The sequence below is a fragment of the Sulfitobacter sp. W002 genome, assembly GCF_025142135.1.
In the GTDB taxonomy this organism is placed as follows: domain Bacteria; phylum Pseudomonadota; class Alphaproteobacteria; order Rhodobacterales; family Rhodobacteraceae; genus Sulfitobacter; species Sulfitobacter profundi.
Map to the genome: position 1 here is coordinate 2,673,336 of NZ_CP081126.1, position 391,665 is coordinate 3,065,000.

The window sequence follows — 391,665 nt, forward strand, 5'->3', positions numbered from 1 at the left end:
GCCATTGGTCTTGGCCTACGGCGGGTCGGGCACGATGGCCCGTCAGGTCGCTGCCGGAGCGCCTGCGGATGTCGTCCTGCTGGCGAACATCGATTGGATGGATTGGCTGGTGGATCAAGGGATTAGCACCGCCGAGCAGGCCCAGATCATCGCCCGCAACCACTTGGTGCTGATCGCCCCCCGTGGCACCGCCGCGCTGTCCCAGCCTGCCGACCTGCCCGCCCGGCTGGGCCGCATGGGGCGGCTCGCCATGGGCCAACGCGATGCGGTGCCCGCAGGCAGCTATGCCCGCGAATGGCTGACCCATGAGGGTCTATGGGAGAGCCTGCAAAGCCAATTGGCCGAGACCGACAATGTCCGCGCCGCACTGGCTTTGGTCGCGCGCGGTGATACGCCTTTTGGCGTGGTCTATGCCAGTGACGCCCATGCCGAGGAGGACGTGCAGATCGTCTATGAGGTGCCTGCCGATACCCATGCCCCCATCACCTATCCCGCCGCTGCCCTGACGCCGGAAGGCACCGCGCTGGTCGATTTCCTGATCACGCAAAAGGCGCAGACGATCCTTGAGGATCATGGTTTCCTCCGGGCCGATCATGGTTCTTGACGCTGCCGCTTGGGCCGCGCTGTTACTTTCGCTGCGGGTGGCGAGCGTGGCGATGCTCTGCTCTCTGCCGCTGGCGCTTTGGGTCGCGTGGATTCTTGCCCGCAAGGAGTTTCGCGGCAAGGGTTTTCTGAGTGCGCTGGTCCATCTGCCACTGGTGCTGCCGCCAGTGGTGACGGGCTATCTGCTGCTGCTCAGCTTTGGCCGCAACGCCCCTTTGGGCCGCCTGTTAGAGAGCCTCGGCATCGGCCTTGCCTTTCACTGGACGGGCGCGGCGTTGGCCGCGCTGATCATGGGCTTCCCGCTGATGGTCCGCGCCATGCGGTTGGCGATCGAAGCCGTCGACCCCCGGATCGAGGCCGCCGCCGCCACGCTTGGCGCGCCGCGCCTGAGCGTATTTTGCCGCGTCACCCTTCCGCTGATCTTTCCCGGCATCCTTGCCGGGGCGGTGATGGGCTTTGCCAAGGCGATGGGCGAATTCGGTGCGACGATCACCTTCGTTGCCAATATCCCCGGCCAGACCCAAACCCTACCGAGCGCGATTTGGACGGCATTGCAGGTACCGGGCGGCGAGAGCCGCGCGCTGACGATGGCGGCGCTGGCCGGGCTGGTGGCGCTGGCCGCCGTGCTGCTTTCCGAAGCTTTGGCCCGGCGGGTCGCCAGACGTATCGCGGGGGCGCGCTGATGCTGGAGGTCACGCTGCGCCATGGGTTCGATGGCTTCGATCTGGACCTGTCATTCACCACCGAAGGGGGCATCACCGCGCTTTTCGGCCGCTCGGGTGCGGGCAAGACGACGGTGATCAACGCGCTTGCGGGATTGCTGCGCCCTGATGTCGGCCGCGTGGTGCTGGAGGGTGAGGTGCTTTTGGATACGCAGCGCGGCATCTGGGTGCCGCCACATCGCCGCGGGCTGGGCTATGTCTTTCAGGATGCGCGGCTTTTTCCGCATCTTGACGTGCGCAAGAACCTGACCTTCGGCGCGCGCTATGCCCCGCGTGGCAGCCAAGGTGCGGGCTTTGAGGATGTCGTGGCGCTTCTGGGGCTTGAACCCTTGCTCGACCGTGCCCCGGCGACCCTGTCGGGCGGAGAAAAGCAGCGTGTTGCCCTTGGTCGCGCCCTGCTTTGCCATCCGCGCCTGCTGCTGATGGACGAACCATTGGCGAGCCTTGATGGCCCGCGCAAGCAAGAGATTCTGCCCTATCTCGAACGCCTGCGCGACGGGGGATTGGGCCTGCCGATCCTCTACGTCAGCCACGCGGTGGATGAGATTGCCCGGCTCGCCGATCGGCTGGTCTTGTTGCAAAACGGACGGCTGAAGGCGCAGGGCGCGCTGTTTGATGTCATGGCCGACCCCGCCGCCGTGCCCCTGCTGGGCGTGCGCGAAGCGGGTGCGGTGCTGGAGGCTGACGTCATCGCCCATGCAGAAGACGGGCTTTCGACCCTCGCCGTGCGGGCGGGGCAGCTGGAATTGCCGGGGGTGCAAGCGCCGGTTGGCACGCGGGTGCGGCTGCGGGTCTTGGCGCAGGATGTGATCTTGTCGCGCCAGCGGCCCGAGGGGCTGTCTTCCGTTAACATTCTGCCCGTGCGGGTGGATGCGGTGCACCCCGGTGACGGGCCGGGCGCTGCCATTGCGCTGGACGCGGGCGGTGACCGCCTGCTTGCCCGCGTCACGGCGCGGGCAGTGCGCGATCTTAACCTGCGCGAGGGGATGGGGTGCTACGCCATCATCAAGGCCACCACCGTAGCGCCGGGCAGTATCGGGCGCTGATCAGATCTTGGGCGGCGTCCGACCCATTTTCTGCCGCAGTCGGGCAACCAGATCCTCTTGCGGGATATCCGCCTCTATCGCCAGTCTGCGCAGGCCGAAATGCACATGGGCCATGTCTTGGTAATAGCTGGTATAGGCATAGTTCGTCGCCGCCCCGGCCACTGCGCCCAGCACCGGCACCGCCTGCGCGGCGAGCTTTTGCCCCATCACCAATGCCAGCCGCGGGGCGACACGGGCGATCACCGCGTTCATCGCACGGCCCGTCAGCGCCATGCGGACCGTCAGAAACCCCAGATCGGCGCTATCGTCATCGGCCAACGGCCCTGCGGCGGTGAAGACATGGACGCAGTCGAACTGCACATTCTCAGCCGCCGGATCAAACCCATGTTCTGCCGCCACGCCTTGGATGACACGCAAAAGCAGCGTTGTGGTCACGGGCAGTTCGGCCAATGCAGTGGGCAGCCCCCCGGCCCCGCCTGCCGCGCCCATGGCGGTTGAGACCGCTTGGTTCAGCCAGCCCTGCTGGTCCTTCACATAGCTGCGGCTGGAATGGGCGGCCTGCATGGCATGGCCAAGCGCCTTCATCGTCGCCCCTTCGAGATTGCGGCGCACAGCACCCGGCAATCGGTCGATCAACCCATCGGCGCTGCCGCCGATGAGGTTCAGCACATGAATTCCAACCCCGCCCGCCTGTTTATAGCGGCGGGCGATTTCATCCAGCCGGGCGTCGACATCGATGGTGCTGGGCAGGTTGCTTTCGATCTGCATGGGCGTCCCTCTTTAAGCTTAGGCTCAATGTGGGTCGGGTCTGGGGTAAAATCAATCGTGCCAGCGGCGAACCTTGCCGGTGACCCCGGCCCAAGCCCCTTCGGCCAAGGCGCGGCCCAAGATGCGCGCGGGGTTCGTGGGCGGAGGCATCTCTATGTCTTGCAGCAGGGTAAAGCCGAAGCGGTTGTAATAGGGCGCGTCGCCCACCAGCATCACACGTTCCCACCCCAGCGGGGCCGCTTGCTCTAGTGAGGTTTCGATCAGCCCCGCGCCCAGCCCTTCGCCTTGCCTTGTGGGGTGCACCGCCACCGGGCCAAGCAACAGTGCCTTCGCCGCGCCGATGCGCACGGGCCAATAGCGGATCGCGCCCGCCAGAATGCCCGCACTGTCGCGGGCCACATGGCTTAGCCCCGCCACAGGCGGCACGCCGTCGCGCAGCCGGTATGACGACAGCGCCTCGCGCCCCGGCGCAAAACAGGTGTCATAGAGCGCTTCGACTTCCCAATGGTCGGCGGGCACCTCCGGGGTCATCTTGTAGGGCGTCTGATGCAAGGCCGGAGGCTTTCAGGAGCAATTGCGGGTGGCGCTGGACGTAGCATGAGGCTAGCCATGGGTGCAAACCATCAAGGAGTGTTCATGTTCTATCGTCCCGAAGACGGCCATGGTCTGCCGCATAATCCGTTCAACGCCATCGTCAGCCCCCGCCCCATCGGCTGGATCTCCAGCCGTGACGGTCAGGGCCGCGACAACCTCGCGCCCTATTCTTTCTTTAACGCTGTGGCCTATGTGCCGCCGCAGGTGATGTTCGCCTCGACCAGCGCCAAGGAAGATGTCGACGGCACCAAGGATTCCGTGGCCAACATCCGCGAGACCGGGGTGTTTTGCGTAAACGTGGTGGAATATGCGGCGCGCGACGTGATGAACGTGACCTCGGCCACCCTGCCTCATGGCGAGGACGAATTCGCCCGCGCCGGGATCGACAAAGCCCAATGCGAACAGATCGCCTGCGCGCGGGTTGCAAATGCGCCAGCCAGCTTAGAGTGCAAGCTGACGCAGATCGTGCAACTGCCGGGCGAGGCGAACTTTGCGGTTTTCGGTGAGGTCGTGGGCGTGCATATGCGCGATGATTGTGTGGTGGACGGGCGGTTTGACGTGACGCAGTTTCAACCGCTGTCGCGTCTGGGGTATCGCGATTACACGGTGGTGCGGGATGTGTTTGAGTTAAAGCGGCCGGATGATTGAAGGCTGAGGGCTGCAGTTGCAATGCGAGGGTCATCGCCTGCCCGCGGGTCGGCGATGAGACAATGCCAGTTGCCACTTTATGGTTCAGCCATAATGTGCCTTCTCAGTGTCGCGCCTAGCCTCGCCGGATCGCCTACCCGGTCGCACCGGAGGTGCGCTCAGAATGATACGGCACGCCTTTGGCGTGACGGGCGGGCAGGCGATGGCCCGGCGCCTGCGGCTGGTCCCGGGCCGGTGGTAACCTCGAACAAAAAACAAAACCCGGCACCTCTCGGCGCCGGGTTTCCCATTCAGTGCCCGCCCAGAACCCCGGTGCGCACATCGTAATCGACCGCCAATTCATAATCGGGGTCGTCATCGCTATCGACCATCAGATGCCCCGCCTTGGTCAGCAACCGGTGACAATCGCGGCTCAGGTGGCGCAGCTGCAAACGCTTGCCCGCGGCCTCGTATTTCGCGGCCATCGCCTCAATCGCCTGTAGCGCGGATTGATCTACCACCCGGCTGTCGGCGAAATCGACGATCACCACCTCGGGGTCGTTCTCCACGTCGAAAAGCTCGGCAAAGCCATCGGAGGAGCCGAAGAACAGCGGGCCGTGGATCTCATAGACCTTGGCGCCCTCTTCGGTCACCGACCCCCGCGTGGTCGCATGGATACGGCGCGCGTTGTTCCACGCATAGGCTAGCGCCGAGACGATCACACCCACGACCACCGCCACGGCGAGGTCCTCCATCACGGTCACCACCGTCACCAGAATGATGACGAAAGCATCGATCAGCGGCACTTTCCGCAGGATGGTGAGCGAGTTCCAAGCGAAGGTGCCGATCACCACCATGAACATCACGCCAACGAGGGCAGCAAGCGGGATAAGTTCAATCACCGAGGACCCGACGAGAATGAAAAGCAGCAAGAACACTGCTGCCGCGATCCCGGCGACACGGGTGCGGCCACCGGATTTCACGTTGATCATCGACTGACCGATCATCGCGCAGCCGCCCATGCCACCGAAGAAACCGGTGACCGTGTTGGCCACACCTTGGGCGATACACTCTTGGCTGGCGCCGCCGCGCTTACCGGTAAGATCACCCACAAGGTTCAGTGTCAGCAAGCTTTCGATCAGGCCAATGGCGGCGAGGATCACGGCATAGGGCAAGATGATCTCAAAGGTTTCCCAAGTGAGCGGCACCATGGGGATATGCAGGCTCGGCAGGCCGCCTTGGATCGAAGCCAGATCACCCACCCGCGGCACGTCGAGGCCGAAACCGATCACCAGAGCGGCAATCACCCCGATGCCCGCAAGCGGCGCGGGGATCACCTTGGTGATGCGCGGGGTGATCCAGATGATCGCCATGGTTGCCGCCACCAGCGCCAGCATCAGGTAGAGCGGCTGGCCCGAAAGCCACTCGCCACCGCCCATGCCGTGGCCGGTATCGACCATGGTGCCGGGCACTTTGAACTGGCTCATCTGGGCAAGGAAAATCACGATGGCGAGCCCGTTGACAAAGCCCAGCATCACCGGATGCGGCACCAGCCGGATGAACTTGCCCCACTGCATGACCCCTGCGAAGATCTGCAAAAGCCCCATCAGCACCACGGTGGCAAAGAGGTATTCAACCCCATGCTGCGCCACCAAGGCCACCATGACCACCGCCAGTGCGCCTGTGGCGCCCGAGATCATACCCGGCCGACCACCGATCAGCGCGGTGATGAGACCAACGAGGAAGGCGGCATAAAGCCCGACCAGAGGGTGTACCCCGGCGACAAAAGCAAAAGCCACCGCTTCGGGCACCAAGGCCAGCGCCACGGTCAGCCCCGACAGCAATTCGATGCGCAGCCGCCCGATGGAGAAACCGTCATCCGGCATCCAACGCAGATCGGTCACATCAAGGTTCTTGGCAAAATTGTGCAGCGTGGCGCGCATGGGGGCGTCCTTTGACTTTCGGAAGACGGATATAGCGCCCTGACCGCGGATGCGGGGCGCTTTTGGCTGCATCTAGAGGAATTTCGCCGCAAAGAAAAGCGTATTGCCTCCCCTCGGGCAGAGTTTGCTGCAATGCAGAAACACTTTGGCGGACCGAGTAAGCGGCGCAGGACCGCCCCCCCCTGACGCAGACGTGTCGCGTCTCGTGGCAAAAACACTTGATCCCCGTGGCATTCTATGAGGTTCTTTGGGCCTTACCGGCAACCATCCAAGGCACAGGCTCCCTCCATGACAGATACGAAAATCGCCGTGATCGGCGGCTCCGGCATTTACGACATCGACGGGCTTCAGGATGCCGATTGGGTCACGGTTGAGACTCCTTGGGGCGCGCCGTCGGATCAGGTGCTGACCGGAACGCTGAACGGGGTCGCCATGGTCTTTCTGCCGCGCCATGGCCGGGGGCATGTGCATACGCCGACCTCTGTCCCCTACCGCGCGAATATCGACGCGCTTAAGCGATTGGGCTGTACGGATGTGATCAGCGTTTCCGCCTGCGGGTCGTTCCGCGAGGAGATGGCACCGGGGGATTTCGTGGTCGTCGATCAGTTCATCGACCGCACCATGGCCCGCGAGAAAAGCTTTTTCGGTCCCGGCTGCGTGGCGCATGTCTCTGTCGCCCATCCCACCTGCCCGCGGTTAAGCGACGCCTGCGAGACCGCCGCGCGGGACGCGGGCATCAACGTGCACCGTGGCGGCACCTATCTGGCAATGGAGGGGCCGCAATTCTCGACGCTGGCGGAATCGAAAATGTACCGCGAAAGCTGGGGCGCGGATGTGATCGGGATGACCAATATGCCCGAGGCGAAGCTCGCCCGCGAGGCGGAGCTTTGCTATGCGAGCGTGGCGATGATCACCGATTACGACAGTTGGCACCCAGACCACGGCGAGGTGGATGTCACGCAGATCATCGCCACGCTGATGGGCAATGCCAACAAGGGCCGCGCCATGGTCTCGCGGCTGCCCGCGCTTTTGGGTGCCGAGCGCGCGCCCTGCCCGCATGGCTGTGACCGGGCGCTGGAGTTTGCGATCCTGACCCAGCCGGATGCGCGCGATCCTGAGTTGCTGGCCAAGCTGGATGCGGTGGCGGGGCGGATGCTTTGACCGCGGGCGGCGGCCCTGCTTGGCTGAGTGCGGACGGTATTTAAGAAAGGATGAAGGGAGGGGGTTTGGCGCCCCTTTCTGGATGTTGTGCGGCGGGCGCAGATGGGGGGTTCGCCCGGGCGGCGCGTTGCGCTAAGACGGGTCCGGTCAAACACGCGGAAGGGCGGCATGAAACAGGTTCAGGATTATATTCGCACGATCGTAGATTTCCCCCATGAGGGAATCATGTTTCGTGACGTGACAACGCTTTTTGCCGATCCGCGCGGGTTTCGCATGGCGATCGACCAGATGCTGCATCCCTATGCGGGGATCAACATCGACAAGGTGGTCGGGTTAGAAGCGCGCGGTTTCATCCTTGGCGGGGCGATTGCGCATCAATTGAGCGTGGGCTTTGTGCCGATCCGCAAGAAGGGCAAGCTGCCCGGCACGGTGATCAGTCAAGAATATAAGCTTGAATATGGCGAGGCCATTGTTGAGTTGCATGATGATGCGATCAAGCCGGGCGAAAAGGTTTTGGTTGTGGACGATCTGCTGGCCACGGGTGGCACGGCGGAGGCCGGGATCAAACTGATCGAGCGTTTGGGCGGCGAGATCGTTTCCTGCGCCTTTATCATCGACCTGCCGGAACTGGGCGGGCGCAAGCGTTTGGAAGCGCTTGGCAAAGAGGTCCATGCGCTTTGCGCTTTTGACGGGCTTTAAGCCCTTAGGACGGCGCCGGGGTTCATGATGCCCTTGGGATCAAGGGCCGCTTTGATGGCGCGCATGGCGGTAAGTTTGGCGGGGTCGCCGTAACGTTCGAGGTCGTCGACCTTGATGCGGCCCACGCCATGTTCCGCGCTGAACGAACCGCCGAGGTCGTGGACGAGGTCATGGACCAGACGTTTCACCGCGTCGCGTTGGCCTTCGTAATCGGCGCGGTTTTTGCCCTTTGCGGGGAAGACGTTGTAGTGCAGGTTGCCGTCCCCGACATGGCCGAAACAGTTGATGCGGAAGTTGCCGAGGGCCGAGAGCGCGTCGGTGGCGCGGGTGATGAATTCGGGGATCGCGCCGAGGGGCACTGAGATGTCGTGGCTTGAGACCGAGCCGATCAGGCGATTGGCCTCGGGGATGGTTTCGCGGATGGTCCAGAAGTCTTGGGCCTGCTGGGCGTTTTGGGCGATGAGACCGTCGGAGACGAGGCCCGCGTCAAGCGCTGCGGCGAAGAGTGTCTCTAGGGCGGCGTGGGTATCGATCTCTCCGGGGGTGCCGATGTCGATCAAGACGCACCAATGCGGGGTTTCGGCGAAGGGTTGGCGGATGTTGGGCAGTGTTTCATTAAGGAAATCGAAACCTCTGCGGTGCATCAGTTCAAAAGCGCTAATCATTTCGCCTAAGTGATCCCGCGCGAGGGAGAGAAGCGTCAGCGCCGCGGCTGGGCTTTCGACGACCATCAGCGCGGTGCCACTGCGGGCCGGGCGCGCATAAAGTTTGAGGGCGGCGGCGGTGATCACGCCGAGCGTGCCTTCGGCGCCGATCAGCAGGTTGCGCAGGTCGTAGCCGGTGTTGTTTTTGCGTAGGCGGGTGAGGCCGTGCCAGATTTCGCCGTCAGGCAGGACGGCTTCGAGGCCGAGGCAAAGGTCGCGGGCATTGCCGTAGCGCAGCACGCCGGTGCCGCCTGCGTTGGTTGAGAGCGTGCCGCCGATGCGCGCCGTCCCTTCGGCAGCGAGGGACAGGGGGAAGAGGCGGTTTGCCTCTTCGGCGGCGGCTTGGACATCGGCGAGGATGACGCCCGCTTCGGCGACCAGTACGTTCTCTTCGGGCAGCACGGCACGGATGCGGTTCATGCGCTCAAGGGAAAGGATCAGCGGAGCCGGGCCATTGCTGCTGATCTGCCCCCCGACAAGGCCGGTACCGCCGCCGTAGGGCACCACCGCCACGCGGGCGGCATGGGCGGCGCGGATCAGGGTGGCGACCTCTTCGGTGCTGCGTGGCAGGGCCAGCACACCGCCCTGCCCGGCGTAGCGGCCTCGGGGTTCTTCGAGGTAGCGCTGTTCGGGCTTGCGCAGCACGTCGTCGGGCAGTTGTGCGCGCAAGGTATCGGTGAAGGCGGTGTCGGCGGGGTTCAGTGTCATGATCCTTTGATCCTGCGCGGGGCTCGGCGATGCAAGGGCAAAGCGTATGAACAGTCGGTGTGGATGCTTGGTGGGGATGGTGGCGTGCCTCCCCTGCGAACTCTGCGGGACGTATCAGGCTGAGGCCGACGGCCTAGCCGACATCGGTGCGGCCGCGCCGATCTTTACGGAGGGAGGCATAGAGCACATGGGTCCGCCAGCGGCCATCGATTTGCAGATAGCTTTGCGCGACGCCCTCATATTTGAAGCCGGCCTTCTCTAGCAACCCCCGGGAGGCTTGGTTTTCCGGCAGGCAGGCGGCTTCGATGCGGGACAGATCAAGCCGGGTGAAGGCCTGATGCACCGTCGCCTCTATCGCCTCGCGCATGTAGCCTTGGCGGGCGAAGGGTTCGCCCGTCCAATAGCCGAGCGTGCCGGATTGCGCGGGGCCGCGGCGGATGTTGTCGAGCGTGATGGCGCCCACGAGGTTTTGATCGCTGCGGCGGATCAGGAAGAGCGGCATGGCGTTGCCCGAAGACACCGAGCGCTGCGCCCAATAGACACGGTTGGTAAAGGCTTTGCGGGTCAAGTGATCCTCGGCCCATGTCGGCTCCCACGGGCGCAGGTAGTCGTTGCTGGCGCGGCGCAGGGCGGACCAGGCGCGGAAATCGGCGTGGACCGGCGGACGCAGGGTCAGCCGTTCCGTTTCGATCCGCAGTTTGCGTCGCCCCAGCAGCATCAGGCGGCGCGTCTGCTGTGAAGCTCGTCGAGCGTTGGTGCGCTGTCGACCGGGCCGTAGAGGGCCAATGCCGCCGGAGCTTGGGTCGCCATGCGCTCGGCGAAATCGCGCACATCGCCGGTGGTGACGGCGTCAATCTGGGCCACGGTCTCTTCGAGGGGCGGAACGCGGTCCCAGATCTGGATCAGGCGGGCCAGTCGCTCGGCGCGGTTCGAGGGGCTTTCCAGCCCCATCAGCAACCCGGCTTTCATTTGTGCGCGGGCGCGGGCGACTTCGGCGGGCGACATGTCAGAGGCGGCGCGCTTCATCTCGTCGATGGTGATGTTTGCCAGTTCGGGCAGTTGCTCGGCGCTGGTGCCCGCGTAGATCGTGGTCATGCCGGTATCGGCATAGGCGCCTGCTTGGGCAAAGATCGTGTAGCAGAGGCCACGGTTTTCGCGGATCTCTTGGAACAGGCGCGAAGACATGCCGCCCCCCAAGGCAGAGGCGTAGATTTGGGCGATGTAGATGTCGTCGGAGCGGTACCCGGGGCTTTCAAAGCCAAGGGCGAAATGGGCCTGTTCAAGCTGTTTGACCTGTCGGAACTCGCCGCCGCCGAAACGGGCGCTGTCGATCTGGTAGAGCTTTTTCGAGGGCATGTCGCCAAAGAGGCTTTCGGCCAGTTTTACGATCTTGTCGTGGTCCACGGCACCGGCAGCCGAGAGGATCATCTGCTCGGGGCCGTAGTGGTCCGCGATGAAGCGTTGCAGATCGTCGCGTGAGAAGGCCGAGACACGTTCGGACGGGCCGAGGATGGTGCGCCCGATGGGTTGATCGGGATAGGCCTGCTCTTGGAGCCAGTCGAAGATCACGTCGTCGGGCGTGTCGAGCGCTTGGCCGATCTCTTGCAAGATCACGCCGCGTTCGACTTCGACTTCGGAGGGGTCCAGCACCGGGTTGCGCAGGATGTCGGCGATCACGTCGAGGCCGAGCGCCACGTCGTTTTCCAACACCCGCGCATAATAGGCGGTGACTTCGCGCGAGGTATAGGCGTTGATATAGCCGCCCACGTCTTCGATCGCTTCGGCGATTTGCAACGAAGAACGGGTGGCGGTGCCCTTGAAGGCCATGTGTTCAAGGAAATGCGCGATGCCGTTTTGCTGGGGCGTTTCGTGCCGTGCGCCTGCGTTCACCCAGACGCCGATGGCGGAGGAGGCGAGCCCCTCCATATGTTCGGTGACGATCCGGAAGCCGTTGGGCAATGTGGTCTGTTGGAGGCTCACGCGGGGAGGTTTCCTTTGATATGCGCTTTCAGCGCGTCGAGGTCATTGGGCAGCCGGGTGAAACGCTCTTCGCGGTCGAAAAGGTCCGACATGCGCGGCGGCAGGGGCGGGCGAATGCCGGTGGCGGCTTCCACCGCGTCGGGGAATTTGGCCGGATGCGCGGTGGCCAGCGTGACCATCGGGGTGGCCGGATCGCGCAGCTCATCCGCGACTTTCACGCCGACGGCGGAATGTGGGCAGAGCAGCTCACCCGTGGTGCGGCGACGGTCGGTGATGGTGGCGGTGGTTTCTTCTTCCGAGGCGCGGCCCGAGCGGTAGGTGTCTTGCAGCGCCTGCATGGCGCCTTGGGAAACGTCGAAACCGCCCTGCCCCAATTCGTCCATCAGTTGCGCCACGGCCCCGGCATCGCGGTCATATGCGTCGAAGAGGGCGCGCTCGAAATTGGACGAGACTTGGATGTCCATCGAGGGGCTGATTGAGGGGGTTACGCCGCCTTTGTGGTAGCCTTGGCCTGAGAGACAGCGGTGCAGGATGTCGTTTTGGTTGGTGGCCACCACCAGATCGGCAATGGGCAGGCCCATGCGTTTGGCAATGTAGCCTGCAAAGATGTCACCGAAGTTGCCGGTGGGCACGGTGAAGCTGATCTCGCGGCCCGGCGCGCCGAGGCTGGTAGCGGCGGTGAAGTAGTAAACCACCTGCGCCAGCACCCGGCCCCAGTTGATCGAGTTCACCCCTGCCAGCCGGACGGAATCACGGAAGTCGAAATCGTTGAACATGTCTTTCAGGCGCGCTTGGCAGTCGTCGAAGTCGCCGTCGATGGCGAGGGCGTGGACGTTGGACTCCGATGGCGTTGTCATCTGACGGCGCTGCACGTCTGACACCCGACCATGCGGGTAGAGGATGAAAACATCGACGTTATCGAGCCCTTTGAAGGCTTCGATCGCGGCCGAGCCTGTGTCGCCGGAGGTCGCGCCGACGATGGTCACCCGCTCGCCCTTGCGACCCAGAGCGGCCTGAAACATCTGCCCGATCAACTGCATGGCGAAGTCTTTGAACGCCAGTGTCGGGCCGTGGAAGAGTTCTAGCAGGAAGTGGTTCGGAGCCAGTTGCACCATGGGTGCGCGGGCGGCGTGGCCGAAACCCTCGTAGGCGCGGGCGATGATGGCGCGGAATTCGTCGTCGGTAAACGTGTCGCCGATGAAGGGGCGCATAACCGTAAAGGCGACCTCTTCGTAGCTTTGGCCCTGCATGGCGTTGATTTGCTCAGGCGTAAGCGTCGGGATGGTTTCGGGCACATAGAGCCCGCCGTCACGGGCAAGGCCGGTCAGCATCGCCTCTTCGAAGGACAGGACAGGGGCGGTGCCACGGGTAGAGATATAGCGCATAGGGTCAGTCGACTTTCGGCGTTGCAGGGGCGCGGCGGCGGCGCAGGAAAAGAACGGTCATCGCCAGCCAGATGGCGGCGAGGGAAAACCAGGTGATCGCATATTGCAAGTGATCGTTGGGGATACGGGCGGTATCCACGGGCAGCGGCGTGATCTTGGGGTCCGGCCCGCTGCCGTCGCGGACCACGACGAGGAGCGGCTCGGTGTTGAGCGTGTCAGCCATGACCTCCACATCCCGGGCGAACCAGATGTTGCTTTCGGTGTCGGCTTCGGGCGTGAAACTGTCGACCTCTTGGGGCCATTGCAAGTTGCCGGTCAGGGTGGCGCTGCCCGCGGGGGCGATGGCGTCTTTGTTCGCTGTGGCGGTAAAGCCGAGGTCGACGAGGATGCGGCGGCTATCCTCCAAGGTCATGGGCGCGATGACACGGTAGCCTGCGCCTTTCTGCTTCTGGCTGACCAGCACATGCAGCGCCTCGGCCCCGATCTCTCCGCTGACCGTGACGGGCAGATAGGCGTCGGCTTGTGGGTCAGGATCGCGGGGCAAGGCCACCGGAGCGGCGGTGATCCGGGCGTTGATATCGGCGATGATCGCCTCTTTCCATGCCAGCCGCTGCACCTGCCAGACCCCGAGTGCGACGAGGATGGCTGCCCCGCCAAGGCCGACGATGATGAAGAACAGGCTGCGCCGCATTCGAATCTCTCTGGCTGAAACGACAAACGCGCGAAGAGGGCTTCGCGCGTTTGGGTTTTACGGGTGTGGGGCGCGGATGCAACCCCGCCTTATGTTTAGGGCTGGCCCCACATGTAGACGGCAAAGAAGAGGAACAGCCAGACCACGTCAACGAAGTGCCAGTACCACGCCGCCGCCTCGAAGCCGACGTGGCGTTCGGGGGTGAAGTGGCCGCGCATGGCGCGCAGCAGGCAGACGAAGAGGAAGATCGTGCCGATCACAACGTGGAAGCCGTGGAAACCGGTCGCCATGAAGAAGCTGGAGAAATACATATCGCCGCCGAAGGTCCAATCGTCATGGACCAGCAGTTCGTAGTATTCGTAAGCCTGCAACGCGGTGAAGAGCACGCCGAGGATCACGGCGATGGTCAGGCCCGAGATCAGGTCCTTGCGGTTGTTCTCATGCGCCAGCGCGTGGTGGGCCCATGTCACGGCACAGCCTGACAGCAGCAGCACCAGCGTGTTGATCAGCGGCAGGTGAAAGGCGTCAACCGCGTGGATTTCGGGCTGGACGTACTCTGAGCCGACATACTCATACATCGGGTAAAGGGCCTGTTTGAAGAAGGACCAGAACCACGCGACGAAGAACATGACTTCGGACATGATGAACAGGATGAAGCCATAGCGCAGGCCGATCCGCACCACACCGGTGTGATCGCCCACTTCACTTTCAGAGACCACTTCGGCCCACCATGCGAACATGACGTAAAGTGTGGCGACCAGCCCGCCCAAGAAGACGAAGGGCGTCATTCCGTGCATCCACAGGACGGCGCCCGCCAGCATGGCAAATCCGCCTACCGACCCCAAAAGCGGCCAGGTCGAGGGGGGGAGAATATGGTAGTCGTGGTTTTTTGCATGGGCCATGGTTGCGGGTCCCTCACCTTTGTTTAATCAGGTCGTTAATTCGTTGTTGTGGCGCTGTCCTGATCGAGGGCGGCATAGCCCTCGGGCAGGTCAATTTCGTAGAATGTATAGGACAGAGTGATGGTATGTACAAACTTCCCATCGCGGTCTTCGACCATTTCCGGATCGACGAAGAAGCTTACCGGCATCTGCACGCGCTCGCCCGGTGCCAGCACCTGTTCGGTAAAGCAAAAGCAGTCGATCTTTTCGAAAAACGGCCCGGCGGTATAGGGGGTTACGTTGTAGCTGGCCTGCCCCGCGACGGCGTGGTCGGTGGGGTTATAGGCTTCATAGAAGGCCAGTCCGGTCTCGCCGATCCGCACTTCCATTTCACGCACCACGGGTTTGAACTCCCACGGCATGCCATCGTTGAGCGAGCCGTCAAAGCGGACCTTGACGGTCTGGTCCAGCACATCCGCGCTGCCTGCCGATACCTGCCCCGGCGTCCCGCCGAAGCCTGTCACGCGACAGAACCAATCGTAGAAAGGGACAGATGCCCAAGCCAAACCGCCCATCAGCACCACGACACTCACGGTTTGCATCACTGTTTTCTGAGGACCGGAAAGCGCCATTACTGGGTCACCTCACGTTGGTTGGCCGGCAATTCAAAATCCGTTTGCGTGATCTTGACGTAGGTCAGCGCCATGATCAGCACCACGAAGGCACCCAGCATCAGGCCCACGCCGATATTGCGGCCCCGGCGGCGTTCGTGAAGCTCGTGTTCTGGTCGGATGCCCATTACCAGCCCCCCAATCCAAAGGTGCGCAGGGCCGCTTCGCCCAGAATCGCCCCGAAGTGCAAAAAGAGATAGGCCAGCGACAGGCGGAAGAACTTGCGCTCTTCGGCATAATCGTCACCCTCGGCCATGACCTCGTCCCGCTTCCAGATGCGGTAAGCACCTAGCAGGAAAGCGGCGTTCAAGACCAGCGCCACAGCGAAGTAGAAAATGCCACCGATGGCGGTAAAGGCTGTGCCAACGGCCAATGCGGCCAGCAGAACCGTGTAGACAAGGATATGCATCCGCGTCGCCGGGCGGCCGTGGGTCACGGTCAGCATCGGCACTTTGGCATCGTCATAATCAGAGCGCATGAAGAGCGCCAGCGCCCAGAAATGCGGCGGGGTCCACATGAAAATCAGTGCGAACATCAACCATGCCTCGACCGAGAAGCTGCCCGTGGCCGCGACCCAGCCGATCACCGGCGGGAAAGCCCCCGCGGCACCGCCGATGACGATGTTCTGCGGCGTCAGACGCTTGAGCCACATGGTATAGAAAACGGCGTAGAAAAGGATAGTGAAAAGCAGCATCCCGCCCGCCAGCAGGTTAGTCGCCAGCGCCAGCATCATCACCGACAGGCCCGAGAGCGCCACGCCAAGCGTCAGCGCCTCACCGGGTTGGACCCGGCCCGAGGGGATCGGGCGCCCGCGCGTGCGGCGCATCACCGCGTCGATATCGGCGTCCCACCACATATTCAGCGCGCCCGAGGCACCGCCGCCGATGGCGATGAACAAGATCGCGCAAAAGCCGATGACGGGATTGACCGAAACCGGCGCGGCCAACAGCCCCACGAAGGCCGTGAAGACGACCAGCGACATGACGCGCGGCTTCAGCAGGGCGAAGTAATCCCCCAACTGCGCGTCGTATTCACTTGTTGGCGTATTGGTGATGTCAGTCATCCCGAACCTTCCAAGGGTAAACACGGGGCACGGGCCTGTGCCCTGCCCCGTGGAACTGGCTTACTTAGAGGCGACGGTCAGCGGCTGTTCGATGCCAGCATATTCCGCCTTGGCGTTGCCAAGCCATTCCGCATATGCCTCTTCCGAGACGACTTTGACGGTGATCGGCATATAGGCGTGGGCCTGACCGCAAAGCTCGGAACACTGACCGAAGTAGACGCCTTCCTGTTCGGCGGTGAACCATAGTTCCGCCAAACGGCCCGGCACGCCGTCCTGTTTCACGCCGAAAGCGGGAATGGTCCAAGAATGGATCACGTCGCTTGCGGTAACCTGCACCACGATGGTCTTGCCCACGGGGATCACCACCGATGTGTCGGTGGCCAGCAAGAAGTCTTCGCGGGCATAGCCTTCGTCTTCGAGCTTGGCGACCATCGCGTCGTTCAACACGAAGGGGGTCACATCTTCGTCGCCGTCACCCAGCGTGGCTGGGGCACCGATCATATAGCTGTCAAAGGCAATCTCTTCGTCGACATACTCATAGGTCCAGTACCACTGGTTGCCGATGGCCTTGATGGTGATGTCCGCTTCGGGGATTTCCTGCTGGCGGAACAGGATCGGCAGCGAATAGGCACCGATCAGCACAAGGACCAGAATCGGCAGGATCGTCCAAGCGATCTCAATCGGGGTGTGGTGCGTGAAGGACGAGGGGTTCGGGTTCCGCTTTTTGTTGTAGCGGATCATGACCCAGATGATCAGACCGGTCACGAAAATGGTGATCAGCGTGATGATCACGAGAATCAGGTAATCCAGATCGTGGATATCCTGCGCCAACCGCGTCACAGCGGGTTGAAAGCCTGTCTCGCCGTCAACAGGTCTGCCGATGACATCAAGCCCGTCAATGCGCAGGCTGTCCTGTGCCAATGCAGGCAGGGCGGCAAGGCTGGTCAAAAGACCGGAAAGGGGGAGTAGATGTTTCATATGTCGTCCTGATCTTGTGACCATTAAGAAGCCGATAAGGCACCCCAAACCGCTGCTGCGATCCGGTGCCGTTGTAATCCTGGATGCTTACAATCATATTCTGCCTACAAGATAAAGTCACATGCTTGCGTCATAGAGCCGCGCGAGACAGTTTTGTGACAGCAAGCAAGGATACCCCCAATGAGCCGCGCGCATTTCACCCCCTTCGAGGCCGATCTGGACCGAGAAACCGCTCTGAACGTGCTGCGCGAGGCCGTGGCCGGTGCCGATGACGGGGAATTGTTCCTCGAACGCCGCCGCTCAGAGGCGCTGGTGTTCGACGACGGACGCCTCAAAACCGCCAGCTACGATGCCGCCGAGGGCTTTGGCCTGCGCGCCGTGCGCGGTGAGGTTGCAGGCTACGCCCATTCCACCGAACTGAGCGAGGCGTCCCTGCGCCGCGCGGCGGAGACGGCGCGGCTTGCGGTGGGCGATGGCGGCGGCACTTGGGCCGATGCTCCGCAGGCCAGCAACAAGCGGCTTTATACTGACGAAGACCCGATCGCAGGCCATGCCTTTCCGGTCAAGGTCGATACCCTGCGCGAGATCGACGCCTATGCCCGCAGCCTCGATTCCCGCGTGGTGCAGGTGAGTGCGACGATCGCGGCCAGCATTCAGGAGGTCGAGATCCTCCGCCCTGAGGGGCATTCGGTGCGCGACGTGCGCCCAATGACGCGTGTCAATGTCTCGGTCATTGTCGAGCAGGATGGCCGCCGCGAGAGCGGCGGTGTCGGCGGCGGCGGGCGGATCGGGCTGGACGGGATGCTGGACCCCGAAGACTGGCAGGCCAAGGTCCGCGAAGCCCTGCGCATCGCCTGTGTGAACCTTGAAGCCGTCCCTGCCCCGGCGGGCGTGATGGACGTGGTGCTTGGCCCCGGCTGGCCCGGCATCCTGCTGCACGAAGCCATCGGCCATGGGCTTGAGGGCGATTTCAACCGCAAGGGCTCCAGCGCCTTTACCGGGCTGATGGGCCAACAGATTGCGGCAAAGGGCGTGACCGTGCTGGACGATGGCACGATCCCCGACCGGCGCGGCTCAATCTCGGTCGATGATGAAGGCACCCCCTCGGCGCGCAATGTGCTGATCGAGGATGGCGTGCTGGTGGGCTATATGCAGGACCGTCAGAACGGGCGGCTGATGGGCGGCGCCTCAACCGGGAACGGACGGCGGCAATCCTATGCACATATCCCGATGCCGCGGATGACCAACACCTATATGCTGGGTGGAGACGCAGCGCCGGGTGATATCGTGGCCGACCTCAAAGACGGGATCTATGCCGTCGGTTTCGGCGGCGGTCAGGTCGATATCACCAACGGTAAGTTCGTATTTTCCTGCACCGAGGCCTACCGCGTGCAAAACGGCAAGATCGGCGCGCCGGTCAAAGGAGCCACGCTGATCGGCGACGGGGCCACGGCGCTGCAGCAGATCCGCGCCATCGGCAATGACCCGACGCTGGACCCCGGAATGGGCAACTGCGGCAAGCAAGGCCAATGGGTGCCGGTGGGCGTGGGCCAGCCGACCCTGATGATCGGCGGGCTGACCGTGGGCGGGGCCGCGACCTGACGACACGTCTGAGTTGAATCGAATGAGTGGGAGAAAATTCATAGGTTGTTAAGCACTAAATCCTATACCTGATTCTGCAACGGACGGAGCTTCGGGATGACTGACAAGGACCTACATCCTTCTTCCACTCACCCCCCACTCCCACCCACCCAGGAAGATGAACAGTTTGCCCGGCTTCGTCTGTTGCGCTCACGCAGGGTGGGCATTTCCACCTACCGGCGTCTGCTGGATGAACATGGCTCTGCGATCAATGCGCTGAACGCCTTGCCCGAAGTGGCGCAGGCCGCAGGCATTTCGGACTATCGCATTTGCCCCGAGGGGGTCGTTCAGGCCGACCTCAATGCCGCCCGCACCGCCGGGGCGCGGCTGCTGATTCAGGGACAAACACCCTACCCTGACCTGTTGAATGATCTCGACGATGCCCCGCCTTTTTTGTGGGTGATCGGTGACCCATCCCTCCTCTCCCGGCCTATGATTTCATTGGTCGGGGCGCGGAATGCCTCCTCGCTTGGGCTTCGCATGGCACGCACCCTCGCGGCGGAGCTTGGGGAGGCTGGGTTTGTCGTCGTCTCCGGCCTTGCGCGGGGCATCGACGCCGCAGCCCATTCCGCCGCGCTTGCCCAGGGCACCATCGCCGTGCAGGCGGGCGGGGTCGACATTATATACCCCAGCGAGAATGCAGAACTGGCGGAACAGATCGCGGCGCAGGGGCTGCGCCTGTCAGAGCAACCCATGGGGCTGCAACCGATGGCGCGGCATTTCCCACGCCGCAACCGCATCATCTCGGGCCTGAGCCGGGCAACCGTGGTGGTTGAGGCAGCGGCCCGCTCGGGCAGTTTGATCACCGCACGCGATGCATTGGATCAGGGGCGCGACGTGCTGGCGGTGCCCGGCCACCCGATGGACGCGCGCGCGGCGGGCTGCAACATGCTGATCCGCGACGGCGCAGTGCTGGTCCGCTCCGCCGCTGACGTGTTGGAGGTTTTGCCGGAGTTGGCCACGCCGAGGCCCGAAACGCCCCGACGCAAGCCCGCGCCGCCCCCACTTCGGGCAAAAACGCCTCCGCCAAACCGCGGCCCCGTCGCAAAGCTCCACGCGCAGATCCTCGCCCGCCTCGGCCCCGCCCCAGTTGCAGAGGATCAATTGATCCGCGATCTGCAAGTGCCCAGCAGTGACGTGGCCCCTGCCCTGCTTGATCTTGAGATGGAGGGGGAAATTCAGCGTCAGCCCGGCGGGTTGCTAAGCCGTTCCGCCTGACGGCGTCGCACATTTCGGCCCGCTCAAACCATAGCTGCGCCGTGGGGCCTCCGCGAGCAACGCCCCCGTCCAAGGCGCCGCCGAAAGCCGCGCGTCAATGGCGGCAATACGGCCCATCCGCCCTGCCAAACCGCTGCGCGCCAAACCCCTCATCCGCAGCAGCCGCATTGACAAACACCCCCGCCATCCCACATGAGACAGCGCAAAGCCGCCCTCATTTTTGATCTAAGGTGCCTGTATTTATGCCCGTCGTCGTTGTCGAATCCCCAGCCAAGGCCAAAACGATCAACAAATATCTGGGCGACGATTACACCGTTCTCGCCTCTTACGGCCACGTCCGGGACTTGCCGCCAAAGGACGGATCGGTCGACACCGACGCCGATTTCGACATGAAATGGGAAGTCGCCTCCGACAGCAAAAAACATGTCAAAGCCATCGCCGACGCGCTGGCCAAAGACAACGCACTGATCCTCGCGACTGACCCCGACCGCGAAGGCGAGGCGATCAGCTGGCACCTGCAAGAGGCGCTGACCAAGCGCAAGTCGATCAAGAAAGACACGCCCGTTAGCCGCGTCGTGTTTAACCAGATCACCAAAAAGGCCGTGACCGAGGCGATGCAGAACCCGCGTCAGGTCGACATGCCGCTGGTCGAGGCCTATCTCGCCCGCCGCGCGCTGGACTATCTGGTGGGGTTCAACCTCTCCCCCGTGCTGTGGCGCAAGCTGCCGGGCGCAAAATCCGCAGGCCGGGTACAATCGGTCACCCTGCGCCTGATCGTCGAGCGCGAGATGGAGATAGAAGCCTTCCGCGCCCGTGAATACTGGTCGGTGAAGGCCCTGCTTGCCACGCCGCGCGGCCAAGAATTCGAAACGCGCCTTGTTTCTCTTGCAGGTAAAAAGCTGGATCGCTTCGATCTGGCCGACGCCACGCAGGCCGAGATGGCCGTGCAGGCGATCACCAGCCGCGCGCTGAAAGTGATGAACGTCGAGGCGAAACCGGCCAGCCGCAACCCCTCGGCACCCTTCATGACCTCGACCCTGCAGCAGGAAGCCAGCCGCAAATTCTCCATGGGCGCGCGCCAGACCATGTCGACCGCGCAGCGCCTTTATGAGGCCGGGCACATCACCTACATGCGGACCGACGGCATCGACATGGCACCCGAAGCGGTGAGCATGGCGCGCGACGCGATTGCTGACCGCTTTGGCGCGGATTACGTGCCGAAAGAGCCGCGCATCTATAAAAACAAAGCGAAAAACGCTCAGGAAGCGCACGAATGTATCCGCCCCACGGATATGACCAAAGACGCCAAGACACTGAAGCTCGATGCCGATCAGGCCAAGCTTTACGATTTGATCTGGAAACGTACGCTGGCCTGCCAGATGGAAAGCGCCCGGCTGGAGCGCACCACGGTTGAGGTCGGCAGCGATGACGGTCAGGTTGGCCTGCGCGCCAATGGTCAGGTCGTGCTGTTCGACGGGTTCTTGCGGGTCTATGAAGAAGGCCGTGATGATGTGGTCGATGAGGACGACAAGCGTCTGCCGCAGATCAGCCAAGGCGACGCGATGGACAAACGCGCCGTCACCCCAGAGCAGCATTTCACCCAGCCGCCGCCGCGCTATACCGAAGCCACCCTGGTCAAACGCATGGAAGAACTCGGCATCGGCCGCCCCTCGACCTATGCCAGCATTGTCACCACGATTCAGGACCGTGAATATGTCCGCAAGGACGGCAACCGTCTGATCCCCGAGGATAAGGGACGGCTCGTAACCGCCTTCCTCGAAAACTACTTCCGCCGCTACATCGGCTATGATTTCACCGCCGATCTCGAAGACCAGCTTGATAAGGTCAGCGCGGGCGATGCCGCCTATAAAGAAGTGCTGCGCCGCTTCTGGCGGGATTTCTCGGCGGCGATTGCAGAAACATCCGAATTGCGCATCACCGAGGTCTTGGAAAAGATCAACGAAGTGCTCGAGCCACATCTTTTCCCGCCGACCGAAGACGGTGGCGACCCCCGGCTTTGCCCCAATTGCGAGATTGGCCGCCTGTCGATGCGCACGGCCCGTTCGGGGGGCGCCTTTATCGGCTGCTCGAACTACCCCGAATGCCGTTACACCCGCCCCTTCGGCCCGCCCGATCCAGAGGCCGAAGCCTCGGCCATTCCGCCTGATGGCAAGCTTTTGGGTGAGGATCAGGGCGACGAAATCCGCGTTTTCAAGGGCCGTTTCGGGCCTTACGTCCAGCGCGGGCCGGTGACCGAAGAAAACAAAAAACCGCCGCGCCAGTCGATCCCCAAGGACTGGGTGCCCGAGGATTTGACGCTGGAACAGGGCGTGATGCTGCTCTCCCTCCCGCGGGAGATCGGCCCCCACCCCGAGGACGGCGTGATGGTCTGGGCCAATATCGGCCGCTACGGGCCTTACATCAAACACGCCGAAAGCACCTCGGACCGGGGCGGCACCAATGCCAACCTTGAGGGCATCGATGAGGTTTGGACCGTCGGCATGAACCGCGCGGTGCAGCTTTTGGCCGAGAAGGTTGCCAGCCGTGGTGGCCGTGGCAAGGCCGCAAAACCGATCCGCGAGATGGGCGAGCACCCGGATATGGGCGGCGCGGTCAATGTCATGGAAGGCAAATACGGGCCTTACGTGAAGTGGGAAAAGGTCAACGCGACGATCCCGAAAGAGATCGAACCGGCAGACCTGACCATGGAACGCGCGGTCGAGTTGATCGAAGAGAAGCTCGCCAAGTCCCCCGCCAAACGCAAGGCGGCGACCAAGAAGGCACCGGCGAAGAAAGCCGCGGCAAAGAAGACGGCAGCCAAGAAAGCGCCCGCCAAAAAGGCTCCGGCCAAGAAACCCGCCGCGAAGAAACCGGCGGCGAAAAAGGCCGACAGCGCGTAATCACGCCGCCAGACCACAGCGGCCGCGCCGGGGATCGGCGCGGTTCCGCCTGTGGGCGGCGTTTACATCCAACATCATGAATATGTGATTTGCCATCTCCTTTCGATTTTCAGATCAGGGTGGGCGGCAAGACCAATATGAAAGGCAGATTGATGTCAGGCATTAAATTCACCCGACGTGGCGTGATCGCCGCGAGCGGTGCGGCGCTGATGACCCCGCAAATCCTGCGCGCGCAGGAATTCGGCCAAGCGGCCCGCGAGTTTTCCAACGAAGCCCCTGTTTCGCGCAATGCGTCGAGCTTTGCCACGCAGCGTTGGCAGGACCACTTTGACAGTCTTGGCAAAGGCGCGATCGTGGCCGACACCATCAGCCGCGCCCTGCATTATTGGAGCGCCGACGGCCAGACCTACAAGGTCTACCCGACCTCCGTGCCCGCCACCGAAGAGCTGACCAAACGCGGCTACACCGAGATCGTGCGCAAGAAAGAGGGCCCCGATTGGACCCCCACCGCGTCGATGATGGAACGCTTCCCGCACTACAAATACATGCCGCCCGGCCCCGATAACCCGCTTGGCACCCATGCGATGTATCTCAGCTGGCCCGCCTATATCATCCACGGCACCCATGACACGCGCAAGATCGGGCGACGGTCCTCGGACGGTTGTATTGGTCTCTATAACGAAAAGATCGAAGAGCTTTTCGGCATGTGCCCCGTCGGCACGCAAGTGCGTATCATCTGACCCTTCTGGGCGGCCTCGCTGCGTAGCACCACGTAATTGACACTGCGACGACGCAGGGTCACATATGGCGCAACGAAACCAGAGGGAGGTCGCCCGTGAACAAAATCTATGGATCCGCCGCCGAAGCGCTGGAAGGCGTTCTGTCGGATGGCATGCTCATCGCCGCGGGGGGCTTTGGCCTTTGTGGCATTCCGGAATTGCTGTTGCAGGCGATCAAGGAAAACGGGGCCAAAGACCTCACCTTTGCGTCGAACAACGCGGGCGTCGATGATTTCGGCATCGGCATTCTGCTGCAATCGCGGCAGGTGAAAAAGATGATCTCCTCCTACGTGGGCGAGAACGCCGAGTTCATGCGCCAGTACCTCTCCGGTGAGTTGGAGTTGGAGTTCAACCCCCAAGGCACCTTGGCCGAGCGCATGCGCGCCGGTGGCGCGGGCATCCCGGGTTTCTATACCAAAACCGGTGTCGGCACCCAGATCGCCGAGGGCAAAGAGGTCAAGCAATTCCGGGGCGAGGATTACATCCTCGAAGAGGGCATCTTTGCCGATCTGTCGATCGTGAAGGCTTGGAAAGCCGACGACACTGGCAACCTGATGTTCCGCAAGACCGCGCGCAACTTTAACCCGCCTGCCGCCATGTGCGGTAAGGTCTGCATCGTCGAGGTCGAAGAGATCGTCCCGCGTGGCAGCCTCGACCCCGATAAAATCCACCTGCCGGGCATCTACGTGCATCGCATCATCCAAGGCGATCACGAAAAGCGCATCGAAAAGGTCACGACACGCAAGCGGGAGGAAGCATAATGCCTTGGGATAGAGATCAAATGGCGGCGCGGGCCGCAGAGGAACTCGAAGACGGCATGTATGTGAACCTCGGCATCGGGATTCCGACGCTGGTGGCGAACTACGTCGGCGACAAGGACATCACCCTGCAGTCTGAGAACGGCATGTTGGGCATGGGCCCCTTCCCCTTTGAGGGCGAAGAAGACCCCGACCTTATCAACGCTGGTAAACAGACCATCACTGAGCTCAGCCGCACGGCCTATTTCGACAGCGCCATGTCCTTTGGCATGATCCGCGGCGGCAAGATCGCGGCGGCGATCCTCGGTGCCATGGAAGTGGCCGAGAACGGCGATCTGGCGAACTGGATGATCCCCGGCAAGCTGGTCAAAGGCATGGGCGGCGCGATGGACCTCGTGGCCGGCGTCAAACGGGTCATCGTGGTGATGGATCACCAGAACAAAGCGGGTGAGTCGAAGGTGCTGAAAGAATGCACCCTGCCGCTGACCGGCAAGGGCGTGGTCGACCGGATCATCACCAACCTTGGCGTGCTCGACGTGGTCGAAGGCGGTCTGAAGATCGTCGAATGCGCCGATGGCGTGACCGAAGACGAGCTGCGCGCCGCGACCCAAGCGACCATCGTTTAACAACCGCCCCGGCGGCACCCCTCGGCGGCATCCGCCGGGGGCACGGCTTTCGCGATCAGTTCATCGCGGCAAAGACACAGCCATCGCTGATCAGTTCCGGCGGTGTCAGGCAAAGCCCCTGCGCGACTTGAAAAGCGGCCAACACCTTGGGCACATAGTCGCGCGTCTCAGCAAAAGGCGGCACGCCCGCATGTTTGCGCACCGACCCCTCCCCCGCGTTATAGCCCGCCAGTACGAGAATCGGATCGCGGTCGAACTCCCCCATCAGCCAATTAAGGTATTTGACCCCGCCTGAGATATTCTCGGCTGCGACCATACTGTCGCCCACGCCAAAGCGGGCAGCGGTATCGGGCATCAATTGCATCAGTCCAGCCGCCCCGGCCCGACTTACCGCATCGGTACGTCCCGCCGATTCCACGCTGATCACCGCCAACACCAGCGCCGGAGAGACATTCGTGCCGACCGTGGCGCGCAGGATGTCCACCCCATTGCTGCGCGCGATATCTTGCAGGTGCTGCAGGCGCGGCGCGGGCACCTTGCCCGTTGAAAGCGCCGCCATCGCAGGCGCCAACCGCCCCGCCCCGCCACGCTCCGCCGCGGGAGAGACCTTATCCCAAAACCAATCGAACTGCCCCGCTTTCAAAGGCGCAATCGCGCCGCTTGGCGTGGCGGCCACGGCGGGGCCTGTGTCGACCTTTGCCGCAGCGGCTGCGCGTGCGACCGGGTCAATTTGCACGGTGATGCGTTTGGCTCCCGTCTTGGGCGGGCCGACCCGTTTGGCGGAAAACTCAGGAAAGGGTTTCGGGCCCTCTGCCGCAACGACAGGGGCCATAAGGGCCGTGACCAGCGAGAATGCCAATATACGATACATGCCTGCTCTACCTTGCGTCTGACGCGCCTTTGTTCGGCAATATCTCACGAATCGTGGAATCGGACCAGCGTTTGAGGCGGGGATCATGGCGGTTTCGCCGCAATTGTCCTCTCAGGCGACGGGAAAGCGGAGCAGGACGGTCAGGTAGAAGAATTAAACTCCATATAAACAGAGAGTTAAGAAGTTTTTGCAAGAAAAAAGTGAACGGTCTGAAAAAGGCGCAGTTGCTGCCAAATTCGCGCCCCAATCTGACGGCTATATAGGGTCATACCAAGTCGGACAGCCTCAATGAGAGAACGAGGCAAACCGGACGGCGAGGTTAAGACCTTTTACTCAGTGATCCTTGGAGGGACATGACATGATGAACTTTATCAAAAACTTCCGCAAAGACGAAGACGGTGCCGTGACAGTTGACTGGGTCGTTCTGACCGCTGCGATTGTTGGCTTGGCCGTGGTTGCCTTCAACACAATCGGTGACAACACAGCAGACCTGACCACCGAAATCGGCACCGCCATTGATGGCGTTTCGGCAACGCGGACACCCGCTGCTTCCGGCACCTAAGTCTACGCCCCAGCGAAACCGATAGGTTCTACGAAGATTTGGGACCGCCTCCCTCTTGGGGCGCGGTCCTTTTTCAATGCCAAGGTAAAGCACATCTATTCATAGGGTACGTATGCGCAGCCAATTCAAGAAATTCTTCTGTGACCAAAACGGCGCCGTCAGCGTTGATTGGGTTGTCCTGACCGCCGCGCTGGTGGGCCTGGCGATCTTGGTGCTGAGCGTATTCTCCGACAGCCTTGACGGGCTTGTCGAATACATCCGGGTCCAGTTGACCACTTAAAACAACGGCGCCCCAAAACGCACCACGGCAAGCTTCATCGCAACGCCGCCGTGGCGACCAAATCTCGCCATATTCGGCGGCTAATCTGCCGAGGTGATCAAAGCGGGCCGAGACTCGCTTCCATAGCAAAGAGGTGACGACATGCGAGCCGTATTCGGATTGGTTCTTTTGGTGGGTATAGCGCTTGCTGGTGGGGCCGTTTATCTGGCGAAAGACCGGATTTCACAGTATCAAACCGCGAACGCGCAGGCCCAAGCCGCGCTGGCGCAAGTGGTGCCAACCAAAACCGTTTGGGTGGCCGACAAGCCCCTGAAATACGGGCAGCCCCTCACCCGCGAAGATGTGCGCGCCGTTAAATGGCCCGAGAATGCCATCCCCGAGGGCACATTCTTTGAGGAAACCGTGCTGTTTCCGGAAAACACCAAAGATCAACGCATCGTGCTGCGCAACATCGAGAAAGATGAAGCGATCATGGCCGTGAAGGTGACCGAGCCGGGCGAAGATTCCGGTCTGACCTCGCGTCTGGCTCGCGGCATGCGCGCCTTTGCCCTCAAAGTCGACGTTTCCAGCGGCGTGTCGGGCTTCCTGCGTCCCGGCGACCGGGTAGATGTCTATTGGACGGGCCGCGTGAATGTGGGCAACCAATCCAGCAACGGCGATGTAACCAAACTGATCGAATCGGCCGTACAGCTGATCGCCATCGACCAAAGCGCAGATGCGCTGGTGATGGGCGAAGCCTCGATCGCGAAGACCGTGACCGTGGCCGTGAACCCCCAACAGGTCGCCGCCCTGGCCCAAGCGCAATCAACCGGCCGTCTGTCTCTTGCTCTGGTCGGTACGAATGACGACACCGTGGCCGAGGCCATCGAAGTCGACCAACGCTCGCTTCTGGGCATCGAAGCTCAGGAAACCATCGCAGAGGTCGCCAAAGAAAAGGTTTGCACGATCCGCACCCGCCGCGGGGCCGAAGTGGTCGAACTGCCGATCCCCTGTACAAACTGATCCGATAACAACCTCTTGCTAAGCTAAAAAAGACGCCGCAGCCCTCCTGCGGCGTCTATTCCATTCTCTGTTATGTTGCGAATAGCCCACATGCACAGCACCCGCGAAGAGCTTGATTCTTGCAATAAAATTTGAATTGCCGCAGAGTGCTGCCAAACGAGGGCGAAAAGACCCATCCCGAGGCGTGATCAAAAAGGCAGGTCACATGAAAATCGATAGATTTCTAAAAGCGGCCCTGCTGGGGCTGACACTGGGCGCGATGCCGATGGCATTGACCCTGCCCAGTTCAGCTGGCGCCGACACGCTGCGCGTCGTGAAACGCGGCACCAATTCCAGCCTCGACGTTCCGATGAACCGCGCTGTGGTGGTGGAAAGCGACATCCCCTTCGCGGAGCTAAGCATTGCCAACCCCGGCATCGCGGATATCTCGTCTTTGTCTGACCGCACGATCTATGTGTTGGGCAAATCCCCGGGTCTGACCACGCTGACGCTGCTCGACGCCGGCGGGCAGTTGATCACCAATGTCGATGTCCGCGTCGCAGCGGATGTGTCTGAATTCAAAGAACGTCTGCGCCAAATCCTACCGGGTGAGAAGATCGAAGTACGCACCGCCAATGACGGCATCGTGCTCTCGGGCATCGTTTCGTCGACCCAGCGGCTGCAACGCGCGCTCGATCTGGCCGAACGCTATGCGCCTGAGCGGGTCAGCAATCTGATGAGCGTCGGCGGCATTCAGCAGGTCATGATGAAAGTCCGCTTTGCAGAGATGCAGCGCAATGTGTCGAAATCGCTCGGCTCTTCGCTGGCCATCAATGGCGGGTCCGATTTCAGTGCGGGCACCGGCAGCACCAATACTTCGGGCGGGGTCGCGACCTCGCTTGGCGGCTCGATCCCTGGATCGAACCAGAACGCGGGCGCAGTTCTTTTCGGCTTCAACGCAGGCTCGACCCAAGTGGGCATCCTGTTGGAAGCATTGGAAGAAAAAGGCGTCGTGCGGTTCCTGGCCGAACCGAACCTCGTGGCGCTTTCGGGGCAAGAGGCCAAGTTCCTCGCCGGGGGTGAATATCCCGTCCCCGTGGCCCAGACCGGTGATACCATCGCCGTGGAGTTCAAACCCTTCGGCGTAGAACTCGCCTTTATCCCGCGCGTCGTGGACAAGGATATCATCAATCTTGAAATGAACGCCGCCGTTTCGGCCATCGACGCGAGTAACAGCATTTCATTGGGCAACGGCATTGAGATTTCCGCCTTCACTCGCCGCGAAACCTCGACCACGGTCGAGATGCGCGACGGTGAGAGCTTTGCCATCGCGGGCCTTCTGACCGACGACTTCACCGACAGCACGCGGCAACTGCCGTGGATCGGCGATGTGCCGGTGCTGGGCGCGCTGTTCCGGTCAGCGGATTATCAGCGCAGCCAGACGGAACTGGTCATCATCGTCACCGCGCATTTGGTCACGCCAACCCGGAGCGAGGCGCTGGTGCTGCCCACGGACCGCATCAAACCGCCGTCCGAGAAAGACCTGTTCTTGCACGGGCGCACGGCGGACGGCACTCGCACCCCCAGCCGGGGTGCTGCGGGCGAGGTCGCCAAACAGGACTTCCGCGGCTCCTACGGTTATGTACTGGATTGATCCGATGACACGCAGACATATCACGTTGATCGCTGGCACCGCGGCCCTCGCAGGGCTCGCCGCCTGCTCCCCCAGCAATGATCCGGTCTATACGCAGTTCTACCGCGAGGCGGGGTCGATCGTGGACACCGGCCAGTTCGGCAATGCCACGCTGCACAATCGGCAGGTCATGACAGGCGAAAAGCGTGTAACCTTTGATCTGGCGAACCGCTTTGCCAGCGAGGTCCGCTCTACCGTGACTTTCGCCTTTAACTCCGACCGGTTGGACGCCAATGCGCAGGCGATTCTGCGCCAGCAGGCCGGTTGGATTCGCCAATTCCCCGAGATGCGCTTCCGTGTCTATGGCCACACCGATCTGGTCGGCTCGCAGACCTATAACCGCGCCCTCGGCCTGCGCCGCGCGCAGGCAGTGGTGCGCTATCTCTCGACCTTGGGAATCAGCCCCAGCCGATTGGAAGCCGTTGTTTCCTTTGGTGAAACGCAGCCCCTGATCGTGACCCAAGGCCGTGAGCGCCGCAATCGCCGCACCGTGACCGAGGTCAGCGGCTTTGTGCACGGCCACCCGATGCTGCTGGATGGCAAATATGCGCAGATCATCTACCGCGAGTATGTGGCCAGCGCCGTGCCCCCCTCGCAACTGAGCGCCAGTGCCACCGTCGCAGGTGGTGGCGGAGAGTAGGGCAAGCCCCTCTTTCAACAAGAGAATATCCCCCCGCACCTTCGGGCCGCGGGGGTTTTTCGTCCCAGCCCGCCCATGGTCAATCGGGCGTGAATGGGTAGATCGTTTCAAGATACCCAACAATAGAGGCTTTTTGGCCCCAATCTCGCCCCAGTTGGGGGTGATATTCGACACAGAAGGATAAATGTGCCCGGCTCAAGGGCCGCGCATGAGGCAGAGGTCAGAGCGATCGCGGCGACAGAATATCGCCGCCCTCCGGCCAAACCGTTGATGTAAAGGACAAAAGGTCATGAGCAGCACTATGCCCCAACCCGAAGCAGCGCCGATCGTTGCCTGCACAATCAGCCGTGATGTACAGAATTTCGACCTCTTGATCGAAGACATGGAGGCGACTCTGGGCGAAAGCTGGGGCGATCTGGGATTCGCCGAAGCGCTGGCCTTCTTTGGCCAGCCCGAGGCTGAGGCGATGGAATTTGTCGCCCTCGCCATGGATGAGACCGACGAAGACAACCTCGTTTTGATGACCGAGATCATCACGCAGGCCAAGGCCCGCGACATCCGGGTGATTCTGATTGCCGAAGACATGACCCCCGCCGCGCTGCATTCGCTGCTGCGGCAGGGTGCGGATGAATTCGTTCCCTATCCGCTGCCCGAAGGCGAGTTGGCCCAGGCCATCGCCCGCGTCCGCGCCGGAGAGAACGCGCCCCCTGCCCCCGCAGCCGAGGCCAGCGCCCCGCAACTGAAGGCTGGCGCGCAAAAGGATGGCGCCCTGATCGTGGTGCATGGGCTGGCTGGTGGCACTGGGGCCACGACCCTTGCCGTGAACCTTGCGTGGGAACTGGCCAATGCGGACAAGAAAAATCCGCCCTCGGTCTGCCTGCTGGATTTCGACCTGCAATACGGCTCTGTCGCGACCTTCCTTGATCTGCAACGGCGCGAAGCCGTCTATGAGATGATGTCCGACACGGAAACCATGGACGAGGAAATCTTTGGCCAAGCGTTGCAAACCTTCGAGGACAAGCTGCATGTGTTGACCGCTCCGGCGGAGATGCTGCCGCTCGATATCGTCACCAACGAAGACATCGACCGTATCCTCAACATGGCCCGCAACCAGTTCGACTATGTGATCGTCGACATGCCTTCGACGCTGGTGCAGTGGTCCGAGACCGTGCTGACCAGCGCGCACGTCTACTTTGCGATGCTGGAACTCGACATGCGCTCGGCCCAGAACGCCCTGCGCTTCAAACGGGCGCTGCAATCCGAGGAACTGCCCTTTGAAAAGCTGCGCTATGTGATGAACCGCGCACCCAAATTCACCGATCTCAGCGCCAAGAGCCGGGTTAAGCGGATGGCCGAATCGCTCAGCATCTCAATTGACGTGCAGCTGCCCGACGGCGGCAAGGCGGTGACGCAGGCCAATGACCATGGGCTGCCGCTGGCCAACTCTGCCCCGAAAAGCCCCCTGCGGCGCGAAATCGCCAAGCTGGCAAGCTCCATCCACGATCTCAAGGGCGAGCAGGCCAAAGCGGCCTAAGCCCCTAGCGAAAGAGCGTACCGATGTTCTCCAAATATAAAAAACCTGCCTCCGCGACGCCGAAAGCCGCTGCTCCGGCACCGGCCCGAGAGGCCAAGCCCGCCAAAAAGATCGAGCCCGCCCCTGCGGCCACCGCGACCCCCGCCCCCGTCGAGGTGGCCAAACCGGTTTCGATGCGCCGGGCCGTCAAACCCGCCGCCGCATCGCCCGAGGATCGCGAGGTCAAGCGCAAGCAGCGGATGAGTGAGATCAAGCTCGAACTGCACCGCGCCCTGTTGGACAACCTCAACCTCGCCGCGCTGGAACATGCCTCCGAGGCCGATTTGCGGCAGGAAATCAACGATATCGCCGTCGAGGTTCTCTCGGAAAAGAGCATCGTGCTCAACCGCGAAGATCGCATGACGTTGAACTCCGAGCTTTATGACGAGGTGACCGGCCTTGGCCCCCTTGAGACGCTGCTGAAAGACGACAGCGTCAACGATATTCTGGTGAACGGCCCGCAGCAGATTTTCGTCGAGCGAGACGGCAAGCTGCAGTTGACCGACGTGACGTTCAAGGATGAAAAGCACCTGCTGCGGATCATCGACAAGATCGTCTCGGCCGTGGGTCGGCGCGTGGATGAAAGCAATCCCTACGTCGACGCGCGTCTGAAAGACGGTTCGCGTTTCAACGCCATGGTGCCCCCCGTCGCGGTCGATGGCTCCTTGGTATCCATTCGTAAGTTCAAGAAAGACAAGCTGGGCATCGACGATCTGGTGAATTTCGGGGCTTTCTCGGAAGAGATGGCCGCCTATTTGCAAGCCGCCGTGGCGACACGTCTGAACATCATCGTTTCGGGCGGTACCGGTTCGGGTAAAACCACCACGCTCAACGCGCTATCGTCGTTCATTGCCAACGACGAACGCATCCTGACCATTGAAGACACCGCCGAACTCCAGCTCCAGCAGACCCATGTGGGCCGGATGGAAAGCCGCCCGCCTAACGTCGAAGGCAAGGGCGAAGTCTCTCCCCGCGACTGTCTGAAAAACGCCCTTCGGATGCGTCCCGACCGGATCATCGTCGGCGAGACGCGCGGCGAGGAGGTGATCGACATGCTACAGGCGATGAACACCGGCCACGACGGTTCCATGACCACGATCCACGCCAACTCGGCCCGCGATGGCGTCAGCCGTTTGGAAAACATGATCGCCATGGCCGGGATCGAAATGCCGCTCAAAGCCATGCGCAGCCAGATTTCCTCGGCTGTGAACCTGATCGTGCAGGCCAGCCGCTTGCAAGACGGCTCGCGCCGGATGACCTCAATCACCGAGATCACGGGCATGGAAGGCGAGGTGATCTCGATGCAGGAGATTTTCCGGTTCCAGCGCGTGGGCCTGACGCCCGAGAACAAGATCATCGGCCATTTCACCGCCACCGGCGTGCGCAGCCACTTCTCCGAGCGGTTCCGCATGTGGGGCTATGACCTGCCTGCCTCCATCTATGAACCCGTGGCGGCCCAGTAAGGATTGATGCAATGAGTGCCGAACCAATCATCTATGGTCTGATCTTTATCGGCGTCTTGGTGCTGGTCGAAGGGCTGTACCTTGTCGCATTCGGCAAATCCATCAGCCTTAACAGCCGCGTGAACCGCCGGTTGGAGATGCTGGAGAAAGGGGCCCGCCGCGAAGAGGTGCTCGACAAGCTGCGCAAGGAAATGCAGCAGCATATGAACGCCAAGTCGATCCCGCTCTATTCCCTGCTGTCAGAACGTGCGCAGAAGGCCGCGATTGCCTTCACGCCGCAGCAACTTTTGATGATTATGTCCGGTTTGGCCGTCTTGGCCTTTCTGGGGCTGACGATCGGCACCGATACATCGGTGCCGGTGCGGGCCATGATGTCCGTCGGCATGGGTGTCGGCGCGGTGTTCTTTTGGGTGTCCCATAAAGCGGGCAAACGCATGGCGATGATCGAAGAGCAGCTTCCCGATGCGGTTGAGCTGATGGTGCGCAGCCTGCGGGTGGGCCACCCGTTCTCCAACGCGATCTCGATCGTGTCGAAGGAAATTCAAGACCCGCTCGCCTCCGAATTCGGGGTGATCGCGGATGAAGCCGCCTATGGCCGTGATCTGGGCGAGGCGCTCAAGGATATGGCCGAACGGCTCGACATGCAGGATTTGCGCTTTCTGGCCGTGGCGGTGACCATTCAACAGCAATCGGGCGGCAACTTGGCCGAGATCCTCGCCGGTCTGGCCAAGGTGATCCGCGCCCGTTTCCGTCTGTTCCGCCGTGTCAAAGCGATCACGGCCGAGGCGAAATGGTCGGGCAAGTTCCTCTCAGGATTCCCGCTGGCCGCGCTGGTGGTGATCAACCTCGGCGATCCGCATTACTACGACGAAGTGCGCGATCACCCCTACTTCATTCCTGCCTGTTTCCTTGTGGGCATCTTCCTTGTGCTGAACCTGTTTGTGATGCGCATCCTTACCAATATCAAAGTCTGAGAGGCCGATGATGGAATTTCTCAATCAGCTTAACGATCAGATCAACCAAGCCTTGGGGCCGATGGGCCTGATCATCATCGTCGGCACTTTGGGCGTCACCTTGGTGGCGATCACGCTCGTGCTGATGCTGCGCCAGCCCGAAGACCCGCTGACCAAGCTCAAACGCACCAGCACGGCCCCCACGGGCGACAACGCGCGCGAGAAGTTGCGACAGTCCGACCAGAACGCCCAGTTGCAGAAATTCGCCAAGTTTCTTGAACCTGAAGACGTGGCCGAACTCAGCGCCAAACAATTGATGCTGCGTCAGGCGGGTTATCGGTCGCGCGATGCGGTGCGGCTGTATTACTTTGCGCAGTTTGCCCTTGGGATGCTCGGGCTGGTGGGCGGCCTGATCTACACCAATGTCTTGGGCGGCGGCGAAGGGATGACCACGCAGCAGACCATGATGTGGGCCATCGGCCCCGGTGCGATTGGGTATTACCTGCCCAAATACTGGGTCAAACGCCGTGTCGATTCCCGCAAAGAAGAGATCACCCGCGGCTTTCCCGACGCGCTGGATATGATGCTGGTCTGCGTCGAGGCGGGGCAATCGCTGGATCAATGTATCGTCCGCGTCGCCCGTGAACTGCGCGCCTCCTACCGGGCCCTGTCTGAAGAGTTTGAAATGGTCGCCTATGAGATGAAGGCCGGCAAGGACAAGGTGTCGGTGCTCCACGACATGGGCGAGCGTTGCGGCGTGCAGGATGTCTCCTCCTTCGTGACCGTGCTGATCCAATCGGCGGCCTTTGGTACATCCATCGCAGACGCCCTGCGCGTCTATGCCGAAGAGATGCGCGACAAACGTGTGATGCGGGCCGAGGAAGCGGCAAACAAGTTGCCAACCAAGATGACCCTTGCCACTATGGGCCTTACCGTACCGCCGCTGTTGATCATTCTGGTCGGCCCCTCGGCGCATGGCATCTCGAAATTGGGTCAGATGGGGAATTAATGACGGAGAAAATTCGGCGCAGCCTCGCCCGCGTCGTTTTCATCGGGCCGATCTTGGGCCTTGCTCTGGCCGCCTGTTCAACAGGCGGCTTTTCCGCGTTGCGCGGGGGTCAGATGCCTGAAAGCCTCTACGCCCCCGGCGTGAACCCCCGCGCAGAGGCCGTCGACGGCATCGAAGTGGGCCACAGGCTTATCGCGGCGGGGCAGTATGAACTGGCCATCAAATCCTTCAACCGCGCCGCGCTGGATCATGGGCTGACGGGGGAAATCCTCTCGGCTTTGGGCAGTGCCAACCTCGGACTGGGGCGATTGGGTCAGGCCGAAACCCTGTTGCGCCGCGCGGTTGAGAAGGACGCCGCAGAGCCGGAAGTCTGGAACAATCTTGGCGTCGTGCTGATGGAAAGCGGCCAGACCGCCGAGGCCGAGCAGATTTTCCGCAAAGCCTATGCCCTCGATAATGGCGAAAGTGACGCAATCCGGGACAATCTGCGCTTGGCGCTCGCAAAAACGGAAAAATCTGTTATAACAGAAGTCAATGAAGATAATTACAAATTGGTGCGGCGCGGCAGCGGGGATTACCTGATCCGTCCGACACCATGACCCGGCAGAGCAGTAAAAGGACGCAAAATGCGCCATCCAATCATTCTGGCCGTCTGCATGGCAGGCGTCACCGCCCTTGCTGGCTGCGGTGAAAAAGATGCGAACGCCACCGTTGAGCGGGCCTTCAAGGACGTCAATGTGGTGGATGAAACCAACCTCTCCGACGTGATGCTTACCGTGGCCGACCCCAATGAGGCGGTGAGTTACTTTGCGCGTTCCGTAAAGGAAAGCCCCGACCGGATCGACCACCAGCGCGGGCTTGCCGCATCGCTCGTGCGGGCCAAACGCACCACCGAAGCCGTGGGCGAATGGGACAAGGTCACCAAGATGAAGGGTGCCACGCCCGAAGACAGTGTGCAATTGGCCGATGCGCTGATCCGCTCGGGCAACTGGGCGCGGGCCGAGACGGTCCTCAACAGCATCCCCCCCACCCATGAGACATTCGCCCGCTACCGGCTCGAAGCCATGGTTGCCGACAGCAAAGAACAGTGGAGCCGCGCCGACAGTTTCTATGAAATCGCCGTCGGGCTGACCACGACCCCTGCCGCCGTGATGAACAACTGGGGCTACTCCAAACTGACCCGCGGCGATTACCCCGAAGCCGAGAGGCTTTTTGGCGAGGCGATCCGTCAAGACAACACGCTTTTCACCGCCAAGAACAACCTCATCATGGCCCGCGCCGCACAGCGCGATTACACCCTGCCCGTCATGCCGATGGAGCAGTCCGAACGCGCCCAGCTTTTGCACACGATGGCCCTGTCGGCGATCAAACGCGGCGACGTGGAAACCGGCAAGGGCCTGCTGCGCGAAGCGATCGACACCCATCCCCAGCACTTCGAAGCCGCCGTCCGCTCCCTGCGCGCGTTGGAAAACGGCTGAGCCATGGCGATCTCTGCCACGGCGGCCCTGTGGTTTCTGCCCTTCGTCCTGCCGATCTGCCTCTATGTCGCTTTCACCGACATGAAGCAGATGCGTATTACCAATCAGGCGGTCTTGGTACTCATCGCGATCTTCGTGGTGTTGGGTCTGTTTCTGCTGCCGTTTGAAACTTACCTCTGGCGCTTGCTGAGCCTCGTCATCGTCTTGGTCATTGGCATCGTGCTGAACGCCGCTGGCGTCATGGGCGCCGGAGACGCCAAATTCGCCGCCGCTGCCGCGCCCTTTATCGCCATCGGTGATCTGCGCCTGCTGATGATGCTTTTCATGGCCACCCTTCTGGCCGCCGCTGCCACGCACCGCGGGGTGAAATACACCCCCCTGCGCCGCCTCGCGCCCGATTGGCAAAGCTGGCAGGAAACCAAGAAATTCCCCATGGGCCTCGCCCTTGGCACCACGCTGGGGCTCTATCTCATTCTGGGGGCGCGCTACGGGGTCTGAACGCGCCCTGCCCGCCGCAACTTTCTTTTATTGCGGAATAAGCGTCCACATTCACGCCATATTCAAGATTTATCCTGCAGTCTGACCGACAAGCCGCACCGCCGCATGCTTTGCCAAGGAAGCCATTGATGAACGCCCCGACCAGCACAGTGCTTGCCCCGCCGCCCCCCAAGCGGTTGGAGGATATGAAACTGCCCATCGTGATGATGCGCGACATCCTCCTAAAAACGATCTTTCGCAAGAACGTTGAAATGGTCAGCGATCTGGCCCAAGCGCTCTGCCTGCCGACCCAAGTCACGCAAGAAATGGTCGACCAAGCCCGCGGCCAGCGCCTGCTAGAGGCGACAGGCACGCTCAGCGCCACCAGCGGCAATGAAATGGGCTATCAACTGACCGACGCTGGCAAAGCGCGCGCCTTGGATGCGCTGGCGCAATCGGAATATTTCGGTGCCATGCCCGTCCCGCTTGAGGTTTATCGCGAGCAGGTCAAACGCCAATCCGTGCGGAACCTGCAAATCACCCGCGATCAACTCACCGGGGCGATGGGCCATCTGGTGCTGCCCGACAGCCTGCTGGACCACCTTGGGCCTGCCGTCTCTGCCGGGCGGTCGATCCTGATGTACGGCCCGCCGGGAAACGGGAAGTCGAGCATTTCCAACGGGATCCGCGACGCGCTTGGTGATAAGGTCTATGTCCCCCGCGCCATTGAATACGCGGGCCAGGTCATCACCGTCTATGATCCGATCGTGCATTCTTCCGCCGAGGCGGAGGTCCAAGACCCTACCTCCCTGCGCCGTATCACCCGCTATGACGCTCGCTATGTCTGCTGCGAACGCCCGACGGTCATCACCGGCGGTGAGCTGACGCTCGACATGCTCGATCTGGTGTACAACCCCACGGCGCGGACCTATCAGGCCCCGCTGCAACTCAAGGCCACCGGCGGCATCTTTATCGTCGATGACCTTGGCCGTCAGCAAGAGCCACCGCAAAGCATCATCAACCGCTGGATCGTGCCGCTTGAGGAAAGCAAAGACATCCTCGCCCTGCAATCGGGTGAGAAATTCGAGGTGCCCTTCGACACGCTGGTGATTTTCTCCACCAACTTCCACCCGAATGAGATTTTCGACCAAGCGGCCCTGCGGCGTATTTTCTTCAAGATCAAAATCGACGGGCCGGACCAAGAGAACTTCCTCAAGATCTTTGCCATGGTCGCCCGCAAACGCGGCATGCCACTGGATGAGGCGACGCTGATCCATCTGCTCAAGGTGAAATACCCGACCATCGACAACGTCTATGCGAACTATCAGCCGAACTTCCTGATCGACCAGATGATCGCCATCTGCGATTTCGAAGGCATCCCCTATCAAATGAATCCCGATCTGGTGGACCGCGCTTGGGCCAATATGTTCGTCCGCGATGAGGTGATCGTAAAATAGCCCTGGCCGCTGGCCCCAGGGCCTGCCGATACTACATTGGGGGTCATGCGCGCCCTACCCCCCAAATTCGCCGATTGGTTCGCCCAGAACGGCTGGTCCCTGCACCCGCACCAGCAAGAAATGCTGGACCGTGCCGAGGCCCCCGCCCTGCTGCTCATCGCCCCCACAGGCGGCGGTAAAACGCTGGCCGGTTTTCTGCCCACTCTCGTTGATCTGGCCGAGCAAGAGCACGAGGGGATGCACACGCTCTACATCTCCCCCCTTAAAGCGTTGGCTGCGGACATCAAACGCAACCTGACCCGCCCGGTGGACGAAATGCGTCTGCCCATCCGCATCGAGGATCGCACCGGCGACACCCCGCAATCGCGCCGCCGCCGCCAACGCGCCGACCCGCCACATATCCTGCTGACCACGCCGGAAAGCCTTGCTCTGCTGACTTCCTACGAGGACGCGGCCCGCACCTTTCGCGGGCTCAAACGCGTGGTGATCGATGAAATCCACGCCCTCGCCGAAAGCAAACGCGGCGACCAGTTGATGCTGGCGCTGACCCGTCTGCAAGCCCTCTGCCCCGGCCTCAAACGGGTGGGCCTCTCGGCCACGGTCGAAGACCCTTCGGCCATCGCCCACCTCATGGCCCGCCACCCCGACCCTTGCGAAGTGCTGCTGGCCGATCCGGGCCCCGCCCCCGACATCCAGATGCTACACACCGAAGAAGCCCCGCCTTGGGCCGGGGGCGGTGCTGCCTATTCGATCCCAGCGGTGCTTGAGCAAGTGCGCCAACACAAGACCACGCTGATTTTTCACAACACCCGCGCACAGGCCGAGATTTTCTTTCACAACCTCTGGCTCGCCAACGAAGACGCCCTGCCCATCGCCATCCACCACGGCAGCTTGGATCGCGCCCAACGCGAAAAGGTCGAAGCCGCCATGGTGCGCGGCGATCTGCGCGCCATCGTCTGCACCGGCACGCTTGATCTTGGCATCGACTGGGGCGACGTTGACCTCATCATCCAGATCGGCGCCCCCAAAAACGTAAAGCGGCTGGTCCAACGCATCGGCCGCGCCAACCACCGCTACAACGCGCCCTCCAAGGCACTTTTGGTGCCTGCCAACCGCTTTGAAGTGGTCGAATGCGTGGCCGCGCTAGAGGCCGTCCTCGAAGGCGCGCTCGACGGCGATCCGCGCGGCCCCGGCCCGCGCGATGTGCTGTGCCAACATATCCTCATTACCGCCTGCGCAGGCCCCTTCGACGCTGATGACCTCTTCGCGCAGGTCCGCTCCGCCGGGGCCTACGCCGCCCTGTCCCGCGCCGACTTCGACGCCTGCCTCGACTTCTGCGCCACCGGCGGCTACGCCCTGCGTGCCTACGACCGCTGGCAACGCCTGCTGCAACGCCCCGACGGCCAGTGGCAACTGCGTGACCCGCGCGCCGCCCAACGCATCCGCATGAACATCGGCACGATCCAAGATACCGATAAGCTGAAAGTCCGCATGAAACGCAACCGCGGCGGCAAACCGCTGGGCGAGATCGAAGAAGGCTTTGCCGCAACGCTTACCAAAGGCGACACCTTTTTGATCGGCGGCCAAATCGTACGCTACGAAGGGCTGCGCGAAACCGTTGTCGAAGTCAGCCGCAACGCCGCAAAAAAGCCCAAGGTGGCCACCTTCGGCGGCACGAAATTCGCCACCTCCACCCAGCTTTCGGCCCGCGTACAACAGATGTTCACGCAAGACAGTTGGCCCGAATTGCCGCGCCACACCGCCGAATGGCTGACCTTGCAACGCGAGGTCAGCCAATTGCCACAACCCGGCACACTGCTGGTCGAAAGCTTCCCCCATGACTTTGCCGAACAAACGGTCTTCTACGGTTTTGCCGGTCGCAACGGCCAGCAAACGCTGGGTCTTCTGTTGACCAAACGCATGGAAGACCTCGGCCTGCGCCCCTTGGGCTTTGTAGCCACAGACTATGCCACGCTCATCTGGGGCCTCTCCCCCGTCGACGACCCCGCGCAGCTGCTCGACCCCAGCGTGCTGCACGAGGGTCTCGACAGTTGGCTTGCGGGCAATGCCGTGATGAAACGGACCTTCCGGGCCGCGGCGACCATCGCGGGGCTGATCGAACGCAACAGCCCCCAAGCACGCAAATCCGGACGACAGACGACCTTCTCCAGCGACATCCTCTACGACACATTACAACGCTATGAACCGGACCATCTGATGCTCGACATCACCCGCGAGGAAGCCTTGAGCGGTCTGGTGGATTTTGGCAGGATCGAAGAGATGCTGGGCCGCATCGCCGGGCGCATCACCCACCGCAAACTGACCCGCGTAAGCCCGCTCGCCGCACCGCTGTTTCTGGAAATGGGCCGTGTGCCTGTCGAAGGCGCCGGACAGGAACGCATGCTGGCGGAAGAGGCCGAAAGACTGATGGAAGCCTCCGGCCTCGCGCAGCTCACTCCGCCGCCCTCGGATCAGCCGCCTTGGCGAGATCGCCGTTGAACACCGAGGTTTCGTGGGCGGAAAGGTTCTGCAAGGTATTTGAAAAAGGATGAAGATATTAAGAGTTCTTTAACCCACGCCGCGCATCTTGATCCCGCGGTACAGGCTGCGGAGCCGATGACCGCAAAGGATGAAGGCGCGTCTCCGGTCAGGCTAACGCCCGGCTGCGGGGCGCGTTTTCTACCTTTCATCCTTTCTTAAATACCGCTGCACTGCCGTTTCCGGTCTTCCGACAATCGCGTTTAGCCCCTTGCCAAATCGGCAGCGATCTCAGATGAACAAAGGATGAACGGACTCGATTTTTCATTCTCCGGCGCGGCGCTTACCGCGCTTGGCTCTGGCGCGCTTTGGTGGCGCGACCGGGATTTGCTTTGCGTAAGTGACCTGCATCTGGGCAAGTCTGAGCGGATCGCGCGGCGCGGCGGGTCGGCACTGCCGCCTTATGAGACCCGCGATACGTTGAACCGACTGGCGGCGGATCTGTCCTTTACGCATGCGCGGCATGTGATCTGCCTTGGCGATAGTTTCGACGACCTTGGCGCGGCGCAGGCGCTGCCGGAGGAAGAGCGGTTGTGGATACTGGGCCTGCAAGCCGGGCGGCGGTGGGATTGGATTGAGGGCAATCATGATCCCGGCCCCGTAGGCTTGGGCGGTACGCATTTGGGAGAGATTGCGCTCGGCCCGCTGACCTTTCGGCATATCGCCGCGAGCGAGGGCCGGGGCGAGGTGTCGGGGCATTATCATCCTAAGGCATCGATCCGTGCGCGGGGGCGCAGCATCTCGCGTCCGGCCTTTCTGTTTGACAGCAAGCGGCTGATCCTGCCTGCATATGGCACCTACACCGGCGGGCTGCGCAGCCAGTCGCGGGTGCTTTGTGATTTGATGGGGCCGGAGGCCCGCGCGGTGCTGACGGGGCCGCAACCAGTGGCGATTCCCATGCCTGGAAAGATGCGATGATGGATGATCAGATTGAACGCCGCGTGCGGGAGAGCTTTGCCAAGCAGACCATGATGCAAACCTTGGGGGCCGAGATCTTCGACGTGCAGCACGGTTTGGTCAGGGTCAGGGCACCGGTCCTGCCCGGCGCGATGCAGCAGCAGGGTTTTGGCCATGCGGGGCTGACATTTTCCATCGGCGATTCCGCGGCTGGTTATGCAGCGTTGAGCGTCCTGCCCCCGGAGGTTGATGTCGTCACGTCAGAGATCAAGATCAACCTGCTGGCCCCCGCCCGTGGGGACCGGTTGATTGCCACGGGCCGGGTGGTGAAACCGGGCCGGCGGCTTTGTGTCGTAACCGCAGAGGTACATGCGGAAACGGATGGCGCGGCCAAGCTCATCGCCATCCTACAGGGCACCATCGTGCCTGTGCCTGCCTCTTAGGCGGTCAGCCCTTCGGGTTCTTCCAACCCGTTGGCGCGGCAGCAGGCGGTGACCGTATTGGCCAACAGGCAGGCGATGGTCATCGGCCCGACGCCACCCGGCACGGGCGTGATGGCCCCGGCGCGTTGGCTGGCACTGTCGAAATCCACGTCGCCGACCAGTTTGGTCTTTTCGCCAGTCTCAATCCGGTTGATGCCCACGTCGATCACCGTGGCGCCCTCTTTGATCCAATCGCCAGGCACCATCTCGGGGCGGCCCACGGCGGCGACGACGATATCGGCGCGGCGCACCACTTCTGGCAAGTCGCGGGTGCGGCTGTGCGCGATGGTCACGGTGCAGCTATCCCCCAAAAGCAGTTGCGCCATCGGTTTGCCGACGATGTTAGAGCGGCCGATAACCACCGCGTTCATCCCCGACAGATCGCCATGGTGGTCCCGGAGCATCATCAGGCAGCCAAGCGGGGTGCAGGGCACCATGCTTTTCTGCCCCGTGCCCAGCAGCCCGACGTTGGAGATGTGGAAACCGTCCACGTCCTTGGCGGGCGAGACGGCATTGACCACGCGGGCTTCATCAAGATGATCCGGAAGCGGAAGTTGTACGAGAATGCCGTGGATCTCGGGGTCGTTGTTCAGCCCATCGATCAACTTGAGCAGGTCATCCTGATCCACAGTCGCGGGCAGCTTGTGTTCGACCGATTTCATGCCGACCTCGCGGGTCATTTTGCCCTTGGAGCGGACGTAAACCTGGCTTGCCGGGTCTTCCCCTACCAGCACCACGGCAAGGCCCGGCGTGATGCCGTGATCCGTCGTCAGCCGGGCGACATGGCCCGCCACCTTGTCCCGCACCGTTGCTGCAAAGGCTTTGCCGTCGATGATTGTCGCTGCCATATCCGTCTCACTTTCGCTCGCTGCACGTTGAACACGCCCTACATCACCGCGACGGCGGGGCATTGCAACCCGCCTTAGAACAATCCCTCCACATCGCCATCGGCGTTGAGCTTGATTGCCTCCGCAGAAGGCACCCGAGGCAGGCCCGGCATGGTCATGATCTCTCCGCAGATCACGACGACGAACCCCGCCCCCGCCGAGAGCCGCACCTCGCGGATTGGCACGCTGAAGCCTGTGGGCGCGCCGCGCAGGTCGGGATCGGTCGAGAAGCTGTACTGGGTCTTGGCCATGCAGACCGGCAGATCGCCATAGCCCTGTGCCTCCCAGTCTTTCAACTGGTTGCGCACCTTCTGATCGGCCAGCACCTCGTCGGCGCGGTAGATGCGTTTGGCGATGGTCTCGATCTTTTCGAAAAGCGGCATCTCGTCGGCATAGAGCGGGGCAAAGTTCGCGTGATCCCCGTCGGCAATCTCGGCCACGCGGGTGGCAAGATCAGCAGAGCCTTCTGACCCCAATTCCCAATGGCGCGACAGGATCGCCTCGGCCCCTTGGGCCGCGACATAGTCTTTGACCGTGGCCACTTCGGCGTCGGTGTCGGTGACGAAATGGTTGATCGCCACGACCACGGGCACGCCAAAGGATTTTACGTTCTCGATATGGCGTCCAAGGTTGGCGCAGCCTTTTTGCACCGCCTCTACATTTTCCGCCCCGAGGTCCGCTTTCGCCACGCCGCCGTTCATCTTCATCGCGCGCACCGTGGCCACCACCACGACAACCGATGGCGCGAGCCCCGCCTTGCGGCATTTGATGTTCATGAATTTTTCGGCCCCAAGATCGGCCCCAAAGCCCGCCTCTGTCACCACATAATCCGCCAGTTTAAGCGCTGTGGTCGTTGCGATAACCGAGTTGCAGCCGTGGGCGATATTGGCAAATGGGCCACCATGCACGAAGGCCGGGTTATTCTCCAGCGTTTGGACGAGGTTGGGCTGCATTGCGTCTTTCAAGAGCACAGTCATGGCTCCATCCGCCTTGATGTCGCGGGCATAGACCGGGCTGCGGTCGCGGCGGTAGGCCACGATCATCGCGCCAAGGCGCTCTTGCAGATCGCTGAGGTTCTTGGACAGGCAGAGGATCGCCATAACCTCGGAGGCGACGGTGATGTCGAACCCCGTCTCGCGCGGGAAACCGTTGGGCACGCCGCCCAAGGATGCGGTGATCTGGCGCAGGGCGCGGTCATTCATGTCGACCACGCGCCGCCAAACGACGCGGCGGGTGTCGATCTCAAGCTCGTTGCCCCAGTAGATGTGGTTGTCGATCATCGCCGCCAGCAGGTTATGAGCGCTGGTGATGGCATGAAAGTCGCCGGTGAAATGCAGGTTCATCTCTTCCATCGGCACGATCTGGGCATAGCCGCCACCTGCCGCCCCGCCCTTCATCCCAAAGTTCGGCCCGAGGGAGGCTTCGCGGATGCAGACCGCCGCCTTTTTCCCGATCCGGTTCAATCCATCGCCGAGCCCCACCGTGGTGGTGGTCTTCCCCTCCCCCGCAGGCGTGGGGTTGATCGCGGTGACGAGGATCAGCTTGCCGTTCGCCCGGTCTTGGACGGAATCGATGAACGTCTGGCTTACCTTTGCCTTGTCATGGCCATAGGGCAGCAGGTCGTCGCTGGAGATGCCCAGCTTTTCGCCGATCTCTTGGATAGGGCGTTTCGCCGCTTCGCGGGCGATTTGAATGTCGGTTTTGAAAGCCATGAGAATCCCCTGTTGCCGTTGGTGGCGATTTTTATCCCCTAGCCATAGCGCGACAAGACCCCGACGGGGGGCCGTGTTTCCGACACTCAAGCATCGCGAAACGGCGCGCGGTCAGCCGAGGTGGGGCCAGACGGGCTGGTTCGGCACGAAAAGCGTCAACCTGTCGCCCACGGCCAGCGGCCCTTCCCGCTCGACCCAAGCAGTCACGCCGCGTTTGCCCTGTGCTGCGAGTTTGAAGCCCTTGCCATGGCCGGGGGTCTCGGCCTCGATCTCACGCGCGGGCAGATTGCAGGGGCCATTTTCGATATCCACTACCAAGGTGGCGCCATGGGCGTTCTGCAGCCGCGATCCGGGCGGGACGAGGGTAAAGTCCGGGATGCCTTTGAGGATAATCGACGCGCCCAGCAGGGTCGGGTCAAGCTCAGGCAAGTTCATGGCGGCGGTAATCTGCGCCATCTCTTCGGCCGAGAGGACAGACAGTTGGCGGGTATTGCGAATTTCCGTGCCCTTAGCATGCAGGTTGCGCACGCGGACGCAGGCCGGACGGGTCAGCCCGGCGTGGAAATCCCCCTCAAAGCCTGCATAGGTCGCACGCGCCTGATCCATCGCGACCGAGCGGATGTTTTCGCGATCCGGAGGGACCATGCCCAGCCAAGTGATTTCGGCGACATGGTCTGTCTTGCGTAGCTCGGGCATCATGCGGTCCTTCGGGGTGGTTTGGGTGGCTGCTGAACCCTAGGCTCACTGTCGGATCAAATGCACCTTAAATCCGCCACCGCTCAATGAGGCGTTGGTGAGGGTGCCCGCGGTATAGACAAGCGCCATCCCGAAGGATTTCAGATAAAAGGGAGAGACATAGCCCGGCCCCATGACAACGCGGTAAGACATATCGCAATGCACGGCAGGGCCTTCCTCACGGACCTCTTGGGTCGCGACTTGGACCACGCGGCGGCCATCGTAGAGCGCCAGCGGAGAGGGGCAGCTATTGCCAGTGGCAAGGGCGGCGAATAGCTCAGGCGGGAAAAGGACGCCGGGCGGCACCGCTTTGGCATCCGACATTTCTGTCATCTCCGAAGACGGCGTGATTTCAACCGAGGTGACCCGCCCCGCCGTCCGGTCAATCGCGATATCGCGCCTCTCGCTCCCCCGGTTCGCCCCCAGATAGCTGGCCGTGTTCCCGTTAGACTGGGTAACCGCGTTGAAGCTGCCGTTCTTGATGCCGAAAGGGGCGTTGTTGAGAGACAGCAAAAACGCGGCGTTCCGGCTTTGGCCGTTGAACTGCAACGTGCCCAACTGACGCCCGCCCAATGCCACGGCGTAGGTCTGCGGATCGGCCCAAGCCGGGCCGCCGGTAAGCGCAAAGAGAACGGCAAGGGCAGAGAGGAAGCGTCGCATAAGACCCCGGCTGATTAGGAATTCCACCCCTGTCTAACGCGGAGGCGGCTGTGAAGCGATAGGGGAATTTTTCGCCTATCGCCCAAGGGTCAGCCCAAAACGAAAAAACCCCGCCGAAGCGGGGTTTTTCATAGGGTTGCAGGCCGGATCACACCGAAGGTTCAGGCTCCATTCCGCCATCCTTCGGCGGGGTTTTCTTGCCCTTCGCCTTGGGGATCGCGGTGACGCTGGGTGCGCTGCCCGCGTCGGAGTTGTCGTCGTCGGAGTCTTCGGCAGGCGGCAGACCGTCCATGACACGTTTGATCTCATCGCCGGTGAGGGTCTCATATTCCAGCAGACCTTGGGCCAGACGCTCGAACTCCACCTCTTTCTCTGAGATAATCTTCATCGCGTGGTCGTAGCCGTCTTGGATGAACTGCTGCACCTCTTTTTCGACCAACTCCTTGGTGTTGGCCGAGACGGAGAACCCAGCGGTATTGCCCTGATAGCCCTGCGCGGCTTCGGAATAGTCGATGTTGCCGACCTTATCGGACATGCCCCATTGCAGCACCATCGCGCGCGCCAGCGCAGAGGCTTGCTGAATGTCGCCCGCCGGGCCGTTGGACACGGAATCGGGGCCGTATTTATGGATTTCCGCCGCCTTGCCCGCCATGGCCATGGCCAAACGCTGGTGGCATTCGTCCTTGAACATGTTCAGCCGGTCAATCTCAGGCAGGCTCATCACCATGCCAAGCGCGCCGCCGCGCGGGATGATCGTGGCTTTATAGACCGGGTCGCATTTGGGCAGCGTCATGCCGACCAGCGCGTGACCGGCCTCGTGATAAGCGGTCATTTCCTTCTGCTCGGCGGTCATCACCATCGAGCGGCGCTCTGGCCCCATCATCACCTTGTCCTTGGCCTGCTCAAAATCGACCATGGTGACAAAACGGCGACCGACACGGGCAGCCATAAGTGCTGCCTCGTTCACGAGGTTCGCCAAGTCCGCGCCCGAAAAGCCCGGCGTGCCGCGTGCGATGATGCGCAGATCAACGTCCGGCCCCAGCGGGGTCTTGCGCGCGTGGACCGAGAGGATCTTTTCGCGGCCTTTGATGTCGGGGTTCGGCACGGTCACCTGACGGTCAAAACGGCCCGGACGCAGCAGCGCGGGGTCAAGCACGTCACGGCGGTTGGTCGCGGCGAGGATGATGACACCTTCGTTGCTCTCAAAACCGTCCATCTCGACCAGAAGCTGGTTCAAGGTCTGCTCACGCTCGTCATTACCGCCGCCATAGCCAGCACCCCGGTGACGACCGACGGCATCGATCTCGTCGATGAAAACGATGCAGGGCGCGTTTTTCTTGGCCTGTTCGAACATGTCGCGCACACGGGATGCACCGACACCGACGAACATCTCGACAAAGTCGGAGCCGGAGATGGTAAAGAAAGGCACGCCCGCCTCGCCCGCGATGGCGCGGGCCAGCAGCGTTTTACCGGTACCCGGAGGGCCCACCAGCAGCGCGCCTTTGGGGATCTTGCCGCCAAGGCGCGAGAATTTCTGCGGGTTGCGCAGGAATTCGACGATTTCCTCAAGCTCTTCCTTGGCCTCATCGATGCCCGCCACGTCGTCAAAGGTCACGCGGCCCTGCTTTTCGGTCAGCATCTTGGCCTTGGATTTGCCAAAGCCCATCGCCCCGCCTTTGCCGCCGCCCTGCATGCGGTTCATGAAGTAGATCCACACACCGATCAGCAGCGCGATGGGCAGAAGCGACATCAGGAAAGTCTGGAAACCAGACTGTTGCTGCGGACGCGCTTTGACCGGAATATCGTTGGAGATCAAAAGCTGGGTCAACTCGGCATCGCCGGGTTTGATCGTCAGGTAGTCGGCGCCATCCGCCTTGCGGAACCGAACCTGCTCGCCATCCAATGTCACATTACGGACATCACCATCCTGTACGGAGGTGACGAATTCGGAATAGCTGACCTCATTGTTTTGCAGCGACCCGCTGGACCCGCTGAACAGGTTGAACAGCGCCAGTACCAGCAACATCAGGACAACCCAGAAGGCGAGGTTACGAACATTTCCCAAGGGAATTCTCCTAAATTCACATGGCCGCGGGCAAGTCCCGCGACCCAAGGGGCGCCCGTCCGGGCAACCACCACACTAAGATAGACATGATGCGCTCATGTTCAATGCGATAATGGCGCGGTTTAATTGCATTCCGCGCCGCTTTCGCGCTGGACATGCCATTTCTCGTCCAGCCCGGCAAGGGGCGCTGCAAGCAGGCGCGCGCCCTGCCAGATCGCCGGGGTCGACAGCAGCATAGCACGGGGCCGCCCGAGGCTGCGCCAATCGGGGCATTGGGCGAGGCCCTCTGCCCCCAAGGCCCGCAATTCAGCGCCTTTCGGCAGCCCCTCTGGGAGCGTCGCATGCCAGCGCCGGTCCCAAAGCTGATCCGCAGGCACCCGCAGGTCGCGCACCGCGTTATATTCCCGAAAGACCCAGATTTCACCGCGCCGAAGCAGCGCCTGACAGCCCCCCAGCGTGGCCGCCTGCCCCTCCGCCAACCCCGCGATCAGGGCCGCCACGGGGCCGCGGCGCGGGGGGTAGGTGCCGCCGTTGACCTGCCCAAGCGCATGAATCATCAAACGGCGGCGGATCTCTTCGGGCGCGGCAAAAAAGCCCTCGGCCTGCATCACCTGTGCGCCCGCCTCCATGCGCAGAATATCGCCTGCCGTTCTGTCGGTCTGGCTTTTCAGCGCCTCCCGGGCGGTGGCCATGTTGCGCGCCACCTCGGCCAAGGCCTCTACGTCGATGCCAAGCGGCGCGAGGGCGGCAAGACTTTGACGGGTTTGGATGCGGGCGAAACGCGGGTCATCGTTGCTGGGGTCGTCGACCCACTCGAGGTCCGCGCGCCTCAGATGCCCTCGCAATGCCTCACGTCGGGCAAAAAGCAGCGGGCGCAGCCATGTGATGCCGTGCCGCTTGCTGCGCGGCGCCATGGCCGACAGGCCGTCCACCCCCGACCGGCGGGCCAATCGCATCAGCACCGTTTCGGCCTGATCGTCCGCCGTATGCCCAAGGGCCACGCAGGGCAGCCCGCGCCGCTCCGCCCAATCGGCCATCAGCCGATACCGCGCCTCACGCGCCGCGTTTTGCAGGTTGCCTTGCCCGTCCCACCCCCGCCAGCGCAGTGTTTCATGAGACAAGCCCAGAGCGCTGGCATGGCGCGCAACGAAGGCGGCCTCTCCGGCGGCTTCGGGGCGCAGACCATGGTCGACAGTCACGGTTTCAAAATGTGTGCCCGCCGCCGCCGAAAGCCCATGCAACAGCGACAGCAGAGCCATGGAATCGCCCCCGCCCGAGACTGCAACGCCAAGGCGGGGGGGCAGCGCACCGCCCAGCCCCGCCAAGAGCCCTTTGGCCAGCGCTGCATCAGCCGTCGCGGCAGGCGCAGTCATCAGCGGTTAGGAACAACCCAGCGTCTGGCGCTGCGCTTCGGCTTGGCTCACCTGCGGGGCGCCCGGGAAACGCACGGCAACCTCCGCAAGGGTCACGCAGGCCTCTTGTGTTTGCTCCAACACGCCAAGCGCGCGGCCCAATTCAAACAGCGACTGCGGTGCCACCGGCCCTTCGGGATCGGTGCTGAAGGCCGCGAGATAGGCACGGGCCGCTTCGCGGTTGTCGCCCAAACCGGTCAGCGCTTCGCCGCGGCGCATCTCGGCTTCGGCGGCTAGCGGACCACCGGGATAGGTCTGACTGAAGGTCGCAAAGAGATCGGCGGCGCTGCGAAAGTCACCGTTTGCGAGCGCCCCCTGCGCCCGCTCGAAATCGGTCTTCTCGCTGACCGCCAGCTCTGCTTCGTTGATGGGGGTGATGATGCCGTTTGAGGGCGCCGCGCCACCGCTGCCGGGGGTCATCTCGACCACCTCGCGGTCGGCCTCGGGGGCGGGTGCCACGACGGTGGGGGCCTCCCCTCCACCGAGAGTCGACGTCTCTCCGAGCGCGCCCAGATCGCCTCCTTCAAGCTCAACCAGACGGTATTCCAGATCCCCGATCCGGTTGGTGCCATCGGCCACGATCCGGTTGATCCGGTTCTCCATTTCTTCGGTTTTCGACGTCAGGCGCTGCAATTCGCTTTCCATGGTGCCGACACGCTCAAGCACAGAGCTGCCGCCCGTTTCAACCGAGCCACCGCCCGTGGTCGAAAGTTCGCGGCGCAGCTTTTGCACCTCGACGCTCAGCACGGTCAACTGCTGGCGGATGTCCGCCAGCGTCTGATCGTTGTCCTGCGCCATAAGCGCGGCGGGGGCGGTCATCAGCCCCATCACCGCCACGAAGATATATCGCTTCAGCACATCGGCCTCCTTGGATTGGTCATTGCTTGGGCTGTCGCCGCGATCAGCTGGTCAGTGCGCCACCGGCCAGAACGGTCACGGCGCGGCGGTTTTTGGCATAGCAGGCCTCTTCCGAGCAGATCTCGATCGGGCGCTCTTTGCCGTAGCTGATGGTCTTGAGGCGCGATGCCGCAACACCGCGGGAAATCATATACTCGCGCACCGCATTGGCACGACGACCGCCAAGCGCGATGTTGTATTCACGGGTGCCCTGCTCATCCGCGTGACCTTCGATCACGGCTTGATAATCCGTATTGGTCTGCAGCCAAGCCACCTGCCCGTCGAGCGTGGCACGGCCTTGGTCGGTCAGCGTGGATTGGTCCACGAGGAACAGCACCCGGTCGCCGACAGCCTGCTGGAAATAGGCGGTGGAGGTGGGGTCGTTCGCGCTGCCCGGCACCACGCCGGCGTTGACCCCTGCGCCTGCATTGGCCCCGGCCCCGCCCATGCCATCGGCACCAAAACGGTCGGGGTTTGTACAGGCCGACACGGCCAATGCGGAAATCAAAAGCGTGCTGGTCAAAATGCGTTTCATGGGGGTCTGCCTTCTCTGTGGTGGCGTTGTTGTTGCTGGTGTTAACACAGGCGCGGGATCATTGGAATTGCCCGCGCCCGTATGGGAGGTCTGGAAAACGTTACTGCTGCAGCGGTGACCAAGAGGGGTCAGAGCCGCCTTCGGGCGTGCGCACCGGCTTGAGGTTGCGCCCCGAAATATCGACCGAATAGAGCGAGGACGACCCGCCTGCCCCTTGGGTTTCGCGGGCGAACATGATCACCCGGCCATTGGGCGCCCAAGTCGGACCTTCATCAAGGAAAGAGGCCGTCAGCAGGCGCTCTTCGGAGCCATCAAGCCGCATCACGCCAATGTGGAAACGGCCCTTGTTCTGCTTGGTGAAAGCCACCAAATCCCCGCGCGGCGACCAAACGGGCGTGCCATAACGCCCTTCGCCAAAGGAAATCCGCGTCGCCTCTCCGCCTGTGGCGGGCATGACGTAAAGCTGCGGACTGCCGGAACGGTCGCTCTCAAAGACGATTTTGCTGCCATCGGGAGAGAAGCTGGGTGCCGTCTCGATCGCGGGGGTATTGGTCAGGCGCACCGATTGGCCGCTGTTGATATCCATCGAGAAGATGTCGGTATTGCCGCCTTGGCTCAGCGAATAGACAACCGTCTGACCGCTGGGCGAGAAGCGCGGCGCAAAGGCCATGGAGCCTTCGGCGCTTTGCAGCGCGCGGCGTTGGACGGTGCCGATATCCAGCACATAGATGCGCGGGAAACCGCTCTCATAGCTGGTGTAAAGCACCCGGTCGCCGCTGGGAGAGAATCGCGGGGCAAGCACGATGGAGCCGGAATCGGTCAGGTACTTCAGGTTGGCCCCGTCGTAGTCCATTACCGCCAAACGCTTCTGGCGGTCGTCCTTCGGCCCGGTTTCGGAAACAAAGACAACACGGCTGTCGAAATAGCCGCCCTCGCCGGTGATCCGGCTGTAAACCGCATCGGCCACCTTATGCGCCATGCGGCGCCAGCCATCGACGGTGCCGCTGAATTGCAGACCGCCCTGCCCGCTGCTGTCGAGCAATTCCTCGCCCGAGAAGACATCGTAGACGCGGAACTTCACATTCACGCTGTTGCCGGTGACATTGACCGCCCCGGTGATCAGCGCCTGCGCGTTGATCGCTTTCCAGTCGGCGTATTCCACCGGCGCGTTAAAGTCGCTGACGGTCGAGATATAGGCGCTGGCCGGGATCTCACGGAAAAGGCCTGTGCCGGTCAGGTCTTCTGAGACGACGCGCGCCAGATCGACGGCCAGTTGCCCGGCCTCACCGCTTTCAGGCTGAAAGCTGGGCACGGCAAAGGGCAAAGGCTCAATCGTCGGGTCGTCGATCACGATGCGCAGCGGTTGGGCCTGCGACGCATTGGGGGCCAGGGTGAACGTGGCCGCCGTGGCGCAGAGCGCCAGTAGTCCCAGAAGTCTAGTCAGCATGTTATCGGCTCCTCGTTGGGTCGAATGTCATCTCGATGTCTTGCCATTGGCTGTATTTTTCCTGCGGCAGTTTGTAACCGCTGCTGCCGCAACGAATGACCGCGCGTTTCGCGGCTTCAAAGGCCTGACGTGCGGCGGTGTCGCTGCCACCGCTGGAACTCAGCAGGCGGATCGAACTGGCCACGGGCGTGCCGTCGGTGTTCATCTGCATGCCGACCACGACCGTGGTACGCGCCGCTTCGGTCGACAGCGCGCCGATGTTCCAGCAGGCCGAGACCGCAACGCGCAGAGACTCGCGCTCGCCCGATGACAGCGGCGGGCCGCTTGGCACGGGCGCGGTTGTTTCTGGCTGGCCCAAGACTTCGCTCAGCGCATCCGCGATGGCATCCTCGGTCGAGCTGGAGGTCGTGGGTTCCTCAACGGGCTCCGGGGTTGGCTCAGGTTCGGGCGTCGGGGCGGGCGCTGGCGTCTCGGCGGGTTCTTCCGGTGCCTCGGCCACCTCGACAGGGGGCGGCGGTGTCGGGCGTCGGCCGGGCGGACGCGCAGAAGCCGCCGGCGCTTTGTCGGCTTCGGTGACGATCTCGGTTGTGCTGTCCTCAGGCGTGCGGGCCTCTTGCGGCTCTTCCACGACGGTTTCCGCCTCGGCTTCGGCATCTGGTGCTACGGCGGGCTGCTCGTCCAGATCGGGGCGCAGTTCCGGGTCGGGTTGCTCTACCGGTTCGGGCGCCACGCGGGGCGCTTCGCGCGGGCGGGCTTCGGGCGCGATTTCGGGCACTAGCACAGCGGTATCGCCCACCGGCTCGTTCATTTCGGGCGGCGTGTCATCCACTTGGGTCTGCGGTGGCAGTTCCAGCTCCGTCACCTCGGGGGGGAGGTCTTCGGGCGGGGTTTCGGTCTGCACCGGTTCTGGCTGTTCGATCTGCGTGTCCGGCTCCGCCGTCACCTCGGGGGTCTGTTCGCTTACCTCAGGCGGGGCAGGCTGGGCCACTTCGGTGGCCGAGGCGGGCGGCTGCTGGGCCGCGACCAGCGCGTCATATTCGGCGGCCGAGATCACCGAGACCTCGGTCATCTCAACGGGCTCAGGCTCGGAGGTGAAGATGCTTCCAAACAACAGCCAGCCGATAAGACCCAGATGCCCGGCACCTGATATGTAATGCCCGGTATGCACCGCTCAGCCACCCGACGTGTCGCTGCCGTCCAACGCCGGGCCACCGATGTCGGTCACCAGACCGATGTTGGAAAAGCCGCCTGCGTTGAGCGCGCCCATGACTTCCATGACCTGCGCATAAGACACTTTGCCATCCGCGCGCAAAAACACCCGGTCGCTGGCCCGTTCAGAGGCAATCGCCCGCAGCTTGGTAATCAGTTGGTCGCGGGGCGTGTCGGTAGTTTGGATTTGCACGGCCCCCTCGGCGGTGAGCGTAACGGTCAGCGGCTCTTCCTGCTCGGATGGCAGGGCCGTGGCGGCGGTCTTGGGCAATTCCACCGGCACGCCCACGGTCAGCAGCGGGGCCGCGACCATGAAGATGATCAAGAGCACCAGCATCACATCGACGAAAGGCGTGACGTTGATCTCGGCCATCGGTTGCGCGCGCCCGCGACGCCGCCCCTTGCCGCCTTGCTTTTTCATGACACCTGCGCCCATGGCTTAGCTGTCCAACTGGCGGCTGAGGATGGTGGCGAATTCGTCCGAGAAAGCCTCGTAATTGCCAAGGATGCGGTCACTGTCGGCGCTCAGCTTATTATAAAACACAACCGCCGGGATCGCGGCGAGGAGGCCGATGCCGGTCGCTAAAAGCGCCTCGGCAATACCCGGCGCCACGACTGCGAGGTTGGTGTTCTGCTGGGCCGCGATCTCGATAAAGGAATTCATGATGCCGAATACCGTCCCGAAAAGGCCCACGAAAGGCGCGGTGGAGCCCACGGTCGCCAGCACCGGCAGCCCCTTTTGCAGACGCTCCGCCTCTTTGGCGATGGCCACGTCCATAGAGCGGTCGATCCGGGCAGTGGCACCGGGGATCAGCGCGCCATCTTCACGGTGCGAACGGCGCCATTCGGACATGCCAGCGGCGAAGATCTTTTCCGAGGGTCCATCCGGGTCAGCGCCGATGGTGTCAAAGAGCCCGTCGAGCGGCTCGCCCGACCAGAACGCCTGATCGAACTGCGCGGCCTCGGCACGGGCTTTGCGGTACTGGATGGTCTTTTGAACGATGATCGACCAAGACCAGAAAGAGGCCCCGATCAGCATGATCATTACAAGTTTGACCGTGACTGTCGCCTTCGCGAACAGACCCCACAGGGAAAAATCCATCCCCTGTGCCAATGCCAGCGTCTCTGCTTCCATTTAACTATGCTCTTTTACTGCCGCCCCTTCGGGGCATTCTGCCTCTCGGGCCGTATTTTTCTGGCCTCAATTTGGAGCAAAGCTAACGGACTGCAACCGAGATTGCCAGAATTATGGTATCAGGCCGCAGGATCGCCGTCCGACAGGCGGAGTTTCGCTGGCAAACGGGTGGGTTTACCCGCTGTGGTCATGCAAACGGCGGTAACTTTGGCGCGAAAGATGACCTTGCCATCGCGCAGCACGTCTTGGTCGAACACCCACCGGACCGGCCCTTCGGCCTGATGGGTGGTCCGCACCTCCAACCGGTCGCCAAAGCGTGCAGCACCCAGATAATCCGCCTCTACTCGCGTCACGACAAAGACCAGCCCCTCATCGCGCATGGCGCGTTGATCAAGGCCAATCTGTTCAACGATATCCGAGCGCGCCCGTTCGATATAGCGCAGGTAGTTGGCGTAATAGACCACGCCCGCCATGTCGGTGTCTTCGTAGAAGATGCGGACCGGAAAGCTATGGCTCATGACGGGACCTGCACCCGCGCGGCAAGGCGCAGCGCATGGCTGGGATCGTTAGCGGCGGGTGGCATCACCGGGTCATAGGCCGCGCGGATCACGTCGGCCACTTCGGGGCGCAGCACCAGCGCCTCATCGGCCAGCGCCAGCGGCGATTGCTCGGCAAAGGCGTCTTCGGACCACAGCAGGATGACCTGCACCGCTTGGCTCAGCGCCAAGACCTGCGCCGACATATCGCGCAAGCTGTCGTCCATGCGCAGGAAGACAAAGGCCGCCTTGATCGCGCCGTTTTCTTCAAAGCGGAAGAAACGGTACTGATTGGCCCCTGCCGCCTGCAAGCGTTCGACCTGCCCTGCGAGATCCGGCACCAGCCCGTCCATCCCCGGCACGTCCAGAAGCTCCGCCCAATCGGCGAAGAAGAACATCATCAGATTGCTGCCCAGTTCGGGATCGGTCTCGACCATGTCGTGACCGGCGAGTTTGGCGACAGCCTCAAGCGCGCCTTTCACCACCGGCAGCGCCGCGTCCTCGACCCCAAAGACCACCGGCGCGATGGGGCGGCCCCAGCGGGCAAAGGCGAACTGCCCATCGCGGCGAGTGAAAAGGGTCTCGATTTGCTCTGCGGTCATTGTCATCAGTCTTACCTTCGCTCCGGGGGCGTCAGCCGAAAAGGTCGCTCTGCCCTTTGGGCGCGGCCATGCCGAGATGGGTCCAAGCCTTGGCCGCCAACATTCTGCCGCGCGGGGTACGCTGGATCAGCCCTTGCTGCAACAGGAACGGCTCGATCACCTCCTCCAGCGCATCGCGGCTTTCTGACAGCGCGGCGGAGAGGGTTTCGATCCCCACCGGGCCGCCCTGATAATTCTCTGCGATCAGTTTGAGGTAGCGGCGGTCAGCGCCATCGAGGCCCAGATGATCGACCCCAAGCCGCGTCAGAGCCATGTCGGCCAAATCGCGGGTCACGCGGCCATCGCCCTCAACCACCGCGAAATCCACCACCCGGCGCAGCAAGCGGCCCGCGATGCGCGGCGTGCCGCGGGCGCGTTTGGCGATCTCGCGGGCACCGCCTTCGTCTGCAGGCGCACCCAGCTTGCGGGCGTTGCGATCTACGATGATGTAGAGCTCGTCTTCGGTGTAGAATTGCAGCCTGGTCGGGATACCAAAACGGTCGCGCAAAGGCGTGGTCAGCAGGCCCATGCGGGTGGTGGCCCCGACCAGCGTGAAGGGCTGCAACTCAATCCGCACGGTCCGCGCGGCTGGCCCTTCGCCGATCACCAGATCAAGCTCGAAATCCTCCAGCGCCGGATACAGCACCTCTTCCACTGCGGGGTTCAGCCGGTGGATTTCGTCGATAAACAACACGTCGCGGGCTTCGAGGTTGGTCAGGATCGCCGCCAGATCGCCCGCCTTGGCCAACACCGGGCCAGAGGTCATGCGAAAGCCCACGCCCAACTCCCGCGCCATGATCTGCGCCAGTGTGGTTTTGCCAAGGCCCGGAGGCCCGTGGAATAGCGTGTGATCCATCGCCTCGCCACGCTGTCGCGCGGATTGGATGAAGACGGCAAGGTTCGCGCGCGCCTCTGCCTGCCCGACAAATTCCGCCAGCATCTGTGGCCGCAAAGCGCGGTCAAAGTCTTCGGGCATCGGCTCGGGCCGCACGGTGGGGTCAATGTCGGTCATAGGGCCTCGTTATGGCGCAGGGCGGAGGGTTCTGCCAGAGGGGGCGTCACCCCTTGGGCGCCAACAGCTTGAGCGCCGCGCGGATCAGCGTCGGCGTGTCCGCCTCCGGCATCTCGCCCGCCGCCTGCGCCACGGCGCCCGCCGCATCACCGGGGCCGTAGCCAAGGTTGCCAAGCGCCGAAAGCGCCTCGGACTGGGCCGAAGCATTGGGCGCGGCGGCTTTCGGCGCGGGGCGTGGGGTCGCGGCTTCGATGACGGTCTCATCGGCGGCGGCCTGCGCCTCTCCCAGAGCGTCGGCCACGGTGCCGGTCATCGCCATCACACCGGGGGCCTTGTCCTTGAGATCAAGCACCACGCGCTGTGCGATTTTGGGGCCAATGCCCTTGGCGGCCTTTACCGCGTTCCAATCGCCAAGCGCGATTGCGCGGCTCACGCCATCCGGGCCGAGCGTTCCGAGGATTGCCAGCGACGCCTTTGCCCCGACCCCCTGAACCGAGGTCAGCAACCGGTGCCATTCCTTTTCCACCAGCGTTTGAAAGCCAAAGAGTTGCATCAGGTCTTCGCGCACCACCAGATCGGTATAAAGCGCCACGACTTCGCCCACACCGGGCAGCGCGGCCATGGTCCGGTCAGAGACATAGACGAGGTACCCCACGCCGCGCACGTCGATCAGCACATGGTCGGCGGCACGGTAGTCAATGCGGCCCGAGAGTTTGCCGATCATGCGCTCGCCCTCGCCACCGCTTGCGCGAGGGTGCTGGCCCCGCCGTGATGCGCGTGACAGATCGCGATGGCCAGCGCATCGGCGGCATCCGGGCCTGCAATCTCGATCCCCGGCATCTGCATCTTCACCATATGCGCCACCTGTCCCTTATCCGCGTGGCCCACGCCGACCACGGTTTTCTTGACCTTGTTGGGGGCATATTCGCCCACCGTCAAACCAAACTGCGCGGGCACTAACATCGCAATGCCCCGCGCCTGACCCAGCTTCAGCGTCCCGGCACCGTCTTTGTTCACGAACGTCTGTTCAACCGCTGCCGCCTGTGGCTGCCACATGGTCAGCACGCGCGTCAGCTGCCCGTGCAAGGACAAAAGCCGCGCGCCAAGGTCGTCGCCTTCGGAATGACAGATGCCATTGGCCACATGGGCGATTCGGCTGCCCGAGACGTCGATCACGCCCCAGCCCAGATTGCGCAGCCCCGGATCTATGCCGATCACCCGTATCATCTCTGCCCTCGATAAAATTGTTGCTTTTTTGGTGCACTAGCACGAAACGCGAACATCGCAAAGCCCTGATGCGCGGCGGGCGCTTTGCGACACGCATCCTGTCGCTTTTGAACCGCGGTGTCGGATTGCGCCTCTCCATGCCGCAAAACCGACATCCGGAAGCCGGAAATTTTCCCGTAAAGATAGTGAGTTAGCGGTCATTTCGACCTATGCAAAAAACGCAAGCCTCACTGTCGTTTTTGAGGGATTGCGGGGGGCGCTTTTCAGGCATAATTGCCAAAAATCACGTTTTGCAGAGCGCGCTTTCCTCGCCCCCTGCAGACACAACCGACGATCAAACAAAGGACGGCCCCATGGCAGCTTTCGACACCACCCGCACCGCTTACGGCTCCACCCCGGCCGTCACACGTATCCTTGGCTTTTTCGGCGCGTTCTTCGCGGCGGTCGAAGATTGGCAAGACAGCCGCGCCACCCGCAAGGCGCTGTCGGACCTGACCGACCTTGAATTGCAGGACATCGGCTTGATCAGGGGTGACATCGACCTCGTCGCACAGAACCACTTCGTGCGCTAAGCCTGCGCCCTGCCCGCATCGAAACCTACCCAAACGAAAAGCCGCAGCGGAAGGCATCCGCTGCGGCTTTTTCATGTCAAAAGTCAGTGGCTTAAGATCACCGCATGATCGGGCCGGTCAGCCCGGCTACTGTCTTGGTCAGCGGGTCGATGGCCATCATCTTGGCGCCGATCTGCTCTAGGTTTGAACCATTGGCCAGCCGCGACAGGCGTTCGTTATAGGTTACCGGGCCGATCGCGGCGAGGGTGAAGGCTTTGAAGCCGAAAAATACCAGAACGATTAGGAAAAACCCCATCATCGGGAAACCCCGACGGGCACGTTTCGGCAAGACGGAGATCAACCCGTCGCGCCCGACGCGGGTGACATATCCCCGTTCCATCTTCCGATGCTTGCGCCCCAGAAGTTCGATCCGTCTCGCGAATTGAGCATGTCCTTCAGCCATCACAGCCTCCGTAGCAATCCGGCCCCCACCGCTTGCTGCCAATTTGAATAAAGGCAAATTGTGGCAACAAAGCGGCAAAAGGGTCAAATGCAACGAAAATGAGGCGCGAATTATGCGTTAGTTTGCAACGTTAGTGTCGTCCAGTCACCAATGCTGTCACGGTGCACCAGATTGATGCCAGATCGTGCATAAACCTCGATTACCTCGTCGGCCTGCTCGTTCAGAAGACCCGAGAGAATCGCATAGCCCGCCGGCTGCAGCGCCCCGGCCATATCAGGGGCCAAGGCGACCAGCGGCCCTTTGAGGATATTGGCAAAGACCAGATCAAAGGGGGCAGCTTCGGCCAATTGGGGATGATCAAAGCCTGCGGCCTCGACACAGGCCACACGGCCCGACAGGTTGTTGGCATCGACATTGGCCTGCGCCACTTCGACCGCGACCTCATCGATGTCACTGGCCAATACCGGCTCGGGCCAGATGCGCGCGGCGGCCATGGCCAGCACGGCGGTGCCGCAGCCGATGTCGACCACGTTCTTGCCGTGAAACCCCTCGCCCGCCAGACGGTCCAGCGCGCGCAGGCAGCCCAGTGTCGTGCCGTGGTGCCCGGTGCCAAAGGCCATGGCGGCCTCGATCAACAGCGGCTCACAGTCTTCGGGCACCTTGTCGGCGTCATGGCTGCCGTAGACGAAAAAGCGGCCTGCCTCGACGGGGGCCAATTCGCGGCGCACATGGGCGACCCAGTCGGTTTCGGGCAGTTCAGAGACGGTGAAATCCTTCGCGCCCATCGCCTTGGCCAGCACCGCCAGCGCAGCTGTGTCGGGTGCTTCTTCGAAATAGCCGCCGACTTCCCACAGGCCCGAGCCGTCTTCGACCTCGAACACGCCAACGCCGGTGGGCTCGGGGATCAGCCGCTCCATCGCCTCGCCCAAGGCATAGGCGGGGTCGCGGCCCGTGAGGGTAGTGAGGGCGGTGAAAGTGGGCATGGCGCGGTCCTTTGCTGCGGTGCGGTTGTGCTTCGCCTAGGGCCGCGCGCGTGTCGGGTCAAGCCATGCTGGGTTTCGCGGCCTATTCGGCAGCCTGCGGCACAGCAGTTTGAAAGATCGTCTCATGCCCCGGTGCCGGGTGGCGAGGGATCAACAGTGACAGCATCAGCGACACTGCCGCCATCCCTGCGGCAAGGAAGAACACCGCCGCAGGCGAGACAAGCCAAAGCAGGCCGAGCCCGACCGGCAGGAATACCGCCGCGATATGATTGATGGTAAAGGCCACCGCCGCCGTGGGTGCGATATCCGCGGGATCTGCGATCTTTTGGAAATAGGTCTTTAGCGCCAGTGCGAGGGCAAAGAACATGTGATCCAGCACATAGAGCGTTGCCGCAATCACCACGCCCCAGCCAAGGTAATAGACGCCGCCATAGGCAAGGAAGACGATGATCAGCCCGACATATTCAACGGTCAACGTCCGGCGTTCGCCGAAATGACCCACCGCGCGGCCCATCAGCGGGGCGAACAGCATATTGGCGATGAGGTTGATGAGGTAGAGCATAGTGATCTCATGCACGTCAAAACCGAAGCGTTCGACCATCATGAAGCCTGCGAAGACCACGAAAATCTGCCGCCGCGCGCCTGACATGAATTGCAGCGCGTAATAGAGCCAGTAGCGTTTGCGCAGGATCATCTTTTTGTTCTGCACCGTGGGCGCTTCGAACTGTGGATAGGCCAGCATGGCGATGATGGCCACGGCAACGGTGACGCCGCCGCCGATCATGTAAACGATGCTGTAGCTGAGGTTCAGCGTCTCCCACAGCGCCATGATCGCCAGATAGGCCACCAGCGTCGCCAGCGATCCAGCCGCCATAAGCCAGCCGATCATGCGCGGGGCGTCTTCGATTTTCAGCCATTGAAGTTGCAGCGATTGATTCACCGTCTCGTAGTAATGGAACCCGATCGAGCTGAGCATGGTGATTGTCAGGATACCGCCCATTGAGGGGAAATAAGCGGTGATGGCCGTCGCCGCGCCGAGCAGCGCGAGCGAGATCAGCCCCAGCACCTGTTCGCGGACAAAGAGCAAGATCGCGATTACCCCGATGGCCAGAAAGCCGGGAATTTCGCGCACCGTGTGCAGCAGACCGATGTCGGACCCGTCGAAGTCGGCCACCTCGATGACGAAGTTATTCAGCAGCGCCGACCATGTGTTGAAGGCGATGGGCATGGCCAGCGCCATGAGGAACAGCAGAGCCACGGGGCGGCGCCAGAACGGCAGGCGCTTGGCTTCTTCGAGGGTGATGAAACGGGTCATGCGGATTTATTACGCCGGGGTTTTGGGAATGGCGAGAGAAAAGGCAAACGCTGAGCCGGGCAGTGCCAGACCGGGGGCTGGCGCATCTAATTTCTCAGCTGGGCATTTTATGGCTGCAACGCATGTGGCACATACGCAAGCCGCCACTCCGATTGCAAAAGCGCCAGACCATGGGACGGTCTGGCGCTGCCCGGCGGCCTTACGGCCTTGGTTCCGGGCTGTTGTGCCCATTGGGACGTTACGCCAGCCAGCCTCAATAAAAACTCTGCGGATCGATATCCACGGCCAGCCGCAAATCCCCCTTCAGCCGCAGCGCACCAACCCACTTGCTCAGCGCCTCCTGCAGCGCCACGCCCTTATCCGCCTTTACCAACAACCGCACCCGATGCCGCCCGCGCACCCGGGCAATCGGCGCGGGCGCTGGCCCAAAAACCTGCGCGCCCACGGCCCGCAAAGGCCCGTCATGCCGCGCCAGATGGTTGCCCAGATCAAACACCGCCGCCGCATCGCTGCCGCTGAGAATGATCCCTGCCATACGGCCGTAAGGCGGCACCCCGGCCTGCCGCCGCTCGCCTGCCTCGGCAGCCCAAAACTTCTCTTCCTCGCCCGCTAAGATGGCCCGGATCACCGGATGCTCGGGCTGATAGGTCTGCAACAACGCCGCCCCCGGTGCTTCGGCCCGCCCCGCACGTCCCGCCACCTGCCGCATCAGCTGAAACGTCCGCTCCGCCGCGCGCAGGTCCGACCCGGTGAGGCCGAGATCAGCATCAATCACCCCCACCAGCGTCAGCTTGGGAAAATTGTGCCCCTTGGCGACCAGTTGCGTGCCGATGATGATGTCTGCAGCTCCTTCCGCGATGCCCGCGATCTCGGCCTTCAGCGCCCGGGCCGAGCCGTACATGTCCGAACTCAGCGTCGCGATGCGTGCTTCGGGCCAGAGCGCCGTGGCTTCTTCGCCCAACCGCTCAACCCCCGGCCCGATGGGGGCAAGTTTGCCCTCCACTTTGCACGAAGGACAGGCTTCTGGCATCGGCTTGGTCTCACCACACTGATGGCAAACGAGTCGCTTAAGGAACCGATGCTCCACCATCCGCGCGTCACACTGATCGCAGCCGATTTGTTCGCCACAGGCCCGGCACAGCGTGATCGGCGCATAGCCACGGCGGTTGATAAAGAGCATCGCCTGCTCGCCGCGCTCCAGCCGCGCATCGACCTCGCGCTTCATCTCGCCCGAGATCCATTTATCCCCCGGCAAACCCGCCTGCCGCATGTCAATCGCGCCCATCTTCGGCATCACCGCCGGACCAAAGCGCGAGGTCAATTCCAGCCGCCGATACTTGCCCGCCTCTGCATTGGCCCAAGTCTCAAGACTGGGCGTCGCACTGGCCAGCACCACCTGCGCCCCGCAGATTGACGCGCGCAGCACCGCCATGTCGCGGGCGTTATAAAGCACCCCGTCTTCCTGCTTGTAGGACGTATCGTGCTCCTCATCGACAACGATCAGCCCGAGGTTCTGGAACGGCAAGAACAGCGCCGAACGCGCCCCGATCACGAGCTGCGCATTGCCCTGCCCCACCATGCGCCAGATGCGACGGCGCTCTGTCATGGTGACGCCGGAATGCCACTCGGCGGGCTTCGCGCCAAAGCGCTCCTCGACCCGGTCGAGAAACTGTTCGGTCAATGCGATTTCCGGCAGGAGCACCAGCGCCTGCCGCCCGGATTGCACGGCGGCGGCGACGGCTTCGAGATAGACCTCAGTCTTGCCCGATCCGGTGACCCCGCGCAGCAGGGTCGTGCCGTAGGTCTCGGCCTTGATCCCCTCGCGCAGCACCGCCGCGGCTGTCGCCTGATCCTCGGTCAGCGCCTTGCCGGGCAGTGATGGATCGAGCCGCCGAAACGGCAGATCGCGGGGGCTTTCCTCTTCGCGCACGGCACCTTGATCGACCAAACCTTTGACCACCGAAGAGGTCACCCCGGCCATCTCCGACAATTCCTTCAACGTAAAGGCCAGATCGCCGCATTCCTCCAACACCGCCATCACCCGCTGGCGCGCGTCGGTCATGCGGGTCGGCAGGCCCTCGCCCGCGCGGTAAATCTTGCGCATCGACGGCGGATCGCCCAAACCCGGCGCACGGGTGGCCAGCCGCAGCATCGCGGGCAGCGGGGTCAGCGTATAGGCCGCCGAGCGCAGCAAAAACTCGCGCATCTCATCGCGCATCGGCGGGGCGTCCAGCACCCGGATCACATGGCGCACCTTGTTGATATCGTAATCCCCGGCCCCCGGCCCCCAGACCACGCCCATCACCTTGCGCGGACCCAATGGCACCTCGACGAACGCGCCCGCATGGCAACCGCCTTCGGGGGCGCGATAGTCCAACGCGCGGCCCAAAGGCTGGGTGGTCATCACCGACAGCAACTCGCCATGATGGTAGAATTCAGCCATGTCTGCCGCATGCTCCGTGTCGCTTGGGGGAATTGAGGCTTTAAGCATCGCAGATCATGCGGTAAAGCCAAGGCAAGCAATAGACCTGTTAGCGATCACATTCCAACCCGGAAGGAAAGCCCATGAAATTCTTTGTAGATACCGCCGAGATCGACGCCATTGCCGAACTCAATGACCTTGGCATGGTCGACGGCGTCACCACCAACCCCTCCCTGATCCTGAAATCAGGCCGCAACATCCTTGAGGTTACCAAAGAGATTTGTGACCTCGTCGACGGCCCAGTTTCTGCCGAAGTGGTGGCGCTGGAAGCCGACGCGATGATCGCCGAAGGCCGCAAACTGGCCGAGATCGCCGACAACATCACCATCAAGCTGCCGCTGACATGGGACGGGCTCAAAGCCTGTAAGGTTCTGTCGGGCGAAGGTCACATGATCAACGTGACGCTCTGCTTCTCGGCGAACCAAGCGCTGATTGCTGCTAAAGCTGGCGCGACCTTCATCTCGCCCTTCATCGGGCGTCTGGACGACATCAACCTCGATGGCATGGACCTGATCCAAGACATCCGCACCATCTATGACAACTACGGGTTCGAGACTCAGATCCTCGCCGCCTCCATCCGTAGCGTGAATCACGTGCTCGACGCCGCGCGCATCGGTGCCGACGTGATGACCGCGCCGCCAGAAGTGATCAAGAAACTGGCCTCCCACCCGCTGACCGACAAAGGTCTGGAGCAGTTCATGGCCGATTGGAAAAAGACCGGTCAGAACATCCTCTGATCCGGCCTGAGCGCCAAGATATCAAACCCCTTCCGTCCCTGGCGGAGGGGGTTTTTCTTTGCCCTATGCGGCGTTGCCTTCGACAGTCAGGTGATCGCCCGACCACAGGCCGGGGCGCACCTCGGCCTCGGCCGCGCCTGCGCGGATGCGACGGCACTGCCCCACGGGAATCGCCGGAGCCTGCAACACCAGGTCCATGCCCTGCGCCGCCGTCTGGGGCGGCAAGGCCGCGTGCATCCCGTCCAAGGCCACCGACACATCGCAGGGCAGATAGACGCTCGCCCCGCCCACGCCGGTATCCTCTTGCCACGGGGTCAACGGCGCGCCAACCGCGCCGACACAGCACACGGCAGTCTGCAATTCTATCGCCCGCGCCCGTGCACAGCTAAACACGCGGTTGTAGCCGGTGATCATGTCGGTCTTGGCGGGGATGATCACCAGATCAAGGTCCAGCTCGCCCAGTTTCGACCAGAGCGCGGTATATTCCGCATCCAGACAGATCGCGATGACACAGCGCAGCCCGTTCCAGTCGAACAGGTTGATCCCGGTGCCCGCGATGGTCACGCCGCTGGCGCCATTTGCCTCAAGCGGCGTCAGGCTCAGCTTGTTTTGCACCTGCATTCCGCCATCCGGGGTCAGGAACCACGCCTGATTGAGATACCCCTCGGGCGCATCGACCGACGGAAAGGCCACGGGAAATGTGCCGGGCAGCAGGGCGACGCCTGTCTGCTCCACCATGCGGCGCATCGGGTCGAGCGCCAGCGCGGCGGTCTTCGCGAGCCACCCCAGTTGCTGCTCTGCGGGCAGGTCCGCCGGGGCAAAACTCAGCCATTGTGCGCAGCAAAACTCAGGCATCACCAAAAGCTGCGCCTCGCGCGCGGCGGCTTGTTGCAGACGCAGTTCCACACTGGCAAGCCAGCTTTGCAGCGAATCCGGCGTGACCTGAAGATTGGCGGCCCAAAGATCGACAGAGACATGTTCCATGTAAGATTTCCTCTCCCGGTAAGGCCATTTCGCCACATCCGGGGATATGCAGCAGGCTTCGGTCAGGCGCGCGGGCGTTGCGGCTGAAATCCGCGCGTCGACCGGGGCCAACACACCCGCGCCGCTTTTGTTCCCGTGGGCTTCGTTCTACATCCCGGCCTGACGCAAGGCGGCAACAAGACCGCAGGCGGCAAGACCCATGACCAATTGGGGGCAGATCTTGACGCCCCACCATGCTATGACACCGCAAATCAAAAAGAGACGCCCATGAGCAGCAGCCCTAAAATCGACGACGCCCTGCGCGAGGCGATCATCTCAGCGCCCGATGTCATCCTTGACGACAGCGATGTGATGCAGGCGCTGATTGCAGCGAATGAGAAGGCCATGGGCGGCAACATCGTCGACCTGCGCGGCATCGCGATGGAGCGTTTGGAAACCCGGCTTGATCGGTTGGAAGACACCCACCGCAGCGTCATCGCCGCGGCCTATGAAAACCTCGCCGGGACCAACCAGATCCACCGCGCGATCCTGCAAATGCTGGACCCGGTGGAGTTTGAGACCTTTCTGCGCAATCTGGGTGGCGAAGTGGCCGACATCCTGCGCGTTGATGCGGTGAAACTGGTGCTGGAATCGACCCAGAACGACAATGACCCGGCGGTGCAGCGGCTGGGTGACGTGTTGACCGTGGCCGAGCCCGGCTTCATCGACGATTACCTCAGCCAGGGCCGCGGTGGTCTGGTGCGGCAAGTGACCCTGCGTGCGATTCAGGATGGCGCCGAGGCGCTCTATGGCACCAAGGCGGGGTGGATTCGCTCCGAAGCCTGCCTGAAGCTCGATTTCGGCGCGGGCCGCCTGCCGGGCTTGCTGGTCATGGGCGCCGAAGACCCGCATATGTTCGGCCCGCAACAGGGCACCGATCTGCTCACTTTCTTTACCGGCGTGCTGGAGCGATCCATGCGCCGCTGGCTGTCTTGAGCGACAAGGCAAATCCCCTGCTGATCAGCCCCGCCGCGCGGGACGCGCTTCAGACATGGCTGGAGCACCAAAGCGCCTTGAAGGACGCGGCAGAGAATACCATCATCGCCTATCGGGGCGATGTGACCGAGTTTCTCACCTTCATGACCCTGCATAAAGGCGACACCCAAGGCCTTGGCGCGCTGGCGAAAATCACCATCAGCGACATGCGCGCTTGGATGGCCAGCACGCGCAGCGGGGGGGTCGGCTCACGCTCGGTGGCGCGCAAACTCTCGGCGGTGAAAGCCTTCTACCGCTGGCTGGCCGAGCGGGAGGGGTTTGAGCCCACCGCCGTTCTGCTTGCCCGGTCGCCCAAATTTCAGAAAAAACTCCCCCGCCCACTGGCCGAAGATGCCGCCCGTGCGCTGATCGACTGTGTAGAAACCCAAGCCCGCGCCCCTTGGGTCGCGGCGCGCGATGTCGCTGTTCTGACGATGCTTTGGGGCTGTGGGCTGCGGATCTCCGAGGCGCTGGCGCTCAAGGGCGGCGATGCGCCCCTGCCGAATAGCCTGCGCATCATCGGCAAAGGTGGCAAGGAACGGGTCGTACCGGTCTTGCCTGCTGCACGCGCCGCTGTCGAAGATTACCTCGCTGTCTGTCCCTACCCGCAAGAGCCGCAGGCCCCGCTGTTTCGTGCCATTCGCGGCGGCGCATTGGGCGCGCGGGCCGTGGCGCAGGTGATGGCCGATGCGCGGATGCAATTGGGCCTTCCGGCGACGGCCACGCCCCATGCCATGCGCCACAGCTTTGCCACGCATCTGCTCGATGCGGGCGGTGATCTGCGCGCGATTCAGGAATTGCTGGGCCACGCTTCGCTCTCGACCACGCAAGCCTATACCGCCGTCGACACCGCGCGGCTGATGGAAGTCTATAACAACGCCCATCCCAAAGCGGGCCGCTGAGCCCTTCCAAGCTGACCCTCTTGCACCCTGCGCCCCAATCGCCATATTGAGACCAAGCGAGGACGACCTCCCCCATTTGGGCAGCCACTCGGGACGACCCGACCAATACCGGGACCGACCCCATGCGCAGTACTGCAGACCGCATCCGCCACGCCATAAGCTTTGAAGTTCTCGCCCTGTTGATCGTCACGCCCATGGGCGCTTGGCTGTTTGACAAGCCACTGCATGAGATTGGCGTCGTCACCATCGTCAGCGCCAGCATCGCGACGGGGTGGAACTACCTCTACAACCTTGGCTTCGATCACGCCTTGCGCCGTCTGCGCGGCACGGTCCGCAAGACGGTGCCGATCCGAGTGCTGCACGCCGTTACATTTGAGATCGGCCTGCTCTTCGTCCTGATGCCTTTCATCGCGTGGTACCTGAGCATTTCGCTGATGGAGGCCTTCCTGATCGACGTGAGCTTTGCGCTGTTCTACCTGATCTACGCCTTTGTCTTTAACTGGGTTTACGACGTGCTCTTCCCGGTGCCAGAGCCTGCCCGCCCGTCTTAATCAGCGCGCAGGCGGCTGACGAACTCAGCCGCCGCCTCTGCCGGATCGCGCGCACCTTCGGCCACGGCATCACTGAGCCGTGCCAGATCGTCCTTCGCCTGTGGTGTCTCCAACTGCGCCAAAAGCCGGTGCTTCACATCCTGCTCGAACCAATAGCGCGCCTGCGCGGCGCGGGTGCGGTCCCAAAAGCCCTGCGCGCGGCGCCAGCCGGTCAATTCTTGCAAGGCCGCCCAAGTCTCCTCCAGACCGTTTTCCTCCAGCGCCGAAACCGCCGTGGCGCGGGGAAAGCCTTCGGGGTCTTGCGGGCGTTTGCGCAGCAGGCGCAGGGCACCGGCGTAGTCGGCCCGGGTGCGCGCGGCGGTGGACTTCAGATCGCCATCGGCCTTGTTGATCACGATCAGATCGGCAATCTCCATGATGCCGCGTTTCACGCCCTGCAACTCATCCCCGCCCGCCGGGGCCAGCAGCAAAACGAAGGCGTCCGACATCTCGGCCACCACCGTCTCGGACTGGCCGACGCCCACGGTTTCAATCAGCACCACGTCAAAACCCGCCGCCTCGCAGAGCCGCACCGCTTCGCGCGAACGGCGGGCGACACCGCCAAGATGGGTCTGGCTGGGCGAAGGACGGATGAAGGCGCGCGGCTCCCGGCTGAGCCGGTCCATCCGCGTTTTGTCGCCCAAGATCGACCCGCCCGAACGCGCCGAACTGGGGTCCACCGCCAGCACCGCAACGCGCTTGCCCTGCCCCGTCAGCATCATGCCAAAGCTTTCGATAAAGGTGGATTTGCCCACCCCCGGCGTTCCCGAGAGCCCGATGCGCAGCGCCTGCCGGTCGGTGGGCAGCTCCGCCAGCAGGTCCGCCGCCGCCGCGCGATGGTCCGCGCGGCCCGATTCCACCAGCGTGATCGACCGCGCCAGCGCGCGGCGCTCGCCTGCTATGAGGCCCTTGGCCAGATCGTCGATATCCATGGGCCAACTTTTGCGGGGGCGGCGCGGAATTGTCCATCCCCACCCTTGGCGCGGGGGCGGCTTTGCCCGATAACCGCGCCATGTCCAACGCTGATTTCGCCCTGCCCATCGACGCCGTTCTGCCTGACGTGATCGCCGCCCTGCGTGAGACGGGCCGCGTGGTGCTGCAAGCCCCGCCCGGGGCGGGCAAGACGACCCGCGTGCCGCTGGCAATGCTCGACGCTCGCCTGACCCAAGGCCGCATCCTGATGCTGGAGCCGCGCCGCCTTGCCGCCCGCGCCGCTGCCGCACGCATGGCCGAAAGCCTTGGCGAAGAGACCGGCCAGACCGTCGGTTTTCGCGTGCGCGGCGCTTCGGCGGTGTCGAAAAACACCCGCATCGAGGTCGTCACCGAAGGCATCCTGACCCGCATGTTGCAAGACAACCCTGACCTGCCCGGCGTGGGCGCGGTGATCTTTGACGAATTCCACGAACGCTCGCTGAACGCCGATCTGGGCCTCGCGCTCTGCCTTGAAGTGGCGGGTGCCTTGCGCGACGACCTGCTGCTGGTCGCCATGTCCGCCACGCTTGATGCCGCCCCGGTGGCAGAGTTGATGGAAGCCCCCATCGTCACCTCCGAAGGCCGCAGTTTTGAGGTAGAGCCGCGCTGGCTCGACAAGCCCATGGGCAAGCAACGGCTTGAGAATGCGGTGGCCGACCTGACGCTGAAAGCGCTCGCCGAAGCCCCCGGATCGGCGCTGGTCTTCTTGCCCGGCGAAGGCGAAATCAGGCGGGTCGAGGCGCTGTTGCGCCCGGCGCTGCCGACTGATTGCACCTTGGCCCCGCTCTTCGGCGCGCTGGAATTCAAAGCGCAGCAGGCCGCCATCGCGCCTGTGCGGTCGGGGCGGAAGGTCGTGCTGGCAACCTCCATCGCGGAAACCTCGCTCACCATCGAAGGCATTCGCACCGTCGTCGACGCTGGCCGCTCGCGCCGCGCGCTGTTCGACCCGGCCTCTGGCATGTCGCGGCTGGTGACCGAACGTGTGACCCGCGCCGAGGCCACCCAACGCGCGGGCCGTGCAGGGCGGGTTGAGGCGGGCGTGGCCTACAAACTCTGGACACGCGGCGAAGAAGGCGCGCTCGCCGCCTTCCCCCCGGCAGAGATTGAGGCGGGGGACCTCACCGGCTTCGCGCTGGAACTGGCGCTTTGGGGCGCGCAGGCCGAGGACCTCAGTTTTGTCAGCCCGCCCCATCCGGGCCGTTTGGCCGAGGCGCAGGCGGTTTTGCGGATGCTCGGCGCGCTCGACGCCGCCGGCCGCATCACCGACCATGGCCGCAAATTGGCCAAGCTGCCCCTGCACCCGCGACTGGCGCATATGGTGGCGCGCGGCGGGCCGCGTGCGCCGCTACTGGCCGCACTTTTGGCAGAGCGTGACCCGATGCGCGGCGCGCCGGTGGACCTGTCCCTCAGGATGGATGCATTGGACGGAAAGCGCAGCGCCACCCCGCCCCATCCCCCGACACTGGCGCGGATCAAGGCCGAGGCCAAGCGGCTGGGCCGGATGACAAAGGGCGACGGGCCGGACGGACTGGGCGTGCTGGCGGCCCTTGCCTACCCAGACCGCGTCGGGCTGCGCCGCAAGGGCGAGGCGCCGCGCTATGTCCTATCGGGCGGCAAGGGCGCGATCCTGCCCGCGGCTGACCCGATGGCAGGCACGCGATTGCTGGTGGCCACCGACCTTGACGGCGACCCGCGAGAGGCGCGTATCCGGCAGGCGGCGCTGATCTCGGACGCTGAGTTGCGCAGCACTTTTGCCGACCAAATCCATTGGCAGGAGGTCTGCATCTGGTCGCGCCGCGAGGGGCGCGTGCTGACCCGGCGGCAAGAGGTGTTCGGTGCGCTGGTACTCGAAGACCGCACATGGCCCGATGCGCCCGCGGATGCGGTGGCGGTCGCGATGCTTGACGGTGTGCGGCAATTGGGGCTGAACCCCGGCAAGGCGGCGGCGCTGTTTCTGGCCCGCGCCCGGTTGATGCCCGCGCCCTTCCCCGATTTCAGCGAAGCGCATCTGATGGAGACGCTGGACGACTGGCTGCTGCCGCATCTGGCCGGTGTGCGCAGCACTGGCGATTGGAAAGGGTTCGACATTACCACGGCGCTCAAGGCGCGGCTGACGTGGGAGCAACAGCAAGAGTTGGACCGCAACGCGCCCGCGCATTTCGAAACCCCATTGGGGCGGCGCGTGGCGATCGACTACAGCGGTGAGACCCCGGGCATCGCCCTGCGCCTGCAAGAGATGTTCGGCGTTACCCGGCATCCGACGGTCGGCGGGCAGCCATTGCAGGTCACACTGCTCTCCCCCGCTCAGCGCCCGGTGCAGGTCACGATGGACATCCCCGGATTTTGGGCAAGTTCCTACGGGGATGTGCGAAAAGACATGCGCGGACGTTACCCGCGCCACCCGTGGCCCGAAGACCCCACGGTCGCGGACCCGACCCTGCGGGCCAAACCGCGCGGCACCTGAAACGATAACGCGCGCCGAAAGCGGCGCGCGGTATAATCGTCAGAGCGTCCGTACTCAGGCGGCGGTGAATTTCAACGAGACACCGTTGATGCAATGCCGCTTACCCGTAGGCTCGGGCCCGTCGTCAAAGATATGGCCCAGATGGCTGCCGCAACGGTCGCAATGCACCTCGGTCCGGCGCATAAAGAAACTGTTGTCGGACATCGTCTCGACCGCATTTTCTAGCGGTTGGTAAAAGCTCGGCCAGCCGGTGCCGCTTTTGAACTTGGTCGCGGCATCGTAGAGCGGCTGGTCACAGCCCTTGCAAATAAACGTCCCGGCGCGCGTCTCATCATTCAGGGGGCTGGTAAAGGCGCGTTCCGTATCGCCTTCGCGCATGACCGCATATTCGGTATCGCTCAGCATGGCGCGCCACTCGGCTTCCGTTCGCTCAACCTCAAAATCGCCTTCGACATAGGCTGCCAAAGCGCCGCGTGCGCCCAACCCGATGGCGGTGGCGCCCAGAAAGGTCGATGTCAGAAAATGACGTCTGTTCATGGTGTTACTCCTCGCTTTCGGATTAGGTCAACGCCGGACCAGCATGGAGGTACTGGTCCGGCCACATCGTGCGGGTTGCCTATTACTTGGGCACCAACACGCTGTTTACAACGTGGATCACGCCGTTGGACTGGTTCACATCTGCGATAGTCACGCGCGAGGCATTGCCGCTTTCGTCAATGATGTAGACGTTTTGACCCTTCACCTGCGCCGACAGCGCGTCGCCGGACACGGCGTTAAAGTGGTAGAACCCATCGCTGGAGGCGCGCGCCTTGGCGGCGATGTCGGCAGCAGACCAGTTGCCCGCGACCACATGCGCGGTCAGCACTTTGGTCAGCATGTCTTTGTTCTCGGGCTTGAGCAGCGTGTCGACGGTGCCAGCGGGCAGCGCATCAAAGGCGGAATTGACCGGGGCGAAAACGGTGAACGGACCTTCGGAGGCCAGCGTCTCGACCAGACCGGCGGCCTTCACAGCGGCGACCAGCGTGGTGTGATCGGCGGAGTTCACGGCGTTCTCGACGATGTTCTTGTTCTCGAACATGGGCGCGCCGCCCACTTCGGGATTGGCAGCGATGGCACCGGTGGCCAACAGGGCAGCAGTGGCGGTCGCGGCGGCAAATGTCTTGAGCGTTTTCATCTGGTTTCCTCCTCAGATGCCCCCCGTTGTGGGCGGCGATACTGGACCCACGGGCCAAGAGTGAGAGGAGTTTCAGAATGGTTCAAAAAATTCGAAATAAAGTTGTAGCGCGTTGTTTTACCCTAGAAAAGTGAAACGCCCCACTCAATCAGAGAAGGGCGTTTCGGGGTCTAGAGTTCGGCCACGGTACCGGCAGCCATGATGGTGCCGGTGGGGGCGCCGTCAGGGGCGCCGCCCGGTGGCTCATCCGTGATGGCCAGTGTGATCTGCGCGGCCTCGGGTGCCAGATCGGCGGGCAAGACCACGCGGTTGACTTCACCCTCAGGCAGCACGCCCAAGGAGATCGGCGCGCGGTCTGGCAAGATGGCCCAAAGCTCCAGAACGCGGCCTTCGGGTGCGGTCCCCGAGACCCGGCGCAGCGCGATATCGCCGCGCGACATGTCCATGACAGCCAGCAGTTCCAGCGCGCTGTCTTCGGCGGCCATGCGGGTGGCATAGACCTCGCCCGGCGACTGAACCGGTGCCTCGCGCAGCATCGGCAAGGCAAGGAAGGCCACGGTGGCGAGAGCCGCAACCGATATCACTTGCCAGAGCCAGAGACGCTGCATCAACGGCACCTGCCGCGCGGGGAAGAGCCGCGACATCAGAGTGCGGCGCAGTTTCGCAGGCGGGTCGACGGGCGCGATATCGTCGGTCAGCGCCACGAAACGCTCCTGCCAATCGGCGACGCTGCGGGAAAAATCACGGTCTTGAAGTAGGCGCGCGCGCGCCGCCACACGGTCTTCGCCTTCCAGCAGGCCCAAGGCCACTTCGGCGGCCAGAAGATCGCCGTCTCCGGCTGGAATGATGGGGGTGTCACTCATGCGCTCATACACTCCCGCAGGCTCATCAACCCGCGACGCAGCCAAGTGCGCATGGTATTGAGCGGCACGTTGAAACGCTGCGCAAGGTCGGCATAGCTGTCGCCGTCGAGATAGGCACCGCGCACCGCGGCACTGCGATCTGCCTCAAGGTCGTCCAGACAGTTGCTGAGGCGCGTGGCCTCGGACGCGGCCACGGCGGATTGCTCGGGGTTCGGCCCCGGCGCGGCCAGTTCCAGCCCCGGCGTGTCGATATTCTGATGGCCTTTGCGGGTGGCGCGCAGCCGGTCGATCGCAGTGTTGCGCGCAATGGTGATCAGCCACGTCATCGGCGACAGGCCATTGGCCTGATAGCGGTCGGAATGGTTCCAGATTTTGACGAAACTGTCCTGCATGGCGTCCTCTGCTGCGGCCCGTGTATCCAACACACGCAGGCAGACCCCGAATAGTTTCGCAGACACCCGATCATAAAGCGCCTCAAAGGCGGCACGATCCCCCAGAGCAACCTGTGCAATCAGACGCTCAATCTCTTCACGGTCGCTGTCCAAGGGCCACTCCTTCGGGCGGTGATATCTTTTGCGGCACAGCAATCATGGTGCGACAGCCGCTACAAAAGTCAACGATGCAATAGAACCGCATCTTTCGAATGCCACCCTGCCCCAACCTAGGGCAGTCGCGCAACCCATCGCGGAAAAACGAAAAATCGCCCCGCCGTTCACAAAGATTGCAGGCTCTGGATGCTTAGGCTACCCACAATTCAGAAGGGGAATGCGCAAAGGGAGACTGTGCATGCAAAACGCGCTTGAGACGTCATATGACGTGGTGATCGTGGGCGGGGCCATCTACGGCTCGGCACTGGCTTGGTGGCTGACCAACACGCCGGGATTTGACGGCGAAGTGTTGGTGGTCGAACGTGACCCGACCTATGAATTCGCCTCGACCAGCCACACGAATTCCTGCATCCGGCAGCAGTTCACCGCGCCGGTGAACATCCAGATTTCGCAGTTCGGGGCCGAGTTCATCCGCAACTTCCGCCACTTCATGCATGACGATCCCGAAGTGCCGGAACTGGCGCTGCAAAGCTTTGGCTACCTCTACCTTGCCGACACGCCCGAGTTTGCCCAGACCTTGCGCGAAGCGCAGAGCATTCAGGCCTCCATGGGCGCGCATACACAGCATATGACCAAGGATGAGATCGCCGCGCGCTATCCGTTTTACATGCTCGACGATGTGATCGCAGGCAACCACAACACGGTGAACGAGGGCTATTTCGACGGCGGCACCATGTTTGACTGGTTCAAGCGTATGGCCAAGCGCCGGGGCGTGACCTTTATCCATGACGAGGTGACGGGCATGACCCTGAACCCCGCAGGCAGCGCGGTGGATGCGGTGACGCTGAAATCCGGCGCAACGGTCTCTTGTGGCACGGTGGTCAACGCCTCTGGCCCCCGCGCGGCAGCGACGGCGCGGATGGCGGGCATCACCCTGCCCGTCGTGCCACGCAAACGCTACACCTTCATCTTTGACGCTGCCGAGCCGCTAGAGATGGACCTGCCGCTGACCATCGACCCCAGCGGCGTGCATATGCGCCAAGAGGGTAAGTATTATATGGCCGGTTGCCCGCCCGAAGATGACTACGACGCGGCCTATGATGATTTCACCTTTGACCATTCGATCTGGGAGGAGAAGGTCTGGCCCATCATCGCCACCCGCGTCCCGGCCTTTGAACGGGTCAAGGTGATCAACGAATGGGTCGGCCACTACGCCTTTAACACTGTGGATCAAAACGCAATTGTCGGGCGGCACGACAAAGTCGAAAACTTCGTCTTTATGAACGGATTTTCCGGCCATGGGTTGCAGCAAGCCCCGGCCATCGGGCGCGGCACGGCTGAGTTGATCACCCATGGCGCCTATCGCACGCTGGACCTCACCCCATTGGACTACGGGCGCATCACGCGGTCGGAGAAATTTATCGAAAAGGCCGTGATATGAAGCACCCCGAGAACACATTCCTCACGGCCATCCGCGCCGGGAAAAAGCAGTTGGGCCTCTGGGTCTCCCTCTCGGATGGCTATGCCGCCGAGGTGGTGGCCCATGCAGGCTATGACTGGGTGATGCTGGATATGGAGCACGCGCCGAGCGACATGAAATCGGTGCTGGGGCAGCTACAGGCGTTCTCGGGCAGCGACACAACGGCGATGGTGCGGCCCGATTGGAACGATGCGGTCAAGGTCAAACGCCTGATGGACCTCGGCGCGCCGGGGCTGCTGTTTCCCATGGTGCAATCCCCCGACGAGGCACGTGCTGCCGTCGCCGCCTGTCGCTATCCGCCGCGCGGCATTCGTGGCGTGGCCGGGCTGAACCGCGCTAACCAATTTGGCCGGGTCGAGGACTACAATGCCGAAGTCGAGAGCCAGACCGCCATCCTGATCCAGCTTGAGACCCGCGCCGCCGTTGAAAACGCCGCCGCCTTTGCCGAGGTTGAGGGGATCGACGGCATCTTCTTTGGCCCGGCCGACATCGCTGCCGACATGGGCCATCTTGGCCAGACCATGCATGCGGAGGTTTGGGAGGTGATCCGCCCGGCTGCGAAGGTGTTGATGGACAAGGGCATTCCGGTCGGAACGCTGGTCACCGACCCCGATTTTGCTGCCCAATTGCTGAACGAAGGCTTCACCTTCGTTGCCTGTGGGACCGACGTGGGCCTTTTGGCCAAAGGCGCCGATGCGCTGCGCGCCCAAGTGCGCGCCAAGATTTCTGTGACGTGAAAGGAAGATGTTGTGAAATTTAAGAAACTGGTCCTGACAGGTGCTGCCGGGCGGCTTGGCTCCTACCTGCGCGAGCCGCTGGCCGCGATGTGCGAAGAACTGGTCAGCTCTGACATCGCCGAGGACATTGGCAAACTTTACGACGGCGAGCGCTATCAGAAGGCCGATCTGGCGGAATACGATGAGGTTGCAGCCCTGATGGAAGGCGCCGACATGGTGGTGCATTTCGGTGCCATCGTGGACGAAAAACCTTTCATGGAACTGCTCGGCCCGAACTTCGTCGGCTCTTACAACGTGTGGGAAGCCGCCTATCAGGCAGGCGCACGCCGCGTCGTCTATGCCTCCTCGATCCACGCCGTGGGGATGCACAAGAAATCCGATTTCATCGGCATTGACGCCCCCCACAAGCCCGACACGTTCTACGGCCTCGCCAAATGCTTCACCGAAGACCTCGGCTCCATGTACTGGGACAAACGCCAGCTTGAGTCCGTGCATCTGCGCATCCTGAGTGCGGCACAGGTCAACAACTCCCGCGCGCTTGGCTCGTGGCTCAGCTATGACGATCTGATCCAGCTTGTGACGCGTGCCGTGGATACGCCCTCGGTCGGTTTCTCGGTCATCTACGGTGTGTCGAACAACGACCGCGCCCCGGTGGACAATGCCAAGGCCGCCTTCCTCGGTTACCGGCCCAAGGACAACGCCGAGCAATTCGCCGAAAAAGTGCTGGCCGAAGAAGGCCCCGTCGACATCACCGACCCCGGCCAAATGTGCCACGGTGGCCCCTTCGCCAAGGTCGATCTGGGCGAAAGCGGCATTGCACAGATGACCATCGTCGACGACAAAAAAGAGACCTGATCAAGCGCGCAGGAGAGACCGTCATGAAGCTACAAGACCTCGACATCATCGTGACGGCCCCGCCCGCCCCCGGCTGGGGCGGGCGCTACTGGATATTGGTCAAGGTGACCACCGACACCGGCGTGACCGGCTGGGGCGAATGCTATGCCGCCAGCGTCGGGCCCGATGCAATGCGCGCGGTGATCAAAGATGTCTTTGCCCGCCATATGCAGGGCGAAAATCCTGAGAATATCGAGTTGATGTTCCGCCGCGCCTATTCCGCGGGCTTCACCCAGCGGCCAGACCTGACCGTCATGGGTGCCTTTTCGGGGCTAGAGATCGCCTGTTGGGACATTCTAGGCAAAGACCGCGACCGTCCGGTGCATGCGTTGATCGGCGGGCGCACCAATGACCGGGTGCGCGGCTATACCTACCTCTACCCGCTGCCGCATCACAGCATGGCGGATTTCTGGACCTCGTCCGAGATGGCGGCGGAATCGGCGGCGGACTGCGTGGCGCGGGGCTATACGGCAGTGAAATTCGACCCCGCCGGCCCCTATACGCTGCGCGGTGGGCATATGCCTGCGATGTCGGATATCAGCACCTCCGTGGCCTTTTGCAAAGCCATCCGTGAGGCCGTGGGCGACCGTGCCGATCTCCTGTTCGGCACCCACGGACAGTTCACCACCGCAGGCGCGATCCGGCTGGGCCAAGCGATCGAACCCTACAGCCCGCTCTGGTACGAAGAGCCGATCCCCCCAGACGCGCCCGAGCAGATGGCCAAGGTCGCGCGCAGCGTGCGCATTCCGGTAGCAACGGGCGAGCGGTTGACGACAAAGGCCGAGTTCGCGCCGCTGTTGCGCGCCGGTGCGGCAGAGATTTTGCAACCAGCGCTTGGCCGCGTGGGCGGTATCGCCGAAGCCAAGAAGATCGCCGCCATGGCCGAGGTCTATAACGCGCAGGTGGCACCGCATCTCTATGCAGGGCCGGTAGAATGGGCAGCGAATGTGCAGCTTGCCACCGCGATCCCGAATATCCTGATGTGCGAATGTATTGAGACGCCGTTTCATGACCAGCTGATCAAAGGGTCGATCCGGGTGGAGGATGGGTTCATCACCGCCCCCGACGCGCCCGGTCTGGGGATCGAAGTGGACGAAGACCTTGCCCGCGCGCATCCCTACACAGGCGACAGGCTGCATCTGGAGATGCGCGAAGAGCCTTGTGACTATGTGAATGGGAATAATTTTCAGGGCGGTGCGCCAGCGGATAGCCACTAGGCGCGCCCACCCGGGCGGGATTCAAGCCGCAGGCGCCGGGCCATCGCCTGCCCGCCCGTCACGCCGAAGGCGTGCCGGCAGATACTGGCCCACCTCTGGTGTGACCGGGCAGGCGCTGGCCCTCAGCTACCCCAACAACTCCCGCGCCGCTGCAACGATCCCCTCGCGCGAGGGCAGGGTCGCCGCATAGGCCGGACCCGTGGCGATAAAACTGTCCTCCGCCGTTAGCCGTGCAAAGCGCTCAACCCCGCGCTCTGCCATCAGCGCCATCAACGCTTCGGCCTGCCCGCCGGTGCGGCGACATTCATCAACGATCAACACAGGCCGATCCCCGATTGCTGCCAACAACGCCTCTTCCGGCAGTGGGGCCAACCAACGCAGGTCTATCACCCGTGCCTTGACGCCCTGCTCCGCCAAATCATGCGCGGCCTGCTGGCTCAGATAATGGCCATTGCCATAGCTCACGATCGCCAGATCGCCGCCATCACCCGACACACCAACCTCACCCAAACCAATCCTCCGATCAGGTGCCGGATAGTTCCGCATCCAGCCGCCATCACCGGCCTCTAACAAATCCCGCATCGGATAAAGCGCAATCGGCTCGACAAAAACCACCACCCGCTGCTCCTCGCGTGCCAAGCGGTGCGCCTCGCGCAGCATCATCGCCGCATCATCCCCGGCGGACGGACAGGCAATGATAATCCCCGGAATGTCGCGCAACACGGCCAGCGAGTTGTCATTGTGGAAATGCCCGCCAAAGCCCTTCTGATAGCCCAGCCCGGCGATGCGCAGCACCATCGGGTTGGTCCACTGCCCGTCCGAGAAGAACGGCAGGGTGGCCGCTTCGCCGCGCAACTGGTCTTCGGCGTTGTGCAGATAGGCGAGGAACTGAATCTCAGGCATCGGCACGAAACCGTTATGCGCCATACCGATAGCGAGGCCCAGAATGCTCTGTTCATCCAACAGCGTGTCGATCACACGCCCCGGCCCGAACCGGCCCTGCAACTTCTGTGTGACGCCATAGACCCCGCCCTTGCGGCCCACGTCCTCGCCCATCAGCATGGTTTCGGAATGCGAGAGCATCAGATCATGCAGCGCCCAGTTGATCAGCCGCGACATCGGCTGCGGGTTGTCCATCTGCGCCATGTCACTGCCAAAGGTTTCGGCCCGCATTTCCGCGCTCGGCCCATTGCTCGGCGCGCAGTCGCGTTTGGGCGGCACGAGGCTCGCCATCACATCCGATGCAGTCTTGAGACGCGGGCGTTTGATCACCTCTGCCGCCGCTTTCGCCACGGCATCTTGGGTCTCACGGTAGATCGCCAGCGCCTCATCGGCGTTCATTCCGGCCTCCACCAACAGCCGCGCGGAATGCAGCAGCGGATCATTCGCCTCATCGGCCTCGACCTCTGCACGGGGCAGATAGGAAGTCGCCACATCCGCCCCCGCATGACCATAGAGCCGCACAGTGCGCAGATGCAGGAAGGCGGGCTTGCGGTGGACCCGAACATAATCCGCCGCTTCTTTCGCCGCTGCAAAGGCCGCATGAAGGTCCAGCCCATCGCCCTCAAAATACTTCAAGCCCGGTCGGGCAGACATGGAGGCTTTGATCCATCCCGTCGGTGTCTTGGTCGAAATCCCGATGCCATTGTCCTCGCAGACGAAAAGCAGCGGCAGCGGCACGCCCTGAACGGCAGTCCAGCAAGCGGCATTGATCGCGCCCTGCGCGGTGGAGTGGTTGGCCGAGGCATCGCCGAAACTGCACATGGCGATTGCATCGCGCGGCAGGATCGCATGCTCAGGCCGGTTGCGCCGTGCCATGCCGATGGAATGCGCGGCCCCCACCGCCTTGGGCAGGTGGCTGGCAATGGTCGAGGTCTGCGGCGGGATCATCAGCGGGCGCGAGCCCAGCACCTTATGCCGCCCGCCGCTGGTCGGATCCTCAGCCGAACAGGCGAAACTCAGGAGCATATCGCGCAGCATGTCCTGCCCCTCGACCTGATCGGCGCGGGCGATCTGGAACGCCGCATCGCGGTAGTGCAGGAAGGCGATGTCATCGACCCGCAGCGCCGCCGCCACCGCGGCCATGCCTTCATGGCCCGACGAGCCGATAGTATAGAACCCCTGCCCCTCTTTCTGCATCACACGGCTTTGCAGGTCGAGCGCACGGCTCAGCACCTGTGCGCGGTAGAGCTGCTCTAACGCAGCACGATCAAGCGCCATTTTGTCGGAGGTGGAAACGGGAAAATCCCCCGCCGCAACGCGACGGAGGAAGTTCTCATGAACGATGGCAACGCGGTCCATGGGGCCTCTTGGAATAGGAATTAAACGCCGATGGCGAAAGCATTTCGGCCAGAAAGAAAGGCGCCGCCTCTCTTTCTGGCCATAAGTATTTGGGAGTGGCCGGGGGAACAGTTCCCCCCGATGCCGGTCTTTAGAAGAACGCCTGCAGGCCGGTCTGGGCGCGGCCCAGGATCAGGGCGTGCACGTCATGGGTGCCCTCATAGGTGTTCACCGTCTCAAGGTTCATCATGTGGCGGATCACTTGGAATTCGCCCGAGATGCCGTTGCCGCCGTGCATGTCACGCGACATGCGCGCGACGTCGAGCGCCTTGCCGCAGTTGTTGCGCTTGACGATTGAGATCATCTCGGGCGCGGCGTTGGCGGCATCCATCAGGCGGCCCACTTGCAGGGAGCCCTGAAGACCGAGCGAAATCTCGGTCATCATATCCGCCAGCTTCTTCTGGAACAGCTGCGTTTGCGCCAGCGGCTTGTTGAACTGCTTGCGATCCAACCCGTACTGCAGCGCGGCGTGCCAGCAGAACTCGGCGGCACCCATCGCGCCCCAAGAAATGCCGTAGCGGGCGCGGTTGAGGCAGCCAAACGGCCCTTTCAGACCCTGCACATTTGGCAGCAGCGCGTCTTCGCCGACTTCAACACCGTCCATGACGATCTCGCCGGTGATCGAGGCGCGCAAGCTGAGCTTGTTGCCGACCTTCGGCGCGCTGAGACCCTTCATGCCCTTTTCCAGCACGAAGCCGCGGATCTTGCCGTCATGCGCCTCGGACTTGGCCCAAACCACAAAAACATCGGCGATGGGGGAGTTCGAGATCCACATCTTGGAGCCGGTCAGCTTATAGCCATTCTCGGTCTTCACGGCGCGGGTTTTCATGCCCGCAGGGTCGGAACCTGCGTCAGGCTCGGTCAGGCCAAAACAACCGATCCATTCGCCCGAGCAGAGCTTCGGCAGATACTTCTGGCGCTGCTCTTCGGAGCCATAGGCATAGATCGGGTACATCACGAGGCTCGCCTGCACCGACATCATCGACCGGTAGCCGCTGTCGACCCGCTCAACTTCGCGCGCGACGAGGCCGTAGGAGACATAGCTGCCGCCCAGCCCGCCATATTCCTCGGGGATGGTGACGCCCAGAAGGCCCATCTCGCCCATCTCGCGGAAGATTTCGGGGTCGGTCTTTTCCTCGGCGAAGGCTTCGATGACGCGCGGTTGCAGCTTTTCCTGCGCATAGGCACGGGCGCTGTCGCGGATCATGCGCTCGTCTTCGCTCAACTGGCTGTCGAGGCGGAAGGGATCCTGCCAATCGAAGGTGCCAAGATCGGGTTTGTCCTTGGCGCGCAGCTTGGGGGCGTCTGCAGTCATGATGCATCCTTTCGGGTGATGTGATTTGCGGCAGTATTGCAAATTGACGGCGCAAACTCTATCGCTGCTTTGTCCTGAGTTCATGAGAAAAAGTCATATGATCGCGCCCCGCCGATTCCTGCCCTCGATCTCGGCCCTGCTGTCCTTCGAGGCTGTGGTGCGGCTGGGCACCGCCACGGCGGCGGCGCAGGAACTGAACCTGACGCAGAGCGCGGTAAGCCGCCAGATTAAGACGCTGGAGGAACAACTAGGCGTGTCGCTGATGATCCGTCAGGGCCGCCGGCTGAGCGCGACGCAGGCGGGGTTGGATTATGTAACGCAGGTGCGCGACATCCTGAACCGGCTGGCGCAGGCCTCGGTCTCGGCCCGGACGAACCCCGCGGGCGGCACGCTGGATCTGGCGATCTTGCCCGCCTTCGGCATGCATTGGCTGGCCCCCCGGCTGCGCGATTTCGCAAGGGATCATCCTGAGGTGACAGTCAACCTCTCCACCCGGTTGCGGCCCTTCGCCTTTGCAGGCAGCCGATTCGACGCCGCCATTCATTTTGGTCATGAAGACTGGCCCGGCGTGCGCTATCTGCCGCTTTTGCCGGAAACGGTGGTGGCGGTCTGTGCGCCTGATTTGCTGGCCGAACCGTTGGAGGATGCGCGCGATGTGCGGCATCTGCCGCTGTTGCATCTGGAAACCCGCCCGCGCGGGTGGGCGCGGTGGTTGTCCTCGCTTGGGGTAACCGATGAGCCGCCGGGCGGGATGATGTTCGACCAATTCTCGACCATGGCGCAGGCGGCGATCCACGGGCTGGGGGTGGCTCTGCTGCCGACCTTTTTCGCCCGCCCCTACCTGCGCGACGGGCAATTGGTGCTGGCCGCGTCGCAAACCACGCAGAGCATCGGCAATTACTACCTCGTCTGGCCCGAAGACCGTGATGAGACCGCGGCGCTCGCGTCTTTCCGCGGTTGGCTCGCCCAGCAGGCAGAGCCCGCGACAGAGAAATAATCCAGCCCGAACCGGCCAAAGTTATGCCGCATTTACCTTGTATGAAACCGGCTAACCTGCCCGCATCGGGCGATCCAAAGGAGCAGATGATGCTAAGTTCATACCGCAAAAGCGCCGGTGCTCTGGCCCTCGCCCTGAGCGTTTGCGCCGCCAGCGCCATGGCCGAGAACCGCAATGTGCTGATTGTTGACGGCGCCTATTTCCCAGCGCTTTCGCATGTGCAGCCGGGCGATCAGGTGGTCTTTACCAACAATGCCACCGGCAGCCACACGATCACCGGTGAAGGCGATGCCTGGACCAGCGACGCGATCCCCGTGAACGGGAGCTATACGCTCGACATCACGGCAGAGACCCCGACGACCTTCAGTGGCCAGACCCTGGAAGAGCCTGCCTTTGAAGGGGCGATCAGCTTCGACTAGTCTGCCGCGCGGTTGCACGGCCCATTCAGACTTACCAAAGCCCCGCCCTCAACCGCGGGGCTTTGAAGTTTTATCGCTTGGCCCTACTGGGCAAAGACGCGCTCCATATCGGCAAAGCCTTTGACCTCGATCGGGTTGCCCGAAGGGTCGCGAAAGAACATCGTCGCCTGTTCGCCCGGCTCCCCTTCGAAACGCAGAGACGGTTCGATCACAAAATCAACCATCGCGCCTTTCAGCCGCTCGGCCAGCGCCTTCCAATCGTCCATCTGCAACACCACCCCCAGATGCGGCATCGGCACCATATGTTTGCCCACCTTGCCGGTGGCTTCGGTGGCGAAAGGCTCCCCCAGATGCATCGAAATTTGGTGGCCAAAGAAGGAATAATCGACCCAAGTCTCGGTCGAGCGGCCCTCGGTGCAGCCCAGCACATCGCCGTAGAAGGCGCGGGTCTCATCAAGGTCGCGAACGTTATAGGCAAGGTGGAAGGGGGTCAGCATGGGTGGTCTCCTGTTTCGGTTGCCGTCTGTGTATCCCGTAGCGGGAAAGGTGCAAGAGGCGGTCGGTTTGTGCGGACTTGGCAGCGGGCGCAATAGCCCGGAATCAAGGGCGTATGCCCGCTGGGCAGCGCCAGACCGCCCGGACGGGCTGGCGCTGCCCGGCCCCTCAAACAAAAAGGGCGCGCCCAATCGAACGCGCCCTCTCGCTCAGGTCGGTGAGCTTACTTCATCGTAATGCGGCCATCGGTGTAGGGCTTGTAGCTGCCACTCTTTGCCAGATACTCCGCCGTCACATCGGCCAGATCGGGGCCGAAGTCATAGGCATTCTCGGCGTCCTTGAACATCGCGTAGCCATCGCCGCCGTTGCGGACATAGTTATTGGAGACGGCGCCATAGGTCTTTTCAGGATCAATCGGCGCGCCCGCGACCATCACATCGCTGATGCGGCTGCCCGGCTCGGCCTTGGGATCAAAGGTGTAGGACATGCCCGCCACCTGCGGGAAGCGGCCCGCGCCGTCTTCCAACTGGCTCACACCATTCTCCAGCGCCTCGATCAGGGTGGCACCGCTGATCTGGAAGGTGGACAGCGTGTTCTGGAACGGCAGCACGGTCAGCACCTCGCCCATGGTCACCTCGCCCGCGTCGATCGACGCGCGCAAGCCGCCCGCGTTCGAGATCGCGATGTCGATACCTTGATCCTTCACCCGGTCCAGCATGGCGTCGGACACGAGGTTGCCCATGGCGCATTCCTGCGCGCGGCAAACGTCGCGACTGCCTTCGATGGTCTCTGCCGTTTCGGCCACGACCTTTTGACGCAACTCCTCCAGTGGGGCGGCGCGCTCGGCCACCAGATCAACCGTGGCCTGATCCTCTTCAACAGAAGCATCCAGCAGAATCGGATCACCAGAGATCGAGGTCACCTCGCCCGCGTCGTCGAAGGTGACGTTCAGCTCGCCCAGATATTTGCTGTAGGCATAGGCCTGAACGATCGGCACGTCGTTAACCATTGTAGGATAGGCGCCTTCGGCACGTTCCTCACTGTTGCTGAGCAAGGTGTGGGAGTGGCCGCCAACGATCAGGTCAACGCCGGTGAGTTCTTCGGCAAGCCGCTTGTCACCTGCCAGACCGATATGGGTGAGCAAGATGATCTTGTTGATCCCATCCTCGGTCAGCGCGTCAATCTCAGCCTGCGCCGCATCGGCGGCCGGAGAAAAGATCACCTCGGCCCCGGGCGATGACGTTTCGGGCGTGTCCTCGGCAAGCACGGAAATGACGCCGATCCGCTCCCCGCCGACCTCAAGCACGGTGGATTTGCCGATCTCGCCATCCAGCCCGTCGACACCGCTGACATCGATATTGGCCGACAGGACAGGGAAATCGACCTGAGCCACGAAATCGGCCAGACCTTTGGGGCCGTCGTCGAATTCATGGTTGCCCACGGCCATCACATCATAGTCGAGCTTTGACATGAATTCAGCCGCCATGTCGCCCTTGTAGCGCGTGTAGAACAGCGAGCCTTGGAACCAGTCGCCCGCATCCAGCAGCAGGTGGTTCTCGCCCGCGCGTTCGCGCGCGTCTGCGATCGCGGTGACCATGCGCGCGACGCCGCCAAAGCATTTGCCCTCGCCATTGTCTTCGGCGCTGCAAGGGCCGTCATATTTGCTGATCGGCTCGAACCGATCATGGAAATCATTGGTGTGCAAAATAGTCAGATTATATTCAGCCGCCGCCATGCCACTGGTCAAAGCCAGAGCCGCGGTCGCGGTCAGGAATCGTTTCATGATAGTTCCCCTGTTGGTTATTATGCCGGTATCGTGGCGTGGGGTTCGGCCCGTGTCAAAGGCCATGTCGCCTGCCCTATGGTCACCTGTGGGTCTTGACCCCGCCCCGCCCGGCGGGCATCAGAAGTTATGCTGATTTTCAAGATATTCCGCGCAGACGAATGGGCTGCGCTGCGCAAGAACGGGGTCTCAGACGGGGCGCCGATTGATGTCACCGATGGCTACGTGCATTTCTCCACCGCCGAACAGGCCGAGGAAACCGCCGCCAAGCATTTCAAAGGCGAAGAGGGTCTGTTCCTGCTCGCTCTTGAGGCCGATGGCTTGGGCGATGCGCTGAAATGGGAGCCCTCGCGGGGCGGCGCGCTTTTCCCGCATCTCTATCGCCCGCTCAAGATCGAAGACGTGGTCTGGGCACAGCCCCTGCCCTTGGTGGATGGCGCTCATGAATTCCCCGCCGGTCTGGGCGCAGCAAGCGCATGATGCCGGTGATCGAAAAAATGGGCCTTAATGCGCTGCACCGGATTGACCCCGAAGCGGCGCATGGGCTGGCGATCCGGGCTTTGCGGGCGGGCCTGGCCCCGACCCCCGGGCCGCAGACCTCTGCACGCTTACACACAACGGTTGCTGGGCTGGATCTGCCGAACCCCGTCGGGCTGGCCGCGGGTTTTGACAAGAACGCGACCGCGGTCGCCCCACTTTCCCGCGCCGGTTTCGGCTTTATCGAAGTGGGTGCCGCCACGCCCCTGCCCCAGCCCGGCAACCCGCGTCCGCGTCTGTTTCGCCTGACCGAAGACCGCGCCGCGATCAACCGCTTCGGCTTTAACAACGAGGGGATGGAGGCGATCTGCGCCCGGCTTTCGCGCCGCGGCGCCGGTGTGCCGGTGGGGCTGAACCTTGGTGCGAACAAGACCAGCCCAGACCGCGCTGCCGACTTTGCCCGGGTGATGACCGCCGCGCGCAATCACGTCGATTTCGCGACGGTCAACGTTTCCTCCCCCAACACCGAGAAGCTGCGCGATCTTCAGGGCAAGGCGGCGCTTTCGGCCCTGCTCGAAGGGGTGATGGACGTGCGCGGCGCCACGCCGGTTTTCCTGAAAATCGCCCCCGATCTCAGCGAAGCCGAGATTGAGGACGTGGCCGAGGTTGCTCAAAATTCAGGCGTTGCTGCCATCATTGCGACCAATACCACGCTCGACCGGACGGGTCTTGCCAGCGCCCATGCGGCTGAGGCGGGCGGCCTCTCCGGTGCGCCACTGTTTGAACGGTCGACTCGCGTCTTGGCGCGGCTGGCGGGGCTAACGGATATTCCGTTGATCGGCGTCGGCGGGGTGTCGGATGCGCAGACCGCCTATGCCAAGATCTGCGCCGGTGCCTCGGCGTTGCAACTCTACACGGCACTGGTCTTTGGCGGTCTTGGATTGGTGCGTGAGATCACCACGGGGCTCGATGCGCTTTTGGCGCGCGATGGTTTCGCCACCGTGGCCGAGGCCGTGGGCAGCAAACGCGAGGATTGGCTATGATCACCCTGTGGCACAATCCGCGCTGTTCGAAATCGCGGCAGGCGCTGGCCTTGATCGAAGAGGCGGGCGTGGACGTGAGCCTCCGGCGTTACCTCGAAGACGCCCCGACGCGGGATGAGATCATCGCCGCCCGCGACGCTCTTGGCTTCCGCGCGATTGAGATGATGCGGACTGGCGAGAAGGTGTTCAAAGAGATGGGTCTGACCAAGGACAGCCCCGAAGAGACTTTGATCGACGCCATGGCCGCCCATCCAATCCTGATCGAACGCCCCATCGCCTTTGGCCAAAGCGGCGCCGTGATCGGGCGACCACCGGAAGCGGTGCAAAGGCTGCTCTAGCCCGCCGCGCGTTCCAGCGCCGGATAGCGCAGCGCCAAGGTGATGCCCCGCACCACGAAGGACACCAAGAGCGATATCCACAGCCCGTGGTTGCCCAAGCCCGGCACCAAAATCAGCGCCGTCACGGCATAGACCAGAAATGACACTAGCATCATGTTGCGCATGTCACGCGACCGCGTGGCACCGATGAAGATGCCGTCAAACATATAGGCCGCGCAGCCCAGAACCGGGGCCGCGACCATATAGGGCAGATAGACCCGCGCGAGGTCTTGCACCTGTGGCGCCTTGGCCATCAGATCAATGATTCCCCCGCCCGAAACGGCAAAGACCAACGCCAGCGCCAAGCTGACCAGCAGCGCCCAAGCGGAGGTCAGCACCGCTCCGCGCCGCAGGACATCACGCTGTCCCGCGCCGTAGGCCCGGCCAATGATCGCCTCGGCGGCAAAGGCGAAACCGTCCAGCCCGTAGGAGGTGATCATCAGGAATTGCAGCAGCACCTGATTGGCCGCGAGTGTCACATCACCCAAGCCCGACCCCATGAAGAGGAAAGACACGAAGATCGCTTGCAACAGCAGTGAGCGGATCAGGATGTCGGTATTCACCCGCATCATGCGCGTCCAGCGCGGACCGTCAAAGACCTGCGCCCAGTCGCGCCAGGCTACCCCGGCAAAGGCCGCCCGGCAGAACCACAGCCCCAAGGCCGCCCCGCTCCACTCCGCGAGGAAGGTGGCGATGGCCACGCCCTCCACACCCCAGCCGAGGCCCAGCACGAACCACAGATCCAGCAGGATGTTCAGCCCGTTCATCCAGACCTGCAACACCAGCACGGCACGGCTGCGCTCCTGCGCGATGAGCCAGCCGGTGATCGCATAGATCGAGATGGCAGCAGGCGCGGACCAGATGCGGATCGCCATATATTGCCGCGCCAGCCCCTCGACCTCCGGTGATCCGGGGGCGAGTTGAAACGACGCCCAGAAGAGCGGCAGTTGCAGCGCCATCAGCGCCAATCCGGCGCCCGCGCCGATCAGCAGACCGCGTGTCAGCAGCGCCGCGACCTCGCCCTCTTCGCCATTGCCCGCTGCCTGCGCGGTCAGGCCCACGGTGCCCATCCGCAGAAAGCCGAAAATCCAGTAAAGCGCCGACAGGATGATCGCCCCCAGCCCCACCGCGCCGATGGGTGCCGCGGCCCCCATCTGCCCGACCACGCCGGTATCGACCGCGCCAAGGATCGGCACGGTGGCGTTGGAAATGACAATGGGAACGGCGATTTTGAGCACGCGGCGATGGGTCACCACATCGCGCGCCACCAGCGTGCCACGCTTAACCGCGCGCACCTCTGCCTCGCTGAGCGGCTCGGCTTCTGCTTTGGGGTCAGCCACGCCGCTGCGGCATCAGGAAATGGCCCGTGGCCTGAGCAAAAATGCGGCTGCGGTTGTCCTGCCACGCCTCAACATGGACAGAGGCATAGCGCCGCCCCGACCGGTTGATCCGCGCCCGTGCATAGGCATCGCGCGGCAGACCGGAGCGCAGGTAATCCACGGTAAAATCGATCGTTTTGGGCAGCCGGGGCAAATGATCGGCATCCAAATTGTCCAGATCAAGCGCGCCGCTTTCCATGTCCTCCCAGATCAGCCCCCAGCTTAGGGTGATGATCGCGGTCACCTCCAAGAAGGCCGCCGTTGCACCGCCATGCAACGCAGGCAGGATCGGGTTGCCGATCAACTGTTCGGAAAAGGGCATGATGCCTGTCAGCTCATCCCCACGGCGCTCAAACTCGATGCCCAGAAAGCGGATATAGGGCACGCCTTCGACCATGGCGCGCAGCACCCCGTCGCGGCGTTGCTTGATCACCTGAACCGGCTCTGGCTTGCGATGTTTGGTCATTTGTGGCCCTCCACGGTGAAGGTTCCTGTGGCGGTGGCCACGAAATTCTCGGCGTCCTCATCCGTCGCCGTGGCGCGCACAAAGGCGACCGAGCGGGTGACGTGATAGCAGGTCGCGCGGGTGGTGATCGTTTGACCCGGCGTGGCGGCGCGCAGGTATTCGATCCGCAGATCCATGGTGGCGGTAGCCGAGGGATTGCTGGGGTGGCTCATCACCGCCGCGCCACAGCAAGTGTCCATCAAGGCCGAGACCGCCCCGCCGCTGATCACTCCGGTTTTGGGGTCGCCCACCAGTTTGTCATCATAGGGCATGGTGATCACGGCAGAGCCATCGCCCAACTCCTGCAACTCCATCCCGAGTGCCATGGAATGGGGCAGCGCCTGAATGAACTGTCGCGCCATTTTCAACTTATCCGACATGCAGCCCACCCCTTTGCGTCTGGTTTCGACCTTTATCATGGGGGGATGGCGAAAGGGCAAGACCACCTGTTGCGCATCCCCGCGCGTGACCATAGTTTGCCTGAAGGGAGTAGATGCTTTGGACGATGAACGCCTGACATTCAAAGAGATGTGCGCGGCATTTGACGTGACGCCACGGACGTTGCGCTATTACGAGTATATCGAATTGCTGCAACCGCACCGCGAGGGGCGCTCGCGTTTCTATGGCCCGCGTGAACGGGCGCGGATGAAGCTGATCCTGCGCGGCCGCAAGTTCGGATTTGCGCTGGAAGACATCCGGCAGTGGCTGTTGATCTATGAAAAAGAGGGGACCGAGGCGCAGATGCGCACGTGGGTCACCATGGCAGATGGTCAGCTAGAAGAACTGGCCGAGCAGCGCCGCCAGTTGGACGAAGCCATGGCGGAGCTGCAAAAGCTGCGCGACGACACCGCCGCGGCAATCGCTTCGAACAAGGGCTGACCCGCAGCCTCAGCGGCCGCCGGGCTGTGACAGCTGCGCGATCAGCATCTGCAAATCCGCAGTGAGGCGGATGAGGTCGGAAACCGCATCTGGGCTCGCATTGCCCGCCAGATCGAATGCGCTGTTCTCGATGGTTTCGGAAGCGGCTTTCAAATCCGCGATCACACGTAGGCGCGTCTGCGCATCGGAACCGTTGTCAGCCCCGTTACTTGTCTGTTCTTGTTTTTGTGACATGCTTCGAACCTCTTTGGGTGAAGGACCCGGACCTATAGCCGGTCCGACGCGGGGTCATGTCACGCAGTCACGCGACAATGACGCGGGGCCAGCATACCGCTTAGGGCGGCCCTTCTTTCGGGCGGCGCAGCAGCCCCGCGCCCAAGCCCCGGATGGCGGCGGTGGTACGGTCGTTCACGTCGAGTTTAGAGAATATCCGCCGCACGATCGTATCGACCGTATGAGGCGAAATCCCCAGTATCTCGGCAATCACGCTGTTGCTCTTGCCGGTGGCAATCCACTCCAACACCTCAACTTCGCGCGGAGAAAGGCCGAAATCCCGCGCTGATTGGCTTTCAGCCAAGGCGCAATAGCGCAGATGCGCGATTTGGGCCGCGCTGAGAAGTTTGTACAACGCCCCAGGCGACAGACGCGGCTGTTTGGCGGCAAACCCCAGCCCCACAACGGCGGAATCCCCGCCCGGGCCATGCACTTTGAGGGAGATGCCGTCATTCGGGTAGCGCCGCATCAACCCTTTCATATAGACGCTTTCCGCAGGGGTCAGCCGCGCCGCGCCCGCCACATCCGACCAATAGAGCGGCATCACCTGTTGTCGGGCCAGCGCTTCGACAGGGCTTTCGCGCAGCTTCTCGACATCCAGAAATTGCGAATGCCACTGCGGCCCCTCCGCGCCATTGCCGTTGAACTTATAGAGGATCGCAGGCGCGCCGGGGCTGTCCCCGTGATAGCTGACCAGATCAATCCCAAGCCCTTGATAATAGCCTAGACCGCAGGCCAAAATACCCGCAGCGGAGGTGGCGTTCTGCGCGCAGTGAACCAGTTCGTCCAGCGTTTTCGGCCCGTTTTGATCGAGGTTTGCCATCTCCTACTCACTTTGATGCCCAAGCCCATCAGGGGCGAGGGGCGCCCCACTTGGCCCAACCTATAGGAAATCCCCCCGCGTATAAAGTGACGCAACGTATCGCTTACGTCAACGTCAACTCCCGTTGTATCAGCAAGGTCAGCCCCCAACTGAAGTCTCGAAACGACGATTGGAGAGTGAAGAGATGACCGCCGACACGCTGACCATTCGCCAGATGTGCGACGCTTTTGAAGTCACCCCGCGGACCCTGCGGTTCTATGAGGCGAAAGAGCTCCTCTTTCCGTTGCGCGAGGGACAAAAACGCCTGTTTACCAAAAGTGACCGTGCCCGGCTTAAGCTGATCCTGCGCGGCAAACGCTTTGGTTTCAGCCTCGAAGAGATCCGTCAGTTGCTCGACCTCTATCATATGGGTGACCAGCAGCAGACGCAGATCGCCGCAGCCTATGAAATCGCCCGCGCCCGTCTGGCCGACCTCGAATCGCGCCGCGAAGAGCTGAATGAAGCAATCGAAGACCTTAAAGACCAGTTAAAATGGGGGGAAAAGATGATCTCCTCCATGAACCAACCCCGCCGCGCCGCTGAATAAACGCAGCCGAATAACCACGGCGGCAAGGCCCGCACCCACATCCATAAAAAGACGACCCGGAGAGCAAAGATGCCCAGTTACACAGCCCCCACCAAAGACCTGCAATTCGTTCTGCACGACGTGCTGAAAGTGACCGAAAGCAAGACCCCCGGTTATGAGGAGCTGGAGCCTGATTTCACCTCCGCCATTCTTGAAGAAGCAGGCAAGCTGACCTCCGAAGTCCTCGCCCCGCTGAACGCCGTGGGTGACCAAGAAGGCTGCCGCTTGGAGAACGGCGTGGTCTATACGCCCAAAGGCTTCAAGGAAGCCTTTGAAAAGGTGAAAGAAGGCGGCTGGACCGGTCTTGATATGCCCGAAGAATACGGCGGGCAAAACATGCCCTATGTCCTCGGCACCGCCGTGGGCGAAATGTTCTCCGCCGCGAACCAAGCCTTCACCATGTATCAGGGCCTGACCCACGGCGCGGCCTCGGCGATCCTCGCCCATGGTACCGACGCGCAGAAAGATACCTATCTGCCCAAGATGGTCTCCTGCGAATGGACCGGCACCATGAACCTGACCGAGCCGCATTGCGGCACCGATCTGGGCCTAATGCGCACCAAAGCCGCGCCGCAGGACGATGGCAGCTACAAGATCTCCGGCCAGAAAATCTTCATCTCGTCGGGTGAACACGACATGGCCGACAACATCATCCATCTGGTGCTGGCCAAGATCGAAGGCGGCCCCGAAGGCATCAAAGGCGTGTCGCTCTTCATCGTGCCCAAGTTCATGGTGAACGAAGACGGCTCCTTGGGTGAGCGCAACGGCGTCTCCGTCGGCTCCATCGAAGAGAAGATGGGCATCCACGGCAACTCCACCTGCGTGATGAACTACGACGGTGCCACCGGCTATCTGCTGGGGACCGAGCACAAGGGCATGCGCGCCATGTTCACCATGATGAACGAAGCCCGCGTCGGCGTCGGCATGCAGGGTCTGGCACAGGCCGAAGTCGCCTACCAGAACGCCGTGATCTACGCCAACGACCGCCTGCAGGGCCGCGCCGTGACCGGTGCCGTGGCCCCTGAGAAGCCCGCCGATCCGCTGATCGTCCACCCCGACATCCGCCGCTCGCTGATGGACCAGAAAAGCTTCGTCGAAGCCGCCCGCGCCTTCATCCTTTGGGGTGCCACAATGATCGACGCCGCCCACCGCGCCGAGGACAAAGACGCCGATGGCCTTGTGTCGCTCCTGACCCCCGTCATCAAAGGCTTCCTGACCGACCAAGGTTACGACATGACCGTGAAGGCCCAGCAAGTTTATGGCGGCCACGGCTATATCGAAGAATGGGGCATGTCCCAATTCACCCGCGACGCGCGCATCGCCCAAATCTACGAAGGTGCCAACGGCGTTCAGGCGCTCGACCTCGTGGGCCGCAAACTGGCCCAAGACGGCGGCAAACATGTGATGGCGTTCTTCGATCTGATCAAAGGCTTCATAAAGGATAACGCCGGTCAGGATGCCGAGTTTGACGCAGCCTTCCTCGACCCGCTGAAAGCAGCCAGCAAGGACCTGCAATCGGCGGGCATGTACTTCATGCAAAACGGCATGAAGAACCCCAACCACGCGCTCGCAGGGTCCAATGACTTCATGCATATGTTCGGCCATGTCTGCCTTGGGCTGATGTGGGCCAAAATGGGTCTGGCGGCCAAAGAGGCGTTGAAGAACGGCAGCGGCGACGCCACGTTCTACGAGACGAAACTGGCCACAGGGCGCTACTATATGGCACGGCAGCTGCCCGCCACGGCGTTGCACCTGACCCGCATCCAATCGGGCGCGGATACTGTCATGGCGCTGGAGGCCGCAAACTTCTAAAACGGGTGATGGGGGCCTGTCCCCCACCCTGCCCAACACCCGGAGAGACCATGCCCAAACGCTTCCGCCTGACCCGCCGCTTCCCCGTCGCCATGACCGAAGAGGGCTACCGCAGGCTGAAGAAGTTCAGCACGGATGCAGGTCTCGATGAAGGGGAAGCACTGTCGTTCCTGTTCGAGAATTTCAACTCGGTCATGAACGAAGAAAACCTGACCGCGCGGCTGCGCCTGTTCAACGCCGAACTGGAAAGCCGCAAACGCTGAACCCTGGGGAGGGGCGGATGACGCAAGGCAAGACATCCAGCTGGATGACCGACGAACACCAGATGATCGCCGATATGACGGCGCAGTTCATCAACGCCGAATGGGCGCCCAAGTTCGAGAAATGGCGCAAGCAAGGCCAGATGGACCGCGAAACCTGGGCGCAGGCGGGCGAGTTGGGCCTACTCTGCCCCTCGGTGCCCGAAGAATACGGCGGCGCAGGCGGTGATTTCGGCCACGAAGCCGCGATCCTAATCGAAGGCTCCCGCGCCAACCTCGCCTCATGGGGCCACGGCATCCATTCCGGCATCGTCGCGCATTACATCCTCGCCTATGGCACCGCAGATCAAAAGAAACGCTGGCTGCCCAAGATGGTATCGGGCGAGTTGGTCGGCGCGCTGGCGATGACCGAACCCTCCACCGGATCGGACGTACAGCGGATCAAAACCAAAGCGATCCGCGACGGCAACGCCTATAAGCTGTCGGGCCAAAAGACCTTCATCACCAACGGCCAGCACGCCAATCTGATCATCGTCGCGGCCAAGACCGACCCCAAGGAAGGCTCCAAGGGCGTCTCGCTCGTCGTGGTCGAAACCGACGGCGCGCAGGGTTTCCAGCGCGGCCGCAACCTCGACAAGATCGGCCTCCACGCCGCCGACACCTCGGAATTGTTCTTCGACAATGTCGAAATCCCGCCAGAAAACATTCTTGGCCAGGACGAAGGCCAAGGCTTCTACCAAATGATGCAACAACTCCCGCAAGAGCGCCTGATCATCGGTTGCGGTGCGGTCGGCGCAATGGAAGGCGCCGTGGCGCGCACGATCCAATACTGCAAAGAACGTGAAGCCTTCGGCGGCCCGCTGACCCAGTTCCAGAACACCCGCTTCCAACTGGCCGAAGTGAAAACCAAAACCATGGTGGCCCGTGCCTTCCTCGACGAATGCATTGGCGAACATCTGCGCGGGGAACTCAGCGTCGATAAGGCCGCGATGCAAAAATACTGGCTGACCGACACACAAGGCGAAGTGCTTGATGCCTGCTTGCAACTGCACGGTGGCTACGGCTTCATGCAGGAATATGCTGTCGGCGAAATGTGGGCCGACGCGCGGGTGCAACGCATCTACGGCGGCACCAACGAGATCATGAAGGAACTGATCGCGCGCAATCTCTGACCGCGCGCCCAGCCCCGGCCGCCGCGCATAGGTATTTAAGAAAGGATGAAGATAAGGGCGCAAGCCCCCCCTCTTCATCCTTTTACCAAATACCGTCCGACCGTGCCGCGAACGATGACAGATTGAGGAGGAATGATACGTGACCATCCAGCTTTACTGCTTTGGTGAATCCGGCAACGCCTATAAGGCCGCGCTTGCCTTGGAGCTCTCAGGATTGGACTGGGAGCCGGTGAAGGTCGACTTTTTCGGCGGCCAGACGCGGCAGCCCGACTACCGCGCGCAGATCAACAACATGGGCGAGGCCCCGGTGATGATCGACGGCGATCTGCGGCTTACGCAATCGGGCGTAATTCAGGATTACGTCGCGGAAAAGACGGGCAAATTTGGCGGCCGCGACGCGACGGAACGGCGTGAAATCATGCGGTGGGTGCTATGGGATAACCACAAGCTGAGTGGTGTTGCTGGGATGACCCGTTTCCTGATGAATTTCCTGCCCGAAGACAATCGCCCCGCCGAAGTCATCGCCTTTAGCCAAGGGCGGCTCAAGGCAGCCTACGGCGTGCTGAACGACCATCTCGACGGCCGCGACTGGATCGTGGGCGACGAATTGACCAACGCAGACCTCAGCTGCTGCGGGTATCTTTATTACCCCGAGCCCTTTGGCTTTGACCGCAGCGACTGGCCCCATCTCGACGCGTGGCTCACGCGTTTGAGCGAAACACCGGGCTGGAAAGCCCCATACGACCTGATGCCCGGCAGCCCAGCTGACCGCGCCTGACCCTCGAAGGACATGAACATGACCCAAGACGTTTACATCTACGACGCGATCCGCACCCCCCGCGGCAAGGGCCGCAAGGACGGCGCGCTGCATGAGGTCACCTCGCTGCGGCTGTCGGCGCAGACATTGAACGCGCTGAAAGAGCGCAACAATTTGGAAGGTCATGCCGTTGAGGACGTGATCTGGGGCAACGTCACGCAAGTGATGGAACAGGGCGGCTGTCTGGCACGCTCGGCCGTTCTGGCCTCGGACCTTGATGAGCGCATCCCCGGTTTGGCGATCAACCGTTTCTGTGCCTCCGGCATGGAAGCCGTGAACCTGGCCGCCAACCAAGTCAAAGGCGGCGCGGGCAATGGTTATATCGCTGGCGGTGTCGAGATGATGGGCCGTGTCGCGATGGGCGCTGACGGTGCCGCGATTGCCGTGGACCCGACGCTGGCGATGGAGAAATACTTCGTGCCGCAGGGTATTTCGGCCGATATCATTGCCACCGAGTTCGGTTTCACCCGTGACGAGGCCGACCAGCTGGCCATGCAGTCCCAACAGCGCGCGGCGCGGGCTTGGAAAGAGGGCCGCTTTGACAAATCCGTGATCACTGTGCGCGACCAGAACGGCCTCGCGATCCTTGATCGTGACGAATATATGCGCCCGCAGACCGACATGCAGTCGCTTGGCGGCCTGAACCCGGCGTTCCAGCAGATGGGTGAGGTCATGCCCGGCTTCGACAAGGTCGCGCTGATGAAATACCCGCATCTGGAGCGGATCAACCACATCCACCACGCGGGCAACTCGTCGGGCATCGTCGACGGTGCCGCCGCCGTTCTGGTCGGCAACAAAGAGTTTGGCGAGCAGCACGGGCTGAAGCCCCGCGCCCGCATCCGCGCCACCGCCAAGATCGGCACCGATCCCACCATCATGCTGACCGGCCCGGTGCCGGTGACCGAGAAGATCCTCAAAGACAACGGCATGACGATCGGCGACATCGATCTTTTCGAGGTCAACGAAGCCTTTGCCGCGGTGGTTCTGCGCTTCATGCAGGCCTTTGACGTGGACGACAGCAAAGTGAACGTGAACGGCGGCGGCATCGCCATGGGGCACCCCCTGGGCGCCACCGGCGCCATGATCATCGGCATTCTGCTTGATGAGATGGAGCGCGCCGACAAGGAAGTGGGGCTGGCCACGCTCTGCATCGCCTCCGGCATGGGTGCCGCCACCATCATCGAGCGCGTGTAAGCCGCGTAAGGGAGCAAGAGAATGACCGATTTTACATTGAATAAAGACGCCGACGGCATCGCCACGATCACATGGGACGTGCCGGGCAAAAGCATGAACGTGATGTCCTTTGACGGGCTGCGCGATCTGGAAAAACATATCGACGACGCGCTGGCCGATGACGCCGTGAAGGGCATCGTGATCACCTCTGGCAAGGAAGGGTCTTTCGCCGGGGGGATGGACCTGAACCTGCTGGCCAAGATGAAGGAAGATGCGGGCGACGATCCGGCCAAGGGGCTTTTTGAGGGCACGATGCAGATGCACGCCCTGCTGCGCAAGATCGAGCGCGCGGGCATGGACCCGAAGACCAACAAGGGCGGCAAGCCTGTCGCCTGTGTGATCCCCGGCACCGCCGCGGGCATCGGGCTGGAACTGCCGTTGGCCACGCATCGCACCTTTGCCGCTGATAACCCGAAGGCGCGGATCGGCCTACCGGAAATCCTTGTGGGCATCTTCCCCGGGGCCGGTGGCACCACGCGGATGGTGCGCAAGCTCGGTGCGATGGCGGCCTCGCCCTTCTTGCTTGAAGGCAAGATGGTCGCCCCGGCTGCTGCCCAGAAGGCCGGCATTATTGATGAGGTCAGCGCAGATCCAATGGCCGCGGCGCGCGATTGGGTGCTGAACGCCAAGGACGCCGATCTGGTGAAGCCATGGGATGCCAAGGGTTATAAAATGCCCGGCGGCGCGCCTTATCATCCGGCGGGTTTCATGACCTTTGTTGGCGCCAGTGCGATGGTGAACGGCAAGACGCAGGGTGTCTATCCGGCGGCCAAGGCGCTTTTGTCGGCGGTCTACGAAGGCGCGCTGGTGCCTTTCGACACGGCTCTGAAAATCGAGGCGCGCTGGTTCACCAATGTGCTGATGAACCCCTCCTCAGGCAATATGATCCGCTCGCTTTTCCTCAACAAAGAAGCACTGGAGAAGGGTGCCGTGCGTCCTGAAGGTGTGCCGGACCAGCGCGTGAAGAAGCTGGGCGTGTTGGGCGCCGGCATGATGGGCGCGGGCATCACGCTGGTGTCGGTTCAGGCCGGGATCGAGGTTGTGCTGATCGACCAGACGCAAGAGGCGGCCGACAAGGGCAAGGCCTATTCCGCGAGCTATTTCGACAAGGGCATTGCCCGTAAGAAATCCACCGAAGAGAAGAAGGCCAAGGCGCTTGACCTGATCACCGCGACCACCGATCTCGACGCGCTGAAGGGCTGCGACCTGATCATCGAAGCGGTTTTCGAGGACCCCAAGGTCAAGGCCGAGATGACCCAGAAGGTCGAAGCGGTGATCCCCGAGGATTGCATCTTTGCCTCCAACACTTCGACCCTGCCGATCACCGATCTGGCGAAGGCGTCGAGCCGTCAAGAGCAGTTCATCGGCATTCACTTCTTCTCACCGGTTGAGAAGATGCTGCTGGTGGAGATCATCAAGGGCCAGAAGACCGGCGACCGGGCCGTGGCCAAGGCGCTCGACTATGTGCGCCAGATCCGCAAGACGCCGATCGTGGTCAACGACGCGCGCTTTTTCTACGCCAACCGTTGCATCATTCCCTACATCAACGAAGGTGTGCGGATGGTGCAGGAGGGTGTTGAGCCTGCGCTGATCGAGAATGCGGCCAAGCTCGTCGGCATGCCGCTGGGGCCGTTGCAGTTGATGGATGAGACGTCTATCGATCTCGGTGCCAAGATTGCCCGCGCAACCAAGGCGGCGATGGGGGATGAGTACCCGAACGACGATCTCGATCCGCTGGTATTCTGGATGGAAGAAGAGGGCCGTCTGGGCCGCAAAGCGAACGCGGGCTTCTACAGCTATGACGCCAAGGGCAAGCGCGAAGGGCTGTGGAAGGGCATGGGGGACAAGTACCCCGTGGCCGAGGAACAGCCCGATCTGATCGAAGTGCAGCACCGTCTGCTCTTCTCGCAGGTCTTGGAGGCCGTGCGCGCGCTGGAGGAAGGCGTGTTGATGGACATCCGTGAGGGTGACGTCGGTGCGATCCTTGGCTGGGGCTTTGCGCCTTGGTCCGGTGGGCCGCTGAGCTGGCTTGATATGATCGGCGCGCCCTATGCGGCGGAACGTTGTGATCAGTTGACCGAGAAGTTCGGTGAGCGGTTTGCTTGCCCCGAGTTGCTGCGCGAGATGGCCCAGAAGAACCAGTCGTTCTACGGGCGGTTCAACCCGGATGCCAGCAAGGCAGCATAAGAAATCGGGGCGCTTCGGCGCCCCTTTTTCGTAGAGGTATGAGGGCCATCGCCTGCCCGCGGGTCGGCGTTCCAAGGTGGCCTCGTGCCACTTTATGGCGCAGCAGTGATGTGTGCCCGCAAAGTACCGCCCAGCCTCGCCAAATCGCCTACCCGGGGGGCGGGCAGGCGATGGCCCGGCGCCTGCGACTTGATTCCGGGCCTAGGGACCGTCGTCAGCGTAGCCAAACCGCGCGATATCCTCGGCGCAAACCTCCGCCACAATATCGCGCAACTCAGGCGTATAGGCCGCAGCCCCTTCAGAGGCATTCACCCGCGGCAACTCCAACTCAAAACCCAGATGCTCGAACAACGGCTGAGCATCATCGGGGAAATGCTCCAACCGGATATAGCGATCGCAGCGCTCCCGCCCCGCCGCATCCGTCATGTACCGCCGCACGGGCCAGGCGCGCAGGCTGGCCTGCGTCTGCGGATGCCGTAAGAACCCCGCGAAATCCGACTGTTTCGCCAGCCCCACCGCCGGATGATCGAACCCCTGCCCGCGCAGCCAGCGGTAGTAGCTCGCCACCCGGTCCCAAGGGTTGCGCACCAGCGTGAAACAAAACAACCCTTCCAACTCCTCTGGCCGCAGCAGCCCGTCGACATCCGCCAGCGTTGAATGCTTCCAGAGCCGCCCCGCCGCCTGCACGCCCTGCAACCGCCGCCGCCGTTTCAGCGCTTTTGGCGTGTCACCCAGCATCAGGTCGTCCTTCATCGCCCGCCCTTCCAAAGCCAGCGCCAGCGAGGTGCCCCCCGTTTTGGGGATATGCACAAAGACATAGCGTCGGCCCCGGCTGATGATCACTCCACCGCCTCCGGCGCGCGCAAGGTAGATGGCTCATCACTGCGCAGCGCGATGACCGCCCCCGCCAGTGCGATCAGTGCCATGCCTGCAAAGCCCATGGGCGGCACCTGCTGGTCCCATAGGACATAGGCCCAGAAGCTCGCAAAGATCAGCAGGGAGTATTCAAAAATGGCGACATGTCCGGCCTCGCCCAATTGGTAGCCGCGCACCAGAAACCCGATGCCGATGAGCGAGCCTACCGCTTGCACCACGATCCAGAACCACATCGCGCCATCCAGCGGCCCCCATGTGCGGCTGACGAAACCTTCGGGCCCTGCCACCTCCGCACCCGGCAAAACCATGACACCGATGCCGCCCATGACAGCCAACATGCCGAAAAAGCCTGCGGTCATGACCATCGTGCTCTCCCCTTCGCACCATGCCCGCGTCGCCACGGCGCCAATCGCATAGAGCGCCCCGGCCAAGAGCGGCAGAAAGGCCACGGGGTCCAGATCGCTGGGGTCGGGGCGGATCACCATCAATGCCCCGGCAAAGCCCACCGCCACGGCCCCCCACCGCCATGGGCCGACCCGCTTGCCTTGGAACAGGGCCGAGATCATCAGCACGAAGAGCGGCGAGGTGAAAAGCCCGGCCACCACCACGCCGATGGGCAAAAAGGCCAGACAGCCGAAATAGATCAACATGGCCCCGGCCTGAAACAGGCTACGCCCCACCACGGCCCAGAACCGCCTTGGCCGCAAGATGCCGAAACCAAGGGCTGCCAGCACCATCAGAATGGCCACCGCCATAACACCGCGCACAAAATGAAACTGCCAGAGCGAGCCGCGCTCGGTTATGAAGGGAACGAAGTTATCCGTAAGCCCCAAAGCCGCCATACCGCTCACTGCGCAAAGCGCCGCCAAGCCTGATTTCACCGCTGCGTCTTGCATCTGCCCTCCTTTTCGCTCCTGCCCTCTTTTCAAAGTCACGTCCCGGCAGCAATACTCAACCCCAAATCGCAACCAATGCCTTGGGAGGGGTCACATGGGGTGGATGACGGATGAGCGCGGGCTGGAAAAATGCGCAGCGAATTTCGTGGCGCTAACGCCAACGTCGCATCTGCGCCGGGCGGCAGAGGTCTTCGCCGGGCAAACCGCGGTGATCTACGGTGACCACCACGTCACCTATGCCCAGTACCATGACCGCTGCACCCGCCTTGCCGCCCTGTTGGCCGAGATCGGCGTGGCTCCGGGCGACGTGGTCGCGACCCTGATCCCCAACCTGCCCGCGCAGGCCGAGGCGCATTTTGGCGTGCCGGCCTGCGGGGCCGTGCTTAACACCATCAACATCCGCCTCGACCCTGAAACGGTGGCCTATATCCTCGACCACGGTGGGGCCAAGGTGCTGCTCGTCGATACGGAATTCCTGCCGCTGGCCGAAGACGCCTGCGCGCGGATGGACGGCACATGCCCTGCGATCATCGAAGTGCCCGACCCCGCCGTCGGCCTCCCTCCCAGCGGGCGGCATCCGCAATACGAAGACCTGCTGGCCGAGGCCAATCCGAACTTTAGCTGGATCATGCCCGACGACGAATGGGAGAGCCTCGCGCTGAACTATACCTCCGGCACCACCGGGCGGCCCAAGGGCGTGGTCTATCACCACCGCGGAGCCTATCTGATGACCATGGGCACGGTCGTTTCTTGGCAGATGGTGCTGCGCCCGGTCTTCATGCAGATCGTGCCGTTGTTTCACTGCAACGGCTGGAACCACACTTGGATGATGCCGCTCTTGGGCGGCACGCTGGTCTGCTGCCGCGACATCACGGCGGGCGCGATCTATGACGCCATCACGGATCACGGGGTCACCCATTTCGGCGGCGCGCCCATCGTGCTGAACATGCTGGTCAACGCCAGCGCGGAAGACCGCCGTGCCTTCGATCACCGCGTCGAGGTTTTCACCGCAGGCGCGCCCCCTGCCCCCGCGACCCTGTCGAAGATCGAGAAACTGGGTTTCAACGTCACGCAGGTCTATGGCCTGACCGAGACCTTTGGCCATGTCACCGAATGTCTGTGGCAAGGCGATTGGGACGGGCTGCCCGAGGCTGAGCGCGCCGGAATCAAAGCCCGCCAAGGCATCGCCATGCCGATGATGGAAGATATCACGGTGATGGACGCCGAGATGGCCCAGACCCCGCGCGACGGCACCGCACAGGGCGAAATCATGATCCGCGGCAATGCGGTGATGAAAGGCTACCTCAAGAACCCCGAGGCCACCGCCGAAGCCTTTGCGGGCGGTTACTTCCATTCCGGAGATATCGCGGTGCAGCATCCCGACGGCTATATCCAGATTGCCGACCGCGCCAAGGACATCATCATCTCCGGCGGAGAGAATATCTCAAGCGTTGAGGTCGAAGGCGTGCTGATGGGCCACGGCGCGGTCAATCTGGCTGCCGTGGTGGCCCAACCGCATGAAAAATGGGGCGAGGTGCCCTGCGCCTTTGTCGAGTTGAAGCCGGGGTCGGAGGCCAGCCAAGAGGCGCTGATCGCCTTTGCCCGCGAACGTCTTGCCGGGTTCAAGACGCCCAAGCGGGTGATTTTCGGAGAGTTGCCCAAGACCTCCACCGGGAAGATCCAGAAATTTGAACTGCGCAAGCAGGCGGCGGCCCTCTAAGGCGGGGCATTATGTCACCTGCCATTGCTGATCCCGCAGCGCGTGGTAGAGTGGCAAAAACTGACAGGCCCGCAGCAGAACCCCATGACCGCCTTGACAAAATACGCCCGGCTCGAAGCGACGGGCCTTTGGCGCGCCACGCCCGATGCGCAGCGGCGCGAGGTGATCGTCTCTATCGGTGACGCGACACTGGTGATCAGCGATCTCAAGGATCAGGCGCTGACCCATTGGTCGCTGGCTGCCGTCGACAGGACCAATCCCGGCCAGACCCCCGCGCTCTATCATCCGGACGGCGATCCGGGAGAGACGCTGGAACTGCCCGACAATGAAACCGAGATGATCGAGGCTATCGAAAAGCTGCGCCGCGCCATTAACCGCAGCCGCCCGAAGCCGGGCCGCTTGCGGTGGGTGGGCATGGTCGCCTCTGTCGCCGTGGTGGCGGCGCTGGCGGTCTTTTGGATGCCCGGCGCGCTGCGCGAACACGCGATCAAAGTGGTGCCAGAGGTCAAGCGCGTCTCATTGGGCACGGCGCTGCTGAAGCGGCTTGAACGGGTGTCCGGCCCCGCCTGCGAAAGCCCCGGCGGCAGTGCCGCGCTGACGCGCCTTACCAAACGGTTGGAGGTGGGGCGCGTGGCGATCCTGCCCGATATGACCCGCGCCAGCCTGCATCTGCCGGGGCGTCTTATCGTGCTCGACCGCGCGGTGCTGGAGGATTACGAAGAACCCGATGTCGCCGCGGGCTATGTGCTCACCGAAGATGTGGCACGCAGCGAACATGACCCGCTGCGCGCGCTGCTGGAGGCCGTGGGCCTGCGCGAAAATTTCCGCCTGCTGACCACCGGCGATATCTCTTCCGAGGCGCTGGACGCCTATGCCGAGCAACTGTTGATGCGCCCCGCCGCGACACCGAAAGTCGAGGCCCAGTTGGCACGATTTGCCAAGGCCGAACTGCGCAGCAAACCCTATGCTTTTGCCCGCGACATCACTGGCGAAAGCACCCTGCCCCTGATCGAAGGCGACCCGATGAACGGCAAGCTGACCGCGCCGCTGATGTCGGATGCCGATTGGCTGCGACTGCAAAGCATCTGCGGCGGCTGACTGAACGACCCGCCAAAGAGAAAGGCCAGCCGGGGGGACACCACGGCTGGCCTTTTTTCTTGCTATCGCGACGCGCTTAGCGGCGCAGATAGGCGTCCCGGTATCCCGCCCGGCGCAGCTGACCAAGCGCCGCTTGGGCCGAGCCACCCGCGATGGGGCCCGCCTGAACGCTGTGATAGGTCTTGCCGCCGCGGGTCTGTTTGCCGATGCGGGCAGGCATGCCCATGGATGCGATCTGACGCGCCGCGCGCTGCGCATTGGCAGGGCTGCCAAAGACACCAACCTGCACATAGCCTGCCTTGGTGCTGACCTGCGCTGCCGGGGCCGACCGGCTGGAATAAACCGGTGCAGCCTTAACCGGCGCAGCCTTCACCGGCGCTCTCTTAACCGGGCGGGCATCGCGGTGGATCGGCGCGGCATTGCGGTAGCGCAGAACACGTTTCACCACTTGGCCGTCCCGTTCAACAATCTTGACCACCCCCAGCTTGCGGCGCTGAGTTTCGATATCAAGATAGGGGTAGATCAGCGGCACTTTGGCGGTCACATCTTCGCCGGTGGCCTTGTTCACCAAACGGCGCGGCACGGTCTGGGTCCAGACCAGCAGCATATCGGCGCGGCCTTCCAAGGTCTGCTCGGCGCGGTGCGGGTTCAGACGGTCGTCCTCCCAGACCTTACGATAGCCGTGGGGAACTTTGACGTTTGTCGTGTTCAGACGGTTGATCGCCACATGTTTCGGCACGATCCGTGTCTGGGTGCCCACGGCCCGGGCAGGCGGCGCGCTGACCACCGGCGCGGCAACCACGGCGGGGGCGACGACACGTGCGGGCGCTGCAGCCACACCGGGCATCATCCCTGCGCTACGGTAAGGCTGAGGGGCCGTGCCGCGCTGTGGGGTGGTGGGCGCAAGACGGCCTGTCACGATAGGTTCGGCCTGCGGGCCACAACGCACGCTATAGCCATCCCCGCGCCGCATATAGCGCTGCGACAGAGGCGAAGCGCCGGGGCAAGCGGTGACGAACCCAGCCGGTGCCGGAGCAGCCAGAGCGACGGGTTTGCTCGGCACCACGGGCACGGGGCGCGGTGCGGTTTCGCGCACGACTTTGGGGGCGGATGCGCGAACCGGGGCCGGAGCCACACGGCGCACCACCTTTTGCGGTGCGGGCCGGGCCACGGGGGCTTTTGGTTTCACCTTGGGCGCTTGCACTTCGGCGACGCGGGTCGGCGGCGTTTTGGCGGGGGCGGCTTCGACCTTGGTCTTCGCTGCTGTTGTCGCCTGTGCAGCCGCCACTTGCACGCCGTTCGTGGGCTGGAAACCACAGATCTGCTGGCGCGCGCGGCTCATGCGGGGGACCCATGACACATCGCCGTCGATGCCCGCACGGATGAACACACATCCCGCGCTGTCGACATATTGCTTGCCCTTGTAGGAAGACGGCGGAAACTCCGCTGGCTGGCTGCGGCTGTCTTGCGCTTGGGTCTGCGATCCGCCGACGCCCAAAGCGGCCACGATCACTGCCATGGCAATACTTTTGGTAAGTGTCATCTAATGCCCCCACACTATCTAGTAGAACGATGCCTCAGCGCGCGGCCTGAGTAAAGCGCCACGCGCTGAATAGCGAAACTTACCGGATCACTTTGTGCCGAACATCCGGTCGCCCGCGTCACCCAGACCCGGAATGATATAGCCCTTCTCGTTCAGCGCCTCATCCAGCGAGGCCGTGACGATCCGCACGTCAGGATGCGCGGCTTTCATTGTGGCCACACCTTCGGGCGATGCGAGCAGGCAAAGGAAGATGATGTTGGTGGCCCCGGCCTCTTTCAGCAGGTTGATCGCCGCGACCGAGGAGTTGCCGGTGGCCAGCATCGGATCCACGGCGATGACCAGTCGGTCTTCCATCGCCTCGGGCACCTTGAAGTAATACTGCACCGGCTGCAGCGTCTCTTCGTCACGGTAAAGACCGACAAAACCGACCCGCGCCGAGGGGATCAGCTCCAGCACCCCGTCCATCAACCCGTTGCCCGCCCGCAGGATCGAGATCAGCGCAAGCTTCTTGCCGTCGAGCGTCGGCGCGTCCATCTCCTGCATCGGGGTCTCGACCCGTTTGGTCGTCATTGGCAGGCCCCGCGTCACCTCATAGGCCAAAAGCTGGCTGATCTCGCGCAGCAACTGCCGGAAGGCGGCGGTCGAGGTGGTTTTGTCGCGCATGATGGTCAGCTTGTGCTGCACCAGCGGATGGTCAACGATCGTCAGATGATTGGGGGTATCGGTCATGCGGCAGGCTCCTTTATTTGCCTCGCTTCTAGCCGCACAAGCGACCCGCTCGCAAGCAAAGGCTGCGCGGCTAGGCTGGCACCTGTACCCCCAGATGCCCGGCGACAAGCGCTGCCACATCGGCAAAGCCGATCTGACCCAGCTCCCCTGCCCCGGTCCCGGCGACCAGCACCGGCACCCTTTCGCGCGTGTGATCGCTGCCTGCCCATGTCGGATCATTCCCGTGATCCGCCGTCACAATCAGCATGTCCCCCTCGCGCAGCGCGGCGATCACCTTGCCGATCTCGGTGTCGAACCACTCCAACGCGCGGGCATAGCCCGACACATCGCGGCGGTGACCATAAAGGCTGTCGAACTCCACGAAATTGGCGAAGGTCAGGCTACCGTCTTCGGCCTCTTCCACCAGATCATGCAGGTGTTCCATCAGCTTGGCATCCGGCCCTTTGCGCAATTCATCAATGCCTTGCATGGTAAAGATGTCGCCGATCTTGCCCACCGCATAGACCCGCCCCCCGGCGTTTTGCACCCAATTGGTCAGCACTGGTTTCGGCGGCATGATGGCATAGTCGCGGCGGTTCGCGGTGCGCTGGAATGCGCCCGGTTCGCCGGTGAAGGGCCGCGCGATGACGCGGCCCACCTTCATCTCATGCAGGCGGGGTGCGATGTCCTCGCAAAGCTTCAGGAGGCGGTCGAGGCCAAAGGTCTCTTCATGGGCGGCGATCTGGAAAACACTGTCGGCGGAGGTATAGCAGATCGGCCAGCCGCTTTCGCAATGCGCTGCCCCCAGCCGTTCAATGATCGCCGTGCCTGAGGCATGACAATTGCCCAAGATACCATCGGTGCCCGCCAGCCGCGCGACCTCTTCGGTCAGGTCGGCCGGAAAGGTCGGTGTTTCATCGGGGAAGTAATGCCAGGCCCAAGGCACCGGCAACCCCGCCAACTCCCAATGGCCCGAGGGGGTATCCTTGCCCTGCGAGATTTCCGTCGCGGCACCCCAGCGGCCCTCTGGTGTCGCCCCCAAACCCGGCGCCGCCATCCCGCTGGCGAGCGTCAGAGCAGCGCCCAGCCCCAGCCGATCAAGATTGGGCAGGGCAAGCGGTCCGCTCCGCCCCTCTTCGGCCTTTCCCGCGGCACAGGCCCGCGCGATATGGCCCAGCGTGTTGGCCCCGGTATCGGGCAGATCGCCGTTAAAGAAATCCTCCGCGTCCGGCGCGCCGCCGATACCCACGGAATCAATCACGACCAAAAATGCACGTCCCATCAGCCGATCCTTTCCAAAATCAATTCCGGCGCTTTGACCGGCGTGTCGCCCAGCGTCATTGCCGCCAAAACCGCCGCCTCTGCCGCATCCGCCGCCTCTGGCCCCGCCGCATGGACCAGTGCCAAGGGCTGGCCCGCACGGACCTCATCGCCCAAGCGCAGCACTTCCGACAGGCCCACTGCCGGGTCGATCTGGTCCGCCTCAATCACCCGGCCACCGCCGAGATTAACCACCGCCATCCCAAGCGCCGCGCCGTCGATCGCGCTGACGGTGCCGCCGCGCGGCGCAGGGACAGCGCGGATCACCGGAGCTTTGGGCAGGATGCGCGCCCAGTTTTCGGCGAAATCGGCGGGCGCGCCCATGGCGCTCAGCATGCGGGTGAAATGATCCAATGCGCGGCCATCGGCGACCGCCGTGCGCAGGGCATCGGCCCCGGCCTCGGCACTCGCCGCCAGACCGCCATTGGCGAGCAGACCGCCCCCCAGTTCAGCCGTTACATCAAGAATTGGCCCGGTGGCCGTCCCGCTTAACACTCGCATCACCTCGGCCACTTCCAGCGCGTTGCCAAGGCTCGGCACCAGCGGCTGGTTCATGTCGCTGATCACCGCCGTCGTGGGGCAACCCGCCGCCGTGGCGGTGCCGCTCAGCGCCTCGGCCAAGGCGCGCGCCTGCGACAGTTCTTTCATGAAAGCGCCTGAGCCGACCTTTACATCCAGCACCAGCCCATCCAGCCCAGCGGCGAGCTTTTTCGACAGGATCGAGGCGGTGATCAGATCGAGCGAATCCACGGTCGAGGTCACATCCCGCACCGCATAAAGCCGCCGATCCGCCGGGGCGATGTCGCCGCTGGCGCTGACGATGGCGCAGCCCACCTCCCGCACGACCGCGCGAAACTGTGCCTCTTCCAATTGCGTGCTAACGCCGGGGATCGCCTCCAGCTTATCCAGCGTGCCGCCCGTGTGCCCCAAACCCCGGCCCGAGATCATCGGCACGTAAGCGCCGCAAGCCGCCAGCGCCGGGGCAAGGATCAGCGACACGCAATCGCCAACGCCGCCGGTGGAATGTTTATCCAGCACCGGGCCGTCCAAGTTCCATGCCAGCACCCGTCCCGAATCGCGCATCGCAAGCGTCAATGCCACGCGGCCTTGCTCATCCAAGCCGTTGAGGCAAATGCCCATGGCAAAGGCCCCGGCCTGCGCGTCGCTCACCGAGCCGTCAGCCAACGCGCCCGCCATCCAAGACAGGGCTTCGGCGTTCAACGCCTTGCCGTGGCGCAGCCGCGCCAGAATGTCCCGCGCGCTCATGAGGTTAACCCTGCATATGGGCGGCGCCAAAGGCCCCCGGCAGCAGGTCGCCCATGGTCATCTTCTGCTCTTTTCCCGCCACGGTCGCCATTGTCACCGACACCTTGTCGCCCGAAAACTCGGCCAGTTTTTGGCGGCAACCGCCGCAGGGGGTCACCGGGAGATCGCTGCCCGCCACCACATAGACCTCGGCGATGTCACGCTCGCCCGCCGCGACCATGGCGGCAATCGCCCCGGCCTCGGCACAGGTGCCCTGCGGGTAGGCGACGTTTTCGACATTGCAGCCGCTGAACACCGCGCCCGACGCCGTGCGGATCGCCGCACCGACCTTGAAATTCGAATAGGGTGCATGGGCATTTTCCCGCACCATCACAGCCGCTTCGCGCAAATCAGTCATTAGGCTCTCCCCTTTTCTCGGACTATAGAAAATTGCCCCACCCTGTGCGATGCAAAACCACATGTCACCTCAATCGCCTCATAAAGCCTGCGTAAAATGACCTGCAAGGACGACGCTGGGGCAAAGCCACCCGCCGTGAAGATCGCCCCCCTGAAATGCCGCTTTGCCTGCGCGCAAAAATTAGTTTAACGCTAAACCATTATTCGGGAGGAGCATGAACGATGTCCGACACCCCCAACTTGCGCCAAGCAGCATTGGACTACCACGAACACCCCCGGCCCGGTAAGCTGGAGGTCCGCGCGACCAAACCGCTGGCCAATGGCCGCGATCTGGCCCGCGCCTATTCGCCCGGCGTGGCCGAGGCTTGTATCGAGATCAAGAACGACCCCGACACCGCCGCCCGCTATACCTCGCGCGGCAATCTGGTGGCCGTGGTCACCAATGGCACCGCGGTTCTCGGACTGGGCAATATCGGGGCGCTGGCCTCCAAACCGGTGATGGAGGGCAAGGCCGTGCTCTTCAAGAAATTCGCCAATATCGATTGTTTCGACATCGAGCTGGACCAAGCCGACCCCGAAAAATTGGCCGAGATCGTCTGCGCGATGGAGCCGAGTTTCGGCGCGATCAACCTCGAAGACATCAAAGCTCCCGATTGTTTCGTCGTCGAGAAAATCTGCCGCGAGCGGATGAACATCCCCGTTTTCCACGATGACCAACACGGCACCGCCATCGTCGTCGGCGCCGCTGCGAAAAACGCGCTGCATGTGGCGGGTAAAAAGTTCGAGGACATCAAGATCGTCTCGACCGGTGGCGGGGCGGCGGGGATCGCCTGCCTCAACATGCTGCTTAAACTCGGCGTGAAGCGTGAAAACGTCTGGCTGTGTGACATCAACGGGCTGGTCTATGAGGGCCGGACCGAGGACATGAACCCCAGCAAAGCGGAATATGCGCAGAAGTCCGATCTGCGCACGCTGGACGATGTGATCGACGGGGCGGACCTCTTCCTCGGCCTGTCGGGCCCCGGTGTGCTCTCGCCCGAGATGGTGGCGAAGATGGCCAAACGCCCGATCATCTTTGCGCTGGCGAACCCGACGCCCGAAATTCTGCCCGATCTGGCCCGCGCCGTGGCACCCGACGCGATCATCGCCACAGGGCGCAGCGATTTTCCCAATCAGGTCAACAACGTGCTGTGTTTCCCCTTCATCTTTCGCGGTGCGCTGGATGTGGGCGCGACCACGATCAACGACGAGATGAAAATTGCCTGTATCGACGGTATCGCCGCCCTCGCCCGCGCCACGACAAGTGCCGAGGCGGCAGCGGCCTATCAAGGCGAACAGCTGACCTTTGGCGCGGAATACCTGATCCCGAAACCCTTCGATCCGCGCCTCATCGGCGTGGTCTCTTCCGCCGTGGCCAAGGCCGCGATGGAGACGGGCGTGGCGGCGCGGCCCATAGAAGACCTCGACGCCTATAAACGCAAACTCGACGGGTCGGTCTTCAAATCCGCGCTAATCATGCGCCCGGTCTTCGAATCCGCCCGCTCCTCCCCGCGCCGTCTGGTCTTTGCCGAAGGCGAGGACGAGCGCGTGCTGCGCGCCGCCCAAGCGATCATCGAAGAGACGGTGGAACGGCCCATTCTGATTGGCCGCCCGGAGGTGATCGAACGGCGCATCGAAAAGGCCGGGTTGAACCTGCAACTGGGTCAAAACGTCGATCTGGTGAACCCCGAGAACGACCCGCGCTACCGCGACTATTGGGAGACCTATCACAGCCTTATGTGCCGCCGCGGCGTCAGCCCCGACATCGCGCGCGCCATCATGCGCACCAACACCACCGCCATCGGCGCAGTCATGGTGCATCGCGGAGAGGCCGACAGCCTGATCTGCGGCACCTTTGGCGAGTTTGGCTGGCATCTGAACTACGTCAATCAGGTGCTGGGCCGCGACGGTTTCCGCCCGCATGGCGCGCTTTCGATGATGATTCTCGAAGACGGGCCGCTTTTCATCGCGGATACGCAGGTGAACCTACACCCCACCCCCGAACAGATCGCCGAGATTGCCATCGGGGCCGCCCGCCACGTCCGGCGCTTTGGGATTGAGCCGAAAGTCGCGCTTTGTTCGCAAAGCCAGTTTGGCAATCAGGGCGAAGGCTCGGGCAAACGCCTGCGCGCGGCGCTGCAAATCCTCGACGCAGGCAACCACGATATCGTCTATGAAGGCGAGATGAACATCGACACCGCGCTTGATCCAGAATTGCGCGCGCGGCTGCTGCCTTGCAACCGGATGGAAGGGGCCGCCAATGTGCTGGTCTTCGCCCATGCCGATGCGGCCTCGGGCGTGCGTAACATCTTAAAAATGAAGGGCGACGGGCTTGAGGTTGGACCGATCCTAATGGGCATGGGCAACCGGGCGCATATCGTCTCACCCTCGATCACCGCGCGCGGGCTGCTCAACGTGGGTGCCATCGCGGGCACACCGGTCGCGCATTACGGCTAAGCCCCCAAGCAAAACGCCGCCCCCTTCGGGGGACGGCGCTACGTGGTCGGGGATAGGTTTATTTACGGGGCGTGGCGGGCTTGATGTCCGCGACGGAGGACGGGGCCTTGGCGGCGGGTTTTGCCGCGGCCTTGGCTTGCTTCTTCTTATTGCCGATTTTGTCACCCATGGTCGGGCCCTTTGTCATGCGAGGGGCGCTGGCCTCATGCCGCGCCTGAACTCATCATGGCAAAAAGCGCGCCCCACGCTGATCCGTTTTCGACCATGATGTCGCAAAAGGCGCGCCGCCCCGGAAGGCGGCGCAATGCCGCTTAGAACCGCCAGTTGAAGGCGCGGCTCACACCGATGCGCATGGTCCATTGATCATCAGAACCGGCCTGCGTGATCGGGCTGTCGGCGGCGTCATTCAGCAGACGTTGATAGGCCACGGCCCCCTCAAGCGCCCATGCCTCGTCCAGACGGTAGGTCGCCTGCACTTCGACGCCCGCCCCCAGCAGGCCACCTTCGGCCTCATAGGCCGCCAAGGTCGGTGTGGCCGTGTCGACGCCGAAGTAGGTGTCGGCATAGGTGTCATTGCCAAGGCTGAAACGCGGGCCTGCGGTGATGGTCCAACGCTCATCGGGGCGGAAGATTACGTCAGCGCCGATGTCGCCGGTCACGCCTTCATGCCCGCCAAACCCTTGGCGCACTTTGCCGAAGACCTGCCAGTTCACCTCGCGGTAGACCACGCCAAAGCCAAGTTCGACCGCCGCATCAATGTCCTCAAGCCCCGCCAGTTCGGAGTGATCGGAACTGTCACGCTCGCCCAGATAGCGGAACGCGCCGGTAAAACCGAAACCGGTTTTGGGCGCTTCGCCGATGTTGGTGCCGATCTTGCGCCCGCCCCATTCGAGCGAGCCAAAGGTAAAGGCCAAATCCGGCGTCGCGCGGTAGCTGCTGGCGCCCGGATAATCAGGTGCCGCTCCCACCCCGCCGCGCAGGGCGAAGTTGAAGGAACGGTCCTGCGCCGCCACCGGCAGCGCGGCAACCATGGCGAGGCAGGAGGCAAGGGGCAGAGAAAGGGCGAGACGCATGTGGGCAGGCTCCAAAGGTAATAGGGTTTCGAGGCAATCTAGCATGACGCGCCGCAACTGACAGGAACAATAGCGATCCGCTTGCCGAATTCTTTCTAAGCGGCCAGAGTGACTGGAAATATTTGCGCGTCAGTACAGCTATACCCGGCCCGCGGGTTTGCCGCACAGTGCAACAGGAGGAGGAACACCATGGGATACCGCGACACCTACGACCGCTGGCAGGCCGATCCGGAAGCCTATTGGCTGGAGCAGGCAGAGGCGATCGATTGGGACATCGCGCCGACGCGCGCCCTGTTTGACCGGGGCGACCATATCTATGAGTGGTTCGCCGATGCCAGTGTAAACACCTGCTACAACGCTGTGGACCGCCATGTGGAACAGGGCAACGGCAAGCGCGTGGCGATCATCTATGACAGCCCGATCACCGGCAATAAATCGACCCTGACCTATAGCGAATTGCAGGCACATGTCGCCTCGCTCGCCGGGGCGCTGGTGGCCCAAGGTGTGGAAAAAGGCGACCGCGTGGTGATCTATATGCCCATGGTCCCCGAAGCGGTTGAGGCGATGCTGGCCTGTGCGCGTATCGGCGCAATCCATTCGGTGGTCTTTGGCGGTTTTGCCTCAAGCGAGTTGGCGGTGCGGATCGACGATTGCAAACCCAAGGCGATCATCGCCGCCTCTTGCGGGGTCGAGCCATCGCGCGTGGTGGATTACAAACCCCTACTGGACGGGGCCATTGAACAGGCCACGCACAAACCCGACACCTGCATTATCCTGCAACGCGGTCAAAAACCCTGTGAGTTGAACCCCGAGCGGGACATCGACTGGTACGCCGCCCAAGACGGCGTGCGCCCCGCGCCTTGCGTTCCGGTTGAGGGGAACCACCCGGCCTATATCCTTTACACCTCTGGCACCACCGGCGCGCCCAAGGGCGTGGTGCGCCCCACGGCGGGGCATCTGGTGGCGCTGAACTGGACGATGAAAAACATCTATAACGTGGAGCCGGGAGAGGTGTTCTGGGCCGCGTCGGACGTGGGCTGGGTCGTGGGCCACAGCTACATCTGCTACGCGCCGCTGATTGCGGGCAACACCACCGTTGTGTTCGAAGGCAAGCCCGTGGGCACCCCCGACGCAGGCACCTTCTGGCGGGTGATCGAAGAGCATGGCGTGTCGAGCTTCTTCACCGCCCCCACCGCGATCCGCGCCGTAAAACGCGAAGACCCCAAGGGCGAGGAGATCAAGAAATACGATCTGTCGAGCCTGCGTGCGCTTTATCTCGCGGGCGAACGCGCTGACCCCGACACCGTTGAATGGGCGCAGGAAAAGCTGGGCAAGCCGGTCTACGATCACTGGTGGCAGACCGAAACCGGCTATACCATCGTCGGCAACCCCGCCGGGCTTGAGGCGTTGCCGGTCAAGGTCGGCTCGCCCACCGTGCCGATGCCGGGCTATGACGTGCAAATTTTGGATGAGCGCGGGGAACCGCTGCCTGCCGGAGAGTTGGGCGCGATTGCCATCAAGCTCCCCCTGCCCCCCGGCACCCTGCCCGGCCTGTGGAACGCCGATGACCGCTTTCGCAAGTCTTACCTCGCCACCTTCCCCGGCTATTACGAGACCGGCGATGCGGGGCGGATTGATGAGGACGGCTATGTCTGGATCATGGCGCGCACCGATGATGTGATCAACGTCGCGGGCCACCGCCTGTCGACCGGCGCGATGGAGGAGGTTCTGGCAGGCCACCCCGATGTGGCCGAATGCGCGGTTGTGGGGGTCAGCGATGACCTTAAGGGCCAATCGCCCGTTGGTTTCTTGTGCCTCACCAAAGGCGTCGACCGCCCGCATGAGGAAATCGTCGCGGAATGCGTCACCCGAATGCGCGAGCAGATCGGCCCCGTCGCCGCCTTTAAACAGGCCGTGGTGGTGGACCGCCTGCCCAAAACCCGCTCGGGCAAAATCCTCCGCGCGACCATCGTGAAAATCGCGGATGGGGAGGATTTCAAGCCGCCCGCAACCATCGACGACCCGGCGATTCTGGACGAGATCCGTCACGCGCTGAAGGGCATCGGCTACCCGCAAAGCTAACCAATCAGACCTATGGCGGTGGACCTTTGCAGGACTGGCGCTAAACTCAGACCGAAGGAAACGCGCGTGCCGTCCAGCCCGCGCGTTTTTTACAATTGCGTTGCTTGCGCGAAATATGCGAAGCGCCACCGGAAATGCCCTCTAGCGGGGCCAACCACGACAGCACATTCAGTGGGTCTTTTCCCTCCCGGAGTTTGCCCTCCGGCCGCGCAGAAAGGTTTTCGACGTGCAGACACCCTATTACCTGATCGACAAGGCCAATCTCCGCGACAATATGGAGAAGATCGCCCGCCTGCGTGCGCTTTCCGGCGCGCGTTGCCTGCTGGCGCTGAAATGCTTCGCCACTTGGTCGGTCTTCGATTTCATGTCGGAGTATATGGACGGCTCGACCTCCTCCTCGCTCTACGAAGTGCGGCTGGGGGCCGAGAAATTCCCCGGTGAGACCCACGCCTACTCCGTCGCCTATGCCGAGCATGAGATCGACGAGGTGCTGGGCCACGCCGACAAGATCATCTTCAATTCCATCGGCCAGCTCGACAAGTTCGACACCCAATCCTCGGGCCACATCCGCGGCCTGCGAGCAAATCCCGGCGTCTCGACCTCCGAGTTCGATCTGGCCGACCCCGCGCGGCCGTTCAGCCGTCTGGGCGAGCACGACCCAGCAGCGATTGACGCGGTCGCAGATCGGATCACCGGGCTGATGTTCCACAACAACTGCGAGAACGACAGTTTCGAGCGGTTCGACGAGATGCTGACCCTGATCGAAGACCGGTTTGGCGCTGTGTTGCACAAGATGGACTGGATCAGCCTTGGCGGCGGCATTCATTTCACCGGCGCGGACTACCCGCTTGATGACCTGGCGCTGCGGCTGAAATCCTTCGCCGAAGCCTTTGGCGTGCAGGTCTATCTTGAGCCGGGCGAGGCCGCGATTACCGGGGCTGCGACGCTGGAGGTCACCGTGCTCGACACGATGCACAACGGCAAGAACCTTGCCATCGTCGACAGTTCCATCGAGGCGCATATGCTTGACCTGCTGATCTACCGCGAACCGGCCAAGATCGCGCCCGACACTGGCGACCACGAATGGATGATCTGCGGCAAGTCCTGCCTTGCGGGCGATATCTTTGGCGAGTTTCGTTTTGATGCGCCGCTAAAGGCGGGCGACCGCATCTCGTTCCAAGACGCTGCCGGTTACACGATGGTCAAGAAAAACTGGTTCAACGGCGTCAAAATGCCCGGCATCGCAGTACGCGAGTTGGACGGAACCACCCGAATGGTGCGCGATTTCGACTATGACGATTTCGCCGCCGCCCTGTCGTGACAAGAAAGAGGTCAACACTATGAAACGCAATGTTCTTATCATCGGCGCGGGCGGCGTCGCACAGGTTGTGGCGCATAAATGCGCTCAGAATAATGATCGTTTGGGTGAGCTTCATATCGCCAGCCGCACGGTTTCCAAATGCGAGGCGATCATCGCCAGCGTGCATGAGAAAAACGCGATGAAACAGGACGGCGTGTTCAAGGCGCACGAAGTCGATGGCATGGACACCGCCGCTGTCGCCGCCTTGATCAAGGAAACTGGCTGCCAGATCGTGATCAACGTGGGCTCGCCTTTCGTGAACATGACCGTGCTGCAGGCCTGCATCGACACCGGTGCCGCCTATATCGACACCGCGATCCACGAAGACCCCCGCAAAATCTGCGAGACCCCGCCGTGGTATGGCAACTACGAATGGAAGCGCCGCGAGGCCTGCGCCGAGGCGGGTGTGACCGCGATTCTAGGCGCTGGCTTTGATCCGGGTATGGTCAACGCCTTCGCCCGTTTCGCAGTTGATGAGTTCATGGACGAGGTCAAATCCATCGACATCGTCGACATCAACGCAGGCGACCACGGCAAGTATTTCTCGACCAACTTCGACCCTGAGATCAACTTTCGCGAGTTCACCGGCACGGTCTACAGCTGGCAGGAAGGCGAGTGGAAAGAGAACAAGATGTTCGAAGTGGGCCGCGAATGGGATCTGCCCGTCGTCGGCAAGCAGAAAGCCTATATGTCAGGCCATGATGAGGTCCATTCGCTGGCTGCCAACTACCCGGACGCCGACGTGCGTTTCTGGATGGGTTTTGGCGATCACTACATCAATGTCTTCACCGTCTTGCAGAACCTCGGCTTGCTCTCCGAACAGCCCGTGACCACCGCCGAAGGGCTGGAAGTCGTGCCGCTGAAAGTGGTGAAGGCCGTACTCCCCGACCCGTCGAGCCTTGCGCCGAACTACACCGGTAAGACCTGCATCGGCGATCTGGTGAAAGGCGTGAAAGACGGCGAGGAGGTTGAGGTTTTTGTCTACAATGTCGCCGATCACAAGGACGCCTATAACGAGGTCGGCAGCCAAGGCATTTCCTACACCGCAGGCGTGCCGCCCGTGGCCTTTGCGATGCTGATCGCCGATGGCACCTATGACACCGCCACCATGGTCAATGTCGAAGAACTGGACCCGAAACCGCTTTTCGGCCTGCTGGATGACATTGGCCTGCCGACCCGCGTGAAAGACGACAAGGGCGACCGCGCTTGGCACGAGGCCTGAGCCTCTCTTGAAACGCAAAAGGCGACCCCCGAGGGGGTCGCCTTTTTTTAATGCCAGCTACGAAAATCAGTATTTCGCAGCGAAGTCATCGACTTGACGCTCGGCCTCATCTTTGGCGATGCCATAGCGTTCTTGAATCTTACCCACCAGTTGCTCGCGATTGCCGCGCGCTTCGGTGATTTCATCATCGGTCAGGTCACCCCATTGCGATTTCACCGCGCCGGTCATCTGGTTCCAATTGCCTTCGATACGGTCCCAATTCATGTCAGGTCTCCTTTCATAGGCTGTGAAGATGCGGGATTGTCCCGCTCTTGCAGGTACAACGCTGGCGCGAAGTCAGGGTTCCCTGCCGGAGGAGCGCAGAGGCGGAAAGACGCCGTCTGCAGGGCCGCAGTGACGGGGGACGTTAGTTGAACTGTTCCGAGATCAACCGCTCTTCCAACCCATGACCGGGATCGAAGAGGATCCGATGGCTCACGCTTGGATCCGAAGAGACCTCAACCGTGGTCACATCGCGGTGCGATTGCCCGTCGGCATCCGCCATCACGGGGCGTTTTTGCGGCTCTTGCACGTCAAAGCGCACCGTCGCCCGTTTCGGCAGCAAAGCCCCGCGCCAGCGGCGTGGGCGGAAGGCGGCGATCGGGGTCAAGGCCAGCACATCCGAACCAATTGGCAGGATCGGCCCATGCGCGGAATAGTTATAGGCGGTGGAGCCCGCAGGCGTCGCCACCAGCGCCCCATCACAGACCAGTTCCTCCATCCGCTGCCGCCCGTCTATCGTGATGCGCAACTTGGCCGCCTGCGGCCCGGCGCGCAGCAGGGACACCTCGTTGATCGCCAGCGCGGTCGAGATGGTCCCGTCGATATGGGTGGCGCGCATGACCAGAGGGTTGATCACCGCCTCTTCCGCCGCCGCCAGCCGCGCTTGCAAGTCGCCCTCACGGTAAGCGTTCATCAAAAAGCCGATGGTGCCGCGGTTCATCCCATAGACCGGCGCGTCCATGTCTTGGGTGCTGTGCAGCGTGTGCAGCATGAACCCGTCGCCCCCAAGCGCCACGATCACCTCGGCCTGACGCAGTGGCACATCGCCATAACGCCCGATCAAAGCGGCCCGCGCCGTCTGTGCCACGCTGGCCCGGCTGGCCACAAAAGCGATCTTTAAGGACATGTCAGCAGGCTCATTCCGGCGAAGTTTCCGATCATCGGCGTTTGGGGCCAAAACAATCACATTATTCCGTGCGCCACCAGTGTTGACGCACATATCTTGCAACCTGTCGGTTTACAGCCTTCACCTCAGGCCGGGTTTCCGATAGGCAACACGCGAAACCAGCTCCAATGAGGATCCCCTGATGTCCGATTTCTTCACCAAATCTCTCGCTGATTCCGACCCTGCCCTTGCCGCTGCGATCGATGCCGAACTGGGCCGCCAGCGCGACGAGATCGAGTTGATCGCCAGCGAGAACATCGTTTCGGCTGCGGTGCTTGAGGCGCAGGGCAGCATCATGACCAACAAATACGCCGAAGGCTATCCGGGGCGCCGCTACTATGGCGGCTGTGAGCATGTCGACGTGGCCGAGAACCTTGCCATCGAACGCGCCTGCGCGCTGTTCGATTGTCAGTTCGCCAATGTGCAGCCGAACTCCGGCAGCCAAGCGAACCAAGGCGTCTTCACAGCGCTGCTGCAACCGGGCGACACCATTCTGGGGATGAGCCTTGATGCCGGTGGTCACCTGACCCACGGGGCCAAGCCGAACCAGTCGGGCAAATGGTTCAACGCCGTGCAATACGGTGTGCGCAAACAGGACAATCTGCTGGATTACGACCAAGTCGCCGAATTGGCGAAAGAGCATCAGCCCAAGATGATCATCGCCGGTGGCTCTGCCATCCCGCGCCAGATCGACTTTGCCAAGATGCGCGAGATTGCCGATAGCGTGGGTGCCTATCTGCTCGTCGACATGGCGCATTTCGCGGGCCTCGTGGCAGCGGGTGAGCATCCCTCCCCCTTCCCCCATGCGCATGTGGCGACGACCACGACCCACAAGACCCTGCGCGGCCCGCGCGGCGGCATGATCCTGACCAATGACGAGGCGATCTCGAAAAAGATCAACTCCGCCATCTTCCCCGGCATTCAGGGCGGCCCCTTGATGCATGTGATCGCAGCCAAGGCCGTGGCCTTTGGCGAAGCGCAGCAGCCTGAGTTCAAGGCCTATGCCAAACAGGTCATCGCCAACGCGCAGGCGCTGTCGGATCAGTTGATCAAAGGCGGCCTTGATACCGTGACCCATGGCACCGACACCCATGTTGTCTTGGTCGATCTGCGCCCGAAAGGCGTGAAGGGCAACGACACCGAGAAGGCTCTGGGCCGGGCGCATATCACCTGCAACAAGAACGGCGTGCCGTTTGATCCCGAAAAGCCGATGGTAACTTCGGGCATTCGTCTCGGCTCCCCCGCGGGCACGACGCGCGGCTTCGGTGAGGCCGAGTTCCGCCAGATCGCCGATTGGATCATCGAAGTGGTCGACGGGCTGGCGGCCAATGGTGCCGATGGCAATGCCGAGGTCGAGGCCAAGGTGAAAGCCGAAGTCGAAGCGCTGTGCCAGCGTTTCCCGATGTATCCGAACCTCTGAGAAGTTTGGCCCTCGCAGGGATGCGGGGGCCATTTCACGCGCCCTCCGGGCAGCGCCCGACCGCGGGTGGGCATCGAAACGCGCGTTCTTACCACTTTATTTCTCAACTATGATGTGCGGCTAAGGTGATGTGCCCGGCTGCAAAAGCGCCCGCCCATGGGGCGGTCGGGCGCTGCCCGGCGGCGCAAAGCGCCTTGGTTCCGGGCAAGCATCGCAAGACAGCCCCCCTTGCCGATCCCCCCTCCCCGCGCCACATTCTTCTGCAAAGGAGACCCGCATGATCATTCATCCCAAGGGCAGCCGCCCCTCTGAACCCGGCCCCGAAGATTACTTCACCGGAGAGGTCGAGATGGCCCCGCTGATCTCTGCCCCGGCCCCCGCCCGCCTGCGCGGGGTGACGGTGACCTTCCAGCCCGGAGCGCGCACGGCGTGGCATGTCCACCCCTTGGGCCAGACCCTGATCGTCACCGAAGGCACCGGCCGCGCCCAGACCGAAGGCAGCCCGGTGCAAACGCTTAATAAAGGCGATGTCGTCTGGTTCGGCCCCGGAGAGAAACACTGGCACGGCGCCGCGCCAGACAGCGCCATGACCCATATCGCCCTGCAAGAGGCGCAGGTCGGCGAGGCTGTCGAATGGATGGAAAAGGTGACGGACGCGGATTACGACCCGGCCTAAGCCCTTGGGCGCGGCGGCTTAAACGTAGCCGCGCCACCAAAGCCAGATCACGAAGCCCACGAAAACCACGAGGATGTTAAAGGCCACCCCCGCCAAGCGATCCAGAATGATCCCGCGCCGCCGGGCCTTGGGGTCGATCTCGCGCAGATGCGCCGTGACCCGGTTGAAGGCCGCCCAAACGGGGGCATCCTCCAGCTGGCGGGCGATATGAGGGTTTGCGACCAGATGTTCGGTCTTGCTCAGCAACAGCCCATCGCCGCGAATGCCGCGCGGCAATTCCGGCCCGGCGCGGTGAAACGCCTCGCGCAGATCGCGGGCTTTGATGCGCAGCCGATCCTCGAACAGGGGGCGCAGCGCCTCGGCGCGGGTGTTGAAATCTTGGCGGTCAATCATGCGCGCATCTAATCGCTCTGGTCCCCGGGCTGCAATGCCCGTAATTTGACCGCATGTTGAATTACACCGAATATGGCGAAGCCGCCGCCGACCGTCCGTCCCTGTTTATCGTTCACGGCCTCTATGGCTCTGGCCGCAACTGGGGCGTCATCGCGAAACGTCTTTCCGACAATCGCCACGTCGTCACGGTGGACATGCGCAACCACGGCAGCAGCCCACATCACGACACCCATAGCTATCCCGAGATGGCGCAGGATCTGGCCGAGGTAATCACGCATCTGGGCGGCCCGGTGGACATCTGCGGTCACTCCATGGGCGGCAAGGCGGTGATGATGTTGGCGCTGACCCAGCCCGATCTGCTGCGCCGGGTGATCGTCGCCGATATCGCGCCCGTCACCTATGGCCACACACAACAGATGTTCATCGACGCCATGCGAGGCGTCGACCTCACCCAGATCGAACGCCGCTCGGACGCCGAAGCGCAACTGGCCACAGCCGGGGTAGAGCGCGCGCTGCAGAGCTTCTTTACCCAATCGCTCGACGTGCCCGGAAAACGCTGGCGGCTGAACCTCGACGCGCTCGAGGCTGAGATGCCCAAGATCATCGGCTGGCCCGAGGATCTGAGCGGGCAGTTCGAGGGGCCGACCCTGTTCCTCTCGGGAGGGGCCTCGGACTATGTCCAGTCCGAACACCGCGAGGCGATCAAGGCGCTTTTCCCGCAAGCGCGCTTTGCCAAAATCCCCGGCGCAGGCCACTGGCTCCACGCCGAAAAACCGCGCGAGTTCGAGGCGACGCTGCGCATCTTCCTCAATACCGAAGGGTCCGACCAGCCAAGCTGATCCCTTCAGCAGCCCCAGCAGCCCTCCGGTCGCTGCCCTTGAGGGGGTGAAGCCACAACGCCACCCTTATTTCTCGGGCCGTGATGGCCATTCCCCCCTTGCAGCCAGAGCCGCCTTGCCTATAAGGCAGGACAATTTGCAAATTTAGGGGGCCGCCATGCCGAAACGTACCGACATCCAGTCGATCATGATCATTGGTGCGGGGCCGATTGTGATCGGACAAGCCTGCGAGTTCGACTATTCCGGCGCTCAAGCCTGTAAAGCGCTGAAAGAGGAAGGCTACCGCGTCATCCTCGTCAACTCCAACCCCGCCACGATCATGACCGACCCGGGCCTCGCCGATGCCACCTACATCGAGCCGATCACGCCCGAGATCGTCGCCAAGATCATCGAAAAAGAACGCCCCGACGCGCTGCTGCCCACCATGGGCGGCCAGACCGGCCTGAACACATCGCTCGCGCTCGAAGAAATGGGCGTGCTCGAAAAATTCGGCGTCGAGATGATCGGCGCCAAGCGCGAAGCCATTGAGATGGCCGAAGACCGCAAGCTCTTCCGCGACGCGATGGACCGTCTGGGCATCGAAAACCCCAAAGCCACCATCGTCACCGCCCCACTACGCGACGACGGCAAGAAAGACCTCGCCGCAGGTGTGAACCTCGCGCTTGAGGCGCTGGAATACGTGGGCCTGCCCGCGATCATCCGTCCCGCCTTCACCATGGGCGGCACCGGCGGTGGCGTGGCCTACAACCGCGAGGACTACGAATTCTACTGCCGCTCCGGCATGGACGCCTCGCCGATGGGCCAAATCCTCGTCGACGAATCCCTGCTCGGCTGGAAAGAGTTCGAGATGGAAGTGGTGCGCGACACCGCCGACAACGCCATCATCGTCTGCTCCATTGAAAACATCGACCCAATGGGCGTCCACACCGGCGACAGCATCACCGTTGCCCCGGCCCTGACGCTGACCGACAAAGAATACCAGATCATGCGCAACCACTCGATCGCCGTGCTGCGCGAGATCGGCGTGGAGACCGGCGGCTCTAACGTCCAATGGGCCGTGAACCCCGCCGATGGCCGCATGGTCGTGATCGAAATGAACCCCCGCGTGTCGCGCTCCTCGGCGCTGGCGTCCAAAGCCACCGGCTTCCCCATCGCCAAGATTGCGGCGAAGTTGGCCGTGGGCTTTACGCTGGACGAGCTCGACAACGACATCACCGGCGTCACGCCCGCGTCTTTCGAGCCGACCATCGACTATGTGGTCACCAAGATCCCCAAATTCGCCTTTGAGAAATTCCCCGGCGCCGAGCCTTACCTCACCACCGCGATGAAATCGGTGGGCGAGACCATGGCCATCGGCCGCACCATCCACGAAAGCCTGCAAAAGGCGCTGGCGTCGATGGAATCGGGCCTCACCGGCTTTGACGAAGTGGCCATCACCGGTCTCAACAGCGACCTGCCCGGCGACGCGCCAGAGAATATGGCAGCGCTGATCAAAGCCGTGTCGGCGCCCACGCCCGACCGGATGCGCACCATTGCCCAAGCGATGCGTCACGGCATGTCCGACGACGATCTGCACGCACACACGATGTTCGACCCGTGGTTCCTTGCCCGGATCCGCGAGATCATCGAAGCCGAAGAGGGCATCCGCGCCAGCGGTCTGCCCGACGATGCCGATACCTTCCGCGAGTTGAAAATGATGGGCTTCACCGATGCCCGGCTCGCCATGCTGACTGACAGCCGCGAGGCGCAGGTTCGCGACGCGCGGCTGGCTCTCGGCGTCAAAGCCGTCTTCAAACGCATCGACACCTGCGCCGCCGAATTCGAAGCGCAGACCCCCTACATGTATTCCACCTACGAAAGCCCGCTGATGGGCGAGGCGGAATGCGAAGCGCGGCCATCAGACCGCAAGAAGGTCGTCATCCTCGGCGGTGGCCCGAACCGGATCGGCCAAGGCATCGAGTTTGACTACTGCTGCTGCCACGCCTGCTACGCGCTGACCGACACGGGCTATGAGACCATCATGGTCAACTGCAACCCCGAGACGGTTTCCACCGACTATGACACCTCAGACCGCCTCTATTTCGAGCCGCTGACCTTCGAGCACGTCATGGAGATCCTGCGCGTCGAGCAGGACAACGGCACGCTGCACGGCGTCATCGTTCAGTTCGGCGGCCAGACCCCCTTGAAGCTTGCCAACGGCCTGCAAGAGGCCGGCATCCCGATCCTTGGCACCACGCCCGACATGATCGATCTGGCCGAAGACCGCGAGCGTTTCCAGCAGCTTGTGCTGAACCTTGGCCTGAAACAACCACACAACGGCATCGCCCATTCCGACGCCGAAGCGATGGAAATCGCCAAGGAAATCGGCTTTCCGCTGGTGATCCGCCCCTCCTACGTTCTGGGGGGCCGCGCGATGGAGATCGTCCGCGACCAAGCCAGCCTAGAGCGCTACATCACCAACGCGGTGGTCGTGTCCGGCGACAGCCCCGTGTTGCTCGACAGCTACCTGTCGGGCGCGGTTGAGCTGGATGTCGACGCCCTCTGCGACGGCGAGAATGTCCATGTCGCGGGCATCATGCAACATATCGAAGAGGCGGGCGTTCACTCCGGCGACAGCGCCTGCTCCCTGCCGCCCTACTCGCTCCCGCGCGAGATCATCGCGGAGGTCGAAGAGCAGACCCGCGCGCTGGCAAAAGCGCTTAACGTCGTGGGCCTGATGAACATCCAGTTCGCGGTGAAGGACGGTGAGATTTACCTCATTGAGGTCAACCCCCGCGCCTCGCGCACCGTGCCCTTCGTGGCCAAAGCGACGGACAGCGCCATCGCCTCCATCGCCGCGCGGATCATGGCCGGGGAGCCGCTCAGCAACTTCCCGCAGCGCCCGCCCTACCCCGATCAGGCAGCATATGAAGACACCCTTCCGCTTGGCGATCCGATGACACTGGCCGACCCGAACATGCCGTGGTTCTCGGTCAAAGAAGCGGTGCTGCCCTTCGCCCGTTTCCCCGGCGTCGACACGCTTTTGGGGCCGGAAATGCGCTCAACCGGCGAGGTCATGGGCTGGGACCGCGACTTCCCCCGCGCTTTCCTCAAGGCGCAGATGGGCGCGGGCAACCCATTGCCGCGCAACGGCTGTTCCTTCCTCTCGGTCAAGGACGCCGACAAGGGCCAAAACATGCTGGAGGCCGCGGAAATCCTGCTGGGCCAAGGCTTTACCTTGATTGGCACCCGCGGCACCGCGGAATGGCTCACCGCCAATGGCCATGCCTGCGATGTGGTGAACAAGGTCTACGAGGGACGCCCCGACATCACCGACATGATGAAAAACGGCGATGTGCATCTGGTGATGAACACCACCGAGGGCGCGCAGGCGGTCGAAGACAGCAAGTCGATCCGCTCTATCGCGCTTTACGACAAGATCCCCTACTTCACCACCGCCGCAGGCGCCCATGCCGCGGCACTGGCGATCAAGGCGCAGGCCGAGGATGCAATCGGTGTGAAAGCGCTTCAGGGGTAAGAAATCGGGGCTGTCCATTGGGCAGCCCCTTTTTTCAGGCGGCGCAGTGCCCGCTTAGCTGATGATGCACCTTATCCAGCAAAGCTGGGGCGCGAAACGCATCCGTGTGGCATGCGACACGCTGACCTCTTTGGCCTCCAAGCCGATCTGCGCAATCGGTTCGTGGGTAAAACTTGTCTCGACCAGCACCAGACGGTCGCCATCGGCCATCAGCGGCACGCGCTCACGCGAGAGACCGGCGACAAAGTCGAGATCGAGCAGGCTGTCCAGACCGATCCCCTGCGAGAAATCCACCGCGAGGATCCGACGGCCTAGACTGTCACAGTCCAGAATGCAGCGTACCTGAGTGATCCGCAAAGAAACCTCATACCCGGTGAGTTGCTCTGCGACCGATTGCAGCCCCAAAAGGTCAGCGGCGGTGATTGGCGTTGTCTGGCGCGACAGGCTGTCGGCGATGACGGCGGTGGCATCGGTCGCCATCCCGCGCACCCGAAAGGCATCCGTGAAGGTCAGCATCGCCATGATCGACCAGACCAGCAAAGGCAGCAGCACCAAAAAGGCAATTGTCTGGCTGCCCTCTTCGGACTGGAAAAAACGCTTTAAAGAAATCGCCCTCATCCGCGTGGCTCCGTTACGAAAGCGGTGGTGACCCGCACGCCATATTGACCGTCAGACCCTTCGGGCAGTTGACGGCCTAAACCGGTCCCCGGCAAAAGCGGCTCAAAAAGACGACACACCCGCATCATCATCAGATTGTTCTGCTGGCCGGGTAGAAAACCGTTTGCGGGATCGAAATCTTCGTCCCGGTCCACGCAAGGCGCAGGGCCGCCCAAGTCGGCCCAATCGGCAATCGGCAAGGCGCGCATCTCGATCCGGATATTCTCTAGGCAGCCCGCATCAAAGACCGAACGCTCGCAAATCAGCGCTTTCATCGCGTCATAGCCCGGCGTGGCGCCAGTCGCCAAACGCACGTCCCGCACGGCCAAATTCGTGGCGCGGCGCAGCATGATTTCACGCGCGCTCCACAGACCGGTCTCAAGCGCGAGGAAAAAGAAGTAAAAGACCAGCGGCAACAGGATGACGAACTCAACGGTGACCCCGCCCGCCTCGGACCGGCGAAAGCGGTCTTTGAGAAAGCGGATCATTTCGTCAGCCTCAGCATAGAGATGGATGCGGCGATCATGTCGAATGCGGTTTGGATTTCCAGCCCCTGAACGTCGAAGTAATGGGCCTCGGATGAAGCGCAATCTTTCAGGAGGTTGAGTGAATTGGTACTGTCGACATCCATGCCGATGGAATAGACCACGACCCCAGCGGTATTCGCGACACCGCAGATTTGACGCAGCCGCCGGTCCTTCTCGCTCGCACTGATCGTCTTGTGCATGTTGGCCCAGAAGCTGCTCGTAAGAGAGTTCCAAACCTGCGATCCCCCCCACCAGGTCACCGATCGCCGCCGACCATAGAGATTATATCCGTAGTAATAGGGGGACATCTCCGCCCAAACCTCGGGCCAGTCGAGCCGCTCTTCCTCTCCCTGGCTCTTATATCTCTCTAAACTAGGATGATTAAGCAGTGTGGTGTCATGCCACATCCGGTCGGACCCCCAAGGATGGGTCGCGTAAAAGTAGGCTTCGGGATAGGAATTATCCCCGTCGTACTCGTTTGAGCGTTCCGCCGAATCCGCCGTATAAAACACGACCGAACCGTAATCAGTGCGGATAACATCTGACTCGCCAGATGCATATTCAGGCTCAAGTCGATATTCTGGATAGTTCTCACCATCCGTCATCAGCACCAATACTTTCATGCTGTTCTCAGCGCCATGCGGATGTGGACGGCCTTGGAACTCAGGTTCCACTAAACCGGCGTTGATCAATCCGTTCACTGGCTCTTGCGCGGAGGGGTCAAGCAACGCCAACCCCCATTTCGCGCCAACATCGATCGACGTTGACCCTTCGGCGGTCAAGGCAAGGATTTGCGATCTCAGTACCGAAACAGAGTCCGACAGTGGCGTGATCGCAAAGCCCCCGTCTTTACGGCAAACCCACTGGCCACGATCCCGATCAGAAGTCGACATTCCCTGGAACTGAAAGTGTCCGGTCCGCTGGATCTGTTGGTCGGGATCGATCGACAAGGAGCCATAATCATTCGCCTCAAAATCCACGCAATGCGAATAGTTATGCTCTGTGGTTGCCGCATATTGGCCCAGCAGAGCCTCCCCTGCGTTAACCTTCGTCGAATAGGGCACAACGGAAATCGACACACGCCCCTCTTCGGAATCGCTTAGGATTGTCTCCACGAAATCGATGGCCGCGCTCTTAAGCAGGGTCAGCTTAATCCCGCTTCGGTCGCTAGTCACTTCCCCCATCGAGCCCGACACGTCGAGCACGAGCGAAATCTCGATATCTTCCACCCGCTCGGTCGCCTCTGACGTGATCGTCATGCCAAGCGTGTCGATGTCGAAAAATCGAAAGAAATAGGTGTTCAGCCCGGCGGGAAGCGAGGCTTCGACCGTCCGCCCCACCAAAATGCCGCCGATCTTTTCTTCGCTCGTGTCGATCGCCACCTCGGATGGGTCAAGCCCCGCAGACGTCAGGTAGCTGCGCACGACCTCTTCGGGGTCGAGGTCTTGCGACAGGCTGGCCGCGGCCAACACGGCGTTGTCGAGATGGGTCTGAAATGTGGTCCGCGTCCGCTCGTGGTTCGCCAGATCCACGGCGAGACCGCCAAAGATCGTAATGCCGAAAAACACGACCAACATGAGGACCAGCATCCCGCCGGCCTCGTCCTTGGAAAAACGCTTCACCCGATCGAAAAGCATTCGACTAATAACTTTGCGCCTCATGACACCTCTCTTTTTCGGAGGTTGAAATCGTAAGTAAATTCTGTGCTCTAGGCTGCGGCATCCGCCATTGGTGGACCTGTAAATCACGCGCCGAGATGGCCGCTGCCCTGAAAAAAATCTGTCTGTTCTTGTTCAATTAATGATTGCTAACGAGCGATCACTGCGCCCTGTCGGTTGCATAGTCAAGCCAGCGCGTATCGCCCTAGGCGATCAAATTTTTCAACTGTAGCGGCATTCACACGCCTGCCACCTCAAAGCCGTGGCAAGTCCCGCGCGGTTTCGCTAAAGTATGGAACCTGCACCTTGCTGCCCCCTGCGTCAGCGTGCGCCGACCATGACAACGGCCCCTTGCAATTCCACCGGGGCTGCTCAGCTTTAGTAGACCAGCCACGCCGTTGGAGAGAAAGGGATCACACCGATGTATCAAGCCGCTATCACCGGCACGGGCGTTTTCACGCCTCAGCAAACCATTACCAACGCCGAACTGGTCGAAGCCTTCAACGCCTATGCCGACCTCTACAACGCCGAGAATGCCGACGCGATCGACGCGGGCACCCTAGAGGCCAAGGCGCATTCTTCGGAAGAGTTCATCGTCAAAGCCAGCGGCATCGAGCAGCGCTATGTCATGGACAAATCCGGCGTGTTGGACCCCAATGTCATGCATCCCCTGCTGCGCCAGCGCGCGGATGAGGAACCCTCCCTGATGGCGGAAATGGCCGTTGATGCTGCGCAAAAGGCGCTCGTTGCCGCTGGAAAGACCGCCGATGATGTGGATGCGGTGATCTGCGCGGCTTCCAATCTAGAGCGCGCCTACCCCGCCGTGGCCATCGAAATTCAAGAGCTTCTGGGCGTGAAGGGCTTTGCCTTCGACATGAACGTGGCCTGTTCTTCGGCCACATTCGGCATTCAGGCGGCGGCGGATATGATCCGCTCCGGCTCCATCCGCTCCGCCCTCGTGGTGAACCCGGAAATCTGTTCGGCCCACCTCGAATGGCGCGACCGGGATTGCCACTTCATCTTTGGCGATGTCGCCACCGCCACGCTGCTGGAGCGTGCCGAAGATGTCGAAGGCCCCTGTTTCGAAGTCATCTCAACCCGCTGCGCGACTGAGTACTCCAACAACATCCGCAACAACAACGGCTTCCTCCGCCGGTCCCGCCCCGACGGGCTGAGCGACCGACGCGACATGCAGTTCATGCAGAATGGGCGCAAAGTGTTTAAGGAAGTGTTGCCCATGGTGGCCGATCATATCGGCGGGCATATGGCCGACAATGGGCTGGAGTCCGACGACCTTAAACGCATTTGGCTACATCAGGCGAACAAATCGATGAACGATTTCATTGGGCGCAAGGTGCTGGGCCGGGAGCCTGAGCTAGGCGAACAGCCCAACATTCTACAAGACTACGCCAACACCTCCTCCGCTGGGTCGATCATCGCTTTCGCGAAGAATTCCGATGACCTGCAAGACGGGGACACGGGGCTGATCTGCTCTTTCGGCGCGGGCTATTCCGTCGGATCGGTGATCGTTAAAAAGCGCGGTTAACCGCCCGCGCCTTGCCCCGCCCGCCAGCGAGATCGAGGCGGGGTTTCTATCTTGATCCGCTGTCATGGGCGGCGTAACACCCTGCCCATGGCAAAGCTCTACTTCAATTACTCCACCATGAACGCTGGCAAATCCACTGTGCTGCTACAGGCGGCGCATAACTATGTGGAGCGCGGGATGGTGCCCTTTTTGCTGACCGCGCAGTTCGACAATCGCGCAGGCGAAGGGCGCATCGCCTCGCGCATCGGCATCGGGCAAGAGGCCGATACTTTTGCCCCGGGCGAAGACCTTTTGGCCAAGATCGAAAGCCGGTTAGAGCAAGGCCCCTGCGCCTGTATCTTTGTCGATGAGGCGCAGTTTCTTGAGGTCGAGCAGGTCTGGCAACTGGCCCGCGCGGTGGATGATCTGGGCGTGCCGATCATGTGCTTTGGGCTGCGGGTCGATTTCCGTGGTGAGCTTTTCCCCGGCTCTGCCACGCTGCTCGCGCTGGCCGATGAGATGCGCGAAGTGCGCACCATTTGCCATTGTGGGAAGAAAGCTACGATGGTCGTGCGCCGCGACGCCGAAGGGCAAGCGATGCGCGACGGCGCGCAGGTGCAGATCGGCGGGAACGAGACCTATGTCTCACTCTGCCGCAAACACTGGCGCGCCGCCGTGGGCGATGGCTAAACCCGGTTCGGCGGGGTGCTTCCGTCAATGAAGGCTTGTAGATTGGCCACAGCCATCAGCCCCATATCGACGCGGACCTCATGCGCCGCCGTGCCCAGATGCGGCAGCAGCACAGCATTGTCGAGATCCCGCAGCGCCTGCGGCACTTTGGGCTCGAATTCATAGACATCCAGCCCGGCGCCACCGATGCGCCCCGCTTGCAAGGCCGCGATCAACGCCGCCTCCTCCACCACATCGCCGCGGGCGATGTTGATCAGATGCGCATGGGGCTGCATCGCCCCGAGCACGGTTTCATCGATCAAATGCCGCGTGGCACCGCCGCCGGGCAGGGCAACGACAAGCACATCCACGGCCTCGGCCAGCGCAGTCAGGCTTTCGACACGGGTGGCCGAGAAATCCAACTCCTTCGCGCTGCGGTTAAAATAACTGACCTGCATCTCGAACCCATAGTGACACCGCCGCGCGATGGCCTGCCCGATCCGGCCCATGCCGACGATGCCGACCCGCTTGCCGGTCAGGTGCAGCCCCAGCATCTGGGTCGGGTGCCACCCTTCCCACGCGCCCGAGCGGACCAACCGCTCCCCTTCGCCGGCGCGGCGGGCGGACATCAGCATCAGCGTCATGGCGACATCCGCCGTCGCATCGGTGACCGCGCCGGGGGTGTTAGTTACCTCCACCCCCGCCGCGCGGGCCGCTGCCGCGTCGATGTGGTTATAGCCGACGCCAAAATTGGCGAGGATCTTGCAGCGCGGAACGGGCACATCGGCAAAGACTTCGGCCGAGAATACATCCCCCAAGGTCGGCATTACCCCGTCATAGTCGCGCAAAGCCGCGCGCATTTCATCGGCCGAGAGGGGCGCGGTTTCCTCGCGAACGGTTACTTCGCAGCCCGTCAAGGTGCTGGTGACCTCTTTGGGCAAGGGTCTGGCAATCAGTATCTTTTTCAATGCATCCGCCCTCCTTCGGGCACTTTTTGATCGGGCGACAACAGCACGATCTCTCCGTCCTTATCCGGCAGACCAAGCACCAGCACTTCGGACATGAAAGGCCCGATCTGGCGCGCGGGGAAGTTCACCACGGCCATGACCTGCCGCCCCACCAGCGTTTCGGGTGTATAATGCGCCGTGATCTGGGCAGAGGTCTTACGCTCCCCGATCTCAGCGCCGAAATCCACCCAGAGTTTGATCGCCGGTTTGCGCGCTTCGGGGAAGGCTTCGGCCCGGGTCACGGTGCCGACGCGAATGTCGACCTTCAGAAAATCGTCGAAAGTGATCTCAGCCATTGGCCAACTCCCGCGATCTGTCTGCGGCAGCGGCCACGGCGCGTTTCAACAAAGGCGGGAAGCCCTCGGCCTCATCCATCAGCACCTCAAGCGCCGCTTGGGTGGTGCCATTGGGGCTGGTCACGTTGACGCGAAGCTGGGCGGGGTCTTCTTCGGCCTGCATCGCCAGCGCCCCTGCCCCGGCCACGGTCGCCTTGGCCAATTGCATGGCCAGTTCTTCGGGCAAGCCTTGGGCCACACCGGCGGCGGCCATGCATTCGATCATGTGAAAGACATAGGCCGGGCCCGAGCCGCTGACCCCCGTGACCGCGTCGATCTGCGCCTCTTCGGTCAGACGCACGACCTCACCCACGGCGCTGAGCAGGGTCTCGGCCTCATCCAAAGATCGGCTGCCCGCCTTGGCGTTGCCAACGATGGCGGTGATCCCTTTGGAAATGGCAGCGGGGGTATTGGGCATGGCCCGCACGATGGGTGTGTCGCCGCCAAGGACGCTTTCGAAATAGCCGATGGTGGTGCCCGCTGCGACGCTGACGAATAGCGTCTCGCCGTTGCCCATCGCCTGAAGCGTCGGCAGCGCATCCGCCATCATCTGCGGCTTGACCGCCACCAGCACCACGGCCGGAGCGGCAGGCAGCGTGGCGTTAAGGTTCACGCCCGCGCTTTGCAGCCAATCGGAAGGCTTGGGGTCCACGACCCAAACCGAGCTTGCAGGCAGTCCCTTTGCCAGCCAGCCTTCCAACATGGCCGATCCCATTTTGCCACAGCCCAGCAAAACCAAGCCGTCGCGCGCCACTCTGCCGTCTTTCATCGTCATCCCCCGAAGTTGTTCGGGGACTTTGTTACGCCCGGCCGTAAGCCTCTGCAATGGCGACGTCCATCGCGGCCTTGGGGGTTTGATCGCCCCAGACGAGCAATTGCAGCGCCGGATAGTAGCGTTCGGCGCTCATGACAGCGGCACCGATCATCGTATCAATCTGCTCTGGCCCCGCGACCTGCCCACCGGCCAGCACCAAGCCGTAGCGGTAGACCATCAGCTGCTGATCCGGCCAGAAACTGAAAGCCCCCGCCCAGCATTGATCGTTGACCAGGTTTAACAATTCGTAAAGCTGCGGCAGCTTTTCGGCAGGCGGCTCCATCTCGAAGGTGCAAATCAGGCGCAGCGTTTCGTCGTAGGCAGACCATGCCAGCGTGATCGAATAGGTTCGCCATTGGCCTTCGACAGCCATGGCGATCTGGTCATCCGCCACGCGGTCAAACTCCCAATCATGGTGCGCCGCGATATTTTCAACGATATCAATCGGGTGAACGTCTTCTTCAAGGTAATGCTCGGACAGGGCCATTTCGCCACCTCTCAATCTGTTCCACGGGGCGGGACGTGGCCCACCATTCATGGAAGCCTGCACAAATAGGCGTGTAGGTTCACATCACCTATACAAGATATGGTGCTTCTAGCGGAACAGTCTGGCAAGGTTTTTCTTGGGGATAACCACAATTGATAGGGGATAACCGCAATAACTTGTGGGTAAATCGCGGAAAACGTCTACAATTTGGAGAGAGGTGCTGCGCCGGGGCACGATTAGCCTCAGTCGGCGCGGAGGATCGCCGCCCCAACCTTGGGGGGCGGCAGATCAGATTTGGCCTAGGGTCGGGCCTCAGCCCTTGGTTTCGAGCTTGTCGAGCCGCGCTTTCAGCGCTTCGTTCTCTTCGCGGGCCTTTTGCGCCATGGCACGCACCGCGTCGAATTCTTCGCGGGTGACAAAATCACGATCAGCGAGCCAACGGTCGAGCATGCCCTTCATGGCAGTCTCGGCCTCATCCTTGGCACCTTGGGCGACGCCCATCGCGTTTGTCATCATCTGTGAGACGTCATCGAAAAACTTGTTACGGGTCTGCATGTCTGGCCTCCGGAGGTTTGTTAGCCTCTATATGGGGCGCGAAGCTCTTACTCGCAAGGTTGACTTCCCCGCGTGGCCTTGCTCAATCAGCACCATGATAGCCATGCTCCCCTTCCCCGATATCGCGCCGGAAATTTTTTCGGTTAACCTGTTTGGTGCCACCTTCGCGCTGCGCTGGTATGCGCTGGCCTATATCGTGGGCATTCTGCTGGGCTGGCGCATCGCCACCGCGGCGGTCAAACGCCCACAACTGTGGAAGAATGACACGCCCGTCATGAAGCCCGGTCAGGTCGAGGACCTGCTCTTTTGGGTCATTCTGGGCGTCATTCTTGGCGGACGGTTGGGCTATGTGCTGTTTTACCAACCGGCCTATTACCTGTCGAACCCCGCCGCCATCTTGCAGCTCTGGGAGGGCGGCATGTCCTTCCATGGTGGGGCGCTTGGGGTCATTCTGGCCGGGCTCTTCTATACTTGGCGGCATCGCATCCCGGTGATCTCGACCGGAGATATGGTGTGTTTGGGGTTGGCGCCGGGCCTGTTTCTGGGGCGGCTGGCGAATTTCATCAACGCCGAGCTCTGGGGCCGTCCGACCGATCTGCCTTGGGGCGTGGCCTTCCCCGGCGAGGCAGCGCAGTTCTGCCCCGACGTGGCCGGCATCTGCGCCCGGCACCCCTCGCAACTCTATGAGGCGCTGCTGGAGGGGCTGGTCTTGGGCGGCGTGCTGATCTGGATGGCATGGAAACGCGGTGCGCTGAAAATGCCCGGCCTGATCGGCGGCACCTTCCTTGCGGGCTATGGCGCGGCACGTTTCGCGGTTGAGTTCCTGCGCCAGCCAGATGCGCAATTCGTCACCCCCGGCAACCCACTGGGGCTGGCGTGGCATATCGGCGGCTGGGGGCTGACCATGGGGCAGATCCTGTCGCTGCCGATGATCGCCGTAGGCATCTTTTTGATCATTCGGGCGCGGCGGCAGGCATGAGCCTGAAGGACCATCTGCTGGCGCGGATCGCCTTGGAAGGGCCGATGCGGCTGGACGACTATATGCAGTCCTGCCTGCTGCATCCCGACTGGGGCTATTACACGACCCGCGCGCCCTTTGGCGCAGAGGGGGATTTCATAACGGCGCCGGAGATCAGCCAGATGTTTGGCGAGTTGATCGGCCTGTCGCTGGCGCAAAGCTGGCTGGATCAGGGTGCGCCCGCGCCTTTTACATTGGCCGAGCTTGGGCCGGGGCGCGGCACATTGATGGCCGATATGCTGCGCGCCTGCGCGCAGGTGCCGGGATTTCTGGCCGCTGCGAAGATTACGCTGGTCGAAGCCTCCCCCGCTCTGCGCGACGTGCAGCGTGAGACGTTGCAAGGCCATGACATCACTTGGTTGGATAGCGCTGCAGACTTGCCCGATGCGCCGCTTTTCCTGATTGCGAACGAGTTTTTTGACGCGCTCCCGATCCGCCAGTTCATCCGCCAAGGCGCAGGCTGGGCGGAGCGGCGGGTCGGCGCGGCAGAGGGCGCGCTGGCCTTCGGCCTTGGGCCCGTGACCCCGCAGCCCGCCCTCACGCACCGGCTGGAGGATACGAAGGACGGCGATCTGGTCGAGCGTTCCGCCCCAGCGGCAGAGATCATGCAACAGATCGGCAGCCGCATCGCAGCCCATGGCGGCGCCGCACTGATCGTCGACTATGGCGATTGGCGGGCCTTGGGCGACACCCTGCAAGCCTTGCAGAATCACGCCCCCGTAGACCCGCTGGCCAGCCCGGGCCATGCCGATCTGACCGCTCATGTCGATTTCGAGGCGCTCGCCCTCGCCTGCCCCTGCCCCCATAGCCGCGTCGTCACCCAAGGCGTTTTTCTTGAGCGTTTGGGCATCACCCCCCGCGCGCAGAAATTGGCCGAACTCCGGACCGGTGACGCGCTTGGCAGTCACATTGCCGCACATCGGCGGTTGACGCACCCGGCGGAAATGGGAAACCTGTTCAAAGTAATGGGGCTCTACCAAAAAGGTCAGACCCCACCCCCGGGGACAGAAATATGACGCTCGAAATTCTCACATCAGATGCGCTTGCCCCTCTGCGGCACGGGTTCTTCACCCGCCGTGGCGGCGCGTCATCGGGGGTGTTTTCCGGGCTGAACTGCGGCAGCGGCAGCTCGGACCAGTCCGAGATCGTGCGCATCAACCGCGCCCGCGCCGCCGAGGCGATGGGCCTGCCCGCTGACCACCTTGTCGGGGTGCATCAGGTACATTCTGCCACCGTCGTTACCGTGACGGAACCGCGCGACGACAAGCCCCGCGCCGATGCGTTGGTGACCAAAACCCCCGGCATCGCCCTGTCGATCCTGACGGCTGATTGCCAGCCGGTGCTTTTTGCGGATGCGCAGGCCGGTGTGGTCGGCGCGGCCCATGCGGGCTGGCGCGGCGCGCTTGATGGGATACTTGAGGCGACTGTAGATGCTATGGTTAATCTGGGCGCTACGCGCGAAAAGATCACTGCGGTGATCGGGCCTTCGATCAGCCAGCGCGCCTATGAGGTCGGGCCAGAGTTTCTCGACAACTTCATGAGCGCCGACCCCGAGTTTGCCCGTTACTTTGCACAAGGCGAAGGTGATCGTCTGCATTTCGACTTGCCGGGCTTTGGCCTGAACCGTCTGCGCGCGGCGGGTGTGGGCCATGCGGAATGGACGCGGCATTGCACCTATGCCGACGCCTCGCGATTCTATTCCTACCGGCGCACGACCCACGCCAAAGAGGCGGACTATGGCCGCCTGCTCTCGGCCATCACGCTCTGAACGGGGCGAGATTGGGGCAAGGGTCGCCCGGTTCGTGCCGCATTGCTGTTGCCAGACTGGACGCAATTGCGCCCGATTTGCTGAATTGTCTCCCGAGTGGGCGGTAACTGTAGGATTTTAAACACTTTAGAGATTGTGACATCCCCGCCCCAATGCGCCCAGCCTATCCGTCAAATTTGCGCAAGTTTCTCACCCATCGTCAAAAACCGGCCCGATTGCACTGCGATAGTGAATGGAACGATGCCCGCATGACCGAAGAGGAACCGAGCCATGAAAAAGAACCCGCGCTTCATCAAGTCCGTCGTTGAGACTGCCGCAAAGACGGACACCGTCATGCCATGGGCGCGTGGCGCGCGCCGCGCCGCCTTTATCGCAAAGCGCGCTGGCAACGCCCCGGTCCGCAAGACCGCCTGAAAAGTTTCCCCCGGTACCGGCGCCAAACGTCCGGTACAAACGACCGCCCCTCGGGACATTGATTCGTCTCGGGGGGCGTTTTCATGTAAATATGGCAGCCAAGCCCCGGGCCAAGAAACATACCGCAGTTTTAGCCAAAATTGGCGCGGGATGGGCTGTGAATATCCCGGATATTTTGACAATTCCGGCAGAACATGGCGCATTACCTATCAGTCCGCGCCCAAAAGGGCCGCGTTCCGCCCCGCTGCGCCGGGTAGATAAGGGGTTTTGTATGACACAGACCGCCGCCACCGATCTTGAAGTTCCGCCGCCTGCGCCAATGCGCAGCTATGAAGTTGCCGCCCTGCGCGCCGATGGTTCGCTCTATATCGGGCAAGACACTGCGCCCGCCGCGCCGCTTTTCGAATCCGCCTTTGCTGCCTTCGCCCGTGGGACGCTGATCCAGACGGTGCAGGGCGACATCGCCATTGAGGACCTTCAGCCCGGCGACATGATCAACACCTCATCGGGGGAACCGGCGCGATTGATCTGGATCGGGTCCAGCAGCTTTATCCCGGCGGACAGTGGGCGGCGGCTTTCGCTGATCCGCATCATGCCCGACAGTTTCGGAGAGGGCCGCCCCAGCTCGTTCCTCACCCTTGGTCCCGCCGCACGGGTGCTACAAACGCCGCCTCACCTGCGGGCAGAGGCGGGCAGCACCCGTATGCTGACCCCGGTTCGCGCGTTTTTGGATGGGGTCAACGTGATTGAGGTCGCCCCGCCGACCCCGGTGCGCCTGTTCCATATCTGCCTGTCGCGCCATGCGGCGATCAAGGCAGGCGGGTTGGAGATGGAGACGTTTCACCCCGGTGCGCAAGCTCTGCGCGACGCCGCGCCCAGCCTTCGAGATCGGTTTTTGTCAATGTTTCCGCAGATCGCGCAAGCGACGGATTTCGGCCCCCTCGCCCATCCCCGCGCGCCTGAAACCACGGAAGTCAGTCCAAAGGACTGACTCAGGGCGCGGTCGACAGCCGCGCTTCCAGCACGTCGAAGGGCACGCCGGGATCGTCCTTGGCCCCACGGATCACAAGGCTCGTCTTTACGCTTTCCACATTCGGCGTCGTCAGCAATTGCCCCGTGAGGAAACTTTGAAAGCTCGACAGGTCCGGCGCCACGCATTTCAGGATGAAATCAACCTCACCGTTGAGCATATGGCACTCGCGCACCAGCGGCCAACCGCGACATTTCTCTTCAAAAGCGCTCAGATCAGCCTCGGCCTGACTGGCAAGTCCGACCATGGCGAAAACCTGCACCTCAAAGCCCAGTTCGCGCGCATCCACATCGGCATGATAGCCTTTGATGTAGCCTTGTTCTTCCAAGGTGCGGACCCGGCGCAAACAGGGCGGCGCAGAGATGCCCACGCGCTTGGCCAGTTCGACATTCGTCATCCGGCCATCCGATTGCAATTCGGCCAAGATCATCCGGTCGATCGGATCTAGTCGTGTACCCGCCATATCATCCTCAGTGAATTTTCGATTCTTATAGCAGCCTGCGTGGTACGCGCAATAAAGTTTCACACAGGCGCAATATTCTTTGTCTCACCCATCGAGCCGAACCGGCCGCCTGCTTACGCAAGCGTAATGGCAGGGCGGTGACGGTGGGGGTTTAACGGCTTCCCTGCTATCGCTATATGAGGCGGGCAATATCAATGACAGCCCGGGGGCGCCAGATGGCCGAGACACGTAAAACCAAGGTACTGATCATCGGCTCCGGCCCTGCGGGCTACACCGCCGGGGTCTACGCGAGCCGCGCCATGCTGGAGCCGATCCTCGTTCAAGGGATTGAGCCCGGCGGCCAGCTGACCACCACCACCGAGGTCGAGAACTGGCCCGGCGACAGCGAGGTGCAAGGCCCCGACCTGATGATCCGCATGCAGGACCACGCCAAGGCGATGGGCACCGAGATCATCGGCGACATCATCACCGATCTTGACCTCTCAAGCCGTCCGTTCCACGCCAAAGGCGACAGCGGCACGACCTATGTCGCCGACGCTGTGATCCTTGCCACCGGGGCGCGGGCCAAATGGCTGGGGCTGGAGAGCGAGGAAAAGTTCAAAGGGTTCGGCGTCTCGGCCTGCGCCACCTGTGACGGCTTTTTCTACCGGGGCCAAGAGATTGTGGTGATCGGCGGCGGCAACACCGCCGTGGAAGAGGCGCTGTTCCTGACCAATTTCGCCTCAAAAGTCACGTTGATCCACCGCCGTGATGAGCTGCGTGCTGAGAAAATCCTGATCGACCGGCTGATGAAGAACCCCAAGATCGAGCCGCTGTGGTTCCACGAGCTTGAGGAAGTCTATGGCACCGACAGCCCGCTGGGCGTCGAAGGCGTGAAGGTTAAACACGTTAAGACCGGCGAAATTACCGATATCCCGGCCAAAGGCGTCTTTGTGGCCATCGGTCACGCGCCCTCGAATGAATTGGTTAAGGACACGTTGGAAACCCACATGGGCGGCTATGTCGTGACCAAACCGGACAGCACCGAAACCTCCATTCCCGGCGTCTTTGCCGCGGGCGATCTGACGGATCATAAGTATCGCCAGGCGGTAACAAGCGCCGGCATGGGCTGCATGGCCGCGCTGGAAGCTGAGCGCTTTCTGGCCGAAGTGGGCGATGATGAGGGAAAAGACACCTCCCTTCCGCTTGGCTATGGGGCCGAAGTGAAGGAAGACGTTTAAGTCAACCGAATGCGCGGCGGAGATAATTCTGGTTTCCGCCGCCCTTGAACACCCGAATTGCAGGCCATCTCGAGATCGCGGGATATCAGCCTTTAACGATACGATCCCCCCTAGAACTGTAGACTTTTTACGCCTTTTGCAGCTATGGCAGCCAAGACCGAAGCCGCCTGCCCCCTGAAGAAAAGTGATAGTTATGATGCCCAGCAACCTGACGCCGATCCCCGAACTCTATGTCTCTTACGAGTCTTCGCAAAAGCTGAAAGTGGAGGCGGGCAATCTGGTGAGCCTTGATCTCACCCCGCGTCAGATCTGCGATCTGGAGCTTTTGATGAACGGCGGTTTCAATCCGCTCAAAGGTTTCCTGTCCGAGGAAGACTATGACGGCGTGGTCGAAAACATGCGTCTGGCCGATGGTAGCCTCTGGCCGATGCCGATCAACCTCGACGTCAGCGAAGCCTTCGCTGAAAAGCTGGAACTGGGTCAAGACATCGCCCTGCGCGACCAAGAGGGTGTGATCCTTGCGACCATGACCATCACCGACCGTTGGACCCCAAATAAGGCACGCGAGGCCGAGAAGGTCTTTGGCGCGGATGACGATGCGCATCCGGCGGTGAACTATCTGCACAACCAGGCGGGCAACGTCTATCTTGGCGGCCCGGTGACCGGCATCCAGCAGCCCGTGCACTATGATTTCCGCGCTCGCCGCGACACGCCCAACGAATTGCGCGCCTATTTCCGCAAGCTGGGCTGGCGCCGCGTCGTGGCCTTCCAAACCCGCAACCCGCTGCACCGCGCGCATCAGGAACTCACCTTCCGTGCCGCCCGTGAGGCGCAGGCCAACCTGCTGATTCACCCCGTTGTCGGCATGACCAAACCGGGCGATGTCGATCACTTCACCCGCGTGCGCTGCTATGAGGCCGTGCTCGATAAATACCCGGCGGCCACCACCTCGATGAGCCTCTTGAACCTCGCCATGCGCATGGCTGGCCCGCGTGAGGCCGTCTGGCACGGGCTGATCCGCAAGAACCACGGCTGCACCCATTTCATCGTCGGCCGCGACCATGCTGGCCCCGGCAAGAACTCCGCCGGTGAAGATTTCTATGGCCCCTATGACGCGCAGGACCTGTTCCGCGCGCATCAGGAGGAAATGGGCATCGAAATGGTCGATTTCAAACATATGGTCTGGGTGCAGGAACGCGCTCAATATGAGGCCATGGATGAGATCGAGGACAAAGACAGCGTCACCATCCTGAACATCTCGGGCACCGAGCTGCGCCGCCGCCTGCGCGAAGGGCTGGAGATCCCTGAGTGGTTCTCCTTCCCCGAGGTCGTCAAGGAACTGCGCCGCACCTCCCCGCCGCGCTCGAAGCAGGGCTTCACCGTGTTCTTCACTGGTTTCTCCGGCTCAGGCAAATCCACTATCGCCAACGCACTGATGGTCAAGCTGATGGAGATGGGCGGCCGCCCCGTGACGCTGCTGGATGGCGATATCGTGCGCAAGAACCTTTCCTCTGAGTTGGGCTTCTCCAAAGAGCACCGCGATCTGAACATCCGCCGCATCGGCTATGTCGCGTCAGAGATCACCAAGAACGGCGGCATCGCCATCTGCGCGCCGATCGCGCCCTATGCCACCACCCGCCGCGCGGTGCGTGAGGATGTTGAGAACTTCGGCGCCTTCGTCGAAGTGCATGTCGCGACCTCTATCGAAGAGTGCGAACGCCGCGACCGCAAGGGGCTCTACAAGCTGGCGCGCGAAGGCAAGATCAAAGAGTTCACGGGCATTTCTGACCCCTACGATGTGCCGCAGAACGCCGAACTGGTGTTGGAGACTGAGAATGTTGAGGTCGACAACTGTGCGCATCAGGTGTTGCTAAAGCTTGAGAACATGGGGCTGATCGCGGGTTAACCTCCCCCGATTCAGTTCAACCGAAAACGCAGCCCCTCGGGGCTGCGTTTTGCGTTTGGGTCAGGCCGTTTCCGGCATGAAGACCTGCCCCGACATCACAACACGCCCCTGCCCTGCGACGCGCACCCCGGTGATCGCATCGCGGGGGCCCAGCACTTCGACCTCTGCCCGCCCCGGACGGCCCATGAGGTGCCCCTGTTCGGCGACAAATCCGGGGCTATCGATCAGCCCCCGCGCCCAGAGATAGGCCGCCATCGCGCCTGTTGCCGATCCGGTGAAAGGGTCTTCAGCGGGGCTCGGCGGGGCCAATAGCAGCCGCGCATAGGTGTCGCCCGCCGCAGTTGCGCCGTCGAGTGTTACCCAAAAAGGCTCCATCATATCGCTGTCTTGCCCCAGATGAGCGTTGTAATCCGCCAGCGCCCGGGGATCGAGTTTCAGGCCTTCCAGCGCCGCGCGGCTGCGCAAGACCGTGATGCAAAAGGGCAGCCCGGTAGAGACCACCTGCGGCTGCCCGATGATATCGCCCGGTTCCAAACCACCCACGTCTGCGACGAGTTCGACAGGCACTTCGACCCCGAAAACCGGCGCGATCTGGGTCATTGCGATCTGGGCACCGCGGACCTCTATCTCCACGATACCCGCGCCCGTCTCCAGCCGCAGCGGCCCTTCACCGATCAGCTCGCGATGGCGCAGGGCCGCGACAGTGGCGATGGTCGGATGGCCGGCAAAGGGTATCTCTCGGCTGGCGAGATAGTAGTTCACCTTGAAGTCAGCGATCTCGGACGGCCCTGTAAAGGTGCATTCTACCAAAGATGTCTCACGCACATAGGCCGTGCAAATGGCATCAGGCAGCACCGCCCCGCCATGCACCACGGCACAGCCATTGCCGCCAAAGACCTGATCGGTGAAAGCATCCACCCAGTCGAAATCGAAATCCATACGCCCGCTCCCAATAACAAAAGGCCGCAGCGGACTGCGGCCTTGCATCGGGCTTAGCGTATCGTCGTGAATGTCGGCGTCAATGCACCATGACCGGGCGGTAGTCGTGCTCTCGTGCCAGTGAGAAGGCGAGCTTTTGATCGCCGACGAGCGCCAGTTGCTGCCCTTCGGCGTCATGGACCGCATAAAGAAGCTCAAGCCCTTCCGCCTGATCGCGCACTTCGCGCGGCAGATCGGCGACAGCGATGGTTTTGACATAGACCATACGGTCATTTCCGTGGGTGATTGCGTCTTGCATGATGTTACCCCTTCTTGATCTTGATGGTTTGAACCACCGTTTCAGGCTTGGCACGGGTCAGGTCGACATGCAGCAGACCATTCTCCATAACGGCTTCGCCCACATCGACCCCATCGGCCAGAACGAACGAGCGCTGAAATTGTCGCGCGGCGATCCCGCGGTGCAAAAACACCCGATCTTCGCCATCGTCAGACTGACGCCCACGGATCACGAGCTGTCTATCCTCAACTGTTATCGACAGATCCTGTTCCGAAAAACCAGCCACGGCAAGTGTGATCCGGTAGCTGTAGTCAGATGTTTGTTCGATATTGAACGGCGGATAACCTTCGTTTCCGGCTTTGGCGCTGCGTTCAAGCACCCGTTCCAATTGTTCAAACCCAAGCATATGTGGGTAAGAGGCAAGCGTTAATTTCGTCATGCGACACGTCCTTATCAGGTCAAGCGACAGTGTTTCACAGGCCCCGCAATCGGCAACCCGTTGCATTGAATATGGGGGGGCTTTCTTGCCTGCGCAAGGGCTATGCCAAATGATCTCAAGCGCTTATATTCAAGGTTCAGCTGCCCAACGGAATCACCTACCCATGAATGCCCCTACCGATCTGTCGATGAAAACGGACGAAGTGCTGCGTGTTGAACTTGAGGTCTTCCGACGGGAACATCGCGATCTAGACGACGCCATCCATGCGCTGGTCGAACGCGGCACGGGCGATCAACTGACCCTACAACGGCTGAAAAAGCGCAAACTGCGGCTCAAGGATCTTATCGCCCAGATCGAAGACCGCCTGACCCCCGATATCATCGCCTAAACCTTGATCTCTGTTGCCCGCGGCAATCATCGTTGCCACATGGGCCGGGATGGGTATAGTGCGCGCTCTGATCCACCAAGAGAAGGCCCTGCGCAATGACCACGCCCCCGGTTGGCATCATCATGGGGTCCCAGTCCGACTGGGCCACCATGCGCGAAGCAGCAACCCTGCTGGAAGAGCTTAACATCCCCTTTGAGGCGCGCATCGTATCTGCGCATCGCACGCCCGACCGGCTGTGGGACTATGGCAAAACGGCCGTCGACCGTGGCTTGCAAGTGATTATCGCGGGCGCTGGCGGTGCGGCGCATTTGCCAGGCATGATGGCCTCCAAAACCCGCGTGCCGGTGATTGGCGTGCCGGTGCAAACCAAAGCGCTCTCGGGTGTGGATTCGCTTTATTCCATCCTGCAGATGCCGCGCGGCTTTCCGGTCGCGACCATGGCCATCGGTGCCGCAGGCGCGGCCAATGCAGCCTTGATGGCGGCGGGCATCCTTGCCTTGCAAGATGCGGAACTGGCCAAGCGGTTGGACGATTGGCGCGACGCGCTTAGCGCCTCGATCCCCGAGGTGCCGCATGACTGAGCCCCTGCAAACCGGCGCCACCATTGGCATTCTGGGCGGCGGTCAACTGGGACGCATGCTCTCGGTCGCCGCCGCGCGGCTTGGCTTTCGCACCCATATCTTTGAGCCGGGCACCAACCCGCCCGCCGCCGATGTGGCCCATGCGGTGACCACCGCAGGCTATGACGACCACCCCGCGCTAGAGGCTTTCGCCCGCGCCTGTGACATCGTCACTTTCGAGTTTGAGAACATCCCGACCGAGGCGCTCGACGTGGTTGAGGCAATCACTCCGCTCCGTCCGGGCCGCGAAGCCCTGCGCATTTCCCAAGACCGGCTGACCGAGAAGACCTTCCTCGGTGACCTCGGCCTGCGGGTGGCGCCTTTTGCCGATGTGACCGATGCCCCCACGTTGAAAGCCGCCGTGGCGCAAATCGGGACGCCCGCGATCCTCAAGACCCGGCGTTTCGGCTATGACGGAAAGGGCCAAGCGCGGCTGAAAGACGATGCCGACCTCGACGATGCTTGGGCCGAGATGAACGGCGCGCCTTCCGTGCTCGAAGGGTTCGTGAACTTTAGCGCCGAGATTTCCGTCATCGCCGCGCGGAGTGCCACGGGCGAAGTCGCCTGTTTCGATCCCGGTGAGAACGTCCACCGCGATGGCATCCTGCACACCACCACCGTCCCGGCAAAGATCAGCAACGCGCAGCGCACCGATGCGGTCTTGCTCGCCGGTCGGGTGCTCAACGCGCTTGAGTATGTCGGCGTCATGGGGGTTGAGCTTTTCGTCACGCCGCAGGGGCTGATCGTGAACGAAATCGCCCCGCGGGTGCATAACTCGGGCCATTGGACCCAGAACGGCTGTGCCATCGACCAGTTCGAGCAGCACATCCGCGCCGTGGCCGGGTGGCCCTTGGGCGATGGTCAGCGCTATGCGGATGTGGTGATGACCAACCTCATCGGCGACGATATGGACCGCGTGCCAGAGCTTGCCCGCGCCCGCGACACCGCGCTGCATCTCTACGGCAAGGCCGAGGTGAAACCGGGCCGCAAGATGGGTCATGTAAACCAGATCATCCGCGCCTGAGATCAGGCGACGAAACGCTCCGCTACCGCGCCGGACATGAAGCTTACCCGCCCCGCCACGAAAGTGGCGGCGACGCGGCCCGTGGCCTTGTCCAACACAACGATATCGGCACGCTTGCCCGGCGCCAGCGTGCCACGATCGGCAAGCCCCAACACCTGCGCCGGCCCGGATGAGACCAGCGCCCATGCCCCCGCAAGGTCGAGCAGACCGCTTTGCGCCAGCATGAGGGCGGCACGGCGCGGCGAAGGGTAATGGTAGTCTGACGCCAAGGCGTGGCACAGCCCCATGCTGATCAGGTCCAGCGCCGACAGATTGCCGTTATGCGACCCGCCGCGCACCACATTGGGCGCACCCATAATCACCGCATCGCCCGCCCCATGCGCGGCCTCGGCGGCCTCCTGCGTTTCGGGGAATTCTGCCAGTGTCACACCCCGCGCCCGCCACAGGTCACGCCCCTCGGCGGTCTGATCATCATGGCTGCCCATCCTGACCCCGCGTTGCGCCAGTTCTGCGCACAGTCGATCCAAGGCCGCTGGCACCTCATCGCGCCGGGCGTGCATCTCCTGCATCTGCGCCAGATGGCTCTCGGGGCTACGCCCGGCCTTCAGCGCCTGCCCCACCAGCCGTTTCGGCATCTTACCCGCCGCCAAGCGGTCATGCGGCAGGTGATCGTTGAACACCACATAGCCCACGCCCCACTCCGCCATACGCTGCGGCAGACTGTCGTAGAGGTCGAGCATATGGGTCTCAAAGCGCAGCTGCGGGCGGATATCAGTGACCAATTCCGGCGCCGTGTCGCGGATGCCGGAAAAGACCTGATCGGCAAATTCCAGCCCCCGCAGGCCGCCCTCCCAGCTGACGAATTGGGCCAGAACAGCCGTGGTCATGCCGTTGGCCGCCAGTTCCGCCTCTGCGGCGACCAGCCCTTCGGAGAGCTGCTTCATCGCTCCGCGGCGCGGTGCCAGATGCGGCTCGAACGCATCGCCATGCAGATCGACAATCCCCGGCAGCACTTGGAAGCCAGTTAAATCAACGCTCCGCCCCACCGGGCGGTCGTTAATCACCCCCTCGGTAAAAGACAGCGGCGCGCGGCTAAGTCCTTCAGGATGCAGGACCTCTGCGTTCATCAGGTCAAGGTTTGGCATCGTCCCCTCCCAACCCCGGCAGGCACCCGCCTTCGGGGCAGCCGATCGCATTCAATACACCATCGATAAAGGTCATCGACCGGTCAAAACTGCCGGTTTTCAAAAACGCCATGGTCTGGGCGATAACGCGCGGGTTGTTCATCATGAAAGTATGGGTCACGGGCAAGACGATATGCTCTTTCATTCCCGCCACACGGGTCGACGCGACCGAAACCTTCCCGTCATCCGGACCCGGCAAAAGGCTTGAGAAATAAGGGTTTAGAGACTGTGACCCCGCGATCACGCCCAACTCAAACGGCACAGGCGGCAATTGGTTCGGGAGCGCCCCATCCCCGGTGCCGATCTCGGCCCCGGCCGGGCCATTCAACCACTCAAAGGCGGGGTTCTCGACCAATTCGTCGACCACTTCGCTGCCGTGATTGGGTGGCCCCAGCATCACCACGCGGCCGACCCGATCGGTGCCAGCCTCTGCCACCCATCTGCGCACCAGAATACCACCCATGGAATGGGTCACGAAATCAATCTGCGCGGTGCCACAAGCGGCAACCGCCTGAGGCAAGGTCTGCTTGGTCAACTCAGCGATATTGGCCTCGGTTGAGGGATAGCCGGGGCGCACCACGCGGTACCCTTCGGCGGCCAAGGCGGCTTCCATAACGGCGAAAGACATCTCGGTTCGGGCCAGCCCATGCAGCAATACAACACAGCGGCCCGCCGCCGTTTCAGCCGCCGCGGGCAAAGGAATCGCCAGCCAAATCGCGGCGATCAGCAAGGTGAGAGGTTTCATCATGCCCTCCAGATAGACTGATTGGCGGGACTGTGAAATGGTCTTGGCGCGTTACCTAACGAAAGTATGCCGATGCCCCACCCCTGCCCCCGATTGGCCGCCCGCGCTGTCTTGTTGCACGAGGACCGCCTGCTGCTGGTCAATGCCTATGCCGATAATCGGCTGGGTTTGATGTGCGCCCCCGGCGGTGGAGTAGAGGCCGGCGCCTCCCTGCCCGACAACCTGCGCCGCGAGGTTTTCGAAGAGACGGGCCTGACAATCTCGGTCGGCGCGCCCTGTCTGGTCAACGAATTCCACGACCCCAGCGGCGATTTTCATCAGGTGGATATCTATTTCAGGTGCCATATCCTCGGCCCCGCCCAGATCGCGTCAGACTGGAAGGATCACGAATCCATCGTCACCCGACATCAATGGGTCACCAAATCCGAATTGGCGCAGATTCCACACAAGCCCGACAGCCTCGGCGCGGTCGCCTTTGGTCCGGCAGAGGCGGCGATCACCTACGATCCGTTGGAGCCGATCTTGCGCTGATCGCCCAAGCAATCCCGCCCAAAACCAACGCAGTCGCGATAAGCAGCGTGAGGTTCAGCGGTTCACCCAAAAGCAGCGCGCCAGCAAGAATGGCGATAATCGGCACGCTAAGCTGCGCCACCGCCGCCGTGCCGCCGTCGATCCGGGCCAGCACTGCATACCACAATGCGTATCCAAGGCCGGAAGTTACCCCACCGCAAAGCGCGCCTAATAGAAGCCCCGCCATACTGAAATGCGCCCCTGCCAAAGCGGGCAGGATAAGCATGAAAGGCATGCAAAGCAGGAAGTTCGCCGAAGTCGCTGCCAATGGATCGCCCGATGTGCGGCCAATGATCGTATAGGCGGCCCAGCCCATCCCCGCGGCGACCATCAACCCAGCGCCCATGATATCTGTTGAACCCTGCCCATCCGGCCAAAGAACAAGCACCAATCCGGCAAAGGCCGCGGCGGCGCCTGTGATTTGCCGCGCGGTGGGGGCCGCGCCGGTCATCGCGGCGTAGGTAAACATGGTAATCTGCACGACACCAAAAAGAATAAGCGCACCGAGCCCGGCATCCAACGTTAGATAAGCGAGGCTAAAACCAATCATATAGACAGCAAGGCTGACAGCGCCGCCGATCCTGTTGCGTCGCAATAGCGGCAGCCGCCCGCCCCGTAACGCCACCATGATCCCCAAAACCAGAGCACCTGCGGCGACGCGAACGAGCGCAAAGCCCGCAGGATCAATATGCCCACCATCTACTGCCATCCGTGTTAAAATGGAGTTTGCCGCAAAAGCGCACATGGTGAGAGCGGAGAGAAGGAAAAGCTGCATGACCATTCGCTTAGCCCCCCTACCCAGCTGCGCCAAGCGCCGATTTTCTTCTTCATAGCAATTTAACTGGGTCGTGATGACAAACCCCCTCAATTTGGCCAGCGCGAACGGATGAGGCGGTACAAACAGCGCATCATCCCGACAGGTGAAACCAGATGCGTTTGCCAGGGGCATTCGAGTTTCATGTTGCACTGCCTATATTGCCCTCTCCAAACGCACCTCTACCGACGTACCGCGTTCGGCACCGGTCGAAATCAAACGGGCATGTCCGCCATAATTCCCGGCAATCTTTTGAACCAAAGCCAACCCCAACCCAGAGCCTTCCACCTCGTCCCGCGGTCGCAACGTGGTCATCGGCTTGAAAACACGCTCGTGAAATCGCGGATGAATCCCCGGCCCATCGTCTGAAACGGTCAACATCAGGGCAGACCCTCCGCGCCATGCCGCCACCGCGACCCTTCCTGAAAACTTGTCATGATGCTTGATCGCGTTTCCGATCAATGCCGAAAGGAGCGTGTGAAGGTCTGCTTCATCAATAAGAAATGAGCCGCAACCAAAGTCATGATCGATCCGGAAACCACTGGTCGGCCCAATTTCCTTTACCACAGCATCGAATTTCTCTTGGAGACTAACCTCTTGTATATTCGCCATCTTCCCTGCGCGGGAATACTGCAACAGATCGAACAGCATCCGATCCAAACGCTGCGTATGCCGCTTCATCAAAGTAATGGAACTATGCACCGAAGGACTTACCTCAAGCCCAGACTCCTCGATATCCTCGGCAATCCATTCTGGCAGTTCCAATAGCGCGCGGATGGAACCGCGCAGATCATGGCTTACCAAATGGATAAACTCCTCTGCGTCCGGCGCCGTATTTGGCTGTTTCCCCAAAGTGATTTCAACGTCGAGTGACGAATATAGCTGGGGATGGGTCATATCACTAACGCCCTACGCTTGACCGTTGGACAGAGCCCCGCACCTGCCGGATCGAAGAGTAAAGCTGCCATTACGTGATATCCCTCAGCAAACGCCGCGCATTTGGCGGATACTTTCGACGAAGGCGCGCCCATCTTTCTATTTGCCTCTCCCGCCCCGCCCGGCTGGTGATAAGCTGCCACTGCTGCGTCACACGGCTCAGGGCTATTTTCGGCGCAACCTCGCCCTGCAGCGCCCGATCCAACCCTCTTCCTAAAGCCTGAAAATACTCAGATTGCCCTTTTAGGTAGAAATCTGGAATTGCCCCGTCAAGCGACGCGCGATGTACCTTAAGAAACGATTTTGAATAAGCATCTTCTACGCCCGGATCGCTGTAGTGTTCCTTTCGGTAAGGGTCGAAAAAACCATCTGCCTGCCGAACAGCCAGTGTCGACATCTCAGGCGTGACGGCAAATAGGGCAAATAAATAGGCGAGTTCCTTCTGTGCCGATGTTGCGCTGACCACAAAGCTCCACCCCCAGTTGAAATAGGGTGTTGCAAGGAGTTCCCCCCCAACCTTCCCACCGGGCGTCGGGCCGTAAATCATCCGCCCTCTCATCAACGACCGGGGAGAATTTAGATATTTCTGCGTACCGCCCCAGCCAATATTGCAATAGACATCGCCTTTCGCGTATCGCGCCCAGTTTTCGAACAGCCCAAGGTTAGGGGTATCGGGGACGAGGCTGTCTGTAATCGCAATCAATTCTTCCAACGCCGCTACACCCGGGTCTTTCGCGATTTGCGGGGTCATATCGGGGGACAACGGCCAATACCCTTTGGCGTGAAATCGAATCCACCACTCCCACGCCAGATACCCCGGCGTGCGAAACAACAACCCGCCATACCGACCAGCTTCTGGCGCATGAAAAAAACGTATTTGCCGATCCAGCTCCGCCCAAGTCTCTGGCATAGCAAGTGGATAACCGAAGCGATCAGCATAGCGCGCCTTCTCATCCGGATCGTTAAGCATTTCGCGATGGTAGAACATCAGATAGGCGTCGCCATCTGTTTGGAAACCATAGGTCTGACCGTCAAACCTATCCCCTTCTTGGTAAAGCATAGGGTCGCGAAATCCCGCCGGCTCATAGCGTGCGGCGTAGTCATCCAAAGCGTGGATTGCCCCGGCGGCAACGAGGTCTGCCACCCCAAAGGTCGCGGGCAAGGCAACGTCATATTTCGCCTCCCCAAGTACACTATTTAGCATTAGCTCCGCGTTGATCTGATCGACATGCACCTCTTGAAGGTCGACTTTCACCCCGGTTCGCTCCGTAAACACCGCCGCGACTGGTTCAAGATTGGCACGTGACCCTTCCGGAAGCAGCACAGAGAGCGTTCTGGCATTTCCAACCAAACCCCGGGCTTGCGCGGCCACTTTTATACCAATCGTCTCCCCAAATACCGGACCGGCGATAAGCGTGCTAAGACCGGCACCCAGGCCGATAGAGAACCTTCGCCTTGTCAACCTGCGCCCGCCTAACACACTGCAATCCTCCAATCAGCGGGTGGGGGATGCCCCCCTCTCGCTTTGATGAACCCGGTTTTAGAGCCGTGGCGATTAACATTGCGTTAATTGGTCCCAGCTATTCAGTCAGCATGGTTACGATGCATCCCCCATGGTCGCTGCGGCAGTTTCTCGGCAGTCGTATCAGCACCCGCCTAAGGGCAGCGCTCCTTCTCGTGGCGGCCATTATTGGCGTTGCGGGATGGGCTGCTACGGGTCAGATGCGATCTGTGCTGGTCAGTCACGCTCATTTGAGCCAATCGGCCCTTCCTACGTTGGCTATTTCCCAGCAAATTGAGCGGTCCTTGAACGGTGTATTCCTCTCGATTGAGCAGCTTAATCAATTAGATACCTCGGTGTCGCCGGAGACGCTCGGAAAAGACATCACAACAAAAATCGACGAAACTTTGGAGCTTTTAGAAAATCTGAAGACAATGGAAATTGCGCTCCCGTTGGCAGCGCGGCTGGAGGGGCGGCTACATATGGCACGGCGTGCATCTGATGCGACAGTTTTCAGCCTTCTAGAAATGCGGCGCGCCGAGGGCCAGCTCCTCACAACGCTTGATCTTGTCGAGCAAATTCAAGAACAGAATCATATGACTATCGATGATTTAGCCTACCGGCTTTCACAGCAAACTGAGGCCCTATTAAGCGAAGCCTCTGAAAGCTCTGCGTCCGACGATGTTGCCCCAGCAAATCGCCCTTCAGGCTTTCCCGAGACGCTGTTGAGCGCAATTAATCTGAATGACATTCGGCTAAGCCTCGACACGCTTATTAACATCATCAATTCACAAGGGCTACAGAACCAACTTCTTCAACCCGAGCGCGCGCGGCTCCTTGTCGAAGAACATTTCCAAGATGCCATAACCCGATTGCCGCGCATTCATGAAGCAGCCAGTAGACGGACGCTGGCCCGCCAAATTGACGCGCTGCGCGACGTGCTGCTTGATCCCGAAAAGGGCTTCTTCGCGCATTCAGCGGCACGTCTACGGTTTTACGAAAGCGTTCAAACGCTACAAGCCGAACACCTGCCCATGATCGTGGGGATTTCCGACATATCCTCCGATCTGACTCAGAACACTTTGCGGCGGGTGGATATCGCGACAGATGAGCTGCGCGACACCATCCATCGGGTTATATGGACCGTTGGCCTCACCGTTGGAAGCGCGCTTCTCGTGATTGCCCTTACCAACGGCTTTGTTGTTGAGCGGCAGTTCAACCGTCGCATCAATCGGTTGACCGATTCCGTCACGGCTATCGCTCGGGGTGACCTTGATCACCCCGTCACCGTGCGAGGGCAGGATGAACTAGGAGAGATGGCACGTGCATTAGTTGTGTTCCGCACAACTGCGGAAGAGTTGCGGCGCTCGAACATCGAGCTCGAGAAATTCGCCTATGTGGCCGCCCACGACCTGCGCTCTCCCCTCCGTGCGGTGCATGAATTAAGCCTTTGGGTCCTTGAGGATGAGGAAAATGCGCTGAGTGCGGAAAGCCGAAGCTATTTGCTTATGTCACAACAACGGATTGATCGGCTTAACCGCCTTCTGAACGATCTTTTGGACTACGCCCGGGCGGGACAGGACCAACCTGCGCCAGAGCCGGTGCACCTTGCGCGATTGGTGGCAGACCTTGCCCGCTATAACGACACCGAGGGTCGGTTCAAAATTAGCTTTGCCGGGACAAACCAAGTCATCGATTTACAACTTACGCCGTTGCAGCAGATTTTGGGCAACCTGATCTCAAATGCAATCAAACACCATGACCGGGATCATGGCATCATCCATGTTAACGCCGAGGTAAAGCAGGACCGTGTTGTTCTAAGCGTCCGCGATGACGGGCCTGGAATAGAGCTTCGGCACCAAGCAAAGATATTTGAGCTGTTTCAAACACTTAAACCGCGTGATGAGGTTGAAGGGAGCGGCTTGGGCCTCGCCATCGTAAGCAAGCTCGCGACCCACCAAAAAGGCAAGGTCACGCTGTCCTCCGACCCCAACAAAGAGCGCGGGTCGACTTTTGTTGTGGAGCTTCCATTGGCACCACGTGCACACCGCAATCTGGCCGTGGCGGCGGCGGCGTGACCCAAGCCGAAAAGGAATATTGGATGAAAACGACGCCCGCGAAGTTTCTTATCGTAGACGATGACAAAGTCAGCGTGATGGCCATGCAACGGGCGATGCGCAAGTTGAAGATCGTCAACGAAACGGCGGTTTGTCACGACGGGCAACACGCGCTCGAATTTTTAGCGGAGGAGGTGAAGCGGCATGGGCGATTGCCGCCCTATATCGTCACACTTGACCTCAACATGCCACGCATGGGCGGGCTTGAGTTCTTGGAAGTTGTCCGAGCCGATCCGGCGTTGGAGCGGATGGTGGTTTTTGTCTTCACCACCTCCGATATGCCCACGGACGTGCAATCCGCCTATAGCAAGAATGTCGCGGGCTATATCGTGAAGGAAAACCCGTCAGAGACCTTTGCCAATGCGCTTGGCATGCTCAATGCCTATTCGCGGATCGTAGAACTGCCAGCTTGATTACCATGACAATCAGATAAAGGGCCATCGAACCCGGATAGTCACTGCCTTTAAACGGAAAGAGGCGCGCCATTGCTGGCACGCCTCGTGAACTTTAGCCAATAGGGCTGGCTTACATCATGCCGCCCATGCCGCCCATGTCGGGCATGCCGCCGCCGGCGGGTGCGCCGTCTTTGGCAGGCTTATCGGCGACCATCGCTTCGGTGGTGATCAGCAGACCAGCGATCGAAGCCGCGTCTTGCAGCGCTGTACGTACCACTTTCGCCGGGTCAATGACGCCGAACTTGAACATGTCGCCATATTCTTCGGTCTGCGCGTTGAAGCCGAACTTCAGGTCGTCGCTTTCGCGGATTTTGCCGGCAACAACCGAACCGTCCACACCAGCGTTCTCAGCGATCTGACGCAGCGGTGCTTCCAGTGCCTTGCGCACGATGGAGATACCGACGTTCTGATCGTTGTTGTCGCCTGTGAGGCCTTCCAGCTTCTTGGCGCCCTGAACCAGAGCAACACCACCGCCAACAACGATGCCTTCTTGAACAGCGGCACGTGTCGCGTTCAGGGCGTCGTCAACGCGGTCTTTGCGCTCTTTTACTTCGACTTCGGTCATGCCGCCGACGCGGATAACGGCAACACCGCCTGCCAGTTTGGCAACGCGCTCTTGCAGCTTCTCACGGTCGTAGTCGGAAGTGGTTTCTTCGATCTGGTTACGGATCTGAGCAACACGTGCTTCGATCTCGGCCTTCTCGCCTGCGCCATCAACGACAGTGGTCTCGTCTTTGGTGATCGCGACTTTCTTGGCAGAACCCAGCATGTCCATGGTCACGGACTCAAGCTTCATGCCGAGGTCTTCGGAGATCACCTGACCACCGGTCAGAACCGCGAGGTCTTGCAGCATGGCTTTGCGACGGTCACCGAAGCCCGGTGCCTTCACAGCAGCAATCTTCAGACCGCCGCGCAGTTTGTTCACGACGAGTGTCGCCAGGGCTTCGCCCTCAACGTCTTCGGCGATGATCAAAAGCGGCTTCTGGGACTGGATCACTTGCTCAAGCAGCGGAACCATCGGCTGAAGGCTCGACAGTTTCTTCTCGTGCAGCAGGATGATCGCGTCTTCCAGCTCGACAGTCATTTTGTCGGAGTTGGTGACGAAGTAGGGGCTCAGGTAGCCGCGGTCGAACTGCATGCCTTCGACGACATCGGTCTCTGTTTCCAGGCCTTTGTTCTCTTCGACGGTGATCACGCCTTCGTTGCCGACTTTCTGCATCGCGTCTGCGATCTGACGGCCGATCTCTTTTTCGCCGTTGGCGGAGATGGTGCCGACCTGTGCGACTTCGTCGCTGTCGGATACGTCACGGGCGGCCGCTTTGATCGCTTCGACGACCTTGGCAGTTGCCAGATCGATACCGCGCTTAAGGTCCATCGGGTTCATGCCAGCGGCAACAGATTTCATGCCTTCTTTGACGATGGCTTGGGCCAGAACAGTCGCGGTGGTGGTACCGTCGCCTGCTTCGTCATTGGTCCGGGAAGCAACTTCCTTGACCATCTGTGCGCCCATGTTTTCGAACTTGTCTTCCAGTTCGATTTCCTTCGCCACGGATACACCGTCTTTGGTGATGCGCGGTGCGCCGAAGGATTTGTCCAGAACCACGTTCCGGCCTTTGGGGCCGAGTGTGACTTTCACCGCGTCGGCAAGGATGTTTACACCCTTGAGCATCCGGTTACGGGCATCGGTGTCAAATTTGACGTCCTTAGCAGCCATGTTGTCTTCTCCTAAAATCTTGGATTGATGTGAGCGTCTTCAGAGGGTCGGCAAGCCGGGTGGCTTACGCGATGATCCCCATGATTTCGCTTTCTTTCATCATCAGCATTTCTTCGCCGTCGACGGTGACCTCTGTGCCGGACCATTTGCCGAACAGGATTTTGTCGCCGGGTGCGACGGCCATTTCGATCAACTCGCCGTTGTCTTTGCGTGCGCCGGTGCCCACGGCAACGACTTCACCTTCGGAAGGCTTTTCTTTGGCGGAATCAGGAATGATCAACCCGCCGGCGGTTTTTTCTTCGCTTTCGGTACGCTTTACCAGCACACGGTCATGAAGCGGTTTCAATGCCATCTTTGCAGCTCCTTAAGGCTCAAAGTTACTCTTCCAAGCCACCCCCTCCGGGCGAGGGGTGCAGCCGTTAGCACTCAACCCTTGTGAGTGATAACGATGCATAGCTAAGCAGCAGTCTGCGTTCTGTCAACAACGGCTTCGAAAAATTTTTCGGGGCCGGGAACTGTTAATCAGCACCCAAAACACAGCCCGCTGTGGCCACCGCTTCGGCCCCCGTTGGCGTTAGTCCGTATATGCCTTTGTCGACCTTTTCAAACCAACCGTAGTGGTCATCCCGCATCATGCGGGTTGCCGCCGAGACACCGGTTGCGCGGGCCACATGCGCGCCTTTGCTTGCGCCGGCTTCGAACAGATAGACCGCGATTTTCAACGCATCCTGACGGTAGGCGGTCACCAGCCCCGCGCGGGTCTGGCCGCCGTCGTTCGGATCCCCCTGCCGCCGGGCGAATTCGCGCAAAAGCATCGCCGCCCGTTTGGCATTCTTGCGCGGCGCATAGGGGCCGGGATCGCAATGCACCTCGACCAACCCATCCGACAGCCGCACGGTAATCAGCCCCAACCCCAGCCGCCGCGCCAGCGTGACGTTGTCCTTCACCGCCTTGGCAAAGCGTTTGCCCGGTTGCCGCGCAACGGCGAGGTAGACATCATCCGACACCTTCAGCCGCGCCAGACACTGATGGAACAGCGCCAGCGAAAAGCCGAGCTTCAGCTCAACCACCACCGGCGGCTCGGCCCCGCGCAGGGCCACCACATCTGCCGCGCCGACTTCGGCCTTCACCACATAGCCCTGATCCTCAAGGAAAGCCTTGATCGGCGGGTAAAGATCTGTTTCGCGCGGGTTGCTCATGGCGCGCAACTTGCCCCATCGCGCGGCGCTATGCAAAGGGGCCGCGCGGCCTTAGACTGACGCGATGACCCGCGACGAATTCAACGCCTTCTGCGCCGCCCTGCCCCGAACAACCCATGTCGTTCAATGGGGCAATGCGGACGTCTGGAAGGTGGGCGGCAAGGTCTTTGCCATCTGCGGCTGGGCCGAGGATGCGCCCGCTTTTACTTTCAAGGTGACTGAACTGGGGTTTGAGGTGCTCTCCGACAGCTCCGGTTTGCGGCCCGCGCCCTATCTGGCCTCGCGCGGGCTTAAGTGGATACAGCATTACGCCGCGCCGGGGCTGAGCGATGACAGCCTGCGCGACCACATTCGCGCCTCTTATGACATGATCGTCGCCGCGCTCTCCAAAAAGAAGCGCGCGGAACTGGGGCTTTAGCCCCCGGCGCGCAATGCCGCATTGCAGCAGGCGCAGGTGACAAGCCAATTGAACCTGTTATAAGGCCCGCAAATCCACCCGAACAGACAGGACCACCCCATGACAACGCTTGTTTTTGGCCACAAATCCCCCGACACCGACAGCACCGGCAGCCCGATCGTATGGGCTTGGTATCTCAATGAGATCAAAGGCATCCCCGCCAAACCCGTTCTGCTGGGCGAGCCGAACACAGAAGCATTGTTCATGCTCGACAAATGGGACCTTGATAAGCCGGAAATCCTGACCGCGCTTGATGCCGACACCAAGGTTGTCATCGTCGACACCAACAACCCCGCCGAACTGCCCGACAACATCAATGACGCCGACATCACCGGCATCATCGACCACCACCGTCTGGTGGCCGGGCTGGAAACACGTGGCCCGATTGAGATCAACATCCAGCCGCTTGCCTGCACGGCAACCATCATGTTCAAGATGATCGGCAAAGACTGGGCGCAAGCCCCGCGCGGCGTCAAAGCGGCTGCCTTGTCATGCATCCTGTCGGACACGCTGGAATTCCGCAGCCCGACCACCACGCAAGAAGACCGCGCGATTGCCGAAGATATCGCGCGCGATTTAGGCGTCGACATCAGCGAATACGCGGCCGAAATGTTCGCGGCGAAATCTGATGTGTCGTCCTTTAGCGAGGCCGAACTGCTGCGCATGGACAGCAAGGAATTCGACCTCGATGGCACCAACCTGCGCGTGAGCGTGCTGGAAACCACCTCCCCCGCACCGCTGCTGGAGCGCAAGGACGCGCTGATGGCTGAGATGCCGAAAGTGGCCGAGGCCGACGGTGCCGCGCAGGTGCTCTTGTTCATCGTCGACATCCTGAAAGAAGAGGCGACGCTGCTGGTGCCCAACGACATGGTTAAACATATCGCCGAGCAGAGCTTTGGCGCTGAGGTCTCCGGCGACACCGTCGTGCTGCCCGGCGTGATGAGCCGCAAAAAGCAGATCATCCCCAACCTCAAGATGTAAGCCAATCGGGCGGGCCAAGTGCCCGCCCTCGCTTTTTGAAAGGCCGCCCCATGACCCGCATTATCTCTGCCCTGCCGCAAGTTTCCGATCAATACGACGCGCTTTTTGTCGATCTTTGGGGCTGCGTTCACGACGGGCGCAAGGCGCTGCCCGATGCGGTGGCGGCCTTGCAGGCCTATCGCAAGACCGGCGGTAAGGTCGTGCTGGTCACCAACTCCCCCCGTCCGCGCACGGGCGTGGAAAAACAGTTGCAGCAGTTTGGCGTGCCGGAAGACGCATGGGACAGCATCGCCACCTCGGGCGATTCCGCGCGCTCTGCCATGTTCCGCGGTGCTGTGGGCGAAAAGGTCTGGTTCATCGGCCACCCCGGTGAGCGCAAGTTTTTCGAGCCGCTGGCGATCCTTGAAAACCCGGTAAATGTAGAAACCGTTCCGCTGGCCGAAGCAGACGGCATCGTCTGCACCGGCCCGGTCGACCCGATGGCCGACCCCGAGATCATGCGCCCCGAGTTCGAACAGGCCATCGCCCGCGGGCTGAAACTGCTATGCGCCAACCCCGATATCGTCGTGGACCGGGGCGAAGTGCGCGAATGGTGCGCCGGGGCACTGGGCGCGCTCTATACCGAGATGGGCGGCGAGAGCCTCTATTTCGGCAAACCGCATGGCCCGATCTACGATCTCGCCCGCCGTCGCCTTGCCGCCCTTGAGGTCGACATCCCCGACAATCGCATCCTCGCCATCGGTGACGGCATCCTGACGGACGTCAAAGGCGCGATGGACGAAGGCATCGATTCGCTGTTCATCACCGGAGGGCTGGCCGCCGCGGAAACTGCCACCACCGAGCAACCCGACGAAGACAAGCTCCGCGCCTATCTCGATCGCGAAGCCTCAGCCCCGACCTATGCCATCGGATTCCTGCGCTAACCCAGAAAAGGGCTTGATTTTCTGCAGCTGCAAAGTAATAAAGTTGCATCTTGACGCAAGAACGCGCCACTTTGTTACCAAGGAGCCGTCATGTTGGACAATATGCCACGCGGGACGATCTGCATCGAAGACATCGAAATCGGGATGACTCGCCATCTGCGTAAGGTCGTGACCGATACGGATATCGAAATGTTCGCGCAGGTTTCGACCGACCATAACCCGGTGCATCTGGATGACGCCTATGCCCGCGACACGATCTTTGAAGGGCGCATCGCCCATGGGATGCTGACCGCCGGGCTGGTCTCGGCGGTGATTGGTGAACAGCTTCCCGGTCACGGCACGATTTACCTCGGGCAATCGCTCAAGTTCCTTGGCCCCGTGCGCCCCGGCGACATGGTGCTGGCCGAAGTCACCGTGACCGACATGGACATCGCCAAACGTCGCGTGAAAATGGACTGCCGCTGCTCGGTCGATGGCAAACCGGTGCTCGCCGGTGAGGCCACGGTGCTTGCCCCCTCGGCCAAGCTGGACTGAAGGGACGGTTTCGCGGCCTGAGCATCTTGCCCTTGCCCCGCCGCGCAGCTAGGCAAGGCACATGCGGATCATCCGAGATTATCAATTCGTCGACCTTGCAGATCGCGGTGCCACCGCCGCGATTGGCAATTTTGATGGCGTGCACCTTGGCCACCGGTCGGTGATCGAACTTGCACAGAGTGCCGCCCCCGATGCGCCCCTTGGCGTCGTCACCTTCGAGCCGCATCCCCGCGAATATTTCGCCCCCGATGCCCCGCCGTTCCGCCTGATGGGCCGCGAATCCCGCGCGCATCGGCTGGAAAAGATCGGCGTTAAGCGGCTCTATGAGCTGGCATTCAACAGCACACTGGCCAGCCTGAGCCCCGAGGCATTCGCCCGCGACGTGCTCCACGACGGGCTGGGACTGGCGCATGTGGTTGTGGGCGCAGACTTCTGCTTTGGTAAGGGCCGCGCGGGCACGGCGGAAGATCTCGTCCGTTTCGGTGCGCAATATGGTTTCGGCGTCACCATCGCCCCGCTGATGGAGCGCGATGACCTCACCGTATCCTCAACCGCGATCCGCGAAGCGCTGACTCGTGGTGAAACCCGCGAAGCAGCGGCAATGCTGGGTCACTGGCACCGCATCGACGGACCGGTGATCTCGGGCGAGCAGCGCGGGCGCGAGTTGGGCTTCCCTACCGCCAACATGTCGATTGACGGCCTGCACCCGCCCGCCTTTGGTGTCTATGCCGTGTTGGTGGATGTGCTCGCGGGGCCGCATAAGGGCAGCTATCACGGGGCGGCCAGCATTGGCGTGCGGCCCATGTTCGGTGAGAACAAAGCCAACCTAGAAACATATCTCTTTGACTTCAAAGGCGATCTCTACGGCGCGCCGCTGTCTGTCGGGCTGGTCGAACACCTTCGCGGCGAAGAAAAGTTTGACAGTCTCGACGCGCTGATCACCCAGATGGCGGCCGACTGCGACCGCGCCCGAACCATTCTGGCGGCGCTATGAGCGATCCGATACCCCGCAAGGGCCTGACACCGAAATTCTGGGAGAAGAAGCCGCTCAAAGAGATGTCGCAGACCGAATGGGAAGCGCTCTGCGATGGCTGCGGCAAATGCTGCCTGAACAAGCTAGAAGACGAGGACAGCGGCGAAGTAGCCCTGACCCGCGTCGCCTGCCGCCTGCTTGATGATAGCACCTGCCGCTGTGTGCATTACGAAAACCGGCACGAGTTCGTGCCCGACTGCATCGTGCTGCGCCCCGACAACCTCGATACCCACGCCTATTGGATGCCCCAGACCTGCGCTTACCGCCTCCTGTGGGAGGGCAAGCTCCTGCCCGAATGGCACCCCCTGCTGACCGGCACCCCCGATAGCGTCCATGACGCCGGGGTCAGCGTGCAATTTGATACCGTGTCCGAATTTGATACCCCGTTCGAAGAATGGGAAGACCATATTATCGAGGAGCCCACCTGATGTTTTTCGCCTCTGACAACGCCGGTCCCGTCCACCCCAAGGTGATGGAGCGCGTGATCGCCGCCAATACCGATTATGCGATGCCCTACGGCAAAGACCCGATCATGGATGAGGTCCGCGACCAAATCAGGCAGCAGTTCGAGGCGCCAGAAGCCGAGGTCTACCTCGTTGCCACCGGCACCGCGGCCAATGCGCTGGCGCTGGCCTGCTACACCCAGCCGTGGCAGACGATCTTTTGCGCTAAGGTCGCGCATATCGAAGAGGATGAATGCAACGCGCCCGAGTTCTACGCAGGTGCGGCCAAGCTGACGCTGGTGGAGACCGAAGACAAGATGACCCCCGACGCCCTGCGCCGCGCCATCGTCGCGCGGGCGGCGGGCGATGTGCACACGCCGCAACGCGGCCCGGTGTCGATCACGCAGGTGACGGAACGCGGCGGGGTGCATAGCCTTGAAGAATTGCAGGCGCTGACAGCGGTGGCCAAGGAATACGACCTGCCCGTGCATATGGACGGCGCGCGTTTTGCCAATGCGCTGGTGGCTCTGGGCTGCACCCCGGCTGAGATGACGTGGAAATCCGGCGTTGATGTGGTCAGCTTCGGCGGCACCAAGAACGGCTGCATGGGGGTCGAGGCGGTGGTCTTTTTTGACCCCGAAAAAGCATGGGAATTCGAGCTGCGACGCAAGCGCGGGGCGCATCTGTTTTCCAAACACCGCTTTCTGTCGGCGCAGATGGCGGGCTACCTTGCGGATGGGGCTTGGCTGGAAACGGCCAAGACGGCCAACGCCAATGCGGCGCATCTGGCCCAAGGGCTGCGCAAAGCGGGGGCGGAATTTCTACATGAGCCTGCGGCAAATATGATCTTTGCCCGTTTCCCCCGCGCCATTCACCGCAAGTTGCATGACGCAGGCGCGCGCTATTACCTCTGGGATGGCACGCTGGACGGCGACGATGATGAGATGCTGGCCGCGCGGATGGTCTGCGACTGGTCGATCAGCCGTGAGCAGATCGACCAGTTCCTAAGCCACTTCTAAGCAGTCACGCCAGCGGCACGTCGTTCAGGAAATCGCGTATCGCTTCGGCGACTTCGGCGGGGTGCGTGATCGGCACCATATGCCCTGCCCCGTCGACTGAAACCCGCCGCGCGTTCGGCAGGCGGCGCATCAGCGACGCATTGATCGCATGTGCGGCCTTGGGCGATGCGCTTCCCTCTAACAGCAGCGCGGGCATCGACGCGCGGTCGAACATCCCCGGCGCCAGCAACCCGGCGCTGTCCTCTCCAAGGAAGGGCGAAGAGGCGGGGATGAAACCGATCCGATCCACCATATAGGCGCGGGTCTGTTCGGGAATTTGTTCCCATTTCGTCCCATCGCCCCAGACCCGGTTGAACAGCCGCGCAGCGGTCTCCTTGTCGCCCTCTGCCAAGGCGGCCTCAAATGCCGCGTTCTGTTCATTGTATTCAGCCATCGCGTCAGGATCGTCCTGCTTGGCGGCGGCGAAATAGACTGGCTCAATCAGGGTAATGCTGCGCACCAATTCGGGGTGCTCGATCGCCAGCCGCAGCGCAACCGTCGCACCAAAGGAATGGCCAATCAGATCCATCGGCGCTTCGAGCAGGCTGAGCGCCATGTCGGTCGCCACGTCGTGGATATTGCCCTGCCCGTCCCAATCGCCCGACCGGCCGTGCATCGGCAGATCGAAGGCCCGTAGAGTCAGCTCGTCCGATAGGGCAGCCCCAACGCCACGCCACGCGCCGGAGTGCGCAAGCGAGCAATGGATTGCCAAGGCCGGGCGCGGGCCGTGACCGAAACGGCGCGCGTTGACCTCTGGGATCACAGCTTACCCCCGAGATGCAGATCAAGGTCTTCCAAACGGTCCTGCCCCCAGAACCGCTGATCCCCAACGATATAAAAAGGCGCCCCAAAGACACCTTGAGCGACGGCTTCCTCAAGGTTGGCGGCATAGGTCTCGGCCCCCTGCAGCAAGCCGCTGTTCGCCAGATCGGGGTCAAAACCGGCCTCTTCCAAACAGGCCCGGACCACATCGTCATGGCCGATGTCCTTTTCTTCGGCCCAGACAGCGCGGGTGATGGCATGGGTCAGCTTGCCCAGATCCCCGCCCCCGGCATTCTGCGCGGCGATCACCGCATAGGCCGCAGGCGCGCCGTTGGTGGGCCAATGCGCGGGCTTGAGGTTGAAGGGCAGACCCAGCTTGCGCGCCTGACGCGGCAGGTCTTGCGCGCGGTAGTCATTGCGGCTGGGGTGACGCTCTGCCGGGGGCATGCCGCCGGTGCGCGGGAAGGCCGCGATAATGTCGAAAGGCTTGTACACGATCTCAGCACCGTGCTTTTCGGCGATCTCCTCAAGCCGATTCCCGGCGAGGTAGCAATAGGGTGACAGGGTCGCGAAAAAATAGTCGATCCGGGCCATTTGGCTCTCCTTCAGGGGCGGTGCAGCTTTGCCCGACCGTAAGCGCATGCTAAGCGGTGTCAACGTCACGAATCTGCAACCTACCGCTGCCCCGGAGCCCCTATGCCACGCACTTCAGAACCAAAACTGATCTCAGGCAATGCCAATATGCCGCTTGCCAAGGCCATCGCGCGGCGCATGTCGCTGCACCGCGGCGTTAACGTGGGGCTCGTCGATGCGCGAGTCGAACGGTTCAATGACGGCGAGATTTTCGTCGAAGTTTATGAGAACGTGCGCGGCGAGGATATGTTCATCATCCAGCCCACGTCGAACCCCGCGAACGACAACCTGATGGAACTGATGATCATGGCCGACGCGCTGCGCCGGTCCTCGGCGGCGCGTGTGACGGCCGTTTTGCCCTACTTCGGCTATGCCCGTCAGGACCGCCGCACCAAGGCCCGGACCCCGATCACCGCCAAGATGGTCGCCAATATGCTGACCGGCAGCGGCATTGAGCGGATCCTGACGATGGACCTGCACGCGGCACAGATTCAGGGCTTCTTCGACATCCCGGTCGACAACCTCTACGCCTCGCCGATCTTCGCGCTCGACATCAAGGACGCCTTTAAGGACCAGATGGACGATCTGATGGTCGTCAGCCCCGACGTTGGCGGCGTGGCCCGTGCGCGTGAGCTGGCCAAGCGGATCAACTCGCCCCTGTCGATCGTCGACAAACGCCGCGAGAAGGCGGGCGAAGTGGCGGAGATGACCGTGATTGGCGACGTGAAGGGCAAAACTTGCCTGATCGTGGACGATATCTGCGACACCGCTGGTACGCTTTGCAAAGCCGCTGAAGTGTTGCTGGAGAATGGCGCCAAGGAAGTGCATTCTTACATCACCCACGGTGTCATGTCCGGCCCTGCGGTTGAGCGGGTCGAGAACTCGGTCATGAAATCGCTGGTCATCACCGACAGCATCGCGCCGACCCCTGCGATTAAGAAGGCGCCGAACATCCGCATCGTGCCAACCGCGCCGATGTTTGCCCAAGCGATCTTGAACATCTGGAACGGCACCTCGGTCTCTTCTCTGTTCGAGGCGGAAACGCTGGGCCCGATCTATGACGGGATGTACGCGGCAAGCTAAGCCGCAGGCTGTGATCTAGGGCTGGCCCCCGCGGGCCGCCCTCCCCCTGCAGGGCCGCTCTCCCCCACCGAGCGATGCACCTAACCGACGACCCAGTCGTCATCCTCCCCCACCGCGCCAATCGCTGTCCATGCCAAACGCGCCCGTGCGACGCGGGTGTCGCCCCATGTGCGGAACACCATGTCAAAGCCGGTCTCGGTCACCGCCTCGGCGCCGATATCGGCGCGGGTGACGGTGCTGGCGTCGATGTCCCAAAGCGACATGCTCACCTGAACATGCGGCGGCTCCCGGAAGGGTTCGGAAAAGCTGATCCGACGGCGGCGTTCGCGCTGGCCCTCGCCCGTCCACATCGATCCGCCGTCTTCGAACTCTGAAAACAGCATGACATCGCCACTGTCCACGCCGATGGTATGGCTGCGAAGTCGTTTCATATATCGGGCCTGCTTGAATTTAGGGTCACCGCGCAATGATGCCGCAGCAGGGGGAGGCATAAAAGCAAAAAGCCCCGCCGGGGCGGGGCTTTTCACTGATTTTCAAAGCATTACAGGCTGGGCTGTTTGCTCGACAATCCGATGTGATCGCCAACGGCAACCATATCGGCCAGAAGCTTGGCTGCGTCATCCACGGGACCGGGTTCGTTTTCCCAGTTGTCCTTGGCGCGGGTGTAGACGGCATGCGCCTCTGCCACCATGCTGTCCATCTGCTCCTGCGTCATGTCAGCACGCGCCACGGCACGTTCCGCCAGCACAGACACGCCGCCCTGACCGCCGATTTCGGCGAAACCGCCGGTCACGACATATTCAGACGTGCCCTCCGGCCCTTCCACGCGCAGAAGGCCCGGACGCAGGGTGGTGATGGTGGGCGCATGATCGGCCATGGCCGTCATGTCGCCCTCAGTGCCCGGAATCTGCACGGCCGTCACCTGCATCGATGCCAGCCGCCGTTCCGGCGAAACGAGGTCGAATTGCATTGTGTCTGCCATTGTCAGCGCTCCTTAAGCGGCGTCTGCCGCCATTTTCTCGGCTTTCGCCTTCACGTCATCGATGCCACCAACCATGTAGAAGGCACCTTCGGGCAGGTGATCGTATTCACCGGCAACCACGGCCTTGAAGGACGCGATTGTTTCTTCCAGCGGCACCTGAACACCGTCGGAGCCTGTGAAAACTTTCGCCACGTCGAAGGGCTGGCTGAGGAAACGCTCGATTTTACGGGCGCGTGCCACGGTCAGTTTGTCTTCTTCGCTCAGTTCGTCCATGCCAAGGATGGCGATGATGTCCTGAAGCGATTTGTAGCGCTGAAGCACCTGCTGCACGTCTGTCGCCACCTTGTAGTGCTCGTCGCCGATGATCAGCGGGTCGAGCAAACGCGAGGTGGAGCCAAGCGGATCAACCGCCGGGTAGATGCCCTTTTCCGAGATCGAACGGTCAAGAACCGTTGTCGCGTCGAGGTGCGCAAAGGAGGTCGCAGGCGCCGGGTCGGTAAGGTCATCCGCAGGAACGTAAACGGCCTGAACGGAAGTAATCGAACCGGATTTGGTCGAAGCAATCCGCTCCTGCATCACGCCCATGTCGGTCGCCAGTGTCGGCTGGTAGCCCACAGCGGAAGGAATACGGCCCAGCAGGGCGGACACTTCGGAACCGGCCTGCGTGAAGCGGAAGATGTTGTCGACGAAGAACAGAACGTCGGAACCGGATTCGTCGCGGAACTGCTCGGCCAGTGTCAGGCCGGTCAGGGCGATCCGCATCCGCGCACCAGGAGGTTCGTTCATCTGACCGTAGACCAGTGCAATTTTCGAATCGACGAGGTTGTCAGGGACGATAACGCCGGATTCGATCATCTCGTGGTAAAGGTCGTTGCCCTCACGGGTACGCTCACCCACGCCCGCGAACACCGACAGACCGGAGTGCACTTTGGCGATGTTGTTGATCAGTTCCATGATGAGAACCGTCTTGCCCACGCCGGCACCGCCGAAGAGACCAATTTTACCACCCTTGGTGTAAGGCGCCAGAAGGTCGATGACCTTGATGCCTGTCACGAGGATTTGTGTCTCGGTGGACTGCTCAGCGAACTCAGGCGCTTCGCCGTGAATGGCGCGCGTCGCGTCAGAGTTTACCGGACCCTGTTCATCAACCGCGTCGCCGGTGACGTTCATGATGCGGCCCAATGTGGCGTTGCCCACGGGCACGCGGATCTGGTCGCCTGTGTCTGTCACAGCCTGACCGCGAACGAGACCTTCGGTCGCGTCCATCGCGATGGCGCGAACCGTGTTTTCGCCAAGGTGCTGCGCCACTTCGAGAACCAGCGTTTTGCCCTGATTTTCGGTGTGGAGCGCGTTGAGAATCTCCGGCAGGTCGCCTTCGAATTGAACGTCAACGACAGCGCCGATGACCTGTGTGATTTTACCGACAGCATTTGCCATGTCGTTTCTCCGATTTGCTTACAGCGCTTCCGCGCCGGAAATGATTTCGATCAGCTCGTTGGTGATGACAGCCTGACGCGAGCGGTTGTATTGGATGGTCAGTTTGTCGATCATCTCACCCGCGTTGCGTGTTGCGTTGTCCATCGCCGACATCCGCGCACCCTGCTCGGACGCGCCATTCTCCAGCAGAGCCGAGAAGATCGCCGTGGCGACCCCGCGCGGCAGAAGGTCGGCCAAGACCGCCTCTTCGCTGGGTTCATAGTCGAACAATGTGGACGCACCGCTGTCTTCGTCCGCGTCTGCTTCGAATTTGGCCGGGATGATCTGCTGCGCCGTCGGCGTCTGCATCACCACGTTCACGAACTTCGCATAGAAGATCGTCGCCACGTCAAATTCGCCCGCGTCAAAGCGGTTCAGCACGTCCTGCGCGATGTTTTGCGCATCACCATAGCCGATCTTTTTGACTTCGCTGAGGTCGACGTGACCGACCAAATGGTCGCCCAAGTCACGCCGCAGCGCATCACGGCCTTTTTTGCCAACGGTGAGGATTTTCACCTCTTTGCCCTGGGCCAGCAGTTCACGCGCATGGGCTTTCGCCTTCTTCGCGATGTTGCTGTTGAAGCCGCCGCACAGCCCGCGTTCGGCGGTCATGACCACCAGCAGATGCACTTTGTCTTCACCCGTGCCGCTAAGCAGCTTGGGCGCGCTGTCGGAGCCGCCGACACTGGCCGCGAGCCCTGCCATCACGGCATTGAACCGCTCAGTATAGGGACGCGAAGCCTCGGCAGCCTCCTGCGCGCGGCGAAGTTTCGCCGCGGCAACCATTTGCATGGCCTTGGTGATCTTGCGGGTCGATTTGACCGACGCGATCCTGTTCTTCAGGTCCTTGAGATTTGGCATTGCCTTATCTCCCGTTTAAGCGAAGTCGGCGGCGAAACCGTCAATGGCGGCTTTGATCTTCTCTTCCAACTCGCCTTTGACCTTGCGGTCATTGTTGGTGATGTCCTTGAGAAGGTCGTCGTGCTTGCTGCGCAGATGCGCCAGCAGGCCCGCTTCGAAGCGGCCAACGTCGTTCAAGTCCACCTTGTCGAGATAGCCGTGTGTACCGGCGTAGATCACGCAGACGATTTCCGAGTTGGTCAGCGGCGCGTACTGCGGCTGCTTCATCAGTTCGGTCAGACGTGCCCCACGGTTCAGCAGCTGCTGGGTTGCGGCGTCAAGGTCGGAGCCGAACTGAGCAAAGGCCGCCATTTCGCGGTACTGAGCCAGCGACAGTTTCACCGGACCAGCTACGCTCGACATCGCCTTGGTCTGAGCCGAGGAGCCAACGCGCGAAACCGACAGACCGGTGTTCACAGCAGGACGGATGCCTTGGTAGAACAATTCGGTCTCAAGGAAGATCTGACCGTCGGTGATCGAGATCACGTTGGTCGGAATAAACGCGGAAACGTCGCCACCTTGGGTTTCGATGATCGGCAGAGCCGTCAGCGAGCCGTTGCCAGCTTCGTCACCCAGCTTCGCGGAACGCTCAAGCAGGCGGGAGTGGAGATAGAAAACGTCGCCCGGGTAAGCTTCACGGCCCGGCGGGCGGCGCAGCAGCAGGGACATCTGACGGTAGGACACGGCCTGCTTGGAGAGGTCATCATAGATGATCAGGGCGTGGCGGCCGTTGTCACGGAAGTGCTCTGCCATCGCGGTGGCGGCATAGGGCGCGAGGAACTGCATCGGTGCAGGCTCGGACGCGGTCGCGGCCACAACGATGGAGTAGTCGATCGCGCCTGTTTCTTCGAGCTTTTTCACAAGCTGAGCAACAGTCGAACGCTTCTGGCCGATGGCGACATACACGCAGTACATCTTCTTGCCTTCGTCGTCGCCAGCAGCAGCGTTAACCTGTGCTTGGTTCAGCATCGCGTCGAGGGCGACAGCTGTTTTACCAGTCTGACGGTCACCAATGATCAGCTCACGCTGGCCACGGCCGATCGGGATCATCGCGTCAACGGATTTGAGGCCAGTTGCCATCGGCTCATGCACCGATTTACGCGGGATGATGCCCGGCGCTTTGACGTCGGCGATGCCGCGCTTGGTCGCGCCGATGGGGCCTTTGCCGTCGATGGGGTTGCCCAGACCGTCAACAACGCGGCCCAGCAGTTCGTCACCGATTGGCACGTCCACGATGGAGTTGGTGCGCTTGACGGTGTCGCCTTCGGTAATGTCGCGGTCGGAGCCGAAGATAACGACACCCACGTTGTCGGCTTCGAGGTTCAGGGCCATGCCCTGAATGCCGCCGGGGAATTCGACCATTTCACCGGCCTGAACGTTGTCCAGACCATAGACGCGGGCGATACCGTCACCGACGGAGAGAACGCGACCCACTTCGGCCACTTCGGTTTCCTGACCGAAATCCTTGATCTGGTCCTTCAGGATCGCAGAAATCTCTGCTGCTTGGATACCCATTTATCCGACCTCTTTCATTACATTCTGGAGGGAATTGAGCTTGGAGCGGATCGAGGTGTCGATCATCTTCGAGCCCACTTTGACGACAAGACCGCCGATGAGGCTTTCATCAACGGTCGCATGAAGTGATACTTTTTTGCCGGTGGAGGCATTGAGCGACTTGGTCAGCTTGTCCGACTGCGTCTTGGTCAGTGCCTTGGCCGTGGTGACATCAGCGGTGATCTCGCCCTTGGCTTCGGCAATCGTCTCGCGCAGCGCCTTGACCAGCGCGGGCAGCACAAACAGACGACGCTTTTGCGCCATCAGCGCCAGCGTATTCGCCATGGTCTTGGTCAGGCCCATCTTGTCGGCCAGCACTCTGATCGCCCCGGCCTGCTGGTCGCGGGTATAGAGCGGCGAAGAGATCAGGCGCTGAAAGTCATCGCTGTCGGTCAAGGCCGCTTCAAGCGCGGTAAGATCGCCCTCGATGGCATCGACCTGATTGGCCTCGCGGGCCAGATCATACACGGCTGTCGCGTAGCGTTCCGCGATGCCGGTGGAAATGGAAGCAGGTTCGGACACGTCCATCCTCTCGTTCAATAAGCGCCGGATATGCGAAGATGTCGCGTCACCAGCAGTTGGCGCGGCTTGAAGTTACCCAAGACGTCTAAATCAGGGGCGATGTAGCAGACAGGTTCCCATCCCGCAACACAGTATAGCGTGGCAATGATATGAGCCGGCCCCTTAATCAGCCTGAAACATTCCAAGCTGCGACGGAATGTCCACTTTTCCTGCGTCAAAGTTGGCGACCTACTCCCTCTCGGCCGATTCTTCTCGCCCTACCCGGATGCACGGCCAGAGCTGCTCACACGGTCACAAAACCTGGTCGCCTCGCAGGTTCCTCGCAAAACTGTGAGACCGAATATGGAACGTGCCCCCCCGGGGGTCTCGTTGGGGCGGTATGCAACAGAAAGAAGGAGCATATCATGACGACGCGCACTACTCTTCTGACAGCAAGCACCATTTTGATGGGCCTCGCCGCCCCCGCCTTTGCCGAGGCGCATATGGACCTGAGCGATTGGCCGGAGGCCTCGCAAAAGGCCGCCCAACACATGATGGACACCTATGGCGAGCCCGCCCACGTGACCGACCATGAACTCGTCTGGTACGACACCGGACCATGGAAAAAGACCGTGATCTATGACGAAGCGACTACCCATAACTTTCCAATGGAGCATCCCGATGTGATGCAGCAATGGATCGAAATGGACGTGCCCGCAGACATGTTCGACGACCTCGCCCGCTATGACGGTAGCGTTGTAGTCAACCGGACTGAGGCGCTCATCTCGGCCCGCTGCGACAAGGAAGGCGCGAACTTCCTCGCGATCAATCTTGCCCACGACATTGTCGAAGGGAACAAAACGGTCGAAGAAGCCCGCAGCTTCTATGCGGATACGATCAAGAAAGTCATGGATGGTGAAAAACCTGAATATACTCAGGGCTTCACCTTTGAGCCGTCCAACGAAGACCTTTCCAATCCCGATGAAAGCGTGATGGAAATGTAATCACTTCACCGTCCGGCGGTTTTCCCGCCGGACGGTTGCCTCAAACCGGTTTGGCCTGCGGCTCAGTCATGCCCTCCAACACCCCGATGGCACGCCTTGCGGTGCTGCGCTGCGGGCGGCCTCGCGGTGGATAGACCAGTTTCGTGGCCTCCACCAAGATCGCCCCACCGCCCATCATCGTTGGCATCTGGCGACCGATTTTCTCAAACAAAGGGGCTGATTTCATCCAGATTCGCTGCTGTGAGGGGAATTGAAACAGCGCGCCAAGGTGCCGTTCGGGCAGAAACTGATGTTTGCGCAGTTGCGTTTCCAACTGCCCCGGCGAATAGGGCCGCCCATAGCCAAAAGGCGTGCGATCCCGCCGCGCCCACATGCCCGCACGGCTCGGCACAATAAACAGCGCCTTGCCCCCCGGCCCCAGCACGCGCCAGCATTCATCCAACAATTCACTGGGCCGCTCTGACGTCTCAAGCCCGTGCATCAGCACCAGTTTGTCCACCGCCCCCGTCTCGACCGGCCAGAGCGTCTCTTCGGTCAGGACCGAGGTATTGGGCATCCCCGCAGGCCAAGGCATCACGCCTTGCGGCCCGGGCATCAACACCATCACGCGCCGAGCATCGGCCAGATAGGGCCGCAGCAGGGGGGCTGCAAAGCCAAAGCCGACGACGGTTTGCCCCTTCGCCTCGGGCCAAAGCTCCAACAACCGCCCGCGCAGGGATTTCTGCGCGGCACGCCCCAACGCGCTGCGATAATAGAAATTGCGCAGATCCTGTACATCAAGATGCATTGCAGCCCGCCTTGGTGAGTGTCACTCTGACCCGACCATAACAACACAGCGAGGTAAGACGCCATGGCCTTTGATCTGGTCACGATTCCCTGTCTGTCGGACAATTACGCTTTCCTGCTGCGCGACCATGACAGCGGCAAGGTGGCGCTGATCGACGTGCCCGAAGCGGCACCCATCATGGCAGAGCTGGACCGCCGGGGCTGGACGTTGAGCCAAGTCTGGTTGACCCACCACCACCCCGACCACGTCCAAGGGCTGGCCGAGGTTCTGACCCGCTTCCCCGCCGAGGTGATTGGGGCCGAGGCCGACGCTCACCGCCTGCCCCCGCTAGACCGCGACGTGGCAGAAGGCGACACCGTTGAACTTGGCGCGCTAAAGGCCGAGGTGCTGGATGTCTCGGGCCACACCGTCGGCCATATCGCCTTTCACGTGCTGGATGCCAAAGCGGCCTTTACCGCCGACAGCCTCATGGCGCTTGGCTGTGGCCGCCTGTTCGAAGGCACGCCCGCGCAGATGTGGGACAGTCTGCAAAAGCTGGCCGCCCTGCCCGGCGATACGACGATCTGCTCCGGCCACGAATATACCGCCGCCAACGCAAAATTCGCCCTGACCGTTGATCCGCAAAACCCCGCGCTTATATCAAGGGCCAAGGACATCGACAGCGCCCGCGCCAAGGGGCAGCCGACCGTCCCCTCACCGCTTTCACTGGAACTAGAAACCAATCCCTTCCTGCGCCCTGCCGACCCGGCCATTCGCGCGACATTGGGGATGCCAGACGCCACCGACACAGAAGTGTTCACCGAAATCCGCAGGCGCAAAGACCAGTTCTGAATGCCTGCAATCATGGCCCAAAGTCCTCGCTCACGGCAAATGTGACCGATTCGGACCAGAATCTTCTTGAAGATGGGCGATGATCAACCAAACTCTAATACTATCAGGCCATGGTCGGACCGGGGCCTGAGATATCTCAGCACCTCACCGACCCCGATCGAAAAGGAGCACGCCCGTGCCTTCATTCTCGACTACACTTGAGCAGGCAATCCACGCGGCCCTCGCGCTGGCAAACGCCCGCCGCCACGAATTCGCAACGCTCGAACATCTGCTGCTGGCCTTGCTCGACGAACCCGACGCCGTGCAGGTCATGAAAGCCTGTTCCGTTGATGTCTCTGACCTGCGCGAAACGCTGGTCGAATTCGTCGACGATGATCTCAGCAACCTGATCACCGACATTGACGGTTCCGAAGCGGTGCCCACGGCGGCCTTCCAGCGCGTGATCCAACGCGCTGCGATCCACGTACAATCCTCGGGCCGGACCGAAGTGACGGGCGCGAACGTGCTGGTCGCCATCTTCGCCGAACGTGAAAGCAACGCCGCCTACTTCCTGCAAGAACAGGATATGACCCGCTATGACGCGGTGAACTTCATCGCCCACGGCGTCGCCAAAGACCCGGCATATGGTGAATCCCGCCCCGTCACAGGCGCACCGGAAGCCGAAGAAGAGGCGCAAGGCGTCACTGATGGCGACAAGAAGGAATCCGCGCTGGCAAAATACTGCGTGGACCTTAATGCCAAATCCCGCGAGGGCGATATCGACCCGCTGATCGGCCGCGAGGGTGAGGTTGAGCGCTGCATTCAAGTGCTCTGCCGCCGCCGCAAGAACAACCCGCTGCTGGTGGGTGATCCAGGCGTGGGCAAAACCGCCATCGCCGAGGGGCTGGCACGCAAGATCGTCGCCGGAGAAACGCCTGAGGTTTTGGCCAACACCACGATCTACTCGCTCGACATGGGCGCACTGCTCGCAGGCACCCGCTACCGCGGTGATTTCGAGGAACGGCTTAAAGCTGTCGTGACCGAGCTGGAAGAACATAAAGACGCAGTGCTTTTCATCGACGAGATCCACACCGTTATCGGTGCCGGTGCTACCTCGGGTGGCGCGATGGATGCCTCCAACCTGCTGAAGCCTGCGCTTCAGGGGGGCAAACTGCGCACCATGGGCTCCACCACCTATAAGGAGTTCCGCCAGCACTTTGAGAAGGACCGCGCGCTAAGCCGCCGTTTCCAGAAGATCGACGTGTCTGAGCCTTCGGTCGAAGATGCCACCAAGATTCTCAAAGGTCTGAAACCCTATTTCGAAGAGCATCACAGCGTCAAATACACCTCCGACGCGATCAAGACCTCCGTCGAACTGGCGCACCGCTACATCAATGACCGCAAGCTGCCTGACTCAGCGATCGACGTGATCGACGAAGCGGGTGCCGCACAGCATCTCGTGGCCGCCTCCAAGCGCCGCAAGACCATCGGCACCAAGGAGGTCGAGGCCGTGGTGGCCAAGATCGCCCGCATCCCGCCGAAAAACGTCTCCAAGGACGATGTGGTGGTGTTGAAGGACTTGGAAAGCTCGCTCAAGCGGGTGGTCTTTGGTCAGGACGATGCCATCGTGGCGCTGTCTTCGGCCATCAAACTGTCCCGCGCGGGCCTGCGCGAGCCGGACAAACCCATCGGCAACTACCTCTTCGCCGGACCAACCGGTGTGGGTAAAACCGAGGTGGCCAAGCAACTGGCGGATACGCTGGGTGTGGAACTGCTGCGCTTCGACATGTCGGAGTATATGGAGAAACACGCCGTCTCTCGTCTGATCGGCGCGCCTCCGGGCTATGTCGGTTTTGACCAGGGTGGCATGCTGACCGATGGCGTGGACCAGCATCCGCACTGCGTGCTGCTGCTCGACGAGATGGAGAAGGCGCATCCGGATGTCTACAACATCCTGTTGCAGGTGATGGACCACGGCAAGCTCACGGATCACAACGGCCGCACGGTGGATTTCCGCAATGTGGTGCTGATCATGACCTCCAACGCTGGCGCTTCCGAGCAGGCGAAAGAGGCCGTGGGCTTTGGCCGCGAACGTCGCACCGGTGAAGACACCGCGGCGATCGAGCGGACCTTCACGCCGGAGTTCCGCAACCGTCTCGATGCCGTCATCAGCTTCGCGCCGCTGCCAAAATCGGTGATCCTGCGGGTGGTCGAAAAGTTCGTGCTGCAACTCGAAGCGCAACTGATGGACCGCAACGTGACCATCGAACTCAGCAAGAAGGCCGCCGAATGGCTTGCCGACAAGGGCTACGACGACAAGATGGGCGCCCGTCCCTTGGGCCGCGTGATCCAAGAGCACATCAAAAAGCCGCTGGCCGAGGAACTGCTCTTTGGCAAACTGGCCAAAGGCGGTGTGGTCAAGGTTGGCGTCAAGGACGACGCGCTGACGCTCAAGGTCTTGGGCACAGAAAGCAAGCGCCTGTCAGGTGATCGGCCCCCGCTGCTCACCGCGGAATGATCACACGGGCCGCGCTGGCCCTGATCCTCTCCTCCGCCAGCCCTGCGCTGGCGGAGGATGTGCAACTGGCCTTTCCGCTGGATTGCACCCTCGGGCAGGATTGCCACATCCAACAGTATATGGACCAAGACCCAAGTGCTGCGGCGCACGATTACCGCTGTTCGGGGCTGACCTATGACGGCCACAAGGGCACCGATTTCGCCCTGCCCGACCGCGCAGCGATGGCAGCAGGTGTCACCGTTCGCGCAGCGGCGGCTGGCGTGGTCAAAGGGCTGCGAGACGGCATGGCCGATGGCGCGCCACTCTCGGAAGTCCAAGGGCGCGAATGCGGCAACGGCGTGGTGATCGACCTCGGCCGCGGGTGGGAAACCCAGTATTGCCACCTGAAACGCGGCTCGCTGCGCGTGACGGAAGGGCAAGAGGTCGCTGTCGGCGACGCTCTCGGGCTGGTCGGCCAGTCTGGCAAGGCCGCCTTCCCGCATCTTCACCTTTCGCTGCGCCACAATGGCAATCCGGTTGATCCATTCGCCCCCGAAGGCAACGGCTGCGAGGAACCAGCTGTGTCTCTCTGGCAAGACACCCCGCCCTACCGCCCCGGCGGGCTGATCGCGCTCGGCTTTGCAGACCGCATTCCCAGCTATGATGAAATTAAGGCGGGCGATGCCAATCACGACACCCTGCCCACGGATGCGCCTGCCTTGGTCATCTACGGCTACAGCTATGGCACCCAAAGGAACGACGTGCTGCGCCTCAGCCTTGCGGGGCCAAGCGGCACCGTGATCGAAAGGGATGTGGTGCTAGAGAAACCGCAGGCGCAGTCATTTCGTGCCATCGGCAAGCGCGCCGCCGCCGGAACATGGCCCGCCGGGCGCTATCGCGGCACGGTAGCCCTGCTGCGCGATGGCCGGGTGATTGACGAAAAGACCGGCGCGTTGACGCTGCAATAGACCGGCTTTCCCCCGCTCACTTTTCGGTAAATTTAAGCTCGATCCGCCGGTTCTGCGCCCGCGCGGCTTCGGTATTGCCCTCGGCCACGGGCTGGTACTGGCCAAAGCCATTGGCCGCCAAACGATCCGGCGCGATGCCAAGGAAGTTGACCATATATTTGACCACCGACAGCGCCCGCGCTTGGCTCAACTCCCAATTGTCCGCGAACGCCCCAAAGCCGGAAAGCGGCACATTATCGGTATGGCCATCGACCCGGATCACCCAGTCGATCTCTGCCGGGATCTCGTCCACCACGCTGCGCAGAATGCCCGCCACCTTGGCAATCTCGCCTTGCCCGTCTTGGCTCAGCACCGCACTGCCCGGCCCGAAAAGCACCTCGGAAGAGAAGACAAAGCGGTCGCCTTCGATCCGCACGCCCTCTTGATTGCCCAGAAGGTCACGCAACCGGCCAAAGAATTCCGAGCGGTACTGGGCGAGGTTCTTGCTCTCCTCCTCCAGCCGCTTGCGCTCTGCCGCTTCGAGCTCGGCGCGACGCCGTTCCTCTGCCGCCACCCGTGCCAGCGCGGTGTTCAACTCGGACCCGAGCGATTGCAACTCAACCGATCTCGCCGCATCCCGCGCCACCGCATCGTCGAGCAGCGCCTGTAGATTGCCCAGTTGCGCGCGCAGTTCCGCGACCTGCTGGTTCAGCAATTCGGTTTGCCGCTGCGCCTCGGCGCTTACCGCCTTCTCGTCGGCCAAGGTCGCTTCGGCCTGCGCCAGTAGGGCGGCGCGGCGCTCGGCGGCGGTGGTCTTGTCCTCGGCCAGCGTTTCAGCGGCAAGCTTTGCCGCCAGCGCCTGCGCCAGACGTTCGCGCAGATCCGACTGGGAGCCGCTCAGCGCTTCGCCCTCTTGTTCAAGGCTCTGCACGCGGGCCAGCGCCTCGGCCAAGCGGGTATTCAACGCCTGCTCGGTCACCTCTGCCTGTGCCAGTTGTGCGCGCAGGTCCTCTTCGGTGCCCTCTGCCGCGTCCAACTCTTCGGCCAGCGCGGCGCGCTCGGCCTCCAGACCTGCACCGCTTTGTTCAGCCGTCTCCAACCTCAGCAGAGCTGCGGCGAGTTCGCTGTCCAGATCGCTTCGCGCCGCGCGGGCTGCGGCCAGCAAGGTTAAGGTGTCTTCGGCCTTCTTGCGCTGCGCCTCAAGCGAGAGGGTCATGGCCGTCAATTCCGCATCCGCATCCTCAAGCCGGTCGCGCAATGCCTGCGCCGCTGCGGCTTCGGCCAGACGGGCGGCTTCCTCGGCGCTGAGGGCCTCTTCGGCCTCTAATACCTCGGCATTGAGTGCTGCGACCTCCGCCTCGGTTTCAGCGTTTTGGGCCCGCAGATCGGCCACCAGCGCATCCAACGCCTCGCGCTTTGCAGCGGCCAGCCGGGCCGTTTCCGCCTGCGCGTCGATCTCTTCCCGCGCGGTGCTCAGGGCGAGGTTCAGCGCCTCTTGCTCATCCAGCAGCGCGGCTTCGCGGTCTTCCAAGCTGCCGATGCGCGCCTGATCTTCGGCCTGCGAAGCCAGAAGGGCCGCCACCCGCGCCTCGAACCCGGTGATCTCGGCCTCGGCGGCCTGCAACGCGGCCTCTTGGGCGTCGCGTTCAGAGGTCAGCCCGGCGATCACCGCTTCTTGGCGCGACACCTCATCGCGGGCATCGTTCAGTGAGGCATTCAGTGCCCCAAGCCGGGCTTCCAGCCGCGCGGTGGTGCGTTCCTCGACGCCAAGCGCTTGGGCAAGGGCCGCGACCTCCCCGGCCAATTCGTTCAACTCACTCTCTTGGCCGCTGATGCGTTCGGTCAGGACGAATTGCACGACCATAAAGATCGTCAGCACGAACATCAGAACCAGCAAAAGCCCGGTCATCGCATCGACGAACCCCGGCCAGATCGAGCCCTGAAACCGTGCGCCTGTCCGCCGGGAAAGTGCCATTACTGGTCCCCGCCACCGGGGACATCGCCGGCCCGCAGGCGACGGGCCTCAGGCGCGCGCTGCCCGGAAAGCGCCTTGGCCAGCAGTGAGATATCCTTGCGGAATTCGGCCATCGTCTCTTGCCGCCCGGCAGAAATCTCTTCGAGAATACGCAGCATCTGCACGTCGATTGAGCGCAGCCGCATCCGGCTCTCCGCGTCGATCCCTTCGCCCGCCACCTGCCCTTCGAGCACGGCAATCAACCGGTCTTGCCCGTCGGCCACCCGATCAAGCGCGCTGTTCGTCGTCGTGTCATGCTCCATCCGCGTGGTCATCCGGTCAACGGCATCGGCAAGCTTGCCCAGCTTGTCGTCGACCATGGCGCGGCTTACGTCGGATTGGGTGAACATCTGCTGCATCTCGGCCATCTGTTCGACCATCTGGTCCATCACGCTGGCCATGATGTTTTGGTCGCCCACATCGTCGCCCGAGGTCAGCCCGACCCGCGTGATGGAGCTCAGCCAATCTTCCAACTCTTGGTAGAAACGGTTCTGCCCATGGCCCGCGAAAAGCTCCAGCAGCCCGACGACGAGAGAACCCGCAAGCCCCAAAAGCGACGAGCCAAAGGCCACGCCCATGCCGCCCAACTGCGCCTCAAGCCCGGTCATCAGGCGGCCAAAGACATCAACGCCCGCCTCCCCCTCGCCGGGGGCGAGCGAGCGGATCGTGTCGACCACAGCAGGCACGGTCGTGGCAAGCCCGTAGAAGGTACCGAGAAGACCAAGGAAAATCAGCATGTTGACGATATAGCGCGTGATCTCGCGCACCTCGTCGATGCGTGAGGCGACAGAGTCGAGGATCGACCGGGTCGAGGCTGTGCTGACCTGCATCCGCGCACCGCGCTGGCGCAACAGCGACGCCAAAGGCGCCAGCAACTGTGGCGGTTGCGCGTCGGGTTCGGCGTTGTCGGCGGCGAAATCCTCAATCCAGCGGACCGAGCCGATCAGCTGCGTCACCTGATAGAAACAGGCCAGCACGCCGACGACGAAAACAAAGATGATGACCCCATTAAGCCATGGGTTCGCGGCAAAGATCGGCAGCACACTGGGCAGGGCCAAAAAAGCGCCCACGCCGGTCAATGCCAATACGATCAGCATCAGAGAAATCTGACGCACCGGTTGTGAAAACTGCGGTTTTGCCTTGCGGTCTGGCTGTGCCATGCGGCCTTTCCTGACCCTCTATTCTGCTCTTGGCGCAGCTTACACTGAAACGGCGCGGAGTTGCCAAGTTTTTATGAGGCCAAAGCCTTTACGCGATCATGCAACCACTCCAACGCGGGGTCATGCAAGCCCACTTCGGAAAGATGCACGGCAGTGTTGATTAAATACTCGGTATTTGGCCCGCGGCCGCCTACGGCGCGGGCAATGATCTGGGCCTGTTCTTCCAGTGGCAAGCCGCCGCAATATTGGTCATGCGCCGCGTCGATCACATAGGTCACCGCCTCCACGTCGCGGCCGTCGGTCAGATGCACGGTGAGGTTTTTCTCGACATAGGCCGAGGAGATCAGCTCACGTTCGCGCAGATAGTCCAGCGTCTGCGCCTCCTGCCCCGGAGCCACGCGCATCGCCATGCCTTCGCAGGCCGAGCGGACAGATTCGTCGAGCGCCAGCACCAGCCCAGGCTGTTCGACCGTGCCACGGTGATGGATCGAGCGCATGCAGAACGACCGCGCATAGCCCGGCAGCGTGGCGATCACGCTTTCCGCCACCTCAAAACCCGGGTTCCACAAAAGGCTGCCATAGCCAAATACCCACATTGTCATCCTGCTGGTCCTTTCTGCTGGCCTTCGGTAAACCGCATCTGAAGCACGATTTGAAGGGCTATCGAAATGCGGAAACTGGTTTGGCTGCTGATTGTGCTCGCCGTACTTTGGGGCGCGTGGTGGGCCACTGCGACGACGCAGATGCAAAGCACCCTGACCGGCCTGCTCGACAGCCGCCGCGCGGCGGGGTGGGAGGTCACGCTCAAGGACATCAGCAAATCGGGATTCCCCCTCTCCTTGCAAAACCGGCTGAGCGGGCTTGCCGTGGCGGCTCCCGCCCGCGGCTTGGCATTTGAGGCCCCGCAGCTTGATCTTTCCGCCCCGGTCTGGTGGCCCGGCGACCTTTCTGCGCGCGCTTCGGTTGCAAGCGCCGCGCTGCCTGCGGGTGCGCTGCCCTTGACGCTGAACATACGCGACCTGCGTGCCGATCTGGCGCTGCACCCCGGGACCACGCTTCAACTAGAAGCGATTGAGCTCCGCAGCACGCATCTTGAGGTCAATGGCCCCGACGGGCTGTTGCTGGAAGCCGAAGAGCCCCGGATGCGGGTCACGCAATCTTCGGGCGCGGCGCGGGACTATGACATTGCCTTGCTGCCCGGCGGCATCACCCCCGGCCCGCTGCTGCGCAAGGTTCTGGGGGACGGCGCGGTACAGCCCGGCGGGCAGCCGATCCTGTCTGCGCGGATGGCCGTGACCTTGGCCCGCCCGCTGGATCGTCACAGCGCGGTGGCGGGCACCCTGCCGCAGATCGACGCGCTGACGGTTGAGAATATCGATGCAGCGTGGGGCGACGTGGCTCTGGGCGCCGAAGGCGCGCTGACCTTTGATGCCGAGGGCATTCCCGACGGGGTGCTGAGCCTACGTGTCACCAATTGGTCCAAACTGCTTGATGCGGGCGAACGTGGGGGCTTCCTGCCGCCCTCCATGCGCGGGCAGGTGAATACCATGCTGCGGTTGTTGGAGGCGCGGGGCAGCACGCCGGGCGGTCTGGATCTTGATCTGGTCTTTGCCGATGGGCAGATGGTCCTTGCGGGCCTTCCGCTTGGCCCGGCACCGCGATTGATCCAGCCCTAAGCGGCCCTTAGCGGCAGTAGCTGCCGCTGCGATACCGCGCCGTGTCGAAATGGAAATGGTCTTGGTGATAGCGGTCCGCTTCTGGCCCAAGCACCGTGCCGAACGGCCCGCAAGCGCCCCGGTGCATCCGCCGCATCGCCTTGCTGCTGCGGCGGGCGCGCCAGCCTTTCAACACGGTGATCAAGCTGCCGTCCGCCAGTTCAAACCCGGAGATATCAATCGCGCGGCCCTTACCGTGCTCGGATATCTTGCCGCCTTTGCGGTTGTTCCGCGTCCGGCAAGCGTAATGCGCCGCGACCTTTAGCTCTTTCAGCCCACCGCCGTGCCCCGCCAAAGCGGGCACCGCCGACTGGCGCACCCATGTGTCCAGCGCCTTGGCCGTGGTGCAATCCATCACCGCGGCATTGCTGAGCTTGATGCCTGAGACGGAGCGCACTTTGACCGCGTTCTCGACCCCGCAACCGTTGATCTTGCCGGGCACCCGGCCCACCGGCGTGCCCTGTATTGCCAAGTCTCCGCAGACCGCGCCCTTGGCCAACATCTGCCGACGTGCGCGGGCGGCTTTCTCGATCTTGCGGCTGCGCAGCGCGGGGCGAAGCGAGGTTTCCATCCCCCGCCCCCCTTCAGCGGCAGCACGGGCGGCGGGGTCACGCTTGGGCTGTTCAATCGCGCCCGAGGGCACGACGATCAGCGGCAAGGTATCACCATTGTCCCGCGGGACCGGGCGTTGCGAACTGTCCGGCCCCGCAGCGAGGGCGACTTGCCCCAGCACGATCAGCGGCAGGACAGCCCAGCCCTTCATGACTTGCGTGCCCCTCGGCCAAAGTCGGGCGCGTCGGTGTCCTGCCCCGCCTCGATAATGCCGCGCCGGATCGCGCGGGTGCGGGTAAAATAGGCGTGCAGATGATCGCCGTCGCCGGTGCGGATCGCGCGTTGCAGGGCGAAAAGCTCTTCGGTGAAGCGGCCAAGGATCTCCAGCGTGGCGTCCTTGTTGGTCAAGAACACATCGCGCCACATGGTTGGATCGCTCGCTGCGATGCGCGTGAAGTCCCGAAAACCGGCGGCGGAATATTTGATGACCTCGCTGTCGGTAACCCGGCGCAGATCGTCGGCCACGCCCACCATCGTATAGGCGATGAGATGCGGCGCATGAGAGGTGACCGCAAGCACCAGATCGTGATGCTCGGCGTCCATCTCTTCTACATTGGCACCCGCCCCTTCCCACAGCGCGCGCAGCCGGGCGATGGCGTCCTTATCAGTCCCCTCGACCGGGACCAGCAGACACCAACGGTTGTCGAAAAGCTCGGCAAAGCCGCTGCGCGGACCGGAATGCTCGGTTCCTGCCAGCGGGTGCGCGGGGATGAAATGCGCGCCTTCGGGCAGATGCGGCCCCACCTGCGCGATCACATCGGCCTTGACCGAGCCTACATCCGTCACCGTGGCACCGGGGGCCAGATGCGGCGCGATTTCGGCGGCGACGGCCCCCATGACGCCCACCGGTACGCAGAGCACCACCAAATCGGCGCCCTTAACGGCTTCGGCGGCGCTGTCGCAGACGCGGTCGCAGAGGCCGATCTCGCGCGCCGTGGCGCGGGTCTCGTCGCTGCGGGCATAGCCGGTGACTTCGCCCGCCAGCCCGCCGCGTTTCATTGCCCAGAAAAGCGATGAGGCGATCAGCCCCAGCCCGATCAGAGCGACCCTGTCATAGACCTGAGCCATCAGCTGCCCCCCTTGAACTGCCGCACCGCATGGACCACCCGGCGGCAGGCGCTTTCGTCGCCTACGGTGATGCGCAGGCAGTTGGGCAGGTTGTAGCCCGCCACCCGGCGCACGATCAGACCTTGGGACTTGAGGTAGTCGTCGCAGGCTTCCGCCTTGGCCTGATTGGCGAAACGGGCCAAGACAAAATTGGCTAGCGATACATCCGAAGGCACGCCGATCTCGGCCAGCGCATCGGCGAGCCATGTGCGCCAGCGGGCGTTCTCGGCCCGGCAGTGGTCGGTATAGGCGCGGTCGCGGATCGCGGCCTCGGCAGCGTTGAGTGCGGCCTGCGAGAGGTTGAACGGCCCCCGCACGCGGTTTAGGACGTCGATCACATGGGCGGGTCCATAGCCCCAACCGATGCGCAGACCGCCCAGCCCGTAGAGCTTGGAAAAGGTGCGCGTCATCACCACGTTATCGCGCCGGTCCACCAGTGCGGCCCCGCCGTCGTAGCCCTCGACATATTCGGCATAGGCCCCGTCGAGCACCAGAAGCGCCTGCGGCGGCAGCCCCTCGGCCAGCCGTTCGATCTCGGCCAGACCGATCATCGTGCCGGTGGGGTTGTTGGGGTTGGCGATGAACACCAACCGCGTCGCATCGGTACAGGCGGCGAGGATGGCATCTACATCCGTCACCCGCTCACGCTCGGGTACCTCCACGGGCGTGGCGCCCGCGGCGAGGGCAGAGATGCGGTACATGGCAAAGCCGTGTTCGGTGTGCACCACTTCGGTCCCCGGTCCGGCATAGGCTTGGCAAAGGAAGGCGATGATTTCATCCGAGCCCGCGCCGCAGATGATCCGCCCCGCATCAAGGCCCAATACCTCGGCGATGGAGGCGCGCAGCGCGCTGTGATCGGAAGACGGGTAGCGATGCAGATCATAGGCCGCGCGGCGGTAGGCTTCGACGGCGGCGGGGCTGGGCCCCAGCGGGTTTTCGTTCGAGCTGAGTTTGACCACATTATCAAGGCCCGCGACATGCGCCGCACCCCCTTGATAAAGGTCAATCTCCATAATGCCCGGTTGCGGTGCGATCTGTGTCATCTCGCTCTTTCCTCACGCTACTGCCGCCCTTCTATCGGGGCCGCAGCGGTGATGCCAGAATCATTCTGCATCCGCGCCTGCCCCGGACAGGCTGTTGCATTGCTGCGCCCCGGCCCGGCCCCGCGCAAAGAAAAAGGCCGCGCGGTGTGCACCACGCGGCCTTTCGATTGTCGACTGGCGAAGAAACTTAGTTCTTCGCGTAGAATTCCACGACGAGGTTCGGCTCCATCACAACCGGGTATGGCACGTCGGACAGGCCGGGTGTGCGCACGAAGGTTGCTGTCAGCTTGGAGTGATCCGTCTCAAGGTAGTCAGGCACGTCACGCTCGGGCAGCTGAACCGCTTCGAGAACGGAAGCCAACTGCTTGGAACGGTCACGCACTTCGACCACGTCACCCTCTTTTACGCGGTAGGAGGGGATGTTCACTTTCTTGCCGTTCACACGAACGTGGCCGTGGTTCACGAACTGGCGCGCAGCGAAAACGGTCGCGACGAACTTGGCGCGGTACACAACGGCGTCCAGACGACGCTCAAGCAGACCGATCAGGTTTTCACCTGTATCGCCTTTAACACGCTCGGCTTCGCCATAGATGCGGCGGAACTGCTTTTCGGTCAGGTCGCCGTAGTAGCCCTTGAGCTTCTGCTTGGCGCGCAGCTGGATACCGAAATCGGAAATCTTGCCTTTACGGCGCTGACCGTGCTGGCCGGGGCCGTATTCACGACGGTTCACCGGGGACTTCGGACGGCCCCAGATGTTTTCGCCCATGCGGCGGTCTAGTTTGTGCTTGGCAGCTGTGCGTTTTGTCACGGCTGTTCTCCTTTATAAGGCCCCGAGGGGCGGTAAAGGGCGTTGTCCTTTGGCCGAAGCCCGACAGGCTTCCCCTTGCGGGGTCCACCAACACCAATGAAGGGGCGCTTATACGGTGCCGTGGCGGGGAGTCAACGGGGGATTTCAGCAGGGGCAATACGCCCTGCCCTAACGCGCCATCGCTGCACAGGGGCCGTGGCGGTGGCAGGTCAGAATATGATCGTTCACCAGCCCGCAGGCCTCCATCCACGCATAGGTGATCGTCGGCCCACAGAACTTGAAACCGGCTTTCTTCAGGTCTTTGCTCACCTGTTCTGATAGCGCGGTTTTCGGCGGCACCTCAGCCTGTGTGGCAAAGCCGGGCTGCAAGGGCACCCCGTCCACATAACGCCACATGAAGCTGTCAAAGCCCTCGCGTGCCTCAAGCTCCTGCCAAGCACGGGCATTGGTGATCGCGGCCTCAATCTTGCCCCGGTGCCGGATGATGCCCGGATCGCCCAGCAGGCGCGTGACATCCGCCTCGCCCCACTCGGCAATCAGATGCGGATCGAACCCGGCAAAAGCCGCCCGAAAATTATCGCGTTTTTTAAGGATCGTGATCCAGCTTAGCCCGGCCTGAAATCCGTCGAGGATCAGCTTTTCCCAAAGCGCGCGGCTGTCATATTCGGGCACGCCCCATTCGGTGTCATGGTAGGCTTGGTAAATCGGGTCCTCCCCGGCCCAGTCACAGCGCTGCATCTTTGCGTCTCCTGCCCGTGATCCACCGCGGAAAACGCCGCTGATTAAGACCGTGTTATCACCTTTGCGCCCATACCCACGGCAGGACAGAAAGAAGAGTACTGCCGTGCCCCGTCGATTCCAACGCCCTATCGCCGATATCCCCCCCGGAGGGGACAGCCCGCTTAACCATGCGGTAACGCAGCGCGATGCCGCGACCCTAGAAATGGTGCGCGACGCCGTGGCGCACCGTCAGACCCTGCTGGCCTTTCAGCCGGTCATGCGGGCCAGCGATCCGACGTCCATCGCCTTTCACGAGGGGTTGATCCGCCTGCTGGATCCCACAGGCCGCGTGATCCCGGCCAAGGATTTCATGCCAACGATTGAGGATACGGAAACCGGGCGGCAGGTGGATGTTCTGGCCCTGCGCCTTGGCCTGAACGCGCTGCACCACCACCCCGGATTGCGGCTGTCGATCAATATGTCGGCCCGTTCCATCGGGTATCAGGAATGGACCCGCGTCTTGCGCCACTGGCTGGCCCGCGACGCGACCTTGGGCGAACGGCTGATTCTAGAGATTACCGAAAGCTCGGCCATGATGGTGCCGGAACTGGTGGCGAACTTTATGGATCAATTGCAGCCCTATGGCATCTGCTTTGCCATGGATGATTTCGGCGCGGGGCAAACCGCGATCCGCTATTTCAAGGATTTCTACTTCGACATCCTGAAACTTGACGGACAGTTCATTCGGGGCATCGCGACGAACCCCGACAACCGCGCCCTGACCGCCGCGCTGATGTCGATCGCCACACATTTCGACATGCTCACCGTGGCCGAATGCGTGGAGAACGCGGCCGACGCAGCGGTCCTGGTCGAGATGGGTGTCGACTGCTTACAAGGTTACCATTTTGCCGCCCCCACGACCCGGCCCGCCTGGCTTGGGGGCGACCACATGCGCGCCACAGGCTAACCGCATAAAAAGGGTAACGCCATGTCGGCAGCGTGGCGCTGCCTGCTCAGTTGCCGCATTGCAGCGCATCCGCTATCACTACCTCAGAGGGACGGGAGCGCCCACGCCCGACGATGGCGCGTGTCGGTGTGCCCCCGCCCAACAAGGTAGAGGAAAGTCACATCATGACCAATGTCGTCATCGCATCCGCCGCCCGTACCGCCGTGGGCAGTTTCGGCGGGGCGTTTGCCAATACACCCGCCCATGATCTTGGTGCCGCCGTTCTGAAGGAACTGGTGGCTCGCGCCGGGGTGGACCCATCCGAAGTCTCCGAGACCATTTTGGGGCAGGTGCTGACCGCCGCCCAAGGCCAGAACCCTGCGCGTCAGGCACATATCAATGCGGGCCTGCCGAAAGAAAGCGCCGCTTGGGGCATCAACCAAGTCTGCGGCTCGGGCCTGCGCGCCGTGGCATTGGCGGCCCAGCACATCCAACTGGGTGATGCGAACATCGTCGCCGCTGGCGGTCAAGAGAACATGACCCTCAGCCCCCACGCGCAGAACCTGCGTGCGGGTCAGAAGATGGGCGATCTGCAGTTCATCGACACGATGATCCGCGACGGCCTGTGGGATGCGTTCAACGGCTACCACATGGGCCAAACCGCCGAAAACGTCGCTGAAAAATGGCAGATTTCCCGCGACCAGCAGGATGAATTCGCCGTCGCATCGCAAAACAAGGCCGAGGCCGCGCAGAAAGCTGGCAAATTCGCGGATGAGATCGTCGCCTACACGATCAAAACCCGCAAAGGCGAGACTGTCGTCGATCAGGACGAATACATCCGCCATGGGGCCAGCATGGAAGCCATGCAAAAACTGCGCCCTGCCTTTACCAAGGATGGCTCGGTTACAGCGGCCAACGCTTCGGGCCTGAACGACGGCGCAGCGGGTGCCCTTTTGATGAGCGCAGAAGATGCCGAAAAGCGCGGCATCACCCCGCTGGCGCGCATCGCCTCCTATGCCACGGCAGGTCTCGACCCGTCGATCATGGGCGTCGGCCCCGTCTATGCTTCGCGCAAGGCGCTGGAGAAAGCCGGTTGGAAACCAGAAGACCTCGACCTTGTGGAAGCCAACGAAGCCTTCGCCGCGCAGGCCTGCGCCGTGAACAAGGAAATGGGCTGGGATCCGGAAATCGTGAACGTCAACGGCGGTGCAATCGCGATCGGGCACCCAATCGGCGCCTCCGGTGCGCGCGTGCTCAACACTCTGCTGTTCGAAATGCAGCGCCGCGGGGCCAAAAAAGGTTTGGCGACGCTGTGTATCGGCGGCGGTATGGGTGTTGCCATGTGTCTTGAGCGCCCCTAAGACTACATTTGGCGCGCAACTTTATTGCGCGCCAAAACATGCAATTGCAAGAACATTACCTTGAGGGAGGGATTACATGTCACGCATCGCTTTGGTCACCGGGGGAAGCCGCGGTATTGGCGCGGCTATTTCGACCACGCTAAAGGACAAAGGCTATACCGTCGCCGCCACCTATGCGGGCAATGACGAAGCCGCCGCGAAATTCACCGAAGAGACCGGCATCAAGACCTATAAATGGAACGTGGCAGATTACGACGCCTCCAAAGCCGGGATCGAACAGGTCGAGGCCGATCTTGGCCCCATCGAGGTGGTTGTCGCCAACGCAGGCATCACCCGCGATGCGCCTTTCCACAAGATGACCCCCGATCAGTGGAACGAGGTCATCGCCACCAACCTCACCGGGGTGTTCAACACGATCCACCCGGTCTGGCCCGGCATGCGTGAGCGGAAGTTCGGCCGTGTCGTCGTGATCTCTTCGATCAACGGCCAGAAAGGTCAGTTCGCCCAAGTGAACTATGCCGCGACCAAGGCGGGCGATCTGGGCATCGTAAAGTCATTGGCCCAAGAGGGCGCGCGCGCAGGCATCACCGCGAATGCGATCTGCCCCGGCTATATCGCGACCGATATGGTCATGGCCGTGCCCGAGAAGGTCCGCGAAAGCATCATCGCGCAGATCCCCGCAGGGCGTCTGGGGGAGCCTGAGGAAATCGCCCGCGCCGTGGCCTTCCTCGTCTCTGACGACGCGGGCTTCATCAATGGTTCGACCATCTCAGCCAATGGCGCGCAATTCGTCGTTTAAATCGACACAAGCATGGAATCGAAAAGGCCAGCCCCTCGACGGGCTGGCCTTTTTCATTGCGGCGGGAGGGGCCGTTCACCCGTCACGCTCAGTATCGCTTCTGGCATCCCCCTGCCCTAGACAAAGGCTGCCGCCCCGCCCCAGCGAAACGACAGCCCTCGAATGAAAATCTCAATTCACGGGGTGAGAGTCAGCTCGACAGGCGGCTAATCTCCTCCTTCAGGCGCAGTTTTTCCTTCTTCATGGAAGCCACTTGTAAATCGTCCATACCGGGGGCGCGTTGCGCGGTTTCCACCGCCTCACTCATCGCCTGATGCTTGCGCTTCAGGGTGTCCAGATGTGCGTTCAAAGCCATACAATCCTCCATGATTGGTGTGTGGAATTTCAGTGGACCACAGCGCGACCCACAAGTCACGCAGCACCGCAGCATAGGGGTGAAGTTGGTAAAAAAACGCTTAAGAAGTAGGATAAGTCAGCGGCGCGCCGCGACGCAGGACCGCTTCGATTTCCGGCACATAGCTGTTGCCATCCGCCTCATGCCGCGCGCCAAGGTGCATAGCGTAGCTGTGATAGAGCCGAAAAGCACCGCGGCCATTCTTGCGGGCACGCAAAAGAATCAACTCCGGCATCCGCCCCGCGCGCGAGGCCAGAGGCAGCACTTCGATCGATCCCATCTCATGCGGAAGGGCGGCCAGAATCTCGGGCAGCCGTTCTGCGCGGTGGATAAAATGTGCCTGCCCTTTGGGTTTGAGCCGCCGCGCCGCGGTGCGAACCCATTGCCGCAGGGGCGTGGCTTCGCCCAAGGCGGTCTCTCGCCCCGGATCGCGGGACTGAACCGAGGCGGCCCGGTCGAAATAGGGCGGATTGGCCAGAACGTGGTCAAATTGTCGCTGCCGCAGATGCAGGGGCATGTCGGTCAGATCGGCCTCGACCACCTCCAGCGCCGCGCCGCCATTACGTCGCGCGAGTTCGGCATAGGCAGGTTGCAGCTCACACCCCGTCAGCGCCAGCCCCGGCACCCGCGCGCCCAGACAAAGCACCGCCGCACCGACCCCACAGCCCAATTCCAGCACGCTTTGCCCCGCCGTGGCCTCAATGCTCGCGGCCAGCAAAACAGGGTCCACCCCGGCGCGGTAGCCCCGCCCCCGGCGCGGCTGCCAGAGGTGCAGCTTGCCGCCCAGAAAGGCGTCACAGGTCAGGTCATCTTCGGCGAAACGGGTCACAGCCCCAGCGGAATCTCATTGTCGCGCATCACCCGCAAAGCGGCGTCATGGTCATCGGGGTGCACCATCAAGCGGCGCGGGAAAATCCCGATGCCGCCTTCGAGCACGCTCATGTTTACGTCCATTTCAAAGCAGTCTATATCCTCCCCCTTAAGAAGGGCGGTGGCAAAGGCGATGATGGTCATGTCGGTGCTGCGCAAAAGTTCCTTCATATCAAAGATGTAGAGCCGGATCACCGGCATGTCGAGCGGGACGCGGGAAATGATGATGAAAAGTGATGCAACGGCCAAACCGCACGACCGCATGGCGGCCTATCTAAGCGATGATATGGCGGCGGTCAGCGCCCTGATCCGTGAGCGGATGGCGTCGAAGCACGCCCCCCGCATTCCCGAAGTCACCGCCCATCTGGTCGAAGCTGGCGGCAAGCGCCTGCGCCCGATGCTGACACTGGCCGCAGCGCGGATGTGCGGCTACGGCGGCCCCTATCACGTCCATCTCGCGGCGACGGTGGAGTTCATCCACACCGCGACCCTGCTGCATGACGATGTAGTGGACGAAAGCGCGCAGCGCCGCGGGCGGCCCACGGCGAACCTTTTGTGGGACAATCAGTCCTCGGTGCTGGTGGGCGATTACCTTTTCGCGCGCAGCTTTCAGTTGATGACCGAACCGGGCTCGATGCCTGTGATGCGCATTCTGTCGAACGCCGCCGCGACGATTGCCGAGGGGGAGGTCTTGCAACTGACCGCCGCGCAGAACCTTGCCACGGATGAAGAGGTCTACCTGCAAGTCGTGCGCGGCAAGACGGCAGCGCTGTTCTCGGCCGCGACCGAGGTGGGCGGCGTAATTGCCGACGCGCCAGAGGATCAGGTCAAAGCGCTTTACGATTATGGTGACGCGCTTGGCATCGCCTTCCAGATCGTTGACGATCTTTTGGATTATCAAGGCGATACAGGGGCCACGGGCAAAAACGTCGGCGACGATTTCCGCGAGCGTAAGCTGACCCTGCCGGTGATCAAGGCCGTTGCCAAAGCCGATGAGACCGAGCGCGCATTTTGGGTGCGCACCATCGAAAAGGGCAAACAGGAGGAGGGCGATCTCGACCATGCGCTAATGCTCTTGGGCAAACACGATACGCTGACGGCAACACAGCGCGATGCGCGGGACTGGGCAGAAAAGGCCCAATCGGCCCTTGCCCCCCTGCCCGACCATGAGTTGAAAGACATGTTGATCGATCTGGCCGACTACGTCGTCAGCCGGATCAGCTAAGCGGCCAAGATCGGCGCGGCAGCGACCCACCACTGGGGCGCGGCACTGCTGATGCGATGGGCCGCGCCCTCGGCCTGCGACGCGGTGGCGTAGAGGCCGAAACAGGTCGCGCCCGATCCGGACATCCGCGCCAGCGCCGCATCGCTCAGCGCTTCCAGACAGGCCCCGATGACCGGCTCCCGCGCGATCGCCGGGGCGGCGAGGTCATTGCGCTGTGCGGTTAGGAAATCGATGAACTCGGAAAAGTCCGCAAAGCTCGGGATCACCTCCGGCATCGGCGGTTGGTTCTTATCGGTCAGGACCGAGAAAACGGCAGGCGTCGGCACATCGACGCCGGGGTTCACCAGCACCGTATGGCAGGGTGGCAGTGGCGAAAGCGGCGTGAGGACCTCTCCCACCCCCTGCATCCGCTGCGGGCCACGTGTCAGGCAGACCGGCACATCCGCACCCAGCCGCGCCGTGTCTGCGGGCAGTGGGACGCCCCAATGCGCGGCAAGCAGGTCCAAAGCCGCCGCCGCATCGGCAGAGCCGCCGCCGATCCCTGCCGCTGCGGGCAGATGTTTCTCCAGATGCAACGCGGCACAACGGCCCGCGCCCGCATCCAGCATTTCTGCCGCGCGCAGGACGAGGTTGCGGGCATCGGTCGGCACCCCTTCGGCCCGCGGGCCGCTGACCGTCAGGGTCAGATCATTCGCGGCAGCCACATGCAGCGCATCGCCCACGCCCGCCCGCACCACCAGCGAATCCAGCAGGTGATAGCCGTCTGCCCGCTGGCCGGTGCAATTCAGGGTCAGGTTCACCTTAGCCCAAGCCATCCGCGACGCCGCAGCGCCGGGGCCCGCGGGTACCCCATTGTTCGGAAGGCTCATTCGTCTGCAGCAACCTTCAGCGGTGCCGCGCCCTCTTCGGACAGCACGGCATCAAGCCCGACTTCCAGCTTGCGGCGCATCCGCTCGGGGTCAGCCTCGGAATCCGCATCCGTCAGGTCCACGAAAGACAGCGCCCGACGCCACTGGAACTCGGCCTCGCGCTGGCGGCCCACGGCCCAGTAGACATCGCCGAGGTGGTCGTTCACCACCGGATCCACCGGCTCCAGTTCCACCGCGCGCTCCATCTGCTCGACCGCCTCTTCGTAGCGGTCCAGACGGTAGAACACCCACCCCAGCGAATCGACGATATAGCCACTGTCGGGGCTGGCCGCGACGGCGCGCTCGATCATGTCCAACGCCTCGTCCAAGTTGCGCTGTTGTTCAACCAGCGAGTAGCCGAGGTAGTTCAACACCTGCGGCTGCTCTGGATTCAGCTCAAGTGCCGCGCGGAAATCGGATTCTGACCCTTCCCAATCGCCGCTGCGCTCTTTGGCGATGGCGCGGGCGTAGAACAGCACCCAGCGGGCGCGGGCGGTTTCAGGCGTAAGCGCGAGCGCTTCGTCGTAGGACGCGATGGCCGCCTCATAGTCTTCCTCGGCGCGTAGCATGTCGCCCAGCGTGGAATGCACCACCGCCAGTTCCCCATGACTGCGGGCGAGTTGCTCCAGCACTTCGATGGCCTGCGCCGTCTTACCCGAGCGCCGCAGCGCATCGGCGCGGCCCAATTCCGCAGCGTGATAGGCGGGGCTGTCGGCAGGCAGGGATTTGTACTCGGCAATCGCCAGATCATGTTCGCCGAGGTTTTCCAAAAGGCTGGCCGTCAGCAAAAGCGCATCGACATGATCGGGGCGCAGATAGCGGGCGATGCGCGAGTAGAGCAAAACGTAGTAGTCCCCCGCCGCCTCATTGCGCAGCACAGCGGCGAAGGTGAAAAACACCTCGGCCATGCCCGCTTGGGCGTCGGGCATATGGCTGAAGGGGGCCGATGCCTCTTGCTGCAGGGCCTCGATCAGCCGCGCGATTTCGGGATCGGTATCCGCGCCAAAGCCGTCCGAGAGCACGGCGAGTGCATCGTCGCTGCGGCCCAGTTGGCCGAGGATCTCGGCATGGGCCATGACCCCGCGCCGGGTCTGACCCGCAGCACCCGCCGCACCACTGTCAAAGATTGTCTCTGCCCCTTCGAAGTCACCCACACTCGCCAGCGCGAGGGCCTTGTGATACATCACAAAGCCCTGCATCCCGGCCTCTTCGCTCAACCCGTCAAATGCGGCCATGGCGGCGGTGACATCGCCTGCGCCCATATGCGCCCAAGCCTGCACCAACCCGCCGACCCATGGGCCGATGGAAGATGTGTCCCGCTCTAACAGGGCCTTGTAATCACCCTCTTTCGCCATCGCGGCCACGAGGGTCATCTCGGCCACTTGGCTCTTGGTGCCGAGGGTGATCATGTTGCGCGCCAGCGGCAGCGCCTTATCCACCCGCCCAAGCGAGAGATAGGACAGCACCGCGCTTTCCATCAGTTCGATGTTCTTGGGATCACGGGCCAGCGCCTCGGTGTAGTAGCGCGCGGCCTCGGGGTAATCGCTGTTCACGGCGGCATGCCGCCCCGCCAGATAGGGGCCCGCGATCGACTGCGCCATCAGAGGCGCAGAAAGGCCGATGCAAAGCGCCGCAACGCTGGTGAAACCTAGGACATTCCGAAACATGCAAACCGCCTCATATCGCTTTGCGCTCAGGCTATCATCTCTGTGCCCGGGCGCAATGGCGGGGCCGCGATGAGGCATGCAGCCGACAGGATTTCGCCGATTCAGACAAAGAAAGGACCGACACGCCCTCGCGTGCCGGTCCTTTGATTGTGCCTATTGGCGACCCGTTTACATGTTTGGATAGTTCGGCCCATCGCCGCCCTGTGGGGTGGTCCAGACGATGTTCTGCGTCGGGTCTTTGATGTCGCAGGTCTTGCAATGGACGCAGTTCTGGAAGTTGATTTGGAACCGCGTCTCGCCGGTTTTCTCATCCTCGACGAACTCATAGACCCCCGCCGGACAATAGCGGGCCGAGGGGCCCGCGTATTTCGGCAGGTTCACCTCGACCGGAATGCTCGGGTCTTTCAGCTTGAGGTGCGCAGGCTGGCTTTCCTCGTGATTGGTGAACGAGAAGGCCACGTTGGTCAGACGGTCAAAGCTGAGCTTGCCGTCGGGCTTCGGGTAGTCGATCTTTTTGTGCTTATCCGCAGGCTCGGTCGCCTCGGCGTCTGATTTGCCATGGCTCAGCGTGCCCAAAAGCGAGAAGCCGAGCGTGTTGGTCCACATGTCAAAGCCACCAAGCGCCAGCGAAGCGGTGAGCCCGTATTTCGACCACAGCGGCTTGACGTTACGCACTTTCTTGAGATCTTCGGCAATCGGACCTTCGCGCACATCGGCCTCATATTCGGTCAGCTCATCACCGCCACGGCCTGCTTGGATCGCGGCATAGGCGGCCTCCGCCGCTGCCTTGCCCGAGAGCATGGCGTTGTGGTTGCCCTTGATGCGCGGCACGTTGACCATGCCGACCGAACAGCCCAGCATCGCCACGCCGGGGGCCACCATCTTGGGCATCGATTGATAGCCGCCTTCGGTGATTGCCCGCGCGCCGTAGGCGACACGTTTACCCCCCTCAAGCAACTCGGCCACCATCGGGTGGTGCTTGAAGCGCTGGAATTCCATGTAAGGGAAAACATGCGGGTTTTTGTAGCCGAGGTGCACGACGAAGCCGACGTAAACCTGATTGTTCTCAAGGTGGTAGATGAAAGACCCGCCGCCCGCGTTGCTGTTCAGCGGCCAGCCCATCGTGTGGGTCACGGTGCCTTCTTTGTGCTTGGCGGGGTCGATCTCCCAGATTTCTTTCATGCCGAGACCGTATTTCTGCGGCTCTTTACCCTCGTCCAACCCGTATTTCGCGATCACCTGTTTGCTCAGGCTGCCGCGCACGCCTTCGGAGAGGAAGACATATTTGCCGTGCAACTCCATCCCCGGCTCATAGCTGGGTCCGGGGGTGCCGTCGGCCTGGCGGCCCATCTCACCGGCGACAACGCCTTTGACTTCGCCATTCTCGCCGAACACGAGTTCAGAGCAGGCCATGCCGGGGAAGACTTCGACGCCCAGTTCCTCGGCCTGTTCGGCCATCCAACGGCAGACATTGCCCATCGAGACAATGTAGTTGCCGTGGTTTTTCATCAGCGGGGGCATGGGAAATTCGGGGATGCGCAGCTTGCCCGCCTCGCCCAGCAGGTAAAAGTTGTCTTCTTTCACCGGCACATTGATCGGCGCGCCTTTTTCTTTCCAATCGGGGATCAGCGCGTCCAGCCCGCAGGGGTCAAGCACCGCGCCCGAGAGGATATGCGCGCCCACTTCCGAGCCCTTCTCCAGCACCACGACATTGCAATCGGCGTCCAACTGCTTGAGCCGGATCGCAGCCGACAGGCCAGCAGGCCCGGCGCCGACGATCACAACGTCATATTCCATCGCTTCGCGTTCAATCTCGGCCATTTTGGTGCTCCCTCACGGCAAATTCGGTTTGGATTTGGCTAAACCACCGCCGCGCGCAATGCAATCGCGACCCTGCGTTTATTGCGCAAAACATGGCCTCAGCGACATAACATGACGCGCGAGCTGTCAGGCCGCCGGTTCGTCCCCCATCAGATAGCGCGGTCCGGGGCCTTTTTCACCTGCGCGGTCGATAGGATTGTAAAGCGCGCAGGCCTCCAAGCTCAGACAGCCGCAGCCGATGCAGCCGTCAAGATTGTCACGCAGCTTGTTTAGGGTGGCGATGCGCGCGTCGAGGGCGGCGCGAAACCCTTCGGAAATGCGGGTCCAATCGGCCTTGGTAAGCGTGCGCCCGCCCGGCAAGCGGTCCAACTCAGCCTTGATCTGTGGCAGGGTGAAACCGAATTGCTGGGCGATCATCACGAAACTCAGCCGCCGCAGATCCGCCCGGTCAAAACGCCTCTGCCCGCCCGCATTGCGCCAAGGCGCGATCAGCCCCTGCGCCTCATAGTAGCGAATGGCCGAAACGGCGAGCCCGGTGCGCTTGGCCAAAGCCCCGATCGACAGCCCCTCACTTACCGCCATTTCGCCCCCATAAATTTCTTGACCTAAAGTTAGGTTTAACAATTAAGCTCGGATGGCACAAGCGATTACAAAAGGATAAACGCCATGCCCGCGCAACTTGAACATGCCAATTTCACCGTCTCTGACCCCGCCGCCACCGCCAATTGGATGCGCGAGGTCTTTGGCTGGCACCTGAGATGGGAGGGCGACGCCATGGCCGGGGGCCACACCAAACATGTCGGCACCGAGGCGCATTACGTCGCGCTCTACACTCCCGGCAAGGCGGGCACTCTTACGAACACCAGCTACGAAACTATCGGTGCGCTCAACCACATCGCGGTCGTGGTGGATGACCTCGACGCCACCGAAAAAGCCGTGCTGGCGCAGGGCTTCACCACCGGAAACCACGCCGACTATGAGCCCGGACGGCGGTTTTATTTCCACGATGCGGACGGGATCGAATATGAGGTCGTGCAATACGATTGACGGCAGTCAACCGCCGACCCTGAGGCCGTTAGGCACTTGCAATTGGCGGGCAGTTTGGGTCAGGTATCTGCCAAGTTAACACGCAATTGGCCGCCCCCCGGCGAAAACCCGGGTGCGGCCCTCATTATGTAGGCACACCGCCATGGAAAAGATCCCGATGACCCGCGACGGTCACACCGCGCTCGAAGTCGAACTCAAGCAGCTCAAGTCGGTTGAACGGCCCGCCATCATCAAGGCCATCGCCGAAGCGCGCGAACATGGTGACCTGTCGGAAAATGCCGAGTATCATTCCGCCAAGGAAAAGCAGTCTTTCATCGAAGGCCGCATCAAAGAGCTTGAGGGCGTGATCTCGCTCGCCGATGTGATTGACCCCAAGAAGCTGTCGGGGTCGATCAAATTCGGGGCCACGGTGACGCTGGTGGATGAGGACACCGACGAAGAGAAAACTTATCAGATCGTTGGTGAATATGAGGCCAATATCGAAAAGGGTCTTTTGAACATCAAGTCGCCCATCGCGCGCGCGCTGATCGGCAAAGACGAAGGTGATTCCGTCGAGGTGCGCACCCCCGGGGGGCAAAAATCCTATGAGGTTCTCAAGATCGTTTACGCTTGACCGGGAAGGCTGACATGGCAGAGCCCGACGCTTCGACACCCCAAGATCAAGCCCCTCGCGCCCCGCGCGGCGGGAACGGCGCCGCTCGGCCTACGTCGATGGGCGTCTACGACCGCCCCAAACCCAACAGCATCACCGAGATTGAGATCATCGCGGGCGCGCTTTCGGCGCTTTGGCTGCTTGGCACGGCGATCTATTTCACCTTCATTGCCGCAGAGGTGCCAGAAGGGGCCAATGACGGGGGGCTGCGCGGGCTGCTGATCCTGTTGGTGGTGATCTTGCCGGTCGCGATGATCTGGGTCGGGGCCACCGCCGCCCGTGCCGGGCGGGTCATGCGCGAGGAAATCCAACGCCTACAGGCCGCGATTGATGCCATCCGGTATTCCTATATCTCGCAACAGCAGGGCAACAAACCTGCGGGCGACAGCAACATCGCGCGCAAGCTCGATGAACTCGCCGCCAGCGCCCGCAAGACCGAGATCGCGTTGGCCGGGATGACGGGCCGCGACGAGACTGCGCGCCCCGTCACCCCGGCCCCCGCGCCCGCACCGCCCGTCGCCGAAGACCAGCCGACGCTGGCGCTTGGCACGCAGGCGGGCGACAAGACACAGCCGCTCTCGGCCGAGGATTTCACCCGCGCGCTTAACTTCCCCGAAACGGCGGAAGACCAAGCCGGGTTCGACGCGCTGCGCCGTGCCTTGAAAGACCGCTCCGCCTCGCAACTGGTGCAGGCCGCGCAGGACGTGCTGACCCTGCTCAGCCAAGACGGCATCTATATGGACGATCTGCGCCCCGACCGCGCCCGCCCCGAGATCTGGCGTCAGTTCGCCAGCGGTGCGCGGGGCCGTACAATTGCGCCTTTGGGTGGCATCCGCGACCGCTCTTCACTGGCGCTGGCCAATGCGCGTATGCGACAAGACCCGATCTTTCGCGATGCCGCGCATCACTTCCTGCGCCGGTTTGACCGGACCTTTGCCGAGTTTGAGAAACAGGCAACCGATGAGGAAATCTCATCGCTGGCTGACACCCGCACTGCCCGCGCCTTCATGCTGCTGGGCCGCTGTGCGGGCACCTTCGACTGACGCGCGGCCTTAGCTGGTAAAACTGCCATAAGGAATGAAACGGACGAGATCGCCGGGCGCAATATCGCGGGCGGCTTCGTCCAATTCGACCAGCCCTTCGGCCCAGCTTAGCCCGCTGATCCGCCCCGATCCTTCTGAGGCAAAAACCTCGGCGCGGCCATCGCGCATCCGCGCGCGGAGGTATTCCCGCCGCCCGGCTTTTTTGCGTTTGTCGAACGCCGCGGGCACATCAAAACCTTGAGGTTCCTGCCAGCCACCCCCGGCCAAAAGCGCCATGGCGGGCCGCGCGAAAATCAGCGAACAAACCATCGCCGCCACCGGATTTCCCGGCAGCCCGAAGACCGGCACCCCCTGCCACATCCCAAGCGCCAAGGGCCGCCCCGGCTTCACCGCGATCCGCCAAAGCTGCATCGCCCCCGCTTCGCTCAACAGGGCCGAGACGTGGTCTTCGTCCCCCGCCGATGCGCCGCCACTGGTGAGGATCACATCGACCTGCCCTGCCGCCGCATCAAGCCGCGCGCGCAGCGCGGCGCGGTCGTCGGCCACGCGGCCCAGATCGACCGCCTCATGGCCAAAATCGGTGGCAAGTTGCAGCAGCATCGGGCGGTCGGCGTCGTAAATCTGCCCGTCGCGGGCCGCCGCGCCCATCTCGACCAATTCGTCCCCGGTTGAGATCACGCCGACCTTGAGCCTTTTGCGCAAAGACACCTCCGCCACACCGGCGGCAGCCAGAAGCGCCAGTTCCGCCGGGCCGATGCGCGTGCCCGCGGCGAGGATCACGTCGCCCGCCTGCACATCCTCCCCGGCCTTGCGGGTGTTGGCCCCCTGTTTGACCGGCCCGTGAAAGCGCAGCACGCCCTTCTCAGCGGTCACATCCTCTTGCAAGATGACGGTATCAACGCCTTCGGGCAGCGCCGCGCCGGTCAACACGCGGATCGCTTGCCCCGCAGGCACCGCACCGGGGCGGTCGCCCGCCGCCGCGCGGCCCGGCACCAGCGGCATCTCGTGCAGCCCCTCGCCCCGCCCCCCGGCAAAGCCATAGCCATCGACCGCCGTATTGGGCAGCGGCGGATTGGCGCGGATGGCGGTGACATCTTCGGCCAAGATGCGACCCCCGGCATCGGCGGCGGGGCAAGGCTCGGCCTCTGTCACCGCGTGAAGCCGCGCGCGCAGCAGGTCCAGCGCCTCATTCACGGGGGTCCAATGCACGCCGGGCGGCAGGGCAAAACAGTCGTTGCGCAAGGGCGGCGGCGCGGTCGTGGCGGCGGCCGCCGGAGTGGCGATCAGCCCCACGTCGCGCAGGATGAAATCGGCAATGGCGGCGGTGTCGTTCAGATCGAAAATAGGCCGACCCACCTCAAGCGCCACGTCGCTGGCCACCGCCCGCACCGTCGGGTCATCCGGCGCGATCAGCGCGTTTCCGGTCTCAGCCCGGTGCGCTTCGACCTTGGGATGGCCGTCGCGTTTGTAGCCTTCGATCAGCACCAGATCGACGGGCGAAAGCCGCGCCAGATGCGCGTCGAGCGGCGGCTCTTCGGCTCCGCGCAACTCATGCATCAAGGCAAAGCGCGCGCCGGAGGCCAGCAGCACCTCACGCGCGCCCGCGACGCGGTGGCGGTGGCTGTCCTTGCCGGGGTGGTCCACGTCGAAAGTGTGATGCGCATGTTTGACGGTCGAGACGGTGAAGCCGCGCCCGGTGATCTCAGAGACCAACCGCTCCATCAATCCGGTCTTGCCTGCATTCTTCCAACCGACGACGCCGTAAACCCTCATGCCATCGCCTCTGCTTTCGCCAAATCCTCGGGCGTGTTCACGTTGAAGAAAGCGGCCTCATCGGGGAACAGCGCCTCGCGCCCATCGTGCTGTTCGGTCCAGAGCACCACCTTGCGCAGCCCGCCCGCCAAAGCGCTGCGCAGATCGTCGCGCAGCGCCACGGGCCAGAGGCCAAAGGTCGGATGCCGCGCCGTGCCGCGTTTCACGTCCGGCGTCGCGGCCAAGGCGAGCGGATGGGCCATATCACCGGCGGCGAGCAGCAGACGGGGGACCAGATCACAGGGGAAGAAAGGCGTATCTGCAGCGGCAGTCACAATCGTATCGGCCCCCTGTTCGGCGGCCCAGTCGAGCCCGGCCAGCACGCCCGCAAGCGGCCCGGCGAAACCCTCGATACTGTCCGCCAGCACCGGCAGGCCCAGATCCGCAAAACGCGCCGCATCGCCATTGGCATTGAGCGCCAGCCCCGCGACCTGCGGCTCCAGCCGGTCGATCACCGAGGATAGCAGCGTGCCCTGCCCCAGCGGCAGCAAGCCCTTATCACCGCCGCCCATACGGGTCGCCTGCCCGCCCGCCAGAATGACGCCAAGTGGTTGTTTCATCGCTTTATTCCTTCGCGCCTTTGCGCCCGCTTTTGCGCGGCTCCTCGGCCACGGTGGTCGGATCCGCGTCGCGGATCAACCGCCCCTCGCCCGCCAGACAGGTAAATCGCTGCCCGCGCATCCGCCCGATCAGCGTAAGATTCACCTGCTGCGCAATTTCCACCCCCCAAGCGGTGAAGCCCGAGCGTGACGCCAGCACCGGAATGCCCATCATCGCCGTCTTGATCACCATTTCAGAGGTCAGCCGCCCGGTGGTATAGAGCACCTTGTCGTCGGCCCCGACCCCTTCGGAGAGCATCCAGCCCGCGATCTTGTCGACCGCGTTGTGACGGCCCACATCCTCCATATAAACCAGCGGTCGGTCGCCTTGGCACAGCACGGTGCCGTGGATCGCCCCGGCCTCAAGATAAAGGCTCGGCGTCCGGTTGATCTTGGCCGCCAGCGCGTAAAGGTCCGAGGTGCGCACCGGCGTGTCGGGCAAGCGCACATCGGCCAGCCCCTCCATCATATCACCAAAGACAGTGCCCACGGCGCAGCCGCTGGTCCGGGTCTTGCGCTGCATCTTGTCTTCGTAGTCGGTTGCGCGTTTCGTGCGAACGACGACGGTCTCAAGCTCTTCGTCATAGTCGACGCCGGTGATCTCTTCGTCCGGGCGCAACATCCCCTGATTGCGCAGAAAGCCAAGCGCCAGATAGGCCGGATAGTCGCCAATGGTCATGGCGGTCACGATCTCTTGTCGGTTGAGGAATATCGTCAGGGGGCGTTCTTCGACCACATTGATCGCCACCTCCGCCCCGGTGTGATCCACGCCAGAGACATTCCGCGTCAGCCGAACAGCACTCGGATCGGGGGCGATCAGGTAATTGCTAAGTTCATTGTCTCGGGCCAATTGTATCCCCTTCCGGTTAGGTCTAAGCCTTTGACATTATATTTAAGAGTTCGTCATGGCCATCACCACCACCAAATCCGCCTATCGCAAAGGTATCGTTGACGCATTGCCCTTTGTGCTCGTGATTATTCCCTTCGCCTCGCTCTTTGGCCTTCTGGCGACCGAGGCCGGGTTGAACGTGTTCGAGACGCTGACATTCTCTATCGTGGTGATCGCCGGGGCCGCGCAATTCACGGCGCTGCAACTGTTGCAAGAAGACGTACCCACGGCCATCGTGCTGGCCTCGGCGCTGGCGGTGAACCTGCGTATGGCGATGTATTCGGCCTCTCTCACCCCGTGGATCGGCGGCGCGCCGCTGTGGCAGCGGGCGCTGGCGGCCTATATGACGGTCGATCAATCCTATGTGGCGGCGATGACCCAATATGAGCGGGAACCGCAGATGACGGTGCCGCAGCGGATGGCCTATTTCTTTGGAACCGTGACGCCGGTGGTGCCGCTTTGGTATATCTTCACGCTGATTGGCGCGATGGTTGGCTCCAGCGTGCCGGACAGTTGGGCGCTGGACTTTGCCATCCCGATCACCTTTCTGGCCATGATCGCGCCGATGTTTCGCACACTGGCCCATGTGGCGGCGGCGCTTGTTGCGGTGATCGTGAGCCTCATCGCTGTCGATGTGCCCTATGCGCTTGGGCTGATCATCGCGGGGCTTGCTGGCATGATCACCGGCGCGCAGGTCGAGGCGTGGATGGAACGGCGCAAACCGGGGAGCACGGCATGATGATCGACAGAACCTCACTTTGGATCGTGATCATCGGTCTTGGGCTGGGCAGCTTTTTCCTGCGCTTTGTCTTTACCGGATTGGTCGGCAACAAGCAGATGCCCGCGTGGCTGTTGCGGCATCTGCGCTATACCGCCGTGGCGATTCTGCCCGCGCTGGTGGCACCGCAGGTGCTTTGGCCCTCGGGCACGGACGGGCAGTTCGACCTGCCGCGTGTGACTGCGGCGGTGGTCACGCTGGGTGTGGGACTGGCGAGCAAGAACGTGCTCGCCGCGATCCTGTCAGGGGCCGCGGCGCTCTATGGGATGCTCTATCTGGTGGGGTAAGCGCGGGCGCTACTGGCGGGCCAGTTGCGCCGCACGCAGGGCGTCGATCACGTCGCCCTCATCATCTTCGTAGTATTTCGTCGTGGTCACGCCCGGCAAGGTCTCAAAACGCTCTTGCAGCTTGACGGGATAGAAGGTCGACCCAACGCCTTGGAAACCGGGGATTTGGCTGAGAATACCGCTTGTGGCATTGGCGCAAAATGCACCGGGCACCGCCCCGTTGGAGGTCACCAACCGAAGCGCCCGTTCAGCCACTTCGGGGCTGACCGGGATTTCCTGACTGACCACATGAAAGGTGCTGCGGGCATGGGCGGATTTATAGGCCTGCAACCACGCGGGCGTCACCCCGTAGAGCACATCGCCCCGCTCGGCCATCCGCGCGTCCCGGAACGATCCGGCGGGGTCAAAGATCACCCGCTGCGAGCCGTTTACCATCAGGGCAGTATGTCCGCCGCTGCCGGTACGGTTGTTCACCATGGTCATCAAAGTGAGGGAGGGCGGCTCGGGCGAGCGATAGGCCGCACGCGCCACGACGTCGGGCGGGCTATCGGGGCTTTGATCCACCGAACAGCCAGCCAGAACGCCTACCAGCGCAATCGCCGTCAAGAGAGTTTTCAAAGGGTTACCCTCTCACGCAGGGATAGGGCGTGATCAACCGGCAAAGATCGCCAGCAGAACCAGGATCGCCAGGATGACAACGGCGCTGCGCGTCACGAAGGTCATGAACCCGTCAAAGGTCTTTTGCTGTGGTTCGTAATTCATGCTGCCGTGTTCGTGTTCAGCCATTTTCGTCTCCCTAAGACAATCTGTTGGCGCTGATTAACCTATTCGTAACACCCTGTCACGGGGGGATGATAATCAGAAAACCATACTAGCGTTACGCGAAATTACGCGCTAGAGGGGAATCTTACACTTGCGCGCACGCGAAAGAGTCGTGCAGGTCAGGTCTCTTCCAGATCGGCGACCAAACGAAAGCCGATCCTTTGCGGTGCGGCATCGGGCACTTTCTTTGGCAGGGCCCGCAACATCACGTTTAACTGCCCCACATGCTGCACCAATTGCGCCCGCGCCCCTGCCGGATCGACGCCGTAAAAAGTGATGATGTCGGGGTCGAAATACCCCATGCCTTCGATCCGCAGCACCCCGGCGTCGCCCCCGGCAAAGCCAATCGCCGCCTCATGGTCATTGTCGAGCTTTTCTTCAAAATTCTTGAGATAAAGTACGACCCGCTCATAGGCCCATTGCGCTGGCGACTTCTGTTTCACCGGCTTGTCGGTTACTGATTTGGGCAGCGGCTGGTCGCCTGACTTGGGCTGATCCGCGCCTGTATGCACCTCATGCATACGCGGCAATGCGGCCTCCTCATAGGCTTCGGCCGCCGTTTTCACCTCATCGCCCATCGCTCACCCCTTGCGCTGATACACCCATGCGCCATCCGCCTCACGCAACACGCGCGTGGCCTCTCCGGCTTGGTAAAGGTGGCTCAGATGGGCGACGGCTTCAACCAGCGCGAGGCCATATTCCGCCTCACCGATATTGCGTTTGAACAGCGGCGCGAAACATTCCGAGGCTGATTTCGGCGTGTCGATATAGGCCAGCAGGCGGCGCAGGGCGCTGTGGTGGTTCTCGATCAACTGTTTGAGTCGCGTCGGCAGGCCGGTGAAGGGCAGTTTGTGCCCGCCAAGCACCAGATGATCCTCCCGTGCCAAGGGCACAAAACGCTCGCAAGCCTCCAGCCATTCGCCAATGGGGTCGGCCATCGGCTCGGTCGGGTAGACGCCGATGTTGGGGCTGATGGAGGGCAGAATCTGATCCCCCGCGATCACCAGATTGTCGTCGCGGCTCCAAAAGGTCGCATGTTCGGGCGCATGGCCATTGCCGATATGCACCTCCCAATCGCGGCCACCCATGCGGATCACATCGCCCTGCCGGATGCGGGTGAACCCCAGCGGCAGCGGGGCCACCACATCGGCGAAATTGAAGGGCCGCTCATTGGCGCGTTTGTCATAGAGCGCCGAGGCCATCCCCGCCTTGCGGTAGAACGCAAGGGCTTCGGCGACCGGCACCTCTTGGACATCCAGCGTCAACATCCGCGCGGTCAACCACGCGGTGCGCGTGGTGACCAGTTCCGCCCCGAACTCGGTCTGCAACCACCCGGCAAGGCCGATGTGATCGGGGTGGTGATGGGTGACGACCACGCGCGAGATCGGCTTGCCGCCAAGCGGCCCCGCCATTAACCCGCGCCAAATATCCTTGGCCCGGCGCGAGGCAAAGCCCGTGTCGATCACTGTCCAGCTATCGCCCTCGTCCAAGGCATAGACGTTGACGTGATCGAGCTTCATCGGCAGCGGCAGGCGGAACCAAAGCACCCCCGGCGCCACCTCAATCGCCTCCCCCTCGGCGGGCGGCACCTCCCAAGGATAGCGCAGCCCCTTGGGGGTTTTCGGCGAAGCGGTGGAGAGGGTGGCCTGCTCTGTCATCAGCTCCTCAGGTCTTCGACATCAAGCGCATAGAGGTCTTCCGCCCCGGCCTGCGCATGGGCCAACAGGCCCTGATGCTCGGGCAAAAGACGTTGGATATAGAACCGCGCCAGCTTGGCCCGCGCATCGCCCGCGCCGGCGGCCTTCTCGGCCATGGCGGCTTGTAGATGCAGATGCCCGCCCATCACGCGGGCGAAGGCGCGCAGGTAGGGGACGGCACCGGCGAAGCGCGCGTTCATGTCCTTTTGCGCGGTCATCCATTCGGTCGCTTCGCGCAGGGTCTCGCTGGCTTGCCAGACGGCATCGGCCATGCGCGGAAACGGGTCGCGCGCGGTTTCGGCATCGGCTTCGATCTCATCCAGCAGCCGGTTCGCCGCCTCGCCGCCGTCCATCATTTTGCGGCCCACAAGGTCCATCGCTTGAATGCCGTTGGTGCCCTCATAGATCGCCGTGACACGCACATCGCGGCTGAACTGCGCAGCGCCGGTTTCTTCGATAAAGCCCATACCGCCATGCACCTGCACCCCCATCTCGGCAACGCTCATGCCTACGTCGGTCCCAAACGCCTTGGTGATCGGCGTCAGGAAAGCTGCCCGCGCCGCCCATTCGTCGCCCTGCCCGGCGGCGCGCGCCATGTCGCTGGCATAGGCGCAGCTCAGCGCGATGGCACGAGAGGCGAAGATATCGGCCTTCATGCTCAGCAGCATCCGGCGCACATCGGCATGGTCGACAATGGTGCCAGTGCCGCCCTCGACGGGGGAGCGGCCCTGCTTGCGCTCCAGCGCATAGTCCAGCGCCAGTTGATACGCCCCTTCCGCCGCGCCGATGCCCTGCTCACCAACGCCAAGCCGCGCGTTGTTCATCATGGTGAACATCGCCGCCATGCCGCCGCCCTCGCGGCCAATCATCCAGCCGGTGGCATTGTCATATTGCATCACCGCGGTGGGCGAGCCGTGCAGCCCCATCTTGTGCTCAAGGCTGACCACGCTCACGCCATTGCGCTGGCCCGGCTCCCCATTCTCATCGGGGATGAACTTGGGCACGAGGAACAGGCTGATCCCCTTGGTGCCCGCGGGTGCCCCCGGCAGGCGGGCAAGAACCAGATGGCAGACATTACCCGCGAAATCATTATCGCCCCAAGAGATATAGATTTTCTGGCCCGAGACTGCGTAGGTCCCGTCGCCATTGTCCTCCGCCCGGCTGCTGAGCGCGCCCACGTCCGACCCGGCCTGCGGCTCGGTCAGGTTCATCGTGCCGGTCCATTCGCCCGAGATCAGCTTGGGCAGGTAGAGGGTCTTGATCGCGTCGCTTGCGTGATGCTCCAGCGCTTCGATCTGGCCTTGGCTCATCAAAGGTGCGAGTTGCAGCGATAGGCAAGCGCCGCTCATCATCTCGTTGACTGCGCTGGTCAGGGTCATCGGCAGGCCCATGCCGCCGAATTCAGGGTCGGCCGACATGCCGATCCAACCGCCCTCGGCAATCGCGGCATAGCCCTCTGCGAACCCCGGCGAGGTGCGCACGATGCCGTTCTCCAACTTGGCTGGATGCAGATCACCGCCGCGTTGCAGCGGGGCCAGCACGTCATCGCACAGCCGCCCGGCTTCGGACAGGATCGCCCCGGTGACGTCTTCACTGGCTTCAGAGAAACGGTCGGTGCTGCGGAGCGTTGCGAAATCCAACACGTCCTCGATCAGAAAACGGTAGTCATCCACGGCGGCGCGGTACGGCATATCATATCCTCCTGAAAGGCGCGCTTGATCTGGCAAGCCTGACATGGCCCTGATAAAGGCTGGTTTATGTTGCCGCCAGCATGAAATGCCCGGCCGCCCCCCGCAACCCAAACGCGGCGTCACGGGATGCTGCAGGATTAGACAGGATTAGCCCTGCTATGACCGAGACGCTGAGCCCCACGCCCCAAGGCATCGCCCGCGCCGCCCGCCTGCTGCAAGAGGGCGCGCTGGTCGCCCTGCCAACCGAGACGGTCTACGGCCTTGGCGCGGATGCACGCAATGGCGAAGCCGTGGCGGGGATCTACGCCGCCAAGGGGCGGCCCAGCTTCAATCCGCTGATCGTGCATTTGCCGGATACCGAGACCGCCAAACGCTATGTGCAATGGACCGACGAGGCCGACCGATTGGCGCAGGCCTTTTGGCCCGGCGCGCTGACATTGGTCTTACCGCTCAGACCCGACAGCGGGCTTTCATCTCTTGTCACGGCAGGGCTGCCCAGCCTTGCGGTGCGCGTGCCAGCCCACCCTGCGATGCGGCAGGTTTTGCAGGCACTCGATGGCCCCGTGGCCGCGCCCTCGGCCAACCCCTCGGGCAAGATCAGCGCGACCACGGCTGCGCATGTGCTGGCGGGCCTCGAAGGTAAGATCGCGGCGGTACTGGATGACGGCGCTTGCAGCGTGGGTTTGGAAAGCACGATCCTCGGTCTGACCGGCCCCCGCCCTGCCCTTCTCCGCGCAGGTGGCCTGCCGAGTGAGGCGATAGAGGCAGCGCTCGGGCAACCGCTGGAAATCGTAGACGGCGCAGAGATCATCGCGCCGGGGCAGTTGGCCTCCCACTACGCCCCCGGCGCGGCGGTGCGGTTGGATGCAGAAACGGCTGGACCGGGCGAAGTGCTGCTTGGCTTTGGGACGATGATCTGTGACCTCAACCTCTCGCCCGTCGGCGATCTGACCGAGGCTGCGGCGAACCTTTTCGACCATCTGCACCAGTTGGACGCCACCGGACAGAGCATCGCCGTAGCGCCGATCCCCGATCACGGCTTGGGCCGCGCGATCAACGACCGTCTGGCCCGCGCTGCCGCCCCCCGTTAGGCGTGCCCAGCAGAGGCCGAGAGCCCCAAGGGGTCGATGCCCAGCGTTTTGAGCGCGGCGGACCATTTCTTGGAATCCGGCAAATCGAAAATAACTTCCGGCGACGCCTCACAGGTCAACCAACCGTTCTGCGCGATCTCGCCCTCCAACTGCCCCGGCCCCCAGCCCGCATAGCCCAGCATCAACTGCGCGCGCTCTGGCCCCTTGCCGGTTGCGATGTCTTCGAGGATGTCGCGCGTGGCGGTCAGCGCGATGCCATCGCCCACCCTCAGCGTTTCAAGGGCCGAGCGGTATTCGTCAGAATGCAGCACAAACCCGCGCCCCGTCTCAACCGGGCCGCCGAAATGCACCGCCAGAGATTTCGCCTGCGGCGGCGTGCCATCGACCAATTGATCCAGCACATCCGACAGGCGCAGTTCCGGGGCGGGTTTATTGACCATCAGCCCCATGGCGCCCTGTTCTGAATGCGCGGAAAGATAGATCACGGAATGGGCGAAACGTGGATCGCCCATGCCCGGCATCGCGACCAGCAGCTTGCCCGTCAGTTCCATCGTCTGCCCCGTCAACGCCCACCTCCTGAAGGTAACCTTTCTTTGAACATGGCCGCTTGCGCCCCACAAAACAAGAGAGGCGCCCCACCGTCCGCCGCATCAGCGAAACATGGATGATGCAAATGTGACTTGGCAGGCGCGGATGGATACCCCATCAAGACCCCATGAATATATCGCGCCTCTTCTCCGCCGTTCTTTCCTGCCTTGCCCTTGCCCTGCCCGCCGCCGCACAGGACGGTGTCGGCACGCCGTTGCAGGGTGATCTGCTCACTGGTTGGCAACAGTCTGACGGGCGGCGGGTGGCGGCGATCCGGCTGCGCATGGCACCGGGTTGGAAGACCTATTGGCGCAGCCCCGGTGACGCTGGCATTCCGCCGGAGTTCGACTGGTCCGGCTCGGACAACCTGCGCGACGTGCAGATCACATGGCCCGCGCCCAAGGTCTTTGACCAAGGTGGCGTGAACTCCATCGGTTATGCGCGCGAAGTGATCCTACCGCTGACCATCACCCCGCGCAGCCCCGGTGCCCCGGTGACCTTGGACACCAGCATCGACCTTGGCGTGTGCAGCGACATCTGCCTGCCGCAAACCATCCACCTGCGCGCCCTGCTCGACACCAAAGACAGCAAGCCCACCCCGGCCATCGCCGCCGCCTTTGCAGCGCGGCCCTACTCAGGGGCCGAGGCTGGATTGAAAAGCGCCCAATGCAGCCTGCGCCCCACCGCGCGGGGACTGGAGATCAAAACCCGGCTCGCCCTGCCCTCTGCCGGGGGCAAGGAGACCGTGGTGATTGAGCCCGGCAACCCCAACATGTGGATGAGCGAGATGGACAGCCAGCGGTCGGGCAATACACTTGTCGCCAGCGGCGAGATGATCGCCGAGAACGGCACGGCGCTGGCATTGGACCGCTCTGCCATTCGGATCACCGTCATCGGGCAGGATCATAGTGTCGAGATCACGGGCTGCACCTCTGGCTAAACCACGGCGCTACTTGCGGCGCTGATGCTCGTCCAGCCGGGGCATGATCTCAACGAAATTGCAGGGCATATGGCGGTAGTCCAACTGCTTGAGCAGGATGCCGTCCCATGCGTCTTTGCAGGCCCCCGGGCTGCCGGGCAGCGCGAACAAATACGTTCCCTGCGCGACGCCACCTGTAGCACGGCTTTGCACAGCGCTGGTGCCGATCTTCTCGATTGAGATCATGGTGAAGACCGTGCCGAAAGCGTCGATCTCTTTCTCATAGACATCGCGGTGCGCCTCGACGGTCACGTCGCGCCCCGTAAGCCCGGTGCCGCCGGTGCTGATCACCACGTCGATCTCAGGGTTCGCACACCAGTCGCGCAGTTGCGCCGCGATGGCGGGGCGGTCGTCGGTCACGATCTCGCGGGCGGCCAGCACATGGCCCGCCGCTTCGATCCGCGCGACCAATACATCACCCGAGCGGTCCTCGGCCAAGCTGCGGCTGTCCGAGACGGTCAGCACGGCAATTCTCACGGGGATGAACTCCCGGCTGTCGTCGATCCTGCTCATGTCCGCTCCATCATTGCCAAACGCGCGGCCAGTGCCACGAAGATGCCGCTGCTGATCCAGCCAAGCACGCGCCCGCCTCCGGCCAGCCGCCACCCGATTCCGGCAGCGAAGACTCCCACCGCGCCGTTGATGACGAAACCGCCCAAGGCCAGCACCGCGCCAAAGGTCAAGAACTGCGCCAAGACCGGCCCAGCCTCTGGCACCACGAATTGAGGCAGAAAGGCCAGCACGAAAAGGATCACCTTGGGGTTGGTCAGATTGACAATAAACCCGGTGTTAAACGCCCGCCAGCCGCCCATGCCGGGCGTCGTGTCGCGCGGCTTACCAGCTTGTCGCAGCGTCTGCACCGCAAGCCACAGCAGATAGGCCACGCCAAGCCAGCGGATCAGATCAAGCGCCCAAGGCAGCGCCGCCACCAGCGCACCAAGGCCAAGCCCCGCCAGCGTCACATGCACCAAAGCGCCCGCGGAGATCCCGGCACTCGCCGCCAGCGCGGCACGCGGGCCCGAACGCAGCCCCTGCCCAAGGCAGAACATCATATCCGCCCCCGGCGTGAGGTTCAACGCCAAGGCGGCAGGCACGAAGGCTAGAAGGGTCAGCGCATCAACCATCGCGCAGCTTAGCCTGAACGCTGAGCAGATCGGCCCAAGCTTCACGTTTGGCTTCGGGATTGCGCAGAAGGTATGCGGGATGCACCATTGGCATGCAGGACAGATCAGCGGCCTTGGTCCAATTGCCCCGCAGCCGCATGATGCTGCGTTTCTCCAGCAGCGACTGGCAGGACCAATTGCCAAACAGCACCAGCACCTTGGGCTTGGCCAATTCGATATGACGCTGCACAAAGGGCCGCATCATCGCAATCTCATCGGGCTTCGGGTCGCGCCCCTGCGGTGTGCGCCATGGCAGGATATTCGATAGGTAGACGTTGCGGTCCCGCCCCATGTCAATCGCGGCCAGCATCCGGTCGAGCATCTGACCCGTGCGACCCACGAAAGGCTTGCCCGCGCGGTCTTCGTCGCGGTCGGGGGATTCGCCAAAGATCATCAAAGGCGCGCCCGGCACCCCATCGGCAAAGACCAGATTGCGCGCACCCTTGTGAAGCTCGCAATGTTCGAACCCTTGGACCGCGGCACGCAACTCTTCCAAGGTCTGCGCGCCCCGCGCGGCGCGGCGGGCCAAGGCGACGGGGTCGGGCGTTTCCGACGCCTGCAAAGGCTGGGGGCCCTTGCCGATCTTGGCACTGACTTTGGGCGGGCTTGCGGGCACCTCATAGCGGTTGACCGGGGCGTCGCAAATCGCCTCGGTCGCGCCAAGCTCAACCTGCCACGCCAGCATCTCTGCCGCCTGATGATAATCGAATGATTCCATGACCGCAGCTTACGCTCTGCGCGCGCGGGGCGAAATGCCCTATCGCTGCGCTTTACCTGCCAAGCCGCCCGCGCCTATAAGGCGGCAACAGCAGAAGGGATCGCCACCATGTCATTCGCCCATCGCCACCTGCTTGGCATCGAACAGCTCTCGCAGTCCGACATCACTACCCTGCTGGATTTGGCCGACACCTATGCCGACCGCAACCGCCAGCCGAACAAGCATTCCGACGCGCTGCGCGGGCTGACACAGATCAATATGTTCTTTGAAAACTCCACCCGCACGCAGGCGAGTTTCGAGATCGCGGGCAAGCGTCTAGGCGCGGATGTGATGAACATGGCAATGCAGGCCAGCTCGATCAAAAAGGGCGAGACGCTGATCGACACGGCGATGACGCTGAATGCCATGCACCCCGATCTGCTGGTCGTGCGCCACCCGCAATCCGGCGCGGTGGACCTGCTGGCGCAAAAGGTGAACTGCGCCGTGCTGAACGCAGGCGACGGTCGGCATGAGCACCCCACGCAGGCGCTGCTCGACGCGCTGACGATCCGCCGCGCCAAGGGGCGGCTGCACCGGCTCAGCATCGCGATCTGTGGCGACATCGCGCATAGCCGGGTGGCGCGGTCGAACATCCTACTGCTCGGCAAGATGGAGAACCGCATCCGCCTTGTCGGCCCACCCACGTTGATGCCTGCCCAAATCGACCAATTCGGCGTTGAGGTTTTCGACGATATGAAAAAGGGGCTCGAAGGCGTCGACGTGGTGATGATGCTGCGGCTTCAGAAAGAGCGGATGGACGGTGGCTTTATCCCGTCGGAGCGCGAGTATTATCACCGCTACGGGCTGGACGCCGAAAAGCTCGCCCATGCCAGCCCCGACGCCATCGTCATGCACCCCGGCCCGATGAACCGCGGGGTTGAGATTGACGGCACGCTGGCCGATGACATCAACCGCTCGGTGATCCAAGATCAGGTAGAGATGGGCGTCGCCGTGCGCATGGCCGCGATGGACCTGCTGGCGCGCAACCACATCGCCGCCCAGCCCGGCGCGGCCTGAGCGGAACTCCAAAGGGCCGCGCAGCGTTTTCCTTTGAACAGTCAAAGGAAGCCGTCATGCCCCATACAGAAGTCGCCCCGCAAGAAGCCGGCACAGTCCGGGTCTATACCCTCTCGCTCTCGGATGACGAAGCGCGGGCCATGCGTGATGATGAGACCGCTCAGGCCGCCGCCCTCGGGGTTGAGCGGATCGACGCGGCCTATACAGAGGTCTTTCGGGTTGCCGACCTCGATCAACTGGGGCTTGCGGGCTATTTGCGCGACGGCAATGGCGTGAACCCCAACCAGATCGAGACGGACCGCAGCAAGCTTGCCGCGCTCGATGGCTGGGTAATGATCGTCTACTCCCGCGCATTCGCCGGGCAGTCGCTGCAACTGGCTCCGATTCCGGCGCTGACCCATATCGGCACCTATACCGAAGGCGGCCCCGACACGCCCGTGCAAGCGATGGAAGCCGAAGCCGCCCAGCCCTATACCGGCATCCCCCGGGTCACTCCGGCCGAGCCTGCAAAGGGCGGTGGCGGCAAGACGATGGTGTTTGTGGCCATTGTCGCGCTGATCCTGCTGATCATTTGGTGGCTGCTGGCCTAAGGCGAAAACCGCTGGCACCCTTGGTGCTGGCGGGTTACATCTGGCGCATGCAAGAACCTGAACACGATCCCAAGATGTCTGGCCGTATTGCGATGGTCGCCCTTCTGGTGGCCTTTGGCGTGGTCGGTATGATGATTTGGATCGGCGGTTAAGGGCGACACCTGCCTCAGAAAACCGCGAAAACCGCTTGGTCTGGGGGGCGATTTGGGGCATGACAGCGGCGCATCCGCTATCGCATCAAAGGCCCGCCCATGACCCAGTTCTTCACCAATCTGCGCCTTCTTGACCCTCAGGCGGGCACGCTTGAGCCCGCCGCGGTTTTGGTCCGCAACGGGGTGATTGCCGAGGTTTTGGCCGGTGACGCCACAGCGCCCAACGGCGCGGAGGTGATGGATTGCAGCGGCCATATCCTCGCCCCCGGCATCGTCGATATTGGCGTCAAAGTTTGCGAACCGGGCGAACGGCACAAGGAAAGCTATCGCTCTGCCGGGCTGGCGGCGGCAGCGGGCGGGGTGACCACGATGGTCACGCGCCCCGACACCGATCCGGCCATCGACAGCCCCGAAACACTCGAATTCGTCACCCGCCGCGCCAATGAGGCGGCACCGGTGAATGTGGTCCCGATGGCCGCGCTGACCAAGGGCCGCGAAGGTCGCGAGATGACCGAGATCGGTTTTCTGATGGACGCCGGTGCCGCTGCCTTCACCGATTGCGACCGTGTGGTGACCGATACCAAAGTCTTCTCCCGCGCGCTGACCTATGCGCGCAGCCTTGGTGCACTGGTCATCGCGCACCCGCAGGATCCGGGGCTAAGCAAGGGCGCTGCTGTCACCTCCGGCAAGTTCGCCTCCCTTCGCGGCCTGCCTGCGGTGTCGCCCATGGCCGAACGCATGGGGCTGGACCGCGACATTGCCCTTATTGAGATGACGGGCGCGCGGTACCATGCGGATCAGATCACCACCGCCCGCGCCCTGCCCGCGCTGGAACGCGCCAAGCGCAATGGGCTCGACATCACCGCGGGCGTGGGCATCCACCATCTGACGCTCAACGCGCTCGACGTGGCCGACTACCGCACCTTTTTTAAGGTGAAACCGCCGCTGCGGGACGAAGAGGATCGTATCGCCGTGGTCGAAGCCGTCGCAAGTGGCCTGATCGATATCATCTGCTCTATGCACACCCCGCAGGACGAAGAAAGCAAACGCCTGCCGTTTGAGGAAGCCGCCAGCGGCGCGGTCGGGCTGGAAACGCTGCTGCCCGCCGCCCTGCGACTGGTCCATGCCGAGATGATGGACCTGCCGACGCTCTGGCGCGCGCTGTCGCTGAACCCGGCCAAACGGCTCGGCCTGCCCGGTGGGCGGATCGCGGTGGGTGCACCTGCGGATATGGTTCTGTTCAACCCCGACGCCCCCTTTGTGCTGGACCGCGCGACGCTGCGGTCGAAATCCCGGAACACGCCCTTTGACGGGATGCGGATGCAGGGTAAGGTCGTGGCAACTTATGTAGCAGGCTCCTGCGTTTACGAGGCGAATTGATGCCCCCTATCGACACTTCTATTGAAATGATCCTTTTTTGGGCGCTGGCGGGCTATATCATCGGCTCTATCGCCTTTGGCATGCTGCTGGCCCGGCTGATGGGGCTGGGCAACCTGCGCGATATTGGGTCGGGCAACATCGGCGCGACCAATGTGCTGCGCACCGGCAATAAAAAGGCCGCGGCGCTGACGCTGTTGCTGGATGGGGCCAAGGGGGCCGTGGCGGTGCTGCTGGCCCGTGCCTTCGCGGGCGAAGATGCCGGGCAGGCGGCGGCGCTCGGCGCGATGATCGGCCATTGCTATCCGGTCTGGCTTGGTTTTCGGGGCGGCAAAGGTGTGGCGACCTTTTTGGGCCTTATGCTGGCGCTGGCATGGCCTGTCGGGCTGGCCTGCTGTGCGGTCTGGCTGATCACGGCGGCAGTCTCGCGCATCTCGTCCCTGTCGGCGCTGACAGCGGCGGCAAGCTCGACCTTTTTGCTGGTGTTCCTCGGCTATGGGGAAATGCTGCTTTTGGGCATCGCCCTGACGCTGCTGATCTTTTGGCGGCACCGCGACAACATCCGCCGCATTCGAAGCGGTACGGAATCGCGGATCGGTCAGAAAGGCTGACACCGCCCGAAGGCAGCATCAGTCAATTTATGTTTCAGTAGGAATATTCGGCGTAGATACGGCTCAGATCGCCGTTCCATGGCCCATGATAATCCGCCAGCAGATCATCCGCAGGCACGCGGCCCGTCTCGATACTGTCGCGCAGGGCGTTGAGGAAATGCGTCTCATCCGGGACCAGCCCGCCTGCGCCGGGACGGGCGCGGGCTTTCAAACCGGCCTCTGACAGGGCCACCGCCTCGCGGGCCAGATCATGCATCTTGAGCCCGCCAACCTCGGCCTGAAGGCCGTGGGTCGAAGCCGCGATACGCAGCTCTTCTCGGGTGTCGGCGTCCCAATCCTTAACCAAATCCCAAGCGCCATCCAACGCGGACTGGTCATACATTAGCCCGACCCAGAAGGCCGGAAGGGCGCAAAGACGCCGCCACGGGCCGCCATCGGCACCACGCATTTCGATGAATTTCTTCACCCGCGCCTCGGGGAACAGCGTGGTCAGATGATCGGCCCAATCGCTCAGCGTCGGCTTCTCGCCGGGCAGCGCAGGCAGCTCGCCCTTCAGAAAATCGCGGAAGGACTGGCCGAGCGCGTCGATATATTTGCCATCGCGGTAGACAAAATACATCGGCACATCGAGCGCATATTGCACCCAAGCCTCAAACCCAAAACCCTCATCAAAGACGAACGGCACCATCCCGGTACGGGCATCATCCAGATTGCGCCACACCAACCCGCGAGTGGATTTCACGCCGTTGGGCTTGCCATCAAGGAAGGGTGAATTGGCAAAAAGCGCGTTGGCGATGGGCTGCATGGCCACGGCGACGCGCATCTTTTGCACCATGTCAGCCTCACTCGCGAAATCGAGATTGACCTGAACGGTGCAGGTGCGGCGCATCATGGTGGTGCCCATGGTGCCGACCTTTTGCATATAGCCGTCCATCAACTTGTAGCGGCCCTTGGGCATCAAATCCATCTGCTCATGCGACCATTCGGGTGCTGCGCCCAGACCGATGAAGCCCACGCCGATCTCATCGGCCACGTCTTTGACCTCGCGCAGGTGGGTGTTCACCTCATCGCAAGTTTCATGGATGGTTTCGACCGGCGCGCCCGACAGTTCCAACTGCCCGCCCGGCTCAAGGCTGATGTTCGCACCCTCTTTTTCCAGCCCGATAAGCTTGCCACCCTCTTCGACCGGCGCCCAGCCATGACGGTCACGCAGCCCTTCGAGCATGATACGGATCGAGCGCTCGCCCTCATAGGGCAGCGGCTTGTGGGTATCGACGCAATAGCCGAATTTCTCGTGCTCGGTGCCGATGCGCCAGTCGTCCTTGGGCTTGCAGCCGTCGGCCAGATACTGCGCCATTTGGTCATGATGTTCGATCGGGCCGCCGCCGGATTGAGGAATGGACATTTGCGAGGGCTCCGTTTTGAAGGGTCGTCTTGGGTGTCTTCTAAGGTGACGACTTGTCGTCGTGTTTAGCAGGGATGGGCGGATTTGCCGGGGCTGTCAATGCAGCAAGACATGCGCCGGGCGCAGCGGCGCGCGCTCCCAGATCACAACGGCGTCATGGCGGGTCTTGCGCAACTCAAAGAGCATCCGCTCGGTGCGCAGCCCCGGCAAGGCGGCGAAAGCGTCAAACAGCGCCTCGGAGCCAGCGGCATTCACCGGGATCAGCAAGGGGGTTTCATCGTCGCGCGGCTCAAGCCGCCAATGGGCGGGAAACATCTGTCGATCAAGGCTGAGCCGCTGCAATTCGCGCAGGGAAACCGTGCCCCCGGTGAGCGGGCCGAAATAGGCGATCTGGCCCTCGACCACCTGAACGGCCCCCGCGCCATCCCCCGCGCCGCGAAACCGCGCGCGCTGCACGCCGAGCCAAATCAGCGCAGCCCCGCCCGCCAGCGCCGCGTAGCCCGGGACCGCCAGCAAAAAGCCCGGCCCAGCCACCAGCCAAAGTCCGAAGAGCATCAGCCCGCCGCCGATGATCGCTTCACGCCAGCGCCAAAGCTGGTCGCGGGCCCCTTGGCGCAGGAAACTCATTGGGCCATCCTTTGCATCACCAATCCCCCAAAGCCTGCTGCCACATCGTCATCGCCGCCACCGCCGCCGTATCGGCGCGCAGGATGCGCGGCCCCAGCGTGACGGCGTGGGCATGATCAAACCCGTGCAAGCGCTTGCGTTCTCCTTCCGAAAACCCTCCTTCGGGGCCGATGAGGATGGCCCATGGCCCGCCTGCCCCCGTGGGAAGCGCGCCGCTCTCGCCAGCCAAAGCCTCATCGCAGAACATGATCTGACGGTTGCTGTCCCATTGATCCAGCAGCCGCCCTAGCTTCACCGCCTCGGCGACCTCGGGCACATAGGTGCCGCCGCATTGCTCTGCCGCCTCGACCGCATGGGCCTGAAGGCGCGGCTGCTGCACGCGGCCTGCGTTGGTAAATTCAGTCATCACCGGGACAATGCGAGACGCGCCCATCTCGGCGGCTTTTTCTACAATAAAGTCGGTGCGGGTCTTTTTGATCGGCGCGAAAAGCAGCCACAGGTCAGGCGGCATCTGCAAAGGTTTGCTCTGCTCGACGCAGGTCAGAACACCGCCGCGCTTGCCCGCTTCGGCCACTTCGGCCAGCCATTCGCCATCGCGCCCGTTGAACAAAAGCACCCCGGCCCCGACCGACAGCCGCATCACCCCAAAGAGGTAATGCGCCTGCTCGCGCGCCAAAGGAACCGTTTGCCCCTGCCCTAAGGGCTGATCTACATACAATCTGATTTTCGCATTCATGGGGCCAGATATATGCACAACCAGCCGCCTTCGCCAGATGCTACGCCCGATGCGCCTGTTGCCGATGCTGTGACCGACAATTGGGTCGACCGTTACGCCCCTGCCGGACTGCGCCCCTACCTGCGGCTGAGCCGCGCGGATCGGCCCATTGGCACATGGCTGTTGCTGCTGCCCTGCTGGTGGGGGTTGAGCCTTGCGATCCTGTTCGACCAATCGCCCCGGTGGGAGGATCTGTGGATTTTCGCGGGCTGCGGCATCGGCGCGTTTCTGATGCGTGGGGCGGGTTGTACGTGGAACGACATCACCGACCGCAACATCGACGGCAAGGTCGCGCGCACCCGCTCGCGGCCGATCCCTTCGGGGGCGGTCACGGTGAAACAGGCGCTGGCGTGGATGGTGGGGCAAATGCTGCTGGCGCTGCTGATCCTGCTTTCCTTTAACCAAGCGGCCATTGCCATGGGCGTGCTGGCGCTGCTGCCGGTGGCTGTCTATCCCTTCGCCAAACGGTTCACATGGTGGCCGCAGGTCTTTTTGGGGCTCGCCTTTAACTGGGGGGCGATGCTGGCGTGGACGGCGCACGCTGGCACACTGCACGCTCCTGCGATCGTACTCTACCTCGCCGGGATCGCTTGGACTCTGTTCTATGACACGATCTATGCCCATCAGGATGCCGAAGATGATGCGCTGATCGGCGTCAAATCCACCGCCCGGCTTTTTGGCGAGAATTCGGGCAAATGGCTGCGGCGCTTCCTAATGGCGACTGTCGGTTTGATGGGGATCGCCGTGATCTATGCCGGGTTGCCGCAGGCTTCGGTGCTGGCGCTGGCGATTGCGCTTGGCGGGCCCTGGGCCATGGGGTGGCATATGGCATGGCAATTGCGCGGGCTGGACACCAAGGATAACGCCAAGCTCTTGCAGCTCTTTCGCGCCAACCGCGATACCGGCATGATCCCGCTGTTGTTTTTCGCAGCAAGTCTTCTGGCCTGATTGCACCCCCGGCAGGACGCGCGTATCAAGTCTTGAGCTTAACAACCAGAAGGCCGCCCATGCGCCTCTCCGCCATTTTCATGATCGCCCTGACCTTTGCAGCCGCAGGGGTGGTCTCTCTCGTGGCGGCAAGCTTTTCGGTGCAGTTGATCGAGGATACTTCTGAAATCGGTGTACGCGACGCGCTGGACGATCAGGGCATGACATGGGCCGAGGTGCAGGCCGATGGTCTGCAAGTCACCCTCGCCGGGATCGCCCCGACCGAGGCCGTGCGTTTCCGCGCCCTGTCGACCGCAGGCACCGTGGTCGACGCCGCCCGCGTGATCGACGAGATGGAGGTCGAGGCCCAATCCGGCATCGCCCCGCCGCGTTTCTCTGCCGAGGTTCTGCGCAATGATGCGGGCATCTCGATCATTGGCCTGATCCCCACCAGCACCGACCGCGAGGCGGTGATCGACGCCTTTGATGACATGGCGGGTGACGCCACGGTGACTGACCTGTTGGAAGCTGCCGACTATCCAGCCCCCGAAGGCTGGGAAGACGCGCTGAACTTTGCGGTGCGTGCCATGGCGGACCTGCCCCGCGCCAAAGCCTCGGTCGATGCGGGGCGCGTGACGATTACCGCCATCGCCGACAGCGCCGCCGCCAAGGCCCAGATGGAGCGTAAACTGCAGCGCGCGGCCCCGCCCAGCCTGCGGCTGCGGCTCGACATTGCAGCACCCCGCCCGGTGATCACCCCCTTTACCCTGCGGTTTGAGATCGACGCTGAAGGCGCGCGTTTCGACGCTTGCTCTGCCGATACCGAAGCCGCCGCCAACCGCATCCTGAAAGCGGGCATCGCTGCCGGCGCGCCAGAAAGTGCCGATTGCACCATCGGTCTGGGTGTGCCCAGCCCGAACTGGGGCCGCGCCGTGGCGCTGGCCATCGAAGCGCTGAGCCGTGTGGGCCAAGGCGCCATCTCTTTCGCGGATGCTGACATCACCTTACTGGCCGCGCCCGGCACCGATTCCAACACCTTCGACCGCGTTGTGGGCGAGTTGGAAAACGCCCTGCCGGATGTTTTCGCCCTGACCGCGAAACTGCCAAAAGTCGAAGACCCCGACGCAGGCCCGCCCGAATTCACCGCCACCCTCTCGCCCGAGGGGCAAGTGCAACTGCGCGGACGGCTCTCGACCGAGGGGCTGCGCGATCTGGCGGACAGCTACGCGAAATCCCATTTCGGATCGGCCAATGTCTATACCGCCGCACGTCTGGACGAGACCCTGCCCGACGATTGGGCCACCCGCGTCCTGACCGGGCTGGAGGCCATGGCCTCGCTCGCCAACGGCTCTGTCAACGTCACCCCCGACCGGCTTGAGGTGATGGGCAACACCGGCAACAAGGATGCGAACACCACCGTTGCCTCACTTTTGGCCGACAAGCTGGGCGAAGGTGCGGATTACAGCATCGACATCACCTATCAAGAAAAGCTCGACCCCATCGCGGGTCTGCCCACACCCGAAGAATGCGAAGCCGAGATTCGCGAAATCCTGAAAATCGGCAAGATTACTTTCGAGCCGGGCAGCGCCACGATCGACGCCGCCGCTCTGGGTACGATGGATGACATCGCCGAGGTGCTGAAACGCTGCGGTGACATACCGCTGGAAATTCAGGGCTACACCGACAGCCAAGGCCGCGAATCGATGAACCTGTCGCTGTCGCAAAGCCGCGCGGAATCGGTTCTGAACGAATTGCGTGCCCGCCGAGTGCTGACCTCGTCCTTCCTTGCCAAGGGCTACGGCGAAGAAAACCCCATCGCCGACAACAAGACCGAGGATGGCCGCGAAGCCAACCGCCGCATCGAATTCCGCCTGATCCAACCCGAGGCTGAGACGCCCGAAGACGAAACAGCGCTGGAATCTGCTGAAGAAACGGGCGATACCACGGCAGAAGAGATCGGGGAATCCGACGAAACCGAAGAAGGCAGCGGTGATGAGCAGAACTGAGTTTGTCCTGGCAACAGCCATCATTCTTTTCGTGGCCTTCTGCATGGGATGGTTCGCCAACTGGCTGCTGAACCGCTTCACCCGTGTGGCCGCCGATGATGTGGCCCAGCTTGACCGGATGAGCCAAGAGCTTCACGAGGCCGAGGAAACCCGCGATCAGGCGATCACCTATCTGCAACAGCGCGAAGCCGAACTGACCAACCAGCTTGCCCAGACCGAGGCAGAGCTGCGCGCCGCGATGGACGGCCTGCGCGACGCCCGCCACGAGGCCGAAGAGATGCGCGCCTATATCGAGCGTCAGAAAGCCTAACCCCACGCCCTTCCGGAGGCTCCCATGGCCAAACTCGCCCATTCCATGATCCGCGTCTTTAATGAGCCGGCATCGGTGAAATTCTACGAAGACGTTTTCGGGCTGAAGATTGCGGACCGTTTGAATTTCGACAGCTTCACGCTGATCTACCTGCGTGACGCTGCGGGCGATTTTGAGCTGGAACTGACGGTCAACAAGGACCGCGTCACGCCCTATGATCTGGGCGACGGTTATGGCCATCTGGCCTTTGTGGTCGAAGACCTCGAAGCCGCCCGCGAGACCGCGATCAAAGCCGGCGCCGCCCCACGTGACATCGTCGATTTTCGCCCTGCCGGAGAGACGGTGGCGAAGTTCTTCTTTGTGGCGGATCCGGACGGCTATCAGATCGAAGTCATCGAAAAAGGCGGACGCTTCGCCTGAAGCAGAGGCTCACCAGCGGTTTAACGCGGCCTCATCTTCGTCTTTCGCGGCAACCCACGCCTCACCCTCAGCCGTGATCTCGCGCTTCCAGAATGGCGCGCGGGATTTGAGGTAGTCCATCAAGAATTCAGCCGCCTCAAATGCGCTGCGGCGATGCCGCGCTGCCGTGGCGACCATCATGATCTGTTCGCCCGGCACCAGACGCCCATGGCGGTGGATCACCAGCGCATCTTGCAGATCGAACCGCGTAACGGCCTGCTGCGCAATCTCGCTCAGCGCCTTTTCGGTCATGCCTGGGTAATGTTCGATCTCCATCGCGCTCAGCGTGCCTGCATCATTATCGCGCACAACGCCAGTAAAGGTCACAATCGCACCGCTGCCGCCCTCGCCCTTGGCGAAACGTGCGGTTTCCTCGGCCAGATCAAAGGGCGCTTCCTGCACCAAAACGCGCATGGGTCAGCCCCCGGTCATCGGAGGGAAAAAGGCCACTTCGCGCGCGCCATTCAGCGGGGCGTCGAAATCGGTCAGCTCCTGATCCACAGCCACGCGCAATGCGGAGAGGTCAGAAAACGCCATCTCGTAACGCTCCTCTCGGCCACGTAATTCTTCGACCAGTTCAGCCACGGTCGTGGCGGTGCTTTCCACCCGTTCACGGGGCAGACCGATGCGTTCGCGAACCCATGCAAAATAGAGGACATCCATTAGATCGGCTCCTTCAGATGTGGCAGCGCCTTGCGCAGGTAGTCAAAGCCGGTGATGGCGGTCAGCACCGCGGCGATCCACAGCAGGACAAGCCCCAACAGCCCGGCCCATTCCATCCCGGCGAGTTTCCAACCCAGCCCCAGAGTATCCTCGACCTCGCCATCAAGGATCGCTTCGATCATCTGCTGGTCCATGCCGAAAACACTCATGCCGAGGTAATGCTCGAACACGCCTTGCGAGAACAGCACGGCGATGGCGATCATCTGCAGGGTCGTCTTCCACTTGGCCAGTTGGGTGACCTTCAAGGTGCCCGCAACGTCGCCCAGATACTCCCGCAGGCCCGAGACAAAGACCTCGCGGAACAGGATCAGCGTGGCGGGCAGCACCAGCCAAGGCGACCAGCTGGAAAAGGCCACGATCACCATCAGCGCGATCACGACCATCGCTTTGTCGGCAATCGGGTCGAGCATGGCGCCCAGTTTGGTTTCCTGCCCCCAAGCGCGGGCAAGATAGCCGTCAAACCAATCCGTCACCGCCGCCCCGACAAAGAGCACCAATGCGAACCAGTCGGCATAGGGGCGCGTAAAATAGAGAAACATGACCGCCACACCGGGGGCCGCGACCAGCCTGAGCAGGGTCAGGATATTGGGCAAATTCCATTTCATGACGTTATCCTATCTTGCGCCGTTCGCGGCTGAAAGGACGAAACCGCGCCAGCGGCCTGCCCTTCGGCGGACGCATACCTAACCCTTCTCATGGAAGTAGCCATAGATTGTCTCTGCCAGCGCATCCGACACCCCTTCGACGGCCTTAAGATCGCTGAGGTTCGCGCGGCCCACCGCCTTGGCCGAACCGAAATGCGCCAAAAGCGCCCGCTTGCGCGCAGCCCCGACGCCCGGCACATCATCAAGCGGCGTGGCGCTGACCCCCTTGGCGCGTTTCGCCCGGTGGGTGCCGATGGCGAAACGGTGCGCCTCGTCACGCAGCCGCTGCACGAAATACAGCACCGGATCATTGTGCCGCAGCGCCATGACACGCTTGCCGACGCGGTGGAACTCTTCCTTGCCGGCATCGCGATCAATGCCCTTGGCGACGCCGACCATCGGAATGTCCTGCACCCCATGCTGCGCCATGATAGAGGCCACGGCACTCACCTGCCCGGCGCCCCCGTCGATCAGCAACAGATCGGGCCAAAGCCCACGACTGCGGTCCGGGTCTTCTTTAATCAGGCGTTTAAACCGGCGGTGCAGCACCTCTTTCATCATTCCAAAGTCATCACCGGGGGTCAGGTCATCGCCGCGGATGTTGAACTTGCGGTACTGGTTTTTCATCATCCCTTCGGGACCCGCGACAATCATCGCGCCCACCGCATTGGTGCCTTGGATGTGCGAGTTGTCGTAAACCTCGATCCGATCGGGCGGTTTTGGCAGATCAAAGGCATCGGCCAGCCCCTGTAACAGCTTGGTCTGGGTCGCCGTCTCGGCCATCTTGCGGGCTAGGCTTTCGCGCGCGTTGCGCAGGGCACCGTCGACCAGTTCGGCTTTCTCGCCCCGCCGTGGCACCAACAGTTCCACCTTGCGACCAATCTTGCCGCTCAGCGCTTCGGCCATCAGATCGGGGTTTTCGATCTCATTGCTCAGGATCAGCTGCCGCGGCGGCTCGCGGGTGTCGTAGAACTGGCCGATGAAAGCCTCCAGCACTTCGGCGGCGTCCACATCGGCCCCGACGCGGGGGTAATAGTCGCGATTGCCCCAGTTCTGGTTGGCACGGATGAAGAAGACCTGCACGCAGGCCTGTCCGCCCTCCATATGCAGCGCGATGATGTCGGCCTCGTTCACCCCTTGCGGGTTGATGCCTTGGGCCGTTTGTACCTGCGTCAGCGCCTTGATCCGGTCGCGCAGAGCGGCGGCGCGTTCAAACTCCATCGCCTCAGATGCCTCGGCCATATCCTGCGCCAGACGGCCCTGAATCTCGGTCGATTTGCCACTCAGAAACCGCTCCGCATCGCGGACGGTCTGACGATATTCCTCGGCCGAGATCTTGCCAACGCAGGGCGCGGAGCAGCGTTTGATCTGATGCTGCAAGCAAGGCCGTGTGCGGCTGTCGAACATCGCATTGGAACAGTCCCGCAGCAGGAAGACCCGCTGCAACTGGTTGAGCGTCCTGTTCACCGCGCCCGCGCTGGCGAAGGGGCCATAATAGCTGCCCTTTTCCTTCTTCGCGCCGCGGTGTTTCTTGATCTGCGGATAGTCGTGATCGGCGGTGACAAGGATATTGGGAAAGCTCTTGTCGTCGCGCAGCAGCACGTTGAACTTGGGCTTAAGCTGTTTGATCAGGTTCTGCTCAAGCAGCAGCGCTTCGGTTTCCGTCTTCGTGGTCAAAAACATCATCGAAGCGGTATTGGCAATCATCCGCGAAATGCGGCCCGAATGCCCCGTGGGCCGCGCATAGGACGACACCCGCGCCCGCAGGTTCCGCGCCTTACCAACATAGAGCACGCGGCTCTCCGCATCGAGCATCCGGTAGACGCCCGGCGAGGAATCGAGCGACTTCAGATAGGCCTGAATCACTTGGCGGCCTTGCGGCGGAGGGCTGTCGTTTGGCGTGGTCATCTCAGGCGCTGATTCTCGTGCTTCGCTGCAATAGGACGGCAATGGGGGCAAGCTTTAACATGTCCACCAAACATGTGGATAACTCTGCCGATAACTTCTGGGCATCTTGGATTTCTCTTTGTTTTTAACATGGTTCGCTGATTTGCCTATTTTTTAGGCACGCCCGTAATATACTGATTTCGCTCATTCTTTTGTTTACCATCAAACAAGCCCCTGAAAACAAAAGGGTTTCGGTAACACTTTGGTTACATAGGTTAACGAGGTGCAAAACTTCCCGCATGGCCGTCAGTTTCGGGGGCTTTTAGGGCTTGTATCCCACTGCAAATGTTCGCCGCCATCGGTGCAGATAAGCTGCCCTGTGACGCTCGGCGAATCGATGAAATAGCCCAGTGCCGCCGTGATATCCGCTGGATTGGCCCCCCGGCCCAAAACCGTGCCGCGGCGCTGCGCGGCAAAGTCTTCGGCGTCTTGGTGCGTGCCTTGCAACGTGGGGCCGGGACCGATGCCATTGACCCGGATCGCCGGGGCCAGCGCCTGCGCAGTGGTGCGTGTCATTGCCCAAAGGCCCATCTTGGCGATCGTATAGGTGGTGAATTCCGGCGTCAGGCTGCGCACCCGCTGGTCGAGCATATTGACGATCAAACCGCGCGCACGCGGCTCGCCCCCGGCGTCGACCTCGGGCATCAGCCCCTGCCCCACCATCGCCTGCGTCAACACGAAGGGCGCCCGCAGATTGCTGCCCATATGGCGGTCCCAGCTTTCACGGCTGGCGCTCGCGATATCATCCTGCTCGAATATCGAGGCGTTGTTCACAAGGCAGGTGACCGGCCCGCCAAGCGCCTCTGCCGCGCGGGGCAAGAGCGCCCCGGCTGCGGCGTCGTCCAAAAGGTCGGTTTGCAGGGCCACGGCGCGGCGGCCCATCGCAGCGATCTCAGCGGCGGTCGCCTCGGCCCCGGCGCGCGAGGTGGCGTAATGCACCGCCACGTCAAAGCCCCGCTGCCCGAGGTAGAGCGCCATGGCGCGGCCCAGACGTTGCCCGGCTCCGGTCACCAATGCCCGCCGCATCTGCCGCCCTCCTCAGATCAGGATGATTAACAAGTAAAACCCGTAAAGCGCGCTCAGCGCCACACCCCAAAGCCGCGTGATGTCGCGCCCCAGATAGACGAAGGGGATCAGCAGCAACGAAGCGCCCAGCATCACCCACAGGTCGATCCGCAAGAAGGCTTCGTCGACCGAGATCGGACCGACAAGGCTTGCGATGCCGATAATTGCCAGCAGGTTGAACATGTTCGAACCAATGACGTTCCCAAGCGCCACATCCGCTTGACGGCGCAGCGCCGCCATCACCGTGGTTGCCAGTTCGGGGAGCGACGTGCCCACCGCCACCAGCGTCAGGCCGATCACCGTGTCGCTGACACCGTAGGTCTGGGCGATGAGCGTCGCATTATCCACCAAAAGGCTCGCGCCCAAGGGCAGGCCGATCAGCCCGAGGATCAGGAACAGCGCAATCTGCCAGCCCGCCATGTCGGGGTCGGCGCCTTCGGGCTCTTCCTCTTCCTCAACCTCCCCGCTGCGGCAGGCGCGGCGGTGGTCCTTGGCATCGCTGAAGGCGTCGTAGAGCATATAGGCCAGACCGGAGAGCAGGATCAGCCCCGAGATCCAGTCGAACACACCGCGGAAGGCCAACGCGATAAAGAGCAGCGAGGCCGCGATCATCTGATTATAGGTCTTGCGCGTGCGGCATTCAGAGGTGTGCATCGTCGCCAACAGCGCGGGAATGCCCAACACCATCAGTATGTTAGCCGTGTTCGACCCGACCACATTGCCAAGCGCCAGCCCCGGCACCCCGTCCAAGATCGCCTTGACCGAGATCAGCAGTTCCGGCGCCGAGGTGCCAAAGGCCACGATCGTCAGACTGACGATCAGGGCGGGCACGCCAAGGCGCAGCGACAGGTTCACCGCGCCTTTCACCAACGCATCCCCCGCAAACAGCAGGATCACGAGGCCAAGCCCCGAAAGCAGCCATGGCATCAGCATCAACGCCCTCCCTTACAGGCACAATCGCCTTTGCCAATGCGGTAACGTCCGCAGTCACGGCATTTGGTCCGGGACAGGCGTTTGCCCCCCAGCCAATGCATTTTTCCAAACCAAGCGAGCAGGCCCATGGCCACCAGAAACAGCAGAACGATCTTGAAAACCATGGGCTAGAGACCAAACCGCGCATAGGCCGCGCGTTCCTCTATGCCCTGCACCGCGTCCTGCACCATCTGCACGCCAAAGCGCGACAGCAGCCCGCGTTTCACGCCGTAGCGGCGCAGTTTCACCTTGTCACCAAAGCGCTCTTTCAGCAGCGGTTTCAGATGGCCGATACCGTCGATCAAGCCCAGTTCAGCGGCGCGTTTCGCCAGCCAGATTTCCCCGGTAAAGAGGTCTTGCCCCTCGGGCAACTTGCCCGCGCGGCGGGCCTTTACGTGGCTGATAAAGTTTTCATGAATGTCCTCAAGCAGCGTTTTCAGCCGGGCGACATCCTCGGGGTTTTCAGGGCGGAAGGGGTCGAGCATGGATTTGCTCTGCCCTGCCGTATAGACGCGCCGTTCAACCCCGTGTTCGCGGATGAATTCATGCACCCCAAAGGAGGCCGAGATCACACCGATAGAGCCTACGACCGAGCTTGGGTCGGCGTAAATCTCATCCGCCGCAGCCGCCAGCCAGTAACCACCCGAGGCGGCGACGTCTTCGACAAAAGCGATGACGGGGACGTTCTTTTCCTCCGCCAACCGCCGAATGCGCGCGCCGATCAGCGATGATTGCACCGGGCTGCCACCGGGAGAGTTAATCTCCAAGGCGACAGCGGCAGGCTTGCCCTTGGCAAAAGCCTTTTCGATGACCGGCCCCATGGTGGCATCGTTCAACACCGCGCGGCCTTGCGAGCCGATCATGCCGGAAAGCCGGATTACGGAAACGCTGGGCGGGGATTTTAGGAAGGGCAGCCGAATTCTCATTCTTCTCATGTAGAACGCCCACCCGGTGCAAACAAGGCGGGCGCAGAAGTTTCGCGGCCCTCAGGCCCGCAGACGCCAGCCGGTGCGGAAAATCCACCAGATCACGCCGAGGCAAAGCGCCGTGAACAGCGCGATTGCCGCAAGGCTGGTCAGGATCGGCACATCGGCAGAGCCGAAAAACGCCCAACGAAAGCCTGAGATCAGATAGACCACCGGGTTGAAGTGCGAGATCACCTGCCAGACGGGCGGCAGCATCGAGATCGAGTAGAAAGACCCACCAAGGAATACGAGCGGCGTGACGATCAAAAGCGGCACCAGTTGCAACTGCTCAAAATTGCCTGCCCAGATGCCGATGATAAAGCCCATGAGCGCAAAGCTGATGCAGGTCAGGACCAGGAAAGCGACCATCGCGAAGGGATGCTGGATCGTGATGTCGACAAAGAAAAACGCCGTGATCAATATGATTGTGCCGATGAACAGCGCCTTCGTCGCCGCCGCGCCGACATAGCCGATGACGATCTCAAAAAAGTTGATCGGGGCCGAGAGCAGCTCGTAAACCGTGCCGATGAATTTCGGGAAATAGATTCCAAAAGACGCGTTGGAGATCGACTGGGTGATGACGCTCAGCATGATCAGCCCCGGCACGATAAAGGCGCCATAGCTCACGCCTTCGACCTCTTCGATACGGCTGCCGATGGCCGCGCCGAAGACGACGAAGTAGAGTGAAGTTGATAGCACCGGCGAGATGATGCTTTGCGTGATGGTGCGAAAGAAACGCGCCATTTCAAAGGCGTAGATTGCTTTGATCGCGGTCCAGTTCATTCCGCATCCTCCTTGAGCAGATCGACAAAGATATCTTCCAGACTGCTTTGCCGCGTCGCCACGTCTTGCAGCACCAGACCGCTTTCGGCCACTTTGGAGAGCAGCTTGGTGATGCCCGTGCGCTCGGCGTTGGTGTCATAGGTATAGATCAGAGACCGCCCGTCAGCCGAAAGCTCAACATCCGGCGATTGCAGCGCCAGTGGCACGTCGGTGATCGGCTCGGTAAGCTGCACTTCGAGTTGTTTCTTGCCCATCCGCGCCATCAGCGCGTCTTTCTCTTCGACCAGCAGCAATTCGCCCTTGGCGATGACACCGATCCGGTCAGCGATGGCCTCGGCCTCTTCGATGTAATGGGTGGTCAGGATGATCGTCACGCCCGAGGCTTTCAGCCCCGCCACGATCTCCCACATGTCCTTGCGCAGTTCCACGTCGACGCCCGCAGTAGGCTCGTCCAGAAACAGCACCTTTGGGTCATGCGACAGCGCCTTAGCGATCAGCACGCGGCGTTTCATCCCGCCCGAAAGCTCACGGATCTGGCTGTCTTTCTTGTCCCAGAGCGAGAGTTGACGCAGGATTTTCTCCAGCACCGCCTCATCCGCCGGACGGCCAAACAACCCGCGCGAGAAGCGCACGGTGTTCAGCACCTTTTCAAACGGTTCAAGGTTAATTTCTTGCGGGACCAGCCCGATCATCGTGCGTGCAGCGCGGAAATCGTCCTTAATGTCATGGCCACCAACGGTCACTGTGCCACTGGTCGCAGTGGTGATGCCGCAAATGGTCGAGATCAGCGTCGTCTTGCCCGCCCCGTTGGAGCCCAAAAGCGCGAGAATCTCGCCCTGTTCGATCTGTAGGTTAACCCCTTTAAGCGCCTCGAAACCACCCGCGTAGGATTTGCGCAGGTTCTGAATATCCACGATTGTCGGCATGGTCGTCTCCGCTTTGGTAAGGCGGGCAACCTAACGGGCTTTGGGCTGGGTGAACAGATGCGTTCAAGTCTTGGGGCGGCCGAACCAACCCTTTTTGGCGGGGGCGTCTTCGCCGGGGGTTTCGGGCTGGGCGCCCTCTTCCGGCGTGCCTTCGAGCGAGGATTGCAGATTGTCGAAGAACTGATCCGCCATTTTCTTGGCAAAACCGTCGATGATCCGGCTTCCAAGCTGCGCCAGTTTGCCACCGACCTTGGCCTCGACATCATAGCTCAACTCGGTGCCGCCGTCCTTTTCGGCAAGCCGCACTTCCGCGCCGCCCTTGGCGAAGCCGGCAGCACCGCCCTTGCCCTCGCCGGTGATCGTCAGTGCTTCGTTCGGCACCAAATCAGAGAGTTTCACATGCCCCTTAAAGGTCGCCTTCACCGGGCCGACCTTCTGCACGACTGTCGCATCATAGCCCTCTTCGACCGAGCCTGTGACATCCTGCGCACCGGGCACGCAGGTTTGCAGCATCTCAGGGTCCAGAAGGGCTGCATAGACCTCGGCCGGGGTGGCGGCGATCTGGCGGGTGTCGGACATCTGCATGGCTGGCTCTCCCTTAAAGCTATGCGCCCAGCCTAGCGGGTAATTCTGCGCAAACCAATGTCAAAGCGCTGGACCTTACGCGCCGGGCTGGTAGGTCTTTGCCATGACAACCACTCCCCATAACCGCGCCGGTCTGGCGATCGGGCTGATCCTTCTTGGCGTGGCCGCGATTTCGGTCAATGACATGCTGATCAAACGTCTGTCGGGCGGCTATCCGCTGCATCAGATCGTTTTCACCCGCTCGGCCATCGGGATCGTGTTGGGGCTGTTGCTGGTCAAACTTGAGGGCGGGCTTCACCTGCTCAAGACGCGGCAGCCGGGGCTGCATCTGCTACGCGGGCTGCTGATCGTGATTTCGAACATGTCGTTCTTTCTGGCGCTTTCGGTCCTGCCATTGGCCGAAGCGACGGCCCTGTTCTTTGCCGCACCCCTGTTCATCACGCTGCTGTCGATCCCGGTCTTGGGCGAAAAAGTCGGCCCGCTGCGCCTTGGCGCGGTGATCGTGGGGTTTATTGGTGTGGTTATTATGATGCGCCCTTGGGCTTCTACGGCGACGCTCGAAGTTTCCCGCTGGGTTCTGCTGCTGCCAGTGCTGGCAGCGCTGACCTATGCGTTGAACCAGCTAATGACCCGCAAGCTCGGCGTGAACTCCAAAGCCTCGGCCCTGATGGTCTATATTCAGGCCGCTTTTATCGCCGTGTCGCTGGGGTTTTTCCTGATCGCGGGCGATGGGCGTTTCGTAGATGGAGGCAGCAACCCCTCGCTGCAATTCCTGCTGCGCGCATGGGTTTGGCCTGCTGAGGAGGATTACCTCACCTTCCTCGGCATTGGCCTTAACATCGCGCTGATCGGCTATTGCCTCAGCCAAGCCTACCGGCTGGGCGATGCGGCCACGGTAGCCCCCTTTGAATATATCGGGCTGCCGCTGGCGGTGTTCTGGGGTTTTGTAATTTTCGGTGACCTGCCGGTCTGGGAGGTCTGGGTCGGGATCGCGCTGATCCTCGCCTCTGGCCTTTTCGTTTACCTGCGCGAGCGCCAAAAGGCGCTGCGCGTGACACGTTTGCAGGGCGGGCGGCGGGCCTAGCGCGCCACCTCGACCACGACTTTGCCCGTTGCCTTGCGGTCGCGCAGCAGGGCCAGCGCTTCGTTGGCCTGCTCCAGCGGCATGACGTTGCTGACATGGGGCTTGAGCTTGCCGGCGACATACCATTCGATCAGCTCGGCGAAACTGTCGGTCAGCACCGAGGGCTTAATCTTGGCATAGCCGCCCCAGTAAAATCCCAGCACGCTCAGATTTTTGACCAGCAGGATATTGGCCGGAATCTGCGGCACCTCACCGCTGGCAAAGCCCAAGGGGATCAGCCGCGCTTCGGGATTGCAAGCGCGCATGGCGGCTTTGAACTGGTCGCCGCCCACCGGGTCATAGACCACATCGGCCCCACCCAATTCCTTGACGATGGCGCGGATGTCGTCGGTCTCGGAATTGATCAGATGATCGGCCCCGGCCTCTTTGCAGACTGCGAGTTTATCCGCGCCGCGTGCCACGGCGATCACCTCGGCCCCCATCAGCTTGCCCAGTTCCACCGCCGTCAGGCCAATGCCGCCCGAGGCACCCAAGACCAACAGCCGCTCGCCCGGTTGCAACCGCGCCTTATAGTCCAGCGCGACATGGCTGGTGCCATAAGCGATGAGGAAAGCCGCTGCATCCACGGCGGTCATTTCATCAGGGATCGGCACGCAGACCGCAGCGGGAATGGCGGCATATTCGGCCAGCCCGTCAAACCCGGTATAGGCCGCCACACGCTGCCCGACTTTCAGGTGATCGACGCCCGCGCCCAAAGCGGTGACCGTGCCCGCCATCTCCATCCCCAGCGTGAAGGGCAGCGGCGGTTTTTCCTGATAGGTGCCTTTGATGATCAGCAGGTCCCCAAAGTTCAGCCCGCAGGTATCGACTTGGATCAGCACCTCGCCCTGCGCCGGCATCGGCATCTCAAGCTCTTGCAGGGTGAGCGGTTCGTCATAGGCGGTGACTTGCATGGCGCGCATCGGGCTGTCCTTTCGTGCTGCTTTGGGCTTGAAGAGGCCAGATGCCGCCGCAGTTGGCAAGGCCCGAGGCACGCGCCGCTGCGTCAGCCGGGCATGATCACCAGCCGGATGCCATAGGCCACCACCGCCAGCAGGGCGACGCTGGCCAGCCAAAGCGCCACGAACCAGCCGCTGCGTTTCAGCCATTTTCCCATCAGTGATAGCCCTCCTCTGGGTCGATCTTGCCGCGGAACACCCAATAGGCATAGGCCGTGTAGCTGAGGATCAGCGGCAGCAGCACCAGCGTGCCGACGAGCGCAAACATCAAGCTTTCGTCAGGGGCGGCGGCATCGGCGATGGTCAGGCTTGGCGGCACCATATGCGGGTAAAAGCTGATCCCGATGCCAATGAAGCCCAGCACGAAAAGCGCCTGCGCACAGAGGAACGGCTGAATGTCCGCCTTGCGTTGCAAGCCGCGCAGCATCCCAAAGGCCGCAAGCGCCACCAAAAGCGGCACCAAGGCGCTGAACAGCGCCGTGGGCCACGCGAACCATCGCTCGAAATAGACCGCATCGGTGAAAGGCGTCCAAAGGCTGACCATCCCCATGAAGACCAAAGTCGCCACCGCCAGCGGCCAAGCAAGGCTGCGCATGTGGCGCTGAATGCGGCCCTCAAGCTTCATGTTGAGCCAGGTGGCCCCCAGCAGAGCATAGCCCACGGTCACCGCCACCCCGGTCAGGATCGAGAAAGGCGTGAGCCAATCCCACCAGCCGCCCGCATAGGCGCGGCCTTCGATCTCGATCCCCTGCACCAGCGCCCCAAGGGCGATGCCCTGACAGAAGGAGGCCACCAGCGATCCGCCGAAAAACGCCATGTCCCACAGGGGCTTCCAACGTTTGGTGCGCCAACGATACTCAAACGCTACGCCGCGAAAGATCAGCCCCAGCAGCATCAGGATGATCGGCATGTAAAGCGCGGGCATGACAACCGCATAGGCCAATGGAAAGACCGCGAAAAGCCCACCGCCGCCGAGCACCAGCCAAGTCTCGTTGCCGTCCCAGATGGGGGCGACCGAGTTCATCATCACGTTGCGCTCGCCCTCGTCCTTGGTCATCGGAAAGAGCAGCCCAACCCCCAGATCGAACCCGTCGAGGACGACATAGATCAGCACGGCACCGGCGATGATCCCGGCCCAGATGAACGAAAGTTCCAGTCCAAACATCTCAGCTATCCCCGCGCTTGTTTTTGACCGCTTTGTCTCTGACCGCCGCCTCTTCGCCGACAGCAAGGATCGGCCCGTCATCCTGCGCGGCGTCATCCTGCGCGGCGTCGCGTTCGTCTTCCAGCACATGATCCACAACCGGTTTGCGCATCATCGCCACGATATACCACGTGCCCGCGCCAAAGACGAAAAAGTACACCACGATGAAAGCGATCAGCGAGGTCGCCACGGCAGGTGCCTCAATCGGTGCAAGGCTTTCAGAGGTCCGCAGCAGCCCGTAAACCGTGAAGGGCTGCCGCCCGACCTCGGTCGTGATCCAGCCCGCCAGCACCGCGACAAAGCCGGTCGGCCCCATCAGCAGCGCCAACCGGTGCAACAGCGGCGCATTGTAGAGCCGCCCCCGCAGCCGCGCGAGTGCGGCCCAAAGACCCAGCCCCAGCATCGCAAAACCAAGCGCAATCATGATGCGGAAAGACCAGAAAACAATCGCGACGGGCGGCTCATCCTCATCCGGGATCGTGTCGAGCCCCGGCAGCGGCGCGTTCAGATCGTGCTTGAGGATCAGTGAAGAGAGCTTGGGGATTTCGACCGCGTAATCAATGCGCTTTTCTTCGGGGTTCGGGATGCCGAAAAGGATCAGCGGTGCCCCGTGATCGTGGCTGTCGTAATGCCCCTCCATCGCCATGACCTTGGCGGGCTGATGCTCCAGCGTGTTGAGGCCATGCATGTCGCCCGCGAGAATTTGCAGCGGCGTGACCAACAGAAGCATCCACATCGCCATAGAGAACATCCGCCGCGCGGCCCGGTCGGCGTGATCACGCAGCAGGTGCAGCCCGCCAACCCCGCCCACAACCAGCGCCGTGGTCAGATAGGCCGCCAGCACCATATGCACCAAACGGTAGGGGAAGGACGGGTTAAAGACGATCGCCCACCAGTCCTCGGGCACGAATTGCCCCACGTCGTTGATGCCAAAGCCCGCCGGGGTCTGCATCCAGCTGTTGACCGACAGGATCCATGTGGCCGAGGCCAGCGTGCCCAGTGCCACCAGCGCTGTGGCAAACATATGCAGCCCGTCGCCGACCCTTTTGCGGCCAAAGAGCATGATGCCAAGGAACCCGGCTTCGAGGAAGAAGGCCGAGAGGACCTCATAGGCCATCAGCGGCCCGACAACCGGCCCTGCCTTGTCGGAAAACACCGACCAGTTGGTGCCGATCTGGTAGGACATGACGATGCCCGAAACGACCCCCATGCCAAAGGCCACGGCAAAGATTTTCTTCCAATAGTTAAAGAGCTTCAGATAGGTTTCTTCGCGTTTCCACAGCCAAAGCGCGTTCAGCACGGCCAGAAAACTCGCCAACCCGATCGAGAAAGCCGGGAAGATGATGTGAAACGAAACCGTGAATGCAAACTGCACCCGCGCTAGGATTTCGGCGGTGTAACCGTCGAGCATGAGAAGCCCTCGCGTGTTGTTTCCTGACCTATATAGGACCGGGGGGAGGGAGAGGCACAGGCTAAATTGCCGCAGTCCTTTGCGCGCGCTAACTGTCGAAGGTTATCACGACACGCAGCCCCGGCGCGTTGTCGATGAGTTCCAGCCTTGCCCCATGCAGTTTCGCCACCCCATCGACCAGCGCCAGCCCCAGCCCATGGCCCGGCGTGCCCCGGCTGCGGTCAAGCCGGTAGAGCCGCTGCAGCACTTTGTCGCGGTCCGCCGCCGGAATGCCGGGGCCGCTGTCCACTACAGTGAGCACGACCTGACCTGCCGTCTGTTCCAACGATATCTCTACCGCTTCGGCATCGCCGGAATGGCGCAGAGCGTTCTCAATCAGATTGGCCAGCAGTTGGCCCAACAGCGCCCGGTCGCCGGTGACATGGGTCGGAGCCTCTGGCAAATCGCAGAGCAGGTGTTTGCCCTGCTCCCCCGCCGCGGGCTCATAAAGCTCAATCATGGTGCGGCAAAGCGCGGCCAAATCGACGGGGGCGAAATGGGCGCGGGCGTCGCCCTGCTCTACCTGCGCCAATTGCAGCAGGGATTGGAAAATGGCCGCGGTACCGTTCAACTCGGCGCGGGCGCGGGCCAGCGGCTCGGCGCGGTCCTCGCCCGTGGCCTCGGCCCGATCCAGATCGTCCAGATGCACCGAGACACGCTGTATCGGCGTCTTCAGATCATGCGCGATATCCAGTGACACCTGCCGCAGCGCCGCCACGGAGGTTTCCTGCGCCCGGGCCATCTGGTTCACCGCCTCCCCGATGCGCAGCAGGTCATCCGACCAGCGCGCCCCCGGCGCGACCCTTGCTGCCAGATCGCCCGCAGTGAGCCGGTCCAGCGTGGCGCGGATCACCTCCACATGACGTTTGGAGCGCCGGGCAAGGATCAGCCCACCCGAGAGCGCAATCAGCACCGTGGGCAGAAGGCTGACCAGCAGAATATTGACGAAAACCTCACGCAGGGCCGTGATCTCGGCCCGGCTGCGCGCGATGGTCAAAAGCCCGCCATAAAGCGTGTCGGTCAGGGTCAGATAAACCCCGGTATACTGCGCCCGCGCCGCGCCGATTGAGACGATGTGATAGCCCTCGTTGTCCCGCGCGATGGCCCCGTTGCCGTAGATACGCCCATTCGGGCCAATATAACTGAGGATCAGACGGTTGGGATCAGTCTCACGCGATTCAGCCTCCACCAGCCGCGCCAATGCCGAGGCGCCCGGGGCGGCGCGAAAGCCTGCCATGTCCTGCGCCAGATCGGCGCGGATGGCCTGCTCGAACGACCGCTGCGTGACCGCATAGCTTGCCGCGAGGCTTAAAAGGCTGACGATGGTGAACAAAAGCACCAGCAAAAGCGCCAGACGCAGCGGCATCGACCGCCAGAGCCCCGCCAGCCGCGCCCTCATGCGTCGATCCTATAGCCCGCGCCGCGCACGGTCTGGATCAACTCGGTGTCAAAGGGCCGGTCCACCTTGGCGCGCAACCGGCTGATGTGGGTTTCGACCACATTGGTCATCGGATCAAAAGAGATGTCCCAAACGGCCTCCAGCAGCATGGTACGCGTCTGCACCCGGCCCTTGCGACGCATCAGATGCTCCAGCAAAGCAAATTCGCGCGGCAGCAAGTCGATGTCCTGCCCGGCCCGCGTCACCCGGCGGCTGATGAGGTCCATCGTCAGATCCCCGGCGCGCAGGGTGGTCTCCTGCTCCAACGCCTGCGGGCGACGCGCCAGCGCGTTCACCCGTGCCGACAGTTCGCCAAAGGCGAAGGGTTTGACCAGATAATCATCCGCCCCGGCGTTCAGCCCGTCGATCCGGTCTTCGACCGCGCCCATTGCCGTGAGCAGCAACACCGGCGTGGCATTGCCCGCCCCGCGCAGGGTTTTCAGCAAGGTCAGCCCATCGAGTTCCGGCAGCATTCGGTCGAGGATCAGCACGTCATATTGCCCGGTGGTGGCCTGCACCAACCCATCGCGGCCATCGGCCACCACATCCACCGCATGCCCCTCTTCGCGCAGGCCACGCGCGATATAGGTGCTGGTGGTGGTATCGTCTTCGACAACAAGCAGTTTCATCGCGGTCTCATGTAGGATCACCAAAGGTTTAGGGCAAATCTGCCGCCCATGCATCCTGCGGCCTGCATTCTCACAAATTTGTATAGCCCCTGCGACGGGGCTGTAAAACCTGCGCCCCAGATAGGGGTCCAGAAACACCGAATGCACAGCAAGGAGCATCTCATGAACCAGACCTTTTCCAAGGCCCCCCGCGCCGCCGCCCTTGCGCTGAGCGCCGCCGTCGCCGCGACCCCGATGCTGGCGCTTGCGCCCACAGCCGCGCTGGCCGTCCCGGCTGGCGGCTATGCCGACTTGGTCGAGGCCGTCTCTCCCGCCGTGGTCTTCATTGAAGTGACCGCGAAACAGCAAAGCGCACAGATCCAGCAGCAACTGCCCCCCGGCATGCCCGAAGAACTGCGCCGCCGGTTTGAACATATGCTGCCCGACCAACCCGGCGCCGAGGCGACCCCGCGCCAAGGTCTGGGGTCCGGTTTCATCATCTCCGAAGATGGCCAGATCGTGACAAACCACCACGTCGTCGCAGGCGCGGAGACGGTAACCGTGAAGCTCGCCGATGGCCGCAGCTTTGACGCCGAGGTCGTGGGCAGCGACGCGATGACCGACATCGCGCTGCTAAAGGTCGCCGCGGATGTGGACCTGCCCAAAGTGGATTTCGGCACCTCCAAGACCCTGCGCGTCGGCGATGAAGTCGTGGCCGTGGGCAACCCCTTTGGTCTTGGCGGCACCGTGACTTCGGGCATCATTTCGGCCCTGTCGCGTGACATTCAGGCCGGGCCGTTCGATGATTTCATCCAGACCGACGCGGCGATCAACCGCGGCAACTCCGGCGGGCCGCTGTTTAACAACGATGGCGAAGTTGTGGGTGTGAACACCGCGATCCTGTCGCCGGGTGGCGGCTCTGTCGGGATCGGTTTCTCGGTGCCTTCTGACCTCGTGCAGACCATCGTCGCCGATCTTGCCGATGACGGCTTGGTCGAGCGTGGCTGGCTGGGTGTGCAAATCCGGCAGATGACCCCCGAGGTCGCCAATGTGCTTGGCTATGACGAGCCGCGCGGCGCGGTGATCGAAGCGGTTTCCGAGGACAGCCCCGCCGCCAAAGCGGGCCTTAAGAAGGGTGATATCATCCTGTCCTTTGGCGACACAGAGGTGGACGATCTGCGCGACCTGACCCGCGCGGTGGCAACCACCACGCCTGAGACGGCGGCAGAGGTCGTCGTTCTGCGCAAAGGATCTGAGCAGACCCTCGACGTGACCGTGGGCACGCTGGAACCCAAGCCGGCGTGATCCATGCCTTCCCGGCGCCCCTCATGCCGCCGGGAATCCCCAGCCCTTAACCCTCGCCGGGGCTGGGCAGCCTGCCCCGGTGGTCCTGCACTGCCGGGGCTTTTTACGCGCGCTCGCTGTCTTCGGCTGAGGCGGGCGGCGCATTGTGAATATGAAAGCGCACCAGTTCCGCGACCGAATTCGCCTCAAGCTTGCGCATCACTCGCGCGCGGTGAACCTCAACCGTTTTGATGGAGATATCCATCTCACTGCCGATCTCACGGTTCGAGAGCCCCGCCACCACCCGTTCAAAAACCCGATGCTCTTGCGGGGTGAGCCGGGCCAGCAGCTGCGCATTCTCTACCTCGGCCTCTTCGCCCTTGCGCCGCGCGGCATCGGCCTGAAGGGCGGTGTTGATGAGGTCGAGCATGTTCTGGTTGTTGAAGGGTTTTTCGATGAAATCCACCGCGCCTGCCTTCATCGCCGTCACGGCGGTAGAGACATCGCCGAAGGCCGTCATCAAGATCAGCGGCACTTTGATCCCCCGCGCATTCAGCGCCTTTTGCAGTTCCAGCCCGCTCATCCCCGGCATCCGCACATCGCTGACGAGGCAGCAGTTGCCACTGTCCTCATAGCTGTCGAGGAACGCGGCCGCCGATGCAAATGGAATCGCGCGCAGCCCGACAGACCCCAGCAACCACACCAGAGACTCCCGCACCGCGGCGTCATCATCAACGACGTAAACGATCCCGTTTTCTGACATTTTACTTTTGCACCTCCAGCGGCAGACGCACGCTCAGGCAGGCCCCCTCTGCATCGGATTTCGTCACGGCGATTGTCCCGCCATGCGACAGAACGATCGTTTCGCAAATCGCCAGCCCCACGCCAAGCCCCTTGTCCTTGGTCGAGCGGAAGGCGCTGAAGGCCGTCTGCGCAGGCATGTCCGGGGCAAATCCGCGGCCCGCATCGGCCACGTCGATCACGATCTCCTCCGCCTCGCACCGCGCAGAAACCGAAACTTCGGCATCAGGGCGACCCGCTTCCCGGCAGGCATCAATGCCGTTCTTGATCAGGTTGATCAAAAGCTGCTCAATCTCGATCCGGGCGCAGGTCAACTCGACCTCCCCACATTGATCGTCGATCTCCACGGCAACGCCGGTGGCCGAGCTTTCCGGCTGGATCAACAGTTGCACCGAGCGCAGAATATCTTCGAAGCGCACCGCATGGCGGTCGGCATCGTCACTGTGCAGATAGTTCGACATGGACCGCAGGATGGCGCTGGCCCGTTCCGATTGGCTTTGCATATTATTAAGCACGGCGATCATGTCCTCTCTCTCAAGCTGGTCGTTCTTGGCCCGCAACACACAGCCTGCGGCAAAATTGTGAATAGCCGCTAAAGGCTGGTTCAATTCATGGGCGATGGCAGCGGTCATCTGGCCCAATGTCTCGCGCCGGTTGAGCAGTTGCAGCGCCGTTTCATGGCGGTGCAATCGCTCTTCGCGCTCGACCTTTTCGGTGATGTCGGATGCGATGGTCAAAAGCCCGCCTGCGGCCACGGGGTAATCAGTCACCTCCAACCAGCGCCCCTTGGAAGACCGCGCGCGAAAGAACTTGGCCGGGGTGTTGCGCCGATCGCGCCGCTGCTCGCTCCAGCGGACCTTGCCTTCGGCGGTCGTGGCCAGTGTGCCAGTTCGCGTGAAATGCGCGAGCAACTCGTCAAAGTGCTTTCCGATGATGTCGCCGTCCATCCCGGCGTAGGTCGCGCGGTATTCCTCGTTGCAATAGACCAAGCGGTCGTTGCTGTCGAAAAGCGCCACCATGGTCGAGATGGTCTCAAAAGCCAGTGCCAGCGCCTCCAGCGCGCTTTTGCGTTCGGTCTCGGCCATGGCGATTTCGGTCATGTCGAAACAGGTGCCGCGATAGCCCGCCAGTTGGGCGTGGCTGTCAAAAAAGGGTTTGCCCGACATGTCGATTTGCCGCGCCCGCCCATCCCCGAGGGGCAGAACCAACCGCAAGTCCCGGAACGGTGCCCGGGCGGCCAACCTTTGCTGAAGCTGGTCGAAATCGCCTTGGTCTCGCGCCAGATCGGCCTCGGCGAGGGTCTTGCCCAAAGCGAAAATCGGGGTTTCCGCATCGGTTTGACGGCCCCCTCCGGACAGGAAGGTGAACCGCCCATCAGCGTCCATCTCCCAGACCCAATCGGTCGCGCTTTCGGTGAAATCGCGAAAGCGGGTTTCGCTTTCCACCAGATCGGTGAGAACGTTTTGCTGATCCGTGACATCTTGGATCGCGGCCAAAAGATGCACCTGACGCCCCCGTTTCAAGCGGCGAATGCAGGTGCGCGCTTCGATCTGGCGACCGTTGGCGGCCAGAAACTTTACATTCTCGACCACGTCGCGGGGGCGGCTGCCAGCCATATGCAGGTTGCTGCGGATCGTGGCGCGGCTGCGCGGCTCGACAAAGCTTTGGCCCTGCTGCCACATCTCGCGCAGGCTCTGCGCATCGCGGCCCAAAAGCGCCTCCACCTCGGGAGAGACATCAACCAGCGCGCCCTCTTGATCCCATTCCAGATAGCCCACTCCCGCCACCTCAGCCGCGAGCGCGTGTTTCGCCGCGCTGACCTCTGCGTCATGCACCGCGTCCTGCGAGGCGGAACGGTCCATTATCATCACCAGCACCCCCACCACCTGCCCCCGGTCGGACAGGGGCTGATAGATCGCCGCCCCTTGGGAGCGGGCCAGCACCGGGCGCGAGAAATCAAAACGCCATGTGACCTGCCGCCCGGCCAGCGCCTTTTCGAGGTTGTCCGACACCTCCTCCAGCAGGTCCGGCGGAATAATCTGCGACAGGTGTTTGCCCACGATCTCCTCGGCGGATTTTCCAAAGGAGGCGCTATAGGCATCATTGACGAAGGCATAGGTCATATCCGGTGTCAGAAAGGCCGCCTGCACCGGCACATCGTTCAGTAAATCGGGCAGTTTCCTGCGGGTCTCATCGGAATTTGCGCTGCCCTGAAGCTTGCGTCGGTTGCGCATCACGCGCCAAACCTGCGCCACCAGAACGGCAAACGAGGCGACCGCAAAGACCAGTTCGACCGGGTCGCTATAGGCCCCGCCGCGCGGCGCAGACGCCAGCACCACGGCGATGTACAGCGACAAAACCGCGATCGCGCCAGCCACGCCAAACCGGTTGACCGCATCGCCAACCTGCTTTGCGATCATCACGCCGGACAAGACGATTCCGCACAGCGCAATCAATGTGAACGCCGCGACCAAACTCATGCGCACCTCTACTTTCCGTTGAAACCTCGGCTTTTTCCGCCGCTCTGTCTATTGGGGGAAACCCTGACAGGCGGTCATTAACCATGTCTTCGGATGCATATACGATTGACTGAAATGGTAACGTGAAAATATCTGCCGCAATTTCAGCACCTTGTTCGCCCCTGTAGGGGATAACCCTGATTTGGCTGGGGCTTTGCCCAATTGGCGTCGAAATTTGCCTTCGGTACTCTAGGCCCCACCACGGGATTGGCCGTGAGATTTAAGCTCAATATTCGGATTAGCCAGTGACAGATAGTGAAACCCCAGACTCGCCCCCCTCTGAGGGAACAACGAAACAGAGCAAGGCGCCAACCAAAGCCGATCTGATGGAGATCCGCAGTCTCTATGCTCAGGCCGATGCCATGGCCGAGGCTGCCGAGAAAACCCAAGAACCCGACGATGAGGATCAGTCCCACGCGGCGGCCCCACCCCCGACGCAGTCAAAACAGGCCGACCGGCAGAGTGATGCGGGCTGAGCGCCGCGCGTCACTTTGAGCTGTTGGACACCACATGATCGCTGTCGATGCCGCCCAGCGAATGAAACAGGCCAGAGGTATTGCTGACTCCGAATTTCTTGAGCAGTTTCGCGCGGTACACCTCAACCGTCCGGTGCGAAATATCGAGGTTGAGCGCAATCTGCTTGCTGGTCAGCCCCTCCGCCAGATGGCTCAGGATCTCGCGCTCGCGCCGGGTAAGCGGCAGGTAGGGCCGCTCGGCGGAGAGATCGGCAAAGCTCCAGACCGCGCGGTCGAGCGGGCGTTCGGGCGTGAAGGAATGGCCCCGCACACGGCACCAGAATAGGCTGCCATCGCGCCGCGCCATGATGCGTTCGTCCCAATAGGTATTGGTCTTGCGCAACTGGTCCACGCCCCGGTCGCGGATGTTTACGAACTCTTCATCCGAGGGGTAAAGTATGGCGAAAAGCTGGTCGCGCAGGTCGGCGCGCGCATAGCCGAACATTGCCGCAAAGGCGTTGTTGCAATCGCGGATGCAGCGGTTCTCGGTCACCACCAGCCCGATGGGCGCATGCACAAAGGCAAGCTCTGCAAAGCGCCCCGTCTCGAAGCAATCATCGGTACGTATTTCCACCATCTTGCTCCGTTTATTTCTTTTTCGGATGCTGAAAACTTAAGCTAGTCGACGGGGGGAGACGGCGCAACATGGCGCTGGCCCGTTTAGGGAGGATACCATGAAGACACACAGATGGATCGCCGCCGTTCCATGACCACGCTGGCCCCGGTCGCACAGGTGCGGAGGCCGCCGCTGTCGCAATTCACCGACGGCGCGGATGGCAGCACCAACCGCGCGCTGAACCTGATACAGAAAGGCGCGCGCGGATGACCTCCCCCCGTTTCCATTTCATACCCGTCATGGGCCATGAAATCCATGTCACCGAATGGGGCGATCCCAAGAACCCTGCCTTGATGATGCTGCACGGTCTCGCCCGCACCGGGCGCGACTTTGACGAGGTGGCCGCGACCTTGTCGCAAAATTTCCACGTGCTCTGCCCCGATATGATCGGACGTGGCCGGTCAAGCTGGGCGGCCAGCCCTGAGGCGGAGTATTCGGTCGAACATTATGCGCGCATCGCGACAGGGGTGTTGGATCACTTCCAGATTGACCGCGCCGGGTGGTTTGGCACTTCTTTGGGCGGCATGATCGGGATGCACATAGCCTCGGGCCCCGAGACCGCGCGGGTCAGCGCCTTGGTGGTGAACGACATCAGCCCCGAACTGCCCGCGACGGCGGTGAACCGGATCCTCTCCTATGTGGGCAGCCTGCCAGACTTTGGCAGCTTTGCCGAAGGTGAAGCGTGGCTGCGCCAGACCTATGCCCCCTTCGGCCCGGCGGCCGATGCCTATTGGCAGCGCATGGCGCGGTCTTCGCTGCGCCGCCGAGGGGATGGGCGGCTGACCCTGCATTATGACCCGCGCATCACCGTGCAGTTCACCGCCTCGGTGCATGAGCTTTCCAATTGGGACCGTTGGGACCGGACCACCACGCCCACGCATCTTTTGCGCGGCGCCCGGTCGGACCTGTTGCTGCCCGAGGCGGCAGAGCGCATGACCCAAAGCGGCCCGCGGCCCGGGATGAGCGAATTCCCCGACTGCGGCCACGCACCCAATATGTCCAACCCTCAGGATATCGCCCTTTTGCACCGCGTTTTGGTTGAATTGCTGGGTCAATCGCCCCAAGGATAAAGGGCGTCACTTGCAAATTTGACGCTGTTGCCCAGCATTTGTCTGCATCCGGGTATTTTCCTTGCGTCAACAAAGCCCCCTGCAGTCTAATACCCCAAGGGCGTATTCGGCACTAAGAAGGCCGGAGCGCGGAGGACAGAGACCGATTTGGGCAAAGCCGGCATGGAAAAAATGAGAAATGCGCTGTCTCAGCGTGCGAAACGGATTATCGTTCTGGTCGTGTTGTGCGGCGTTGTTCTGGGCTTTGGCCACCGGATCGAGACCCTGTCTTATCAGACCTACATGCAGAATCTGGAGCTTGATACCACCTTAGAGCTGATCGAAGTCCGCGAACAAATCCGCGCGGATATCTTTGACCAGATCCTGAAGCTGCGTGAGTTGGCCACGGTCATCAGTGAGAACCCCACGATCACCCAGTCCGAATTCAGCGCCCGCGCGGCCGAGTTCATGGCCGAGAACCCGGATGTGATTAACCTCGCCGTGGCCCCCGACCTCGTCGTGACAATCGTCCACCCCTATGAGGCCAATCGCGGCGTGCTGGGGCTGGACTACCGCCAAAACGCGGCGCAACTGCCCAAGGTCGAAGAGGCCCTGCGAACCGGTGAAGGGTTGGTGACCGGCCCGGTTGATCTGGTGCAAGGCGGGCGCGGGCTGATCCTGCGGCATCCGATCTTTGATTCAACCAGCACCGCCGCCGCCCCGAACGAACCTTGGGGCATCCTCTCCATGGTTGTGGATTACGACGCGCTCGTCACGCAGCTGCGGATCCCCGAACTGGCCGAGAAATACGATCTGGCCATCCGCGAGCTGACCCCCGAGGGAGAGATTGAACAGACGATCATCGGCGACCCCGAGTTGACTTTGATCGACCCCATCGAGCTCGATTTCAACTTTGCTTTCGGCGCTTGGCAATTGGCCGCAACCGTCAAAGGCGGCTGGCCAGAGCATCGTCCCGACTTCTGGCTGAACTGGATTTTGCGTCTGCAAGGCGCCCTAGGGGTCACCATTTTTGCTTGGTATATCATCGGCTTGGCCGAAAACCGCAAACTTGCCGAAGAACGGCTGCGCACGGGCGTCGAGGCTTTGGACCATGGTTTTGTCATGTATGACGCCAAGGGCATCTTGGTGCTTTGCAACGAAAAATACCGCGAAATCCACGACTATAGCGAGGTGGTAAAGCCCGGATCATCCTATGAGAAGATTGTCCGTGACAGCATCCGCCGTGGGATCGTGCCCGATGCCGTCGGCAAGGAAGAAGAGTGGATTCGCGTATGGTTGGAAAAACGTGAGAACGGCGCTTTTGAAACCGAACAGCGCATGCCCGATGGCCGCATCATCCGCACCTCGGACCGGCGGATGGAGGACGGCAGCGTTGTGGGTTTGCGCATTGACGTGACCGATCTGAAAAAGGCGCTGCTGACCGCCGAAGACGCGAACAAGGCCAAGACCGATTTCATGGGCGTGCTGAGCCATGAGTTGCGCACGCCGCTGACGGTCATCTTGGGCCATGTCCGCCTTGCGCGGCATTTCGACCGCACCCCGGCAGCGCGCGACCTTTGCACCGCTATCGAGGCGGACCCCAAGACCCGTGAAACGCTGGCGCCCAAACTGTCCGCCACGATGGGCAAACTGGGCGATATCATGCAAACGGTGGAGCGTTCGGGCAATCACCTGCTGACCCTGATCAACGAGGTGCTCGACTTTGCCAAGATCGACGCAGGCAGCCTTTCGATCGCGATGGAACCAGTGCAGATCGACGATATCGTCACCCCAACCGCCGATCAGCTACGCCCGATGATCGAAGACAAGGGGCTGGAGCTAAACGTGAAATCGGCAACCGGCGTGATGCTGGCGGATGGCAAACGCATCCAGCAGGTGTTGATCAACCTGCTAAGCAACGCGACAAAATTCTCGGACCAAGGCACCATTTCGCTGACCTGCCGCATCCGCGGGGAAGTGGTTGAATTCCGCGTGACGGATTCGGGCATCGGCATCCCGGAAAACGAGTTGGAGCGCGTCTTCGAGCCCTTCCATCAGGTCGATTCCACCGCCACCCGCCGCTTTGGCGGCACCGGGCTGGGCCTAGCGATTTCACGCGATATCGCCACGGCCCATGGCGGCAGCCTTGTCGCTACCAGCATCATGGGCAAGGGCAGCAGCTTTTTGCTGACCCTGCCCCTGCGCCCCGCCATCGCTGTCGCCGCCGCCGAAGCGCGCGAGGCCGAGGTCGCCTAGACACCCGATCCTGTCACGCGCCAGTGCCCTCGCCGGTGGCACCCGTGGCGGCTGGCCGCTTCAGCGCGAGGGCAGCCGCTCCACCACCTGCTCTTGCTCGCCCAACCCTTGGACGCTCAACCGAACCCGGTCGCCGGGGCTAAGGTAGCGTGGCGGTTTGAACCCCATGCCCACGCCCGGTGGGGTGCCCGTGCAGATCAGATCGCCGGGCTCTAGCTGGATGAATTCGGACATGTAGGAAACGATCGTCGCCACATCAAAAACCATCTTCTCGGTCGTGCCGTTTTGCAGCCGTTCGCCATTGATCTCGGCCCAGAGCGACAGTTTGCCGGGATCGCCCACCTCATCGCCCGTCACCAAAACCGGCCCCGTGGGGCAAAAGTTGGGAAAGCTCTTGCCCTTGACCCACTGACCGCCCCGTTCGGCCTGCCAAGCGCGTTCCGACACGTCATTGACGACGCAATAGCCCAGCACATGGTCCAGCGCTTGATCACGGCTGACGTTCAACGCGGTATGGCCGATCACCACGCCCAACTCGACCTCCCAGTCGAGCTTGCTCATCTCTTTGGAGTAAAGGAGCGGATCATTCGGCCCGCAATAGGTGCGGCTGGCCTTGGTGAACAGGATCGGCTCGGTCGGCACGTCCATGCCCGATTCCGCCGCATGGTCGGAATAGTTCAACCCCACGCCCCAGATGTTGCGCGGCTGGCTGACCGGTGCAGCGATACGCTGGCCTTGGGTCTCGACCAGCGGCAGACTTTCCAGATCGACGCCATCCAACATCTTGCGCAATGTCGGAATGGTTTCGGGCGTGAAGTCTGGCACAAGGCTGCTGACATCCCGCGCCTGCCCTGCAGCATCCAGCACCACCGGCGTTTTTGCCCCGTCACGCGCCCCGTATCGCATCAATCGCATGGTCAACTCTCCCCTTTGGCGACCCTCGTTGGCGGTACCATAGCCATAGAAACGGCGATGACCACCGCTTTGCAAAGGTCACCGGTTTCTGCCCTCCTGAGGCAGGACTTGCCGCGCTTAGCCGCCCTCTCCCGTCCGATAATCCACAATTATCTGCATTACCGGGGTGAAAAGCCCCATTCTTGCCCCAATTCACCCGCTGCGGCATTGGCAGCAGAGCGTAAGGGGGATACCTTGGGTCAAACATCTGCCTTCTCGCCAAGTCAGGTGCAAAGACCACGACAGAGGCAATAATGAACGACTTTTACAACGCTTTGGCGGATTTCGATGATCCGCTGCGGCAACTCTATATGCTTGCTGTCGAGCCTGATCTTTCCGTCGAAGACAAGATCGCCAAACTCTTGCAACTGGGCACAGAGGCGCTTGGTCTTGAACTCGGCATCGTCTCTCGCGTGGATCATCCGGTTTACGAATGTGTCTATGTCCACGGCCCTGACTGGGCGCCTGCCCCCGGCAGCACCTTTGACATCAATGGCACCTATTGCCTGTACACGCTTGCCAATGCCGATGTGACCTCTTTCCACCACGCCGGTCAGCAAGAGGTTTCGACCCATCCGTGTTATGAGAATTTCGGTCTGGAAAGCTATATCGGGGCCCCGCTGGAAACCGGGGACACGCTGTTTGGGACGTTGAACTTTTCCGGCACCGCCCCGCGCCCGGCCCCGTTTAGCAAGGCGCAGACCCAATTCGTCCACTTCCTCGCCCGGTGGCTGAGCAGCGAGCTGTCCCTGCAATCCGAACGCCGCGCACTGCGCGAACAGCGCGGGCTGCTCAAGGCAATGGTGGATGCCGTGCCCGAGGCCATCATCATGGCCGACCCCAACCGCCGTGTGGCGCTGGTGAACCCGGCGGTCGAAACCCTCTTCGGCTATGCCCCCGACGCGCTTTTGGGGCGGCAGACGGCCGTTCTCTACGAGACCCTCGGCAGCTATGAGCGCATAGGCGAAGAGCTGTCAAATGCCAGCACGGCCAGCACGCAGGGCGCGTTTTCCGTTGCCTGCCGTCGCGCCGATGGCTCGACCTTCGAAGGCCAAGTCGCCACCGCCAAGGTCGAGACTGATCGCGGCGAGCATCTGGGCTATCTGGGCGTGGTGCGCGATGTCAGCGAACAGCGCGAATTTGAGCGCGCCAAGGACCAGCTTATCGCCACGGTCAGCCACGAGATGAAGACACCGCTGACCGCGCTTACCGGGGCCCTGCGCTTGCTTGAGGTCAGCCCCGGCGACCTGCCGCCGCAAAAGCGCAAGCTGCTGGAACTTGCGCTGCGCAACGCGCGGGCAATCGATCAGATGGTGGGGGATATTCTGGATGTAGAGACCCTGCGCAGACCGGATCAATCGGGCTTTTCAGAGCGCCCCTTGGCGCCATTGTTGGCCCAAGCCTCAGAGACCTTGGTCGCCTACGCCAAAGAGCGCGGTGTCGGTTTGGAAATGACCCCGTCCGAGGCCCCCGCCCCGCTTTTGCGGCTGCACGAGGGGCGGCTCATGCGGCTGTTGTCAAACCTGTTGTCCAACGCGATCAAAGCCTCTGACGAAGGGGGCACGGTCCAGCTTGGCCTGTCGGAGGATGGCACCGGGTTTTGGGTCAAGGACCACGGCAGCGGCTTGCCGTTGGAGCTGCAACCGGTCCTGTTCGACCGGTTTTCCCGCGGGTCCAGCTACCGCGTCGAAGAAGGGCATGGGCTGGGCATGAGCATCGTCAAAGCCATCGTGGATCAGCACCTCGGCGAAATCCGTTTTGAAACAGCCGAGGGTGAGGGCACGACCTTTTTCGTGGATTTCCCCACTCTCAAAGGGCGGCCCGATGCGGTGGCCGCCTCCTGACGGCACATCGTAGGATCCCCAAACGCTAGACCAAGAGAGCCCGGAGCGCGTACCCCGTGCGGTCGGTCCCCGCGAGGGTCTGACCACCGCCGCCAGTTGCGCCACCACATCGGCAGCCTCGATATGATCGGGCAAATCCATCATAAGACCGCCCCGCGCTGGTCCGGATCGGTCGGGCTGGCAAGGCCAGCGCCACGCCCTCATCCCAATGGGCGATGATATTTTCCGCCTCTACCCAATGACCGGATCGGCACAGTGTTAAACGTGAAACCAAAAGGTTTCGACAGACCGCTGAGCAGAAAGTGCAACGAGGGAAGGCCGTCTTCGGTGTGGGGTTGGCGAAATCCGTTGACCGAAGATGGCCCTCACCCGCGCGGTCGAGAAATCCGAGCGCACATTGGACGCGGGGGAGAGCGAAAGCACTATGTTTTGGCAAGGGAGGACAGCTTCCTACGCCTTAAGGCCCGCGCGCCGGGCTAACCTGCCTCGCGTTTTGCCACCGTGCAAAGCCAATCGCGCACGATGATCGCAGCGCTTGAGACCCCTTGGCGCGGAGAAAGCAGATAGAAATCCTGCCCGACCTCCATCACATGAGGCACCGGGCAAACCAACCGCCCCGCTTCAAGATCGCGCTGGACCAAAAAGCGGCTCGCCAGCGCCACCCCCTGCCCGGCGAGAGCGGCATCCAGACTGAGAGTTGTTTGGTTAAACCGCAGCCGCCGCGCTGGTTTTACGGCGCTATCAAACGCCTCTTGCGCAAAACGCGGCCAAAGATCATGCGTGTCGTGGAGCAGGGTCAGTCGCGCCAGACCTACCGCATCCAGTGGCGTGCCCTCAGCCGTCAAACTGGGCGAACAAACCGCCACAACCTCCTGCGCGAACAACAGATCAGCCCGCAGACTGGCACCGAAAGGCGGACGCGCCTGACGCACGGCAAGGTCGATCCCATCCGCATGAAAGCTCGCCACCCGCTCCGTCGCCGTGATGCGCAGGTCGATGCCGGGATGGGCTTCGGTGAAGTCTGACAAGCGGGGGATCAGCCATTTCGACGCAAAAGTCGGTGTCACGCTGACCGTCACCCGCGCGGGCGCGCTGCGCAGGGCATCCGTCGCCTCGCTCAACTGCTCAAAAGCCCGCGATACAGAGGCATGATAGGCCCGCCCTTCGTCGGTAAAGGCAAGGCCGCGCGGTTCGCGTAGAAACAGGCGCAGCCCCAGATGATCCTCAAGCCCGCGCACCTGCTGGGCGACCGCACCTTGGGTGACGCCCAATTCATCCGCAGCGGCGCGGAAGTTCATATGACGCCCCGCCGCGGCAAAGGCGCGAAGGCCGTTCAGGGGCGGCAGTGGAAAGTCTGTGGGCACGATAGAATTCCTACAGTCATACGACAATGCATCTGGCTGGCCAGCACGGCCTACCATGCCTAATTGAAAGACCATAACACCGCAGCGCAATCGCTGCACAGCATAAGGAGTATATCCGATGACAACAGAAAAAGTAGCCCTGATCACCGCAGGCGGCAGCGGCATGGGCGCGGGGGCGGCCCGCAAACTGGCCGCTGATGGCTTTAAGGTCGGCGTGCTCTCCTCTTCCGGCAAGGGAGAGGCGCTTGGCGCCGAATTGGGCGGCTTTGGCATCACCGGTTCGAACCAATCGCAAGAGGCGCTGGCCCAGTTGGTGGATGGCGCGATGGACCGCTGGGGCCGCGTCGATGTGCTGGTGAACTCCGCCGGACACGGGCCGAAAGGCGACATCCTAGAGATGACCGACGAAGACTGGCACGGCGGGCTGGATGTCTATCTGATGAACGTGATCCGCCCCACCCGTCTGGTGACACGGATCATGGCGGCGCAGGGCGGCGGCGCGATCATCAATATTTCGACATTTGCCACCTTTGAGCCGGACCCGCTGTTCCCCACCTCAGGCGTCTTCCGGGCCGGGCTCGCGGGTTTCACCAAGCTCTATGCAGATCAATACGCGGGCCAAAACATCCGCATGAACAACGTCCTCCCCGGTTTTATCGACAGCCTGCCCGAGACCGAAGACCGCCGCGCGCGCATCCCCATGGGGCGCTATGGCACCGAGGCTGAAGTCTCTTCGCTGATCGGCTGGCTCGCCTCCGAAGGCGGCGCCTATGTCACCGGGCAGAACTGGCGCATCGACGGCGGGCTGACCCGTGGCGTCTGAGGCGATCGCGCGCGCGGCCCCTGCGCAGCTGGCGTTCTGGGTCAAATGGGTGGCTTCGGTGATCCAGATCCTTGGCTATGCCGCCACCGGCTTTGGCTGGACGCCTTGGAACCTCTACCTCTTTGTGGTGGGAGTTCTGGGCTGGCTGATCGTCGGGGTGCTTTGGAATGATCGGGCGATAACGCTGGTCCATCTTGTTGCCATGGCCGCGATGCTGGCGGGGATGGCGAGCCAGTAGCGGGCCCCTTGTTCTCTGCGGGATGATCCACTCGCCCCGCAGGAACGGCCCCGGCCTAACGGCACATCGCATCCGGTGGCGGGACCGTGGCCCAAACTCTCCCGCCGCCACTTGCCTTGCACAGCGCGAACGCTGCCCCATATTTCCTATCAAAGGGTAACCGCGAGAGACCAAAATGGGCTATGTGAAGACAGCGATGCTGATGGCGGCGATGACCGCGCTTTTCATGGGGGTCGGCTACCTGATCGGCGGATCGGGCGGTGCGCTGATCGCACTTGTGGTGGCAGCGGGGATGAACGCCTTTACGTGGTGGAATTCCGACCGCATGGTGCTCAAGATGCACAACGCGCAGCCGGTTTCCCCCAATGACCGCACCGGGCTTTACGCCCTCACGGCCGAGCTTGCGCGGAACGCGGGCCTGCCCGAACCGAAGGTCTATCTGATCGACACGCCGCAACCCAACGCCTTTGCCACCGGGCGCAACCCGGCCAATGCTGCCGTGGCGGTAACAAAAGGGCTGATGCAAAGCCTCAGCCGCGAGGAACTGGCCGGCGTCATCGCGCATGAACTGGCCCATATCCGCAACCATGATACCGCGATCATGACCGTGACGGCCACCTTCGCGGGTGCGATTTCGATGCTGGCGAACTTCGCCCTGTTCTTTGGCGGCGCGCGTGAACGGATGGGGATGATCGGCACGCTGATGATGATGTTTCTTGCCCCCTTGGCCGCAGCGCTGGTGCAGATGGCGATCAGCCGAACGCGTGAATATGCCGCAGACAAGGCCGGGGCCGAGATCTGCGGCCACCCGCTCTGGCTGGCCTCAGCGCTTGAGAAAATCGCGATGGGCGCCGCGCGGATCGACAATCACGCCGCCGAGCGGAACCCGGCCACGGCGCATATGTTCATCATCAACCCGCTGCACGCGCATAAACATGACAGTCTCTTTGCCACACACCCGGCGACGGAAAACCGCATCGCGGCCCTGCGTGCGATGACGCCCACGGCGGCCCCGGCGCGGACAGAGAGCGCCCGCCCCACCACCAGCAGCCGTATCCCCAAGGCCGGCAGACGTGGTGACGCGGGGCCGTGGCGCTAAGCCGCGCTCAGCCCCGCCGCCAATAAGCCGTGCAAATCTGGCGTGTCTTATCCATGCCGAGGGTGGTTTTGAAATGCCCCCGCAACTGCTGGGCGTTCCGGAACTCTCCGGCGAAAAAGGCATAGCCCAGACCGTCATCCGTCAGCGCCTGCGCATGGCCTAGCACCTCGGCCTCGAACGCGGCGGGCGGCAGCGCATGGACGCGCAGCTTGGTCTTGGGCAGGTAGTCGCGATAGGACACGCCACGCGGCAGGGCGGCCACCACATCGCCCACCGCATCCTCTGGCAGGCGCGCCAAAAGCTGCGCCACAGCGGGCAGACCCGTGCCATCTGCGGCCAGAAAATAGGAAGATGCTTCGGGCAAGGCGCTGATGCCCACCGGCCCCATCGCCCCGATCCGTTGTCCGGCATGGGCGTTCTGCGCCCATTGCGAAATCAGGCCCGATCCATGGCGTACCACGTCGATATCGACCTCTTCGCGCGCGGCGCGGATGTTCTTGAGCGTGACATAGCGCGCGTGCAACTCATCCGCGCCCTTTGGCCAGACCGGCGCACCGTTGGCACCCATCACGGGCCACACCGGCGCGCGGCTAGGATCGCGCGGCAGGATCAACCGCAGATGCAGCCCCTGCGCGGCGAGTCCTGCAATATCCGGGTAATGCAGGGTAACACGCTGCATCCCCTCGAACAGGATTTCACTGTTCAGCACGGTCAGCAGGCGAAAGTTCTGCGGCGTGGCACCGGCCTCTTGCGAGATGCCCTGCCAGCGGATGCGATCGGCCAGCGCGGGATCAAACTCTGCCACATGATGCACCATGCCCTCTTTTGAGAATTGCATGGCGTTTTCGCCGGGCGCCTCAAGGCTGACTTCCAGCCCCCGCGCGCAGAGATCGAACTCCACCCGGTAGCCGTCTTGCTCAAACACATGACCGGTCGCCCCTTTGGCGCGAAACGCCATGCCGTGGTCATCAACAAGATGCGACAGGATCTGCGAGAGCATCTCCTGCGGCGCGTCCATCGGGATGGTGGTCTTGGCTTTGGCGATGGTCATCTGGGGCTCCTCCCGGTCAAAGAAAAGCGCGGCACACGAGGGTGGTGCCGCGCCTTAGGCTCACCAGCTATGGGCCAGCTTCACGGTAACTTCACGGCCGGGGCTGTAGAAGTCAGCGTAGAAACCGCCGTAGGAGGTGTGCTTTTCGTCAAACAGGTTGGTGACATTGGCCGACAGGGTGGTCTGCTCGGACAGGTCATAGCTTACGGCCGCATCCACTACGACAAAGCTGCCGGTCTCGCCTGTGGCGTTGCTGTCGCTGTAGTAGTAACCGCTGTTGAACCGCGCGCCCAAACCGACGGTCAGATCACCGCGGCCAAGGTTTTCCCATGTCCGGCTGGCCCAGATCGAGGCGACGTTTTCAGGCACCAGACCGGGACGGTTGCCGACGTTGCCGGAGGTGCCGTTCTCTTTGATCTCGGCATCCAGATAGCTGTAGGCGGCGGTGAGGGTATAGGCGCCCATCTCGGCCTTGGCTTCCAGATCGATACCGCGGACACCGATTTCGCCGATGGTTTCCGGCTGGTTGGTCGCCGGGTTGGTGCGGGTGATGTTGCTTTTCGACAGGTCATAGACCGAGGCCGTCAGCAGCGCATTGGTGCCCATGGGCTGCCATTTCGTGCCCAGCTCAAACTGCTCGCCCTCTTCCGGCTCGACGCCAAAGCCTGCGGGCACGACCGACTGCGCGTAGTTACCAAAGACCGAAACGTTCGGCTTGATCTTATAGGTCAGACCCACGCGGCCTGTCGTCTCGCTGATGTCGTTGGTCTGCACCGTACCGGCAAGGTTGTTGGTTTCGGTCACGTCGATCCAGTCGTGACGCAGCCCGAAGGAGGCGATGAAACGTTCGTCCCAGTTCAGCTCTTGCTGGAGGTAGATCGCTTTGCCTTCCGTCTCTGTGTCGAGATCGGCAAACATCGGCACGCTGGTGGGACGGCCTGTGTAGCTTGGGTTGTCGAGGTCAACCGACGGCGCCGCGCCATAAAAGCGTTGATCGGTCTCGTCGGACCACGAGAATTCGACCCCCGCCGTGGTGGTGCTGGCCGCACTGCCAAGGAAGCCCTCATAGGTCAGATGCAGGTCGGAGATCATGTTCTCGCTCGTCCCGTCGCTGGCAAAGTACGCGCGGTCCACCATGCTGTCATTCGGGGTATAGTCGCTGACATAGGCATAGCCGAAGTCATCCGCGCTGTCGCTGTAGCGCAGGGTGCCGCCAAAGCTCAGCCCGTTGCCAAAGTCATGCGCGCCCAGAACGGAAACGGTGGTCCGTTCGGTGCCGCGGTAGTTATAGTCCGGCTCGCCGTAGAACACGTCGCTGCGGTCAAAATCGCCGCCCGCCGGGAAACCACCGCTGCCGGGCACGGAGTCGCGGTCAAGGTGATCGACGATCACGGTCAGCTCAGACGCATCGGAGGGACGCCATGTCAGGCCACCCATCGCAAAGATCTCGTCATTCTCGGAATAGGGATACTCAAGCTCGCCGTTGCGCAGCAGGCCGGTGAAACGGTAGCTGAGCGTGCCTTCTTCATCCAGCGTGTCGCCGAAATCTACGCCGGTTTCCAAGCTGCCGTATGAATCCACCGATGTGTAGACACTGCCAAAACGTTCGTTGCGCGGGCGTTTGGTGACATAGTTGACCGAGCCGCCGGGGTCGGACAGGCCAAAGGTCGAAGACGATGCGCCCCGGATGACTTCCACACGCTCAAAGGCAAAGGGCTCTTCGCGGATGGCCCCAAAGTTCGGGCCCAATGTCAGCCCATCGCGGTAGGTATAGGCCTCGAACCCGCGCAGAATGAAATAGTCGAACCGGTCGTCCGCGCCATAGCTGTCGGTGCTGGCGCCGGCGGTGTAGTTCAACACCTGCTCCACGCTATCTGCGCCGCGCGCCTCGATCTCGCGGCTGGTGATGACAGAGACGCTGGCCGGGATATCAATGATCTCTCCAGACAATCTGCCGCCGCTGCTGAGTTCGCTGGCGACCACGGTTTCGGCATCCGCCGCGCCTGAGGTTTGCGCGCTGGTCTCTAGGATCACGTCGTCCAACTGGTAGGTTTCTTGCGCGGAGACTGCGCCGGGCACCAGCGCCGTACAACACAAAAGCGCCGTCTTGAGAGAGCCGCGCCCTAGTTGAAGGGGAATGAATTTAAAAGAGGACATGGCGGTCTCCATAATAACCTAGTGAATCAGTCGGGATTTACTTACCCCTATGATACGGAGGGCGCCAGAGTCAATCTGACTAATTTAGTAAGTTATTTTAAGCTGCGGCTTCTTTGCGTGATTGCCCGATTTTATGGCGCCCGATCGGCACCATGCAGGGGGTCTGGGAAACGGGGTCGCTGACAATACGGCACGACAGGCCGAAGACAGTTTTCACCAGGCCCTCTGTCAGGACCTCAGCGGGCGGCCCCTCGGCGCGAATGCCGCCATCGCCCACGGCGATCAGGTGGTCGGCATAACGCGCGGCGAGGTTGAGATCATGCAGCACCATGACGATTGTCGTGCCCTGTGCGGTGTTGAGATCGACAAGCAGGTCCAGCACCTCTACTTGATGCGCGACGTCCAAAAAGGTTGTCGGCTCATCCAGCAACAACAGGTCGGTCTCTTGCGCCAAGGCCATGGCGATCCACACCCGCTGGCGCTGACCACCCGACAGGGTATCAAGATCCCGCTCGGCCAGTTCTTCGGTCCCGGTCGCGGCGAGCGCGCGGGCGACAGCGCGGTCATCCTCTGCCGACCAGCGCGAGAACAGCCCCTGATGCGGATGCCGCCCGCGCCCGACAAGGTCGGCCACGGCGATCCCCTCGGGCGCGATCGGCGATTGCGGCAACAACCCCATGACCTGCGCCAGCTTGCGCGATTTCATCTGATGCACCGACTGTCCATCGAGCAGAACCGCGCCGGATTTTGGCTGCAAAATCCGCGCCAGCGTCCGCAACAGGGTCGACTTCCCCGAGGCATTGCCGCCCACGATGGCGGTGATCTTGCCCGCAGGCAGGGTGAGAGAAACCTCCTCCAAAATTACGCGCTTTTCATAGCCCGCGCCCAGATTGCGCGTTTCAAGACGGTGGTCGTGGGTCATAGCGTGCCCCCATTTCTATTGGCGCGAACGATAAGATATAAAAGGAAGGGCGCGCCGACCGCCCCGGTGACGACGCCGACAGGCAGGCGCGCGGGCAAAAGGAACTGCCCCACGAAGTCACCCGCAATGACCAGCACCGCGCCCACCAGTCCGGCCGCCAGAAGCAATCCGCGCGACCCCGGCAAGAGCCGCGCCGCCATGGGCCCCGCAAGGAAGGCGACAAAGGCGATCGGCCCGGTCGCAGCCGTCGCGATGGCCACAAGGCCGACGGCGGCCAGTGTCACCCGCAGCCGCGTGGCATCGGCCCGCACGCCAAGGGCTTCGGCAGTGTCATCGCCAAGGCGCAGCACCTCCAAATCGCGGGCGGTAACGGCCAGCAGCCCTCCGAACACCAACAGCGCCCCGGCCACGGGCAGGGCTTGGACAAGCTGCATGCCGTTGAGGCTGCCGGTCAGCCAGCGCATCGCCTCGGCCCGGTCCCATGCGGGCGCTTCGAGCAAGACATAGGCCGTTACACTATCGAGCATGGCCGAGACGCCGATGCCAATCAGGATCAGCCGCGCCCCCGCAGCACCGCGGCGCGAGGACAGCGCCCAGATCAGCGCCGCGACCCCAAGCCCCGCCGCCACCGCGACGAGCGACACCAACCACCCATCGAGGGCCAGAATAACGATGGCAAAGACCGCCGCGGCCCCCGCACTGGCGCTGATGCCGATGATGTCGGGGCTGGCCAGCGGATTGCGCAGCATGATCTGAAACGCCACCCCGCCCAAGCCAAAGCTCGCCCCAGCGAGCAGCCCCATGACCGCACGCGGCAAACGCAACTCGGTCACCACGAAAGCGGCATTCGCCTCTGGCCCACCAGTCAGCGCGGCCCAGACATCGCCCGGCGGCACGCAGCCCCGTCCGCAGCTGAGCGTCAGCAGTACCAAGCCTAGCACAAGCGCCGCCAGAAACCCCAACACCTGAAGACGGCGCGCGGCCACGCGTCGGGTGCTGCGCGGAGCGGCGAGGGTCACATCGCTCATAGCCCCCGCATCCTGTGATTGCGCACCGTCCAGATAAAAAAGGGCGCGCCGACAAAGGCGGTGACGATGCCCACGTCCAACTCATTCGGGCGCGCGATGACCCGGCCCAGCACATCCGACAGCCCCAGCATGGAGGCCCCCGCCAAGGCCGAAAGCGGCAACACCAGCTTGTAATCAACGCCCGCGATCATCCGGCACAGATGCGGCACCACCAGCCCGACAAAGCCAATCGGCCCGCAAAGCGCCGTTGCCGTGCCGCAGAGGATCACAGCCCCCGCCGCCGCCATGACCCGGCCCAAGGCCACGCTCTGGCCAAGGCCGGTGGCAAGCTCTTCGCCCAAGGCCAAAGCATTGAGAACCCGGGCTGAAGCAAGGCTCAGCGCAAGCCCGACCAGCGCGAAGGGCATGGCGGGCAAAAGCGTCTCAAAGCTCGCGCCGCCGATGCCGCCGACCTGCCAAGATTGCACTGATCCCGCGATGTCATTGCGCGGCAGGACCACCGCGATGATGAAGGCCGACACCGCCACAGAGGTCGCCGTGCCCGCAAGGGTCAGCTTCAGCGGCGTCGCCCCGCCCTGCCCGGCGGAGCCGATCAGATAGACGAAAACCGCCGTCACCCCCGCCCCGGCGATGCCGAGCCACAGAAAGCTCTGCGCGCCGCTGATGTCGAACCAAGCGATGCCCACCACGACGAAAAGCGCCGCGCCCGCATTGACGCCCAAAATACCCGGATCGGCCAAAGGATTGCGGCTGATGCCCTGCATCACCGCCCCCGCAAGGCCAAGTGCGCCCCCCGCAAGAATGGCCAGCGCCGTGCGCGGCATCCGCACCGCGACCGCTGCAGCGCCGATGGTCTCAATCCGGCCGGTCATGCCCGCCCAGATCTCGGCCCAAGGCACTGAACGCGCGCCCACGGTCAGCGACAGGCCGGTCATCAGCAGCAGCAGGCCCAGCAAAAGCGCGAGACCGGCCAGCCGTTGGGGGCGCTGCACCTGCATTATTCCCCGCGCGTGGCGGCCGCGCTTAGCCGCGCGAGGTAATCGTCAAGCACATAGTCGATCGACAGCGGCGTCGGGTTCGCGGCGGTGCCCATCGGGTCATTCGCCAGCAACACGACCGAGCCACGGGCGACGGCGGGGAAACGCGCGATCAGCGGATTCTTGGCCAATTCGTCCAACCGCGCCTGATCGCCATAGGTGACCACGACATCCACGTCTTCGAACAGATCGATCCGCTCTGCGCTGACCCGGCCCGAGTATTTCCCGGCCTCGCTGGCCTCGCGCACCGCTTGGGGCGTTGCCATGCCGATGTCGGTCAGGAACTGCACCCGCTGGTCGGCGGCGGCGTAGAAACCGATGGTGCTGAGGTCGCGCGGATCGAGGTGGGTGACGAACATCCCGGTTTTGCCAGCCAGTTCGGGATATTCTTCGCGGGCGGTGGCGATACGCTCTTCGATCTCGGCGACCATCGCGTCACCTTCTTCGGCCATGCCAAGGCCCGCCGCGTTCTGACGGATCATCTCGCGCCATGTCGTCGTCCATGCGGCTTCGGGATAGGCGATGACCGGCGCAATGCGGCTGAGCGTTTCATAATCCGACTGCGACAGACCGGAATAGGCGGCAAGGATCACATCGGGCTGGGTGCTGGCCACGGCTTCGAAATCAATGCCATCGCCCTCGTCAAAGAGCGTGGGCACCTCTGCGTCCAATTCATCAAGCTTTTCGATCACCCAGGGCAGCAGCCCATCGCCATCGTCGTCCCCCCATGAGGCGCGGGCAAAGCCGACGGGCACGATCCCGAGCGCCAAGGGCACCTCGTGATTGGCCCAGCCGACCGACGCCACCCGTTCGGGCCGCTCTTCGATCGTCGTTTCGCCAAAGGCGTGTTCAACGGTGACGGGAAAGTCCTGCGCCGAGGCGGCAGTCGCGCCAAAGGCCAAGCAAATGAATGACAATGTTCTGAGCACTGCGGCCCCCTTTAATCCGATTCTTTTAGTAAACTATTGTCTGTTATGCCCCAGCGGGCGCGGATGCAACAGGGCAGTTCATCGGATTGTGGGGATGGGCCGTGCCAAAGCGAAGGTGCGCGCGGCCAGCCCAGATGCCGCTGCGACAAGCGTTATAAACGCACAGATAGGTGAAACAGCCCCGCCAGACCGCCCGTATGCGCCCCCGGTCTTCCCCGAGGGGAGGGACAGGAAAACCGGTGGGGCGCATCGCTGCAAGTCTATCGAGGAGCCGCTCCCTGGGGTAGGGGAACGGGCAGCAGCTCCCGAGAAGGCCCGCGCCGTGAAGCATATTCTCAGGCGAAACGGTCGAAATGAACCGTTGCCAGCTTGGGACGCGGTCATTGTTCTGGTCAATGACGCCTTCGTGCAGACCCGTCTATCGGCGGGTATATCTAACTATAGGTCGCGCCTCGCATCGTTGCATCTGGGCGGGGGTATAAACGGGCTAGTCTTAAGGATAGGTTGCGCCCCCCCCCCGGTCAGACACGCCCCGTTACAGACCGACCTGCGCCTTCATTGCCGCCAGCGTCGCGTCCCAAGTTTCGGGCAAAGCCTTTGACAGCCCGCGCGCTTCGTCGTCTTTGCCGGTCTTGCAGGCGGTCTCGATCTCTTTGAGCAGGCCGTGCAGCCGGTCCGCCCCAAGCATGCCGCACATCCCGGCCATGGCATGGGCCTGCGCCTGCAAATCGGGCAAGCCATCGGCGGCCATCAATGCGGGCAGGTCATCCGCGCCCTTCTGGCCAAGCTTTTCCACCCGCTCAAGCAGTTTCTCCACGCCCAATAGGTCGATCAGGTCCGCGATCTGTTGTTCGTTCAACAAAGGCCGTTTCGCGGATTTCGCCTGCACCGATGTCTGCGCGCTGGCCAAACGCTCTGGCAGGGCCTGTTCCGGCATCACCTCACGCCCCGAAAGCTCGCGTAGCTTTGCGCGCAGCACTTTCATATCCAGCGGCTTTTGCAAAAACCCCGACATCCCGACCGCGCTGAACTCCGCCCGTTCTTTCGGCAAGGCGTGGGCGGTCACGGCGATGATCGGCGTCTCCCGATTGGGGCCCTCGCCGGAGAGAATCGCCTTGGTCGCCTGAATGCCATTCACCTCGGGCATGGAGATATCCATGAGGATCGCATCGAAGGGCGCGTCTTCGGCAAGCTCGATCGCCGCGCGTCCACCGGTGGCAAGGGTGACATCATGGCCGATCTTCTCAAGCATTGCCATGATCAGTTCGCGGTTGATCTCATTGTCGTCCACCAGCAGCAGGTTGAGCCGCTTTGCCGGTAACGCCTCGACGCGCTTTTTCTGCGGGTCGGGGGCGGCGTCGCAGTCGATCTCTGCCAGATCAGCAATCTTCACCGGCAAGCGCAGCGTGAAACATGCCCCCTCTCCCACGGTCGAGTCGCAGGTAATCTCGCCGCCCAAACGTTTGACCAAACGACGCACGATCCCAAGCCCCAAACCGGTGCCCCCAGTGCGCCGCTCATAGCGGCTGTCGAGCGAGACGAAGTCTTCGAAGATACGGTCGATATCCCCCGCCGGAATGCCGGGTCCGTCATCCTCGACCTGAAGGTGGAACTCCTCCCCCTCTGAGCCAGATTCGGCGAACCACCCGCGCAATGTCACATCACCGCCGGGGCTAAACTTGATCGCGTTGCTCAGAAGGTTGACCAAAATCTGCTGGATCGCCCGTGGGTCCGTCACGATGGCCTTGTCGTCCAACTGCGTCAAATCTAGGTGCAGCCGCGTGCCCCCGGCCTCGGCCAGAGGGTCCATCGTGTTGATGATCCCCGCCATCAACACCGTCATGTCACAGGTCTGACGCACCTGTTCATAGGTGCCCGCCTCGCTGCGCTCGATGGCCAGCACGTCGTTGATGTGGCCCAACAAAATCTCACCCGAGGTCATCCCCGCATCAAGATAGCGCTTTTGCTCATTGTCGAGCCGGTCATCTTGCAGCAGTTGCAAAGCCGAGATCACACCATTGAGGGGCGTGCGCATCTCGTGGCTCATCATGGCGAAGAACCGAGATTTTTCCTGATAGGCGTCAAGGGCTTCGTCGCGCGCGGCAATGATCTCGGCCTCGCGGAGGCGCTTTTCGGTGATATCCCGAATATAAGCGATGAAAAGCGACCCCTGCCCCAGGGGCGATTGCGACACGGACATTTCCACCGGGAAAATGCGCCCGGTTTGGTCGATCATCTCAAACTCGCGGCGCCCCTTATCGGCGACTTCTGTCTCTCCGGTCAGGCGGAATTTCTCAAGCCGTTCGCGGTGCACGCTGCGGTCGGCGGGCGGGATCAACAGGCTGATATAGTCCCTGCCCTTTGCGGCCTCATGGGTGATTCCGAATATCTCTTCGGCGGAGCCGTTGAAATCTTCGATCTCGCCTTGGTCGTTGATAACGACGATGGCGTCGAGCGATGCTTGAAGTGTGGTGGCAAGGCGCAGGTGGTTTTCTTCAACCAATTGCGAGGTGCGGTTCAACCGGCTGGCCTGCCGCGACAGGCGGTAGACCGCGCCGACCAAGGCAAGGGTGACGATCAACACGATCGCCGCCATCACTTCGATCAGTCGCACGATCTCATGGCGTTCGTTCTGGGACATCTCGTTGGCGATGGCGATAGAGGTCAAGGCAATCTCACGCGGGACATCCTCGACGCTGCGCAGCATCGTATCGATATCATCCAGCGCTGCGGCCAGTTCGGCGTCAGTGCCATCAATCGCCGGTAAGAACCCATCCAGCAGGATGCGCAGTTCGCGAATCTTGGGTTTGGCCTTTGCGTTATTGCGCACCCGTTCGGCCAGCAAAACGCGGCTGTAGAAGATGTCGAACCGCTTGCGGAACTCTTCCAACGCCTCGGGCGTGGCGGATTTCGCCTGCGCCAATGCGCGGTCGGTCTTGAGGAACTCGATCTCAATCTGGGTAAAAACCCATTCGGCGTGGTCCTGTTGCGCACTGTCGAGCGCTTGAATCCGATCCCAGACGTTATAGGCCAGATAGGCGGCGATGCTCATCCCCGCCACGAGGATAAGCATCAATACCTGTCGGCTTCTGGCGCGCGCGGGTCCGAATTTTCCTGCGTCGTTCATCCAAGCCCTCTGCGCCATTGTCAGTTACTCGACACTAATGCGGTCAAGCTGCCAGATCGACCGGCTGTAGACCAGTTCAGTCTGGTAGGCGATGTCACTGTCGTAAGGGTAGACGACCCAAAGTGGCCCCTTGTCCCGGCGCGACATTTCCTCACCATTGGTGTGGTAGGCGATGATCGGGCCGCCTTCGACGGCGTCGGACATCGGGATTTCCACGGCATAGTCATTGATGGCCGTCGCGGTGATTGTGCCGTCTTCGACGTTCAACGTGTCGAAGAGATCCTTGAGGGAAACGCCTTCGAACTCCTGCGCGCCATCGGTCCAGATGGTTGTCGTTTCAAAGCTTGAGACCGGCATCGACTGCAGGTCAGACAGGGTAAAGTTATGGGTTTCACCGGCCAGCGTCACGTTGAGCACGGCCTCTTCGTCTTGGGCGGCAACCGCCGAAGCAAGGCCCATGGTGAGCGCGGCTGCGGTAATGGTCTTGCTAAGATTCTGAAAAATCATGTCTTGGTTCCTTATCTGGCGTTATGACCTGACCATACCCTGACCTAATGAGAGGCGCGAATGCGCAGAAGCGCATCCCCCCTATACCAAAGGATAGGCGCGCCTGCCCCGGAGCGCCCCGCCCTGCCATACCAAAGGATAGCGGCGCATGCCTTTGCGTCCTTTGTTCCTTGGGCTTTCATCTTTCTTTTCAAACGGGCACACTCTACCCATTAGAGAACGCCGGCCATTTGGGCTTCAGGAGATCTATTATGTCTTTGCGTATTTTAATTGCCGATGATCACGACATGGTTCGAGAGACCATTGCCATGTTCCTTGATGCCGATGGGGCGACCGTCACCGAAGCGGCATGCGATCTGGCCGGTGCCTTGGACAAGATCAAGTCCGAGCCGCCCTACGATCTGGTTCTGCTCGATTATACGATGCCCGGTATGAAGGGGTTGCAGGGCCTGCAAACCGTGCTTGGTATCAACGAGGGCCGCCCCGTCGGGCTGATTTCTGGCACCGCCACCCGGCTGATCGCCGAACAGGCGTTGGAAATGGGGGCAATCGGCTTTTTGCCCAAGACCCTGCCCGCCAAGTCACTGGTCAACGCGGTCCGCTTTATGGCCGCCGGGGAGACCTATGCCCCGGTCACCTTCATGTCGGGCAAAGACAACCCCGAAGAGACGGATTTCGAGAAAGCCTTGTCCGAGCGTGAGCGCCAAGTGCTGCGCGGATTGATGAGCGCGCAGTCGAATAAAGAGATTGCGCGCGACCTCGATCTGCAAGAAGTGACGATCAAACTGCACGTGAAAACACTTTGCCGAAAACTGGACGCAAAGAATCGTACGGATGCAGCGATCATTGCGCGCGACGCGGGCTTCGTTTGAGGCCCGTTTTCGCCGCCTGAAACGCCCCGGCCCGGACCCTGCGCGGCCCCCCGTAGCGCGCCCAATTTGCCCTCTGGCTTGTAAACCATAATCGCCCGCCCCGCGCGGGCGTTTTTGCGTTTGGCCTATGGCGTTTTGCACCGAATCAAAGATTCGAAACCTGCATTTTTCCCTGCAAAATTAACCATCTGTCCGCCCCGCCCCCACCGCCATTCCCGCGCCAAATGATAGGCCGGGGCGCGACCCGATAGGGGCGCCTATCCTTTCGACTAACCGTCTGACCAGAGGCTCAGCGAGTTAACCCTTCGCTCAGATGATATCGGTATCCGGTTCCCCGAAGATGAGAACAGGACAACGCAATGAGCGTGTCCGTTCATTGCAACTGCCGGCTCTTCACCGGCCCACAAGGGAACTACTAGATGCGTATCCATATCTCCCAATTATCCAAGACACTCATTGCGAGTACGGCCTTGTCCCTCGCGGGTTTCGCGGCTGCCGCCGACGCGCTGACGAGCGAATTCTCCTTCCGCGTGGTGGAAATTAATGCCGAGGGCGAAGAAGTCCTCGTTGAGCGTGAAACAATCCGCCCGGGCGAGGTGATCTCCTATGAGCTGCGTCACCAGAACATGACCGAAGGCGCGATGGAGGGGCTCGTCATCGCCGCCCCGGTTCCCGATGGCGTCTCTCTCGCACTTGGGGCCGAAGTGACCTCTGTCGCCGCGGTCTTTGAAGTTCAGGCCGAGATGGACCCAGAACAGGAAGGGCTGGAATGGTCGACCGTTCCTGCCACCCGCAAGGTCGTCGATGCCGATGGCAACATGACCGAAGAGCCCCTCCCCGAAGAAGCCGTCGCCGCCGTGCGCTGGACCCTCTCGGAACCGCTCGAAGCAGGCGCCTCCGCCTTCAACAGCTACCGCGTGCGCCTGAACTAAATCCGGCGCCTCTCTCTCCACTCTCTCTCCAACTACTATAGAACTAGGGAATATTAACGTGAAAAACCATACAACCTTCCTGCGCTCCGTGAGCGCCGTTGCTTTGACCGCCGTGATCGGCACTGTCGCTTTCGCGGCACCCGAAGCGGGTTCGGTCATCGGTAACCAAGCCGTTGCGACCTATACCAACGCGGCGGGCGACACGATCACGGTAACCTCCAACACCGTTGAGACGATCGTTCAGCAAGTTGCCGGCGTGACATTGACCTCCGACAACTCCGAGACGATCGCCCCCGGCGGCAAGGCCTTCCTGCCGCACATCATTACCAACGATGGTAACGGCCCGGATGCCTTCGCTCTTACCGCGGTGGAAACCGACACCGGCACGCTTGATACGTCGCAACTGGTCTTCTACCCCGACGCCAATATGGACGGCGTGGCCGATAGCGCCACACCGCTGACCGAGACTCCGACCCTTGCCCCGGGTGAGCAGTTCGGCATCGTGATCGAAGCCTCCGTCGCCTCCACGGCGACCGGTTCCGACACGATCACCGTGACGGCGGCCTCGACCCTCGACGGCACCGTGCTGAGCACCAACACGGACACGCTGACCATCTCCAACGACGCGATTGTCGAATTGGTCAAATCGATGACGGCGGACCCCTCAGGCGGCGCCAATCCAAACATCATCGACGCGGGCGACGTAGTGACCATCACGCTGACCTACTCCAGCACCGGTCTCGCTGCCGCCAACAACTACTCTGTGCAGGACGTGCTCGATGGCCGCCTGGCCTACGTTCCCGGCTCGGCCCGCTGGTCTGACTCTGCTACACCGCTGGACGATGACAACGGTTCCACCGTCGTGGACACCACAAACGGCTCCGGCGAGACAATCGCTTGGGACTATGATGACGGCCAAAACGTCAACTTCCTGATCTCCTCCGTCGGCTCTGGCCGCTCGGGCGAGGTGACCTTCCGTGCCGTGATCGCGGATACCGCCAATGCGGGCATCATCACCAACGTGGCGACCCAAGACGTTGACGGCACGGCCTTCCCGCCGTCGAACACCGCCTCTGTCACCGTGGATAACCAATATGCGGTGGCGATTGCCGATACGGCGATCAACTCCAACGGCACTGCTAATGCGGCAATTGCCTCGGGCACCGATGATGACGCCGCGAACAACGATGTCGTCACGGAAACCGGCGATGTCTACCAAGGCGGCGTGATCCGTCAGGAATTCGTGCTGACCAACCTCTCCAACAGCCCGGACAGCCTGCAGCTCGACGTGGCCAACGTGGACTTCCCGAACGGTACCACCTTCCGCTTTGTCGGCGCTGATGGTGTCACACCGGTCGTAAGCTCTGTTGGTCCGCTGGCCATCGGGGAAAGCGCCAAAGTGACGTTGATTGCCACATTGCCATCAGACGTCACACCAACCGCGACCACCAACTACACCGCGACAATCACCACCACGTCAGACAACTCGGGCGTCACTGACGTATCGACCGCCGAATTCTCGGGCGCGGTGCTGGCAGCTTCGGTTGACCTTGAAAACGCTGTAGTCGGTTCCGAAGGTGATGGCGCGGCCCCGACGAACGGTGGCAACCCGTGGGTCACCCAGTCGACAGACCCCGGCGCACCGGTCGTCTTTGACATGCTGGTCGAAAACAACGGCCCGACCTCGGATAGTTTCAACCTGTCGCTGGATCAGGCCCTGCCCGCAGGCTGGACGGTTGAGTTCCAACTGCCAGACGGGTCGATTGTGTCGAACACAGGCACCATCCCGGCAGGTGATTCGCAGGCCATCCGTGCGGTGATCACCCCGGCCGATGACGCCCTGCCCGGCGATACCTTGGTCGACATCGCGGTCGTATCTTCCGTCTCGGGACAGGGTGACCGTATCGTCAACCAAGTCACGGTCAACGAAATCTACGACGTGAAGATCATCGACAACCAAAGCGCGCAGGCTTCGCCGGGTGGTATCGTGGACATCCTCCACACCATCTCGAACGAAGGGAACGTGGCCATCACCGAGGCGTCGATCACAGAATCCGGTCTGACCAACTTCTCTGGCGCGATCTTCTGGGATCAGGACGGCAATGGCGTGATCGATCCATCCGAGCCGGTGATCGACAACTTCGATGACCTGACCGACGGCGTTTCGCCGGGTGTCAACGGGCTTGCTCCGGGCGACAGCATCTCGCTGATCTACCGTGTGCAGACGCCATCGACAGCCACCCAAGGTGTCTCCGAAGTCGGCACGATCTCGATCAACAACACGTTGAACGGTACCGGGACCGATATCGACCAGACCAACAACGCCGTCGAAGACCGCGTGGTCATCATCTCGGGCGATGTCACACTGAGCAAGTATCAGTATATCGACGCGGGCTGCGATGGCACCGTGGGCACCTTCACCAAGACCCGTCTTGATGTCGAGCCCGGCCAGTGCATCCGTTACATGGTCGAAGCCGAGAACACAGGCGCCTCTGCGGCGGACAACGTGATCATCTCGGACGCCGCACCGGCCTATACCGCGGTCACGAACTGTGGCGGTGCCTGCCCAGAGAGCCTGTTCCCGGGCACCAGCACGGCCACCGTTACCTCGACCAATGTATCGAGCACACATGGCACGATCCTTCCCGGCGGCTTTGCCCGGGTAGAGTTCACCGTGCGGGTCGACAACTAATCGACCTCCCCGGCGCCCCCGGCTGAGCGTTGCTCGCCCGGGGGCGCCCCCTTCTACCCCCGTTTCCGTCTCCCCAATTATTTCACGCCCTTTCCAGGGATCGCACAGGAGCAAGCTGATGCGCAGTTTCCTTATGTCTAAAGCCCGCCCGGCTCTGGCCCTGATCAGCGCCTCCGCAATGAGCCTGAGCCTTCTGCCCCACACCGCCGCCGCCGCCCCGGCCCCCGCCGGATCTTTCATCCGCAACGTGGCAGAAGTCAGCTATTTCAATACCTCCCTTGGCATCATGGAACGTGTCTTCTCAAACCCGGTTCGGGCCGAAGTCGCCGCAGTTCCCGGGCTGGAAGTGACCGGCTACTCCGACCTTCTGCTGACCCGCGGCGCCTTTGGCCGCTACCATTTCGACGTGATCAACACCGGCAACGTGCCGCTTTCCACATCGCTCAGCATTGGGGAACAGGGCAGCGCCCAAATGATGTCCCGCCAATCGCTTTTCCCCGACCTGAACGGCAACGGCCTGATCGATGTCGAAGACCGGGCGGTCGACATGTCCGCGCCCATCATGCTCGCGGCGGGAGAGCGGCTGCAACTGATCTATGAGTTCCGCATTTCCGCAGAGACCCCTGTAAGCACCCAGTTCGCTAGCATGTTGACGGCCTCAGCCGTGACCGAGGATGGCCAAAGCCTGAGCGAAGAAGCAGTGGGGGTCTCGCGCGTCGAAGAAGGCGGGCTCGAAGTTTCCAAAGAGCAGGTCGTCTCGGAAAACGACGAAGGCGCGCTCATCACCTATACCCTGCGGCTGCGCAACGACTCTGAGCGGGACGCCTTTGGCTATCCGCAGATCGACGGCCAGCCCATCGTGATCGACGGCACACCCCGGACCGGTGTTTTGCTGCGCGACGAGATCCCGCTGAATACCGTGTTCAACACGGTGCAGAATTCGGGGACCATGACCGCCCTCGTCCATATGCGCGGTGCCCCCGCGCACCAATACGTCAGCGTGGTCCCCGCGGGACTTTCCCACGATGTGGATGCAGTGGCATTCTTTCATGAGGGCGACTACGCCATCGGCCATGCCACCGATCCCAGCTTTTCGGTGCGCGTGCCTGCCGCATTGGGCAAGGTCGAAGTGCACAACACCGCCTCCGCCTTTTACAACAACCAAGAGAGCACGCTGCTGCTGGGCTCCAACACCGTGGTCTACGACCGCGAATCGGAGACAGCTGGCACATTGGCGTTCGAGCACCCCGAAACCGGCGCAGATCAGCCCTATGGCACACCGGGCAGCGACACCCGTCTGCGCCTCACCTCGGGCACCTGTAATGTCAGCACCGAGGTGGACAGCACAGCGGTGACGATCCGCAGCATGCTGACCGGCGACGTGGAAACGATCATCGCGATTGAGACCGGCGCGAATACCGGCATCTTCCTCACCCCTGCCCTGCCGTTGGCGCAGATGTCGCCCGCCGTTGCCGGGGATCAGGTCATGGCCACAGACTTTGGCGACAGCTTCATCGCCACGGCGACCTGTGACAGTGAGGTGCTTGAAGACGATCTGATGATCAACCCCGGCAACTTCCTGTTCAACTCCGTCTCCAACGCCCCGGTGGCCGACGTGTCTGTCGCCCTTGTCGATGCGCGTACGGGCAATGAAATGGCCCGCACGCAGACCGACCAGCGTGGGTTCTTCACCTTCTCTGAAATGCCCGAAGGCGACTACCGCTATGCCGTGATGGATGCGCCCGTTTGGGTCTTCCCCTCCGCCCGGCTGGACTATGCCGGGATGGGTCGCAAGGTGATGGATGCAGGTTGGGGCAAGGCCTTCAACCACGCAGGCGGCGCGCTTTTTGTCTCCGATATTCCGGTGGATCCGAATTACGGCACGCCGCTGGCCTTGGACAAGGCTGCGGACCTCGACAGCGTGGGCCATGGTGAATTCGCCACCTATACGCTCAGCTTCACCAACAACATGCACCAGGCCCTGATTGGTGGCGAGATCCTCGACCGCCCGGCCTATGGTGTGAACTTTGTTCCCGGCACGGTCACCCTTAACGGTGAGCCGCTGGACGATCCGCAAGAGATCGGCAACGGCGATCTGCGCTTTGACGTGGGCATGCTTGAGCCGCTGACAAGCCATGAGCTGTCCTATGTGATGCAATTCTCTGCCGCAGCCCGCGAAGGCCGCATTGAAAACACCGCGATCCTGTCGGGCCGCCAAGCAGGCACCGGGGCGCTGCAACAATCGCAGACCGCCCGCGCCATGGTACGGCTCGACAATTCGGGCGGCGTCTTTGCCCGGCAGGGCACCGTTCTCGGCACCGTGTTCATGGATTGCAACGGCAACGGTCTGCGCGATCGCGCCGAGGATGAGCCGGGCATTCCCGGCGTGCGCATCGTGACCCAAGAAGGGCTCTTCGTGGTGACCGATATCAATGGCGCCTATTCGCTCAACGGGATGCGCCCGGTGACCCACGCTTTCCTCGTGCAGCCAGAAACCCTTCCCGCTGGGAGTGCGGTGCAAGTGACCCGCACCAACGATCTGCGCCGCGGTGGATCGCGCGTGGTACCGCTGAAAAAGGGCGAACTTAGAACCGAGAACTTTGCCGTGGCCCAATGCACCCCCGAAGCGCTCAAGGAAGTCAGCAAACGTCGTGACCATTTCGCCGGAAAACATCAGACCCCGGGCGTGAATGCGACCGATTTGCCGATCGACGGCCAGCGCAGCAGCACCCGGTCGGCGCGCGGCGAGGCTGGCATCGCCACCACCACCCAGCTGACCCCCGGCATGGTCGCCGCACAGAACGAAGAGGCCGGGGTCGACGCCTCCTCTGTGGCTCAGGCCGCCCGCGCCTCGGCGCAGCGCCAAACGCTCGACAGCATGATCCCGAACCTTGATAGCGCCCCCGGCTTTGTCGACTTTGCCGAAGACACCGCCGTCACCCGCGCCACCCAGAACATCCGGATCAAGGGCAAGGCTGACTTGACGCTGACGCTTTTGGTGAATGGCCGCGAGCTTGGCGGCGACCGGGTAGGAGAGCGCACCAGTCTGGAAAAGAACAACGTGCAGGCGCTGGAATATGTGGCGGTGAAACTGGCCTCCGGCGAGAACGTGCTGACGCTGGTGGGCCGTGACGGCTTTGGCATCGAACGGGTCCGCAAGGAACTGCGCCTTACCGCGCCCGGCAAACCCGCTCGGATCGAGATCCTGTTGCCGGAAACCGCCGCGGCCAATCCCGCTTCTGTGGTGCCGGTGGTGGTGCGCGTGCTCGACGCCCGGGGCCGCCCGGTGCCTGCGTCCGGCACGGTGACCCTTTCGGCCCGCCGGTCGCTTTGGGATGTGACCGACATCCGCAGCAGCGCGCCCGGCGTGCAGGCCTATCTCGACAATGGCGAGGCGACCTTTAACCTGATCCCACCGCAGGCCTCCGGCCCCGATCTGATCACCGTACGGTCGTCTTTTGGCGAGGCTGAAGCGCGGCTGACCTTCACCCCGGATCTGAACGAACGTGTTCTTATCGGTGTGATCGAAGGCGCGGTATCGCTGAGCGGGGACGCCGGCAACGTCATCGAAGAAGACCGCATCAGCGCTTTCGAAGACACGACAACAGGCATCCGCGGTGAGCTTTACCTCAAAGGGGTAATCCGTGGCGACGCCCTGCTAACTCTGCGCTACAGCTCGGACCGTGACACCGAAGACAGCCTGTTCCGCGATATCCGAGGAGAGGAATACTACCCCGTCTATGGCGACAATTCCGAACGCGGTGCCGATGCGCAATCCTCATCCAACCTTTTCGTGAAAGTGGAGAAGGGCCGCTCTTACGTGCTCTACGGCGATATCGCCATCGAGCCTGAAGCCAGCGCGCTGAAACTGGGTGGCCTGCAACGTGTCGCAACCGGCGCCAAAGGTCACTGGGAGAACGACCGCGTATCGGTCACCGTCTTTGCAGCCCGCACCGCGCAGGAGCAGCAGGAACAAGAAATTCGCGGGCGCGGTGTTTCTGGCCCTTATGACCTTGACCTGACCGGCTATGTGCAGGGGTCCGAGCGTGTGGAAATCCTTGTTCGGGACGAAGATGGCGGCGATATCCTGTCGGCCACGCCCCTACTGCGCGGCACCGACTACTTGCTCGACTTCTTCCGCAACACGATCACCTTCGACACGCCGGTGCGCCAGTTCGACCTTAACGGCAACCCCGTGTCGATCCGCGTGACCTATGAGGTCGAAGCCGAGGGCGCCGAGGCCTATTGGCTCTACGGGGGCGAGGTGAACTATGCCCTGTCCGAGCGGACCTCCATCGGCGCCCGTGCGGTGCATGCCGACGCCCCCCTTGGCAACACGGCCCGCCAGCGGATGCACTCTGCCTATATCCAGCACGAAGACCGTCAAGGCGGCCTGTGGGAGGCCGAAGTCGCCCGCTCAGAAAACGCCATGGGCGAGAACGACACCGCCGCGCGTCTGTCCTATGAGCTGAAGACCGAGACCCGCCATTTCGCTTTCGAGGCGATCCACACCGGGCGCGATTTCTACGCTCAGGGCGGGCTGGCCCGCCCGGGCACCAGCCAAGTCCGTCTGGGCTATGGCGAAGAGATCGATCAGCGCAGCGACATCGCCTTTGGCGCGGAATACACCCGTGACCGGGTCAACGACAGCGCCCGGCTGACCGTGGATGCGATCTATTCGCGGCATCTGAGCAAGACCCTGCGCGGCGAGATTGGCCTTGAATACAGCCGCGACCGTACCACCAGCGGAAGCGAAAGTGACACGGCCCTGATCCTGGGTGCACATTGGACCCCGGCGGCCCGCCCCGGCACCGTGATCGAAGCCCAGCTGCGCGCGCCGCTCGGTGGCGACGCCCCCACTGAACTGACCCTCGGCCTCTATGACGAGCCCAAGAACGGCTGGCGCGTCTATAATGAGATCGAGCTTCAATTCGGCAGTGATGAGCTGGTCACCCGCGCCGCCTATGGTTTCACCTACACGCTGAACGAATGGGTCACTGGCCGAACCGAGATGACCAAAGCCGGCGGCACAAGCGACACCACCATGGTGCAGGGTCTGTCGGTCGATTGGGATATCAACGAAAGCACCAATCTGCGCGCCGATCTTGAGCATTCGCGCAACCTTGAGACCGATGACGGTGAGCTGACATCATTCGCGATCGGCACAAGCTGGCAGTCGGCGGATGGCGATTGGGTCGGCGATGCCGAACTGGAGACCACATGGGAAGAATCCGGCAAAACCCACTACGCCAGCATCGGCATCGCGGGCAATGTCACCCCTGACCTGACCGTTCTGGCGCGCAGCCGTGCCGCGCTTGATCGGCGCGATAGCGAAGACTCCCGCCGTATGCGCACCCGCATCGGCGCAGCCTATCGCCCCAAAGACAATGCCCGCCTTGATGTGCTGGCGTGGTACGAACACCGGCTGGAAGAGAAACACGCCAGCACGGAAACGCACCTATGGTCGATCGATGCGAATTACGAGATCGATGCCGACCTGCGGATCAACGGCAAATATGCCGGCCAGTACCAAAAAATCGGCACCCATGCCGGCGCGGCGGCCAATACCACCACGCAGCTGATCCAGGGCGGTCTGAACTACGAATTCGGCGACGACCGTTTCCAACTCGGCCTTAACGCCACGCATCTGTGGGACAGCGAGGGCAACTCTTCCAACGGGATCGGCGCCGAATTCGGCTTCACCCCGCGCGAAGGTGTCCTGCTGGCGCTCGGCTACAACAAGGCCCGTGGCCGGGTGGCAGGGCAAAGCGGCCTCTATGACGAAGGGTTCTATTTCCGGTTCAACCTACTGTTGGACAACTCACTCTGGACCCAGTTCGACCAGTTCCTCGGAAGCTGACCGGGAGACTCAGCCCCGAGGAAGAGCCACGTTCCAAGCGCATCTGGAACGTGGCTCATTCCTCTTTCAGAGCGCTGCTGCGCTCCAAAGTTGAGCTGGCCTATTCTGAGTGCCGGACCGACTATCCTTTCGAGACGCTAACTAGCTGCCCGCATTAATGAAATATCGATTTTATGGGCGCATGATCAGGGTCAACGCAACATCCAGCCCAGATGGGAAACCCAGATGAAAAAGCTCGCTGCCAGCACTGCCTTTTGCCTGATCGCCGCCACCCTTTCCGGTGCGGCAAATGCAAATGATTTCGCCCGTTTCGACAGCAGGAAGATCGCCGTCACCGGCTTGAATTTCGCCCTGTCGCCCTCCGCTTCGGAGGACCGCATTTACCTTAACCGCAGCATGATCAAGACGACCGCCAAACGCGCACCGCGCAAGCTTGCCATTCCCACCCGCGGGGGGCCATCCGCCGCTGTGCGCCATGTGATCGCGTCGGCAGAGGCCGGGGGCAAAGGCTATGACGCAGTGCAACACGGGGCAAGGGTCAAGCCGCCGAAGCGCCCCACAAGCATGACCATCGGCGAAATCTACCGCTGGATCGCGGCCACCCCCGGCCAGCCCCATGCCATTGGGCGCTACCAGTTCATCCCCAACACCTTGAAAACGCTCGTCGCCGAAGCCGGGCTGAGCAAAAGTGACGTCTTTACCCCACAGGTCCAAGACCTATTGGCCGACCTGTTGCTCGAAGATGCGGGCTTTACCCCCTTTATGAAGGGCGAGATCAGCCGCCATCGCTTTATGGAGAACCTCGCCCGCATCTGGGCCGGGCTGCCCACGTCAACGGGCCGGTCCTATTATCACGGCCATGCGGGCAACCGGGCCGTCATCACGTGGAATGAGTTCGACAGCCATATGAAAAGCATTTTTGAAAATATGGCACGCGGCACCTCCTAACCACGCGCCCCCTCTCTCTTCGTCTCCCTCCAGGCCAAAGCGTGCGCATTTTCGCCGCTTTGGCCACTTTTTTGGCTGCGGCGCTGCATCTCCGCGCAGGATTTCCGGCCCAACGTCGCGCAGGATCGCAATCTTTTCCAAGCGTACGGAGAATTTGCCATTTGGATAAACACGCGGCTCTATCGAAAAACATTGCCCCCCCGGCCAGCACCGCATTGAAATGCGCCGTGACATGACGTGGCTCATGGATATCAATGCCATAGCCTGTGCGGTGCAGGACAATTGCAGCGTTAGCCTGCCTGCGTGATCAAAGCGATGCTGCTCCTGCCCGCCGTCGCCACGATGGCCGTCCTGCGCCAGAAGGTCTGATGCCGAAACAACAGCTGAACCGATAAGGCCATCCGCTGGCATGCGCCGGCGCTTTTCATTGCGGCCTCGGCCAAAGACCGCCGCCTCCGGCAGGAGGGCGGAACCCAGCGCGCATAGGCGTCGTTAACCCTTTGAACATGCCCTAGGAGGAATGGCTCATGTGGACGTACGAATTTCTAATTCTAATTGTGGCCGCGGTGGCCTTGGCACTCGTGGCCAAGCAACGCCCCCAGCCCCGTCAGGCCCGCGCGATTGCGCCCCGCCCGCGAGCAAACACCACACCCAATCGTCGGTATTGAGCGGCTTTCGCTGATTAAGGTGCTCTGCTTTTAGCGCTTTCGCGATTCCACCCTCACCTTTCGGCCCCCGTCCTTGCCTGCACATCGGTTTCCGTCATGATGCTTGCAACAGAGGGAGCCGACGTTGGACACGATTGAATATTTCTATTCCGCCCATTCCGCTTACGCCTATCTTGGGCATCGCAAACTGCTGGAGATTTGCGCCGCCCGTGGTGCGAAGCTCATCCACCGTCCCTTTGATCTCTATCCGGTGATCGCAGCTGGCCGGGTGTCCCATTTTCGTGGCTTTACCCCCCATTATATTGACTATTTCTTTGGCAGAGAGATTACCCGTTGGGCGCAGTATCGCGGGCTGGACATCCTCAACCACCGCCCCACGCATCACGACAATGCGCTAGACCTTTCAAGCGGTTACCTGATCGCCGCCGCGCGGGCTGGCCGCGATGTTGATGCGCTTTCTTTCGCAATTCTTCAGGCCCATTGGCGCGATGATATCGATCTCGCAAATCCCGAGCATCTGCGCCGCGCGACCGCTGCGATTGATCCCGACAGCGACGCTCTGATCGCGCAGGCGATGGATGCAGACGTTCAGGCCATTCACGCCAAGAACACCGAAGAGGCGATCGCCCGCGGCATCTTCGGCTCACCCAGCTATTTCCTGAATGGAGACATGTATTACGGCCAAGACCATCTGGAATTGATGGATCACGCCTTTGACAAGCCCTACCACGACACGGGCTTCTACAACCCGCCGAAAGACGGGTGAGGCGCCCCAAAAGCGCTGCGTTCTTCAATTTTAGTTAGTGGCGGACCGAGGAGGATTCGAACCCCCGACCCCCTGATTCGTAGTCAGGTACTCTATCCAGCTGAGCTATCGGTCCACTGAGCGGGGGTTTAGTCTTAGCCCCGGGGAGTTGCAAGCCCTCGTTTTGAGGAAATGCAATTTTCTGCGAAAATCTATAGGGTGCCGTCCCCCTTGGGCAGCGTTATGTCAAAAACAGTCCCTTCCGGCCCGCTGCTGCGCAGGGCCAAGGTGCCGCCGTGGCCGCGCACCAGTTCGGATGCGATCACCAGACCCAAGCCCGACCCACCTTTGCGTGCACCGCCCTGAAACGCGGTAAAGAGGTGCTCTCGCGCTTTCGGTGGCAGGCCGGGGCCGGTATCGCTGACGGTGATGCACCACGCATCGCTCATATCCTCGGCCCGCAGATGGACTTCGCCCGGTTTGCCGGTGGCGGTAATCGCCTGCCGGGCGTTTCGCATCAAGTTGGCCAGCACGCGGTACATTTGTTCGGGGTCCGCACGCACGGTCAGATTTGCGGGGATGTCGGCGGCAAAGCTGATGTCGCTTTCGGGGTCGGCAAGGCGTTCGCCGTCGATGACCTCTTCCACAAGATCTTCGAGCAGCATCAGGGTCAGCGTCGGTCCCGGCTCTTCGGCCTTGCCGAAAGCCAGTGTCGATTCGCATAGGTGCACCGCACGGGTGATGGAACTGACAAGCTTGGGCGCCATGCGCTTGACCGTTGGGTCTTCGGACATCTCGATCCGGTCGGTGAACAGCTGCGCCGAGGTGAGGATATTGCGCAGATCATGGCTGATCTTGCTGACCGCGCTGCCCAATTGGGCCAAACGCTCTTTCTGTTTCAGCGCCTGTGTCAGGTCCGTCTGGAGCTTCTGAAGCGCCACTTCAGCCTCGCGCAATTCGGTGACACTGGCGGAGGGCTCAATGATCCGCCGGGCGTCCTCGGGCGCGGCGGCGTAGCGTTGCATATGCCCTGCCACCCGCTTGATCGGCTTGAGCAACAAAGCCCGCATGGCAAAGAACAAAAGCACCGCCGTAATGACTGAGATCACCGCCGAGAGGATGAGGATGCGAATCCCGTAGTCGAGCATGGCCACACGCATCGGCGCGGTCTCCATCGTGACTTCGATCAACAGCCCCGCCTCGCGCACCGGGGCGCCGATTACGCGGACCACCTCATTGCCGGGCCGGAACAATCGCAGCATGGCATCGCGGATTAACACCGTCGCCGAGGCATCGCGCAAATCATAGGTTTGCGACACCATCCGCGGCATTGGAGAGGCCAGCACCAGTTGCCGCGCTTCGTCCCTGCGGAGCACCACGTTGAAGACCTCGGCGTTGCGCAACAACTCCGCCTCCAACTCCGGGTCGAGCATATCATCGGCCAAAAGCGCCAGCGACGCGATCTGCGCCCGCTCTAGCCGGGTCAGCATATATTCCTCGCGGAACCGCGCGATGGAGGGGACGAAAATCAGCACTTCGGCCAGCATCACAAAGATGGTGGTGAGGATCAGCAAACGGCCAGAGAGCGAGTGAATCATGAGCTATCTCAGGGCAACAGGCGCTGCACGGCGCGCACGACCGCTTTAACCAACGAACTTTCGAAGAGGCGCGGACTGAAATAGGCCCCCGCCGCGCGTTTGTTGATTTCCGAGATCGTGGGGTAAGGGGCGACCATAGCGGCAATCTGGCTCATCTTCATGTTGTTGACCAGCGCAAGTGACCACAGGGTGATCAATTCGCCCGCCTGATGGCCGACGATGCTGGCCCCGACCGGGCGGCCCTTGACCACCATGACTTTGATGAACCCTTTGGTCTGACGTTCGGCGATGGCGCGGTCGTTGTGGTTATAGTGAAAACGCACAACCTCCAGTTTGTCGCCATGTTCTTCGCGTGCCTGCGCCTCGGTCAGTCCCACCTGTGCCAGTTCCGGCGCGGCATAGGTGACCCATGGGATATGGTGCAACTTGGTCTTGCTCGGCAGACCAAAAAGGATCGAGCGGATCACAACCCCGGCGTGATAGCCTGCCACATGGGTGAATTGCAGCCCGCCCGCCACGTCGCCAATGGCATAGACGCGGCGGTTGCTGCTGCGCAGGCTGTCGTCGACCTTGATGCCCGCCTTGGTGGTTTCCACCCCTGCCTTATCAAGATCGAGCCGGTCAACGTTGCTCTTGCGCCCCACGGCCATCAACAGGTGCGAGCCTTTAATCACCCGGCCATCCTCAGTTTCAACCGTAATCGCGCCCGCTTCACCGCTGATCTTCGCGGCGTTGCTGCCCTCTTCAAAAGCCACGCCTTCGTCGCGCATGGTCTGAAGGACCACCTCAGCCAGCTCCGGATCATCTTTGCCAAGCGCCCGATCGCCTTCGATCACGGTGACCTTGCAGCCCATTCGCACATGGGCCTGCGCCATCTCGATGCCGATGGGGCCACCCCCGATGATGATCAGATGCTCCGGCTTTTCCCGCAGATCAAAAAGGGTTTCGTTGGTCTCATAGGGCACATCTTTCAGCCCCGGAATCGGCGGCACCAGCGGGGATGACCCGGTGGCCACGACGATCCGCCGCGCGGTGATGATCGTATCACCCGCCTGCACCTCTTTATCGGAAATGAAACGCCCGTATTCACGGATCACCCGCACGCCCAAGCCCTCAAACCGCTCAACCGAATCGACCGGCGCGATTTGCGAGATCACATCGGCCACGTGATCCTTGGCCGCGGCGTAATCCACCGCCCCCGCGGCATTCGCGACCCCATATTGCGCGCTGTGCTGTTGAGCATAGGCTGTCTTGCCGGCCTTGATCAGCGCCTTCGACGGCACACAGCCATAGTTCAGGCAATCGCCACCCATCTTGTGCCCTTCGAGCAAGGTCACATCCGCGCCCATCTGCACGGCCCCCGCCGCCACCGACAGCCCGCCAGAGCCTGCGCCGATGATCAGAACGTCGGTCTTGATACGGGTGGTCATTTCAGCAGATCCTTCTTGCCGGTAAATGTCTTGATCGCCACAGGCAGCAGCGACAGCACGCAAAGGCCCAGAATGGGCAGTAAAATATGGGGTTCAAAGATGATCCCGAGGTCGGGCGTCTCACCTCGGGCAAAAACCGCACCTAGCCCCGCCCCAACAGAGGTAAAGACCAGCGCCCCCGGCATGATGCCGAAAAACGTCGAGATGGCGAAGCGAAACAGCGGCACCCCAAGGAAAGCAGGCACCAGATTCGCGACAAAGAAAGGCACTACCGGGACGAGCCGGATAAAAAAGAGCATCGACCATTGGTTATTGTCGATCCCCGCTTTGATCTTACGCACTACCCCCTCCGAGGCATCCATCCGCGCCTTCAGCCGGTCGCCCAGTCCCCATTGTGCGGCCAAAAAGATCACAATTGCGCCCAACGTCGCCCCCCCCACGTTATAAAGGACGCCCGGAAACAGCCCGAATAGAAAACCGCCCGTGAGCGTGGCCACCGTGGCCCCCGGCAGCGAAAAAGCCACGATCACCACATAGGCCGCGACAAAGGCCAGCGCGGTCAGCAGGTAATTGCTGTCCCGAAAGGCGATGAGCGCCTCACGATTGTCGCGCAGGGCGTCGAAACTGAGGTAGTCGCGCAGGGTAAAGGCGCCGATGGCGGCGACCACCACGATCACCGCGAGGGGCAGGTAGCGCATCAGCGCGGGCTTACTTTGGTCATCGCGGCTCATTTCAGTACTTTCATTGGGCCTACATCAGACCATTTGTCGTTTCCTTAATGATGGCGTGAAGCGGCAGGTAGGAACAGGCTCCTCACGCGCGCTTGATAGGACTTGTGCCCAGAGCCCCGATTTCGCAGGCTAGAAGGGCGAACTGAAACAAACCGCCCCCTTCTGACCGGCATTTTGTTGCAAAGCGCAGTTTTTCCGCCTCAGGGGGTTTGACTTGCGCGCCCCGCCGCATTAGAGGACGGGCTTGAATTGACGCTGGCCGCGGTGGAACCCTTCAAGTGATTCCGTGCCCAGCCAGCTTTAAATGGAGACGGAGCGATGAAACGCACCTTTCAACCCTCGAACCTCGTGCGCAAGCGGCGCCATGGTTTCCGCGCGCGCATGGCCACCAAAGCCGGCCGTAAGATCATCAATGCACGCCGCGCACAGGGCCGGAAATCGCTGAGCGCGTAAGCGCCCTCGATCTTCGGAACCAGAATATGACACCGCCGGAGGCACCCTTGAATGGCACTTGCGCCACGAAGGGGAACGCTGCCCCGGCGGTTTCTCTGCGTCTGGAAACCCTGACCAAACGGGCGGACTTTCAGCGTGCCAGCCGCGCCAAACGTGTGGCGACCCCCGGCTTTATTCTACAGATGCGACCCCGCCGGGAGGATGAGCCCAGCGCGGCGCCTATTCGCGTGGGATTTACCTGCTCGAAAAAGGTCGGCAACGCCGTGGCCCGCAACCGCGCCAAGCGCCGCCTGCGTGAAATCGCACGGCTGATGCTGCCTCAAGCTGGGCGCGCAGGCATGGACTATGTCTTTGTCGGGCGGCGCGAGGCGACAGCGGCCCTGCCCTTCGACCAGTTGTTAGCCGATCTCACCCGCGCGCTTGATATCCTGCACGGGGCGCGCAAATGAGCCCCTTGGCGGCGCTGCTCGCCCTGCCGGTGCGCGGCTACCGGCTGCTTTTCAGCCCGTGGGTCGGATACAATTGCCGCTACCAGCCCACCTGCAGCGCCTATGCGCTGGAAGCTTTGCAAAAACACGGCGGGCTGCGGGGTGGATGGCTGGTCGCACGGCGCATCGCCCGCTGCCACCCTTGGGGCCACAGCGGGATCGACAACGTCCCAGACTAGCGCCACGCTTGCGGCAAAGGGGTAAAATGCCCTAGGTGAAGCCAGGCAGATAGTGAGAGACCGACGATGCTGGACGAAACCAACGAGATTCACCCCCTCTTTGCCGGCGCACCGCAAAGCACCGAGTTCAAGAAACTGCGCAAGCGCATCGTCCGCATGACCCGCGAGGCGATTGACCAATACGGCATGGTGGAGCCGACTGCCGAGGGCGCGCCGAAACCCAAATGGCTGGTTTGTCTGTCAGGCGGCAAGGACAGCTACACCCTGCTTGCGGTCCTGCATGAATTACAATGGCGCGGCCTGCTGCCTGTCGAGCTTCTGGCCTGCAACCTCGACCAAGGCCAGCCGAATTTTCCGGCCACCGTGCTGCCGGAATTCCTTGAAAAGATGGGCGTTCCGCATCGCATCGAGTATCAAGACACCTACTCAATCGTGATGGACAAGATCCCTGCCGGACGCACCTTTTGCGCCCTTTGCAGCCGTCTGCGCCGGGGCAATCTCTACCGGATCGCGCGGGAGGAGGGCTGCTCCGCCGTGGTGCTGGGGCATCATCGGGATGACATCCTTGAAACCTTTTTCATGAACCTTTTCCACGGCGGACGGCTGGCGACGATGCCGCCCAAATTGGTAAACGAAGAAGGCGATCTGTTCCTCTACCGCCCCCTCGCCCATGTGGCTGAAAGCGATTGCGAACGTTTTGCCACGGCGATGAATTACCCGATCATTCCCTGCGATCTTTGCGGGTCGCAGGACGGGCTTCAACGCCAGCAGGTCAAGGCGATTCTCGACGGATGGGAGGCCAATAGCCCCGGTCGTCGGCAGGTGATGTTCCGCGCTCTGATGAACGCCCGGCCCTCACATTTGCTGGATCCCCAGCTTTTCGACTTTGCCGGGCTTACGCGGAACATTGAGAGTACAGAGCAAGAACAATTTTAGATAATAATCCGCGAAAAACCGGCCTCTGTTAACCCACGACACACCCTAAAGGCGATATCCCACCCCCATCAGCGCAGGCATGGCGCGCATTGAAGAGGGATATCGCGATGGCACATTACCGCACCACTGGGCCCAGGCAACTGCGCCAGTCGCTCTCCGCATTGCTTAGCGGTCAGGCCGCGCTGGCCTTTCTCCCCGCGATGTCACTGCTGGCGTTTTGGATCGGCGGTGAAATGGCACTGATTGGCGTCTCCGCCGCGCTGCCGCTTCTTTTTCTTGCAGGGCAGCGGTTTGGCGAGGGGGCGACGTTACCCAGTGACACGCTCACCGCCATACTACAGCGCAGCACCTTTGAAGAGATGACCGAACAGGTCTTTCAAAGCGCCCGAACACAGGGCCGCTTGGCGGCAACATGCTTTATCGCACTTGAGGATTTTGACCAGATCATCGAACGTTACGGCCAATCCGCCGCCGATACGATTGCGCTCCAAAGTGGCGAACGTTTGCACAGCGCCCTGCGGGATAACGATATCATCGGCAAAATGGGCGAGGCGCGTTTCGCGATCTGCACGGCCCCGGTCCGGCAGCTTGATCTTGAGCTTTGCATTCAACTCGCCGGGCGGCTTCAGGCCACTTTGGAAGAACCGTTCTTTATCGACGGGGTCACGATCTACCTTACGGCTTCCGTTGGATTTTGCCTCAACACCCGCGCCCCGGGTGGTGATGGCTCCGCTTGGCTTGCTGCCGCCGCCACGGCACTGCGCAGCGGCCAGCGGCGCGGACCATCTTCCATCCGCGCCTTCTCTGACCAGATGCGCCGGGAAACTGAAAGCCGCGCAGAACTCCGCGAGGAGGTCGCGCAGGCATTGGACAGTGGGCAAATTCAACCATGGTTCCAGCCGCAAATTTCAACCGACACCGGCCAAATCACCGGCTTTGAAGCACTGGCGCGCTGGAACCACCCGGTCCAAGGCATGATCCCGCCCTCAGATTTCCTGCCCGCCGTCGAAGAAGCTGGCCTGTTGGAGCGTTTGGCCGAGGTGATGATGTATCATTCCTTTGCCGCGCTCAAAGCTTGGGACAGTTCCGGTACCGAGGTGCCCCAAATCGGTGTGAATTTCGCAGGCGGCGAACTTGCCAACCCTCAGCTCATCGACAAAATCACGTGGGAGTTGGACCGTTTTGATTTATCCCCCGAAAGGCTCGCAATCGAAGTGCTGGAGACGGTCGTCGCTTCCGCCGCCGATGATGTGATCACCCGAAATATAAATGCCCTGCGCAAGCTCGGCTGCCGCATTGACCTTGATGATTTCGGTACCGGCCATGCCTCCATCGCATCCATCCGCCGCTTTTCTGTCAGCAGGATCAAAATCGATCGTTCCTTCGTCATGAAGGCCGACCGCGATCCCGATCAGCAACGCATGATCAGCGCCATCCTGACCATGGCCGAACGCCTGGGCGTCGAAACCCTTGCCGAAGGGGTGGAGACGGTAGGGGAGCATGTCCTGTTGGCCCAACTCGGCTGCGACCATGTGCAAGGCTTTGGCATCGCCCGCCCCATGCCGTTTGAACAAACCCTTGATTGGATCGCCCGCCACAATGCGAAACTACAAGATGTCCCCCGCATCATGAACGGGCGCGCCACATAGCGGCTCAATCCTCGTCCGATCGACACGCGCCAAATGCAGCTCCCCGTACCTGTTCCGGGCAGATGTTACCTCCCTCGCGCCGAGGCCTCAAAACCCCTTCGGCCCCGGCCCCGGCCAAAGCCAGTTCCACGGGGCCCCGCAACCGCCCCCGGCGAAACTCCGCAAAACCCATGCCAGATGGGCCAAAACCACGCTACATCGCCCCTAACCTTACCCGATTCCACTTGACCTTTGGCCCCGCACTCTGTTGAACCCCCATGATATTCAAAGACATCAGGTGGCGGTCCCCATGGACGAACAGAACAAGAATCTCATCCTTGCCACGGCGCTCAGCTTTGCCGTCATCCTCGTGTGGTTCCTCCTGTTCCCGCCCCCCGAAGCCGACCCTGCGCTAGAACCCGGCACAGAGATCAGCCAAACCATCGAGGGCACCTCGGTCCCCGCCTCCGCCGCCGAGATCGCTGCCGCGCCCGGCACGGAGGATGGCGAAGGCGCCGCACCCGAAGGCCGCCGCGCGGCTCTGGCGGCTGCCCCCCGCGTGGCCATTGCGACCGATAAGGTCAGCGGCTCCATCTCGCTCATGGGTGGTCGGATCGATGACCTGAAGCTAAACGACTACCAAACCACGCTCGACGCAGACGCCGAAATCGTGACCCTGCTCTCCCCCGAAGGATCGAGCGATGCCTATTACGCGCTGCATGGTTGGGCCGCAGGCTCTGGCCTTGCGCCCGATGCCGTGCCGGGTGTCGATACGCTCTGGACCCTGAGCGAGGGCGAAACACTGGGCGTCGACAGCCCCGTCACACTAAGCTGGGACAATGGCGCCGGGCAGGTCTTTACCCGCACCATCTCGGTCGACGACGAATATATGTTCGACATCACCCAGAGCGTGACCAACAATGGCGAAGGCGCGGTGAACCTCGCCCCCTTCGGCATGATCGCCCAACACGGGTTGCCCGAAGACCTGAAAAGCTTCTTCATCCTGCATGAAGGTGCCGTGGCCATGGCCAATGGTGAGCTTTCCGAAGTCGATTGGGACGACATCGCCGAAGCCGACGTGAACAGCACCTGGGGCCGCCCCGCCGTGGTCACCGAAGGCGTCACCGAGGGCTGGGTTGGCTTCACCGATCACTACTGGCAGGCCGTGCTGATCCCCGACGCGGGCGAGACCTTTGAACAGGCGCTCACCTATGACCCGCGCGCGGACACCTACCGTGCCTTCACCCGCCAGCCCACACGCTCGGTCGCGGCAGGCGAAAGCGTGAGCACCTCCAGCAAGTTCTTCGCGGGTGCGAAGGAGTGGGAAACCCTGCAGGATTACCAAGCCTCCGGTGTCGCCAAATTCATCGACAGCATCGACTGGGGTTGGTTCTTTTTCCTGACCAAGCCGATCTTCTGGCTGCTGCATAACCTCAACCAGCTCATCGGCAACATGGGCGTTGCGATCATCGGCCTGACGCTGCTGATCAAGGCGCTGCTCTTCCCGCTGGCCTATAAATCCTACGTCTCCATGGCGCGGATGAAGGAACTTCAGCCCGAAATGGAAAAGCTAAAGAAGGATGCGGGCGACGACCGTCAGAAGATGCAGCAGGGCATGATGGAGCTCTACAAGAAGAACAAGGTAAACCCCGCCGCGGGCTGTCTGCCGATCCTTCTGCAAATCCCGATCTTCTTCTCGCTCTACAAGGTGATCTTTGTCACGATCGAATTGCGCCACGCGCCCTTCTTTGGCCCGTTCCAAGACCTTAGCGCGCCCGATCCGACCTCGATCATGAACCTTTGGGGCCTGCTGCCCTATGCGCCCCCCGAGCCCGGCTCGATGCTGGCGCTGGTGTTCATCGGTATTCTGCCGCTTCTGCTGGGTATCTCCATGTACCTGCAGCAGAAACTGAACCCGGCCCCCACCGATCCGACGCAGCAGATGATCTTTGCTTGGATGCCTTGGGTCTTCATGTTCATGCTGGGCGGTTTCGCGAGCGGCCTTGTGGTCTACTGGATCGCGAACAACACGATCACCTTCACCCAGCAGTATCTGATCATGCGCAGCCAGGGGTACAAACCTGACCTCTGGGGCAACATCGCAGGCGGCTTTAAACGCACGCCCAAGGGTGATGCCGCCAATGCAGATAGCAAACCCAAATCGGGCAAGTCGAAAAAGTGATGCAGGTCACCGCGCTCAACCGGCACCCGCTCAAGGCCCATGGCCGCGAGACGGTTGAGCGTGTGACCCTGCGCGCCGGGCAGTCGATGCCCTATGACCGGCTCTGGGCCGTGGCCCATGACGCATCCAAAGCCGCGCCCGGAGATTGGGCGCGGTGTTTGAATTTCACACGGGGGGCGTCTTCGCCGCAGCTGCAGGCGATCACGGCCAAGCTGGATGAGACGACAGAGAAGCTGACCCTGCGCCACCCGACGCGGGGCGAGATCACCTTTCACCCCGATCGCGAACAGGCTGCATTCCTTGACTGGGTGCGCCCCTTGGTGGCCGAAGGCCGCGCCGCCCCCGCAGATATCCTGCGGCTCGACGGGCGTGGCTATACCGACAGTGCCGAACCGACGCTCTCGCTCAATAGCCTGGCCTCCCATGCCGCTGTCGAAGCGCTTGCCGGCAGCCCGCTGCAGACCGCCCGCTGGCGCGGCAACATCTGGTTTGACGGGGCCGCCCCGTGGGATGAGTTCGAATGGATCGGACGCGACCTGAAAATCGGCGAGGCGCGGCTGCATGTGTCAAAACGCATCACCCGCTGCCTTGCCACGACCGTGAACACCGACACCGGCGCGCGCGACTTGGATACGCTCGCCGCGCTTGACCAATTGGGTCACCGAGACTTCGGTGTTACCCTGACCGTCACCACCGGCGGAGAGATCGCCGTGGGCGACGAACTGGAGCTAATTTGATGCAAGTGAACTACACCATTGCCGAGGAGCCGGACGCGCCGAGCGCCGAAAAAGGCCGGATGCTTTTCGCCGGTGAAACGACATTCGTTAAAGGCGTGGTGGCGATGGACGGGCTGCCGCCCCCAGACCGGATGGAGGTCTGCTTTGCGGGCCGCTCCAACGTCGGGAAATCGACGCTGATCAACGCGCTGACGGGCATGAAAGCACTGGCACGGGCCTCGAACACGCCCGGCCGTACGCAGGAGATTAACTTCTTCACGGCCGGCGAAGAGCATTACCTCGTTGACCTGCCGGGCTACGGCTATGCCAACGCGCCGCTGCCGGTGGTCGAGAAATGGCAGCGTCTGCTCAAGCAATACCTTTCAGGCCGTCAAACCCTGCGCCGCGCCTTTGTGCTGATCGACGCGCGTCATGGCGTCAAAAAGGTCGACAACGAAATCATGTCTCTGCTCGACAGCTCTGCCGTGACCTTTCAGGTCGTGCTGACCAAGGCAGACAAGGTCAAAGAAGCCGAGCGTGAGAAAATCCTGACGCAGGTGAAAGACGCGCTGAGCAAACACCCCGCCGCTTACCCTGAGATTGTGGTCACGTCTTCGGAAAAGGGCTGGGGCATCCCTACCCTGCGTGCCATCATCGCCACGCTGGAATAGCACTTTCCGCCGCTATCGCCTTCCCATGGGTCAACAGATGAGAACGCAAGACATGAACCGCGACTGGATCGCCACCGCCCAAACCCTCAGCCAAGCTCTGCCCTTCCTGCAACGCTATGCCGATGCCACCGTGGTCATCAAATTGGGCGGTCATGCGATGGGCAGCGACGCGGCGATGGACGAATTTGCCCGTGATGTCGCGCTGATGCGACAGGTGGGTGTGAACCCGGTGATCGTCCATGGCGGCGGCCCGATGATCAACGACATGCTGGCGCGGCTCAACATCAAATCCGAGTTCGTGAACGGCAAGCGGGTCACCGATGCCGCGACCATGGAAGTGGTCGAGATGGTGCTCTCGGGCCTTGTCAATGCGCGGATCGTGCAGGCGATTTCCGAACAGGGGGGACGCGCCGTTGGCGTCTCGGGCAAAGACAGCGGTTTGATCGTTTGCGAGCCCGAAGACCCCGCTCTGGGCCTCGTCGGCAACCCGACACAGGTGAACCCACGCATCCTGCGGGACTTTGCCGACAAGGGCATCATTCCCGTCATCGCACCGCTTGGCATGGGGCGCGGCGGTGAGACCTATAACATTAATGGCGACACCGCCGCTGGCGCCATTGCGGGCGCGCTGAAGGCCGACCGCCTGCTGTTGCTCACGGACGTGGCTGGCGTCAAAGATGGCGCGGGCGAGGTGGTGACCGACCTGACGGCGAGCCAGATCAACGAGATGATCGCCGATGGCACCATTGCAGGCGGGATGATTCCCAAGGTTCAGACAGCCCTAGATGCGCTCGAAGGGGGCGTGCGCGCGGCGGTGATCCTTGACGGGCGGGCACCCAATGCCTGCTTGCTGGAGCTTTTCACAGAACACGGCGCGGGCAGCATCATTCGCAAAGGCTAAGGCAAAGCGCTTGCCCCCTGCCCCTGCTTCGCCCCTATGATGGGCCGAGCAGTGAAAGGAATGACATGCGCCGCCTGATCCTAATGCGACACGCGAAATCGGACTGGTCCCACGGTACCAGCGATCATGATCGCCCCCTGAACCCCCGTGGGCGTGGCGCTGCCGAAGCGCTTGGCAATTGGCTACGGGCGGAAGGGTTTGTGCCTGACGTGGGGCTCTGCTCCACGGCGGCGCGAACGCGCGAAACCTGCGCGCTTCTAGACCTACCCGAAAGCTGCACTGTGACGCATCTGCGCCAGCTTTACCTCGCCGAGCCTGATGAGATCATAGCGACCCTGCGCCAGCGGGCGTCTGGCGACACCCTGCTGCTTGTCGCGCATAACCCCGGCATTGCCGCCGCCGCGGTGGCGCTGTTGCAGGACACGCCCGACCAAGATGCGTTCGGTCGCTATCCCTCGGGGGCCACCACGGTGATGGACTTCGATATCGACAGTTGGGCCGACCTCGCCCCCGGTAGCGCTGCGTTGCGCGCCTTTACCGTGCCCAAGCAACTGGTCTGAAACGCAAAACGCCCCGACCGATTGGCCGGGGCGTTTGGTTGGCTATCATGCCGTAGCGCGGCTTAGTGTCCCAGAATCTGGCTCAGGAACAACTGTGTGCGCGGGCTTTGTGGGTTGTTGAAGAAGGCTTCGGGCTCGTTCTGTTCAACGATCTGGCCTTCGTCCATAAAGATCACCCGGTTCGCCACCTGACGGGCAAAACCCATCTCGTGGGTTACGCAGAGCATCGTCATACCCTCTTCGGCAAGCTCGATCATCGTGTCGAGCACTTCCTTGATCATCTCAGGGTCAAGCGCCGATGTCGGCTCGTCGAAAAGCATGATGCGCGGGCGCATGCAGAGCGAGCGGGCAATCGCCACACGCTGCTGCTGACCACCCGAAAGCTGGCCGGGATACTTATTGGCCTGATCGGGGATCTTCACCTTTTCAAGGAAATGCATCGCCGTTTCCTCGGCTTCCTTTTTGGGCGTCTTGCGCACCCAGATCGGGGCCAGCGTGCAGTTCTCAAGGATCGTCAGATGCGGGAAAAGGTTGAAGTGCTGGAAGCACATGCCGACCTCGGAGCGAATCTTGTCGATGTTCTTGAGGTCCGAACTCAGCAGCGTGCCATCGACCTCGATGGTGCCCTTCTGATGCTCTTCCAAAGCGTTGATGCAGCGGATCAGCGTCGACTTGCCCGAGCCCGAAGGCCCGCAGATCACGATACGCTCGCCCCGGTGCACCGTCAGGTCAATGTCGCGCAGCACGTGGAACGCGCCATACCACTTGTTCATGTTCTCGATCCGAATCGCGACTTCGTCGGATACTTTCATTTGTGCGGTCTCAGCCATGCGAGAACCCTCCCTTAACGATGGTCAGTCGCAAGACGGCGTTCCAGCCACTGCGAGTATTGAGAAATGCCGTAGCAAACGATGAAGAACAGCACGGAAGCAAAGAGGAAAAGCTCCCAGTAGACGCCGTTCCAATCGGTCGAGGCCAAGATTGGGCCGCGGATCATGCCGATGATATCGAAAAGCGAGATCACCGAGACCAGTGTGGTGTCCTTGAACAGGCCCACCGCGATGTTGACGATGCCCGGGATCGAGATCTTCAGTGCCTGCGGCAGGATGATCAGCCGCATCGCCTGCGGGTAATCAAGGCCAAGGCTGTCTGCGGCCTCGTATTGGCCCTTTGGCAGCGCGGCCAGACCGCCCCGGATCACCTCGGCGATATAGGCCGAAGAGAACATGGTGATCATGATCACGACGCGGATGAAGAGGTCAACGCCCGAGCCCGGCGGGAAGAAATAGGCCAGCATCACGTTCGCCACGAACAAGAGCGTGATCAGCGGCACGCCCCGGACGAATTCGATGAAGACCACGCAGATGCCTTTGACGATTGGCAGGTGGGACTGACGCCCCAAAGCCAGCGCAATCCCGATGGGCAGCGACAGCGACACACAGGTGATGCCCAGCATCATATTCAGCATGAAGCCACCAAGGTCGCGGCTGGGGATCGCTTGCAGCAGTGGCGAGGCGGGGCGCAAAGCCTCCCCGATGAAGCCACCGATATACCAGACGATCACCGCGACAACGAGGCCACCCGCCAGCGCCATGGCAAAGCTTTTCTGCACCAGACGGCTATAGACGATATAGCCCGCGATCACACCCAAGAGGGCAAAGATCGGCCCCCAGATTGGACCGCCCCAGATCAGCCAGAAAGCCAGAAACGGGTAGACGCCAGTGAAATAAAGCAGCTTGCGCGGCAGGTCGATGAAGAGCACCGGGGCCACCGCAAGGAACAGCAGCACCAGCGCGAGGGTCGGACGCCAGTATTGATCACTGGGATATTTGAACCCGAACAGGAGCTGATGCCAACGCTCGCTCAGCACCGAGAAACAGGCCCCCGTCGCACCGTCCAGCACCTCGCGACATTCAGACAGGCTGCTTGCCGACCAAACGCCGTTCAACAGCCATGGCAAAGAGCCGGCGAGCAACAGATAGAGGAAATAAAGCGCCACCACCGTCAGCAGGGCGTTCGCCCATGTCGGGAAGAGGTTGTCTTTCACCCATTTCACCGGGCCGCCAACCTTGTCCGGCGGTGCCGAAGGCGGCAGTGAGGTTTCACGCACGAAGGCGATGGATTCAGCATGTGTGTCTGACATGGCTTAACGCTCCTTCAGCTTCGTTGCGTTGTTGTAGACGTTCATCACCATGGAGATGCCCAGCGAGATGACGAGGTAGAAGAGCATCAACAAGACGACACATTCGATCGCCCGCCCGGTCTGGTTCAGGGTGATCCCGCCCAGTGTGGCGGTGATGTCGGCATAGCCCACGAGGATCGCCAGCGAGGAGTTCTTGGTGATGTTGAGGTAGTTCGAGATCAGCGGCGGGATGATTACGCGCAGCGCCTGCGGCAGCACCACAAGGTTCATGATCCGGCCCGACCGCAGGCCCAAGGCGGCGGCAGCTTCGGACTGGCCCTTGCTGACGGCTTGGATGCCCGCGCGGACGTTCTCGGCGATGAAAGCACCGGTGTAGATCGACAGGGCGAACCACAACGCGATCAGCGGTGCACCAATCTGGATGCCGCCGCGGAAGTTGAACCCTTTGAGCGCGGGGTAATCCAGCCCGATCGGCATGCCCATGATGAAGAACATGATGATCGTCGGCAGCAACAAGATCGCGACCGAGGGCCAAAGCATCGGCAGCAGGCGACCGGTGTCGTAAAGCAGTTTCGTCGCATAGCGGCGGTAGGCAAAGACGCCGATCACCGAGGCGACAAAGGTCGCCACCACGATCATCGAGCCCGGTCCCCAGACCGGACCGGGGATATAGACGCCCCGGTTGGTAAAGGCAAAAGACCCCAGCATCATGCTCGACGCCGGATCATCGCCCCGGAAGGCCGAAGGCGCGGGCATCGCGGCGGTCATGATGGTGTAGATGATCAGGATCCAGATCAGCACCGGGATGTTGCGGAAGATCTCGACATAGCCTGCCATCAGCTTGCGGATGAGCCAGTTGTTCGACAGGCGCAGAACCCCGGCGACGACGCCAAAGATCGTGGCCGTCACGCAGGCAAGGAAGGACACCAGCAGCGTGTTGATGATGCCGACCCATGCCGCCTGAAGATTCGACGATTGGCTGGTATAGGGGATCAGCGTTTGGTTGATGTCATAGCCCGCGGGGTTACCGAGGAACTGGAAAGAGATGTTCAACCCGGCGGCGCGAAGGTTCGCGGCAAGGTTCGATCCCAGATACCAGATCGCCGTGACCAGCAGCGCAAGTGCGATAACCTGAAAGGTAATCGACCGATAGCGGGTGTCGCTCAACAGCATAGATGGCCGGAACGACTCCTTGGGAGGGTCGGAGAATGTCGTCATGTATGTATCCCTGTGTTCCGGCTTGTTTTTTATTGGTGCATTTGGCGCACCTTGGCCGAATCATTTTTGGTCGTTGATCGTTTTTCGATCGTGGGCTTTTATTGTCTCGTTGGGGTTTTGTCAGCCGTTTTTAGACCGTTTTTCGTGTCGCGAAGGCACTTCGCGCCCCCAGAGGCACAAGGGGCGCAGGAATTCCTGCGCCCCTTGCCTTGCTATTTAGCGGAAGGGCGGTGCGTAGAGCAGGCCACCGTCTGTCCACTGGGCGTTCAGCCCGCGTGCCAGACCGATCGGGGTCTCTTCGCCGATGTTCTTGGCAAAGATCTCGCCGTAGTTGCCTTCGGCCATGATGGCGCGCTTGGCCCACTCGGCGTCGAGACCGATCATCTCACCCAAGGTACCTTCGGTGCCCAGAAGACGAGCGATCTCAGGGTTGTTGGTGTTGCCGGTCATCTCTTCGATGTTGGCGGATGTGACACCCAGCTCTTCAGCAGCGATCAGCGCGTTCAGCACCCAGCGGGTGATATCGCCCCAGTCGTTGTCGCCGTGACGGACCAGCGGGCCGAGCGGCTCTTTCGAGATGATCTCGGGCAGCAGCACGTGCTCGCCGGGGTTCTCAAAAGTGGCGCGTGTCGCGGCAAGGCCGGATGCGTCTGTGGTGTAGGTGTCGCAGGCACCAGCAAGGTACTGCTGCTGGCCTTCGGCGTTGGTTTCGACAGGCACCGGCTCATAGCTGATGTTGTTCTTGCGGAAGAAGTCCGCGAGGTTCAGCTCGGTGGTTGTGCCGGTCTGGATGCAGACGGTCGCGCCGTCCAAATCCTTAGCCGAGGAAACGCCAAGCGCTTTGGGGACCATGAAGCCCTGACCATCGTAGTAGTTGACGCCGATGAAGTCGAACTTCAGGTCGGTGTCACGGCTGAAGGTCCATGTGGTGTTCCGTGCGAGGAAGTCGATCTCGCCCGAGGCCAGCGCGGTGAAGCGGGTCTTGCCGGTTGTCGGCACGAATTCCACGGCGTTCTTGTCGCTCAGTACGGCGGCGGCAACGGCACGGCACACAGCCACGTCGAAACCTTCCCATTCGCCGTTGGCATTCGGCGCGGCAAAGCCTGCAAGGCCTGTGGTCACGCCACAGTTCAGCTTGCCGCGGGCCTTGACGTCATCAAGCGTGGCGGCACCAGCAGCACCGGCCGCAAGGCCAGCAACGGTCAGCGCGCCAAAAATTACGGTTTTTTTCATTTTTACCTCTTCCTGATAGTCCGCCACGTTCACTGGCGGTTAATCCGACGTCAGATGACGCCGAAAGCGATCTTGCGCAGGGTTCCCCCTGCTCAATGAAAAGCAGTGTGGGCGGATTCAGGTTTGAAGGTCAAGGGCGCGATGGGCAAAATCAGGGCGCGTTTTCACATCGCATGGCAAAGCTTTTATCAAGTTAAGAAGCTTTGCAAAGCACGATAATTGCACATGCATGTAAAAACGCCTGTCGCTTGATTTCGGCCTCTTGCTCGGCCACGTCATCGCGACCCCACTGCTCGGCCTGCCAATTCTCATCCAGTCGCGACAAGGCCCAAATCTCTTCGGGGTCAAAGGCTTGTTCCAGCGCGGCAAAGCCAAGGATCAGCGAGCCGGTCAGGCTGACGAGGTCATGAAATGCCGCCAGTTCGAACGCATCGAGCCGCGCCGTCCGGCGGTGCAACTCGGCCAAGGCTTCGGGCGTTTGCGGGGCATGCATGATGCCCTGTCGCGGCTCCAAACGGACGCCGAGTGTCTCTGCCGCCCAATCCAGCATCGGGTCCCACTGCGCTGCTTGCCGGGCGACCAACTCTTCGGGGCTGTCGGCGCGGTAGCACAGCAAGTCACTGTCCCCATAGGCCGCCAGCATGTCGACGACCTCGGCCTTTTGCACCGCGACCTTGTCGATCGCGGCATTGGCGGTTTTGGTCACCGGCATTGTGCGGGGGTCGATCTGCTTTTCCTGCGCCTGCCATTCGGCGGCCACGGCATCGGCCATCGCACGGGTCGGCAAGGTCAGGGGGCGTTTGGCCGGGGTCTTCACCCGGCGGCCATCCAGTTCCACGGTGAAACCGTCTTCGGCCGCAACCACGGCGGCGTCTTTCCAAAAGCGTTTGGCTTTCCAGTCACTCATGCGGGAATGCTCCAGATTTGTTCCAGCAGGGCGGGCAGCGCCGCGAAATCTTCAACCAGATGCGCGGCAGCGGCCAACCGTTCCGGGCCGTGATAGCCCCATTTGACCCCGATCCCGGTCACCCCGGCGGCGGCGGCCATGTCCATGTCGAAAGAGGTATCGCCGATCATCACCGTCGCCTCCGGCCCCACCCCGGCATCGGCCATCGCCTGATGGATCATCGACGGATGCGGTTTTGAGGGGTGAAAATCCGCGACCTGCTGGGTGATGAAAAGCCCTTCCAGCCCGTGCCCGGCGATCAACTTATCAAGCCCGCGTTTCGATTTGCCAGTGGCAACGCCCAACAGCACCTCCGGCTCGCCATGAAGACGCCGCAACGTCTCCAGCGCGCCGGGATAAAGCGGCGAGGATTGCGCCACGCCCGCCTCGGCCCGCAGGGTCATATAGGCGGCCTTATAGGCCTCCACCATCGCAAGGTGATCGCCGGTTGAGCGTGTGGGCGCCAGCACGGTCATTGCCACATCAAGCGACAGGCCGACGATCGACAGGATCTCGGCACGGCTCGGCGCGGGCGCGTCGACAGCCGCAAAGGCCGCGGTCATCGCAGCCACGATATCGCCTTGGCTGTCGACCAGCGTGCCGTCGACGTCAAAGATCACCAAACGCAGTGGCTTGCTCATTGCAGCGACTCAAAGGGGTCTTCGTCGGCCAGATCTTCGGTCCAGCCAAAGGTGTCCCAGCTATGCGCCATATGTTCGGGCAACTCGGCGGTGATGGTAACCGTCTTGCGGGTATGGGGATGCTCAAACCGCATCATCCGCGCGTGCAAATGCAGCTTTTTCGAGATGATCCCGCCCAGTTGCGCGCCCCAGCCGTCGCCGAGGTTCTCTTGCCCCGAGCCGCCGTATTTCCCATCGCCAACAATCGGATGCCCGATCTCGGCCATATGCGCGCGCAGCTGGTGCGTGCGGCCGGTGACTGGCTCCATCGCCACCCAAGACGCGCGCGATCCGACACGGAACAGCGTTGCATAGAGCGTATGCGCCCGTTTCGCGCCCGGCGTGTCATCCATATCGCGCGGATGCACGGCGATCATCTTCTCGCCCTCGCCGCTGCGGCCATGACCGCCAGCCTTCACGAGGCCGTATTTGATTTCGCCCAAGTACGGCGTCGGCACACCGGCGACGATGGCCCAGTAAATCTTGCGGGTCTCGCGGTGGCGCATGGCTGCGGTCAGCGCCTTGGCCGCCAGACGGGTCCGCGCAAGCAGCAGCACACCCGAGGTATCACGGTCAAGCCGGTGCACCAGACGCGGCTTCTCCTCGGCGTCAAAGATCAACGCCTCAGACAGCGCATCGACATGGCGATCCGCCTGCCCCGAGCCGCCCTGCACCGCCAGTCCCGGGGGCTTGTTCAGAGCGATCACATGCTCGTCGCGGTAGATCACGCAGTTGCGGATCATCTTGGCATCGGCATCGGTGATCCGCGTCCGCTTAGGCGGGGGCGGGGGGGCGCTGTCGGGCAGCGGCGGCACGCGGACCTCTTGGCCGGCTTCGAGCCGCGTGTTGGCCTTGACCCGGCCTCCATCGACGCGAATCTCGCCCTTGCGGCACATCTTTTCGATGAGCCCCTGATTGATCTGCGGAAACATCCGCTTGAACCAACGGTCAAGCCGCTGGTCGCCATCGCCCTCGGCGACGGTAATTGTCTGTACGCGGCTCATGCCAACACCTCTCGGGCCACCCAGAGGCCCAGCAAACAGGCGGCCAGCGACAAGATCACCGAGGCCCCCACATATGAAAATGCGACAACGGCGCGGCCTGTTTCAAGCAGCCGCATCGTGTCGAGTGAAAACGCCGAAAAGGTGGTGAAGCCGCCCAGCAGGCCGGTCATTAGAAAGGGCAGCAACAGCGCCTTATCCGCCAGTGCGATCCAGACCACCCCGATTGCGAGAGAGCCCGCGACATTCACCGCCAGCGTGCCCAGCGGGAAGCCGACGGTCAGACCGACAAGGTAGCGCAAGCACGCGCCCAGAGCGCCGCCGAGCGCCACCATGATCAGTGTTTTCATCATCGACACCCCATCGCGCGGGCGCGGCCCGGAGTCAAGTTTTCCGCTTGGCCCGCAGCCCCGCGAAGTAATCCTGTCGCTTTTTCAACTCCCGTTCGAAGCCACGTTCCACCGGCTCGTAAAGGCTGGGCCGGTCCAACGTGTCAGGAAAGTAGTTCTGCCCCGAGAACCCGTCCTCGGCGTCGTGGTCATAGGCATAGCCCGTGCCGTAGCCTTGGTCCTTCATCAGCTTGGTCGGCGCGTTGAGGATATGTTTCGGCGGCGGCTCTGACCCGGTGCTGCGGGCCAGCCTGCGGGCACCCTTGTAAGCTTTGTAGACGGCGTTGGATTTCGGCGCGAGGCAGATATAGGTCAGCGCCTGCGCGATGGCCAACTCCCCCTCGGGGCTGCCAAGCCGTTCGTAGGTCTCCCACGCCTGAAGGCAGAAAGCCTGCGCCTGCGGATCGGCGAGGCCAACGTCCTCAACCGCCATGCGGGTGATACGCCGCATCAGGTAGCGCGGGTCCTCCCCGCCCTCCAGCATCCGGCCCAGCCAATAAAGCGCCGCATCCGGGTCCGAGCCGCGCATGGATTTGTGCAGGGCGGAAATCGTATTTAACTTGTTTTTCTACCCGGTGAGTGAGTGAGCGAGTAAATTCTCTTTATAATCAGGTAGATCGGCGCGTTCTGAAACTGCAACCTTAACAGTATTCTCCATGGGTATATTTTTTTTCTTCCCAATCGCAACCTATCGGCGAGCGTCCAGATCGTCACCTAATAGGTGATACAGAGTTTTCCACCCAGAATCTCGGGCTCACAAGATTGAAAGGTGGGTCTGTTTGCAGATTTCTCAGATCGGGTCGGTTCGGTGCGCAGCCGTTGCGCCGCAGTAATAGTGTGTCGGCCATGTCGATTTGTATGTGGTGATTCCACAGATGTACCGACAACCAGTCGAGTAACACGATTTTGCTCACGTGTGATGTGGGCTGACCTACTGGGCCTTCCCGGCAAACCGCAGCTCTTGTTGCGGGCGTAGCTGGCGGGATTTATGGCTAAGCGGTCGAAATCTTCCAGCGTGTTCATGATCGATATGCGGCGGCGGCGCTACTTGCCGGGAGTGCTGATCAGAACCTCATGTCGATGGCGACCAACACGGTTGACAAGGGTAGCATAGATAGCCGCCATTGCCGGTCTCCTCAGCGGTGTGGTTATGCAAAACCACTGTTGAGACCTGAGACCCGGTTATGGCTAGCCGCTGCGCAATTTGAGGGTTGCGGAAGCTGCTAGAACCTCTCAGCGGCGCTTCTTCCCTACGTGCTATGGAACGGAGCTAACATCGAACACCATCTTGCAATGGCAGGAGGAGCGATGCGTCGAATTGCACTACATCGCCCCCGGAAAACCTATGCAGAGCGGCTTCGTGGAAAGCTTCAATGGCCGTCTGCGGGACGAATGCCTCAGCGAGCATTTGTTCGCCGACCTGCGCCAAGCCCGGGACCTGCTCTCTGCCTGGCGCGAGGACTACAATCCCCATCGCCCACACACGAGCCTCGACGGGCTCATTCCGTGAGAGCATCACCAACGGTTAGTAAAAGACCCAGACCTGAACAGAGCTAACTCAAAATAGCGGACTAAGGGGAGCAGGTCAGCGAAAAGCCCTTATGGCATGAGATTTTCCTTATTGTGATACCAATCAAACCCGCTTGCTCCGCCTCCGAGAGGAGTGCCCGCGTACATGCACCAACGATCAGAGCTGACCTTGCCGTACTCCTTTAGATAGGTAGCATAAACGTACGCCATTTCGTGATCTACGTCGGTTGCAAGAAAAGCTTTTAACTTGCGTCTCCCGCGCTCTGTTAGAAACGCACGCCCTCCATCAGGTTCGGCAGATAGCTTGCACTTGATAACTATGAGCCGCCGCTTTTTCGCAACGCCAGCTTGCTCTTTAGAAAGCCAACCATACCAAACGAGTAAAAAGGGCAGAACAAGATCATTGCTTAGACCGAGGGCAGAAAGTTGGCCATTTATTGGGGACACGAATCACTCCTATTTTGGGAGTGCCTGACTAACCAACGTATTGCACCCTGTCGAGCACGATTGGAGCAAAACATTGGCAGGCGCCGCGCACACGGAGACATACTTGGTTTTCCGCAAAAAATTGATCGAAAGCCGGAAGGCTGCAGCACTTTCACAAGCTGAGCTTGCGAAAATGCTAGGAAAGCCTCCTTCTTACGTAGCCAAGTATGAGTTGGGAGAACGTCGTTTAGATGTGGTCGAGATGTGCGTCATACTGAAATGTATTGGGACCAATCCTTGTCGGTTTCTCCAATCTATTTTTGAAGTCGCACCAACGTCTTTACGCTAGCGTAACGCTTCGATCGTTAAGCGTCCGCTGCCTGACGCCAGGACCCCGGGGGACAGATTTGAGAATTTGAACGACGGAGTGTTTTTGGTTCATCGTAGCTTTTAAGGAGCGAAGATGAACAAGAAGCCCGGAACATCGAAAGACGCAGCTAACAAGCTGGTCAAGAACTTCCGCCGTAAGACCGCCAGACCTACTCGGCGGAGGAGATAATCAGAATTGTTTTAGCCGGATTGCGCGGGGAGGAAAGCATCTCGGCGTTATGTCGCCGCAAGGGCATCTCTGACAGCCTGTACTGAACTTGGTCGAAGGAATTCCTTGAGACTGGAAATCGTCGTCTTTCCGGCGAGACAGCGCGTCAGGCGACATCCCTGAGGTAAAGGAGTTGAGATCGGAAGCCATGGCTCTGAAAGAATGCGCGGCCGACCTAACACTCGAGAACCGTCTGCTCAAAAAAGCATGACAGGGGCTGGGCAGTTCGAGGAATGAGGTATCCAGCAAAGCAGATACATTCAGCATGATGTGGAGGATGAGATACATTCGGCCTGATGCGGGGGATGAGGCGGCGGTCCAGTCCAACGACACGGTATTCTTCGTGCAATCGTTTGACGACCGCCGCCCCGAGGTATCCGCTTGAACCGGTGACGACGATGACTAGCTTGTCGGACTCCTTCATTGCCAGTCTCCTGCTTTACTTGCGCAGATACTTAACCAGCGCTGCGATCACCAAAATGAGGATCACGATGATCAAAAGCCAGCCGATCCCCATCCCAAACATCATCCCGCCGCCCATCATATCACCGTCCATCATCTCATTTCCCTATCTACTGCTGGTCGAAACTAACCCTATACGAAGACAACCCCTTTCCAGTGCGGGAGAGTTCCAAGTTAATTTCAGCCGATCTGTCCCAGCACCGGAAAGGTTTCCAAGAGCCACCATGAGAAAGCGCTGAGCTGTCCGGTCATCATAGTGACACCCATAACGATCATAATCCCCCCCGCCACCTGATGGAGCCGTCGCCCGAGAGAGCCGATGGCACGCAGACGGGCCGCAACCTGCTCCGTAAAAGCCGCAACGATGAGGAATGGCACTCCAAGGCCGGCTGAGTAGACAGCCAACAATCCGATCCCTTCAGATACTGTGGCGCTGGCAGCACTTGCTGTTAGGATCGCACCCAGGATCGGTCCGATACATGGGGTCCAACCAAAGCCGAAAGCAAGGCCCAGAACGTAGGATGCCACCGGCTGCCCGCCGGGAAGGTCAATGTCGAAACGCATGTCACGTTCCATGGCCTGAATCCGGGCGGCCCCGAGCATGAACAGCCCAAAAAGGATTACGATTGCGCCGCCAATCAGGTTTAACTCGAACCGCCAACGCAGGAGCACTTGCCCCAGAGCCGTTGCCGAAGCCCCGAGCCCTATGAAAATCGTCGAAAACCCCAATACGAAACAGAAACTTAACCAAACCGCTTGTTTGCGGCTGCGATGCGCCCCAGTAACCCCAGTTCGTCCCGCGATATAGGAGACATAGCCCGGGACCAAAGGTAAGACGCAAGGTGACACAAAGGAGATTATCCCGGCAAGCAAAGCCGCTATGAGCCCGAGAGAGGAAACATCAAGCATCAGGCAAGCCCACCTTCCGGGAGGAATGCCTAACCGCGCCGAAGTAGGCCGCGAGGGGAACGAAGATCCATTGCAACATAGGGGTTAGCCCGGCGTCGATGATCGGAATGACCGGCATGATCTCGCGGTAGGCCCATGCTTCGCGCAATTCGATATTTAGCCATTCGCTGAAAACCGTGTAGCCAAGCCCCATCACCAACATTGCGCCTAAAACAGGATATACCCGCCTCTGCGGCCAAGAGCCGGTGCCAAAGAAGAACAGGGCAAGCAATAGGCTGCTCATGGCGATCAGTAGATCGCCTCCGGTGCAATGCACGGCAGCAAAGATAATCTCACCCCACGTCCCCTCAACCCAGATGGTATAAAGTGGAATATGTCCTGCCTCCCAAATGAGATGCCCCAGGAAGGTGATTACGGCAAAACGCCGAAGTGCGGAAAGCCAATGGGGTCCCGTGATCGTGCTGTAAGATTTCATAAGAACCATCCAGTCATTCGCTGCCAGAAGCTGGGTTCAGCATGAGGATGGGTGTTGGTCAGCCCATTGATATAGAGCAAGAGGTTAAGCGGCTCAAAATCAGCGCCGTGAAAAATGCCGACCTGCTGGCCTGCGCGGTTCAGCAGATGGACCTGAGGGGTTAGGTCTTTCCGTTCGCTTACCCCAGCGAGAGCAGCGTTTGCATGACTAAGTTTTTCAGGGTCTGGCGTCCGCGCGAATATCCTGTTCTGCGTAGCGGGACCGCTTTGCGGCTCGTCGCTAAGGGTAACAAAGACCACCATATCGCGCATCGCGCTGGAGTTGAGCGCAGTGAGCGTTTCGGTGAGCGTAGCTTGTTGTGCCTCACAAGGATCGCCACAACCTTCGGGCACAAAGCTCAGAACCACGATCTTTCCCCTCAAAGCATTGAGGGATGTGCTTTCATGCGCCGCCCCTATCCAAGCGAGGTCTGGTGCGTCGTCGGGCAAGATCGGTTCGAAGGCGGCTTCCTTGGCAGCCATCACCTGATTAAGGTTCTCACCCGGATGATCGGCAAAAACCGGTGAGGCCAAAAGTAGGCTGGCAACAAGTAAGAGGGCGCTGCGCCATGTGGTGGGGGTGTATTTTTGGGTCATTGGGTCCGTTTCTCTTTCGCGATACGCATGGAGATTTGTTCGGCCATCTCCTCAGCTGGTTGCGCGCTTTCAAGAAAAACAGCGTCAAACTCACCCTTGCGGTTCATCAGGTAAATATGGCCGGCGTGGGCCATCATGTATCCGTGGGGCGCCGTTTCTGCGGGAATTTTCTCGTTGTAAACCTTGAAGGCCTCGGTCGCCTCGGCGATTTGGTCCTCGCTTCCGGTCAACCCGATCAGATTCGGGTGAAAGTTCGCGACATACTCCTTCAGAACCGAAGGCGTATCGCGCTCTGGATCGACCGTCACGAAGAGCGGAGCAATCTCATCAGCTTCAGGGCCCAGCAGTTCCAGCACGTTACCCATATATGCCAAGGTGGTTGGACAGATATCTGGGCAGTGGGTGAAGCCAAAAAACACAAGCTGCCAGCGGCCTGCGTAGTCCTTTTGGCTAACGACCTGACCGTTGTGGTCGAGCAACGAGAATTCTGAACGGATGTCAGCGTCGCCGCGATAGACCGTTTGGCCGGCAGGAACGTTGTCCGGGCGCAGCAGGGCAAGGCCCGCAACAAGCACGGCGGCAGCGATAGCACTCGCCCACAGGGCAATGCTTAGCCGACGACGGGCCGGCGTAATCTTAGTCATGATACTTCTTTCAATAGAATGATCCGCCCGCCAGTCAGACGGGCGGACCGAGGTTCAGCCCTTTTGATCTTCGCCATGCGCAGAATTCATGTGGTCGATCATGGACTGCATCATCTCTGTGCAGGCTTCCATCATCGGCCCCATATCAGACATCATTTTCATCATGGGCATCATGTCTTCCATACCCTTCATGCCTTCCATGTTTTTCATGCCGGACATCTCGCCGTTCATGCTGTGACCTTCGGCCATCGGCATATCGTCCGTTTCTGGTTTTGCATCTTGTGCCTGAGCGATGGGAGCGGCCAACATCATGCCGGTCAGGGCAGCAGCCGTGATTTTCATTTTGTAAGTCATGCCAGTTCCTTCTTGGGTTGAGTGTTAGTCTGTCGTGGTGTCCGGCTTGATTGTCGGATCGTTTTTAGCGCAGCCGGCAGAGCCGCCGCGCATGCAAAGCCCCAGAGCGCACATAGCGGCACAAGGGGCGAGGCTAAGGATCAAAGGTGCCGCACCAACAGCAGTCAGCCAGTCCCAGTTGAGCGCAGTGCCGCCACCGATAGCGGCAAAGCCAGTCAGCATGAGGCTCTGTCGCCGCGAAGGCATGGGGATCGCACTTGCTGGCCTGTCGTTGTTTGAAATTTGGGTCACTGTTGGGTTCATCCTTTAGAAATGACGCGTTTGATTTGAGAGATTACCGCTGGGCTGTCCCAATCGGCCGGTCCCACTTTGCGGGCGACTTCGCGGCCTTCGGCGCTAACAAGAAGTGTCGTCGGCAAGCCGACAACGCCAAGAGCCATCATCGCCCTCAATTGATCCGAGGCGTAGAGAGCGAGATGCTGAATGCCGATGTCGGAATAGAATGCGCGGACGGTGTCGAAACCACCCCTGTCGATCGACAAGGCGAGCACATGAAACTCTGGCCCGCCAAGCTTTGCCTGTAGTCTGTCGAGGGTTGGCATCTCATCACGACAAGGGGCGCACCATGTCGCCCAGATGTTAAGCAACACCGTGCTTCCCCGGAAATCTGCCAAAGTCAGGTCCCGGCCCCTCCCGTCGGTGATCGGCGGCGAGAGCATTGGTAAGGGCGCGTTGTGCTCGGCCATGACCGGACGCGCCGCAGCCGGCGTGGCCCCGAGCGCCAGTGCGCCGCCAAGAAAACCGCGCCGCTTCATGCCCCCTGCTCCTGTTGCAAACGCCGCACCACTGGAAGAATGTCGTTTTCCAGAGAGTGCCGGTTGAAGGGGCCAACATGTTTGTAAGCAATGCGCCCTTTTGAATCGATCACAAAGGTTTCCGGCACTCCGTAAACGCCCCAGTCAATAGAGGCCCGGCCAGAGCTATCCGCACCGATCCGGTCATAGGGATCGCCGAGTTCTGCGAGAAACCTGCGTGCAGCGGCTGGCTTGTCCTTTAGATTGATGCCGTGGATTGACACGCTGCCGGTCTGAGAAAGCTCCACCAGCAGCGGCATCTCGACCCGGCATGGCACGCACCAGGAGGCCCAGACATTTACGAGTGAAACTTCGCCGCGGAGATCTGATGTCGACAAGCCGTTTTCGCGTCCTTCGATTGGAGGCAAATCAAACTCTGGGATGTCCCGGCCGATCATGGTGCTCGGAAGGCTGTCTTCATTGTTAAACAGTCCCCATAGGAAAGCCGCCCCGATGGCCGCGAAGACCGCCGCAGGAAGCGCGGCGATCAGAAGGGACCATCGCCACTTGGGCGCAGCTTGATCCTGGTTGCTCATGATCCTTCCTCGTTCTTCGAGGTGATCTCGGCCTGATAATTGCGTTCACGCTCGGGCCATGTGCTCTTGATATAGCCAAGGATCGCTGTGATTTCCGCGTCACTCAGAATGCCCTCGAACACGGGCATGTCGCTTTCATAACCCGGCACGACCGAGGCCAGCCCGTTCTTGGTAATGTCGAAAAGCTGCTGATCGGCATGGTGCCATGTATGGCCCGTTTCATCATGCGGCGGCGCGGGCATGCGACCATTGTCGAGCCGCCTGCGCCAGTCCGGTTGGCCCTCGAGGTCTGCGCCGTGGCAGGAGGCACAGTTCTCCGCATAGAGGTCAGCGCCCTGATCGAGCATTTCCGCATCCACAGGCACGCCAAGCACGGTGAGCGCCGGGGGGGCGTCTTCCTTCCCCCCGGCCCAGACAGCAACCGCAGCGGCGCCCGTGATGCCAACCACAGCGGCTACGATCAACGCTCTCATGCCGAGCGCCTCAGGTATTTGACCAGAGCCAACACGCCCAGAACCAGCACCGCCAGCACCAAAAGGAACAACAGGCCGCAGCCGATCATCATTCCGGCCGACATCGGCCCATTCATCATAGATCCGTTCATCATTTCCATCATTCCATCCTCACTCATTTGAATACACGGCCACGCCGTCCTCGCCGAAGGCATAGGTCTTGAGGGTGCCACTCTTGCCCGCCATGCCGGGTGCGTTGCTGGGCATACCCGGCAGCGTAATGCCGGTGATCTCGGGGCGTTCAGACGTTAGGCGTCGAATGACCTCCACAGGGACCAGACCACTGATGTAATAGCCATCGACCTCAGCGAGGTGGCAACCGAGCCCCTGTTCTGGCACGCCAACTTCGACAGAACGCTTGTCAAAATCGCGGTCGTCAATGCGGGTGACATGATAACCGTTTTCTTCTGCATAATCGGCATAGGCGTCACAGCAGCCACAGGACGGATCGCGCCAAATGGTCATCTGGCGGTCAGCCGGAACGGTGATCGCAGCGGTATCCGTGTCAGGCGCTCTGTCGCTTTCGGCCATGCCGAAGGTGGCAAAACCAATGATGCCGGCGGCTGTGATTGCGGCAACCGTGCCGAGGGTGAATTTACTGTTCAATTTTTGTCTCCTTCAAAGATGTCGAGAGTGTCGAACGTCAGGCCGCCATCGCGGCTGACAGAAAGATTGCCGTCGCGAACGACGGTCAGACGCTGAGGATCGGCAGGATCGACAGCCAGTGCGTCGATTTTTCCATCAGCAACCAGCGACCAATTCACCCCTGCGTCTGCCGAAGCCCAAAGGCCACTGTCGAGGCCCACGTAGAGTTGCTCCGGTGCTTTGGGCGAGAGCGCGAGATGTGGGACAGGCTGCCCTACAGGCAGCGGTGTCGTGGGCGGCAGCGCTTTACCCTCGACCAGAGCATCCATGGCATTACCCGCCGTCACATCCTGCCAGCGACAAAAGCAATCGGGCACGCGGGTTAGTCCTGCCTCAGTTCCGGCATATAGCCAGATGCCGCCCATGCCAGTCGGATTTCCCACAGAAACGAGCGTGAGCACCTCCTGCTCGGCTCCGTTCAGATAGGGCCGGTCCATCACGAACTCCCAGCTTTCACCGGCGTCTTCGCTGCGCCAGAGCCCGTCACCCGCAAGCGCAGCATAGAGCAAATCTGGCTCAAGGGCCGCTTGGGTCAGAGCAGTAACCCGGACTGGAGGCAAACCTGCACCTGCGTTGGTCCACGTGCGCCCGCCGTCGCGGCTGCGCAAGAGACCGGTTGGCTCGACCGCCGCAAAGAGACTGCCCGAAGCCTCGGGGTGGCTGGCGATCGCGGTGACTGTCTGATCAAGTGGCCGTTCGCTTATTTGATTTGCGGTGGAGACGCGCCAGAGAGCATGCTCATACGCGACGATCAATGCGTTGCCGTCGTATCCGAGGGCCCGGATCGAAGCCCCCTGAGTGGTTGCATATGACACATGAGGTAGGGTCAGCGCCGCACCCATGGCGGCGAGTCCGCTGGACAGCATGCGTCTACGCGAAATATCGCGCGATTGATAAAGTGACATGAAGGTCGTTCCCGAAAGTGACGGATAAGGTCGATCGCTCTGCCGTCGCTTGGCAGCAGACAACGCGAGACCGGGCCGTCACGCTTCGGTGCGGCCGGTCAACTCAGGAAGGTGGTTCTTGGTGGGAAAGGATCAGACCCGGGATTAAGCCCGGCAAGGCTGAGATCCGCAGGCGCAGGCATGAAGAAGCGCTGAATGCTCTCTATGGGTGACTGATGCATCTGCGAAAAGATAAAGACAGGTGCCGTGCAATCGATGTCGCAGACAACCTCGCTCTGCTCCCCCGGCAAACAAGCTGCGCAGGCTTCTTCCTCATCACTTGTCGAGGATGCGGTCATGCCGGACATCTCCATCGACATGTTCGCCGCCGCCAGATCATGCGCCAACACACCCGTTAGCAGAACGAGTGATAGGCAGAACGTGGCAAGGCGAAGCAGAATGCGCATGACGGTGATATAGGAGCACGTCGTTGAAATGTCGATCCTTGGTCGAAAAAGGAAAGCGGAAGAATGGCGGAATGCGCTCATATGGGCGGGACGCTGCTCAAGGCGGCGCGCAGCCTTCGCGAGTTCGGCTGCCGCTCAATCTGTGCCGGTTCCTTCGCCTTTACTCTTTCGCCGATCCGCATGACCGAACAGTGATGCATTCTCATGCGCATTGCCGAGGGTTTCAAACTCAAGGCTTGAATGGGTGATGCCAAAGTCGTCTGCCAATATTCCTTTGAGGGTATCTTTTGCAGATTCAAGGTCCTCGAGACCTGTTCCCTCCAAAACCACATGACAATCGAGTGCGACCTCATGTTCCTGCATTTGCCATAGGTGAACGTGATGCACATCGCGCACACCCTCGACGTTCGTCATCGCTTCAACCACCGCACCCGCATCCATGTCAGGCGGGCTGCCCAGCATCAGCATACGTATAGGGTCGCCGATCTCAGTTAGAGCGAGGTATAGGATATAAAGGGCAATGCCGATGGTGATTGCCGGATCAACCCACCGTAGATCGTAAAGTATGATCAGCGTGCCGCCGATGATTACCGCAACTGAAGCCAAAGCATCCGATAAATTGTGCAGGAACAGCGCTCTGATGTTCACGCTGCCCTTTTGCATTGAGTAGGTCAGCAGCGCCGTAAGAGTGTCGACTACAAGCGCGACCCCGCCCAAGATCACGACAGTCCAACCCGCGACTTGCGGCGGGTCAATCATGCGCATCCCGCCTTCATAGATCAGGTAAAGCCCGACAAGGATAAGCGTGGTGTAGTTGATCAGGGCGGCAACGACTTCGATCCGGCCATAGCCGAAGGTCATGCGTTCATCCGCTGGACGTCGCGCGATTTTTCGGGCGACGAAGGCGATAACCAATGAGGCCATGTCAGAAAAGTTATGCAGCGCATCAGCAATAAGCGCCAGCGACCCGGCGAAAATCCCGCCGACGATCTGTGCCGCCGTAAGCAGTGCGTTCGCCCAAATCGCAATGGATACCCTGCGGTCACCACTTTCGGGATCAATATGGGCGTGATCGTGAGCCATCGGCCGCGCCTCTTTCTGTTGGCCTGATTAGAACGCGGTCCAACACCGCGTTCTAATCTTTTCCATTGGCAAAAACGGAAAGCCCTTATCCGGATGAACCGTTGGGCTCATTGAGCTGTCAGCAGCAGCCCGATTTCTCCTTGGGTTGCGAAACTTCTTCCACCAACTCCGCGGTCTCCGCCCCGCTGGCCTCTCGGGCGACGTCCGCTTGGGCGACGACGCCACAGCATTTACCACTTTCGTCGGTGACCACACTACGCCGAACCTGTTTTTCTTCCATCTTGTTGCAACAGCTTTCAACGTCGTCGTCAGCAGACACGGTCAGAAGGTCGTTCGACATGATTTCTGAAACCGGCGTCTCGACCGTCTTGCCCTGCGCAACGGCACCACAGCAGATATCGCGGTCCGTCACGATGCCAACGGGCTCACCGGCGTCATTAAGCACCGGAATGGAGCCGACAGATTTTTCAGCCATAAGGGTTGCTGCTTCCTGAATCGAAGTGTCGGGGCCGCAGCAGGTGGGATTGCTTGTCATGATGTCCTGAACTTGCATGATCTTACTCCTTGCTTTGGTTGACACAGTGCAAACCAAAAGATTGGCTCTGAGGTTCCTGTCACCACACTTTGCAGCAAGTTTCACCGCAGTGTCCTCACGCCGGGTCGTAATGTGAAAACACTTTTGTGCTGCCATCGCGGGAGATTAGAAAGACCTCATAGGCTTCGCGTTCATCTTCTGACCCCATACCTGGTGAGCCATAGGGCATACCCGGCACGGCAAGGCCGATGGCATCCGGGCGCTCGGAAAGCAGTTTGCGGATGTCGGCGGGCGGGACGTGACCTTCGATCATATAGTCTTGGATTTCGCCGGTGTGGCAGGAGGTCATATTCTGCGGGATGCCGCTGTCCAACTTGTGCCGGATCAACAGCGTCCCAAAGCTGCGTTCAGTGGTTACTTCAAAACCGTCTTTCTTCAAGATGTCGATCCAAGCCGAACAGCAACCGCAATTAGGATCTTTCATCACGTGGATGGTAGGCTTTTCTTCAGCCCAAACTGCGAATGGCGCAGCGGCGAATGAGCTTGCGGAACAGACCAGCAGGCGGCGGCGTGTGAGGGTCATGTGAAGTCCTTCCAAGGTTTTTCCTAAATCGGACAGGATATGAGCGAATTACAGTCCTTCGCTTGATCAGATAGACAGCGTAGAAAGGCCAGAAGAAAAACAATCACAGCGCGCTAAACTGTCATTACCCCTCCGGTCAAGCCCACGTCCCTACCTAATCGTCATGGCAAACAGCCTTATGATGTTCACCATGTGCGTCTTTCAGTATTCCGACACCGCCCCAAGCAGCAATGCCAGCAACAATAACGCCAACAATAAGGTCGGGCCAATTCGCTCCAAGCCAAGCCACGAGTAAGCCTGCGGCAATAATGCCGAGATTGGCGGCGAAATCGTTCCAGCTGAATGTGTTCGCCGCGCGGATGTTCACATCTGGATCGCGAATACGTGCCAACAGCCAAACGCAGAGCGCGTTAATGCCCGCCGCGACCAGTGCCATGATGATCATGATTATGCCAAGAGGATCCGATCCGCCAACGTAGCGACGCCAAGCATCATAAAGGATGCCGACGGCGAAAAGGATCAGCAGGCCGCCCGAAACATTCGCCGCTCCACGCTTCCACTTCGCGGATCGGGACAAGGCAAAGAGACTGATCCCGTAGACAAAACTATCTGATAAATTGTCGAGACCATTGGCGATAAGGGCGGTTGAATCGCCAAATGCGCCCGAGATAAAGAAGGCGATAGCCAACCCGATGTTCAGCCCCAGAACGATCCAGAGTGTGCGTCTTTCCGATGCATTCTTCTGCTCTACCATGCGCTATTCTTAATCCCAGAACTTGCAGAATTGCAAACTCAAACGACGAGCTATTATTCCGGAGTTCTTTCGTCTTTCCAGATTTCGCTTGAGCCGAACGGGCCCATTTCTTAGTGATCATGCGGTGCGGCTGTTGCCCCTAGCAAACAAATAACGGTGCCGAGCAGTTCCCGGCTGTCAGGCCTACTTTTGCCCACCACATCCACACAACCGAGGCCGCTATATGGACGCCACCATAAGCTGTAAATGTGTGTCCCGCGGCGACAGCTTCCACCTGCGCCTAGAGCCATCCGAACAAGGCTAGGACAGCAGCAGTGCCAGGCGAAACCCAAAGTGCCGACAGGCCTAGATAGCGAAACACCCTGCGATTTCGGCAAGCGCCGCGATCGGATAGACAAACGCAACGGGCATCTTAGCCGCCGATCTCTTCATGGTTTGTCAGGCATTCGGAGTGGTCTCTCAACACCTCTAACACACGGCAGTCAGCGGTCTGCCCGCCACTGCACTCATGCACCATACGTTTCAATTCCGTGCGCAGCGCCTCCAGGCGAGCCAGTCGATGCTCAACTTGCTTAAGCTGCCGGCGGGCAATCGCATCGGCCTCCGCGCAAGATTTTCCCGGGTGATCGCTGAGGTCGAGCAGTTCGCGGATCGCATCCAACGAGAACCCCAGTTGCCGCGCGTGCCGGACGAACGACAGGCGGTCAAGCTCGGCATCACCATATCGTCGCTGGCCGCCTTCAGTTCTGCCGGGTTCTGGCATGAGCCCGATCTGCTCATAATACCGGACTGTCTGCACTTTTGTACCAGTCTTTTTTGCAAGCGTCCCAATGGTCAACATTTCAGGCTCTCCACATTAGCTACAGAGGGTGTAGCTTTAAGTGGCAGACATCACAAGATTCACCACCTCCTCACAGGTCCGTGATTGCCAGCCAATTAGCGACAATCGCGCTTGAACCTACAGCTGCTAGAAGTTGTAGACACCTCCAAAATATAGAATCAAGTTCGGGCGTAGCGGTGTGAGGCTTCCAGGTTTTCAGAAGGTATCGAAGGTGTTGGCGGGCGTGGCGGCGTTCGTTCTCATCTGGCTGTTGCTGTGGTTGGACTACCGTGCCGACCTTGCCCGCACAGAGAGTGAACCACCGTTTTTTGCTGATTTCGAACTGACCGATCATCGCGGGATGGTCCAAACGGAGGAAGATTTCAAAGGTCGCTGGATGTTGGTCTTCTTCGGCTTCACCAATTGCCCCGACGTCTGTCCGACAACACTGTCCGAAGTCGCGGCCGTGATGGAGGGTCTGGGCGATGAGGCGGCAATGGTTCAGCCGATTTTCATAACGATCGATCCCGAGCGAGATACGCCGACGGCTTTAGCAGAGTACGTGCCCTTGTTCGACGCAGGAATCATCGGGCTGACCGGCACGCCGGAGCAGATCGCCGCAACATCCGAGACTTTCCCAATTTTCTTTGAGCGGATCGAGGAGGCTACTGCGCCGCGTGGATACACGATGGGTCACACGTCGCACCTTTTCCTTTTCGACAAGCAGGCAGGCTTCGCGGATTCCTGGCCCTATGGCACGCCCGCCGAAGAGATCCTCGCCGATCTGAAAGAGAGGATCTGATCGTCATGCCCCGACTCTCCGGAGAAACAGCCCTTGGCCTAGCGTGGATCATTGCGCTTATCTCATCGCTTGCCGTGCTCTTTATTGGCGAGGTGCTTGGTCAAACGCCTTGCATCCTTTGCTGGTTCCAGCGCGCCTTCATGTTCCCCTTGGCCATCGTTCTTGGGCTCGGGTTGTGGTGGCAGGATTCCCGCGTGGGGCGCTATGGCGTTGCACTGGCGCTTGGGGGGGCGGCGGTGGCGATGTATCACATCGGCCTCTATGTCGGTCTGATCCCCGAGGCGATCCAGCCCTGCACGGCGACTGGCCCCTCTTGTATCGACGACAACCAGTTGGTCTCCGGGATTCCGATTCCGCTGATGGCGCTTGTCGCCTTCACGATTATCGGGGTGCTGTCGGCCCTTTCACTGAAGGAAGAATAAACATGAATCGACGCGGCCTCGTTCTATCCGTTCTGGCTGTTGGTGCCGCAGGTTTTGGCGGCGCGGCTTGGTATGCCACCCGCCCCCAACCCATGGCAGAGGCAGTCCCTGTCGCGCCAGAAGTGAACGATGTGCTGATCCGGTCCTATTCCCCGATCCTTGGCCCCGAAACGGCACCTGTCACGATTGTCGAGTTTTTCGATCCAGCTTGCGAGGCCTGCCGCGCCTTTTATCCCGTGGTCAAGGATATCATGACTGAGCACGGTGGTGCGGTCCGTGTCGTCATTCGATATACTGCCTTTCACGGGAAAGCTTCAGTGGAAGCGATCCGTGTTCTCGAAGCTGCGCGGATGCAGGATGTGTTCGAACCCGTGCTGGAAGCGGTCCTGCGCGAGCAGCCACGATGGGCGTCCCATGGCACTCCAGCACCGGGTTTGATCCTTGAGATTGCCGCAAGCGGTGGTCTGGATGTCGAAGCTGCTCGAACACAGATGCTGGCCCCCGGTGTCGTGGCAGTGCTCAATCAGGACCGCGCTGATGTCGAAGCGGTAGGCGTGCGACAAACGCCCACGTTCTTCGTCAACGCCAAGCCATTAGACCCGTTCGGTGAGGCCGAACTGCGGCGACTGGTCGCTGCAGAAATTGCGGTCAGCCAAAGTTGATGCTCGGATAGATAAAGGAGAATCTGTCATGATAGAGCTACCTTATATCAAGGGCTTGACTCTTTTTTTGCTGCTCTCGGGCATGTCGACTCCGACATTTGCCGGTTCGGAGGACGTCATCGTAGTAAACGCGTGGTCCCGTGCTTCGATTGGTATAAACCGACCGGGCGCGGCATATTTCACTATACATAACGCAACTGAAGACACAGTCACGCTGACCGGACTTACAACACCACTTGCCACGATGCCCGAGATCCATGAGACGAAAACCAACGCTGCAGGCGTCAGTTCAATGTCACCTGCAGACGACATCACGATCGGGCCGGGCGAAAGCGTGGCATTGGAGCCGGGCGGGCTGCACGCCATGCTCATGAAGCTGCAAGACCCGATGATCGAAGGCGAGACCTTCCCGCTGACACTGACTTTCTCGGACGGTGGCGAAGTGACTGTTGAGGTCCCAATTCTGGGGATCGCCGCGCGCGGGCCGGGAAGCTGATGCAGCGTCGGCAATTGTTCCAATACGGTGCAGGCGCTCTGGCTATGATGCTTGGTATCGGCTGGTGGCGCGTGGATGGTCCCGGCGCTCCGAAACCTACTGGCCAAAGGCCGCTCCCCCTAACGGCGATGGATTTCCGACTGACCGATCACGAAGGCCATGAAGTGGGCCCAGAAACCCTGATCGGACGGCCGACCATGGTGTTCTTCGGGTTCACCTACTGCCCGGATGTCTGCCCCACGACGTTATCGGATATCTCAGGCTGGCTTGAAGATCTCGGAGACGAAGCCGCGCAGATGAACGTGGTCTTCATCACGGTCGATCCGGCGCGTGACACGGTCGAGGCCATGGCCGAATATGTCGGCTATTTTCATCCGGCCATTCGGGGTTGGACCGGGACGGAAAACCAGATTACCCGCGCTACAGAAGGGTTTCGGGCTTCGTATGAGCGCGTCCCGACCGAGGGAGGTGACTACACGATGAACCATACGGCAAGCATATTTCTTTTTGGCGCCAACGGTGAGTTCGTCACCATGATTGACCACCACGAGCCAAGAGAATTCGCAGTACCGAAGATCCGACGTGCGTTGACAGAAGATGTAGAGATCACAACATGAGAATAAGAGTTGCCTCGGTAGCCCTGGTAGGCGCCTTTTCGATGACTGCCATCGCCACCTTAGGGTGGTGGTCCAAAGAACCGGTGCCCCAATCGATTGCCGAAGCAACGCATTGGGCGCCTGCTGCAGTTTTGGAACCGCGACTTGCTGATAGCGTCATGACGGTTCCCAAAACCACACAAGTCGGCGGAGCGCGCAAAATCCTAAACGTCCCTCTCTTGCAGCCTGACGTCACCGAAACCGCCTTGCCAGCAATTGAACCGCCCTTGGTGACTTGGACGCGTCAAATCGCGTCGGGTGAGACGTTGGATGCAGTTTTAGCGAACGCCGGCGTTGCCGCACACGCCCGTGCGGAGATCGCTCTGGCACTTGGAGTGGAATATGATCTGCGCCGATTGCGCCCAGGCCATGAGATCACCGTGATCTCAAACGCGGACGGCAATCCGAAGCGCGTAGAACTGGCCATTGACGATGGAGTGCGGATCGAAACGGTTTTTGGTGAAGAGCTTCTTACGCGCGTATTGGAACCAGACCCTGAAGTGGTGATTTTCGCAAGCGAGGCGGTGGTTGAAAGTTCGATTTCCGCAGCGTTGGACAAGGCAAAGATACCTGCACGCTTCGCGGTCGATCTGGCACAGATGCTGGGCGGCACAATCGATTTTCGACGTGAACTCTCCGGGGGTGAGAGGATGCGTCTCCTTTGGCGCGAGGCGCGAGAAGGAAACAAAAGGATTGGCCAGCCCGAGCTTGCCTTTGCCGCATTGGACCTTGCTGGATCGGTCTATGAGATCGTCTGGCCGGATGACGGCAGCGGTCAAGCGACGATCTATGTGGATGGAGAGGTCCTGCGTGTCTTTGCCCAACCGGTGGAAGGAGCGCGGCTGAGTTCCGTCTTCGGCCGTCGCACGCACCCGGTCTATGGGAATGTACGCATGCACACCGGCGTCGACTTTGCTGCGGCCCGCGGTACGCCTGTAAAAGCAACGGCGCCTGGACGCGTGAGCTTCATCGGACGTCGTGGTGGATATGGCCGGGTGGTGGAGATATCGCATGGTTCCGACACCCTGACACGATACGCACATCTCAGCGAAGTGCCGGACACACTCGAACAAGGGCAGCGCGTGATGGCCGGAGACATGATCGGTCGCGTCGGTGCGACCGGCACCGCGACCGGCCCAAATCTGCATTATGAGGTTCGGGTCGATGGTCGCCCGACGGATCCTCTCTCAGACGACCGACTGGTAGAGGCGGCCGACCGGGATGCGGTTGGCACGGCTGCACTTGAGCGATTGGCTGAGGCTCGCTCGCTACTGGCCGAGAGGCTCACCAGCGAATTTGTGCAGACAACAACGGAAAGGCTTTAATCCATGAAACGACTGGCTCCCGCTCTTGCAGTCACGCTGGCCTTGTTTTCCGCGGCGCAAGCTGTCGCCGATGCGATCCAGATTGATGTCCGGAAGACAAACGGCTGCGGCTGTTGTCTGTCCTGGATGAAGCATCTTGAGGAAAGCGGATTCGCGCCGATAGGCGAGGACCTGTTCGGGGGAACTCTTGTGCGATTCAAACTCGACACCGGCGTGCCTCAGCGCATGGTATCCTGCCATACGGCTTTGGTCGGCGGCTACGTGATCGAAGGTCATGTACCGGCATCAGACATCCAGCGTTTGTTGGATGAGCGTCCCGATGCAGTGGGGGTGGCGGTGCCGGGTATGCCCTATGGCTCGCCGGGCATGGGACCGGAAGATGATCGCGAGGGCTACGATGTCTTTTTGATCCAGGGCGATGGGTCGACCGAAATCTTTAGCAGCTATTTGGCCGCTGACTGACGTATCGGCGGGAACTCAGCGCTTGGAACCCTTGTCCCCAATAACTCTCGGCTTTCTTGGAAGCCTTGCCGCCGGATCGCTGACAGCGGTCGGGGCGACCCCCGTTCTCTTTGGACGCGTCCCCTCTCGTGCCACGCGCGATTTGCTGCTTGGCTTCGCGGCGGGTGTCATGCTCGCTGCTTCATTCTTTTCGTTGATCATTCCGGCTCTCGACGCAGCCGAAAGACAGTTCGACAACGGTGCTCTCCCGGCAACCATCGTTTGTGTTGCGATCTTGCTTGGCATGGGGGCGGTCGCTCTGATGAATGAACGACTGCCGCATGAACATTTCAAAACGGGGCGAGAAGGGCCCGCCGCCGCATCTCTGCGCCGCGTCTGGCTCTTCATCATAGCGATCACGATCCACAATTTTCCCGAAGGGCTTGCCGTTGGTGTCGGGTTTGGGGCTGATGGTTTCTCAGGTGGCTTGCCGCTCGCGATTGGCATCGGGCTGCAAAACGCGCCCGAGGGCCTCGCCGTAGCGGTCTCATTGCTTGGTGAGGGGTATTCCAGGCGCCGTGCGTGGGGGGTTGCCGCCCTGACAGGTCTTGTCGAGCCGGTAGGCGGGCTTCTTGGCGCTGGCATCATCGGCATCTCGCAGCCCCTGTTGCCATGGGGCCTCGCCTTCGCCGCCGGGGCGATGCTCTACGTAATCAGCCACGAAATCATTCCCGAAACCCACCGATCCGGCCATCAAAACAGGGCGACTTTCGGTCTCGCGGTCGGCCTCGTGATCATGTTGTTCCTAGATGTATGGCTGGGGTGATGAGATGAAACAGTCCCATTTCCAAGGCTTCATTGCGGCTGGAACTGCTTTTCTTGTTGATCAGGTGACAAAAGCAATCGTCGTCGCTAATGCGACAGATTTGAGCGCCGGAATTCCGGTCTTTCCCAGTTTTAATCTTATTTACTTGCGCAACGATGGCGTGACATTCGGACTGCTTGGTGGAGCACCATGGTGGGGCCTTGCGACCTTGGCCCTAGCCATCTGCGGCTGGTTGACCGTCATGCTGGTACGCACTGACAACCGGGTTGAGGCTATCGCCTATGGTGCGATCATCGGTGGCGCGCTCGGCAACGTCCTCGACCGCATTCGATTTTGGGGTGTGACGGACTTCCTCGATTTCTACGTCGGCTCCACGCATTGGCCCGCCTTCAACATGGCGGATGTGTTCGTGGTCGGTGGCGTGGGGCTGCTGCTCTTAGCACCGTGGTTAGCCGCTAAACTTCAGACTGGCCCATGATGACGGGTTGGCTGCAATTGACTGGCTGCAGCCGTTGCTTTCCCCTGCGATCAGGGATTAGCTTTATGGCGGGCGGTTTAACGGTTTTAACCCTTCCACCGTTCTCATGGATCATCGCTGTTCCAGTCGCCTTCTCAGCACTCTTTCTCGTGCTCATGCAGGTTTCCACCGCGCGCGCCTTCGTCATCGGCTGGATCTTTGGAATGGGCCAGTTCCTGTTTGGAATTTCCTGGATTGCCGAAAGCTTTTACGTCGATTCCGAACGTTTCGGTGCCCTTGCGATCCCAGCAGTCGCGGGACTGTCCGCCGGACTGGCCATTTTTCCAGCTATTGCGGCGATGTTATTTGCCACCGTAATGCAGCGCCGTGCTGTCGGCGGCATTACGGCAGGTCTTCTGTTTGCAACGTGTTGGGTTGCCGCGGAATGGCTGCGTGGTCATGTCCTGACGGGGTTTCCCTGGAACCTTGCTGCTTATGCCCTTGTCGAACATGCCCCCCTGCGCCAACCCGCCGCATGGGTCGGAAGTTACGGTCTGGGCTTTGTCACGGTATTTATCAGCATATTGCCAGGTGTGTTCATCGCAGCCGCGCCAAACAGCCGCGCAGCTGTCTTGGCGCTCTTTGCCGTCGCGGTGACGGTAATTTGGGGGGGCGGTGTGCTTCGGCTAAATCAGAACGTGCCGCCAACGGACATTGCTTTGCGCATCGTCCAAGGCAATGTGCCGCAAGTCGAGAAGTGGGCGCCGGGCAGCCGCGAACGCACGCTGGAAAAATACCTCGGCTTGTCCGCGCAACCCGGACGCTTCGACCTGCTGCTGTGGCCGGAAACGGCCTTTCCCGGTTTTCTGGACGAAGACGCCTTGGCGCGCAGGCGGTTATCCACGGTTTTGCCAGACGGTAGGATCCTTTTGACAGGTGTGCCTGACCGCGTAGAGAGGGATGGGGGAACCCGATATTTCAACACGGTTCAGGTCTATGACGGCAGCGGCGAAATTCTAACGGGATATGCAAAACATCATCTTGTTCCGTTCGGGGAATATGTGCCCCTGAAAGGTTGGCTGCCGTTCGAGCGTCTGGCCGAAGGTTTGGGTGATTTCACCCCGGGACCAGGGCCACGAACGCTGGCAATTCCGGGCGCGCCTCTGGTTGCGGTGGCAATCTGTTACGAGATCATTTTTCCGGGCCAGGCGGTCGACGATCTTTTTCGTCCCGACTGGATTTTCAACGCCACAAATGATGCCTGGTTCGGCGCCAGCATCGGGCCCGAGCAGCACCTCGCATCCGCGCGCATGCGCGCTGTGGAGGAAGGGCTACCCGTGGTGCGCGCTGCGAACACCGGGATATCCGCAATTATTGATGCTAACGGCGAGATCGTCGCGCGCCTCGACACTGGGCGAACAGGCGTCATAAATGAAAGCCTGCCGGCTGCGCGTACGGCTACGCCTTACGGACGTTTCGGCAATTGGACATTTCTGTCGCTCATCTGTGCAGCTTGGACGTTGAGGTTTGCCTTCGGCTTGGCCAAACAGCGACATAAGTCTGTAAAAACAAACCCAAAGGAACCGTGATGCTAATGTTTTTAGGCTCTATCGGAGGTGCTTTTTGGGGAGGCTATTTAGCCCGGAGCCGCAAAGGGAACTACCTAGACATCCTTCAATATGCGGCAAGCTTCGGCATCGCCCTAGGCCTACTGGGTTTCTTCATCTCAGTGGTTCTCTTACGCATCACTTCCTGACGCGAATTTGGTCTTTGTATCGAATTAAAACTGCCCGCTTCCTAGGGTTGTGTAATTTGAAAATCCCGACGTTCACCGTTACCTATCGACTGGCTGACAATACAATATGACAGGAGCTGATAATCCCCTTCTTTCTTCTTTTGGCGATTGTATATTTGACAAACCCGCAACGTGAGATAGGCTCGGATTCTACTTTAGAGGGATTCGAGATATGGCACTGTTTACCGTTACCTACGATCTTATCGCGGAGAAGGACTATGACAGCCTGATAGGTCGGCTCAAGGAATTGGACACTGCAAGAGTCCAGCTTTCTCAGTGGCTATTAAGCGCGGATAACTCTGCGACAGAGGTAAAAGATCACCTTGCGCAGTACGTGGACGACGACGACAAGTTGATGGTCATTGAATTTACCAAGCGACCTGCCTTCACGAAAGCGATTGCCGGAACAAACGATTGGCTGGACAAGCACCTTTAGCCGCGATCCGTGCGCTCTTGCGGCTTTCCGCGACGACCGTAGGGAAGTCCATCTATATGCACAAGGATGCCAAGCGCACGGGAGACAAAATGAAGAAGCTTGAGCTTCATGGTATCATGATACCCCATCTGTTGGGGTAACTCAACACTTCAATGGTACCTTCCAGCGCGCAGCAAAGGCCACACTTTCTCGTAAGACATCACATCTTCATGCTTGGACCGCCAGTGGGCATCTATGCCATCCCAGCCGTTGCCCTTGAAGACGTGGCCGCACTCAGGGCAGACTTTCTTGGCTGGTGTAACGATGCCGCGCAAGCACTCGTTAAACCGTTCTTCGTCGTCGTCCGTCTCTAGTTCGCGGGCGGCTTCTTTGAAGCGGTCTAGTTGGGGCTTTTGATCTGTCATTAGGTGACCTCTATTTCAATCCGGCTACCCTTTGGCGGCCAATTAATAGGTTCATACGTCGGCACTCTTTCGTGAGCGTCGGGGGCCTCATCTTCGCCATCTGGGGTCTCCACTGCGTCTCGGCGAGCGACAAATTGGGATAGATTGATCTTACACGCGCTAAGTGCTTCTGCGTAAGATATCAGACTTTCTTGCGTAGCGACCAGTTTAGGAAAGAGACTAGCGGCATCGTCCACGTGATCAGATCGCATTTTGTGCAAGATAGTGTTGCGATTATCGCGTATGGTCTTGCATCGACTGAGCGCTTCGATGGCATCTCCTTGGGCAATCTTATCAATCTCTTTGGCCATCACCACCTTGCGCAGCATTTTCTCTACGTGGTCCCCACTTGATCTGCCAAAAAGCAGGTCAAACGTAGGCCGATCAGTCCCGACATAAAGCCAAAGCAATTCTCGTAGATTGGCTTCCACCTCAGACCAGCGAACTGCAATGTCACCGATCAAATTTAAGCAGCTAGACCTATCGCTCATAGATCGGCGGGGGGTTCAATGTTGGGCCACATAGCGGCAATCTCCCCACAAGCAGCTTCTAAGTTTTTAACTCGTGTCTTGTAAGATTTGGGTGCCTTGGTCGCTTTCTTCCCGAACAGATCAACCGCATAGCACAAATTGGGATCAACTGTTCCGTGCCCTGCCAGAAACTCAGACGATGCCATCCAAATCAGCGACGTTACATAAAGTGAATGTTCATCCCTCCAACTCTTTGCCGAGATGGCCTTGGAGGTTTGAAGCAATACACCGCCGCAGACCTCCTTAGCCTGATTTTTGGCGATAAGATCCACTTGAACCGAAACGTCGACTTCCGACAACGGCAACTTGGGCATGTATCCAGTTATTGGCGCAAAAGTTAACTTGCTGAACGCATTGGGATACTGCTTAGGGTCCGACACAAAAGCCGCAAAAGACGCAATCGCTTCGGCGGACAAAAGGGCGTCGTTTTCTTTGAATTTTGACCCGAGTGACGCAGCGGTGGCCTTGAGTTCTGCTTCTGCTGAGTGTAATTTGGCAACAGGTCGCGTTCCGTCCTTAAGAAAGTCGCAGACAGACGCGCGCGCTTCGCCGTACCTTACTACCAAGAACGTGGGTGCGTATTTGGCGTTCCTTAAGATAACCTGACGACGAGAGGGAGAGGCAAGAGCATATTCTGCAAGTTGATTTGCCGAAATTCGCGGATCAGGATGTATGCGATATTTGTCACTTGTGTCTAGCATGATGGAAGATCTCTACATGGAAGGCGAGATGGGAGAACAGATTGTGTTTGTGACCCCATTGTCGCACAAGATGTACCGTGAAGCCATGGGGCATGGTATGGGGGGCCCAGAGGGTTATTTTGTTTGCTCATTACTGAAATCAAGACCTGACGCTGGCTTTGAAATCCTAGCAAAAGCGGCCACACTAGAGGCTGCTGAGTTGATTTTCAGGGCGCTTATTGGATCAGTGAAGCCTACCTTAGCTGCCTAAGGTTTTGTCAGGCCGCCGATAGGTCAGCCTTTTCCCGACGACACCGCGCAGCGCAACCTGACCACGCTCAACATCATCAACGCCACTCGCTGTGCGGTTGTTGTAACGGAAGTCAAATTCCGCAGCATAGCGATGCAAGTGCTGCTTGCCGCAGTGCTGGTAAACGCCCTTCATGCCGCGCTTGAAGATGCTGTAGAAGCCCTCAACGGTGTTCGTGTGGATTTCGCTATCGGCATAGTCCACGTACTGACCCGCGCTGTGGTTCGCCCAGCCGTGAGCGTCAAACACCTTGCCAGCGCCGATGTTCTGGTACTGACGCGCCTCATCGGTCATGACATACGCCTCACGGGCGATGTTCTCTTGCAGGATCGGGATCAGCGTAGACTTCTTGAGGTCGTCAACGACGATGCTTTTTGCGCGCTTCGTGGTGCGATCCACCAACGTTACCATCTTCATCTTATGAGAACCGCCACGGGCCTTCGGATGCTTAGCGACGCCGGGTTCCTTGCCGATGAAAGTCTCGTCAACTTCAACGATACTACCGTTACCACCAAAGCCTGCCAGCGCACCGTCACGCATACATCCGCGGATGCGGTGTGTCAGGAACCATGCGCTCTTGTAGGTGATGCCCAGAACGCGATGTAGCTGGTGGCTGCTGATGCCCTTCTTGCTGGACACCATCAGGTGAATGGCTTGCAGCCACAGGTGCAGCGGCAGGTGGCTTTCCTCGAAGATTGTGCCTTTACGGACGGTGAATTGTTTGCGGCACTCGCGGCACTTCCACAGGCCGTGGCGCTCTTTGCCTTCGGGGTTCTTTGCGCTTGGCTTGGTGCGAACGCCCGTCAGGGGATAGGCGCTATCAACGACACCACAATGCGGGCAGACGGGACCATCAGCCCAAAGCATCGCTTCGACATGGGCGAAGGCTGCTGTTTCATCGTGCATATAGGGGGCGGAAAGAACGGACATGGCGTAAACCTCTAACTTGTTGAGTTAAAGATAGGTTTTCACAGTGGGTTTGTCAAATATACAATCGCCAAAGTCTTGTATGGGAGTCTTCGGGGGGTTAAATTTTTCCAAAGAAGTATAGCACGATGACAGATAAAAAGAGTCAACTAGAGCGCTTCAAAGAAGCCGCCCGCGAGTTAGAAGCGGACGACGACGAATCCTAGCTCAATGAGCGACTGCGCAAGCTGGTAAAAGAAAAGCCGGGCAGCAAGAAGGTTGGCGATTGAGGTGTTTATTTACCCCAACAAATGGGGCGCTAAGTTACCTATTTCGTTTATACAGCGCGAGCTTGATCGGATATCTACCACTCTAAGAGAGAACCCGCAGAACGATGACTATGGCGCCATTTACGCCGCTCTGCAGGCACTTTCATAGGCGGCGGACCCCAATGGGTTCGCTTCTCCGATGAAACAGATCAGGGGCATTCAGGAAGGCTTAGGAGATTGTCTGCCGCATCTTGATCCGGGTCAGTTCGAACATACTTGTTACCGTTAGCGCTAGTGCCGACGATCAAATAGACTTTGTGCCCACTTACGTTCACGTAGAATTTGTAACCCTTTTCAATGTACGCAACGCATTCCTGTCGAGTGCAGGACCAGCGGCCCCCATCATCTTCCTTCGTACCGGCCAGTTTCTGGATCGCATCATAGCGACTATCGCGGTTTGGCTTTGTAATGCAGGTAACTTTGTTCATCTCAAATCTCCCTTAATGCGGGAAATCTACTGATCACGCCTCGGGTTTGTCAAGTATACAGGCGTCCACTCAAGGGTTGCGCCTACCTCTTTTCACGCGACCGACATTTTCGTTGCATGGTCGGCGCAGGTAGGAATATTGGGCGCACTATCTCGCGCTGGCCAAACTCAGAGGACGCGATGGGTTAGACTAGAGTTGAGCATTGACACAAATGCTACCCCCGCCAACGTATGACTGCTGACGCTGCAGCCCCCTGAGTCTCGCCTTGCTGAATTTCGAGAGAACTCGATGCTGCGCTACTTGCCGCTCTGAAACTTCTGGAGAGCGTGCTCGAAGGCCTCGAGCGTGGTCGTACTGACGTGATGCTCGATCCCCTCCGCATCGCGTTCCGCAGTCTCTTCGTCGATTCCCAGGCTGAGAAGAAACGCGACAACGACTCTATGGCGGCGGCGGCAGGCGTCGGCCAATTCTCGACCCGCATCGGTTAAAAATATTGCGCGGTAACGCTCCCGCCGCACCAAACCAGCAGCCTTGAGCCGTGAGATGTTCTTGGTCACTGTTGGAGATTTCACGCCAAGCCGCTCAGCGATTTCGACTGGCCTAGCCTCCCCCCGCAACTCGATCAACTCTGCGATCAGCTCCACATAATCCTCCGCCATTTCGCTTTCATGTGCTCGGCGCACAGTCGCGAAACCCTTAGCCTGCGCTTCGGGAGCTCTCTCGACAGTCTCGAACGCCTCGCGTTCGTATGATTGTAGCTTCGTCATGTCCGGACATTGCAACGAATAACTAAAATTGACAATCTAATTAGCCTAGAATACCTAAGTTAGACGAGTCTAAGTTTTAGCGCCGGAGGCTATGGTGATAAAAAATCTTTCGAGGCTGCTGCTAACCGCTGCAAGCGCGGTCCTGCTGTCCGGACCCGGGGGAGCGACGCCTGTCAAAGAGGCTCCGTGGCTTCCTGAGGCGGCAGCCTATCGGCTGACACTTTTTCTTGGGAATCTCGCGCCAGTGCCTTGGGACGACATCGAGACCGCTTGGACAGAACCTCACCGGGGTTCGGAATTCTCGACCGGCGCGTTGGAGTGGGTGGACCGCAAAAGCGGTATCAAGCCGGATGGTATCCTTGACGCCATGGCACGTGAAGACCGGCAAGCAGTTTTCACAGAGGCCACTCGTCTTGTAGCGCTTAGGATCGAAGAGGAATTGGACCGGACTCTCGCAGCCGAAGAACCTGCAAAGGCGCGCCAGGCTCTGCGAACGGCAGGCGAGCTCTACCGTGCATTTGAGGATGGTATCGCGGCAGCCGACCCCGAAGCAGCAAGACGTATCGGCCTCGCTTGGCTGGAACTTAACAGCAGCACGGGGTCCGCTGGTCTTCTCGGCGCTGGCGCCTTTTCCGCGGATCGCGACACGCTGGAGGCCGCGCGCGCAGTCATTTCCAGCTATCTCGCGGAAAATTACCTCTTAGCCAACTATGCTCCCCGTCAGACACTGAGTGCCCTGCCCGAAACCGCTGTGTTCAGCCGACGCACTATCGAGGTGCCGCCAAGCTTGCCGCCTGGCTCCGACATCTTCGATCAGGACCCGCTGCCATTGCTTGTCCTCAACTTCGAGGAACAAGGTATTGACGAGACCGATCTGCCCTTGGTGGCTTATGGCGACATGCTTTTCGACAGCCCGCAGATATTCGGAAATCCTGCGCGAAACCTCGGGATCGCCTGTTCGACCTGTCACAATCGCTCGGATGTGAACCAGCGCCTCTTCATCCCGGGCGCCAGCCACCAACCCGGTGCCATCGACGTCGATGGCGCGTTCTTTAATCCTATCTTCAACGACCGGCGCGACGACCCGATCGACATTCCGAGCCTGCGCGGGCTGCGCTTCACCGGGCCTTATGGTCGCGATGGGCGCTTTGCCTCTCTGCGCGACTTCAGCCGGAACGTGATCGTCAATGAATTTGGCGGCGCGGAGCCGACGCCCTTAATGCTCGACGCGCTGGTAGGATACATGCTCGAGTTCGACTTCCTACCAAACTCTAAGCTGAATGCGGATGGTACGCTGTCCGAGGCAAACCCGGACGCGGCGCACCGAGGCGAGGCTATTTTTAATCGGCCTTTCGCTGGGCTAGGCGATCGCTCCTGCGCTAGTTGCCACGTGCCTGACGCAAATTTCCTCGATCGGCAAGCCCATGACATTGGATCGGTCTCGCCGGCATATAGTGGCGCGCGCGCAGGCGCGCTGGATACGCCGTCCTTGCTGGGAACCGCATATACCGCCCCCTATTTTCACGACGGTTCGCTGTCGACGTTGGCCGCCGTTGTTGAGTGGTTCGATGAGACGAAATCGCTCGGGCTATCAGAGACGGAACGGACTGAACTGACCGCGTATCTGGAGACTGTAGGGTCGGCAGACGAGCCTTACGAGAAGTTCGACGCAGAGAACACCGCCTTTCGCCTGACATTTGCCGAATTGGCGACATTTGCATCGACGCTCGACACGCTTCTGCCCCGACGTGACGCAGAGCACATCCTGCTGCTGACCGATACTGTCGCTGCGGACCTCGCCGCAGACGCGAGCACCATGTCGAACCTGACCGCACGGCCCGAAGTCTATGCCTTGGCCGAGCGTCTTGCCGCAGTCGGCGATGCAGTCCGTGACGACGACTGGGGGGCCGCCGAAGCAAGTTGGACCGCGTTCAAGACCGAAGCCGACGCGATCGAAGAGAGGGCATTCTGATGGAATTCCACCTAACCCGCAGAAATATGCTGGCCTTGGCCAGTGCAGGCGCGATCTCGCTGGCCTCCCCGCTGATCGCACAAGACACTCCCTTGCGGCTTGCTTTCATTCCGCAGGAGAATCCCGACAAGCTATTAGGCGACATTGAGGCCATCACAAGATGGCTATCCGAACAGCTTGGCGTTCCCGTGGAAGGCTTCGTCACCATCGACCATGCTGCGGCTGTCGAGGCACTTCGCAACGGAGATGCAGACGTCTCCTTCATGGGCGCATTGCCTTTCGTTCTGGCGGAGGCGGAAATTGGCGCGGTACCTCTCTTGTCTGAGGTCTACCGGGGCGCGTCAAGTTACACAGGACGCATTTTTGTCCGCCGCAACGGCGGTATCGAAACGCTGGCAGACCTGCGCGGGCGCGATATCGCCTTTGCCGACCCGATCTCTGAATCAGGTTATCTTTATCCTCTTTCCGAATTCGTTAAGGCCGGGCTAATTGAGGGTCCTGGCGCAGCGGAGAAATTCTTCGGCCGCGTGTTCTTTGCGGGAGGCTACCAGCAAGCCATGCAGGCTATGGCCGAAGGTCTGGTCGATGCCGCCGGTGCCAGTCAGTATGCGGATTTGTTGCTGACCCCACAACAGCAGGCCGAGGTGACTTGGCTCGTAGAAAGCGCGCCGATTCCAAGTCACCTTGTGATCGCACGCCCAGAACTCGATGCCGCCCTGCAAGCCCGTTTTGTTGACGTCATGCTGAAGCTCAACGAACCGAAGCACCGCGACAAATTGAGCTATCTTTACGGACCAGATGGCTACGTCAGGGCAGAGGGCACCGCGTATGAAGGCGTACGCGATATGGCAAAGAAATACGGGCTGTTACGATGAGCATGGCTATCGAAATAGACGATCTAAGTTATGTCCATGAGGGCGCACAGCTACCAGCGTTGGAACGAGTCTCATTTCGGATCCCGGCGGGTGAGTGTGTCGCTTTACTGGGCCCATCCGGGGCGGGCAAAACGACGTTGCTGGCGCTGCTCGACGGTAGGATTCAGGGATGGCGCGGGCGCGTTTCTGTCTTGGGTGCGCCGCTCAATCCCGACCGCCCACCACCCCGAGCTCGCCGTCCTGATACCGGTTTCGTGTTTCAGGAATTCGCCCTCGTAGAACGCTCCACGGCACTACGCAACGTGCTCAACGGCCGCCTGGGGCGGATGTCACCTTTCCAAGCAGTACTGGGATCTCCAATGGCTCACGATCTCGATATTGCCCGCACAGCACTCGCCGATTGCGGCATCGCAGAACTCGCGGAACGCCGTGTCGACAGTCTCAGTGGAGGACAGCGACAGCGCGTGGCTATTGCGCGATGTCTGGCGCAGGAACCACGGCTGATCCTCGCCGACGAGCCAGTGAGCAACCTCGACCCCGCCCGCGCTGGAGAGGTTCTGGGGTTGATGACCAAGGCGGCGCGAGCGCGTGATGCAACAGCGCTATTCTCCTCGCACCAACCCGATCTGGCGCGGCGTTTTGCAGGGCGCATCATCGGCATACGAGAGGGGCGGATCGCGTTTAACGTTCCAACGTCCGAGTTGAAAGACGATGCGACTGCCGAACTCTATCGGGGGTCAGGACCGACGCCGGAACTCGGTCCCCGGGCGGTGTTATGATGCCCCCCCGCGACTTCGGCGGCTTCGTCACCAGTTCGCTGATCGCTATTGCCATCCTATGGTCCCTCGTCACAACCGATGTCGAGTTGTCGCGTCTTGCTTCGGCCGGTCCACGGATTACCGACTTTATCGGCCGGATGTTCCCGCCCGATCCGACAGTGATGACCGAGATCAAAAAAGGCAGCGCAGAGACACTAAGAATAGCAATCCTCGGCTCCCTCGGCGCAGTGCTGCTGTCGACCCCTCTGGCTATTCTCGCGTCCGAAACCATGGTTTCGCGTGCGGTGTTCGGGCCGGTCCGCGCGCTGCTGGCCTTTATCCGGGCGGTACCGCTGATCCTCGTGGCCATGCTCATGGTGGGCGCGGTCGGGCTCGGGCCGCTGCCCGGCATCATCGCAGTTGCCTTTCATGCCACTGGGATGCTCGCTAAATTCTATGCCGAGGCGATCGACGGCGTATCTCGCGCCCCCATCGCAGCACTTGAAAGTGCAGGGGCTGGACCGCTCGTGCGGCTCAGACATGCGATTTGGCCACAGATGGCCCCAGTCATCGCCCGCGACACGATTTTCCGGTTCGAACTGAACCTGCGTGAGTCGTTGGTCCTCGGCATCGTCGGTGCGGGCGGGATCGGCTTTTACATCCAGACCTACATCCGCTCTTTTCAGTATGACAAGGCGGCCAGCGTCACGATTGCCGTCGTCGGCCTAGTCATCGTCATCGAGGCGATCAACATCACGCTGCGTCGTCGATTTACCTAACCATCAAGCATAAATGTCGATCGGTGTTCCATTTTTCACCATTGCGTAGATTTCCTCGATCTGACGGTCCGCTACGGCGATGCATCCTGCGGTCCAGTCACGCTTGTTCATCGGGTCGATCCCCTTGCGTGGCCCACCGTGAATAAAAATATCGCCACCCGGCGACTTTCCTTGGGACTCAGCAAAGGCAATATCCGCCGCGTTGGGATATGAGATGCCGATGGAGAGGTGGAAGAGGCTGTCCGGGTTGCGTCGGTCAATCACGTAGGTGCCTTCTGGCGTACGGCCGTCTCCCTCGAACTGTTTGTGACCCTGGGGCGCGAAGCCCAATCCGATGGGAAATGCACGCAAAACGCCAGCCTTCCCGTCAAGGACGAGCAACCGCTGTGCCTTGTACATGCGAAGACGGGTTACTTTGGGTCCGTTGTAGGTCCGGAACTTATCTGCACAGCCTGACAGGAAGGCAGCCAACCCACTTAGAATAAAGACCCGTCGTGGAAAATTGGTAGTCATTACTGCTTGATGCCCCTTTCGTGAGGTCTGATGTGTTTTAGGCGTTACTTAACCGCAAATGCCGGATCAATGACCGTGCGCGAGTGCTCCCTTTGCCATATTCTCACCCACCGGTTCACCGCCCGAAGGCCCGCCCTTGATCTGATAGCCGTTCAAAAGCCGCAGTGCATTGGCGACCACCAACAGGGATACGCCCACATCCGCAGCGATGGCGCCCCACATAGAGGCCATGCCGAACGCGGTCAGCCCGACGAACAGCGCTTTGGTCGCCAACGATATACCAATATTCTGGTGGATGATCGACATGGTCCGGCGTGAATGACCAATAAGCCAGGGCACCTTGCCGATATCGTCAGTCATCAACGCAATGTCGGCCGTCTCGATGGCCGCATCAGATCCGACAGCCCCCATGGCAATGGCATAATGCGCCCGCGCCATGGCCGGTGCGTCGTTCACGCCGTCACCAATCATCGCCACCATGTCGTGGATTTCCACCAGTTCTTCGATGGCCGTCACCTTATCTTCTGGCAAAAGTTCGGCGCGCACTTCGTCGATCCCAACTTCGGCCGCGACGGCACGCGCGGTGCGTTCGTTGTCGCCCGTCAACATCACGATCGTCTCCACACCCTGCGCATGCAACTTTTCAACGACCCCCTTAGCATCAGGGCGGATGCGGTCGCGCAGCTCTAGTATGCCGACCACGGCAGTCTCGTCACCCACTACAACTAAGGTGCTCCCTGCTCCTTCTATTCGATCTCTCAAATCTGTCGGAATGTGATTGCCAAACCCCTTTTCCTCAGCGAACCGATCCGAGCCGAGCCAGATTACACGCCCGTCGGCGCGCCCTTCCAGCCCGCGTCCAGGCACGGTGCGTGTATCCTCTGCAGCAGTTATGGAAACACCATCAGTTTGCGCGCGCGCGAGAATGGCCCGTGCCAGCGGGTGCGAAGACCGTGCTTCCAAACTCGCTGCCAGCGTTATGAGATCGCGCGCGGAGGCTTCGCCCAATGCGTGAACTGCTGCAACCTCGGGTTCGCCCATAGTGATCGTTCCCGTCTTATCCATCGCCAGCGCAGTGCTGCGACCTGGCGCCTCAACATAAGCGCCCCCCTTGATAAGCACCCCTGCTCGCGCCGACGCGGTCAGCGCTGCCACGATCGAAACTGGTGTTGAGATGACAAGGGCACAGGGGCAGGCGATTACCAGCAGCACCAACGCATTGTAGAACCAATAGTCCCAGGCACCGCCCAGGAGGAGCGGCGGCACCAGCGCAAGGGCGACCGCCAGCGCCATCACTATGGGGGTGTAGATGCGTGCAAACTTCGCGACCCATTGCTCGACCGGGGCGCGACGGGCATGGGCATCGCCGACCATGCGAATGATTTTCGCGAGCACCGTGTCCGAGGCGGCCTTCGTCGCGCGCACCGTCAGTGTGCCCTCACCATTGATTGTGCCGGCATAAACCTCGTCGCCGAGTTCCTTCGGAACCAGTGCGCTTTCGCCAGTGATCGGGGCCTGGTCGACAGCCCCGGCCCCCTCTAAGACCTCGCCATCAAGTGGGATGCGGTCGCCGCCGCGCACGATGAAGCGATCGTCCACGGCAACTTTTGCCGCTGGAACATTCGCCTCGCTACCATCCGGCCGGATGATCCTGGCTGTCGGTGGTGCTAAATCCAGAAGGGCCGACACCGCATTGCGCGCCCGCCCCACACTCCAGCTCTCAAGGTAGAGCGACAGTGAAAAGAAAAACGCAACTGTCGCTGCCTCGAATAATTCGCCCAGCCCGATAGCACCCGCCACGGCCACCACCATCAATAGATTCATGTCAGGGCTAATTCTGCGTGCTGAAGACCAGGCCTTTGGTGCAACGAGCCAGACGCCAAAAAGGATTGCGACGGCAAACAGCCCGGCTTCCGCGATGGGCATCGGCGCCGTGCCATGCCCTGCAAACAGACCAAGCGCACCCCCCATGCCCGTTTCGACGATATGGTAGAGAAATCCTGCTGCCCAAAACCCGCCGCTCAGCGTGGTAAAACGCTTTTGACGTGCCAAATGCGCTGCCTGATTTTCGGCCGCGTTGTCGGCATCCCACGGTTTCGCGCTCATGCCCGTGCTCGCGACCAACTCAGCGACCTCATCATCTGAAATCTTATCCGCAGTATCCAGAATCGTCATTCGTCCATTAATGACATCAAACGCCAGATGCTCTGTCCCGCCAACTGTTGGACCGACAGCCCTATTCAGGATCGCCACCTCTTCGGCACAATCCAGACCAGAGACCTGGAAACTTCGTCCGGTCGCGGAGATGGGTTGTGCTGGATCCGTGTCGGCTCCAGCACCGCAGCACGTACCACCTTCTCCATGAGAGTGGGAAACTCCTTTCGGATGCTCTTGATAATCACTGTGCTCGCGATCGCGGTCAGATTTGTGTTTGTGGTCATGGATAGACATAGATTGACCCTAGGATTAGATTGATTCAACTCTGACATAGCCCCTACAGTTACTAGAGGTTCAATAGAAAAAATTGCGTTTCTTTTTATGAACTCTTTTGAAGATGCCGCGCTCCGACCGCCCCAGGGTGGTTCTTGTGGACCTGTGCCCGGTATGCAAGATTGTTGGTGAAAACCAAATTAGGACAGGTCAGAGGACTGAATGCAAACACGACATATGATGATTGGAGCGGCCCTGCTGCTCGCAAGCGGATGTGCCGCACCAATGGCTAACTCCCGCGCGCCGGTAGACGCGGTTGGAAACCTTCCCGAACAAATCGTTAACCTAGCTGCACCTGGTCAGGACCTCACAACAGCTCGGCTTCGTTCCGAGGATGGATGCTACTGGTATGAGCACAGCGGTCTAGTAGAAACGACACTGGTGCCGCTCCGCTCAATAGGTGGCAACCCGATCTGCACCACGCGCTCGGCGTGACTAATTGACCAGTGCAGACTGGTTGGGCGTAGATCACGTTCGCGGGGTCACGCTTTCTTCTGCCGAATACAGGAACGCCGTCGAACCAGTTTTGACGTTCGGGTATAGATGGTTGATATGTGCCATGACCATGCGGACACACCCCGAACTCGCGCGCCCGCCGATGCTTCTTGGTTCGGGCGTCCCGTGAATGCGTAGATAGGTGTCTCGGTTGCCTTCAAAAAGGTAAAGCGCCCGCGAGCCAAGAGGGTTTTCTGGGCCAGGGTCAACACCGTCGGCAACCGGGCCATAGAGCTCGGGATCGCGTGCGATCATGTTTTGGGTCGGCGTCCAGTTTGGCCATTCCACTTTTCGCTGGATCGTATACGTGCCGGGCTCGTACAGGTTACCACGGGCGATCGCCACACCGTAACGCATCGCAGTTCCCCCTTCTTCGATGTGATAGATGTAGCGCGCTACGGCATCGACGTGGACGTCTCCCGGAACAAGCCCGTCCTTAGCGTCCACCCGCTGGGGCAAAAAGCGCGGGTGCAGGCCCCACGGGTTTGACGTAGTTGGATCAAAAGCGGGAGGTGTGACCTGCGCGTCCCAGGCGGCCTTCTCCTCCTTGGTGGGCCGAGTGGCTGCCAGTAGCGGGCCAGCGATTGGAGTAGAAAACAGCGCACCGCTGGTCTGGAGAAAATGTCGTCTTGTCAGCATCATTCTTATTCCTTCAACGTTAGGTAGGCAAACTAAGCTTAAACAAGACCACTCTGCCGTTCAGTAAGGAAAGCCTGAAGCAGTATGGCCTGTTAGACTCGAATGCCGTTCTTCGCCTGCGGTCCTAACTCCTAAAGCCGCTGTAGGTTCAAGAGAAATATTTCTATCGAACCGGGCTTCTTGGAACCTAAATCCGTTCCCTTATTTGTGTTAACACCCCTACTCGGGCGGTTTCTGTGACGAAAAAAGCTACTTCTAGCAACTGATGATACGAGTTCACCGTTTCAATTCTCTGCCAACGGACAATAGCAGGCGGTTTGCGACCAAGGGTCAAAGGCCGGCTTTTATGAATGTATAACGCCAGCCACTTCCTGACGCGGGCCATTGGCGCTGATCCGTTTTCACAGGCATACAGGCATGTAAGTAGCCCCATAAACCCCAGCTAACGCCGCAGCCCCCAGCTAAGATGTAGTTAAGGAAACGGTCATCGCTATCCATTGGCATGTGGGCACCTCACCATCGCAGCAGATTTTTCCACACAAATGAACTGAGCTAACCGCCCTGAACGGAATTCGAGTTCTTAGGTGGTCCGAACTTGTAGTTGGCTTCGTGTAGCGCATTAACCTAGGGATCAACCTCCAGGATGTTCAAAATGGATTTCGACTTTTTTGGTGATGGTGCCTCGCGGGAGCGAACATCATCCTAGTAGCGCAGCGCACGGGATAACTTTCGACTTGAAGCTACATCTACTGTAGCAATTACACTTGTCTCATCACGATTCGATGGAGACGGGAATGAATGCCGACACAACTTTGCTTCAGCCGACAGAATTACTCGACTTTTGCCGAGGCCCGATCAGTAGTCTCATCGAAAAGCGTGGCTGGCTGGCGCTTTCCGAACATGGTCGGATCGGCGCAGCATATGATTTCGTCCGTAATGAGATCCACTTCGGCTATAACCGCGCGGACAACATTCCGGCCTCAGTCGTGCTGATGGACGGCTATGGCCAGTGCAATACTAAGGCCACGCTGCTGATGGCGCTTCTGCGCGCGCTCGGTTTCCCTTGCCGGCTGCATGGCTTCACCATCCACAAGGCTCTTCAGCGTGGCGTCGTGCCCGAAGCAGTCTACCCGATTGCGCCGGTAGAGATCCTGCATTCATGGGTCGAGGTTCGCGTTATTGGCACCTGGGTGAACCTCGAAGGCTTTATTCTGGATACTGACTACCTAACCCGGCTCCAAGCGCACTTCCCCGGACGCAAAGAGTTCTGCGGTTACGGCATCGGGACAGATTGTCTCGGCGCACCACCGGTCGACTGGCGCGGTGGTGACACCTACATCCAACGCACTGGCATCACGCGCGACCTCGGAACATTTGATGCCCCGGATGAATTCTATCGGCAACATCGGCAGGAATTCGGACGCCTTCGTGGATGGCTCTACCGACACGGAATTCGCCATTGGATGAACGCACGTGTCGCCGCGCTCCGGTCGGGCCGCTTGGTCCCCTCGCCAGAGATTACGGCCCACAATCAAGAGGAGCCGCATTATGCCGCATGATCACGGTAATGCCCACATGGACCCGACTTCCGGGGACCGGAGGGTATCGGTCGCCATTTGGGCCAATGCTCTTCTGACTGTTGCGCAGGTCGTCGGCGGCATCTTTTCTGGCAGTCTTGCCCTCATTGCAGACGCACTGCACAATTTCTCTGATATGGCATCGCTAGTCATCGCCTTCGTCGCGCGCAAGATTGCCCGGCGACCGGCAGATGAACGCATGACCTTCGGCTATGGCCGGATCGAGATCGTAGCGGCGCTGATCAACTACACCACCCTAATCCTTGTCGGCGTCTATCTGATTTACGAGGGCGCGATGCGCTTTATCGAGCCAACGGAGGTCGCTGGCTGGACCGTCGTTATCCTCGGTTGCGTGGCGCTCGCGGTAGACAGCTTGACCGCATGGCTCACCTGGTCGATGCAGAAAGGCAGCGTGAACATCCGCGCGCTCTTCCTACACAATCTATCCGACGCACTGGCCTCAGTAGCGGTGATCATCGGGGGGACGCTGATCATTCTCTACGACGTGACTTGGGTCGATCCGGCGATCACGATTGCCATTGCCCTCTACATTCTCTACCTCGCCCTGACCGAAATCGGAAAGCCGATCCGTACGTTGATGCTCGGCAGCCCCCCCGACATGGATAGCCGTGCAGTGGTCCGGGCGATGACCGAGGTGGATGGTGTCGAGGACGTGCATCACGTTCATCTCTGGCAAATGCAGGAACACGAAGCAGCGCTCGACTGTCACGTGGTGCTGACAGAGGCGGGCTGGAGCCGCATCGAACCGGTCAAGGCGGAAATCAAAGAACGGCTGAGTGCGGAGTTCAGCATAATGCATTCCAGCTTTGAGTTCGAGAACATCCACCACGCGCACCAGAACGTCCAACTCTTCGGCCACGGCGACGTAGAGAAGAAACCCGACCACGAAGACAACAAAGATACTGAAAGACAGTGACAATGTCACCGGCATCGTTTGCCAGAGCAAACGGTATGGAGCGCACTCATGCGCCGCACTCATGCGCACCAGAATGAAGAGTGGCGGACCATCCGGCCAAGTCGGTGGGGCGAGTGAAATGCCTCCACGATAAGGCCCCACAAACTGCTTTCAGACAGCGTTAAAAGACCGAACGCCACCCCGTCAGAAAATCGACCCTACGTCCGAAGTGGCCGTCGGGTAAGCTGCGGGCATCGCTTTCACCTGCGCCGCCCCTGCCAGTGATGAGTTTCGCTCCGTCATGTGTTTCACCGATGCGCTTCTGCGAACATCAGCCCGAGGTATCGGTGAAGCTCACCTCGATATCGCCCCTCTCTCGTGCCCCTGAAATGGTCCTGTTTTTTAGGACAGCTTTGTGGCTCAGCTAAGATGTAATTTGGTTGGTTTCATGCCGCCCTCTGGGTCCGCTCTGCTTCAACGAATGCGTCGTCAGAGGATTGTTTGTCGAGAGCCGTGTGTGACACCTCGGAGTTGTAAAACCCGACCCAGTCTTTGATTAAGCGCTTGGCTTGAAACCCGTCCTGCAATTCATGCAGATATACAGCCTCCTGTGCGAGTATTTGGTACCAGCGCCTTTTCTACCGCGGAAGGTAAAAGGTCTATCAGGCGAATGCCCGGTCGCAACAAACAATGAGGGCCAACCTACGGCCCTTAATGATGAGAGCGGTCGGCCCTCATTGCTGCGAAATGATCGGCGGGGCGCACCTACTAGTTCTTACCCGCCTTCGGAGTTGCGGACTTTCCGAAGCTTTTCGAAGTAGCGAACCCTTTTTGATAGTTCTCGCTCGAACCCGCGTTCAACAGGCAGATAATGCTGGGGCCTTGCCATCCCATCAGGAAAGAAAACCTGACCAGAGAAACCGTCGGGAGCATCGTGATCATATTGATACCCTTCGCCGTATCCAAGATTCTTCATCATTGCTGTGGGCGCATTCACGATGTGCATGGGGGGAGGTGCGGAACCGGATATTTTCGCATCAGCGCGCGCGGCTTTGTGTGCCAAATAGCCGGCATTCGATTTCGGGGCCAAGGCCAAGTAAATTGCGGCCTGAGATACAGCCAGATCGCCTTCGGGACTGCCAAGCTTTTCGAAAGTGTCCCACGCGCTCAGACAGATACGGGATGCCTCCGGATCTGCCAACCCTACGTCCTCCCATGCGATCATTGTCAGCCGCCGCAGGATAAAACGAGGATCTTCGCCGCCCTCAAGCGCTCTATGGACCCAGTAAATTGCGGCCTCGGGGTCAGAACCCCTTATCGATTTCTGGATGGCACTTGCGATCGAGTAGTGACCATCTGACGCGCGATCATACTGCGCCGCGCGCTGTGTCAAGCGATTGGCCACTTCCTTTGCAGAATAGATATGGTCCCGGGGCCAAGTGAGCGTGCTCTCGACCAAATTCAGAAGAGCCCGCCCATCACCATCCGCCATGGCACAAAGGAGCTCCTTCGCTTCGTCGTCCAAAGGCAGGGGGCTATCAAGAACCCTCTCAGTGCGTGCAATTATGGCGGATAGCGCTCGTTCGTCAAGGCGCTCCAAGACCATCACCTGACACCGGCTAAGCACAGCCCTGTTCACAGAGAATGATGGGTTCTCTGTCGTTGCTCCGCATACGGTAACCGTCCCGTCTTCCATCACTGGCAGCAAGGCGTCAAGCTGGGTCTTGTTGAAACGGTGGATCTCGTCAATGAAAAGGAGTGTTCCCTGCCCCCTGCGGTGGCGGCCGCGCGCCGCCTGGAAAGCCCTCTTAAGGTCCGCGACGCCACTGAATATTGCACTGATCTGCTCGAAATGAAAATCCGTTTTCATAGCCAGCAGCCTGCCAATAGTGGTCTTCCCGACGCCGGTCGGCCCCCACAGGATTAGAGACGAGATTTTCCCTGCTGCCAACATGGAGCCCAGCGGACCATCGCCGGCCAGTAGCTTGTCTTGACCGATAACTTCCTCGATGGCTTGAGGCCTCAGTAGGTCAGCCAAGGGGCGGGTCTTAGCCTTTCCTGTTTCAGGCTCAGTCGCATCGTCTTGTTGCTCAAACAGGTTCATTCGTCGCTCCATTCATTTCCCCAATCAAAGGCACATCAGGTCTTCGTTCGAGGTTCGCGACAAACGTGCATCGAATTCGGGCCACCTTAGAAGTCCGCGTCCAGGTGCTGTAAAAGGTTAGTCTTTCGCTGGAGGGCGATTGAGCCTCGATCCACCGCTTGCTGGACCAGGCCCATATCCTCACTGCAAACAATTAGTTTCTTCTGTGCGCGTGTCGCGCCCGTGTAGAGCAGCGTCTTATCCAGCATGTGCGTTGCCCTTCTGTTCAAGACGAGGATTACGTTCTCCCACTGCGACCCCTGCGCCTTATGGATGGTCATAGCGTAACCGAGGCTCATCTTGTCCAACAGGTCTGCATTTAGATCGAACATCCGGCCGCCGATCTTAACGCAGCCAAGGTGCCCGTCCTCGGTTTGTTCATCGAAGATCTCCACGATGGTGCCGAGATCGCCATTTCTAACGCCAATGTCGTAGTCGTTCTTTGTTATGAGGATTGGATCGTTCAGGTAGAACTTGCTGCCTGTGAAACTTACGTAGTCATAGACGCCGTCCTCATGGACTAGACGAACTACAGGACGGTTGAAGCCCAGCCGGCGTTGCATGCCCATGTTCAGGTTTCCGACACCAGCTTCGCCAGCTTGCATCGAGGTTAGAATTGCGCACCGTTCAGCCCCCCCGTGAACCTGGAACAACTGACCAATTTCATCTGGGTCGACGCGTCGTAGGACAGCGCAATCAATTTCCACTCCCTCCTGATAGTCAGGCAAAGCTATGCACCCGTGTTGATGCCTCACCGCCGTTGCAAACCGATGAATTCCGCTCTCGGCTCCTTGGCGTTTCACCTCAGTTAGTTCGACGGCCGGGAAGGTCGATTTCATAATGTTATGAAACAACAGGCCGCCCCCGACGGGCGGCAATTGGTCCACGTCACCTACGAAGATAAAACGCGTGGCAGCAGGTAGGTGTAGCAGAAGGGCGTGCATGGAATATAGATCAACCATACTGGCTTCATCGATCACAACGATGCAATGGTCGGGACGCTGGTCCTGCTTCTTCCTTGCCATGTCCGCACAGAACTTAGCAATTGTCGAAGCAGGTCTACCAGTGGCTTCAACCATCCTTTGTGCAGCCCGCCCTGACAACGCGACCTGGAAGATATCAACACCAAAGGAGACCCTCTCCAACACCGTCACGATAGCCTGAAGGATTGTCGTCTTGCCCGTCCCTGCTCCGCCCGATAGCGCGAACACGTTCATACTTGACGCAAGCAACACCGCACGCCTTTGCTCATCCGTGAGCCTGAATTGAATGGTCTGCTCAAATTCGCGCAATCGCTCCGTAACCGCCTCAACGGTTAGATTGCACTCCCAATCCGCCGCGCTGCTGCCCGCGCCCGGCGGTCGAAGGATTGCATCACGCAGCCTCTGCCCCGTAAGGGCCTCAAGCAGAAATTCCCCTTCAAGTTGAAAGCCGTCCTCGCCACGGATATAGCCGATGAGTTCCTGTTCCATCGCGTGCCGCAGGACGACATTGAAGTCGACACCCATCTCTCTGCATTTCTTCTCGAACGCAGGCCGTAGCATCAAAGTCGATGACGTAGCGCGACAATATTGCGAAATGAGATCAGCTGCCAACGCAGCTTGGTATTTCGGGTGATCCGAGGCAAAGCCCAACCCCTTTGCAATCTTGCAGCACAGCTCGAATGGGACGTCGAAGTTCAGCAGCCGAAACGGGTTCTCCTTCAACATCGCGATGGTTTTCTCACGCCAAACCGCCGAAAGCGTTTCAGCCAGCTTTACCGGCAGATGGTGATCAGCAAGCCAGTTGATAGCTGCCATGTAGGCATCGCTTGGGAATTCCAGTAGCAGTGGGCCGATGGACCGACTCGGAACCCCAGCCTCCAAAAGCGAGCTAATGTCCCGTTCCTCGATGATCTCGATCAAGCGAGGATTGCGGGCCAGGCGACCAGCCTTGACCTCCCCAATGCCCTTCACGTTTCTCTGGAGCCACGTTTCCAGCAAGCGAGTGTTTGGCTTTACGAACCGAGCTGTATGGGCTTCGAGATGATCCTCGATGATTGTGTATCCGCCGGCCGTGAACGTTGTCTGTGCCGTCGGCCCGTCGACTTCCCACAAGGAACCAACCTTGGCAGCATCCTTGCAGGCTTCTGGCAGCGAAACAGAGAGGCTATTCGCCACGTGTATGACGCTGCCATCAGCTGCGATGCGCATGGCGGTGACAGAGCCATTTCGACGCCTCTTCGATACCTGGATGAGCATGGGTCAGCGGAAGTCTTTCGTCGTCTCCAAGAAGGCATCTCTCGCCGACTTGAAATGCTTCACCTCTTCGAGTTCACGGCGCAATTGTCGGTTCTCCTCTTGCAAGCTTGCGATCCGCTGCAACAGCTTCGAATTCGACGTCGCTGTGCGCTTCATTCGATCATTGGCTCTTTCCCTCGCGGCGCTTTCCTCAGCGATGGATTTGGATAGGGCTGGATGTTGCGAACCCCATCGAACGTCGAGTTCTTCGACGAGTTGTTTGATGGCGGGGTTCTGTCCAAATGAACGTCTGTTGAAGCCAAGCTCAGTGGCAACCTCCTTGCGGTTTAGCTTACCCCGACGAATATAGTCCGCATGATCACCCCGCGCTTCCCGCTCAGAGACCCATGCAACGAAGCGAGCAAAGTTCTCGCTCCCTAATTGCCGACCGCTAGACATTATTCCGCCACCTTCATCTGGAACTTGGTCCTCAACTGATCTTTAAGCCTGCTGATCTCTTCGTATGCTTCAACAAGCTTCCCTTGTAGTCGCTCTACATCCTCATCCAACTTGGCGTTATTTTCGAGAAGACGATTGTTCTGTTGGAATAGCGAAACATAGGAATGGTTCTGGGACGCTAGGCGATCGGCCATGTTTTGCTCGAACGCCGCTTTGGCATATTCCGAAAGCTTTATCTGCTCGAGCTTACGATACTTTTCAAGCAGGGCCGAGTAGGCGGCCTTTCTCTCAGTTGCTGAGGGCCTAGCGTTGCTCAAACTCCGGGCCTTGATCGCGGCCTCCAAGCGCGTGTTCAGCGACCCTATGAACTCTACAGTGCGCAGAACATCTCGCCGATCCTTATTTCTGAGGTGTCCCTCGTTGAGCCCCGCTGCTTTGTTGAGAGTTGCGGCGACCAATTTCCACTCCTTGATTTTGACTGTGCGTCCGGGCTTCAATCCCCGGGTGAATGCCAGCTTCTTCTCGAACGCTACGAGTGCGACATCCACAATGCTTTTGTAGCTTTGCGCAACATCAGCATCATAATACCAGAGAGGCGGGCGAGCTTTGTCAGGCAGCTGAGGAGAGAAATCGAGATCAAAATCTTCCATTTCAAGGTCAGACATCCACCTTCTCCATTTTTCTCACCAGAGCCTCCAGAGCCCTAAGAGTCTTTTGAGCGCCATCAACGAACAGTGGGCCGATCAGATCATTGCCTTGCCATTCCTGAGCCTCCGCTCGGTAGGTCGCAAGACGTCGTTTTAATGTCAGGAAGTGAGGATCATCCTTGTTGTCAGTTTGTTTTATTATGCAACTATTTACACACCCTACGCAGCTATCTACATCAGCCGTTTGGGTTCTTGGAATACCCGCTTCGTCACGGCAATTCGCGAGTTGTTTTGTGTTCTCAGTCAAAACACATAAACCATATTCATGAGGGGTGACAATCGGCTCGCCAACATGCTCTTCTATAATCTGCCTAATGGTTGCATCACGCGCACTCTTATCGTGCATCTCGACTAAACCAATATTGTCCGCTTGCCTCGTGAGGAATTCACCCAGCTGCCCATGGAGGGTGGCAGCACCATCTACGTATCGACTGACGAGTTCAAAAATCTGGCGCCTACCAAGGTGCTGATACTCCGACAGCTCGACCTTATTATGCGTGTAGACTCCAGTCATTTTCGACCCGAAATGGTGCCGGTAATGATCGCGGATAAGTGGCATAATATTTCCATCGAAACGGCGCATGGCAAACTCGGCCCAAGCATGGCGGAATCCATGAGCTGTTACGTGCGGGCAGTAGTTACGGACATCATCACCCTGTCCCTCAAGAAAAATCTCGTAGAAGGAATTAACCTGCATCGTAACGTTAATAGCGTTTTTATTCAGAGAGTATACCGGCTGGTTCTGCGAGTTGAAACTATACCTAAAGTAGGAGAAAAGCTCTTTCCTCCTCTCGCAGGTCAAGCCGACGCCACCTAGACCATCCAGGACATCGATAAAATCGGCGACAGCAGCCGAAACATGCCGATCCGTAACGACCCCATGGTTGGTTTTTTCGATGTTCGACGCGAAGATATAGTCCGCCCCCTTTTTCTCGAACGCGTCGCGTGCCATTCCGCTCGCTTCACTATGTCGGATACCAGTCAAAATAAGAATCGCCAAATAACATGCTGTAAGAAGATGGTCCCCCTTTCGGGTAATTGAACTCTTAATTGAATGTGTGCCAATCGAGAATGGGATTGATGGAAGGGGAAGCTGATCTCTCGACTTCACGTTCGGGTAACACTTGCAAAGCTCCTCGAAGAACACTTGATCTACAGACCAAGCCTTTAATCGGCTGCCATAGCATGTGCTCCGTTCACCAAAATTTGAGAAAAATTGGCCAGCGGTCTTCCAACTAGGAAGCCTTCCCTCTTCGCGAAGCCTTCGTTCCGTTTGAAACCACGCGAGGACGTATTTGGTCTCATCCGATTTTATCAGCTGGAAACAATAACCTAGGACAGCCAAAGCAATTTCGAAAGGAACGATCGAAAAACTTCCGCCAGCCCGCCAATCTGCGTAGCTTTCGCCGGCATCTCTCACCCATACTGAGCAAAGGTCTTCCCAACGCCCACTTAGATTAGACGCCGGTAAGTACTGCTCAGGCACCAAACGGTGCTCCGCGTACCGCAAATCATACATCCACGCAAGTAGACGAATTCTACTGAACACCGTGGGCCCCCGAGCAATCGAACCATCGATATTGTGTATCACGAGCTCTATAAGTTCACTCTCACAGAGATCAGCTAGCAGTCGCCCCTGAAACTTACTGTTCATGAAATGAAATACTGAGGCAATGTTACCATAGGTAGAACTCATGCTTCTGGGACTCTGCACAGTCGCAAAGCCATCATCCACCCCTTCACAACGCAAGAACACAATATTCTTTGCGACCAGCTGCTGCCAGCTTCGAAGCTCCCCGAAACGACTCCTAAAGTCAATTTTCACTACCTCGCCCGAATCGACGTGATGAATAAACCAAATATCGTCGAAATACTTACCTGGGTTCTTGGCGTAACAAGAAGAGTCAATGAGAGGAGCACCGTCAGACGAACTAGCAGCATCTATCATTCCACGATCCATGAGTTCCCCCCTTCCGATATCGGTGCATGTGGTATCCTGCGTTCCAAATGCCCATATTTTTCAGATGCATCTTTCAGACTGACAGCACTGAAGCGCTTCAGGAGCAACTCAAGAAAGTTAAGCTTTGCCCACGCATTGATAGCCTTGTCGAGGTCTTGGGTGGCAAAAAGACCCTCTAACTCTCCCTCGATATGGCGCACCTCTTCCATCATCATGCGAGCCGTGAGACCGGAATCGAAGAGATAAATCATTCCATCCTTTTTAATCAAACCGCTTTTTTCGACAATAAATTTCTCTGCCTTTGCGGCCGCTAGGATTGTTTCGGGAGGAGCTTCGAGACTACTTCCCCGCAAGCCTATAAAATCCACTAAAGCAGAAACTGAAAACGGGCTTGTTCTCTCCTCCCATTCACCAATAATATCATGTGAAATACTGGCCATTTCCTCTGACACGGCGGCGGCAAACGCCCTGCCCTTCCTCAGCTTCACTTTATCTCTCGACCGCGCCCGATAGATTTCCTCACGGGTCTTCAATGTATGAAATTCATTCTGCGCTTGTCGTGAGAGTTCATCTGGATCTTCACTGTAATAGGACTTCAGCAGCGTAGTGGATTTAATGAATCCTCCTCGTTTTGCTTCTTCCGCATATACATGCGACTGAGCAATTGCCGAAGGAAGCAGCGCTTTAGCCGTACGCCTTTCGACGTCACCAAAATTAAACGCTCTGCCATTCTGACGTTTGACTTGAACGACGCTTAAGTATATCTGTTTAACTACAATTAAGTTTGCGTCTGACAAACCGTACTCGATCAGCCCTTCCGAGTGATCGGAAAAAGCCAAATGATAGAAATTCCAGGTGGAGCTAAAACGGGAAGTCTGCGGTTTATAGGGTGATATCATCGCTTCAGAAACGACATTCCCCAATGGGCGCTGATCATAGTCCCACAGATATGCTTTAAGCGCTCGACCCATCCTTGTATTCTTCTTAATACAAACGTTCTCTGCCTTACCACTCCGCCCCTTGAAGCTTCTAATCCAAATTCCTGTCGCATCTTCATCAATTTGCGCCCGTTTGAGGCGAACCGTGTTAGACAACTGAATTCTTCGTGATGCCAACAGCCAGACAAGGCACGTCTCTTCTTCCAAACTGGGGCCTAAGAAGTCGAGAAGTGAAAGCATTAATCTGGACATAATGGAGAAATTCTTCCCTCCATTTTCCCAAACAGACCATTGAGATTTCGGGTATGAACATGACGCAGTGACTTTTAAAAGCTGGTCTGCGAAACCCTTCGCTCCATTTTTGGCCAAATTCACTGCGGATGAAAAACGTTCGAAATGTATTGACTTCCGCCATTGGGACATTGCGATTGCATTGAGAAACGCATCATCCATAGCCACCAGAATCTCGATGTTAATACCCAAGATTTCGAACCACTCATTCTCCCATTTCAGAACTCTGGGTGAGTACGCTTGTGTTCTTTCAATCTTCCTGAGCCGTTCCACGCCGATCCGCGTCACCGCATCGCAGATCTTAGCATATAGCTCTGGATGCTCGTTCCGAAGTCGCTTTCGAACATCTGACCATTTTCGGATAAACGCAGATGCATAATCAGTAACAGCATCGATGTACTGCTCATTCGTATAGTTAAGACTATCGCCGAATACATCTTCGAGAGACCTGGTCGGGTATCTTTCTACCGCTCTTAGGTTTGGCCAATAGCCGCTATCGAGGGCTTTTGCCCCCTTCCCCCCGATAAGGGTTCTGATCTCGCGCTTCACTTTTAGATCATCGCTCTTATCGGCGGCTTTATTGAACAGCCTCTTGGCGTCGTCCATGCTTGCCTTGATGCTGTATTCTGATGTCAACTCAGACTTTAAACGCTTGAGTAGCGCTCTTCCAAAATAACGCCTGTCTGATTCTTCACCGCTGACCGCTACCTTCACTATATATTCAAATGCTCTTTTATAACTTGGCACACGGGAAGCTGTGATGCCCGATTCTGGGGAATTTATGACTGCAATCATCGGCCCGATATATCGGTGGCATCGTAGTTGGGCAGGGACGCCAACCTCTTGAACCACGCCGAGGCTATCTACACCAATCCGTGCCACCCCCTTCAATGTGCCTGGTACATTCTGGACGTTGCTACGGTATTCTGCAGCATAGTCGCTCTCTTCTTCAGTAAGGCCTCCACGAATTAAACGCGCTTCCGCAAATGAAGATCGATTAGTCATTCAAACTCCTCCGTCACGTAGCGGACTTGGCTGGCATCAGATGTTTGATCGACCATTTTGGCATTCTGTTCTTCAGCGTTGCCATGGAGAAGGATTTCGAAGTTGATGTATATATTCGTGGTGTCGAGACTTTCATGCCCTAACCTCTCTCTAAGCTGCTCATAGTTTTCGTTCAAAGCGCGAAGCCTATTCGCAAGGTTAGTCGCGTAGGTATGTCTCAATCCGTGGAATGTCCGTGTCCGGCTATGCCGTATCCACATATCGAGATTGGGAGTGTTCGCATTCCCATTCAATAGTATGGCGTCCTTGCAAGACTTATAAATTTTTGACGGATATGACGTGCTTAATCTTATGTCGCGCGCCGACCCAAACGCAATATCGCCCGACACATGAAAGGTATTAACATAGCGGAGGATATCCTTCGCCAAGGCAGTTGGGAAAGCAATCTTCCGTACCTTTCCGGAACCCCGCCCCTTACCAATGATTGCGTATAAAAATTCGTTTCTCTGGCTGCTTTCAGCTTTCTTCAGCTCACTCCTAATTCTTGGAATACTGAAGTTGTCGGGATCAACGATTTCAGCGCCGCGGCAACCGGTCTCGTAGGCTACGCGAAGTATGAGTTCATCTCGCCTTCTTAGCCTCGCGTTCTTTTTAACAACGTAACCAGAGAGGGTTTCGAAGTCTTTATAGGAAAGGTATTTCGCGTAAAGGCCAAACGGATCGAGTGAATTCTTTGTTCCGGCCGCCAGATTCACTTCCTCTTGCAGACTATGATTTATGTATTCCGATACCTCTATAGCCTTCTCAATGAACCCCAGATGCTCCATCGCCCTATAGAACTTTGCGATGAACCCGTGATAGTGTTCAACGGTAGTCGCTTCTAATCGCTTCTCTTGAAAGAGATGTTTGTCTAAGTATGCTTCGAGAAAGAACGCATCGACTTGGAGAGGCTCTATCCCTTTGCTTTTGGCAAAGTTCAGGAAATTTGCGACTTGGTGAGCCAGTTGATCATAGCCTCTCGGCTTCCGGTAGTATTCATTCATGAGCCAGATAGACGCAGGGAAGTAGGGTGCGAGCGTATCACCGTCTCGGATCATCTTGACGGTTCTCACCATGCCTTGGTGTTCGACTTCGCAAGTGACAACCTCAAATCCGCTCATACTGCTCCTGATGATGATCTGCAGGCTGTGGGCAGGTAGTTAATTCACCATTCAATATTACATTTTGCCGTAAAAATATACCCCGTCGTCGAAACGACCCTCAAAACGCTGGTTTGGGTATTTTTTTGCTTTGGTCTATAGAGTTAAATATGAAATCAGATTGTAATGCGAATCCCCCGATTTGTCGTATTGCGCGGCCCGCCGCATGAGGCGTTTCGACAGCCCCGCCCTGTCGAGCGGCGCATCGCCTTTCCACGCCGTGACCTGCTCGATCAGGTTGAGCAGCGCCCGCCCGTCGCCATCGGCCATCTCTAAAAGCGCCTCGCGCGCCTCGGGCTGCAACGGCAGGGGCTTGCCCAACTCGCGCTCCGCCCGCTGCGCCAATCGCTCCAGATCGGTGAGCGGCAGGCGCTCCAACACCAGCACCTGCGCGCGGGACAGCACAGCGGCGTTCAATTCGAAACTCGGGTTCTCGGTGGTGGCACCGACCAGAAGGATCGTGCCATCCTCCATATGCGGCAAGAACCCATCTTGCTGCGCCTTGTTGAAACGGTGGATTTCGTCGACGAACAAAAGCGTCCCCTGCCCCTGCCGCCGACGCATCTTGGCCGCGTCGAAAACCTTGCGCAGTTCCGGCACGCCCGAGAAAATCGCGCTGATCTGCACGAAATGCAGATCGGTCTCATCCGCCAGAAGCCGCGCGATGGTGGTCTTGCCCACGCCGGGCGGCCCCCAGAAGATCAGCGAAGACAGCGCGCCCGCGGCCAACATCACCGACAGCGGCGCATCGGGGCCAAGCACTTTTTCTTGCCCAATCACCTCGGACAGCGCGCGCGGCCGCAACCGATCCGCCAAGGGGCGGTGCCCGGCCTCTGCCGCTGGGTCGCCGTCACCAAATAGATCCGCCACGCTACCCCCTGAACCGCAGAGCGACACGCCGGTCGCCGCGCTGAATAACCATCTGAATGCGCCGCACCTCGCCCGACAGCAGGGCGGCCAAACTGTGCGTCTCTGCCACCTCTACCCCATTCACCGAAAGGATCACATCACCATCCCGCAGCCCCACACGTGGGCCATAGCGGCCCGCATCCATGACCACGACGCCACTGCTTTCCAGCGGCAGGTTCAGTTCCGAAATCACCGCCGGATTGATTCGCGCAGCGCGCAATCCGGGCAAAAGGCTCCGGGTGCCCAACGTGACCTCGGCCCGGTCCGGTTCATCCGGGGCGGCGATCAGCGCCACGGTTATCTCTTGCAGAACGCCATCGCGCCTGACGCCCACGCGCACGGAATGACCAAGACCGGCGACCGACATGCGGTAGATCATCTCCGACGGCGTATTGACCGGCTGGTCATCGACGCTGACGATGGCATCCCCCACCAGCACCCCCGCCGCGTTGAAGGGGCTGGAAGGATGCAGCCCCGACACGATGATCCCGCCCGGTCGATCCAACCCCAGCGGCCCGGCCATATCTGCATCCACCGGTTGCCCGGCTAAACCCGCCCAAGGGCGGCTGAACGCCACCTCCCCCGCGCGGGCCTGCGCGACAAAGGCCGCGACAAGATCAGCGGGGATCGCAAAACCGATGCCGTTGCTGCCGCCCGAGCGCGTCAAGATCGAGGTGTTCACCCCGATGAGCCGCCCCGCCATGTCAATCAGCGCCCCGCCCGAGTTGCCGGGGTTGATCGGCGCATCGGTTTGAATGAAATAACCCTGCCCGCCATTATCCGCCGCCCCCGACCGTGCAAGACCCGAGACGATCCCGCTCGACACCGTCTGCCCCACGCCGAAGGGATTGCCGATGGCCAAGGCAAGCTCCCCCACCTCGACCGCATCGCTGTCGCGCAACTCAAGAAACGGCAGGTCCGCCGCGCCTTCCAGCTTGAGAATCGCCAGATCGCTTTCCGCATCGCCCAAAAGCACATGGGCGCTGAACTCGCGCCGGTCATTCAGGACCACACGGATATCGGTCGCCGTGCCCACCACATGATAGTTCGACACCACGATGCCATCCGCCGACAGAATCACCCCGGAGCCGAGCGAATTCTGCACCCGGGGCCGCTCGGAGAAGGGATCCCGAAAGAATCGTTCGAAAAACGGATCGGCCTGAAGCGGCGTGCGCTGTGGCTTGGTCAGGATGCGGGCGTAGATGTTGACCACCGCGGGGGTCGCATGTTTGACCAGTGGCACGAAACTCAACTGCATCTGCGCGGCGGAACTGGGCACCTGCTGCGCCGCTAGGGGGGCGGCAAGCAGCGTTAGGATCATCAGCAAATATCTCATGCCGTCAGATATGCGCAGCCGCCCCGGCTGGCGCAACTCCCATTTCGGAATGATCTTGAAATCTCCCCCGCGACAACGAAAAAGCCCCGCCAAATGGCAGGGCTTTCCATTCCGCAATCTGCGAAATCTTATTCTGCGGCGTCTTCTTCGGCCAGACGCGCTTTGTCTGCGGCGCCTTTGGCGTCGCGGTCGCGGTCGACGAATTCGATGATCGCCATCGGCGCCATGTCACCATAGCGGAAGCCAGCTTTCAGAACGCGGACGTAACCACCTTGGCGGTCTTTGTAGCGCGGGCCGAGGATGTCGAACAGTTTCGCGACATACTGGTCTTCTTTCAGCTTGGCGGCGGCCTGACGGCGGGCGTGCAGATCGCCACGTTTGGCCAGCGTGATCATCTTTTCGATGATCGGCTTGAGTTCCTTGGCTTTCGGCAAGGTTGTTTTGATTTGCTCATGCTCGATGAGCGAGCCTGCCATGTTCGAGAACAGCGCCTTGCGGTGTTCATGTGTACGGTTCAGGCGGCGGTATCCACGTGCGTGACGCATTGTCTTACTCCAATCGTGATGCCCTCTACGGGCGGTTTTGCTTTGTCTGGCCCGCGATGCGTGTCACGGGCTCTCCTTGGGGCTTGCACCCGGTCGTAACGGTGCCCGATTTCTTTTGAAGAAATCGGCCCGGAAACTTTAAAAAAATTTCCGGGGCCGTGTCTCTTAGAACGAATCCTCGAACTTCTTGGCGAGGTCTTCGATGTTTTCTGGCGGCCAGTCTTCGACATCCATGCCAAGGTGCAGACCCATGCCCGACAGCACTTCCTTGATCTCGTTCAAGGACTTGCGGCCAAAGTTCGGCGTGCGCAGCATTTCGGCTTCGGTCTTCTGGATCAGGTCGCCGATATAGACGATGTTGTCGTTCTTCAGGCAGTTCGCCGAACGGACCGAGAGCTCCAGCTCGTCGACTTTCTTGAGCAGCAGCGGGTTGAACTCAAGACCATCATCGTCGTCCTGACGGGACGCCGATTCCGGCTCGTCGAAGTTGACGAAGATGCCCAGCTGGTCCTGCAGAATGCGCGCGGCGAAGGCTACGGCGTCATCCGGCGTGATGGAACCGTCTGTTTCCACTTTCATGGTCAGCTTGTCGTAATCCAGCACCTGGCCCTCACGGGTGGGCTGCACGTCATAGGAGACCTTCTTGACGGGCGAATAAATCGCGTCGATCGGGATCAGACCGATGGGCGCATCTTCCGGCTTGTTCTTGTCAGCGGAGACATAGCCCTTGCCGGTGTTGACGGTCAGCTCCATGTAGACATCCGCACCATCGTCGAGGTGGCAGATCACATGCTCGCGGTTCAGAATCTCGATACCGGCGGATTCGGAGATGTCACCGGCAGTGACTACGCCCGGCCCCTTCGCAGAGATCGACAGGCGCTTGGGCCCTTCGACTTCCATGCGCAGGCTGACGCCTTTGAGGTTCAGGATGATGTCGGTCACGTCTTCGCGCACACCGGCGACGGAGGAAAACTCGTGCAGCACGTTGTCGATCTGCACAGATGTGATCGCCGCGCCCTGCAGCGAGGACATCAGCACGCGACGCAGCGCGTTGCCGAGGGTCAGGCCAAAGCCCCGCTCCAGCGGTTCGGCCATGACGGTCGCCTGACGTGCGGGGTCGTTGCCCGGCTTGACGTCAAGCTGTTGCGGCTTGATCAATTCAGCCCAATTCTTGTGGATCATGCGTCCCTCCATCCTTGTTTGTGCCTCATGTCCAAATGACACAAACGCTCGAGGTTTCTGAAAAGCGGTATGGGGCCGCACGCAAGGCGCGACCCCATGTAAAACAGTCCCGGCTTAAACGCGGCGGCGTTTGGGCGGGCGGCAGCCGTTGTGGGCCATCGGAGTCACATCACGGATCGACGTGATGTTGAAACCGGCAGCCGCCAAAGCGCGGAGTGCGGATTCACGACCCGAACCGGGGCCCTGAACTTCGACTTCCAGCGTCTTGACACCGTGATCCTGCGCCTTGCGGCCAGCATCTTCTGCGGCCATCTGAGCGGCATAGGGTGTCGATTTACGCGACCCTTTGAAGCCCATGGTGCCAGCGGAGGACCAGGAAATTGCGTTGCCTTGAACATCCGAGATCAGGATCTTGGTGTTGTTAAAGCTCGAGTTCACATGCGCCACGCCTGCGGCGATGTTCTTGGAGACCTTACGCTTGGTCTTTGTCTTATCGCGTGCCATTGATCAGACCCTCCCTTATTTCTTCTTGCCAGCAATGGCCTTAGCGGGGCCTTTGCGGGTGCGAGCATTGGTGTGGGTACGCTGACCACGGACGGGCAAGTTACGACGGTGGCGCAGGCCACGGTAGCAGCCAAGGTCCATCAGACGCTTGATGTTCATCTGCGTATCACGACGCAGGTCGCCTTCGACGGTGTAGTTGGCGTCGATGTGCTCACGCACGGCCAGAACTTCGGCGTCGGACAGTTCGTTAACGCGACGGGTCGCGTCGATGCCAACGGCTTCGCAGATGGCTTTGGCGGAGGAAGTGCCAATACCGGTGATATAGGTGAGGGCGATTGGAACCCGCTTTGCAGTCGGGATGTTTACGCCGGCAATACGTGCCACGTTAGCTATTCCTTTTCGTTGCGGGTCCGTCGTTCCAGACCCTTTTTTCACAACACAAGCCCGAGGCGTTTTGGCCATCGGGCTGAGGCTGATCAGGTGATCTTGCGGGGCTGGGCGGAACCCTTGCCGCAATTTGATTCTCTTGCGAGATAGGGGTGACTATGAGGTTTTGCGCAGGGCGTCAAGCCTTGCACAAAACTCCCGTAGGATCAGTGGAGCGGAGCGAAGGGCAGCGTCGCCCCTGCCCCACCACCGGGAAATCACTTGTCGAGAATCTGCGCGATTGCGCCGCGGACTTCTTCGATCTGTCCCAGACCATTCACACCGCTGAGCATCTCTTTGGCATAGTAATAGCCGATCAGCGGAGAGGTCTGTTTGTAGTAGGCCATCAGACGGGTTTTGAGGCTTTCCTCATTGTCGTCCGCACGGCGCTTGAACTCGGTCCCGCCACAGTTGGCGCATTTCCCATCTTCGGGGATCGGTTTGGTCAGGTCGTTGTAAACCTCGCCGCAGGACGCACAGGTGGAACGGGCGGTGATGCGCGCGACCAGCGCCTCATCGTCGACCTTCATCTCGATCACAGCGTCGAGGGTCTGGCCCTCTTGCGCCATCAGATCGGCCAGCGCATCGGCCTGCGCCAGCGTGCGGGGGAAGCCGTCAAAGATAAAGCCGCCATGCTCGGCCTTGTCGGTGAGCTTTTCGCGGATCAGACCGATGACGATCTCATCGGTGACGAGCGCGCCGCGGTCCATCACGTCGGCCACGATCTTGCCCATCTCCGTGCCGCTGTCCTTGGCTTCACGCAGCATGTCGCCGGTGGACAGCTGAACCATGTTGCGGGTCTCGACCAGATGACGTGCTTGGGTGCCTTTGCCTGCGCCCGGAGGCCCGAGTAGGATAATATTCATCGACGTACGGGGCTCCGTTTCTTGCGTGTACCTTTGCCTTTGCCCGCGCCTTTGCCGCGCAGCTGAGACTTCTCAAGCAGACCTTCATACTGGTGCGCCAGCAGATGGCTCTGAACCTGTTGGATCGTATCCATGGTGACCGAGACGACGATCAGCACCGAGGTGCCACCGAAGTAGAAGGGAATGGCGAACTGGCCGCGCAGAATCTCGGGCAGAACACAGACTGCCGCCAGATAGGCCGAGCCGAGGACGAGGATGCGGTTGACCACATATTCCAGATACTCAGAGGTGCGCTTGCCGGGGCGGATGCCGGGGACAAAGCCGTTCTGGTTCTTCAGGTTGTCGGCCACGTCATCAGGTTTGAAGCTGACGTTGAAGGTATAGAAATAGGCAAAGAAGACGATCATCGCCACGAAGAACAGCAGGTAAAGCGGCTGACCGGGGCCGAAGTTCGCCAGAAGCCACGACATCACCGGGCTGGTGGAATTGCCCGAAAACGTGCTGACGGTGACCGGCAGCAGCAGCAAGGACGAGGCAAAGATCGCCGGGATCACGCCCGCCGGGTTCACTTTTACGGGCAGGTGGCTGGTGCCGCCGTCATACATCTTCATCCCAACCTGACGGCGGGGGTATTGGATGTGAATCTTCCGCAGCGCACGCTCCATGAAGACCACGAACATGATCGTCGCAATCACCATGACCAACACACCCACGATCACCGCAGGGCTGATGGCCCCCGAGCGGCCCGAAGCAAAGAACTGCGCGATGGCGGCGGGAACCTCGGCGATGATGCCGACGAAGATGATCAGCGAAATGCCGTTGCCGATGCCGCGTGCGGTGATCTGCTCACCCAGCCACATCAGGAACATGGTGCCGCCGACGAGGGTGATCATACAGGCGGCGATGAAGCTAAAGCCCATCTGCCCATCGGCCACGATGTCACCGGCCTGAAGGCTGACCGCAAGACCGTAGGACTGCAGGGTCGCCAGCGCCACGGTGCCGTAGCGCGTGTACTGGTTGATCTTCTTGCGCCCCTGCTCGCCCTCTTTCTTAAGCTGTTCCAGCGCAGGCACCATGGAGGTCAGCAGCTGAACGATGATCGAGGCCGAGATATAGGGCATGATGCCCAGAGCGAAGATACCCATCCGGCCAAGCGCGCCGCCGGTGAACATCGACACCATGCCGCCGATGCCTTGGCCCGCGCTCTCCATAAAATCACGCAGTGCGCCGCCGTCGATGCCGGGCACCGGGATAAAGGTGCCAAGGCGGTAAACGATAAGCAGCCCGAGTGTGAACAGGATCCGATTGCGCAGGTCTGTTGCCTTGCCCAATGCGGCCCAGCTCGTGTTCGCGGCCATGTTTTCGACGGCAGATACCATGAGGGGTCTCTTCTTTTGTTGCGAAAACGCCGCCCGGGCCGTTTTCCGGCGGGCGGCGTTCGGGAAAACTTGAGGATATGTAAGCGGCTGGCGCGCCGCTCACAAGCCTTAAGGCCGCTTTACTCGGATGCCTCGGCCGCCTTGGGGGCGGTCACGGTCACCTTGCCGCCTGCCTTCTCGACCGCCTCGATGGCGGACTTGGAGGCGCCAGCGACGTTCAGGTCGATCTTGGAGGTGATGTCACCTTTGGCCAGAACGCGGATACCGTCCAACTCACGACGGACCAGACCGGAAGCGATCAGGGCGGCACCGTCGATGGTGTTGCCGGCGTCGAGCTTCTTGGCGTCGATGAATTTCTGGATCAGGCCCAGGTTCACAACAGCGAAAGACTTGCGGTTCGGCTTGTTGAAGCCACGCTTGGGCAGACGCTGGTAGATTGGCATCTGGCCGCCTTCGTAGCCATTGATGCTGACACCGGAACGGGATTTTTGCCCCTTGATACCACGGCCACCCATCTTACCCTTGCCAGAGCCGGGACCACGGCCAACGCGCATACGCTTCTTGGCTGCGCCTTCGTTGTCGGAAAGTTCGTGCAGTTTCATGTCGCTTCTCCTTATGCCGGAAATGGCCCCCAGCGACGGGAGTGGCCAAACGCGGCGTTGCGATTCCATTGCGACCCAACACGGGCCACCGGGGGCGTATAGGGGATGACGTGACGCGTGACAAGGGGGTGAGCACGCTGGCTCTCTTCCGGGCCACAAGGGCCATCGCCTGCCCGTGGGGTGGCGATCACGACGGTGATCCGTGCCACTTTATTATGCGTCGATAGCGCGCCTTGGCAGAGTTGCGCCATGCCTCAGCAAATCGCCAACCCGGTCGCACCATAGGCGCGCCCATTATTGTTGGCACGCCTTTGGCGTGACTGACGGGCAGGCGATGGCCCGGCGCCTGCGGCTTGATACCGGGCGAGTGGCGCTTCAAAACGACGCACCCAGTCCGCACAAAGCAAAACGCCCCGCAGTTCCCTGCGAGGCGCTTCCGTAGAGCGGTCCCCCACCCTACCGCTGAACTGGCGTTCAGCCTTTCTCTTCGACGATCTCAACCATATGCGAGACCTTGTTGATCATGCCGCGGACGGAAGGTGTATCTTCCAGTTCACGTGTACGACCCATTTTGTTCAGACCCAGGCCAACCAAAGTTGCCTTTTGCTTAGCGGGGCGGCGGATCGGCGAGCCGACCTGCTTGATTACGAGTGTCTTGGCCATGCTTATGCCTCCTCAGCCACTTGTGCGGAGGACTCTACGTTGTCTTCACGCTTGGGCAGAATGTCAGCCACTTTCTTGCCGCGACGCTGCGCGACGGAACGGGGCGATTGCTCTTTCTTCAGACCGTCCAGAGTGGCGCGGATCATGTTGTAGGGGTTCTGCGAACCGACCGATTTGGACACAACGTCTTTCACGCCCAGCATCTCGAACACGGCACGCATCGGACCACCGGCGATGATACCGGTACCTTCAGGTGCTGTACGCATGATAACGCGGCCTGCGCCGTGGCGACCATGCATGTCGTGGTGAAGGGTACGGCCTTCGCGCAGTTGAACGCGGATCATCTGACGCTTGGCTTGCTCAGTCGCCTTGCGGATGGCCTCGGGTACTTCTTTCGCTTTACCCTTACCAAAGCCCACGCGGCCTTTCTGATCGCCCACGACCACGAGTGCGGCGAAGCCGAAACGCTTACCACCCTTAACGGTCTTGGACACGCGGTTGATCGCGACCAGACGGTCAGCGAATTCCGGGGTTTCGTCGCGTTGGTTGCGGCGGTTGCCCCCACGGTTGTCATCTCTTGCCATCTGGCATCTTCCTTTTTCTGTGGCCCTGAGGCCCTTAGGATCAATCCTGGTGAGCCCTTGGCCCCCGGATCATCGAGAGGGCCAACCCGGCCCTCTTCGCAGGAAAGCTATGCGCGGGGCACAGCCTCCATATGAAAGTGGGTGCGTGGTTGCCCACGCACCGCACAATCAGATCTTCAAACCGCCTTCACGCGCGGCGTCGGCCAGAGCCTTCACCTTGCCGTGGAAGAGGAAGCCGCCACGGTCGAAGTATGCTTCTTCGACGCCGGCCTTCTTGGCACGTTCGGCAATCGCGGCACCGACTTTGGTCGCTGCTTCGATGTTGTTCTTGCCGAAAACGCCCAGATCCTTTTCCATCGAGGAAGCGGAAGCCAGTGTCACGCCATTCACATCGTCGATCAGCTGAGCCGAGATGTTTTTGGACGAACGGTGTACCGACAGGCGAAGACGCCCGGCGTTCACTTTGCGGAGTTTGTTCCGAACGCGCATGCGGCGTTTCAGGAACAGCTGTCTTTTGGTGTTTGCCATCTTTCCGTTCCTTACTTCTTCTTGCCTTCTTTGCGGAACACGAACTCACCCTTATAGCGGATGCCTTTGCCCTTATAGGGCTCGGGCTTGCGCCATGCGCGGATGTTCGCGGCGACCTGACCAACAAGCTGTTCGTCAATGCCTTCCACAACGATTTCGGTCTGCTTCGGTGCTGTCACGGTGACGCCTTCGGGCGCAACGTAGTCAACATCGTGGCTGAGGCCGAGGTTCAGTTTCAGCGTGTTGCCATTGACGGCCGCACGATAACCAACACCCTGGATTTCCAGCTCCTTCTTGAAGCCCTCGGTGACGCCGGTCACGAGGTTTTCAATCATGGTGCGGGACATGCCCCACTGCTGACGTGCGCGCTTGGACTTGCCACGCGGTGTCACAGAGATTGCATCGTCTTCGACCGTCAGGGTCACGTCGTCAGTTGCGCGGAAGCTGCGGGTGCCCTTGGGGCCCTTCACTTCGATCGTCTGACCGCTCACCGATGCCGAGACGCCCGAAGGCATGGCGACTGGTTTCTTACCAATACGAGACATTGTCTTCTCCTTAGAATACGGTGCAGAGCACTTCGCCGCCAACATTGGCAGAGCGTGCAGATGCGTCCGACATCACACCTTTGGAGGTGGAGACAATCGACACGCCGAGGCCCTGACGGACAACGGGGATGTCATTGACGGCCATGTAGACGCGACGACCGGGTTTGGAAACCCGCTTCAGCTCACGAATAACAGGTTCGCCTTCGTAGTACTTGAGGCTGATCTCGATGGCGGGGTGGCCATCGGCGCCCGTGACTTTTTCGTAGCCGCGGATGTAGCCTTCGTCGGCCAGCACGTCCAACACCCATGCACGCAGCTTGGAAGCCGGTGTGGAGACGGTGGATTTGCCGCGCAGCGAAGAGTTACGGATGCGTGTCAGCATATCTGCGATAGGATCGTTCATCTGATGCGCTCCTTACCAGCTCGACTTGACCATGCCGGGGATTTGGCCCGAAGAGCCGAGGTCCCGCAGCGCGATCCGCGAAATTTTCAGTTTACGATAGTAGGCGTGCGGGCGGCCCGTCAGCTGGCAACGGTTGTGCAGACGCACAGCAGAGCTGTTGCGCGGCAGTTTCGCCAGTTTCAGGGAAGCGCGGAAACGCTCTTCCATCGGTTTGCTTTCGTCGCTCACGATCTCTTTCAGAGCCGCGCGCTTCTCAGCGTACTTTTTGACCAGTGCTTCGCGCTTCTTCTCGCGCTCAATCATGGATTTCTTAGCCATTTCTAATCCTTCCCGCGCTTATGAATTGAAGGGCATGTTGAAAGCTTTCAACAGCGCCTTGGCTTCAGCGTCGGTTTTCGCCGTGGTGGCGATCACGATGTCCATACCCCAAGTCTCGTCAACTTTGTCGAAGTCGATTTCGGGGAACACGATATGCTCTTTCATGCCCATGGCGTAGTTGCCACGGCCGTCAAAGCTCTTGCCCGAGATGCCGCGGAAGTCACGGATACGGGGCATTGCGATCGTGATCAGACGATCAAGGAATTCGTACATGCGGTCGCCACGCAGGGTGACTTTCGCACCCAAAGGCATGTCTTCACGCACGCGGAAACCAGCGATGGATTTCTTGGCCACGGTTGTCAGAGCCTTCTGGCCTGCAATCGCGGTCAGGTCTTCCTGAGCCGACTTGGCTTTTTTGCTGTCGCGCACGGCTTCGGCACCGCAGCCGATGTTCAGAACGATCTTGTCCAGCTTGGGGATCATCATGTCGTTCTTGTAGCCGAATTCCTCTTTCAGGGCGGCGCGGATCTTCTCGCGGTATTCGGCCTGAAGGCGGGGTGTGTAGGTTGCGGTATCAAGCATCGATCACGTCCCCCGTGGTCTTGGCAAAGCGCACTTTTTTGTCGCCTTCGATTTTGAAACCTACGCGCGTGGCTTTGCCATTGGCATCCACCAGTGCGAGGTTGCTCAGGTCGATCGGCATCGCCTTGGGGATGCGGCCGCCCTGAGATGTCTGTGTCTGGCGCGTTGCGCGGATGGCGATTTTCACGCCGTCAACGATGGCCTTGTTCGACTTGGGGTCAACAGACGAGATGGTGCCCGTCTTGCCCTTGTCCTTGCCGGACAGGACGATGACCTTGTCACCTTTGCGAAGTTTAGCAGCCATGATTACAGCACCTCCGGAGCGAGCGAGATGATTTTCATGAAGTTCTTCGCACGCAGCTCACGAACAACCGGCCCGAAGATACGGGTGCCGACAGGCTCGTTGTTGTTATTCAGGATAACAGCAGCGTTGCGGTCGAAGCGGATGGCGGTGCCATCTTCACGACGAACTTCTTTGGCAGTGCGAACGACAACGGCCTTACGGACGTCGCCTTTTTTCACACGACCGCGTGGGATGGCTTCCTTGACCGAGACGACAATGATGTCGCCGACGGATGCGTATTTACGCTTGGAACCACCCAGGACCTTGATGCACTGAACACGGCGCGCGCCGCTGTTGTCAGCAACATCCAGGTTGGTCTGCATCTGGATCATTTGGTTTCTCCCGACCTTCTGGGGGGCGATGCGGCCCTCATCCCAGGGTTTCGTTTAAGGGGCTCAGGCTTCGGTTTTGTCCGAAGTCAGAACTTCCCAACGTTTGGTTTTCGACTTGGGGGCACATTCGATGATGCGAACGCTGTCGCCCACCTTGAACGTGTTGTTCTCATCGTGAGCCCGGTACTTCTTGGACTTACGGATGGTCTTCTTCAGAACCGGATGCGTAAAGCGGCGCTCTACGGAAACGGAAACTGTTTGTGCGTTGGCGTCCGATGTCACGGTGCCTGTAAGGATACGCTTGGGCATGTTTCAGGCTCCTATTATTCGGCTGCCGCAGCAGCGGCTTTCTGGTTCAGCACGGTGTGGACACGGGCCACGTCACGCTTAACAGTCTTCAGACGTGCGGGGTTTTCCAACTGGCCGGTGGCCTGCTGGAAACGCAAGTTGAAGGATTCTTTTTTCAGGTTCACAAGTTCGTCGCGGAGCTGGTCCGGCGTCTTGTCATGCAGTTCGCTGGCTTTCACGGCCTCTTCCTTTCAACATCACCAGTAGGCCCCTGTCAGGGTGACCATGATTCTGGTGGAGTTCATGATGAAAGGTGCCAATACGCGCTGAGGTCGCACATGGCAACCCCCGTTGGCCCGGCGCCTGTGAATTAGGCGGGAAAGACGCTGGCGATAGGAACATGTTCCGCATAAGAAGGGCCTATGTCAAACATCAAATCGCTTTTCGCCACCCGCCTCTATCACGCCGCCCTGTCGGACCATGGCAAACCCATCGACACCGATGAGCTCGCCGCCTCTTGTTTCTCGATCGCCGAGGATGATGAGGCCGGGCAGGACTGGTGCGAAGAGAACGGCTATGCGGGCTACACCTCTTATGCGTCGCTCGACGACCTGCCCTACCGCTTTCCGATCTTCAAGGATCTGGTCGCGGTGCTGGACAAACATGTGGCCGCCTTTGCCAAGGATCTCGACTTCGATCTGGGCGAGCGCAAGCTGGTGCTCGACTCCCTGTGGCTGAACATCCTGCCCGAAGGCGGCATCCACACCTCGCATATCCACCCCCACTCCGTGATCTCTGGCACGACATATGTGACCATGCCCGAAGGCGCCAGCGCGATCCGCTTCGAGGATCCGCGCCTGCCGATGATGATGGCCGCGCCGGGCCGGGTGAAAGACGCCCGCGAAGAGCTGCGCCCCTTCATCTATGTCGCACCCGACGCGGGCGACGTGCTGCTCTGGGAAAGCTGGCTGCGCCATGAGGTGCCGATGAACATGATCGAAGAAGACCGCGTTTCAGTCTCGTTCAACTACAACTGGGCCTGACCGATGGCCGAGGACGTGAGCGCCCTCCCCCTGTCGGACCTGACAATCGACGCCGAGACCCGCCCGCCCCTGCCCGACATGGGCGACGTCACCGAGGCACAGCGACAAGCTGGGCGGCACCTTGCGGCGATCCACCGTCACTACCTCAGCGATCTATCACAAATCGCTCAGGTGATGACCCGCATTGAGGCCGAAGACGCGCCCCCGGCTGAGCTTGCGCATATCGTCCTGCATAGCCAGATGGCCCAGAATTTCGCCGCCGCCGGGACGCTCTGCGGTCAGCAATGCTGGGCGCTGACAATGCACCACAATATCGAAGAACAAAGCATTTTCCCGCAGTTGCACGCCCGCGGCTCTGAACCGGTGCGCGCAATCGTGGACCGGCTGCGGGCCGAACATGAGGTCGTTCACGCGCTTCTCGAACGGCTGGGCGCGGCGGCGGGCGGATTGTCCGAGGCACCAAGCTCAGAACAATTTGCCGAAACCCGCGCGATATTCGACCAACTGGTCGCAGTGGTGCGCTCGCATTTCAAATTCGAAGAAACCGCCTTGGCCGAGGCATTGGGCGTCTATCAGGTCGACATTTGAGGGCCGCCCAGCGGCTATTTCAGCTTCTTTGCCGCCTCTTCTTGCGCCTTGACCGCTGCCTTTTCTTCCTTGGTCAGCTTGTTGCCCCACTGATTGTTGCTGAGCCCGAGATCACTGGGCATCGGCTTGGTCTTGCCCTTCTTCACCTCTCCGCCGTTGTCGAGAAACGCTTTGATGAGGTCTTCGTCGGTGTTCGGCTTTGGGACGTGCTTCATCGGGCTGGGCCTTTCCTGCGGCATGGGGTTAAGCAAAGGCTACCTAGATTAAAGCGCATTGGCCAGCGTTGCAGGTGCTGCTTGCCCCGCCTGCCGGATTGGTGAACATTCAACCTTTAGATTTATTTGAGTATCCCCTGCCGATGTTTGTCCCGTTCCTTTTGCTCTTTATATCCCTCGCCTTTACAACCGCAGCCGCATCCACGCCGGGCTATGAGGACTTCAGCCTGCTCGGGGCGCTTTGTGTCATCGCCAGTGCGATCCTTCTGCTGCGGTCTTTGCGCGGCGCGCAGCAGCAGCGCAAAAAATGGATCATCGTCGACGGCTCCAACGTCATGCATTGGAAGACCGGCGCGCCGAACATGAATGCGGTCCGGGACGTTGTGGATGAGTTGCGCACGAGGGGCTATTCCCCCGGCGTCGTGTTTGACGCCAACGCGGGCTATCTGCTCGCGGGTCGCTATCAACATGACAAGGCGCTGAGCAGACAACTTGACCTGCCGGTGGACCGGGTAATGGTCGTCCCAAAGGGCACGCCTGCAGATCCCTATATACTCCAATCCGCCCGAGACTACGGCGGGCAGGTCGTCAGCCGCGATCGGTTCCGCGATTGGGCGGAGGCCCATCCTGAAATCGCCGAGCCGGGGCACCTGATCAAAGGTGGCTACCGGGATGGGAAACTCTGGCTCGACCTTGAGGCAGACGCGCTGCTCTGACAAAGCAAAACCCCCGCCGATCACTCGACGGGGGTTTTATGTCTTTCAGCCACCCCTTACGGGGCTGCGGGCTTACCAGTCCTCGCGGACAACAACCCGGGTCTTGATCGGCAGCTTCATGGCTGCCAGACGCAGGGCTTCGCGTGCCACGTCTTCACCGACACCGTCGATTTCGAACATGATACGGCCGGGCTTGACCTTGGCTGCCCAGAAGTCGACGGAACCTTTACCTTTACCCATACGAACTTCGACGGGCTTGGAGGTGACCGGTACGTCCGGGAAGATGCGGATCCAGACACGGCCCTGACGCTTCATGTGACGTGTCATGGCGCGGCGTGCCGCTTCGATTTGACGGGCTGTAACCCGCTCCGGCTGCAGTGCCTTCAGGCCGTAGGTGCCAAAGTTCAGGTCAGACCCGCCCTTTGCCAGACCCTTGATCGAGCCCTTAAACTGCTTGCGGAATTTAGTACGCTTTGGTTGAAGCATTTCTCATTCCCCCTTAGCGACGACCGCCGGCACCGCGAGGTGCTGGGCCGTCTTGGAGTTCCTGTGCCTTACGGTCACGCGCAGCGGGGTCGTGTTCCATGATCTCGCCTTTGAAGATCCATGTCTTGATCCCGATGATGCCGTAAGCGGTGGCCGCTTCGACATGTGCGTAATCGATGTCGGCACGCAATGTGTGCAGCGGCACGCGACCCTCACGGTACCATTCGGTACGCGCGATTTCGGCCCCACCAAGACGACCCGCGAGATTCACGCGGATGCCCAGTGCGCCCATGCGCATGGCGTTCTGCACGGCACGTTTCATGGCGCGGCGGAAAGACACCCGGCGCTCCAGCTGCTGTGCAATGCTCTCACCAACAAGGTGTGCGTCCAGCTCGGGCTTGCGGACCTCAACGATGTTGAGGTGCAGTTCCGAGTTGGTCATCTTGGCGATCTTCTGACGCAGCGTCTCGATGTCCGCGCCTTTCTTGCCAATGATAACACCAGGGCGTGCTGTGTGGATCGTGACGCGGCACTTCTTGTGCGGACGCTCGATGATCACACGCGCAACACCAGCTTGGTGGCACTCTTTCTTGATGAAGTCGCGGATTGCGAGGTCTTCCAGCAGAAGATCACCGTAATCCTTGGTGTCGGCGTACCAGCGGCTGTCCCAGGTGCGGTTCACCTGAAGACGCATACCGATCGGATTGACTTTGTTACCCATCAGGCTTGCTCCTCAACTTGACGCACTTTGATCGTGATCTCGGCAAACGGCTTGATGATCTTGCCGAACCGGCCACGGGCACGCGGGCGACCGCGCTTCATGGTCAGGTTCTTACCGACATAGGCCTCGGCCACGATGAGCTCATCGACGTCCAGGTTGTGGTTGTTCTCGGCGTTGGCAATCGCGGACTGAAGGCATTTCTTCACGTCCTGCGCGACCCGCTTCTTGGAGAAGGTGAGGTCTGTCAACGCTTTGTCCACGGATTTACCACGGATCAAAGCTGCAACCAGGTTCAGTTTCTGCGGGCTGGTGCGAAGCATGCGCAGTTTTGCCATTGCTTCGTTGTCTGCCACGCGGCGGGGATTCTTATCCTTGCTCATGGCTTATTTCCGCTTCGCTTTTTTGTCGGCGGCATGACCGTAGTAGGTCCGAGTCGGGGAGTACTCACCGAACTTCTGACCGATCATGTCTTCGCTGACGTTAACAGGGATGTGCTTATGACCGTTGTACACGCCAAACGTCAGACCCACGAACTGGGGCAGGATCGTGCTGCGGCGCGACCAGATCTTGATCACTTCGTTACGGCCGCCCTCGCGGGAAGCCTCTGCCTTTTTGAGGACATAAGAGTCAACAAAAGGACCTTTCCATACTGAACGAGCCATTGATTAACGCCCCTTCTTCTTGGCGTGACGCGAGCGGATGATAAGCTTGCTGGACGCTTTGTTCTTGTTGCGGGTCTTGGCACCCTTCGTCGGCTTACCCCAAGGAGTAACCGGGTGACGACCACCAGAGGTCCGGCCTTCACCACCGCCGTGCGGGTGGTCGATCGGGTTCATCACCACACCACGTACAGAAGGACGGATGCCCTTGTGACGCATGCGGCCCGCTTTACCGTAGTTCTGGTTGGAGTTGTCGGGGTTAGACACAGCACCAACGGTGGCCATGCATTCCTGACGCACGAGACGCAGCTCGCCGCTGCTCAGACGGATCTGAGCGTAGCCACCGTCACGACCCACGAACTGGGCGTAGGTGCCGGCGGCACGTGCGATCTGACCGCCCTTGCCGGGCTTCATCTCGATGTTGTGGACGATCGTACCGATTGGCATGCCCGAGAAAGGCATTGCGTTACCGGGTTTGATGTCCACTTTGGCGCCGGCGATGATCTTGTCGCCGATGGCCAGACGCTGGGGGGCCAGGATGTAGGCCTGCTCGCCGTCTTCGTACTGGATCAGTGCGATGAAAGCGGTCCGGTTGGGGTCATATTCGATCCGCGCGACAACAGCGGACATGTCCAGCTTGTTACGCTTGAAATCAACGATACGGTAGAGGCGCTTTGCACCACCACCTGTACGACGCATTGTGATTCGTCCGGTGTTGTTCCGACCGCCAGATTTGGTCAAACCCTGAGTAAGGGCTTTGACCGGGCGGCCTTTCCACAGCTCCGAACGGTCGATCAGTACCAGTCCACGCTGGCCTGGCGTCGTCGGTTTGTACGACTTGAGTGCCATGTTCTCTGTCTTCCGTTTGCTTGGCACGCATCCATCGAGATGAAAGCGCGTTGGTTGTAGGGCCCCGAAGGTCCCCTGTAGGAGTGGTGGGTGGGCTTAAATCTCTTGCGAGGCAGGCATCCCAACCACCGGGATCGTTCAAATAGCCAAACCCCGGACGAATCCGGGGCTTGAGCCGATGTGGCGACCTAGCAGGTTCAATTCTGCCCGTCCAGTGGGCATGGCGAAATTCCTCTCCCCCTGCCCGCACAAAAGAAAAGAAGGCGCCGAAGCGCCTTCTTCCGTAGGTTTACCGATTACCCAAAGCGGGTATTAGTCAAGGCCAATGCTCTCGGCCAGACGCATACCGGAGTCAAGGATTTCAACTTCTGCTTCGTTGAATTCCGGCATGCTTTCCAGACGCTCTTCGGTGACGCCGGGGACGATCACTTCGTCTTCACGCATGATCAGCTTCTCAACCGGAATGGCGACTTCGTTTTCGCCCATCCCAAGGAAACCGCCAACGCCGATGATCGCAACAACGGTGTCGCCACGGACGCCGATAAAGTCGATCTCGCCAACATCTTCACCGGTTTCGGTGGCGACGCTGCGGCCGGTCAGTTCTTCGGCGGTCAGGTTAAAGATCGGCAGACGCTGCACGTTCTCCTGATAGCGGGTGCGGTCTTCTTCGGCCATATTGCCCTGCTCGTCAGCGTTGAAGTCTTCCATCAGCACGCGGGCTTGCTCTTGCTCGACGTTGATCTCGGCGCCTTCGGCACCTTCAACGTTGACCTGCGGCGCTTCGGCTTCTTCGACGACGACATTCGCGTCTTCACCCTGCTGCACGTTCACGTTGGCTTCTTCCTGCTCAACAGCGACGCGGGCTTCTTCGGATTCAGCCACGTTCACATTGGCTTCGGCCTGCTCAACCGTCACGCGCGGCTCGGCTTCTTCGATGGTCACTTTCGGCTCGGGGCGCACGAACTTCACGACGGGTTCGGGCTGTTCCAGATCAACGATCGGCTCACCTGTGTCCACGTCAACCTGCGGCTTGGGAACCTGCACGGTCACGACCGGCTCAGGGATACGCACGGTGACCTGCGGCTGTGCCTGCTCAACGGTGATGATCGGCGCTTGCTGCTGCACGCGAACGGTCGGCTCTGGCACGGCGACGGTTACTTCGGGCTGGCCCTGCTCAACAGTCACCACGGGAGCGTCCTGCGAGACGTTTACGTCGGGCTCGGGCACGGTCACGTCAACTTCGGCGTCTTCCTGCTCAACAACCACTTGGCCGCCAGCGACATTGGCGGTCGCGGCTGCGTCACCTTCAACTTCGACTTCAGCTTCTGCTTCCATCTCAGCTTCGGCTTCGGCGTTGCGCTCGATAGTCTCTTCGACGTTTTCTGTCGCGTCCTGCGCCAGCACCGGAGCGGCTGCGAAAAGGGCAACGGCGGATACGCCGGCCATGAGTGTTTTGGTATAGATCATTAGGTCTCTCCCGTATTCGTTTAAGATAGTTGAGGCGCCCAGCACCCCGTCTTTCACGGTGAGACAACCGGCAGCTTTCTGCTCTGTTCCAAGAAAATTGATAGCATTTTTTCGGAACTTTTTATGGATCGCCACATGATTGAAGCTGGCCTCGACAGGATCGCGCATGGGTAATGCCACCCCCTAAAAACGCAAAAACCCCGCCGGAGCGGGGGTCTTACATCAGCGATATGTTAGGGCTTAAGCGGCGCGGCGCGCCTGTGCGAAGGATAACAAGCGCTTGCTCTTTTCATCCCACAGATGCAGCCGCGCATTGGCGAGGCTTTCACGAATGGTCATGCGGTTCCCTTCAGCCAGCGCCACGTGATCGCGCAGCACTTCCGGCAAGCGGTAGAACGGGATGCGGCTGTAAAGGTGGTGCACATGGTGAATGCCGATATTGGCGCTCAGCCACTGCAGGGGCCGGGGCAGGATGTAATGCGAAGAGCCGTGAAAGGCCGCGTCATGCAAATCCCACGCTTCGTTCTCTTCCCAATGGGTCGTCTCGAACTGGTGCTGCACATAGAACAGCCACATGCCCGCCGTGGCCGCCAACAGGGTACTGGGGACGAAGATGAGCAGAATGGGCATGATCCCCCCGAAATAGAAGATCACCGCGAGTGCTACGAGGATCGTCAGGTTGGTGCCCATCGCGCTTAACCAATAACGGGTTTGCGCCATCAGCCCCAGCGGGACACGGTTCTGCACGAAAAACAGATAGCTCGGCCCGAGACCAAAAAGCACGACCGGATTGCGGTAGAGACGGTACTGCAACCGCCCAAGCAGTCCAAGCTCGCGATACTCTGCAACGGTGAGGGTGTGAATGTCGCCGATTCCGCGACGGCCAAGGTTCCCGGCCGAGGAATGGTGGATCGAATGGGTTCGGCGCCAAACGTCATAGGGCGTCAGTGTCAGCACCCCCAGCACGCGGCCCACCCAATCGCTGGTGCGACGGCTGCTGAAAAAGGCCGCATGGCCGCAGTCATGCTGAATCGCAAAGAGGCGCAGCAGGAAGCCCGCATTCACCAGCGAAATGCCAAGCGTCAGCCAGCCGCTGATCGACAACGCCCACCAAGCCAGTGCCCAAAGAAGGACAAACGGCCCAAGCGTAATCGCCAGTTCAAAACTGCTGCGCCAAGTGCTTGGCTCGCGGTAGCGGGCCAGCACGCGCACCCAGTCGCGCGCGTTCGACACGTCCGCAGACGCGCCAGAGGTAGATTTTTCGTGAGACATAGAGCTGCTTTTTATCGTTGCTTCATGCCTTGTAAAGGAAAGCGCGCAGCAAGCAACTTATCCGTTGAGTATTAACGCGGGGTTTCCGCTCACGCGGCTAACAACCGTCGAGATAGGTCGCCTTGCTGGCCCCGAGTGATTGATCCTATCGGCCTCCACGCCTACGCTTGCGCATGACTTTGCCCGACCTGCCCTTCCAAACCGACGCCGTAACCCGCGCATTCGCCGACTTTCCAGATACGGTACGCCCCGGCCTCTTGGAAGTACGGCGCCTCATCTTCGAAGTCGCGGCGACCGAGAATGTGGGACCCATCGATGAAACCCTGAAATGGGGTCAGCCCGCCTATCTCACATCCGAAAGCAAATCCGGCACAACCCTGCGCGTTGGTGTGCCAAAGTCTGGCGGTTACGCGGTCTTCGTGCACTGCCAGACAACCGTAATCTCAGACGCCCGTACGGTTTTCGGAGACGCCTTCACCTATGATGGTAATCGCGCCGTCCTCTTTGATGCTGAGGCCGAGGTCGCCAAAACGCCCCTGGCCCTTTTGATCGCCCAAGCGTTGACCTACCACCGTCGAAACGAAAAAGGCCCCCGCTGAGCGGAGGCCTTTTCCAAATGTCAGTACCGAAAACTTACAGCCCGGTGGAGACGTCGATCGTGTTGCCCTCTTCAAGCGTCACGTAAGCCTTTTTAACGTCTTTACGGCGGCCCATCTGGCCCCGGAAACGCTTGACCTTGCCTTTGGTGATGGACGTGTTCACGGCCTTCACCTTGACGTTAAAGAGCGCCTCAACGGCCTCTTTGATCATCGGCTTGTTGCTTTCGATCGCCACTTCGAAAACGACAGCGTTCTGTTCGGACGCCATGGTTGCTTTCTCGGTGATGATCGGCTTGCGGATCACGTCGTAGTGTTCATGCTTGGCGCTCATTTCAGGCGTGCCTCCAATGCTTCGATCCCCGCTTTGGTGATCACCAGAGTGTCACGCTTGAGGATGTCATAGACGTTTGCGCCCATCGACGGCAGGACATCCAGCCCTTCGATGTTGCGCGCGGCCTGTGCGAAGTTCTCGTTGACCGAAGCGCCATCGATGACCAGCGCGCGCTTCCAACCCAGGTTCGACACCTGTTTGGCCAGAGCGGCTGTTTTGCCCTCGGATGTGGCTTCGTCGATGATGACCAAGGAACCGGCTTTTGCTTTGGCGGACAGCGCGTGGCGCAGACCCAGCTTGCGGAACTTTTTGGTCAGCTCGTGGCCGTGGCTACGCGGGGTCGGACCCTTGTAGATACCACCCTTACGGAAGATCGGCGCGTTCCGGTCACCGTGGCGTGCGCCGCCGGTCCCTTTTTGGCGATAGATCTTCTTGGTCGAGTAGCTGGTCTCGGACCGGGTCTTGACCTTGTGCGTACCCTGCTGCGCGTTGTTACGCTGCCAGCGCACGACGCGGTGCAGGATGTCGGCACGCGGCTCAAGGCCGAACAGTGCTTCGTCCAGGTCTACGGACCCGGCTTTGCCACCGTCGAGTTTGATGACATCGAGTTTCATGCGTCACCTTCTTTCTTGTCAGCGTCGGCATCGGAATTATCGGCATCCGAACCTTCAGCTGCGATTTCAGCTTCCGCGGCTTTCAGCGCTTCGGCTTCCTGTGCGGCTTGCTCTTCGGCCAAACGCTTGGCTTCGGCTTCTGCCTCTGCTGCGGCTGCGGCGGCTGCCTCTTCGGCGGCTTTCGCGGCTTCTTCAGCGGCGGATTTCAGAGCGGCGGGCAGAATCGCGTCTTCGGGGAACGGCTTTTTGACCGCATCCTTGACCGTGACCCAGCCACCTTTGGAGCCAGGAACGGCGCCTTTAACCATGATCAGGCCACGCGCGCTGTCGGTCTTGACGACTTCGAGGTTCTGCGTGGTTACACGGGCAGCACCCATGTGACCGGCCATTTTCTTACCTTTGAAAACTTTGCCGGGATCCTGACACTGGCCTGTGGAGCCGTGGGAACGGTGGCTGATGGAAACACCGTGTGTCGCCCGCAGACCGCCAAAGTTGTGACGCTTCATCGCACCGGCAAAACCTTTACCGATCGAAGTGCCTGCAACGTCAACGTACTGACCCGCGAAGTAGTGGTCCGCGATGATTTCCTCACCAACGTCCAGCATCGCGTCGGCATCGACGCGGAACTCAGCAACCTTGCGCTTGGGTTCCACTTTCGCAGCTGCGAAGTGGCCACGCATGGCTTGGCTTGTGCGTTTGGCTTTCGCCGAACCGGCACCGAGCTGAACGGCGGTATAGCCGTCACGGTCTGCGGTGCGCTGTGCGACAACCTGAAGCTTGTCCAACTGAAGAACGGTCACAGGAATCTGCTTGCCGTCTTCCATGAACAGCCGGGTCATGCCGACTTTTTTTGCAATAACGCCTGAGCGCAACATATGATTACCCTCCCGGCTTACGATTGCAGCTTGATCTCGACATCCACGCCAGCGGCGAGGTCGAGCTTCATCAGCGCGTCCACGGTCTGGGGGGTCGGATCAATGATATCCAGCAGACGCTTGTGCGTGCGGATTTCGAACTGGTCACGGGATTTCTTGTCAACGTGGGGACCACGAAGAACGGTGAATTTTTCGATTTTGTTCGGCAGCGGAATGGGACCGCGAACCGAAGCGCCTGTGCGCTTGGCGGTGCTGACGATTTCCTGAGTGGAGGCATCGAGCACCCGGTAGTCAAACGCCTTGAGGCGAATGCGGATGTTCTGGCTTTGAACGGCCATATGCATATCCCTTGTTTTGGGATTCTAACGGATTGGAGGAAGCAGGCTCATCCGGCCCCCTCATCGCGCCATGGTATTAAATCAAACGGGGCGCGTCTGACGCACCCCGGTGATGGGCGTCCTATAGGGGGAATCGGTTCGGGGAGCAAGAGGGTTCTAAAAACCCCCGGGTTTTTAGAACCAGTGCGCAAGGTCATGCCGGTCACGGCGTGACAGCGCACCCCGCCCGCGTTCAACCCCAACCCGGTCGAGCCTATCAACTCGGCCAGCGTTCGCCCCCTAGCAGCCTCACCACCCCCCAAACCGCTCCCAATAGCCCGTCACATTCCCCTCCTCATCGAGCACATGATACCCCTCATGTTGCGCCGCCGTCGCGCAAACATGGTTGGGCAGTATCCGCAGCAACGTCCCCGGCGCCAGATCCGGCACCTCCGCCCCCGAGCCCGGGCGGGCCGCGATCGTCCCATGTTCCTGACTGCACTGCGCCACGATCAAATCGGGCAACACATTCCCCTCGACATCACAGACCACCCCATACCCCTGATCCACCGCCTGCGCCGCCGTGCCCCGGTCCCGAGACAGCGCCATCCAGCCCGCATCAACCATCAGCCAGCCCTTGTCCTTTTGCGCGCCGATCACCGAGGTCAGCACCGAAAGCGCTAGATCATCAATCTCGCACACCCCGATCCCCGCCATGACCAGATCGCAAAAGACATAAACCCCGGCGCGCAGTTCGGTCACGCCGGTAAGGTCGGCCGCGGCATGGGCCGTGGGCGTAGAGCCGACGCTTACGACCGGACAGGGCAATCCCGCGCCGCGCAAATGCGCCGCCGCATGCACTGCCGCATCGCGTTCCGCGCAGGCAAAGCGTGTCTGCGCCGCCTGCCCGACCGCGCCGTAGCTTTCCCCCGCATGGGTCAACACCCCGGCGAGTTCCGTCCCGCCCTCATCCAGCAACCGCCCGATTTCAACAAGCGCCGGATCATCGGGCGAGAGCCCGCTGCGGTGCCCATCACTGTCGATCTCCAGCAAGGCTGGAATAGGAAGGCCCGCCGCCCGCGACGCCTCGGCCACGGCGCGGGCCTGCGGCGCGTTATCTACCAGTACAGTCAGGCGGCAGCCGCGTCGCAACAAAGCGAGCACACGGTCGAGTTTGTTGAGGGCGATGCCAACGCCATAGGTGATATCCGTGACACCGGCTTTGGCGAAAACCTCTGCCTCGGCGAGGGTCGACACCATCGCGGGGCCGACGCCACCAGTCAGCAGCCGCTGCGCCACATCTAATGATTTGCACGTTTTAAGATGCGGGCGCAGGGTCACGCCCAGCCCCTCGGCCCGCTTTGCCAACCGGTCGATGTTGCGCATCATGCGCCGCTCACCCAGCAAGGCACAAGGCGTGGGCAGGTTAGAAATGGCGCGGCGGGTATTGGTCATGTCGGCTCCGGCTATTGGGGTACGGGCCGAGCATAGTCAGGTGGGCCGCCAAGACCACCCTGACAAAGCAAAAGGCCGCAGCAGATGCTGCGGCCTTTCGATTTCTTACAGGTCAGACCCGAAGGTCCGCCTATGATCACTCAGTGATCTTCGACACAACACCGGCGCCAACAGTCCGGCCACCTTCGCGGATCGCGAAGCGCAGGCCGTTTTCCATGGCGATCGGTGCGATCAGCTCAACGCCGAAGGACACGTTGTCGCCGGGCATGACCATCTCGGTGCCTTCTGCCAGCTGAACGGTGCCGGTCACGTCAGTTGTACGGAAGTAGAACTGCGGACGGTAGTTCGCGAAGAACGGCGTGTGACGGCCACCTTCCTCTTTGGTGAGGATGTAGGCTTCGGCTTCGAACTTGGTGTGCGGGTTCACGGAACCGGGCTTGCAGAGAACCTGACCGCGCTCAACGCCGTCACGCTCAACGCCACGCAGCAGCGCGCCGATGTTGTCGCCAGCTTCACCACGGTCCAGCAGCTTGCGGAACATTTCCACGCCTGTGCAGGTGGTTTTCTTGGTGTCGCGGATGCCGACGATTTCAATCTCGTCGCCAACGTTGATCACGCCACGCTCAACACGGCCGGTCACAACGGTACCACGACCAGAGATCGAGAAGACGTCTTCGACAGGCATCAGGAACGGCTGGTCAACAGCGCGCTCTGGTGTTGGGATGTAGTTGTCGACTTCTTCCATCAGCTTGCGGATCGCGTTTTCGCCGATGTTCTCGTCACGGCCTTCCATCGCCGCCAGAGCGGAACCGGGCACAACGGGGATGTCGTCGCCGGGGTAGTCGTAGGAAGACAGCAGCTCGCGGATTTCCATCTCAACCAGCTCAAGCAGCTCTTCGTCGTCAACCTGGTCAACTTTGTTCATGAAGACGACCATGGCGGGGATGCCAACCTGACGGCCGAGCAGGATGTGCTCACGCGTCTGGGGCATCGGGCCGTCGGCCGCGTTCACAACCAAGATCGCGCCGTCCATCTGAGCCGCACCGGTGATCATGTTTTTCACATAGTCAGCGTGGCCGGGGCAGTCGACGTGGGCGTAGTGACGTGCTTCGGTCTCATACTCAACGTGTGCGGTCGAGATGGTGATGCCGCGGGCCTTTTCTTCGGGCGCGCCGTCGATCTGGTCATACGCTTGGAAGTCACCGAAGTATTTGGTGATCGCCGCGGTCAGCGTGGTTTTACCGTGGTCAACGTGGCCGATTGTGCCGATGTTGACGTGTGGCTTGTTACGTTCAAACTTTGCCTTTGCCATGGTGTTGGCTCCTTTAGATGTTGGGTGGTGGGCTTAAAAACCCACCCTACAGATTGGGTAGGGCGGGGTTCACCCCGCCATCCCGGTTATGCAAATTTGGCCTGAATCTCGTCGGAGATGTTCTGCGGCACAGGCTCGTAGTGGTCGAACTGCATGGTGAAGTTCGCACGACCGGAAGACATCGAACGCAGCGTGTTGATGTAGCCGAACATGTTGGCCAGCGGTACGAAGGCGTCGATCGCGATGGCGTTGCCGCGCGTGTCTTGACCCTGCACCTGACCCCGACGGGATGTCAGGTCACCGATGATGCCACCGGTGTACTCTTCCGGTGTCACAACTTCGACCTTCATGATCGGTTCCAGCAGTTTCGCGCCAGCTTTCTTCATGCCTTCGCGCATACCCATACGGGCGGCGATTTCGAAGGCCAGAACGCTGGAGTCAACGTCGTGGAATTTACCGTCGATCAGAGCAACCTTGAAGTCGATGACCGGGAAGCCCGCCAGCGGACCGGAGTCCAGAACCGACTTGATCCCTTTTTCCACGCCCGGGATGTATTCCTTGGGGATGGCACCACCGACGATGCGGCTCTCAAAGGAGTAACCTTCGCCCGGCTCGGTCGGCATCAGGATCATCTTAACTTCACCGAACTGACCCGAACCACCCGACTGTTTCTTGTGGGTATAGGTGATTTCGGCTTCGCGGCTGATCGTCTCACGGTATGCCACCTGCGGCGCACCGATGTTCGCTTCAACTTTGAATTCGCGCTTCAGACGGTCCACCAGGATGTCGAGGTGAAGTTCGCCCATGCCCTTCATGATGGTCTGACCGGATTCCAGATCGGTTTCGACGCGGAAAGAAGGGTCTTCGGCGGCCAAACGGGCCAGACCTGCAGACATCTTTTCCTGGTCGGCCTTGGTTTTCGGCTCTACCGCGATCTCGATCACCGGATCGGGGAAGGTCATGGTTTCCAGAACCACCGGATCGTTGGCGGCACAGAGCGTGTCACCTGTGGTGGTGTCTTTCAGACCGGCCAGCGCGATGATGTCGCCCGCATAGGCTTCTTCAATCTCTTCACGGTTGATCGAGTGCATCATCATCATACGACCGACGCGCTCTTTCTTGCCCTTGGTCGAGTTCAGAAGGGTATCGCCCTTCTTCAGCACGCCCGAGTAAATGCGGGTGAAGGTCAACGAACCAACGAAGGGGTCGTTCATGATTTTGAACGCAAGGCCAGAGAACGCCATGTCATCATCCGCGCGGCGCGGGATGTTACGGGTTTCTGTCTCATCGCCCGGCTTGAAGCCCATGTAGTCGACAACGTCCAGCGGGCTGGGCAGATAGTCGATCACGGCGTTCAAGAGCGGCTGAACACCTTTGTTCTTGAAGGCAGAACCACAGAGAACGGGGATGAACTTGATTGCCAGCGTGCCCTTGCGGATCAGGTCGCGCAGGGTGTCGACGTCAGGCTCGGCGCCATCCATCAGGTAGTTTTCCATCGCCTCATCGTCCATCTCGACCGCGGTCTCGATGAGCTTGGCACGCCATTCGTCAGCGGTGTCCTTCAGGCTGTCACGGATGTCGCGCTGTTCCCAGCCAGCACCCAGATCTTCGCCGGACCAGACCCATTCCTTCATGGTGACCAGATCAACGATGCCTTCCAGCTCGTTCTCTGCACCGATCGGAATCTGGATCGGCGCCGGTGTGGCACCGGTACGGTCTTTGATCATGTGAACGCAGTTGAAGAAGTCCGCGCCGATTTTGTCCATCTTGTTGACGAACACGATACGCGGAACCTTGTAGCGGTCAGCCTGACGCCAAACGGTTTCGGTCTGCGGCTCAACACCGGCGTTGGCGTCGAGAACGGCAACCGCGCCGTCGAGAACCGCCAGCGAACGCTCAACTTCGATGGTGAAGTCAACGTGGCCAGGGGTGTCGATGATGTTCATCCGGAACTTGGTGTCGGATGTCGCATCGGCTGTGGGCTCTTCCTGGCGCTGCCAGAACGTGGTCGTCGCGGCGGAGGTGATGGTGATGCCGCGCTCTTGTTCCTGCTCCATCCAGTCCATCGTTGCGGCGCCGTCATGCACCTCACCGATGTTGTGGGATTTGCCGGTGTAGAACAGGATGCGTTCGGAACAGGTGGTTTTGCCGGCATCGATGTGAGCCATGATGCCGAAGTTGCGGTAGCGTTGGAGCGGATAGTCGCGTGCCATGGGGCTGCTTCCTCGAAAATGTCAGTACGAACAGATCGCGCCCGAAACCGGGCGCGACGTTGAAATTACCAGCGGTAGTGGCTGAACGCTTTGTTCGCGTCGGCCATCTTGTGCGTATCTTCGCGCTTTTTAACAGCGGTACCACGGGACTGAACGGCGTCCAGCAGCTCGCCTGCAAGGCGCTCTTCCATGGTGTTTTCGTTACGCGCACGGGCGGCTTTGATCAACCAGCGGATCGCCAGCGCCTGACGACGCTCGGGGCGCACTTCGACCGGTACCTGATAGGTGGCACCACCAACGCGGCGCGAACGAACTTCGACCGACGGCTGGATGTTTTCAAGCGCTTCGTGGAACACTTCGATCGGGGCGCGTTTGATCTTGTCTTCGACGCGGGTCATCGCGTTGTAGACGATGCGCTCGGCGACAGATTTCTTGCCGTCGATCATCAGGTTGTTCATGAATTTGGTGAGAACCAGATCGCCGTATTTGGCGTCTGGCAGGACTTCGCGTTTTTCAGCGGCGTGGCGGCGTGACATGTCAGTGTCTTCCTCTTGGCGGGTGGTGGGGCGCTGCCCCACCGAACATCGGGTGGAAAGGCGGGGCCGTGCCCCACCTGTGCGAGATTACTTCGGACGCTTCGCGCCGTACTTCGAACGACGCTGCTTACGGTCTTTAACGCCCTGCGTATCAAGAACACCGCGCAGGATGTGGTAACGCACACCCGGAAGGTCTTTTACACGACCGCCGCGGATCAGAACCACGGAGTGTTCCTGAAGGTTGTGGCTCTCGCCCGGGATGTAAGAGATGACTTCGAAACCGTTGGTCAGGCGCACCTTGGCAACCTTACGCATGGCCGAGTTCGGCTTTTTGGGTGTCGTTGTGTAAACCCGTGTGCAGACGCCGCGCTTTTGCGGGCACTCCTGCAGGTGCATGGATTTCGAACGTTTGACTTTCGGCTGCCGCGGCTTGCGGATCAGCTGTTGGATCGTTGGCATTCCGGATATATCCCCGTATCGCTCAGATTTTGTACACGGGGGATCCCCCATGCGGCTAAATTCGGTTACTTCATGCGTCCACAAAGCAAAATGACCGCAACGTTCCCGTACCGAGGAAAACGACGCGGTGGGTTAACAGAGGATCGGGCCAGTAGTAGGCCGGATCGTGACCACTTCAGTTATGAGTTCGGACTGGCAGAGCGGCCTCCGCCTCCGAGATAGCGGGCGTATAGAGCGTTGCGCGGGGCCTGTCAACAGCACCGCCCGGCCCGGCACCGCCGAGAGCGTGCCATCGCGTGCTCGGGCTGCGCCATCTGCCCTTTGCCTTGCCGAGCCCCCTTGCCAGCGGCCGCCCCCTGTCGCCATATTCGTCGAAGTTATCCTTGAGGGGCAATACCATGCAAGCCATCGGCCTGTGCCGCTTTTCTTACCCCGCCCTTGGTGGATTTCAGGTGGGGCACGACACCACCGAGGAGCGCATCGCCTACCTCTATGACGAAGCTCGGCTCGAAGAGCGGTTCCGTCTGCTCGAGACCGTCGCCCTGCCCTGCCTCAAGGCCCAGACAGACCCGGATTTCTCACTCGTTTTCGTGATCGGCGACCAGTTCCCGGACCACCACGCCCGCCGCCTCGAATCGCTCCTTTCCGACTTGCCTCAGGCGGTGATCCACCGCGAGCCGCCCCGCCAGCATCGCGAGGTGATGAAAGAGGTGCTGAACGCCGCGCGGATCAATCCCAAAGAGCCGTGCCTGCAATTCCGCTATGACGATGACGATGCGGTCTCCGTGGATTTCATTGCCCGGCTGCGGCGTGCGGTTGAGGACAGCGCGGGGCTTTTGGAGGGTCAACGCTCGGTCGCTTTCGACTGGCCCAAAGGGTATATCGCGGAGTTCGGGCAGGACGGCATTCGCGCGGCGGAAGTGTTTCGCCCCCTTAATGTGGCTGCCTTGGCGATGTATGTGAAGGGCGGCAGTCCGGTCACGATCATGAACTTCGCCCATGAGAAACTGCCGCGCTTCATGCCCTGCGTCAGCCTGCCCGACGCGGCGATGTTCGTGCGCAGCCACAACGGATCGAACGATTCGCGCCAAGGGCTTGCGCGGCATGTGGACGTGGCCCCACTGAATGCCGAAGGCGAAGCGCTGTTTCGAACACGCTTTGCCATCGACGCAGATCAGGTGCGCCGGACCTTCTCGGCTTGAATTTTCAGGGCGCGTTCGCGGTAGAGGGTGAAGACCCCCGTGGCCACAACAATGCCCGCGCCGATCAAGGTCAGGGTGCCCGGCCAATCGCCAAAGATGAACCAGCCCAGCAGCAGCGCCCACAGCAGGCCTGTGTAGCGGAACGGCGCCACAAAGGCGACGTCGCCCACCCGCATGACCTGGATCGAGAAAAAATAGCCGCCAAGCACGAAAACGCCGGACCCGCCAATCAGCACTGCCAGCGAAGGTGTCACCGGCGCCCACGGCGCACTGAGTGATGCGAGCCCCGCCGCCGTCATCACCGACAGCGCGGTGATTAATGTGACCGTCATCGAGGGCACCGCAGGTGACAGGGCGCGGGTTGAAAGATCACGGACCGTCACGCAGAGCACCGCGATCAGCACGTAGATTGACCAGATGTTAAACCCTTCAGCTCCCGGCTTCACAATCAGCAAGACACCGCAGAAACCGATCCCAATCGCCACCAGCCGCCGCCAGCCTACCGCCTGCCGCAACACCAGTGCCGCGGCCAACGTGACCGAGAGCGGCACCACCTGAAGAATCGCGGTGACATTGGCCAAAGGCATGTTGAACAACGCCGTGAGAAAGAAATAGGCCGCTGCAATCTCGGCCACAGAGCGGAGGCCGATCACCCGCCAGTCCCGCGCCTCAAGCCGAAAATCGATGCGCCCCAGTTGACGGCTGAGGGCAAGGATCAATAGCGACGTTGTTGCCCCCCGCAGGAAGAGGAGCTGGAACAGCGGCAGTGCCCCGTCAGTCATTTTAAGCAACGTATCGTTAAACGTGAAACAAGCCATCGAGGCGATCATCAGCAATGCGCCGATGGTATTGGGGGACATGAAAGCGCTCCGGGAAAAATGGTGCGGCTTATATCGGTGCCGCTCCCGAATGACTGGCAGCGGGCACGGGGGCTGTCAAGAACGGCGGCTTGTGCTCGGCCACGGGACCGACAGCAGATGACGGTCAGCAGGCGCCTAGAGCGCCGCTTTGCCGCAGAGCGTTACTGGCTAGACGCCTGCGCCACCGATTGTTGCTGACTGGCCAGCAGGTTCCGGACCGTGCTGCGCAGCAGTCCCGGCTCAACGGGTTTTTGCATCACCGTGGCGGCGAGATCTCGGAAGGCGTCATAGACCTCCAGATCGCGGGTACGACCACTGAGAAAAATGATTGGCGTGCCGGCAATGTCGGGGTTTTCGCCAAAGCGATGCGCCAATTCCAAACCGCCCATATCGGGCATGGAGATATCACTGATGATCAAATCGGGCTTCAGGTCATTCACCACCGCCAGCGCATCGCGGGCGTTCAGGCAAGAGACAAAGGTCAGCGATCTGTCGTCGGAAAAGATCATCTTTACCAATTCCAGAATGATCGGATCATCGTCGATATGTAGAATGCGAGACGTCATCTGAAGAACCTTACGACGGTTAAGCTTTCGCAAACCTATTGCCACTATGTGGCGGATGTAAGGCTACGGCGGCAAATTCCCGGCCATCTCGCTGGCAATGTGCAATCAATGCTGGGGCACCGCGCATAAAAAAGCCCCCGCAGCTTTCACTGCGGGGGCTTTTGATTGTCAGGTCAGAGCGGCGATCAATCGCGGCTCTCGTCGTCACCGACCGGCGTGTTGAACACATCGCCACCGACGATGTCATCATCCGCGGAGGCCGCAGGTGCTGCCAGTGCGGCGGCGGCTTCGGCTTCTTCGCGGCGCGCTTCGATCACGACGTTGTCGCGGTCTGTCGCCACTTTGCGCATCTGCTGGGTCGCCCCACCAGTGCCGGCCGGGATCAGACGGCCCACGATGACGTTCTCTTTCAGCCCAACCAGTTTGTCCCGCTTGCCCTGAACCGAAGCTTCGGTCAGCACGCGCGTTGTTTCCTGGAAGGACGCGGCCGAGATGAAGCTGCGGGTCTGCAGCGACGCCTTGGTGATGCCCAGCAGGATCGGTTCGCCCTTGGCAGGACGGCCACCCTTCGACAGCGCCTTTTCGTTGGCCTGATCAAACTCCTGCTTGTCGACGTGTTCACCCTTAAGCAGCGTGGTGTCGCCGCTTTCCTGGATTTCCCACTTCTGCAGCATTTGACGCACGATGACTTCGATGTGTTTGTCGTTAATCTTCACACCCTGCAGGCGGTAAACGTCCTGCACTTCGTCAATCATGTATTCAGCCAGAGCTTCGACGCCCATGATCGCCAGAATGTCGTGCGGCGCGGGGTTGCCGTCCATGATGTAGTCACCCTTCTGCACGAAGTCGCCTTCGGCAACGGGGATGTGTTTCCCCTTGGGTACCATGTATTCAACCTTCACGTCCGGATCATCCGAGCTTTCGATCGCGATGCGGCGCTTGTTCTTGTAGTCCTTGCCAAAGCGGACATAGCCGTCGATTTCCGCGATGATGGCGTGGTCTTTGGGGCGACGTGCCTCAAAGAGTTCGGCCACACGCGGCAGACCACCGGTAATGTCCTTGGTCTTGGCACCTTCACGCGGGATACGCGCGATGATGTCACCGGCCTGAACCTCGGTCTGGTCCTCAACGGACAGAACCGCATCCACCGACATCGGATAGGTCACCGGGTTGCCCGCATCGTTGCGGACCGGTTCGCCATCTTCACCCACCAAGATGATCTCGGGCTTAAGCTCGTTGCCCTTGGGGGCCGCGCGCCAGTCGATCACGATCTTCTGGGTCATGCCGGTTGCTTCGTCGGTGTCTTCTTTGACCGCGATGCCCGAAACAAGGTCGACGTATTTGGTCATACCCGGTTTTTCGGCGATGATCGGCAGGGTGTAGGGATCCCATTCGAACAGCTTGTCGCCGCGTGCCACGCTGTCGCCTTCCTTGACGTGAAGCTTGGTGCCGTAGCCGATCTTGTGGCTGGCGCGCTCATCGCCGTTCTCATCGACGATCGACAGTTTCATGTTCCGGCCCATGACGAGCATTTCACCGGCGCTGTTTTCAAGCGTCTGCGCATTGTCGAACACGATTTTGCCGGACTGGCTGGCCTCGAGGAAGGACTGCTGACCACCCTGCGCAACGCCGCCGATGTGGAAGGTCCGCATCGTCAGCTGAGTACCGGGTTCACCGATCGACTGGGCCGCGATGATGCCGACAGCCTCACCTTGGTTAACCAGCGTACCGCGTGCAAGGTCACGGCCATAGCACATGGCGCAGACACCCTCTTCGGCATCACAGGTCAGCGGGCTGCGGATCCGTGCGGACTGCACCCCGGCTTCGTCGATGGCATCCGACATGCGCTCGTCGATCAACGAACCTGCGGGCACCAGAACATCCTCGGTGCCCGGCACCAGAATGTCATCCGCCGCAACACGGCCCAGCAGACGCTCGGCCAGCGAGGAGACAACCTCACCGTCGTTGACAGCCGCTTCGGCAGTGATCGCGGTTTCGGTCCCGCAGTCATGCTCACGCACGATGCAGTCCTGGGCCACGTCCACCAGACGGCGTGTCAGGTAACCGGAGTTCGCTGTTTTCAGAGCGGTATCCGACAGACCTTTCCGCGCACCGTGTGTCGAGTTGAAGTACTCAAGAACGGTCAGGCCTTCTTTAAAGTTCGAAATGATCGGCGTCTCGATGATGTCGCCATTTGGCTTCGCCATCAGGCCGCGCATCCCGCCCAGCTGCTTCATCTGCGTGACCGAGCCACGGGCACCGGAGTGGGCCATCATGTAGACCGAGTTCGGCTCTTTCTCGGAGCCATTCTCGTGGTACGTGGTGGCAGAGATGGAGCCCATCATCGCGTCGGTGACCTTGTCGTTACACTTCGACCATGCATCAACGACTTTGTTGTACTTTTCGCCCTGAGTTATCAGGCCGTCCATGTACTGCTGTTCAAAGTCCTTCACCTGCTCACGGGTTTCTTCAACCAGCGGCCATTTGGTGTCGGGGATCAGCATGTCGTCTTTGCCGAAGGAAATGCCCGCTTTGAAAGCTTCGCGGAAACCCATGGTCATGATCTGGTCACAGAAGATAACCGACTCTTTCTGACCGCAATAACGGTAGACGGTGTCGATGACCTGCTGCACTTCTTTCTTACGCAGCAGTCGGTTGACCAGATCAAACGGCGCTTTCGCGTTCAGCGGCAGCAGCGCGCCAAGACGGATACGACCGGGGGTCGTGTCGAAGCGCATCATCACTTCGTTGCCTTCGGCGTCGATCTGTTTGATCCGCGCTTTGATTTTCGAGTGCAGGTGAACCGCACCGGCGTCGAGGGCGTGCTGCACCTCGTCGACGGAGCCGAAGACCATGCCTTCGCCAACCATACCTTGGCGCTCAAGGGTCGTGTAGTAGAGACCCAAGATCATATCCTGCGATGGCACGATGATCGGTGCGCCGTTTGCAGGCGACAGAACGTTGTTCGTGGACATCATCAGAACACGCGCTTCAAGCTGGGCTTCCAGCGAGAGCGGCACGTGAACGGCCATCTGGTCACCGTCAAAGTCAGCGTTAAAGGCCGAGCAGACCAGCGGGTGAAGCTGGATCGCTTTACCCTCGATCAGAACGGGCTCAAACGCCTGAATGCCAAGACGGTGAAGCGTCGGCGCGCGGTTGAGCATGACGGGGTGTTCGCGGATCACCTCATCAAGGATGTCCCAAACCTCGGGACGCTCTTTTTCGACCAGCTTTTTCGCCTGCTTCACGGTGGAGGACAGACCTTTGGCCTCCAGACGCGAGTAGATGAACGGCTTGAACAGCTCCAACGCCATCTTTTTGGGCAGACCACATTGGTGCAGCTTCAGCTCCGGGCCGGTCACAATGACCGAACGGCCCGAGAAGTCGACGCGCTTACCCAAAAGGTTCTGACGGAAGCGACCCTGTTTACCTTTCAGCATGTCCGAGAGCGACTTCAGCGGGCGCTTGTTGGCACCCGTGATGACGCGGCCACGGCGGCCGTTGTCGAACAGAGCGTCGACGGATTCCTGCAGCATCCGCTTTTCGTTGCGGACGATGATATCAGGCGCGCGCAGTTCGATCAGACGCTTCAGACGGTTGTTCCGGTTGATCACGCGGCGGTACAGGTCGTTCAGGTCAGACGTCGCAAAACGGCCACCATCCAGCGGCACCAGCGGGCGCAGTTCTGGCGGGATCACCGGGATCACGGTCATGACCATCCACTCAGGACGGTTGCCCGACTCGAGGAAGGACTCAACCACTTTCAGACGCTTGATGATCTTCTTGGGCTTCAGCTCGCCTGTCGCCTCTTTCAGATCAGCGCGCAGGGTCTCGGCTTCGGCTTCCAGATCGATGGCGGCCAGCATTTCACGGATCGCTTCGGCACCGATATTGGCGGTGAAAGCGTCCATGCCATAGGCGTCTTGGGCGTCCATGTACTCTTCTTCGGTCATCATCTGACCGTATTGAAGATCGGTGAGGCCCGGCTCGATCACGACATAGTTCTCAAAGTAGAGAACACGTTCCAGATCACGCAGGGTCATGTCCAGCATCAGGCCGATGCGCGACGGCAGCGACTTGAGGAACCAGATATGCGCGACGGGCGACGCCAGTTCGATGTGGCCCATGCGCTCACGGCGGACCTTTTGCAGCGTCACTTCGACACCACATTTCTCGCAGACAACGCCGCGATACTTCATCCGCTTATATTTGCCGCAGAGACATTCGTAGTCTTTGATCGGGCCAAAGATACGCGCGCAGAACAGGCCGTCACGCTCTGGCTTGAACGTCCGGTAGTTGATGGTTTCCGGCTTTTTGATCTCGCCGAAGGACCAGCTGAGGATCCGCTCGGGCGAGGCCAAAGAGACCTTGATTTCGTCAAACGCCTTTTGCGGCGTCAGCGGGTTGAACGGGTTGTTTGTCAGTTCCTGGTTCATTTTCAAATCCTTGAAAGGGGTGCGTTGGGAGGGACCGGACCCGTTTTCTTTTAAAGAAAACGGGCCGGGATTATTAAAAAATCCCGTTTACCGCGTCACTCATCCTCCTCCGCATCCAGGAGTTCCATATTCAGGCCGAGGCCGCGCACTTCCTTGACGAGAACGTTAAAGCTCTCTGGAATGCCCGCTTCGAAGTTATCCTCGCCCTTGACGATGCTTTCATAGACCTTGGTCCGGCCCGCGACGTCGTCCGACTTGACGGTCAGCATTTCCTGCAATGTGTAAGCGGCGCCATAGGCTTCAAGCGCCCAGACCTCCATCTCACCAAAGCGCTGGCCACCGAACTGTGCCTTACCACCCAGCGGCTGCTGTGTGACGAGGGAGTACGGCCCTGTCGAACGAGCGTGGATTTTGTCGTCCACCAAGTGGTGCAGCTTGAGCAGGTACTTGACGCCGACAGTCACGGGGCGGGCAAACTGCTCACCTGTACGACCATCAAACAGCACCGACTGACCGGAGGTGTCGAACCCGGCCCGCTTGAGGCTGTCGTTCACGTCCGCTTCCTTGGCACCGTCGAAGACCGGCGTGGCGATTGGCACGCCGCGGCGCACGTTGCCAGCCGCTTCGAGCAGCGTGTCTTCGTCCATACCGCTGATGCCTTCTTCGTAGACATCATCGCCATAGGCCAAGCTCAGCGCTTCGCGAACTGGGGTCAGATCACCCGAACGGCGGTACTCTTGCAGCGCCTCGTCGACATTGAGGCCCAGACCGCGTGCGGCCCAACCCATATGCGTTTCGAGGATCTGACCGACGTTCATACGCGACGGCACACCCAGTGGGTTAAGGCAGAAGTCGACCGGGGTACCATCGGCGAGGAACGGCATGTCCTCCATCGGCACCACTTTCGAGATCACACCCTTGTTCCCGTGACGACCGGCCATCTTGTCGCCCGGCTGCAGCTTACGCTTCACCGCTACGAACACTTTGACCATCTTCATCACACCCGGGGGCAGATCGTCACCACGACGGACTTTCTCGACCTTGTCCTCAAAACGCGCATCCAAGGTCCGTTTCTGGATCTCGTACTGCTCGTTGAGGGCTTCGACGATCTTCGCGTCATCCTCGTCCTCAAGGGCCAGCTGCCACCACTGACCACGGGTCAGCGTTTCCAGCAGTTCCTCGGTTATCTGGCTGTTCGCCTTCACGCCTTTCGGGCCTTTGACGGCGATTTTGCCAAGGATCATATCCTTGAGACGCGCGTAGATGTTGCGGTCGAGGATCGCCAGCTCATCGTCCCGGTCACGGGCCAGACGTTCGACTTCCTCACGCTCGATCTGCAGCGCACGCTCGTCTTTCTCAACACCGTGACGGTTGAAGACGCGCACTTCGACAACCGTGCCGAAATCGCCCGGCTTCACACGCAACGAGGTGTCGCGCACGTCAGAGGCTTTCTCACCAAAGATGGCGCGCAGAAGCTTCTCTTCCGGCGTCATCGGGCTTTCGCCCTTCGGTGTGATCTTACCCACAAGGATGTCGCCCGGCTCTACGTCCGCACCGATGTACACGATACCGGCTTCGTCGAGGTTGCGCAGGGCTTCCTCGCCGACGTTGGGGATGTCGCGGGTGATTTCTTCTGGCCCAAGCTTCGTGTCACGCGCGGCGACTTCGAATTCCTCGATGTGGATCGAGGTGAAGACGTCGTCACGGGAAATCCGCTCGGAGATCAGGATGGAGTCTTCGTAGTTGTAGCCATTCCACGGCATGAAGGCGACGACGACGTTCTTGCCGAGCGCCAGTTCCCCCATATCGGTGGACGGACCATCGGCGATGACCTGACCCTTGGTGACCTTCTCACCCACTTTCACCAGCGGACGCTGGTTGATGCAGGTGTTCTGGTTCGAGCGCTGGAACTTGCGCATGCGGTAGATGTCCACACCCGCGTCGCCCAGCTCAAGGTCTTCGGTGGCCCGGATCACGATACGCGACGCATCGACTTGGTCGATGATACCCGCGCGGCGTGCCGTGTAGGCCGCCCCGGAATCGCGTGCCACAACTTCTTCGATGCCGGTGCCGACAAGCGGCGCCTCAGCTTGCAGAAGCGGAACCGCCTGACGTTGCATGTTCGAGCCCATGAGAGCGCGGTTGGCGTCGTCGTTTTCGAGGAACGGGATCAGCGATGCAGCGACCGAGACCAACTGCTTGGGCGAAACGTCGATCAGGTCCACGTTTTCCGTCGGGGCCAGCGTGTAGTCGCCGGACTGACGGGTCGAGACCAGTTCGTTGACGAACTTCATGTTCTCGTCGAGGTTGGCGTTCGCCTGAGCCACAGTGTGGCGCATCTCCTCGGTCGCGGACATGTAGTGCACTTCGTCGGTGACGGTGCTGTCTTTGACAACGCGGTAAGGCGTTTCGATGAAGCCATATTTGTTCACGCGGGCAAAGGTGGCCAGCGAGTTGATCAGACCAATGTTCGGCCCTTCCGGCGTTTCAATCGGACACATCCGACCATAGTGGGTCGGGTGAACGTCGCGCACTTCAAAGCCCGCACGCTCACGTGTCAAACCGCCCGGCCCAAGCGCAGAGAGACGACGCTTGTGCGTCACTTCGGAGAGCGGGTTGGTTTGGTCCATGAACTGCGACAGCTGCGAAGAGCCAAAGAATTCACGCACCGCAGCCGCGGCTGGCTTGGCGTTGATCAGGTCTTGCGGCATCACGGTGTCGATCTCGACGGAGGACATCCGCTCTTTGATCGCACGTTCCATGCGCAGCAGGCCAACGCGGTACTGGTTCTCCATCAATTCGCCGACCGAACGCACACGACGGTTGCCGAGGTGGTCAATGTCGTCGATGTCGCCACGGCCATCGCGCAGGTCAACAAGCGCTTTGATACAAGCGACAATGTCGTCACGGTCCAGCGTGCGCTGTGTGTCAGGCTTATCAAGCGCCAGACGCATGTTCATCTTCACGCGGCCAACAGCCGAGAGGTCATAGCGTTCGCTATCAAAGAACAGCGTGTCAAAGAGCGCGGAAGCGGCCTCAACGGTGGGCGGCTCGCCCGGGCGCATGACGCGGTAGATGTCCATGAGCGCGGTGTCGCGGTTCATGTTCTTGTCCATCGCCATGGTGTTGCGCATGTAGGGGCCGACGTTGACGTTGTCGATGTCCAGCAGCGGAATCTCGGTGATGCCCGCGTCGATAAGCTCTTTCGCGGTGCCGCCGATCAACGTGCCGTCTTTGTCGTATTCCAGCGTCAACTCGTCACCGGCTTCGACGTAGATCGCACCGGTTTCTTCGTTGATAATGTCACGCGCGACAAACTTGCCAACGATGTGATCGAAGGGCAGCAGCAGTTCTTTGACTTTGCCTTCGTCGAGCAGCTTTTTGACGGCCCGAGGCGTGACCTTTTTTGTGGCTTCGAACAGAATTTCGCCAGTGGCCGCATCAACCAAGTCATAGGTCGGACGGGTGCCGCGCACACGGTCGGGGAAGAAGGGTGCAACCCAGCCCTTGTTCTTCTCCAGCGTGTAGGTGACCGTGTTGTAATAGGCGTTCATGATCGCCTCTTGGTCCAGCCCAAGGGCATAGAGCAAGGTCGTCACAGGCAGTTTGCGGCGGCGGTCGATCCGGGCATAGACGTTGTCTTTGGCGTCGAATTCGAAATCCAGCCAAGAGCCGCGGTAGGGGATGATGCGGCAAGCGAAGAGGAGCTTACCCGAAGAGTGGGTCTTGCCCTTGTCGTGGTCAAAGAACACGCCCGGGGAGCGGTGCATCTGGGATACGATCACACGCTCGGTGCCGTTGACGACAAAGGTGCCGTTCGGCGTCATCAGGGGCATGTCGCCCATGAACACGTCTTGCTCTTTGATGTCCTTGACCGACTTGGCGCCGGTATCTTCGTCTACATCGAACACGATGAGGCGCAGCGTCACCTTGAGCGGCGCGCTGTAGGTCATGTCACGCTGCTGACATTCCTCAACATCGTATTTCGGTTTTTCCAGCTCGTACTTGACGTATTCAAGCACGGAGGTCTCGTTGAAATCCTTGATCGGGAAAACCGACTGGAAAACGCCTGTGATACCTTCACCATCGGTGGGGGTCTCGGCGTCGCCGGAATTCAAGAACAGATCGTAAGAGGATTTCTGAACCTCGATGAGGTTCGGCATCTCCAGCACTTCGCGGATTTTGCCGTAATATTTACGCAGACGTTTCTGGCCAAGGAAGGATTGTGCCATGTGTCGTGTCACCTTTCGTGTCTCTTGCCGAGCGCATCAACCACCGGGGCCGTGGTGCGCGCCCATAAGAGCGGAAAATCCGGGTCAATTCTTGGAATGCGTCCCACTGCATCCCTTCCGACCATGGACCTCTCCAGAGAAATGCTCCGAGCTAGAACATTCGTCAAAACAGGTCAGGCTGGACAGGAAAACTCCCGTCCAGCCCTTGTTCATGCGTGGTGCACGTTGCCGCGCACCTTTGGCTTAGGCCAGCTCGACTTCGGCGCCAGCTGCTTCCAGCTTGCCTTTGATGTCTTCGGCTTCGGCTTTGTCGACGCCTTCTTTGATCTTGCCACCGGCTTCGACCAGGTCTTTGGCTTCTTTCAGGCCGAGACCTGTGATGCCGCGGACTTCCTTGATCACGTTGATCTTGGATGCGCCGGCGTTCTTCAGAACGACGTCGAATTCGGTCTTTTCTTCTTCGGCAGCGCCGCCATCAGCAGGACCAGCCATCATCACTGCGCCGCCAGCGGCGGGCTCGATGCCGTACTCGTCTTTCAGGATGGTTTTCAGTTCTTGTGCTTCAAGCAGAGTCAGACCAACGATGTCTTCTGCCAGTTTTTTCAGATCAGCCATGTTTAGCTCTTTCCGTTACGATATGTGTGTTCCAACGCGCGTGTTCAACCCGAGCGCCGGCTTGACGATATGCCTTACGCAGCCGCCTTGTCCTCGATCGTGGACAAGATGGATGCGATGTTGCTTGCAGGTGCGCCAATGGCCCCGGCGATGTTCGAAGCAGGTGCGCCGAGCATGCCCGCGATGGTGGAGATAAGCTCCTCCCGCGAAGGCATTTTCGACACGGCTTCGACACCAGCGGCGTCCAACGCGTTCTCACCCATGGAACCACCGAGGATCACCAGCTTTGGGTTTTCCTTGGAGAATTCCTGAGCAACCTTGGCCGCAGCCACAGGATCCTCAGAATAGGTCAGAACGGTCATACCCGTCAGAAGGTCAGCGATGCTTTCGCATGGCTTGCCCTCAAGGGCGATCTTGGCGAGCCTGTTTTTGGCAACACGCACGGCCCCACCAGCAGCGCGTGCGCGCGCCCGAAGGTCCTGCATTTCGGCAACTGTCAAACCGACGTAGTGGCTAACCACAACGACGCCAGAGCTTTCAAAGATCTGGCCGAGTTCGTCGACCAGCTGTTCTTTTTGTGCTCTATCCACAGTTTCACTCCAAATTTGGGGGTTGCCCCCCGGCTCAGTTCAGGATGCGATCTTCTGCATCCCATTCGGGTCCAATGTCAGGGTCCCGGCCAAAACCGCCCGAGGGCAGAATTTTTCCGGTTTCCCATCTCAGGAAGGAATTATTCAGGCCGCGGCCCAAACCCTCCGTCTCGGACAGACGCGCGGACCGATCTTTTGGTCCTTGCGTATCTGACGGCCGAAGCCGCCAAATCTCGGGTCGTAAGGTGGGAGACTGGCCCCCACCCCACTGGATCACTCGGCGGTTGCGTTCTCGACAGCGACCGACACGCCCGGGCCCATTGTGGAGCTCAGGTTGATCTTTTTCATATATGTGCCTTTGGCACCGGCAGGCTTGGCTTTGGACACCGCGCCAACGAAGGCACGGATGTTTTCGGCCAGCTTGGCTTCGTCGAAGGACAGTTTGCCAACGCCTGCGTGGACGACACCGCCCTTTTCGGCTTTGAACTGTACTTCACCGCCCTTGGCCGCTTTCACGGCGTCAGCGACGTCCATGGTCACGGTGCCAACCTTGGGGTTCGGCATCAGGTTACGGGGGCCAAGCACTTTACCCAGACGGCCAACGATCGGCATCATGTCGGGTGTCGCGATGCAACGATCAAAGTCGATCTTGCCGGACTGCACGGTTTCCATCAGGTCTTCTGCGCCAACGATATCTGCACCAGCCTTTTCGGCTTCTTCAGCTTTCGCGCCACGGGCGAAGACAGCAACGCGCATGGTTTTGCCGGTGCCGTTGGGCAGGCCGACAACACCGCGGACCATCTGGTCTGCGTGGCGTGGGTCAACACCGAGGTTCATGGCGATCTCGATGGTTTCGTCGAACTTCGCGTTTGCGTTTGCTTTGATGAGGCTTACCGCTTCTTCAACGGTGATCTCTTCTTTGCCAGCAAAGGCTTCACGGGCGGCGCGGGTGCGTTTTCCAAGTTTTGCCATCTTACTTCACCTCGATGCCCATGGACCGGGCAGAGCCCAGAATGATTTTCATCGCCGCTTCCACGTCGTTCGCGGACAGGTCGGCGGCTTTTGCTTCTGCGATCTCGCGCAGCTGCTTGGTGGTCACGGTGCCGACGGTTTCACGGCTCGGCGTTTTCGCGCCGGAGTTCACCTTGGCAGCTTTCTTCAGGTAGTAGGACGCCGGGGGCGTCTTGATGTCCATCGTGAAGGACTTGTCCTGATAGTAGCTGATCACGGTGGGGCACGGTGCGCCCGGCTCCATGTCTGCGGTCTTGGCGTTGAACGCCTTGCAGAATTCCATGATGTTGATGCCGCGCTGACCGAGAGCCGGACCAACGGGCGGGGACGGGTTTGCTTGACCCGCTTTAACTTGCAACTTCATCGTACCGACGAGTTTCTTGGCCATCTGACCATTCTCCTTTCAACACCCTTGGGGCGCGCCCCGCGGGATCTTCGTTGCGTGGTCCGGGTGAGGCGCCGCGGCGCCCTCGCCTCCCACAATGACCGGCACCCTTGGGCACCGAGACGGCGGGGCGAACCCCGCCTCACACTCAGATCTGCTTGTTGACCTGAGTGAATTCCAATTCGACCGGGGTTTCCCGGCCAAAGATCGAGACCGACACCTTGAGGCGCTGGTTGTCCTCGTCGACCTCTTCAATCATGCCGTCGAAGTCCTCGAACGGGCCATCGGCAACCTTGACCTTTTCACCGATCTCGAAGTGAATCAGCGTGCGTGGGGCTTCTTCGCCTTCCTGCACGCGACCCAAGATCGCCTGAACCTCGGCATCACGCATCGGCATCGGGCGGCCCTGCGGGCCCAAGAAACCGGTGACGCGGTTGATCGAGTTGATCAGGTGATAGCCCGCGTCGGACATTTCCATATGCACCAGCACATAGCCGGGCATGAAGCGACGCTCGGTTGTCACCTTCTTGCCGCGCCGGACCTCGATCACCTCTTCGGTGGGCACCAGCACTTCATCAATCTGGTCTTCAAGTTCCTGCTCGGCCACGGATGCGCGGATCTGCTCGGCGATCTTCTTTTCGAAGTTCGACAGGACACTGACCGAATACCACCGTTTTGCCATCTGAACTCTGGTCCCTGTCTTGCCATGCGGGCTGCCCCGGCATGTAAATTCGTCAATCACACGGAGCCTCGGCCCCGCAACATCTGAACAAAAAATCGGCGCGCAACTCGAATCGCCGCACGCCCCTTTTCAGGTCAGGTCTGCGCAATAGCCCGCGTAGACGCAGGTTTCAAGGGTGTAAAGATAAATTCACCCGAGCGGGCGATGCTTAGCCGAACATCCCAAGGATCTGCTGCAAGCCGCCGCGGATCAGGATATCGACAATTGCAAAGAAAACCGCTGTTAGCGCGGCAAGGATAAAGACCATCACAGTGGTCAGCATCACTTCGCGCTTGGTCGGCCAAACAACCTTGGCAACTTCGGTACGAACCTGCTGGATGAACTGAAGCGGATTGGTGGTGGCCATGACATCTTTCCTTGTTGCCCGATTGGGCGGATGTAACGGGTCCGCCCCCTAGTTTCAAGACACCATCGCGTGCGGCCTAGGCTTCGGAGTTGCGCAGACTGTCAAACCGGCGATCGAGGGCCTCGTCGTGGCGGGTGTCAGCCGCTGCCATTTCGCCAAAGTCCGGCAGATAGAGACCGTCGACCGTCCCTTCGGGAAAGCGATCAAGCACCGCATCCCATTTCATCGCAAAAGCGTCCAAACGCGCATGAAGCGCCGCCGCCCGCTCCGGCCGCCGCGCGGCATACCAGCGCCCAAGCGCTAAGGCGCGCCCCCAAAACCCGTCATAACCAAGGGCCAGAAAAACCCCAAGCGTGACAGACACCGCGATGAAAACCACGCCCAGCACCAACCAAGGCCGCAGAATCACAGCGAGCGCGAGCAGGCTCAGCATCACCGCCCGAGGCGACGGTCGTTTCTTGGGCATCTTGAGCGGCAAACGTCTTTTGGATTTAGCTTTGGCCACCTCTGGCTCCGGCAGCTCGGGAAAGGCATTGCGTCCGGACTGCCGATGTTTGGCTTGGGGCTGCGGCGCATCCATCGCGGTGCCCGCATTCCCGCCCTCATGCCCATCCGCCATCACGTTTTGTATCGCAGACAGCGCGGTGGGGTCCAGTTCAGATGCTGACGAAGGGGCAAGCTTATCTGTGGGGGTCATCTTATCGATCTCTTTAGGCAGTTGCGAAAGAGTTACCGATCTATTGCGCCCCCTGCAGGGCGGAAAATGGACAGTTCTTGGGCATAGCGGTTTACCCCCCCAAGCACAAAACCGCCGCAGCTTTATAGCTGCGGCGGTTTTGTTATTCTGTTCATCGTCGAGAGATACTTAATATCAGGAACTTATTAGGTTTGGCGATGACCTACTCTCCCACGTCTTAAGACGCAGTACCATCGGCGCTACGGCACTTAACGGCTGGGTTCGGGATGGGACCAGGTGTTTTGCTCGCGCTATGATCACCAAACCAAATAAATTCCTGATACAGCGCTCTGCGCAGCAGAGCGACGGCGGGAGGCAGGGTATCCGTAGGATGCCCGTTCCCGCACCGTCTCCATTGGAGCGCAAAGCGTGTTTTTGTCCAAGTCATGTACAACTGATTGTATGTGTATGCTTTTGCCCAGTTAAGCAGTCTTGCTTCTACTGGATCAAATCAAGCCTATCGAGCAATTAGTACCAGTCAACTGAACGTGTTACCACGCTTACATCTCTGGCCTATCGACGAGGTGGTCTACCTCGGCTCTCAGGGATACCTTGTTTTGAGGGGGGCTTCCCGCTTAGATGCCTTCAGCGGTTATCCTGTCCGATCATAGCTACCCAGCACTGCTATTGGCATAACAACTGGTCCACCAGTGGATCGTTCACCCCGGTCCTCTCGTACTAGGGGCAACTCCTCTCAAGTATCCTACACCCACGGAAGATAGGGACCGAACTGTCTCACGACGTTCTAAACCCAGCTCACGTACCTCTTTAAACGGCGAACAGCCGTACCCTTGGGACCTGCTCCAGCCCCAGGATGAGATGAGCCGACATCGAGGTGCCAAACACTGCCGTCGATATGGACTCTTGGGCAGTATCAGCCTGTTATCCCCGGCGTACCTTTTATCCGTTGAGCGATGGCCCTCCCACTTGGGACCACCGGATCACTATGGCCGTCTTTCGACTCTGCTCGACTTGTCAGTCTCGCAGTCAGGCTGGCTTCTGCCATTGCACTCAACGAGCGATTTCCGACCGCTCTGAGCCAACCTTCGCGCGCCTCCGTTACGATTTAGGAGGCGACCGCCCCAGTCAAACTACCCGCCACACAGGGTCCCGGAACCGGATAACGGTCCGCGGTTAGACATCAAGCAGAACAAGGGTGGTATCTCAAGGGAGGCTCCACCGAGACTGGCGTCTCGGTTTCAAAGCCCACCACCTATCCTGCACATGTTCGGCCTAATGCCAGTGTGAAGCTGTAGTAAAGGTGCACGGGGTCTTTCCGTCTAACCGCGGGTAACCGGCATCTTGACCGGTAATTCAATTTCGCTGAGTCTATGTTGGAGACAGCGGGGAAGTCGTTACGCCATTCGTGCAGGTCGGAACTTACCCGACAAGGAATTTCGCTACCTTAGGACCGTTATAGTTACGGCCGCCGTTTACCTGGGCTTCAATTCAGAGCTCTCACCCCTCCTTTTAACCTTCAGGCACCGGGCAGGCGTCAGACCCTATACGTCGTCTTGCGACTTCGCAGAGCCCTGTGTTTTTAATAAACAGTCGCCACCCCCTGGTTTGTGCCCCCAGCCTCTAGTTGCCTAGAAACCGGGCCTCCTTCTCGCGAACTTACGGAGGTATTTTGCCGAGTTCCTTCAACATAGTTCTCTCAAGCGCCTTGGTATTCTCTACCTGTCCACCTGTGTCGGTTTAGGGTACGATCTAGCGATGGAGCTATTTCCAGGGACCTCTAAGCAGCCCATTCAATCCGATAAGGATGAACTACCCTCGAGATCCGTCACTTCCATCTGGCCCAGGAATATTAACCTGGTTCCCATCGACTACGCCTTTCGGCCTCGCCTTAGGGGTCGGCTTACCCTGCTCAGATTAGCTTTAAGCAGGAACCCTTGGACTTTCGGCGAGAGTGTCTCTCACACTCTTTGTCGCTACTCATGTCATCATTCTCACTAGTGATCTCTCCACCGGATCGCTCACGCGCCAGCTTCACAGAAAGCTCCTTGTGTCCAATACGTCCCGAGGGACGATAAGGACACATGGAACTATGTCACACTACGCTCTGCTACCATGCAATAAATGCATCCTCAGCTTCGGCTCATGGCTTGAGCCCCGTTACATCTTCGCCGCAAGACAACTTATTTAGACCAGTGAGCTGTTACGCTATCTTTAAAGGATGGCTGCTTCTAAGCCAACCTCCTGGTTGTTTTGGTCGTCTCACCTGCTTTCCCACTTAGCCATGAATTAGGGGCCTT

Annotated in this window: 399 protein-coding genes, 1 tRNA gene, 2 rRNA genes and 5 pseudogenes (2 of these 407 running past the window's edge); 160 read left to right on the forward strand and 247 right to left on the reverse strand. The window is 61.0% G+C overall.

Annotated elements, in window-relative coordinates; all coding sequences use genetic code 11:
* The 3 genes in view from modA to modC are tightly spaced (each overlapping or abutting the next) and all read left to right on the forward strand, a layout consistent with a single transcriptional unit that may run on beyond the window.
* Positions 1-604, forward strand: the 3' portion of a protein-coding gene (gene modA, locus K3758_RS13130) for a molybdate ABC transporter substrate-binding protein (protein ID WP_259945698.1). Its footprint begins 134 nt before the window's first position; the window shows 604 of its 738 coding nt (coding positions 135-738); its start codon lies beyond the left edge, outside the window; its stop codon occupies positions 602-604.
* A complete protein-coding gene (modB, locus tag K3758_RS13135) occupies positions 594-1,286 on the forward strand; it encodes a molybdate ABC transporter permease subunit (protein ID WP_259945700.1) in 693 nt (230 codons plus the stop codon). The genes modA and modB overlap by 11 nt, the downstream gene beginning before the upstream one ends.
* Positions 1,286-2,371, forward strand: coding sequence for a molybdenum ABC transporter ATP-binding protein (modC, locus tag K3758_RS13140; RefSeq protein ID WP_409202607.1), 1,086 nt, complete (start codon positions 1,286-1,288; stop codon positions 2,369-2,371). The genes modB and modC overlap by 1 nt, the downstream gene beginning before the upstream one ends.
* Here modC and K3758_RS13145 read toward each other — a convergent pair whose 3' ends face one another.
* Together K3758_RS13145 and K3758_RS13150 are read right to left on the reverse strand one after the other, a co-directional pair.
* On the reverse strand, positions 2,372-3,139 hold the full coding sequence (locus K3758_RS13145; RefSeq protein WP_132444375.1) for an EcsC family protein: 768 nt from the start codon (positions 3,137-3,139) through the stop codon (positions 2,372-2,374).
* 51 nt (positions 3,140-3,190) lie between these two features.
* Positions 3,191-3,670, reverse strand: coding sequence for a GNAT family N-acetyltransferase (locus K3758_RS13150; RefSeq protein WP_259950099.1), 480 nt, complete (start codon positions 3,668-3,670; stop codon positions 3,191-3,193).
* Positions 3,671-3,775: 105 nt separating this feature from the next.
* On the opposite strand from K3758_RS13150, the gene K3758_RS13155 reads away from it, so the two are divergent.
* A complete protein-coding gene (locus K3758_RS13155) occupies positions 3,776-4,381 on the forward strand; it encodes a flavin reductase family protein (protein ID WP_259945703.1) in 606 nt (201 codons plus the stop codon).
* 290 nt (positions 4,382-4,671) lie between these two features.
* On the opposite strand, the gene K3758_RS13160 is transcribed toward K3758_RS13155, so the two are convergent.
* Positions 4,672-6,303, reverse strand: a complete 1,632-nt coding sequence (locus K3758_RS13160; protein ID WP_259945705.1) for a SulP family inorganic anion transporter — start codon at positions 6,301-6,303, stop codon at positions 4,672-4,674.
* 288 nt (positions 6,304-6,591) lie between these two features.
* Here K3758_RS13160 and K3758_RS13165 point away from each other — a divergent pair, with 288 nt between their 5' ends.
* Both K3758_RS13165 and K3758_RS13170 read left to right on the forward strand, forming a co-directional pair.
* Positions 6,592-7,464, forward strand: a complete 873-nt coding sequence (locus tag K3758_RS13165; RefSeq protein ID WP_259945707.1) for an S-methyl-5'-thioadenosine phosphorylase — start codon at positions 6,592-6,594, stop codon at positions 7,462-7,464.
* A gap of 168 nt (positions 7,465-7,632) precedes the next feature.
* Positions 7,633-8,163, forward strand: a complete 531-nt coding sequence (locus K3758_RS13170) for an adenine phosphoribosyltransferase (protein WP_067939895.1) — start codon at positions 7,633-7,635, stop codon at positions 8,161-8,163.
* On the opposite strand, the gene K3758_RS13175 is transcribed toward K3758_RS13170, so the two are convergent.
* The 10 genes from K3758_RS13175 to coxB all read right to left on the reverse strand — a co-directional run bounded on the left by K3758_RS13175 (position 8,160) and on the right by coxB (position 17,224).
* On the reverse strand, positions 8,160-9,575 hold the full coding sequence (locus K3758_RS13175) for an FAD-binding oxidoreductase (RefSeq protein ID WP_259945711.1): 1,416 nt from the start codon (positions 9,573-9,575) through the stop codon (positions 8,160-8,162). The two genes, K3758_RS13170 and K3758_RS13175, sit on opposite strands and share 4 nt — an antisense overlap.
* 133 nt (positions 9,576-9,708) lie before the next feature.
* Positions 9,709-10,293, reverse strand: coding sequence for a GNAT family N-acetyltransferase (locus K3758_RS13180; RefSeq protein WP_259945712.1), 585 nt, complete (start codon positions 10,291-10,293; stop codon positions 9,709-9,711).
* Positions 10,293-11,555 (reverse strand): pitrilysin family protein, encoded by a 1,263-nt coding sequence (locus tag K3758_RS13185; protein ID WP_120351626.1) that lies wholly within the window; start codon positions 11,553-11,555, stop codon positions 10,293-10,295. The genes K3758_RS13180 and K3758_RS13185 overlap by 1 nt, the downstream gene beginning before the upstream one ends.
* Positions 11,552-12,940 (reverse strand): threonine synthase, encoded by a 1,389-nt coding sequence (gene thrC / locus K3758_RS13190; protein ID WP_259945715.1) that lies wholly within the window; start codon positions 12,938-12,940, stop codon positions 11,552-11,554. Before thrC ends, K3758_RS13185 begins: the two co-directional genes overlap by 4 nt.
* Positions 12,941-12,944: 4 nt before the next feature.
* The gene (locus tag K3758_RS13195) at positions 12,945-13,631 is read right to left on the reverse strand and encodes an SURF1 family protein (RefSeq protein ID WP_132444370.1); all 687 of its coding nucleotides are present in this window, start codon (positions 13,629-13,631) and stop codon (positions 12,945-12,947) included.
* Between the two features lie 95 nt (positions 13,632-13,726).
* Entirely contained in the window at positions 13,727-14,533 is an 807-nt protein-coding gene (locus K3758_RS13200) for a cytochrome c oxidase subunit 3 (RefSeq protein WP_259945718.1), read from the reverse strand.
* A gap of 35 nt (positions 14,534-14,568) precedes the next feature.
* Positions 14,569-15,144: a cytochrome c oxidase assembly protein gene (locus tag K3758_RS13205; RefSeq protein WP_067621902.1), complete on the reverse strand. Its 576-nt coding sequence runs from the start codon at positions 15,142-15,144 to the stop codon at positions 14,569-14,571.
* On the reverse strand, positions 15,144-15,311 hold the full coding sequence (locus K3758_RS13210) for a cytochrome C oxidase assembly protein (protein ID WP_120351631.1): 168 nt from the start codon (positions 15,309-15,311) through the stop codon (positions 15,144-15,146). The genes K3758_RS13205 and K3758_RS13210 overlap by 1 nt, the downstream gene beginning before the upstream one ends.
* Positions 15,311-16,246: a heme o synthase gene (gene cyoE, locus K3758_RS13215; RefSeq protein WP_259945721.1), complete on the reverse strand. Its 936-nt coding sequence runs from the start codon at positions 16,244-16,246 to the stop codon at positions 15,311-15,313. The genes K3758_RS13210 and cyoE overlap by 1 nt, the downstream gene beginning before the upstream one ends.
* Before the next feature lie 60 nt (positions 16,247-16,306).
* A complete protein-coding gene (coxB, locus tag K3758_RS13220; RefSeq protein WP_067621911.1) occupies positions 16,307-17,224 on the reverse strand; it encodes a cytochrome c oxidase subunit II in 918 nt (305 codons plus the stop codon).
* Positions 17,225-17,404: 180 nt separating this feature from the next.
* Between coxB and tldD the strand changes: the two genes are divergently transcribed.
* From tldD to K3758_RS13250, 6 genes are all read left to right on the forward strand, one after another.
* The gene (gene tldD, locus K3758_RS13225) at positions 17,405-18,826 is read left to right on the forward strand and encodes a metalloprotease TldD (protein WP_259945723.1); all 1,422 of its coding nucleotides are present in this window, start codon (positions 17,405-17,407) and stop codon (positions 18,824-18,826) included.
* 96 nt (positions 18,827-18,922) lie between these two features.
* Entirely contained in the window at positions 18,923-20,083 is a 1,161-nt protein-coding gene (dprA, locus tag K3758_RS13230) for a DNA-processing protein DprA (RefSeq protein ID WP_259945725.1), read from the forward strand.
* Positions 20,084-20,325: 242 nt separating this feature from the next.
* Positions 20,326-22,983 (forward strand): type I DNA topoisomerase, encoded by a 2,658-nt coding sequence (gene topA, locus K3758_RS13235; RefSeq protein WP_259945727.1) that lies wholly within the window; start codon positions 20,326-20,328, stop codon positions 22,981-22,983.
* A gap of 152 nt (positions 22,984-23,135) precedes the next feature.
* Positions 23,136-23,723: a L,D-transpeptidase gene (locus K3758_RS13240; RefSeq protein ID WP_067622006.1), complete on the forward strand. Its 588-nt coding sequence runs from the start codon at positions 23,136-23,138 to the stop codon at positions 23,721-23,723.
* A gap of 95 nt (positions 23,724-23,818) precedes the next feature.
* On the forward strand, positions 23,819-24,523 hold the full coding sequence (locus K3758_RS13245) for a CoA transferase subunit A (RefSeq protein WP_067935997.1): 705 nt from the start codon (positions 23,819-23,821) through the stop codon (positions 24,521-24,523).
* Complete coding sequence (locus tag K3758_RS13250; RefSeq protein WP_067621991.1) at positions 24,523-25,146, forward strand: CoA transferase subunit B; 624 nt, start codon at positions 24,523-24,525, stop codon at positions 25,144-25,146. The genes K3758_RS13245 and K3758_RS13250 overlap by 1 nt, the downstream gene beginning before the upstream one ends.
* 55 nt (positions 25,147-25,201) lie before the next feature.
* On the opposite strand, the gene K3758_RS13255 is transcribed toward K3758_RS13250, so the two are convergent.
* Positions 25,202-26,017, reverse strand: a complete 816-nt coding sequence (locus K3758_RS13255; protein ID WP_259945732.1) for a lytic transglycosylase domain-containing protein — start codon at positions 26,015-26,017, stop codon at positions 25,202-25,204.
* 358 nt (positions 26,018-26,375) lie between these two features.
* Between K3758_RS13255 and K3758_RS13260 the strand changes: the two genes are divergently transcribed.
* From K3758_RS13260 to K3758_RS13335, 16 genes are all read left to right on the forward strand, one after another.
* On the forward strand, positions 26,376-26,579 hold the full coding sequence (locus K3758_RS13260) for a Flp family type IVb pilin (RefSeq protein WP_259945735.1): 204 nt from the start codon (positions 26,376-26,378) through the stop codon (positions 26,577-26,579).
* A 112-nt stretch (positions 26,580-26,691) separates the two neighbouring features.
* Positions 26,692-26,859 carry a hypothetical protein gene (locus K3758_RS13265; protein ID WP_259945738.1) on the forward strand — a complete coding sequence of 56 codons (168 nt, stop codon included), beginning with the start codon at positions 26,692-26,694 and terminating at the stop codon, positions 26,857-26,859.
* Positions 26,860-27,000: 141 nt separating this feature from the next.
* Positions 27,001-27,861, forward strand: a complete 861-nt coding sequence (cpaB, locus tag K3758_RS13270; protein ID WP_067621983.1) for a Flp pilus assembly protein CpaB — start codon at positions 27,001-27,003, stop codon at positions 27,859-27,861.
* A 205-nt stretch (positions 27,862-28,066) separates the two neighbouring features.
* Positions 28,067-29,494 carry a type II and III secretion system protein family protein gene (locus K3758_RS13275; RefSeq protein WP_259945741.1) on the forward strand — a complete coding sequence of 476 codons (1,428 nt, stop codon included), beginning with the start codon at positions 28,067-28,069 and terminating at the stop codon, positions 29,492-29,494.
* A gap of 4 nt (positions 29,495-29,498) precedes the next feature.
* Positions 29,499-30,173, forward strand: a complete 675-nt coding sequence (locus tag K3758_RS13280; protein ID WP_259945742.1) for an OmpA family protein — start codon at positions 29,499-29,501, stop codon at positions 30,171-30,173.
* A gap of 289 nt (positions 30,174-30,462) precedes the next feature.
* A complete protein-coding gene (locus K3758_RS13285) occupies positions 30,463-31,707 on the forward strand; it encodes an AAA family ATPase (protein WP_259945744.1) in 1,245 nt (414 codons plus the stop codon).
* A 23-nt stretch (positions 31,708-31,730) separates the two neighbouring features.
* Positions 31,731-33,209, forward strand: a complete 1,479-nt coding sequence (locus tag K3758_RS13290; protein ID WP_259945746.1) for a CpaF family protein — start codon at positions 31,731-31,733, stop codon at positions 33,207-33,209.
* Between the two features lie 11 nt (positions 33,210-33,220).
* Positions 33,221-34,183: a type II secretion system F family protein gene (locus tag K3758_RS13295; RefSeq protein ID WP_259945748.1), complete on the forward strand. Its 963-nt coding sequence runs from the start codon at positions 33,221-33,223 to the stop codon at positions 34,181-34,183.
* 10 nt (positions 34,184-34,193) lie between these two features.
* Positions 34,194-35,171, forward strand: coding sequence for a type II secretion system F family protein (locus tag K3758_RS13300; RefSeq protein ID WP_201722007.1), 978 nt, complete (start codon positions 34,194-34,196; stop codon positions 35,169-35,171).
* Positions 35,171-35,770 carry a tetratricopeptide repeat protein gene (locus tag K3758_RS13305; RefSeq protein WP_259945752.1) on the forward strand — a complete coding sequence of 200 codons (600 nt, stop codon included), beginning with the start codon at positions 35,171-35,173 and terminating at the stop codon, positions 35,768-35,770. The genes K3758_RS13300 and K3758_RS13305 overlap by 1 nt, the downstream gene beginning before the upstream one ends.
* A gap of 27 nt (positions 35,771-35,797) precedes the next feature.
* Entirely contained in the window at positions 35,798-36,649 is an 852-nt protein-coding gene (locus K3758_RS13310) for a lipopolysaccharide assembly protein LapB (RefSeq protein ID WP_259945755.1), read from the forward strand.
* Between the two features lie 3 nt (positions 36,650-36,652).
* Entirely contained in the window at positions 36,653-37,147 is a 495-nt protein-coding gene (locus tag K3758_RS13315) for a prepilin peptidase (protein WP_132444361.1), read from the forward strand.
* A gap of 128 nt (positions 37,148-37,275) precedes the next feature.
* Positions 37,276-38,583: an ATPase gene (locus K3758_RS13320; protein WP_132444360.1), complete on the forward strand. Its 1,308-nt coding sequence runs from the start codon at positions 37,276-37,278 to the stop codon at positions 38,581-38,583.
* Between the two features lie 45 nt (positions 38,584-38,628).
* Entirely contained in the window at positions 38,629-41,082 is a 2,454-nt protein-coding gene (locus tag K3758_RS13325; protein WP_259945763.1) for a ligase-associated DNA damage response DEXH box helicase, read from the forward strand.
* Between the two features lie 285 nt (positions 41,083-41,367).
* Positions 41,368-42,039, forward strand: a complete 672-nt coding sequence (gene pdeM / locus K3758_RS13330) for a ligase-associated DNA damage response endonuclease PdeM (RefSeq protein WP_259945766.1) — start codon at positions 41,368-41,370, stop codon at positions 42,037-42,039.
* On the forward strand, positions 42,039-42,461 hold the full coding sequence (locus K3758_RS13335) for a PaaI family thioesterase (RefSeq protein WP_259945768.1): 423 nt from the start codon (positions 42,039-42,041) through the stop codon (positions 42,459-42,461). Before pdeM ends, K3758_RS13335 begins: the two co-directional genes overlap by 1 nt.
* Here the strand turns inward: K3758_RS13335 and folD are convergent.
* The 17 genes from folD to ruvC form a co-directional block, all read right to left on the reverse strand.
* Positions 42,458-43,348 carry a bifunctional methylenetetrahydrofolate dehydrogenase/methenyltetrahydrofolate cyclohydrolase FolD gene (gene folD, locus K3758_RS13340; RefSeq protein WP_259945770.1) on the reverse strand — a complete coding sequence of 297 codons (891 nt, stop codon included), beginning with the start codon at positions 43,346-43,348 and terminating at the stop codon, positions 42,458-42,460. The two genes, K3758_RS13335 and folD, sit on opposite strands and share 4 nt — an antisense overlap.
* A 74-nt stretch (positions 43,349-43,422) precedes the next feature.
* The gene (locus tag K3758_RS13345; RefSeq protein WP_259945773.1) at positions 43,423-45,099 is read right to left on the reverse strand and encodes a formate--tetrahydrofolate ligase; all 1,677 of its coding nucleotides are present in this window, start codon (positions 45,097-45,099) and stop codon (positions 43,423-43,425) included.
* Positions 45,100-45,210: 111 nt separating this feature from the next.
* Complete coding sequence (locus tag K3758_RS13350; RefSeq protein ID WP_259945776.1) at positions 45,211-45,795, reverse strand: MOSC domain-containing protein; 585 nt, start codon at positions 45,793-45,795, stop codon at positions 45,211-45,213.
* 45 nt (positions 45,796-45,840) lie between these two features.
* On the reverse strand, positions 45,841-46,494 hold the full coding sequence (locus K3758_RS13355; protein ID WP_259945779.1) for a hypothetical protein: 654 nt from the start codon (positions 46,492-46,494) through the stop codon (positions 45,841-45,843).
* Between the two features lie 148 nt (positions 46,495-46,642).
* Positions 46,643-48,559, reverse strand: coding sequence for an ATP-dependent zinc metalloprotease FtsH (gene ftsH / locus K3758_RS13360; RefSeq protein ID WP_067942389.1), 1,917 nt, complete (start codon positions 48,557-48,559; stop codon positions 46,643-46,645).
* A 122-nt stretch (positions 48,560-48,681) separates the two neighbouring features.
* Positions 48,682-49,932 carry a tRNA lysidine(34) synthetase TilS gene (tilS, locus tag K3758_RS13365; protein WP_259945785.1) on the reverse strand — a complete coding sequence of 417 codons (1,251 nt, stop codon included), beginning with the start codon at positions 49,930-49,932 and terminating at the stop codon, positions 48,682-48,684.
* Between the two features lie 6 nt (positions 49,933-49,938).
* A complete protein-coding gene (gene ybgF / locus K3758_RS13370; protein WP_259950100.1) occupies positions 49,939-50,799 on the reverse strand; it encodes a tol-pal system protein YbgF in 861 nt (286 codons plus the stop codon).
* A gap of 73 nt (positions 50,800-50,872) precedes the next feature.
* Entirely contained in the window at positions 50,873-51,403 is a 531-nt protein-coding gene (gene pal / locus K3758_RS13375) for a peptidoglycan-associated lipoprotein Pal (RefSeq protein WP_067624244.1), read from the reverse strand.
* A gap of 100 nt (positions 51,404-51,503) precedes the next feature.
* Entirely contained in the window at positions 51,504-52,850 is a 1,347-nt protein-coding gene (gene tolB / locus K3758_RS13380; protein WP_259945788.1) for a Tol-Pal system beta propeller repeat protein TolB, read from the reverse strand.
* A 1-nt stretch (position 52,851) separates the two neighbouring features.
* Positions 52,852-54,018, reverse strand: coding sequence for an energy transducer TonB (locus K3758_RS13385; protein WP_259945790.1), 1,167 nt, complete (start codon positions 54,016-54,018; stop codon positions 52,852-52,854).
* Between the two features lie 3 nt (positions 54,019-54,021).
* Positions 54,022-54,495, reverse strand: coding sequence for a protein TolR (tolR, locus tag K3758_RS13390; RefSeq protein WP_067626442.1), 474 nt, complete (start codon positions 54,493-54,495; stop codon positions 54,022-54,024).
* 3 nt (positions 54,496-54,498) lie between these two features.
* Entirely contained in the window at positions 54,499-55,194 is a 696-nt protein-coding gene (tolQ, locus tag K3758_RS13395) for a protein TolQ (protein ID WP_120351653.1), read from the reverse strand.
* A 119-nt stretch (positions 55,195-55,313) separates the two neighbouring features.
* Positions 55,314-55,712 (reverse strand): acyl-CoA thioesterase, encoded by a 399-nt coding sequence (locus K3758_RS13400; protein WP_259945794.1) that lies wholly within the window; start codon positions 55,710-55,712, stop codon positions 55,314-55,316.
* Positions 55,709-56,332 carry a hypothetical protein gene (locus K3758_RS13405; RefSeq protein ID WP_259950101.1) on the reverse strand — a complete coding sequence of 208 codons (624 nt, stop codon included), beginning with the start codon at positions 56,330-56,332 and terminating at the stop codon, positions 55,709-55,711. The genes K3758_RS13400 and K3758_RS13405 overlap by 4 nt, the downstream gene beginning before the upstream one ends.
* Positions 56,333-56,363: 31 nt before the next feature.
* Positions 56,364-57,383: a Holliday junction branch migration DNA helicase RuvB gene (gene ruvB / locus K3758_RS13410; protein WP_093926916.1), complete on the reverse strand. Its 1,020-nt coding sequence runs from the start codon at positions 57,381-57,383 to the stop codon at positions 56,364-56,366.
* A gap of 46 nt (positions 57,384-57,429) precedes the next feature.
* On the reverse strand, positions 57,430-58,107 hold the full coding sequence (gene ruvA / locus K3758_RS13415) for a Holliday junction branch migration protein RuvA (protein ID WP_067626450.1): 678 nt from the start codon (positions 58,105-58,107) through the stop codon (positions 57,430-57,432).
* Positions 58,104-58,610, reverse strand: a complete 507-nt coding sequence (ruvC, locus tag K3758_RS13420) for a crossover junction endodeoxyribonuclease RuvC (protein WP_067916382.1) — start codon at positions 58,608-58,610, stop codon at positions 58,104-58,106. Before ruvC ends, ruvA begins: the two co-directional genes overlap by 4 nt.
* 353 nt (positions 58,611-58,963) lie before the next feature.
* Here ruvC and K3758_RS13425 point away from each other — a divergent pair, with 353 nt between their 5' ends.
* Positions 58,964-59,182 carry a DUF1127 domain-containing protein gene (locus K3758_RS13425; RefSeq protein WP_120352269.1) on the forward strand — a complete coding sequence of 73 codons (219 nt, stop codon included), beginning with the start codon at positions 58,964-58,966 and terminating at the stop codon, positions 59,180-59,182.
* A gap of 97 nt (positions 59,183-59,279) precedes the next feature.
* On the opposite strand, the gene K3758_RS13430 is transcribed toward K3758_RS13425, so the two are convergent.
* The 4 genes from K3758_RS13430 to K3758_RS13445 all read right to left on the reverse strand — a co-directional run bounded on the left by K3758_RS13430 (position 59,280) and on the right by K3758_RS13445 (position 64,365).
* Complete coding sequence (locus K3758_RS13430; RefSeq protein WP_259945804.1) at positions 59,280-59,561, reverse strand: hypothetical protein; 282 nt, start codon at positions 59,559-59,561, stop codon at positions 59,280-59,282.
* A gap of 173 nt (positions 59,562-59,734) precedes the next feature.
* Positions 59,735-60,607: a 50S ribosomal protein L11 methyltransferase gene (locus K3758_RS13435; protein WP_259945806.1), complete on the reverse strand. Its 873-nt coding sequence runs from the start codon at positions 60,605-60,607 to the stop codon at positions 59,735-59,737.
* Positions 60,608-60,689: 82 nt separating this feature from the next.
* Positions 60,690-61,922: an MFS transporter gene (locus K3758_RS13440; RefSeq protein ID WP_259945808.1), complete on the reverse strand. Its 1,233-nt coding sequence runs from the start codon at positions 61,920-61,922 to the stop codon at positions 60,690-60,692.
* Between the two features lie 253 nt (positions 61,923-62,175).
* Positions 62,176-64,365 (reverse strand): primosomal protein N', encoded by a 2,190-nt coding sequence (locus K3758_RS13445; RefSeq protein ID WP_259945811.1) that lies wholly within the window; start codon positions 64,363-64,365, stop codon positions 62,176-62,178.
* A 122-nt stretch (positions 64,366-64,487) separates the two neighbouring features.
* Between K3758_RS13445 and fsa the strand changes: the two genes are divergently transcribed.
* Entirely contained in the window at positions 64,488-65,141 is a 654-nt protein-coding gene (gene fsa / locus K3758_RS13450) for a fructose-6-phosphate aldolase (RefSeq protein WP_067623130.1), read from the forward strand.
* Positions 65,142-65,204: 63 nt separating this feature from the next.
* On the opposite strand, the gene K3758_RS13455 is transcribed toward fsa, so the two are convergent.
* The gene (locus tag K3758_RS13455; RefSeq protein WP_259945816.1) at positions 65,205-66,125 is read right to left on the reverse strand and encodes a nitrilase-related carbon-nitrogen hydrolase; all 921 of its coding nucleotides are present in this window, start codon (positions 66,123-66,125) and stop codon (positions 65,205-65,207) included.
* Between the two features lie 267 nt (positions 66,126-66,392).
* Between K3758_RS13455 and K3758_RS13460 the strand changes: the two genes are divergently transcribed.
* The 3 genes from K3758_RS13460 to K3758_RS13470 all read left to right on the forward strand — a co-directional run bounded on the left by K3758_RS13460 (position 66,393) and on the right by K3758_RS13470 (position 68,592).
* Positions 66,393-67,100, forward strand: a complete 708-nt coding sequence (locus tag K3758_RS13460) for a DUF484 family protein (RefSeq protein ID WP_132444331.1) — start codon at positions 66,393-66,395, stop codon at positions 67,098-67,100.
* Positions 67,097-68,041, forward strand: coding sequence for a tyrosine recombinase XerC (locus K3758_RS13465; protein WP_259945819.1), 945 nt, complete (start codon positions 67,097-67,099; stop codon positions 68,039-68,041). The genes K3758_RS13460 and K3758_RS13465 overlap by 4 nt, the downstream gene beginning before the upstream one ends.
* 122 nt (positions 68,042-68,163) lie before the next feature.
* Positions 68,164-68,592 carry a PACE efflux transporter gene (locus K3758_RS13470; RefSeq protein ID WP_067935974.1) on the forward strand — a complete coding sequence of 143 codons (429 nt, stop codon included), beginning with the start codon at positions 68,164-68,166 and terminating at the stop codon, positions 68,590-68,592.
* Here K3758_RS13470 and meaB read toward each other — a convergent pair.
* A complete protein-coding gene (meaB, locus tag K3758_RS13475) occupies positions 68,589-69,563 on the reverse strand; it encodes a methylmalonyl Co-A mutase-associated GTPase MeaB (RefSeq protein ID WP_259945821.1) in 975 nt (324 codons plus the stop codon). The two genes, K3758_RS13470 and meaB, sit on opposite strands and share 4 nt — an antisense overlap.
* 80 nt (positions 69,564-69,643) lie before the next feature.
* On the opposite strand from meaB, the gene hrpB reads away from it, so the two are divergent.
* Positions 69,644-72,067: an ATP-dependent helicase HrpB gene (gene hrpB, locus K3758_RS13480; protein ID WP_259950103.1), complete on the forward strand. Its 2,424-nt coding sequence runs from the start codon at positions 69,644-69,646 to the stop codon at positions 72,065-72,067.
* 54 nt (positions 72,068-72,121) lie between these two features.
* Here hrpB and msrB read toward each other — a convergent pair whose 3' ends face one another.
* The 4 genes from msrB to K3758_RS13500 form a co-directional block, all read right to left on the reverse strand.
* On the reverse strand, positions 72,122-72,604 hold the full coding sequence (gene msrB / locus K3758_RS13485; protein WP_259945823.1) for a peptide-methionine (R)-S-oxide reductase MsrB: 483 nt from the start codon (positions 72,602-72,604) through the stop codon (positions 72,122-72,124).
* 82 nt (positions 72,605-72,686) lie between these two features.
* A complete protein-coding gene (locus K3758_RS13490; protein ID WP_259945825.1) occupies positions 72,687-73,241 on the reverse strand; it encodes a fasciclin domain-containing protein in 555 nt (184 codons plus the stop codon).
* Positions 73,242-73,411: 170 nt separating this feature from the next.
* The gene (locus K3758_RS13495; RefSeq protein ID WP_259945826.1) at positions 73,412-74,104 is read right to left on the reverse strand and encodes an anti-sigma factor domain-containing protein; all 693 of its coding nucleotides are present in this window, start codon (positions 74,102-74,104) and stop codon (positions 73,412-73,414) included.
* Positions 74,101-74,649, reverse strand: a complete 549-nt coding sequence (locus K3758_RS13500; protein ID WP_120351664.1) for a sigma-70 family RNA polymerase sigma factor — start codon at positions 74,647-74,649, stop codon at positions 74,101-74,103. Before K3758_RS13500 ends, K3758_RS13495 begins: the two co-directional genes overlap by 4 nt.
* A 241-nt stretch (positions 74,650-74,890) precedes the next feature.
* Here K3758_RS13500 and K3758_RS13505 point away from each other — a divergent pair, with 241 nt between their 5' ends.
* The 4 genes from K3758_RS13505 to K3758_RS13520 are packed head-to-tail and all read left to right on the forward strand — an operon-like array spanning position 74,891 to position 78,980.
* A complete protein-coding gene (locus K3758_RS13505) occupies positions 74,891-76,093 on the forward strand; it encodes an FAD-binding oxidoreductase (protein ID WP_259945829.1) in 1,203 nt (400 codons plus the stop codon).
* A complete protein-coding gene (locus K3758_RS13510) occupies positions 76,090-76,869 on the forward strand; it encodes an HpcH/HpaI aldolase/citrate lyase family protein (RefSeq protein WP_259945831.1) in 780 nt (259 codons plus the stop codon). Before K3758_RS13505 ends, K3758_RS13510 begins: the two co-directional genes overlap by 4 nt.
* 12 nt (positions 76,870-76,881) lie before the next feature.
* Complete coding sequence (locus K3758_RS13515; RefSeq protein WP_259945833.1) at positions 76,882-77,724, forward strand: NAD(P)-dependent oxidoreductase; 843 nt, start codon at positions 76,882-76,884, stop codon at positions 77,722-77,724.
* Between the two features lie 23 nt (positions 77,725-77,747).
* Positions 77,748-78,980, forward strand: coding sequence for a mandelate racemase/muconate lactonizing enzyme family protein (locus K3758_RS13520; protein WP_259945836.1), 1,233 nt, complete (start codon positions 77,748-77,750; stop codon positions 78,978-78,980).
* 126 nt (positions 78,981-79,106) lie between these two features.
* On the opposite strand, the gene K3758_RS13525 is transcribed toward K3758_RS13520, so the two are convergent.
* Both K3758_RS13525 and K3758_RS13530 read right to left on the reverse strand, forming a co-directional pair.
* The gene (locus tag K3758_RS13525) at positions 79,107-81,281 is read right to left on the reverse strand and encodes a thiamine pyrophosphate-dependent enzyme (protein ID WP_259945838.1); all 2,175 of its coding nucleotides are present in this window, start codon (positions 81,279-81,281) and stop codon (positions 79,107-79,109) included.
* A 130-nt stretch (positions 81,282-81,411) separates the two neighbouring features.
* Positions 81,412-82,635 (reverse strand): acyl-CoA dehydrogenase, encoded by a 1,224-nt coding sequence (locus K3758_RS13530; RefSeq protein WP_259945841.1) that lies wholly within the window; start codon positions 82,633-82,635, stop codon positions 81,412-81,414.
* A gap of 97 nt (positions 82,636-82,732) precedes the next feature.
* Between K3758_RS13530 and K3758_RS13535 the strand changes: the two genes are divergently transcribed.
* Positions 82,733-83,632: a LysR substrate-binding domain-containing protein gene (locus K3758_RS13535; RefSeq protein ID WP_259945843.1), complete on the forward strand. Its 900-nt coding sequence runs from the start codon at positions 82,733-82,735 to the stop codon at positions 83,630-83,632.
* 86 nt (positions 83,633-83,718) lie between these two features.
* On the forward strand, positions 83,719-84,051 hold the full coding sequence (locus K3758_RS13540) for a hypothetical protein (protein WP_150120555.1): 333 nt from the start codon (positions 83,719-83,721) through the stop codon (positions 84,049-84,051).
* A gap of 83 nt (positions 84,052-84,134) precedes the next feature.
* Here K3758_RS13540 and K3758_RS13545 read toward each other — a convergent pair whose 3' ends face one another.
* Together K3758_RS13545 and K3758_RS13550 are read right to left on the reverse strand one after the other, a co-directional pair.
* Positions 84,135-84,548, reverse strand: coding sequence for a VOC family protein (locus K3758_RS13545; protein WP_259945849.1), 414 nt, complete (start codon positions 84,546-84,548; stop codon positions 84,135-84,137).
* Positions 84,549-84,769: 221 nt separating this feature from the next.
* Positions 84,770-86,329, reverse strand: a complete 1,560-nt coding sequence (locus K3758_RS13550; RefSeq protein WP_259945852.1) for a bifunctional UDP-sugar hydrolase/5'-nucleotidase — start codon at positions 86,327-86,329, stop codon at positions 84,770-84,772.
* Positions 86,330-86,458: 129 nt separating this feature from the next.
* On the opposite strand from K3758_RS13550, the gene K3758_RS13555 reads away from it, so the two are divergent.
* The 3 genes from K3758_RS13555 to arsC are packed head-to-tail and all read left to right on the forward strand — an operon-like array spanning position 86,459 to position 88,187.
* Positions 86,459-86,809, forward strand: a complete 351-nt coding sequence (locus K3758_RS13555; protein WP_259945855.1) for a DUF952 domain-containing protein — start codon at positions 86,459-86,461, stop codon at positions 86,807-86,809.
* On the forward strand, positions 86,809-87,849 hold the full coding sequence (locus K3758_RS13560; protein WP_259950104.1) for a quinone-dependent dihydroorotate dehydrogenase: 1,041 nt from the start codon (positions 86,809-86,811) through the stop codon (positions 87,847-87,849). The genes K3758_RS13555 and K3758_RS13560 overlap by 1 nt, the downstream gene beginning before the upstream one ends.
* Positions 87,846-88,187 carry an arsenate reductase (glutaredoxin) gene (gene arsC / locus K3758_RS13565; protein ID WP_259945857.1) on the forward strand — a complete coding sequence of 114 codons (342 nt, stop codon included), beginning with the start codon at positions 87,846-87,848 and terminating at the stop codon, positions 88,185-88,187. Before K3758_RS13560 ends, arsC begins: the two co-directional genes overlap by 4 nt.
* Here the strand turns inward: arsC and K3758_RS13570 are convergent.
* Genes K3758_RS13570 through K3758_RS13580 form a run of 3 tightly spaced genes read right to left on the reverse strand, consistent with a single transcriptional unit; the run spans position 88,184 to position 90,490 of the window.
* A complete protein-coding gene (locus K3758_RS13570; protein ID WP_259950105.1) occupies positions 88,184-89,521 on the reverse strand; it encodes an MATE family efflux transporter in 1,338 nt (445 codons plus the stop codon). The genes arsC and K3758_RS13570 overlap by 4 nt on opposite strands.
* A 37-nt stretch (positions 89,522-89,558) precedes the next feature.
* A complete protein-coding gene (locus K3758_RS13575) occupies positions 89,559-90,071 on the reverse strand; it encodes a PaaI family thioesterase (RefSeq protein WP_067938682.1) in 513 nt (170 codons plus the stop codon).
* The gene (locus K3758_RS13580) at positions 90,068-90,490 is read right to left on the reverse strand and encodes a PaaI family thioesterase (RefSeq protein WP_067938691.1); all 423 of its coding nucleotides are present in this window, start codon (positions 90,488-90,490) and stop codon (positions 90,068-90,070) included. Before K3758_RS13580 ends, K3758_RS13575 begins: the two co-directional genes overlap by 4 nt.
* A 118-nt stretch (positions 90,491-90,608) precedes the next feature.
* Between K3758_RS13580 and K3758_RS13585 the strand changes: the two genes are divergently transcribed.
* Positions 90,609-90,989 (forward strand): MerR family DNA-binding transcriptional regulator, encoded by a 381-nt coding sequence (locus tag K3758_RS13585; protein ID WP_259945861.1) that lies wholly within the window; start codon positions 90,609-90,611, stop codon positions 90,987-90,989.
* 9 nt (positions 90,990-90,998) lie between these two features.
* Here K3758_RS13585 and K3758_RS13590 read toward each other — a convergent pair whose 3' ends face one another.
* Together K3758_RS13590 and K3758_RS13595 are read right to left on the reverse strand one after the other, a co-directional pair.
* A complete protein-coding gene (locus K3758_RS13590; RefSeq protein WP_259945862.1) occupies positions 90,999-91,223 on the reverse strand; it encodes a hypothetical protein in 225 nt (74 codons plus the stop codon).
* Between the two features lie 100 nt (positions 91,224-91,323).
* Complete coding sequence (locus tag K3758_RS13595; RefSeq protein WP_259945864.1) at positions 91,324-92,085, reverse strand: LuxR family transcriptional regulator; 762 nt, start codon at positions 92,083-92,085, stop codon at positions 91,324-91,326.
* A 184-nt stretch (positions 92,086-92,269) separates the two neighbouring features.
* Here K3758_RS13595 and K3758_RS13600 point away from each other — a divergent pair, with 184 nt between their 5' ends.
* The 7 genes from K3758_RS13600 to K3758_RS13630 all read left to right on the forward strand — a co-directional run bounded on the left by K3758_RS13600 (position 92,270) and on the right by K3758_RS13630 (position 100,191).
* Positions 92,270-92,671: a MerR family DNA-binding transcriptional regulator gene (locus K3758_RS13600; RefSeq protein WP_067630105.1), complete on the forward strand. Its 402-nt coding sequence runs from the start codon at positions 92,270-92,272 to the stop codon at positions 92,669-92,671.
* A 69-nt stretch (positions 92,672-92,740) separates the two neighbouring features.
* Entirely contained in the window at positions 92,741-94,522 is a 1,782-nt protein-coding gene (locus K3758_RS13605; protein ID WP_259945868.1) for an acyl-CoA dehydrogenase C-terminal domain-containing protein, read from the forward strand.
* A gap of 50 nt (positions 94,523-94,572) precedes the next feature.
* Positions 94,573-94,785, forward strand: a complete 213-nt coding sequence (locus tag K3758_RS13610; RefSeq protein ID WP_067630099.1) for a hypothetical protein — start codon at positions 94,573-94,575, stop codon at positions 94,783-94,785.
* Positions 94,786-94,802: 17 nt separating this feature from the next.
* The gene (locus K3758_RS13615) at positions 94,803-95,954 is read left to right on the forward strand and encodes an acyl-CoA dehydrogenase family protein (RefSeq protein ID WP_259945875.1); all 1,152 of its coding nucleotides are present in this window, start codon (positions 94,803-94,805) and stop codon (positions 95,952-95,954) included.
* A gap of 139 nt (positions 95,955-96,093) precedes the next feature.
* Complete coding sequence (locus K3758_RS13620) at positions 96,094-96,732, forward strand: glutathione S-transferase family protein (RefSeq protein ID WP_259945877.1); 639 nt, start codon at positions 96,094-96,096, stop codon at positions 96,730-96,732.
* 18 nt (positions 96,733-96,750) lie between these two features.
* Complete coding sequence (locus K3758_RS13625; RefSeq protein ID WP_259945879.1) at positions 96,751-97,965, forward strand: acetyl-CoA C-acetyltransferase; 1,215 nt, start codon at positions 96,751-96,753, stop codon at positions 97,963-97,965.
* Positions 97,966-97,986: 21 nt separating this feature from the next.
* On the forward strand, positions 97,987-100,191 hold the full coding sequence (locus K3758_RS13630) for a 3-hydroxyacyl-CoA dehydrogenase NAD-binding domain-containing protein (RefSeq protein ID WP_259945882.1): 2,205 nt from the start codon (positions 97,987-97,989) through the stop codon (positions 100,189-100,191).
* Between the two features lie 201 nt (positions 100,192-100,392).
* On the opposite strand, the gene K3758_RS13635 is transcribed toward K3758_RS13630, so the two are convergent.
* Both K3758_RS13635 and K3758_RS13640 read right to left on the reverse strand, forming a co-directional pair.
* Positions 100,393-101,034 carry a sulfotransferase family protein gene (locus K3758_RS13635; protein WP_259945885.1) on the reverse strand — a complete coding sequence of 214 codons (642 nt, stop codon included), beginning with the start codon at positions 101,032-101,034 and terminating at the stop codon, positions 100,393-100,395.
* Entirely contained in the window at positions 101,031-101,963 is a 933-nt protein-coding gene (locus K3758_RS13640; RefSeq protein WP_259945887.1) for a DMT family transporter, read from the reverse strand. Before K3758_RS13640 ends, K3758_RS13635 begins: the two co-directional genes overlap by 4 nt.
* 94 nt (positions 101,964-102,057) lie before the next feature.
* On the opposite strand from K3758_RS13640, the gene K3758_RS13645 reads away from it, so the two are divergent.
* Both K3758_RS13645 and K3758_RS13650 read left to right on the forward strand, forming a co-directional pair.
* The gene (locus K3758_RS13645) at positions 102,058-103,683 is read left to right on the forward strand and encodes an AMP-binding protein (protein WP_259945890.1); all 1,626 of its coding nucleotides are present in this window, start codon (positions 102,058-102,060) and stop codon (positions 103,681-103,683) included.
* Between the two features lie 84 nt (positions 103,684-103,767).
* Positions 103,768-104,781 carry a hypothetical protein gene (locus tag K3758_RS13650; RefSeq protein ID WP_259945892.1) on the forward strand — a complete coding sequence of 338 codons (1,014 nt, stop codon included), beginning with the start codon at positions 103,768-103,770 and terminating at the stop codon, positions 104,779-104,781.
* 76 nt (positions 104,782-104,857) lie between these two features.
* On the opposite strand, the gene K3758_RS13655 is transcribed toward K3758_RS13650, so the two are convergent.
* The 5 genes from K3758_RS13655 to K3758_RS13675 all read right to left on the reverse strand — a co-directional run bounded on the left by K3758_RS13655 (position 104,858) and on the right by K3758_RS13675 (position 110,015).
* Positions 104,858-106,324, reverse strand: a complete 1,467-nt coding sequence (locus tag K3758_RS13655) for an SPOR domain-containing protein (RefSeq protein WP_259945894.1) — start codon at positions 106,322-106,324, stop codon at positions 104,858-104,860.
* Between the two features lie 87 nt (positions 106,325-106,411).
* Positions 106,412-107,053: a uracil phosphoribosyltransferase gene (gene upp, locus K3758_RS13660; protein ID WP_067626049.1), complete on the reverse strand. Its 642-nt coding sequence runs from the start codon at positions 107,051-107,053 to the stop codon at positions 106,412-106,414.
* Between the two features lie 70 nt (positions 107,054-107,123).
* Positions 107,124-108,314 (reverse strand): phosphopentomutase, encoded by a 1,191-nt coding sequence (locus K3758_RS13665; protein ID WP_259945899.1) that lies wholly within the window; start codon positions 108,312-108,314, stop codon positions 107,124-107,126.
* Positions 108,314-109,618, reverse strand: coding sequence for a thymidine phosphorylase (locus K3758_RS13670; RefSeq protein ID WP_259945900.1), 1,305 nt, complete (start codon positions 109,616-109,618; stop codon positions 108,314-108,316). Before K3758_RS13670 ends, K3758_RS13665 begins: the two co-directional genes overlap by 1 nt.
* Before the next feature lie 4 nt (positions 109,619-109,622).
* A complete protein-coding gene (locus tag K3758_RS13675) occupies positions 109,623-110,015 on the reverse strand; it encodes a cytidine deaminase (protein WP_259945902.1) in 393 nt (130 codons plus the stop codon).
* 221 nt (positions 110,016-110,236) lie between these two features.
* On the opposite strand from K3758_RS13675, the gene K3758_RS13680 reads away from it, so the two are divergent.
* Positions 110,237-112,510, forward strand: a complete 2,274-nt coding sequence (locus K3758_RS13680; protein ID WP_259945905.1) for an NADP-dependent malic enzyme — start codon at positions 110,237-110,239, stop codon at positions 112,508-112,510.
* A gap of 58 nt (positions 112,511-112,568) precedes the next feature.
* On the opposite strand, the gene K3758_RS13685 is transcribed toward K3758_RS13680, so the two are convergent.
* Positions 112,569-112,679 (reverse strand): malic enzyme, encoded by a 111-nt coding sequence (locus tag K3758_RS13685; RefSeq protein ID WP_067267274.1) that lies wholly within the window; start codon positions 112,677-112,679, stop codon positions 112,569-112,571.
* Between the two features lie 142 nt (positions 112,680-112,821).
* Positions 112,822-113,583, reverse strand: coding sequence for a MipA/OmpV family protein (locus K3758_RS13690; RefSeq protein ID WP_259945910.1), 762 nt, complete (start codon positions 113,581-113,583; stop codon positions 112,822-112,824).
* A gap of 189 nt (positions 113,584-113,772) precedes the next feature.
* On the opposite strand from K3758_RS13690, the gene K3758_RS13695 reads away from it, so the two are divergent.
* The 3 genes from K3758_RS13695 to K3758_RS13705 all read left to right on the forward strand — a co-directional run bounded on the left by K3758_RS13695 (position 113,773) and on the right by K3758_RS13705 (position 118,247).
* Positions 113,773-115,665 (forward strand): propionyl-CoA synthetase, encoded by a 1,893-nt coding sequence (locus tag K3758_RS13695; protein ID WP_259945912.1) that lies wholly within the window; start codon positions 113,773-113,775, stop codon positions 115,663-115,665.
* 226 nt (positions 115,666-115,891) lie between these two features.
* The gene (locus K3758_RS13700) at positions 115,892-116,986 is read left to right on the forward strand and encodes a carboxynorspermidine decarboxylase (RefSeq protein WP_259945915.1); all 1,095 of its coding nucleotides are present in this window, start codon (positions 115,892-115,894) and stop codon (positions 116,984-116,986) included.
* 19 nt (positions 116,987-117,005) lie between these two features.
* Complete coding sequence (locus K3758_RS13705; RefSeq protein ID WP_259945917.1) at positions 117,006-118,247, forward strand: saccharopine dehydrogenase family protein; 1,242 nt, start codon at positions 117,006-117,008, stop codon at positions 118,245-118,247.
* Positions 118,248-118,313: 66 nt separating this feature from the next.
* Here the strand turns inward: K3758_RS13705 and K3758_RS13710 are convergent, their stop codons facing one another.
* Together K3758_RS13710 and K3758_RS13715 are read right to left on the reverse strand one after the other, a co-directional pair.
* On the reverse strand, positions 118,314-118,511 hold the full coding sequence (locus K3758_RS13710; protein ID WP_067937510.1) for a CsbD family protein: 198 nt from the start codon (positions 118,509-118,511) through the stop codon (positions 118,314-118,316).
* Positions 118,512-118,653: 142 nt separating this feature from the next.
* Positions 118,654-119,415, reverse strand: a complete 762-nt coding sequence (locus K3758_RS13715; protein WP_067267283.1) for an NAD kinase — start codon at positions 119,413-119,415, stop codon at positions 118,654-118,656.
* Between the two features lie 181 nt (positions 119,416-119,596).
* Here K3758_RS13715 and glyA point away from each other — a divergent pair, with 181 nt between their 5' ends.
* Together glyA and K3758_RS13725 are read left to right on the forward strand one after the other, a co-directional pair.
* Positions 119,597-120,874: a serine hydroxymethyltransferase gene (glyA, locus tag K3758_RS13720; protein WP_259945921.1), complete on the forward strand. Its 1,278-nt coding sequence runs from the start codon at positions 119,597-119,599 to the stop codon at positions 120,872-120,874.
* 277 nt (positions 120,875-121,151) lie between these two features.
* Positions 121,152-121,550, forward strand: coding sequence for a cupin domain-containing protein (locus K3758_RS13725; RefSeq protein ID WP_067916484.1), 399 nt, complete (start codon positions 121,152-121,154; stop codon positions 121,548-121,550).
* Positions 121,551-121,568: 18 nt separating this feature from the next.
* Here the strand turns inward: K3758_RS13725 and K3758_RS13730 are convergent, their stop codons facing one another.
* Positions 121,569-121,943 carry a hypothetical protein gene (locus tag K3758_RS13730; protein WP_259945925.1) on the reverse strand — a complete coding sequence of 125 codons (375 nt, stop codon included), beginning with the start codon at positions 121,941-121,943 and terminating at the stop codon, positions 121,569-121,571.
* A gap of 53 nt (positions 121,944-121,996) precedes the next feature.
* Between K3758_RS13730 and K3758_RS13735 the strand changes: the two genes are divergently transcribed.
* Complete coding sequence (locus K3758_RS13735) at positions 121,997-122,782, forward strand: alpha/beta fold hydrolase (protein WP_259945927.1); 786 nt, start codon at positions 121,997-121,999, stop codon at positions 122,780-122,782.
* A 157-nt stretch (positions 122,783-122,939) separates the two neighbouring features.
* Positions 122,940-126,299, forward strand: coding sequence for a carbamoyl-phosphate synthase large subunit (gene carB / locus K3758_RS13740; protein ID WP_259945929.1), 3,360 nt, complete (start codon positions 122,940-122,942; stop codon positions 126,297-126,299).
* 54 nt (positions 126,300-126,353) lie between these two features.
* Here carB and K3758_RS13745 read toward each other — a convergent pair whose 3' ends face one another.
* From K3758_RS13745 to K3758_RS13755, 3 genes are read right to left on the reverse strand one after another with little or no spacing between them, the layout of a single operon-like run.
* Positions 126,354-126,917 (reverse strand): TadE/TadG family type IV pilus assembly protein, encoded by a 564-nt coding sequence (locus K3758_RS13745; RefSeq protein ID WP_259945933.1) that lies wholly within the window; start codon positions 126,915-126,917, stop codon positions 126,354-126,356.
* Positions 126,914-127,444, reverse strand: coding sequence for a TadE/TadG family type IV pilus assembly protein (locus K3758_RS13750; protein WP_120351700.1), 531 nt, complete (start codon positions 127,442-127,444; stop codon positions 126,914-126,916). The genes K3758_RS13745 and K3758_RS13750 overlap by 4 nt, the downstream gene beginning before the upstream one ends.
* Positions 127,441-129,144 (reverse strand): TadE/TadG family type IV pilus assembly protein, encoded by a 1,704-nt coding sequence (locus tag K3758_RS13755; RefSeq protein WP_259945938.1) that lies wholly within the window; start codon positions 129,142-129,144, stop codon positions 127,441-127,443. The genes K3758_RS13750 and K3758_RS13755 overlap by 4 nt, the downstream gene beginning before the upstream one ends.
* Before the next feature lie 418 nt (positions 129,145-129,562).
* Here K3758_RS13755 and K3758_RS13760 point away from each other — a divergent pair, with 418 nt between their 5' ends.
* Entirely contained in the window at positions 129,563-130,687 is a 1,125-nt protein-coding gene (locus tag K3758_RS13760) for a beta-ketoacyl-ACP synthase III (RefSeq protein ID WP_259945941.1), read from the forward strand.
* An 87-nt stretch (positions 130,688-130,774) separates the two neighbouring features.
* Entirely contained in the window at positions 130,775-131,356 is a 582-nt protein-coding gene (locus K3758_RS13765) for a thymidine kinase (RefSeq protein WP_120351703.1), read from the forward strand.
* Here the strand turns inward: K3758_RS13765 and K3758_RS13770 are convergent.
* From K3758_RS13770 to K3758_RS13790, 5 genes are all read right to left on the reverse strand, one after another.
* The gene (locus K3758_RS13770; RefSeq protein WP_259945945.1) at positions 131,353-132,303 is read right to left on the reverse strand and encodes a D-glycerate dehydrogenase; all 951 of its coding nucleotides are present in this window, start codon (positions 132,301-132,303) and stop codon (positions 131,353-131,355) included. The two genes, K3758_RS13765 and K3758_RS13770, sit on opposite strands and share 4 nt — an antisense overlap.
* A complete protein-coding gene (locus K3758_RS13775; RefSeq protein ID WP_067935119.1) occupies positions 132,300-132,638 on the reverse strand; it encodes a tRNA-binding protein in 339 nt (112 codons plus the stop codon). Before K3758_RS13775 ends, K3758_RS13770 begins: the two co-directional genes overlap by 4 nt.
* A complete protein-coding gene (gene proC / locus K3758_RS13780) occupies positions 132,631-133,446 on the reverse strand; it encodes a pyrroline-5-carboxylate reductase (RefSeq protein WP_120351705.1) in 816 nt (271 codons plus the stop codon). The genes K3758_RS13775 and proC overlap by 8 nt, the downstream gene beginning before the upstream one ends.
* A 31-nt stretch (positions 133,447-133,477) precedes the next feature.
* A complete protein-coding gene (locus K3758_RS13785) occupies positions 133,478-133,978 on the reverse strand; it encodes a YbjN domain-containing protein (RefSeq protein WP_067622761.1) in 501 nt (166 codons plus the stop codon).
* A gap of 312 nt (positions 133,979-134,290) precedes the next feature.
* Positions 134,291-134,533: an accessory factor UbiK family protein gene (locus tag K3758_RS13790; RefSeq protein ID WP_067622764.1), complete on the reverse strand. Its 243-nt coding sequence runs from the start codon at positions 134,531-134,533 to the stop codon at positions 134,291-134,293.
* Between the two features lie 94 nt (positions 134,534-134,627).
* Between K3758_RS13790 and lgt the strand changes: the two genes are divergently transcribed.
* The 5 genes from lgt to K3758_RS13815 all read left to right on the forward strand — a co-directional run bounded on the left by lgt (position 134,628) and on the right by K3758_RS13815 (position 138,724).
* Complete coding sequence (gene lgt / locus K3758_RS13795) at positions 134,628-135,512, forward strand: prolipoprotein diacylglyceryl transferase (RefSeq protein ID WP_120351707.1); 885 nt, start codon at positions 134,628-134,630, stop codon at positions 135,510-135,512.
* Positions 135,509-136,567 carry a class I SAM-dependent methyltransferase gene (locus K3758_RS13800; protein ID WP_259945960.1) on the forward strand — a complete coding sequence of 353 codons (1,059 nt, stop codon included), beginning with the start codon at positions 135,509-135,511 and terminating at the stop codon, positions 136,565-136,567. Before lgt ends, K3758_RS13800 begins: the two co-directional genes overlap by 4 nt.
* The gene (gene pgeF / locus K3758_RS13805) at positions 136,564-137,319 is read left to right on the forward strand and encodes a peptidoglycan editing factor PgeF (protein ID WP_259945962.1); all 756 of its coding nucleotides are present in this window, start codon (positions 136,564-136,566) and stop codon (positions 137,317-137,319) included. Before K3758_RS13800 ends, pgeF begins: the two co-directional genes overlap by 4 nt.
* Positions 137,320-137,589: 270 nt before the next feature.
* The gene (locus K3758_RS13810; protein ID WP_162931872.1) at positions 137,590-137,733 is read left to right on the forward strand and encodes a hypothetical protein; all 144 of its coding nucleotides are present in this window, start codon (positions 137,590-137,592) and stop codon (positions 137,731-137,733) included.
* Between the two features lie 271 nt (positions 137,734-138,004).
* The gene (locus tag K3758_RS13815) at positions 138,005-138,724 is read left to right on the forward strand and encodes a Hint domain-containing protein (RefSeq protein WP_259945965.1); all 720 of its coding nucleotides are present in this window, start codon (positions 138,005-138,007) and stop codon (positions 138,722-138,724) included.
* Position 138,725: 1 nt separating this feature from the next.
* Here the strand turns inward: K3758_RS13815 and K3758_RS13820 are convergent, their stop codons facing one another.
* Positions 138,726-139,226, reverse strand: a complete 501-nt coding sequence (locus K3758_RS13820) for an Lrp/AsnC family transcriptional regulator (RefSeq protein ID WP_040700523.1) — start codon at positions 139,224-139,226, stop codon at positions 138,726-138,728.
* Positions 139,227-139,441: 215 nt separating this feature from the next.
* Between K3758_RS13820 and trxB the strand changes: the two genes are divergently transcribed.
* Positions 139,442-140,446: a thioredoxin-disulfide reductase gene (trxB, locus tag K3758_RS13825; protein ID WP_067622778.1), complete on the forward strand. Its 1,005-nt coding sequence runs from the start codon at positions 139,442-139,444 to the stop codon at positions 140,444-140,446.
* A 193-nt stretch (positions 140,447-140,639) separates the two neighbouring features.
* A complete protein-coding gene (locus K3758_RS13830) occupies positions 140,640-142,352 on the forward strand; it encodes a bifunctional sulfate adenylyltransferase/adenylylsulfate kinase (RefSeq protein WP_259945972.1) in 1,713 nt (570 codons plus the stop codon).
* Between the two features lie 60 nt (positions 142,353-142,412).
* Here the strand turns inward: K3758_RS13830 and K3758_RS13835 are convergent, their stop codons facing one another.
* The 3 genes from K3758_RS13835 to K3758_RS13845 all read right to left on the reverse strand — a co-directional run bounded on the left by K3758_RS13835 (position 142,413) and on the right by K3758_RS13845 (position 144,007).
* Positions 142,413-143,291, reverse strand: a complete 879-nt coding sequence (locus K3758_RS13835; protein WP_259945975.1) for a PhzF family phenazine biosynthesis protein — start codon at positions 143,289-143,291, stop codon at positions 142,413-142,415.
* A gap of 79 nt (positions 143,292-143,370) precedes the next feature.
* Positions 143,371-143,589 carry a DUF1150 family protein gene (locus K3758_RS13840; RefSeq protein ID WP_007119022.1) on the reverse strand — a complete coding sequence of 73 codons (219 nt, stop codon included), beginning with the start codon at positions 143,587-143,589 and terminating at the stop codon, positions 143,371-143,373.
* 4 nt (positions 143,590-143,593) lie between these two features.
* Positions 143,594-144,007 carry an Hsp20 family protein gene (locus K3758_RS13845; protein WP_067267324.1) on the reverse strand — a complete coding sequence of 138 codons (414 nt, stop codon included), beginning with the start codon at positions 144,005-144,007 and terminating at the stop codon, positions 143,594-143,596.
* Positions 144,008-144,170: 163 nt separating this feature from the next.
* Here K3758_RS13845 and K3758_RS13850 point away from each other — a divergent pair, with 163 nt between their 5' ends.
* The 3 genes from K3758_RS13850 to K3758_RS13860 all read left to right on the forward strand — a co-directional run bounded on the left by K3758_RS13850 (position 144,171) and on the right by K3758_RS13860 (position 146,039).
* The gene (locus K3758_RS13850; RefSeq protein ID WP_067267347.1) at positions 144,171-144,395 is read left to right on the forward strand and encodes a YdcH family protein; all 225 of its coding nucleotides are present in this window, start codon (positions 144,171-144,173) and stop codon (positions 144,393-144,395) included.
* Between the two features lie 95 nt (positions 144,396-144,490).
* Positions 144,491-144,976 carry a 5-(carboxyamino)imidazole ribonucleotide mutase gene (gene purE, locus K3758_RS13855; protein WP_201721935.1) on the forward strand — a complete coding sequence of 162 codons (486 nt, stop codon included), beginning with the start codon at positions 144,491-144,493 and terminating at the stop codon, positions 144,974-144,976.
* A complete protein-coding gene (locus K3758_RS13860) occupies positions 144,969-146,039 on the forward strand; it encodes a 5-(carboxyamino)imidazole ribonucleotide synthase (protein ID WP_259945982.1) in 1,071 nt (356 codons plus the stop codon). Before purE ends, K3758_RS13860 begins: the two co-directional genes overlap by 8 nt.
* 2 nt (positions 146,040-146,041) lie before the next feature.
* On the opposite strand, the gene K3758_RS13865 is transcribed toward K3758_RS13860, so the two are convergent.
* Both K3758_RS13865 and K3758_RS13870 read right to left on the reverse strand, forming a co-directional pair.
* A complete protein-coding gene (locus K3758_RS13865; protein ID WP_259945985.1) occupies positions 146,042-147,184 on the reverse strand; it encodes an alpha-D-ribose 1-methylphosphonate 5-triphosphate diphosphatase in 1,143 nt (380 codons plus the stop codon).
* Entirely contained in the window at positions 147,171-147,971 is an 801-nt protein-coding gene (locus K3758_RS13870) for an alpha/beta fold hydrolase (RefSeq protein WP_259945987.1), read from the reverse strand. Before K3758_RS13870 ends, K3758_RS13865 begins: the two co-directional genes overlap by 14 nt.
* A gap of 63 nt (positions 147,972-148,034) precedes the next feature.
* Here K3758_RS13870 and K3758_RS13875 point away from each other — a divergent pair, with 63 nt between their 5' ends.
* Positions 148,035-148,499: an NUDIX domain-containing protein gene (locus K3758_RS13875; protein ID WP_259945991.1), complete on the forward strand. Its 465-nt coding sequence runs from the start codon at positions 148,035-148,037 to the stop codon at positions 148,497-148,499.
* Here K3758_RS13875 and K3758_RS13880 read toward each other — a convergent pair.
* From K3758_RS13880 to K3758_RS13890, 3 genes are all read right to left on the reverse strand, one after another.
* A complete protein-coding gene (locus tag K3758_RS13880) occupies positions 148,465-149,313 on the reverse strand; it encodes a DMT family transporter (protein ID WP_259945993.1) in 849 nt (282 codons plus the stop codon). The two genes, K3758_RS13875 and K3758_RS13880, sit on opposite strands and share 35 nt — an antisense overlap.
* A gap of 195 nt (positions 149,314-149,508) precedes the next feature.
* Positions 149,509-150,249 (reverse strand): ATP-binding protein, encoded by a 741-nt coding sequence (locus K3758_RS13885; protein WP_259945995.1) that lies wholly within the window; start codon positions 150,247-150,249, stop codon positions 149,509-149,511.
* A gap of 70 nt (positions 150,250-150,319) precedes the next feature.
* Complete coding sequence (locus K3758_RS13890; protein ID WP_409202632.1) at positions 150,320-151,660, reverse strand: extracellular solute-binding protein; 1,341 nt, start codon at positions 151,658-151,660, stop codon at positions 150,320-150,322.
* A 305-nt stretch (positions 151,661-151,965) separates the two neighbouring features.
* Here K3758_RS13890 and K3758_RS13895 point away from each other — a divergent pair, with 305 nt between their 5' ends.
* On the forward strand, positions 151,966-153,867 hold the full coding sequence (locus K3758_RS13895; protein WP_259945997.1) for an ATP-binding protein: 1,902 nt from the start codon (positions 151,966-151,968) through the stop codon (positions 153,865-153,867).
* Positions 153,868-153,890: 23 nt separating this feature from the next.
* Positions 153,891-154,319 (forward strand): response regulator, encoded by a 429-nt coding sequence (locus tag K3758_RS13900; protein WP_067629591.1) that lies wholly within the window; start codon positions 153,891-153,893, stop codon positions 154,317-154,319.
* Between the two features lie 112 nt (positions 154,320-154,431).
* Here K3758_RS13900 and groL read toward each other — a convergent pair whose 3' ends face one another.
* From groL to K3758_RS13915, 3 genes are all read right to left on the reverse strand, one after another.
* Complete coding sequence (gene groL / locus K3758_RS13905) at positions 154,432-156,075, reverse strand: chaperonin GroEL (RefSeq protein ID WP_259946002.1); 1,644 nt, start codon at positions 156,073-156,075, stop codon at positions 154,432-154,434.
* Positions 156,076-156,139: 64 nt separating this feature from the next.
* On the reverse strand, positions 156,140-156,427 hold the full coding sequence (gene groES / locus K3758_RS13910) for a co-chaperone GroES (protein WP_259946005.1): 288 nt from the start codon (positions 156,425-156,427) through the stop codon (positions 156,140-156,142).
* Positions 156,428-156,593: 166 nt separating this feature from the next.
* Positions 156,594-157,274 (reverse strand): DUF2161 domain-containing phosphodiesterase, encoded by a 681-nt coding sequence (locus K3758_RS13915; protein ID WP_259946008.1) that lies wholly within the window; start codon positions 157,272-157,274, stop codon positions 156,594-156,596.
* Positions 157,275-157,338: 64 nt separating this feature from the next.
* Between K3758_RS13915 and K3758_RS13920 the strand changes: the two genes are divergently transcribed.
* From K3758_RS13920 to K3758_RS13950, 7 genes are all read left to right on the forward strand, one after another.
* Complete coding sequence (locus K3758_RS13920; protein WP_259946010.1) at positions 157,339-157,692, forward strand: MmcQ/YjbR family DNA-binding protein; 354 nt, start codon at positions 157,339-157,341, stop codon at positions 157,690-157,692.
* A gap of 99 nt (positions 157,693-157,791) precedes the next feature.
* Entirely contained in the window at positions 157,792-158,712 is a 921-nt protein-coding gene (locus K3758_RS13925; protein WP_259946012.1) for a manganese-dependent inorganic pyrophosphatase, read from the forward strand.
* A gap of 50 nt (positions 158,713-158,762) precedes the next feature.
* The gene (locus K3758_RS13930) at positions 158,763-159,635 is read left to right on the forward strand and encodes a TIGR01459 family HAD-type hydrolase (RefSeq protein ID WP_259946014.1); all 873 of its coding nucleotides are present in this window, start codon (positions 158,763-158,765) and stop codon (positions 159,633-159,635) included.
* Between the two features lie 90 nt (positions 159,636-159,725).
* Positions 159,726-160,169 (forward strand): MaoC family dehydratase, encoded by a 444-nt coding sequence (locus tag K3758_RS13935; protein ID WP_259946016.1) that lies wholly within the window; start codon positions 159,726-159,728, stop codon positions 160,167-160,169.
* A gap of 61 nt (positions 160,170-160,230) precedes the next feature.
* Positions 160,231-161,163, forward strand: coding sequence for a bifunctional riboflavin kinase/FAD synthetase (locus K3758_RS13940; RefSeq protein ID WP_259946017.1), 933 nt, complete (start codon positions 160,231-160,233; stop codon positions 161,161-161,163).
* Positions 161,160-161,630, forward strand: a complete 471-nt coding sequence (locus K3758_RS13945) for a YcgN family cysteine cluster protein (protein ID WP_259946018.1) — start codon at positions 161,160-161,162, stop codon at positions 161,628-161,630. Before K3758_RS13940 ends, K3758_RS13945 begins: the two co-directional genes overlap by 4 nt.
* Positions 161,630-162,664 carry a low specificity L-threonine aldolase gene (locus K3758_RS13950; RefSeq protein WP_259946020.1) on the forward strand — a complete coding sequence of 345 codons (1,035 nt, stop codon included), beginning with the start codon at positions 161,630-161,632 and terminating at the stop codon, positions 162,662-162,664. The genes K3758_RS13945 and K3758_RS13950 overlap by 1 nt, the downstream gene beginning before the upstream one ends.
* 4 nt (positions 162,665-162,668) lie before the next feature.
* On the opposite strand, the gene K3758_RS13955 is transcribed toward K3758_RS13950, so the two are convergent.
* Both K3758_RS13955 and K3758_RS13960 read right to left on the reverse strand, forming a co-directional pair.
* A complete protein-coding gene (locus K3758_RS13955; protein WP_259946021.1) occupies positions 162,669-163,466 on the reverse strand; it encodes an alpha/beta fold hydrolase in 798 nt (265 codons plus the stop codon).
* Positions 163,463-164,059 carry a 2-hydroxychromene-2-carboxylate isomerase gene (locus tag K3758_RS13960; RefSeq protein WP_259946022.1) on the reverse strand — a complete coding sequence of 199 codons (597 nt, stop codon included), beginning with the start codon at positions 164,057-164,059 and terminating at the stop codon, positions 163,463-163,465. Before K3758_RS13960 ends, K3758_RS13955 begins: the two co-directional genes overlap by 4 nt.
* A 102-nt stretch (positions 164,060-164,161) precedes the next feature.
* On the opposite strand from K3758_RS13960, the gene K3758_RS13965 reads away from it, so the two are divergent.
* A complete protein-coding gene (locus K3758_RS13965; protein WP_259946024.1) occupies positions 164,162-165,181 on the forward strand; it encodes a ribose-phosphate pyrophosphokinase in 1,020 nt (339 codons plus the stop codon).
* Between the two features lie 80 nt (positions 165,182-165,261).
* On the opposite strand, the gene K3758_RS13970 is transcribed toward K3758_RS13965, so the two are convergent.
* From K3758_RS13970 to K3758_RS13995, 6 genes are all read right to left on the reverse strand, one after another.
* Positions 165,262-165,612, reverse strand: coding sequence for an H-type lectin domain-containing protein (locus tag K3758_RS13970; RefSeq protein WP_259946026.1), 351 nt, complete (start codon positions 165,610-165,612; stop codon positions 165,262-165,264).
* Positions 165,613-165,722: 110 nt separating this feature from the next.
* Positions 165,723-166,163, reverse strand: coding sequence for a F0F1 ATP synthase subunit epsilon (locus K3758_RS13975; RefSeq protein WP_067629565.1), 441 nt, complete (start codon positions 166,161-166,163; stop codon positions 165,723-165,725).
* A gap of 12 nt (positions 166,164-166,175) precedes the next feature.
* Entirely contained in the window at positions 166,176-167,600 is a 1,425-nt protein-coding gene (gene atpD, locus K3758_RS13980) for a F0F1 ATP synthase subunit beta (protein WP_259946027.1), read from the reverse strand.
* Positions 167,601-167,618: 18 nt separating this feature from the next.
* Positions 167,619-168,500: a F0F1 ATP synthase subunit gamma gene (locus K3758_RS13985; RefSeq protein WP_067629562.1), complete on the reverse strand. Its 882-nt coding sequence runs from the start codon at positions 168,498-168,500 to the stop codon at positions 167,619-167,621.
* Between the two features lie 15 nt (positions 168,501-168,515).
* Positions 168,516-170,054 (reverse strand): F0F1 ATP synthase subunit alpha, encoded by a 1,539-nt coding sequence (gene atpA / locus K3758_RS13990; protein WP_259946028.1) that lies wholly within the window; start codon positions 170,052-170,054, stop codon positions 168,516-168,518.
* Entirely contained in the window at positions 170,055-170,615 is a 561-nt protein-coding gene (locus K3758_RS13995; protein WP_259946029.1) for a F0F1 ATP synthase subunit delta, read from the reverse strand. It abuts the gene before it with no gap.
* 404 nt (positions 170,616-171,019) lie between these two features.
* Between K3758_RS13995 and K3758_RS14000 the strand changes: the two genes are divergently transcribed.
* Complete coding sequence (locus tag K3758_RS14000; protein ID WP_259946030.1) at positions 171,020-171,598, forward strand: hypothetical protein; 579 nt, start codon at positions 171,020-171,022, stop codon at positions 171,596-171,598.
* Positions 171,599-171,638: 40 nt separating this feature from the next.
* Here K3758_RS14000 and K3758_RS14005 read toward each other — a convergent pair whose 3' ends face one another.
* Positions 171,639-172,385, reverse strand: a complete 747-nt coding sequence (locus K3758_RS14005; protein ID WP_259946031.1) for a class I SAM-dependent methyltransferase — start codon at positions 172,383-172,385, stop codon at positions 171,639-171,641.
* Between the two features lie 63 nt (positions 172,386-172,448).
* Between K3758_RS14005 and gloB the strand changes: the two genes are divergently transcribed.
* From gloB to K3758_RS14020, 3 genes are all read left to right on the forward strand, one after another.
* On the forward strand, positions 172,449-173,216 hold the full coding sequence (gloB, locus tag K3758_RS14010) for a hydroxyacylglutathione hydrolase (protein ID WP_259946033.1): 768 nt from the start codon (positions 172,449-172,451) through the stop codon (positions 173,214-173,216).
* A gap of 175 nt (positions 173,217-173,391) precedes the next feature.
* Positions 173,392-175,713: an ATP-dependent Clp protease ATP-binding subunit ClpA gene (clpA, locus tag K3758_RS14015; protein WP_067629557.1), complete on the forward strand. Its 2,322-nt coding sequence runs from the start codon at positions 173,392-173,394 to the stop codon at positions 175,711-175,713.
* A complete protein-coding gene (locus K3758_RS14020; RefSeq protein ID WP_259946035.1) occupies positions 175,710-176,660 on the forward strand; it encodes a M23 family metallopeptidase in 951 nt (316 codons plus the stop codon). Before clpA ends, K3758_RS14020 begins: the two co-directional genes overlap by 4 nt.
* Positions 176,661-176,676: 16 nt before the next feature.
* Here the strand turns inward: K3758_RS14020 and K3758_RS14025 are convergent, their stop codons facing one another.
* The 3 genes from K3758_RS14025 to K3758_RS14035 form a co-directional block, all read right to left on the reverse strand.
* Positions 176,677-178,614 (reverse strand): peptidoglycan -binding protein, encoded by a 1,938-nt coding sequence (locus K3758_RS14025; RefSeq protein ID WP_259946037.1) that lies wholly within the window; start codon positions 178,612-178,614, stop codon positions 176,677-176,679.
* A complete protein-coding gene (locus K3758_RS14030) occupies positions 178,614-179,813 on the reverse strand; it encodes a biopolymer transporter ExbB (protein WP_067941511.1) in 1,200 nt (399 codons plus the stop codon). The genes K3758_RS14025 and K3758_RS14030 overlap by 1 nt, the downstream gene beginning before the upstream one ends.
* A 71-nt stretch (positions 179,814-179,884) precedes the next feature.
* Positions 179,885-180,415 carry a gamma-glutamylcyclotransferase gene (locus K3758_RS14035; RefSeq protein ID WP_067629545.1) on the reverse strand — a complete coding sequence of 177 codons (531 nt, stop codon included), beginning with the start codon at positions 180,413-180,415 and terminating at the stop codon, positions 179,885-179,887.
* A 66-nt stretch (positions 180,416-180,481) separates the two neighbouring features.
* Here K3758_RS14035 and K3758_RS14040 point away from each other — a divergent pair, with 66 nt between their 5' ends.
* A complete protein-coding gene (locus K3758_RS14040) occupies positions 180,482-181,489 on the forward strand; it encodes a DUF2125 domain-containing protein (protein WP_259946041.1) in 1,008 nt (335 codons plus the stop codon).
* A 7-nt stretch (positions 181,490-181,496) separates the two neighbouring features.
* On the opposite strand, the gene K3758_RS14045 is transcribed toward K3758_RS14040, so the two are convergent.
* The 5 genes from K3758_RS14045 to K3758_RS14065 form a co-directional block, all read right to left on the reverse strand.
* Positions 181,497-182,291, reverse strand: a complete 795-nt coding sequence (locus K3758_RS14045; protein WP_259946043.1) for an extensin family protein — start codon at positions 182,289-182,291, stop codon at positions 181,497-181,499.
* Positions 182,288-183,208: a prephenate/arogenate dehydrogenase family protein gene (locus K3758_RS14050; RefSeq protein ID WP_067942762.1), complete on the reverse strand. Its 921-nt coding sequence runs from the start codon at positions 183,206-183,208 to the stop codon at positions 182,288-182,290. The genes K3758_RS14045 and K3758_RS14050 overlap by 4 nt, the downstream gene beginning before the upstream one ends.
* Positions 183,208-184,290, reverse strand: a complete 1,083-nt coding sequence (gene hisC, locus K3758_RS14055; protein ID WP_259946046.1) for a histidinol-phosphate transaminase — start codon at positions 184,288-184,290, stop codon at positions 183,208-183,210. Before hisC ends, K3758_RS14050 begins: the two co-directional genes overlap by 1 nt.
* Before the next feature lie 187 nt (positions 184,291-184,477).
* Positions 184,478-185,098, reverse strand: a complete 621-nt coding sequence (gene rpsD, locus K3758_RS14060; RefSeq protein ID WP_259946049.1) for a 30S ribosomal protein S4 — start codon at positions 185,096-185,098, stop codon at positions 184,478-184,480.
* Between the two features lie 168 nt (positions 185,099-185,266).
* The gene (locus K3758_RS14065; protein ID WP_259946050.1) at positions 185,267-185,836 is read right to left on the reverse strand and encodes a DNA-3-methyladenine glycosylase I; all 570 of its coding nucleotides are present in this window, start codon (positions 185,834-185,836) and stop codon (positions 185,267-185,269) included.
* 106 nt (positions 185,837-185,942) lie between these two features.
* Here K3758_RS14065 and K3758_RS14070 point away from each other — a divergent pair, with 106 nt between their 5' ends.
* The 3 genes from K3758_RS14070 to phbB all read left to right on the forward strand — a co-directional run bounded on the left by K3758_RS14070 (position 185,943) and on the right by phbB (position 188,924).
* Positions 185,943-186,785: an EAL domain-containing protein gene (locus K3758_RS14070; protein ID WP_259946051.1), complete on the forward strand. Its 843-nt coding sequence runs from the start codon at positions 185,943-185,945 to the stop codon at positions 186,783-186,785.
* Between the two features lie 164 nt (positions 186,786-186,949).
* Positions 186,950-188,125: an acetyl-CoA C-acetyltransferase gene (locus K3758_RS14075; protein WP_259946052.1), complete on the forward strand. Its 1,176-nt coding sequence runs from the start codon at positions 186,950-186,952 to the stop codon at positions 188,123-188,125.
* A 76-nt stretch (positions 188,126-188,201) separates the two neighbouring features.
* Positions 188,202-188,924: an acetoacetyl-CoA reductase gene (gene phbB / locus K3758_RS14080; protein WP_067942768.1), complete on the forward strand. Its 723-nt coding sequence runs from the start codon at positions 188,202-188,204 to the stop codon at positions 188,922-188,924.
* Positions 188,925-189,114: 190 nt separating this feature from the next.
* On the opposite strand, the gene K3758_RS14085 is transcribed toward phbB, so the two are convergent.
* The 3 genes from K3758_RS14085 to K3758_RS14095 all read right to left on the reverse strand — a co-directional run bounded on the left by K3758_RS14085 (position 189,115) and on the right by K3758_RS14095 (position 190,359).
* Entirely contained in the window at positions 189,115-189,279 is a 165-nt protein-coding gene (locus K3758_RS14085) for a YdcH family protein (protein ID WP_082849498.1), read from the reverse strand.
* A gap of 100 nt (positions 189,280-189,379) precedes the next feature.
* Positions 189,380-190,147, reverse strand: a complete 768-nt coding sequence (locus K3758_RS14090; RefSeq protein WP_259946056.1) for a tRNA1(Val) (adenine(37)-N6)-methyltransferase — start codon at positions 190,145-190,147, stop codon at positions 189,380-189,382.
* Positions 190,144-190,359, reverse strand: coding sequence for a DUF2007 domain-containing protein (locus K3758_RS14095; protein WP_259950110.1), 216 nt, complete (start codon positions 190,357-190,359; stop codon positions 190,144-190,146). Before K3758_RS14095 ends, K3758_RS14090 begins: the two co-directional genes overlap by 4 nt.
* 55 nt (positions 190,360-190,414) lie before the next feature.
* Between K3758_RS14095 and K3758_RS14100 the strand changes: the two genes are divergently transcribed.
* Positions 190,415-191,413 (forward strand): polyprenyl synthetase family protein, encoded by a 999-nt coding sequence (locus tag K3758_RS14100; protein ID WP_259950111.1) that lies wholly within the window; start codon positions 190,415-190,417, stop codon positions 191,411-191,413.
* Here the strand turns inward: K3758_RS14100 and K3758_RS14105 are convergent.
* From K3758_RS14105 to soxR, 4 genes are all read right to left on the reverse strand, one after another.
* Positions 191,410-192,282: a 4-(cytidine 5'-diphospho)-2-C-methyl-D-erythritol kinase gene (locus tag K3758_RS14105; RefSeq protein WP_259946058.1), complete on the reverse strand. Its 873-nt coding sequence runs from the start codon at positions 192,280-192,282 to the stop codon at positions 191,410-191,412. The genes K3758_RS14100 and K3758_RS14105 overlap by 4 nt on opposite strands.
* Positions 192,279-193,988 carry a tetratricopeptide repeat protein gene (locus K3758_RS14110; protein ID WP_259946060.1) on the reverse strand — a complete coding sequence of 570 codons (1,710 nt, stop codon included), beginning with the start codon at positions 193,986-193,988 and terminating at the stop codon, positions 192,279-192,281. Before K3758_RS14110 ends, K3758_RS14105 begins: the two co-directional genes overlap by 4 nt.
* 168 nt (positions 193,989-194,156) lie before the next feature.
* The gene (locus tag K3758_RS14115; protein ID WP_259946062.1) at positions 194,157-195,809 is read right to left on the reverse strand and encodes an electron transfer flavoprotein-ubiquinone oxidoreductase; all 1,653 of its coding nucleotides are present in this window, start codon (positions 195,807-195,809) and stop codon (positions 194,157-194,159) included.
* A gap of 126 nt (positions 195,810-195,935) precedes the next feature.
* On the reverse strand, positions 195,936-196,391 hold the full coding sequence (gene soxR, locus K3758_RS14120; RefSeq protein ID WP_259946064.1) for a redox-sensitive transcriptional activator SoxR: 456 nt from the start codon (positions 196,389-196,391) through the stop codon (positions 195,936-195,938).
* Between the two features lie 84 nt (positions 196,392-196,475).
* On the opposite strand from soxR, the gene K3758_RS14125 reads away from it, so the two are divergent.
* The 3 genes from K3758_RS14125 to K3758_RS14135 all read left to right on the forward strand — a co-directional run bounded on the left by K3758_RS14125 (position 196,476) and on the right by K3758_RS14135 (position 198,551).
* Complete coding sequence (locus K3758_RS14125; protein ID WP_259946066.1) at positions 196,476-196,856, forward strand: VOC family protein; 381 nt, start codon at positions 196,476-196,478, stop codon at positions 196,854-196,856.
* Between the two features lie 142 nt (positions 196,857-196,998).
* Positions 196,999-197,469: a transcription elongation factor GreA gene (gene greA / locus K3758_RS14130; RefSeq protein WP_067624274.1), complete on the forward strand. Its 471-nt coding sequence runs from the start codon at positions 196,999-197,001 to the stop codon at positions 197,467-197,469.
* A 14-nt stretch (positions 197,470-197,483) separates the two neighbouring features.
* Complete coding sequence (locus K3758_RS14135) at positions 197,484-198,551, forward strand: hypothetical protein (protein ID WP_259946070.1); 1,068 nt, start codon at positions 197,484-197,486, stop codon at positions 198,549-198,551.
* A gap of 9 nt (positions 198,552-198,560) precedes the next feature.
* Here K3758_RS14135 and K3758_RS14140 read toward each other — a convergent pair whose 3' ends face one another.
* From K3758_RS14140 to K3758_RS14150, 3 genes are read right to left on the reverse strand one after another with little or no spacing between them, the layout of a single operon-like run.
* The gene (locus K3758_RS14140; protein ID WP_259946072.1) at positions 198,561-200,324 is read right to left on the reverse strand and encodes a bifunctional molybdopterin-guanine dinucleotide biosynthesis adaptor protein MobB/molybdopterin molybdotransferase MoeA; all 1,764 of its coding nucleotides are present in this window, start codon (positions 200,322-200,324) and stop codon (positions 198,561-198,563) included.
* Positions 200,321-200,923, reverse strand: a complete 603-nt coding sequence (mobA, locus tag K3758_RS14145) for a molybdenum cofactor guanylyltransferase MobA (RefSeq protein WP_259946074.1) — start codon at positions 200,921-200,923, stop codon at positions 200,321-200,323. The genes K3758_RS14140 and mobA overlap by 4 nt, the downstream gene beginning before the upstream one ends.
* 4 nt (positions 200,924-200,927) lie before the next feature.
* On the reverse strand, positions 200,928-201,818 hold the full coding sequence (locus tag K3758_RS14150; protein WP_259950112.1) for a formate dehydrogenase accessory sulfurtransferase FdhD: 891 nt from the start codon (positions 201,816-201,818) through the stop codon (positions 200,928-200,930).
* 49 nt (positions 201,819-201,867) lie between these two features.
* Between K3758_RS14150 and K3758_RS14155 the strand changes: the two genes are divergently transcribed.
* Both K3758_RS14155 and K3758_RS14160 read left to right on the forward strand, forming a co-directional pair.
* Entirely contained in the window at positions 201,868-202,590 is a 723-nt protein-coding gene (locus K3758_RS14155; RefSeq protein WP_132444257.1) for an AzlC family ABC transporter permease, read from the forward strand.
* Entirely contained in the window at positions 202,590-202,916 is a 327-nt protein-coding gene (locus K3758_RS14160) for an AzlD domain-containing protein (protein WP_067625053.1), read from the forward strand. The genes K3758_RS14155 and K3758_RS14160 overlap by 1 nt, the downstream gene beginning before the upstream one ends.
* A 9-nt stretch (positions 202,917-202,925) precedes the next feature.
* Here the strand turns inward: K3758_RS14160 and K3758_RS14165 are convergent, their stop codons facing one another.
* The 5 genes from K3758_RS14165 to K3758_RS14185 all read right to left on the reverse strand — a co-directional run bounded on the left by K3758_RS14165 (position 202,926) and on the right by K3758_RS14185 (position 207,126).
* Entirely contained in the window at positions 202,926-203,534 is a 609-nt protein-coding gene (locus K3758_RS14165) for a hypothetical protein (protein WP_259946078.1), read from the reverse strand.
* 33 nt (positions 203,535-203,567) lie between these two features.
* A complete protein-coding gene (locus K3758_RS14170) occupies positions 203,568-203,702 on the reverse strand; it encodes an aa3-type cytochrome c oxidase subunit IV (RefSeq protein ID WP_067625061.1) in 135 nt (44 codons plus the stop codon).
* Positions 203,703-203,857: 155 nt separating this feature from the next.
* Entirely contained in the window at positions 203,858-204,316 is a 459-nt protein-coding gene (locus K3758_RS14175; protein WP_067625065.1) for a DUF6173 family protein, read from the reverse strand.
* A gap of 3 nt (positions 204,317-204,319) precedes the next feature.
* Positions 204,320-205,396, reverse strand: a complete 1,077-nt coding sequence (locus tag K3758_RS14180) for an MBL fold metallo-hydrolase (RefSeq protein WP_259946085.1) — start codon at positions 205,394-205,396, stop codon at positions 204,320-204,322.
* Positions 205,396-207,126, reverse strand: a complete 1,731-nt coding sequence (locus K3758_RS14185) for an acyl-CoA dehydrogenase (protein ID WP_259946087.1) — start codon at positions 207,124-207,126, stop codon at positions 205,396-205,398. The genes K3758_RS14180 and K3758_RS14185 overlap by 1 nt, the downstream gene beginning before the upstream one ends.
* 158 nt (positions 207,127-207,284) lie before the next feature.
* Between K3758_RS14185 and K3758_RS14190 the strand changes: the two genes are divergently transcribed.
* Complete coding sequence (locus K3758_RS14190; protein ID WP_259946089.1) at positions 207,285-208,217, forward strand: L-threonylcarbamoyladenylate synthase; 933 nt, start codon at positions 207,285-207,287, stop codon at positions 208,215-208,217.
* Here K3758_RS14190 and K3758_RS14195 read toward each other — a convergent pair.
* Entirely contained in the window at positions 208,214-208,768 is a 555-nt protein-coding gene (locus tag K3758_RS14195; RefSeq protein WP_259950115.1) for a YqgE/AlgH family protein, read from the reverse strand. The genes K3758_RS14190 and K3758_RS14195 overlap by 4 nt on opposite strands.
* Before the next feature lie 164 nt (positions 208,769-208,932).
* Here K3758_RS14195 and K3758_RS14200 point away from each other — a divergent pair, with 164 nt between their 5' ends.
* Positions 208,933-209,745, forward strand: a complete 813-nt coding sequence (locus tag K3758_RS14200) for a protein-disulfide reductase DsbD domain-containing protein (RefSeq protein ID WP_259946092.1) — start codon at positions 208,933-208,935, stop codon at positions 209,743-209,745.
* A 9-nt stretch (positions 209,746-209,754) separates the two neighbouring features.
* Here K3758_RS14200 and moaB read toward each other — a convergent pair whose 3' ends face one another.
* From moaB to K3758_RS14215, 3 genes are read right to left on the reverse strand one after another with little or no spacing between them, the layout of a single operon-like run.
* Positions 209,755-210,297 (reverse strand): molybdenum cofactor biosynthesis protein B, encoded by a 543-nt coding sequence (gene moaB / locus K3758_RS14205; RefSeq protein ID WP_259946095.1) that lies wholly within the window; start codon positions 210,295-210,297, stop codon positions 209,755-209,757.
* Complete coding sequence (locus K3758_RS14210; RefSeq protein WP_259946098.1) at positions 210,294-210,908, reverse strand: LysE family translocator; 615 nt, start codon at positions 210,906-210,908, stop codon at positions 210,294-210,296. Before K3758_RS14210 ends, moaB begins: the two co-directional genes overlap by 4 nt.
* Complete coding sequence (locus K3758_RS14215) at positions 210,901-211,665, reverse strand: uracil-DNA glycosylase family protein (RefSeq protein ID WP_259946100.1); 765 nt, start codon at positions 211,663-211,665, stop codon at positions 210,901-210,903. Before K3758_RS14215 ends, K3758_RS14210 begins: the two co-directional genes overlap by 8 nt.
* Before the next feature lie 108 nt (positions 211,666-211,773).
* On the opposite strand from K3758_RS14215, the gene K3758_RS14220 reads away from it, so the two are divergent.
* From K3758_RS14220 to plsY, 4 genes are all read left to right on the forward strand, one after another.
* A complete protein-coding gene (locus tag K3758_RS14220; RefSeq protein WP_007118949.1) occupies positions 211,774-212,721 on the forward strand; it encodes an aspartate carbamoyltransferase catalytic subunit in 948 nt (315 codons plus the stop codon).
* Positions 212,722-212,777: 56 nt separating this feature from the next.
* A complete protein-coding gene (locus K3758_RS14225; protein WP_259946104.1) occupies positions 212,778-213,311 on the forward strand; it encodes a hypothetical protein in 534 nt (177 codons plus the stop codon).
* 251 nt (positions 213,312-213,562) lie between these two features.
* Positions 213,563-214,843 (forward strand): dihydroorotase, encoded by a 1,281-nt coding sequence (gene pyrC, locus K3758_RS14230; protein WP_259946106.1) that lies wholly within the window; start codon positions 213,563-213,565, stop codon positions 214,841-214,843.
* Positions 214,843-215,451 carry a glycerol-3-phosphate 1-O-acyltransferase PlsY gene (gene plsY / locus K3758_RS14235; protein WP_259946108.1) on the forward strand — a complete coding sequence of 203 codons (609 nt, stop codon included), beginning with the start codon at positions 214,843-214,845 and terminating at the stop codon, positions 215,449-215,451. Before pyrC ends, plsY begins: the two co-directional genes overlap by 1 nt.
* A 34-nt stretch (positions 215,452-215,485) precedes the next feature.
* Here the strand turns inward: plsY and K3758_RS14240 are convergent, their stop codons facing one another.
* The 3 genes from K3758_RS14240 to K3758_RS14250 form a co-directional block, all read right to left on the reverse strand.
* Complete coding sequence (locus K3758_RS14240; RefSeq protein ID WP_259946110.1) at positions 215,486-216,856, reverse strand: glutamate--cysteine ligase; 1,371 nt, start codon at positions 216,854-216,856, stop codon at positions 215,486-215,488.
* 96 nt (positions 216,857-216,952) lie between these two features.
* The gene (locus K3758_RS14245) at positions 216,953-217,483 is read right to left on the reverse strand and encodes a hypothetical protein (protein WP_259946112.1); all 531 of its coding nucleotides are present in this window, start codon (positions 217,481-217,483) and stop codon (positions 216,953-216,955) included.
* Between the two features lie 16 nt (positions 217,484-217,499).
* Complete coding sequence (locus K3758_RS14250) at positions 217,500-218,219, reverse strand: 16S rRNA (uracil(1498)-N(3))-methyltransferase (RefSeq protein WP_259946114.1); 720 nt, start codon at positions 218,217-218,219, stop codon at positions 217,500-217,502.
* Between the two features lie 12 nt (positions 218,220-218,231).
* Here K3758_RS14250 and ubiA point away from each other — a divergent pair, with 12 nt between their 5' ends.
* Genes ubiA through K3758_RS14270 form a run of 4 tightly spaced genes read left to right on the forward strand, consistent with a single transcriptional unit; the run spans position 218,232 to position 221,921 of the window.
* Positions 218,232-219,206: a 4-hydroxybenzoate octaprenyltransferase gene (ubiA, locus tag K3758_RS14255; protein WP_259946115.1), complete on the forward strand. Its 975-nt coding sequence runs from the start codon at positions 218,232-218,234 to the stop codon at positions 219,204-219,206.
* Positions 219,207-219,265: 59 nt separating this feature from the next.
* Positions 219,266-221,191 (forward strand): OmpA family protein, encoded by a 1,926-nt coding sequence (locus K3758_RS14260; RefSeq protein ID WP_259946117.1) that lies wholly within the window; start codon positions 219,266-219,268, stop codon positions 221,189-221,191.
* Positions 221,178-221,501 (forward strand): hypothetical protein, encoded by a 324-nt coding sequence (locus K3758_RS14265; protein ID WP_007118939.1) that lies wholly within the window; start codon positions 221,178-221,180, stop codon positions 221,499-221,501. Before K3758_RS14260 ends, K3758_RS14265 begins: the two co-directional genes overlap by 14 nt.
* Positions 221,502-221,525: 24 nt before the next feature.
* Positions 221,526-221,921 carry a VOC family protein gene (locus K3758_RS14270; protein ID WP_259946123.1) on the forward strand — a complete coding sequence of 132 codons (396 nt, stop codon included), beginning with the start codon at positions 221,526-221,528 and terminating at the stop codon, positions 221,919-221,921.
* Positions 221,922-221,930: 9 nt separating this feature from the next.
* Here K3758_RS14270 and K3758_RS14275 read toward each other — a convergent pair whose 3' ends face one another.
* The 10 genes from K3758_RS14275 to K3758_RS14320 all read right to left on the reverse strand — a co-directional run bounded on the left by K3758_RS14275 (position 221,931) and on the right by K3758_RS14320 (position 230,570).
* Positions 221,931-222,374, reverse strand: a complete 444-nt coding sequence (locus K3758_RS14275) for a molybdenum cofactor biosynthesis protein MoaE (protein ID WP_259946126.1) — start codon at positions 222,372-222,374, stop codon at positions 221,931-221,933.
* Between the two features lie 3 nt (positions 222,375-222,377).
* Positions 222,378-222,623 carry a molybdopterin converting factor subunit 1 gene (moaD, locus tag K3758_RS14280; protein WP_259946129.1) on the reverse strand — a complete coding sequence of 82 codons (246 nt, stop codon included), beginning with the start codon at positions 222,621-222,623 and terminating at the stop codon, positions 222,378-222,380.
* Positions 222,623-223,288, reverse strand: a complete 666-nt coding sequence (pgsA, locus tag K3758_RS14285) for a CDP-diacylglycerol--glycerol-3-phosphate 3-phosphatidyltransferase (protein ID WP_067628893.1) — start codon at positions 223,286-223,288, stop codon at positions 222,623-222,625. Before pgsA ends, moaD begins: the two co-directional genes overlap by 1 nt.
* A 78-nt stretch (positions 223,289-223,366) precedes the next feature.
* A complete protein-coding gene (gene uvrC, locus K3758_RS14290; protein ID WP_259946133.1) occupies positions 223,367-225,235 on the reverse strand; it encodes an excinuclease ABC subunit UvrC in 1,869 nt (622 codons plus the stop codon).
* 285 nt (positions 225,236-225,520) lie between these two features.
* A complete protein-coding gene (locus K3758_RS14295; RefSeq protein ID WP_259946136.1) occupies positions 225,521-226,300 on the reverse strand; it encodes an SDR family oxidoreductase in 780 nt (259 codons plus the stop codon).
* A 12-nt stretch (positions 226,301-226,312) separates the two neighbouring features.
* Positions 226,313-227,272, reverse strand: a complete 960-nt coding sequence (locus K3758_RS14300) for a calcium/sodium antiporter (protein ID WP_259946138.1) — start codon at positions 227,270-227,272, stop codon at positions 226,313-226,315.
* Between the two features lie 167 nt (positions 227,273-227,439).
* Positions 227,440-228,237 (reverse strand): S49 family peptidase, encoded by a 798-nt coding sequence (locus tag K3758_RS14305; protein ID WP_259946140.1) that lies wholly within the window; start codon positions 228,235-228,237, stop codon positions 227,440-227,442.
* Positions 228,238-228,297: 60 nt separating this feature from the next.
* Positions 228,298-229,059, reverse strand: a complete 762-nt coding sequence (locus K3758_RS14310; RefSeq protein ID WP_259946143.1) for an ABC transporter permease — start codon at positions 229,057-229,059, stop codon at positions 228,298-228,300.
* Positions 229,056-229,985 (reverse strand): ABC transporter ATP-binding protein, encoded by a 930-nt coding sequence (locus tag K3758_RS14315; RefSeq protein WP_259946145.1) that lies wholly within the window; start codon positions 229,983-229,985, stop codon positions 229,056-229,058. The genes K3758_RS14310 and K3758_RS14315 overlap by 4 nt, the downstream gene beginning before the upstream one ends.
* A gap of 63 nt (positions 229,986-230,048) precedes the next feature.
* Complete coding sequence (locus K3758_RS14320) at positions 230,049-230,570, reverse strand: CoxG family protein (protein WP_259946147.1); 522 nt, start codon at positions 230,568-230,570, stop codon at positions 230,049-230,051.
* 103 nt (positions 230,571-230,673) lie between these two features.
* Between K3758_RS14320 and K3758_RS14325 the strand changes: the two genes are divergently transcribed.
* Positions 230,674-231,654, forward strand: a complete 981-nt coding sequence (locus K3758_RS14325; RefSeq protein WP_259946149.1) for a DMT family transporter — start codon at positions 230,674-230,676, stop codon at positions 231,652-231,654.
* Here K3758_RS14325 and K3758_RS14330 read toward each other — a convergent pair.
* From K3758_RS14330 to K3758_RS14355, 6 genes are all read right to left on the reverse strand, one after another.
* On the reverse strand, positions 231,651-232,616 hold the full coding sequence (locus tag K3758_RS14330) for an NADPH:quinone oxidoreductase family protein (protein WP_259946151.1): 966 nt from the start codon (positions 232,614-232,616) through the stop codon (positions 231,651-231,653). The two genes, K3758_RS14325 and K3758_RS14330, sit on opposite strands and share 4 nt — an antisense overlap.
* 83 nt (positions 232,617-232,699) lie before the next feature.
* A complete protein-coding gene (locus K3758_RS14335; protein WP_082849496.1) occupies positions 232,700-232,810 on the reverse strand; it encodes a DUF2474 family protein in 111 nt (36 codons plus the stop codon).
* Positions 232,810-233,817, reverse strand: a complete 1,008-nt coding sequence (gene cydB, locus K3758_RS14340; protein WP_259946153.1) for a cytochrome d ubiquinol oxidase subunit II — start codon at positions 233,815-233,817, stop codon at positions 232,810-232,812. The genes K3758_RS14335 and cydB overlap by 1 nt, the downstream gene beginning before the upstream one ends.
* A 1-nt stretch (position 233,818) precedes the next feature.
* Positions 233,819-235,267 carry a cytochrome ubiquinol oxidase subunit I gene (locus K3758_RS14345; RefSeq protein WP_259946155.1) on the reverse strand — a complete coding sequence of 483 codons (1,449 nt, stop codon included), beginning with the start codon at positions 235,265-235,267 and terminating at the stop codon, positions 233,819-233,821.
* Positions 235,268-235,355: 88 nt separating this feature from the next.
* Positions 235,356-236,705: a HAMP domain-containing sensor histidine kinase gene (locus K3758_RS14350; RefSeq protein ID WP_259946157.1), complete on the reverse strand. Its 1,350-nt coding sequence runs from the start codon at positions 236,703-236,705 to the stop codon at positions 235,356-235,358.
* Positions 236,702-237,373, reverse strand: a complete 672-nt coding sequence (locus K3758_RS14355) for a response regulator transcription factor (RefSeq protein WP_259946160.1) — start codon at positions 237,371-237,373, stop codon at positions 236,702-236,704. Before K3758_RS14355 ends, K3758_RS14350 begins: the two co-directional genes overlap by 4 nt.
* A 162-nt stretch (positions 237,374-237,535) precedes the next feature.
* On the opposite strand from K3758_RS14355, the gene K3758_RS14360 reads away from it, so the two are divergent.
* Positions 237,536-238,657: a Do family serine endopeptidase gene (locus tag K3758_RS14360; RefSeq protein WP_259946163.1), complete on the forward strand. Its 1,122-nt coding sequence runs from the start codon at positions 237,536-237,538 to the stop codon at positions 238,655-238,657.
* A gap of 103 nt (positions 238,658-238,760) precedes the next feature.
* On the opposite strand, the gene K3758_RS14365 is transcribed toward K3758_RS14360, so the two are convergent.
* Together K3758_RS14365 and K3758_RS14370 are read right to left on the reverse strand one after the other, a co-directional pair.
* A complete protein-coding gene (locus K3758_RS14365) occupies positions 238,761-239,399 on the reverse strand; it encodes a response regulator transcription factor (protein WP_120351783.1) in 639 nt (212 codons plus the stop codon).
* A 1-nt stretch (position 239,400) separates the two neighbouring features.
* Positions 239,401-241,917 (reverse strand): PAS domain-containing protein, encoded by a 2,517-nt coding sequence (locus tag K3758_RS14370; protein WP_259946168.1) that lies wholly within the window; start codon positions 241,915-241,917, stop codon positions 239,401-239,403.
* Positions 241,918-242,282: 365 nt separating this feature from the next.
* Between K3758_RS14370 and K3758_RS14375 the strand changes: the two genes are divergently transcribed.
* Positions 242,283-242,432 carry a hypothetical protein gene (locus K3758_RS14375; RefSeq protein ID WP_259946170.1) on the forward strand — a complete coding sequence of 50 codons (150 nt, stop codon included), beginning with the start codon at positions 242,283-242,285 and terminating at the stop codon, positions 242,430-242,432.
* 10 nt (positions 242,433-242,442) lie between these two features.
* On the opposite strand, the gene K3758_RS14380 is transcribed toward K3758_RS14375, so the two are convergent.
* Positions 242,443-243,048, reverse strand: coding sequence for a LuxR C-terminal-related transcriptional regulator (locus tag K3758_RS14380; protein WP_259946172.1), 606 nt, complete (start codon positions 243,046-243,048; stop codon positions 242,443-242,445).
* Between the two features lie 111 nt (positions 243,049-243,159).
* Here K3758_RS14380 and K3758_RS14385 point away from each other — a divergent pair, with 111 nt between their 5' ends.
* The 3 genes from K3758_RS14385 (at position 243,160) to K3758_RS14395 (ending at position 246,392) form a co-directional block, all read left to right on the forward strand.
* Complete coding sequence (locus tag K3758_RS14385; RefSeq protein ID WP_259946174.1) at positions 243,160-243,297, forward strand: hypothetical protein; 138 nt, start codon at positions 243,160-243,162, stop codon at positions 243,295-243,297.
* The gene (locus K3758_RS14390) at positions 243,294-244,157 is read left to right on the forward strand and encodes an alpha/beta fold hydrolase (protein WP_259946176.1); all 864 of its coding nucleotides are present in this window, start codon (positions 243,294-243,296) and stop codon (positions 244,155-244,157) included. Before K3758_RS14385 ends, K3758_RS14390 begins: the two co-directional genes overlap by 4 nt.
* A gap of 162 nt (positions 244,158-244,319) precedes the next feature.
* Entirely contained in the window at positions 244,320-246,392 is a 2,073-nt protein-coding gene (locus K3758_RS14395) for an ATP-binding protein (protein WP_259946178.1), read from the forward strand.
* A gap of 60 nt (positions 246,393-246,452) precedes the next feature.
* Here K3758_RS14395 and K3758_RS14400 read toward each other — a convergent pair whose 3' ends face one another.
* A complete protein-coding gene (locus tag K3758_RS14400) occupies positions 246,453-247,307 on the reverse strand; it encodes a fumarylacetoacetate hydrolase family protein (protein ID WP_259946181.1) in 855 nt (284 codons plus the stop codon).
* A 293-nt stretch (positions 247,308-247,600) separates the two neighbouring features.
* Here K3758_RS14400 and K3758_RS14405 point away from each other — a divergent pair, with 293 nt between their 5' ends.
* On the forward strand, positions 247,601-249,190 hold the full coding sequence (locus K3758_RS14405) for an ATP-binding protein (RefSeq protein ID WP_259946183.1): 1,590 nt from the start codon (positions 247,601-247,603) through the stop codon (positions 249,188-249,190).
* A gap of 476 nt (positions 249,191-249,666) precedes the next feature.
* On the opposite strand, the gene K3758_RS14410 is transcribed toward K3758_RS14405, so the two are convergent.
* A complete protein-coding gene (locus K3758_RS14410; RefSeq protein WP_259946185.1) occupies positions 249,667-250,554 on the reverse strand; it encodes a LysR substrate-binding domain-containing protein in 888 nt (295 codons plus the stop codon).
* A gap of 118 nt (positions 250,555-250,672) precedes the next feature.
* On the opposite strand from K3758_RS14410, the gene K3758_RS14415 reads away from it, so the two are divergent.
* From K3758_RS14415 to htpX, 3 genes are all read left to right on the forward strand, one after another.
* Positions 250,673-251,377 carry an SDR family oxidoreductase gene (locus K3758_RS14415; protein ID WP_120351790.1) on the forward strand — a complete coding sequence of 235 codons (705 nt, stop codon included), beginning with the start codon at positions 250,673-250,675 and terminating at the stop codon, positions 251,375-251,377.
* Positions 251,367-251,615, forward strand: a complete 249-nt coding sequence (locus K3758_RS14420; RefSeq protein WP_067622820.1) for a DUF6552 family protein — start codon at positions 251,367-251,369, stop codon at positions 251,613-251,615. Before K3758_RS14415 ends, K3758_RS14420 begins: the two co-directional genes overlap by 11 nt.
* Positions 251,616-251,790: 175 nt before the next feature.
* Positions 251,791-252,714 carry a zinc metalloprotease HtpX gene (gene htpX, locus K3758_RS14425; RefSeq protein WP_259946189.1) on the forward strand — a complete coding sequence of 308 codons (924 nt, stop codon included), beginning with the start codon at positions 251,791-251,793 and terminating at the stop codon, positions 252,712-252,714.
* Between the two features lie 7 nt (positions 252,715-252,721).
* On the opposite strand, the gene K3758_RS14430 is transcribed toward htpX, so the two are convergent.
* The 8 genes from K3758_RS14430 to K3758_RS14465 form a co-directional block, all read right to left on the reverse strand.
* Positions 252,722-253,765 carry a siderophore-interacting protein gene (locus tag K3758_RS14430; RefSeq protein ID WP_259946191.1) on the reverse strand — a complete coding sequence of 348 codons (1,044 nt, stop codon included), beginning with the start codon at positions 253,763-253,765 and terminating at the stop codon, positions 252,722-252,724.
* A 60-nt stretch (positions 253,766-253,825) separates the two neighbouring features.
* Positions 253,826-255,922 (reverse strand): TonB-dependent siderophore receptor, encoded by a 2,097-nt coding sequence (locus tag K3758_RS14435; protein WP_259946193.1) that lies wholly within the window; start codon positions 255,920-255,922, stop codon positions 253,826-253,828.
* A 97-nt stretch (positions 255,923-256,019) separates the two neighbouring features.
* Positions 256,020-256,844, reverse strand: coding sequence for an ABC transporter ATP-binding protein (locus tag K3758_RS14440; protein ID WP_259946195.1), 825 nt, complete (start codon positions 256,842-256,844; stop codon positions 256,020-256,022).
* Positions 256,841-257,872, reverse strand: coding sequence for an iron ABC transporter permease (locus tag K3758_RS14445; RefSeq protein WP_259946197.1), 1,032 nt, complete (start codon positions 257,870-257,872; stop codon positions 256,841-256,843). Before K3758_RS14445 ends, K3758_RS14440 begins: the two co-directional genes overlap by 4 nt.
* Entirely contained in the window at positions 257,869-258,870 is a 1,002-nt protein-coding gene (locus K3758_RS14450) for an iron ABC transporter permease (RefSeq protein ID WP_259946199.1), read from the reverse strand. Before K3758_RS14450 ends, K3758_RS14445 begins: the two co-directional genes overlap by 4 nt.
* Positions 258,870-259,838 carry an iron-siderophore ABC transporter substrate-binding protein gene (locus tag K3758_RS14455; protein WP_259946201.1) on the reverse strand — a complete coding sequence of 323 codons (969 nt, stop codon included), beginning with the start codon at positions 259,836-259,838 and terminating at the stop codon, positions 258,870-258,872. Before K3758_RS14455 ends, K3758_RS14450 begins: the two co-directional genes overlap by 1 nt.
* A gap of 535 nt (positions 259,839-260,373) precedes the next feature.
* Positions 260,374-262,911, reverse strand: a complete 2,538-nt coding sequence (locus tag K3758_RS14460; protein ID WP_259950117.1) for an ATP-binding protein — start codon at positions 262,909-262,911, stop codon at positions 260,374-260,376.
* Between the two features lie 78 nt (positions 262,912-262,989).
* Positions 262,990-263,472 (reverse strand): molybdopterin-dependent oxidoreductase, encoded by a 483-nt coding sequence (locus tag K3758_RS14465; RefSeq protein ID WP_259946204.1) that lies wholly within the window; start codon positions 263,470-263,472, stop codon positions 262,990-262,992.
* 251 nt (positions 263,473-263,723) lie between these two features.
* Here K3758_RS14465 and K3758_RS14470 point away from each other — a divergent pair, with 251 nt between their 5' ends.
* The 6 genes from K3758_RS14470 to K3758_RS14495 all read left to right on the forward strand — a co-directional run bounded on the left by K3758_RS14470 (position 263,724) and on the right by K3758_RS14495 (position 276,210).
* The gene (locus tag K3758_RS14470; RefSeq protein ID WP_067624320.1) at positions 263,724-264,344 is read left to right on the forward strand and encodes a response regulator transcription factor; all 621 of its coding nucleotides are present in this window, start codon (positions 263,724-263,726) and stop codon (positions 264,342-264,344) included.
* Positions 264,345-264,763: 419 nt separating this feature from the next.
* Positions 264,764-265,276 (forward strand): hypothetical protein, encoded by a 513-nt coding sequence (locus K3758_RS14475; protein WP_259946209.1) that lies wholly within the window; start codon positions 264,764-264,766, stop codon positions 265,274-265,276.
* 58 nt (positions 265,277-265,334) lie between these two features.
* On the forward strand, positions 265,335-267,968 hold the full coding sequence (locus K3758_RS14480) for an NEW3 domain-containing protein (RefSeq protein ID WP_259946213.1): 2,634 nt from the start codon (positions 265,335-265,337) through the stop codon (positions 267,966-267,968).
* 118 nt (positions 267,969-268,086) lie between these two features.
* Positions 268,087-273,828 carry a hypothetical protein gene (locus K3758_RS14485; RefSeq protein WP_259946217.1) on the forward strand — a complete coding sequence of 1,914 codons (5,742 nt, stop codon included), beginning with the start codon at positions 268,087-268,089 and terminating at the stop codon, positions 273,826-273,828.
* 225 nt (positions 273,829-274,053) lie between these two features.
* Positions 274,054-274,776, forward strand: coding sequence for a hypothetical protein (locus K3758_RS14490; RefSeq protein WP_259946220.1), 723 nt, complete (start codon positions 274,054-274,056; stop codon positions 274,774-274,776).
* Positions 274,777-275,568: 792 nt separating this feature from the next.
* Positions 275,569-276,210, forward strand: coding sequence for a 2-hydroxychromene-2-carboxylate isomerase (locus K3758_RS14495; protein ID WP_259946222.1), 642 nt, complete (start codon positions 275,569-275,571; stop codon positions 276,208-276,210).
* Positions 276,211-276,248: 38 nt separating this feature from the next.
* Here the strand turns inward: K3758_RS14495 and K3758_RS14500 are convergent.
* From K3758_RS14500 to K3758_RS14515, 4 genes are all read right to left on the reverse strand, one after another.
* Positions 276,249-276,325, reverse strand: a tRNA-Arg gene (locus K3758_RS14500).
* Positions 276,326-276,401: 76 nt separating this feature from the next.
* Entirely contained in the window at positions 276,402-277,787 is a 1,386-nt protein-coding gene (locus tag K3758_RS14505; RefSeq protein WP_259946224.1) for a HAMP domain-containing sensor histidine kinase, read from the reverse strand.
* Positions 277,788-277,795: 8 nt separating this feature from the next.
* Positions 277,796-279,217, reverse strand: coding sequence for an NAD(P)/FAD-dependent oxidoreductase (locus tag K3758_RS14510; protein WP_259946226.1), 1,422 nt, complete (start codon positions 279,215-279,217; stop codon positions 277,796-277,798).
* Complete coding sequence (locus K3758_RS14515; RefSeq protein ID WP_259946228.1) at positions 279,214-279,948, reverse strand: TVP38/TMEM64 family protein; 735 nt, start codon at positions 279,946-279,948, stop codon at positions 279,214-279,216. The genes K3758_RS14510 and K3758_RS14515 overlap by 4 nt, the downstream gene beginning before the upstream one ends.
* Positions 279,949-280,266: 318 nt before the next feature.
* Between K3758_RS14515 and rpmH the strand changes: the two genes are divergently transcribed.
* The 10 genes from rpmH (at position 280,267) to K3758_RS14565 (ending at position 288,662) form a co-directional block, all read left to right on the forward strand.
* Positions 280,267-280,401 carry a 50S ribosomal protein L34 gene (rpmH, locus tag K3758_RS14520; protein WP_007118882.1) on the forward strand — a complete coding sequence of 45 codons (135 nt, stop codon included), beginning with the start codon at positions 280,267-280,269 and terminating at the stop codon, positions 280,399-280,401.
* A 26-nt stretch (positions 280,402-280,427) separates the two neighbouring features.
* Positions 280,428-280,850, forward strand: a complete 423-nt coding sequence (gene rnpA, locus K3758_RS14525; protein ID WP_259946231.1) for a ribonuclease P protein component — start codon at positions 280,428-280,430, stop codon at positions 280,848-280,850.
* Complete coding sequence (gene yidD / locus K3758_RS14530) at positions 280,847-281,068, forward strand: membrane protein insertion efficiency factor YidD (protein WP_259946233.1); 222 nt, start codon at positions 280,847-280,849, stop codon at positions 281,066-281,068. Before rnpA ends, yidD begins: the two co-directional genes overlap by 4 nt.
* Before the next feature lie 66 nt (positions 281,069-281,134).
* Positions 281,135-282,004 carry a tRNA 2-thiocytidine(32) synthetase TtcA gene (gene ttcA, locus K3758_RS14535; RefSeq protein WP_259946236.1) on the forward strand — a complete coding sequence of 290 codons (870 nt, stop codon included), beginning with the start codon at positions 281,135-281,137 and terminating at the stop codon, positions 282,002-282,004.
* Positions 282,005-282,111: 107 nt separating this feature from the next.
* Positions 282,112-283,653, forward strand: coding sequence for a bifunctional diguanylate cyclase/phosphodiesterase (locus K3758_RS14540; protein WP_259946239.1), 1,542 nt, complete (start codon positions 282,112-282,114; stop codon positions 283,651-283,653).
* 289 nt (positions 283,654-283,942) lie between these two features.
* Complete coding sequence (gene yidC, locus K3758_RS14545; protein ID WP_259946242.1) at positions 283,943-285,814, forward strand: membrane protein insertase YidC; 1,872 nt, start codon at positions 283,943-283,945, stop codon at positions 285,812-285,814.
* Positions 285,814-286,551, forward strand: coding sequence for an MOSC domain-containing protein (locus K3758_RS14550; RefSeq protein ID WP_259950118.1), 738 nt, complete (start codon positions 285,814-285,816; stop codon positions 286,549-286,551). Before yidC ends, K3758_RS14550 begins: the two co-directional genes overlap by 1 nt.
* Complete coding sequence (yihA, locus tag K3758_RS14555; protein ID WP_120351813.1) at positions 286,551-287,201, forward strand: ribosome biogenesis GTP-binding protein YihA/YsxC; 651 nt, start codon at positions 286,551-286,553, stop codon at positions 287,199-287,201. The genes K3758_RS14550 and yihA overlap by 1 nt, the downstream gene beginning before the upstream one ends.
* A 37-nt stretch (positions 287,202-287,238) precedes the next feature.
* Positions 287,239-288,102 (forward strand): acetylglutamate kinase, encoded by an 864-nt coding sequence (argB, locus tag K3758_RS14560; protein ID WP_259946248.1) that lies wholly within the window; start codon positions 287,239-287,241, stop codon positions 288,100-288,102.
* 65 nt (positions 288,103-288,167) lie between these two features.
* On the forward strand, positions 288,168-288,662 hold the full coding sequence (locus tag K3758_RS14565; RefSeq protein WP_259946250.1) for a histidine phosphatase family protein: 495 nt from the start codon (positions 288,168-288,170) through the stop codon (positions 288,660-288,662).
* A gap of 62 nt (positions 288,663-288,724) precedes the next feature.
* Here K3758_RS14565 and K3758_RS14570 read toward each other — a convergent pair whose 3' ends face one another.
* The 9 genes and pseudogenes from K3758_RS14570 to K3758_RS14610 form a co-directional block, all read right to left on the reverse strand.
* Positions 288,725-289,492: an amino acid ABC transporter ATP-binding protein gene (locus K3758_RS14570; RefSeq protein WP_067916165.1), complete on the reverse strand. Its 768-nt coding sequence runs from the start codon at positions 289,490-289,492 to the stop codon at positions 288,725-288,727.
* A gap of 14 nt (positions 289,493-289,506) precedes the next feature.
* On the reverse strand, positions 289,507-290,805 hold the full coding sequence (locus tag K3758_RS14575) for an amino acid ABC transporter permease (RefSeq protein WP_259946254.1): 1,299 nt from the start codon (positions 290,803-290,805) through the stop codon (positions 289,507-289,509).
* A gap of 3 nt (positions 290,806-290,808) precedes the next feature.
* Positions 290,809-292,023, reverse strand: a complete 1,215-nt coding sequence (locus K3758_RS14580) for an amino acid ABC transporter permease (protein ID WP_067940684.1) — start codon at positions 292,021-292,023, stop codon at positions 290,809-290,811.
* 216 nt (positions 292,024-292,239) lie between these two features.
* Entirely contained in the window at positions 292,240-293,256 is a 1,017-nt protein-coding gene (locus K3758_RS14585; protein ID WP_067622203.1) for an amino acid ABC transporter substrate-binding protein, read from the reverse strand.
* A 193-nt stretch (positions 293,257-293,449) separates the two neighbouring features.
* Positions 293,450-294,163 carry an ATP12 family chaperone protein gene (locus K3758_RS14590; RefSeq protein WP_259946261.1) on the reverse strand — a complete coding sequence of 238 codons (714 nt, stop codon included), beginning with the start codon at positions 294,161-294,163 and terminating at the stop codon, positions 293,450-293,452.
* A complete protein-coding gene (locus tag K3758_RS14595) occupies positions 294,160-294,843 on the reverse strand; it encodes an HAD-IA family hydrolase (protein ID WP_259946264.1) in 684 nt (227 codons plus the stop codon). The genes K3758_RS14590 and K3758_RS14595 overlap by 4 nt, the downstream gene beginning before the upstream one ends.
* The gene (locus K3758_RS14600) at positions 294,840-295,886 is read right to left on the reverse strand and encodes an RluA family pseudouridine synthase (RefSeq protein WP_067622210.1); all 1,047 of its coding nucleotides are present in this window, start codon (positions 295,884-295,886) and stop codon (positions 294,840-294,842) included. Before K3758_RS14600 ends, K3758_RS14595 begins: the two co-directional genes overlap by 4 nt.
* Positions 295,883-296,236, reverse strand: a complete 354-nt coding sequence (locus tag K3758_RS14605) for a CrcB family protein (protein ID WP_259946267.1) — start codon at positions 296,234-296,236, stop codon at positions 295,883-295,885. Before K3758_RS14605 ends, K3758_RS14600 begins: the two co-directional genes overlap by 4 nt.
* A 31-nt stretch (positions 296,237-296,267) precedes the next feature.
* Positions 296,268-296,828 (reverse strand): annotated as a pseudogene (locus K3758_RS14610) (replication-associated recombination protein A); the annotation flags it as partial.
* Between the two features lie 705 nt (positions 296,829-297,533).
* On the opposite strand from K3758_RS14610, the pseudogene K3758_RS14615 reads away from it, so the two are divergent.
* The 3 genes and pseudogenes from K3758_RS14615 to K3758_RS14625 all read left to right on the forward strand — a co-directional run.
* Positions 297,534-297,782 (forward strand): annotated as a pseudogene (locus K3758_RS14615) (transposase); the annotation flags it as partial.
* 588 nt (positions 297,783-298,370) lie between these two features.
* Positions 298,371-298,577, forward strand: coding sequence for a helix-turn-helix transcriptional regulator (locus K3758_RS14620; RefSeq protein ID WP_120352280.1), 207 nt, complete (start codon positions 298,371-298,373; stop codon positions 298,575-298,577).
* 114 nt (positions 298,578-298,691) lie between these two features.
* Positions 298,692-299,080, forward strand: a pseudogene (locus K3758_RS14625) (transposase); the annotation flags it as partial.
* A gap of 98 nt (positions 299,081-299,178) precedes the next feature.
* On the opposite strand, the pseudogene K3758_RS14630 reads toward K3758_RS14625, so the two are convergent.
* From K3758_RS14630 to K3758_RS14720, 18 genes and pseudogenes are all read right to left on the reverse strand, one after another.
* Positions 299,179-299,250, reverse strand: a pseudogene (locus K3758_RS14630) (hypothetical protein); the annotation flags it as partial.
* Between the two features lie 218 nt (positions 299,251-299,468).
* Positions 299,469-300,197, reverse strand: a complete 729-nt coding sequence (locus K3758_RS14635; RefSeq protein WP_120351822.1) for a cytochrome c biogenesis CcdA family protein — start codon at positions 300,195-300,197, stop codon at positions 299,469-299,471.
* Positions 300,190-300,672, reverse strand: a complete 483-nt coding sequence (locus K3758_RS14640) for a hypothetical protein (RefSeq protein WP_254693933.1) — start codon at positions 300,670-300,672, stop codon at positions 300,190-300,192. Before K3758_RS14640 ends, K3758_RS14635 begins: the two co-directional genes overlap by 8 nt.
* Positions 300,669-301,307: a hypothetical protein gene (locus K3758_RS14645; RefSeq protein WP_120351824.1), complete on the reverse strand. Its 639-nt coding sequence runs from the start codon at positions 301,305-301,307 to the stop codon at positions 300,669-300,671. The genes K3758_RS14640 and K3758_RS14645 overlap by 4 nt, the downstream gene beginning before the upstream one ends.
* Positions 301,304-301,951, reverse strand: a complete 648-nt coding sequence (locus tag K3758_RS14650) for an SCO family protein (protein ID WP_120351825.1) — start codon at positions 301,949-301,951, stop codon at positions 301,304-301,306. Before K3758_RS14650 ends, K3758_RS14645 begins: the two co-directional genes overlap by 4 nt.
* Before the next feature lie 54 nt (positions 301,952-302,005).
* The gene (locus K3758_RS14655) at positions 302,006-302,305 is read right to left on the reverse strand and encodes a hypothetical protein (protein ID WP_120351826.1); all 300 of its coding nucleotides are present in this window, start codon (positions 302,303-302,305) and stop codon (positions 302,006-302,008) included.
* A gap of 299 nt (positions 302,306-302,604) precedes the next feature.
* The gene (locus K3758_RS14660; protein ID WP_120351828.1) at positions 302,605-303,120 is read right to left on the reverse strand and encodes a TlpA disulfide reductase family protein; all 516 of its coding nucleotides are present in this window, start codon (positions 303,118-303,120) and stop codon (positions 302,605-302,607) included.
* Positions 303,117-303,695 (reverse strand): DsbE family thiol:disulfide interchange protein, encoded by a 579-nt coding sequence (locus K3758_RS14665; RefSeq protein WP_259946271.1) that lies wholly within the window; start codon positions 303,693-303,695, stop codon positions 303,117-303,119. The genes K3758_RS14660 and K3758_RS14665 overlap by 4 nt, the downstream gene beginning before the upstream one ends.
* Complete coding sequence (locus K3758_RS14670) at positions 303,692-304,168, reverse strand: cytochrome c (protein WP_093743403.1); 477 nt, start codon at positions 304,166-304,168, stop codon at positions 303,692-303,694. Before K3758_RS14670 ends, K3758_RS14665 begins: the two co-directional genes overlap by 4 nt.
* Positions 304,165-304,302 carry a hypothetical protein gene (locus K3758_RS14675; protein WP_162931771.1) on the reverse strand — a complete coding sequence of 46 codons (138 nt, stop codon included), beginning with the start codon at positions 304,300-304,302 and terminating at the stop codon, positions 304,165-304,167. Before K3758_RS14675 ends, K3758_RS14670 begins: the two co-directional genes overlap by 4 nt.
* Before the next feature lie 16 nt (positions 304,303-304,318).
* Positions 304,319-304,813, reverse strand: coding sequence for a DUF411 domain-containing protein (locus tag K3758_RS14680; protein WP_120351829.1), 495 nt, complete (start codon positions 304,811-304,813; stop codon positions 304,319-304,321).
* Positions 304,810-305,757, reverse strand: a complete 948-nt coding sequence (locus tag K3758_RS14685) for an exo-alpha-sialidase (protein ID WP_254693934.1) — start codon at positions 305,755-305,757, stop codon at positions 304,810-304,812. The genes K3758_RS14680 and K3758_RS14685 overlap by 4 nt, the downstream gene beginning before the upstream one ends.
* A gap of 98 nt (positions 305,758-305,855) precedes the next feature.
* Complete coding sequence (locus tag K3758_RS14690) at positions 305,856-306,284, reverse strand: hypothetical protein (protein WP_205570872.1); 429 nt, start codon at positions 306,282-306,284, stop codon at positions 305,856-305,858.
* A gap of 54 nt (positions 306,285-306,338) precedes the next feature.
* Positions 306,339-307,286 carry a cation diffusion facilitator family transporter gene (locus K3758_RS14695; protein WP_120351830.1) on the reverse strand — a complete coding sequence of 316 codons (948 nt, stop codon included), beginning with the start codon at positions 307,284-307,286 and terminating at the stop codon, positions 306,339-306,341.
* A gap of 118 nt (positions 307,287-307,404) precedes the next feature.
* Positions 307,405-307,839 carry a CBS domain-containing protein gene (locus tag K3758_RS14700; RefSeq protein ID WP_120351831.1) on the reverse strand — a complete coding sequence of 145 codons (435 nt, stop codon included), beginning with the start codon at positions 307,837-307,839 and terminating at the stop codon, positions 307,405-307,407.
* 97 nt (positions 307,840-307,936) lie between these two features.
* A complete protein-coding gene (locus K3758_RS14705) occupies positions 307,937-308,404 on the reverse strand; it encodes a DUF411 domain-containing protein (protein WP_120351832.1) in 468 nt (155 codons plus the stop codon).
* A gap of 154 nt (positions 308,405-308,558) precedes the next feature.
* Positions 308,559-309,158, reverse strand: a complete 600-nt coding sequence (locus K3758_RS14710) for a cation transporter (protein ID WP_120351833.1) — start codon at positions 309,156-309,158, stop codon at positions 308,559-308,561.
* A 412-nt stretch (positions 309,159-309,570) separates the two neighbouring features.
* Entirely contained in the window at positions 309,571-309,999 is a 429-nt protein-coding gene (locus K3758_RS14720; protein WP_067263750.1) for a helix-turn-helix domain-containing protein, read from the reverse strand.
* Positions 310,000-310,213: 214 nt separating this feature from the next.
* On the opposite strand from K3758_RS14720, the gene K3758_RS14725 reads away from it, so the two are divergent.
* The 11 genes from K3758_RS14725 (at position 310,214) to K3758_RS14775 (ending at position 318,296) form a co-directional block, all read left to right on the forward strand.
* The gene (locus K3758_RS14725) at positions 310,214-310,780 is read left to right on the forward strand and encodes an SCO family protein (RefSeq protein WP_120352283.1); all 567 of its coding nucleotides are present in this window, start codon (positions 310,214-310,216) and stop codon (positions 310,778-310,780) included.
* Between the two features lie 5 nt (positions 310,781-310,785).
* Positions 310,786-311,202, forward strand: a complete 417-nt coding sequence (locus tag K3758_RS14730; RefSeq protein WP_120351834.1) for a disulfide bond formation protein B — start codon at positions 310,786-310,788, stop codon at positions 311,200-311,202.
* Between the two features lie 2 nt (positions 311,203-311,204).
* On the forward strand, positions 311,205-311,864 hold the full coding sequence (locus K3758_RS14735; RefSeq protein ID WP_067263745.1) for a thioredoxin domain-containing protein: 660 nt from the start codon (positions 311,205-311,207) through the stop codon (positions 311,862-311,864).
* A 28-nt stretch (positions 311,865-311,892) separates the two neighbouring features.
* Positions 311,893-312,360: a copper chaperone PCu(A)C gene (locus K3758_RS14740; protein WP_120351835.1), complete on the forward strand. Its 468-nt coding sequence runs from the start codon at positions 311,893-311,895 to the stop codon at positions 312,358-312,360.
* On the forward strand, positions 312,360-312,977 hold the full coding sequence (locus K3758_RS14745; RefSeq protein ID WP_120351836.1) for an SCO family protein: 618 nt from the start codon (positions 312,360-312,362) through the stop codon (positions 312,975-312,977). The genes K3758_RS14740 and K3758_RS14745 overlap by 1 nt, the downstream gene beginning before the upstream one ends.
* Positions 312,974-314,341 carry a M23 family metallopeptidase gene (locus K3758_RS14750; protein ID WP_120351837.1) on the forward strand — a complete coding sequence of 456 codons (1,368 nt, stop codon included), beginning with the start codon at positions 312,974-312,976 and terminating at the stop codon, positions 314,339-314,341. Before K3758_RS14745 ends, K3758_RS14750 begins: the two co-directional genes overlap by 4 nt.
* A 3-nt stretch (positions 314,342-314,344) precedes the next feature.
* The gene (locus K3758_RS14755) at positions 314,345-314,803 is read left to right on the forward strand and encodes a DUF411 domain-containing protein (RefSeq protein WP_120351838.1); all 459 of its coding nucleotides are present in this window, start codon (positions 314,345-314,347) and stop codon (positions 314,801-314,803) included.
* A 22-nt stretch (positions 314,804-314,825) separates the two neighbouring features.
* Complete coding sequence (locus tag K3758_RS14760; protein ID WP_120351839.1) at positions 314,826-315,608, forward strand: ZIP family metal transporter; 783 nt, start codon at positions 314,826-314,828, stop codon at positions 315,606-315,608.
* Positions 315,592-316,086, forward strand: a complete 495-nt coding sequence (gene lspA / locus K3758_RS14765; RefSeq protein ID WP_082852052.1) for a signal peptidase II — start codon at positions 315,592-315,594, stop codon at positions 316,084-316,086. The genes K3758_RS14760 and lspA overlap by 17 nt, the downstream gene beginning before the upstream one ends.
* Positions 316,083-317,654, forward strand: coding sequence for an apolipoprotein N-acyltransferase (lnt, locus tag K3758_RS14770; RefSeq protein ID WP_254693935.1), 1,572 nt, complete (start codon positions 316,083-316,085; stop codon positions 317,652-317,654). Before lspA ends, lnt begins: the two co-directional genes overlap by 4 nt.
* A gap of 378 nt (positions 317,655-318,032) precedes the next feature.
* Positions 318,033-318,296 carry a CRISPR-associated protein Cas2 gene (locus K3758_RS14775; RefSeq protein WP_120351841.1) on the forward strand — a complete coding sequence of 88 codons (264 nt, stop codon included), beginning with the start codon at positions 318,033-318,035 and terminating at the stop codon, positions 318,294-318,296.
* A 149-nt stretch (positions 318,297-318,445) separates the two neighbouring features.
* Here the strand turns inward: K3758_RS14775 and K3758_RS14780 are convergent, their stop codons facing one another.
* Genes K3758_RS14780 through K3758_RS14790 form a run of 3 tightly spaced genes read right to left on the reverse strand, consistent with a single transcriptional unit; the run spans position 318,446 to position 319,970 of the window.
* The gene (locus tag K3758_RS14780; RefSeq protein ID WP_120351842.1) at positions 318,446-318,700 is read right to left on the reverse strand and encodes a hypothetical protein; all 255 of its coding nucleotides are present in this window, start codon (positions 318,698-318,700) and stop codon (positions 318,446-318,448) included.
* On the reverse strand, positions 318,700-319,203 hold the full coding sequence (locus tag K3758_RS14785) for a hypothetical protein (protein ID WP_162931876.1): 504 nt from the start codon (positions 319,201-319,203) through the stop codon (positions 318,700-318,702). The genes K3758_RS14780 and K3758_RS14785 overlap by 1 nt, the downstream gene beginning before the upstream one ends.
* 23 nt (positions 319,204-319,226) lie before the next feature.
* Positions 319,227-319,970, reverse strand: a complete 744-nt coding sequence (locus K3758_RS14790) for a hypothetical protein (protein ID WP_162931877.1) — start codon at positions 319,968-319,970, stop codon at positions 319,227-319,229.
* Here K3758_RS14790 and K3758_RS14795 point away from each other — a divergent pair.
* Complete coding sequence (locus K3758_RS14795; RefSeq protein ID WP_120351845.1) at positions 319,969-320,220, forward strand: hypothetical protein; 252 nt, start codon at positions 319,969-319,971, stop codon at positions 320,218-320,220. The two genes, K3758_RS14790 and K3758_RS14795, sit on opposite strands and share 2 nt — an antisense overlap.
* Here K3758_RS14795 and K3758_RS14800 read toward each other — a convergent pair.
* The 3 genes from K3758_RS14800 to mntR form a co-directional block, all read right to left on the reverse strand.
* Positions 320,209-321,189 (reverse strand): IS1595 family transposase, encoded by a 981-nt coding sequence (locus tag K3758_RS14800; protein ID WP_120351846.1) that lies wholly within the window; start codon positions 321,187-321,189, stop codon positions 320,209-320,211. The two genes, K3758_RS14795 and K3758_RS14800, sit on opposite strands and share 12 nt — an antisense overlap.
* Positions 321,190-321,643: 454 nt before the next feature.
* The gene (locus K3758_RS14805; protein ID WP_120351847.1) at positions 321,644-321,922 is read right to left on the reverse strand and encodes a DUF3892 domain-containing protein; all 279 of its coding nucleotides are present in this window, start codon (positions 321,920-321,922) and stop codon (positions 321,644-321,646) included.
* 296 nt (positions 321,923-322,218) lie between these two features.
* On the reverse strand, positions 322,219-322,689 hold the full coding sequence (gene mntR, locus K3758_RS14810) for a manganese-binding transcriptional regulator MntR (protein ID WP_120351848.1): 471 nt from the start codon (positions 322,687-322,689) through the stop codon (positions 322,219-322,221).
* Positions 322,690-322,783: 94 nt separating this feature from the next.
* Between mntR and K3758_RS14815 the strand changes: the two genes are divergently transcribed.
* The 4 genes from K3758_RS14815 to phnE are packed head-to-tail and all read left to right on the forward strand — an operon-like array spanning position 322,784 to position 327,073.
* The gene (locus tag K3758_RS14815; RefSeq protein ID WP_259946276.1) at positions 322,784-324,661 is read left to right on the forward strand and encodes a cytochrome c peroxidase; all 1,878 of its coding nucleotides are present in this window, start codon (positions 322,784-322,786) and stop codon (positions 324,659-324,661) included.
* The gene (locus K3758_RS14820) at positions 324,661-325,536 is read left to right on the forward strand and encodes a phosphate/phosphite/phosphonate ABC transporter substrate-binding protein (RefSeq protein WP_120351850.1); all 876 of its coding nucleotides are present in this window, start codon (positions 324,661-324,663) and stop codon (positions 325,534-325,536) included. The genes K3758_RS14815 and K3758_RS14820 overlap by 1 nt, the downstream gene beginning before the upstream one ends.
* Before the next feature lie 2 nt (positions 325,537-325,538).
* Entirely contained in the window at positions 325,539-326,315 is a 777-nt protein-coding gene (locus K3758_RS14825) for a phosphonate ABC transporter ATP-binding protein (RefSeq protein WP_254694001.1), read from the forward strand.
* Positions 326,312-327,073 carry a phosphonate ABC transporter, permease protein PhnE gene (gene phnE / locus K3758_RS14830; protein ID WP_254693936.1) on the forward strand — a complete coding sequence of 254 codons (762 nt, stop codon included), beginning with the start codon at positions 326,312-326,314 and terminating at the stop codon, positions 327,071-327,073. The genes K3758_RS14825 and phnE overlap by 4 nt, the downstream gene beginning before the upstream one ends.
* Positions 327,074-327,076: 3 nt before the next feature.
* Here the strand turns inward: phnE and K3758_RS14835 are convergent, their stop codons facing one another.
* From K3758_RS14835 to K3758_RS14850, 3 genes are all read right to left on the reverse strand, one after another.
* A complete protein-coding gene (locus tag K3758_RS14835; protein ID WP_120351852.1) occupies positions 327,077-327,586 on the reverse strand; it encodes a murein L,D-transpeptidase family protein in 510 nt (169 codons plus the stop codon).
* Between the two features lie 66 nt (positions 327,587-327,652).
* Positions 327,653-329,839, reverse strand: a complete 2,187-nt coding sequence (locus tag K3758_RS14840) for a cation-translocating P-type ATPase (protein WP_120351853.1) — start codon at positions 329,837-329,839, stop codon at positions 327,653-327,655.
* A 705-nt stretch (positions 329,840-330,544) separates the two neighbouring features.
* Positions 330,545-331,210, reverse strand: a complete 666-nt coding sequence (locus K3758_RS14850; protein WP_067264455.1) for a L,D-transpeptidase — start codon at positions 331,208-331,210, stop codon at positions 330,545-330,547.
* Positions 331,211-332,004: 794 nt separating this feature from the next.
* Here K3758_RS14850 and K3758_RS14855 point away from each other — a divergent pair.
* Together K3758_RS14855 and K3758_RS14860 are read left to right on the forward strand one after the other, a co-directional pair.
* Positions 332,005-332,769 (forward strand): transglutaminase family protein, encoded by a 765-nt coding sequence (locus K3758_RS14855; RefSeq protein WP_244153561.1) that lies wholly within the window; start codon positions 332,005-332,007, stop codon positions 332,767-332,769.
* Positions 332,759-333,724, forward strand: coding sequence for a cation diffusion facilitator family transporter (locus K3758_RS14860; RefSeq protein WP_093737957.1), 966 nt, complete (start codon positions 332,759-332,761; stop codon positions 333,722-333,724). Before K3758_RS14855 ends, K3758_RS14860 begins: the two co-directional genes overlap by 11 nt.
* Positions 333,725-334,478: 754 nt before the next feature.
* Here the strand turns inward: K3758_RS14860 and K3758_RS14865 are convergent.
* The 27 genes and pseudogenes from K3758_RS14865 to rpmC all read right to left on the reverse strand — a co-directional run bounded on the left by K3758_RS14865 (position 334,479) and on the right by rpmC (position 357,198).
* Positions 334,479-335,807 (reverse strand): replication-associated recombination protein A, encoded by a 1,329-nt coding sequence (locus K3758_RS14865; RefSeq protein WP_093737960.1) that lies wholly within the window; start codon positions 335,805-335,807, stop codon positions 334,479-334,481.
* Positions 335,808-335,893: 86 nt separating this feature from the next.
* Complete coding sequence (locus K3758_RS14870) at positions 335,894-338,086, reverse strand: AAA family ATPase (protein WP_120351856.1); 2,193 nt, start codon at positions 338,084-338,086, stop codon at positions 335,894-335,896.
* A gap of 3 nt (positions 338,087-338,089) precedes the next feature.
* On the reverse strand, positions 338,090-338,524 hold the full coding sequence (locus tag K3758_RS14875; RefSeq protein ID WP_093737964.1) for a hypothetical protein: 435 nt from the start codon (positions 338,522-338,524) through the stop codon (positions 338,090-338,092).
* A complete protein-coding gene (locus K3758_RS14880; protein WP_093737966.1) occupies positions 338,524-339,189 on the reverse strand; it encodes a hypothetical protein in 666 nt (221 codons plus the stop codon). The genes K3758_RS14875 and K3758_RS14880 overlap by 1 nt, the downstream gene beginning before the upstream one ends.
* Positions 339,182-341,191 (reverse strand): hypothetical protein, encoded by a 2,010-nt coding sequence (locus K3758_RS14885; protein ID WP_120351857.1) that lies wholly within the window; start codon positions 341,189-341,191, stop codon positions 339,182-339,184. The genes K3758_RS14880 and K3758_RS14885 overlap by 8 nt, the downstream gene beginning before the upstream one ends.
* A complete protein-coding gene (locus K3758_RS14890) occupies positions 341,176-343,425 on the reverse strand; it encodes a hypothetical protein (RefSeq protein WP_162931878.1) in 2,250 nt (749 codons plus the stop codon). The genes K3758_RS14885 and K3758_RS14890 overlap by 16 nt, the downstream gene beginning before the upstream one ends.
* Positions 343,422-344,585, reverse strand: a complete 1,164-nt coding sequence (locus tag K3758_RS14895; protein WP_120351859.1) for a site-specific integrase — start codon at positions 344,583-344,585, stop codon at positions 343,422-343,424. Before K3758_RS14895 ends, K3758_RS14890 begins: the two co-directional genes overlap by 4 nt.
* A 144-nt stretch (positions 344,586-344,729) precedes the next feature.
* Positions 344,730-345,494, reverse strand: a pseudogene (locus K3758_RS14900) (AAA family ATPase); the annotation flags it as partial.
* Position 345,495: 1 nt separating this feature from the next.
* Complete coding sequence (locus tag K3758_RS14905; protein ID WP_259946295.1) at positions 345,496-346,869, reverse strand: trypsin-like peptidase domain-containing protein; 1,374 nt, start codon at positions 346,867-346,869, stop codon at positions 345,496-345,498.
* 128 nt (positions 346,870-346,997) lie between these two features.
* The gene (rplQ, locus tag K3758_RS14910; RefSeq protein WP_067622218.1) at positions 346,998-347,414 is read right to left on the reverse strand and encodes a 50S ribosomal protein L17; all 417 of its coding nucleotides are present in this window, start codon (positions 347,412-347,414) and stop codon (positions 346,998-347,000) included.
* A gap of 165 nt (positions 347,415-347,579) precedes the next feature.
* Positions 347,580-348,596, reverse strand: coding sequence for a DNA-directed RNA polymerase subunit alpha (locus K3758_RS14915; RefSeq protein WP_007118862.1), 1,017 nt, complete (start codon positions 348,594-348,596; stop codon positions 347,580-347,582).
* A 114-nt stretch (positions 348,597-348,710) separates the two neighbouring features.
* Positions 348,711-349,100, reverse strand: coding sequence for a 30S ribosomal protein S11 (rpsK, locus tag K3758_RS14920; RefSeq protein ID WP_067622222.1), 390 nt, complete (start codon positions 349,098-349,100; stop codon positions 348,711-348,713).
* Positions 349,101-349,115: 15 nt separating this feature from the next.
* On the reverse strand, positions 349,116-349,484 hold the full coding sequence (gene rpsM, locus K3758_RS14925) for a 30S ribosomal protein S13 (protein ID WP_007118860.1): 369 nt from the start codon (positions 349,482-349,484) through the stop codon (positions 349,116-349,118).
* A 260-nt stretch (positions 349,485-349,744) separates the two neighbouring features.
* Positions 349,745-350,392: an adenylate kinase gene (locus K3758_RS14930; RefSeq protein WP_259946307.1), complete on the reverse strand. Its 648-nt coding sequence runs from the start codon at positions 350,390-350,392 to the stop codon at positions 349,745-349,747.
* Positions 350,389-351,771, reverse strand: coding sequence for a preprotein translocase subunit SecY (gene secY / locus K3758_RS14935; RefSeq protein WP_120351861.1), 1,383 nt, complete (start codon positions 351,769-351,771; stop codon positions 350,389-350,391). Before secY ends, K3758_RS14930 begins: the two co-directional genes overlap by 4 nt.
* 119 nt (positions 351,772-351,890) lie before the next feature.
* Entirely contained in the window at positions 351,891-352,373 is a 483-nt protein-coding gene (gene rplO / locus K3758_RS14940) for a 50S ribosomal protein L15 (RefSeq protein ID WP_259946312.1), read from the reverse strand.
* Between the two features lie 474 nt (positions 352,374-352,847).
* Positions 352,848-353,036 (reverse strand): 50S ribosomal protein L30, encoded by a 189-nt coding sequence (gene rpmD, locus K3758_RS14945; protein ID WP_007118856.1) that lies wholly within the window; start codon positions 353,034-353,036, stop codon positions 352,848-352,850.
* A gap of 2 nt (positions 353,037-353,038) precedes the next feature.
* On the reverse strand, positions 353,039-353,620 hold the full coding sequence (gene rpsE / locus K3758_RS14950) for a 30S ribosomal protein S5 (protein WP_067267992.1): 582 nt from the start codon (positions 353,618-353,620) through the stop codon (positions 353,039-353,041).
* Between the two features lie 168 nt (positions 353,621-353,788).
* Positions 353,789-354,148, reverse strand: a complete 360-nt coding sequence (rplR, locus tag K3758_RS14955; protein WP_067622237.1) for a 50S ribosomal protein L18 — start codon at positions 354,146-354,148, stop codon at positions 353,789-353,791.
* 11 nt (positions 354,149-354,159) lie between these two features.
* Positions 354,160-354,693 carry a 50S ribosomal protein L6 gene (gene rplF / locus K3758_RS14960; protein ID WP_067622240.1) on the reverse strand — a complete coding sequence of 178 codons (534 nt, stop codon included), beginning with the start codon at positions 354,691-354,693 and terminating at the stop codon, positions 354,160-354,162.
* 10 nt (positions 354,694-354,703) lie between these two features.
* Entirely contained in the window at positions 354,704-355,096 is a 393-nt protein-coding gene (rpsH, locus tag K3758_RS14965) for a 30S ribosomal protein S8 (RefSeq protein ID WP_067622243.1), read from the reverse strand.
* A gap of 12 nt (positions 355,097-355,108) precedes the next feature.
* Complete coding sequence (rpsN, locus tag K3758_RS14970; RefSeq protein ID WP_007118851.1) at positions 355,109-355,414, reverse strand: 30S ribosomal protein S14; 306 nt, start codon at positions 355,412-355,414, stop codon at positions 355,109-355,111.
* A gap of 18 nt (positions 355,415-355,432) precedes the next feature.
* Complete coding sequence (rplE, locus tag K3758_RS14975) at positions 355,433-355,996, reverse strand: 50S ribosomal protein L5 (RefSeq protein ID WP_067622246.1); 564 nt, start codon at positions 355,994-355,996, stop codon at positions 355,433-355,435.
* Entirely contained in the window at positions 355,989-356,300 is a 312-nt protein-coding gene (gene rplX, locus K3758_RS14980) for a 50S ribosomal protein L24 (protein WP_067267981.1), read from the reverse strand. Before rplX ends, rplE begins: the two co-directional genes overlap by 8 nt.
* A gap of 2 nt (positions 356,301-356,302) precedes the next feature.
* Entirely contained in the window at positions 356,303-356,671 is a 369-nt protein-coding gene (gene rplN / locus K3758_RS14985; RefSeq protein WP_005621870.1) for a 50S ribosomal protein L14, read from the reverse strand.
* A gap of 63 nt (positions 356,672-356,734) precedes the next feature.
* Positions 356,735-356,980 (reverse strand): 30S ribosomal protein S17, encoded by a 246-nt coding sequence (rpsQ, locus tag K3758_RS14990; protein WP_120351863.1) that lies wholly within the window; start codon positions 356,978-356,980, stop codon positions 356,735-356,737.
* Between the two features lie 14 nt (positions 356,981-356,994).
* Complete coding sequence (gene rpmC / locus K3758_RS14995; protein ID WP_007118846.1) at positions 356,995-357,198, reverse strand: 50S ribosomal protein L29; 204 nt, start codon at positions 357,196-357,198, stop codon at positions 356,995-356,997.
* Positions 357,199-357,381: 183 nt separating this feature from the next.
* Here rpmC and K3758_RS15000 point away from each other — a divergent pair, with 183 nt between their 5' ends.
* On the forward strand, positions 357,382-358,002 hold the full coding sequence (locus K3758_RS15000) for a TIGR02466 family protein (protein ID WP_067622256.1): 621 nt from the start codon (positions 357,382-357,384) through the stop codon (positions 358,000-358,002).
* A gap of 15 nt (positions 358,003-358,017) precedes the next feature.
* Positions 358,018-358,590: a hemerythrin domain-containing protein gene (locus K3758_RS15005; RefSeq protein WP_259946329.1), complete on the forward strand. Its 573-nt coding sequence runs from the start codon at positions 358,018-358,020 to the stop codon at positions 358,588-358,590.
* A gap of 14 nt (positions 358,591-358,604) precedes the next feature.
* Here K3758_RS15005 and K3758_RS15010 read toward each other — a convergent pair whose 3' ends face one another.
* The gene (locus K3758_RS15010) at positions 358,605-358,805 is read right to left on the reverse strand and encodes a hypothetical protein (protein ID WP_259946331.1); all 201 of its coding nucleotides are present in this window, start codon (positions 358,803-358,805) and stop codon (positions 358,605-358,607) included.
* Positions 358,806-358,948: 143 nt separating this feature from the next.
* On the opposite strand from K3758_RS15010, the gene K3758_RS15015 reads away from it, so the two are divergent.
* Positions 358,949-359,521: an NYN domain-containing protein gene (locus K3758_RS15015; protein ID WP_259946333.1), complete on the forward strand. Its 573-nt coding sequence runs from the start codon at positions 358,949-358,951 to the stop codon at positions 359,519-359,521.
* A 72-nt stretch (positions 359,522-359,593) separates the two neighbouring features.
* Here K3758_RS15015 and rplP read toward each other — a convergent pair whose 3' ends face one another.
* From rplP to K3758_RS15050, 7 genes are all read right to left on the reverse strand, one after another.
* The gene (gene rplP, locus K3758_RS15020) at positions 359,594-360,007 is read right to left on the reverse strand and encodes a 50S ribosomal protein L16 (RefSeq protein ID WP_007118841.1); all 414 of its coding nucleotides are present in this window, start codon (positions 360,005-360,007) and stop codon (positions 359,594-359,596) included.
* A gap of 13 nt (positions 360,008-360,020) precedes the next feature.
* Positions 360,021-360,728: a 30S ribosomal protein S3 gene (gene rpsC / locus K3758_RS15025; RefSeq protein WP_067625857.1), complete on the reverse strand. Its 708-nt coding sequence runs from the start codon at positions 360,726-360,728 to the stop codon at positions 360,021-360,023.
* Entirely contained in the window at positions 360,728-361,108 is a 381-nt protein-coding gene (gene rplV / locus K3758_RS15030; RefSeq protein ID WP_067267968.1) for a 50S ribosomal protein L22, read from the reverse strand. The genes rpsC and rplV overlap by 1 nt, the downstream gene beginning before the upstream one ends.
* Positions 361,109-361,111: 3 nt before the next feature.
* Positions 361,112-361,390 (reverse strand): 30S ribosomal protein S19, encoded by a 279-nt coding sequence (gene rpsS / locus K3758_RS15035; RefSeq protein WP_007118838.1) that lies wholly within the window; start codon positions 361,388-361,390, stop codon positions 361,112-361,114.
* Between the two features lie 3 nt (positions 361,391-361,393).
* Positions 361,394-362,236 (reverse strand): 50S ribosomal protein L2, encoded by an 843-nt coding sequence (gene rplB / locus K3758_RS15040; protein ID WP_067267965.1) that lies wholly within the window; start codon positions 362,234-362,236, stop codon positions 361,394-361,396.
* A gap of 312 nt (positions 362,237-362,548) precedes the next feature.
* Positions 362,549-363,703 (reverse strand): PRC-barrel domain-containing protein, encoded by a 1,155-nt coding sequence (locus tag K3758_RS15045; protein WP_259946337.1) that lies wholly within the window; start codon positions 363,701-363,703, stop codon positions 362,549-362,551.
* A gap of 240 nt (positions 363,704-363,943) precedes the next feature.
* Positions 363,944-364,975: a fatty acid desaturase gene (locus K3758_RS15050; RefSeq protein WP_259946339.1), complete on the reverse strand. Its 1,032-nt coding sequence runs from the start codon at positions 364,973-364,975 to the stop codon at positions 363,944-363,946.
* Between the two features lie 173 nt (positions 364,976-365,148).
* Here K3758_RS15050 and K3758_RS15055 point away from each other — a divergent pair, with 173 nt between their 5' ends.
* Positions 365,149-365,574: a DUF1801 domain-containing protein gene (locus K3758_RS15055; protein WP_259946340.1), complete on the forward strand. Its 426-nt coding sequence runs from the start codon at positions 365,149-365,151 to the stop codon at positions 365,572-365,574.
* Between the two features lie 34 nt (positions 365,575-365,608).
* Here K3758_RS15055 and K3758_RS15060 read toward each other — a convergent pair whose 3' ends face one another.
* The 9 genes from K3758_RS15060 to rpsL form a co-directional block, all read right to left on the reverse strand.
* Complete coding sequence (locus K3758_RS15060; protein WP_007118833.1) at positions 365,609-365,905, reverse strand: 50S ribosomal protein L23; 297 nt, start codon at positions 365,903-365,905, stop codon at positions 365,609-365,611.
* Positions 365,902-366,519 (reverse strand): 50S ribosomal protein L4, encoded by a 618-nt coding sequence (gene rplD, locus K3758_RS15065; RefSeq protein ID WP_067622160.1) that lies wholly within the window; start codon positions 366,517-366,519, stop codon positions 365,902-365,904. Before rplD ends, K3758_RS15060 begins: the two co-directional genes overlap by 4 nt.
* Entirely contained in the window at positions 366,516-367,394 is an 879-nt protein-coding gene (gene rplC, locus K3758_RS15070) for a 50S ribosomal protein L3 (protein WP_082849552.1), read from the reverse strand. Before rplC ends, rplD begins: the two co-directional genes overlap by 4 nt.
* Positions 367,395-367,411: 17 nt before the next feature.
* Positions 367,412-367,732: a 30S ribosomal protein S10 gene (gene rpsJ / locus K3758_RS15075; RefSeq protein ID WP_067267998.1), complete on the reverse strand. Its 321-nt coding sequence runs from the start codon at positions 367,730-367,732 to the stop codon at positions 367,412-367,414.
* 288 nt (positions 367,733-368,020) lie between these two features.
* Positions 368,021-369,166 (reverse strand): DSD1 family PLP-dependent enzyme, encoded by a 1,146-nt coding sequence (locus K3758_RS15080; protein ID WP_259946342.1) that lies wholly within the window; start codon positions 369,164-369,166, stop codon positions 368,021-368,023.
* Between the two features lie 136 nt (positions 369,167-369,302).
* Entirely contained in the window at positions 369,303-370,478 is a 1,176-nt protein-coding gene (gene tuf / locus K3758_RS15085; RefSeq protein ID WP_067622157.1) for an elongation factor Tu, read from the reverse strand.
* A gap of 86 nt (positions 370,479-370,564) precedes the next feature.
* On the reverse strand, positions 370,565-372,691 hold the full coding sequence (fusA, locus tag K3758_RS15090) for an elongation factor G (protein ID WP_259946344.1): 2,127 nt from the start codon (positions 372,689-372,691) through the stop codon (positions 370,565-370,567).
* A 65-nt stretch (positions 372,692-372,756) separates the two neighbouring features.
* Positions 372,757-373,227: a 30S ribosomal protein S7 gene (gene rpsG / locus K3758_RS15095; RefSeq protein ID WP_067267956.1), complete on the reverse strand. Its 471-nt coding sequence runs from the start codon at positions 373,225-373,227 to the stop codon at positions 372,757-372,759.
* An 87-nt stretch (positions 373,228-373,314) separates the two neighbouring features.
* A complete protein-coding gene (gene rpsL, locus K3758_RS15100; RefSeq protein ID WP_007118826.1) occupies positions 373,315-373,686 on the reverse strand; it encodes a 30S ribosomal protein S12 in 372 nt (123 codons plus the stop codon).
* Between the two features lie 398 nt (positions 373,687-374,084).
* Between rpsL and K3758_RS15105 the strand changes: the two genes are divergently transcribed.
* Positions 374,085-374,888: a putative rhamnosyl transferase gene (locus K3758_RS15105; RefSeq protein ID WP_259946351.1), complete on the forward strand. Its 804-nt coding sequence runs from the start codon at positions 374,085-374,087 to the stop codon at positions 374,886-374,888.
* Here K3758_RS15105 and K3758_RS15110 read toward each other — a convergent pair.
* The 13 genes from K3758_RS15110 to K3758_RS15170 all read right to left on the reverse strand — a co-directional run.
* A complete protein-coding gene (locus K3758_RS15110) occupies positions 374,861-375,748 on the reverse strand; it encodes a DMT family transporter (protein ID WP_259946353.1) in 888 nt (295 codons plus the stop codon). The two genes, K3758_RS15105 and K3758_RS15110, sit on opposite strands and share 28 nt — an antisense overlap.
* 161 nt (positions 375,749-375,909) lie before the next feature.
* Positions 375,910-376,314 carry a two-component system response regulator gene (locus K3758_RS15115; protein ID WP_259946355.1) on the reverse strand — a complete coding sequence of 135 codons (405 nt, stop codon included), beginning with the start codon at positions 376,312-376,314 and terminating at the stop codon, positions 375,910-375,912.
* A gap of 185 nt (positions 376,315-376,499) precedes the next feature.
* Positions 376,500-380,750, reverse strand: coding sequence for a DNA-directed RNA polymerase subunit beta' (rpoC, locus tag K3758_RS15120; RefSeq protein WP_259946357.1), 4,251 nt, complete (start codon positions 380,748-380,750; stop codon positions 376,500-376,502).
* Between the two features lie 95 nt (positions 380,751-380,845).
* Complete coding sequence (gene rpoB / locus K3758_RS15125; protein ID WP_259946358.1) at positions 380,846-384,982, reverse strand: DNA-directed RNA polymerase subunit beta; 4,137 nt, start codon at positions 384,980-384,982, stop codon at positions 380,846-380,848.
* Between the two features lie 243 nt (positions 384,983-385,225).
* Positions 385,226-385,597, reverse strand: coding sequence for a 50S ribosomal protein L7/L12 (gene rplL, locus K3758_RS15130; RefSeq protein WP_067622135.1), 372 nt, complete (start codon positions 385,595-385,597; stop codon positions 385,226-385,228).
* A 74-nt stretch (positions 385,598-385,671) separates the two neighbouring features.
* Positions 385,672-386,187, reverse strand: a complete 516-nt coding sequence (gene rplJ, locus K3758_RS15135; RefSeq protein ID WP_007118819.1) for a 50S ribosomal protein L10 — start codon at positions 386,185-386,187, stop codon at positions 385,672-385,674.
* A gap of 273 nt (positions 386,188-386,460) precedes the next feature.
* The gene (rplA, locus tag K3758_RS15140) at positions 386,461-387,159 is read right to left on the reverse strand and encodes a 50S ribosomal protein L1 (protein WP_067622131.1); all 699 of its coding nucleotides are present in this window, start codon (positions 387,157-387,159) and stop codon (positions 386,461-386,463) included.
* Between the two features lies 1 nt (position 387,160).
* The gene (gene rplK / locus K3758_RS15145; RefSeq protein WP_067622128.1) at positions 387,161-387,586 is read right to left on the reverse strand and encodes a 50S ribosomal protein L11; all 426 of its coding nucleotides are present in this window, start codon (positions 387,584-387,586) and stop codon (positions 387,161-387,163) included.
* Positions 387,587-387,731: 145 nt separating this feature from the next.
* Positions 387,732-388,265 (reverse strand): transcription termination/antitermination protein NusG, encoded by a 534-nt coding sequence (nusG, locus tag K3758_RS15150; protein WP_007118816.1) that lies wholly within the window; start codon positions 388,263-388,265, stop codon positions 387,732-387,734.
* Positions 388,266-388,473: 208 nt separating this feature from the next.
* The gene (secE, locus tag K3758_RS15155; protein ID WP_007118815.1) at positions 388,474-388,671 is read right to left on the reverse strand and encodes a preprotein translocase subunit SecE; all 198 of its coding nucleotides are present in this window, start codon (positions 388,669-388,671) and stop codon (positions 388,474-388,476) included.
* A 76-nt stretch (positions 388,672-388,747) separates the two neighbouring features.
* A complete protein-coding gene (locus tag K3758_RS15160; protein ID WP_259946362.1) occupies positions 388,748-389,368 on the reverse strand; it encodes a hypothetical protein in 621 nt (206 codons plus the stop codon).
* 189 nt (positions 389,369-389,557) lie between these two features.
* A 5S ribosomal RNA gene (rrf, locus tag K3758_RS15165) occupies positions 389,558-389,672 on the reverse strand.
* Between the two features lie 182 nt (positions 389,673-389,854).
* Positions 389,855-391,665, reverse strand: a 23S ribosomal RNA gene (locus K3758_RS15170) (it continues 1,023 nt past the right edge of the window).

Coding starts and splice junctions, on each gene's coding strand:
- modB (WP_259945700.1), top strand. CDS start 594: ATGGTTCTTGACGCTGCCGCTTGGGCCGCGCTGTTACTTTCGCTGCGG.
- modC (WP_409202607.1), top strand. CDS start 1,286: ATGCTGGAGGTCACGCTGCGCCATGGGTTCGATGGCTTCGATCTGGAC.
- K3758_RS13145 (WP_132444375.1), bottom strand. CDS start 3,139: ATGCAGATCGAAAGCAACCTGCCCAGCACCATCGATGTCGACGCCCGG.
- K3758_RS13150 (WP_259950099.1), bottom strand. CDS start 3,670: ATGACCCCGGAGGTGCCCGCCGACCATTGGGAAGTCGAAGCGCTCTAT.
- K3758_RS13155 (WP_259945703.1), top strand. CDS start 3,776: ATGTTCTATCGTCCCGAAGACGGCCATGGTCTGCCGCATAATCCGTTC.
- K3758_RS13160 (WP_259945705.1), bottom strand. CDS start 6,303: ATGCGCGCCACGCTGCACAATTTTGCCAAGAACCTTGATGTGACCGAT.
- K3758_RS13165 (WP_259945707.1), top strand. CDS start 6,592: ATGACAGATACGAAAATCGCCGTGATCGGCGGCTCCGGCATTTACGAC.
- K3758_RS13170 (WP_067939895.1), top strand. CDS start 7,633: ATGAAACAGGTTCAGGATTATATTCGCACGATCGTAGATTTCCCCCAT.
- K3758_RS13175 (WP_259945711.1), bottom strand. CDS start 9,575: ATGACACTGAACCCCGCCGACACCGCCTTCACCGATACCTTGCGCGCA.
- K3758_RS13180 (WP_259945712.1), bottom strand. CDS start 10,293: ATGCTGCTGGGGCGACGCAAACTGCGGATCGAAACGGAACGGCTGACC.
- thrC (WP_259945715.1), bottom strand. CDS start 12,940: ATGCGCTATATCTCTACCCGTGGCACCGCCCCTGTCCTGTCCTTCGAA.
- K3758_RS13195 (WP_132444370.1), bottom strand. CDS start 13,631: ATGCGGCGCAGCCTGTTCTTCATCATCGTCGGCCTTGGCGGGGCAGCC.
- K3758_RS13200 (WP_259945718.1), bottom strand. CDS start 14,533: ATGGCCCATGCAAAAAACCACGACTACCATATTCTCCCCCCCTCGACC.
- K3758_RS13205 (WP_067621902.1), bottom strand. CDS start 15,144: ATGGCGCTTTCCGGTCCTCAGAAAACAGTGATGCAAACCGTGAGTGTC.
- K3758_RS13210 (WP_120351631.1), bottom strand. CDS start 15,311: ATGGGCATCCGACCAGAACACGAGCTTCACGAACGCCGCCGGGGCCGC.
- cyoE (WP_259945721.1), bottom strand. CDS start 16,246: ATGACTGACATCACCAATACGCCAACAAGTGAATACGACGCGCAGTTG.
- coxB (WP_067621911.1), bottom strand. CDS start 17,224: ATGAAACATCTACTCCCCCTTTCCGGTCTTTTGACCAGCCTTGCCGCC.
- tldD (WP_259945723.1), top strand. CDS start 17,405: ATGAGCCGCGCGCATTTCACCCCCTTCGAGGCCGATCTGGACCGAGAA.
- dprA (WP_259945725.1), top strand. CDS start 18,923: ATGACTGACAAGGACCTACATCCTTCTTCCACTCACCCCCCACTCCCA.
- topA (WP_259945727.1), top strand. CDS start 20,326: ATGCCCGTCGTCGTTGTCGAATCCCCAGCCAAGGCCAAAACGATCAAC.
- K3758_RS13240 (WP_067622006.1), top strand. CDS start 23,136: ATGTCAGGCATTAAATTCACCCGACGTGGCGTGATCGCCGCGAGCGGT.
- K3758_RS13250 (WP_067621991.1), top strand. CDS start 24,523: ATGCCTTGGGATAGAGATCAAATGGCGGCGCGGGCCGCAGAGGAACTC.
- K3758_RS13255 (WP_259945732.1), bottom strand. CDS start 26,017: ATGTATCGTATATTGGCATTCTCGCTGGTCACGGCCCTTATGGCCCCT.
- K3758_RS13260 (WP_259945735.1), top strand. CDS start 26,376: ATGATGAACTTTATCAAAAACTTCCGCAAAGACGAAGACGGTGCCGTG.
- K3758_RS13265 (WP_259945738.1), top strand. CDS start 26,692: ATGCGCAGCCAATTCAAGAAATTCTTCTGTGACCAAAACGGCGCCGTC.
- cpaB (WP_067621983.1), top strand. CDS start 27,001: ATGCGAGCCGTATTCGGATTGGTTCTTTTGGTGGGTATAGCGCTTGCT.
- K3758_RS13275 (WP_259945741.1), top strand. CDS start 28,067: ATGAAAATCGATAGATTTCTAAAAGCGGCCCTGCTGGGGCTGACACTG.
- K3758_RS13280 (WP_259945742.1), top strand. CDS start 29,499: ATGACACGCAGACATATCACGTTGATCGCTGGCACCGCGGCCCTCGCA.
- K3758_RS13285 (WP_259945744.1), top strand. CDS start 30,463: ATGAGCAGCACTATGCCCCAACCCGAAGCAGCGCCGATCGTTGCCTGC.
- K3758_RS13290 (WP_259945746.1), top strand. CDS start 31,731: ATGTTCTCCAAATATAAAAAACCTGCCTCCGCGACGCCGAAAGCCGCT.
- K3758_RS13295 (WP_259945748.1), top strand. CDS start 33,221: ATGAGTGCCGAACCAATCATCTATGGTCTGATCTTTATCGGCGTCTTG.
- K3758_RS13300 (WP_201722007.1), top strand. CDS start 34,194: ATGGAATTTCTCAATCAGCTTAACGATCAGATCAACCAAGCCTTGGGG.
- K3758_RS13305 (WP_259945752.1), top strand. CDS start 35,171: ATGACGGAGAAAATTCGGCGCAGCCTCGCCCGCGTCGTTTTCATCGGG.
- K3758_RS13310 (WP_259945755.1), top strand. CDS start 35,798: ATGCGCCATCCAATCATTCTGGCCGTCTGCATGGCAGGCGTCACCGCC.
- K3758_RS13315 (WP_132444361.1), top strand. CDS start 36,653: ATGGCGATCTCTGCCACGGCGGCCCTGTGGTTTCTGCCCTTCGTCCTG.
- K3758_RS13320 (WP_132444360.1), top strand. CDS start 37,276: ATGAACGCCCCGACCAGCACAGTGCTTGCCCCGCCGCCCCCCAAGCGG.
- K3758_RS13325 (WP_259945763.1), top strand. CDS start 38,629: ATGCGCGCCCTACCCCCCAAATTCGCCGATTGGTTCGCCCAGAACGGC.
- pdeM (WP_259945766.1), top strand. CDS start 41,368: ATGAACGGACTCGATTTTTCATTCTCCGGCGCGGCGCTTACCGCGCTT.
- K3758_RS13335 (WP_259945768.1), top strand. CDS start 42,039: ATGGATGATCAGATTGAACGCCGCGTGCGGGAGAGCTTTGCCAAGCAG.
- folD (WP_259945770.1), bottom strand. CDS start 43,348: ATGGCAGCGACAATCATCGACGGCAAAGCCTTTGCAGCAACGGTGCGG.
- K3758_RS13345 (WP_259945773.1), bottom strand. CDS start 45,099: ATGGCTTTCAAAACCGACATTCAAATCGCCCGCGAAGCGGCGAAACGC.
- K3758_RS13350 (WP_259945776.1), bottom strand. CDS start 45,795: ATGCCCGAGCTACGCAAGACAGACCATGTCGCCGAAATCACTTGGCTG.
- K3758_RS13355 (WP_259945779.1), bottom strand. CDS start 46,494: ATGCGACGCTTCCTCTCTGCCCTTGCCGTTCTCTTTGCGCTTACCGGC.
- tilS (WP_259945785.1), bottom strand. CDS start 49,932: ATGACTGCGCCTGCCGCGACGGCTGATGCAGCGCTGGCCAAAGGGCTC.
- ybgF (WP_259950100.1), bottom strand. CDS start 50,799: ATGGGGCTGATGACCGCCCCCGCCGCGCTTATGGCGCAGGACAACGAT.
- pal (WP_067624244.1), bottom strand. CDS start 51,403: ATGAAACGCATTTTGACCAGCACGCTTTTGATTTCCGCATTGGCCGTG.
- tolB (WP_259945788.1), bottom strand. CDS start 52,850: ATGCTGACTAGACTTCTGGGACTACTGGCGCTCTGCGCCACGGCGGCC.
- tolR (WP_067626442.1), bottom strand. CDS start 54,495: ATGGGCGCAGGTGTCATGAAAAAGCAAGGCGGCAAGGGGCGGCGTCGC.
- tolQ (WP_120351653.1), bottom strand. CDS start 55,194: ATGGAAGCAGAGACGCTGGCATTGGCACAGGGGATGGATTTTTCCCTG.
- K3758_RS13400 (WP_259945794.1), bottom strand. CDS start 55,712: ATGAGCCATAGCTTTCCGGTCCGCATCTTCTACGAAGACACCGACATG.
- K3758_RS13405 (WP_259950101.1), bottom strand. CDS start 56,332: ATGACCGCAGAGCAAATCGAGACCCTTTTCACTCGCCGCGATGGGCAG.
- ruvB (WP_093926916.1), bottom strand. CDS start 57,383: ATGACCGACATTGACCCCACCGTGCGGCCCGAGCCGATGCCCGAAGAC.
- ruvA (WP_067626450.1), bottom strand. CDS start 58,107: ATGATCGGCAAACTCTCGGGCCGCATTGACTACCGTGCCGCCGACCAT.
- ruvC (WP_067916382.1), bottom strand. CDS start 58,610: ATGATACGGGTGATCGGCATAGATCCGGGGCTGCGCAATCTGGGCTGG.
- K3758_RS13425 (WP_120352269.1), top strand. CDS start 58,964: ATGGCAGCTTTCGACACCACCCGCACCGCTTACGGCTCCACCCCGGCC.
- K3758_RS13430 (WP_259945804.1), bottom strand. CDS start 59,561: ATGGAACGGGGATATGTCACCCGCGTCGGGCGCGACGGGTTGATCTCC.
- K3758_RS13435 (WP_259945806.1), bottom strand. CDS start 60,607: ATGCCCACTTTCACCGCCCTCACTACCCTCACGGGCCGCGACCCCGCC.
- K3758_RS13440 (WP_259945808.1), bottom strand. CDS start 61,922: ATGACCCGTTTCATCACCCTCGAAGAAGCCAAGCGCCTGCCGTTCTGG.
- K3758_RS13445 (WP_259945811.1), bottom strand. CDS start 64,365: ATGGCTGAATTCTACCATCATGGCGAGTTGCTGTCGGTGATGACCACC.
- fsa (WP_067623130.1), top strand. CDS start 64,488: ATGAAATTCTTTGTAGATACCGCCGAGATCGACGCCATTGCCGAACTC.
- K3758_RS13455 (WP_259945816.1), bottom strand. CDS start 66,125: ATGGAACATGTCTCTGTCGATCTTTGGGCCGCCAATCTTCAGGTCACG.
- K3758_RS13460 (WP_132444331.1), top strand. CDS start 66,393: ATGAGCAGCAGCCCTAAAATCGACGACGCCCTGCGCGAGGCGATCATC.
- K3758_RS13470 (WP_067935974.1), top strand. CDS start 68,164: ATGCGCAGTACTGCAGACCGCATCCGCCACGCCATAAGCTTTGAAGTT.
- meaB (WP_259945821.1), bottom strand. CDS start 69,563: ATGGATATCGACGATCTGGCCAAGGGCCTCATAGCAGGCGAGCGCCGC.
- hrpB (WP_259950103.1), top strand. CDS start 69,644: ATGTCCAACGCTGATTTCGCCCTGCCCATCGACGCCGTTCTGCCTGAC.
- msrB (WP_259945823.1), bottom strand. CDS start 72,604: ATGAACAGACGTCATTTTCTGACATCGACCTTTCTGGGCGCCACCGCC.
- K3758_RS13490 (WP_259945825.1), bottom strand. CDS start 73,241: ATGAAAACGCTCAAGACATTTGCCGCCGCGACCGCCACTGCTGCCCTG.
- K3758_RS13495 (WP_259945826.1), bottom strand. CDS start 74,104: ATGAGTGACACCCCCATCATTCCAGCCGGAGACGGCGATCTTCTGGCC.
- K3758_RS13505 (WP_259945829.1), top strand. CDS start 74,891: ATGCAAAACGCGCTTGAGACGTCATATGACGTGGTGATCGTGGGCGGG.
- K3758_RS13510 (WP_259945831.1), top strand. CDS start 76,090: ATGAAGCACCCCGAGAACACATTCCTCACGGCCATCCGCGCCGGGAAA.
- K3758_RS13520 (WP_259945836.1), top strand. CDS start 77,748: ATGAAGCTACAAGACCTCGACATCATCGTGACGGCCCCGCCCGCCCCC.
- K3758_RS13525 (WP_259945838.1), bottom strand. CDS start 81,281: ATGGACCGCGTTGCCATCGTTCATGAGAACTTCCTCCGTCGCGTTGCG.
- K3758_RS13530 (WP_259945841.1), bottom strand. CDS start 82,635: ATGACTGCAGACGCCCCCAAGCTGCGCGCCAAGGACAAACCCGATCTT.
- K3758_RS13535 (WP_259945843.1), top strand. CDS start 82,733: ATGATCGCGCCCCGCCGATTCCTGCCCTCGATCTCGGCCCTGCTGTCC.
- K3758_RS13540 (WP_150120555.1), top strand. CDS start 83,719: ATGATGCTAAGTTCATACCGCAAAAGCGCCGGTGCTCTGGCCCTCGCC.
- K3758_RS13545 (WP_259945849.1), bottom strand. CDS start 84,548: ATGCTGACCCCCTTCCACCTTGCCTATAACGTTCGCGACCTTGATGAG.
- K3758_RS13550 (WP_259945852.1), bottom strand. CDS start 86,329: ATGAAACGATTCCTGACCGCGACCGCGGCTCTGGCTTTGACCAGTGGC.
- K3758_RS13555 (WP_259945855.1), top strand. CDS start 86,459: ATGCTGATTTTCAAGATATTCCGCGCAGACGAATGGGCTGCGCTGCGC.
- K3758_RS13560 (WP_259950104.1), top strand. CDS start 86,809: ATGCCGGTGATCGAAAAAATGGGCCTTAATGCGCTGCACCGGATTGAC.
- arsC (WP_259945857.1), top strand. CDS start 87,846: ATGATCACCCTGTGGCACAATCCGCGCTGTTCGAAATCGCGGCAGGCG.
- K3758_RS13575 (WP_067938682.1), bottom strand. CDS start 90,071: ATGACCAAACATCGCAAGCCAGAGCCGGTTCAGGTGATCAAGCAACGC.
- K3758_RS13580 (WP_067938691.1), bottom strand. CDS start 90,490: ATGTCGGATAAGTTGAAAATGGCGCGACAGTTCATTCAGGCGCTGCCC.
- K3758_RS13590 (WP_259945862.1), bottom strand. CDS start 91,223: ATGTCACAAAAACAAGAACAGACAAGTAACGGGGCTGACAACGGTTCC.
- K3758_RS13595 (WP_259945864.1), bottom strand. CDS start 92,085: ATGGCAAACCTCGATCAAAACGGGCCGAAAACGCTGGACGAACTGGTT.
- K3758_RS13600 (WP_067630105.1), top strand. CDS start 92,270: ATGACCGCCGACACGCTGACCATTCGCCAGATGTGCGACGCTTTTGAA.
- K3758_RS13605 (WP_259945868.1), top strand. CDS start 92,741: ATGCCCAGTTACACAGCCCCCACCAAAGACCTGCAATTCGTTCTGCAC.
- K3758_RS13610 (WP_067630099.1), top strand. CDS start 94,573: ATGCCCAAACGCTTCCGCCTGACCCGCCGCTTCCCCGTCGCCATGACC.
- K3758_RS13615 (WP_259945875.1), top strand. CDS start 94,803: ATGACGCAAGGCAAGACATCCAGCTGGATGACCGACGAACACCAGATG.
- K3758_RS13625 (WP_259945879.1), top strand. CDS start 96,751: ATGACCCAAGACGTTTACATCTACGACGCGATCCGCACCCCCCGCGGC.
- K3758_RS13630 (WP_259945882.1), top strand. CDS start 97,987: ATGACCGATTTTACATTGAATAAAGACGCCGACGGCATCGCCACGATC.
- K3758_RS13640 (WP_259945887.1), bottom strand. CDS start 101,963: ATGCAAGACGCAGCGGTGAAATCAGGCTTGGCGGCGCTTTGCGCAGTG.
- K3758_RS13645 (WP_259945890.1), top strand. CDS start 102,058: ATGGGGTGGATGACGGATGAGCGCGGGCTGGAAAAATGCGCAGCGAAT.
- K3758_RS13650 (WP_259945892.1), top strand. CDS start 103,768: ATGACCGCCTTGACAAAATACGCCCGGCTCGAAGCGACGGGCCTTTGG.
- K3758_RS13655 (WP_259945894.1), bottom strand. CDS start 106,324: ATGACACTTACCAAAAGTATTGCCATGGCAGTGATCGTGGCCGCTTTG.
- upp (WP_067626049.1), bottom strand. CDS start 107,053: ATGACCGATACCCCCAATCATCTGACGATCGTTGACCATCCGCTGGTG.
- K3758_RS13665 (WP_259945899.1), bottom strand. CDS start 108,314: ATGGGACGTGCATTTTTGGTCGTGATTGATTCCGTGGGTATCGGCGGC.
- K3758_RS13670 (WP_259945900.1), bottom strand. CDS start 109,618: ATGAGCGCGCGGGACATTCTGGCGCGGCTGCGCCACGGCAAGGCGTTG.
- K3758_RS13675 (WP_259945902.1), bottom strand. CDS start 110,015: ATGACTGATTTGCGCGAAGCGGCTGTGATGGTGCGGGAAAATGCCCAT.
- K3758_RS13680 (WP_259945905.1), top strand. CDS start 110,237: ATGTCCGACACCCCCAACTTGCGCCAAGCAGCATTGGACTACCACGAA.
- K3758_RS13685 (WP_067267274.1), bottom strand. CDS start 112,679: ATGGGTGACAAAATCGGCAATAAGAAGAAGCAAGCCAAGGCCGCGGCA.
- K3758_RS13690 (WP_259945910.1), bottom strand. CDS start 113,583: ATGCGTCTCGCCCTTTCTCTGCCCCTTGCCTCCTGCCTCGCCATGGTT.
- K3758_RS13695 (WP_259945912.1), top strand. CDS start 113,773: ATGGGATACCGCGACACCTACGACCGCTGGCAGGCCGATCCGGAAGCC.
- K3758_RS13705 (WP_259945917.1), top strand. CDS start 117,006: ATGAAACGCAATGTTCTTATCATCGGCGCGGGCGGCGTCGCACAGGTT.
- K3758_RS13710 (WP_067937510.1), bottom strand. CDS start 118,511: ATGAATTGGGACCGTATCGAAGGCAATTGGAACCAGATGACCGGCGCG.
- K3758_RS13715 (WP_067267283.1), bottom strand. CDS start 119,415: ATGTCCTTAAAGATCGCTTTTGTGGCCAGCCGGGCCAGCGTGGCACAG.
- glyA (WP_259945921.1), top strand. CDS start 119,597: ATGTCCGATTTCTTCACCAAATCTCTCGCTGATTCCGACCCTGCCCTT.
- K3758_RS13725 (WP_067916484.1), top strand. CDS start 121,152: ATGATCATTCATCCCAAGGGCAGCCGCCCCTCTGAACCCGGCCCCGAA.
- K3758_RS13730 (WP_259945925.1), bottom strand. CDS start 121,943: ATGATTGACCGCCAAGATTTCAACACCCGCGCCGAGGCGCTGCGCCCC.
- K3758_RS13735 (WP_259945927.1), top strand. CDS start 121,997: ATGTTGAATTACACCGAATATGGCGAAGCCGCCGCCGACCGTCCGTCC.
- carB (WP_259945929.1), top strand. CDS start 122,940: ATGCCGAAACGTACCGACATCCAGTCGATCATGATCATTGGTGCGGGG.
- K3758_RS13745 (WP_259945933.1), bottom strand. CDS start 126,917: ATGAGGGCGATTTCTTTAAAGCGTTTTTTCCAGTCCGAAGAGGGCAGC.
- K3758_RS13750 (WP_120351700.1), bottom strand. CDS start 127,444: ATGATCCGCTTTCTCAAAGACCGCTTTCGCCGGTCCGAGGCGGGCGGG.
- K3758_RS13755 (WP_259945938.1), bottom strand. CDS start 129,144: ATGAGGCGCAAAGTTATTAGTCGAATGCTTTTCGATCGGGTGAAGCGT.
- K3758_RS13760 (WP_259945941.1), top strand. CDS start 129,563: ATGTATCAAGCCGCTATCACCGGCACGGGCGTTTTCACGCCTCAGCAA.
- K3758_RS13765 (WP_120351703.1), top strand. CDS start 130,775: ATGGCAAAGCTCTACTTCAATTACTCCACCATGAACGCTGGCAAATCC.
- K3758_RS13775 (WP_067935119.1), bottom strand. CDS start 132,638: ATGGCTGAGATCACTTTCGACGATTTTCTGAAGGTCGACATTCGCGTC.
- proC (WP_120351705.1), bottom strand. CDS start 133,446: ATGAAAGACGGCAGAGTGGCGCGCGACGGCTTGGTTTTGCTGGGCTGT.
- K3758_RS13785 (WP_067622761.1), bottom strand. CDS start 133,978: ATGGCCCTGTCCGAGCATTACCTTGAAGAAGACGTTCACCCGATTGAT.
- K3758_RS13790 (WP_067622764.1), bottom strand. CDS start 134,533: ATGCAGACCCGTAACAAGTTTTTCGATGACGTCTCACAGATGATGACA.
- lgt (WP_120351707.1), top strand. CDS start 134,628: ATGATAGCCATGCTCCCCTTCCCCGATATCGCGCCGGAAATTTTTTCG.
- K3758_RS13800 (WP_259945960.1), top strand. CDS start 135,509: ATGAGCCTGAAGGACCATCTGCTGGCGCGGATCGCCTTGGAAGGGCCG.
- pgeF (WP_259945962.1), top strand. CDS start 136,564: ATGACGCTCGAAATTCTCACATCAGATGCGCTTGCCCCTCTGCGGCAC.
- K3758_RS13810 (WP_162931872.1), top strand. CDS start 137,590: ATGAAAAAGAACCCGCGCTTCATCAAGTCCGTCGTTGAGACTGCCGCA.
- K3758_RS13815 (WP_259945965.1), top strand. CDS start 138,005: ATGACACAGACCGCCGCCACCGATCTTGAAGTTCCGCCGCCTGCGCCA.
- K3758_RS13820 (WP_040700523.1), bottom strand. CDS start 139,226: ATGGCGGGTACACGACTAGATCCGATCGACCGGATGATCTTGGCCGAA.
- trxB (WP_067622778.1), top strand. CDS start 139,442: ATGGCCGAGACACGTAAAACCAAGGTACTGATCATCGGCTCCGGCCCT.
- K3758_RS13830 (WP_259945972.1), top strand. CDS start 140,640: ATGATGCCCAGCAACCTGACGCCGATCCCCGAACTCTATGTCTCTTAC.
- K3758_RS13835 (WP_259945975.1), bottom strand. CDS start 143,291: ATGGATTTCGATTTCGACTGGGTGGATGCTTTCACCGATCAGGTCTTT.
- K3758_RS13840 (WP_007119022.1), bottom strand. CDS start 143,589: ATGCAAGACGCAATCACCCACGGAAATGACCGTATGGTCTATGTCAAA.
- K3758_RS13845 (WP_067267324.1), bottom strand. CDS start 144,007: ATGACGAAATTAACGCTTGCCTCTTACCCACATATGCTTGGGTTTGAA.
- K3758_RS13850 (WP_067267347.1), top strand. CDS start 144,171: ATGAATGCCCCTACCGATCTGTCGATGAAAACGGACGAAGTGCTGCGT.
- purE (WP_201721935.1), top strand. CDS start 144,491: ATGACCACGCCCCCGGTTGGCATCATCATGGGGTCCCAGTCCGACTGG.
- K3758_RS13860 (WP_259945982.1), top strand. CDS start 144,969: ATGACTGAGCCCCTGCAAACCGGCGCCACCATTGGCATTCTGGGCGGC.
- K3758_RS13865 (WP_259945985.1), bottom strand. CDS start 147,184: ATGCCAAACCTTGACCTGATGAACGCAGAGGTCCTGCATCCTGAAGGA.
- K3758_RS13870 (WP_259945987.1), bottom strand. CDS start 147,971: ATGATGAAACCTCTCACCTTGCTGATCGCCGCGATTTGGCTGGCGATT.
- K3758_RS13875 (WP_259945991.1), top strand. CDS start 148,035: ATGCCGATGCCCCACCCCTGCCCCCGATTGGCCGCCCGCGCTGTCTTG.
- K3758_RS13880 (WP_259945993.1), bottom strand. CDS start 149,313: ATGCAGCTTTTCCTTCTCTCCGCTCTCACCATGTGCGCTTTTGCGGCA.
- K3758_RS13885 (WP_259945995.1), bottom strand. CDS start 150,249: ATGACCCATCCCCAGCTATATTCGTCACTCGACGTTGAAATCACTTTG.
- K3758_RS13900 (WP_067629591.1), top strand. CDS start 153,891: ATGAAAACGACGCCCGCGAAGTTTCTTATCGTAGACGATGACAAAGTC.
- groL (WP_259946002.1), bottom strand. CDS start 156,075: ATGGCTGCTAAGGACGTCAAATTTGACACCGATGCCCGTAACCGGATG.
- groES (WP_259946005.1), bottom strand. CDS start 156,427: ATGGCATTGAAACCGCTTCATGACCGTGTGCTGGTAAAGCGTACCGAA.
- K3758_RS13915 (WP_259946008.1), bottom strand. CDS start 157,274: ATGAGCAACCCGCGCGAAACAGATCTTTACCCGCCGATCAAGGCTTTC.
- K3758_RS13920 (WP_259946010.1), top strand. CDS start 157,339: ATGACCCGCGACGAATTCAACGCCTTCTGCGCCGCCCTGCCCCGAACA.
- K3758_RS13925 (WP_259946012.1), top strand. CDS start 157,792: ATGACAACGCTTGTTTTTGGCCACAAATCCCCCGACACCGACAGCACC.
- K3758_RS13930 (WP_259946014.1), top strand. CDS start 158,763: ATGACCCGCATTATCTCTGCCCTGCCGCAAGTTTCCGATCAATACGAC.
- K3758_RS13935 (WP_259946016.1), top strand. CDS start 159,726: ATGTTGGACAATATGCCACGCGGGACGATCTGCATCGAAGACATCGAA.
- K3758_RS13940 (WP_259946017.1), top strand. CDS start 160,231: ATGCGGATCATCCGAGATTATCAATTCGTCGACCTTGCAGATCGCGGT.
- K3758_RS13945 (WP_259946018.1), top strand. CDS start 161,160: ATGAGCGATCCGATACCCCGCAAGGGCCTGACACCGAAATTCTGGGAG.
- K3758_RS13950 (WP_259946020.1), top strand. CDS start 161,630: ATGTTTTTCGCCTCTGACAACGCCGGTCCCGTCCACCCCAAGGTGATG.
- K3758_RS13960 (WP_259946022.1), bottom strand. CDS start 164,059: ATGGCCCGGATCGACTATTTTTTCGCGACCCTGTCACCCTATTGCTAC.
- K3758_RS13965 (WP_259946024.1), top strand. CDS start 164,162: ATGCCACGCACTTCAGAACCAAAACTGATCTCAGGCAATGCCAATATG.
- K3758_RS13970 (WP_259946026.1), bottom strand. CDS start 165,612: ATGAAACGACTTCGCAGCCATACCATCGGCGTGGACAGTGGCGATGTC.
- K3758_RS13975 (WP_067629565.1), bottom strand. CDS start 166,163: ATGGCAGACACAATGCAATTCGACCTCGTTTCGCCGGAACGGCGGCTG.
- atpD (WP_259946027.1), bottom strand. CDS start 167,600: ATGGCAAATGCTGTCGGTAAAATCACACAGGTCATCGGCGCTGTCGTT.
- K3758_RS13985 (WP_067629562.1), bottom strand. CDS start 168,500: ATGCCAAATCTCAAGGACCTGAAGAACAGGATCGCGTCGGTCAAATCG.
- atpA (WP_259946028.1), bottom strand. CDS start 170,054: ATGGGTATCCAAGCAGCAGAGATTTCTGCGATCCTGAAGGACCAGATC.
- K3758_RS14000 (WP_259946030.1), top strand. CDS start 171,020: ATGACGACGCGCACTACTCTTCTGACAGCAAGCACCATTTTGATGGGC.
- K3758_RS14005 (WP_259946031.1), bottom strand. CDS start 172,385: ATGCATCTTGATGTACAGGATCTGCGCAATTTCTATTATCGCAGCGCG.
- gloB (WP_259946033.1), top strand. CDS start 172,449: ATGGCCTTTGATCTGGTCACGATTCCCTGTCTGTCGGACAATTACGCT.
- K3758_RS14020 (WP_259946035.1), top strand. CDS start 175,710: ATGATCACACGGGCCGCGCTGGCCCTGATCCTCTCCTCCGCCAGCCCT.
- K3758_RS14025 (WP_259946037.1), bottom strand. CDS start 178,614: ATGGCACTTTCCCGGCGGACAGGCGCACGGTTTCAGGGCTCGATCTGG.
- K3758_RS14030 (WP_067941511.1), bottom strand. CDS start 179,813: ATGGCACAGCCAGACCGCAAGGCAAAACCGCAGTTTTCACAACCGGTG.
- K3758_RS14035 (WP_067629545.1), bottom strand. CDS start 180,415: ATGACAATGTGGGTATTTGGCTATGGCAGCCTTTTGTGGAACCCGGGT.
- K3758_RS14040 (WP_259946041.1), top strand. CDS start 180,482: ATGCGGAAACTGGTTTGGCTGCTGATTGTGCTCGCCGTACTTTGGGGC.
- K3758_RS14045 (WP_259946043.1), bottom strand. CDS start 182,291: ATGAAGGGCTGGGCTGTCCTGCCGCTGATCGTGCTGGGGCAAGTCGCC.
- K3758_RS14050 (WP_067942762.1), bottom strand. CDS start 183,208: ATGGCTCAGGTCTATGACAGGGTCGCTCTGATCGGGCTGGGGCTGATC.
- hisC (WP_259946046.1), bottom strand. CDS start 184,290: ATGACACAGATCGCACCGCAACCGGGCATTATGGAGATTGACCTTTAT.
- K3758_RS14065 (WP_259946050.1), bottom strand. CDS start 185,836: ATGCAGCGCTGTGACTGGGCCGGGGAGGACCCGATTTACCAAGCCTAC.
- K3758_RS14075 (WP_259946052.1), top strand. CDS start 186,950: ATGACCAATGTCGTCATCGCATCCGCCGCCCGTACCGCCGTGGGCAGT.
- phbB (WP_067942768.1), top strand. CDS start 188,202: ATGTCACGCATCGCTTTGGTCACCGGGGGAAGCCGCGGTATTGGCGCG.
- K3758_RS14085 (WP_082849498.1), bottom strand. CDS start 189,279: ATGGCTTTGAACGCACATCTGGACACCCTGAAGCGCAAGCATCAGGCG.
- K3758_RS14095 (WP_259950110.1), bottom strand. CDS start 190,359: ATGAAGGAACTTTTGCGCAGCACCGACATGACCATCATCGCCTTTGCC.
- K3758_RS14100 (WP_259950111.1), top strand. CDS start 190,415: ATGAAAAGTGATGCAACGGCCAAACCGCACGACCGCATGGCGGCCTAT.
- K3758_RS14105 (WP_259946058.1), bottom strand. CDS start 192,282: ATGAGCCTTCCGAACAATGGGGTACCCGCGGGCCCCGGCGCTGCGGCG.
- K3758_RS14110 (WP_259946060.1), bottom strand. CDS start 193,988: ATGTTTCGGAATGTCCTAGGTTTCACCAGCGTTGCGGCGCTTTGCATC.
- K3758_RS14115 (WP_259946062.1), bottom strand. CDS start 195,809: ATGGCCGAGATTGAACGCGAAGCGATGGAATATGACGTTGTGATCGTC.
- soxR (WP_259946064.1), bottom strand. CDS start 196,391: ATGGCGGTAAGTGAGGGGCTGTCGATCGGGGCTTTGGCCAAGCGCACC.
- K3758_RS14125 (WP_259946066.1), top strand. CDS start 196,476: ATGCCCGCGCAACTTGAACATGCCAATTTCACCGTCTCTGACCCCGCC.
- greA (WP_067624274.1), top strand. CDS start 196,999: ATGGAAAAGATCCCGATGACCCGCGACGGTCACACCGCGCTCGAAGTC.
- K3758_RS14135 (WP_259946070.1), top strand. CDS start 197,484: ATGGCAGAGCCCGACGCTTCGACACCCCAAGATCAAGCCCCTCGCGCC.
- K3758_RS14140 (WP_259946072.1), bottom strand. CDS start 200,324: ATGAGGGTTTACGGCGTCGTCGGTTGGAAGAATGCAGGCAAGACCGGA.
- mobA (WP_259946074.1), bottom strand. CDS start 200,923: ATGAAACAACCACTTGGCGTCATTCTGGCGGGCGGGCAGGCGACCCGT.
- K3758_RS14155 (WP_132444257.1), top strand. CDS start 201,868: ATGGCCATCACCACCACCAAATCCGCCTATCGCAAAGGTATCGTTGAC.
- K3758_RS14160 (WP_067625053.1), top strand. CDS start 202,590: ATGATCGACAGAACCTCACTTTGGATCGTGATCATCGGTCTTGGGCTG.
- K3758_RS14170 (WP_067625061.1), bottom strand. CDS start 203,702: ATGGCTGAACACGAACACGGCAGCATGAATTACGAACCACAGCAAAAG.
- K3758_RS14175 (WP_067625065.1), bottom strand. CDS start 204,316: ATGGGCGATGAGGTGAAAACGGCGGCCGAAGCCTATGAGGAGGCCGCA.
- K3758_RS14180 (WP_259946085.1), bottom strand. CDS start 205,396: ATGACAGAGCAGGCCACCCTCTCCACCGCTTCGCCGAAAACCCCCAAG.
- K3758_RS14185 (WP_259946087.1), bottom strand. CDS start 207,126: ATGCCGTACCGCGCCGCCGTGGATGACTACCGTTTTCTGATCGAGGAC.
- K3758_RS14190 (WP_259946089.1), top strand. CDS start 207,285: ATGACCGAGACGCTGAGCCCCACGCCCCAAGGCATCGCCCGCGCCGCC.
- K3758_RS14195 (WP_259950115.1), bottom strand. CDS start 208,768: ATGGAACTGACGGGCAAGCTGCTGGTCGCGATGCCGGGCATGGGCGAT.
- K3758_RS14200 (WP_259946092.1), top strand. CDS start 208,933: ATGAATATATCGCGCCTCTTCTCCGCCGTTCTTTCCTGCCTTGCCCTT.
- moaB (WP_259946095.1), bottom strand. CDS start 210,297: ATGAGCAGGATCGACGACAGCCGGGAGTTCATCCCCGTGAGAATTGCC.
- K3758_RS14210 (WP_259946098.1), bottom strand. CDS start 210,908: ATGGTTGATGCGCTGACCCTTCTAGCCTTCGTGCCTGCCGCCTTGGCG.
- K3758_RS14215 (WP_259946100.1), bottom strand. CDS start 211,665: ATGGAATCATTCGATTATCATCAGGCGGCAGAGATGCTGGCGTGGCAG.
- K3758_RS14220 (WP_007118949.1), top strand. CDS start 211,774: ATGTCATTCGCCCATCGCCACCTGCTTGGCATCGAACAGCTCTCGCAG.
- K3758_RS14225 (WP_259946104.1), top strand. CDS start 212,778: ATGCCCCATACAGAAGTCGCCCCGCAAGAAGCCGGCACAGTCCGGGTC.
- pyrC (WP_259946106.1), top strand. CDS start 213,563: ATGACCCAGTTCTTCACCAATCTGCGCCTTCTTGACCCTCAGGCGGGC.
- plsY (WP_259946108.1), top strand. CDS start 214,843: ATGCCCCCTATCGACACTTCTATTGAAATGATCCTTTTTTGGGCGCTG.
- K3758_RS14240 (WP_259946110.1), bottom strand. CDS start 216,856: ATGTCCATTCCTCAATCCGGCGGCGGCCCGATCGAACATCATGACCAA.
- K3758_RS14245 (WP_259946112.1), bottom strand. CDS start 217,483: ATGAGTTTCCTGCGCCAAGGGGCCCGCGACCAGCTTTGGCGCTGGCGT.
- K3758_RS14250 (WP_259946114.1), bottom strand. CDS start 218,219: ATGAATGCGAAAATCAGATTGTATGTAGATCAGCCCTTAGGGCAGGGG.
- ubiA (WP_259946115.1), top strand. CDS start 218,232: ATGCACAACCAGCCGCCTTCGCCAGATGCTACGCCCGATGCGCCTGTT.
- K3758_RS14260 (WP_259946117.1), top strand. CDS start 219,266: ATGCGCCTCTCCGCCATTTTCATGATCGCCCTGACCTTTGCAGCCGCA.
- K3758_RS14265 (WP_007118939.1), top strand. CDS start 221,178: ATGAGCAGAACTGAGTTTGTCCTGGCAACAGCCATCATTCTTTTCGTG.
- K3758_RS14270 (WP_259946123.1), top strand. CDS start 221,526: ATGGCCAAACTCGCCCATTCCATGATCCGCGTCTTTAATGAGCCGGCA.
- K3758_RS14275 (WP_259946126.1), bottom strand. CDS start 222,374: ATGCGCGTTTTGGTGCAGGAAGCGCCCTTTGATCTGGCCGAGGAAACC.
- moaD (WP_259946129.1), bottom strand. CDS start 222,623: ATGGATGTCCTCTATTTTGCATGGGTTCGCGAACGCATCGGTCTGCCC.
- pgsA (WP_067628893.1), bottom strand. CDS start 223,288: ATGAAATGGAATTTGCCCAATATCCTGACCCTGCTCAGGCTGGTCGCG.
- uvrC (WP_259946133.1), bottom strand. CDS start 225,235: ATGACCACGCCAAACGACAGCCCTCCGCCGCAAGGCCGCCAAGTGATT.
- K3758_RS14295 (WP_259946136.1), bottom strand. CDS start 226,300: ATGCGGCGGGCATTGGTGACCGGAGCCGGGCAACGTCTGGGCCGCGCC.
- K3758_RS14300 (WP_259946138.1), bottom strand. CDS start 227,272: ATGCTGATGCCATGGCTGCTTTCGGGGCTTGGCCTCGTGATCCTGCTG.
- K3758_RS14305 (WP_259946140.1), bottom strand. CDS start 228,237: ATGAGAATTCGGCTGCCCTTCCTAAAATCCCCGCCCAGCGTTTCCGTA.
- K3758_RS14310 (WP_259946143.1), bottom strand. CDS start 229,059: ATGAACTGGACCGCGATCAAAGCAATCTACGCCTTTGAAATGGCGCGT.
- K3758_RS14315 (WP_259946145.1), bottom strand. CDS start 229,985: ATGCCGACAATCGTGGATATTCAGAACCTGCGCAAATCCTACGCGGGT.
- K3758_RS14320 (WP_259946147.1), bottom strand. CDS start 230,570: ATGCAGATGTCCGACACCCGCCAGATCGCCGCCACCCCGGCCGAGGTC.
- K3758_RS14325 (WP_259946149.1), top strand. CDS start 230,674: ATGACAACCACTCCCCATAACCGCGCCGGTCTGGCGATCGGGCTGATC.
- K3758_RS14330 (WP_259946151.1), bottom strand. CDS start 232,616: ATGCGCGCCATGCAAGTCACCGCCTATGACGAACCGCTCACCCTGCAA.
- K3758_RS14335 (WP_082849496.1), bottom strand. CDS start 232,810: ATGGGAAAATGGCTGAAACGCAGCGGCTGGTTCGTGGCGCTTTGGCTG.
- cydB (WP_259946153.1), bottom strand. CDS start 233,817: ATGTTTGGACTGGAACTTTCGTTCATCTGGGCCGGGATCATCGCCGGT.
- K3758_RS14345 (WP_259946155.1), bottom strand. CDS start 235,267: ATGCTCGACGGTTACACCGCCGAAATCCTAGCGCGGGTGCAGTTTGCA.
- K3758_RS14350 (WP_259946157.1), bottom strand. CDS start 236,705: ATGAGGGCGCGGCTGGCGGGGCTCTGGCGGTCGATGCCGCTGCGTCTG.
- K3758_RS14355 (WP_259946160.1), bottom strand. CDS start 237,373: ATGAAACTGCTTGTTGTCGAAGACGATACCACCACCAGCACCTATATC.
- K3758_RS14360 (WP_259946163.1), top strand. CDS start 237,536: ATGAACCAGACCTTTTCCAAGGCCCCCCGCGCCGCCGCCCTTGCGCTG.
- K3758_RS14365 (WP_120351783.1), bottom strand. CDS start 239,399: ATGTCAGAAAACGGGATCGTTTACGTCGTTGATGATGACGCCGCGGTG.
- K3758_RS14370 (WP_259946168.1), bottom strand. CDS start 241,917: ATGAGTTTGGTCGCGGCGTTCACATTGATTGCGCTGTGCGGAATCGTC.
- K3758_RS14375 (WP_259946170.1), top strand. CDS start 242,283: ATGGAGATCCGCAGTCTCTATGCTCAGGCCGATGCCATGGCCGAGGCT.
- K3758_RS14380 (WP_259946172.1), bottom strand. CDS start 243,048: ATGGTGGAAATACGTACCGATGATTGCTTCGAGACGGGGCGCTTTGCA.
- K3758_RS14385 (WP_259946174.1), top strand. CDS start 243,160: ATGGATCGCCGCCGTTCCATGACCACGCTGGCCCCGGTCGCACAGGTG.
- K3758_RS14390 (WP_259946176.1), top strand. CDS start 243,294: ATGACCTCCCCCCGTTTCCATTTCATACCCGTCATGGGCCATGAAATC.
- K3758_RS14395 (WP_259946178.1), top strand. CDS start 244,320: ATGGAAAAAATGAGAAATGCGCTGTCTCAGCGTGCGAAACGGATTATC.
- K3758_RS14400 (WP_259946181.1), bottom strand. CDS start 247,307: ATGCGATTGATGCGATACGGGGCGCGTGACGGGGCAAAAACGCCGGTG.
- K3758_RS14405 (WP_259946183.1), top strand. CDS start 247,601: ATGAACGACTTTTACAACGCTTTGGCGGATTTCGATGATCCGCTGCGG.
- K3758_RS14415 (WP_120351790.1), top strand. CDS start 250,673: ATGACAACAGAAAAAGTAGCCCTGATCACCGCAGGCGGCAGCGGCATG.
- htpX (WP_259946189.1), top strand. CDS start 251,791: ATGGGCTATGTGAAGACAGCGATGCTGATGGCGGCGATGACCGCGCTT.
- K3758_RS14430 (WP_259946191.1), bottom strand. CDS start 253,765: ATGACCATCGCCAAAGCCAAGACCACCATCCCGATGGACGCGCCGCAG.
- K3758_RS14435 (WP_259946193.1), bottom strand. CDS start 255,922: ATGTCCTCTTTTAAATTCATTCCCCTTCAACTAGGGCGCGGCTCTCTC.
- K3758_RS14440 (WP_259946195.1), bottom strand. CDS start 256,844: ATGACCCACGACCACCGTCTTGAAACGCGCAATCTGGGCGCGGGCTAT.
- K3758_RS14445 (WP_259946197.1), bottom strand. CDS start 257,872: ATGAGCGATGTGACCCTCGCCGCTCCGCGCAGCACCCGACGCGTGGCC.
- K3758_RS14450 (WP_259946199.1), bottom strand. CDS start 258,870: ATGCAGGTGCAGCGCCCCCAACGGCTGGCCGGTCTCGCGCTTTTGCTG.
- K3758_RS14460 (WP_259950117.1), bottom strand. CDS start 262,911: ATGCTTATCCTCGTGGCGGGGATGAGCATCGCCGCCTATCTGGCCTAT.
- K3758_RS14465 (WP_259946204.1), bottom strand. CDS start 263,472: ATGATTTTTCAGAATCTTAGCAAGACCATTACCGCAGCCGCGCTCACC.
- K3758_RS14470 (WP_067624320.1), top strand. CDS start 263,724: ATGTCTTTGCGTATTTTAATTGCCGATGATCACGACATGGTTCGAGAG.
- K3758_RS14475 (WP_259946209.1), top strand. CDS start 264,764: ATGCGTATCCATATCTCCCAATTATCCAAGACACTCATTGCGAGTACG.
- K3758_RS14485 (WP_259946217.1), top strand. CDS start 268,087: ATGCGCAGTTTCCTTATGTCTAAAGCCCGCCCGGCTCTGGCCCTGATC.
- K3758_RS14490 (WP_259946220.1), top strand. CDS start 274,054: ATGAAAAAGCTCGCTGCCAGCACTGCCTTTTGCCTGATCGCCGCCACC.
- K3758_RS14505 (WP_259946224.1), bottom strand. CDS start 277,787: ATGATTCACTCGCTCTCTGGCCGTTTGCTGATCCTCACCACCATCTTT.
- K3758_RS14510 (WP_259946226.1), bottom strand. CDS start 279,217: ATGACCACCCGTATCAAGACCGACGTTCTGATCATCGGCGCAGGCTCT.
- K3758_RS14515 (WP_259946228.1), bottom strand. CDS start 279,948: ATGAGCCGCGATGACCAAAGTAAGCCCGCGCTGATGCGCTACCTGCCC.
- rpmH (WP_007118882.1), top strand. CDS start 280,267: ATGAAACGCACCTTTCAACCCTCGAACCTCGTGCGCAAGCGGCGCCAT.
- rnpA (WP_259946231.1), top strand. CDS start 280,428: ATGACACCGCCGGAGGCACCCTTGAATGGCACTTGCGCCACGAAGGGG.
- yidD (WP_259946233.1), top strand. CDS start 280,847: ATGAGCCCCTTGGCGGCGCTGCTCGCCCTGCCGGTGCGCGGCTACCGG.
- ttcA (WP_259946236.1), top strand. CDS start 281,135: ATGCTGGACGAAACCAACGAGATTCACCCCCTCTTTGCCGGCGCACCG.
- K3758_RS14540 (WP_259946239.1), top strand. CDS start 282,112: ATGGCACATTACCGCACCACTGGGCCCAGGCAACTGCGCCAGTCGCTC.
- yidC (WP_259946242.1), top strand. CDS start 283,943: ATGGACGAACAGAACAAGAATCTCATCCTTGCCACGGCGCTCAGCTTT.
- K3758_RS14550 (WP_259950118.1), top strand. CDS start 285,814: ATGCAGGTCACCGCGCTCAACCGGCACCCGCTCAAGGCCCATGGCCGC.
- yihA (WP_120351813.1), top strand. CDS start 286,551: ATGCAAGTGAACTACACCATTGCCGAGGAGCCGGACGCGCCGAGCGCC.
- argB (WP_259946248.1), top strand. CDS start 287,239: ATGAGAACGCAAGACATGAACCGCGACTGGATCGCCACCGCCCAAACC.
- K3758_RS14565 (WP_259946250.1), top strand. CDS start 288,168: ATGCGCCGCCTGATCCTAATGCGACACGCGAAATCGGACTGGTCCCAC.
- K3758_RS14570 (WP_067916165.1), bottom strand. CDS start 289,492: ATGGCTGAGACCGCACAAATGAAAGTATCCGACGAAGTCGCGATTCGG.
- K3758_RS14575 (WP_259946254.1), bottom strand. CDS start 290,805: ATGTCAGACACACATGCTGAATCCATCGCCTTCGTGCGTGAAACCTCA.
- K3758_RS14580 (WP_067940684.1), bottom strand. CDS start 292,023: ATGACGACATTCTCCGACCCTCCCAAGGAGTCGTTCCGGCCATCTATG.
- K3758_RS14585 (WP_067622203.1), bottom strand. CDS start 293,256: ATGAAAAAAACCGTAATTTTTGGCGCGCTGACCGTTGCTGGCCTTGCG.
- K3758_RS14590 (WP_259946261.1), bottom strand. CDS start 294,163: ATGAGTGACTGGAAAGCCAAACGCTTTTGGAAAGACGCCGCCGTGGTT.
- K3758_RS14595 (WP_259946264.1), bottom strand. CDS start 294,843: ATGAGCAAGCCACTGCGTTTGGTGATCTTTGACGTCGACGGCACGCTG.
- K3758_RS14600 (WP_067622210.1), bottom strand. CDS start 295,886: ATGAGCCGCGTACAGACAATTACCGTCGCCGAGGGCGATGGCGACCAG.
- K3758_RS14605 (WP_259946267.1), bottom strand. CDS start 296,236: ATGATGAAAACACTGATCATGGTGGCGCTCGGCGGCGCTCTGGGCGCG.
- K3758_RS14635 (WP_120351822.1), bottom strand. CDS start 300,197: ATGCTTGATGTTTCCTCTCTCGGGCTCATAGCGGCTTTGCTTGCCGGG.
- K3758_RS14640 (WP_254693933.1), bottom strand. CDS start 300,672: ATGAAATCTTACAGCACGATCACGGGACCCCATTGGCTTTCCGCACTT.
- K3758_RS14645 (WP_120351824.1), bottom strand. CDS start 301,307: ATGACCCAAAAATACACCCCCACCACATGGCGCAGCGCCCTCTTACTT.
- K3758_RS14650 (WP_120351825.1), bottom strand. CDS start 301,951: ATGACTAAGATTACGCCGGCCCGTCGTCGGCTAAGCATTGCCCTGTGG.
- K3758_RS14655 (WP_120351826.1), bottom strand. CDS start 302,305: ATGACTTACAAAATGAAAATCACGGCTGCTGCCCTGACCGGCATGATG.
- K3758_RS14660 (WP_120351828.1), bottom strand. CDS start 303,120: ATGAAGCGGCGCGGTTTTCTTGGCGGCGCACTGGCGCTCGGGGCCACG.
- K3758_RS14665 (WP_259946271.1), bottom strand. CDS start 303,695: ATGAGCAACCAGGATCAAGCTGCGCCCAAGTGGCGATGGTCCCTTCTG.
- K3758_RS14670 (WP_093743403.1), bottom strand. CDS start 304,168: ATGAGAGCGTTGATCGTAGCCGCTGTGGTTGGCATCACGGGCGCCGCT.
- K3758_RS14675 (WP_162931771.1), bottom strand. CDS start 304,302: ATGATGAACGGATCTATGATGAATGGGCCGATGTCGGCCGGAATGATG.
- K3758_RS14685 (WP_254693934.1), bottom strand. CDS start 305,757: ATGTCACTTTATCAATCGCGCGATATTTCGCGTAGACGCATGCTGTCC.
- K3758_RS14690 (WP_205570872.1), bottom strand. CDS start 306,284: ATGAGCGCATTCCGCCATTCTTCCGCTTTCCTTTTTCGACCAAGGATC.
- K3758_RS14695 (WP_120351830.1), bottom strand. CDS start 307,286: ATGGCTCACGATCACGCCCATATTGATCCCGAAAGTGGTGACCGCAGG.
- K3758_RS14700 (WP_120351831.1), bottom strand. CDS start 307,839: ATGCAAGTTCAGGACATCATGACAAGCAATCCCACCTGCTGCGGCCCC.
- K3758_RS14705 (WP_120351832.1), bottom strand. CDS start 308,404: ATGACCCTCACACGCCGCCGCCTGCTGGTCTGTTCCGCAAGCTCATTC.
- K3758_RS14710 (WP_120351833.1), bottom strand. CDS start 309,158: ATGGTAGAGCAGAAGAATGCATCGGAAAGACGCACACTCTGGATCGTT.
- K3758_RS14720 (WP_067263750.1), bottom strand. CDS start 309,999: ATGTTGACCATTGGGACGCTTGCAAAAAAGACTGGTACAAAAGTGCAG.
- K3758_RS14730 (WP_120351834.1), top strand. CDS start 310,786: ATGCCCCGACTCTCCGGAGAAACAGCCCTTGGCCTAGCGTGGATCATT.
- K3758_RS14735 (WP_067263745.1), top strand. CDS start 311,205: ATGAATCGACGCGGCCTCGTTCTATCCGTTCTGGCTGTTGGTGCCGCA.
- K3758_RS14740 (WP_120351835.1), top strand. CDS start 311,893: ATGATAGAGCTACCTTATATCAAGGGCTTGACTCTTTTTTTGCTGCTC.
- K3758_RS14745 (WP_120351836.1), top strand. CDS start 312,360: ATGCAGCGTCGGCAATTGTTCCAATACGGTGCAGGCGCTCTGGCTATG.
- K3758_RS14750 (WP_120351837.1), top strand. CDS start 312,974: ATGAGAATAAGAGTTGCCTCGGTAGCCCTGGTAGGCGCCTTTTCGATG.
- K3758_RS14755 (WP_120351838.1), top strand. CDS start 314,345: ATGAAACGACTGGCTCCCGCTCTTGCAGTCACGCTGGCCTTGTTTTCC.
- lspA (WP_082852052.1), top strand. CDS start 315,592: ATGTATGGCTGGGGTGATGAGATGAAACAGTCCCATTTCCAAGGCTTC.
- lnt (WP_254693935.1), top strand. CDS start 316,083: ATGATGACGGGTTGGCTGCAATTGACTGGCTGCAGCCGTTGCTTTCCC.
- K3758_RS14775 (WP_120351841.1), top strand. CDS start 318,033: ATGGCACTGTTTACCGTTACCTACGATCTTATCGCGGAGAAGGACTAT.
- K3758_RS14780 (WP_120351842.1), bottom strand. CDS start 318,700: ATGACAGATCAAAAGCCCCAACTAGACCGCTTCAAAGAAGCCGCCCGC.
- K3758_RS14795 (WP_120351845.1), top strand. CDS start 319,969: ATGATGGAAGATCTCTACATGGAAGGCGAGATGGGAGAACAGATTGTG.
- K3758_RS14790 (WP_162931877.1), bottom strand. CDS start 319,970: ATGCTAGACACAAGTGACAAATATCGCATACATCCTGATCCGCGAATT.
- K3758_RS14800 (WP_120351846.1), bottom strand. CDS start 321,189: ATGTCCGTTCTTTCCGCCCCCTATATGCACGATGAAACAGCAGCCTTC.
- K3758_RS14805 (WP_120351847.1), bottom strand. CDS start 321,922: ATGAACAAAGTTACCTGCATTACAAAGCCAAACCGCGATAGTCGCTAT.
- mntR (WP_120351848.1), bottom strand. CDS start 322,689: ATGACGAAGCTACAATCATACGAACGCGAGGCGTTCGAGACTGTCGAG.
- K3758_RS14820 (WP_120351850.1), top strand. CDS start 324,661: ATGGAATTCCACCTAACCCGCAGAAATATGCTGGCCTTGGCCAGTGCA.
- K3758_RS14825 (WP_254694001.1), top strand. CDS start 325,539: ATGGCTATCGAAATAGACGATCTAAGTTATGTCCATGAGGGCGCACAG.
- phnE (WP_254693936.1), top strand. CDS start 326,312: ATGATGCCCCCCCGCGACTTCGGCGGCTTCGTCACCAGTTCGCTGATC.
- K3758_RS14835 (WP_120351852.1), bottom strand. CDS start 327,586: ATGACTACCAATTTTCCACGACGGGTCTTTATTCTAAGTGGGTTGGCT.
- K3758_RS14850 (WP_067264455.1), bottom strand. CDS start 331,210: ATGCTGACAAGACGACATTTTCTCCAGACCAGCGGTGCGCTGTTTTCT.
- K3758_RS14855 (WP_244153561.1), top strand. CDS start 332,005: ATGAATGCCGACACAACTTTGCTTCAGCCGACAGAATTACTCGACTTT.
- K3758_RS14860 (WP_093737957.1), top strand. CDS start 332,759: ATGCCGCATGATCACGGTAATGCCCACATGGACCCGACTTCCGGGGAC.
- K3758_RS14865 (WP_093737960.1), bottom strand. CDS start 335,807: ATGAACCTGTTTGAGCAACAAGACGATGCGACTGAGCCTGAAACAGGA.
- K3758_RS14870 (WP_120351856.1), bottom strand. CDS start 338,086: ATGCTCATCCAGGTATCGAAGAGGCGTCGAAATGGCTCTGTCACCGCC.
- K3758_RS14875 (WP_093737964.1), bottom strand. CDS start 338,524: ATGTCTAGCGGTCGGCAATTAGGGAGCGAGAACTTTGCTCGCTTCGTT.
- K3758_RS14880 (WP_093737966.1), bottom strand. CDS start 339,189: ATGTCTGACCTTGAAATGGAAGATTTTGATCTCGATTTCTCTCCTCAG.
- K3758_RS14885 (WP_120351857.1), bottom strand. CDS start 341,191: ATGGATCGTGGAATGATAGATGCTGCTAGTTCGTCTGACGGTGCTCCT.
- K3758_RS14890 (WP_162931878.1), bottom strand. CDS start 343,425: ATGACTAATCGATCTTCATTTGCGGAAGCGCGTTTAATTCGTGGAGGC.
- K3758_RS14895 (WP_120351859.1), bottom strand. CDS start 344,585: ATGAGCGGATTTGAGGTTGTCACTTGCGAAGTCGAACACCAAGGCATG.
- K3758_RS14905 (WP_259946295.1), bottom strand. CDS start 346,869: ATGAGATATTTGCTGATGATCCTAACGCTGCTTGCCGCCCCCCTAGCG.
- rplQ (WP_067622218.1), bottom strand. CDS start 347,414: ATGCGTCACGCACGTGGATACCGCCGCCTGAACCGTACACATGAACAC.
- K3758_RS14915 (WP_007118862.1), bottom strand. CDS start 348,596: ATGATCCACAAGAATTGGGCTGAATTGATCAAGCCGCAACAGCTTGAC.
- rpsK (WP_067622222.1), bottom strand. CDS start 349,100: ATGGCACGCGATAAGACAAAGACCAAGCGTAAGGTCTCCAAGAACATC.
- K3758_RS14930 (WP_259946307.1), bottom strand. CDS start 350,392: ATGAATATTATCCTACTCGGGCCTCCGGGCGCAGGCAAAGGCACCCAA.
- secY (WP_120351861.1), bottom strand. CDS start 351,771: ATGGTATCTGCCGTCGAAAACATGGCCGCGAACACGAGCTGGGCCGCA.
- rplO (WP_259946312.1), bottom strand. CDS start 352,373: ATGAAACTGCACGAACTTTCCGACAACGAAGGCGCAGCCAAGAAGCGT.
- rpmD (WP_007118856.1), bottom strand. CDS start 353,036: ATGGCCAAGACACTCGTAATCAAGCAGGTCGGCTCGCCGATCCGCCGC.
- rpsE (WP_067267992.1), bottom strand. CDS start 353,620: ATGGCAAGAGATGACAACCGTGGGGGCAACCGCCGCAACCAACGCGAC.
- rplR (WP_067622237.1), bottom strand. CDS start 354,148: ATGGCAAACACCAAAAGACAGCTGTTCCTGAAACGCCGCATGCGCGTT.
- rplF (WP_067622240.1), bottom strand. CDS start 354,693: ATGTCTCGTATTGGTAAGAAACCAGTCGCCATGCCTTCGGGCGTCTCG.
- rpsH (WP_067622243.1), bottom strand. CDS start 355,096: ATGAACGATCCTATCGCAGATATGCTGACACGCATCCGTAACTCTTCG.
- rpsN (WP_007118851.1), bottom strand. CDS start 355,414: ATGGCTAAGAAATCCATGATTGAGCGCGAGAAGAAGCGCGAAGCACTG.
- rplE (WP_067622246.1), bottom strand. CDS start 355,996: ATGCTTGATACCGCAACCTACACACCCCGCCTTCAGGCCGAATACCGC.
- rplX (WP_067267981.1), bottom strand. CDS start 356,300: ATGGCTGCTAAACTTCGCAAAGGTGACAAGGTCATCGTCCTGTCCGGC.
- rplN (WP_005621870.1), bottom strand. CDS start 356,671: ATGATCCAGATGCAGACCAACCTGGATGTTGCTGACAACAGCGGCGCG.
- rpsQ (WP_120351863.1), bottom strand. CDS start 356,980: ATGCCCAAGCGTATCCTTACAGGCACCGTGACATCGGACGCCAACGCA.
- K3758_RS15000 (WP_067622256.1), top strand. CDS start 357,382: ATGTCAAACATCAAATCGCTTTTCGCCACCCGCCTCTATCACGCCGCC.
- K3758_RS15010 (WP_259946331.1), bottom strand. CDS start 358,805: ATGAAGCACGTCCCAAAGCCGAACACCGACGAAGACCTCATCAAAGCG.
- K3758_RS15015 (WP_259946333.1), top strand. CDS start 358,949: ATGTTTGTCCCGTTCCTTTTGCTCTTTATATCCCTCGCCTTTACAACC.
- rplP (WP_007118841.1), bottom strand. CDS start 360,007: ATGCTTCAACCAAAGCGTACTAAATTCCGCAAGCAGTTTAAGGGCTCG.
- rpsC (WP_067625857.1), bottom strand. CDS start 360,728: ATGGGTAACAAAGTCAATCCGATCGGTATGCGTCTTCAGGTGAACCGC.
- rplV (WP_067267968.1), bottom strand. CDS start 361,108: ATGAGCAAGGATAAGAATCCCCGCCGCGTGGCAGACAACGAAGCAATG.
- rpsS (WP_007118838.1), bottom strand. CDS start 361,390: ATGGCTCGTTCAGTATGGAAAGGTCCTTTTGTTGACTCTTATGTCCTC.
- rplB (WP_067267965.1), bottom strand. CDS start 362,236: ATGGCACTCAAGTCGTACAAACCGACGACGCCAGGCCAGCGTGGACTG.
- K3758_RS15045 (WP_259946337.1), bottom strand. CDS start 363,703: ATGATCTATACCAAAACACTCATGGCCGGCGTATCCGCCGTTGCCCTT.
- K3758_RS15050 (WP_259946339.1), bottom strand. CDS start 364,975: ATGTCTCACGAAAAATCTACCTCTGGCGCGTCTGCGGACGTGTCGAAC.
- K3758_RS15055 (WP_259946340.1), top strand. CDS start 365,149: ATGACTTTGCCCGACCTGCCCTTCCAAACCGACGCCGTAACCCGCGCA.
- K3758_RS15060 (WP_007118833.1), bottom strand. CDS start 365,905: ATGAGCGCCAAGCATGAACACTACGACGTGATCCGCAAGCCGATCATC.
- rplD (WP_067622160.1), bottom strand. CDS start 366,519: ATGAAACTCGATGTCATCAAACTCGACGGTGGCAAAGCCGGGTCCGTA.
- rplC (WP_082849552.1), bottom strand. CDS start 367,394: ATGTTGCGCTCAGGCGTTATTGCAAAAAAAGTCGGCATGACCCGGCTG.
- rpsJ (WP_067267998.1), bottom strand. CDS start 367,732: ATGGCCGTTCAAAGCCAGAACATCCGCATTCGCCTCAAGGCGTTTGAC.
- K3758_RS15080 (WP_259946342.1), bottom strand. CDS start 369,166: ATGACCAATACCCGCCGCGCCATTTCTAACCTGCCCACGCCTTGTGCC.
- tuf (WP_067622157.1), bottom strand. CDS start 370,478: ATGGCAAAGGCAAAGTTTGAACGTAACAAGCCACACGTCAACATCGGC.
- fusA (WP_259946344.1), bottom strand. CDS start 372,691: ATGGCACGCGACTATCCGCTCCAACGCTACCGCAACTTCGGCATCATG.
- rpsG (WP_067267956.1), bottom strand. CDS start 373,227: ATGTCACGCCGCCACGCCGCTGAAAAACGCGAAGTCCTGCCAGACGCC.
- rpsL (WP_007118826.1), bottom strand. CDS start 373,686: ATGCCAACGATCCAACAGCTGATCCGCAAGCCGCGGCAGCCGAAAGTC.
- K3758_RS15105 (WP_259946351.1), top strand. CDS start 374,085: ATGCAAGCCATCGGCCTGTGCCGCTTTTCTTACCCCGCCCTTGGTGGA.
- K3758_RS15110 (WP_259946353.1), bottom strand. CDS start 375,748: ATGTCCCCCAATACCATCGGCGCATTGCTGATGATCGCCTCGATGGCT.
- K3758_RS15115 (WP_259946355.1), bottom strand. CDS start 376,314: ATGACGTCTCGCATTCTACATATCGACGATGATCCGATCATTCTGGAA.
- rpoC (WP_259946357.1), bottom strand. CDS start 380,750: ATGAACCAGGAACTGACAAACAACCCGTTCAACCCGCTGACGCCGCAA.
- rpoB (WP_259946358.1), bottom strand. CDS start 384,982: ATGGCACAATCCTTCCTTGGCCAGAAACGTCTGCGTAAATATTACGGC.
- rplL (WP_067622135.1), bottom strand. CDS start 385,597: ATGGCTGATCTGAAAAAACTGGCAGAAGACATCGTTGGTCTGACTCTG.
- rplA (WP_067622131.1), bottom strand. CDS start 387,159: ATGGCAAAACTTGGAAAACGCACCCGCGCCGCCCGTGAAGCCTTTGCT.
- rplK (WP_067622128.1), bottom strand. CDS start 387,586: ATGGCCAAGAAACTCGTCGGTACGATGAAGTTGCAAGTTAAAGCGGGT.
- nusG (WP_007118816.1), bottom strand. CDS start 388,265: ATGGCAAAACGGTGGTATTCGGTCAGTGTCCTGTCGAACTTCGAAAAG.
- secE (WP_007118815.1), bottom strand. CDS start 388,671: ATGGCCACCACCAATCCGCTTCAGTTCATCCAGCAGGTTCGTACCGAA.
- K3758_RS15160 (WP_259946362.1), bottom strand. CDS start 389,368: ATGACCCCCACAGATAAGCTTGCCCCTTCGTCAGCATCTGAACTGGAC.